Below are 393217 nucleotides of genomic sequence, written 5' to 3' on the forward strand. Positions count from 1 at the left end.
CTACCAGGCCGCGTTCATGGCGTGTGTCGTCCTCGCGGCGGCGGGGGCGGGCCTTGCCCCCTTCCCTCCTCCCCCGCCCCCCCAACCCCCCCCCCCCCCACGCCGTACCCGCGCGCTCGTCAACTCGGCGGCTCCAGGCGGACGGTGTCCTCGGTGCCGTCGGGCCAGGTGACGGAGGCGAGCGCGGTGCCGTCACTGTCGTAACGGACCTCCAGGCGTACGGCTTCGGCCGCCTCCAACCCCTCGATCGCTCCGGAGAGGCACACCAACGCGGCGTACACCGTGCCCGGTTCGACCTCCGCAGCCGTGGCGAGCCACGGTGTTGCCGAGTGCGGGCCGAAGGCATTGGCGTCCCGTGCGGTGGCGATGCCCGCCTCGTCGAAACCGCACAGCGCGACCACCGTGCTGAACAGGCCGTCCGGGCGGCGCACCCAGGCGCCGGGCCCGGTCCCTTCGTGCGTGAACGGCGGCTCGGCGGCGGCCAGACAGTAGCCGCCGAGCCGCAGTCGCAGCGGTTCCTGAACCGGGCCGTCGACCCGGCTGAGCCGGACCTCCAGCGGGCCGTTCAGCACGGACGCCGTCGTGATCCATGGACCCGTACGGAAGCTCGGTGCGGGGTCGTGGGCGTACGGGGCGGGTACGGGGCCGAGCGGCCAGTGAGCGCGGTGCCGGGAGACGGCGGTGCGCTCACCGAGGTGCAAGCGGGTCAGCGGGCGGCGGTGGGAAGGGCGCCCTTCGGCGTCGAGCAGCGCGATGTGCGAGTCGAGCGGGTCGTTGAGGCTCGCCTCCGTGCTGTCCGGGGCCGCGTGGGAGGCGTAGGCGAGGCGGGCGTACGTCGGGTCGTCCGCCTCCACCTCGACGCCGTCGCCGAAGGCGTGGTCGCTGCCGTGGTTGACGACGCGTACGACACCGTCCGCGGCCGTGCCGGAGACGAGCCAGCCCGGGGCGGTCAGCGTCCGCCGTACGTCCCGGGTCTCGACCGGCAGCGCCTCCTCCTTCTCCGCCCACACCGGGTGCTCGGCGGGCAGCACCAGTCCGGCGAAGCCCTTGCTCGACCAGTACGGCGAGCCGGGGCCGGAGTACGGCTGCCGGATGGCCGGGAACTCCCCGTGCCAGCCCAGCGGTTGGAGCCCGCGCCCGTCGAAGCAGCCCGCTTCGGTGAAGTGCCGCAGCACACCGCTGGCCAGGCGGCGGGTACGGCCCGCCGGCAGCGGAGTGGCGTCGAAGACGGCGCCGGTCCACAGCGGGCAGAGCATCGCGTAGCGGTACGTGAGGGAGCGGCCCTGGTACAGCGGGGCGCCGTCGGCGGCCACGAGGTGCTGGGCGTCGTCGAGGTAGCGGCGCAGCCGGGCGCGGTAGCGGGGGAGCAGGGCGGGGTCCGCGTCGGCGCCCGAGATACGGCAGTACCACAGCGGGTAGTAGTGCATGGCCCAGCCCGAGTAGTAGTCGAAGTGCCGTGACGAGCCGCCCCCGTCGGCGTACCAGCCGTCGCCCGCGTACCACTCCTCCGTCCGCGCGATCGCGTGGTCGATGTCGGGCGCGCTCCACGGGGCGCCGACCGAGCGCAGGAACGCCGAGGTGATCGCCCGGAACCAGACCCAGTTGTTGTCGGGCACGTCGCTGCCGAGCAGGTCCGTCATCCAGGCGACGATCCGTTGGCGTACGCCGTCGTCCAGCCGGTCCCAGATCCACCGTCGCGTCTCGTGCAGCGCGATCGCCACCGACGCGCACTCCACCTTGGCCTGCCCGCACTCGCGCATGGTCGGCCAGCGCTCAGGCGAGTGCGGGTCGGTGCCGGCGGCCAGGCCTTCGGAGTACCACGCGGCGTGGCCGCCCGGGTCGGTGGCTCCGGAGTGGGCCAGGCGGAAGCCGGCGAGCAGGAAAGTGCGGGCGAAGCCTTCGAGTCCGTCGCTGTGCCGACCGGAGCGGCTGGCGGGGCCCGGCAGGTGGAGCAGGGCGTGCCGGTCGGTGGCGTACGGGCGGACGGCGGCCAGTTGCGCGTCGGCCAGCTCCTCCCAGTGCGCACGCGTCCAGCCGGTGTACGGGGAGAGGAGCCGGTCCTCGGATATCAACTGTCGGCCTTTCCGGCGGTGTTGAGGCGGGCGGGGGGCGCCACCGACTGGCGTACGACGACGTGCGAGCCGAGCACCACACGGCGGCTCGCCGGATCGGTGGGGCGACGGTGCAGCGCGAGGCGGGTCGCGGAGCGGCCGAGTTCCTGCTGGGGGACGTGCACCGTGGTCAGCCGCGGGTAGAGGTCCTCGGCGAGCGGGATGTCGTCGAAGCCGACCACGGAGAGGTCGTCGGGGACCGAGCGGCCCAGGTCGCGGGCGGCGGCGATGGTGCCGGCGGCGCTCATGTCGTTGGCGCAGAAGATCGCGGTGGCGTCGGTGTCGGTGAGCAGCCGGCAGGCCGCTTCGTATCCGGACTCGCGTGTCATGTCGCTCTCGGCGACCAGCGCCGGATCGGGCTTGATGCCGTGCGCGCGCAGCGCCCGTTCGTAGCCTTCGAGGCGCTGGCCCGCCACGCTGAACTCGTGCGGGCCCGCCAGGTGGGCCACCCGGGTGTGGCCGGCGGAGATCAGGTGGCTGGTGGCGGCGAAGGCGCCGCTCTCCATGTCGCACTCCACCACGTCCACCGGCGCCTTCGGGCCCCGCCACGTCCGGCCGCAGAGCACCAGGCGGGCACCTGCCCGGTCCATCCCCTCCGCGGCGGCGGTGAGCTGGGCGAGGTGTTCCTCGGTCTCGGCCATGCCGCCGACCAGGATGATCGCCTCCGCGCCGCGCTGGCGCATCAGGTTGATCACCGACAGCTCGCGCTCCGGGACGCCCTGGGTGGAACAGACGAGGCAGACCCGGCCGTCGGCGACGGCCTGCTCCTCCACTCCGGAGGCGATGTTCATGAAGACCGGCGAGGTGATGTCGTTGACCACCATCGCCACCATTCCGGAAGCGGTGCTGAGGGAGCGGGCGTTGGCGTTGACCACGTAGTCGAGGTCGTGCACGGCCTGCATGACGCGCTCATGCGTCGCCGGGGGTGCTGTGTACGCCCCGCTGAGGATCCGCGAGACGGTGGCGACGGACACGCCTGCGCGCGACGCCACGTCACGAATCGTCGCCCGGCCTGCGGAACCCCGACCTTGAGCCATGCTCTGCTTCTCCTCGCGCGGTGGAACAGCCGATGTAAGTAACACCGATGAAAAAGTTACACAACTTGCGAGGGTTTCTCTACGCCCAGGCGGAGGCCGGGATCTTTGGGCTTGCCGCAGTCGTGACAATCGCCCCGTAAAGCCTCGTCGAACCCCTTGACGGCCGCGACACGCACCCTTAACGTCCCGGTTACTGTAAACGGTTCAGTGAACGTTACATGCCGTTCAGCATCCCTCTTCTCCGCCTCGGAGGAACACCAGATGACTTCGTCGAACGTCTCCAGACGCGGCCTGCTGCGTACCGCCGCCTTCGGCGCCGGCACCCTCGCACTGGGCGGCGGCCTGAGCGCATGCGGCTCCGGCTCACCCTCCTCGTCGACGGACGCGCTCACCTACTGGGACTGGTACGTCACCCAAGCCCCCTGGGTCGACAACGAGATAGAACTCTTCGAAAAGGGCCACAGCGGCGTCAGCGTCAAGAAGACCACCCAGCAGAACGCCAAGTACCCGGACCTGGTGGCGCTCGCCAACCGCAGCGGCAACCCGCCGGACGTCTTCATGATTCCGCAGGTACCCAGCGTCGCCGAGCAGGTTGCCAAGGGCTGGCTGCAGCCGCTCGACGAGTGGGCGACGCCCAAGTGGCAGTCACGGTTCCCCGAGGGCACCTTCCTCGAAGGCGCCAACGTCTTCGACGGCAAGGTCTACTCGGCCCCGCTGAAGGGCTCGGGTCCGCTCTACCAGCTCTACATCCACCACGGCGTCTTCAAGTCCGTCGGCCTGACGAACCCGGACGGGAGCGTGAAAATACCGCGGACCTGGGACGACGTGACCAGCGCCGCCCAGACGATCACCAAGAAGAGCGGCGGCAAGTCGTACGGCCTCGGCTTCGGCAACGCCGACGGCATCGGCGTCCTCGCCTGGTGGCTGGACCTGTTCGTGCGCGGCGCCGGCGCACCCGGCGGCGCTCCCACCGGCGCCGCCACCGGCATGGACTACCGCGTCGGCAAGTGGACTTACGGCACCGACCGGGCGTACACCGACTTCCTGGAGCTGTTCGTCGAGTGGAAGAAGCGCGGCTTCTTCCACCCCAACTCCGTCAGCCTCTCCGACGAAGCGGCCCGCGCGTTCTTCGAGCGCGGCAAGTTCGGCATGACCGTCGGGGGCGTGTGGAACCAACCCGAGTGGACCCAGCACAAGTTCACCGACTACAGCCTGGTCACCCTGCCCTCGCCGACCGCGAACCCGAAGGGCTACTACTACGCCGACCCGGTCGGCAACGGCTCCTTCGCCGCGGTCTCGGCCAAGAGCAAGAAGGCGCACGAGGCGTTCCAGTGGCTGGACGCGCTGACGTCCCCCGCCGCCGGGCGCCGCTGGGTGGAGGACCTCAACGGCGTCTCGGCCCACCCCGCGGACAACGACCCGGACGGCATCGACTCCAAGCCCTTCGCCGCCTTCGTCGGCATGACCCAGCAGGTGCTGCGCGGTCCGGTGCCCCTCGTGCGGAACCCGGAGCTGGCCGGCGTCGCCCCCGGCGCGCCCAAGCCGGACATCAGCGATGTGGTGACCGGCATCTACACGGGCCAGATCAAGGACGTGCAGAGCGCGTTGAGCAGCCTGGCCGACAAGAAGTTCCAGCTCCTGTCCGACGCGGTCGCCGCGGTGGCCAAGAAGGGCAAGAAGGTCAGCACGTCCGACTACGTCTTCGCGGACTGGGATCCCACCAAACCGTACACCACGAAGAAGGCGTGAACAGCCGCCATGTCACTCCTCGCCACCCGTCAGCGCCCACGGCCGCCCCGGACCGCACCACCGGTCGCTCCGCGGGCCGGCCTCTGGCACCGAATCCGCGCCGCCAAGTGGTCGTACGCCTATCTGGCCCCCATGGCCGTGCTGTTGCTGGCTTTTGTGATCTACCCGATCTTCGCCTCCTTCGGCTACACCTTCTACCGGTGGAACGGGATCGGCGAACCCGGCGACTACGTGGGCCTCGCCAACTTCCGGCAGATCCTGCACGACCGCATCTTCTGGGGCGCCGTCGAGCACACCTTCGTCTACGCGTTCGTACTCGTCCCGGTGCAACTCGTGCTGGCGTTGGCGCTGGCCCTCGTACTGAACAACCCGAAGCTCAAGTTCGCGCTGTTCTTCCGGACCGTCTACTTCATCCCCGTGGTCACCTCGGCGGCGGTCGTCGGCGTGGTCATCCAGCTCATGCTCGCCAACTTCGGCGATTCGGCGGGCAGTCTGCTCGCCAAGACCGGGATGTCCAACGGGCACATCGACTGGCTCGGCAACCCGCACACCGCCCTGGCCGTGATCATCGCGATCGGCATCTGGCACACCCTCGGCTACAACCTCGTCTACTTCCTCGCCGGACTGCAGACCATCCCGGCCGAGCTGTACGAGGCGGCGAAGCTCGACGGCTGCGGCCCGGTCCAGTCCTTCTTCCGCATCACCATCCCGATGCTGCGCCAAGTCGGCGTCGTCATCGTCGTGTTGGCCTTCATCGGCAGCTTCCAGGTCTTCGACCTGGTGCAGGTCCTCACCGGCGGCGGCCCGTACTTCGCCACCGAGGTCGTCAACACGTACATCTACCACCTGGCCTTCGGCGGTTCCCCGGGCTCCGCCGCCCAGCCCGACATCGGCCTGGCCTCCGCGGCCTCGTTCCTCTACGGACTGCTGCTCATCGTCTTCTCCGCGCTGCAGGTCCTCGCCCTGCGCCAGATCAGCCGACGGCGCGCGGCCGCCAACCAGTGAAGGGGTTTCGTCGATGTCCACCCTGTCCCCGCGTCCGCGGCTGAGCCTGCGCCAGGGCCGGCGCGGCCTGCTCTATCTCGCCCTGCTCGGCGGCGGGCTCATCTGGCTCTACCCGTTCCTGTGGGCGCTGGGCAGCTCGCTGAAGAGCACCGACGGCTTCTTCTCCGGCGGGCTGAACCCGATCCCGTCCGAGTTGCACTGGTCCAACTACAGCGAGGCCTGGACGCAGGCGGACTTCAGCCGGTTCTTCGTCAACACGGTCCTCTTCGCGACCGGCACCGTCATCGTGACGCTGCTCGCCACGTCCATGGCCGGCTACGTCCTGGCCCGTACCGACTTCCCCGGCAAGAAGCTCTGGCTGGGCCTGGTCGGAGTGACGCTCTTCCTGCCGCACGGCTACACGATCATCCCGGTCTTCGACCTCATCCAGCGGCTCCATCTCCTCAACACCCTCTGGTCGGTGGTCATCGTCCAGTCGGCGGGCGGGATGGTCTTCGGCACCTTCCTCTTCATGGGCTACTTCACGACGATCGACCGGGGTCTGGAGGACGCGGCGCGCGTGGACGGGGCGAGCTTCCACCAGATCTTCTGGCGGATCATGCTGCCGCTGTCCGGGCCGATGCTGGCGACCGTGGGCCTGTTCGCCTGCATCAACGCCTGGAACAGCTTCTTCATCCCCCTGGTCTTCACCCTCTCCCACCCCGAGCTGCACACGCTGTCGGTGGGCATGTTCAACTTCATCGGCCAGAACTCCACCGCATGGACCCTGGTGTGTGCGGGGTCGGTCATCACCCTGCTCCCCATTGTCCTGATCTTCATCGTGCTGCAGCGGTTCTTCATCAACGGGTTGGCCGGGGCGGTCAAGCAGTAGTGGGCAGCAGCAGCCGGTCGGGTCGTCGAGCCGGTGGAGGTGCCGCCCCCTGTCCATGCCGGTCTCGCGGAGAGAGTCCACCGGGCCCGCCCGCACGGCGGTTGTCGTACGGGCGGGCCCGGGGCCGGGAGGGCTCCGGGGGAGTCACTCAAGGGGGCCGAGTTGCCGGGCGTTGTCGAGGGCCGCGCCGTTCATCGCGAAGGCGGCCGACAGTGACTGGACGGAGCGGAAGACGTCGACGGTCTGCTCGTCGTCGTAGGTGACCTGGAACTCCGAGGCCAGTGACAGCCAGGTGGTCGGAGTCACTCCCAGCTGGAGCAGCCGGAGCAGCGCCGTGTCGTGTCCGATCCGGGTCTGCCCGGCGACCGCGTCGGCGACGATGGTGACCCCGTAACCGCGGCGCAGAGCGCTCAGCGTGGTGTGCTGCACGCAGCCCTCGGTGGTCAGACCACCGATCACCAGATGACGTACGCCGGTGGCCTCGATCGCCGCCTCGAAGCCGGGGTGGCCGAAGGCGTCGAAGGTGCCTCCCCGGTGCACCAGCGGGTGGTCGCCGATCTCCTCGGCGAGCTGCGGGTACAGCGTGCCGCGCGGGTCCTTCTCGGGGCCGAGGGAGACGACGAGCGGGATTCCGTATCCCAGCGCCATCCGTGCCAGCGCGACCCCGCCCGTGATGTTCTCGGTGAGTGGGTGGGAGTTGATCAGGTTGGCGTACCCGGTGACGTAGTCGATGAGCACGATCGCCGTGTTCTGCGGCGTCCGTTGTTCGATCTGCATGGCTGCTCCGTGAGTCAGTGGGAAAGGCGGGGCGCCGTGCCGAGCAGGCGGCCGAACACCTCGTCCAGTACGGCGCCCGGCGACCGGTCCGCCTCCAGGCTCGCCGCGCGGAAGGCGACATGTCCGTCCGGGCGGACCACGACCACGCCGGTGTCGCCGAGGCCGTACAGCTCGGCCCAGGAGCCGCCGGGGTCGGTGTAGTCCCCGCCCGCCCCGATGGTGAACCCGCCGATCTCGGTGCCGTGCGCCGCGGCCACCTCGCGGGCCGCGTCCACCCAGGCCCGGCCGGCGGCCGGCGCCAGCACGACGAAGCGGGTGTGCGGCGGGTCGATGGTGGAGACGCGCCCGCCGGTCGGGCTTTCGAGCCATACGTGCGGCGCGTGCGCGCCGGGGTGGGCGGTGGGGCGGTAGTCGGAGACCGTCGACGCCACCAGCGGCGAGCCGTCCGTGATCACCGCGCCGGATTCGTACACCGCGCCGAACTGCTGGCCGAGGGACCAGTACTGCTCCTCCTGGCCGGGGATCGCGTCGGCGATCTGCTGCCGTATCCCGCCGCCCTCCGGCCGCTCGATGTCGGCCGGCGACTCGGGGTCGGCCATGATCCAGCCGACCTCGGCCGATTTGACCGCGGCGTTTATCGCAGCAACCCGAGCGCGGTGATGACCGACCCGGCCCAGACCGGCCGGCCCCACGTCAGCAGGAACTCGCCGAGCAGACTCAGCAGCAGGCTGCGCGCGCTCTCGGGCTTCAGCAGCCGTCGCTCGGGCCGTTGGCCGGCCGCGGCCACCATTTCCGAGCGGGCCCTGATCACCCCGGGCGCACCGGCCCCGTCCAGGCGCTCACCCAACCGACCCACCGTCCTCACGCCTGACTCCCGAGAGCGGAAGCGTATCGGTTGGTCCGCGTGGGGACGGGAGCGTGGATTTCGTGCGGTTCGGGGCAGGCAGCCCGCTGAGGGCCCCACCGACCGGGATGCCTCCGGCACGGGAGGGGCGGGCGCCGGCCCGACGGATGGGGCGCCCCCAGAGGCCGTGCGTGCCGACGACGGGCATGGTGGAGGGGTGATCCTTCTGGCAGCGATGTTCGCCGTCATGGGGGCCGCCAGCAACGCCGTGGGCACGGCGTTCCAGCGCAAGGCGGCGTCCACCGTCGCGCGCGGCGGCGGTCTGCGGCTGCTGCTCGACCTGGCGCGGCGCCCGGCCTGGCTGATCGGCATCGCCGGCGTCGTGGGCGCCGCGGTGTTCCAGGCGCTGGCGCTGGTGAACGGACCGCTCGCGCTGGTGCAGCCCCTGTTCATCCTGGAGCTCCCCTTCGCCCTGCTGATCGCCATTCCGCTGCTGCACCGACGGCTGCCGCGCGCGGGCTGGTGGGCCGTCGCCGGGGTGGTCGGCGGGCTCGCCCTGGTCCTCGCGTCGGCGGCTCCCAGCGGGGCCCGCGACCAGGCGAGCATGGTGCGGTGGATCCCGGTGCTGGTGCTGTGCCTGGGCGCGGTGGCCGTGGCGGTCGCGCTCGCCCGTCCGGGCCGCCCGCCCCTCTTCCGGGCCGCCGTCCTGGGGTCGGCGTCCGCCGTCAGCAATGCCCTGACCGCCGCGCTGCTGAAGTCGGCGACGGGCACCCTCGCGCACAGCGGTTTCGACGCGTTCCTCGGGGTGTGGCAGACGTACGGGTTCGCACTGACCGGCGTCGGCGCCATCCTCCTGCTGGAGAACGCGCTTCAGGCGGGTTCCCTCGCGGCGTCGCAGCCCGCGCTGACCATCGGTGACGCGACGGTCAGCCTACTGCTGGGCATGAGCCTGTTCGGGGAGACCATCCGTACCGGCTGGTGGCTGGTGCCGGAGGCGATCGGGGCGGGCCTGATCCTCTGGGGCGTGCTGCGGCTGACCCACGTGGTGCCCCATATGCGGGAAGTGGCGGGCTGAGGGCATCCGCACAGTCCCGCACGTGGCGCACCGGGGGTGTGAGCTGAGCCGCCCGGGGATACTCGCACCGGCATGGCGCCGATTCCGAAGAGTCACGACAAGGACCAGGGCGAGCCGGAGCAGTACGGACCCGGCCCTGAGGTCGAGCGCGAGGCGCCGGACTCGCCCACGGAGCTGACGAAGCAGTCCTGGTGGGCCGCCCTGCGCGGCACGCTGCGGGAGTTCCAGGACGACGAGCTGACCGACCGGGCGGCCGCCCTGACCTACTACGGCGTGCTGTCGCTCTTCCCGGCCCTGCTTGTGCTCGTGTCCCTGCTCGGCATCGTGGGCGAGTCGGCCACCGACAAGGTCCTGGACAACCTGAAACAGCTCGCCCCGGGCTCCGCGCGGGACATCATCACGCGGGCCGTCGACCAGCTGCAGGGCAACGGCGGCACCGGCTCGCTCATGGCCGTCCTCGGTCTGGTCCTGGCCGTCTGGTCGGCCTCGGGCTACGTCGCCGCGTTCATCCGGACCGCCAACGCCGTCTACGACATGCCCGAAGGGCGTCCGGTGTGGAAGATCCTCCCGGTGCGGGTCGGGGTGACCGTGGTGCTCATGGTGCTCGCCGTGATCAGCGCGCTGATCGTGGTCTTCACGGGCGGTCTGGCCCGTCAGGCGGGTGCCGCTCTGGGCATCGGGGACACGGCCCTGACGGTGTGGTCGATCGCCAAGTGGCCCGTCCTCGTCGTCCTGGTCACACTCATGATCGCGCTCCTGTACTGGGCCACCCCCAACGCCAAGGTCCGCGGCTTCCGGTGGATCACGCCGGGCAGTTTCCTGGCCCTGGTCCTCTGGATGATCGCCTCCGCCGGCTTCGCGGTCTACGTCGCCAACTTCGCCTCGTACAACAAGACCTACGGCACCATGGCGGGCGTGATCGTGTTCCTGGTCTGGCTGTGGATCACCAACCTGGCGATCCTGCTGGGCCTGGAGTTCGACGCGGAGACCGTGCGGCAGCGCGCGGTCGCCGGGGGCCATCCGCCGGAGCAGGAGCCGTACGCCGAACCGCGTGACACGACGAAGTGGGACGAGCAGGACCGGCGCCGGGTGGAGGACACCTGAGCGCCCGCCGACGCGCCAGGGGTGCGCCGGGGTTCAGTCGCCCACGGCGCGGCAGGGGCGACTGAGGACGCGCATGCTGCGGGCTTCCAGAGTCAGCCGTACGCCTGCCTTGAACTCCGTCTCGTCCGAGTCCTCGCCCAGCGGGTCCGCCGTGTCGGCCACGACCCGCCACAGCTCGCCGAAGGCCGAGGGCGGCAGCCGGAACTCCACCGGCTCGTGCCAGGCGTTGAACAGGACGAGGAACGAGTCGTCGCTCAACCGCTCGCCCTCCGGCCCGCGTTCGCCGATCTCGTCACCGCACAGATAGACTCCCAGCGCGTGGGCGTCGCCGCGCTGCCAGTCCCCGTCCGCCATGATGTCCGCGTCGGGCCGCAGCCACACCACGTCCGCGCGCTCGGGCGGAGTGCCCTCCGCCGGCCCGCGCAGAAAGCGGCGCCTGCGCAGCACGGGATGCTCGCGGCGCAGCGCCACGATCCTTTGGGCATAGGCGAGCAGACCACGGCGTTCCTCGTCCAGGTCCCAGTTCATCCAGGAGAGTTCGCTGTCCTGGCAGTAGGCGTTGTTGTTGCCGTCCTGGGTGCGGCCGAGCTCGTCGCCGTGGGCGATCATCGGTACGCCCTGCGACAGCAGCAGCGTGGTCAGCAGGTTGCGTTGCTGGCGGGCGCGCAACCGCAGGATCTCCGCGTCGTCGGTCGGTCCCTCGGCACCGCAGTTGAAGGAGCGGTTGTCGCTCTCTCCGTCGTGGCCGTCCTCACCGTTCGCCTCGTTGTGGCGGTCGTTGTACGAGACGAGGTCCCGGAGGGTGAAACCGTCGTGCGCGACAACGAAGTTGACGCCCGCGCGCGGTCGGCGCCGGTCGCGCTGGTACAGGTCGGAGGAGCCGAGCAGACGCCCGGCCAGTTCGGCGACGGTGTGGTCGTCGCCCCGCCAGAAGCCCCGCACGGTGTCGCGGTACCGGCCGTTCCATTCGCTCCACAGCGCGGGGAAGTTGCCGACCTGGTAGCCGCCGTCACCGATGTCCCAGGGCTCGGCGATCAGCTTGACGCGGCTGATCACCGGGTCCTGCTGGACCACGTCGAAGAACGCGGACAGCCGGTCGACCTCGTGGAACTGGCGCGCCAGGGTCGCCGCGAGGTCGAAACGGAAGCCGTCGACATGCATCTCGGTGACCCAGTACCGCAGCGAATCCATGATCAGTTGAAGGACGTTGGGATGGCGCATCAGCAGGCTGTTGCCGGTCCCGGTGGTGTCGAAGTAGTGCGCCGGATCGTCGTCCACGAGCCGGTAGTAGGAGGGGTTGTCGATACCGCGGAACGACAGGGTCGGCCCGTTCTCGTTGCCCTCGGCGGTGTGGTTGTAGACGACGTCGAGGATGACCTCGATGCCCGCCCGGTGCAGCGCCTTGACCATCGACTTGAACTCGTCGACCTGGCCGCCGCGGCTGCCGGCCGAGGAGTAGGCGTTGTGCGGGGCGAAGAAGCCGATGGTGTTGTAACCCCAGTAGTTCGACAGGCCCTTGTCCGTGAGGAAGCCGTCCTGGGTGAACTGGTGCACCGGCATCAGCTCCAGTGCCGTGACACCGAGCTGTAGCAGATGGTCCACGACGGCCGGGTGCGCCAGACCCGCGTAGGTGCCGCGGATCTCCTCGGGCACGTCCGGGTGCAGCCGGGTCATTCCCCTGACGTGGGCCTCGTAGATCACCGACTGGTGATACGGCCGCTCGGGTGACCGGTCGCCCTCCCAGTCGTAGCGACGGTCGGTGACGACGCCCAGCGCGACATGGCCCAGGCTGTCGCGTTCGTCGGGCCGGCCGGGATCGTCGGGGCGGTGCCCGGTCAGCGAGGGGTCACCGTCGATCTGACCGTCCACGGCGGTGGCGTACGGGTCGAGGAGCAGCTTCGCCGGGTTGCAGCGCAGACCCTCGGCGGGTCGCCAGGGGCCGTGGACGCGGTAGCCGTAGCGCTGACCTGGACCCACGTCCGGCAGGTAGCCGTGCCAGACCCCGCCGTCGGCCTCCGGCAGCGTGATCCGCCGCTCGTGGCCTGCGTCGTCGATCAGACAGAGTTCCACCCTCTCGGCGCACTCCGAGAACAGGGCGAAGTTCGTGCCGGAGCCGTCGTAGGAGGCGCCGAGCGGATAGGGGCGTCCTGACCATGTCTGCATGAACCGCAGCCAATCACGCGGCCGTTCCTCCTGCGCGTCGGCGGACGACCACCCGGACGCGGCCGGTGCGGCGGTCGTCGCGCCGCCGATCGCGGTGCCGATCGCCCGCGCGGGCGGCTGAATCCGCCGAGCCTGGGGAGAAGGTAGTCCGGGCCGTGTCCGCCGGCGGGCGGCCCGCGCGCCGCCGCCGGACGAACGAAAGAGGAGACGCACGCCATGGGCACCGCTGTGCACGTCCCGCAGACCCGGGACATGATCGGGGACGAGCTCTCCGGCGACGAGGCGCTGACCGCGCTGCGCCACTACGGAGGGCGCCGGCTTCTCGTCGACGCGTTCTCCCGCTTCCGCTACGCGGACGGCTTCACCAACGCACGCTCGCTCGGCTTCCAAGTGGTCCTGGGCATGGTGCCGTTCACCATCGCCCTGGTCGGCGTGGCCACCACCGTGCACACCGAGAGCGTCGGCCGGATCATCGAGCTCACCCTCAGCCGTATCGTGCCCGGCGCCAGTGCCGACCTCGTCGAGGACGCGCTGGCGGGGACGGAGCGCAGCGCCGGCGCCGGGATCTGGAACGCCGTCGCCATGTGGGTGGGCCTCGGATTCGCGGTGCTCAACCTGGCCTCGGCGATGGGGCAGGTCGAACGCGGGGCCAACCGGATCTACGGCATCGAGCGCGACCGGCCGTTCCTGCTGAAGTACGGCCGGTCCCTGCTGCTCGCCCTCGCCGCCGGTATGCCCATGGTCCTGGGGTTCCTCGTCCTCGTCGCGGGGGAGGCCGTGGGTGACTCGGTGGTGGATGCGCTGGGGTGGTCCAGCGACGCGCTCGACTGGTGGGGCGCGCTCCGGATACCGCTGGGCGTGGCGCTCGCCTGGATCGCCTCGGCGGTGATCTTCCGCTGGGCCCCTCGCCGGGACCAACCCGGCTACACCTGGCTCGCGTTCGGCTCGGCCGTCCATCTGGTCCTGTGGGTCGTGGCCACCTGGCTGCTCGCCCTCTACGTCGCCGAGAGCGGTTCCTTCGGTGCCGTGTACGGCCCCCTGACCGCGTTCGTCGCCCTGCTGCTGTGGGCCAACCTGACCGGGGTCGCGCTCTTCCTCGGCATCGCGTTCGCCGCCCAGCTCGAGGCGGCCCGCGCCGGAATCACCGAGGCCGTGCGACCGGACCCCGGCCCGGGCCCGTGATCCCCGCGCGCGACGGCACGACGTGAGGAGGCCCCGGCCGGGCCCCCCCCCCCTTTCTTCCCTCCGCCTCCGTGGCTACGGGCTCCTGGCCTCAGGTGTCCTGCGGGATGCGCCGCTCCGTGCGGTGGTCGTAGTACGCCCACGCGCTCACCGCCACCACGGCGCTGAGCACGACGGCCACCACGCGCAGCACACCGGACGTGGTGTAGGCGACCAGGCCTACGACTGCTCCTCCGCCGAACATGATCAGGAGGCTGACGAAGTACTTCGGAGCCGGCTGACGGTCCTCGCGGTCCTTGAGGTCGTGCAGGGCGTCACTGGCCGGATGCCTGGAACCGCGCCGGGCGCGTGCCCGGTACTGCAGCCAGAAGCTGATCAGGACGTACAGCGCGAGCGCGGCCAGCGCCCACAGCCACGCCTCGGGATCGGCAGTCGATCCACGTGCCAGATACATGACACTTCTCCTCCCCATCGGCGTCCGTATGCCCCGGAACGCTCACGGCAGGCGCACACGGCCGTCATGGATACGTCCTGTCCGGCTCGGAGTCCTTACGGGTCGCTCTCCGGCTGCGGGGTGAGGACCAGCATCGTCACGTCGTCACGCACCGTGGTGCAGAACCGTACGAGGTCCTCCCACACCCGGTCGGTGAGGGCCGCCGACTCCTCGTCGCCGAACTTGACCAGGCGTTCGGGCAGGGGATAAAAGGCGCCGCTCCGGTTCCGGCCCTCGGTCACTCCGTCGGAGGCCAGGAACAGCCGGTCGCCGTGCCGCAGCGGGACGGTGCGCTCCTTCGGCGGAGAGACGTCGAAGAGGCCGAGGCCGATGGGGGCGCCCGGCTCGACCTCGAGTTCGATGACCTCGCCGTCCCGCATCAGCAGGGGAGGCGGGTGCCCGCAGGACACGATCCGCACCGTGGCGGCATCCCTGGAGAACTCCATGAGCAGGGCGGTCGCGAACAGCTCGGCGTGCTCGGTCGCGCTCGAGTCCACGACCAGTCTGCGTTCGAGCCGGGCGGCCGCCGCCTCCAGGTTCCGTTCGTCGAGCACCGCCTCCCGGAACGCCCCGAGCAGCGAGGCGACCGTACCGACGGCCGAGAGCCCGTGCCCCTGTACGTCCCCCATCACGGCCCGTACGCCGCAGGGGCCGGCGCGCACCTCGAAGAAGTCCCCACCGACCAGCGTGCCGCGCTGGGCCGCCCGGTACAGGCCGGCGCAGCGCACCGGTCCGATCCGCTCGGGCAGGGGTGGCAGGACGGCGAGCTGGGCGGCCTCCGCGACGGTGCGCACCGAGACCAGGTGGGCGTCGCGCCGGCTGCGTACCAGGGACACGAAGACGCTCAGGGCCGCGACGAAGGCGATGGTCAGCAGGTCGGTGTTGCCGGGGTGGTTCAGGTGCAGCGCCGGGAGGTTCAGCAGGACGACGACGACACAGCCGAAGGCCGCGGTCGCCAGGGGCCCGTACGAGAGCACGGCCAGCGACGGAATGGCACCCAGCAGGAAGCCGATGTCCAGCGGCCGGTGGCTGACGAGCTCCGCGACGCAGACCCCCGCCAGCAGGAGGACGGGGAGTCCGCGCACCCAGCGTGGCGGCGGCGCGCCGCGCAGCCAGCCCCGCTCCTCGCCGTCCCGGCGCCGGGACACGGTCACGCCCATGAACACTCCTCCTGAGTCACCACGCTCCTCCGTCCGGGCGAGCGGCGCACTCCGGCCGCTGCCCGCCGCGAGACCGGGCGCCGCTCCCGGTGAGACGCAGCCGGGGCCCGGTCCTGCGGACGGAGGCGGCCGGCGTTCGGACGGCAGGGACGGGCGTGGACGTCCACCACTACCGGCCGGCGCACCGCCCCGCGGGGACGCGGGCCTCGACCGGGGCGCGTGTCGGCGGCGCGCACGCCAGGTCGGCCGGCGTGGCGTCAACTCCGCGAGAGGGGCGCACCCCGTGACTGCCGACGTGGCGTCAACTGCGCCGGGGCCGCGGGCCCGGCGCTCTGCGTACCGAGAACGGAGTGCCGGGGCCACGGGACCGGTGCTCTCCGTGCCGAGAACGGCACGGACTCACGCGCCACCGCACGCCTGCGGCAATTGTGAACTTTGTCTGATTAGCATTCAGGAGCCCGCTGCCCATGGCGTTCACCCACGGATCTCATGGGGCCTTGTGCACCCACCGAGAGAGGAGACCACATGCCCCCAGCAGACCGTCGGAGATCGCAGTCGCAGCACTCCCCTTCCCGCCCCGACCTCGAACTGCGTGCGGCGGCCCGGCACTTCGGGCGCCGCCGTTTTCTCAGCCTCACCGCCGCCGCCGCGGCCCTCGCCTTCACCACGAATCTGCCGGCCCCGGGCGCGGCGAGCGCCCGCGAACTGGACGCGGCGAGGATCACCGACAACCCCTTCACGCTCGGTGTCGCCTCCGGCGACCCGCTGCCCACCTCCGTACTGCTGTGGACGCGCATCGCCCCCGCCCCGTTCGAGCCGGACGGGGGTCTCGCCCAGCAGCTCGTCGCCGTGCAGTGGGAAGTGGCCTCCGACGACAAGTTCAGCCTGGTCGTGCGCAGCGGTGTGGCCACGGCCTTTCCCGAGTACCACCACACGGTGCACGTCGATGTCGACGGCCTGGAACCCGACCGCGTCTACTACTACCGGTTCAAGACCGGCACCTGGATCAGCGAGACCGGCCGCACCCGCACCGCGCCCGCCACCACCGCCGCCGTCGCGGCCCTCCGCTTCGCCGCCGTCTCCTGCCAGGCGTACCACGACGGGTTCTTCACGGCCCACCGCCATCTCGCCAAGGACGACGTCGACGTGGTCTTCCACCTCGGCGACTACCTGTACGAGTACGCCGTCAACTCGGCCGGGGGCGCCCGCAACTACACCGACCGCAAGCTGCCCGACCTCTTCAACCGCGAGACCATGACGCTGGAGGACTACCGGCTGCGGTACGCCCTCTACAAGAGCGACCCGGACCTGCGCGCGGTCCACGCGGCCCATCCCTTCGTCGTCACCTGGGACGACCACGAGACCGAGAACAACTACGCGGGGGCCGTCGACGAGAAGGGCGACCCGGCCGAGCAGTTCCTGGTGCGCCGCGCCGCCGCCTACCGCGCGTACTGGGAGAACCAGCCGCTGCGCAGCGCACAGCTGCCGAGCGGCCCCGACGCCCAGCTCTACCGCCGCCTCCAGTGGGGCACGCTGGCCCAGTTCGACGTCCTGGACACCCGGCAGTACCGCTCCGACCAGGCGTACGGCGACGTGCAGCACGTCCCCGGACCCGAGTCGGACGACCCGGCGCGCACCATCACGGGCGCGGCACAGGAGAAGTGGCTGATCGACGGCTGGCGCGCCTCCGCGGCCCTGTGGAACGTGATGCCGCAACAGGTCTGTTTCTCACAGCGCAAACTCGACCTGAACGCCGCGGCGAAGGTGTCCATGGACGCCTGGGACGGCTACCGCGCCTCACGCGACCGGGTACTCGCCGGCGCGAAGTCGGCCGCGGTGGGGAACCTGATGGTGCTCACGGGTGACGTCCACGTGGGCTACGCCTTCGACATCAAGGACGTCTTCGACGACCCGGCGTCCAAGACCCTGGGCACGGAGATCGTCGCCACGTCGATCGCCAGCGGCAAGGACGGTGCCGAGAAGCCGGGCAACTGGGACACGTACACCAAGGCCAACCCGCATCTGAAGTTCTACAACGGCCGCCGCGGCTACGTGCGGGTCGAGCTGGGCCGGCAGTCGGCCCGCGCCGACTTCAAGACCGTCTCCGCCGTGACGACAGCGGACGCGCCGATCACGACCGCCGCCTCCTTCGTGACCGAGGCGGGCAACCCCGGCCTCAAGCCCGCGTGAGGCTCCGCCGGGCGGACCCTTCGTGTCGGCCAAAGCGCCGAACGGCCAGGAAGTAGACATCCTCCGAGCACTTTTCGGAAAAACCTACGGTTTCGAGGCCTTTCGCCGCCGAACCCGAGGTCACCGAACCCGCCGTCACCGAACTTGAGGAGAACACCTGATGGTCCACAGACATGCCGGAGCGGGCTGTGCCGCTGCCCTGACCGTGCTCGGCACGCTTGTGCTGACCGGGCTGCCCCACGCCGCGGCCGCCGAGCCCCCTGCTCCGGCGACCGCGCCCTCCGCTGCCGAGACGCTCGGCGCCATCCACCCGTCGACGACCGTACTGGGCGCCCTGCGACGCGATCTGGGCCTGACGGCCGCGGAGGCCAGGACCCGTCTGGTGAACGAGGCGGAGGCGGGCACGCGCGCGGGCCGGCTGCAGAACGCGCTGGGCAAGCACTTCGCCGGGGCCTGGGTGCGAGGCGCCACCTCCGCCGACCTCACCGTCGCGACCACCGAGGCCGCGGACGTCCCCGCCATCAAGGCCGGCGGCGCGCAGGCCACGGTCGTCAAGACGGGACTCGACGACCTCAGGGCCGTCAAGGCGAAGCTGGACGGCGCCGCGACCGGCGCCAAGGCCCTCGACGCACCGGTGCGATACGTCGACGTACGGGCCAACCGGGTGACGCTGCAGGCCACGACCGCCACCGCGGCCGACACCCTCCTCGCGGCCGCGGGGGTCGACCGCGCCCTCGTGGCCGTCAAGGTGTCGGCGGACCGGCCGCGCGCCCTGCACGACGTCCGCGGCGGCGACGCGTTCTACATCGACAACGCCGCCCGTTGTTCCGTCGGGTTCTCCGTCACCAAGGACACCCAGCAGGGCTTCGCCACCGCCGGGCACTGCGGCAAGGCGGGCGCCACGACCACCGGCTTCAACAAGGTGGCCCAGGGGACTTTCCAGGCCTCCGTCTTCCCCGGCCACGACATGTCCTGGGTGGGCGTGAACAGCGACTGGACCGCCACCCCCAAGGTCAAGGGCGAGGGTGATCAGGACGTCCAGATCACCGGCTCCGTGCAGGCGCTGGTGGGCGCCGCGATCTGCCGCTCCGGCTCCACCAGCGGCTGGCACTGCGGCACGGTCGAGCAGCACGAGACCAGCGTCACCTACGCCGAGGGGACCGTCGAGGGCGTGACCCGCACGACGGTGTGCGCCGAGCCGGGCGACTCCGGTGGTTCCTATGTCTCGGGAACCCAGGCCCAGGGCGTCACTTCGGGCGGATCGGGGGACTGCAAGGCCGGCGGCACGACCTTCTACCAGCCGATCAACCCGCTGCTGAGCACGTACGGGCTCACCCTCAAGACCAGCGCGGCCGGGACCGGTGCCCCCGCCACCCAGGAGGGCCAGGCGGGCAGTTGGGCGACGGGCCGCGTCTACGACATCGGGACACGGGTGACGTACGACGGCGTCTCGTACCAGTGTCTTCAGCCGCACCAGGCGCAGGGCGTGTGGCAGCCGGCGCTCACCCCGGCTTTGTGGCAGCGGGTCTGACGATCCGTGACGGCACGCGGCGCGAGGCACCGGTTTCGGGGCCGGTCCTCGCGCCGCGCCCCGACCTGACGCCCGTGCCTGCCGTGCCAGGTCCGGCCGCGTCCCGCTAGGTCGCTGCCAGCAGCGCGTACGCGGTCGGCACGAAGGCGTCGCGGGCGCGGAAGCGGCGGGTGCAGACGGCGGCCAGCGCGGTGCCGGTGCCCGGACAGAAGCCCAGGAAGGCCTGCTGACCGAGCGTGGCCCCGCAGTGGAAGTACATCGGGCCGTGCTCGGTGGGGTGCTGGAACCAGGCCACCGTGTGCACATGCCGGTGCCCGAGCCCGCGCCGCAGGACGGGACGGCGCACCGCCCACAGCGCAGCGGCCGCGGCCGAGCCCGCCGGGTCCAGATGCGCTTCGAGGAACGTGAGCAGATCGTGCGGCGTGGCCCGGACGGCGCCGGCCGCCTGGAAGCCGCCGACGATCAGCGGGGGCGTGGGAGTCACACCGTCCTTGCGGTGTCCGGTCGCGTCGGTGTCCGGACCGCCGGCGCGCAGGGCGACGCCGGGCAGGCCCAGGGGACGCAGCACCCGCCCGGTGAGCAGCTCGTCCCAGGGCGTCCCGGTGGCCGCCACCAGCGCGTGACCGAGGACGGCGACACCGAAGTTGGAGTAGTGCCACCGGCTGCCGGGCCGGTGCCGCGGCCGGTGGCGCAGAAAGGCGTCGATCACCCGCTCGGCCGGATAACCGGCGTAGGGGTTGGTGCGCCAGGTGGGCAGCGCCCGGACGAAGAAGTCGGCGGGCAGGGCGGGCAGTCCGGCGGTGTGGGTGATCAGATGCGCGAGCGTCACGGGGTTCCGGCCGGCCCGGCGGCCCGGGTCGAGGAAGGCGGCGGCCGGTGCGCCCGCGGACAGCCGGCCCGTCTGCGTCAGTTCCGCGAGGAGCAGCCCGGTGAACGTCTTGGAGGCCGACCCGATCTCGTAACGCAGCCGGTGGCGTTCGACGGGTCCGGGGGACGCCGTGCCGCCGGTGCGCACGGTGCGCCGGCCGCCCCGGGAGAGCGCGAAGACGACATCGGGCGCGTCCACGGCACCGACGGCGGCGTCGAGCCGCTGCCGTACCTGTTCGTCGTCCGGGGGCGCGGCCTCCGGCGGGTCCCCGGGTGGCACGTCACCGAGCGACACTCCCGGCCAGGGAGCGGGTCGCGTGGTCATGCCGGTGCGTGGGCCAGTTGCGCCAGGGCGCGCGAGGTGGCCAGTACGGAGGCGAAGGCGGCGACCAGCGTCGGGTGGTAGACGCTGTCGAACACCTCGTCGGGAGAGCCCTCGGGCATCGTGCGCAGGGCGGGCATCGCACCGTCGGGCTGCTGGGCCGCGGCGAATCCCTCCCAGGCCCGCTCGTCGAGGGTGGGCCGGGGCAGACAGGCATCGACGACGAGCAGTTCGCCCAGCAGGTCCCAGCGTTGCAGGTCGAGCCAGTCGTCCAGCCAGACCGGCAGCCAGTCGGCGAGGTACTCGGCGATACGGGGCGGCAGGGCGTCCGGCCGCTCTCCCCAGTCGGTGAGGTGGAAGACGGTGTGGGTGATGTCGTAGGCGATGTGCCCTTCCACCGTCCACGGCTCGGGGGTGCGTCCGAGCCACGTGCTGCCGACCACCTCGGACTCCGGGGGCCGGGGCGGCAGACCGAAGCGCCGCTGGAACGCGGACAGTCCAAGCCTGCGTACGGGCGGCATCTCGAAGGCGGCGCAGCTCTCCAGCCGGTGGTTGAGCCGGATCGCCCGCTCGACCTCGGGTTGGCTGTAGCCCAGCTCCTTGAAGGGGAGATACACCTCGAAGGGGATGGGGGAGACGGGTTCGGTGCGCTGGGCGCGTACCAGCATCCGGCCGCCGTCCAGGGTGTGCCGCCAGGCATGGTCGAGCAACTGCCGTGCCAGCTGGGCCTGTTGTGAGCCCGCCACCCCCTCGCGGAACAACACCTTGCAGATCACGGCCAGTTCGCCGACCGGTTTGAAGCGTTCCAGGAAGCCCACTTCGGGGTCGACGTCCGGCTCCAGCCGGAATCCGTCGCGGTGGGCGTGCAGCCACTCGATGGCGCCGACGCCGACGGTGTGGATGAGCCGGGTGCTGGTCATGCCGGTGCTCCTTGTCCGCCTCGTCCCGGGTGAGCCGCGTGTGCGAGGGGGCGCGGGCGGCCCGCTGCCGATCCGGCCCCGCCGTGCTCGCGCAGCCGGTCGAGGGTGAGCGCGGCGGCGAAGACCGCCATCAGCGTCGAGTGATAGCAGTCGGCGAACCCCTGGGCCGCCGCTCGCCCGTCGCGTCCGGGGCCCACCTCGGGGACGGCGCCGGAGTCGTCCTGTGCGGTGGCGAGTCGCGTCCAGGCCTCCTGGAGCATCGCCCGCTCGGGCGGACCCGGCAGACTGGCGGCCACCGCCAGCAGTTCGCAGCTCAGGTCCCACTGCTCGTCCTCCAGGCAGGTGTCGAGCCAGGGCGGCAGCCAGTGCCGGAGGTAGGCGGCCACGTCCTGGGGCATGCCCCGCGGGTTCGCACCCCAGTCGGTGAGGTGGAAGACGACATGGGTGAGCGTGTAGCCGGCGGCCCGTTCGAACGTCCAGGGCTCCGGCAGACCGCCCAGCCAGGTGCGCCGCAGGGCCCGCGGCATCTCCGTGTGCTCCGGAATCCCGCTGCGGCGCTCCGAGTTGAGCACGCTGAGCCGGCGGTTCGGCTCCTGCTCCGTGACCTGCCACCCACGGGTGCGGGCCACCGTCGTGGCCGCGCGCTCGTACCCGGCGTGCCGCAAGCCGGCCGCGGCGAACGCCGCGTAGACCTCCAACGGGTACGTCGCGAAGGGTTCGAGGCGCTGCAGTTCCAGGAAGAGGGCGCCGCGGCCGGTCTCCTCCCAGGCGAACGACAGCAGGTCGCCGGCGGCCCGGTGGAGCGGGTCGGACGGCCCGGTGTGCCGGCGGACGCACCCGCAGACCTGCGCCAGCTCCCCGAGGGGTTTCCAGCTGACGTTCACATCGCCGTGCTCGGCGAGCGCGCTGTCGTCGAGTGCGAACCCGCCGCGGTGGGCGGACACCCAGGCGAGAGCGGAGTCGCCGAGCGTCCGGACGTCGGGCGCCGTCACACCGTCGCTCCGGCCCGCATCAGACGCGCCGCCTCGATGTGCAGGGCCACGCGCGGGTCGGCGCCGTCCATCTGCGCCACGAAGTCGAGCCCGGCCTCCAGACCGAGGGTCTCCGGCACCCCGTCGAGGAGGACCAGCCAGCGTCCCGCACCGGCCGCCTGCAGCCAGTCACGGCGGCGGACCGCCCGGACGAAACCGCGGGCCACATCGACCGGGCGGCGCCGGGCGGCGCGAAACACCGCGCAGTCGCCCCCGGGCACCGCGAGCGGGGCGAGCACGGCGAGTTGACGGGTCAGGAACTGCCACGAGGCCTCGTCGAGCCACGTACCCGCGGGCTCCGCGCCGTCGTCGCCCGGAGCTCCGTCGAAGGGCGCGTCCAGCCGCAGCAGCGTGCGCCGCATCGCCCAGTGGCTCCACACCGAGGTGGGCGAGCCGTGGGCGGGCGGGGGGAAGGCGTGCACGGCCCTGCTGAACACGGCGAGGTTGTCGGGGCCGGGCGGCGGGCCGCGCAGGACAGCCGGCAGCAGGGCATCGGCGCCCAGCACCCGTACGGCGGCGAGAGTGAGGTCGCCCGCCGCGGTTGCGTCCTTTCCCGCCTCACCTCCGGTCGCTTCCGTGGTTCTGCCCGCCAACCGAAAGGGGTCCCCGCTCCGAAGAGCGGAGACCACCTCCGTGGCAAGGTCCTGCACAGCGCCCGTCAAGCGGGTCGACGTGCCTGACTGCTCCATTCAGTTGCTCCCGTCAGCCCTTCTTCGGGCGCGGTGTCGGTGGCGACAGCAGCAGGTTGCCCGTCCCGGAGGAAAGGGCGAGCGCCGCGCATTCACGACTGTCGCGGAAGCAGCCGTCGGCCTCTGCCGGGTCGAGAGCCGCTTCGACGTCCACGCTGCGTACTTCGGTGACGTCGTCGATCAGAAATTCGGTGGAAGACATACCACCATCCCCTTTGCGAGACATACGAGGTTCTCCATTCCAGTTGAACGCGACTGCCGGGTATGTGCAAAAGGAGAGCGGCGCGACGAAGCCGCCGCGGTGCACGGGTCATGGGGAAAAGCGGATGTCAGAGGCGCTGTGGCCGGCAAGCGAAAAGGTGTTGGCCGCGCGGTCGCGCGGGGAGAGCGGGGCGACGGCACTACGGCCTTCAATTTCCCGGCGCTGAATAATTGAACAGCCGACGGTTGAACGCGACAACAGCCCACGGTTGAACGCGACAACTGCCGACGGGTGAACGCGCACCTGCCGACAGTGCAACGCGGAAACCACCGACCGCCCGGTGTCGAGTTCGCGCGCCGCGGGACGCGCCGGAACCGTTCCGTACCGCGGCGGCCGTCTCGCCGTACGAACGGGTAATGAGGGCCGAGGCGAGCATCCGGTAACGATCGGGCCTGAAACCTTGTGGCATCTCTCGCCACTCATAGCATGCGATCATGTCATTTCTCTCAAGTCGCCGCAGAAAGCCGCGCCTTGCCCCGGAGCTCGACGACGGGGACCTCGGCAGGCTGCTGAAGTCCCTGCGCGCGACGACCCGGTCGGGCACGATCGGCACGACGGACCTGTGCGTGGCCCAGCTCTCCCGTCTGCTGGACCAGGAACAGGAGCAGGGTGACTGGGACCGCAGGTCGCACCGGCTGTCCGTCCTGGCCGGCTATCTGTCGGCGTCGCATCTGCCGTCCGCCTGGGTGACGCGGGAACCGCGCAACACCAGCGCCCTGGTCCTCAACGCCTGGTCGGAACTGATACGCGGCCACGCCTCCGGAGCCATGACGGACGCGTCCGGCATGACCAAGCAGTGCCTGCTGGCGGCGGACCTCGATCCGCAGGACCCCACCCCGTGGGTGGTCCTGCTGGGAATCGCGCGCGTGGAACGCTATGCGCAGGCGGACGTCTTCGGGGCGTGGAACGAGATCCTCGCCCGCGACCGCTGGCACCGCGAGGCCTACCTGAGCATGCTCGCCTATCTCTCGCCCGAGGAGGCCGGGTCGCGCGTGCAGGTACTCGACTTCATCGATTCCGTACGCACCCGGATGCCGGCCAACGCCCCGTGCGCGGCCGTGGAACTCACCGCCCAGGTCATGCAGTACCACGCGGCGCTCGACCGAGGCGGAGTGGACGCCCTCGTGGCCCGCAACCACTGGACGAACGCGCAGGCGACCGCGTCACTGGAGCGGGCCCACCACGCCTGGCCGCAGCCCGCGTTCCTCCACCACGCGGCGGCACTCGCCGATCTCAACCTGCTCGCCTACGCGTTGATGGCAGCCGACTGGCGACGGCAGGCGGCTCCCGTCTTCGAGGCGATCGGACCCCGGGTCACCAGCTGGCCCTGGCAGAGCGGCGGGGATCCGCTGGCCGCGTTCGAGCACGCCCGGAACAAGGCGTCCGTCTGACCGGCGCCGTACTCACAACGACGCCGCGCGGGGCGACGTCTTCCGGTCGGGCGTCGAGACGGGCACGCCGAGCGGGCGGGCGAGACCGACCACTCCCTCGTCCAGCCGCTGCAGATGACGCAGGACGCGCCCGGTGACACGGTCGTGGCGGGGTCCGTCCGGGCCGTCGGGTTCCAGCATGGACGCGAGACTCGCGCCGGTCTCGACCTCGCCCGCGTCCTGCTGGTCCTCGACATGCGCGACGAGTACGGCGATGTTGTGGGCGATGCGCCGGCCCGCCCGCTTCAGCCGCGGGTCGGCCGCGACGGTCTTGCTGTGCGGCAGGAGTTCGGCCGTGGCCGCCAGCGAACGCGCGTGGTACGCGCACGTCTCCAGCAGCGCCACGAGGTAGCGGGCGGTCTGCCGCCGGGCCCGCAGCGGGGTGATCGGATGCGTCAAAGGCTGGATGGAGGCCCGCAGATCGTCCAGCGCCGTGTCGAGATCCCGCGCCTTGTCCAGCAGATCGAGCGCGGGCCCGCCGCTCAGCTGCTCCACCGCGGCGCCGGTCACGTCACCGAGCCGGCTCAGCACCGTAGCGAGGAGCTCGTCGGTACGGCGGTCGGTGTGCACCGGCAGGATCAGCGCGGCCGCGATGACACCGCACGCGGCGCCGAGCGCGGTCTCCTCGATGCGCAGCACGAGGACCTCGGCGCTGTAGGTGTTCAGCAGCGTGTACAGCAGGCCCAGCATCGCCGTGACGAAGAAGGACATCAGGGCGTACGACAGCGGCGCGGTGAAGAACATCGCGAAGATGAACAGCAGCACCAGTGCGAACGCGGTCCAGGTGTGGTTGCCCACCAGGCCCGCCAGCAGGACGCCGGCCACGACCCCGAAGACGGTGCCCAGCAGCCGCCGGTAGCCCTTGACCAGGATCTCGCCGGTGGAGGCCGTGTTCAGGAAGACGACCCAGCAGGTCAGCACCGCCCAGTACCAGCGCTGGCTGGAGAGGAACTCGCCGCCGACGATGGCCAGGGCCGACCCCACCGCCACCTGCACCGCGGCGCGGGTCGTGGGCCGCTCCAGCCCCGTGCGGTCGTCGCCCTCGGCCGCGCTCTCGTCGGCCGCGGCGACGGCGACGTCCTCCGCGTCCAGTTCCTCGCGGGAACGCGTCGTCGAGGGGGTGTCGTCGGACTCGTCCTGGGGCCCGTCGAGAGCCATGCGCAGGCCCAGAACCGAGCGCGCCGCCTCCCCGATGCCACGGAAGACGTCCTGGACGGCGGCCGAGGTGCGCGGCAGGTTCTCCTCGTCGCGGTAGCCGAGCAGCCGGTTGCGCACATGGGCCACCGCGGTGCCGCGCTCGTCGGCGACCGGGCGGGCGACCAGCAGCCGCAGCGCGGCCAGGTCGCGGCGCAGGGTGGCGGTGGTGTCGTCCTGCGCCCGCAGTCGGTTGCCGGGCGCCGGCACGGGGGCGTTCGGCAGGTGCAGGGTGAGGGTGTCGGCACGCTCGGCGCTGCGCGCGGTGAGCAGCAGGACACCGAGCCGCTCCGCGGCGATCTCGGCGTCGGCGATACGACGCTGCACGAGCGACGCCGTGGCGCTGTCGCTGGTCCCGTCCGCCAGCCGGCCCTGGATCATCATGGCCGTCTCGTGGAGGCGGGCGGTGTGCTGCCGCAGCTCCTCCAACGCCTTCTCGACGCGGTCGGGCCCGGCGTCCAGCAGATCGATCTGGGCGGCCACCAACTGGGCCAGCCGCGCCCGGAAGGCCGCGCGCAGCCGCGTCAGGATGCGCTCGGGCGACTCCGCGACCAGGCCGAAGCGCACTGCGGCGCTGCAGACGAAGGCGATGGCCAGCGTGCCGCACAGCCCCGGCAGCGTGGAGCCGGAGGCGCTGACGAAGAGGGACACGAAGTAGATCTGAAACCCGATCAGCCCCAGCGCCGTGCCGCGGTCGCCGAACCGTCGGCTGTACACCGCGGCGAAGATCAGCGCCAGGAAGAAGAGATCGCCCTCGACGACACGGGTGTTCAGCAGCGCCCCCAGGGACATCGCCGAGAGAGCCACCGGAAGGCCGAGGAGGAGCGTGATCGCCTGGGCGCGCCGCTGCTTCTCCCTGATGGCGAAGGTGGCGACCATGGCCGCCATGGAGCCGGCCACCATGTGCGTCACATCGGCCCCGAGCAGCGCCAGGACGAGCAGCGTGAGCGCGATGGCACCCACGGTCCGCAGCCCCGCCATCAGCCGGAGCAGCCCCGGGTCGGATGCCGTGAACCGGTCCCAGGTCCTCGTCCAGCTCGGCCGTGTCGCTGTCCTCACGCTGCCGTACGTCCTCGCTCGCTGTCATGATCCGCGGTTCCAGCATGTCACGGTGGGCCGGCGGAGCCCTTTCCCGGGTCGCCGGGTCTGCGTCACATCGAGGGCGGGGGTCCTCCGGTGCCCGTCGGAGCCGGCACGGCTCAGGCCGCGTCAGGTCACTACGGGGACGTCCGGGCGCCCTTCCGGTCGCGGCGGGTGAGGACGCGCTGGGCCCGGCTCAGCCCCGTGGGCAGGTGCCCTCGCAGCGCGGCGCGCGCGGCGTTCGCCCCGGGTGCTCCGTGGACGCCGCCGCCCGGATGCGCACCGGCCGAGGCGAGGTACAGGCCCTTGACCGGGGTCTCGGGACGGCCGGTGCCCGGGACGGGACGGAAGACGAGCTGCTGGTGCAGCGCGGTGGTGCCGCCGTTGATGGCGCCGCCGTGCAGATTGGCGTTCAGGCTCTGCAGGGTGGGCGGCGCCAGGATCCGGCGGGCCCGCACCAGGTCCCGGAAACCCGGAGCGAAGCGTTCGACCTGGGCCTCCAGGCGGTCGGCCATGACCTCCTGCTCCCGCGTGTCCCAGCTGCCGGTCAGACCGTCGTCGCCCGCGTCACCGGTGACCTTGTGCGGGATGTGCGTGTAGGCCCAGGCGGACTCGGTGCCGAGCGGGGAGCGGGTGGGGTCGGTGGTGGTCATCTGGCCGAAGAGAGCGAACGGCCGGTCGGGGATGCGGTGCATGGCGATCTGTGCCGCGAACCGGGTCAACTCGTCCACCCCGTCCGCGAGATGGACGGTCCCCGCCGAAGACGCCTGAGCCGCGCTCCACGGAACGGGCGCGCTCAGGGCCCAGTCCACCTTGAAGGTGGCGAAGTCCCACTGGAACCGGCGCAGATCGGCGAGCAGTTGGGCCGGCAGATGGACCTCGTCCACCAGACCGCCGTACAGCAGGGGAACGGACACGTCGGCCAGGACGGCCCGCCGCGCCGGGACCGTCTCCCCGCCGGCGGTGCGTACGGCGACGGCCCGGCCGCCCCGCACCACCACCTGGCTGACGCGCTCACCGCAGCGGACCACGCCGCCGCGCTTCCGGAGCCGGCGGACCAGCGCCTGGGTGAGGACCCCGGAACCTCCGATCGGCACGGGAAAGCCGTGTGTCTGGCCCAGCATGGACATCAGCCAGCCGAAGCCGCCGCTGCCGGCCGCCTCCGGCGCGAGGTCGGCGTGCAGGGCGTTCCCGGCGAGCAGCAGCCTGCCGCCCTCGCCGTCGAACTCCTCCTCGCCCAGGCGCCTGACCGGCAGCATCATGGAACGGGCCAGCCGCAGCCCGCCCGATCCGCGGAGCCGCACGGCCAGGCGTGCGGCGGCCCGTACGGGCGGGAAGGGGGTGAACAGCGCCTCGACGAGGTCCGGCCCCAGCCGCTCCCAGACCCGGTGCAGCTCCCGCCACGCGTCGCCGTCCCCCGGGCTGAAGGCGCTCAGGGCCGCGGCCGTGTCGTCGATGTTCCGCCCGAGCAGGGCGCACCTGCCGTCGGACAGCGGATGGGCCAGAACGTAGGGGGCGTGGCTCCAGCGCAGCCCTTCGCGCTCCAGCTGCAGGCCGGCGAGCACCGGTGACGCGGCGGCCAGCGGATAGAAGGAGCTGAAGAGGTCGCTGACGTAGTCGGGGTGCACACCGCGGTCGTGGCGGACCGCACCGCCCGGCTCGCTCTGCTCCTCCAGAACCTCCACGCTCCAGCCGGCGTCGGCCAGCAGGTTGGCCGCGACGAGACCGTTGGGCCCGGCGCCGATCACCACCGCTTCCGGCATGACTCGCTCCTGTTCAGCGCCTCTCGCACAGCTTGGCCAGCCTGCCGAGCATGGCGCGGTGGCGCAGTTGGAAGAGCACTTCGAAGAGCGCGTTGTGCAGGGTGCCACCGGCGCCCCGCAACGGGTGCTCGTCGACGATCACCAGCGTGTCCTCGCCCCAGGGACGGACCTCCAGGGCGATCCGGGCCGTGCCGAGGGGGCCGGAGTGTGCCTCCAGCTCGAGCTCGCTCGGGGCCTCACAACGCCGTACGACCGTCTCGTTGCTCACGGTCCAGGGGCCCAGCCGTACGTCGAAGCTCAAGGACGAGCCCACCTCGGGCCACTGCCCCTCACCGGGCCGGGTGCTGGCGGTGCCGACCACCCACTTGCTGTAGCACGTCGGGTCGGCCAGCACGGACCACACCCGGTGCGGAGGTGTCTTGATGAGCTGATGCCGTGCCGCCATGCATCCCTCCAGGGGAACCCGGTGTTCTCGGGGTGTACGCGTGAGACCGCTGTTCCCAGGTTTCCATCTTTGGAGGGGTTACGCCTTTTGTGCGGGGTCGTCCGTGACACCACGGGCCTCGCGGGCGTCCGAGCGGCGGTGCCCGGCCCCGCCGGGCCGGGCACCGCCGGCCTGGATCAGGTGCGGTACGCGTAGTAGCCGGCGTTCGGGTAGGACGAGACGAGGCTCGCCACCGACCTGCGGTAGGTGTCCGTCGCGTGGTACGTCACGTACGGGACGCCGCTGGAACTGCGGTAGGTCGTGAGCATCGTGTGATCCTTCGACCCGTCCTTGTCGAAGTCCATCTGCAGGACGTCACCGACGTCCAGCTGGTAGACGTTGGCCAGGTTCGTGGCCCGCTTCGCGGACAGCGTGAACCACGACCACTCGTTGGCGCCGACCCAGGAGTCGGACTGGTTCGCGGAGTCGTACCACCACTTGGTGTAGTCCGTGGTCGTACCGGACACGAAGGTCCAGCCGCCGGCGTTGAGCGACTGGCTGACGAAGTTCGTGCAGTCCCCGCCGGCCGAATTGAAGTTGCGGTACGCGGGGTTGTAGTTCTTCCAGTACTTCTCCGCGTAGGCGGCCATCGCCGTGTAGTTGTACGCCGACGCACCGCTGAGGTCCTTGCGGTCGGCCGGAGCCGGCCATGCGGTGGACGCCGGAGTCGCCTGGGGAAGGGCCGCCGCGGCCTTCGCGGCCACCGGCGCGGGCTCGTTGACCGCGCGGGGACCCTTGTCCGTGGAGCGCAGGCCCGACAGCCGCCAGGTGCCGTTCGGGCCGGCGGTGAAGCTCAGCTCGTGGTGTGCGGTGAAGCCCGTCGTGGCGGGCTCGTCGCCCCGGATCCTCTTGTACGTCAGGGTCGTTGTCTCGGTGACCTCGACCTTGGCGTGCTTGCCCTCGACACGGGTGCTGTTCACCGCGACCCTGGTGTCGGCGGCGCTGTAGGCCTCGCCCAGCGCGGCGAGCCGTGACTTCCTGCCGTGCAGGGAGGACACCGCGGAGCCCTCCGTCCGCGCGAGCGCGGAGGACAGCCGTACGCCACCCGCGAAGTGCGGTGCCGCGCCCGCCCCTTGCTCGCGGTCGACCAGCGCGTCCGTGCGCTCGCTCAGCACGGCGTCGGCCACGCGGCCGAAGGTGTCGACGGTGGCCCGGTCCACCGTGGGGGCCGCGGCCGTCGGCGCACCGTCGGCGTGGGCGGCGGATATCGGGAGCAGCACGGTCGACAACGCGACCGCCGCCAGGGCTGAGCAGCTACGGCTCAACTTCTTTGATCTCACTGGGATTCTCCTTGACCCCCGGGTGGGAATCCCGGGGGAGGGAATCTTCGCATGTACATCTCATCAATGAAGATCCTGTGGAGACTGCGGACATTCGTGGGCCCGCTCACTTCCGGCAGGGATGGGGCCCCTGATCCGGACCTACTTGACGACCGTCGACCAGTCCGGCGACTGTGCGGGATCCAGACTGCGCAACCGCTCGAGCACCTCCGGCTTCTGCACGTCCATCCAGTCGGCCAGCTCGCGGAACGACACGCAGCGGACCTCCTTGCGCACACACACGTTCTTGATGACGTCGTCGACGGCCTTCATGTAGATGCCGCCGTTCCAGTCCTCGAAGTGGTTGCCGATGAACAGCGGCGCCCGGCTGCCGTAATACACCCGGTCGAAGCCCGCGAGATAGGAATCGGCGGTCTCCTTGCGCCACTTGTCGTACTCGGCGGGGTCGCCGTCGGTCTCACCCTCGGACTGGTTGTAGAGGAAGTTGAAGTCCATCGACAGACCCTGGTACTTGCCGCCCTCGTACGGCAGCATCTGCAGCGGGAAGTCCCATATGCCGTTCTTCTTGGCCGGCCATATCTGGAAGTCGCCCGCCGAACTCGCGTCGTAGCGCCAGTCGAAGCTCTTGATCGCCTTGAGCAGGTTCGCCTGGCCCTCCAGGCACGGCGCACGGCCGCCGATGATCTCCCGCTGCGCGTCGAAGGGAAGGGGGGAGAGATCGGTGTACCCGGTGTTGGTCTTCCACTTCTCCACGAAGGAGTAGAACTGGTTGATCTCGCTCTTCCACTCCGCGACGCTCCAGTCCCCGCCCCCCTTGGCGCCGCAGAAGTGGCCGTTGAAGTGGGAGCCGATCTCGTTCCCCTCCTCCCACGCCTTGCCCAGCTGCTCCAGTGTGGTGCGGATGTGTTCGTCGGTCGGGTAGCTGATGGCCGCAGCGCCCGGGTCGTGCATCGGCGGGTGGTAGAGCGTCTTCTTGTCCTTCGGCAGCAGATAGATGCCGGTCAGGAAGAACGTCATATGGGCGTTGTACTCCTTGGCCAGCTCCCGGTAGTGCGAGAAGAGCTTGTCGTCGCCCTGCAGGGCGCCGTCCCAGGAGAAGACGACGAACTGCGGCGGCTTCTCGCCGGCCTTGAGCGGCACCGGCTTGAGCTCTTCGGGCTGCGGCCCGGTGTAGGAGGTCGAACCGTCCCCGATCAGCTTGGTCTTGCCGTCCCACTGCGGCTCCGCCTCCCCCTTGCCGCTTCCGTTCTCCGAGGACGTGCCGGCCGTCGCGTCCGAGGGCGGCGCGTCGTCCGAGTTCCCCAGCACCACCAGGGGAACGGCGGTGCAGGCGAGGACGAAAGCGATGGCCGCGATCAGTATCCGGGGACGGGTGGTGAGACGGGCGAGGACGCGAGCGCGGTTGAATCCCCGGCGGCGTCGGCGGTGGGCGTTGGAGTTCATCGGTGGCGCATTCTGCGAGAAGGGAGAGCGGGACGGGAGAGGTGCCGTCACCGCTCGCGTCAGCTGAGCGGGCTCAAGGCGCTCGACCAGATGTCGTAGGGAACGGTGGAGGCGGGTGAACCGGCCAGGCCCTTCAGCGGAAGTGGTTCGAGACTTTCGGTCAGGTCCATGCGGTAGACGACGATCGCCGTGGAGACCGACCGCTGGGTGCCGACGTACCAGGCAGCCGTGTCCTTGTCCGTGGTGCCGGCCTTCCCCGCGATCTGCGCCGAGGCGGAGGCCGCGTCGGGGTGCTGGGTGCGGAAGGACTCCGTGAGGGCCTCGGTGACCTGGCGGGCGACCTCGGTGCGGACGGCGCGGTGGGGGTTTGGGGTGTCCAGCGCGACGCGGGTGCCGTTGCGGGTGATGCGGCGCACCGAGTACGGCTCGGTGTGCGTTCCGTCGGCGGCGAACGTGGCGTACGAACTCGCCATGCGGATGGCGCTCGGTGTCGAACTGCCCATCGTCAGCGCGGGTACCTGCGGGCCCATGCTGGACGCGAGCATGCCGGTCGCCTGCGCGGTCAGACGCACCTTGTCGAGGCCGGTGTCCATGCCGAGCTGCATGAAGGGCGCGTTCACGGAGGAGGCCAGCGCCTTGTGCAGCGGGATCTGCCCCCAGGACTTGTTCCCGTCGTTGTGGGCGGTGACTTTCTTCCCGCTGCGGTCCCAGTAGGGGCCCTCCGGCGTGGAGACGGGGACGTCGTCGTCACCGTTGTAGACGGAGTCCGGACCGACCGGGACGGTCGTCGACGTCCCGCGCTCCTTGCGCACGCCGTGCTCCAGACCGGCGGCGTAGACGAACGGGAGGAACGCCGAACCGGCCGGGACGGTCGTCGCGTTGGACTCGTTGAACCCCTGTTTGCGGTGGTCGGGACCGCCGTAGACGGCGAGTATCCGGCCGTCGTCGGCGACGGACGAAGCTCCGTAGTGCGCGGTCTTCGCCTGGTCTGCGTCGTTGTCCTTGGCGTCCTTGCGGGCGCTGGTCACGGCCTTGGTGAGGGCGTTCTCCCGCTTGCGGTCGAAGGTCGTGTAGATCTGGTAGCCGCCGAGGTCGAACTCCTGGTCCGAGATGTCCCCGGCCTTCTTGGCGTACGACGTCGCCAGCTCGACGAGGTAGTCGCTCTGGTGGCCGGTGTCGTAGACCCTGGACTGCTTGAGCGGCTCGGGGAAGTGGGTGTACTTCGCGCGCTCCGTCGCCGACAGCTTGCCGATCTTCACCATGCGGTCGAGGATCCAGTTCCACCGCTCCACGGCCCGCTTGTGGTTGTTGGCGCTCAACGCGGGGTCGTAGAGGCCGGCTCCCTTCAACAGGGAAGCGAGGAAGGCGGCTTCGCTGACGTTCAGCTCGCTGACCTCCTTGCCGTAGTAGGCCTGCGAGGCCCGTTGCATGCCGTAGGTGCCCCGTCCGAACCAGCTGGTGTTGAGGTACCCCTCGAGGATCTGGTCCTTGGTCATGTGCTGGTCGAGCTTGATGGCGATCATGGCCTCGGTGAGCTTGCGGCTCACCGACCGGTCCTGCGAGAGGTAGACGTTCTTGACGTACTGCTGGGTGATGGTGGAGCCGCCCTGCGTGTCGCCCTCGCCGACCGTGCGCCACAGCGCGCGGGTGATTCCGCTCACGGAGATGCCGGGGTCGGAGTAGAAACTCTCGTTCTCCGCGGCCAGTACGGCCCAGCGCACCTGCTCCGGGATGTCCTTGAGCGGCATCTCCTGTCGCTGCACCCAGCCGGTACGGGCCATGGGGGTGCCGTCCGCCCAGAAGTAGACGTTGTCCTGCTGGGTGGCGTACGTGTTGAGGTCGTCCGGGATCTCCGTGGTGGCGTACGCGACGCCCAACAGCGAAGCGGTCACGGCGAAGAGCGTGAGGAAGGCCCCCAGCGACTGACGCCACGACGGCACCCAGCGCCGCCAGCCACTGCGTCCCGGACGCGGGTACCGCGGGCGGAGGTGGCGGGCGAGCGGCTTGACGCCTTCGACGAGGGGAGCGAGCCGCGCGGTGAGGCCGGCCGCGACGGTGGGCCGGCCGGGCTTGCGCCGGGGGCCGCTGCGCGGCGTCACGGGAGCGGGAGCCGGCGCCGGTATCTCGGGCACCCGGAGCGCCATCGTGGCCTCCGGGTCGGTCGGGACACCGCGGGCCATGGTCGAGTCGCGGTCGGCCGACGGGCTGTCCGCCGGTGCGTCTTCGGTTGCGGTGCGGTCGGGGGCGTGCGGGTCGGTCGCGGCCGGGTTGGTGGCGGCCGGCTTGGTGGCGGCCGCACGGTCGGCCGCGACGCTGTGGGTGGCTGCGCGGTCGGTCGTCTCCCGATCGGCCGCGTCCCGGTCCGTCGTCGCCCGGTCCGTTGTCTCCCTGTCGGGCGCGCCGCGGTCTCGGGCGTCGCGGTCCCTGGAGTCCCGGGCCCGGGAGTCACGCTCCCCGGAGTCCCGACCTCGGGAGTCACGCTCCCCGGCGTCGCGATCCTTCGGGATGCCGCGCGGTCTGAGTGACGCCAGGTCGGCGGGGACTCTGAGCGCCATGGTCCGGGACGGATCGGCGGGGGCCCGCAACGCCATGGTGGCTTCGGGGTCGGTGCGCTCCTGCGGGTCCGCCTCGGCTGCGTCACGGGCGCCGGTTCCGTCGTCGGCCTCGTCGGCGGTACGGGGCTGCTGCGGTGCCGCGTCCGCGCTGTCGGAATCGGTGGGGAAGCGGCGGAGTCCGGACTGTTCCGGACCGGCCTGGCGACCGGGTGCGTCGTCGCCTTCCTCGCGCCTAGCCATGGACGGCTGCCGGGCGTGAAACCCCTAGGGGGGACACCTCAGATATGCACCGCCATGGCATGAACATGCCTGCTTCTCCCTCCGCACTCAGCCTTGCTCGCGTGGGTAGATGCAGCTGCCGCGAATGCGGCTGCGAGCCCCCCTCCCCGACCTTTCGGTACATCGCGGCCCCCACAAATTATCAGTGGTCACTGTGATCTCTTCCGACGGATACCGGACAGGAACCGGACAGTGATGTTCCGTTTCGATCACGCGGCCTGCCGGACCGCGTTCGGTCCGGCAGGCCGAGCCCGTTACGGGCGGGTTTCGCGCCGCTGCCCGGGTCGTACGGCCGCCTCAGCGCAGGGGGATGGTCACCTCGTCCTCGACGGGCGGCTCGACCTCCTGGCGTCGATTGCCGGTCGCCGAGAAACAGCGCAGCCGGATCGAGTCCGGGGTGACGTCCAGCCGCAGGAAGCACTTGAAGAAGGGCGGGCTGTAGGTGGCCGAGCCCGGCGAGAAGAGCTGGGTGTAGGCCTTGCGCACGGGCAGCCGGAAGCGCGCACGGCGGTCGGGGCGCCGCCCCGCGCCGAGCAGCGCGGCCACCAGGCGGATGCGCGGGGTGAGGCGCACCGGCTGCCCCTGGGTGCGGGTCGGCGTGATGCCGAGGCGCTCGGCGACGACGGCCGTCGCCTCGGCCTCGGTCAGGGTGAAGAAGCGCCGCATGTGCAGGCGGCGACCGTAGAGCCTGCTGTAGAAGGCCAGCGAGTCGCCGCGCAGGGGATAGCAGCGGAAGTCGTCCTCGGTGACCCGGGCGACGCCGACCCGGGGAATGGTGTGGGTGGCGTGCATGAACGCTCCGCCACCGCCGGCGACCACGTACTGGATGCTGCGGCCGTCCACGGACACGGGGTAGCGCTGGTAGTTGTGGATGTCGCCGCCGATCGCCGCGACATAGTGATGCGCGGGATCGCGGACGATGTCGTCGACCGTCCCGCCGCCCTCGATGGCGCACGGGTGGTGCTCGCCGTCCACGTACAGGGGCGAGCCGGTGACGAGGATCTTGGGGGCGGGTCCGGTGGACACCGCGCGCAGCCAGCGGCCCTGTTCGGCGTCAAGGGTGCCGAGCAGGCCGGTGTCGATGCCGATGATCCGCACCGGCCCGGCGTCGACCGCCCAGTACGGGCCGGGCTGGACGGCTTGTTGGGCGGGGCCCGAGCGCAACTGCCGTGCCTCGGCGAGGCGTTGCTCGTCGGGTGTGCGCGCCGTGTGCCACAGCAGCGACCGCAGCCAGGCGGGCGTCAGCCGACGGGGCGCGGGCCGCGGAGCGAGCGGCGGGGCTTGGCAGAAGACGCGCATGAAACCCTGGAGGTCCTCGTACCAGTCGTGGTTGCCCGGTATCGCGTAGATGGGTGCCTGGTAATCCCGGTACGGGCGGAAGAACTTGGTGCCGTACTCGTCGGTGCTGCCGACCGGATAGACCACATCACTGGCGAGGACGGCGAACTTCGTGCCCTCTCCGGCCTTCAGGAAGCCCGGCACGACGGCGTATTGCGGGTCGTCACCCTCGCCGGTGTCCCCGATGACCATGAAGGAGAAGCGGTCCGGATCGTCGCGCCGGATCACCGCGTCGGCGGGTGCGCCGGCCGTTCTCCGCTGCTCCACCCAGCGGTTGCGGGTTCCGCCGGTGGGATCCCCGAACCAGGAGGCCAGGACGCCGTTGCGGGCCCGCCACAGCACCCTGGGGTCGAGCCACGACAGCTTCTCCACCTGACGTGGCATCAACTGCCGGTAGTCGCCGTGGTCTTCGGTTCCCCAGCCGGCGCCGTCGGGGGTATCGCGTGAAGAGTCAGACACCGGTGCACCGTAACAATGGCTCCGAACAGTCGATCGGTCGGCCCACATGTCCAGGAGATGGCTCAGGGATGCCTACGAGTTGCCTGTGAGGCGCCGCGATCCGCCCGGCTGATGACAGAGCCGCAATCCCGGCGGACAGCGGATCCGACGGCGCGGTGGGGCGTGCACCTGCACAACGGAATTCCGTACGCCCGGGACGTTCCGCCTCGGATATTCCGCCCGGGGATCCCGGGGATATTGAGTCCTTTTCAACAATTCGCTTACGCTCCAGGGTCAATTGATTCCCCTCGGTCAACCCGCTGAGGAATGTGTTTTGGCTGCCCGATAAGCGGGCATTGCGGCTTTAGTGCTTCGGACCGGAGGCACGTCCGTGGGAGCTGGCTCACCAGAATCCCGGGTGTGTCCCCGAGCTGTTCGTGTGTGCGCCCTCCCGTGGTGACGTTTCACCTTTTCGAAGGGAGTTGCAGCGCCATGCACCTCACGGCCGGAACGAAGCAACACCCGCACGACGACGCCCCCGACACCGCCGCCGCGTTCGAGCGCCTCGCGGCGCTGCCCGACGGCCCCGAGCGGCAGACCCTGCGGGACGGACTGGTCCGGGACTGGCTGCCCATGGCCGAGCGCATCGCCGGCCGGTTCCGCGGCAGGGGGGAGTCCGCCGAGGACCTCTGCCAGGTCGCGGCCCTCGGCCTGGTCAAGGCGGTCGACCGCTACGACCCCGCACTGGGGAACGCCTTCGAGAGCTATGCGATCCCCACCATCACCGGAGAGATCAAGCGGCACTTCCGGGACCACATGTGGCTGCTGCATGTGCCCCGGCGCGTCCAGGACCTGCGCAATCGTGTCCGTACGGCCGTGAAGGACCTGTCGCAGACGACTCCGGGGCGTCGCCCCACCCTGGCCGAGATCGCGGCCGAGGCACAGCTGACCGAGGACGAGGTCCGTACGGGCCTCGAAGCGATCGACAGCTTCACGGCGCTCTCCCTGGACGCCGAACTCCCGGGCAGTGACGACGGTTACGCACTGAGCGACGCCCTCGGTGCGCCCGATGCCGGATTCGACCTGGTCGTCGACCGCGAGACGGTCAAGCCCTGTCTGCGGGCGCTGCCGGAACGCGAGCAGACCATCCTCTATCTGCGGTTCTTCTGCGGAATGACGCAGAGCGGGATCGCTGAGCAGCTCGGCATCTCGCAGATGCACGTCTCCCGGCTGCTCAGCGGCTGCTGTGACCGGCTGCGCGAGGAGGCACTCACCGACGTGGCGTGACCGCCGACGGCCCGGGCCCCGGCCGGGCTCCGCCCGTGGCGTGGTCCGGTGCACCCCACCGCGGGGTGCCGGGCCCGGTGCCGACCGCGGTTCACCGCGCGGATCGTCTCAACTCAACCGCCCGAATGCCACCGCCTGAGCAGGACAATCCGGGGTACTCCACCGCCATCCGCGGACTAGCGGCCAAGCAGCGCACGCGCAACGGCGTCCGGAGGTGAAGGACGGATGAGCCGATCCGAGGCCACACACGCGGACACCGCGACCGACGCCGGGCCGGAGGCGTACGACGCCGGGCCCTACCTGCCCGAGCGAGGCGGGCTGCCCGCGTACCGACGGGCCGCGGCGGACTGCCAGGGGTGCCCCCTGTACGAGAACGCCACGCAGACCGTCTTCGGCAAGGGCGTCTCCTCCGCGCGCATCCTCCTCGTCGGTGAGCAGCCCGGCGACCAGGAGGACCGGCAGGGCGAACCCTTCGTGGGACCCGCCGGCCGGCTGCTCGGCAGGGCCCTGGAGGAGGCCGGCATCGACCGGGACGCCGCGTATGTGACCAACGCGGTGAAGCACTTCAAGTTCACCCCGGCCGTGGGCGGCAAGCGCCGCATCCACAAGGCGCCTGACCTGCGGGAGATGACCGCCTGCCGCCCCTGGCTCCTCGCCGAGCTGCGCCTCGTCCACCCGGAGGTGGTCGTCGCCCTCGGCGCGACCGCCGGGAAGGCCCTGCTCGGCACGTCGTTCCGCGTGACCAGGGACCGGGGAGCGCTCATCCCTCTGCCCTACGAGGACGACAAGGCCGACGGGAAGGGCGAGAAGGGCGTCGGGAAGGGCGAGAAAAGCGAGCAAGACGGGAAAGCGGTACGCGGCGTGGACGGAAAGCGGTACGTGGTGGCGACGCTCCACCCCTCCGCCGTACTGCGCTCCGAGGACCGCGAGGCCGCCTACGCGGGCCTGGTGGCGGACCTGAAGGTGGCCGCGCAGGCACTGGAACAGGGCCGGTGAGACGTCCGGCGCGGCCGCCCGGCTGGAACGCGGATCTTGGGGTACTTGGCTCCCATGCGCAATATCCTGCCGCGCCCGCTGAGGCGCAAGAAGCCGACCGGCACCGCCACCGAAGAGGTTCTGGAAGAGGTGAAGGACCTCGGTGAGGAGGAGGACACCGGCGCGCCGGAGAGCCCGCCAGGAGGCTCCGGAGACCCGGTTTCCCCGAGCCCCTCGGCCAACCGGAAGACCGTCGAGGGACACCCCTCCGACTGAAGCCTCACGCCCGTGGAAGGGAGCACGTCCCCCGTGGACCACACCCAAGCACCCGTGCTCGAAGCGCTGCGGCGCTTCCAGGACCAAGGCGAACTGTCCTTCACACCGCCCGGGCACAAACAGGCACGCGGCGCCGACCCGGAGGCCAGGGCGATCCTCGGGGACGCGGTGTACCGCTCCGACCTGCTGGCGTCCGGCGGCCTCGACGACCGGCGGATGACGGGGAACGTTCTGAAGCGTGCCGAGGAGCTGATGGCGGACGCCGTCCACGCCGAGCACACGTTCTTCACCACCTGCGGCAGCTCGCTCTCCGTCAAGGCGGCGATGCTGGCCGTGGCGGGACCGAACGAACAGCTGGTCGTCGGCCGCGACGTCCACAAGTCGGTGGTCTCCGGGCTGATCCTCGCCGGCATCGAACCGGTCTGGGTCGACCCGCAGTGGGACGGGGAACAGCGCCTGGCCCACGCCCCGGCCCCGGAGGCCTTCGAGGAGGCGCTCGAGCGTCACCCGGAGGCGAAGGGGGCGCTGGTCACCAGCCCGACCCCGTACGGCAGCTGCACCGGACTCGACCGGATCGCGGAGATCCTCCACGCCCGCGGTCTGCCCCTGATCGTGGACGAGGCCTGGGGCGCCCATCTGCCCTTCCACCCCGACCTGCCCTCCTGGGCGATGGACGCGGGCGCGGACGTCTGTGTGACGAGCGTCCACAAGATGGGCAGCGGCCTGGAACAGGGATCCGTGTTCCATCTGCAGGGGGAGCTGATCGACCCGGAGACCCTGCAGTCGCGCGCCGACCTGTTCGGGACCACCAGCCCGTCGGTACTCATCTACGCGGGGCTCGACGCCTGGCGCCGTCAGATGGCGCTCCAGGGCGAACAACTGCTGGACGAGGCTCTCCGGCTGGCCGCGGCGGTCCGCGGCGAGATCGAGAAGATCCCCGGCCTGCACGTTCTCGGCTACGACGATCTCGTGGGCACGGGCCGGGGCGCGGACTTCGATCCGCTGCCCGTGGTCATCGACATCAGCGCGCTGGGCACGACCGGCTACCGCGCCGCGGACTGGCTGCGCCGCGAGCACCGGGTCGCGATGCATCTCGCGGACCACCGGCGCATCAGCGCCCAGCTCACGTACGCCGACTCGGCCGCCACCACGGACCCGCTGCTCGACGCCCTGCGTGATCTCGCGGACCACGCCGGGGAACTGGCCGCCGGGGTGCCCGACTTCGTCGTGCCGACCGGCCCGGAGATGCGGATGGAACAGGTCGTACGGCCCAGGGACGCGTACTTCGGACCGTCCGAGCCCGTGCCGGTCGAGCGGGCCACCGGCCGGGTCTCGGTCGAGATGATCACGCCGTACCCGCCGGGCATCCCCGCGGTGCTGCCGGGCGAACGGCTCACCGAACCCGTCCTGGACTACCTGCGCACGGGGCTGGAGGCCGGAATGAACCTTCCGGACGCCGCCGATCCGGAGCTGCGCACGATCCGTGTGCGCAGGTGACCTGGGCGGGAGAGCGACCGCGCGGAGAGGGGCGGCCCGTGGGCGGGCCGCCCCCTTATGGTCGGTCGTCCGGTCAGGCGGCGAGTGCCACGGCCTCCACCGCCGGTGCCCGCAGGGTCCGCACCGCCGTGGCGAGGCTGGTGCCGAGCGTCGCCGCGGCGGCGACCGTCACGATCGCCAGCCAGATGCCGAGGCCGCGGTCCGGCAGCGCCGAGTCGCTGCGGACGAGGGTGAAGGGGACGATCCCGGCGAGCCCCGCCACCGTCCCGAAGAAGACACCGGTCACGGTCAGGATCACGCCTTCCACGCCGACCGCGCCGAGCACCTGGGCCGGTGTCGCCCCGGCCAGCCGCTGCTGCCCGAACTCCCGGGCGCGGAAGGCCGTGGCCGCGTACAGCGAATTGATCAGCATGATGCAGGAGAAGACCACGATGATGCCGACGACCACGAGGTTGAGCGTTTCGAGGTTCTTCGCGTCGATGGACTTCGGGACGCCGGACGCCTCGATCGCGTCGCTCTCGACTGCCTGCATGTAGAGCGTCGCGGTCGCCATGCCGGTGAACATGATCAGGGGCATCAGGACGCCGGACAGCTGGGCGGTGCGCCGGCGCAGGGCGCGGACGGCGAGGTAGCCGCTCGGGCCGGACAGGGGGAGCCGGTCCAGCAGGCCCGTCAGCAGGCGCGGCGAGAGAAGCGCGAAACCCACCGAGAGCAGGATGGCGCCGTACGCGGCGGGCGCCATCAGCGCGGCGTCGGAGGCGGAGAAGGCGAGAGTGGAGCAGACGGCCGACCCGCCGACGCCCAGCGCGGCGTACGCGGAGAACGTCCGCGCCCTGCCCCGCGGCCTACGCTCCCGGGTCGCCCGCCGCACCGCGAGGAACGCGGCACCGCCCGCCGCGAGCACGGTGATCCACAGACCGGACAGCAGGGCGCTCGGGCCGAAGGAGAAGTCCACCGACCGGTCCACCTGGCCGCTGTCCCGGAAGACGTCCAGCAGTGCCTGCCCGCCCAGCATCGCGGGGCCGATCGCCGCCAGCGCACCCAGCAGGGCCACGGCCACCGACTCGCCGACGACCATTCGTTTGATCTGCCCCGGAGTCGCCCCCGAGCACCGCAACAGCTCGAGTTCCGCGCTGCGTTGGCGCACGTTCACCGTGAGCGTCGAGGCGACCGCGAAGAACACCAGGAGCGAGCCGTAACCGCCGACGACGCTCGCCGCCGTGGACAGCGACTCGGCGCTCACGGAGTCGACACCCGGCTGCCCGGCCGTGTCGTGCATCGAGTTGAAGGTCATGATGATCGCCGCGCCGAGGAAGGCCGAGAGCAGCGTGGCGGTGAAGCGTCCGGGGCGGTGCCGGATGGACCGCATGGCCAGAGCGAACATGACTCACACCCCCGCCGTCACGTCGTCGCCCAGGTGCGCCAGGCGTTCGGCGACCGCGTCGACCGTCGGAGCGTGCAGTTCGCCCACGAACCGGCCGTCGGCGAGAAACAGGACCGAGTCGGCGTACGAGGCCGCCACCGGGTCGTGGGTGACCATGACCACCGTCCGGCCGTGCACCCGCACCGCCTCCTGGAGCAGCCGCAGCACATCCCGCGCGCTGCGCGTGTCCAGGGCACCGGTCGGCTCGTCCGCGAAGATCACGCTCGGCTCGGTGACCAGTGCGCGGGCGATGGCCACCCGCTGGCGCTGCCCGCCGGAGAGCTGGTCGGGCCGGTGGCCGAGCCGGTCGCCGAGCCCGACCGTCGTCAGGATCTCCTGCGCCCGCCGCCGGTCCACGCGCCGCCCGGCGAGCCGTAGCGGCAGCACCGTGTTCTGCGCCACGGTCAGCGTGTCCAGCAGGTTGTACTGCTGGAAGACGAAACCGATCCGGCTGCGGCGGAACTTCGTCAGCGCCGCCTCGCTGCCGCCCGTCATCTCCGCCCCGTCGACGGTCACGATGCCGCTGTCGGGCCGGTCGAGCCCGGCCGCGCACTGCAGCAGTGTGGACTTGCCCGAACCCGAAGGGCCCATGACCGCGGTGAAGGTGGCGCGCGCCAGGCTGAGCGTCACACCGTCGAGCGCCGTCACGGCACTCTCGTCGCTCCCGTACGTCTTGGTGACCTTGACCAGCCGCAGAGCCTCACCGGCGGGCCCCGTGCCGTGCGTCCGTCGCGCAGTTCGGCGAAACATCGTCATCACTCTCCGTCCGGCACGCCCTGTGCCTCGTCAACGAAGCTACGGAGACGGCGGCCGGACCACATGGGGCGCAGAACCCGTATCCCGGGGTGTACTCAGCGACACCCCGGCCCGGCCGCAGCCCGTACGGGTCACCAGAACGCGCCGTCCCGGCCGCGGGCCCGGTGCAATGGACAGGTGACCGCGCCCCCGGACGACTGCCTCGCGCGCAACGAGTGGATCTGCGGTGCCTATCTGAGCAGCCGCCGCCAGATCCTCATCGACGCGGTCGTCCAGCACCTCCAGCTCACCGCGCTGTCGGTGCTCATCGGGCTGGTCATCGCCGTCCCGCTGGCCGTCGTCGCCCGCCGCTGGGGCTGGGCCGCGGGACCCGCGCTCGCCGTGACCACGATCCTCTACACGATCCCGTCGCTCGCGATGTTCTCGCTGCTGCTGCCCGTCTACGGGCTGTCGGCGGCCCTCGTCGTCGCGGGGCTCGTCCTGTACTCCCTCACCCTGCTCGTCCGCAACATCCTGGCCGGTCTGCGCGCCGTTCCCGAAGAGACCCGGCAGGCCGCGCGCGGCATGGGCTACGGCCCCGTCCGGCTGCTGCTCACCGTCGAACTGCCGCTCGCGCTGCCCGCTGCCATGGCCGGCCTGCGCATCGCCATGGTCTCCGCGGTGTCGCTGGTGACGGTCGGCGCGATCGTCGGCTTCGGCGGGCTCGGCAACCTCATCTACGCGGGCATGAACACGTACTTCAAGGCCCAGGTCCTGACCGCGTCCGTGCTGTGCGTGGTCATCGCCGTCGCCGCCGATCTGCTGCTGCTCGGCGTGCAGTGGCTGATCACGCCGTGGACCAGGGCGGCCCGCGGATGAAGACCCTCACCGACGCCTGGGGCTGGCTCACCGACTCCGCTCACTGGTCCGGCGACGACGGCATCTGGCACCGGCTCGCCCAGCACCTCGTCCTGACCGTCGTCTGTCTGGTCATCAGCTGTCTGATCGCCCTGCCGGTCGCGCTCGTCCTCGGTCATCTCGGCAAGGGCGGCGCGCTCGCCGTCAACATCTCCAACGTCGGCCGTGCCGTGCCCACCTTCGCCGTCCTCGTCCTGCTGCTCCTGACCCCGCTAGGGAAGTGGGGGGAGGGACCGACGGTGGTCGCCCTGGTGCTGTTCGCCGTACCGCCGCTGCTCACCAACGCGTACGTCGGCATGCGCGAGGTCGACCGCAGCGTCGTGCAGTCGGCGCGCGGGATGGGGATGACCGGTCGCCAGATGCTGTGGCGCGTGGAGCTGCCGCTGGCGCTGCCACTGGTCATGAACGGGGTGCGGATCGCCGCCGTCCAGCTCGTCGCGACCGCGACCATCGCCGCTCTCGCGGGCGGCGGCGGACTCGGCCGGATCATCACCGCCGGTTTCAACCTGGCGAGCACCGCGCAGGTCGTGGCCGGAGCCGTCCTCGTCGCCGTGTTCGCCCTGCTCGTCGAGGGCGTCTTCGAGGTCGCCGAGCGGCTGGCACCGCACTGGACGAGGGGCGCGCGATGAGACGGCTCGGCGCCCTGGCGGCGCTGCTCCTGCTCACCGGCTGCACGACCGGCCCGTCGCTGGAGAACCGCGGCGCGGTCACCGCACCCCCCGGCGACAGCAAACACCTGACCATCGGCTCGGCCGGATTCACCGAGAGCGATCTGCTGGCCCAGATGTACGCGCTGCTGCTGAACCGGGCCGGCTACCGGACGTCCCTGCTCACCGTCGCCAACCGCGAACTGTACGAACCCGCCCTGGAAGCCGGGCAGATCGACGTCGTGGCGGAGTACGCGGCCACCTTCGCGGACTGGCTGAACGTCAAGACCAACGGTGCCGACGCACCCGCCGTCGGCTCACCGGACCTCGACGCCACCATGACCGCGCTGCGCAAACTGGCCACGCCCCGCGGTCTCACGGTCCTCGACGCGGGCCGGGCCGTCGACCAGAACGCCTTCGCGGTGACCGGGGCGTACGCGCGGGAGCATCACCTGAAGACGCTCAGCGACCTCGGCGGGTCCGGTCTGCGGGTGCGGCTCGCCGCGGGCGACGAGTGCGTGCAACGGCCGTACTGCGAACCGGGGTTGAAGAAGACCTACGGCATCGACATCACGGCCGTCGACCCGAAGGGCGTCGGCACCACCCAGGCCAAGCGCGCCGTTCAGAACGGCCAGGACCAGATGGTGCTGACCACCACGACGGACGCCACCCTGGACGAGTTCGGCCTGGTCCTGCTCGCCGACGACAAGCATCTGCAGAACGCCGACTACATCGTGCCCGTCGTCAACCGCTCCCGCGCGGGCAGCGAGGGGGTGACCAAGGCGCTCGGCAAGCTCAACAGCGTCCTCACCACGGCGGACCTGGCCTCGATGAACCAACAGGTCGACAGCTGGCGGCGCCTCCCGGAGGACGTCGCGCGGACCTATCTGAAGGAGAAGGGCCTGCTCAAGTGACAAGCCCGTGACGGTGGTTGACGTACTGGCGCGGTGGGCGGCTTCTCGGCGGGACCGGCGTCGGTACACCTCTTTCTTGGCGGAACGGGGCAGTGCGCGACCCCTGATCCTTCTTGGCGGAACGGGGCAGTGCGCGACCCCTGAACCCTGTGCCTACGCGCCCCGCGTCCTCACGCGTCCGCCACCGAGTCGAACGGCACCTGCCCGCGGGAGACGCCCAGCGCGTCCGCGTCCACCGAGCGGCGCAGCGCCTCGTGCAGCTTCGCCGGGGTCAGCACGCCGAGGAAGCGGGCGCCGTCCAGCACGGCGACCCAGCCCGCGTCGTGCTGGAGCATCACGCCGAAGGCCTGCTTCAACGGGGCGCCGACCGACACCCACGAGTTCATCCGGTGGGCGAGGTCGCCGACGGTGCCGTTCGCCCCGGCCAGCGCCACCTCGTCGACGCCGACCCAGCCGTGCAGATCGCCCTCGGCGTCGAGGACCACGGCCCAGCGGGCGCCCTCGGCGTGCAGCCTGGACGCCGCCTGCGCGGCCGGCTCGTCCAGCCGGGCGACGGGCGGCTGCTCCAGGTCGTCGACCTGGATCTCCGTCACGGACAGCCGCTTCAGCCCGCGGTCGGCGCCCACGAACTCGGCGACGTACGGCGTGGCCGGCGTGCCCAGCACCGCCCCGGGCGTGTCGAACTGCTCGATGCGCCCCTGCCCGTACACCGCGATCCGGTCGCCGAGCCGCACGGCCTCCTCGATGTCATGCGTGACCAGCAGCACCGTCTTGCGCACCGCCTCCTGCATCCGCAGGAACTCGTCCTGCAACTGCTCGCGCACCACCGGGTCCACGGCCCCGAAGGGCTCGTCCATCAGCAGGACCGGCGGGTCCGCGGCCAGGGCCCGTGCCACACCGACGCGCTGGCGCTGACCGCCCGACAGCTGATCCGGGTAGCGCGACCCGAAGGTCTTCGGGTCCAGGCCCACCAGGTCGAGGAGTTCGGCGGCCCGCGCCCGGGCCTTCGCCTTCTTCCAGCCGACGAGCGACGGCACGGTCGCCGTGTTGTCGAGGACTGTCCGGTGCGGGAACAGCCCCACCTGCTGGATGACGTATCCGATCCGCCGTCGCAGTCGCACCGGATCGACCGTGGAGATGTCCTCGCCGTTCACGTAGATGCGGCCCGAGGTCGGCTCGATGAGCCGGTTCACCATCATCATGGTCGTCGTTTTGCCGCAGCCGGACGGGCCGACGAGCGTGACGAGTTCACCCTCGGCGACCTCGAAGGACAGACCGTCCACCGCGGTCGTCCCGTCCGGGTAGCGCTTGGTGACCTGCTCGAACCGGATCATGTCCTCACGCTAACCGCGCCCGTCATTCCTCGCTCACCAGCACCACCTCCAGGGTGCGCGGACCGTGCACCCCCTCGACCCGGTCGAGTTCGATGTCGCTGGTCGCGGACGGGCCGGAGATCCAGGTCAGCGGGCGGGTCGGGTCGAGGCGTTCCATGGCTTGGGGGACCGAGGCGACGACCTGGCCGGGCACCCGTACGACACAGATGTGATGGTCGGGGATCAGGGTGATGCGGCGCCGGCCCTGCTCCGGGCCGCCGTCCAGCACGAGGGTGCCGGTCTCGGCGATGGCGAGCGCGCAGCCCGTGACCACGCTGGCGACCCGGTCCAGCTCGCGCGGGGTGCTCTCGGTGCGGTCCGGGACCTGCGCCACCTCGGTCGCCGCCAGCCAGCCCTGGTCCAGGCCCGCCGGCATGAGCACGGACGTCGAGCCGTGCCCGGTGAGCAGCCCGGCGATCAGCGTCGGCAGACCGTCGGTGTCGGTGCGGTGCACGAGCGCCCGATAGTCCGCCAGGTTCTCCGCGAGCAGCTCCACCGTCTCCTCGACGCTCCGGTCACCGTGCTGACGCAGATAGCCTCGGTCGACGGCCTGCTCGTACGGCGTGTCGTCCTGGTGCACGTCCGCGATCGCACGCCGCACCCGGCCCAGAATCAGATCCCTGCTGCTCACTTCGTCGAGTCCTTTCCACCGTTCGTACGCTGCCACCAGTCGCGGAACGGCTCCGCGGGCACCACCGGAAGATCACGGCTCGCGCTCCACGCCTTGCCGGGACCCGGCAGCCTGCGCGGATGGAAGCGGCGGGTCCGGGAGGCGAGGCGTTGGCCGGTGCGCAGCACGCCGGGGTGGCCGAAGGCCCACTGCGCCGCCCGCATGGCCGCCCGCTCGGCGGCGTGTCCCTTCGCGGGCTTGAGGACGACCTTGGCGCCCTCCCGGGTCACCGCGCCTCCCTGGACGATCCGTTCCCGCAGGTGCACCAGCACCTCGGGGATGTCGATCGCCACCGGGCAGACCTCGTAACAGGCCCCGCACAGCGAGGACGCGTACGGCAGCGAGGCGTCGATGTCGCTGCCGGTGCCGCGCAGCTGAGGGCTGAGGATGGCGCCGATCGGGCCGGGGTACACCGAGCCGTACGCGTGGCCGCCCGCCCGCTCGTACACCGGGCAGACGTTGAGACACGCCGAGCAGCGGATGCAGCGCAGGGCCTGGCGCCCGACCTCGTCGGCGAGCGTGTCCGTGCGGCCGTTGTCGAGGAGGACCAGGTGGAACGTCTGGGGGCCGTCGACCGTGTCGGAGTCGCCGGTGCCCGTCCACATGGAGGTGTACGGGTTCATGCGCTCGGCCGTCGAGGAGCGGGGGAGCGTCTGGAGGAAGACCTCCAGGTCCTGCCAGGTCGGCACGATCTTCTCGATGCCGACGACCGAGATCAGCGTCTCGGGCAGGGTGAGGCACATACGGCCGTTGCCCTCGGACTCGACGACGACCAGGGTGCCGGTCTCGGCGACCATGAAGTTGGCGCCGGAGATGCCGACCTTGGCGCGCAGGAACTTCTCCCGCAGATGCAGGCGCGCGGCCTCCGCCAGCTCGGCGGGCGTGTCGGTGAGGCCCTCGGGAGCCGGGCGGCCCCACTCGCTCATCTCGCGGGTGAAGATGTCGCGGATCTCGCCGCGGTTGCGGTGGATGGCGGGGACGAGGATGTGCGAGGGGCGGTCCTTGCCCAACTGCACGATGAGTTCGGCGAGATCGGTCTCGTAGGCGCGGATGCCCTCGGCTTCCAGGGCCTCGTTGAGCGCGATCTCCTGGGTCGCCATCGACTTGACCTTGACGACCTCCGACTCGCCGGTCTCCTTGACCAGGCGGGTGACGATCCGGTTGGCCTCCTCGGCGTCGGCGGCCCAGTGGACGATGCCCCCGGCCGCCGTGACCGACTCCTCCAACTGCACCAGATAGCGGTCGAGATGGCGCAGCGTGTGGTCCTTGATCTGCTTGCCCGCCTCGCGCAGGGCGGCCCAGTCGTCGAGTTCGGCGACCGCGTGGGCCCGCTTGGCGCGGATGGTGTGGGTCGCGTGACGCAGGTTGGCCCGCAGCGTCGGGTTGTTGACGGCTTCGCGCGCGGCCTCGGGGAAGGCCGGCATGCCGACGAAGGTTCCGCTCATACCAGGGGCTCCCGTTCCGTGCTCGCCAGGATCTCCGCGATGTGCACCGGACGCATCCGCGTCCTGAGCCGGGTCATGGTGCCGCCGATGTGCATCAGACAGGAGTTGTCGGCGGCGCACAGCACCTCCGCACCTGTCGACTCGGCGTGCGCCACCTTGTCGGCGCCCATCGCGGCCGAGACATCGGAGTTCTTCACGGCGAAGGTGCCGCCGAAGCCGCAGCACTCGTCCGCGCCCGGCAGCTCACGGAGCTCAAGTCCTTTGACCGCCTGGAGGAGCCGGCGCGGCCGGTCGCCCAGGCCCAGGCTGCGCAGACCGTGACAGGTGGGGTGATACGTCACCGTGTGCGGGTAGTGGGCGCCGACATCGGTCACCCCGAGGACGTCGACGAGGAACTCGGTGAGCTCGTACGTCTTCGGTACGACCGGTGCCAGCGTGGCCGCGAGGCCGTCCCCGCGGCCCTCGGCCCGGGCGCGCTCGCCCATCCGCGGATACAGCTCCCGCACCATGGCTCCGCACGATCCGGAGGGCGTCACGATCGCCTCGTACTCACTGAATACATCGGAGAAATGCCGGGCCAGGGGCTCGGCCTCATGGCGGTAGCCGGTGTTGTAGTGGGCCTGTCCGCAGCAGGTCTGTGCCATCGGGAAATCGACGTCTACGCCCAGCCTGGTCAGCAGTTTCACCACGGCGCGGCCGGTTTCCGGATAGAGCGTGTCGTTGACACAGGTCAGGAACAGGGCGACACGCATCGCGGCTCCTCGGGTTCGATCATCGGATGAGTGCAGCGTACGCGGCGGGCGCGGCGCACGGGAGCCCCCACTCACCCTCCGGTGAGTCGGCTCTCCGCCGCACGCCATCGAGCGGGGTCGCCGGCGGGTTCATAACGCACCAATGGCTGTGTTTGTGCCACAAGTTCCCGCAGCGCCGTCCGGTCGCCCACCAGGCCCTGGGCGCGGGCCTGGACGAGCACGTTGCCGAGCGCCGCCGCCTCGGCGGGGCCCGCCACCACGGGCAGGCCGCAGGCGTCCGCAGTGAGTTGGCACAGCAGGCCGTTGCGCGCGCCCCCGCCGACGATGTGCACGACGTCGACGGGGTGGTCGGCCAGCGCCTGCGCCTCGTTGACCGCGCGGCGGTGCGCGAGCGCGAGGGAGTCGAGGATGCAGCGGGTGATCTCGGCGCGCGACTCGGGTACCGGCCGGCCGGCGGCCCGGCAGGAGGCCGCGATCCGCGCCGGCATACGGCCCGGCGCGAGAAACGCGACGTCGCCCGCGTCCACGACCGACCGCAGCGACGGCACCCCGGCCGCCGCACGCAGCAGCCCGGCCAGATCGGGCTCACCCCAGTCCCGTACGCACTCCTGGAGCAGCCACAGCCCCATGATGTTCCGCAGATGACGGACCGTGCCGTCGAGCCCCAGCTCATTGGTGAAGTTGGCCGCGCGGCTCGCCTCGGTGAGCACGGGTGCCGTCAGCTCCAGGCCCGCCAGGGACCAGGTGCCGGTGCAGATGTACGCGAAGCGCTCGCCCGCGGCGGGGACGGCGGCCACCGCGGAGGCCGTGTCGTGCGAGGCGACGGTCGTCACCGGTACGGGTCCGGTCAGCCCGGTCTCCGCCAGGACGTCCGGCCGCAGCAGGCCCGCCGGGTCACCGGGCCGGCGCAGCGGTGCGAACAGCTTCAGGTCGATGCCCAGCCGGTCCGCGAGGTCGTACGACCAGTCGCGGGTGCGCGGGTTGATCAGCTGGGTGGTCGAGGCGTTGGTGAGTTCGGTGCCCGCCCGGCCCGTCAGCCAGTACGTCAGCAGGTCCGGGATGAGCAACAGGCGCTTGGCAGCGGCGAGTTGGGCCGATCCGTGGGCCGCCGTGAGCTGGTAGAGCGTGTTGAAGGGCGCGTACTGGATCCCGGTCGCCGCGTACAGGTCGGCGGCGGAGACGGTGGCCCACACCCGCTCCGCGACCCCTTCCGTACGCGCGTCGCGGTAGTGCACCGGGTTGCCCAGCAGCGCCCCGTCCGCGTCCAGCAGCCCGTAGTCCACGGCCCAGCTGTCGACACCCACCGAGTCGACCTGCCCCGCCGCCCGCAAGCCGTCGAGGACGCCCGCGTACAGCGCGAGAATGTCCCAGCGCAGGCCCTCCGGAAGCCGCACCGGCCGGTTGGCGAACCGGTGCGCCTCGGTGAGTTCCAGCGTTCCGGTCCCCACGCGGCCGACCATGACGCGCCCGCTGGACGCGCCGAGATCGACCGCCGCGTACCTGCGCACCGCCGTCACCTCAGGAAGGCGGCGGCGACGCCGGCGTCGACCGGGACGTGCAGACCCGTCGTGTGCGTCAACTCCCCACCGGTCAGGGCGAAGACGGCGTTCGCGACATGCTCCGGGAGCACTTCCCGCTTGAGGATCGTCCGCTGGGCGTAGAACTCACCGAGCTTCTCCTCCTCGATGCCGTACGTCGCCGCACGCTGCGCCCCCCAGCCGCCCGCGAAGATCCCCGAGCCGCGTACCACCCCGTCGGGGTTCACGCCGTTGACCCGGATGCCGTGCTCGCCCAACTCGGCTGCCAGCAGCCGGACTTGATGGGCCTGGTCGGCCTTGGCCGCGGAGTAGGCGATGTTGTTCGGGCCGGCGAAGACCGCGTTCTTGGAGGCGATGTAAACGATGTCGCCGCCCAGGCGCTGCCGGATCATCACCCGGGCCGCCTCGCGCGACACGAGGAAGGAGCCGCGGGCCATGATGTCGTGCTGGAGGTCCCAGTCGCGGGCCGAGGTCTCCAGCAGCGGTTTGGAGAGGGAGATGCCCGCGTTGTTGACCACGAGGTCGACCCCGCCGAAGGCGAGGACCGCGGCCCTGAAGGCTCCGGCGATCTGCTCCTCGGAGGTGACGTCGACGGTGACGGCCACGGCCCGGTCGGGGCCGCCCAGTTCCTCGGCGACCCGGGAGGCGCTCTCGGCGTCGAGATCCGCGACCACCACACACGCGCCCTCGGCGGCCAGCCGACCGGCGATCGCCTTCCCGATGCCGCTGCCCGCGCCGGTCACCAGCGCCACCCGGGTGGCGAGCGGCCTGGACTTCGGCATCCGGCGGAGCTTGGCCTCCTCCAGGGCCCAGTACTCGATGCGGAACTTCTCCGACTCCTCGATCGGCGCGTACACCGAGACGGCCTCCGCCCCGCGCATCACGTTGATCGCGTTGACGTAGAACTCGCCGGCCACGCGCGCGGTCTGCTTGTCCCTGCCGAAGGAGAACATGCCGACACCGGGGACCAGCACGATCGCCGGGTCCGCGCCGCGCATCGCGGGGGAGTCGGCGCCGGCATGCCGGGCGTAGTAGGCCGCGTACTCCTCGCGGTACTCGGCATGCAGTTCCTGGAGTCGGGCGACCGCCTCGTCGAGGGGAGCGGACGGCGGCAGGTCGAGGAGGAGCGGCCGCACCTTCGTCCGCAGGAAGTGGTCGGGGCAGGAGGTGCCGAGGGCGGCGAGACGCGGGTGCCCGGCGCGCGCCAGGAAGTCCAGGACGACCTCGGAGTCGGTGAAGTGGCCGACCTGGGGGCGGTCCCGGGAGGCGAGGGCGCGCACGTACGGCGCCAGGGCGGCGGCCCGCTCCCGGCGTTCGTCCCCGGGCAGGGCCTCGAACCCTTCGACGACCGGTCCGAAGGGCTCGGGCCTCCCGCGCTCGGCGAGGAATGCCTCGGCGGTGCGGATGATGTGCAGCGAGTTGCGCTCGCACTCGTCCGCCGTGTCCCCCCACGCCGTGATGCCATGGCCGCCCAGGACGCAGCCGATCGCCTGCGGGTTGGCCGCCCTGACCGCCGCGATGTCCAGCCCGAGCTGGAAGCCGGGCCGCCGCCACGGCACCCACGCCACCGTGTCGCCGAAGCAGTCGGCGGTCAGCTTCTCCCCGTCGGCGGCGCAGGCCAGCGCGATGCCGGAGTCGGGGTGGAGGTGGTCGACGTGCGGGGCGTCCACCAGGCCGTGCATCGCCGTGTCGATGGACGGGGCCGCACCGCCCTTGCCGTGCAGGCAGTAGTCGAACGCGGCGACCATCTCGTCCTCGCGCTCGACGCCCGGGTACACGTCCGCCAGCGCCCGCAGTCGGTCGAGACGCAGCACGGCGAGCCCTGACTCGGTCAGTGTGCCCAGGTCGCCGCCCGAACCCTTGACCCACATCAACTCCACGTCACCACCGGTCACGGGATCCGTGGCGGTGCCTTTCGCGGACGTGTTGCCGCCCGCGTAGTTGGTGTTGCGGGGGTCCGCACCGAGCCGACGGGACCGGGCCAGCAGAGCAGCGGCTTCGGGATGGGGTGCCATGTTCCTGATCCTTGAGAAGAGGTGTCTGCGCAGCGGGGCACAAGGGCGCGTGGCCGTAACCTGTGCGGCTCCACGCGCGAGCGGGAGCGGCCCGCAGCCTGCGACGGTCCGGGGGCGGACAAGAGCCGGGCCTCACGCCCCCCACCCCGCCTGCTGCCCACCGACCCGTTCCTCGGCGATCCTGGCCGCCCACCCGGAGCGGTGATACGCGGCCACAGGGTCGGAATCGAGACCCAGCTCGCGCCGCACCTCGGCCAGCAGCGGCCGTACATCGGTGTTGTACGCGTCCATCACCACGGCGTTCGCAGCGAGCACGTCACCGGATCGCTGCGCCTCGGCGAGCGCGGCACGATCGACGAGGAGAGCCTTCGCCGTGGCCTCCTGGACGTTCATCACCGAACGGATGATCGCCGGGATCTTGGCCTCGATGTTGTGGCACTGGTCGAGCATGAAGGCGACCTCGGGGGTGAAGCCGCCGCCGCGGATCACCTCGTACATGATCCGGAAGAGCTGGAAGGGGTCGGCGGCGCCCGCCATCAGGTCGTCGTCGGCGTAGAACCGCGAGTTGAAGTCGAAGCCGCCGAGCTTTCCCTCGCGCAGCAGCGTCGCGACGATGAACTCGATGTTGGTGCCCGGCGCGTGGTGCCCGGTGTCGACGACGACCCGCGCCCGGGGGCCGAGCTTGAGGCAGTGCGCGTACGCCGTGCCCCAGTCCGGGACGTCCATCGTGTAGAAGGCGGGCTCGAAGAGCTTGTACTCCAGCAGCATGCGCTGGTCTTCCCCGAGCCGTGCGTAGACCTCGGCCAGACCCTCGGCGAGCCGGTCCTGGCGCCCGCGGATGTCGTCCTGGCCGGGGTAGTTCGTGCCGTCCGCGAACCACAGCTTCAGATCCCTGGAACCCGTCGCGTCCATGATGTCGACGCAGTGGAGCAGATGATCGACGGCCTTGCGGCGCACCGACGCGTGGGGGTGGCAGATGCTGCCGAGCCGGTAGTCGTCGTCCTGGAAGGTGTTGGAGTTGATCGTGCCCAGCCGGAGACCGCGCTCCTCGGCGTACTTCGCGAGGCCCGCGTATCCGTCGGAGCCGTCGACCATGTCCCAGGGGATGTGCAGCGCGACGGACGGCGCGGCCCCGGTGAACTCGTGCACCTTCGCGGCGTCGTCCAGCTTCTCGCGGGGGTCGCGCGGCACACCCGGCTGCGTGAACACCTTGAAGCGGGTTCCCGAGTTCCCGTACGCCCACGACGGCGTCTCCACTGCCTGGGACTTGAGGGCGGCCTTCACCGCGGCGAGCTCGGTCACTTCGGGGCTCCTGAGACTTCCGGTCGACGTACGGTCTGATCGTGTGCGTTATGAAACGATTCAGAGCGCCGAAGCTATGAGTCTCCCGAAATGCTGTCAAGCCCCCGGACAGCGACTGCTCTACGTAGCTCGGTCGTGACCACTGGGTATCGAGAATTTCGCCCCGCACCCATTGACGTGGCCTGGGTTGGCTGTCTAACGTCCCGGCAACCTAGTTGAAACCTTTCACGACGCCGTGAGGCCGCCCCGCCCGCGTCGTTGAGGAGCCCTCATGACCCACCGGTCCGACCCGGGTCCGACCCCCGTGCTGGCGCTCAGGGACATCTCGAAGTCCTTCGGCGCCGTACGCGCCCTGCGGGGCGTGTCCCTGGAACTCTTCCCCGGCGAGGTGCACGCACTCGCCGGCGAGAACGGCGCGGGCAAGTCGACCCTCATCAAGACGCTCGCCGGCGTGCACCGGCCGGACGCCGGCCAGGTGTTCCTCGACGGAGAGCCCGTCGTCTTCCACGGTCCCGCCGACGCCCGTGACGCGGGCATCGCGGTGATCTACCAGGAACCCACGCTCTTCCCCGACCTCTCGATCGCCGAGAACATCTTCATGGGCCGCCGGCCCCGGCGCTCCCTCGGCCGCATCGATCACAAGGCCACCCATGCCGCGACCCTGGCCCTGATGAAGCGCCTCGGCGTGGAACTCGACCCCGAGCGCCCGGCCCGCGGCCTGTCCATCGCCGACCAGCAGATCGTCGAGATCGCCAAGGCGCTCTCCTTCGACGCCCGAATCCTGATCATGGACGAGCCGACCGCGGCGCTGACCGGCAGCGAGGTGGCGCGACTCTTCGGCGTCGTGAGCACACTGCGCGAACAGGGCTCGGCGGTGCTGTTCGTCTCGCACCGGCTGGAGGAGATCTTCCGGATCTGCCGGCGGGTCACGACGCTGCGGGACGGCGCCCTGATCTCCAGCGAGCCGCTGGACGGCATGACCGAGGACGACCTCGTACGCCGGATGGTCGGCCGCGACCTGGACGAGCTCTACCCCAAGCAGGACGTCCGGGCGGGCGAAGTCGCCCTGAACGTAAGGCGACTGACCCGCGAGGGTGTCTTCACCGATGTCTCCTTCGACGTCCGGCGCGGAGAGATCGTCGCTCTGGCCGGACTCGTCGGCGCCGGTCGTACGGAGGTGGCCCGGGCCGTCTTCGGCGTCGACCGCTGGGACGCCGGTGCGGTGGAGGTGGACGGCAGGCCGCTGACGAAGGGAGCGCCCTCCCTCGCGATGGCGGCGGGGCTGGCCCTCGTCCCCGAGGACCGGCGGGCCCAGGGCCTGGTGATGGGCATGTCCATCGAGCGCAACATCGGCCTGACCGGGCTGCGTACGACGGTCAGGGCGGGCCTGATGGACCGCGGCGCCGAGCGCAGCCGCGCGCTGGACTGGGCGGTCAGGCTCCAGGTGAAGTACACGCGCCTCGCCGATACCGTGTCCACCCTGTCCGGCGGCAATCAGCAGAAGGTCGTTCTCGCCAAGTGGCTCGCCACCGGTCCGAAGGTGCTGATCGTGGACGAGCCGACGCGGGGCATCGACGTCGGCACCAAGGCCGAAGTGCACCGACTGCTGGGCGAGTTGGCGGCCGACGGGGTGGCCGTCCTGATGATCTCCTCCGATCTGCCCGAGGTCCTCGGCATGGCCGACCGCGTACTCGTGATGCACGAGGGCCGGCTCACCGCCGAGATCGGGCGTGCCGACGCCACCGAGGAGTCCGTGATGGCCGCGGCCACGGGGAGGGCGGCGTGAGCGGCCGGCGCGCGGCCGGGGGGCCGCACCTGGCCGCTATGCCTGTGCCGGGGTGTTCCGTGGGCGCGGTGTCGAGCACGTCGTGCGCGACCGCGATGCCGGTGTTGTCGCGCTCGGTGGCGCCGAGGGCGCACGCGACCGCGATGCCGGTGCTGTCGCGCTTGGTGGCGCACAGGGCGTACCCGAGCGCGAGGCCCGCGCCACCGCGCTCGGCGCGTGCGGGTACGGACAGGCCGCGCCCGACCCCGCCGCGGCCCGCGGGCGCAGCAACGAACAAGAGGAGGGCGGTATGACGGTGACCGCGCCCAATCCCGTCCCCGCGGCCGAGGTGCCCAGGTCCAGTGGCACGCGGCTGGTCGACCGTGTCTTCAGGATGCGGGAACTCGCCATCCTGGCCGTCTTCCTGGTGATGATCGCCCTCACTCAGCTGGGCAACAGCGAGTTCCTCTCCGAGCAGGGCATCAAGGACCTGCTGCTGAACGCGACGATCCTGGTGCTCGTCGCCACCGGACAGTCGCTGGTGGTGATCACCCGGAACGTCGATCTGTCGGTCGGCTCGACCCTGGGCATCAGCGCCTTCGCGGCCGGCACCTATCTGCAGGGCGGCGGGAACCCCGTCGTCGCCCTCGTCCTCGCGGTCCTGCTCGGCATCGGCTGGGGACTGGTGAACGGCCTGCTGGTCAGCCTCGGCCAGGTCCCGGCGCTGGTGGTCACCCTCGGCACGCTCTACATCATCCGCGGTATCGACTCCATCTGGGTCGGCTCCCGGCAGATCACCGCGGCCGATCTCCCGGGCGGCTTCGTCGACTTCGGCTCCGGAGGCGTCCTGGCGGTGCCGTGGCTCGCGCTGATCGCGCTTCCGGTGCTGATGGTCACCGCGTACTACCTCAAGCACTTCGGCAGCGGGCGCGAGCTGTACGCGCTCGGCTCCAACCCCGAGGCCGCGCGGCTCGCCGGCATCCCGGTCCGCAAGCGGATCCTGACCGCGTACACCTGCTGCGGAGGCCTCGCCGGGCTCGCGGGCGCCCTGTATCTCGCCCGCTTCGGCAACGTCGACTCCGGCACCGGCACCGGCTACGAACTCACCGTCGTCAGCGCGGTGGTGGTCGGCGGTGTCGTCTTCACCGGCGGCTCCGGGAGCGTCTACGGAGCGGCGCTCGGCGCGCTGCTGCTCACCTCGGTCAACAGCGTGCTGCCCGCCCTCGGTGTCAGCTCCGTGTGGGTGCTCGCCATCAACGGCATCCTGCTCATCCTCGCCATCGCGGTCGACCGGATCGTCGCGCTGCGCGTGGCCCTGGCCCTGAAGAAGAGGAACGCCCGCCATGGCTGACTCCGCTCTCGCGCGTGCCGTCCGCCGGTCCGCCTTGAAAAGGTGGGATTCAGCCGTCGGCGCTCTGCTGCTGGTCGTCCTGCTCTTCTCCTTCGGTTTCGTCGACGGCTTCGGCAACGCCCTCAACCTGTCGTTCCTGATCGGAAACACCCTGCCCATCGCGCTGATCGCGCTGCCGATGACCCTGCTCGTGGTGGCCGGGGAGATCGACCTCTCGGTCGCGTCCACCGCCGGTCTCTCCGGCGCGGTGATGGGCGCGCTGTGGAACCAGGGCATGTCGATCGAGGCGATCATCCCGCTGTGCCTGCTGCTCGGCGCGGTGTGCGGGCTGGTCAACGGACTGCTGGTGACGCGGCTGGGGCTGCCGTCCCTGGCCGTCACCATCGGCACGCTCGCCGCCTACCGGGGCATCGCGCAGATCGTGCTGGGCTCGGACGCGGTGACCGACTTCCCGTCCCAGTACCTGGACTTCGCGGCCGGACGCATCGGCGACACCTTCGTCCCGTACGCGTTCCTGCCCTTCCTGGTGCTCCTCGCGATCGCCGTGGTCGTGCTGCACGCCACCCCGTTCGGGCGCTCCCTGTTCGCGGTCGGTGCCAACGAGGAGGCCGCACGGTTCGCCGGCGTCCGGGTCAAGCGGCACAAGCTGGTCCTGTTCGTCGCGACCGGGTTCATGGCATCGCTCACCGGCGTCTTCTGGGCGCTGCACTACGCCAGCGCCCGCTACGACAACGCCACCGGCCTGGAACTCTCCGTCGTCGCCGCCGTGTTGCTCGGCGGCATCGACTTCGACGGCGGCAGGGGCACGCTGGGCGGCGCGATCGCCGGGGTGTTTCTGCTCGGGGCCCTCCAGAACGTGATGAGCCTGCGGGATGTCTCGGCCCAGTCGCAGATCGTCGTCACCGGCGTGCTGCTCGTGCTGTCCGTGCTCGGTCCACGCGTCGCACGTCAGATCTCGGTCGCGAGGGCCGCCGGCTCCGCCGGATAGGCGCTCGAAAGCTGCGGGCCGTCCGTGGCCGGCCGCGCCCACGCGGCGAAGCCGCAAAGGGACACCGCCCCGCGCCCCTTGGGGCGCAATCCACTCACCTCCGCAAAGGACCCCGCCATGCGCAAGCCATCCCTCCGCCGCACCTGTGCGGCCCTCGCCGCCGTCACCTCCCTCGCCCTGGCCGCCACCGCCTGCGGCGGCACGACCAAGAACGACGTCAAGGACGACGGCGGTTCGGCCGCCGCGGCCGGCAAGGCCGACCCGAACGCGGCCACCAAGAAGGGCCTGACGGTCGGCTTCCTGCCCAAGGCGGTCAACAACCCGTACTTCACCTCCGCCGACAAGGGCGGCGAGAAGGCGCTCAAGGAACTGGGCTCCCGCTACAAGGAGGTCGGCCCGAGCAGCGCCACCGACACCTCCGGGCAGGTGAGTTACGTCAACACCCTCACCCAGCAGCAGGTCGACGCGATGGCCGTCTCCGCGCAGGACCCGGGCGCCCTGTGCACGGCGCTCAAGCAGGCCATGAAGAACAGGATCAAGGTCGTCACCTACGACTCCGACACCAAGGCCGACTGCCGCAACGCCTTCGTGTCGCAGGCCGGTGCCGAGGACCTGGGCCGCACCGAGGTGCAGCTGCTCGCCGAACAGATCGGCTACAAGGGCGAGATCGCGATCCTGTCCGCCGCACAGACGGCGACGAACCAGAACACCTGGATCGACTTCATGAAGGACGAACTCAAGGACCCGAAGTACAAGAACATCAAGCTGGTGAAGGTCGCGTACGGCAACGACGACGCCCAGCAGTCCTTCCAGCAGACGCAGGGCCTGCTCCAGGAACACCCCAAGCTGGCCGGGATCATCTCCCCGACCACCGTCGGCATCAAGGCCGCCGCCCAGTACCTGTCCGGCTCGAAGTACAAGGGCAAGGTCAGGCTGACGGGCCTCGGTACCCCTAACGACATGCGCAAGTACGTCAAGAACGGCACCGTCGAGGCCTTCGAGCTGTGGGACCCGGCGAAGCTCGGCGAGCTGGCCGCGCGCACAGCCGTGGCGCTGTCCTCGGGCCAGATCACCGGCAAGGAGGGCGAGACCTTCAAGGCCGGCGCCATGGGCTCGTACACCATCGGCAAGGACGGCGTGATCAGCCTGGGCAAGCCGACCGTCTTCGACAAGAAGAACATCGGCCAGTTCGACTTCTAGGCCCCGGAGGAACCGTTGCACGCCACCTCGCCCGACATCGATGAGACGCAGGTCTCGCAGGATGGGACGCTCTCGTTCAGGTGCCAGGAGAAGTCCGCCGGTACGACGCCCTCGCCGCTCCGTGCCGTCGGCTGCCGGCCGGCCTCATGACCACGGGCTTCCCCCTCCACGCGAGTAATGTGAGGGTCTGCCCGCCGCTTCTCGCCCTTCTGGAGGTCCCTGCCTGATGGCCCAGTCGGTGGGTATCAAGGACGTCGCCCGCGTCGCCGGAGTCTCCGTGGGCACGGTCTCGAACGTCATCAACCGCCCGGACACGGTCGCCTCCGACACCAGGGCGCGCGTCCAGTCCGCCATCGACCGGCTCGGCTACGTCCGCAGCGAGTCCGCACGCCAGCTCAGAGCCGGGCGCAGCCGGATCATGGGTCTGCTGGTCCTGGACATGGGCAACCCGTTCTTCGTCGATGTGGCGCGCGGCGCCGAACGCGCGGCCCGGCAGGCCGGCCTCGGCGTCATGGTCTGCAACAGCGGGCAGAGCGCGAGCGAGGAGGCCGACTATCTGTCGCTCTTCGCCGAGCAGCGGGTGCGCGGGGTGCTGCTGACGCCCGCCGACGCGACGGGGCGCAACATCGCGGCGTTCCGCCGGCACGGCATTCCGTTCGTGCTGGTCGACCGGGTGGCCGAGGGCACCACCGAGTGCTCGGTCTCGGTCGACGACGTGGCGGGCGGGGCCCTTGCGGTCCGGCATCTCGTCGACGCCGGACACCGCTCCCTCGCCTATGTCAGCGGTCCGCCCGGCCTCAACCAGGTCAGGGACCGCCGGGAGGGCGCCCTGAACGCGCTCGCCGAGGCGGGACTCGGCCCGGACGCCCTGCGGGAACTGCCCAGCGAGCGCCTGGACGTGGCCGCCGGACGGGACGCCGGCGCACGGCTCCTGGGTCTCGCCGACCGCCCGACCGCAGTCTTCTGCGCCAACGACCTGCTGGCGCTCGGCGTGCTCCAGGCCATGTACGCGGCAGGCGTCGGCGTCCCCGACGACCTGGCGATCGTGGGCTACGACGACATCGAGTTCGCGGCCGCCGCCGCGGTCCCGCTCACCTCCGTACGCCAGCCCGCCGTGACCATGGGCGCCCTCGCCGCCGAGCTGCTCCTGGAGGAGACCGAGGCGGAGACCGCCCCCACCCCGCACGAGCACCGGCGGGTCGTCCTCCAGCCGGAACTCGTGGTGCGCCGCTCCAGCCTCGCCGCGCGCTGATCGGCCGTTCAGTTCACGTCAACTCCCGCGCTGAGTGGCCAGTCAGTACTGTTTTTCTTGATCCAGGGCTCGGTTGCCGGACGAACATGTGCTCAACTGGGTCGCAGCCTGGAATCCGTTCGTCTCGGGAGTCCTGTTGACCACCAGCTATCGCCAGCCCGGCGTCGTCCTCACCGACCGGCACTTCACCGTGCCGCTCGACCACGACAACCCGGCGGGGGAGACCGTCGAGCTCTTCGCCCGCGAGGCCGTCGCCGGCGACAAGGCGTCACAGCAGCTGCCGTGGCTCGTCTACCTCCAGGGCGGCCCCGGCTTCGGTGCCAACCGCTTCGTCGGCAAGCAGGCCTGGCTCGGCCGCGCGCTGCAGGAGTTCCGGGTGCTGCTCCTCGACCAGCGCGGCACCGGCCACTCCACGCCCGCGAACCGCCAGACGCTCCCGCTGCGCGGCGGCCCCCGCGAACAGGCCGACTACCTCACGCACTTCCGAGCCGACTCGATCGTCCGCGACTGCGAGGCGATCCGCCCCGAGCTCACCGGCGGCGCCCCCTGGACCGTACTCGGCCAGAGCTTCGGCGGCTTCTGCGCGGTGCACTACCTGTCCACCGCGCCGGAAGGACTGCAGGCCGCGCTCGTCACCGGCGGCCTGCCCTCCCTCGACGCCCACGCGGACGACGTCTACCGGGCGGCGTACCCGCGCATCGAGCGCAAGGTGGCCGCGCACTACGCGCGCTACCCGCAGGACGTCGAGCGGGCGCGGGTGATCGCCGAGTACCTGATCCACCACGAGCCGGTCCTGCCCGGTGGATACCGGCTCACCGTCGAGGCCTTCCAGTCGCTCGGCATCCTCCTCGGCGGAGGGGAGGGCAGCCACCGGCTCCACTACCTCCTGGAGCACGCGTTCGTGCGCACGCCCCGGGGCCAGGAGCTCTCCGACGCGTTCCAGGAGGAGGTCCAGGGGCTCCTCTCGTACGCCGGCCACCCGCTGTACGCGCTGGTTCACGAGGCGATCTACGGGCAGGACGAGCGCCCCACCGCCTGGTCCGCGGAGCGGGTGCGTGCCGAGTTCCCGCAGTTCGACGCGGCCAAGACGCTCACGGAGGACGGACCGCTGCTGTTCACCGGCGAGTCCGTGCATCCCTGGATGTTCGAGAACGACCCCGCCCTGCGACCCCTGCGCGAGACCGCCGAGGAACTGGCCGCGCGCGCGGACTGGCGGCCGCTCTACGACCCGGCCCGCCTCGCCGAGAACGAGGTGCCGGTCGCTGCGGCGGTCTACCACGACGACATGTACGTCGACACCGAGCACGCCCTGCGCACGGCACGCGCCGTGCGGGGACTGCGCACCTGGGTGACCGACGAGTTCGAGCACGACGGGGTGCGCGCGGGCGGGCCGCGCGTCCTGGACCGGCTGCTGGCGCTCTCCCGGGACGAGGCCTGACCGGCCCGGCGCGTGACCTCCCGACGCATCGGGGCCCGGATCTGGCCCTTCCGGATGCGCGTCCGGGTGCGCGGGACGATGCTGGAGGCATGTCCGGACGGGCCCCCATAGTCGTACATCCGCCGTCAGGCACCGGCGGTCGCCGCGTGACCGCACGCGGTGAGATCCTCGGCCTGGCGTTCTCCGACGAGGACCTGATCGAGTTCCTCGGCCGCGCCGGACTGCCCGACGCGGAAGATCTCCTGGACGATCCCGCGTGGGTGAAGTGGCGGGGCGCGGACGCGCACCACTACGAAGCGGCGTAGGAGAACGCGCGGGGCGGCTTGGCCGCGCGACCCCGGGCCGGAACTCGCCGGGTCGAAGCTCTTCAAGCCGCTGCCGGGACCTCCTAGTCTTCTGACGGCCCGTCAGAAGAGCTGGGAGGGGTGCGGATGATCGACACCACGCGCACGGACATTCCCGAGGGCGAGGAGCGACTGCGTCTCGACATCGAGGACGGCGTCGGGCTGCTCACCCTCTGCCGTCCGGAGAAGCTCAACGCGTGGAGCTGGGAGTCCACGCGCCAACTCGGCCTGTACGCCGACCGGATCCGCTTCGACGACGACATCCGCGTGGTCCTGCTGCGGGCCGAGGGGCGCGCCTTCTGCGCGGGCATCGATGTCACGGCTCCCGGTGGTGCCGTCACCGGCCGCTCCGGAGCCGAGCGCACCCGCAACTACTACGAGGGCATCCGCTGGGCCCATCAGCGTTTCGACGCCTTCGCACGGCTGCCGCAGCCGGTCGTGGCGGCCGTGCAGGGCTACTGTCTCGGCTTCGGCTTCGAGCTGGCGTTGATGGCGGACGTCAGGGTCGCCGCGGACGACGCGGTGTTCGCACTCCCGGAGGCGGAGATCGGGGTCGCCGTCGACGCGGGCGGTGATCTGCGGATCGCGCGGGAGGCGGGGGCGGGGTGGGCGAAGTTCCTGGCCCTGACCGGCCGTCGGATCGACGCCGGCACGGCCGAGCGCCTCCATCTCGTCCAACTCGTCTGCGATAGAACGGAGTTGGACACGGGTGCGCGCGCCGTCGCCGCTGGGATCGCGGCCAATGCGCCGCTCGCCGTGCAGGGCATCAAGCGCGACATCGACGGTTACGCGGACGCCGGGCTCGCCGCCGCGCTGGACCGGACGGCCATGTCGGCGGCGCTCACCCTGACGTCCGAGGACTCGCGAGAGGGGTACGCCGCGAAGGGTGAGCGACGGGCGCCGCGCTTCGAGGGCCGGTGACCCGCACGGCGCCGGCCGGCCGAGGCGTGGTCACCCGGTGAAGGGCCCCAGCCCCAACTGGTCCCGCAGCGGTACCACCGGCGGGCCGACGAGCCCCCGGCGCTGCCAGTTCGCCCCGTCCACCACCAGCGTGTGACCGCTGATGAACCGGGCGTAGGGCGAGGCCAGGAAGGTCGCGGCCCAGCCGAGTTCGCGCGGCGCGCCGACGCGGAGCGCGGGCTGGCGGGCGTCGGGATCGTCGGCCCGGTCGAGGGCACCGCGGATGTCGGCGGTCATGTCCTCGTGCGGCATCAGCCCGGGCACGAGCCCGTTGACCTGGATACCGTACGGCCCCCATTCGACGGCCAGGGTCGCCACCAGGTTGTGCACGCCCGCCTTGGCCGCCGCGCTGTGCGCGTACCCGGGGCCGCCCGTCCAGGCGTACGACGCACCGACGTTGATGATCGAGCCGGGCGTGCCAGCCGCCAGATGGCGCCGGCCGAACTCGCGCGTCATCAGGAAGGTGCCGGTGAGGGTGATGTCCACGACCGCCCGCCAGGCGTTCGGGGACATGTCCTCGGCCGGCACGGGGAAGTTGGCGGCCGCGTTGTTCACCAGGACATCGGGCAGGCCGTAGGTGTCGAACACCCCGGCGACGCGGTCCGGATCCCGGATGTCGCACACGGCTGTCGTCACCCGCGTGCCCAACGACGCCAACTCCTCCTGGGCGCCTCCGAGACGCTTCTGGTCCCGGCTGGCGATCACCAGGTCGGCGCCCAGCCGGGCGAACTCCGCGGCGATCGCCTTGCCGAGTCCGGTGCCGCCGCCGGTCACCAGCACCAGCGATCCGTCGTACGTTCCGGGCGGCAGCGCGCTTGTTCCCTGCGGGGGAGGAACGGGGAGCCCGGTGAGCGAGGAATTGTCCATGGGCGACTCGATACCGGGTGCGCCTCGAAACCTCCAGAGACAGTGGGGAATCAGATCAGTGGGGGAGGGCGTCGTGCAGTGCCGTCAGCAGATTCAGCGGGCGCCGGTCCGGCCATGCGGCGCGCGTGCGGTTCATCGCGTACGAGAACCCGACGCGGGCGCCGGGCCAGGCGCCGTGCCGTGACCCCCAGGCGCCGGCGTGCCCGAAGGCGTCCGGCGCCGGACCGTAGAGCGCCGTCTCGGTCCCCAGCTCGAAGCCTGCTCCGTACGCCATCGGGCTGCCCCACAACGGCTCGACACCGCGCCGGAGTTCGCGCCGCCCCCGCCGCACGGTCGCCTCCGCGAGGACGCGGACCCCGTCCAGCTCGCCGCTCCGCGCCAGACAGGCGTAGAAGCGGGCCATCGAACGGGCCGTCACATGGGCGCCGACGGCCGGTACTTCGGCGCGCCGGAAGGCGGCGCTGTTCCACAGGGCGGGCGCCTCGGCGGTGATCAGCGGATTGCGGGTGAGTGCGCGCAGCGGATCGTCGTCCGTCGGCGGTGCCAGGACGCCGGGGCCCGGGAGAGTGGTGGCGACCCGGTGGTGCTGCTCGTCCGGCAGCCCGAGCCAGACGTCCAGACCGAGCGGACCCGCGAACTCGTCGGCGAACAATGCCCCGACGCTCCGTCCGTCGGTGCGGTGGATCAGTTCTCCCACGAGCCACCCGTAGGTCAGGGCGTGATACATGAACGCGGCCCGCGGATCGGCCGCCGGCGCCTGCCCGGCGAGCAGCCCGGCCATGTGCCGAGGGTCGAGGAACTCCTCGTCGGCGAAAGGAAGTTGGACGCCCGGCAGGCGTGCCTGATGGGACATGATCTCGGCGACGGTGATCCCACCCTTGCCGGCCGCGGCGAACTCCGGCCAGTAGCGTGCGACTGGTGCGTCCAGCTCCAGCAGCCCCCGTTCGACGAGCAGCAGCACACAGGCCGCGGTCAGACCCTTGGCGCCGGAGAAGACGAGTTGCAGGGTGTCGGTGCGCCAGGGACGGCCGGTGTCCGGGTCGGCGATGCCGCCCCACAGATCGACGACGAGCTCCCCGTCCCGGTACGCGGCGAAGGCGGCGCCCGTCTCCTCGTGCTCCTTGAAATTGCGGGCGAAGACCTCCGCAATGGGCTCGAAGCCGGCTGCCGTGAAGCCGTGGACGTCCATCGTCACCTCCGGGCCGCTCGGTCGAGGAGTGCGAGCCCCGCCTGCTTGGCGTCCTGGGCGGCGCGGCCGTCCGGGTCGTGGTGGTCGGCGACGACCGTGGCACCTTCCAGGAGGATCAGCAACTGCCGTCCGAGAAGGGCGGGTTCGGACACGCGCGCGCGTTCCGCGATCTCCATGAGCAGCGCCCGGTAGCGGGCCAGGTGGCGGTCGGCCGCCGTACGGGCGGGCGGGACGTGCCGCTGGGTGGCCGCGTTGACGATCGCGCAGCCCCGGAAGCCGGGTTCGGCGTACCAGTCGCCCAACGCGTCGAACAGGGCGCCCAGTTGGGCCTCCGGGTCGGGGCCGGCCGCTTCGACCGTCTCCGTCAGCCAGCTCACGACACGGTCGCTGCGGGCGGCGAGCGCCGCTTCGACGAGTCCGTCCTTGGAGCCGAAGTGCCGGTACAGCGTCTCCTTGGAGGCGCCGACCGCGCGGCACAGCTCGGCCACGCCGACGCCGTCGAGGCCGCGCTCGTAGAGGATCCCGGTCGCCGAGGCGAGGAGGGCGGCGCGGGTGCGGTCCGGATCGAGGGAAGTCCCCTTGGGTACGGGCATACGGGAGATGGTACCGATCGGTTCGATGATGGTCCACTGTGCGGCCGGCGGTTCTCGCCCCCGGCCCGGACGGACCGTCCGTCCCAGGTCAGTAGGCTGGGGCCATGCGAGAAGACGGCGGAACAGTCCAGGACCGGCGCTCGGAGCTGCGGGCCGACTGCGGCCAGTGCTTCGGGCTCTGCTGCGTCGCGCTGCCGTTCGCCCGCTCGGCGGACTTCGCGATGGACAAGGCCGCGGGCACGCCCTGTCCGAACCTGGAGACCGACTTCCGGTGCGGCATCCACACCCGGCTGCGGGAGACGGGCTTCAACGGCTGCACGGTCTACGACTGCTTCGGCGCCGGGCAGCAGGTCTCCCAGGTCACCTTCGGCGGCACGGACTGGCGCTCGGGCTCGCGGGAGGACGCCCGGCGGATGTTCGACGTGTTCCCCGTCGTGCGTCAGCTGCACGAGCTGCTCTGGTACCTGCACGAGGCGCTGACCCTGTCCGCGGCCCGCCCGGTCCACGCCGATCTGCGCCGCGTACTGGAGACGACCGAGGGGCTCACGCTCCTGACCCCGGAGGAACTGGGTGAGTTGGACGTCGGCGCGCACCGGCAGGTGGTCAATGAGCTGCTGCTGCGGACCAGCGAACTCGTGCGAGCGGGAGCCGGCCGCGGAAAGCGCAAGGACCGCCGGGGCGCCGACCTGATGGGCGCCCGCCTCAAGGGAGCCGACCTCAGCGGCGCCAGCCTGCGCGGTGCCTACCTCATCGCCGCCGATCTGACGGGCGCCGACCTGCGCCGCGCGGACCTGATCGGCGCCGACCTGCGCGACGCCGATCTCACGGACGCCGACCTCACCGGCGCGTTCTTCCTGACCCAGCCGCAGCTCAACGCGGCCAGGGGCAGCGCCGGCACAAAGCTGCCGGGGTCAGTCGCCCGTCCCGGCCACTGGACAGTCGAGGACTGAGGCCGCCTCCGTGGTGGGGGCGCGGCGCTCCAGGTGCAGCCGCAGCCCCGCCGGCATCAGGGTGAGCCGCTCGGCCACCCGCAGCCGGTACTCCGGATCCGCCCGCAGCTCGTAGCGGCGCAGCAGCAGCCCCAGCACCAGCGTCGCCTCGTGCAGCGCGAACTGGCGGCCGATGCAGGCCCGCGCGCCGGTGCCGAACGGCTTGAAGGTGTGCGCGGGCCGGCCACGTACGGCCTGGGCGTCGAAGCGGTCGGGGTCGAACCGTTCCGCGTCGGCACCCCACACGTCCGGGTCCCGGTGCAGCATCGCCGTCAGGACCAGCGCCCACGCGCCCTGTCGCATCGGATGGACGCCGCCCAGCACGGTCTCCCGCCGGGCCTCCCGCGCGAAGGCCGGCGCCGTCGGCCACAGCCGCAGCGACTCGTCGAGGACCCGGCGCACATAACGGAGCTTGGCGACCTGGTCGTAACCGGGCCGGGGTGCCCCGCCCCACACGCGGTCCACCTCCGCCCGGGCCCGCGCGGCGACGTCCGGATGCCGGGCGAGGTAGTGCAGGGCGAACGAGAGCGCGCCGGAGGTGGTCTCGTGGCCGGCGATCAGGAAGGTGATGACCTGACGGCGGATGTTCTCCGGGGTCAGGCGTTCCCCGGTCTCCGGGTGGGCGGTCGCCAGCATGCGGTCGAGCAGGTCCCCCTCGCCGCCCGGGCCGCCGCGTGCCGCCACGACCGAGTCGACCGTGCGGTTCAGATACGCCATGTCCGCCTCGTTGCGACGGGTGGCGCCGCGCAGCAGGAGAGGGGCCAGCGGGGTGGGGACGACGTTCCGGCGCTGGGCGTGGGTCAGCGCGCCCACCATCGCGGTCACGAAGGGGTGCGGACGGGAGCGCTCGAAGGAACCGAAGTCGTGCCCGAACCCGGTCCGGGAGATCGTCTCCAGCGTCAGCTTCGTCATGTCGCCCGGCACGTCCACCGCGCGGCCGGCCGCCTCCTCCCGGTCCCAGCGGTCCATCAGGCGCTCGGTCACCGCGAGCATCATCGGGTGGTAGCCCTCCATGGCCTCACGGCTGAAGCCCGGTGCCAGGACGTCGTGTGCGAGCTGCCAGTTGGGCTCGTGGTTGTACGCCGTGAACAGGCCGTCCCCGGCCACCGGGCGGAGGTTGGCGACCCCGAGGCCGACGTGCTTGGCGAACCGCGTCTCGTCGGCCAGCTCCGCCGTGAGACCCGCGCCCCACACGAAGACGATCTCCTTGCCGAAGCCCTTGCGCCGGAAGATCGGCCCGAGCCGGCGCCCGATGCGCAGCGAATCCTGCACCGGCGTGCGGATGTCGGCCCCCCAGATGTCGCCGATCACCGGCACCCGGTAAGGGGGACGCGGAATGCGATGAAGCTCCGTCCAGCCCAGCTCCGCGCTGCGGAACCCTTTGGGCAGCGCGGCCCCGGTCGTCTCCGCCATCACGCCATCTCCCTTGCTCCGGCAGCGGGTTGAACCCGGCCGTCGTCCTGTTGTACGTGAGTTCAATAGCGGAAATCAGTGTGGTCCCGTTGTTGAACGGACGTCAAGTAAAGTGCGGCCATGGCCGGGAACCAGGGGGAGCGCACGCGCCGTCGGCTCAGTACCGAGGAGCGCCGGGAGGAGCTGCTGGCGGTCGGGGCGCGACTGTTCTCGGAGAGCCCCTACGACGACGTCCTGATCGAGCGGGTCGCCGAGATCGCCGGTGTCTCCCGCGGGCTGCTCTACCACTACTTCCCGACGAAACGGGACTTCTTCGCCGCCGTCGTCGAGCGCGAGAGCGGGCGCATGCTGCGGATGACGGCGGCCGTGCCGGGGATCCCGGTCCGCGAACAGCTGGGTGCGGGGCTCGACACCTTCCTCGGGTACGTGCAGGAGCACGCGCACGGCTTCCGCGCCTTCCACCGCGCCGACGCGGCGGGCGACCAGGCCGTACGGAAGGTCTACCAGCGCGCGTTGGCGGCGCAGGAGCGGCAGATCCTCCAGGCGCTCGCCGCGGATCCGGAACTGGGCTGGGTGCCCGACGACCGCCCCGAACTCCGGATCGCGGTGCGGGGATGGCTGGCCTTCACCACGGCCGTCTGTCTGGAGTGGCTCAGGGACCCGCGGCTCTCCCGCGAGCAGGTGCGCGACCTGTGCGCGCGAGCGCTGCTCGGGGCGATCACCCCCTGATCCGGCTCCCGGCCGGGGTCCGCGCCGGGAACAAGGCGTGCACGGAATGGCGAGGCATGGTTGGCGTGCACCCCGATCTTCGATAGGTTAGGCAAGCCTTACCTAAGGAGGTTTCTGATGGGTGACCGTCACACCTGGACGGCCGCGCCCGCCGCGGCCGAACGCGCCCGCTCCGTACTCGCCGCGGCCTGGTCCTGCACGGTGACCGCGGAGGGTGGCCGGGAGGATTTCCTCGACGCGCACACCGTCACCGCGGACGGCCGGGTGCTCCTGCACGTACCGGAGGACAGCAGCCTGCTCGCGGCCGCGATCTGCGCGCCCCGCGGAGAGCCGTCCGCCGTGCTGGAGTTCGCCGATGTGGCGCCCGTTCCGGTCCGCAGCCGGATCCGCGCCCGGCTCTGGCTCGCGGGCTGGTTCGTCGTCGAGGAGGGACATCTCGCGTTCCGGGCCTCTCGCATCGTCCTGCGGGAGGCCGGCGGCGCGGTCGTGGTGGACCTCGACGAGTTCGCCGCCGCCGAACCGGACCCGCTCGCGACGGCCGAGGCCAAGCTGCTCACCCATCTCGCGGACGCTCACCCGGACGCGGTGGAGCGCCTCACCCGGCTCGTCGAACCCGACAGCCTGCACGGCGCGGTCCGGGTGCTGCCGCTTGCCGTCGACCGGCACGGACTCACTCTGCGCATCGAGCGGGTACGCGGCAACGGCGACGTACGACTGCCTTTCCACGCACCCGCCGACGGCGTCACGCAGCTCACGGAACGCATGCACGTCCTGCTCGCCCAGGCGAGCTCGGCCGGCTGCCCCCGTGCCCTACAGCGGCAGCGCACAGACGGCGACCGGTGAGGCGAACGGGGCGCCCGCCGACCGCAGTTCGCCGCCGGCCAGGTCGACGTGGAAGACGCTGACCGTGCCCGACTTCTGGTTCGCCGCGAAGAGCAGCCGCTCGTCCGGTGAGAACGCGATCTGGCGCGGGAAGTCGCCGCCGACCGGCACGGTGTCCAGCAGCCTCAGCCGGGCACCGTCCGCCTCGACGGCGTAACGGGTCAGGCTGTTGTGGCCGCGGTTGGCGAGATACGCGTACGACCCGTCCGACGTCACCAGGATCTGCGCGGGGTAACTCGTGCCCGCGCCCGTGCCCGTGGGCTGCGGATCGCCCGGTGTCAGCCGCCCGCTGGCCGGGTCGTAGGCGCAGACCACGACGGTGTTGTCGACCTCGTTGGCCAGATAGGCGAAGCGGCCGCGGGGGTGGAAGGTGAGATGTCGCGGGCCCGCGCCCGGCCGCGTGTGCGCCTGGGAGACCTCGGTGAGCGTGCCCTTCGACGTGTCCAGACGGTACGTGTACACCGTGTCCGTGCCCAGATCGACGGCGAGCACGTGGCCGCCGTCGGGGCTGGTGATGAACTGGTGGGCGTGCGGGCCCTGTTGACCGGGTCCGGGTGCCGGGCTGGAGTGCGTGACCAGGGCGCTGCGCTCACCGAGCGCGCCCGAGGCGTCGATGGGGTGCACGGCCACGTTTCCCGAGACGTAGTTGGCGCTGAGCAGCCAGCGTCCGCCCGGGTGCACCGACAGATGGCAGGGGCCCGCTCCGCCGGTGCTCCTGGTGCCCAGCACCTTGTTCGTCGCGACGCTTACGGCGGTCACTCCGCCGTTCTGCCGCTCATTGACGGCGTACAGCGTGCGGCCGTCCGGATGCAGGGCCAGATAGGACGGATCGCCGACGCCGGTGATCGCCCCGGCCCCCTTGATGCTCCCCGTCGACGCGTCGTACGTCGCCAGGCCGATGCCCGTGCCGCCGCCGGCCACCGAGGTGTAGGTGCCGAGGAACAGCCGGCGGGGGCCCGCCGGGCGGCCCGGCGACGGAGCGGCGGTGGGGGCGGTCTTGGCCGGAGTGGAGGTCCTCGGCGGCGTCGAGGGGCCCGACCCGGTGGCGGCCGGGACCGCGTCGCTCGGCGGGGCCGGGGCGGGTACGGTCGTCACCGCGGCGGCCGCCGCGAGCGCCCCCACGAAACGACGCCTGCTCCAGCCGCCGCGCTGCGGTTCTCCACCACTGCTCATGCCTGCACCTCGGGTGTCGGTTGCCTCAGCTGTGACAGCCACCTTGGCGTGCGACACCCGTGCCGTGCAAGAAGGGCAATGGCCGTTGCGTGAGACGCAACGGCCCGTCGACCGCGTTCCCGGCTACCAGTTGCCGTCCTCGACCGGCTTGCCCGGCGCGTCCCCGAGCGGTTTGACCTGGTGGGGCGAGGGCTGCTGCCACGGCTCGTGATCGTCACCGAGCCACTCGCCGACCGGCTTCACCCCGCCCAGGGCGTCCGTGGGCGCGACATCGGTGGCGCCCTCGTCGTAGTAGTCGAACCAGGGGAGCCCTGCCCGCGTGTACGCGGCACGGTCCACCGGCGACGGCGGCGGCTCCTCGCCCGTGATGCGCCGCCACTCCGGCGGCGTCACGAGATGCACGAACACGCGTCCGGCCGGCTGGTCGGCCCAGCTTCCGTGCGGCCGGCTGTCCTGGTAGACCTCCTGACGCATCGAGCCGCCGGCGCCCAGCCCCATCGCCGCCGCACGCGGCGGACTCGCCGCTCCGCCGGCCGGCGCGGCAGCCGCCGCCGGCGGCGCGGCGCCCCAGCCCCCGCCGGTGTAGCGAATCTCGGTCCGCGCGCGCTGCTCCTCGCGCCACGCGGCCAGCTTCTCCGGAGTAAGCGGGAAGGACTGCAACTGCAGGCCGCCCCACACCTCCTCGCCGGTGACCTGGCCTTCGACCGTGGCGCCGAGACCGAGGGGCACCGCGACGAACTGACGGACCGTCCCCTTGCCGGAGTTGATGCCGTCGAGCCACGGCTGGCGCGGCAGCACCACGTAGTTCTGCGGGTCCCGGTGCAGCTGGGCGCTCCAGGGCTTGCCCGAGATCGCGCACACCTTGCCGACGCCCACCTGCAGGGCGGCCGGCTCCGTCGAACCGCTGAAGCTCAGCCACATGGCCTCGCGGAGATACACCGGCAGCAGCACCCCGCCGCGCGCCCGCCACTCGGCGGGCACCGAGTCCGCGTAGTCCTCGACGCGGCGCAGCGGGAAGGTGCCCAGTCCGGGCGGCAGCGCGTGCGTACCCGTCTCGGGCAGCCGCAGCGTCCGCATGAACTGGACCTGCACGCCTCCGGGCAACAGCAGTGAGTTCCCATCGATCCGCACGGTGCCGTCAGGCATCCGGACACTCCCCTCGTCGGTGTGACGCCGCCGGTCGCGGCGGCGCCTCCTCGGATAGAACGTCGCGAAGGGGAGGGGTGGTTCCGCCGCGAGGTGCCGGAGCGCTCCTACTTCCGGCGCAGGCGGCGCGGCAGCCGGGTGTGCTGCCGCAGGCGGGTGAGGCGCGGCCAGCGCTCACGCTGCTCGCGCGTGCAGCGGTCCAGCTCCTCCAGCAGGCGGCGGGAGCGGTGCTCCATGTCGAGTTCGTCGAGGATGCGGTTGACCTCGGTCAGCACGGCCCCTTGCAGATGCCACAGCCGCGCGTCCCGCTGGATGCCCTCCAGGAACAACTGGGCCAGCTTGTCGCGCGTGGCGGCCGCCGTGGTGAGTTCGGCGCCGAGCCGGGCCTCGGCGGACTCGGCACTGCGGCTCACGTCCGTCGTCACCAGGACCGCGAAACTCACGATCGCGTCGGCCACCTCGGAGATCAGCTGCTCCAGGGCCGCCCCGGCCTGTGGCTCGAACAGCGGCTCGGGATCGTGCTCCTTGGCGAGATCGGTGAAGCTGCGCGCGAGCACCCGCAGGACCACCGTGCAGATCTCCAGCGTGTCCAGGCCCGTACGCAGCACCACACGGTGCAGCAGACCTTCGCGGACCCGCGGGTTGAGCTTGAGGCTCTCCTCGGCCTGCCGCAGCGCCGCGTCCACCTGGGAGATGTCCTGGTCCAGGCGGCGCGCCTCGTGGAGCCGCTCGGCCGCCTGCGCGTAGGGCGTGCGGCCGGCGGCCTCCTCGCCCAGTCGCAGCATCAGCTGCCGCATCCGGCGCGCCAGATCCTCGATGGACTCACCGGCCTTGCCCAGCCACACCGGGGGAGCGAACAGCAGGTTGCACGCGAGCCCCACGACCGCGCCGATCAACGTCTCCAGGATCCGGGCCCACGCGGTGTCGCCCACCCGCGTCACGCCGAGGACCAGCATGGCGCTGATCGCCACTTCGGGCACGAACTCGTCGACCCGCACGAGATGCCCCACCGCCAGCGAGGCCATGATGAGCAGCCCCAGACTCCACCAGGTGAGCCCGACCAGGACGCTGAAACCGATGGCGACGAGTACGCCGGCCACGACGGCGTTCACCCGGCGCATGCTGGTGGTGAGCGTGGCGTACAGGGTGACCTGCACGACCAGCAGGGCGGTGAGGGGGGCGGTGAGCGGCGCGGGCTCGGGACTGAGCCGTACGGCGACGACATAGGCGATGGTCGCGGCTGCCGTCGATCTCAGCGCCTGGACGACCACGGGTTCCTGACGGCGCTGTTTCACGAACCGGACGGCGGATGCCGCCCACTCACCACGTACCTCTTGCATCCTTGCGCTGTTCCCCTTTCACAGGTGTACCGAACGTCTTCCTTGAGGACCGTAACTGTCCGCAAGCGGGCCTAAGTTGTTCTCAAGAGCCAGGGGACAACGGGAGGGACCGGAAATGAGTGGCATTGAGGGCGTCGAGTTGCTGTCGCGGGCGCATGCCTACCTGCGCGAGGTGGTCGCGGCCGTGCCGGAGGGCGGCTGGGCCGCCTCGACGCCGTGCAGTGAGTGGACGGTACGGCAGGTAGTCAATCACGCACGTCTCGATCAGCAGGCGTACGGCGCTGTCGTCACCGGCCACGGGTTGCCGGACTCCGATCCCTTCCACCCCGCCGACGCGCTCGACGGGGACGCCGGGGCGGAGCTGGACAAAGTGCTGCGGGCAGTGGCCGAGGTCTACGCGGGGCTGGCCGCAGACGCGGGTGAGGTACCGACCCCGCTCGGGCCGCTGCCCTTCCCGGTCGCCGCCGCTGCGGCCGCCATGGACGCGGCCGTCCACGCCTGGGACATCGCCGTCGCGACCGGCCAGGACGCACCCCTGGCGGAGGACGTCGCCGAGGGGATCCGGCCCGCGGCGGAGCAGCTCGTGGACCATCTCCGCGAGGCGTACGGCGTCTTCGCGCCGGCGCGAGAGACTCCGGGCGGCGACGGGCGGGCCGAGGCGCTGCTGGCGTTCCTCGGACGGGATCCGCACTGGGCGCCCGCCGGGTCCTGACGCACTGCGGTCCCGGCCGCCGGGAGCGTTGGCCGCCGGTCCACGCGCGGTCCCCCGCACTGCCGGGAGTTTCGCCCCCGCGCCTCAGATGTCGAGCTTGCTCAGGAAGGCGGACAGATTGCCCACCGTCCGGGCGATCTGTTCCTCCAGCGTGAGGCTCTCCTCGAAGCGGCTCCCGGAGTCCGGCGCCTTCTTGCCGCGTACATAGAGGGAACAGGCGAGGTCGGTGCACATGTAGATGCCTACCGAGTTGCCCTCGCGTCCGGCGGCGCCCGCCTTGCGCGCGGTCATCAGCGAGACGCCGCTGCCCGGATGCGTCGTCAGACACAGCGAGCACATGCTGCGTTGCAGGAACCCGCGCTGGGAGGACGGGAAGCGCAGCGTGACGCCGATGAGCCGGCCGCCGTACTCGGTCACGAGATAGCTGCGGTCGGGCGCGCCGGGATCTCGCCAGCCGAGGAAGTCCAGGTGTTCCCAGGGGCGTTCGGTCAGATCGCGGGGGATCGCGAGGCGCTTCGCCTCACCCTTCGAGCAGTTGACGAATGAGTTGCGGATGTCCTGCTCGGTGAGTGATCTCATGGGGGGAGCTCCTGGGGTGCGGCACGATCCAACCTAGGGGTTCTAGGTAATCGCCTAAGTTACATAGCCCTCTGGGGGAGATTCCAATGAATTTCGGCACCGCCCGTACTCCCGGGACGGTCGGGGCGGCGCGGGAGCGGGCCCTGCGTCATGTGGCCGCGCGCTCGTCCGGCCCGGCCCTGGCGGCGGCGCTGCGGCTGACCCTGAACTTCCATCCCGACCGCGCTTCGGGCGGGCTGTCCATCCTGGAGACGCTGGTCCGGGACGGCTCCTACCACTCGCAGTTCGTCACCGGCACGAGCAACGGCGGGCTCACCGCGCACCCCGGCGGCGACCGCTGGCGCTGGGAGAGCCGGATCTTCGGCGGCTCGTACGACACGGCGCCCGCGCACGAACGCCCGGTGTACGGCGCCCTGAACTTCCGCCGCCAGGTGGTCGGCGCCGCACCCAGATTCGGCTCGTCGCACTTCCGGCTGGCCGGGGAGACGCTGCGGCGCGCCACGTTCTGCTATCCGGACAGCGCGGCCGAGCCCACCGCGTTCGGGGTCGCCGCCGGGATGTCCCTCATCGAGCTCGCCGAGGCGGACGAGCGCGACGCCCTGGACGACTACATCGAGGCGCAGGTCCACGGGGGCGTCGTCCTGGCACGGGACGTGGCGGCGCTCGTCCTGGACCCGAGTTACCGCGGTACGGCCGTGGAGGCGGCGGCCCGGCAGCTGCCCTGCCCGCTCGAGTGGCACCCGGGATACCGGCTGTCGGTCGAGGAGCTGCGACACCATCCGGACTTCCGGGGACCGGAGTTCGTCGAGCTGGGTGCCCGGATCGCCGAGGAGGGGCGGCTCGACCCGCGGATCATCGGGGACGCCGTACGTACGGGCCGCCACGAGCCGCAGGACCTGAAGAAGGTCTGGCACTGCCTGGCACGCTTCGGTGCCCCTCAGGGCGCGGGCACCGCCGTGGGCGGCCACACCCCGGCTGCCAGGACCCCCAGCGCGTAGGCACGGGCGACCAGTTCCGTACGGTTGGCCGCGTCCCAGCGCAGTGACAGCCGCCGCAGGTGGTAGTTGACGCCGTCCACGGTCAGGCCCGTCTCCCGCGCGGCCCGGGCCGTGGTCGCGCCGCCGGCGAGCAGCGCCAGGATGCCGACCTCGGCGGCACTGGCGGGCGGCTCGGGCCGCTCCTCGGCGGCGGCCGGCACCTCGCCGAGCACCCGGACCAGGACCAGCAGGGCCGTGGACGCCTCGGTGGAGTCGCTGACCGGGTCAGCGGTCAGCTCACCGTGCCGCCGTACCCCGTCGGCCGCGTCCCAGCGCACCGAGACCGGGTAGCGCGAGCGGTGGCCCAGGCGCAGCGCCTGCGCGATCCGCTCCACCTGCGTCGCCTCCTGCGGCCGGAACAGGTCCAGCACGTTGCGCCCGCGCAGCCCGCTCGGCGTGGTGCCCGACTCGGCGGCCATGGCCGGATTGGCCAGGACGACCTCCCCGTACACGTCGCAGATCGCGATCGGCATCGGGATGCGGTCGAAGAGCAGCATGGCGCGGTTGCGCCACACCACCCCGTCTCCGCGGACCAGGTCCACTGCGTTCTCCTGTCTGCGCCTGCCGTCTGGGGGCCGGGTCCGGCTCGCAGCGGCTCCCGCCGGCCTGCTGCCACCTCGCCGCCGCCGGGGCAAGCCCGGACCGGCCTTCCCCACTACACAATCATGTAGTGCGGTGGCGGGCGACCGGTGGTGACGGCGATCAGGCTTGAGGACAGGTCCTCCCGTCCCGCGAAAGGCAGTTGTCGCGCCATGTCCCCCACCGCGCCGCACTCGCAGCCCGTAGCCGCTCTCCCCGATGTGCCGCTCGTCGACATCTCCGACACCGGTCCCGGCCGTACGCCCATCCAGCAGGTGATGGAGCTGACGCGCCGGCACGGATCCGCGTTCGTACGACGGCTGCACGGGCGGGACACGCTGTTCGTGAGCGATCTCGACCTGATCACCGACCTGGCCGACGAGAACCGGTTCGCGAAGTCCGTGGTTCCCGCCCTGGAGAACGTCCGGGAGTTCGCTGCCGACGGGCTGTTCACGGCGTACAACGACGAGCCCAACTGGGCCAAGGCGCACGACATCCTGATGCCCGCCTTCGCGCTCGGCTCGATGCGCACGTACCACCCCGTCATGCTGCGCGTGGCCCGCAGGCTGATCGAGTCCTGGGACCGCGGCGCGCACGACGGACACCCGGTCGACGTCCCCGACGACATGACCCGGATGACGCTCGACACCATCGGACTCGCCGGATTCGGCTACGACTTCGGCTCCTTCGAGGGCACCGAACCGCACCCCTTCGTCGAGTCGATGGTGCGCTGCCTGGAGTGGAGCATGACCCGGCTGGGCCGTACGCCGGGCAGCGACCACACGGCGGAGGACGCGGCCTTCCGCGATGACGCGGCCTATCTGGCGCAGGTCGTGGACGACGTCATCGCCGCCCGCGTCGCGGACGGGGGCCAGGACTCCCCGGACGACCTCCTCGGGCTCATGCTCACCGCAGAGCACCCCGTCGAGGGCACCACGCTGGACACCGCCAACATCCGCAACCAGGTGATCACCTTCCTGATCGCGGGCCACGAGACGACGTCCGGCGCGATGTCCTTCGCGCTGTACTACCTGGCCAAGCACCCGGCCGTGCTCCAGCTCGTGCAGCGCGAGGTGGACGCCCTGTGGGGCGACACGGACGACCCCGAGCCCGACTTCGACGAGATCGGCCGGCTCACGTACACCCGGCAGGTGCTGAACGAGGCACTGCGGCTGTGGCCGACCGCTGCCGCGTTCGGCCGGGAGGCCCGCGAGGACACGCTGCTCGGCGGCCGCATCCCGGTCGCCGCCGGGCAGGCGGTCATCGTCCTCGCGCCGATGCTGCACCGGGAGCCGGTCTGGGGCGACAACCCCGAGCTGTTCGACCCCTCCCGCTTCACGCCCGAGGCGGAGGCGGCCCGTTCGCCGCACGCCTTCAAGCCCTTCGGGACCGGTGAACGCGCCTGCATCGGACGGCAGTTCGCGCTGCACGAGGCGACCATGCTGCTCGCCATGATCGTCCACCGTTACCGGCTGCACGACCACGCCGACTACCGTCTCGCGATCAAGGAGACGCTCACCCTCAAGCCCGAGGGGTTCACGCTCACCCTCACCCCGCGCACCTCCGCCGATCGCGTCCACGCGGCGCTCCCGGGCGCGGTCGCGGGCCGCCCGGAGTCCTCCGCCGCTGCGGACACGCTGCCGGCCCGGGTCCGCCCCGGCACCCGCGCCCTGTTCCTGCACGGCAGCAACTACGGCACCTGCCGGGACTTCGCCGCCGGGCTCGCCGACGAGGCCGCCGCGCTCGGCTGCGAGACGGAGGTGGCGCCCCTGGACGCGTACGCCGACGGCCTGCCCACCGACCGTCCCGTCGTCATCACCGCCGCCTCCTACAACGGCCGCCCCACGGACGACGCCACCGCCTTCGCCGCCGGGCTCGACGACGGGGCCGCTGCCGAAAACGTGACCTACGCAGTGCTCGGCGTCGGCGACCGCAACTGGGCCGCCACCTACCAGCACTTCCCGACCCGCATCGACGAGCGCCTGGCGGAGCTCGGCGGCAGCCGGCTGATGGAGCGCGCCGCGGCCGACGCCTCCGGCGACCTCACCGGCACGGTCCGCGCCTTCACCGCCGCCCTGCGCACCACCCTGCTGGAGCGGTACGGCGACCCGGACGCCACGCACACCGAGGAGCCCGAGGCCGCCTACGAGATCCGCACCCTGACCGGCGGACCCCTGGACGCCCTCGCCGAGCGGCACGGCCTTGCCCCGATGACCGTCACCGAGGCGTACGACCTCACCGCGCCCGGCCACCCGCGCACCAAGCGGTTCGTCCGACTGGCCCTGCCGGACGGCACCGCCTACCGCACCGGCGACCACCTCACGGTCCTCCCCGTCAACGACCCGGCTCTCGTCCGGCGGACCGCCGACGCCGTCGGCCTCGACCTCGACACGGTCCTGGACATCCGCGCCACCCGTCCGCGCCGGGACGGCATCGCGGTAGACCGGCCCGTGACGGTACGTCAACTCCTCACCTACTACGTCGAGTTGCAGGGCCGTCCGAGCGCCGGTCAGCTGTCCGTCCTCGCCGCGGCCAACCCGTGCCCGCCGGAGCGCGCCGCCCTCGCGTCACTCCCCGACGACGACCCGCGCACCCTGGTCGAGGTCTTCGAGGCGTACCCCGCGCTGCGCGGCGCACTGGACTGGCCGACCCTGCTCGACGTCCTCGCCCCGCTGCGCCCGCGCACGTACTCGGTGTCCTCCTCGCCCGCGACGGACCCCGGCCACGCCGACCTGATGGTCTCCCTCCTGGCGGCCCCGGCCCGGTCCGGCAACGGGACGTACCGGGGCGTCGGCTCGGGCCATCTGAACGTGGTCAAGCCCGGCGACACGGTCCTCGCCCGCGTCCAGCCCTGCCGGGAGGCCTTCCGCATCCCGAACGACACCGGGACGCCGGTCATCATGGTCGCGGCCGGCACCGGCCTCGCGCCCTTCCGCGGAGCCGTCGCCGACCGTGTGGCGCTCCGGGCCCGAGGTGTCCAACTGGCGCCCGCCGTCTGCTACTTCGGCTGTGACACCCCCGACGCGGACTTCCTGCACGCCGACGAGCTGCGCGCCGCCGAGGCCGCCGGGGCGGTCCGGCTGCGGCCGGCCTTCAGCGCGGCCCCGGTCGGCGGTGTGGCGTTCGTGCAGCACCGGATCGCCGCCGAGGCGGACGAGGTCTGGGACCTGCTGGCCTCCGGAGCCCGCGTCTACGTCTGCGGCGACGGTTCGCGGATGGCGCCCGGCGTCCGCGACGCCTTCCGCGCCCTCCACGCGGCCCGGCACCCCGGCGGGGACTCCACGCAGTGGCTGAACGACCTCATCGCGTCCGGGCGTTACGTCGAGGACGTGTACACAGCCGGCTGAAATTGGTGCGACCGGTGGGCCCGCTCCGGCAGAGTGGGCCCCACCGGTGACGAGGGGGTGCGGTGGACAGCTGGGAGCGGGCGCGGCGGATTCTCGACGCGGCGGGGCCGGCGTCCGGCCTCGCCGGGCTGAGCCACGAGCGGGGCCTCCTGCTGTCGGAGGCGGAGTTCTACCGCGCGGCGGCCACGGCCGGCGTACCGGCGCCCGGAGTCGTCTCGACGGCGGCGGATCACCACGCCTCGCCCTTTACCGCAGTTACCTCTGCCTGATCATGCTCGTCGAGACCGTGCCCCGCGCCCCCGGCGACGAACAGGTCGCCCGGGTGCGCGAGTCGGTGGCCCCGGCGCTGGTCACCGCCCTCGACGAGCTGAACCGGCTCGGCGAGGGCGATGTCCGTGCCTCCTAGGCGGCGTTGCGCCCGAGTTCCCCGTGGGCGCGGATGATGTCCGCGTACCGGAGCCCGGTGCCCTTGATCGTGCGCTTCTGCGTCTTGTAGTCGACGTGCACGAGCCCGAAGCGCTTGTCGTACCCGTACGCCCACTCGAAGTTGTCCAGCAGCGACCAGGCGAAGTAGCCGGCGAGCGGAACACCCTTGCGGACCGCCGACACGCAGGCCGCCAGGTGCTGTTCGAGGTAGTCGGTGCGCTCGGGGTCGTGCACGGTCCCGTCGGGGCGCACCACGTCGGGATAGGCGGAGCCGTTCTCCGTGACGTAGATCTTGCGGGCGCCGTAGTCCTCCGTGAGGCGCAGCAGCAGGCGCTCGATGCCCTCGGCGCCGACCTCCCAGTCCATCCCGGTGCGGGGCACGCCGAGACGGCGGACCGAGCGCACATGCGGAGCCGGCCCGGTCGGGTCGTCGGCGACGGTGGACGGGAAGTAGTAGTTGAGTCCCAGCCAGTCCAGGGGTTCGGCGATGGTCTCCAAGTCGCCCGGCTGCTCCGGGAGTTCGACGCCGTACACCTCGAGCATGTCCGCCGGGAAGCCGCGGCCGTGCACCGGGTCCAGCCACCAGCGGTTGGCGTGTCCGTCGAGGCGGCGGGCCGCGGCGACGTCCTCGGGACGCTCGGTGGCGGGCTCGACGCTGGACAGGTTGTTGACGATGCCGACCTCGGCGCCGGGGACCGCCGCACGGATCGCCTGGGTGGCCAGACCGTGACCGAGCAGCAGGTGGTACGAGGCCTGCACCGCGGCCGTGAGGTCCGTCCAGCCCGGGGCCATCCGGCCCTCCAGGTGGCCGATCCACGCCGAGCACAGCGGCTCGTTGAGCGGGGTCCAGTGCTTGACGCGGTCACCCAGCCGCTCCGCGACGACCGCCGCGTACGCGGCGAAGTGCTCCGCGGTCTCGCGCACCGGCCAGCCGCCCCGGTCCTGGAGCACCTGCGGCAGGTCCCAGTGGTAGAGGGTGACGGACGGCGTGATGCCCGCCTCCAGCAGGGCGTCGACCAGCCCGTCGTAGAAGTCCAGCCCCTTCGCGTTGACCGCACCGTCGCCGCCCGGCACGACGCGCGGCCAGGCGACGGACAACCGGTAGGCGTTGGTGCCGAGTTGCCGCATGAGCGCGATGTCCTCGCGCCAGCGGTGGTAGTGGTCGCAGGCGGTGTCCCCGTCGTCGCCGTTGTCGATTTTGCCGGGGGTGTGCGAGAAGGTGTCCCAGATGGAGGGGGAGCGGCCGTCCTCGCTGACGGCACCCTCGATCTGATAGGCCGACGTGGCCGTGCCCCACAGGAAGTCGTCGGGGAGAGCGGCAAGGTCGATGGTCACGGAAGTCCTTTCGGGGACAGGAGAGTTGGTCACTTGACGGCTCCCGCGGTGAGCCCGGTGACCAGATAGCGTTGGAGGAGGAGGAAGCCGGCGACCACGGGGACGCTGACGACGAGCGACGCGGCCATGATCTGGTTCCAGTAGACGTTGTAGAGCGTGGAGTAGCCCTGGAGCCCGACGGCGAGTGTGCGGGTTTCGTCGGTGGTCATCACCGACGCGAACAGCACCTCTCCCCAGGCGGTCATGAAGGCGTAGACCGCGACCGCGATGATGCCGGGGATCGCGGCCGGCACGACGACCCGGAACAGCGCGCCGAGCGGCCCGCAGCCGTCCACCAGTGCCGCCTCGTCCAAGTCGCGTGGCACGGAGTCGAAGTACCCGATCAGCATCCAGATCGAGAACGGGAGGGAGAAGGTGAGATACGTCAGGATCAGACCGCCGCGGGATCCGAACAGGGCGATGCCGGTGGCGTTGCCGATGTTGACGTAGAGGAGGAACAGCGGCAGCAGGAAGAGGATGCCGGGGAACATCTGGGTGGACAGCACGGTCACCGTGAACACGCGCTTGCCGCGGAAGTCGTAGCGGCTGACCGCATACGCGGCGAAGACCGCGATCACCACCGAGCAGACCGTCGCTGCGCCCGCCACGATCAGCGAGTTCGTGAAGTACTTGGCGAGCGGGATCGTCGTCCAGATGTCGATGTACGGGCGGATGGTCAGGCTGCTCGGCACCCATTGGAACTTCGACTGGACGTCCCCCAAGGGCTTCAGCGAGCTGGAGACCATGACGTAGACGGGCAGCAGGACGAACCCGGTGAGCACGGTGAGGAAGATCCGCCGGGTCCAGAGGAAGGACCGCGGTGGCGCCATCGGGGAGCGTGGCGTCGTGGAGGTGCTAGACATCGGCCGTCTTCCTTCCTCGGGAGGTCAGCAGGAGGTAGACGCCCGTCACGACGAGCAGGAAGAGCAGCAGCAGGACGGACATGGCGGAGCCGCTACCGAAGTTCCAGGTGATGAAGGAGGCCTGGTAGATGTGCACCGAGATGAGGTCCGCGGACGGCGGTGCGGTCTTGCCGAACAGGACGTACGGCGTGTTGAAGTCGTTGAACGTCCACAGGAACAGCACCAGGATCAGCACCTGGTTGACGGGGCGCAGCGACGGCAGGGTGATGCGGCGGATCTGCTGCCAGACGCCGGCGCCGTCGAGTGCGGCAGCCTCGTACAGCTCCTTGGGGATGTTCTGCAGGCCTGCCATGACGATGAGGAAGGCGAACGGCCAGCCCTTCCACACGGACACGGTGAGCAGCGCGTAGAAGGCGTTGTCACCGAGGAGCCAGAAGGACGGCTTGTCGGTGATGCCCAGCTGGTCGTGCAGGACGTGGTTCACCAGGCCGTTGTCGTGCTGGAACATGAAGACCCAGGTGATGACGGCCGCGTACACGGGCAGCGCGTACGGCACCAGGAACAGGGCGCGCAACAGGCCCCGGCCCCGGAAGGCGTCCTGCATGCAGATCGCGGCGGCCGTGCCGATCAGCCAGCACAGGCCGACCGACAGCAGGGTGAAGCCGACGGTGACGAAGAACGAGTCGAGCAGCGCCTTGCCGACGGGCGCGTCGAAGTCCACCGCTACCGAGTAGTTGTCCAGTCCGGACCAGGGAGCGGTGCCCCAGTCGCGGATGTAGAGCTGTGTGAGCTCCTTGAAGCTCACCACGATGCCGATCACCATCGGGATCAGGTGGACCAGCAGTTCGAGCAGCAGGGCGGGCAGAAGCAGCAGGTAGGGCAGTCCGATGCGCTTGATCCGCCCGGGGCGGCGCGGGCCGCGCGCCGCACCGGGGGAGTCCTTGCGCACCGTGCGATCGCCGGCCTCTTGGGAGGCGGTCGTGGTGGTCATGTTTGTGCTCGCGCTCACTTCGTCGGCATCTGCGTCTGGGCCTTTTCGAGCGCGGCCTTCACCGACGCGGTGGTCACCGGCTTTCCGGCGGCGGCGTCGGCGAACAGGTTCTTGATCGCCGTGCCGACCGCCGTCTCGAACTGGGACTCGTCGGCGACCTGCGGAAGCGCGACGCCGCTCTTGGCCAGCGTGTCCTTCAGGACGGCGGTCGCCGGGGTGTTGAAGGCAGGGTCCGACTGGGCGGCCTTGACCGGCGGGATGGAGCTGTACGCCTTGTTGAGGACCTTCTGCTCCGCGTCGCTGGTCATGAACTTCACGAACTTGGTGGCGCCGTCGAGGTTGTGGGTGTCCTTGAAGACGGCCAGGTTGATGCCCGCGACCATCGAGTTGACGTTCGTGCCGGTCCCCGGGGTGCCCGACTGCACCGGCACCGGAGCGATGCCGAAGGCGTCCGCCTTCATGCCCTGCGACTCGAGGTTGGAGGACGCGGACTGCCACAGCAGCATCCCCGTCTTGCCCTTGGCGAAGTCGCTCACGGACTGGTTCTGCGCGTACTCGGCGTTGCCCGGCGCGACCACCTTGTCCTTGGCCATCAGGTCGACGAACTGCTTGACCCCGGCGACGGCGCCGTCGTTGGTGAAGTCCGGCTTCCCGTCGGCGGTGAAGAAGTCGGCCCCGTGCTGCTTGGCGAAGATGTAGCTGTGGTGGATGTTCTCCGCCGGGTTCGAGCCTTCGAAGGCCGCGCCCCACTTGCCGCCCTTGGAAAGCTTCTTGCCGTCGGCGACGAACTCGTCCCAGGTCGTCGGCGGCTTCGAGATGCCGGCATCCTTGAACATCTGCTTGTTGTAGTAGAGCGCGTACGCCATCGAGTACAGCGGCACCGCCGCCGGGTCCTTGCCCTCCGCGCCCGTCGAGCCGAGGGCCGAGTCGACGAAGCGGTCCTTGCCGCCGATCTTGTCGAAGTTCTTCGCGTCCCACGGCAGCAGCGCGCCGGTCGCCTGCAGCGAGGCGCTCCAGGTGTTGCCGATGTTCAGGACGTCGGGGCCCTGTCCGGAGGTGGTCGCGGTGAGGATCCGGTTGAGCAGGTCCGACCAGGGCACGACCTCCACCTTCACCTTGATGCCGGTGTCCTTCTCGAACTTGTCGAGCTCGGGCTGGAGGACCTTCTTGTCGACCTCGACGCTGGCCCCCTGGTTGGAGGCCCAGTAGGTCAGCGTCTTCGGTGAGTCGTTGGACCCGCCCCCCGTCGACGAGCCGCCGCCACAGGCGGTCACGGCGGTGAGCATGGAGACAGTGACCGCACCGGCGGCCGCGGCTCGGATTCTGCGCATGGTCTCAGGCGTCCCTTTCCGGAGAAGCAGCCACGAGAGGGTCGGGCATGCGTTCACTTCCCGAACGCCCATCATGACTTAATTTAGGATGTGAGTTAAGACTCGGAAGAAAGTCGCGTCAAGGGATTGCACAGGGGTATCTTGCAGGTCGGGCGAACCAGAAGGGTGCCACATGGCGGGGCGGAACGGTCGAACAGTGCGTGACCTGCGGCGGGGCAATCGCACCGCCGTGCTGCAACGGTTGTATTTCGACGGACCGATGAGCCGCTACGAGCTGGGCCCGGCCACCGGACTGAGTTCCGGTTCCATCAGCAACGTGGTCGCGGAGCTGGTCGCCGACGGCCTGGTCGAGGAGGCCGGCAGCGTCGACTCCGACGGCGGCCGCCCCCGCACCCTGCTGCGGGTCGCACCCGCCAGCGGCTACATGATCGGCGTGGACGTCGGCGAGACCCGCGTACGCGTCGAGCTCTTCGACCTCACTCTCGCCGAACTCGCCCGCACCGAACGGCCGCTGGAGCAGCAGGGCTACGACGTCGAGGTCATCGTGGGGCATATCCGCGACGGTATCGCCGAGGTGCTGGCCGAGGCGGAGATCGCCCCGGAGCAGCTCCTCGGTGTCGGCATCGGCGTCCCCGGCATCGTCGCCCGCACCCCCGAACTCGGCGCCGTGGTCCACGGCCAGACGATCGGCTGGGACGCCGTGCCGCTGGAATCCCTGCTCCGCTCCACCTGCCGGCTCCCCGACTCCGTGCCGTTCTTCGCGGACAACGGCGCCAAGACGCTCGGCCAGGCCGAGATGTGGTTCGGCGCCGGCCGCGGTGCCCGCAACGCGGTCGTCGTCCTCTTCGGCTCCGGCGTCGGCGCCTGCCTGGTCACGGAGGACGTGGAGTACGGACGGTCCGTGGAATGGGGCCACCTGACCGTACGGGTCAGGGGCCGCCGCTGCCGCTGCGGCGCCCTGGGCTGCCTGGAGGCCTACGCGGGCGCCGAGGCCCTCCTCGACCGCTGGCGCGAGGCGGGCGGACAGCCCCCTGAGGACACCGACGAGGAGACCGCGCTCACCGCGATGCTCGCCGCGGCCTACCCGCCCGAGGGCACCGAGCCCGACCCCGTGGCGCTCGCCGTCCTGGAGGAGACCGCCGAGTACCTGGGCGCGGGCCTCTCCGACCTGATCAACCTCTTCCAGCCCGAGCGGATCCTCATCGGCGGGTGGGCGGGCCTCCAGCTCGGCTCCCGCTTCCTGCCCGCCGTCCGCCGGTTCGCCGCCTCGTACGCCCTGCGCTATCCGGCCGAGCGCGTCACCATCGAGCTCGGCAGGCTCGGCCCGGACGCGGTCACGGTCGGGGCGGCGATCCTGCCGCTCGCCGACTTCTTCACCCGGGGCGGCCGGCGCGCCGAAGCCGTCCGGCAGGGGCGCTCACCCGCCTGGCGCACGGCGATGGAGGAGCGCGCTCCGCACTGATCGGCGGCAGGTGGTTTCGCCGGCGACTCCCGCGGTACCCGCGCTTCGCCGACGGCGGCCCGGCGAGCGCGTGCGGGTCTCGCCGACCTGCTGAAGAATGGAGCGCGCTGTGACCGACCACCGGCTGGAGGGTCCCGGCGAGAACGGCGATCCGATCCCGCGGGACCTGCCCGACCAGCAGGCCCATGAGGGGGAGGACGCCTGGGACGTCGCCCCGGCATCCGGGGGTGACGACGAGGACGACTCCGCCACGGACGTGCCCGACACGGACGAGGCGGGCACGTCCCGACAGGGTTCCGCCCGCTCGGACACCGTCCATCCGGAGCACCCCGGTCCCGACGAGTCCCCGGCCTGACCGCAGACAGGGAGCCCCGATGGGTGTGACCGACCGGTTCCGCCGCTGGCCCGTCTACCGCCAGCTGACCGGGGAGGACCGCCTGGGCCGCGGCGAAGCCGCGAAGTCCGGGCACACGGAGCGGCTCCGGCCGCGGACCGAGACCGCCGACCGCGTCGTGTCGTCCGTCTGCCCCTACTGCGCGGTCGGCTGCGCCCAGCAGGTGTACGTCAAGGACGAGAAGGTCGTCCAGATCGAGGGCGATCCCGCCTCCCCCGTCAGCCGCGGCCGCCTCTGCCCCAAGGGCTCCGCGACGCTCCAGCTCACCACCGGCCCGGCCCGCCGCCACCAGGTGCTCTACCGGCGCCCTTACGGCACCGCATGGGAGCCGCTCGACCTGGAGACGGCCATGGACATGGTCGCCGAGCGGGTGATCCGCACCCGGCGCGACACCTGGGAGTGGGAGCGGGAGGGAGTGCGCACGGCCCGCACGATGGGCATCGCCAGCCTGGGCGGCGCGACCCTCGACAACGAGGAGAACTACCTCATCAAGAAGCTGCTGACCGGCCTTGGCGTGGTCCAGGTGGAGAACCAGGCCCGGGTCTGCCACAGCTCGACCGTCGCCGGCCTCGGTACCTCGTTCGGCCGCGGCGGCGCGACCACCTTCATGCAGGACCTCCAGCACTCCGACTGCATCGTCATCCAGGGCTCCAACTACGCGGAGGCCCACCCCGTCGGTTTCCAGTGGGTGATGGAGGCCAAGGCCCGCGGTGCCCGCATCATTCACGTCGACCCGCGCTACACCCGCACCAGCGCCCTCGCCGACCTGCACGTCCCGATCCGGGCCGGCAGCGACATCGCCTTCCTCGGCGGGATCATCAACCATGTCCTCACCGAGGAGAAGGACTTCCGCGAGTACGTCCTCCACTACACCAACGCGGCCACGCTGGTCAGCGAGGACTTCCGGGACACCGAGGACCTGGACGGCGTCTTCTCCGGACTGGACGAGGACAAGCGGCACTACGACCCGAGGAGCTGGCAGTACGAGGGCGTGGAGGTCCAGCAGCCCACCGGCGCGGTCGACGAGCAGTACGAGGAGCGGACGCGCCAGTCCGGCGGCTCCGAGACGCACGGTTCCGGTGGCGCCCGCACCGACCCCGTACCGCCCCGCGACGAGACACTCCAGCACCCGCGCTGCGTCTACCAGGTCCTCAAGCGGCACTTCGCCCGCTACACCCCCGAGATGGTCGAGGACATCTGCGGCGTGCCCCGCGCGACCTTCCTGCGCGTGTGCGACGACCTGACGTCCAACTCGGGCCGGGAGCGCACCAGTGCCTTCGTGTACGCCGTCGGCTGGACCCAGCACTCGGTCGGCTCCCAGTACATCCGCGCCGCGAGCATCCTCCAGCTGCTGCTCGGCAACATCGGCCGCCCCGGCGGAGGCATCCAGGCCCTCCGCGGCCACGCCTCCATCCAGGGCTCCAGCGACATCCCGACCCTCTACAACCTGCTCCCCGGCTATCTGCCCATGCCGCACGCCCACGCGCATCTGGACCTCGACGACTTCGTCGCCACGAGCCGCACGGAGAAGGGCTTCTGGGCCGACATGCGGGCCTACTTCGTCAGCCTCCTGAAGGCGTACTACGGCGACGCGGCCACGGCCGACAACGACTTCTGCTTCGATCACCTGCCGCGGCTGACGGGCTCCCACTCCACGTACGAGACGGTCATGGCGCAGCTCGACGGAGAGTGCAAGGGCTATTTCCTGATGGGCGAGAACCCCGCGGTGGGGTCCGCCAACACCCGGTTGCAGCGCCTGGGCATGGCCGAGCTGGAGTGGCTGGTCGTCCGGGACTTCTCGCTCATCGAGTCCGCGACCTGGTGGCAGGACGGACCCGAGATCGAGAGCGGCGAGCTGCGCACCGAGGACATCGGCACGGAGGTGTTCTTCTTCCCGGCCGCCGCGCACACCGAGAAGTCCGGCTCCTTCACCAACACCAACCGCTGGGTGCAGTGGCACTACGCGGCGGTTGAGCCCGAGGGCGACGCGCGCAGCGATCTGTGGTTCATGTACCACCTCGGCCGCCGCATCAGGGAGCGGCTGGCCGCCTCCACCGACCCGATGGACCGCGCCGTCCAGGACCTCACCTGGGACTACCCGGTGACCGGGCCCCTGAAGGAACCGGTCGCCGACGCCGTCCTTGCGGAGATCAACGGCCATGGCCCCGACGGCGGTCCGCTCAGCGCGTACACCGAGCTGAAGGACGACGGGTCGACCCGGTGCGGCTGCTGGATCTACTGCGGGGTGTACGCCGACGGGGTCAACCAGGCGGCCCGCAGGAAGCCCGGGTCCGAGCAGGACTGGGTGGCCGCCGAATGGGCCTGGGCCTGGCCCGCCAACCGCCGCATCCTCTACAACCGTGCCTCGGCGGCCCCCGACGGCACCCCCTGGAGCGCACGCAAGGCGTACGTCTGGTGGGACGAGGACGCCGGGAAGTGGACCGGGCACGACGTCCCCGACTTCGTCCCCGACCGTGCCCCCGGCTTCGTACCGGACGAGGACGCCACCGGGCCCGACGCGCTGCGCGGTGACGACCCGTTCATCATGCAGGCCGACGGCAAGGGCTGGCTGTACACACCGGCCGGACTGGAGGACGGCCCGCTGCCCGCGCACTACGAGCCGCAGGACTCGCCGTTCACCAACGCCCTCTACCCGGCCACGCCCCGCTCTCCGGTACGCCAGTTGCTGCCGCGCGAAGGCAATCGGTACCACCCCGGCGCGGGCGAACCGGGCGCGGACGTCTATCCGTACGTCGTGACCACGCACCGGCTGACCGAGCACTTCACGGCGGGCGGCATGAGCCGCTGGTCGCCCTATCTGTCCGAACTGCAGCCGGAGCTCTTCTGCGAGCTCTCCCCGGAACTCGCCGCCGAACGCGGTCTGGAGCACGGCGGCTGGGCGACCGTCATCACGGCACGCAACGCCATCGAGGCGCGCGTCATGGTGACCGAACGGATCCGGCCGCTGCGGGTCCAGGGCCGTACCGTCCACCAGATCGGACTGCCCTTCCACTGGGGCCCCAACGGAGTCTCCACCGGTGACGCGGCCAACGAACTGGTCGCCATCGCGCTCGACCCCAACGCCCACATCCAGGAGGACAAGGCGCTGACGGCCGACATCCGGCCGGGCCGCCGGCCCCGCGGAGCCGACCTGCCGCGTCTGGTCGCCGAGTACCGCCGCCGCGCGGGCATCACCGCCACCACCGGAACGGAGACCCGTACATGAGCGAGGAACGGGTCGGGTTCTTCACCGACACCTCGGTGTGCATCGGCTGCAAGGCGTGCGAGGTGGCCTGCAAGGAGTGGAACGCGATCCCGGAGGACGGGCTCACCCTCACCGGCATGTCGTACGACAACACCGGGGCACTCGGCGCCTCCACCTGGCGGCACGTGGCATTCATCGAACAGCCGCAGCCGCAGCCGCAGCCGGACGGTCGCACGGAACTGCCGCTGGCGCAGGGCGAGTCGGCGCCCACTCCCGAGGGTGACGGCATGCGCTGGCTGATGTCCTCCGACGTGTGCAAGCACTGCACCCACGCCGCCTGTCTGGACGTGTGCCCGACGGGCTCGCTCTTCCGCACGGAGTTCGGCACCGTCGTCGTCCAGGCGGACATCTGCAACGGCTGCGGCTACTGCGTCCCCGCCTGCCCGTACGGCGTGATCGAGCAACGGCCGTCCGACGGGCGGGCGTTCAAGTGCACCATGTGCTACGACCGGCTCGGCGCCGGCCAGGAACCGGCCTGTGCCAAGGCCTGTCCCACCGAGTCCATCCAGTTCGGCCCGCTGGACGAACTGCGTGAACGGGCCGCGCTCCGGGTCGACCAGCTCCACGAGGCCGGCGTCACCGACGCCCACCTCTACGGGGACGACCCCGAGGACGGAGTGGGCGGCGACGGCGCCTTCTTCCTGCTGCTGGACCGGCCCGAGGTGTACGGGCTGCCGCCGGACCCCGTCGTCACCACCCGTGACCTGCCCGCCATGTGGAAGCACGCGGGCGCGGCGGCCCTGTCGCTGCTCGGCGGTGTGGCGCTGTCGTTCGCCGTGGCCGGAAGGGGACGCCGATGACCAGCTCCCGGAGCGGGAGTCCGCAGGAGCCGACGCGGCGGCGCGGGAAGGGACGCCGCGGTGAGCAACTGATGGTCCCGCGGGCCGAGTTCGAGTCGTACTACGGGCGGCCCGTCATCAAGGCCCCGTCCTGGGAAGCGCGGGACATCGCCGGGTACTTCTTCCTCGGCGGGCTCGCCGGTGCGGGCTCGGTGTTCGCGGCGGGCGCCCAGCTGACCGGCCGTACCACCACGGCGACCGCGATGAAGGTCTCCTCCCTCACGGCCGTCTCGCTGTCCGCCGTCGCTCTCGTCCACGACCTCGGGCGGCCCAGCAGGTTCGCGAACATGCTCCGGGTCTTCAAGCCCACCTCGCCGATGAGCGTCGGCTCCTGGCTGCTGTCGGTGTACGGGCCGGCGGCGGGCGCGGCGGCGATGAGCGCCGTGACCGGGCGGCTGCCGAGGGCCGGTGCCGTCGCGACGGGCGCCGCCGCACTGCTCGGACCTGCCGTCGCCGCGTACACCGGGGTCCTCGCGGCGGACACCGCCGTCCCGGCCTGGCACGGCGCCCACCGTGAACTCCCGTACCTCTTCGCGGCGTCCGCGACCGCGGCCGCCGCGGGGATGGCGCTGGTCGTCGGCCCCTCGCGGGAGACCGGGCCGGCCCGCTGCGCCGCCGCGCTGGCCGGGCTGGCGGAGACGGCGGTCACCCGGGCCGCGGAACACCGCCTCGGCATGGTCGCGGAGACCTACCGGGAAGGGCGGGCCGGCACCCTGCTGCGTGCCGCCCGCGCCCTCACCGTCGGCGGCGCGCTCGGCGGCGCCCTCCTCGGCGGCCGCTCGCGCGGTGCGGCGGCCGTCTGCGGGCTCGCCCTCCTCGGCGGCTCGGCCTGCACACGCTTCGGCGTCTTCGCCGCGGGGATCGCCTCGGCCCGGGATCCGAAGTACACGGTGGTTCCCCAGCGGGAGCGGCTCGGGCAGAAGACCTGATCGACTCACGCATGCGTTGACGGCAATCCTCATGCTGAAAACGCATGGAACCCGTTAAGCTCCCCGGATGGGAATGTCCTTGGGAGAGCGAGTGCGGTCGGCGGTGGCCTCCTTGATGCACGCGTCGGGCGAGTCGCAGGCCGACGTCGCCGCGGCCCTCGGTGTGAGCCAGGCGCAGGTGAGCCGCCGTCAGTCCGGCGGCGCGGCCTGGAGCCTCGCCGACTGCGACGCGCTGGCCGCGCACTACGGAATCGACGTCCTGGACCTGCTGGCGGGGCCGACGCGGGCCTGCGAGTGCCTGCCGGCCGGGCGGCGCCGCACAGACGCGCGGGCGGTGGCGCGATGACGGACTTCGAAGCGATCGACGCCCTGCTCGCCGGCGCCCGGGAGGAGGTCGAACTGCCGTCGGCCGAGGAGCGCCGCGAGCTGCGCGCGGGACTGAACCTGTCGCGGGCCCAGGTGGCCCAGGTCCTCGGCGTCAGCCCGTCGACCGTCGGGGGGTGGGAGTCCGGACGTGACCCCAGCGGTGTCGTACGCGAGAAGTACGCGTACTTCCTGGAGGGTGCGCGGGCCAAACGGGAGGAGCGGGTCGCGGCCCTGGCCCGGGCGACGTCGGGAAGTGAGGCTGAGGAGCCGGCGGACGCGGGGGCCGAGCCGGCCGACGTGTCCCCGCCGGATTCCGGGGCGGACGACGTGGAGGCTCTCACGACGCCACGGCCCTGCGTGCTGTGCGGCCGGCCGGCCCACCACCAAGTCGCCGGATTTCCACAGCACTTGGACCCAGCGGAGTGCGGTGGTGCCGAGGAGTCCGCGCAGCCGGCGGGAACCGGAACGCCTGCGGGCGCGCCCCGAGCCGGGGGACCGGCGCAGTCGGTGAGGATCGTGCCCGTGGGGCGCCGTGTGCAGGCGGCCTCCGACGTTCCCGACCTGATCGGCGAAGCCGTCGCGGCGGCGCTCGCCCGGCACGAGGGCGATGTGGAGGCGGCGACCGCGGCCCTGGTGAAGCGGGCCATCCCGGACGCGATGGCGCTGCTGGACGAGACCCGCAAGGGCGGGCGCTACGACGTCGTGGCGCACCCCTGGATCCCGGACGTCCTGCGCAAACAGAGCGCGCGCGGCGCCGACCAGATCTGGGAGGCCCGCCCCAAGTGGATCCGCCCCGAACTGCCCGCCGGCCCGCACGAGGTGACCGCGCTCGACATCAACGGCGCCTATCTGTCGGCGCTCAAGACCCATCTGCCGATCGGCCGGCTGGAGCACTCCACCGGCTTCGGCCACGACCGGCGCCGCGCCGGCGTCCACCTCATCACTCCGCCCGTCTGGGAGCACGAGGCGGTCCTGCCCAATCCGCTGGGCAACCGCGACGAGGCGGGCCCCCTGTGGGTCACCGAACCCACCCTGCGCCTGCTCCTGCGGCTGTCCTCGCCGAAGTACGGCCTGTGCGAACCGCCCGAGATCCACGAGTCGTTCACCTCGGGCGCGACGGAGGGACTCCTGGAGAAGTTCCGCATCGCGCTCAAGGACGCCCGGGACGGGGCGATCGCGCAGGAGGACGAGGTGACGTTGGAGTACGTGAAGGCGATGTACTCCAAGTTCGTCTCCACGATGGGGGAGTCCAACTACAACCGTGAGCTGTACCGCCCCGACTGGATGCACCTCATCCGCTCCCAGGCCTTCGCCAACCTCTGGATGAAGGCGTACAAGGCGTACGACGAGGGACTCACGGTCGTCCGGGCGATGGGCACCGACGAACTGCACGTCATCGGGGACTGGCGGCAGGTCTTCCCGGAGGGCCGCGGCGTCTCAGAGGTGAAGATCAAGGACACGTACGCCGTCGGCGAGGACACCGCACCCTGACCGGGCCTTGGTATCGATCATGACCTGTCGGGTAATCGACGCGCCCCGAGCCTCCCGGAACCATGAAAGGCGTAACCCTCGCCCAACGGATTCCGGGAGGTTTCCCATGCCGTACTTCGAGAGCCCCCTCGATGGCGCCCGGCTGCACTACGTCGACTACGGACCGGCCGACGGGCCGGTGATCGTCTTCGTGAACAGCTCCTACCTCGGAACGGAGATGTGGGAGTACCAGATGCTGCCGCTGGCCGGAGAGGGCCATCGGTGCGTCGGCTTCGACCGGCGCGGGCACGGGCGGTCCGACGACGTGTGGGGCGGCTTCGACCTCGACAGCCTCGCCGACGACCTCAACAGCCTGCTCGAGCACCTCGACCTGCGCGAGGTCGTCCTGGTGGGGCACTCGATCGGGACCGCCGAGATCGTGCGCTGCCTGAGCCGTCACGGCCTGGGCAGGGTGACGCGGGCCGCGCTGATCGCCGGCATGGTGCCGGGGGCGGTGCGGTCGGCGGATCATCCCGGGGGCGTGGACCCTGAGTTGATCCGGAGGGGGAACGAGACGTTCCGCCGGGACCGGTCGGCGTTCTTCGAGGACGGCGCGCGGGCGTTCTTCCAGCTCGACCTGCCCGGCAACGAGCTCTCACCCGGGTACGTGCGGGCCATGATCGACCGCTGCCACGGCGCGACGGCGCGCGCCGGGGCCGCGCTCGGCGACCTCGGCCTCATTCTGAACGTCGCCCCCGAACTGGCCGGGCTGGACCTGCCGGTGCTCGTCGTGCACGGGACGCACGACACGTCGGCGCCCCTGGAGCTGACCGGCCGCCGGGCGGCGGAACTGCTGCCCGACAGCACGCTCGAGGTCTACGAGAACGGGGGCCACGGCCTGTTCGCCACACACGCCCGGCAACTCACCGATGATCTCCGGGAGTTCGCGCGGGAGAACCGGGCGGTGGGGAGTGCGCGGCGCCGGTAGGCCGACGCGGGCGGATCACGCGAACGCGTTCACCCCGGTCAGCTCCGCCGACAGGTCCCACAGCCGCGCCGCCTGCTCGGGGTCGATCGCGTAGTCCCGTACGCCTGTACGGGGGCCGTCCGTCGGCGCCGGTTCGGCGATGTCGCAGTCCTCGCAGTAGACCCCACCCAGCTCGGCGAGTTGCGGCGAGGTAGCGGCCCACACCTGTGTGGCCGCGCCTTGTTCGGGCGACTTGAAGGCCTCCGGGTGGAGCACGGTGCCGTTCTCGTCGATCCAGCCGCGGTCGACCATCTCCTGCCGTTCCAGATGACGCTGGAGCGGGGTGAGGATGCCGCCGGGATGCAGCGAGAACGCCCGTACGCCGGACTCCCGGGCGAGACGGTCGAGGTGCACGGCGAACAGCACGTTCGCCGTCTTGGCCTGGCCGTACGCCTCCCACTTGTCGTAGCCGTGCCGCCAGTGCACGTCGTCCCAGCGGATCCCCGAGTTGTGGTGGCCCCCGGAGGAGACGGCCACCACGCGGGCCCCGCCGGGTTCGATCGCCGGCCACAGCCGGTTGACGAGCGCGTAGTGACCGAGGTGGTTGGTCGCGAACTGCGCCTCCCAGCCGGGGCCGACGCGGGTCTCCGGGCAGGCCATGATCCCGGCGTTGTTGATGACGATGTCGAGGGTGCGGTCCGAGGCGAGGAACCGTTCGGCGAAGGCCCGCACGCTGTCGAGGTCGCCGAGGTCGAGCTCGTCCACCTCGACCCCGTCGATGTCCGCCAGCGCCTCCTCGGCGACGGCGACGCGCCGCGCGGGGACGACGACGTGGGCGCCCGCCTTCGTGAGGGAGCGCGTCGTCTCCAGGCCGAGGCCCGAGTAGCCGCCCGTGACGAGCGCGAGCTTTCCGGTGAGGTCGATGCCGTGCAGGACGTCGTCGGCGGTGCTCCTGGCACCGAAACCCGAGCCGATCTTGTGCTGTGCAGTGGTCATGCGTCGCACGCTACGAATTGGAGCGCACTCCAAGTCAAGTGGACGCGGTTGCTCCGCGAGGCGCTTGCGCACGGCCGGTCCGGGGCCGCGGGCGAAAAAAGAGGAGCCCCGACCGGACGGGGGAATCACGGTCGGGGCGGTCTCTGTGTGGGTGCGCATGGCGGTCGCCTCTCGGCGAAAGGCTCCACAGGGCTTCAGCCGAACGATCGTCCCTGTGGGCTATAGGTGAGGCCCGGGGACACTGTCCCATCCGCACCCACGGATTGTTCAACGGGTGACTACCGGCGGGTGTTCCCCGGGGTCGGCGGCAGCGCGGGTGAACTGCGTCACGGCCGGGAACGGTGAGGGCGTTCTTATAGGCTGCTCGCTCTGTCTCTGCCATCCGCATCCGCACTGATCTGGGGAGTTCCCTGTGTCCGCAGCGATCGCCGCGTCCGAATCGGCCGTGCCGCCCGTCGACGGGACGTCCGTCACCGAGACCACCGGCGAGGAGAACTTCTGGGTCCCGGAGACCCGGTCCGGCGATGAGGCCGTCGTGGGCGCCGTGGAGGTTGCGGATGCCGTCGGCACCGGCACCGGCACCGACACCGACCCCGACACCGGCGTCGTGGAGACCGCGGGTGTCGTGGACGAGCTGGTGAGCCGCGACGCGCGCGAGTTCGGTACGTACGCGCGGACCGGCGGCTGGGCGTTCGCGCTGAAGGTCGCCCGCAGTGTGCGGCCCGGCGGGCAGTCGGCGGGGGAGACGCCGAAGATCTCCGCCAAGGACTTCGCCGAGCTGGCCGGCTGCTCGGCCGAGCGGGTCATGCGCTACTACAAGGCGTGGGACAAGGCGGCCGACGACGGTCTCGTCCCGCACTTCGAGGTGCTCGTCCCGGGCCAGGACATCGAACTGCCCGACTCCGACGCGTGGCTGTCGTACTACACCGCGCGCTCCAGCGCCGCCTCGGAGCGCGGCACCGCCATCGCCGCGGCGGCCGAGGCCGAGGGCATCCGCCCGACCAAGGCGCTGGAGGTCGCCGAGAACCCCACCGCGCTGCGGGCCGCCATCCTCGCCGACCCGTCCACCGCCCAGGCCGCGCGGGCCGCGCTCCTGGACCGGCTGAGGGAGGACCCCGCGCTGCAGACCGAGCTCGCCCGCGACATCGTGCGCACCGAGGACCTGAAGAAGGCGGTCGCCACCGAGACGCAGGCGGCGGGGCGGATCGGATATGTGCGGCAGATCGTCGAGAACGGCCAGGTCAAGACGCCGGCCGGACAGACGATCGACGCCCCCGCGGCGCTCCGCGCGGAGGCCGAGCGCCACCTCTCCCTGCTCGACGAACTGGACGACGACGAAGAGGCCGGCCAGTGGGTCACCGATGCGTACGACACGGTGAAGGGTCTCGTGGCCGAGACCGTCGAGGCCGACCCTGAGCTGCGCGTCCAGGAGCGGCGCACCAAGTTCTACAGCAGCCTGCAGAAGGCGACGAAGGTCTTCGAGGAACTGACCTTCGAGGACGCCGACGACATGGACGACATCTACGAGGACGACATGCTGCAACGCCTCGAGGAACTCCAGGCGGCGCTGAGCACCTGCATCACGAACCTCCGCAAGGCCGCCCCGCAGTCCTGAGCACGCCGGTCCCACCGGGCGGACGAACGGGCGGACGGACGGGCTGCGGAACGGGGTTCAGGGGCGGGTGAACGTGCCCAGGCCGTTCTCGTCGAACGCTTCGACGGTCACCTTCTGCGCCGTCGCGTCGCCCGCCCCCTGGGAACCCGGGCCGACCTTGAACGTGACCCCGGACGGCCCGGTCGCGTTCTCGCCGGTCGTCTCGAAACTGAAGGTGTCACCGTCGAAGTGGGTCAGCCGGAACGTCGTCGGCTTCGGCCCCAGCTTCATCGTGAGTTCGCCGCCCGCGGCCGTGACCGTCAGCGGACCGTAGAAGTCGTTGTCGTACGTGCCCGTGTACGCGTCGTCGGACCGGGCGGCGGCCGCGTTCTGCGGAGGCTTGGCGTAGTCCGTGGGGGAGCGGTTCTCCTGCTCCTGCTGCTGGTACACCTTGTCGACCAGGGTGAGCCAGTCGGTGGTGGGCCTGCCGTGCTGGGCCGTGTCGAAGAAGTCGAGCGCGACCGAGTCGGCGAGCCCCACCGGCGCCCCGTTGGTGAGGACGGCGATGCCCAGTTCCTCACCGGGGAGCATCGTCACATTGGTGTTGGCGCCGAGTTCGAAGGCCCCGGAGTGGCTGAGGCGCAGCCGGCCCTGGTCGTCGTAGCCGACGTTCCAGCCGAGGCCGTAGAAGCCGGTGCGGCCGGCCGGGGCCGCAGGAGGCTGGGCGACGATCTCGGGGAGGTGGGTCCGCTCCAGCGGGTCCGCGGGGATGATCTGTTTGCCGTCCAGCTTTCCGTTCGCGAGTTGCAGCCGGAGCCAGGTGCCCATGTCGCGAGCAGTGGAGCTGGCGCCGCCGGCCGGCGACTGGGCGTCGGCGTCCCGGACGTACCTGGCCGACCAGGTGCCGTTCGCGTCCTTCACATGGGTGGCCGCCTTGTCGCCGGCCTGGTCGTAGTCGCTGAAGCGCGAGCTGGTGGAGTTCATGCCGGCCGGGCCGTAGAGAGTGTCCTCGGCGAGCTTCTCCCAGGTCGTGTTCGTCGCGTTCGCGACCGCCTGACCCGCGGCGGTGACACCGAAGTTGGTGTACGCGTAACTGGCCCGGAACGCGGTCAGCGGCTCGTACCGCAGATGGTCCAGGACGTACGCGCGGTCGTAGCCGAGGTCTTCGAGGAGGTCTCCGGCGTGGTCGGGCAGGCCGCTGCGGTGCGCGAAGAGGTCGGCGACCGTGACGTGGTCGGTGACCCACGGGTCCTTGAGCGCGAAGCCGGGCAGATGCGTGCCCACCGGGTCGTCCCAGTCGATGGCCTTGCCCACGGCGCCCGCGACGACGGTCGATGCCAGCGGCTTGGACAGCGAGGCCAGTTCGAAGACGGTGTCCGGCCCGACGGGTCCGGAGTGGCCGGCCTGCCGCTCGCCGAAGCCCTTCAGATACACGACACGGTCCTTGTGGACGACGGCCACCGCGACGCCCGGCACACCGGTCCTGCGCATGCCGTCCTGAACGATGCGGTCGAGCCGGCCGACGGCGTCGTCCACCTGCGGCTGCGTGAGCTGCGGTGGCGGCTGGGGCGGCGGGGCGGCCGCCACGGCGGAGCCGGTGGTGCAACCCGCGGTGAGCAGGGAGGCCACGGCGGCTGCCGTCAGCGCCGTCCTTCTGCGGGGTCTCGTCTGCCGCCGAACACCCATGGTCACCATTGAACGCGCGGTGGCGTTCTTTGTCCTGCCGGAGCGGGTGTCGTGGGCGTGCACGGGCACGCGCGGCTTCGGGGCGGGGCCGACGGACGCGCGCACCGGCGCCGGTCACCTGCCCCGCGGGAAGGGCCGGGCTCGGTTTCCGGGACGGGCCGGCGGAGTCGCACCGAACCGGCGATCCGGCACCCTCACGGCGGCGGCAGCCGACCGAGGCCGGCTTCGGCTTCCGGGACGGGTCGGCGGAGTCGCACCGAACCGGCGATCCGGCACCTTCACGGTGGCGGCAGCCGACCGCTCACTCCCCGGGGGCCAACGGGCTGTCCGTCAGTTCGGCGAGCAGCTGGGCCACGTCCCGGTAGATCGCGACGGCCCCGGCCTCCTCCAGATCCGCGCGCGGAATGCCGCCGGACAGCACACCCACCGACCGCACTCCCGCCTTGGTGCCCGCCCGCATGTCCCACACGGTGTCGCCGACGAAGACGGCCCGCTCGGCCGGGACGCCGGCCAGCTCCAGCGCGTGCTCGACCGGCTCCGGCGCCGGCTTGCCGCGCTCCACGTCGTCCGCGCTCGCCGTCGCCCTGATGGCGTCGTCGGCGTCGATCGCACGGCGCAGGGCGCCCAGTTCGGCCCCGCCTGCCGAAGTGGCGAGCACGACGGCCCAGCCGTCGTCGGCCAGCCGCCGCAGCAGTCGGCCGGCGTCCTGGAGAGCGGGCAGCCGCTCGAAGTACGTGGCGTACAGCGTCTTGTGCGCCTGGCTCAGCGCGTCGGCCTCATCCTGGTCGCGCCCCTCGCCCAGCAGATGGGCGATGAGGTCCTCCGACCCGAGCCCGATCGCCCGGTGGACGGCATGCATGGGCACCTCGTGACCGGCCTGCCGGAACGCCTCCCACCAGGTCGTCACGTGAAGGTGATTGGTGTCGACGAGTGTGCCGTCTACGTCGAACAGTGCCGCCCGTTCCATGAATCGCCCTCTTCCTCTCGAACTGGCTGTCGGGTACCACGTCAGGGCCGTGCCACGCGCGACGGCGTCTCCCGGTTCCGGGTCCAGGCCAGCAGCTCGTCCGCGGTCCAGGTGGTGATCACCCGCTCCGCGGGCACCCCGCACTCCTCGGCCCGCGCGCAGCCGTGGATCTGCCAGTCCAGCTGCCCCGGCGCGTGCGCGTCGGTGTCGACGGAGAACAGCACACCCGCGTCGACCGCGCGGCGCAGCAGCCGGCGCGGCGGGTCGAGCCGCTCGGGACGGCTGTTGATCTCCACCGCCGTACCGGACTCCGCACACGCGGCGAACACCTCGTCCGCGTCGAACTCGGACTCCGGCCGGCCGCGCCCGGTGACCAGCCGTCCCGTGCAGTGCCCCAGGACGTCGGCGAGCGGATTGCGTACGGCGGCGACCATGCGGCGCGTCATCGACCTCGCCTCCATGCGCAGCTTGGAGTGCACGGAGACCACCACGACGTCGAGCCGGTCCAGCAGTTCCGGCTCCTGGTCGAGCGAGCCGTCGTCGAGGATGTCGCACTCGATGCCGGTGAGCAGCCGGAACGGGGCCCACTTCCGGTTGAGTTCGGCGATCACCTCCAACTGCTCGCGCAGCCGGTCCGGGGAGAGTCCGCGCGCCACCGTGAGCCGGGGCGAGTGGTCGGTGAGGACCGCCCACTCGTGCCCGAGGCGCGCCGCGGCCCGGCCCATCTCCTCGATCGGGCTGCCCCCGTCCGACCAGTCCGAGTGCAGATGACAGTCGCCGCGCAGCAGCGCGCGCAGCTCCTCGCCGCCCTCCGCGAGCGGGGCCTCGGCCTCCCCCTCCAGCTTCTGCAGATAGCTGGGGAGCTGACCGGCCAGCGCCTCGCGCACCACCTGCGCGGTCTTCGGACCGACGCCCTTCAGCGACTCCAGGGTCCCGGCCGTCGCGCGCTCCTCGATCTCGCCCTCGGGCAGCCGGGACAGTACGTCGGCCGCGGTGCGGAAGGCACGGACGCGGTACGTGGGGGACTGAGCCCGCTCCAGCAGGAACGCGATCCGGTCCAGGGCCTCGACGGGGTCCATCGCCACCTCCTGCTCTCCAGCCTTGCCCAGCCGCCGCTCGCCCGCACGGCGGATGCGACGCAATGAGGCAGGTCCGCCGATCGCACGGGGCGCGTCCCCGCCTCACCCACCTGGGCGAACACGGGTCCGGACCGTACGGGCCCACAAGGAGGCCGCTGCCGACGGCTGCCGCTGTTCCACTCCTCCACTGACCCGGGAGAACCGCTTTACGCTCGGGACATGACCGAAATCGCGAGCCCCCACATCTCCACCCCGCGCATCTTGGTGCTTGGGGTGCAGCCGGGCTCGCCGCCCTTTCGCATCGTCGAGATCGACGGCGAGGTGGTCGGCGAGGCGAAGGCCATGACCGATGTCCTGATGGCCGCGGCCGCCTACGGCATCACGGTCCACGACCTCGACGACCCGGACGTCGTCCGCTGGGTGGGCGGCGACAAGCTCACCTGGACGCCGCGCTAGAGAGCGCCGGGGCACACGGGGAGCGCGCGGACCTGCGGCTTTCGCGCCGTCGTGAGCTGCCGCGGCAGGAGTGATCCCGCACCCCGGGAAAGATCACCCGTTGCCGGGAACCGGGCATGTGCCGGTGCCGGCCAGGGCACGGTCGATCTTGCCGGGAACGTTCGGCTGCAACGGCGTCGCCAACGCCCGCGAGTCCTCGTACACCTGGGCCGTGCGCTGCTCAGCCGCAGCCATCGGCCGACCGGCGCCGTCCGCCCGCGGTGGGGGCCGCGGGCGGACGGTCACGACGTACGCGAGGCGCAGTCGGTTCGGCGTGCGCGGGCCGTGGAAACCGGAAGGGCCCGGCCGGGGAAACCCCTGCCGGACCCTCCGCTGCCCGCCCGGGCGGTCTGTCAGGCCACCGACCACTTCTGGTTGGCTGCGCCTGTGCACGTCCAAATCTGGAGCCGTGTGCTGTTGGCCGACGAGCCGCCCGTGACATCGAGGCACTTGTTGGCCTGGATGTTCACGATGTCGTTGGCCGAACTCACTGCCCACTTCTGGTTCGGGCCGCCCGTGCAGTCCCACAACTGGACGGTCGTACCGTCCGCCGTCCCGTTGCCGGTGACGTCGAGGCACTTGCCCAGCGCGCGGATCGTGCCGTCCGAGGAGACCGTCCACTTCTGGGCGGTGCTGCCGTTGCAGTCGTAGATCTGAACCGGGGTGCCGTTGGCCGAGCTCGCGCCGGCCACGTCCACGCACTTGCCGCCGAGCCCGGAGATCTGGCTGCCGCTGCCGGAGCTGTCGCTCGTCGACACCGACACCGAGTCCACGACGAGCTGCTGCGGGAAGCTGGTGGAGCCGTCGGGGTCACCGGGCCAGTAGCCGCCGACCGCGAGGTTCAGGATCAGGAAGAACGGCTTGTTGAACACCCAGCTGTTGCCGCCGACATCGGCGGGCGTACGCGTCTGGTAGACCGTGCCGTCCACCGACCACTTGATCGAGTTGGGCGCCCAGTCCACCGCGAAGGTGTGGAAGGCGTCCGCGAAGGCCTGGCCGTTCGGCAGGGTGTACCCGGCGCCGATACCGGCGGAGCCCGAGTACCCGGGGCCGTGGATCGTGCCGTGGATGGTCGACGGCTCGTAGCCGACGTTCTCCATGACGTCGATCTCACCCGAGTTCGGCCAGCCGACCGAACCGATGTCGCTGCCCAGCATCCAGAACGCGGGCCACATGCCCTGCCCGCGCGGGATCTTCATCCGGGCCTCGACGTGTCCGTACGTCGAGGTGAACTTGCCCGAGGTGTTCAGCCGGGCCGACGTGTACTGGCAAGTGCCGTACCAGCACTGGTAGTTGGAGGGGTTCTCCTTTCGTGCCGTGATCACCAGGTGACCCTGGCCGTCCAGAGCGGCGTTCTTGTTGCCGGACGTGTAGTACTGCCGCTCGTGGTTGCTGACGTTGTCGCCGGTCTCGATCTGCCACTTCGAGGAGTCGACGGCCGAGCCGGCGGCTCCGTCGAAGTTGTCGGAGAACGTCACCGCCGCTGCTGCCGCCGCCGCGGGTCGCGCCTGGGGGCCGATGGCGGCAGACCCTATGAGCGCGGCCGACAGAGCGGCGAAAAGACATCTTCGGAGGAGGCGTGGGGAGCCCATGACTCTCATTTCCGTACGACGCACCTGAGAGAAGGGTGCGCCGACTGTGGTGGGGGGTGCATGCTTCGCTTCTTGATTTAAGAAGTGAGGTAAGGGGGTGTCAAGACTCTGGTCCGGACCACTGTTCGAGACTTGCCGTCAGCTGCGGCGAAGGCGCCGCGGGTGAACCGCCCGGCCCAGTCGACGCCCGAGAAGCAGGTAACCTACCAGCGCTCCGGCCGTGTTGAGGATGACGTCGTCGACGTCGAAGGCACGCCCCGTGATGAAGGCTCCCTGGACCAATTCGACCAGCAGCATGACCCCGGCGGTCAGGAGGACCACGCGCAGAACCCCCCGGGTCTGCGGAGCCAGCATGGGCAGCAGCACCCCGAAGGGCACACCGAGCAACAGGTTTCCGCCGATCTGCTTGACGGCGTCGCGCAGCGCCGGCTGGGAGAGATAGGCGTGCAGCGAACGTCCCGGATGCAGATTGTTGTGTGTCAGGGCCTCCGACGCCGGTGACGGCTCCAGGGTCAGCCGGGCCAGCGCGGCCGCGAACGCCACCATGGCCGCGAAGGCCAGCAGCATGACCAGGATCCGGGCCGGCCAGGGCAGCCCCCGGCGCTCGTGCGACCGCGCCGGCTTCCGCGCCGCCGCCGATGACCGCCGACCGGATTTCGTGCTGCGGGTGGTACGCATGCGGAGCGCGGTACGGACCATTCCATCCTCCCGGTTTCAACTGCCGTGTGGAACAAGGCAGTTACCCGCGATGCGGGCTCGATACCCGGCCGCGAAGCGACCGGATGTGTGGTGCGGCAGTGGGTTCGCCGGGCCCGTGTCCGACACGGGCCGCGGTGTGTCCCTTCGGCTTGTGCCCGGTTTTCCCTCGCCCTACCAGGGCACTCCGGACCACGTCGGTGCGCGCCGCCGCCATGGCGAGGCGCGACGATGCTTGGATGGCCCAACGGTTTCTTTTCCGGGCAAAGGTGCGGGCGCGGCCCAGGGAGGTGGCGGATGGACCGGCGTACGACGCTTCGTGCGGGACTCGAGGTCCTGGTGTGGTGGGCCGTACTCGGCGCGCTGTGGCTGGTGTTCATCACCACCGTCGACACGCTGGAGCTGGTGGTCGGGGCCTCCGTCGCCTTCCTCGGGGCGGTCGCGGCATGGGGCGCGCGACGGGCGGTGAGCGGACGGTGAACGGCTGGACCAGCACGGCGACGGCCGCACTCGCCGCGGGGGTCGGCGCCGCCGTGTGGGGTGTCGCCACCGGGCCGCTGGCACGCCGCGTCGTGGCACAGAACCTCTCCACCTCGCTGGCCTGTCCCGTCCTGCTGCTGCTCGCCCAGGGGTACCAGCGGCCGTCGTACGTCGATGTCGCCCTGGTCCTCGCCCTGCTGGGCCCCGTCGGCACCCTCGTCTTCGCCCGGCTGCTCGCCGACGACCTGACCGGGGACCCGCCGTGGGCCTCGGTGCTCACCTACGCGGTGGCCGGATTCGGCGCCGCGGTCGTGCTCGCCGCATGCGTGGCCACCGGGCCCGGCCGGGCCATGGCCAAACTCCTGGTGACCGGAGCCCTGCTGATCGGCGGCAACCTCGTCGCCTCCCGGGCGCTGTCCGGCGGACGCGAGAGAGGCCGCCATGGATGACCCGCTCGTCGTCGTCGCCCTGCTGCTCGTCGCCGCCTCCGCGACCGCGGCCGTCGCCGTGCGCGACCCGGAACGCCAGGCACTCGTGCTGTCCGTCCTCGGGACGACGCTCGCCGTGCTGTTCACCGTGCTCCAGGCGCCGGACGTCGCCCTGTCCCAACTGGCGGTCGGCTCCGCCCTGACACCCCTGCTGCTGCTCCTGTCGGTGCGCAAGGTCAGACGCCGTCCGCGTGCCGGCGACGACGGGCCGGCGCAGGAATCGTCGCGGCACGGCCGCCGGCCGAAGGAAGGCCCGTCCGGCAAGGAGAAGAAGGCGTGAGCCGCCGTATGCGGCTGTGGCTCGTCGCGGTGGGCGGTGCCGGCCTCGCGGCGCTCCTGGTCGCCGCCAGTCTGCGGCTGCCCGGGTTCGGCGGCGCCCACCACCCCTACGGCGAACGGGCCGTGCACGAGTCGCTGGCCCGGCGCACCGCCAACACCATCTCGTCCGTCAACTTCGACCAGCGCGCCTTCGACACCCTCGGCGAGATGACCATCCTGTTCGCCTCCGTCCTCGGCACCGTCGTCCTGCTGCGCCGGACCCGCGACGAACGGCGCGACCGGCCCGCACCCGAGGACGTCGCCGTGCCCGTCCGCCGCTACGCCCTGGTCGTCCTGCCGGTGGCCGTCCTGACCGGCCTGTACGTCATCGCCCACGGACAACTCAGCCCCGGCGGCGGCTTCCAGGGCGGAGTCGTCGCCGCCACCGCCCTGCACCTGCTCTACCTCGGGGCCGACTACCGCGCCCTGGAGCGCATCCGGCCGGTCGGGCTCTACGAGGTGGGCGACGCCCTCGCCTCCTGCGCGTACCTCGTCCTGGGCCTCGCGGGCCTGCTCGGCGGTACCGCATTCCTCGCCAACACCCTGCTGCCGTACGGCACGTTCAACACGCTGTCGTCCGGCGGCATCGTCCCCCTGCTGAACGCGGCCATCGGCATGGAGGTCACCTGCGCGGTCGTCGTCCTGCTGGCCGGCTTCCTGGACCAGGCCGTGGAGATCGAGGGGGAGAACGGGAAGTGAGCCGACCGTGATGTCCGTACTGCCGTATCTCGTCGCCGCCTGGATCTTCCTCACCGGCTGCTACGGCCTCGCCACCAGCCGGAACCTGATCCATGCCGTGGGCTGCCTCGCGGTCTGCCAGTCCGCCACGTACGTCCTGCTGCTCGCCGTCGGCTACCGCGACAGCGCCACCGCGCCCGTCTTCTCCGACCTGAAACCCGGCTCCCGCCCGGTGGTGGACCCGGTCGTACAGGCACTGGCCCTCACCGACGTGGTCGTCGGCGCCACCGTCACCGCGCTGCTCCTCGCCCTCGTCATGCAGATCTCCAAGCGCCACGGCACCGTGGACCCCGACGAACTCTCCGAGCTGCGTGGCTGATGAACCATCTGCTGCCGCTGCTGGTCGCCGTTCCGCTGCTGGGGGCCGCCCTGCTGGCCGGCTGCGGGCGCCGGCTGCCCCGCTTCGCCGCCGAGACGATCGCCTGCGCCGTCTCGGCGGGGACGGCGGGACTCGCTCTCGTCCTGCTCCTCAACTCCTCGCCGCCCATGGTCGAGTGGGTCGGCGGATGGGTGCCCGAGGGCGGCGAGGACGTCGGGATCGTCCTCGTCGGAGACGGGCCGGGGCTCGGCATGGCCACGCTGGCCTCGCTGCTGACCATCGCGGCGCTCGCGTACTCCTGGCGGTACTTCGACACGCCCCCGCGCGGACACGCGGGCTCCTTCCCCGCGCTGATGCTGCTCTTCCAGGGTGGTATGTGCGGCTTCGCGATCGCGGGGGACCTGTTCAACGCGTTCGTGTTCTTCGAGCTGATGAGCGTCGTGGCGTACGCGCTCACCGGCTTCCGGGTCGAGGAGGCGAAGGCCGTGCAGGGCGCGCTGACCTTCGGGGTCATCAACTCCCTTGGCGCGTACGCCATCCTGATGGGCATCGCCCTGCTCTACGCCCGCACCGGCGAACTCACCATGACGCAGATCGGACGCAAGCTCGACGCGCACGGCGGGCCCGACGCCCTCACCCTCGCGGCCTTCGTGCTCGTGCTGACCGGGCTGCTGGTCAAGGCGGCGGCCGTGCCGTTCCACTTCTGGCTCCCCGACGCGCACGCCGTCGCGCCGACGCCCGTGTGCATGCTGCTGTCCGGGGTGATGGTCGAACTCGGCGCGTACGGCGTCTGGCGGGTGTACGGAGCCGTCTTCTCCGGGCCCGGCGGGATCCCGGCCCCGGACCTGGAGCGCACGCTGCTGGTGGTCGGTGTGCTGACCGCTCTGGTCGGCGCGGTCATGTGCTGGTACCAACGGCACGTGAAACGCCTGCTGGCGTACTCGACCGTCGCCCATGTGGGCCTGTTCGTCATCGGCATCGGCTCCCTCACTCCCGAGGCCGACGACGGGGTCGCCCTGTACATCCTCGGCCACGCCGGAGTGAAGGCCGCCCTGTTCGCCTGCGCGGGCATCCTGCTCGACCGGTACGGCAACGTCGACGAACACGAGTTGCACGGCCGCGCCCGGCGGCTGCGCGGTGTCGCCGTCCTCTTCGTGATCGGCGGGCTCGGCCTCGCGGGACTGCCGCCCTTCGGCACCGGGCTGGGCAAGGCGATCACCGAGGAGGCCGTGGGCGGTCCACTCACCGCCTTGTTCGTCGTCGTGTCGGCGGTGACGGCCGGAGCGGTGCTGCGGGTGGCGGCGCGGGTGTTCTTCGGCCTCGGACCGAAGCCGCGGGGCGGGTCGTCGCACGAGACCACCGGCACCGGTGAGGAACCCGAGACCCGGCACCGGCTGAACCGGATCCCGGACACGATGACCGCCGTGCCCGCGCTGCTCCTCGCGGCCTCGCTCGCCGTCGGGGTGGCGCCCGGTTTCGCCGCCGTGGTGAGCCACTCCGTGAACGAGGCGGGGTCCGGCGGGGCGATCACCTCACCCCACTGGACCCCGCCCGGTGTGCTCCTGGGCCTGACGTCCACCGCCCTGGCCGTCGGCCTCGCGGCGCTCGCCGTCAACCGTCCCCGGCTGCTCGGGCACCGGCCCTGGACGGAGCCGCTGCGCCGCCTGCAGTCCGGGCACATCGGGGACTACGTGGCCTGGCTGCTGGTCGGCGCGACGCTGCTGGGAGCGCTGGCCCTGCCGGGGATCCTGACCGGCTGACCGGCTGACCCGTGACCGGCGACCGGCTGGCCCGCTGACCCACGACCCGCGGCCGGCTGACCCGCGACCGGCTGAGTGGCTGACCGGCATCGAGCGCAGGCCGTGCGGGTGCTGAGGTCCGCACGGCCCGCGGGCCTCAGGCGCTGTAGGTGACCTTCACCTCCTTGAAGCCCAGCGAGTTCAGCAGGCCCTTGAGCATGCCGGTGGTGTTCTCCTCGGCGCGCGCGGTCAGTTTGCTCTCCTTCGCCGCGTCGCCGATGTGCCGGGCCGCCAGTCGCTGCACGGCCCGTTCGTCGTTGGGGTTGTCCGAGAAGATGTCCCCGAGGCGGTCGAGGAGGCCGCGCTGCTTGGAGACCGCGTACGAGTGGTCGGGATCGAGGGCGGGTTTGCCCAGCGCCGCGTGCGGCAGCCGGAGCGTGGCCGCCGTGCGGTCGCCGTTGACCGTCACGTCGTTCTTGGCGAGCCTGCCCAGGTCGACATAGGCGTCGACGGTGCCCGACCCCACGTACAGCGTGCGCGTGCCGCGCAGCGCGTCCGGCAGATACTTCGCGTCTTTCTCCAGGTCCACGACCACCTGGAAATTGCCAGAGGCCGCGTCGTAACGGCTCATGTCCTGGATCGACTTGAGGAGCGCGGGGCCAGACCGGTCGTGCGTCTCCGTGCCGAACACGTCGCGCAGTCCGGGGAGCAGACTCAGCCGCAGCCCGGCGAACAGCACCACGAGCACCAGTACGAAGGCGCTGACCACCTTGGCCCACCCGGGCATACGCTTGATGGACATTGTCATGTCGACGGTCCTCCTTCCTGAAGTCCGGGTGCCCCCCAAATCCCTTGACAGAACGCGCCGTTGGCCGATTGCCGCTCGTGACGTGCCCTGACCGTGCCTCTAGCGTGGAATCCGTCCGCCCCGGCCCGTCAGGAGTACCGGATGACCGAGCGCAGTACGTCCCGGCCCCGCTGCCCGATGCACCGGGTGAGCCCGCCCGAACCGGGACCGCCCCGGCCCGGCACCCTGGCCACCGGCACCCCGGTCTGGCTGATCAGCCGGTACGCGGACGTGCGTCAGGTGCTGATGGACCCCCGCTTCGACCGCAGTTCGCTGTACGCCGAGGACGCACCGCGTCTGCTCGCCGTACCCAATCTGCTGGACGACCCCAACGGGCTGCTGAACCAGGACGGGCCCGCGCACCAGCGGCTGCGTCGCACCGTCCAGCGTGCGTTCACCCCGCGCGCCATCCTGCGCTGGCGGCCGTGGGTGGCCGGAGTGGTGGACACCCTGCTCGACCGGTTCGCCGAACAGCCCCAACCCGCCGACATCGTCGAGGGGTTCACCCGGCCACTGCCCGTCTCGGTGATCAGCCGCCTCATGGGGCTCGACCACGTGGACGGCGAGCGGATACGTCACTGGGCCGACCACGGCCTGTCGGGTGGCGCCCACACGGCCGAGGAAGTCGGCCGGGCGATGCGTGAGTTCGGCGAGTTCGCCGCCCAACTCATCGCCGAACGGCGGGAGTCGCCCGCGGACGACCTGGTGAGTGAACTGGTGGCCGCGGGGGACGCGACCGAGGAGATCGACGACCGGCAACTGGTCTCGCTGGTCTGCGGTCTGGTCGTGGCCGGCCACGAGACCACCATGACGGCACTCGGCAACTCCGTCGTCTACCTGCTGACCGAGGGCCGCGACGCCTGGGCCGGCCTCGCCAAGGACGAGGCCGCGGCGGGGGTCGCGGCCGAACAGCTCCTGCGCACCATTCCGCTCAGCGAGGGCCTACTGCTGCCCGGGCTGATCCGGCGGGCCGTTGCGGACACCGACGTCGGCGGGGTGACGATACCGGCGGGCAGTGTCGTCGCCGTCGCCACCAACTCCGCCGCACGCGACCCCGACGTCTTCCCGCCCGGGCCGCCCGACCTCTTCGCCCCGCTGCCGGCGCCCGGCATCGTCTTCGGCGCCGGGCCGCACCACTGCCTGGGCGCGTGGCTGGCCCGCCTGGAACTCGAACTCGCCCTCCACCGCCTCGCCGCCCGCTTCCCGCACCTCCACGCCGAATTCACCCTCGACACGATTCGCTGGCGCGAGGGCCAGATCACGCGCAGCCCGATGCGGCTGCCGGTGGGGTGGTGAGGTCTACGGGGGTTGGCCTACTGGGGATGGCCTACGGGGGTTGGCCTACATGTGATGGCCTACAGCCGTTGGTTCGCAGTCATCGGCCTACAGTCGTTGGCCTACAGCCGTTGGCCTGCAGCCGTTGGCCCGCACTTGTTGGCCCGCAGCCGTTGGTCAACGGACGTAGGCCCGCAGCCGTTGGCTAACGGACGTTGGCCAACGGACGCAGGCCCACAGCCGTTGGCCAACGGACGCAGGCCAACACCCGTAGACAGGCCGGGTACCGCCCCCCACCCCCCACCGCACCGCCTACCGCCCAGGCAGCCGCCCAGGCCGCCGCAGCAACCGGTCACCCGATGGCCGGGACCACCACACCCCCTCCCCGTGGGTCAGTCCAGGGAGCCGCAGCTCGACGTCCCGTACGCAGCGGGCCGGGAGCTCGCCGGTGACCAGCCAGGACGTGCGGCCCCCCGCGGTCTCCCCGAACTCCGCGCCCCGTGAGGCGAGTTGGGCGGTGACCGGAGCCAGGGAGTCGAGAGGCAGCTCCGCCTCGAACGCGTGGTACGGCTCGTACACGCGCGTCCCCGCCCGTTCCAGGGCGCGCCGAAGGACGAGCGGTGTGAGGCCCCGGAAGTCGGCGGCCGTGCTGAGCGGCGCGGCGAAACCGGAGCGGGTCAGCGTCACCCGGTAGTCCGTCACCGGCCAGCCGTGCAGCCCGCTGAGCAGCGTCGCGTGGACGGTGTCCTCGATCGCCTGGTGGAACGCCCGTGGCAGAGCGCCGAGTTCGGTCTCGTACGTGAAGGCCGCACCGGAGCCGCGCGGCCCCGGCTCGACGCGCAGTCCGACGGTCGCCCAGAACCCGGTGTGGCCGTGTCGCTGGATCTCCTCCGACGCCTCACCGGTGCCGGCCGGACGTTCCAGGTGGCGGACGCGGCTGGGCTCGAAGTCGGCCTCGATGCCGTAGTCCTGGGCGAGCGTCGCGGCGAGGACCTCCTTCTGGACCTCGCCGTAGAGGAGCAGCGCGGTGCTGCCGGCGCTCGCGGGTGTGGCGTGCAGCAACGGGTCCTGGTCGGCCAGGGCGAGGAGCGCCGAGCGCAGCGATGCGGCCTGCGTGGGCGTCCTCGCCCGGACGAGCGTCTCCAGCGTCGGCGGGGCGAACTGCGGGGCGTGGCCGGCTCCCTCGCCCAGGCGGTCACCGACGCGCACGCCTCCCACGCCCCGGATCGCGGCGATGTTGCCGGCGGTGAGGGAAGCGGCCCCCGGCTGCCCGACGACGTCCAGCGTCAGGGCCCGCCCGGACACCTGAGTGGTCCGGCCGTCCGCCTCGCGCCGGACGAACGTGAGGCGCTGCCGCCACGCCACCTCGCCGGCGTACAGGCGCAGGTAGGCCGTCCGGGTGCCGCCCGGGCCGGGACGGACGGCGAACACCGTGCCGCGCGGTTCGCCGGGGGCGGGTCGCGGCGGGCGCGGGATCAGCCGGGTCACGCCCTCGACGAGTTCGGCGACGCCCTGCCCGCCGAGGGCCGACCCGAAGTACACCGGATGGACGGAGCCGTCGGCGGTGCGGGCGCTGAGGGCGGTCGACAGATCGTCCGCGGTCGGAGCGGGTCCGTCCACGAGTGCGGCCAGGACGCCGGGGTCCACCTCGGCGAGCGTGCCGGCCGCGAGGGCGTCCAGCGGCCGCGGTGTGACGCGGGCGTACGGGGTGCCGGAGTTCTCGGCGCAGGTGAGCGGGACGACGTACGGCGTGAGGCGCCGCCGGATCTCGGCGAGCAGTTCCTCGCCGCGCGCGCCCGCCCGGTCGATCTTGTTGACGAACACGAGCGTGGGCAGCCGCAGCCGCCGCAGCGTCTTCATCAGCACGCGCGTCTGGGCCTGGACGCCCTCCACGGCGGAGAGCAGCAGGACCGCGCCGTCCAGGACCTCCAGGGCGCGCTCGACCTCGGCGATGAAGTCGGAGTGCCCGGGGGTGTCGATCAGGTTGATCTGTACATCACCCGCGGTGAAGGCGGCGACGGCCGAGCGGACGGTGATGCCGCGCTGCCGCTCGATCGCGCCGTCGTCCGTCCGGGTGTCCCCGGCGTCGACGCTGCCGAGCCGGTCGATGGCGCCGCCGTCGAAGAGCAGCCGCTCGGTGAGGCTGGTCTTACCGGCGTCGACGTGGGCCAGAATTCCGATGTTCAGGGTGTGCATGGGTGGTCGAGTCCTCGAGAACGGTCGTCCGGTGGGGGCGAAGGGTTCCGAGGAATCGGCGCATTCCGGTGCTCCTGGAGGCAGGGGTCGTATCCCGGCCATGATGCGGTGACCAGGGCCCCGGACCGCAACCGGTTTTTCCGCCGGACCACGGCTGACCAGGGAGGCGGTGGGCGAGGGCCGTCGGCACGGCCAGTAGCATGAGCCGCGCAGTCCGGATCTGATCATGCGAGGAGCCAGATCGTGCGCGACATCGCCGTCTTCAGCGGTAGTGCCCATCCCGAGCTGGCGGCCGAGGTCTGCGCGCATCTGGGTGTGCCCCTCAGCCCCGCCCGGGTCAGCCGGTTCGCCAATGACTGCCTGGAGGTACAGCTCCAGGCGAACTGCCGGGAACGGGACGTCTTCCTCATCCAGCCGCTGGTCAAGCCGGTGCAGGAGAATCTCGTCGAGCTGTTGCTGATGTGCGACGCGGCCCGGGGCGCGTCCGCCGGGCGGATCACGGTGGTGATGCCCCACTACTCGTACGCCCGCTCGGACAAGAAGGACGCGCCGCGGATCTCGATCGGCGGCCGGCTGGTGGCCGACCTGATGGTGGCGGCCGGGGCGAGCCGGGTCCTGGCGATGACCTTGCACTCGCCCCAGGTGCACGGCTTCTTCTCGGTGCCCGTCGACCATCTGCACGCCCTGCGTGAGCTGGCCGCGCACTTCCACGGTTACGACCTGTCCCGTACGACGGTGGTGTCGCCGGATCTGGGCAACGCCAAGGAGGCGGCCGCGTTCGCGCGGATGATCGGGGCGCACGTGGCCGCCGGTGCCAAGCAGCGGTTCGCGGACGACCGGGTGAGCATCAGCTCCGTGATCGGCGACGTGACCGACCGGGACGTCATCGTGCTGGACGACGAGATCGCCAAGGGCAGCACGGTGCTCGAACTCCTGGAGCGGCTGCGGGAGTTGGGGCCGCGATCCATCCGAGTGGCCTGTACGCACGGCCTGTTCGCGGCGGGTGCGCTCAAGCGGCTGAGCGACCAGCCCGACGTACTGGAGATCGTGTGCACGAACACCGTGCCGATCCCGGTCGAGGAACGCACCGAGAAGCTGCGGATCCTCTCCATCGCCCCGGCCCTCGCCGAGGCCGTCCGGCGCATTCACAACGGTGAGTCGGTCAGTGCCCTGTTCGACGCGCCCGAGAGCGAATAGACAGGACGTAGCACCCGTGAACGGGAAGCAGCGAAGCGCGCTCGACGCCGGGGCCTGTCGCTGACGTCCGGTCAGGCACCGGCTCTCACCCAGGTGATGAGGAGGGCTTGCAGTGGCCAAGGCGAAGTTCGAGCGGACCAAGCCGCATGTGAACATCGGGACCATCGGTCATATCGACCACGGCAAGACGACGCTCACGGCGGCCATGACGAAGGTGCTGCACGAGCAGTTCCCCGACCTGAACCCGTACACGCCCTTCGATCAGATCGACAAGGCTCCCGAAGAGCGCCAGCGCGGTATCACCATCTCCATCGCGCACGTCGAGTACCAGACCGAGCGCCGGCACTACGCGCACGTGGACTGCCCGGGGCACGCGGACTACATCAAGAACATGATCACGGGCGCCGCCCAGATGGACGGGGCGATCCTGGTGGTCGCGGCCACCGACGGCCCGATGCCGCAGACCAAGGAACATGTGCTGCTGGCTCGCCAGGTCGGCGTCCCGTACATCGTCGTCGCCCTCAACAAGACGGACATGGTGGACGACGAGGAGATCCTGGAGCTCGTCGAGCTCGAAGTGCGCGAGCTGCTGACCGAGTACGAGTTCCCCGGTGACGACGTGCCGGTGGTCCGGGTCTCCGCGTTGAAGGCGCTCGAGGGCGACGCCGAGTGGGCCGCCTCGGTCCTGCAACTCCTGGCGGCCGTCGATGAGTTCGTGCCCGAGCCGGTGCGGGATGTGGACCGGCCCTTCCTGCTGCCGATCGAGGACGTCTTCACCATCACGGGCCGCGGCACGGTCGTCACCGGCCGTATCGAGCGCGGTGTCCTGAAGGTCAACCAGGAGGTCGAGATCATCGGCATCCATGAGCAGAAGACGAAGACGACGGTCACCGGCATCGAGATGTTCCGCAAGCTCCTCGACGAGGGCCGGGCGGGCGAGAACGTCGGGCTGCTGCTGCGCGGGGTCAGGCGCGAGGACGTCGAACGCGGGCAGGTCGTCATCAAGCCGGGATCGGTCACTCCGCACACCGAGTTCGAGGCGCGTGCGTACATCCTGTCGAAGGACGAGGGCGGCCGGCACACGCCGTTCTTCCACAACTACCGCCCGCAGTTCTACTTCCGTACGACCGATGTGACCGGTGTGGTGACCCTGCCCAAGGGCACCGAGATGGTGATGCCGGGCGACAACACGACGATGTATGTGCAGCTGATCCAGCCCATCGCCATGGAGGAGGGGCTGAAGTTCGCCATCCGGGAGGGTGGCAGGACGGTCGGTGCCGGGCAGGTCACCAAGATCCAGAAGTAGTACGGGTGCGACGCGGCAGCCGCTGCCCCCCCGGCCCGTGGGGTGGCAGTCGGCCGCGCGGCTAGGAGGCGTCGGACGCCGGCTCGGTCTGCCCGATCGCCTCGTCCAGCGACGCCGCCGGCGGGACGAGTTGCGCGAGTCCGGTCACCCGCAGGATGCGCAGGGTCAGCGGATGGGTGCAGACGAGCAGCAGCCGGCCGCCCCGCGTGGTGACGCGATGCCTGGCGCGGTACAGGAGGCGCAGCCCGGAGCAGTCGAAGAACTCGACGCGCCGCAGATCGATGACGATCTGCGGCGCCGGGCGGCCGGTCACGGCGTCCAGGTCCGGGATGATCTCGATCGCCGCGGCGATGTCGATCTCGCCCCGGAACTCCAGGACCGTATGGCCGCGGTACCGGCGTATACGGAGGTGAGGGGTGATCGGTGCGCGTTCGGGCTGCACGACGACATCGCCTCCAACCGGCTGCTGGCTCACTGCTGATCGCAGGGCCCGGAGTCACCGGGGGCCGGGGTGACGATATCTGCGAGCGTAGACACGACACCGGGGTACCCGTGGTTGCAAAACCGTTTCCTGCCCTGCAAGTTACCCTCGTTGGGATGAATTCCAGCATGTTCGATTGACATATGTCTTCGATTTGCTGAGTCAGGCCTGCATCGCTTCGTTTCCTGCGGTGGCGTCGGCAGGTCCGAGACCCTGGGGGCCGCGGTCTCGTCGTCTGAGGGAACGGCCCTTCGCCGTCGGCGTACGGGTCACGGCGGACACGCAGGAGTCCGGTCCCACTCCCGAGGGAAGCGAGACCGGACCCGCGGACCTGCGTTGTGCTGGTCGCCGCGCCGGGCGGGCTACGGCAGTGTCAGCACCAGCTTTCCGGCCGTCCGGCCGGTGTCGCCGAGCTCGTGCGCCTTGGCGGCCTCCGCCAGCGGGAAGGACCCGGCGATCGTGGCGCGCAGCTTGCCGGACTCGACCAGGTCCGCGATCGCGTTCATCCCGGCGTGGTCGGCCTCGACGAGCAGCTCGATCGCCCGTACGCCGAGCCGCTCGGCCTCGTCGATGAAGTCCCGGGCGCCGCGGGGCAGGATCGAGACGAGGAGACCGCCCGGGCGCAGCACGCGCAGCGAGCGGAAGCGGTAGTCGTCGCCGATCGTGTCGAGCACGACGTCGACGTCGCTGACGGCCTCGGCGAAGTCGGTCTCCCGGTAGTCGATCGGCTCGTCGACGCCGAGCTCGCGCAGGAAGTCGTGCTTGGCCGCGCTGGCCGTTCCGATCACATACGCGCCGCGGGCCTTGGCGATCTGCACCGCGAGGTGTCCCACCCCGCCGGCCGCCGCGTGGATCAGCACGCGCTGTCCGGGCTGCACATCGGCGGTGTCGACAAGGGCCTGCCACGCGGTGAGTGCCGCGAGCGGGATCGCGCCGGCCTGCTCGTGGTCGACGGACGCCGGCTTACGGGCGAAGGCGCGGGTCGGGCCCTTGACGTACTCGGCGTGCGAGCCGACGCCGTGCGGGTAGGGCAGCATCCCGAAGACCTCGTCGCCGGGCTGGAACAGGGTGACGCCGAGTCCGACCGCCTCGACGACACCGGAGACGTCCCAGCCGAGGACGAACGGCGGCTGCTTGAGGAACCCGCCGTTCGCGCGGTGCTTCCAGTCGGTCGGGTTCAGCCCCGCCGCCCGCACGCGGACCAGCACTTCGCTCGGCCCCGGTGCGGGGCGGTCGATCTCGACCTCGTGGAGCACCTCGGGCCCGCCGAGGACGTCCTGACGGATCGCGCGCATGCGGGGCGCAGCAGAGGGAGCGGCGGAGGCGGCGGGAGCGGGGTTCGCGGTCGTGTCGTTCGTGTTCGCAGTGGTCATGGAGACAAGCCTGCCGACGACGGCCCGGCCGGGAAATGGCATGAACGCCAATGTTCGATAGGATCGTGCCATGGAGTGTGTACGAGATGTGGAACGAGTCGTCGTCCTGGCACTCGACGGGATCTACCCCTTCGAGCTGGGCATCCCCAGCCGGATCTTCGGCGCGGCCGACGGCCGGTACGAGGTGCTGACCTGCAGTGCCGGCGGAAGGACGGTGCGCACCAACGCCGACTTCTCGGTGACCGTCGAGCACGGTCCGGAGGTGCTGCGCACGGCCGACATCGTGGTCATCCCGCCCATCGCCGAGGCCGGCGTCACCTCGGAACTCTCCGCCGAGCTCACGGCCGCACTCGCGCTCATCCGGCCGGGCGCCCGCACCGTGTCGATCTGCACGGGAGCCTTCATCCTGGCGGCGGCCGGGCTGCTCGACGGGCGCCGGGCCACGACGCACTGGCAGCTCGCCGAGCAGTTCCGGAGGATGTTCCCGCACGTGGCCCTCGATCCCGACGTGCTCTTCGTCGACGACGGCTCGATCCTCACCTCGGCCGGGGCCGCGTCCGGCGTCGACGTCTGTCTGCACCTCATCCGCAAGGACCACGGCAGCGAGCTGGCCAACAGGGTGGCCCGGCGCTGCGTGGTGCCGCCGTGGCGCGACGGCGGACAGGCGCAGTACATCGAGCAGCCGGTCCCCGGGCCCTCGGCCGCCGGCACCGCCGCGACCCGGCACTGGGCCCTTGAGCGCCTGGGGGAGCCTCTGGCGCTCGCCGATCTTGCCGGCCATGCCCGGATGAGCCTGCGCACCTTCGCCCGCCGCTTCAACGACGAGGTGGGCATGAGCCCGGGCCGCTGGCTCATCCAGCAGCGTGTCGCCCGCGCCCGCCATCTGCTGGAGGCCAGCGATCTGCCGGTGGACCAGATCGCCGGGGAGGTGGGGTTCGCGACGGGCGCCTCGCTGCGCCAGCATCTGCATGCCGCGATCGGCGTCTCACCGCAGGCCTACCGGCGTACGTTCCAGGCGGTGCGTTAGCCGTTCCGCCGGGGCCGCGGTGTGCCGGTGCCGGTGCCGGTGCCGGTGCCGGTGCAGCGTCATCGGCTCCCGTGCAGGGCGACGAGCAACTGCCATACCTGGTGGGCGACTTCCTCGGGGGTGCCCTCCAACAGGCCGTGCAGCCAGTCCGCGAGTACGCCCGCGAAGGTGGCGGCCACGGCGGACGCGACCAGCGGGGCGTCCGGGGCGCCGACGAGCTGCCGCTCGGCCAGGCTGCGGGCACGCAGGTCCTGATGCAGTACGCGCCCGAGCGGCCCGCCGCCGCCCGGTGTCAACAGGGCGCGGTACAGGGCGGCATGCGGGGCGAGCCCGGCGAAGAAGGCGAGCAGGGCGGGCGGCGCCGACACCGGGTCGGGCCGGCCGCGCCAGGCGTGCAGTGCGTCCACGGCTTCCCGTACGACATCGGCGCAGGCGTCGACCGCCAGCGCCTCCAGGTCGGCGTAGTGCACGTAGAACGTGGCCCGGCCGACCCCGGCCGCCCGCACGAGGGCGGCGACACCGATCTCGTCCAGCGGGCGCCGGGCGCATTCGTCGAGCAGCGCCTTCCGCAGCTTGGCGCGGGTGCGGGTGGCCCGGGGATCCTCCGGCGCCCGGAGGTCCCGGGGGGCCGTCGCTCGGGCGGCCCCGCGGTCCGCCGGCGCCCGGGTCTCCCGTAGGCCTTTCGGCGCCCGGGGGGCCTGGGGGATTTCCGTCGCCTGGGGAGCCTGCGGGATTTCCGGCGTACTGCCGGCCCCGCGGTCCTCCGGCGTCCGGCCGTCCCGCGGGCTCATCCGGCGACGAGGACGGCGGCCAGGGCGACCGTGCCCGGCAGGGCCTGGGCGAACAGGATGCGGCGGTTGGCGGTGACCGCCCCGTACACCCCCGCGACCACGACACACGCCAGGAAGAACACCTGCACGCGGAATCCGGTCGGGTCGGCGGCGATCAGGCCCCACACCAGGCCCGCCGCCAGGAACCCGTTGTACAGCCCCTGATTCGCGGCCAACGGCGCCGTGGCCCGCGCCATCTCGGCATCGAACCCGTGCAGACCCCGGCCCGGCGCGCGCTCCCACAGGAACATCTCCAGGACCAGGATGTACGCGTGCAACACGGCCACCAGGCCGACCAGAACGTTCGCGGCGATGGCCATCGGCGTCGGGCTCCCTCGTGAGGCTACTTCCTGGACAGGTGTCCACTATACATGGACAGCTGTCCAGGAACATCCCGCTCTTCGGGCCGCGCTTGGGCAGGTTGGTCCGCCGGCGGGACGAGATGGTGTCGCCTGGGGCCGGCGGCGCCGACAGCCGTGTCTCGAGGTGGGACCGGCGGATGTTCCGGTCCCAACTTCCGGCCGCGTGGCGGCTCCCCGCCTCAGCGGCGCGACCCAACTCCCGGCCGCGCGGCAGCTTCCCGCCCGCGGGGAATTCGGCCGCCCGGACTGCTCAACTACTCGAACTACTCGGGCTGCCCGAACTACTCGGGCTGCCCGGACGCCGCGCCCCCGCGCAAAGCCCGTGCCCGCAGCGCCAGTTGCATTTCGAACTGGACGGTCGGATCGAGGAGGCGGTCGCCGAACAGCACGTCCAGTTGGCGCATCCGATAGCGCACGGTCTGCGGATGCACGGCGAGTTGGGCGGCGACCTCGCTGGCGTTGTGCCCGCACTGCAGCCAGCACAGCAGCGTCTCGGCGAGCCGCTCCCGCTGCGGCGGGCGCATCTCCTCCAGCGGGCGCAGATGACGCTCGGCCATCGCGTCCACGAGTGCCTCGTCACGGAAGAGCAGCAGGGTGGCCAGGTGCTCCTGACACCGCACCAGCTCGGAGTCCGGCAGGACACCGCGCCGGACCAGATCCAGCGCCTGCGTCGCCCAGCGCAGCGACCGCGCGCCCTCCTGCGGCGTGACCGTCGGCCCCATGGCCGCGCGGAGCCCCCGCAGCGCCCCGGCGACCGCCCGGGCACGGCCCGGCCCTTCCGGGTCGGGGACGACCAGCACGGACGGCTGTACGTCGAACCGGGCGAGGAACCCGGGCGGCACGATCGACCACGCCACCGTCGGCTGCGGGCCCTGGTCGATCGCCACCACCGCCAGCGCCCGCGGTACCGGCCACCGCACGGTGTGCGCGAGATCGCTGATCGCCCCCGCCGACACGGGCGGATCGGCGGTGAGCAGATCGATCAGCCGGGCGCGGCGCTGCTGCAACTCGCCCGCCCTGTGCAGCCGCGCCTCCGTGTAGCCCGCGGTCGTGGCGGCCGCCATCTCGTCGAGGTACAGGAACATCGCCTCGCCGAACGCGGCCAGCACATGGCGGGGCAACAGGTCGGCATCGACGAGGGCGTTGACCCGGCGCCACGCCACCCGCGCGCCGAGACGCAGTGCCGACTGGAAGGAGTCGAGGCTGCGCCCCTCGTCCGCCTCCCCGCGTCCGATGCGCTGATACGTCGCCTGCACCGGCGCCCAGTCGGTGTCCGGCTCGGCCATCCGGTCGAGGAACCCCTCCAGCGCGCGCTCCACGCCCCGGCGTACGACCAGCATGTACGTGTCGTCCATGGGGCGCGCGTACTCCGGGATCTGGGTCCTGATCGCCCGTACGACCTCTTCGATGAGGTCCGCGAAGAACGGCCTGAAGCGGTCGTGCAGATCCGAAGGGAACGCTCTGAAGGGGCCGTTGGGCTCTTCGTGCGGGACGCGGCCCGGCGTGATGTCACCCGCGGCCGTGATCCGCGCGCCGCGGGACGCGGCCTCGCTCTCCAGCGTCCGGAATCCGTTCAACGCGGCGGCTCCCTCCTGCGTGGGGACAGGGGATCGGAGACGATACCCGCCGGTGATCTCCGGTGGCTCATCACCGGCGTACATATATGGAGGCGCGGATTGTCACTTCGTGACAACGCTCGTCTCGGGGCGGTGCTCGCGCGCCGTCGTCCGCCGGTGCCGGCCACGGGGGCGCAGCGCGACCAGGGTGACGAGTGCACCGGTCAGCACGCAGCAGGCAGCGAGCCGCAGTCCGAGGTCGTAGCCGTGCAGGAAGGCACTGCGCGGGTCGATTCCGGCGCGCAGCGCGGTGCGCTCCCGCCGGGTGAGCACCACACCGACCAGCACCACGCCGAACACGCCCGACACCTCACGTGCCGCGCTGACCAGTCCGGTTGCCATTCCCGTGTGGGCGGCGGGTACTTCGGCGAGTGAGCGCACCGTCAGGGGAGTGGTGAGCGCCGAGCCCGCCCCGATCAGCAGCAGGCCGGGCTGCAGGTCCCAGAAGTCCGCACGCAGGCCCGTGCCGGAGACGTACAGCAGGCCGACCGCCACGAGGCAGAGTCCCACGGAGATCGAGACATGCGCGCCCAGCGTCCGCGCCGCCCGCTCGGCGAGCGGCGTGCACACCAGCAGCGCCCCGGCCAGGGGCAGGAAGGCCAGGCCCGCCCTGGTCGGCGAGAAGCCGAGGACGCGCTGGAGGTACAGGGCCGTGAAGAAGAAGACGCCGTTGACGCCGATGCCCCACAGCATCTGGGCGAGCACGCCGCCGGTGAGGAACCGGTCGCGGAGCAGCCGGGGGACGACCAGGGGCCGTGCGGCGCGCGTCTCCCGGACGACGAACACGCAGGCGGCGAGGGCCGAAAGGCCCAGGCACAGCGGCACCGGACGGCTCCCGAAGCCGTGGTCGCCACCGCGGACCAGGGCGTAGGTGAGGAGATAGAGCGAGAGGACCGAGAGCAGGACGCCCGGCACATCGACACCGCCGCGGGCGGGGGCGGCCCGGGCGGGGACCGCGGGGATCAGCAGCAGGGCGCACGCCCCGAACGGCACGTTCAGCGCGAACACCCAGTTCCAGGACCACTGTTGGGTGACGAAGCCCCCCACCACGGGCCCGAGCGCCAGGGCCACGGCCAGGGCAGCCGTCCACAGGCCGACGGCGGTCGCGCGGCGGCCGGCGGGCAGGTCGGCGGCGACCACGGCCAGGGAGGCGGGGATGACCAGGGCGGCCCCGACGCCCTGCACGGTACGGGCCGAGATGAGGGTGCCGCCGCTGTCCGCGAGCGCCGCCGCGGCCGAGGCGACCGTGAAGACGACGATTCCGGCCGCCAGGACGTTCCGGCGTCCGAAGAGGTCGGTCAACCGTCCGCCGGGCAGCAGCAGTGCGCCGAAACTGAGTACATAGCTGCTGGCGACCCACTCCAAGTCGGCCACGGTCAGGCCGAGTTCACGCTGCACGGTCGGCAGGGCGACATTGATCACGGTGTTGTCGAGGGTCGTGATGAACCCGGTCAGGGTGACCAGCGCCAGCAGTGCGAGCAGCTGTGCACGTCCCACCGCCGCTCCCTCCGCCGACGTGTGCCGTGGCCCGGATTGTCTGCGGTGCGGTGTCGCGGTGACTCTGCCCCGGAGCGCCGAATCGCGCAGCCGTCTTTGTCAGTGGACTGACAGAAGTGGACTGACGAACTGTCAGTGCGTCGTCTAACTCAACCGCGGCTCTTCAGCGGAACCTGGTGCATCACCCCACGGAGACAACCGTTCGAGCGTGCCGATCAGTTGGAGCCGCCATGCCCCCCACCCGGCCCACGCCCCCCACTTCGGACTCCCCGCGACCGCAAGAGAGGGATGTCTCCCTCACCTCTCTGCCGGACCACCTCCAGTACTGGGCACGCCACCGGCCGCAGCAACGAGCCGTCAGCCACGTCGACTTCCCCGACCTGGCCTCGGCGGGGCGCCACCGCACGCTCGGCTGGCGTGCCCTGGACGCGCGCGCCCGCGCGGTGGCCGACCGGCTGGCGACGGTGGCGGCACCCGGCGACCGGGCCGCCCTGGTCATGCCGCAAGGACTCGACTACGTGGTGGCGTTCCTGGGCTGTCTGTACGCCCGGGTGATCGCCGTTCCGCTCTTCGGGCCACAACTCCCGGGCCACGAAGGTCGCTTGGCGGCCGTCCTCGCCGACTGCGAACCCGCCTGTCTGCTCTCCGACTCGGCGACGGTGGCCGCCGTGAGCGCCTTCGTCGCGGACCGGAACCTGCCGGCAGCGCGGATCGTCGCCGTCGACCAACTCACCGTCCAGCGCCTCGGACCGGTCACGCAGACGCCCGGGGCCGGCCCCGACGACATCGCGTATCTCCAGTACACCTCCGGCTCCACGCGCAGCCCGGCCGGCGTGATGATCAGCCACGCCAATGTCGTCGCCAACGCCCGCCAGGCCCTCGACGCGTTCGTCGCCGACCCGCGGACCGCCACGACCGTCGGCTGGCTGCCCCTCTTCCACGACATGGGCCTGGTCCTCAGCGTCGCGGCCCCCGTCGTGGGCGGCTTCCCGTCCGTCCTGATGGACCCGGTGTCCTTCCTGGAGGACCCCGCGCGCTGGCTGCGCCTGCTCGGCTCGTACGAGGGCACGATCAGCGCCGCGCCGAACTTCGCGTACGACTACTGCGTGGCCCGCACCGCACCGGACCTCGTCGACGAACTGCGCCTCGACCGCGTACGGGTGCTGATCAACGGCAGCGAGCCGGTGCGGCCGGGCACGATCGAGCGGTTCCGGGCGGCCTTCGCGCCCGCGGGTCTTGACCCGGCCGCCCACTGCCCCGCGTACGGCCTCGCCGAGGCCACCGTGTTCGCGGCCGCGGACTCCTCGGCGACTCCGCCGGTGACCGTGGCCTGCGACACGGGCGCGCTGGCCCAGGGGCGCATCGAGGTCGTTCCCGGCCCGGGCGATCAGGCTTCGGACTTGGGGCGCACGCCGGATCCCGCTCCGGACACGGCTGTCGAGGGTTCGGACGGCGACCGGGCCGTCCCCCGGGACACCGCCGTACTGGTCTCCTGCGGCGCGCCCGTCGGGCAGGAGCTCCGGATCGTCGGCGCGGACGGCGAGGTGCTGCCGCAGGGGCGGGTGGGCGAGATCCAGTTGCGCGGGCCCAATGTCGCGCGCGGCTACTGGAAGCGCGTCGACCCGGCCTTCGGCGACCTGGACGGGTGGCTGCGCACCGGGGACCTGGGGGCGCTGCACGACGGACGGCTCCTGGTCACCGGCCGCCTGAAGGACGTGATCATCGTCGACGGCCGCAACCACTACCCGCAGGACGTCGAGGAGACCGTGCAGAGCGTCGAGCCGCTGGTCCGCCGCGACCGGCTCGCCGCCTTCGCCGTGACCCGCGCGGACGGTACGGGCGAGGAACTGGTCGTGGTCGCCGAGCACCGCAGGGACGCGGAGCCGACAGAGTGCCAGGCCCGGGACGCCGAACGTGCCGCCCGGGCCGCCGTGTCCGCACGCCACGGCCTGCGACTGGCCACGCTGCGGCTCGTCCCGCCCGGTGCCGTGCCCCGCACCAGCAGCGGCAAGGTGGCCCGGGCCGCGAGCCGGACGCGTTTCCTCGACGGCGGGTTCGGCCCCCGATGAGGCCCACGCATCCGCAGATCCGGGGTCTCGTCGTCGAGCGGCTGGGTGCCTGGTACGGCCTCGCGCCCGAGGAGGTCGCCGACGACCGGCCGCTGGCCGAGCTGGGCCTCACCTCACGGGACGCGGTGGCGCTGACCGCGCTGCTCAGCGATCTCGCGGGGCGACGGCTCCCCGACACGCTGCTCTGGGACGCGGGGACGATCGACGCCCTCGCGCGGGAGCTGACGACCGAGCGGCCGGGGGCGCCCACTCCGGAACCCGGGAAGCCGCACACTCCCGTACCCGCGGGCACGCACGGGCAGTTCGTGCCCGGCGGCCCCGACACGGACGTGCGGCCCATGCCCGGTTTCCCTGGTCCGCGCAGGGAGTTCGTGCCCGGCACCGCCGACCCGGGTGCGCAGTCCGGGACCGGCCCCCCGGATTCCGTTCCGGCGGCTGTCGCCCCCGACACGGACGTGCGGCCCGTGCCCGGGTTCCCGGGTCCGCGCAGGGAGTTCGTGCCCGGCACCGCCGACCCGGGTGCGCAGTCCGGGACCGGCCCCCCGGATTCCGTTCCGGCGGCCGTCGCCGCCGACACGGACGTGCGGCCCGTGCCCGGTTTCCCGGGTCCGCGCGGGGAGTTCGTCTTCGGTGCCCCCGACCCGGGTGCGCAGTCCGGGACCGCCCGCCCGGAATCCGTTCCGGCGGCCCCCGCTTGCGTCGCCGTCGTCGGCCTCGGCTGTCGCTTCCCCGGTGGCGCCGACTCACCGGAGGCGTACTGGCGTCTCCTCACCGAGGGCCGGGACGCCGTCGGCACCGTTCCCGCCGGGAGATGGGACCCGTTCGCGGTGGACCCGGAGGTCAGCCGGCACGGCGCGTTCCTCGACGACATCGCCGGCTTCGACGCCGAGTTCTTCGGCATCGGCGCGCACGAGGCGGCCGCCATGGATCCGCAGCAGCGCATGCTCCTCGAAGTCACCCGCGAGGCCCTGGACCACGCGGCGCTGTCCGTCACCGGCACCCGCACCGGAGTCTTCGTCGGCATCAGCGGCAACGAGTACGCCCACCTCACGGCCGCCGCCCCCGACGCCTGGACGGCCACGGGCGCCGCCCTGAGCATCGCCGCGGGCCGCCTCTCGTACGCCCTCGACCTGCGCGGCCCGAGCCTGGCCGTCGACACGGCGTGCTCGTCGTCCCTGGTCGCGGTGCATCACGCCGTACGAAGCCTGCTGACCGGGGAGTGCGACGCCGCGCTCGCGGCCGGCGCGAACCTGCTGCTGACGCCCGCCGTCACCCTCTCCCTCCAGCGCGCGGGCGCACTCGCGCCTGACGGGCGGTGCAAGGCGTTCGACGCGACCGCCGACGGGATCGTCCGCGGTGAGGGGTGCGGTGTCGTCGTACTGAAGCGGCTCGCGGACGCGGAACGCGACGGCGACCGGGTCCTCGCGGTGATCCGCGCGACGGCGGTGAACTCCGACGGCCGCTCCAACGGCCTGACCGCGCCCAGCGCGGCGGCCCAGCGGACCCTCCTCGCCGAGGTTCACCCCGACCCCGCCACCGTCGACTACGTGGAGGCGCACGGCACCGGGACCGCGCTCGGCGACCCCATCGAGGCGGGGGCACTCGGCGCCGTGCTCGGCACCGGACGCGCCCTCGAACAGCCGCTGCTCATCGGCTCGGTGAAGACCAACCTCGGGCATCTGGAGGCGGCCGCCGGGATCGCCGGGCTCATCAAGACCGTCCTCGCCCTGCACCACGGAGAGATCCCGCCGCAGCTCCACTACACCGGCCCCGGCCCGCACGCCGACCTGGACGCCCTCGGCCTGCGCGTCGTCACCGAGTCCGAGCCGTGGCCCCGCTACTCCGGGACGGCCACCGCCGGCGTCTCGGCCTTCGGGTTCGGCGGCACCAACGCGCATGTCGTCCTCGCCGAACACCGTGCGAACCGCCGGACCTCGCCGCCGGGGGCACGGCCCGCACTGCTGCTGCTCGACGGGCCCACCGGGGAACGCGTCCGCTCGTACGCCGGCGAGCTCGCCGGCCGGCTCGCCGAGACCCCGCGCGTGCGCGACGCGGACCTGGCCCGCACTTTCGCGGGCCGCACCGGGCGCGGACACCACCGTGCGGCCGTGGTGACCCGCGACCGGGCCGAGACCGTGGACGCGCTGCGCCGGCTGGCCGCGGGCGAGCCGTCGCCGCACGTGGTGACGGGCACCGGGACACCGGGCGGCCCCGGGCCCGTCTGGATCTTCTCCGGCTACGGCTCCCAGTGGCCCGGCATGGCGCGGCAACTGCTCACCGCGGAACCGGCGTTCGCCGACGCGGTCGAGCGGCTGGACCCGCTGCTGCTCCAGCACGCGAGTGTCTCCCTGACCGCGAGTCTGGAACCGGACGCCGATCTGTCCTCGCCCGCCACCGTCATGCCCGCCCTGTACGGCGTCCAACTCGCGCTCGCCCAGCTGTGGCGGTCGTACGGGCCGGCGCCCGCCGCCGTGATCGGGCACTCCCTGGGGGAGATCGCCGCGGCCGTCGTCTCGGGGGCCGTCGACCCGGTCACCGGCGCCAGGATCGTCGCCGTGCGCTCCCGGCTCCTCGCGGGACTGACGGGCGGTGCCATGGCCGTCGTGGACAGGTCGGAGGGGGAGATCCGCGCGAGTGCCGGGGATCTGCCCAGCATCCAGGTCGCCGTCCATGCCTCGCCGGTGCAGAGCGTGGTGACGGGTGCCGCCGAGGAGGTGGCGGAGTTCGTGGCCAGAGTGACGGCGGACGGTGGGTTCGCGCGGCCGCTGGGGGTGTCGGGGGCGGGCCACTCGCCCGAAGTCGAGCCGCTCCTGGGCGAGTTCGCGCGGGAGCTGGGTGAGGTGCGGTCGGGGATGCCGGCCTGCCCGCGCTACTCCAGCGTGCTCGACGACCCCCGGGACCCCGCCCCGTACGACACCGCGTACTGGGTGGCCAACCTGCGCCGACCCGTGCGGTTCGTCCAGGCCGTGCGGGCGGCCGTCGAGGACGGCCACCGCGTCTTCCTCGAAGTCGCCCCGCACGCCACGCAGTTGCACCCCCTGACCGACACCCTGCCCACGGGCTCCCTGATCGTTCCCACCCTGCGCAGGAACACCGACGACGCGCTGACCTTCCGTACCTCGCTCGCCACACTGCTGGTCAACGGCGTACGGGTCGACGGGCTCCGTGAGCGGCTGGACGGGCGCATCGTGGACGTACCCCCGCCGCGCTGGCGCCACCGCCGCTTCTGGTTCGGCGAGGAGCCGGAGACGGCCCGGACGTCCGCACACCCCGCGCAGACGGACGCCGGCCCACTGGAACGGCTGCGCGGGTGCGTGGCCGCGGTGATGGGCTACAGCCCCGAACGCATCGACCCCGACCTGCCGTTGACGGACCTCGGCCTCGACTCACTGACCGCCGTGCGGATCCGGGGCTCGGTGGAGCGGGAGTTCGGAGTGGAGCTCGAACCGGGCGTCCTGCTGCGACGGGGGACACTGCGCTCGGTGGCGGACCTGCTCGAGGCGGATGCGGACCTGCTCGGGGTGGAGGGCACCTCCGGCACTCTCGGGGGTGCGGAACCGCTCGGGGCGGACGCCCGCCGGCTCGGCGCGGAGAGCTTCCCCGGTGTACGCGCGAGCGCTCCCGTCCCCTCTCGGCCCGGTGCCTCGTCACCCGCGCCCCCGCTCAAAGCCCCGCTCCCGGCGCCCGATCCCGCGTCCTCCGGACCCACCGACACCCTCGCCGCGCCCCTGCGCCGCTTCCCGAACACCGGCCCCGGCACCCCCCTCTTCCTCGCCCATGCCGCAGGCGGATCCTCCGCCGTCTACGCCCGACTGGCCGAACGCCTCGACGGACAGCGCCCGTTGTACGGATTCGACCGCCAGGCCGACCCCGACGACGTGCCGGGACGCGCGGCCGAGTTCGCGCGCCGGGTGCGGGAGGCCTGCCCCGACGGGCCCTGGCTGGTGGGCGGTTGGTCGTACGGCGGGGTGCTGGCGCAGGAGGCCGCCCGGCTGCTGTCCCGGCACGGCACCGTGCACGCCCTCGTCCTGATCGACTCGGTGCTGCCGCTGGCCGCCCCGCCCTGCGTCACCCGGGCCGCGGAGACCCGGCGCCGTTTCGCGGACTTCGCGGCGTACGTGGCACGCACCTACGCGGCAACGCTCGACCTGCCGTACGACGAACTCGCCGGCCTGGACGACACCGAGGCGATCGACCTCGTCCTGAAGGTGCTCGGCGAGGCGGTGGACCTGCCGGCCTCCGTCCTGGAGCACCAGCGCACCTCGTATCTCGACCTGCGCAGCGGGGAACGCCACCGGCCGGCGCGCTACGAGGGGCGGACGCTGCTCTACCGGGCGAGCGAACCCGCGCCGCACACCGTCCACGACCCCCGCTACGAGCGAGACGACGCGGCGCTCGGCTGGGACGCACACTGCGCCGACCTCACCGTGACTCCGCTGCCCGGTCACCATCTGTCGCTGCTCGACCCGCCGGTCGTCGACACGCTGGCGCGGCTGCTGACGCGTGATCTGGGTGCGCGGACGAGTACCGACCCGCATGCCCGAGACGAGGAGTAGGCCCGTGCCCGTACACCGCCCCACGCGCAGAACCGTTCTCCGCGCGGCCATGGCTTCCACCGCCGCGCTGGCCGCCACGGCGGCCGGAGTCACCCCGGCGGCGAGCGACAGCGCCCGTATCACCGCCGAGAACTGGCTCGACGACCGGACCGTCGACCTCACCGTCGCCTCACCCGCGCTGCGTACGTCCGCGCCCGTGCGGGTCCTGCTGCCGACCGGCTACGCGGCCCACCCCGACCGCACCTGGCCCGTCCTCTACCTGCTCCAGGGCGCCCACGACGACTACACGTCCTGGACCCGGGAGACGGACGTCAGCAGTTTCCTCGCCGGTCAGGACGTGATCGCGGTGATGCCGTCGTCGGGCCCGACCGGCATCCCCACGAACTGGTGGAACTACGGTCTGCCCGGCTCCCCGGACTACGAGAAGTTCCAGGTCGACGAGGTCATGGAGCTGCTGCGGCAGCGGTTCCGGGCGAGTGGCCGGCGGGCGGTCGCCGGGGTCTCGACGGGCGGGTACGGCGCCGTGGCCTTCGCGGTCCGCCGCCCGGGCGTCTTCAGCGCGGCCGCCTCCTACAGCGGGATCCTGGACATCTCGGCGCCGGGTATGTCGACCGTCCTCTCCGCGATCGTCGCGCGGGAGAACCTGCTGCCGTTTCTCCTCTGGGGCTTCAGCGGGGACAACTGGAATCTGCACAACCCCTACGTCCGGGCGTCCGCGCTCGCGGGCACCGGGCTCTACCTCTCCCAGGGCAGCGGTCTGCCCAGCACCGACTACGGAAACCTCGAAGGCGCCGTGCTCGAAGGCACGCTCTGGAGCCAGGCCCACCGTTTCACCACCCAGCTGGAGACGCTGGGGGTCCCGGCCCAGGTGCACTTCTACGACGGCGGCACGCACGCCTGGTCGTCCTGGCAGCAGGAGTTCAGGACCTCGTGGCCGACGCTCGCCGCGGGCCTCGGACTCGGCTGACGGTGTGCGCGAGGAGCGACATGACTCCTCGCACGAGGAACCACACGACCCCTCGAAGGAGGCACGACATGGATGTCCTGGCCGAGGCCGTGGTGGCGGGAGCCGCCGGTGCCGAACTGGAACGCCTTCCGTTACCGGCGCGCTTCACGGCCGCGCACCTCAGGGCGGAGGACGTCGACAGTTTCACCGGCGTCGCCGACAAGGACGTACGCAAGTCGATCCACGTCGGATCCGTGCCGATGCCCGAACTCGCCCCGGACGAGGTCCTCGTGGCGGTCATGGCCAGCGGCATCAACTACAACACCGTCTGGTCGGCGATGTTCGAGCCCATTCCGACCTTCACCTTCCTGAAGCACTTCGGCCGCCAGGACCGCTGGTCGGCCCGGCACGACCAGCCCTTCCACGCCATCGGGTCGGACGCGGCGGGGGTGGTGGTGCGCACCGGCGCCGGAGTGCGCCGCTGGCGGGCCGGTGACCATGTCGTCGTCAGCCCCGTCTACGTAGACGAGGAGGATCCCGCGACGCACGCGGACGGCATGCTGGGCGCGGGCCAGCTGGCCTGGGGCTTCGAGACCAACTACGGGGGCCTGGCCCAGTACGGCGTCGTACGGGCCAGTCAACTCCTGCCCAAGCCGGGCCACTTGACCTGGGAGGAGGCGGCCGTCAACCCGCTGTGCGCGGGGACGGCGTACCGCATGCTGGTCAGTGACCGGGGCGCTCGGATGACCCAGGGCGATGTCGTGCTGATCTGGGGAGCGGCAGGCGGCCTCGGCGCGTACGCGGTACAGCTGGTCCGCAACGGCGGAGGCATCGCCGTGGGCGTCGTCAGCAGCGAGGCCAAGGCGGAGTACGCGCGCGGCCTCGGCTGCCACGTGGTGATCAACCGTGCGGAGATCGGCCTCGTCGGCAGCGAACCGGCCGATCCCGCCACGGTCGGCAAGCGGCTCGGCCGGCTGATCCGGGCCGCCACGGGCGAGGACCCCCACATCGTCTTCGAGCACGTCGGCCGCGCCACCTTCGGCGTCTCCGTCTTCGTCGTACGGCGCGGCGGGGCGGTGGTCACCTGCGGTTCCAGCACGGGCTACCAGCACGAGTTCGACAACCGCTACCTCTGGATGCGGCTGAAGCGGGTCATCGGCAGTCACGGCGCCAACCTCCAGGAGCAGTCCGCCGTGAACCGGCTCCTCGGCCTCGGCCACATCTCCTCGGCCCTGACGGCCAGTTACCCCCTCACCGAGACGGCGGAGGCCGCCCGACTGGTCCAGAACAACGCACACATGGGCAAGGTCGGCGTCCTGGTCCTGGCACCGCGAACGGGCCTCGGCGTCACCGCGCCGGGCCCGGTCCAAGCGGGGTGAGCCCCCCAGTGTCTGTCCAGGGGATCAGCCCCTAGGCGTCCGGGGCGGCGAAGACCCGCTCCCCGCCGACGTACGTCAGCGCCACCTTCGTCTCGGCGAGCGCCTCCCCGGGCCCGGCGAACGGATCGCGGTCCAGCACCACGAGATCGGCGAGCGCGCCGGCCCGCACGGTCCCGGTCTCGTCGAGATGGTTCGCGTACGCCGAGCCCGCGGTGTACGCCGTGAGGGCTGCCGCCAGGGTGAGCCGCTCGCCGGGCAGGAACACCGGCCCGGCCGCGCCCGGTTCGACGCGGTTGACAGCGACATGGATGCCCTGGAGCGGGTCGGGGCTGCTGACCGGCCAGTCGCTGCCCGCCGCGAGCCGCGCGCCCGCGCGCAGCAGCGCCCCGAACGGGTACTGCCAGTCGGCCCGTTCGGGCCCGAGGAAGGGGATGGTCAGCTCGTCCATCTGGGGTTCGTGCGCGGCCCACAGCGGCTGGATGTTGGCCGTGGCGCCGAGGTGCGCGAAGCGGGGTACGTCGTCCGGGTGCACCACCTGGAGATGAGCGAGATGGGGACGTGTGTCGCTCGGCCCGTTGGCCTTGCGCGCCGCCTCCACGGCGTCCAGGGCGTCGCGTACGGCACGGTCGCCCAGCGCGTGGAAGTGGCACTGGAAGCCGAGCCCGTCCAACTCCGTGACGTACGCGGGCAGTCGGGAGGGGTCGATGAAACTCTTGCCCCGGTTGGCGGTGGCGCAGCCGCACCGGTCCAGATAGGGGTCCAGCAGTGCGGCGGTGCCGTTCTCGGCGACCCCGTCCAGCATCAGCTTGACGGTGGTGGCGTTGAACCGGCCGTGGCTCAACGCGGCCCGACGCTCGACGAGTTCGGGAATCTGCTCGGCCCCGCGCGCGCGGTCCCACCACAGCGCGCCGACCACCCGGGCGGTCAGTGAACCGTCGCGGGCCGCCGTCAGGTAGGCCTCCGACGGGTCGTCCATCCCCAGGAACGCGCCGACGAGCGCGTCCTGCCAGGCGGTGATGCCCAGTGCGTGCAGTTTCCGCTGGGCGTGCAGCAGCGCGGCGAGCCGGTCGCCGGCCGTGGCCGGGGGAGTGAGCCGGCCGACGTACTGCATGGCTCCTTCCTGGAGCATCCCGTTCGGCTCACCCGAGGCGTCCCGCTCGAACCGTCCGTCGGCCGGGTCCGGTGTGTCCCGGGTGACGCCCGCGAGTTCCAGGGCGCGGCTGTTGACCCAGGCGCCGTGGTGGTCGCGATTGGGCAGATAGACCGGCCGGTCCGGAACCACCGCGTCCAGCAGCTCCTTCGTCGGCGTACCGCCCGTGAAGGCCTCCATGGACCAGCCGCCTCCCGTGATCCACTCCCGTTCGGGGTGGGCCCGGGCGTAGACGCGCACGGCGGCAAGCGTCTCCTCTGCGGTCTTCGCCCCCGTGAGATCGCACTGGCTGAGCTCCAGGCCCGCCGGGACGGGGTGGACGTGCGCGTCCTGGAAGCCCGGCAGGAGCAGGCGGCCCGCGAGGTCCACCACCTCCGTCCGCGGGCCGATCAGGTCATGGACCTCGGAGTGTCCGACGGCCGTGATCCGGTCGCCGGTGACGGCGACGGCTGTCGCGGTGCGGCCGTCAGGGCCCCCGGGGCCCTGGGCGCCCTCGGAAAGGAAGACGGGGCCGCCGGTGAAGAGGAGATCTGCGCGCACGGTGTTTCCGTCCTTAGTTGTGTGTGGCCAGCAGCTGGGGCGCGTCGGCGTCGGTGCCGTGTCCCGCGAGGAAGTAGGGGGACTTGCGGACCCACTTGGCCCACGCGGCGGCCAGGAATCCGGAGGCGATCATCAGGACGGGGGTGAGCAGCAGGAACCAGCCGTTGTCCGCGCTGACCTCGAAGTGGTCGGCCGACGTGTAGAAGGACCAGCAGAGGTAGCCGCCGAGCCCCAGCAGGGCCGCGGCGCTCAGCGAGGGCAGCACCACGGCCCGGACGCCCTGCCGCCAGTCCTCGCGCAGCAGGCCCCGGAAGCGCGCGGCGGCCGCGAGGGCGGTGAGCGCGTAGGACAGGGCGACGACGATGCCCACCGCGTTCACCGTCGCCATGATCATGTCGGCGAGCCGCGGGATCACCAGCGCGAGCACGGCGACCACCGCGGCCAGCGCGCCGATCAGCAGCGTCCCGCGCGCCGGAGTCCCGTACCGGGCGCTGACCTTGGACCACACGGGGCCGAGCGTACGGTCCCGGCTCATCGCGAACATGCCGCGTGCCGTGGGGATGACTCCGGCCTGGAGCGAGGCCACGGCCGAGAACGTCAGCGCCACCAGGGGCAGCGCGGCCAGCGGCCGGGACGCGAGGCGGTCACCGAAGAACGCCAGCCCCTGGGCGCCGTGACCGGCCAACTCCTGCTCGGACAGCACTCGTTGGAAGGCCACCGAGCCGAGCAGGAAGAGTCCCAGCATGGTCACCAGCGTGATGATCCCGGCCCGGGACGCGTCCTGCGGGTCACGCACCTCCTCGTTGACGGTGAAGGCCGACTCGAAGCCCCAGTAGCAGAACACGCACAGCAGCAGCCCCTGCGCGAGCGCCGACGCCGACGGGATCGCGAACGGGTCGAACCAGCTCAGGCTGAAGGAGTGCGGACCGGTGACGATGCCGTAGCCGCAGAACCCCAGCAGGACCACGTACTCGAAGACCAGCAGTCCGCTCTGCAGCCGGGCCGCTGTGCGGACTCCGGTGACCGCGGTCAGGGTCACCGCGACGAGGACGACGATCCCGACGGCGGTCGTCTGTGCCGTGGAGCCGGGATCCAGGGCGAGTCCCTCGACCTCGTGCAGCCCCGTCTCCCCGGCCAGTTGGATCAGCGCGGAGCCGGTCACGGCCGTGGTGTACGCGAGGAACGCCACCGTCGCCACGATGTTCACCCACCCGACCAGGAAGCCGAGCCACGGATTGAGCGAACGGCCCACCCAGACATAGCCGTTGCCCGCGTTCGGCTCGACCCGGTTCAGCCGGGTGAAGGCGCCCGCGATCCCGAGGACCGGCAGGAACGCCAGCAGCATGATGGCCGGCAGATGCAGTCCGACGACTCCCGCCGTCACCCCGAGACCGATGCCGATGCTGGTGGTGGCGGCGGTGCTGGAGGCGGCGATGGCGACACCGTCGAGGACCCCGAGGGACCTGCGCAGGGACGGCGGCGCGGGAGGGTCCGTGCCGTACGGGTTCTGTGTCATGCCGGCTCCGATTGCACCCGGGGGCCTGAGAACGGCCCGGTGACGGGACATGAAACTGTCCGGGGGCTTAACAGGTCAACGGCGTTGACATAAGGTGCCTCGCAGACGCCCGCCGGGGAGACCCGGGGCGCGTGCCCGCCCGAGTGGCGAGATCGAGAGCCGGCCGGCGACCGTGCCGCCCGAGGAGAGAGGACGAGGCAGTGACCGACCGCGTCGTCCCGCCCGCCGCCCGGCGGCGCCGGCGCCCGACCAAGACGGGCGTCGTGCTCTCCGAGGAACTGATCGTCGAGACCGCCCTGCGCCTGCTCAAGGAGCACGGCGCCGACGCCCTCACCGTCCGCCGCCTCGGCCTCGCCCTGGGCGCCGACCCCAGCGCCCTCTACCGGTACTTCCACGACACGGACGACCTGCTGCTCGCCATCGCCGACGAGCTGATCGGCCGGACGCTGCGCACCTGGCACCCCACCGGCGACTGGTGCGCGGACCTGCGGGACCTCGGCCTGCGCATGCACAAGGGCGCCCTCGCGCACCCACAGGCGGCGGTGCTCAGCTCCTACCGCGTGACCGGCCGGATCCACGAGATCGAGGCCGTCGAGCGGATCCTCGGTGTGCTGCGCGGAGCCGGCTTCCCCGACCCCGAGGCGGTACGGATCTACCACGCCTTCGTCGACCAGACCCTGGCCTTCGCGGCCCTCGACTCGGCGAGCGTCGCCCTGCCGCGTGCCGCCCGGGACGCGGAAGCCGGCGTGTGGCGGGCGACGTACGCACGGCTGCCCGCCGACACCCACCCGCACATCGCCGCGACGGCCCGCCACCTGGTGGCGGACATGCGGCGCAGCGCCTATCCGACGGCGCTCGACCTGCTGCTCGCCGCGGCCGCGGCCCGTCTCGCGGAGTTGACTGCGCAAGACACCGCCCACCCCGCACACTCGCAAGACACCGCTCACCCCGCACGCTGAGATACGTCCGCCGCCAGGCGCGTATGACATCCCGTCAGGAGGCTGCTCGACGATGAACCCACCGGCCCGCACCCCGAAACAGCGCAAGCAGGACACCCTCGACCGACTCGCCCACGACGTCGACGCCTGGGTGGCGACGGCCGACGTCGAGGGGGACACCCCGTACCTGGTCCCGCTGTCCTACCTCTGGGACGGGGAGACCCTGTTGGTGGCGACCCCGGGCGCGAGTCCCACCGGGCGGAACCTGCGCGCGAGCGGCAAGGTGCGCCTGGGCATCGGGCCGACCCGTGACGTGGTCATCGTCGAGGGCACCGTGCAGGCGCTGGAGCCCGCTGAGCTGCCCGAGGGAGTTGCCGACGCCTTCGCCGCGAAGACCGAATTCGATCCACGTCGACTCAGCACCGCCTACCTCTACTTCCGCATCACACCGCAGCGGGTGCAGGCCTGGCGCGAGGCCGACGAGCTGTCGGGACGGGACCTCATGCGCGACGGAGCGTGGCTGGTGCCCGACTGATTCGGCCGGACGGGGTACACGGGGAACGGATGGCAGCAGGCGGCGCCGCCGCCCGCGCCCCGGACCGTACGGAGGAACCATGGCACTGGTAGTGACAGGTGTCGTCGTGCTGGACTGCGCCGAACCCGAGAAGCTCGCCACCTTCTACAAGGAACTGCTCGAGGCGGAGGAGACGGACGCCACCGCGAACCGGGTGGAGATCAAGTCGGCCGACGGTCTGCGGATGGCGTTCCGACGGGACGTGATGGCGACTCCGCCGAGCTGGCCGCGCCCCGAGAACTCCCTGCAGGCGCACCTGGACTTCCACGTGAACGACCTCGACGACGCGGAGCGCCGGGTCGTGGGTCTCGGCGGGCGCCCACTGGAGACCAAGGACGCGTCCGGCCCGTTCGAGGAGCGCGGCTACGCCGATCCGGCCGGGCACTCCTTCACCCTGCGCCTCATAGCCGCCACGGCGCCGAAGCAGGGCTGACTCCCGGCGGCGGTCCCTGGACCGCCGCCGGGTCACGCCGGGACCGGCACGCCAGGCGGCACCGGCGCCGTGGTGCCCGGTGCACGCCGGACCTCAGTCCCGCCCGCCGCTCTTGTCGGCGGCCGGCCAGACCCCCGTCGAGCGTTCGATGGCCTTCGCGCCCGTACGGTCCAGCGCGCTGCGCACGACGGCGAAGATGGCGCCCTGGACGGCCGCCGCGAACAGCACCTCGCCCCAGCCGCGGTCCTGGTCCAGCGCGTCGGGGGCGTTGTCCTCATGGCGGATCGCCTTCCACGTCGCCTGGAACGCCATCCCCGCCAGGGCTCCGCCCGCCCAGCCGAGCACGAACCCGACGGGCTTGTAGGCGAGCGGGAGCGTTTTCTTCTTCTGCTTCTTCGACATGCGGATCTCCTTCTGCCTCTCCGCCGGCCTACGCGGTGTCGCCGGCACTGTGCCGTGTGTCCTGATCGGCGGGGTCTACGCGGGCCGGCCTCGCGCAACGCCCCGGCGGGCTCAGGGCCTCCCCTGGGCCGGGACCTCCTCACCCTCGGGCACCGGCCCCGGCGCTGTGCCGTCGCCGAACGGCCGGCCACCCAGCTCCTCCCGGTGATGCGGGGTCAGCCAGCCGGAGCGATCGGGTCCGAGCGGCACGATGCCGGTCGGGTTGATGCCCGTGTGGACCTGGTAGTAGTGCCGCTTGATGTGGTCGAAGTCGACGGTGTCCCCGAAGCCCGGCGTCTGATAGAGGTCGCGGGTGTACGCCCACAGCACCCGGTTCTCGGCCAGCTTCCAGAGGTTGCACTTGAAGTGGCCGTGATAGACGGCGTCGAAGCGGACCAGGGTGGTGAACAGCCGGATGTCCGCCTCGGTGATGGTGTCACCGACCAGATAACGCCGGTCCGCGAGACGGTCCGCGACCAGCTCCAGCCGCCGGAAGACTCCCGCGCAGGCCTCCTCGTACTGCTCCTGGTTGTGCGCGAACCCCGCCCGGTACACCCCGTTGTTGACGTCCTCGTAGATGCCCGCCATGACCTCGTCGATCTCGTCGCGCAGCTGCGCGGGATACAGGTCGGGCGCGCCCTTGCGGTGCAGGTCCTTCCACTGGGTGGCGAAGTCCAGGGTGAGCTGCTGGTAGTCGTTGGTGACCAGTTTGCCGCTGGGGACGTCCACGAGCGCGGGCACGCTGACTCCGCCCGGGTAGTCCGTCTCCCGGGCGTCGTACGCCTCTTTCAGGAAGCGGATGCCGAGGACGGGGTCGCGGCCGTCCGGATCCAGGGTGAACCGCCAGCTGCGGTCGTCCTGGATCGGGTCGGTGACCGCGAGCGACAGGGCGTTCTCGAGGCCGAGGAGCCGGCGCGACACGAGCGCCCGGCTCGCCCAGGGACACGCCCGGCTCACGACCAGCCGATAGCGGCCTGCCTCCACGGGCCAGCCGTCCCGGCCGTCGGCCGTGACCCGGTCCGCGAAATGGCTTCTGGACCGCTTGAACTCCTTCTTCCCCAAGGCGGCGTTTCCCTCGCCCTCGCTCATGAAGACTCTCCTTCCGATACGTCCGGGCACGTGGGCCCTGGTAGAGGAGTTCCCCGATTTCCGCCGCCGCCACTGTGTGAGGGTGACGGGCTTGGGCATTCGGGGCGTGTGGCCAAAGAATCGACGCAACAGCAGCCGAACGAGTCGGACAGCAGGACGCGTGTCACCGTACTGGTGGCACTGGGCGCCAACCTCCTGATCGCCGTGGCCAAGGCCGTCGGAGGCCTGATCTCCGGTTCGCCCGCGCTGCTCTCGGAGGCCGCGCACTCCGTGGCCGACAGCCTGAACGAGGTCTTCCTCCTCGCGGCGCTGCGCCGCAGCCGCCGCCCCGCCGACCGGCGCCATCCGTTCGGTTACGGCAAGGAACGGTTCTTCTGGTCGCTGCTCGCGGCCGTCGGGATCTTCGTCATGGGCGGCTGCTTCTCCTTCTTCCAGGGTTTCGAGGCCCTCAAGAACGGCGCCGAGGAATCGTTCGGGGGCTATGTCACGGGACTCGTCGTCCTGGGCGTGGCCCTGCTCGCGGAGGGCGCCTCCCTGCTCCGGGCCCTGCATCAGGTGCGCAAGCAGGGCGGCGGTTCCGGCGGGGGACTGCGCGATCCCGCGCTGCGCACAGTCGTCGCGGAGGACGGCACGGCGGTGCTCGGCGTGTCGTTCGCGATCGTCGGCATGGTGCTGCACATGGTCACCGGCCAGGTCGTGTACGAGGCCTCCGCCTCGCTCGCCATCGGCGCGCTGCTCGTCTACGTCGCCTACTGGCTGGGCCGTGACGCCCGCGCCCAGCTCATCGGGGAGGCCGCCGACGAGGAGCTGAGCGGGCGGATCCGCGCGGTACTGGACGCGCAGCCCGAGATCGACAGCGTGGAGGCGCTGCTCACCATGAAGATGGGGCTCGACTCGACCCTGGTGGCCGCCCGCATCGACCTCGTCCCCGGGCTCGACAGCGAGGTGGTGGAGGACGTCGCCGTACGCATCAAGCGATCGGTCGCCCATCTCGTCCCGGAGGCGGACCAGATCTTCCTCGATGTGACGGACGCGTCGACGGCGCGAGCCGCCGCGCGCGAGGGCAGGGCAGCGGAGAGCCCCGCCGCGACGGGGGAGCGCGGCGGGGCCTGACGGTCGGATGCCCGGCGTCCGCGGGATCATGCGCGAGGACTCCTGGCTCTTTCGGCCGGACTGCCGGCGTACGTCACGCGGGCGGTTCTGCGCCGCATGTCCGGGCCTGGTGACCGCTCAGTCGGTCGGTTCCAGCACGAAGACGGGGATCTCCCGCTCCGTGTTCTTCTGGTAGTCGGCGTACGACGGATACGCCTCGACCGCTCGCTCCCACCACAGAGCCTTCTCGTCGCCGGTGACCTCACGGGCCGTCAGATCGTGGTGCGTCGGGCCGTCCTGGAGCGACACCTGCGGATCGGACTGGACGTTGAAGTACCAGACGGGGTGCTTGGGGGCACCGCCCAGCGAGGCGACCGCCGCGTAGCGTCCGTCGTGCTCCACCCGCATCAGCGGAGTCTTGCGGATCTTGCCGCTCTTCGCTCCCCTGGTGGTGAGGATGATGACGGGCAGGCCCGTGTCCTGCAGCGTCGTCCCTTCCGTGCCACCGGAGCGCTCGTACAGCTCCACCTGATCCCGCACCCACTGCGTGGGGCTGGGTTCGTACTCGCCCTCAAGAGGCATGACTGCCGTCCCATCGTCGCGTCGTACTGGTCCGTTCCATCAAGATTCAACACCGGTACCCGCGCAAATCATCCGCACCCCGCTCGGCGCCGGACGGGTGACGGAGGCCCGGATCACGCCGGCCACACCAGCATGCGTACGGCCAGGGCCAAGATGACCGCGCTGGAGGCCAGGCCCGTGACCAGTCGCCCCCGGCGTCCGGTGAGGGCGTGGCCGAGGAGCGCGCCACCGCCGGCCAGCAGCAGTTGCCAGCTCGCGGACGCGGCGAACGCGGCGAGCACGAACACCCCCTGATCCAGGGCGCTCACCTCCTCGGTCGTACGGCTGCCGAGCACCAGCGCGGCGAAGTAGATCACGGTGGTCGGGTTCAACAGAGTGATCCCGAGGAGCCCGAGATACGCGCGCGCCGGATGCACCGGATCCTGTCCGGAGCGGGCGGAGAGCCGTCGTTCGCGGTACTGGCGCACGGCCGAGACCGCGCCCCGGACCGCCAGCGCGACCAGCACCAGGCCCGCGGTCCAGCGCAGCGGCACCAGGACCGGTTGCAGCGCGGACGCGAGTGCCGAACCGCCGAGCGCGGCCACCAGGGCGTACAGCCCGTCGGCGGTCGCCACGCCGAGCGCGGCGCACACGCCGGTCCGCAGCGAGGTACGAGCGGTGAGGGAGACGAGGTAGGTCGCGACCGCTCCGACGGGGATGGCGATGCCGTAGCCCGCGAGGAGCCCCGCGACGAGCGCGGCGGTCACGAGCGCGCGGGATCGGGCCTCCACGGTCGGCCGGGCTGCTGCCGGCCCCGCACCGGACGAGCGGCGGCAAAGGTCGGCGGCAGGAAGGCTTCAGTCGTGGACATGCGCAGATCCTGTGGTCGGCGGAGCTGCCGTTGCAACTGGATTACGCGGCACCGGGGACACCCGAGAGCGGTGACCGGCCTCGGGAGCGGTGGTCCTGATGCGCCCTCCGAGTCCCCGCCGGATGCGCCGGCGCGTATTCACAGCCACGGAAACCGAAAGAACAAGCCATCTGCCGCCACCAGGGCGGTCGCCGCCGGCAAAGAGCGGAAGGGCCCCGTCACCTTTGCTTGCGGGAAGAACTGCCGTTGTGCCGCGTCCCCTTCGTCGGTCACGGCCGGCCGGGAGCTACGGAGTTCGGCCAGATCAACGCTCCCGGGCATCTGGCCGAACTTCGCATGGCCCTTTAGGTGCCCTGGGCATCTAATGAAGATCGGCAAGGGAGAACCACTGCTTGCGAGGTCATACATGACAGAACCCATTGCCTTCCCCCAGGACCGTACGTGCCCCTATCACCCGCCCACCGCCTACGACCCCCTGCGTGAGGGGCGCCCGCTCTCGCGGATCACCCTCTACGACGGACGCGACGTCTGGGTCGTCACCGGGCACGCGGCGGCACGGGAGCTGCTCGCCGATCCACGCCTGTCGTCCGACCGCACCCTTCCCTCCTTCCCGACGCCCACGGAGCGGTTCGCCGCGTCCCGGGACCGTCGTGTCGCCCTGCTCGGCGTCGACGACCCCGAGCACCGCACCCAACGCCGGATGCTCGTCCCGAGCTTCACCCTCAAGCGGACCGCGACACTGCGCCCGCGCATCCAGGAGACCGTCGACCGGCTCCTCGACGCCATGGCGGAACAGGGCCCGCCGGCCGAGCTGGTGAACGCCTTCGCGCTGCCCGTGCCCTCGATGGTGATCTGCTCCCTGCTCGGGGTCCCGTACGCCGACCACGACTTCTTCGAGGAGCAGTCCCGCCGGCTGCTGCGGGGCCCGGCCGTGGCCGACACCGAGGCGGCTCGGGACGAACTCGACGCGTACTTCGGCGCGTTGATCGACCGCAAACAGAAGGACCCCGGGAACGGGCTGCTGGACGAGCTCATCCAGGAGCAGTTGCGCGAGGGCGCGCTCGACCGGAGCGAACTGCTCTCGCTGGCCACGATCCTGCTGGTCGCCGGGCACGAGACCACGGCGAACATGATCTCGCTGGGCACCTTCACGCTGCTGCGGCACCCCGAGCGGCTGGCCGAACTGCGGGCCGATCCCGCCCTGTTGCCCGCCGCGGTGGAGGAGCTGCTGCGCTTCCTGTCCATCGCGGACGGACTGCTGCGGGTGGCCACCGAGGACATCGAGGTGGCCGGCGCGACGATCCGGGCCGACGAGGGCGTGGTGTTCTCCACCTCCGTCATCAACCGCGACGGAGCCACCTTCCAGGAGCCGGACGCCCTGGACTGGCAGCGCTCGGCCCGTCATCACGTCGCGTTCGGGTTCGGCATCCACCAGTGCCTGGGCCAGAACCTGGCGAGGGCCGAGCTGGAGATCGCCCTGCACTCGCTCTTCGGCCGGTTCCCCGGTCTGCGGCTCGCCGCCCCGGTCGAGGAGATCCCCTTCAAGCCGGGCGACACGATCCAGGGGATGCTGGAACTCCCCGTGACCTGGTAAGAGGCTTCGGGCATGAGCATCGACATCGATATCGACAAGGACGTCTGCATCGGCGCCGGCCAGTGTGCCCTGGCCGCGCCACGCGTCTTCACCCAGGACGACGACGGCTTCAGCGAGCTGCTGCCCGGCCGCGAGGACGGCGGCGGCGACCCGATGGTCCGGGAGGCGGCACGGTCCTGCCCGGTGAGCGCCATCACGGTGTCGGGGGACTGAGGTCCGGCCGGTCGGTCCCAGAAGCCAGGTCGGTCGAGGCGGGCGCTCGCCTCGGCCGGCCTTCCGGTCGGCAGGCGTCGACCAGCAGCCGGGCCGCCTCGCCGGCCCGCCCGGCCGGCTCCGCGCTCCGGCCGATGCCCGCGGTGACCCTCGCGCCCCCGGCGAGCAGGAACAGCCGGTCCCCGAGGGCGACGTACGGATCGAGGAGAGGGAGCGCCGCATCCTCGGCCCGCGCCCGGAACCGGAGCGCGGGAACTCGTTCCCGCGGCAGTAACGGCTCTTACGGCTCTTACGGATCACTAGGGTTCTCGAGTGACCGAACACGCCGAGAAGCCCTTCCTCTACGTCGTCGTCTGCGCGGCCGGCATCGCGCAGGACGTCGACGAGCTGATCACCGCGGCCCAGCACCGGAACTGGGAGGTCGGCGTCATCGCCACCCCGCAGGCCCTCGGCTTCTTCGACACGGCGGCCGTCGAGACGCGGACCGGGCGGCCGATCCGCTCCGCCTGGCGGTCGCCCCGCGACCCCCGCCCCTTCCCGGCTCCCGACGCGGTGGCCGTCGCGCCGGCCACCTTCAACACCGTCAACAAATGGGCCGCGGGCATCGCCGACACCCTGGCGCTGGGCACCCTGTGCGAGGCCTACGGCCTGGGCGTCCCGATCGCCGTGCTGCCCTGTGTGGGCGACGCGTTGGCCGCCCACCCCGCCTACCGGGCGAGCGTGGAGCGGCTGCGCGAGATGGGCGTGCGGTTCGGTGAGCCGTACGCCGGTGAAGCGCAGGAGGACGGCGGGCGCGCGCCGTTCGGGTGGGAGCGGGTGCTGGACCTGCTCACGCCGCGCACCTGAGGGTGGGTCCGACGAGCATTCCGCCGGTGTACACGGCCTGGCCCTGCGGCATCCAGTAACCCAGCTTGGACACCACGGTCGTGCACGCCTCCTTGACCGCGACCTCGACGACGACGCTCGCCGGTCGCCCCGGCTGAAGGTCGGTGAGCGCGCAGTCCAGTGCGTGCATGCTCCGCTCCGTGGACGGATAGCGGCCGATGAGGGGATTGACGCAGCGGGGATCGTCCGTCGTCAGCTCCACGCCCGACTCCTCCTGCCCGATGAGCCCGAAGCGCGCGCTCCCGTCGCCCTGGTCGGCGTCGCGCGAGACGGTGTACGTCACGGTGGTCGCCGTCTTCGGGGGCACCGCGCTCCGGTCGGCCTCGATGCGGTGCGTGGGCGCGGGCTTCGGCCCGGACAGGGTCAGCGTGGCGTGGACGCGCCCCTGCAGATCGACACCCTCGGGCGTGGAGCGTACGTGCACCTCGCCGGTGATCTCGTAGGTGCCCGGGCCGGGGTAGTCGCGTCCGCCGGGCAGCGTTCCCGAGGCGACGGTCTGCCCCGCGCGCCGCGCCGTCCAGGTGCCCGAGGTCAGACACGCGTAGGTGACGGACGACCCGGCCCGGCGGCAGGTCGCCGGGGCCGACACGGACATCTGGGGACCGCCGCTGCTCGCGCACAGACTCACGTTGGCGCGTCGGCCGCCCTCGCCCTCCAGGGTGCCCGCGGGCGCGCACAGCGTTGCCGGCGTCGACGCGGGCGGTGCCGGGGACCGGTGTGCTGCCCCCGCGGTGGACTCGTCCGCGGCTCCCAGGCCGAAAGCGGCGGCCAGCACGACCACCGCGGTCAGCGTGCGGTACGTCCTGTGGATCGTCGGGCGTGTCGGCACGGCTACCTCCCGTACGGCTGTGACCGGCGGGAATGCCGGTCGCGTGGGTCGAGCATGCGCGAGCGGTCTCGCCGCCGGCCCGCTCCCACGCCGGACGGTCACCTGCGGGCAGGAAGAGAAGAAGCTTGTCCGACGAGAACGTGCCGCCGAACGGGGGTGCTCACCGGACCGGCCGGAGGACGCGAGGGTGGCGCGGCCGTCCCGGTGCCGGCCGGCTCACGCGGAGCCGGGGCCCCTCAGTGCCCCAGCTCCGCCCGCAGTGCGGGCTGCAACAGATCCCCGTGCGCTCGTACGAGGTCGTCGCACAGGTCCCAGATGCGTTCGACCGGCAGGGCGGCGGCCGTCGCGGGGTCCGCCATGGCGGCGTGCCGGATGTGCCGTGGCTCGTCGTCGGTGGCCGCACGCACCACCAGGTCGTTGACCGCGACGTAAGCGCTGTTGAGGGCCGCGCACTGCGGGGGGAGTGCCCCGACGCGGGTCGGCTGGACGCCCAACGCGTCCGTCAGGCAGGGCACTTCGACCACCGAGTCGGCGGGGAGATTGTCGATGAGGCCGCGGTTGGGGACATTGCCGTAGATCGTGCGCGGGGTGCCGGTGAGGGTGCTGTGGATGATCTGCGGGGCGTACTCCAGCGTTCCTTCGACGGGGAGCGCCGCTCCGGTGGCCAGGGCTTCGCGGGTGCGCTCGTAACTCGCCGCGTTCTCCTCGATGATCTCCAGGTAGGCCCCCACCGGCAGGCGCAGGCGGTCGATCTCGCTGTCGTGGTGGAGGTACCAGGGCACGTACTCCGAGGAGTGCTCGCTGGTCTCGGTGGGGTAGTGGCCCAGTCGGCGGTACATGTCCACGCGGACCCGGCGCAGCAGCCCCGGATCCGCGGCGATCGCGTCGTCCAGCAAGGGGTACAGGCTCTGCCCGGCGCGCTCGAAGCGCAGCACCCAGGCCTGGTGGTTGACTCCGGCGGCCAGGTACGACACCTCCTCGAACGGAACTCCGACCAACTCGGAGAGGTCGTGCATCGTCCAGTACACCGAGTGGCACAGGCCGGTCACCCGCAGCGCAGGGGCGATGCGACTCAGGTAGAGGACGTTCATCGCCATGGGGTTGGTGTAGTTCAACAACAGGGCGTCCGGGCAGAGTTCCGCCATGTCGGCGGCGAGGGCGCGCAGCACGGGGAAGGTGCGCAGGGCGCGGAAGATGCCGCCGATGCCGAGGGTGTCGCCGATGGTCTGGCGCAGGCCGTAGCGGGCCGGCACGTCGAAGTCGGTGCGAGTGGCCCGGTCCATGCCGACCTGGATGATGTTGATGACGAAGTCGGCGTCCGCCAGGGCCGCCCGCCGGTCGAGGTGCGCGGTGACCGTCGGCTTGGCCCCGCGCTCGGTGGCGATGTGACGGGCCGCGCCCTCCGCCGTCGCGAGACGCTCGGGGTCGATGTCGTGCAACGCGATCCGGGCGTGCGCGAGTTCGGGGAAGGTGAACAGGTCGGCCAGCAGCCCCTGGGTGAACACCACGCTCCCGGCTCCGACGAAGGTGATCTTCGGGGCCCTGACGTCGTTCATGAATGACTCCCTGTGTCCGGGGTGGGCAGGGAGGCGGCGCCGGCCTCGTCCCATGTCGGCTGTGTCGCCGTACCGCCGTGTCCGCGGGTGGACAGCGAGCCGCAGGCCGCGGCGAAGGCCAGTGAGGAGCGCAGGCCCAGTCCTCGCAGGGTCGCGGCGACGAACCCCGCGTCGAAGCTGTCGCCCGCGCCGACGGTGTCGACCGGCTCGACGGGTACGGCCGGTGTGTGCAGCGTCCGCTCCCCGTCGCAGGCGAGGGCACCGTTCCCGCCGTCCTTGACCACGACCAGCGGTCCCTGTCCGGCCAATGAGGCAGCGGCGCACGTGAGTTGGGTTTCGCCGGCCAGGGCGAGGGCCTCGGCCGCATTGGGCAACAGGAAGTCGGTGACCTTCAGGACCGGATCGAGGAGTTCACGGTCCCAGCGGCCCGAGGGGTCGTCGTTCGTGTCGAGTGACGTCGTCGCGCCCGACGCACGGGCCCGAGCGAACACCTCGCCGAGGGAGGCTGCCAGACGCGGCATCAGAAAGAAGGAGGCCGCGTGCACATGCCGGGTGGTGGTGAGCAACTCCCGCGGGACGTCGGGCGCGTGCGTCGCGGCGAGACAGCCCGGCGCCGTGAGGATCGCCCGGTCACCGTCCTCGCCGATGAGCACTGCCGTGAGCGGAGTGGCCAGTCGGGGGTCCGTGACCAGGAAGCCGACGTCGACGCCCCGGGCCGCCAGCGCCTCGCGTACGAACGCACCGGCGGGATCGGCCCCGACCCGGCCCGCGAACGCGACACGCAGCCCCAGCCGCGCCGCCCCGCACGCCATGATCGCCGCGGAGCCGCCGAGCACCAGCCCGGCGTGTTCGACGAGCTGTTCCCGCTGCCCGAAGGCGAGGGGGCGCGGGACCGGCCCGACCACGACGTCCGGGTTCACATCACCGATCACCACGAGATCGAAGAGTGAGGTGGAGGATACGGAGGAGACGGAGGACATGACCGCTATCCCTTCAGCCCGCTCGAAGTGAGCGACTGGACAAAGGTCTTCTGCGCCAGCAGGAACGCCACCAGCACCGGCAGGACCGTGATGACGTTGCCGGCCATCACCGCCGACCACTGCGTGTGGTGCTGGCCCTGGAAGGTCGTCAGTCCCAGTTGCAGCGTGTACTGGGTGTCGTGGTTGATCGCGATGAGCGGCCACGACAGGTCGTTCCAGGTGGCCAGGAACGTCAGTACCGCGACCGTGGCCAGCGCGGGCCGGGCCAGCGGCAGCACGATCGAGAAGAGCACCCGCAACCGTGAACACCCGTCGATCCAGGCGGCCTCCTCCATCTCCCTGGGCAGGGACAGGAAGAACTGCCGGAACAGGAAGACCGCGAACGGCGTGACCAGCGACGGCACGATCAGCGCCCCGAGTGTGTCGATCAGGCCCAGTTCCTTCATCACCAGGAAGGTCGGGATCATCGTCAGCTGGAACGGGATCACCATGGTCGCCAGCATCAGCCCGAGCAGCAGCCGCGACCCGGCGAACCGCATCCGCGCGAACGCATAGCCGCCCAGCGCCCCGAACAGCAGATTCGACACCACGGCGACCGAGGCGACGACGAGGGAGTTGGCGAACCAGCGCGGGAACAACGCGTTGCCGAGCACATACCGGTAGCCGCCCAGGTCGACGCCCTTGGGCCACAGGGCGGGCGGGAAACGGTTGATCTCCGCGTTCGTCATCACCGAGCTGAGCACCAGCCACACCAGCGGCAGCGCGAAGCACAGGGACAGCGGCGCCAGCAGCAGATGCCAGGCGCCGCCCTTCCGTGAGGTGACCGGAGTGCTCATCGAACGGCTCCTTCCGTACGTTCCTGACGGCGCCGGGCCAGCCGCAGGGCGCCGCCCGCCACCAGCAGGGCCGCCGCGAGGACGTACGCCGCCGCGGCCCCGTAACCGGCGGTGAACATCTGGAACGCCTGCTGCCAGACGAAGTAGACGATGACCGTGGTCGAGCCGAGCGGCCCGCCCTTGGTTGTCACATAGATCAGGTCGAAGATCTGCAGGGCCGTGATCAGCTGCCACAGCAGCAGAAATACGGTGACCGGCGTGAGGGTGGGCAGCACGATGTGGCGCAGCACCCGCCCGCGGCCCGCCCCGTCGATCCGCGCGGACTCGACGAGTTCGGGCGGCACGTCCTGGAGCGCGGCCAGATAGACGACGACGCAGAAGCCGATGCCGCTCCACAGGGAGATGAGCACCAGCAGGTAGAGCGCCTGGTCCGGGTCGGCCAGAAAGCCCTGGGGTGAGATGCCGAGCTGGTGCAGCAGGGAGTTGGCGACCCCGAACTCCGGGTCGAGGATGAACGAGAACAGCACGCCCTGAGCCGTCGCCGACACCACGAACGGAATGAAGACCAGGGTCCGGTAGAGGCCGATGAACCGGATGCGCCGGTTGAGCGCCAGGGCGAGCGCAAGCCCGCCGAGCAGACTGAGCGGCACGTACAGGGCCGCGTACAGCAGTGTGTTGCCCACCGCCGTACGGAAGTTGGGGTCCTGGACGAGCGCCCGGTAGTTGTCGAGGCCCACCCAGCGGCCGGGCGTGACCAGGTCGTCGGCCCGGAACGACAGGAGCAGCGACCAGACGACCGGCACGATGCTCAGGCCGAGGATCACGACGACCGCCGGGCTGATGAACCCCCAGGCGGTGGCCGTCTCGCGGCGGGCACGGCGGCGGGCCGCACGCCGGGCGGCGGCCGGGATCACGGCGGCGCCCGGCGCGAGCGTGATGGCACGGGGCAGAGTGGACATGACGGCCTCCCTCAGCTGGAAGGAACGGGGGAACGCGGCGGACGCCGAGGTCACCGGGGGATCAGCAGGGCCGCGTCGGCCTTGTCGGCGCAGCGGCGCAGCGCCTGGGCGGGGGAGTCCTCACCGAGCAGCACGGAGACGATCGCCTCGCCCACCGCCTGGGAGATCTGCGGATACGCCGCGTGGACCGGCCGTACCCGGGCGGAGTCCAGCGCGCGCGTGAACACGTCGAGCCCCGTGGTCCGCTTCGAGTGCCGGAGCCATTCCGGGCGCCGGGCGGTGGCCTGGGTGAGCGGAAGGCTGCCGGCCGAGATGTCCCAGCGCGCGTCACGCGCCGGCTGGGCCATCCAGCGGACGAACTCGACGGCCGCGCGGGAACGGGCCCGCCCGTTGTCGAACACGGTCCAGGTGTCGGGCCCGGAGATGGTGACCGGCCGGCCGCTGTACGTCGGCAGCGCTACGACGTCGTAGTCGAGCTTCGCGCCGACGATGTCCGGGAGCTGCCAGGGTCCGGTCGCGACCATGCCCATCCGGCCGCCGAGGAAGACCTGGTACATCTGCTCACCACCGGGCTTCGGGTCGACGTACACGCTCCGGTCGTGGCTCAGCCGGGCCAGGGTCTCCAGCGCCCGGACGCCCTGGTCGGCGAAGCCGATGCCCTTGCCGTCGGCGGAGACGACGTCCCCGCCCAGGTCCCAGATCATCGGCCACAGCCGCCAGACCGTGTCCTCGTCGCCCGTGCCGGGCCAGCCGGTGCCGAAGACGCCTCGTCCTGCGTCGGTCAACTTCCGTGCCGTTTTGGCGAATTCGTCCCAGGACCAGCCGGCCCGCGGGTAGGGCAGTCCGGCCTCTCGGAACAACTTCCTGTTGTAGACGACGGCCAGTGAGTCGAGCACCGCCGGCGCGGCCCGCACCCTGCCGTTGACGGTGAGCGCCTCCCGCACCGGAGCCCAGAAGGCGCTCCACGGCGGGGACCCCTTGTGCAGCGCGGACGTCAGATCGACGACGCGCGGGCTGCGCGCGACGCTGGCCAGGTCCGAGCCGAAGACATAGGCGATGTCGGGATACGAGCCCGAGGCGAGCGCGGCCGTCACCTTATGGAGCATCGCGTCGGCCACCACCCCGCCGCCCGTACTGTCGACGCGGATGCGGGAATGCGTCCGGTTGAACTCGGCGACCAGCGCCTCCACGGCCTTCTTGCCGGTGTCGTTCTGGCCGTGCCACAGCTCGACGGTCACCTTGCCGTCGGCGCCGACGCCGTCCGACGCGCCACCCGCGCAGGCGGCGAGCAGCGGGACGGCGGCCGCGCCGGCGAGCAGGCCGCGCCGCGGGATCGAGTACGTCATCACGCCCCCGTCAGCGGGTCCTGCGGACGTAGTCCGCACTGCCCGGCGTGGACACCAGAACATCCCGGCGCACGATGCTCAGCCGATCGCCGAAGCCCGAACGCGCCTTGCGCAGCCCGCTGTCGGTGTACTCGACGACGAGCACCCGGTCGTGGAACGCCTTCGCGTACGCCCCGCACTCGCCGTACTCGGCGCACTCCTCCGCGACCGCGAAGTCGAGCCCGGTCCGCGCCCTGAGCCCGGCCAGTTCCACCGTGTTCTTCTGCGCGATCGCCAGGTGCCGGGCGTGCGCGTGGGTGGAGAGGAGGGTGACGAACGCGGTGGCGTCGTCGGCGGTCAGCAGATGCCGGGAGCGGGTGTAGCTGTCGTAGTTGTCCGGCTCGACCGCGTCGAAGCCCTTGGCGGCGCAGCCGTCGATCCACCCGTTGACGCGCGCGGCGACCCGCTTGCGCTTCGCCGCCGTACCGATGTCCAGCAGCGCCTCTCCCCAGTCGCGGTCCACGACGACCTTGCCGTGCGCGTCACGCAGCAGCAGATCGGCCGGCCAGCTCTTCCGCTCGCCTGGCTGGACCTGGAACGCGTTGACGTAACAGACGTTGTAGAGGCCGGGTGCCGGCGACGCCGTACGGTCACGGCTGACGATGCGGACGCCGGCCGGCGGGGTGTAGGCGCCGCCGATCTGGTAGTCGAAGCCGGCGTGGAGCGGCGGGAGCCGGACGCCGGTGCGCGTCGGTTGCGGCGAGGGGGTCTTCTCGGCCGGGCTGTGCTCGGGGGTCCTGGTGCTCTCCGGGGCCTCGTCGGTCGGTCCGGTCGGTCCGGTCGGTCCGGTCGGTCCGGTCGGTCCGGTCTCCGGGGTCTTCCGGGCCTTCCCGGCCTCGCCCGTGCCTCCGGATCCGCATCCGGCGAGGGTCACCAGGGCGACCAGGGCGGCGGCGACGGTCCGGAGTAGTCCCACGCGGGCAACACGCTTGACGGGCATGTCCGCTCCATCAATCGCGAGTACGACCCCGCCTCGGACGCGTCCGCGATCCTGGCGACTGTGGCCGGGCTTGGACCGAGTCCGCTACCGGCTGGGCGCACCTCTGCGTGCCGGGTCGCGCCACGGCACGCCAGGATCAAAGCGTGCGAACTCGCCCGCGTCAAGGGCTGGCCGACCGACGCGGAGCCGGCCACGCGGCGCGATCACCACCCCGGGGACGGGCCTGACGCCGGCACCGGATTCTCTTGGAGAACCGGAGAAAGATCGCGAACGTAATCCGGCGATTCACCTCCCGTGACCGGGCGGGGAAAGCGCTGTCAGGTACCTCTTGTGCTGGTCTGCGTCAGGGGTCGCGAGAAACCATGAGGCTTTCGACTCCGCCTTACTGACCGTTTGTCAACTCAAGGGGCCGCAGCGGGGCGCAAAAAGTTCCGGGATCCCTTGTTCCGGTTCGGTGACCTGTGCAAAGGTGTGGCTTGCTTGTCGGCGTGCGGACAATTTCGTTTCCCCCTGCACGCGTATGACTTTCTGTGAACCTCCCGTCGCGGAATCCCTGGTACGGACTCATTTCCGCGCGGGCTTTGGGAGGAAAGAGAACGTGAGTGCACCACCCCCGCCGAATTCCTCCGCACTCGGCCATTCGCTCGAACTGACCGACCAGCAGCTGGCCGCCGAGCTGAGGAAGTACTCCGGAAAAGGGCCCACGAACCACCCTGTCGGGGAACTGCTCGCCCGGCACTGGGAAGCCGCCTTCTCCTATGCGCTGCTGTGCACGGACGGGGCTCACCCTGCCGGAATGCTCACCACGGCCGCGTTCACCAGGCTCTTCGAGGAAGCCCTGACCGGGAGCGGTCCGACGGCGGCATGGCGGCCCGAAGTGCTGGTCGCCGTACGGCGCATCGCCGGGGAGTGGGCCGCGGACCAGCGACGGGAGATGCTGCACCCCGTTCTGCGTTCCGCCTCCGGGGAAGGCGACGGCGACGGTGTGGCGGCCCGGCTGCTGCCTTCGGAGACCCGCCGGCTGGTCTCCCGCTCGTTCCAGCGGCTCGGCGCCCCCGCCCGCTGTCTCCTGTGGCACGTGGACGTCGAGGCAGAGCAACTCGACGAGCCCGCCGCGCTGTTGGGGCTGAACCCCGACGACGCCGCCGTGAAGCTGGAGCGGGCGCGGGAGTTCCTGCGTTCGGGTTGCCTGGACGTCCACCGCGAACTGGCGCCCGATCAGGAGTGCCGCCGCTACAGCCGGTTGCTCGACGTCTCCCTCCGTCGTGATGACAACGTTTTCGATCCCGATCTCCATGATCACCTGGCGGGGTGCCGCCACTGCCGGCACGCCGCCGAGCAGTTGAACCACCGGGACGGGCGGACGGCCGCGCTGCTGGCCGAGGCGGTACTCGGTTGGAGTGCGTGGGAATACCTGGACTCCAGACCGGGGCGCGGGGCGCCGGACGTGGCGGCGGCGCCGGAGGCGGGAGGCGAGCGGACGGGCAGCACGGCGGCCGCCATGAGGGGCGGTGAGCCCTTCGCCCCCGCCGCGACCGATCCTTTCGCTCCTGCCGTGACCGATTCTTTCGCTCCTGCCGTGACCGATCCCTTCGCCCGGGCCGCGACCGCAGTGTTTTCCCCTGCCGTGACCGATCCCTTCGCCCGCGCCGGCACCGAAGCGTTCGCCTCCGCCGGGACTGAAGCGTTCGCCTCCGCCGGGGCCGCAGCGTTTGCCCCCACCGTGGTTGAGAGTGGTGCCACGGAAGCCCTCGCGGCGGTCGCAGCGGGTAGGGGCGGCGGCTCGCGCGCACTGCGCAACCCCCGCAGGCGCACCGGCATCCTGGGCACCGCTCGGACCGGGGGCGGCCCGGAGACCTCTTCCACCGCACCGCGCGGAGAGGTTCCCGGGGACACCGACGCGCTCCGGCCGGCACCTCCCGCGGATGCGCCGCGCGCCGGCTCCCGCTCGGCGGCGCGCCGGGCGCAGCGCCGCTTGCGGGACCGGCGTCACCATCTGGCCCTCGCCGTGCTGACCGTGAGCGCCTCCGTCTTCGTTCCGCTGGCGCTGTGGGCCGCTCCTTGGTCGTCCGGCGACGGGGACGGGGTCGCGGGCGCGGCCGGCGAGGGCGGGACGGGCAAGCGCGCGGAGCCCGACGCGTCGCCCACCTGGGTCGGCGCCGCCGAGGGCGACCCGAACGGCACCCTCCGCGGGCGGCTGCGCAATGCCGATTCCGGACTGTGCATCGGCCTGGACGGGAAGAAGCCGGTCACCGGCGCCGAGGCCGTCCTGGTGCCGTGCTCGGCGTCGGCGGACCAGCAATGGGCGTACGAGACCGACGGACGGCTGCGCAGCGCGGCCGCTCCCGACCTGTGCCTCGACTCCCACCTCGGGTATTCGGTGCTGCTCGGCGCCTGCACGGGGGAGTCGCAGCCCGGCGCGAAGAACGTGCGCTACGACTTCACGCTGCAGGGCACGTTCGTGCCGCGGTGGAACCAGGAGCTCGCACTGACCCCCGTCTCGTCGGACAGGGATGCGGCGCTGGTCCTCAAGGCCCGCGCGGACGACTCGGACGTGCAGCGCTGGCTGACCGACGCCTCGACGGACGAGTTGCAGATGGAGTCGGTGAACTGGCAGGTCATCAGCGAGTCGAGGGCACCGGCACTCCGGACCTCGCAGCCCACCCGGACGCCCTCGCCCACCGCCACCAGCCCCGAGACGACGAGGGAGCCGCAGCCGACGGCCACTCCGTCGACCCCGGCGCCCGGCTATCCGAGCTGGGACGCGTGCGACTACGTCGACTGCTCGGGCGACGGACGCGGCGGCTCGGGTTCGCACGGCGGAGGCGGCCGGCACTGAGCCGAGCCGTACTGAGCGGGCGAAATCGCCGGCACTGATCCGTACTAGGCAGGTGGCGGCGGAGGCGGCAGCGTCGTGACGTCCGGCGCCGATTCGGGCCAGACCAGGAGCACCGGACAGGGCGCGTGGTCGACGACGAAACGTCCCGCGGGGCCGAGACTGCGCGGGCCGAGACGGGCACGGTCGCCGTCGCGCGCCAGCACGAGCAGATCGGCACCGTCCGCCGCGGCGACCACCTCGCGCTCGGCGCGACCGGTGCGCTCCAGCCGCGTGCAGGGACCGCCCAGTCGCTCGGCCGCCGCGTCGAGAAGCTGCGCGGCCGACTCCGTACCGAGGCCTTCGAGGCGGTTGCCGGGATCGCGTTCCGGGTGCCCGCGCCCCAGCAGCCCGGCGAAGGCGCCGTGTGCCAGGCCCGGCACGCCGGGTTCGCTGACGTGCAGCAGAACCACCTCGCCCGCCCGGGGCGCATGGCCGCGTACGGCATCCACGCACGCCGGCCAGGTCCCCTCCACCAGCCAGGCGATCACCCGCATGCCCCTCAGCCTCCGATGACGCGCAGTGCCAGCCACAGTGCCGCCACGGCCGGGATCAGCGCGGCCGGCACGGCGATCAGGCCGAGCCGGGTGAACTCCTTGAGATCGACGCCGTGGTCGTGCTCGTGCACGATACGCCGCCACAGCAGCGTCGCCAGGGATCCCGCATAGGTGAGATTGGGCCCGATGTTGACGCCGAGCAGGACGGCCAGCACCGCTCCGGGGCCGGATGTCGCGGTCAGCGGCAGCAGGACGAGGACCGCGGGCAGATTGTTGATCAGGTTCGCCAGGACGGCCGCGAGTGCGGCGATGCCGAGGAGCGCGAGCAGCCCCGTGCCGTCCGGGAGCAGCCGGCCGAGGGCGTCCGACAGCCCGTTGTCGACGACGGCCCGCACGACGATGCCCAGCGCGAGCACGAAGGCGAGGAAGGCGGGAGCGGTGGCTCGCAGCACCGCGAGCGGGGTGGTGCGCCGGCGGACCAGCGCGCGGGCGGCCAGCACGGTCGCCCCGGCCAGCGCGGACCAGGCCGGGTCGATGCCTAGCGCGGAGGCGACCACGAACCCGGCCAGCGTGCAGCCGACGGTGACCAGCGCGAACAAGGGGACTTCGGGGGGTGCGCCGGTGGCCGGCGCGGGGGCCGCGGCGTTCAGGTCGCGGGCGAAGAACCGCCGGAAGACCAGGTACTCGGCGCCGATGGCGACCAGCCAGGGCAGCGCCATCAGGGCCGCGAAGCGCGTGAAACTCAGACCGCTGGTGGCGAACGCGAGGAGGTTGGTGAGGTTCGAGACCGGCAGCAGCAGCGACGCCGTGTTCGAGAGATGCGTGCACGCGTACACGTGGGGCTTGGGGCGGACGCCCATCCGGGAGGCGGTGGCGAACACGACGGGGGTGAGCAGCACGATGGTGGCGTCCAGGCTGAGCACCGCCGTGATCGCCGAGGCGAGGGCGAAGACGGCGGTCAGCAGCCGTCCCGGCCGGCCTGCCGCCCAACGGGCCATCCACGCCCCGCACGCCTGGAAGAGCCCCTCGTCGTCGCAGTACCGCGCCAGCACCAGCACGGCGGCCAGGAATCCGACGACCGGCCCCAGATGTGCGCTCTCCGCACCGACGTGGTCCCAGGAGATCGCCCCGGTCGCGATCGCGATGCCCGCCGCCGGGACCGCCACGACCGCCTCGGGCCAGTCGAAGGGGCGGATCACCGCACAGACCAGCACCGCCACGAGCAGGATGACGGAGAGGGCCTCGGCGAGCGGGGTGTTCAGGGTTCGGTCCTCCGGACGCGGTTCGCGGTGACCCCTCATGAAAGCAGCCCGCACCTCACCGACCGCTGCGGACCCCGCCGTACGACAGGGCGAAGCCGGGAGCGATGACGACCAGGACGTCCCGTCGCATCGGTCGGTCACTCCCCGAGCAGTGAGATCTCCGCCCAGATGGTCTTGCCCTCGGCCGTGTGCCGGCTGCCCCAGCGCTGGGTGAGCTGGGCGACCAGCAGCAGACCGCGGCCGCCCTCGTCGAAGGTCTTGGCCCGCCGCAGATGCGGAGCGGTGTGGCTGCTGTCCGAGACCTCGCAGATGAGGGTGGTGTCGTCGTGGATGAGACGCAGCCGGATCGGGTGCTCGCCGTACCGGATGGCGTTGGTGACGAGTTCGCTGACCACCAGCTCGGTCGTGAACCCGGCCTCGCTCAGGCCCCAGGCATCCAGTTGCTCGACGGCGCGCTTGCGCAGGGGAGCGACGCGGGACGGGTCGGCGGGGACGTCCCAGACCACCACCTGGGAAGAGGGCAGTTCGTAGGTGCGGGCGAGGAGCAGGGCCACGTCGTCCGAGACGCCACCCGGCGGCAGGAGGGTCTGGAGGATCTCGTGGCAGGTCTCGTCCAGCGAGCCCGAATAGCGCTCCAGCACCTGGCAGAGCAACCGGTGGCTGGCGTCCAGGTCCCGCTCGCGGCTCTCGACCAGGCCGTCCGTGTAGAGGGTGAGCACGCTGCCCTCGGGCAGGTCGAGTTCGGCGGACTCGAAGGGCATCCCACCGAGGCCCAGCGGCGGTCCCGCGGGCACGGCGATGTGCCGGGGCGGGCCGCCCGGCGGGAGCAGGACCGGCGGTGGGTGACCGGCCCGGGCGACCGTGCAGCGGCGGGACACCGGGTCGTACACGGCATACAGACAGGTGGCGCCGACCTCGCCGGTGGTGCCGTCGCTCCCGGCCTCCGCCGACAGCCGTACGACGAGGTCGTCGAGGTGCGTCAGCAGCTCCTCCGGCGCCAGGTCGATGTCGGCGAGGGTCCGCACCGCCGTGCGCAGCCGCCCCATGGTCGCGGAGGCCTGGATCCCATGGCCGACGACGTCGCCGACGACCATGGCGACCCGCATACCGGAGAGCGGGATGACGTCGAACCAGTCGCCGCCCACCCCGGCGCGGGCCGCGGGCAGATAGCGCGAGGCCGCCTGCACGGCGGCGGTCCGGGGCAGCGACCGGGGCAGCAGGCTGCGCTGCAGGGCCAGTGCCGTCTCGCGCTCGCGGGAGAACCGGCGGGCGTTGTCGATGCACACGCCGGCCCGCGCCGTCACCTCCTCGGCCAGCAGGACGTCGTCGGGCGTGAACGGGTCGGGCCGCCGGGACCGGCTGAGGACGGCGACGCCCAGGGTCGCTCCCCGGGCCTGGATGGGCACCGACATCGAGGCGTGGATGCCGTACTCCGCGACCCGTTCGCCGCGCAGCCTGTCCCACGAAAGCCATTCCTCGAGGGTGGCGGTCTCGTCCGGGACCACGATGGTCCGTCCCGCCAGCAGGGAGTCCGCCTGCGGTGAGGAGGCGGGATAGACGTCCACGTGACCGGGTTTGACCACCGCTTCCGGGGAGCCGGGGTGGACCGACTGATGGGCGACGCGGCGGAGCGTGACAGGAGCGGTGATCGGCCCCGGGGCGGGATCGCCCGAACTGTCCGCCGGTTCCAGCAGGTCGACGCTGACGAAGTCGGCGAACGCGGGGACACAGACGTCCGCCAGCTCCTGGGCCGTCCGCGTCACGTCGAGCGTGCTGCCGATGCGCACGCTCGCCTCGTTGACCAGTTGCAGCCGTTCCCGCGCCCGGTACTGGTCGGTGAAGTCGTGCGCGGTGACGCACACCCCGCGCACCCGGCCCGCGGCGTCGGTCAGCGGGGCGACGCGCGCCAGCCAGGCGTGCGCGTGCTGCTCACCGCCGGTGCGCAGATACGTCTCCACATCGCGCCGGACGCCCGACGTGAACACGTCGTACAGCTGCTGCTCCAGCTCCACGCTCTCGGGTTTGCCGCCGATCTCGGACATCCGCAGACCGCGGACGCGCTCCTCGGGGAGCCCGATCACCTCGGTCATCAGCTCGTTCACCGCGCGCAGCCGCAGCCGCTCGTCGAAGACGGCCGTCGGGCAGGGGGACTGGATCAGGGCCGCCGACGTGAGGAAGTCGTCCTCGGGGCGGCGGGCCCCGCCCGCCGGCGGGCTGAGCACCAGCCAGTCACGGCGGCCGTCGCGATCCGGGCGGCCGCGGTGGGCAAGCAGCGGCACGGACAGGGTGCGCCCGTCGCGGTGGAGCAGACCGAGGGTGCCGCTCCAGCGGTCCTCGCCCGGTGCGGGCGGGGTGAGCACGGTCCCGGGGGCCAGCAGCCCGGCGGCGGGCCGGCCCTCCACGTCCGCCGGTGCGTGGCCCAGCAGCAGGCGAGCGCCCTCGTCCCACTGGCGCAGGATGCCGTGCTCATCGATGACAGCCCGTGCCGTGGCGTCCTCGTCGGGAACCACCGGGCCCATCGTCGCCACTCCCTTGCGCACACTCACAGTGAACAGGCGCGTCACTCGTGTTCCAGCCTAGTCCGTGGCGCGGTTCCGCACCCGGAGGACGGCTCACCGGACGGGCGGCGGCCGCCCGGTGAGTTCACCGGCGCCCCCTGGATCAGGCCGATGTGAGGCGTGGGGCGGAGGGGATTGGCGGGACCCCCGGCGGCCGCAGGCCTCTTCCCATCAGAACCTGCCGGTCCACGATCAGTTGTGATCATTTACGAGCTCTGCCTTACGGCGCTGCCCGCCACCGGCCTCACGGCCCCGCCTGGTCGGGAGCGGCCGGCACCCGGGCGTCGCCGACGGCGTGGCGTGCGCCCGGCGAACCGAGGTCCCCGCCGGTCAGGGGCAGCCGTCGCTGGTGCTCGGTGAGCGTGTGCAGCTCGGCCGGACCGAGCGGGGTGTGCACCTCGACGTACTCACCGTGCGGCAGTCGCCTGATGACGCCGGTCGCCCTGCCGTGCGCCACCAGCTCACGGTCCCGGTGCTGGAGCCCGAGGCAGATCCGCCGGGTGACGACGAAGACGGCGGCGGGCACCACGAGGAGGCCGATCCGCACCGTCCAGGTGACGACGTCGAGCGACAGATGGAAGCGCGTGGCCACGATGTCGTTGCCGCCGCCCAGCAGCAGGATCAGGTACACGCTGAGCCATGCCGTCCCCAGGGAGGTGCGGACCGGCCGGTTGCGCGGGCGGTCGAGCAGGTGGTGTTCGCCCTGGTCGCGCGTGACCCAGGACTCGACGAACGGATAGACGCCGATGAGGACGAGGAGCAGCGGGAAGACGACGATGGGGACGAGCACACCCAGGACGAGTGTGTGGCCCCACAGATCGATCTCCCAGCCGGGCATGACGCGGACCAGACCCTCCGCGAAGCCGAGATACCAGTCGGGCTGGGCGCCCGTGGAGACCTGGTCGGGGCGGTAAGGGCCGTACACCCAGACCGGGTTGACGGTCGCGACCGCCGCCACGAGCGCGAGCACGCCGAACACCAGGAAGAAGAAACCGCCCGCCTTCGCCAGATAGACCGGCATGAACGGCGTGCCCACGACGTTGCGTTCGGTCTTTCCGGGCCCCGCGAACTGCGTGTGCTTGTGGTACACGACCAGGATCAGATGGGCGACGACGAGGGCCGCCATGATCCCCGGAATCAGCAGCACGTGGAGCGAGTAGAAGCGGGCCACGATGTCGTGCCCGGGAAACTCCCCGCCGAACAGGAACATCGCCAGATACGTTCCGACGACCGGCACCGACAGCAGCGCCCCGTGCACGAAGCGCAGACCGGTCCCGGACAGCAGATCGTCCGGCAGCGAGTAGCCGAAGAGCCCCTCGAACATGCCGAGCAGCAGCAGCGCCCAGCCGAACAGCCAGTTCACCTCCCGGGGCCGGCGGAACGAGCCCGTGAAGAAGTGCCGCATCATGTGCGTCAGCATCGCGGCGAGGAAGATCAGTGCCGCCCAGTGGTGGATCTGGCGGATCAGCAGCCCGCCGCGCACCTCGAAGCTGATGTCCAGTGTCGAGGCGTACGCGTCGGACATGCGGACGCCGTTCAGCGGGACGTAACTGCCGTGATAGACCACCTCGTTCATCGACGGACGGAAGAACAGCGTCAGATAGACGCCCGTCAGGATCAGTACGACGAAGCTGTAGAGGCAGATCTCGCCCAGCAGGAAGGACCAGTGGTCCGGGAAGACCTTGCGGAGGTACCGCCGGCCGAGGCTGTGCAGGCCGACGCGTCCGTCGAACCAGTCGGCCACGCGCCGGCCGGAGGACCCCTCCTCGGGCGGGCGCCCGGCACCCTGCCGCGCGGCGGCCGGTCGTCGCTCGGCGGCTGTCATGCGCCCGCTCCCTCCGCCGGCCCGCCCTCGGCTCCGCACTCCTCGTCACGGCGTACGTGCGTGAGCTTCTCGGGGTTCGTGACGATGTAGACGTCGGAGACCCGATCGCCCTCCGGTGTGAGGTCCATGACCATGACCGCGTACGGCGACGCGCCCTCGAACACCACCGCGGAGTCGTCCCCGTTGACCCTCCGGTAGCGGATGTCGAGGTGTGCTCCGCGGCGCGTGGCGTAACCGGCGAGCATCCGGGCGGCCTTGTCCCGGCCGTGCACCGGCCGCAGTCCCGCGGTGGCGCCCGCGTCCGTCCACACCGTGACGTCCGGCGCGAGGATCTCCATCAGGGCGGCGATGTCACCGCCGAGCGCCGCCGCCACGAAACGCTCGGTCGCTGCTTGCCGGACGCGTGGATGCGCGCGGTAGAGCGGACGGCGGGCGTGGACGTGGGCCCGCGCCCGGTGCGCGAGCTGGCGTACGGCCGACGGGCTGCGGTCGATGACGTCCGCGATCTCGGTGTGGGCATAGCCGAACACCTCGTTCAGCACGAACACCGCCCGCTCCAGCGGGGTCAGCGACTCCAGGACGACGAGCATCGCCAGCGACACCGACTCGGCGCGCAGCGTGCGGTCCGCCGAGTCGTCGGAGACGGGCTCGTCGAGCAGGGGTTCCGGCAGCCACGGCCCCACATACGTCTCGCGGCGCCGGGTGACGGCGGCGCGCCGGGCCAGCGCGTGGTTGACGGCGATGCGTACGAGATAGGCGCGCGGGTTGCCGATCTCCTCCAGCGGCGACCGGGTCGCCCGGCCCGTCCACGACAACCAGGTGTCCTGCAACACGTCGTCGGTGTCCGCGACGCTGCCCAGCATGTTGTAGACGATCGCGAACAGCAGCTCGCGGTGGCCGACGAACACCTGCGTCGCGCCCTCGGTCCCGGTCGCGGGGCTTTCGGACATGCCTTGCCTCCCTTGGTGCGCTCACCCATGCGAGGGCCGGGAGGGCCCGGAACGTGACATCCCGCGGCGGAAAGTGACGTACGTCTCATGCGGTGATCCGGGCGTCACACCGGCCGTGGCGGCCGCCCTCTTGAACGCGAGTCCGACGCAAGGAGACAGACATCGTGTTCAGAAAATGGCACGGCAACCCCTGGGCGATCCTCCTCACCCTGTCGCTGGGGTTCTTCATGACGCTCCTCGACCTGACGATCGTGAACATCGCGATCCCCGACATGGGCCAGGACCTGGATGCCTCCCTCGACGAGATCCTGTGGATCGTCAACGCCTACACCCTCGCCCTGGCCGTCCTGCTGATCACGGCCGGCCGGCTCGGCGATCTGCGCGGCAAACGCACGCTGTTCATCGCGGGCGTCACGCTGTTCACCCTGGCCAGCCTGGCCTGCGGCCTCGCACAGGACCCGGTCCAGCTGATCGCGTTCCGCGCGGTCCAGGGACTCGGCGCGGCGCTGCTCATGCCGCAGACCCTGTCGATCATCGCCGAGGTGTTCCCGGCCGACCGCCGAGGCGTCGCGATGGGGGTCTGGGGCGCGGTCGCCGGCATCTCCGGAGCCCTCGGCCCGATCATCGGCGGCGCGCTGATCACCCACCTCGACTGGCGGTGGATCTTCTTCGTCAATCTGCCGCTCGGGGTGATCGTGCTCGGCCTCGCCGTGGCGCTCATCCCCGGCTCGCGGCGCACGGTCCGCCACCGCTTCGACACCTTCGGCGTGCTGCTCGCCTCAAGTGCGCTGTTCTGCCTGGCGTTCGCCCTGACGGAGGGCGAGCGATACGACTGGAACGGCTGGATCCTGGCCCTGTTCGGCGCGGCGGCGCTGCTGTTCGCGGTCTTCCTGGGCCACGAGCGCGGCCGGCAGAACCACGACCCGCTCGTCCCGTTCTCCCTCTTCAAGGACCGCAACTTCACCCTCGTCAACTTCGTCGGCGTCACGGTGTCGTTCGGCGTCATCGGGATGTTCCTGCCACTGACCGTCTATCTGCAGTCGGTGCTCGGCTTCAGCGCGCTCAAGTCGGGACTGGTGCTGCTGCCCCTCGCGCTCGGCTCGTTCGTGATGGCAGGACCCGCCGGCATCCTCGCGGACCGGATCGGCGGCAAGTACATCCTGATGACCGGGCTGCTCGCCTGGACGGCGGCCCTGGTGTGGATCGCGGCCGCGGCCGACGTCGGCGCGAGCTGGACCGCCGTGGCCCTCCCGCTCTTCCTCGCGGGCCTGGGGGCCGGCTGCACCTTCGCGCCCATGGCCACGGAGGTCATGCGCAACGTGCCGGCCAGGCTCTCCGGAGCGGCGTCCGGGGTCAACAACGCGCTGCGGCAGGTCGGTTCGGTGCTCGCGGGCGCCGTCGTCGGGGCCGTACTCCAGGCCCGGCTCGCCTCCTCGCTCACCGAGCAGGCCCAGCAGCGCGCCGGGCAGCTGCCCGCCCCCTATCGCGACGGCTTCGTCGCCGCCTTCGCCCGGGCCGAGCCCGACGTGAACGGCGGGCAGGCGAGCGGTGTCCCGAGCGGCGTGCCCCGCAATGTCGCCGACCGGATGCGGGAGCTCGGCGGCCAGGTCTTCGGCCACGGCTTCGTGGACGCGATGGGCCCCGCCGTCCTGGTGTCGGCCGCGGTGCTGCTGACCGGCGCGCTCGCCTGTCTCGCCGTACGCCGGCAGCGCGGCCCGTCCGCGAACCCGCACGCCCTTCCCGTGTACGAACCCGAACTGGAGGAAGCCACTTCATGACCATCGACCTCACCGTCATGTACGCCGCCCACGACGCCTTCCGGCGAGACCTGGAACGGCTGGCCGAGGCGGCCGCGCGGGGAACAGCCGACACGCCCCCGGTCCACGCCGGCTGGGACAACTTCAGGCGGCAGCTGCACATCCACCACACGGCCGAGGACAGCGACCTCTGGCCGCGAGTGGAACGCGCCGTCGCGGACCGGCCGCAAGACGTCGCCCTGCTCGCCGAGATGGAGGCGGAACACGCCCGTCTCGACCCGCTGCTCACCGCTGTCGACCAGGCGCTGCACCAGGGTTCGGCCGACATCGCCGCACTCGTCCACGCGCTGGCCGCGGCCCTCGGCGACCACCTGGAGCACGAGGAGAAGAGCGCTCTGCCACTCATCCAGGAGGTGCTGACGCCGGCGGACTGGGGCGCTTTCACGGGGCGTATGCGTGAGACCCAGGGGCTGCGCGGGGCCGCCGTCTTCGTGCCGTGGATCGTCGACGGCATCCCGCCCGCCGATCGGGCCTCATTCCTCGGTGCGCTGCCGCCGCCGGTCCGCGTACTGAACCGGCTCTTCTGGGAGGCGGGGTATCGCAGGAGGGGGCTGTGGCGGGCCTGACGGGCCGCTTCGTCACCGTCCATGGGCCCCTCGGGCCACCCCGCCCTCGGGGCCGCCGACCGAGGGCGGGAGGATCAGGGTCGGCGGCCGGTTTCGCGCGGGAGAGCCGCCGTCCTGCGCGGGGCCTCCGAGAAGGGCCGCTTCCAGTGGACTACCAAGTTCCGTGCGCGGGGAGCGTGCGCGGGGCGCCGGAGCGTGCGCGCGGTTCACACGGGGCGCATGAAATGTCGAAAACCGGTGCGAGCGAAGCAAGTTGCGATCCGGCCCGACTCTCTTTCCATGATGCGTATGTTGCTCAAGTGCCTTGTTGGCCGTCGGCGTGTTGTGCGAGGGTGAACTTCCTTGCGCAGGGGCAATGGCCGGGTCTGAATCTCCGTTCGGTATTCCAGGCCGTCGGTGGGCTCGAAAGGCCCTCGGCGGACGGCCGTCGCGCGGTCTTCGTCTCCGGCCGCTTTCCCGGCGCTCGTCGATAAAGGTACGCACCAACGAGGGTCCTTTTGGCACAACAGAAGCTACTGAGTGCCACCTTGTGCCCTGGAAGGAAACCGCTCTGTGCACACCCCCCACCCCCCACGTCCGTCTTATCCGCCTCGCTCCGCGGCGGCTCCCGGTGAATCGGACGAGAGCCTGGCCGCCCAGCTGAGAGGCCGGCCGGAGGGCGAGGCGACCCGGTCCGTCGCACTGCTGATGGCGCGCCACTGGCAGCCGGCGTACGACTACTCGGTCATCTGCCTCGCCTCTTCGGCCGCCGCCGCCTCGATGGCCACCGCCGCCTCCTTCCACCAGGTCCTGGAGGGTCTGACGAGCGGCGGGGCGGGCGCCGCCCTGCGGCCCCGGCTGCTCGTGACCGTGCGGGACACCGTCAGGGCATGGGCCGGCGACGACGGGACAGCCGGCGCTCTGCCGGATGTGCGGAAGCCCGCCGGGGGACGTGGGATGCGTGCGGCGAAGTCGATGACGGCCGAAAACCGCAAGCTCTCCGAACGCGCATTCCTCGGCCTCCCGGCACTTGCCCAGTGCCTGCTGTGGCACACCGAGGTCGAAGCCGAACACATATCCGTACCAGCTGGTCTGTCGGGCATGGATACCGACACCGCGTCGGTCACTCTTGAGCAGGCACATGAACAATTCCGAGCAGGATGTGTACGCGCGCATCACGAACTCGCACCGAGTCAGGAATGCCGCTACTACAACCGGTTGCTGGACGTTCCGATTCGCCGCGGCGGTGCCTTGCTGCCCGATGTCCAACAGCATCTGCTCGAGTGTCGCTACTGCCGTTTCGCGGCTGAACAACTGAGCCATTTCGAGGGCGGGTTGGGCACCCTTCTTGCCGAAGCGGTGCTCGGATGGGGTGCCCGGCGTTATCTGGAATCGCGCCCCGGACGCGCCCAGCAGGGGGCGCGCGCCCGCGGGGCCGCCCACGGCGCGGCCCGGACCTCCGCAGCCGGCGCCGGACGCGAGGGCGCCGGCGGGGGAGGGGGCCACACGGAAACCGGCGAGGGAGACGGCCGTACGGCGACCGGCGAGGGAAGCGGCGGGCGCCACCGCCTCCTGTCCCATCTCCCCACCCAGGGCCGCCGGAGCCGGCACGGACAGAACAACCACGCCAAGGTGCTCATCACCGGAGCCGGCCTCGCCTCGGCCGCCGTGCTCGCGACCGTGCTCACCACCAGCCTCTGGTCGGACGACGACGGTCCCGCCGGCCCCGCCGCCTCCACCAGCGCGACCGGCAGCCGTACGGCGGCCTCGCCGGCCCCGGGGGTCTCCAACCCGCCCGGCGCGACCTCGCCGCCCGGCTCGGCCGGGGACTCCACGGCCCCCCAGCAGACGCGGCTGCGCAATGTCGCCGCCGACCTCTGCCTCGACATAAGGGGTGCCGAGCCCAAGTCGGGAGCCGGGGCCAAACTGGCGGTGTGCTCGTCCGCCTGGACCCAGCAGTGGTCGTACGAGGAGGACGGCCTGCTGCGCAGCGTCGCCGATCCCGGACTGTGCCTGGACTCCCACGCCGACGCGTCCGGCATCGCCGTCCTTGGCCACTGCGTCTCCGCGAGCGCCAAGCGCGCGGACGACGTGCGCTACGACCTCACCGTGCGGGGCGAGTTGCTGCCCCGCTGGAAGGAGGAGCTCGCCGTCGCGCCGGCCTCCAAGGACCCGAACGCGGACGTCGTCTCCAAGAACCGCAGCGGCTCCGACGACCAGCGCTGGGCGACCGACGCCCCGTCGGCGGCCCCCGATTCGCTGTCCATCGCGGGTACGGCCACGCCGTCGACGCAGCCCGCCAGCGATCCGCCGCCCACCGCCGGCGCGCCCGAGGAACCGGACGAGGAGCGGACGGCCCCGTCGCGACCGGATCCGGAGCCCGCTCCGTCGGGGACCCACAACGAGCCCCGTGCCGTGACCGTCGACCACGACACGAAGCCCGCGCCCGCCCTGCCGCTGCCCCTGCCCGCCCCCCTGTCGGACGTGCTGACGGGCATCGGCCTCTAAGGACTGTCCGGCACCAGGCGTCACAGTGACGTGCCGACGCCGGACCGCCGCGCACCGTGCGGGCCCCTGAGAAACCGGGCCCGCACGGTGCGCCGTGTCACGACACCACGTCCCGCGGCGGCTTGCCCTCGACGAAGTCCGCGACGTTCTGGACGGCGGCCAGTGCGATGCGCACCAGGGTTTCGCGCGTGACGCCCGCGACGTGCGGCGACAGCACCACGTTCGGGGCCCTGAGCAGTCGCAGCGCCGCGGTGGGCGGTTCGGGGTCGAAGACGTCGATACCGGCACCGGCCAGGCCCCCGGCCTCCAGCGCGTCCGCCAGGGCGTCCTGGTCGATCAGGGCGCCGCGCGCGGTGTTGACGACGAACGCGGTGGGCTTGAGGAGCGCGAGCCGCCGCGCGTCGAGCAGATGCCGGGTGGCGTCGGTGAGCGGCGCGTGCAGGGTGACGTAGTCGGACGTGCGCAGGAGTTCGTCGAGTTCGACGTGGCGGGCGCCGCCGAGTTGGGCCTCGGCCTCCGCGCTCAGGGGTTTCGGGCCCGCGTACACGATGGCCATGTCGAAGGCGACCGCGCGCCGGGCGACCTCCTCGCCGATGTGGCCGAGCCCGACGATGCCGAGCGTCTTGCCGGACAGCTCGGTGATGGACTGCTGGAGTCGCGGCAGCGCCCAGTCCGCTTTGGTCAGCGCGGTGTGGGCCGGCACCAGTTGCTTGGCCAGCGCGAGCATCAGGGCGAAGGTCTGCTCGGCCACGTTCTGCTTCTCGGCGCCGCTGGAGCCGATGTTGCAGACCGGGACACTCCGGGCGCGCGCCGCCTCCAGATCGACGTAGTCGAAGCCGTGACTCGCGCACTGGACCAGCTCCAGGCCGGGCGCGGCGGCGAGGTGTTCGGCGGTGACTGGGCTCAGCCCGGTGATGATGACGTGCGCCTCGCGCAGGGCGACCGGATCCTCGTCGGCCGCCTCGACGACGGTCACGCGGGCCTGCCCGGGGAAGAGGGTGGCGAGCCCGGCGCCCGCCGTACGGCCGCCGACGTGCGGCGACACGACGGCGAGGACGTTCTTCTCGGTGTGCTCGGCGGAGCTCGGCGCGGTGGTCATGCGGTTTCCTCGATCAGGTCGTCGGGGCTGAGCGTGCCGGGGCGGGCGTGTCCGGACAGCGCGAGGGTGAGGTCGAACTCGGCGAGCAGACAACGGATCACGTGCTCGACGCCGGCCTGTCCGTCGAGGCCGAGCCCGTACGCGTACGGGCGTCCGACGAGGACCGTCTTCGCACCGAGGGCCAGGGCCTTGAAGATGTCGTCGCCGGTGCGGATGCCGCTGTCGAACAGGACGGTCAGCCGGTCGCCGGCCGCCTCGGCCACGCGGGGCAGCGCGTCCGCCGCGGCGACGGAACCCGCCACCTGACGGCCGCCGTGGTTGGAGACGACGACACCGTCCATCCCGGCGCCGGCGGCGCGGCGGGCGTCGTCCGGATGCAGGATCCCCTTGAGGACGATCGGCCCCTCCCAGTTCTCCCGCAGGAACTCCAGGTCGGGCCAGGTCTTGCCCGGATCCGCGAACATGCTCACGAAGTGCATCACCGCCGCGTTCGGGTCCTCGTGCACCGGCTTGGCCAGACCCGCCTGGAACGCCGGGTCGGTGAAGTAGTTGGCGGTGCCCACGCCGTGCAGGAAGGGCAGAAACGCCTGGTCGAGGTCGCGTGGCCGCCAGGCGAGGAGCGGGGTGTCCAGGGTGACGAGCAGGGTGCTGAAGCCGGCCGCCTTCGCCCGGTTCAGGAAGCTCCGGGTGACCTCCCGGTCCTTCGCCCAGTACAACTGGAACCAGCGCTCCGCGTCGCCCATCACCTCCGCGACCTGCTCCAGCGGGGTGCTGGAGGCCGACGACAGGATGTACGGCACGCCCTGCGCCGCGGCGGCCCGCGCGGCGGCGGACTCGGCGTCCGGATGCATGATCGACAGCACACCCACCGGCGCGAGCGCCAGCGGCGCGGGCAGGGACCGGCCCAACACCTCGACGGACAGATCCCGTTCGTGCACGTCGCGCAGCATGCGGGGCACGATCCTGCGCCGCTCCAGCGCCGCGCGATTGGCGCGTGCGGTGCTGCCGTTGCCCGCGCTGCCCGCCACATAGCCGACCGGACCCGGCCCGAGCCGCTGCTCGGTGAGCTCCTCCAGCCGCGTCAGATCGGTGGGCAGCCGTGGTACGGCGCCCGTCATGCCGTTCAGATAGATCTCGTACTGGAAATCGGCCCAGTGCCTCGTCATCCGTACGTCCCGCCTCTCGTCCCTGAGATCGCGCTGTACACCGTTGATCCTGGCGAGTGTGACAAGGCCAGTCCACTGTGGTGCGCACATCGCGCAGCTGGGACTATCACTCTGTGACAAGCAAGTCCGTCAGGAAGCCCTCGGACGCCAGGGAGCGCGTCCGGCAGGAGATGGCCGCCGACCCGGGCATCGTGGAGGCGGTCGTCGCGGCGGTGCACGAGCAGGTGCCCGTCTACGCCGCCCTCGACGACCGCAGACTGCCCGAGGTACGGGCCATCGCAGCCTGGGGACTGGACCGGCTGCTGCACCTGTGGGCCACCGACGGCGCTCTCGAACCCTCGGACCTCCGGCGGTTCCGGGGCATCGCGGCGGCTCGCGCGGCGGACGGCCGTCCCGTACAGGCGGTGCTGCGCGCCTACCGGGTGGCGGCGACCGTCCTCACGGACGAGATCGCGGCCCGCGCGCCGCGACTGGCCGCCGCGGACGCCTTCGCGCTGGCACGGATGCTGCTGAGCACGCTCGACACCCTCTCCGAGGAGATGGCCGCGGCCTACGCCACCACCAGCGAGGATCTCGCCGGGGACCGTGACCGGGCGCTGCGGCTGCTGCTCGACGACCTGATCGCGGGACGGCACGCCTCGGTCGGCGCGCTCACCGACCGCGCCGCCCGGCTGGGCGTCCAACTCCCCGATCCCTACTGCCTGTTGATCGCAGAGCCGGTCACCCCGGACGGTGTCGACATGTCGCACGACGCGGCGGCCGGACTGCTCGACGCGCTGACCGCCCCGGGCGGCGACACCACCTCGCTGGCGACGGTACGGGGCTCACGCGCCGTTCTGCTGCTGCCGGCCGCCGCCGCGGCGGGCGCCGGTTCCGTGCTGGGCGGGCAGTCGTGGCGGGGCTGCGCCATCTCGGACGAGAGCCTCGACCGGGTCGCCGTCGCCCACCGCCTCGCCGCCGACGCCCTCGACACGGCGCCCGCGCACGCCCACCGCCCCGGCCGGCTGCTCACCGACGCCGACGCCCACGTCCTCGCGCTGCTGGCCGGACACCCCGCCGCCGCCCCCGACCACATCGGCCGGCTCGTCCTCGGCCCGCTGGCCGGCCCCGGCCAACGCCACCTGCTCGAAGCCCTCACCGCCTACATCGACACCGGCTCCGCGAACGCCGCCGCACGCGAGCTGCACCTGCACCCGCAGTCCCTGCGCTACCGCCTGCGCCGCATCCACGACCTGACGGGCCGCGACCCCCGGGACCCCTGGCAGCGCCTCACGCTGGACATCGCCCGCACGATCCGGACCTGACAGCTGCCCCGAAGAAGCCGTCGCGGTCAGGGACAACCCATCCGCCGGCGCACGCGGGCGGTGGCGCGGACCGGTGCGCCGTCCGCGTCGGGCAGGCGGAGTGGGAAGAGGAACACCTCGACCGCGTGCCCGGCCTCCTGGGCCGCGACGACGCGGTCGAGGCCGGTCAGATTCTCGGCGATCACGCCACCCGCGCCGCACAGGACGCGGTGGGCGGGCAGACCTGCGCCGCCGGTGAGGTCCACGCTCAACGCGTCGATGCCGACGGTGCGGACGCCCGCGTTGACGATCGCCTCGGCCGCGTCCGTGGTGAGCCAGGGATGCGCCTGGTACCGGTCGGTGCCCCAGTGCGCCGACCACCCGGTCGCCACCAGGAGGATCGCGCCCGGCAGCAGACGCAGCCGCCCCAGGGCCGGCAGGAGCAGCTCAGGTGTGACAGCGGCCCGGTCCGCCATCCCCCGGACGTCGGCCACGACCGCCGGGCCCGCGAAACGCTCCAGCGGCAGGTCGTCCAGCGTGGGCCACGCCTCGTCGACGTGGTACGGCGCGTCGACGTGCGTCCCCGACTGCGAACCCATGTGCAGCCGCAGCACGTTGACACCGTCGTCGGCGGCGCGCAGGGCCCTGGACACCTCGACCGGCGGGTCACCGGGATAGACGGGCATCCCGGTGGCCACGGGCACGGACAGGTCGAGCCAGGCCTCCATCGGCTTCCCTCAGATCCCCTCGGCGGCGAGCGCGGCCGGTGTTCCCTCGGCCGGGGCGCCGGGGCCGATGATCGGAGACACCGGGACATCGACGGTCCGAGCCAGGCGCGCACCCTCCGGGCCGTACGCCGCCCGGGGTTCGGGGAACAGTCGCAGCAGGGCAAGGAAGAGGATCGCGGCGACCGCCAGGGAGAGCGGCAGGCCGATGTCGATGCCGTTGGCCAGGTCGCCGAGCGGACCGACGAACTGCCCCGGGATGTTGGTGAACAGCACGCCGACCACGGCGGCCACCCACCATGCCGTCATGCCCCGCCAGTTCCAGCCGTGCGTGAACCAGTAACGGCCGCCGCGCTGACGGCGGTTGAAGACCTGGAGCGCGTCCGGGTCGTACCAGCCGCGCCGGGTGAAGAAGCCCAGGATCATCACGACCATCCAGGGTGTCGTGCAGGTGATGATCATGGTGGCGAAGGTCGAGATGCTCTGCACCAGGTCGAAGCCGAAGCGCCCGACGAAGATGAACGCGATCGACAGCACCCCGACCAGCATCGTCGCCTGGACCCGCGACAGCCGCGGGAACACCGACGAGAAGTCGAGCCCGGTCCCGTACAGCGACGTCGTGCCCGTCGACATGCCGCCGATCAGCGCCAGCAGACACACCGGCAGGAAGAACCAGCTCGGCGAGATGGCCAGCAGCCCGCCCACGAAGTCCGGGGCCGCCGGGTCGACGTACTTCGGTGCCTTCGTCGCGATGATGCTCGCGGTCCCCAGGCCGAAGACGAACGGCAGCAGCGTCGCGATCTGCGACAGGAACGCGGCACCCACGACCTTGCGGCGCGGCGCGTCCGCCGGGATGTAGCGCGACCAGTCGCCGAGGAACGCCCCGAAGGACACCGGGTTCGACAGCACGATCTGCGCCGAGCCGATGAAGGACGGCCAGAACAGCGCCTGCGTCGCGGAGTCGGCCGAGGCGGTGAAGACGCCCGCGTACGAGGGGTCGAAGTCACCGGCGAAGGCGACCGCGCCGAGCAGGAACAGCACGGTCGCCGAGGTCACCGCGATCTTGTTGACGAACAGCATGAACCGGAAGCCGTACACGCAGACCGCGAGCACCAGACCGCCGAACAGCGCGTACGCGACGACGTACGACAGCGTGCTGCGCTCCAGGCCGAACAGCCGGTGCGCGCCGCCGACCAGGGCGTCGCCGGAACTCCACACGGAGATGGAGAAGAACGCGACGGCCGTCAGCAGCGACAGGAACGAGCCCACGACCCGGCCGTGCACGCCCAGGTGCGCGGAGGAGGCGACCGCGTTGTTCGTGCCGTTGACCGGCCCGAAGACCGCCATCGGACACAGGATCAGCGCTCCGACGACCACGCCGAGGAGCGTCGCCGCGAGTCCCTGCCAGAAAGAGAGGCCGAAAAGGATGGGGAAGGCCCCGAGGACACAGGTGGAGAAGGTGTTGGCGCCGCCGAAGGCGACCCGGAACAGGTCGAACGGCGACGCGCTGCGGTCCGCGTCGGGGATCCGCTCGACACCGTAGGTCTCGACCTCGGTGAGCGACGGCGGCGGTGCGGCGGGGGAGTTCTCGGACAAAGGTGCTCCAGCGAGGTACCTGTACGCGATGGGCGGCCGAGCGCGTGGTGGCGCGGTGTGTGGGGACGGTGCTGCGCTGCCACCGGAGTGCGTGGCAGGTGCGTCCGCCGTCCCGAGGGGTCTGCCGAAGCTACGGCTCCGCGCGGGCCCCGCACCAGGTGACGGATCATCCATCTTTCTCCTTACGGATGGACCAATGCTCCATGCGCACGGCGAGCTCGGTGCTGGGCGTGCGCCAGGCCGGCCTGCTGTCCTCGCGGTAGGGCACCGGATGCCCATGGAGGAGGACCCTGCGGGCCGTGTTCCGCGGTACCGCCGCCCGGGGCAACAGGCGGGCGCCCGGCCCCGGTTCGCACCGGTCGGGGTGGTGGACGGGTCCGCCGTCCCGGGACTGCGGCGGAATCAAGAAACGTATCCTGGTGACGTTCGCCCGGCCGGACCTCTCGCGGACGTCTCAGCTCGTCCCGGCCTGTGATGAAAGTTGGTCGTCGCCCCACGTGAGCAGTCGTCCTCGGCACCGTCAGAGCACACGGCCGACGATGCGCGATGTCGCGGAACGGGCCGGAGTCGCCCTCGTCACCGTGTCGCGCGTGGTCAACGGCCTCGGCGCGGTCCGTGAGGAGACGGCCGCGCGTGTGCACGCGGCGATCAGCGAGATCGGGTACCAGCGCAACGAGATCGCGCGTTCGCTGCGGCCCGGGCAGAACTCGATGACCCTCGGCCTGCTGCTCGGTGACCTGACCAATCCCTTCTACGCGTCGCTGGCCAAGGCGGCCGTCGAAGTGGCGAGCCAGGCCGGCTACGCCGTCCTCCTCAGCACCGCCGACGAGGACCCCGCCGTGGAACGACGGGCCGTGGGCGAGCTCATCGGCCGGCGGGTCGCCGGTCTCATCATCGTGCCCGACCAGGGGGACCACGCTTTTCTGCAGCAGGTCAACGGCCACGACGAGGTACCGGTCGTCTTCGTGGACCGGCCCGCCACCGGAGCCGAGGCCGATGTCGTCCTCGTCGACAACGAAGGCGGGGGACGCACGGCGACCCAGCACCTGATCGACCACGGCCACCGCCGGATCGCGATCATCGTCGCCCCGTCCTACTACACCACCGGGCGTCGGCTGCGCGGCTACCGCAAAGCGCTGCGGCAGAGCGGCATCGACGCCGACGAGACCCTCGTGGTCACGCTGCGACGCGGGACCACGGAGGAGGCCTCGGCCGCCACCCACGCCCTGCTCACGTCACCGCACCCGCCCACGGCGGTCTTCTCGACCACCAGCTTCCTCACCGAGGGCGTCCTGCGGACGAGCCTGCGGCTCGGCGCCCGTGTCGCGGTGGTGGGGTTCGACGACTTCAAGCTGGCCGACCTGCTTCCCACCCCGGTCACGGTGGTGACCTCGGACACCGAGGAGCTCGGCCGCCGCGCCGCCCGGCTGCTGATCGACCGCATCAACGGCGACGACGCTCCCTTCCAACGGACGGTGCTGCCCTCGCGGTTGGTGGCCCGTGGCACAGGGGAGATCGGGCCCCGATAGCCGGAGGGGGCAGACCTTCGGGGAGCGTGCGCCACCGCGGGCATCGGTGGCCCGCAACAGCCGTACCGGGGGCGGTAGTTCCCGCTGGGTAAACGCCAACGACCTTTCAAGTACGGACCATTGACGACTCCGCCTGCCGGTGGGACCTTCGCGATGGATACGTTTCCATAGCTCCCGACACCGGGTCTGTGTGCCACGGCGACGTCGACAGGCCCCACCTCCCCCACCTCCATGGAGTCGGCATGAACTCACCCGCACGACGACGCCGGAAGTTCGGAACGGGTCTGATCGCGGCGCTGGCCCTCCTGATCCCGGCCACCGGTGGAGTGGCGACCGCCGCCGCCGAGGCGACCGTCTGCAACAAGTACTGCGACGCCCGCGACCCCGCCCTGTCCCCGCAGGACCGGCAACCGGTCACCGCCACCCTCTACTCCCGCACCGTGGCCCTGCACTTCGACGACACCGACGCGATGGGCTGGGCCTCGATCGGCAACGGCAGCCCGGGCGACGAGGTCTGGCTCGACCGCTCCTTCGACGGCGGCCGTACGTGGAGCTCGGGCAGCAGACTCGGCGGCACCACCGTCCCCTCGGGACAAGCGGGTTGGCGCACCCTGATGTACAACGTCGACAACTGGAACGGCAACGGCGTCGGTGCGCTGCGTGCCTGCGGGAAGGCGGGGGACCGGACCGAGATCGCCTGCACGGCGTGGGCCCGTACGACCTGGAACGCCTACAGCCCCCCGACCGCGGCGGCCACCGCGCTCATGCAGTTCTACAACAACTCCACCGGCCTGTTCGACACCACCGGCTGGTGGAACTCGGCCAACGCCCTGACCGCCCTGGTCGACAACATCCGGGTCACCGGAATGCCCAGTTACAAGTACGCCATCGCCAACACCTACGACCGTCAACTGACCGCCCAGGGAGGCCAGTTCAGGAACGACTACATCGACGACACGGGATGGTGGGGGCTGGCCTGGGTCGCGGCGTACGACCTGACCGGTGACGGCCGCTATCTGAACACCGCCCGCGCCGACGCCGACCACATGGCGCGGTACTGGGACTCGACCTGCGGCGGCGGAGTCTGGTGGAGCACCGCGAAGACGTACAAGAACGCGATCGCCAACTCCCTTTACCTGGAGCTCAATGCCGCGCTGCACAACCGCATCGCCGGCGACACGCTGTACCTCGGCCGGGCCAACACGGAGTGGGCGTGGTTCAAGGGCACCGGCATGATCAACAGCTCGCACCTCGTCAACGACGGCATCAACCTGTCGACCTGCGCCAACAACGGATCCACCGCATGGTCGTACAACCAGGGCGTCCTGCTGGGCGGACTGGCCGAGCTGTACCGCGCCACAGGTGACTCGACGCTCCTCACCACGGGCCGTCAGATCGGCACCGCCTCGACCACCTCCACCGCGCTGAACTCCGGCGGAATCCTTCGGGAGCCGTGCGAGACGAGCGGCTGCGGGGCCGACGGACCCTCCTTCAAGGGCGCGTACGTCCGCGGGCTGAGCGCCTTCAACGCCCAGCTCGCCGACCGCCCCTACGCCTCGTACCTCGCACGGCAGGCGGCCGCCGCGTACGCGGGCGACCGCAACGCGCTCGACGCGTACGGGCTGCACTGGGCAGGGCCGATCGACTCGACCGACGCCGCTCGCCAGCAGAGCGCGCTCGACCTGATGAACGCGGCGCCCTGAGGGCGGGGCAAGCGGGCAGCGGGGTGGTCGGGCCGCACCGCAGTCCGCCGGGTCGGCATCGGTCGGCTGTAGCATGAAACGGAAAAATTCCGCCGCTTTGGGAGTCAAGCGATCGACATGGCGTCCAGCCCCGGCACCAATCGGCCCCCGCTGCGGCGGGACGCCGAGGCCAACCGCCGTCGCATCCTCGTCGCGGCCCGTGAGGTGTTCCGCGAGCGCGGCGTCGAGGCGAGCCTCAGTGACATCGCCGCCCACGCCGGGCTGGGCCTGGGCACCGTCTACCGGCGCTTCTCCAGCAAGGCGGAGCTGGTCGACGCGCTCTTCGACGACATGGTCGGCACCCTCGCCGACGTGGCGGAGGAAGGGCTCGCCGACCCGGACGCCTGGCGCGGACTGGTCACCAGCCTGGAGAAGGCCTGCGAGATCCAGGCCTTCGACCGGGGCCTGCGTGAGGTGATGATGGGGGCCGGGGACAGCCCGCAGCGGCAGGCCCTGGTCCTCGCGCGGATCACTCCGGTCATGCACGCACTGATCACGCGGGCGCAGGAGCAGGGGGCGCTGCGCGCCGACATCTCGCCCGTGGACATCCCGATGATCCAGCTGATGGTCGCCGCGGTCACCGACCGGACCGGGCAGCCCGACCTCTGGCGCCGGTATCTGCGGCTGCTGCTCGACGGTCTGCGGGCACAGCCCGGCGCGAGCGCCCCGCTGCCCGACATCGCCATCGGCGACTCCGAGTTCATGAACGCGATGGACGAGTCGAGCGCACGCGAGGTCCTTGAGCGACGCGCTCCGCACTGACGCGGTTCCGCTCTGCCTGTACGCCGACTCCGCGGCGGCTTCGTACCGACTCCGCTGCCTTCTCGTGGGGCCCGCGCCACTGCCCGGTGCCACCCGCGCGAACGTCTCCCCGCGGTCTCCACCGCTCCGAACGCGCGGCCCGCGCCACCGTCCCGTCCCGCCCGGGCCGCCTTCTCGCAAGGTCCGGGCCCCCGGTCACAACCAGGGAGCCGGGGCCGGACCCTCCCGAATCTGCGCCTCGGTCGACCCCTCTCACCGGCCGCTTCCCAGGTCAGGCACCTCGCCCGAACCGTTCTGGAACTAAGTGGGAATCGAATTCCCACTTAGTGCTACCGTGGCTCTCGAAAGTGGGAACAAGTTTTCCACTTATTGTGTCCGAGCGACTACTGGAGAGCCATGACCACGGGCGAAGACAAGATCGTGACCGGCACCCGGACCGGGAACGGAACGCGGGCCGGAAGCAGGAGGCGCAGGCGGGTCGGCATGGGCCTCGCCGCCTCCGTGGTGCTCGGGCTGGTCGTCACGGCCTGCTCCTCGGACAGCGGCAGCACCGCCTCCAGCGCGTCGTCGTCCTCCCCCTCGTCGTCGAAGCCGACGGATTGCCCGGCGGCCCAGGGGCCGGGCGGCGCGCCGGCCGGGCAGACGGGGTCCGGCGCTCCCGGCAAGCCGGCGGGCGGCCCGGCCATCACCATCGCGAAGACGGTCAAGGCGAGCGACACCAGCACCAGCACCGTCATAGACGGCGCCGGCGCCCAGATCGAGTGCGGAAAGACGCAGATCACCACGCACAGCGACGTCGTCTACTCCAGCCCGACGACCGGCGGCAAGAAGACGGATCTGAAGCTGGACCTCCAACTCCCCAAGGGTGACGGCAAGAAGCCCCTCATCGTCTACATGACCGGTGGCGGCTTCGCCATGGCGGACAAGACCGGCAACCTCAACCAGCGGACCTACGTCGCCGAGCAGGGGTACGCCGTCGCCGGCATCCAGTACCGGACCGCCACCACCGGGGCCACCTACGAGGACGCTGTCCAGGACGTGAAGTCCGCGATCCGTTATCTGCGGGCGCATGCCGACGAGTACGGCATCGACTCGGCGCACGTCGCCGTGTGGGGTCAGTCCGCCGGTGGCTATCTCGCCGCGATGACCGGCACCACCAACGGCGTCAAGCAGTTCGAGGCCGGCGACAACCTGGATCAGAGCAGCGATGTGCAGGCGGTCGTCGACGAGTTCGGACCGGGCGACCTGTCCAAGACGGCGTCCGACTTCGACGCCGCGACACAGAAGAGGTACGTGGAAGCCGGCAGCAGCACCGCGAAGTTCGTCTTCGGAGCCGACAGCAAGAAGAAGCTCACGGACGACCCCAGTGCCATCAAGGCCGCCGACCCGAGCACCTATGCCGACTCCTCGGACCCCGCCTTCGTGATCCTGCACGGCAGTGACGACCACCTCGTCTCGCCGAGTCAGACCCTGGCGCTGCACAACACCCTGCGCGACAAGGGGGCCGACAGCACCCGCTACGTCGTCAAGGGCGCGGACCACGGCGATCTCTCGTTCATGGGCGGCGACTCCAAGACCGGGCTCAAGTGGTCGTCCCAGGAGGTGATGGGCGACATCGTCACCTTCCTCGGCAAGCACCTCAACGGCTGACGGGCCCGCCCGCCCGGCCATTCCGGGGGCACCCCGAGCCCCCTCCATCCGGTCACTCGCACGCAGTGACCACCGGTCACCCGGAAATCGGGGGAGCGCAGCTCGCCGCTTTCCGGGTGAAGAGAACTTCACAGTGCGAACTCCCCATCGCTCGCCCTGTGTCACCGCCTTCCCGCCGCTCCGGCACTCCGCTCCCACGCAAGGGGTCGACGATGACTCTCTCCGACATCACGGACGCGCAGACCGCCCGTCCCCGGCACACCTTCCGCTCCGTCTTCCCGGTCCTGGCCCTGTGCTGGCTGGCGGTGTTCTTCGACGGAATGGACGTCAACATCTACGGCGCCGTCATGCCGCACATGCTCGAGGACAGCGGCCTCGGCCTGACCACCTCGATCGCCGGCACCATCGGCAGCTGGACGACGTTCGGCATGCTCATCGGCGCGCTCACCGCCGGCAACATCACCGACTGGCTCGGCCGGCGACCGATCCTCGCCTGCAGTGTGGCGCTGTTCTCCCTCGGCTCCGCGCTGTGTGCCGTGGCCGGCAGCGCCACCGTGTTCAGCGCCGGGCGGTTCATCGCCGGACTCGGCCTCGGCGGACTGATGCCGCTGTGCCTGGCCATGGTGATGGAGTTCGCCCCGCCCCGCCGGGCCGCCCTCACCACCGGGCTGCTGATGACCTCGTACCACGCCGGCGGCATGGCGGCGACGGCCCTCGGACTGACCGTCGCCCCCTCCTTCGGCTGGCGCTGGGTGTTCTGGGCCGGCGTGCTGCCGGCCGTGATCACCGTCCCGCTGCTGCTGAAGCTGATGCCCGAGTCGCCCGGCGTCCTGCTCTCCCGGGGCGACCGGAAAGGTGCCGACCGGGTCGCCGACCGCTACGGGCTGCCCCGGCCCACGCCGGTCGCGAGCCCGGCCGCCGGAGCCCGCGGCCGGCTGGACGCCGTACGCGCGCTGTTCCGTCCCGAATCCCGGTGGGCCACCCCGCTGTTGTGGGTGGCGTCGTTCTGCGGGCTGCTCCTCGTCTACGGAGTCAGCACCTGGCTGCCCACGATGATGAAGGCGTCCGGCTACGGGATGACGTCCTCCGTCAGCTTCCTGCTGGTCATCAACGGGGGCGGAATCGTCGGCATGCTGATCGCCGGCCGGACCGCCGACCGCTTCGGTCCGGTACGGGTCTCGGCGATCTGGTTCACGCTGACCGGCCGGGGCGCTGCTGCTGAAGTCGCACATGCCGCTCGGTCTGACCTACGCCGTCGTGGCGATCACCGGCGTCTGGCTGTTCAGCGCGCAGGTGATGGTGTACGCCACCTCCAACGCCCTGTACCGGGACAGTGAACGCGCCACCGGCCTCGGCTGGGTCACCGGTGTGGGCCGCGCCGGCGCAGTCGTCGGCCCCTCGCTCGTCGGAACCCTCGCCTCGAACGGCAGCCAGAGCTGGGGCTTCGTCGCCTTCGCCCTGGCCGGGGTGACGGGCGCGGTCGCGATCGCGCTCGTACCCCTCGCCGGTCGCCTCGGCGGCGGTCTTCCCGCAGGCCGGCCGGTGAAGACCGCCGCCGCGACGGACGCCTGACGGGAACTAGGAGAACGACGTCAGGTTGAGGCGGATGCCGGTGGGGGCGGTGTCCTGGATGTACGAGGCGAACTCCGCCACGTCGTCGAAGGCGAAGCCGTACGCCTTGCCGTCGGCCGTGGCGGCGTGCACCGCCTTGGCGTAGTGGTTGGTGACCGCGGTCCGGTAGAAGGATGCCGGGTCTGTGGTGGGCTGGGCCGCGGTGCTCACCAGCGTCGTACGGTTGAAGGCCGCGCCCAGCACCGCTGCGACGGGGCCGGTCCTGCCGTCGTTGGGGGCGGCGAGGGCGCCGTCGCAGAAGAGCACATCGCGGGTGGACGGCCTGGCGAAGGACGCGGACGCCGGTCCCGTGAAGGACAGGGTGTCACCGCTGACCCTGCCGGTGAACGTGCCGGCGTTGGTGGTGATGGACAGATCCTTGCCGGCGTACGTGCTCCAGGCCTCGTCGATGTACGAGGCGAAGTAGTCCTTCGCGAACAACCCGGCGTCCAGGCCGTGTCCGGGCGCGACCACCCGCAGGTCGTCCACGACCAGCGGCGCGAACGCGTCGACACCCTTGACCGCGGCGAAGACCTTGTCGCGTCCGCCCGCCACGAGCGTGCCGGTGGTCTGGTCGGCGGACCCGGTGAGCCGGATCGACATCGGCACGCTGAACATGTCGACCATCGTCGTGTTGCAGAACATCCCGGACGAGTTGTAGGTGAACTCGGCGCAGTCGTGCAGCACGTCGTAGCTGGGGTCGGAGGAGACCCAGCCCGCCGGGTACTGGAGGGCCGCGTTCCCGGCGCCGTCCGTCACCGCCTTGAACTTCAGCTTGCTGCCCAGCGAGACGTACACACGGCCGGACATGTACGGAAGGGACAACGTTGTCTCGCCGCTGGAGGCCAACGGGATGGCGTAGTCGGTGAATCCGTCGGCGCCGTTGTCGGACAGGGCGACGGGCGCCAGGGTGCCGTCGGCGGTGACTCGTACCTGCCGTCCGTCCTGGTTGCCGACGATGTAGACGTGGACCGACGCATTGGCGTACTCGCCGGTGGAATTGGTGACGGTCAGTGGGAGCGCTCCCGCGGCGTCGGTGCCGGAGCTGTCGGAGACGCCCGCGCCCAGAGCGCGCGGCGCGATCAGGGCGAGGCCCGGCCCGGCCACGGCGGCGGCAGCGAGTGAGGCGAACATCCTTCTGCGGGTGATCATGTGGTTCCTGTTCCTGTGCGGAGAACGAATCTGGTGCGAGACGGCGTGCGGGCCTAGTTCCAGGCCGAGACGCGTACGTAGTCGACCGTCATGGTCTGCGGGAAGGACGTGGACGCGTCGGGGTCGCCGGGCCAGCTGCCACCGACAGCGAGGTTGAGGATCAGGAAGAACGGGTGGTCGAAGACCCACTTGTTGGAGCCGGCGTCGGCCGGTGTCCTGGTCTCGTACGTCGTGCCGTCCACCGACCACTTGATGGCGTCCGGCGACCACTCCACGGCGAAATCGTGGAAGTCGTCCGCGAAGGCCGTTCCGTTCGGCAGGGTGTAGCCGGCGCCCAGGCCGCCGGAACCGGAGTAGCCGGGGCCGTGGATCGTGCCGTGGACGGTGCCCGGCTCGCTGCCGATGTTCTCCATGACGTCGATCTCACCGCTGTTCGGCCAGCCGGCACTGCCGAGGTCGTTGCCCAGCATCCAGAACGCCGGCCACACCCCCTTGCCGCGGGGGATCTTGATACGGGCTTCGAAACGGCCGTACGCCTGAGTGAACGACTGGGCCGTGTTGAGCCGGGCGGAGGTGTACTTGCAGGCTCCGTACCAGCAGTTCAGGCCGGAGGAGGAGCCGGCGGCGCGGGCGGTGATCACCAGGTGACCGTTGCCGTCGAGGGCCGCGTTGTCAGTGCTGTTGGTGTAGTACTGCAGTTCGTTGTTGCCGTTGCCCGAACCGCCGGTCTCGCGCGTCCACTTGGCGCCGTTGGGGGCGCTGCCGGACGCGCCGTCGAACTCGTCGGACCAGGTCTGGGCGCCGACGGCCGCGTCGGCGCGGGGAGTTGCGGGGCCGGTCAGCGAGAAGCCGACCGCGATGGCGAGGGAGGCGGCCACCAGGGTGGCCAGGCCGCCGAAGGGCAGTGAACGTGAACGGTGTAGAGCCATGCCGAACCTCGATGTGGGGGGAAGATGGACACGGGTGGGGGGTGTGCCCAACGGGTCTGATGCTACGCAGAAGCATTGCTCTGGCCAATGGTGTGCGCGAGCGCGAATTCTGCCTCTGAACTGGCCCTTCTCCCTTGACCCGGATTCATAAGGTTCCCTTAGGGCCTGCTTAAGCAAAGTTGCCGTGGGAGCCTCAACAGGCGTCCGGTGCCTTCGAGTTACAGCGCGGACAGCCAGAACGCCTTGCCCTTCGAGGTGTTCTCGGACAGGTCGACCGGCAGGCCCTGGGTGCGCAGCCGCTCGCCCGTGAACGTCCCCCTGGGGGTGTGCGCCTGAGTGCCGTCGTCGTCGATCGTGATGTCCGTGACGGCGTACGACGTACGGTCCTTGAGCCAGCGCACCTTGGCGTCGACGACCGTCTGCGGGGTGCCGGCGGCGGTCGCGACGAGGAGAGCGGTGCTGCGTGAGGCGTCGGCCCACATCCACACGTACGGGCCCTTGCTGCTGTCCCATGTCGTCGTGTCCCAGCCCTGGCCCAAGTGGACCGGCAGGAAGGGGCCGTCGGTCAGCGCGGTGATCTCGGGCCGTCTGCGCCAGGCGTTGAAGACGCCCATCAGCCGCACCGCCGCCTCGGGCCACTTGGCCGGGTCGCCAGGGTCCTGGGGGAACTTGACGGCGCGGACGGCCAGGTACGCGTAGTAGTCCTCCATCCGGCCGCTCATCCTGCCGCCGTTCATGTAGGTCGCGGCCATCGGCAGATGTCCGAACGCGGTGAGCGCGGTGCGCAGCGACAGATCCTCGCCGGTGATGCCTCCGTTGGAGGTGTTCCAGCCGTTGTACGCGATGTGCAGCAGGCCGTTGTTGCGGTCACCCTGGGTGGGCGCGATGTCGAGTTCACTGGTGAGCTTGGGCAGGTACTGGGGGTTCTTCGTCACCAGGTCGTTGAGCATGTTCCGGGTGCGCAGGGCCTTGCGGTAGACGTTGTCACCGGCGTGCGAGTAGGCGGTCGTCCGCTCGTTCTGCCAGTACTCGGTGAGGTCGATCATGTGCTGGGTGACACCGTAGTCGTTGAGGAGCGTCTCGATCTGGCCGCGTTTGTATGCCAGTTGGGCCGGGTCGGCCAGGTCGCGGCCCTTGAGGTGACCGTCACCCGTCAGCGAGAACCAGAGGCCGAAGCCGAGTCCGTTGTCCTTCAGCGTCCTGGCCAGGGTGCCGAGGCTGGTGATGGCCTTCTTCATGGAGTCGCTGGGCTCGATGGAGTCGCGGGTGGTGTTCCAGTAGTCGTCGAGCATCACCATGTCGAGGCCGGCCCGCTTCGACTGCGGGATGACGGTGTCGTAGTAGTAGCCGGCGGGCAGTTCGCGGCCCGGGCCGCCGCGGTAGTCCCAGTCGTTCTGGTGGAACAGCGTGGTGGTGTGGTGGTACTTGAAGCGCTTGCGGAAGTGCAGCTCGTCGGCCATCTTGCCGTCGACGACGTCCCCCTTGAAGACGGTGAGGTTCACCGCGAGGTACTCGAACTCCTCACCGGGGAACAGTGTCAGCCGCAGCGACTCGGGGTGGGTGTCGACGGAGACGGTGTCCTGCCCGTACCAGGCGTTGATGCCGGCGAAGGGCGGCAGCATGTAGTCGGCCGGGTAGTTGCCGTTGCCGCGCTGCGTCTTCCAGTTGAGCTCGGGACTCAGACTCCAGCCGTCCCCGGTGTCGTACACGGTGAGCGCCTTCTTCGGCCAGGAGTTGCCGACGGGGCCGGTGCCCAGCGGTCCGCGGGTGCTGAACCACTTCATGTTCGGGACGTAGTGCAGGGTGTGCGGGAGGTCCGGCAGCCGCAGGTCGATCACGGTGGAGCGGGTGAGGGTGAGTTCGCGGGCCGGGTCCTCGTTGCGGACCAGGGTGAAGTAGCGCAGGCCCGCGTCACCGTCGTAGATCTCGAAGACCAGGGTGACGGTGAAGGGGCGGGGCGTGGCGCGGCGCAGGGGGATGCGGACGCGCTCACCGACCCGCCACGACCTCTCCTTCGTGCGCACCGTGACGAGTTCCGTGGACGTCGCTCCGAGACTCCAGCCTCCGTCGTCGGCGCGGACGGTGCCGGCGCCGTCGAGTTCATGGGCGAAGAGCAGCGACGGAGCGCTCAAGTAGCCGCGTCCGGCACGCTTGTTGAAGAGGCCGGTGAGGCGGACGGCACCGCCTGAAAAGGTGACAGTGGCGCGCAGCGAGTCGTTCTCGAAGGTCCAGCTTCTGGCTCCGCGTCGGATGGAGTCCGTGACGGCGGCTGCGGGGGCGGCACCGGCGGCCAGGAACGCGGCCGAGGCCGCGCCGAGAAAGAGACGGCGGCTCAGAGGGGACACGGGGGACATCACCCTTCGTCGGGGGGAGGAGGAGCGGGGCAGGGGCCCTCGGGCGTTCTGCGGAGTTCGACGGCCGTGACAGCGAAGGCCAGCGGACCGGGCAGCAGCGGGGCGAGCAGCGGCTGCATCCATACGAACGCGAGGCACAGCACGACGGCCGCCGTGACCCAGGCACACCCGGACGGATCGGCGGCGGAACGCGCGGCCGCCCGGTGCAGAGCCGGACGCCAGCTGCGTGCGACGTCGGGGTCCGCGGCGGTACGGAGGGCGACGACGAGCCCGCCGGCCGCCAGGACCGCCAGCGCCCCGGACATCGGGCGGGCCCCCGGCAGCCCTGCCCTCGTGAGCAGCAGGTCCAGGACGAGCAGCGCGGCGGCCGCGAGGACCGCCGCGCCCGCGAGGAGGGAGCGGACGAGCCCGTGCGCCCGCAGCTCGGCGACGTACTGGCCGAGTGTCGCCGGACGGTCCTCGCTGACCGCGCGTCGCAGGACCGTGCAGGCGGCGGCCAGGGCCACCGGTGCGGTGACCAGCGGGAGGGAGGCGACGGCCGCCGCCAGGCCGACGGCCAGCATGTCGGCGAAGAGAGTGAAGCGCGGTCCGAACAGTTCGCCCGGCTCACGGCTCTGGGGTACGAGAACGCGCACGGCTCAGCCCTTCAGCCCGGACGTCGCCATGCCCTGCACGAGATAGCGCTGGAAGGCGAGGAAGAACAGGACGATCGGCAGCAGGGAGATCACCGACATCGCGAACATCGGGCCGTACGCGGAGCTGCTGGACTGGTCGACGAAGTTGCGCAGGGCCAGGGTGATCGTGAACTTCTCCGGGTCGAAGAGGTAGATCAGCTGGGTGAAGAAGTCGTTCCAGCTCCAGATGAAGGTGAAGATCGCCGTGGTGATCAGCGCGGGCCTGGTCAGCGGGAGGACGACCGACCAGAAGATCCGGAAGGGGCCGCACCCGTCGATACGGGCGGCCTCCTCCAGTTCCCGTGGCAGTCCCCGCATGAGCTGCACGATCAGGAACACGAAGAACGCCTCCGTGGCCAGGAACTTGGGCAGGACCAGGGGCCAATAGGTGTCCACCATGCCGAGCTTGTTGAAGATGATGTACTGCGGGATCAGCACCGCGTGGTGTGGCAGCATCATCGTCGCGACCATGAATCCGAACATCACGCCCCGCATCCGGAAGCGCAGCCGGGCGAACGCGTAGGCCGCGAGCGAGCAGGACAGCACGTTCCCCACCACCGAACCCGCGCTGATCAGCAGGGAGTTGGTCAGCAGACGGGAGACGGTGACACCGCTGACCCCGTCGAGCGCCGTGGTGTAGTTCGACCACTCGAAGTGGCTCGGCAGCAGTTTGAGACTGGTGAGGACCTCGTCCGCCGGCTTGAGGGACGTGGCGAGCAGCCAGACCAGCGGGTAGAGCAGGACGAGGAGCACGAGCACCAGACCGAGGTGCTGCACCGTGCGGACGGTGCGGGAACGGGTGGGTGCGCCCCTGCCGGCAGACGTGACCGTGGTCATCTCAGGCCCCCTCATGGGCGTAGAAGACCCAGGCGCGCGAGGTCTTGAAGAGGACGAGGGTCACCGCGCCGATGGCGAGGAGCAGGACCCACGCCATGGCCGAGGCATAGCCCATGTGCGAGGCGGAGAAGCCGCGTTCGTAGAGGTAGAGCGTGTAGAACATGGTCGAGTCGGCGGGGCCGCCCTTGCCGCCGCTGATCGCGAACGCCGGGGTGAAGACCTGGAACGACTGGATGGTCTCCAGCACGAGGTTGAAGAAGAGGACCGGCGAGAGCATGGGCAGCGTCACGGACACGAAGCGCCGCCACCTCCCCGCGCCGTCGAGGGCGGCCGCCTCGTACAGGTCGGCCGGGATCTGCTGGAGCCCGGCCAGGAAGATGACCATCGGGGCACCGAACTGCCAGACGGACAGCAGCGCGACCACGAACACGGCCAGGTGCGGGTCGGCGACCCAGCCGCCGGTGTGGATGCCCACGGAGGACAGCACGTTGTCGACGGTGCCGCCGTCGTTGTACAGCGCCCGCCACACCAGCGCGATCGACATGCTCGCGCCGAGCAGGGAGGGGGCGTAGAAGGCCGACCGGTAGACGCCTTTGCCGCCGCGCAGGCCCTTGAGCAGGAGCGCGACGCCCAGCGCGAGCGCCAGCTTGAGCGGCACGGCGACCACGACGAACAGGAGCGTGGTGCCCACCGACCGCCAGTAACGCGGATCCGCGGTGAACATGTCGGTGTAGTTGCGCAGCCCGACCCACTTCGGGGCGTCGAAGAGGTTGTAGTCGGTGAACGACAGATACAGCGACACCGCCATGGGCGCGAGCGTCAGGAGCAGGACGCCGAGGATCCACGGGGACAGGAAGACATAGGCGGATGCCTGGCGGTCACCGCGCCGGCTGTGCGGCCTCGGCGCTGTCGCCGCGGTCGCCTTGCGGGGCGGGGCGGCGGTGGTCGTCATCGCAGCTCCCTCTTCGCCTCGGCCACGAACTCCTCGGCGGCTCCCCGTGGGCTCTGCATCCCGTAGATGACGCGCTGATAGGTGCGGGTGAAGGAGACCTGGAGGACGACGTCACCGCGGGGCGGGGCGGCGGGCGGGGCGTCCGTGCCGTAGGCGGCGATCCTGCGGCCGTAGTCGTACACCTCCTTCTCGGGTCCTTTGAGGTCCCGGCCGATGGACTGGGCGATCCGCCGGTTGGGCGGCGTCGACCGCGTGACGCCGAGGATCTCGGCCGCGGCGGGGTCGTTGAGCAGGAAGTCGATCAACTCGGCGGCCTCCTTGGGGTGATGGGTGCCCGCACCGACGCCGACGAGCATCGTCGGCTTGAAGTACTGGCCCGCCCTGCCGTCGGTCGTGGGCACGGGCGCGAAGTGGACGTTCTCGCCGAGCAGCGGTGGATAGCCGAGGAAGGGGCCGTCCCAGTTGAAGTCGGTGGCGGCCAGCCCCCGGCCCATCGGGGTGTCCTCGACCGCGCCGCTGATCTGGGCGGTGTCCTCCGCCCGGGAGGCGACGCCCTGACGGCGCAGCCCGTCGGTGAAGGTCCAGAACACGGTCAAGTCGGCAGCGGTGAAACCGAGTCGGTGCTGGGAGGCGTACAGCCGCTTGCCCTGTCCGCGCAGCCAGTTCTCGAAGGCGTCCTCGTTCACCCCGATGTCGGTGAGACCGGTGTACGCCCGGCCGCCCGGGCCCGACAGCCGCAGCGCGCTGATCCTCCTGCCCGCCTCCACCCAGTCGTCCCAGGTCCAGCCGGGCTCGGGCGCGGCGACCCCGGCTTTCCTGAACACCGAGGCGTCGTAGGCGAATCCGGTCGAACCCCGGCCCATCGGGAGGGCGTACTGGCGGCCTTCGTGGGCGCCGGTGCGCGTCAGGCCCTTGTCGAAGTCACCGGTCCGGATGGCGCCACCCTTGATCCAGGGGTCGAGGTCCAGGAGCGTGCCGCTGCCCGCGTACTGGGAGATCTGCCGGTAGTCGAGCTGCGCCACGTCCGGCAGATCGCCGCCCGCCGCCTGGGTGGCGAGCTTCTGCACGTACGCCTCGTAACCGGCGAAGGAGGTGCGGACGGTGACGCCCGGGTGCCCCTTCTCGAAGAGATCCACGGCCGCGTCGGTGCGCCCTGCGCGGTCCTCGTTGCCCCACCAGGCGAAGCTCAGCGTCACTTGGCCGCCGGTCTCCGCGGTGGCACCACTGTCTCCTGAGCAGCCGGCGAGACCCGCGAGGAGCAGGCCGAGTGCCGTGGCCAGAGCGCCCACTCTCCGGCGGGTGCGGGGTCGTGTCATGGCGATGTCTCCTGGAGTGCGAGTGCGGAGTTGACATCGTTGTCGGAAGGCAGGGGCGGGCGGAATTTCGCGGGCCGGGTGCGTGCTGCCGGCCTGGGGAGGGTGCGTGCCGGTCCGGGGAGGGTGAGTGCTCCCTGCCCGCAGAGGGTGCGTGCTGCCGGCCCGCGGAGGGCCGCGATGGCAACGTTCCCATCGGCGGCCGGAGCGTGCTGCGGGAAGATTCGTGGGATGCGCATCGTCGCGATCAACACTCCATCAGGCGTGCGGCTGACATGACGCGGGGCTGCGGCCCAGCGGGCCGAAAGGGCTGAACGGCGGGCGACAGCAAGCGCTTTCGCCACCGCGAAACCTAAGCGGCGTCCGACCGGCCGGTCAACAGTGCTGCACGGCCGCCTTCCTGCTCACCAATGGCGACTGCCCACGCGAGGGCCCGTGTGTCGCAAGAGGTGCCGGGGCCCTTGACGTGCGCCGGGGGCGGGCCGAACAATGACCGAGCTCTCTGACAACGTTGTCGAAAGAGGTCGTCGATGTCGCAGCACACTGCTGGGTTCCCCCACAGGTTGACGCGCCGCCGAGCCCTGCACCTGCTCGGCGTCCCAGCGGCTCTGACGGCCGTGCCGTGGGCGCTGAACCCGGCGCGCGCCGCGGCTGCGACACCACCCGCCGCCCCGGCGGCGGACCCCGTCCAGGACACGTACTACCGTGTCCTGCTCTCCCACACCCGCTGGTCCGAAGGGCAGTGGGACACGGCTCAGGGCCACTACACCGACAAGGACTTCGGCTTCGCCGTCGTGCTGGGCAACGCCGTACTGCTGACCCGGGGCACCTATGACGCCGAGCGCGCCGGAGTCGACAGGGACACGCTGCGCACCCGCACGCTCGCCACCCTCAAGCACTTCGCGGCGTCGAACCGGCTGGCCGGCGGCACCCAGTGGGGCCGCAAACTGTTCTTCGACACCACCTTCCAGTCGTACTTCGTCCTGGCGGCCCGGCTGCTCTGGGACGATCTCGACGAACCGACGCGCCGGAACGTCGACACCATCGCCCGCGAACAGGCCGCGTACACCGCGCAGTTGGGCACCGGCGACGATCCCGACTCCGGCGGCTGGACCCCGCACGGGGCCGACGGCGGCTTCGCGGGGGACACCAAGCTGGAGGAGATGGGCGTCTACGCCCAGTCGCTCGCACCCGGTCTGGCCTGGGCGAACGACGACCCGCGCTACGAGGCGTGGCGGACCGCATTCGGCCGCTGGAGCCGCAACGAGGCGGGTCTGCCGGCCGCCGACCTCGCCAACCCGGCCCGGGTGGACGGGGTCGCCGTCAGCGAGAACACCGCACAGAACCTGTACGACACGTTCATCGTGGAGAACCACGGCTCGTTCGGCCCGCACTATCAGGAGGAGCTCTGGCGCACCTCCGGCCGCAACGCTGCCCACTTCCTGGCCGCGGGCCGCGCGCTGCCCCAGGTGCTCACCGCACAGCCGAACGCCGGACCGCTGTGGCGCACCCTGCTCGGCGTGATGAGCGACGCGGGGGAGCCCCTGATGCCGATGGTCGCCGACCGTGAACACCTCTACGGCCGTGACGTCATCCCGCTCGCCTTCCTGGCGCAGGTGCTCGGCGACCGCGCCGCCGCCCGCTGCGAACTCGCCCTGGCCGAACGCCTGGAGGCGTATCAGCAGTACCCGCCGCAGTACCGGCTCGCGAAGTTCTCGGGTGAGCCCAAGTACGAGCCCGAGGCACGCGCCGAACTGGCCATCAGCTATCTGCTGCACGAGTGGCGGGCGCAGTCGGGCCACCCTGCCGTGCAACCCCTTTCGCAGCGGGCGCTCTTCGAGCAGGCCAGCGGCGTCACCGACTACGGCACTGGCCCGGGCCTGGTCTCCCACCAGTCGCCCGGCGCCTGGGCCGGCGTCGTCAGCAAGTCCGGCTTCGTCAAGTTCGCCTGGCAACCGGCCCATGACGACTGGCTGTTGGCGCTCAGCGGTACGACCCCGATGTTCCTGCCGAGCGCCGGCGCGAAGGTCGTCCGACGCTCCGTGGCCGTGTACTCGCGGCTGCGGGACGGCTTCGACGGCAGCGCGAGCCTGCTCTCGCTCGACAACGGGTTCGCCGGCTTCACCACCCTGCCCTCGGGCTCCGTCGTGTACGCGACCTCGGGGACGGCCCACGGTGAGGGCCACCTGGAGGTGCGCAATCTGAACATGCCCGGGATGCCGGGGCTGGACGGAACCCGTACCTACCGGTCCGCCGAGGGCACCACGGTGGTTCCGGCCGCGGCGGGCACCGCCACCCCCGGAGGGCCGCGCGTCGATGAACTCACCTTTCCCCGTGGCCAGTTCAGTCGGCTGCGCATGCTGGGCGTACGCCCCGACCCCTCGTACGGCTATTCGCTGTACGCGTTCGAGATACGCGACGGGGCTTCGGGTTCCGACCTGGCACGCGGCGCGGGCACGACGGCTTCGGCGTCCTCCTTCGATCCCGGCCGGGAAGCGGCACTCGCCGTCGACGGTGACGGCTCGACCCGCTGGGCGGTGTCCCGGGCGGACCGGCCCCGGGCCGACAGCTGGATCGCCGTCGACCTGGGAGAGGCGCAGTACGTGGACCGGGTGACACTGCGCTGGGAGGCGGCGGCCGGCCGGGCGTACCGGTTGCAGGGGTCGGCCGACGGCCAGGAGTGGACCGACCTGGCCGCCTGGCCGCGGCCGGATCTCACCAGCCGTGGCGGCTGGCTCGACATCGACGGTCGTGCCGGCCTCGTCGTACGGGGCGGCGCCCACCCGATCTCGGTGTACGGCGACACGGTCGTCCTCTCCGACGGGCCGGCCGAAAGTGTGCTGATCGAGGGACTGCCCGGGGCGACGCCGTACGAGCTGCGCACACTGGCCGCACGCAGGGCCCCCTCGGTGCGGTCCGCGCAGGTGAAGGCGGCCCTCACCGACGACCATCTGAGCCTGTTCAACCTCTCCCCGGACGCGGTGACCACCACGGTCACCGTCCCCCGCGCTCCTTCGGAGCCAATGCGCCTCTACGAGGGGACGCAGACCGTCACCGGGACCGGCACCGAGTACCACGCCGAGGCAGCCGCCGCGTCCGCGGTGCTGCTGCCGCCACGGCTCACCCTGTCCGGCGACCTCGTTCCGGCCGGCCTCCGCGCCGAGGTGATCGACGGCAGCACCGTACGGCTCAGCGGGCCTGCCTGCCACGTCACCGTCTCGGCGCAGGGCAGGAGTGTGGAGGCAACGGTCCGCACGGGCCGTACGACCACGGTCACCGTGCCGCGCGCGCTCGCTCATCCCCTCGCCGACCTCGCGCTCGGCCGGCCCACCTTCCCGACCGCGCCCCTGCCGCCCGGCATGACGGATCCGAAGGCGGCGGTCGACGGGGACGAGGGCACCGCGTGGACACCCGGCCCCGACGGTCGCATGGTGGTCGACCTGGGCGCCGAACAGCACCTCACGGAGGTGCGCACGCAGTGGCGGGACGGCCAAAGCCCGGTGGCAGAAGCCGAGTTCAGCCGGGACGGCCGTACGTACAGCGGGGCGGCGCGGCTGTCGGCGCGCGGGGTGCTGCGTGCCGACCGCACGGCCCGCTATGTGGCGCTGCGGGTCGTCGGACCGGCCGGCGGTCGCACCGCGCTGACCGCGCTCACCGTGACCTGATGCCGCACGGCGGCCGGCTGCCCCGCCCGTCGCCGTGCGGAGGCGACGGCGGGCGGGGCGGTCCGGTCAGGGGTACGAGACCACCGTCGACGGCACGGTCGTGGTCCCCGAGGTCGGGGAACCCGTCTCGTTGATGACATGTTCGTACTGTCCCTGGCCGCCGAGCGAGACGACCAGCAGGTTGTGGAACTTGACGCCCGACCTGTTCGGGGCGGCGAATCCGTTGTGCTGGAGGATCGTCGGGGCGACGTTGTAGTAGCAGTAGCTGCCGAGGCCCCATCCTTCATGTGTGGTCACGGAGTCGGCGACCTTGTAGGCCGCGTAACCCTTGATGCTCCCGTTCTGGATCGCGGCCTGGTTCGGGGCGTCGTACGCCTTCTCGTTCTGGAAGAAGATGGTGCGACCGCGCTGGCCGTACCACTGGACGTCGTACTTGTTGAAGTGCTCGACGAACAGGCCGGTGATCAGCACGTCGTCGCCGTTGACTCGGAGGCCGTAGTCGGCCCGGTTGGTCTCCCAGCCGACTCCGGTGCCGTGGTCGGCGCGCCAGATCCAGGTGTGGTCGACGATGGTGTTGCGGCTGTTGATCACCATGCTGGTGGTGGCCTTGCCCGCGCCGGCGCCGCCGATGCGGACGAACACGTCCTGCACGGTGGTCGGGTTGGCGGCGTGGCTCGCCGTGGCTCCCGTGGGGCCGACTTCGAGCAGGGTCGTGGAGTTGACGGTGCCCGCGTCGATGAGGAAGCCGGCGAGACGCACGCCGTCCACGTCGGCGACCTTGAGGGCGGTCACTCCGTTGTTCGGGATCAGAGTGGCGTAACCGAGCCCGAGGACCACGGTGTTCGCGCGGTTGACCTGGATCGGCTGGTCGAGGTGGTAGATCCCCGGGGTGAGGAGCAGGTGGAGCCCCTGGGCGAGGGCCGCGTTCAGGGTGGCCGCGGTCGCGTCGGGCTTGGCCACGTAGAACTGGCTCAGCGGCAGCGAAGTGCCTCGGGGGGTGCCGCTGCCCCAGGTGGTGCCGCGCGCATTGGTGCGCAACTCCGGCAGGAAGACCCGGTATTCACTCCCGGAGAGGTAGAGGAACGGCTTCTCGCGGGAGATCGGTGTGTTGTTGAGCGTGGTGTACGGCGGGTTCGGGAAGGTCTGGGCGGGTGCGCCCTCGACGCCGGAGAACACCATGTTCCACACGGCGTTGAGCCAGCCGCCGACCGAACTGTCGCGGGTGTACCACTGCTGCTGCGAGTACGGTCCGACGGTGCCGTCGATACGGCTGTCGGCGATGTAGCCGCCGCTGGCCCAGCCGTAGCCGTTCGGGGAGAGGTTGAGACCCCCCTTGACGTGCATGCGCCGGAACGGGGCGGCCTGTGCGACGGCCCAGCGGTTGGTGCCGTTGACGGGGTTCAGCGCGAGGTTCTCCGCCGAGCGCCAGAAGTTCTGCGTGGCGTTGCCGTTGAACCAGCCGGCGTCGACGGTCACGTCCCCGTTGATCGTGGTGTCGTCCGGGGAGAGGCCGAGACCCGCGATGGAGGTGTAGAAGCCGAGCTGGGCGTTCAGCCCGTTGTAGGTACCCGGCTTGAACAGCAGCGCATAGCGGCCCGTGCCGAACTGAGCCGTCTCCTGCTGCGCGAACACCTGGTCCAGTCTGGCCTGGATGCCGGAGGTGGAGGGATCGAAGACGATCACGTTCGGTCCGAGATCGCCGCCGCCGGGGAGGGCGGCCCGGACACCACTCGGTGCGGGCGCGGCCTCGGCAGGTGACGACAGGGCCAGCAGGCCGGGTGCCGCCGCGGCGGCGGCCATGGCACCCAGAACCGAGCGACGGGCCAGGGGGGACCGGTCGGCGGACGAAGGGTCTGTGGACTCAGGGGGCATGGGGGCGACTCTCCTGTTCAGGAAATGAACGGTGTGGGGTGTCTGGGAGCGCTCTCTCGCCGATGCATGCTTCATCCGGGTGAACGACGCGTCAATAGTTGTGACCGGAGTCCTGAAGGTTGTTGCCGACGGGTGGACAACTAGATGCTGGTTTACGGTAGTTCGGGTATTCAACAATCCTGGGGCCGCTGTCGGGCCGCGGAGAGTGCTGCGTTCAAGAGGTGCTCGAAAGTCGGGGCAAGATCCCCGGTCCGCTCCCTTGACACCCTCGCGTCACCGCCACAACACTCCGGTTGGGAGAGCGCTCTCCCAGATGTACGGCACAGGTGACGATCCGTCATACGGGTGGCCCTGAGAGCGCTGTGCGCCTCGACGCCGTTCACGGTCGCCTGACCCCCACCGCCCCATCGACGTGGCAGGAGGTCTCCACGGCACGGAGATCGAAGGTCGTCTCAGGAATCCTGATATCCAGCGCACTGCTGCTGACCTCGCTCGGACTGGGCGCGGTGGCCGGGAGCGCCGGCGCGCTCCCGGACGGCCCGGGTCCGCGGTGGAGCGCCCCGAGCGATGGCGCGCGGGGTGGGCGGCCGTCCGTGCGGCACCGGGGGAGACGGTCGTGGCACGGATCGGGATCCCGGCACGCGCGTTGCGCCACTGGGCGGGGGACGAGCGCGGCCGGCGCACGGAACCCGGTCCGTACCGCGTACTGGCGGGCCGCTCGGTCGGCGATCCCCCGCTGACGACGACCTTCGAGGTCACAGCACCCGGCTGACCGGTGGGGATCGAAGAGAGCGCTCTCTGACGCCGCCGGGAGAGCGCTCTATACCGTTCGCGGGCCCGGCCGTTAGGGTGCGGGAATGAGCAGACAGGCTCCTACGCTGGAGGACGTCGCGCGGGAGGCGGGGGTCTCCCGGGCGACGGTGTCGCGGGTCATCAACGGCGTCCGCAACGTCGACCCGGTCATTCAGGACACCGTGCGCGAGGCCATCGAGCGCACCGGGTACGCCCCCAACCGCGCCGCCAGGTCCCTGGTGACCCGGCGCACGGAGACCGTGGCGCTGATCGTCTCCGGCGCGGGCGACGCCTCCGAGGAGGAGCAGAACGCCTTCGCGGCACGGGTGTTCGCGGACCCGTTCTTCGGCCGGGTCGTCGGCGGAGTCGTGGGCCATCTGCGGCCCCGCTCGATGCATCCGGTCCTGATGTTCGCCGAGTCCGCGGAAGCCAGGCATCAGGCGCTGGCGTATCTGCGGCAGGGCAGTGCGGACGGCGCGCTGGTCGTCTCCACCCACGCGGACGATCCGCTGCCCGCGCTGCTCGCCGACGCCGGGGTGCCGGCGGTGCTGTTCGCGCGGCCGTCACGTCCGGTCCCGCTGAGCTACGTCGACCTGGCGCACCGGGACGGCGGACGGCTGGCCGCCGAGCATCTGCTGCGCCGGGGCTGCCGGCGGATCGTCACCGTCTCCGGGCCGCTGGCCGTCTCCGCGAGCCAGGACCGGCTGGCCGGGTTCCGCGAGACGATGGCGCGCCGGGGGCATCCGTATGTGCCGGTCGCCGAGGGCGGGTTCACCGTGGACAGCGGTATGGCGGCGATGTCCGGACTGCTCACCGAACACCCTGACCTGGACGGGGTGTTCGCGGCCAACGACCTGATGGCCCAGGGCGTGTGCCAGATACTGCGGGAGCGGGGCAGGCGCGTGCCGGACGACGTCGCCGTGGTCGGCTTCGACGACTCCAGCGTGGCGGTCACCTGCCGGCCGCCGCTGACGACCGTGCGTCAGCCGGTCGAGGAGATGGCGGCGGCGATGGCCCGGCTCCTGGACGAGCACATCCGGGGCGTCCGCACCGAGCCCACGTCGCTGATCTTCGAGCCCGAACTCGTGGTGCGCGCCTCGGCGTAGGACGCACCGGCGCGCTCCCGGGCCGGCTCACCGCCCCACCGCCCCGCCTCGTCGTAGTTGCTCACTCCTCCTCGGCCGAAGTGGTGTCCTGCTCCTCGGTGTCCGGGCCCTGGGACCGGACGCGCCGCACATGCTCCAGAGAGTCCCGCAGTTCCGTGAGCCAGTCGTCCGTGTGGCGCTGGACGAGACGCACGCACCAGGCGAGGGCGTCGCTGCGGCTGCGGGCGACCCCGGCCGCGATGAGCGTGTCCAGCACCTCGCGCTCGGGCTGCCGCAGCCGGGTCATCACCGGCGCGGCGACATGGGTGAACAGGGCGCGCTCGTCGCCGCACTCCACACCCCACGAGACCTTCTTGCGGAAGCGGTGCTCCGCCTCGCGGGCCACCGCCACCCGCTCCTCACGGGTGCGCTCCCGGAATTCCTGGATACGTGCCTGGACGGCCGCCTCCTTCTCGGCGGCCGACGCGCCCTCGGCGAGCCGGGGTTCGCCGATCCGGCCCACGACCGTGATCTCCTCCCGGTCGACAGTGACCTCCGTGAGGCTCTCGAAGAGGTCGTCGGACAGGCGGCCGGCGAACCAGCCGCGCAGCTTCTCGCGTTGCTCCTGAGTAATCATGTAATGAAAATTACTCCTCCATCGCGGTCCCGCAAAGCGGTCGGGGAGGGGTCTGCCCTGAGCTGAACCGGAATGTTTCAGGCCTATTGCAGAGCCGTGGAAATCCGGCCAGCGGGCCGAGTCCGGAGATCAACTACCCCGAAGTTCCGGGGATTGCGCGTTCGAATTCTGTGACTTCGCGCCACTGATTCAATACTGAAAGTTACCGAAACCCGTGGGGTCGATGTGTGTTTCCGGGCCGGACTCGGCAGACTCGCGCTCGCCGCACCGGCACACAACCGAGCCGGTGCAGCACTCAACAGAGCGGAAGGATGCACACAATGCCGAACACCGCGCGCTGGGCAGCGACTCTCACCCTGACGGCCACCGCCGTCTGCGGACCCCTTGCCGGGTCCGCCCTCGCCGCCCCGGGCTCCGCCCCTGCCGCGCTCTACGCCCCCTCGGCCCTGGTCCTCACCATGGGCCACGGTTACAGCGCGGCCACCGTGACACCCGAGCGTGCCGTCACCCTGAACTGCGCGCCGACCGCCTCGGGCACCCACCCGGCCGCCGTCGATGCCTGCGCCGAACTGCGCGCGTCCGACGGTGACTTCGATGCCCTGGAGGCGAGAGGCGAGGTGATGTGTACCAAGCAGTTCGATCCGGTGGTCGTCACCGTCGACGGCGTCTGGCAGGGCAAGCGCGTCTCCTATGAGCGCACCTTCGCCAACGAGTGCGTGAAGAACTCCTACGGGATGACCGTCTTCACGTTCTGAGGACCGGGGTCGCGCGGTCCCGTGAGCATTGACCGAGGGCCGTAGCTGGGGAGTGCGAGCCCCCGTCGCGGAGCACCACGCGACCTCGCACCGAGGGCCGGTCGGACGGAGTGGGGCTGTCCGCCGGCCCTCGGCATTGCGTCGGAGGCGCCCGCGTCACGGGCCGGCGGGTTCCCCGTTCCCAGGGCCCCGCGACGTCGACGTCGCACGAAGGGGCTCGAAGACGCCCCGCCGCACGAAGGAGCTCGAAGACGCCGGGTTCGGCCGCGCGCGCAGGATCGCCGCCCCCGGGATCAGCCCGATGTCTCCCGTGCCGGGTCGGAGCTGATCGTCCAGTGCCCCACCTCGCGGTAGCCGGAGTCGTACACGGCCGTGCCGTCGCCGGGCTTCAACTCGTAGTGCCCGAGGTTGCCGCCCCAGTACCGAAGGATCCGGCCGAGCTCCTGGACGGCGTTCCCGTCCCAGCCCGTCTCCCCCATGTCGACTTCCAGAAGGAACTTCACGTCGTGCCTCCGCCTTCGGATCGATGCGCCGTTCCTTCAATCGTTTCATTGAACTCCTGGTTGAGGTTTTGCGGCGGCGGAGGCAGGTCCGTGAGCGGCGGGAAGCGTTGCAGCAGGCCCGCGGCGCGCAGAAGTCGGTGGGTGCGGGGCCGGCCGGAGACGACGCGGAGGCGGCCGCCGCGCTGCCGGGCCCGGTCGTCGGCCCGGCACAGCACCCGCAGCCCCGAGCAGTCGAAGAAGGCGACCGGTCGCAGGTCGACCAGCACATCCGGAGCGGAACCCGCGGTCGCCGCGTCCAGGTGTGCGGCCAGCGAGCCCGCCGTCGCCAGGTCTATCTCGCCGGACACCTCGACCACGACGAACGGATCGCTGCGATAGCTGCGCGCATACGGATTCGCCGCCGGGAGCCCGGCTTCGCCGACCGGGCCCTCCGATGGGGCGGCAACACGGTCGTCAGGGAGTTCCGGTGGCATGTCGGCTCCGCCTCGGCCGGGGAGGGCACATTGGATCTCCGTAGCTACCCCGGCATGGACAGAACATCCCTGTGCCGACGCCCGCGCGATCCGGTTCACCCGACCGGGTGATTTCGGGTTTGGTGTCTTGACCTGCTCGGTGCAGTGCTGCTCCAACAGGCTTTGTTCCAGCGGGAGTTGGGCTACCGCTCGGCGGGCTTCGAGCGGCGGTGGCTGGTGTCGCACCAGGGGTAGCGCCGGCTGCGCCGGCACATGCACAGGGCGACCCGGAAGCGGTCGGAGGAGACGACGGTGCCGTCCTCCAGCTCGACCTCGACCGGGCCCTCCACCAGCAGGGGGCCCTGCCGCTGCACGGTGATCCGACGGGGCGTGTCAGACGGGTCGTTCGGCACGGATCACCACCAGCTCTTCCTTCTCCTCGTGGGCGGAGAGCAGGCCGCGTTCCCGCAGCCAGTTCTCCCGTTCGCGGAGTACGGGCCCGAAGTCGACCCATCGGCGCTCCGTCACCGCGGCCTTCAACCCGGAGGCGCGCAGTCGCTTCAGGGTGGGCTCGGCCCCGCTGAGCGCCGAGTGGACCATCAGCAGAACGCCCCCCGGACGCAGTCGCCCGGGGGCCCCGTGACAGATCCGGTCGAGCACGAGGCGGCCGTCATGACCCGCGTCCCACGCCCGCGCCGGACCCCGTGGGGGACGGTGCGCGTGGGGTGCGGGCACGTAGGGCGGGTTGGCCAGGATGAGGTCGAAGGACTGGCCCGCGACCGGCGTGAAGAGGTTCCCGCGCACGATACGGACGGACAGCCCCGCCAGCCGTGCGTTCACGCGGGCACTGCACACCGCCCGCCAGGACACGTCCACCGCGGTCACCCGGGTGCCCCTGCGTGCGGCCGCGAGCGCCAGGGCGCCGGTGCCCGTACCGATGTCGAGGACACGCGCTCCGGGAGAGAGCGGCTCGTCGGACAGCGCGCCGACCAGCAAGGATGTGTCGTCCTGTGGGGCGTACACGCCCGGAAGTGCCAGAGGTTTCACGTGGGCCGAGTACCCGGGGAATCATGAAATATGGGTATTCCTCAGCGAGGGGCTTCCCGCGTGCCACGCGGTGAGGAGATGCCGGGCCAAACGGTCCTCGACGAAGCCCGTGGCGTCGATGCCGAAGGTGACGTCGGCCGCGAGGTGCGGTTCCTCCTCCAGCAGGCCGCCGATCACGTCATGGCGTACGACCTGCTCGTGGACGGCGTCGGCCTCCACGTGCTCGTCGTAGAAGAACTCGGCGGCCGAGCCCGCGCCGGTACGCCGCATGGCTTCCGCGAGCCTGCGGGAGCCCGGCGACGAGGTGATCTCGACGGCCGCGAAGTGGCCGACCAGCGCTCCGCGCAGGGCCCGGTGCAGGCCGAGGAGCGACATCATGTTCACGGTGGCCAGCATCTCCGCGGACGCCGCGTCCAGATAGTGGCCGTACGTGGGCTCCAGCTCCAGGCCGGCCATCATGTCGGCGAAGAGCCGCGCGTGCACCCGCTCGGCACGGCCACCGCCGTACTCGTCGAACTCCACCGCGGCCATCCCGGCCTTCGCCCGGCCCCACAGGCGCGGCAGGACCCAGGCGTGCGGGTCCGCCTCCTTGAGGTGGTAGAGCGACCGCTGTGCGATGTACTCGCGCACCTGCCAGAGTTCGCCCTGGTCACGGAGATAGTGGCTGACCCCCGTGCCCTCGGCGGGCTCGACGAGCAGTTCCTTCACCGCGGCCTCGACGCTGTCGTGGACGGGGGTGTCCGCGCGCAGGGCGGACAGGAAGCGGTCCTCCAGCTGCGCCCGGGTCCGCAGGAGGTCGGGGTCCCACTCGAGGTCCGGGTCCACTTCTGCGAAGCCGCGGTAGTGCAGTTCGTAGCAGAGGTACAGGGCGAGCTGCAGATCGTCCCCGTACGGCGACGCCCGCCGGGTGTCCTCGGCGTGGGGGAGCGGGCCGGCGGCGCGCAGGTACGCGAGGACGGCTGCGGACACGGGGCCGCGGCTCGGCGGCAGCTCGGGGCCTGGACGATCTTCTGTCATGCGGGCCGGGTACCCGGTGCGCGTGAGGTCATCCGTGGTGGGTGGGGTCGGCGGTGCTGTCTGCCCTCACCTGTGGTGTCTGTGGTCCTCCCGTGGTGCGGGGACCGGGTGGGGCGGGGGCCGGGAGCGGGTGCCGGAACGGTCTCGGCCCCACCGTGCCGGCCCCCGCCGTGCCGGACCCCGGCGGTCAGCCCGCCGGGGTCGCGAGACGCAGAGACACCGACCCCGCGTCGGTGGGCGGTGGCGAGAGGTCGTCACCGCGCTCGGTCATCTCCGCCCACCACGACGCGCCGTCCTCTATCTGGCGCAGGAGAATGCCCTCGCGGATCGCCCAGGGGCAGATGGCGACCGACTTCAGGCCCGTCAGTTTCATGGTCGTGTGTCCGACCACCGCACCGGCCAGACTCTGCGCGGCCCGTGGCGCCGAGATGCCCGGCAGCCGCGCCCGTTCGGCGGCCGGAAGTGCGGCCAGGCGGTCGAGTGACCTGCGCAGTTCCTTGCGGTGCAGCTCCCGGTCCACGAACGGGCCGCGACGCCCCGGCGCGGCCCCGCACAACCGCGCCACCTGCTGAAACGTCCGCGAGGTGGCCACGGCGGTGCGCGGTCCCTCCCAGCGGATCCGCGCCGCCACGTCGCGCAGTTGATGGCGCACCTTGCGCCGCAGTGCCTTCACCGACTCTGCCGTCGGAGGGTCCTCCCCCTGGAAGAACTCATGGGTCAGCCGACTGGCACCCAGGGGCAGCGAGGCCACGAAGTCCGGCAACCGGCCCCGCCCGAAGGCGACTTCCAGTGAGCCGCCGCCGATGTCCATCAGCGCGAGCGGTCCCGAACGCCAGCCCATCCACCGGCGCGCCCCGAGGAACGTGAGCTCGGCCTCCACCTCGCCCGGCAGCGTGCGCAGCGGCACCCCGGTCTCCGCCCGGACGGTCCGCAGGATCTCCTGGCGGTTCGGAGCATTGCGGATCACCGTGGTCGCGAAGGCCAACGGGGCAACCGCGCCCCACCGTTGAGCCGTCCTGGTGGCCCCGCGCACCGCGTGCACCAGCTCCCGCACGGACTCCTCCGGAATGACGCCACCGGGCTCCACATGATCGGACAGCCGCAGCCGCCACTTCGCGGTGTGCACCGGCAGCGGCACACCGCCCTCGGCATCCGCCACCACCAGCCGGACCGTCTTCGAACCCACATCCACCACGCTCAGTCGCATGTCCCGGAAGTACCCTCCTGCGGTCGCGGCACGCCCGCGCCGAGGGGCCGACCCGGGCCGACGCGGGACGGACACGTGGGGATGAGGAGGCCGGTGTGCGCGCCTGACCGGCGGCGGACCGGCGGAATGGCTGGTTCCGAGCGTCGTGACACCGGGGCACGAGCACCCGGCATCCGGTCACGCCGCCAGGGCCGACTGCCCGGACAGCGGCGCATAGGCGCGGAGGCACAAAGACACGGAGGCACAAAGGCAGGGAGGCACGGAGGCGCGGAGGTGCAAAAGGCGCAAAGGCGCGGACGTGGCCGCCCCGGCGTGGCCCGTGCGCCGCCCGGAGCAGCCCCGTCACCGGTCCGAGTCGCCCCGGATGCCGACGCGGCCGCGATGCCGTACCGGTGGAGCATGGGTGTTCTGGGCGAGCTGGACCAGCGGTTGTTCACACGGGTCGCCGGCGCGCGGCTGCCCGGTGCCGATCCGGCGCTGACCCGGCTCAGCCACTCCGCCGATCACGGCCGGCTGTGGCTGTGCGGCGCGGCCGGACTCGCCGTGGTCGGCGGCCGCACCGCCCGGCGGGCCGCCCTGCGTGGTGCCGGCTCGCTCGCGCTGGCCTCGCTCACCGTCAACACCGTCGTGAAGTGGGGTGCCCGGCGCCCCCGCCCGCTGCTCGACCACGTACCGCCGATCCGGCAGCTGACCCGCCAGCCGCACACCACGTCGTTCCCGTCCGGCCACTCCGCGTCCGCCGCGGCCTTCGCCACCGCGGTCGCCCTGGAGTCCACCCGGTACGGCCTCCTGGTCGCGCCCCTCGCCGCGGCGGTCGCCTTCTCGCGGGTGTACGTCGGCGTGCACTACCCCGGTGACGTTCTGGCCGGCGTCGCGATCGGAGCCGGGGCCGCCGCGCTCACCTGCCGCTGGTGGCCCGCGCGCGTCGGTGTCCCCGAGCGGGAACGGCCGGCGGCCGAGGCGCCCGCGCTGCCCGACGGCGAGGGACTGGTCGTCTTCATGAACAGCCGGGCCGGGTCCGGCGCGCCCGGTTCCTCCCTGCCGCCGACGGAGCATCTGCGGGGGCTGCTGCCCCGGGCCGAGCTGATCGAGGTCGGGCCGGACGACGACTTCACGGAGCTGCTCGACCGGGCGGTCGACCGGGCCCGGAGGTCGGGCGGCGCACTGGGCGTGTGCGGGGGCGACGGCAGCGTCAACGCGGCGGCCCACGCGGCCGCCCGATACGGACTCGCGCTCGCGGTGTTTCCCGGGGGCACCCTCAATCACTTCGCGCAGGACGTGGGCGTCCCCGAGTTCGAGGACACGGCGGTCGCGGTCGCGCGGGGGGAGGCGGTGGCCGTGGACATCGGTGTGGCGACCTCGGTGACCGGGGACGAGGTGCGGTTCCTGAACACCTTCAGCATCGGCCTCTACCCCGAACTCGTCGCGCTCCGTGAGCAGTTGGAGAAGCGGCTGGGCAAGTGGCCGGCCGCGGCCGTCGCGCTGACCCGGGTCCTGCGCACGGCGACGCCCATCGAACTGACCGTCAACGGCCGTTCCCGACGGTTGTGGCTGCTCTTCGCGGGCAACGGCCGGTACCGGCCCGACGGCTTCGCGCCCACCTACCGGCCGCGCCTCGACGACGGGCTGCTCGACCTGCGCATGGTCGACGGCGGTCACCGTCTGGCGCGTACCCGGGTGGTCGTCTCCGCGCTCGCCGGGGCGTTGGGCCGCTCCCGGGTCTACAGCGCCGAGGCCGTGCCGCGGGTCCGGCTGGAGGGCCTGCGCGGTACGGACACCCTCGCCCATGACGGCGAAGTCGCCCCCACCCCGGTCGAGTTGACACTGGGGAAGGAGCATCGGGCCCTGGTCGTCTACCGGCCCGCCCTGCCGCAGAACGAACTGGCCCAGCAGGTGCGTCTCGCCACCGCGACGGCCCGCTACCGCGCACGGATGAGGGGCCGCCGTCTCCCTGCGGACGGCGACCCCTCGGCTCGGTGCTGATCAGTTGTCGCGGACCCGTGGGTGCCGATCCGGCACCCACGGGATCAGCGGGTGATCACATGTGGACGACCGGCGCGGCATCCGGGTCGCGCTCCTGCGTCCCGCGGCGGTAGAGCAGGAGGCCGATCAGCGAGCCCGCGGCGAAGAAGCCCGCCGACCACCAGAAGGCGGTGGTGTAGCTCTCGATCGTCGCCTGCGCCTGGACCAGCTTGTTCGTCCCGTCCTTGCCGGCCAGATAGCTGGTCGCGGCGCTCGCGGCCAGGGTGTTGAGCAGGGCCGTACCGATCGAACCGCCCACCTGCTGCATGGTGTTGACCGTCGCGGAGGCGACACCCGCGTCCTCGGGGGCGACTCCGTTCGTGGCCAGCGACATGGCGGGCGGCATCACGATGCCGAGGCCCGCGCCGATCAGGATCAGCTGCGGCAGCACCGAGGTCGAGAAGTCCGAGGCGACACCGATGTCGGTCAGCCAGGCCATGCCGACCGCGGCGATCGCGAAGCCCGCCGGGAGGACGATCTTCGGCCCGATCCGCGGTACGAGAACGATGGTGGAGAGCTGCGCCGCGACCATCATGGCCGCGACCATCGGCAGGAAGGCGACACCGGTCTTGGTCGGGCTGAAGCCCAGGTTCAGCTGCAGGTAGTAGGTGAGGAAGAGGAAGACACCGAACATGCCCGCACCGGTGATCAGCACGGCGATGAACGACGCCGCGCGGTTGCGGTCGAGCAGGACGCGCAGCGGCAGCAGCGGGTGCTTGGCGCGGGTCTGCCACCAGGCGAAGGCGGTCAGCAGCAGCGCACCGGCGGCCAGGAAGCCCCAGGTCTCGGGCGAACTCCAGTCGTGCGTCTCGGCGTTGGAGAAGCCGTAGACCAGGGAGAAGAGACCGGAGGCGACCAGCAGCGCGCCCGGGACGTCGAGCTTGGAGTTGGCGGCGTCGCGGTGGTTGGTGAGCAGCATCCAGCCGCCGACGAAGGCGAGCACGGCGAACGCCACATTGACGAACAGGGTCCAGCGCCAGTCGAACGCGTCGGTCAGCATGCCGCCGAGCAGCAGCCCGACCGCGCCACCGGCACCGGCGATCGCACCGTAGACGCTGAACGCCTTGGCGCGATCCTTCGCCTCGGTGAACGTCGTGTTGAGCAGCGAGAGTGCGGCGGGCGCGAGCAGCGCGCCGAAGAGACCCTGCAGGGCACGGGCGGCGACGAGCATGCCGAAGCTGCTCGCCGCACCGCCGAGCACGGAGGCCCCGGCGAATCCGGCGACACCGATGAGGAAGGCGGGCTTGCGCCCGAAGAGGTCGGCGATGCGTCCGCCGAGCAGAAGCAGGGAGGCGAACGCGAGCGAGTACGCGGTGACGATCCACTGGCGGTTGCCGTCGGAGAACCCGAGGTCCGCCTGGGCGGACGGCAGGGCGATGTTCACGATGGTGGCGTCGAGCACCACCATCAGTTGCGCGATACCGATGATCGCGAGGATCCACCACCGCTTCGACGAATGCGCGGCCGGTGAGTCCACGGCGCCTGTGGAGGCACCTTCGGTTGCCGTCTGAGACATCAGAGAACCACTCCAGGGAAGTGCTCAGGATTACGTGCAGGTAAACGAAACTGTTTCGTACACGTAGAGACTAGACCTCTTTCTGCGAAACGGCAACGTTTCGTTTAGTTGGCCGCGCTGGGTCGCGCCGGACGTTCCCACCCATCTATGCCTTGACGGGAATATAACCAGTGAGGCATATTGAGGGGCGTGTCCGACAACCCCCTCTGGAGCGCCCTGGCCGACCCCCACCGACGTGCCATCGTCGCGTTGCTGCTGGAGCGGCCGCGGGCGGTCGGTGAGATCGTCGAGGCGTGCGGACTGAGCCAGCCGAGCACCTCGAAGCACCTACGGGTGCTGCGTGACGCCGGTCTGGTGCGGGTCCGGCAGGACGCTCAGCGCCGTGTCTACGCGCTCGATCCGGCGCCGATCGCCGAGCTGGACGCCTGGCTGGCGCCGTACCGCAAGCTCTGGAACGAGCGCCTCGACGCCCTCGGCCGCCGCCTGGACCGGGCGGCGGGGGAGCCGTCGGACGACCACGAAGCACCCTCCCCGAAGGACTGAGCCACCATGTCCGACGAATCCACCGCCCCCACCGGCACCTATCTCACCCTCGACGACGGTCGCCCCGCCGTCCGCTTCAGCCGCACCTACGACCATCCCGTCGAGCGGGTCTGGCAGTTCGTGACCGACCCCGACGAACTGGTCCACTGGTTCCCGTCCCGCGCCGAGATCGAGCTGCGGCCCGGCGGCACGGTCACGTTCAGCGGCGACCCCCACATCGAGGACTCCACGGGACGCGTCCTCGCCGTCGACCCGCCCCGGCACGTCTCCTTCAGCTGGGGCGGCGACGAACTGCACTTCGACCTGGAGCCGTTGGCGGACAAGCGCACGCGGTTCACCCTCACCCAGATCCTGGAGGCGGAGAACACCGCCGCCCGCAACGGCGCCGGCTGGGAGGTCTGCCTCGGCGCCCTCGACGCGCACGCGCGCGGAAAGGACGCCGGCGGGCCGCACGCCGGAGCGCTCGCGCCGTGGAAGGAGTTCTACCGCGGCTACCTGGCGGCCGGAGTCCCTTCCGGCGCCCCGGTCCCGGGCCTCGACTGACCGCTCACCGCATCTGCCGCCGCACCAGCTCGTGCAGCCGTCCGCCCGTGTCCGCGAGGAGCTGCGCGGGCGGGCCCTGCTGGGCCACCCGGCCGTCCTCCATCACGATCACGCGGTCCGCGTCCATCACGGTGGACAGCCGGTGGGCGATCACGACACGAGTGGCGTTCAGCGCCCTGGTGCTCTCGATGACCGTGCGCTGGGTCTCGTTGTCCAGCGCGCTCGTCGCCTCGTCGAAGAAGAGGATGCGCGGCCGGCGGATCAGCGCCTGGGCGATCATCAGCCGCTGGCGCTGGCCACCGGAGACCGCCCCACTGCCCGAGACGATCGTGTGCAGCCCCATCGGCATGCGCTTGATGTCCTCGGCGAGACCCGCCATCTCGGCCGCCGCCATCGCCTCCTCGGGCGTGTACGGCTCGGTGCCGCAGATGCAGTCCAGGATCGAGCCGGTGAACGGCTGCGCGTGCTGCAGCACCACACCGCACTGACGGCGTACGGCGGACTGGTCGAGGGCGCCCAGATCCTGGCCGTCGTACAGCACACTGCCCGAGACCGGTTTGTCGAAGCCGATCAGCAGGCGCAGCAGGGTGGACTTGCCGCAGCCGCTCGGGCCGACGATCGCCACGAACTCACCCGGCGCGATGTCGAAGGACACGTCGTCGAGGACGAGCGGGCCGTCGTCCGAGTAGCGGAACGAAAGCCGCCGGGCCTCGATACCGCCCGAGAGGACACCCGGGCGGGTGCTCGCCGTGCGCACCTCGGGAGTGGCGTCGAGGACCGGCCTGATCTCCTCGAACATCGGCAGCACGGCCGCCGCCGAGACGAACGCGCTGGTCAGCTGGGTGACTGAGGTCAGCACCATCGTCACTGAGGTGTTGAAGGTGAGGAACTCCGCCGCCGAGAGCGAGCCGCGCGCCGGGCCCGCGAGGAGCATGAACATCAGCAGCGAGCAGAACGGGAGATACACCGCGCCCAGCACCGTCGTGAGGTTCTTGATCCGGCCGACCTTCTGCTGCAGTTCACGGCTGCGGGCGAACTCGGAAGCCCAGGCGGCGTACGCGTAGTTCTCGGCCGCGGCCACCCGCAGCTTGGGCAGCCCGCGCAGCGTCTGGAACGCCTGGTTGTTCAGCTTGTTGCCGAGCACCACCAGGCGCCGCTGCCATCGCACCTGCCACAGACCGAGCCCCAGGAACACCGCGGCGATGACGACGAGCATGCCGATCGCGGCCAGCGCCAGCGGAACGCTGTACCAGAGCAGCAGCCCCAGGTTCATCGCGCCCACCGTGCCCGCCTGCGCGACCGTCGGACCGACGCCGGCGAGAAGCCGGCGGATCGCGCTGATGCCCATGGCGGCACTGGCGAGCTCACCGGTCGAGCGTGCGGTGAAGAACTTCGTCGGCAGCCTCAACAGCCGGTCCCACACGGCGGGTTGGAGGGTGGCCTCGATCCGCCCCTCCATCCGCAGCAGGGTCAGATTCTGCAGCAGCATGAAGGCCGCCGACACCACGCTGGTGATCATGATGGCCAGACAGACCTGCACGATGAGGGTGTGCTGCGCCTTCGGCACGAACTCGCCGAGCACCTTGCCGGTGGCGACCGGCACCAGCGCGCCGATCGCCACGGTCACCAGACCGCTGATCGCCAGATTGCGCAGGTCGCCGCCGGTGCCCCGCAGACAGAACCGCATCAGCCGCAGCGGGCTCAGCCGGCGCTCGGGCAGCGGACGGTAGAACATGACCGCCCGCGGCTCGAACTCCGCCGCGTTCGCCTTCTCCACCGGTGTCTCGCGCCCGGACGAGGGGTGCACGGCGACATACCCGCCACGCCGCCACAGCAGCGCGACCGGCGCGCCCGACACGGCACGGTGGCCCACCAGCGGACCGAAGTTGTCGTGCCACCAGCGGCCGTCGAGCCGTACGGCCCGGGCGCGGACGCGTGAGGCGATGGCGATGCGCTCGACGGGGTCGAGCCGGTCGCTCTCGGTGCCGCTCTGCGCGGGCTCCGCGAGCGTGATCCCGGCCGCGCCGGCGACCAGTCTGCAGGCCGCGTACGTGGCGTCGGCGTCCGCAGCGGTCGGCCGTTTCGCCGACGGCCTGCCGATGGACGCCAGCAGGGTGCGGTCGGCCTGGGCACGGACGGCCTCACCGGCCTTGATGCCCGCGGCTGTACGGTGCTCGTGGCCGGCCTCCAGCTGCTCGATCCACCGGTCGAGCGTGGCGAGGAGCCGGTACTGCTGGTCGACCATGCCCTGCCAGACCCCCGGGTCCATCAGCAGGTCGGCGGCCGCCTCGGCGCCGTACAGGGAGCCGTACTGCACGCTCCCGGGCGGCACCTGCATCCAGAAGACGTCGTCGTCCGTCGGCGCCGCGGCCCGCTCGGAGGCCATCGGCGCCTGGAAGAGGATGGACAGACTGCGGCCGACGCCGAGTGCGAGCGCGTACTCCAGCGGGCTCGACGTCGGCGGTACGTACTGGGGGTTGCCGTACGCGTCGTACGACCAGGTCTCGGTGCCCGCCTGCTGGTACAGCTCACGCAGCACGATCCGGTGCACCACGCAGTCCCGCAACGGCCGGCCGACCAGGGTGTGCTGCGGTCCCGCGACCGGGCCGAGCAGCAGCGAGCCCGCTTCGAGGCGGCCGAGGTGGTGCCAGTGGCCCTGCTGTGCGGCGTCCACCGCGAACAGGTCCATGGCGCCGGCCGCCACGAGCCACAGCACCTGCGGGCCTTCCAGATCAAGGCGGTTGAGCCCCGAGCAGTCGATCGGCGTGCCCATACCGCCGAGCGCGCCGAGGACGAGGTCGCCCTCGTGAACCGTCGTCATCTCACCGCTCCCTGACCAGCTCGGCGTACGGGCCGCCGGCCGCCACCAGGGCGTCGTGACGCCCGCGTTCCACGATCGTGCCGTGCTGGAGCACCACGATCTCGTCGCTGTCGCGCACGGTGCTGAGCCGGTGCGCGATCATCACACAGGCGCAGCCGCGCTTGCGCAGGTTGTCGATGACGGTCTGCTCGGTCTCCGCGTCCAGGGCGCTGGTCACCTCGTCGAGCACCAGGATGCTGGGCCGGCGCACCAACGCCCGGGCGATCTCCAGGCGTTGACGCTGGCCGCCGGAGAAGTTGCGTCCGTCCTGCTCGACCCGGCTGTGGATCCCGCCCGGACGGCGGACCACGACGTCGTACAGGTCCGCGTCCTGGAGCGCCGCGACGACCGCGTCGTCCGGGATCGAGGGGTCCCAGAGCGCCACGTTGTCCCGGACGGACCCTTCGAAGAGGAAGACGTCCTGGTCGACGAAGGAGACGGAGGCGGCGAGCGCACCGCGCGGAATGTCCTCCAGGCGCTGTCCGTCGATGCGGATGGCACCCTCCCAGGGCGCGTACAGGCCCGAAATGAGCCGGGACACCGTGGACTTGCCGCTGCCGGAGCCGCCGACCAGCGCGACCTGCTGGCCCGGGCCGACCGTCAGTGAGAAGCCGGTCAGCAGGGGCTTGTCGAGCGGGCTGTAGCCGAACGTGATGTTCTCCAGCTCGACATGGCCGCGCAGCCGGCGGGTCGACTCGCCCGAACCGGACCGGGCGTAGAGCGGATCGGCCTCGAAGTTCTCCACGTCCTTGAGCCGTGCCACGTCGGCGGCGAAGTCCTGGATGCGGCCCGCGACGCCGTTCAGCCGCGTGATCGGGGCGGTGAAGCGGGTCACGAGCGCCTGGAAGGCGACGAGCAGACCCACCGAGATCCCGCCCTCGACGGCCCGCAGACCGCCGATCCACAGGATCAGCGCACTGTTGAGCGTTGCCAGCGTGGGCGCGACGATCCCGAGCCAGGCGCTCGGTACACCGAGGCGCTGCTGCTCCTCCAGGGTGGTCGCGTGCTGGCCCGCCCACTTGCGGAAGTAGCCGTCCTCGCCGCCGGTCGCCTTCATCGTCTCGATCAACTGCAGCCCGGTGTAGGCCGTGTTGGTCAGCCGGGCGCTGTCCGCACGCAGCTTCGCGGTGCGCGTCGCGCGCAGCCGGATCACCACCCGCATCGCCACCACGTTGAGCAGCGCGACCCCGATGCCCACGGCCGTGAGCTGCGGGTCGTACGTGTAGAGGAGGACGGCGTAGAGCACCACCACGACCGCGTCCACCCCGGCCGCCGCCAGGTCGCGGGCCAGGGTCTCGGCCACCGCGTCGTTCGACTGGAGCCGCTGCACCAGGTCGGCGGGGCTGCGCTGGGAGAAGAAGGTGACCGGCAGCCGTAGCAGATGCCGCAGGAAGCGAGCGCTGCTGAGTGTCGAGGAGATGATGCGGCCGCGCAGCAGATTGGTCTGCTGCAGCCAGGTCAGCACCACCGTGAGCAGCACGCACGTGCCCATCGACGCGAACAGCACCCCGAGCAGTGAGGTCTGGCCGCCGATCAGGAACATGTCGATATAGGTACGGCTGAGTGCGGGGACCGCCGCGCCGACCGCGACCAGCAGCAGGCTCGCGAGGACGGCCGCGGGCATGGTGCCCGAGGTGCCGCGCAGCCGTGCCGGCATGGCGCCGAGAACGCCCGGTTTGCGACCACCCTTGCGGAAGTCGGGGCCCGGCTCCATGACGAGGACGACGCCGGTGAAGCTGGAGTCGAAGTCCTCCATCGGCACGAACCGGCGGCCCTTGCCGGGGTCGTTGATGTGCACGCCCCGGCGGCCGAATCGGCGGCCCATGCCGTCGTAGACGACGTAGTGGTTGAACTCCCAGAACAGGATGGCGGGCGCCCGCACTCCGGCCAGCGCGACCGTGTCCATCTGCATGCCCTTGGCCGTCAGGCCGTAACTCCGCGCCGCCTTCAGCAGGTTGCTGGCCCGTGAGCCGTCCCGCGAGACACCGCAGGCGATCCGCAGCTCTTCGAGCGGAATGTGCCGTCCGTAGTGGCCGAGCACCATGGCGAGGGACGCGGCACCGCACTCCACGGCCTCCATCTGGAGGACGGTCGGGGTCCGCACGGTCTTCTGCCTGCCCTTGGGCCCGGCGGGTTTCGGCGCGGCGGCACGCCGTCTGCCCCGGACGGGCGGGGGCAGCGTTTCCTGGGGGGCGGTCACGGCAGGAGCCAATCGACGGGGCGCTGATCGGCCAGCCGGATCGAGCCCGTGGCCAGGGTCATGGAGTCGAGCGCGTACGGCGGCCCGTCAGCGGACGACCACTTGTAACCGCTCTTCGTGCCGGCGGAGGGGTCGAGCCGGACCAGGACCGCCACGGGCCTGCCCTTCTTCGTGAACTGCTCGCCGAGTTGGCTGTCACCGAGGAAGGCGGTGACCTGCTGCTGGGTCTGCGCGGTCCGGTCGACGGCCTTCACATGCCCGCGCAGCACGCCGTACTGCTGGGTGGGCACGGACTGGAGGGTCAGGTCCACCGGCGCGTTCACGGGGATGCCGGTGGCGTTCTCCGCCGGGACGTACACGGTCGCGTACAGCGGATCGTCGGCCTTGGCGACCTTTTCGACGGCGGCGACATTGGCCCCCGTCCGGATGATCGCGCCGATGGCGGCGGCAAGGGCGGTGATCCGGCCCGCGGCGACCGTGCGGACGACGGCCGTCCTGCCGTCCGCCGTGCGGACCTTGAGGACCGGCGCGTTGGCGGCGAGCCGGTGGCCTTCCTTGGCGAGGACCGCCGTGACCTGCCCGGCGACCGGGCTCTGCAGCACATAGCTGCCCTCGCCGTGGGTGAGGACGGCGGGTGCGCTGACCGTGGACGCCACCGTGCCGGTCACGGCCCAGACCGACGCGGCCGCCATGACGAGCACCGTCACGGAGAGGACGAGCCAGCCCTGCGGACGGGCGAAGCGCACGGGGAGATCGAGCTCTTCGGGCGACTGCAGCTTGGCGAGGGCCTGTTGGCGGAACTGCACGGGACTTCCCTCACCTGACTAGGGAGATTTTCGACATCCGAGAGTCCCGGAACCGTGGATCGGTTCCGGGACTCAGCGGTACAAGGTGCGGTCAGAGACCGGCGACCAGGCCGGTGACCGGCGCGGTGTTCAGGCCGGTGACACCCTCGACCGTGCCGACGGCGGTGTTGACCAGGCCGGAAACCGGGGCAACCGAGTCCACGAGGTCCGTGACGGTGCCAACGGCCTGCACGGCAAGGCCGCCCGAGACGTTGTCCAGCTCGGCGTCCGAGATCTCGACGGTCTCAACCTGGGGGGTGGAGTTCATGATGGAACTTCCCTTCGTAATGGGTATTCATAAGGGGGGAGCGGCCCCCTCTGGGGACAGATGGACGGCCGCGACCGCGAGCGTGCGGCGCCCGTTGCCGGGAACCTTGGTGCGAGCTCCGCGGTGCACGGATCAAAGCACGGTGGCGTGGCAGGCATCCAATCAACCAGGGCTCTCACCTGGGCACTTGATCGCCCGGGAGGCTCAACCGTGCAGGTGTGCGCACGCCTCTGCGGCGAGTTCTTCACATGCTGCACGGCATAGGTTCGCGCCGCCCCTTGCCCCACAGGGGCGGAATAGGACAGTCCGGTCGCAAAGCCGTGGCCCCCTGCGGGCGCGTGTGCAGATCCCCCACTCGCGGTGACTTGGTTGCGCAGTCGATGTGCAGATTCGCTGAAACCGGGATTCCGCTCTCCGGTCGGAACGGACGGTCACCGTCCGGTGGCGGACGGTGTGACGGATGGCCGAAATGTGCCTGCCGCAACTCCCGGGCTGAGTCCCTCGGTCCGAGCGCGATGAGACCTCCCGTTGAACGCCCCACGCGGCTCGTGCGTATCAACTGCCATCCAGGCGCCCCCAGTCAGCTGCCGGACGGCGGCTCGGACCCCGTCCCCAGGAGGTCGAGAGTTGAGTCACAAACGCATACCCAAGCGCAAGGCTGCGATAGCGGCAGGAAGCGTGGCGGCGCTCGGAGCGGCGGCACTCATACTGCCCAACGCCATGGCGTCCCAGACGGACACAGCCGGTTCCGCTCCGCAGACGTTCAAGGCGGCCGACGTCCCGGACGTCGCGGGACAGCTCGCCTCCCAGCTCGGAGACGCCTTCGCCGGGTCGTACTACGACGCCGGCAAGCAGCAGATCATCATCAACGTGGTCGGCAACGACAGCAACGTGTCCAACGAGATCAGAAAAGCCGGTGCGGTTCCGAACGAGGTGAACAACAGCACCGCCGAGCTCGCGGCTGCGGCCAAGACGCTCAGGACCGACGCGACGATCCCGGGCACCGCCTGGTCCGTCGACCCGAAGACCAACGAGATCCGGGTCACCGCCGACAGCACCGTCACCGGCGCCAAGTGGAACCAGCTCACGTCCACGGTCAAGTCGCTCGGCTCCGACACGGCGACCGTCAAGAAGTCCGCCGGCACGTTCAAGACGTTCGTGGCGGGCGGCGACGCCATCTTCGGTGGCGGGGCCCGCTGTTCCCTGGGCTTCAACGTCACCGCGGACGACGGCAGCCCCGCGTTCCTGACAGCGGGTCACTGCGGGGTCGCGGCCGCCGCGTGGTCCGACTCCCAGGACGGTGAGCCCATCGCCACGGTCGACCAGGCCACGTTCCCCGGTGACGGCGACTTCGCACTCGTGAAGTACGACGACCCGAACACCGAGGCCACCTCCACCGTCAATGTCGGCAACGGACAGACGGTCGACATCACCCAGGCCGCCGAGGCGGCCGTCGGCCAGCAGGTCCTCCGCATGGGCAGCACCACGGGCCTCAACGACGGCAGCGTCACCGGTCTCGACGCCACCGTGAACTACCCGGAAGGCACGGTCACCGGTCTTATCCAGACAGACGTCTGTGCCGAGCCCGGGGACAGCGGCGGCTCGCTGTTCACCCAGGAGGGCAGCGCGATCGGCCTGACCTCCGGTGGCAGCGGCGACTGCACCGCCGGCGGTGAGACCTTCTTCCAGCCGGTCACCACCGCGCTGACGGCGGTCGGCGCGACCCTCGGCGACGCGGGCGCGGGCGCCGGTGCTGGTGCGGGTGACCAGGCAGGCGGCGACGCAGCCGGCGCTGCCGGAGCCGGCGACGGCCAGGCCGGCGGCGCGGACGACCAGGCCGGAGGTGACCAGGCCGGCGGCGCCGGCGAGCAGCAGGCCGGCGGTGCCGGTGACCAGGCCGGTGCGACCGACGACCCGTCGGCCCCGGCGGACGCCGGCGGCGTGGACGACGGCTCCGGGCTGACCGGCCAGGGGCAGTGAGGTCCGAGCAGGCACAGACCCACTGACCCGGACGCGCCGGCGGCTTCATCCAGGTCAGTGCAGCGGAACGGTCCGGCTCTCCGGCGGGAGGGCCGGGCCGTTCCGTGTACGCCCGTGCGGGACCGCGACCGGGCACGGCCGGGTCAGCCCCGCGCGCGCAGCAGCAACAGGGCGACGTCGTCCGGCCGTTCCTCCGCCGTCTCGGTGTGCCGGACGAGACTGTCGGCGAGCGTCTCCAACGGCTGGTCGCCGAGTTCGGCGAGCCGCTGCCCGAGTTCCGCCAGCGCGTCCTCGATGTCCACGCCGGGCGACTCGATGAGCCCGTCGGTGTAGAGGGCCAGTACGGAACCGGGAGCGAGGGAGACCTCGGTCGTGGGATACGTGGCGGCTGCATCGATCCCGAGCAGCGGGCCGCCGGCGAGGTCGAGGACCCGCACCCGCCCGTCGGGCCGGCGCAGCAACGGCGGCGGATGCCCCGCCCGTGCCATCACGGCCCGCCCGCGCTCCGGCTCGAGACGCAGATAGAGGCAGCTGGCGAACAGCTCACTGCCCAGGTCGATCAGCAGCCGGTTGGTGCTCCGCATGACCTCCTCGGGCGCCTGGCCGACGGTCGTGTAGGCGCGTACGGCGGTCCGGATCTGCCCCATCAGGCCCGCTGCCGTCACGTTGTGCCCCTGCACGTCCCCGATCACCGCGGCGGCCCGCCCGTCCGTGGACACCAGGTCGTAGAAGTCGCCGCCGATCTCCATGCCCTGAGTGGCGGGCAGATAGCGCGCCGCCGCCTCGATGCCGGGCAGCGACGGCAGGGAGTGCGGGAGCAGCGCGGCCTGCAGGCCGTGGGCGAGCTGGTGCTTGGCGTCGTAGAGCAGTGCCCGCTCCAGGGCCTGGGCGATGAGGCCGCTGAGGCTGGTCAGCACGGCCCGTTCGTCGGCCGGGAAGGGATGCGGCTCGGCATAGGCGAGCACACAGGTGCCGACCGGACGGCCGGAGGCGACCAGTGGCAGATAGGCCCACGCGTTCATGCCGTCCGGGGTCATGTGCCGGGAGGGGTAGATCTGCTCCAGCTGCCGGCGTGAGTCGAAGAACGCGGGAACTCCGCTGCTCAGCGCCTGCGTGCCGGGGGTCTGCGCGGTCAGGGGCACCCCGTCGAAGCGCTCCACCACCCGCGCGTCCGGATATCCGCGCTGCCCGAGCACATGCAGCCGCCCGCCCTGCGTGCCGAGGACGACCAGGGCCTGGCTGCCGACGGCGGGCGCGATCTCGTCCGCGACCAGCTGCACCACGTCCTGCACACCCACCGCCTCGGTGAGCGCGCTGGCCAGGCTCAGGATGTGGGAGATGGTGACCAGCCGCGGGGAGTCGTCGCCCTGCTGCGGTCCGGCGCGGCGCATCTCGGACACCGCACGGGCCCGGGAGATGCGGACGCTCAGCCCGCTGGTGCTCGGATACAGCCGGAACGACAGCCAGTCGCCGGGCGGGCGCAGCGCCACGAACGACGTCACCTGCTGGCTGAGCAGGGCCGCACGGTAGCGGTCCTCGTAGACCGGGTCGTTGAGCCAGGGAACGGACGACCACAGCTGAGTGCCCAGCAGGCTGCTCACCGGGACACCGAGCAGCTCGGCCGTCGCCGCGTTGGCGAAGCTGACCCGCCCGTGCAGATCCAGCGCGCACAGCCCGTACGGCAGCCGCGCCACCATCCGGGCCGCCTCCACCGTGCCGAGCGTGCCGGCGGCCGGCGCCTCGGCGGCCGGGGCGAGCAGATCGGGTTCGCGGCGGGCCGGCCGGCCCTTCTCGGCAGCGCGCTCCATGCGCAGCGCGAGCCGGTCGCAGGCCGCCGTCAGATGGTCCCGCTCCCGGTCGGACAGCTCCGGCGGATGTGCGCCGGGCCAGGTCACGAAGATCGCCCCGTACGCGGTGGTTCTGGTAGCCACCGGAAGCGCGGCGAGCGCGAAGGGATAGGGCAGGACCACGGCGATACGCGGATAACGGCGAGCCATCTCCTCCTCGCCGTTGACCCAGATCAGCCGCCGTTCCCGCAGTGCCTCCGCGACCGGGATCGGCGCATTGAGCCCCACCCGCTCCCAGGGCGCGGCGAAGGCGCGGGGCAGCCCGGCCATGACCGCCATCTCCAGCACCGGCTCGCCGGGAGCCAGCAGATACACGGCACCGGAGTGGGCGTGCACGTCGTCGAGGATCGAGGCGAGGGTGAGGGAGAGCAGCGGCCGGCCGACCGGCACCGGGCTGGGCGCCGGCGCCTGACCGGACACCTGCCAGTCGGACACGCCGACCACCTCCTCGCATGGCCGCGACGGGTCCCCGGGGTCAAGGCTCTCTCCTGGCGGCGTTTCCCGCACGGCGAGCGGGGCGGGGCCCTATACCCCCTCGGTCGGTTGACATGCCCCCGCAATAGAAGCGCGCCGTGGCGCACGGGCGCCGTACGTGCGCCCCCGCGCCCCCTGATGGCCGGTTATTCGCGCCCAGAGATGGTCGGTGGCGCCAACAATGGGCACGCGCTCAGCCGACGGGACAAGGCGAAGCGAACCTGAGGGGACGGACGTGATCCGCGTACTACTGGTGCACGATGCTTGTCTGGTCCGACTGGCGCTGGCGGAGTGGCTCCGCCGCGAACCGGACCTGGGTGTGTACGACGCTCCATGGCGGAGCGCGTCCGGCCGCGTCGGGTCATTACGGCCGGACGTCTGCGCGGCGGACCTGGACTCTGCCGACTCCTACGGCATCCCCCCACTCGCCGATCTGCTCGGTCGTGGCGGCAGCGGCCGGGCCGAGCCCAGACTGCTCGTTCTGGCCACCGCGCACAGACCGGGCCTCCTCAAGCGGGCCGCGGAGGCCGGGGCGCTGGGATACGTGGACAAAGGGGGCTCTCCGGAGCGGCTGGTCTCCGCGATACGCAGGGTCGCCAAGGGGGAACGTTTCGTCGACGACTCGCTGGGGTTCGGCTTCCTCAAGGCCGCGGAAATGCCGCTGACCCGGCGGGAGTTGAGCGTGTTATCCCTGGCCGCCGAGGGTGCCTCCGTCGCGGAGATCGCCGGGAGCCTCCATCTGTCCCACGGGACCGTACGCAATTACATGGCGGCCATCACCCGCAAGACCGGGGCGCGCAACCGCGTCGACGCCATCCGCATCTCGCAGGGGGAGGGGTGGCTCTGACTCCGTCCGCCGGGGGAGCGCGGACGGGGACGACCAGGTGCCGACCAGGTCACGGTAGAGGGGGGAGCGCAGCAGCAGTTCCTCATGGCCGCCGAACTCGGTCCGCCGGCCGTCCATGACCAGGACCCGGTCCGCGCGGTAGGCGGAGCTGATGCGGTGGGCGACGACCACGAGGGTGGTTCCGGGGCGGGCGGCGAAGGCGCGCTCGGCCCGTTCCTCCGCCTCGGGGTCCAGATGACAGGTCGCCTCGTCGAGCAGCACGACCGGCGCGTACGAGAGATACGCACGGGTGAGTGCGATCAGTTGCCGCTCGCCCGCCGACAGCGTGCCCGGGTCGACCTCCGCCGCGAGACCGCCCAGCGCGTCCAGAAGCGGAACGAGACCTACCGCCTCGGCGGCGGCCCACAGCTCCGCGTCGGGCACGGAATCCGGCCGAAGGTGGGCGAGATTCTCCGCGGCGCTTCCCCGGAAGACGTACGCCTCCTGCGGGATGAGGACCCGGCACGTGTCCGACGTGCGGCCGGGCACCGGATGGCCGCACAGGCGGACGCTGCCGTGCCCCGGCTCCAGCAGCCCGGCGACCAGCCCCGTGAGCGTCGACTTCCCTATCCCGCTGGGACCGACGACGGCGAGGTGGGTGCCCCGGGGGACGGTGAGACTGAGGTCCTTGATGACGGGCTCGCTGCCGGGACCGTAGGCGAAGGTGAGGGAGGAGAGACAGACAGCCGGGGCGCCCGCGCCGGGCGGAACGCCGATGTGGAGGGGCGGCGTGTCCTGCCGGGTCGTGGTGATCGAGGTGTGGTCGACGGTGGCGTCGGACCGGTGCCGCGGTTCGGCCGAGGCGGCCGGGTGGGCCGGGGCCAGTCGGCGCAGGACCACCGCGAGTCGGGAGCCGCTGGTGCCCAGGCCGTGGACCAGGTTCTGCAGGGCGGGGAGCAGGGACTGGGTGATGTAGGCGAGAGCGCCGACCAGGGCGCCGGCGGTGACGCCCCGGGCCAGGAGCCACGGCGCGGCGGCGAGCAGCAGCACGATCGGGAGCTGCCCGCCGACGGCGAGGGAGGCCACCCGCAGCACTCCCCGGTGAGCCAGCGCCCGGGCCGCGCGCAGTTCGGCGTCGATGCGCTCGCCCGTCTCGGCGGCGACCCGCTCCTCGGCCCCGCCCGCCGTGATGTCCCGCAGCCCCGGGCAGACGGTGCCCAGGTGGCCGGCGAGGTCCTCGTCGGCCACCAGGAACGCCTCCTGCCTGCGGGCCAACGGCCCGAGCGTCACCGCGAAGAGGGTCACACCGGCGACGAGCGGCGGTGCGACCACGAGCAGCAGCGGCGGGGCGAGCGAGAACAGCCCGATGAGGGCACCCGCGGCCGTGAAGACGAACGAACGGGACACCATCACCAGCCCCGCGAAGGTGTCCCGGGCGATCTCCACCTGCTGGGTGAGCCCGGACAGCGCACCCCGGTCGGCCTCACGCACACCCCGGACGACCACCCGCTCCACGAGCCGGTCGCGCAACGGCTCGACCAGCTCGGCGACACCTCCGTACACGCGCCGGGTGCCGAACGCGCCGACCGCCACGGCGAAGGCGGCGACACCGAGCCAGCCGAGCCCGACGCCGGCCCGGCCGGCCAGGAACCCGTCGTCGAGCGCCCGCGCGAGGGCGTAGCCCATGAGGAAGGTCTGCCCGGTCTCCAGCACGGACCAGCCGGCCAGCCGCAGGACCACCGGCCGTCGGCCGCGCAGAAACCTCAGTCCGCGCCGGTACACCCCTTCGGTCATCGCGCGCCCCCGTCCCCGCCCGGCCCGAACACCGCCCGGTACCCGGCCGTACGCCACAGCTCCGTGTGCGTCCCGCGGGCCCGCACCCGTCCGCCGTCCAGCCAGACCACGGCGTCCGCGCGGGCCGCCGTGGAGACCCGGTGGGCGATGATCAGGCGGCTTCGGCCGGCCGCGTGGCGCAGCAGAGCCTCGGTGATCTGGTGCTCCGTGACCGTGTCGAGGCTGGACAGGGCGTCGTCCAGGATCAGCAGCCGGCTGTCGTGGGCGAACGCCCGGGCGAGGCCGAGCCGTTGAGCCTCGCCTCCGGACAGCGGAGCGTCCGTGCAACGGGTGGCGTAGCCGTCGGGCAGCCGGCGGACGAACGTGTCGGCGCGGGCCGTACGGGCGGCCTCCCTGACCCGGCCGGGCGGCGCCGGGGGGACACCGAGGGCGATGGTGTCCTCGATGGTCTCGCCGAGCAGGGCGGGGCGTTCGAAGGCGTAGCCGACCGCGCCACGCAGTGTGTCGTGGGCCAGCGCGCGCAGGGGTACGCCGTCGAGCAGTACGTCGCCGTCGTCCGGATCGGTGAGCCGGCCGGCGACGGCCGCGAGGAGCGACTTGCCCGCGCCCGAGCGGCCGACCACGGCGAGGGTGCTCCCGCCGGGCACGACGAGGTCGACGGCGTCGAGCACGGTGCGTCCGCCGCGCCGGGCCGTGACCCCGCGCAACTCCAGCCGGCCCCGGCCGGGCGGCAGTTGGTGTTCGCCGTATCCGGTCGGCGGCTCGCTCAGCACCTCGCCGAGCCGCCCGGCCCCGGCCCGCGCCCGGGCCAGCCCCGAGAGCTGGCCGACCAGCACGCCGACGCCGGCGGCGAGGACCGCGTAACGGGACGCCGCCAGCAACTCCCCGACGGACAGGCGGTGTTGGACCACGAGGACGCCCGCGACGGCGAGCACGCCGATCTGCAGCAGCGGCGCGACGGCGACCGCCCGGGCGGCGGCGCGACCCTGGACCTGCCACATCCGGCGGCCCTCGCGGGAGAGGCCGGGCAGGGGGCGCAGGATCCGGGCCACCTCCTTGTCGGCGGTGCCGCCGGCCGCGATCGTACGGGCCCCGTCGATCGCCTCCGACAGGGCGCTCGCGATCCGGCCCTGGATCTCCTGGTAGCGCGTCGCGCACTCCGACGAGTCGCGTGCGAGTGCCCGCAGCAGCAGGGCCAGGACGGGGGCTCCGGCCAGGAACACGAGCGCCAGCCACGGGTCGATCAGGCCGAGCGCCACGACCGCTCCGGCCGGTCCGGCGAGGGAGGCGAGGAGGGAGGCGCGTGTGGCGGGCGCGGTGCCGGCCTGGGCGGCATTGCCGACGAGCCGCGCCACCAGCTCACCGGATCCGAACCGGCCGCCGGCCCGCGGTCCCACGGCCAGCACGTGCCCGACCAGCCGCCGGCGCAGGAGAGCGGTGGCCCGGGCGTTGAGGGTTCCGCCGAGGACGGTCTCCGTGGCGTCGAGCACGGCGAGCAGCAGGACCAGGCCGGTGCACCAGAGCACCCACCGGGTGGCACCCGGGCTGTCGGGGTGGGTCAGCAGGAGGTCGAGGGTCCGGCCCAGGGCGGCCGGGAGCAGCAGGGCCGCCCCCGTCGCGGCCGTGGTCGCCACGGTCAGGGCGAGGCAGCGGGACGCGCTGTGCCGGGTCGCCGTGCGCAGCAGCTGCCGCCCCGCGGAGTCGGCCCCCGGGGGTTTTGGCACAGCGGGCGTCGTCATGGCGCGTCGGGCCCTCGCATCCTGTCCTGGCACGGTGCAGAGCCCCGGGCGGCCCCTCCCCGTGGAGGGGAGGGAACCGCCCGGAGTCGGTGGGAAGCGGTGTCGTCAGAGACAGAGCGTCACGCTGGCGGCCGAGACACACGAGAGCAGGCTCAGGGTGCTGTTGCCGCCACCGCCGCCGGTGGTCTCGTCGGACTCCATCGTCTGCAGGTCGAGAAGTGCCATGTCAGATCCTTTCGTTCACTGGGGACGGGGTTGAGTCACGACTTCGCCGGTTGTGCGGAGCCGCGTGTGGGTGCCGCCGGAAGGGGCGGCAGGAACGGCAGTTGGGCCGTGGACTCCTCGTCGAGGGCCGCGCCGAGCGCGAGCAGGCACCCTGCCGTTCCGGTGCCCAGGTCCATGGAGAGCCGCATCATCTGGTGGCCGGGGAAGGCCAGTTGGCCCTGGTAGGCCATCGCGAACCAGCCCAGCGCGCCGACCTGTTCGGCCAGCCGTTCCCGGGCGGGGCCCGGCGCGGTGGTCCGGCCGAGATGCAGGATCATGCCCGCACGGCCCTGGAAGAGGCCGGGCTGCGCGTAGAAGCGGGAGGAGGCGGCGGTCAGGACGCCGGAACGGACGTGCTCCCATTCCTCGGCCTGTGGTGCACCGGGCGCCAGGGAGAGGTAGTCGTCGACGACCATGCCCAGGCCCACGCTGCCGTCCCCGAGATAGGGCAGCGTGCGCCACCCCTCGTCGACTTCGAGACTGCCGCCCTTCTGCACCACGCAGCACTCCAGGTCCCGGCGCAGCGCATCGGTCGCCGCGTCGAGCAACTCCGGGTCACCGATGGCCTCGTACTGCCGGAGCAGGAAGAGCGCGGGGCCGCTCGCACCGCGCAGCAGCCCGGCCCGCCGGCGGGGCGTGTCGGGGCGCGGCTCGGCGAGCCGGCGCACCAGCAGGGCCGCCGCCTCGGCCGCCCGCTCGGCCAGTGCGGGCTCGCCCGTCGTGCGGGCGAGCTGCCCGAGGACCAGGCCGACCCCGGCGAGGCCGCCGTGCAGGTCGGAGGAGAGCTTCTGCCACCGCTCCCGCAGGATCCCGTCGAGCAGGTCAAGGGCGCGCTGCCGGTGCCCGAGCCGGTCGAGGACGTAGGCGACGCCCGCGAGACCGTCGTAGAGCCCGAGGGGCGTCCCGGCCGGGACCGGGTCCGTGTGCGCGAGGAGCCAGCGCTCGCCCTCCTCGAACCGCCCGGCGCCGGTTTCGGCGAGCGCGTGGAGCACGCCCGCGGCACCGTGCGCGAGGCCGAGCCCGCCGCCGTCGGAGAACTGGGCGATGTCGCCGGGGAAGAGCCGGTCGTCCCGCTCCGGTGTGGCCGAGGCGAGGATGGCCTTCACCATCGAGTCGCGGCTGTAGGGCCAGTCACCTGGTTCGGCGAGGGCGGCGAAGGGGGAGGTGGCGCCGACGGGGAGGGACGCGCCGGGCGCCTGCGGGCCGAGGGCGGCACCCGCGACCGGCCGGTCGCTCGCGGCTCCCGGGGCGGGGCGGCCCCGGGAGTCCTCCGCGCCGGCACGGTCATGGGCCGTCCCCGCGGCGCCGCAGTCGCGGGTGATCTCCGCGACCGCCTCGTCGAGGAACTCGCGGGGCACGTCGGGGAACTGGCCCGCGATGACCTCGGCCAGGTGCGCCGCCTTGCCGCGGTCCACCACGAACAGCGTGGTGACCGGCATGAACAGGGCGAGCCGCAGACATGCCAGCGCATACCGGTCGACGTCCGCTCCGGTGCGGTCCGGCGGTGCGAAGAATCCCGGATGGGCGACGACCTGGCGGCCGTTCTCCTCGATCGGTGCCGCCGCCTCGAAGTCGAGCAGGGAGACGGTCTCCTCGTCGGGGGCGATCATGATGTTGAAGACATGCAGGTCGTTGAAGACGATCCCGCGTCCGTGCACCGCCTCGACGGCCGCCTCGACCCCCTGGTGGATGCGCAGCGCCCAGGCCGTGTAGGCGGCCACGGCGTCCGGGTCCGGGTCGGGAGCGAGCAGGGGATGGCGCTCGGCGAAGAACGAGTTGAGGGGCCGTCCCTCGAGGAATTCCATGACGAGGAAGCGGTGGTCACCGAGGGTGAACCAGTCCCGCACCTCGGGCACCACGCCCAGCCCCGACACCTGCTCAAGGGCGTACTTCTCGCGCGCCAGCCGGCTGATCGCGTCGGCCCCGTCCGCGGCGAGACCCGCGTGGGGCCGGCCCTCCTTGAGGACCACCTTGCTGCCGTCACGGGTGTCCGTGCCCGCGTACACCCCGCCGCCGTTCGAGAAGTGCAGTGCCTTCTCGATGCGGTACGGGAGGTCGCCGACCGTCGTCGTGTTGCGCGCGGCGAGCTGCGGCTCCAGGAACGCGGGCAGCGTCACCCAGTCCGGGACGTGGAAGGACGGCTTGCGGTGGTCCGGCACCAGCCTGCCCTCGGCGTCCTGGACGGCGAGGACCAGCGTGCCGCGCTCGTCCACCACGAAGGACCGCGCGAAGGCGCCGTAGCGGACGTACAGCGGTCCCTCGTTCCAGCGCAGGTCGGTGAGGATGTACGGCCCTTCCAAGCCGTCGAGGAGCTCGCCCAGTTCACGCAGGACGAGGTGGAGCTGCTCCTCGCCCGCCGGATAGACGGTGACGAACTTCCCGCTGGTGTCGCGCGCCGCGTACTTGGTGTTCCGCAGGTGCAGCAGGTGCGGTCCCGGCACGAACTTGAACGGGATGCGCCGCGGCACGCAGTAGTCCCACACGGTGGCGGCGATCCGCTCCGCGTTCGCCCGGTTGGCCGAAGCGTGGATCTTCCAGCCCTGGGCGGGTCCGGGGAGTGGACGCCCCTCGTCGTCGACCGGCGTCAGTGTCAGCCAGTCGCCGATCCGGTCCGCGTGCCACCCCTCGGGTGCCTCGCGCCGGGCCGTCTCGTACACGGGAGCGGCGCCCTGCTCGCCCACGGACAGGCGGTCCGGCGTCTCGTAGAAGTGTCTGTCGGCCAGCGCGTAGACCTCGTACCGCTTGTCCATTCCATCCCCCCTCGGCCAGGTGTCTTCGAGGCTTCCAGTCCGGCTGTGGCCCCGAAAGTCACGCCTGTCACGACATCCCCGTGAGGAACTCACGAGTCAAGTAGCGTTCGAATATGTTCGAGTAAAAACGCTTTGCCGCAGGCCCCAAGGGCCCGGAACGGTCACAGGGGCTGCGCGAGCGTCGCAGAAGCGCTGTAATTGCGGACGTGGTCAGTGAGGGCGCGACGGGACGCAGAACGAGAACGCTGCGTGCCGAACTTGCCCTCAAGACGCTCACCGCCGACCTCGGCTCCCGCGAACGGCTGCGCCGCGTCCTCGAACAGGCGCTCGTCTTCGCCGGGGCCACCCTCGCCGCCGTGTACGCCCCGGGGGAGAACGGTGACGAGTTGTGCCTCGTCGAGTCGGCCGGCGTACCCAGGACGCTGTACGGGATGCGGGACAGCTATCCCGCGTCCGGGGGAGCTCCCGCCGCCGAGGTGCACCGCTCCGGCCGGCCGCTGTGGCTCTCTCCGGAGGAACTCGGCCGCTGGGCGGACGCCCGGCGGCTGCCGGCCCAGGAGTTCTCGCTGGCCGTGCTGCCGCTGAGCGACGGCGGCAGCCTGGTCGCCGTCAGTGAGCACGAGGGCGGCTTCGACACCGACGACCGCGAGTGCCTCGCCCTGCTCGCCGACGCCGCCGCCAGCCCCGCGCGCACCCCGGCGGGCGAGCCCGACGAACTGGCCGCCAGTTCCTTCAGCCTCGCCATGGACAGCGGCCGGGTCGAGGTCGACGACGAGATGCTGGAGCTGTTCGGGATCGGCCCGGACGAGTTCGACGGCAAGGTGGAGACCCTGCTCTCGCTGACCGTGCCGGAGGACCTGCCCTCGCTGATGTCGGTGGTCGAGGCCGACCACATGTCCATCGGCGACCGCGAACTGGAGTTCCGCATCCTCCAGCCGTCCGGTGCGCCCAGGTGGCTGCGGCTGCGCGGCAGGCTGCTCCCCGGGGGCGACGGCCGTCCGGCACGGCTCGTCGGCACGGTCGCCGACGCCTCGAAACTGCGCTCCGGGGTCAACGACGTCGCCCGCGTCCAGCGGCTCGCCGCGGCGCTGGCCACCGCGGGCACGGTCCGCGACGTCAGCCATGCCGTGGTCGCCGCCCTGCGCAAGCCCCTGCAGGCCGACCGGATCGCCCTCGCCGAGCTGGAGGGGGACCGCCTCGTCGTCACGGTCCTGGACCCCCCGGAGCCGAACGTGTGGCCCGAGCTGTGGCGCAACGAATGGCGCTCGGAGTGGCCGGACGCGCCCGTACGCACCATGCCGACCCTCGCGGCGGCCCTGCGGGAGGGCCGTGCCGCCATCTGGCCCGCCGGCACCCCGCTGGAACCCGCGCTCGCCGACGTCGGCCCCGGCGGTCTCGCCGTGCTGCCGCTGCCCGCCGGCGGTCGCATGGCCGGCGCCTGTCTGATCGGCTGGGACGACCCGCACGACTTCGGCCCCGACGAGCGCGCCCTGCTCACCGCCGCCGCGGGTCTCGCCGGGCAGGCGCTGATGCGCGCCCACGCCTTCGACGCCGAACACGAACTGGTCGGCATGCTCCAGCGCACCCTCCTGCCGCGCCGGCTGCCCCGGCTGCCCGGCGCGGTCGCCGTCGCCCGCTATCTGCCCACCACGGCCGGCCTGGAGGTCGGCGGCGACTGGTACGACGTGATCCCGCTGCCCGACAACCACGTGGCCCTGGTCATCGGCGACGTCCAGGGACACAACGCCGGAGCCGCCACCCTCATGGGCCAGATGCGCACGGCCCTGCGTGCGTACGCCGTCGAAGGGCACCCCCCGGACGTCGTCGTCTCGCTCGCCAACCGCCTCCTGATGGACATGGAGACCGACCTCTTCGCCACCTGTTGCTATGTCGACATCGACATGGAGGAGGGCTCCGCCTGGTTCGTCCGCGCCGGACACGTGCCCCCGGTACTGCGTCACCCCGACGGCAGTACGGAGATCGCCGAGTCCGAGGGCGGCCCCCCGCTCGGCGTCATCCGGCAGGCCGACTACCCGATGAGCCCGCTGCGCCTCCAGCCCGGCACCGTGGTGGCCCTGACCACGGACGGCCTGGTCGAGTCCGCGGAGCTCGACGTCGAGGACGGCATGAACCGGCTCGCCGCGGAGCTCGCGGCCGCCGACCCCGCCCACCTCGGCCTCGTGGCCGACGCCCTGCTCGCGGACGCCAACCGCAGCGACGACGTGGCCCTGCTCCTCATGCGCTACGACGGCATGGCGCTGCGTCCGCTGCGGGAGAGCTGGTCGGTCTGGCGGGTGCCCGAGGCGGTCCGGCACGCCCGCCGCTTCACCCGGCGCACCCTGCGCCTGTGGGGCATCGCGGAGGAGCCGGACGCCGTACTCCTCGTGGTCTCGGAACTGGTCACCAACGCCCTCGTGCACACCGACGGCCAGGTGCGGCTCGACCTCACGCTCATCAACAGCCGGCTGCGGGTCGCCGTCGCCGACAACTCACCGCGTACGCCGATCAAGCCGACGAGCATCGGCTGGGAGGCCACCGGAGGCCGGGGCATCCTCCTCGTCGAGGCCATGTCGGCGACCTGGGGGACCGTGCCGGTGAGCGGGGGCAAGCAGGTGTGGAGCGAACTCGTTCTCGAGTGACGCGTGATCGCCCCGGATGACACCCTGGGAGCGTGCGCCTGCTGCTGATGTCCGACACCCACCTGCCCAAGCGTGCCAAGGAGCTGCCCCCTCGGCTCCTCGCCGAACTTCCGCTCGCCGACGTGGTGATCCACGCGGGCGACTGGGTGGACATGGCCACCCTCGACCTGCTCGAGGACCGGTCGGCCCGGTTCATCGGCGTGTACGGCAACAACGACGGGCCCGACCTGCGTGCCCGCCTCCCCGAGATCGCCCGCGCCGAACTGGGCGGCCTGCGCTTCGGCGTCGTCCACGAGACCGGCGCCGCCCAGGGCCGCGAGCGCCGCTGCGCGGAGCGGTTCCCCGACCTGGACGTCCTCGTCTTCGGGCACAGCCACATCCCCTGGGACACGACCACGGAGACCGGCCTGCGCCTCCTCAACCCCGGTTCGCCGACCGACCGCCGCCGGCAGCCCCACTGCACGTATCTCACCGCGACGGTGGCCGACGGCGCGCTCACGGACGTACACCTGCACCGGTTGCCGCCGCGGACCTGACCCGCGGCGACTCGCGATCCGTGACGAAGGGCGCCATCCGGACCAGCGCCGGGGCGGATCCGTCGGGAGGAGGTGACACGTCCTTTCCGGAGGAGCCGGCGGGTCGCGTCACCCGGAATTGAGTGGACACGCGGTCCGTTCGCGGCTGGGATGGCGGGGTGTTGATCGATACCGACCTCGTCCGCCGCCTGCTCGCCGCGCAGTTCCCGCAGTGGGCCCAACTGCCGCTCTCGCCGGTCCCGTTGTCCGGGATGGACAACGCGACCTTCCGTCTGGGCGAGGAACTGTCCGTACGCCTGCCGCGGTTCGAGCGGTGGATGGGGCAGGTGGAGCGGGAGCACAGGTGGCTGCCGTGGCTCGCCGCCCAACTGCCGATGCCCGTCTCCGAACCGATCGCGCAGGGCCGGCCGGGGGAGGGCTACCCGTACCCCTGGTCCGTCTACCGATGGCTGGAGGGAGAGACGGCGAACGGGCAGGCGCTCGCCGATCCGGCCGAAGCGGCCCTGAAACTGGCCGGGTTCATCACGGCCCTGCAGAAGATCGACCCGACCGGAGGCCCCGGTCCGCAGTGGAGCAACGCCTTCCGTGGCGTTCCGCTGGGCGACGACCGGGACTCGCTGGCCTCGGAGGCACGCGTCCGGCCCAAGATCGCGGCACTGGAGGGCATGGTCGACATCGAGGCGGTCACGGCGGTGTGGGAGGCGGCTCTCGCCGCGCCGGCCTGGGACCGTCCGCCGGTGTGGATCCACGGCGACCTCGCGACCGGCAACCTCCTCGCGGTGGAGGGCAGGCTGAGCGCCGTCATCGACTTCGGGACGCTCGCGGTCGCCGACCCGGCCGTCGACCTGCTGCCCGCCTGGCAGTTCCTGCCCGCTGAGACGCGTGGCGTCTTCCGTGGGGCGCTCGATGTCGACGACGCGACCTGGGCGCGGGGCCGCGGCTGGGCACTGGCCGGTTCGCTGCCCGTGCCGGACGACCCCTTCTTCCAGAAGGATCCGGGCCGGATCACGGCCGCGCTGCGGCACCTGGACGGGCTCATCGAGGATCACCGCGAAAACGGGGCTTGAACGGGCCGCCGGCGGCGGCGTGCGCAACGACAAGGGCAGGGGAACCGCGGTGTTGAAGCAGCCGCCGGTGGGATCGTCGGCGACGACCTGTGCCATGCGGACGATGATCTCGGCGCCCTCCTGGACGGTTTGCGTGCCGGTGTTCCCGTTCAGGTCCGTCGCGCCGGGCTCGACCGCGTAGATCCAGATGTCCAGGACAGGGGCGGACCATCGTCGGTGACGTCCCGGAGCAGCGCCCGCGCGCCGAGTCGCCCGGCGGCCCGGTGTCCGCGCTCCGCGTCACGGCTGCCGACGTAGACCGGGTGGCCCGCGGTCACGAGCCGGCGGGCGGTCTCGAACCCGAGACCCTTGTTCGCTCCGGTGATCAGTGTTGTGGTCATGCCTCCGGGTTCCGGCCCGTGCCCGCGGCCGGCCAGGCGTCCGGTCTTCCTGGGACCGGCAGTACCAGGCAGCCGGCCGGTACCCCGGGCACACTGGAGGCATGGCAACGGCGGAGTCCGGACAGGCGCTGCGCCGCTGGCGCGGCGACCGGGTCCCACCCGAGGCCGCCGGGCTCCCGGCCGGCGGGCAGCGGCGCGCGGCCGGACTGCGCCGCGAGGAGCTGGCCCTGCTGGCCGGCGTCTCCGTCGACTACGTCACCCGCCTCGAACAGGGCCGCGCTTCGCACCCGTCGGCCCAGGTCGTCGAGGCGCTGGCCAGAGCGCTGCGGTTGTCGGGCGAGGAGCGCGCCCACCTGTTCCGGCTGGCCGGTCTGGTGCCGCCAGGACCGGAGACGGTGCCCGCGTACGTCTCGCCGAGCGTCCAGCGGCTGCTGGACAGACTGACCGGCACACCCGTCGCGGTCTACGACGCGTCCTGGACCCTGCTCCTCGCCAACCCGCCGTACGCGGCACTGATGGGCGATCCGTCCGGTCGGCGTGGCCCCGAACGCAACGGCGTGTGGCGCCACTTCGTCGGTCCGGGCAGCCGGGCCCGGCACACCCCGGAGTCCCTGCGCGCGTTCGAGGCCGCGCTGGTCGCCGATCTGCGGCGGCCGCCGCCCGGTATCCCGCCGACCGGCAGCTGCGGCGCCTGATCACGGAGTTGCGCACCAACAGCGACCGGTTCGCCGAGTGGTTGGAGTCCGGCGCGGTGGGTCACCACGAGGCCGCGCAGAAGACCATCGATCATCCGCAGGTGGGTCCCGTGACGCTGGACTGCGACGTGCTCACCGTGACCGGCAGCGACCTGCGCATCATGGTCTACACGGCCGAGCCCGGCACCGAGGACGCCGACCGCCTCGCCCTGCTGACCGCGCTCGGCACCCAGCGGCTCGTCGGATAGCCGCCCCGCCGGGCGAACGGCGACCGCGCACCGGATCCCGCGGCCTTGACAGCCCGGTCGCCCAGGGCTGCCCCGTCCTCCGGACGTGCAGGTCAACACCCGGTGCGGGCCACCTCCCGAACCGTCGCTGCCACTTCCCGCATGCACGGTTTCCGGACTCGTCCCGCTTCCGGGCGCGTTGCGGGCTCTGAGAGGCCGATCGAGGGGTACGCGGTCTTCGAGCTTGAAGTGTCGTCGGGGGGTACGCGGTGTACGAGCCGTGGTCATCCGGGCGGCGAGGCCGTCCGCGCATCCGCCGGGCGGTTCTGTCGATGGAGGTGGTCATGGACCGGGCGTCCACACTGCACAGCCTCGCCGGAAGGGCGGCCGGGCACCGTACGCGCATCCGAGTCGCCGCGGTGGCGGCCGCCGGAACCGTGGCCCTGACGGCCTGCAGCGGGACGTCGGGCGGCGACGACGCCAAGGGGGACTCGGGCTCGCACCGGATATCCGTCGCGCCGGCGTCCGGCGCCTCGGCGGTGTCCGTGAAGAAGAAGGTGACCGTGCGGGCGGGCAGCGGGAAGCTCACCTCCGTGCAGGTGACGGCCCCCGGACCCGGCGCACTCCACGGTTCGTTCTCCAAGGACAGGAGTTCCTGGACGTCCACGGCCCGGCTGGCTCCCGGAGTGACGTACGCGCTGACCGCCGGCGCGACGGCGTCCGACGGCAAGAAGCTCACCGAACACGAGAAGTTCACCACCGCGGAGCCCACCAAGGCGCAGACCGTCATCGGCGAGTACAACGTCGAGCGGGACTCGACGGTGGGCGTCGGGCTGCCCGTGTCGATCGTCTTCAACAAGCCGGTCACCGACAAGGCGGCCGTCGAGCGCCGCCTGCGGGTCACCTCGTCGCCCGCCGTGGTGGGCGCATGGAGCTGGCTCAAGGACCGAAACGGCAAGGACCGGGTCGACTACCGGCCCCGTACGTACTGGAAGCCGGGCACCAAGGTCAGCCTGCGCATGAACCTCGACGGCGTCGCCGCCGGCGGAGGGCTGTACGGCACCCAGACCCGGAAGATCGACTTCACCGTCCGCAAGGCCGTCGTCACCACCGTCGACGTGACGAAGAAGTCGATGACCGTCACGCGCGACGGCGAGAAGCTGCGCACCCTGCCCGTCTCGACCGGAAAGAAGGGCTTCGAGACGTGGAACGGCACGATGGTGGTGCTGAGCAAGGTCCCCACCATCCGGATGGACTCCTCGACCGTCGGCATCTTCGGCCCCGAGGCGTACGACCTCGGCAAGGTCAAGTGGGATGTCCAGCTGACCACTTCGGGCACCTACGCGCACGCGGCGCCGTGGAACGAGGGCAAGTTCGGCCGGGTCAACGGAAGCCACGGCTGCATCGGCATGAGCACCTCCGACGCCAAGTGGTTCTTCCACCAGGTCCACTACGGCGACCCGGTCACCGTCGTCCACTCCAAGGACGACACCGTGCCGGTCAACAACGGCTACGGCGACTGGAACGTCGGCTGGGCCGAGTGGCAGGCGGGCAGCGCGCTCAAGTGACCCGGGAAGGACATCCCGCGCCGCCCCCGTCACCCCCGGCCGCACCTCACCGCGGATGCCGGGCGAAGACCTCGTGCAGGATGTCCAGATAGGCGCCGTGACCGCTGGAACTGGGCCAGTCCGTGGACGACTCGACCGCCGTCCCCTCGCCCCACTCGTTGTAGGTCACGACCAGCTGGAACGGCTCGCCCGACGTGGCGACGGTGGTGGCCTCGGCGCGGAACCGGTCGAGGTCCCGCGCGACCGTCGGTTTCTTGTCGGTGTTCTTCCAGAAGCCGGGGGACACGATGGCCGAGTACCCCTTCTGCACGTCCACGCCGGAGGCGTACTGGTGCCAGCCCTCCGGCTGGGAGGCGCAGTCCTGGTAGCCGCCGAACACCTTCAGCACGACGTAGTACCCCTCGGTCCTGTTGGCCCGGGTCCACCGGTCGGCCATGTCGCACCCGTCGTCCCCGCCGCCGTACACGAAGATCACCGGCTTGCCGTCGACGTGCAGCCAGGTCTTCTTGCCGGAGTACTTGCGCAGGTATTCCAGGCTCTTCCTGATCTCCGTCGCCGAGGGGTCGGTGTACGCCTCGTGCTCGTAGTAGACCGTCCAGGAGAAGCCGAGTTCCGCGCCCTTGGACATCAGCAGGGGCAGCCGCTCGTCCTCGCGCTTGCCCTCGCCCCACCAGGAGGAGATGCCGGCCTGGAGGCCGCCGTACTGCATGTCCTTGATCTGGCGCTCGACGGTGGCCGCTCTGTCGACGTCGTACTTGCCTGCCGAGGGCGTGTACTGGCTGCCCCCGCCGGCGAAGTTCTCCGGGTACCACGGGTAGTAGAAGGCGGCCCGTACCGGCAGCTTCGTGTTCGTGACGGCAGCCGTGTGCGCGGGAGCCGCCTTCGGCGCCGCGGACTTGGGGGAGGCCTTCGCGCCGGGCCGCGCGGTCGAGGAGGCCGTGGTCTTCGCGGCGGACGGGGTGGCGGTCGGCCGGGCGCCGGCGGCTGCCGGGGCCGAGGCGGCGGCGGCGGACGGCGTACGACCGTCCCGCTCGTCCTGTCCGAACACGCCGAGGACGTACGCGACGGTGGTCGCGACGAGGGCCAGGGCAGCCGCGGAGGCGAGCACCGCGGCCTTGCCCGCCGGGACGCCGCCGGACCTCCGGGCGGCCCGGATCGCCGCCCGCCCGGCCCCGGAGGGGCCCTGGAAGGCCACGGTGGACGGATCGCTGCCGGCCGGCCCGGCGCCACCGCCGGCCGCGCCCCAGGCCATCAGCGCCGGCAGGACCGGCGGCACGGCCACCAGCGCCAGATCCGCCAGCAGACGCTCGGCCGGCACCATGTCGAGGGGCAGGCCCTCGCACGCCGGACAGGTGCGCACATGCTTGGCGATCCGCTTGCGCCACAGACCGGCGGGGCGCCCGTCCCACCCGCGGAGATCCGCGTCCAGGTCCGGGCACCGCGGTACCGCGCCGACTGCGCGGACCACCGCCCGAGCGATCTCCAGCCGGGCCTTCATCCGCTGCACCCGTACCGCGGCGTGCGGCATCGGCAGTTCCATCGCCGTGGCCAGTTCGGCCCGGGTCAGCCGGCCGGCGACCTCCATCCACCACAGGGACAGCAGCTGCCGGTCGTCGGTGTCCAGCCACCGGGTGGCCTCGGCCGTCTCCTGCCGCTGTCCCGACAGGCTCAGCACGGTGATCGTCAGATCGACGAAGTCGGCCCCCGGATCGGCGAGCAGGGCCGTCTCTTCCAGGCCCTCGAGGCCGGCGGTCGCCGGCGCGCCGCGCCGCGTTCGCCAGTGCCGGCGCACCTGCCGCATCGCGATGGCGACGAGCCAGGAGCGGAACGCCTCGGGATCCCGCAGCGTCCGCACGTCGCGGATCATCTGCAGCATGATCTCCTGCACGACGTCATCGGTGTCGGCCGGGGCGTCCAGCGCGCGTCCCACGATGTTGTAGATCAGGGGCAGGTAGTCGGCCACCATGGTGTCCAGGGCCCGTTGGTCGCCGTCCTGCGCGGCACGCACGAGCGCGACCTGGGCCCGGGACGCCGCCGGCCCGTCGTATCCGCTGGGTGAATTCTCGGTCATGACTGGAGGAGGGCTCCCGGTCGGCGTCGGCATAACAGAAATCCGCGCATCAGCTTCGCACCGCCCGCTCCGGCGGGTCCGCCCGCACCCGCCCTTACCGGCTCGACGGGAGAAAGTACGCCGACCTCGGCGCCCTGTATCGGGAGAAACCACGCCAACCTTCGTGCCCTGTCGTCCTTCCGCCGTCCATAGGATCTAATGGGCAGCCGCACGCTGGTTGGACGGATGCCGGGCATCACCGGTCGACAACTCCACCCTTGATCCGTGCGGCCCTCGACTCCGGATGGTTATGGATGCCTGCCTCTCCCCGTCGCGACCCCGCGCCTGTCGTTCCGAGCACGCCGGGCGCGCCGGCCGCGCCGCAGCACCACGATCTGTTTCTCCAGCCGCGCTACACGGTGGAGCTCCCGCCCCTGGAGGACGAGGAGGACGTGTCCGAGCCCGCTCCGTCCTTCCCCGCCCGCCGGCGGCGCGAGACCACGCGCGGACGCTGACCTCCCGCTGAGCGGGCGGTGACGCGCGGTGCGGCTCCGCCTGTTCCCCGGTGTGCAGGCGGCCGCGCAACTCACCCCGGCGTCGTGCCGGTTGGGTGAATCGCGCCAGCGGTGGCCGTCAGCGGGGCACCGGTGCCGCCCCAGCGCAGGGCGACGATCTCCGCGGCGACGGAGACCGCCACCTCCTCGGGTGTCCGCGCCCCGAGATCGAGCCCGACCGGTGAGCGCAGCCGGGACAGTTCGCGCTCACCCACCCCGGCCTCCCGCAGTCGTCGCATCCGCTCCTCGTGGGTACGGCGGCTGCCCATCGCCCCGATGTACGCGGCGGGCCGGCGCAGCGCCTCCTCCAGGAGGGGTACGTCGAACTTGGGGTCGTGGGTGAGGACGCAGATCACCGTACGTGCGTCGGTGTCCGTGCCGCTCAGGTAGCGGTGCGGCCAGTCGACGACGACCTCGACACCCGCCGGAAAGCGCTCGGGTGTCGCGAAGACCGGGCGGGCGTCGCACACCGTGACCCGATGGCCGAGGAAGACCCCGATACGGGCCACCGCCGCCGCGTAGTCGATCGCGCCGAAGACGAGCATCCGTGGCGGTGGGGCGAACGAGTGCAGGAAGACGGTGACGTCGTCCTCGCGGCGCTCGCCGTTGGGTCCGTAGTGGCGCAGTCCGGTGGCGCCCAGGGCCAGTTCACCCCGCGCGTCGGCGGCGACGGCGGCGTCGAGGCCGGCCGGCCCGAGCGTGCCCGCCACTACCTCGGCCGCGCCGCGTTCTCCGTCCGGCCGGACGGCGAGGGTCGCTCCGCGCGGTGCCGGTCCGTCGATCACCGTCGCGACGGTCACCGGATGCCCCGCCGCCACCGAATCGGCGACCGCCCCGAAGGACGGATCCTCGTCCGGTGTCACCCGGCGGACGAGGACCGTGATCTCGCCGCCGCAGGTCAGCCCCACGGCGAAGGCGTCCTCGTCGCTGTAGCCGAAGGTCTCCAGACGTGCCTCGCCGCTCGCCACGACCTCCTGCGCCAGCTCGAAGACCGCGCCTTCGACACAGCCGCCGGACACGCTGCCCACCACCTCGTCGCCCGGGCCCACGGCCATGGCCGCCCCGGGGTCCCGCGGCGCGCTGCGGCTGACCGCGACGACCGTGGCGAGGCCGAACGGCGCTCCGCGCGCGTACCACCGGCTCAGCGCCGGAAGGATCTCGCGCATCTCTCGCTCCCTTCGGCGCGACGACGATCTCCCTCAAGGTTCCGCGCCCTTCCCCGCTCCCGCCAGCAGGACCGGCCGGCCGGGCCGTACGAAGGCGCATTCGGGTGCGGCCCGGGCACGACCACCACCTTGCCCGCGCGGCCCTTGTTGAGCGTTAATCCGTTGCCGTCGCACACGATCGCCTGCTGCACTACGGGGGACCAGTCGTCCCGGTGTCAGGAGCAGCAATGCGAGCAACGTTCATGTCCGTCCCGGAAGGAATGACCCCCTCTTCAAAGGACATGACACGCGGTGCACATGCTGAACCTGGGAATTCTCGCGCACGTAGACGCCGGTAAGACCAGCCTGACCGAGCGGCTGCTGCACTCCGTCGGGATCATCGACGAGATCGGCAGCGTCGACGCCGGCAGCACCCGGACCGACTCCCTCGCACTGGAGCGGCAGCGCGGGATCACCATCAAGTCCGCCGTGGTGTCCTTCGCGATCGACGACAGCACGGTCAACCTGATCGACACACCCGGGCACCCGGACTTCATCGCCGAGGTGGAGCGCGTGCTGGGCGTCCTCGACGGCGCGGTGCTCGTCGTCTCGGCCGTGGAGGGCGTACAGGCGCAGACCCGTGTACTGATGCGGACGCTGCAGCGGCTGCGGATCCCGACGCTCGTCTTCGTGAACAAGATCGACCGCCGGGGAGCGCGGTACGAGGAGCTGCTGGAGAGCATCTCCGCGAGGCTCACCCCGGCGATCGTCCCCATGGGCGAGGTCGCCCGACGGGGCACACGGGACGCCGGCTTCACCCCCTTCGCCGCGGCCCGCCTCCGGGCCCCCCTGCTCGACGTGCTGGCCGCGCACGACGACGAGCTGCTCGCCGCCTACGTCGAAGGAGACGTGCCCGACGACCGGCTGCGCTCGGCCCTGGCGCGGCAGACCGGGCAGGCCCTGGTGCACCCCGTGTTCTTCGGCTCGGCCATCACCGGGGCGGGCGTCCCGGAGCTGATCGCCGGCATCAAGGAGCTGCTCCCCGCCGCCGAGGGTGATGCCGGCGGCCCGGTCTCGGGCACCGTCTTCAAGGTCGAGCGCGGACCTGCCGGGGAGAAGATCGCGTACGCGCGGATGTTCTCGGGGACCCTGCGTACGCGTGACCGGATTCCCTTCCGGGACGGCGAGGAGGCCAAGGTCACCGCGATCAGCGTGTTCGACCGCGGCGCGGAGGTCCGGGGCACGTCCGTCGCCGCCGGCCGGATCGGCAAGCTATGGGGCCTCGGTGACATCCGCATCGGCGACGCCTTCGGGACACCGGCGAAGACCGAGGACGAGCATCTCTTCGCCCCGCCGACCCTCGAAACGGTCGTCGTCGCGACCCGGCCCGGCGACAAGGGCGCCCTGCACCTCGCGCTCACCCAACTCGCCGAGCAGGACCCGCTGATCAACCTGCGCCAGGACGAGGTGCGGCAGGAGATCTCCGTATCGCTGTACGGCGAGGTGCAGAAGGAGGTCATCCAGGCGACGCTGGCCGACGAGTTCGGTATCGATGTCACCTTCGAGGAGACGACGGCGATCTGCATCGAGCGGCCCGAGGGCTCGGGCAGCGCGGTCGAGTTCAACGGCAAGGCTCCGAATCCCTTCCTCGCGACCGTCGGGCTGCGGGTGGATCCGGCGCCGGTCGGCAGCGGTGTGGAGTTCCGGCTGGAGGTCGAGCTCGGTTCGATGCCGTACGCCTTCTTCAAGGCGATCGAGGACTCCGTGCGGGACACCCTGCGGGAGGGGATCCACGGCTGGCAGGTCACCGACTGCACGGTCACCATGACCCACTCCGGTTACTCGCCCCGCCAGAGCCACGCCCACCAGGGCTTCGACAAGAGCATGTCGAGCACGGGCGCCGACTTCCGCGGGGTGACCCCGCTGGTCCTGATGACCGCGCTGCGGCGGGCGGGCGGCCGGGTGCACGAGCCGATGCACCGCTTCCGGCTGGAGACGCCCGGGGACACGCTGGCCGCGGTCCTGCCGGTGCTGGCGAAACTGCGCGCCGTACCGCAGACCACGGAGACAAGGGGTGACGCGAGTGTGCTGGAGGGCCGGATCCCGGCGGCCCAGGTCCATGAACTGGAGCAGCTGCTCCCCGGGTTGACGCGCGGCGAGGGTGAACTGGAAGCGGCCTTCGACCACTACGCGCCGATCGCCCGCGGCACCGTCCCGCAGCGGCCGCGCACCGACCACAACCCGCTCGACCGCAAGGAGTATCTGCTGAACGTGACGCGCAGGGTCGGAAGTTGAGCCGAGCGGGGCGGGGCGGCAGCCGGTGGTGCGCCCGGTTCCGGAGTGGCGCGGGGAACGACCGCGGAGTCAGGGGGTGTTGACGTCCTCAGGTACCACCGCGACTGTTGTGAACATGGCGAAGTTACGTGCACGTCTGCTCGGCGTCCTCGTACTCCTCACCGGCCTCCTCACCGTGACGGGCGCGCAGCCCGCCACGGCGGACGGCCTCCCCGACTCCCTCTGGTTCGACGAACCCGCGGCCGCCACCCTCACGGCGGACAACGGCCACTTCACCGACGGCCTCGGCCGTGAGGTGGTGCTCCGCGGCTACAACGTCTCCGGCGAGACGAAGCTGGCGGAGAACGACGGACTGCCCTTCGCCTCGGTCGCGGACGCCAAGAAGTCCGCCACCGCGCTGCGGGCCCTCGGCGGCGGCAACTCGGTGCGCTTCCTGCTCTCCTGGGCGGCCGCCGAACCCGTGCGGGGCCAGGTGGACACCGCTTATCTCGCGGCCGTCACCGCCCAGTTGCGCGCCTTCCTGGACGCCGGCATCCGGGTGTTCCCCGACTTCCACCAGGATCTCTACTCCCGCCACCTCTTCGATCCGGACAGCTGGTACAGCGGTGACGGCGCGCCCAAGTGGGTCGTGGACGCCGGTGACTACCCGGACGAGTCCTGCGGGGTCTGCCTTTTCTGGGGGCAGAACATCACCCAGAACGAGGCGGTGAAACAGGCGTCGTACGACTTCTGGCACAACGCGAACGGAGTCCAGGACGCCTTCCTCACCACGGCTCAGTCGACTATGGCGTACCTCCAACAGCACCTCTCCGCAGCCGAGTTCGCGGGCGTCGCCGGCTTCGACCCGCTGAATGAGCCGTATGCGGGCACCTACGACTCGGGGCAGACCAGCCGCACCTGGGAACGCGACGTGCTGTGGCCCTTCTACACGAAGTTCCGGGCGCGGATGGACGCGGCCGGCTGGCAGGCCAAGCCGGCCTTCGTCGAACCGAACCTCTTCTGGAACGGCAACCTCGACTTCCAGAAGCAGGAGGGCGGGCTGCTGGACGCGGGCACCCTGGGCCCGCGCTATGTGTTCAACACCCATTTCTACGACCAGAAGGCGATCTCCGGCGTCTTCATGTGGGGCAAGGCCCGCGACGGGCAGTACGCGACCGACTTCGGGACGGTGCGCGACCGCGCGGCCGCCGCCGGCACGACGGGATTCGTCAGCGAGTTCGGCCATCCGCTGTCCGGCTCGGTCTCGGACAAGGCCCCCACGGTCCTCAAGGCCATGTACCAGGCGCTCGACTCCCGGCTTCCGGGTTCCACCTGGTGGGACCGGCCGGCGTCCTCGGGCCCGGTCCTGTCCGGCACCCAGTGGCAGTGGGACCTCTACAACGGCCGCCATCAGGAGCTGATGAACGGCAATCCGGACAAGGTTCTGACATCCGGCGACGCCTGGAACGACGAGGACCTCTCCGCGGTGGCGCTCGACGACTCGGGGCGGCCCGTCCTGCGCCAGGACGCCCGTCTGCTGGACCGCCTGTACCCCAGTGCCACGGCCGGCACAACGGTGGCCTTCACCTACGAGGACCGGTCGCGGGACGGCTCGACGACCCTGACCTGGAACCCCGTCCCGAGTTCGCTTCCGCATGTGTCGCAGCTGGTCGGCGCCGGCCAGTACGGCCTTCTGCTCTGGCGCTCCGACGGCACGGACGCTCCCACGGAGCTCCACCTGCCGGCGTCCTTCCCTGCCTCGGCCACCACGGTGGTCTCCGACCTCGGCACCACCACGGCCCCGCCCGCGTACACCAGGACGACTCCCGTGGCGGCGGCCCCCGAGCCCGGTGGCACCGGAGCCCATCGGCTCCTGCTCACCGCCCCGGACTCGGGGACCCTGCACTACGCACTGATCACCAACGGCGCTGCGGCCCCTTCGGCCGACCTGCTGAGCGCGGCCCGCACGGAACTGGCCGCATGGGCCGCGACGAAGGTCGGCTAGCCGACGGCCCCTGTCCAGTTCGTCGGGACATGGGCCAGCCGTACCCGCTGGGGGTGGTCGCCGACCTGGACCGAGACCGTCTTGCGCCCTGTCGCGAAGTCGATCGCCGTGATCTGGTCGGCGCCGCTCTCCGAGATGACACAGGACTTGCCGTCACCGCTGACGGTTGCCCAGTACGGCTTCGAGGCGGTGACGAGCGGGCCTTCCTGGAGGGTGGCCCGGTCGACGACGGTCGCGTAGTCGTCCATCGTGCCGGCGACGCAGATCTTGGTGCCGTCGGGGCTCATCGAAATGCCGTGGTGACGGGAGTCGTTGACCCAGGTCGTGCGGTCCGCGCTGGTCGCGGGGTTCTTCGGGAGGGTCTTCACCCGGGTGATCCGGTCGGTGGCGACGTCGTACTCCAGGAAGCCGTTGAAGAACGACACCTGGAAGTAGAGCTTGGACTCGTCGGGGCTGAAGGCGGCGGGCCGGACGGCGTCGGAGAAGTCGGTGAGGCCGATGGCGTCGAGCCGCTGACGCATGTCGATCACCTTGACCTGCTTGAAGGTGGTCGCGTCGAAGACGGTGATGCGGCGGTCGCCCTTCGTCCAGTCCAGCCACGGTTCGTCCAGAGCGGTGGTGACGTCACCGATGGACATGTTCCAGATGTACTTGCCGTCCCGGGTGAAGATGTTCTCGTGCGGCTTGTCGCCGGTGGCGAGGGAACCGAGCTGCTTGCCGGTGGTGATGTCCAGGACGTGCACGGTGTTGGCCGTCGAGGCGGAGACCGCGACGCGGCTGCCGTCGGGGGAGACCGCCATGTGATCGGCCCGGTAACCGGACACCGCGAAGCGCCAGTTGATCTTCCCGCTGGCGAGGTCGATGGAGACCACGTCGGCGAAGCTCGGGCGGGAGACGACCATGGACCCCCCGTCGGGGGTGGCGTACATGTCGTCGACGAACTGGTCGTGGCCTTCCCCGACGCCGCTGCGAATGCCCATGAAGTAGGCCCATTTGATCGGGTCGGCGTTGATCTCCGCGAGGCGTGCCTCCTTGTCCGGCACGACGTTGACCCGGCCGATCTTCGCGAAGTCGCCGGTGGACTTGATGACGTCGGCGGTGCCGTCCCAGTTGTTCCCTACGAACATCACCTCGCGCAGATCGGCGGAGGTGTCCTGAGCGGTGGCCGAGGTGGCCGTGGCGCCGAGGGCGAGGACGAGCGCGGTGGTGAGGGTGCAGAGGTGTCTGGATCTGGGGGCAGACATGGCGGTCCTTGTCGTAGGTGGGGAGTGTGGGGTGGTCGGGGCATGACAAGGGTGATTCTGAACAGGAGCACATTCAGAGTTGGTTTACTGGAAAGTAAGGAGAGGGGCGGCCTCTCCACAAGACTCCGGACGCGACAAAATTGACAACTGTCGAATGGATCAACGGCTGGGCCGGGGCGCATAGTTGAGCCCTGGCGGACGGACTGTCCGGCCGCGGGGGCAACCGGCATCGTCGGACCGGGCGAAGGAGGACGTGTGGCGGGCAGGCTCAAACAGCCGACCGGCCGTTACGGCGGGAGAACCGCCGAGGAGCGACAGGCCGAGCGGCGCGGGCGCTTCCTGGACGCCGCGCTCCAGCTGTTCGGCGACAACCCCGGCTTCCGGTCCACCACCGTCGCGGCGCTCAGCGAGGCGGCGGGACTGTCGACCCGCCAGTTCTACGAGGCGTTCCGCACCCTGGAGGACGTGCTGGCCGCCCTGCATCTCCAGGTCAACGACTGGGCCGAGACAGCCGCACTGGCCGCCCTGGCCGATGTCGACGGACTGCCGATCGCCGAGCGCGCCGCCGCGATCTTCCGCGCCTACGCGGCCGACGTCACCAGCGACCCCCGACGGGTCCGCATCACGTTCGTCGAGATCATCGGCGTCAGCTCCCGGATGGAGGAGCAGCGGCTGGCCCGCCGCGCCCGCTGGGTGGACCTCATCTGCGCCGAGGCGGAGGCCGCCGCCGCACGCGGGGAGGCGGCCCAGCGCGACTACCGGATAGCCGCCACGGCCTTCATCGGGAGCGTCAACGGCCTCCTCCACGACTGGAGCGCCGGCTGGGTGGACGCGACCCTCGACCAGGTCGTCGAGGAACTGGTCCGCCAGCTGCTGGGCATCCTGCGCCCGGAGGGGTGGGGGCCGGGGCGGTCGTGACGGCCGACGCCTAGCTCCCGGCCGTCTCGACCACCCGGAGCAGCTTTCCGGCGCCGGTCGTGCCGCGGTGCGGTCCGTGTCCCGGGTGGCAGGATCATCGCCCGCCGACCGTGGCGGCCAGGCCGGCTGTGACCGACACGATCAGGACGGCACCGAGCAGGAACCCGGCGCACAGCCGTCGCCGCAGCGCACGGTACGCCGCCTCGTACTCGGCCCGCAGTTCCCCGCCGCGCCGGGCCGTCCGCTCCCAGGAACGACGGGTGAGAGCAAGGTGGTTGTCCGTGTAGCGCTCCTCCACCTCCTCGCGCTGGGTGTCCGTGAGCCAGGCCAGGGAGCGGCCGAAGCGGGCGGCTTCGGCGCGGGCCTCGGTGCGCGCGGCCTCGATGAGCAGATGTCCCTCCAGCTCGTTGATCAGCCCGCGCGTGTCCAGGGGGCGTTCGTCCATGGCTGTCATCGCAGGGCCCGCTGCGCCGAACCGAGCTGCGCGTCGGCGGCCGAGACCTCGGGGTGGTGCAGGTCGAACGCCGGGGATTCGGAGCGGATCCGGGGAAGCGACACGAAGTTGTGCCGCGGCGGCGGGCAGGATGTCGCCCATTCCAACGAACGGCCGTAGCCCCACGGGTCGTCGGCCTCGACCTTCTTGCCGTACTTGGCCGTCTTCCAGATGTTGTAGAAGAACGGCAGGAACGACAGGCCGAGGAGGAAGGAGAAGATGCTCGACACCGTGTTGAGAGCGGTGAGGCCTTCGACCGCCAGATAGTCGGGAATCCGACGCTGCATTCCGTTCGCGCCCAGCCAGTGCTGCACCAGGAACGTGCCGTGGAAGCCGATGAACAGCGTCCAGAAGGTGATCTTGCCAAGCCGCTCGTCGAGCATTTTCCCGGTGAACTTCGGCCACCAGAAGTGGAAGCCGGAGAACATCGCGAAAACGACCGTCCCGAAGACCACGTAGTGGAAGTGCGCCACCACGAAGTACGAATCGGAGAGAGGGAAGTCCATCGGCGGCGACGCGAGCATGACGCCGGTCAGACCACCGAAGACGAAGGTGATCAGGAAGCCGGTGGCCCACAGCATCGGTGTCTCGAAGCTGAGCGACCCCTGCCACATGGTGCCGATCCAGTTGAAGAACTTCACGCCTGTCGGTACGGCGATGAGGAACGTCATGAAGGAGAAGAACGGCAACAACACCCCGCCGGTGACGTACATATGGTGCGCCCAGACGGTGACCGACAGACCGGCGATCGCGATGGTGGCGCCGATGAGGCCCATGTAGCCGAACATGGGCTTGCGGCTGAACACCGGGATCACTTCGGAGATGATTCCGAAGAACGGCAGGGCGATGATGTACACCTCTGGATGGCCGAAGAACCAGAAGAGGTGTTGCCAGAGCAGCGCGCCGCCATTTGCGGCGTCGAAGACATGTGCCCCGAATTTCCGATCCGCCTCCAGCGCGAACAGCGCGGCGGCGAGGACGGGGAAGGCCAGCAGGACCAGTACGGCGGTCAGCAGCACGTTCCACACGAAGATCGGCATGCGGAACATGGTCATGCCGGGTGCGCGCATGCAGATGATCGTGGTGATGAAGTTGACCGCGCCGAGGATGGTGCCGAAGCCGGAGAAGGCCAGCCCCATGATCCACATGTCGGCGCCGATGCCCGGCGAGCGGACCGCGTCCGACAGCGGGCTGTAGGCGAACCAGCCGAAGTCGGCCGCGCCCGACGGGGTGAGGAAGCCGCCGACCGCGATCGTCGAGCCGAACAGGTAGAGCCAGTAGGCGAACATGTTCAGCCGCGGGAACGCCACGTCGGGCGCGCCGATCTGCAGCGGCATGATCCAGTTGGTGAAACCGGCGAACAGCGGCGTCGCGAACATCAGCAGCATGATCGTGCCGTGCATCGTGAACGCCTGGTTGAACTGCTCGTTCGACATGATCTGCAGACCAGGACGCGCGAGCTCGGCGCGCATCAGCAGCGCCATGACGCCACCGATGCAGAAGAACGCGAACGACGTGACCAGATACAGCGTGCCGATCGTCTTGTGGTCGGTGGTGGTCAGCCACTTCAGCGCGGCGGTTCCCGGACGGCGCGCGCGTACCGGGGCGGACGGCGCGGACCGCGTCGTCGAAACAGTGTTGCTCTTCATGCCCCGCCTGTGTCCGGGGCCCACCCGGCCGTCACACTCGAGGGAAGCGACGAGCGTCACATCGGCGGGTGTGACGAACTCCCACCTGCCGGACACCTACGGAACATGAGCAACGACGAGATCTTCGCCGCTGCCTATCGCGAGCACTACTGGGCGGTCAGCCGCTACGTTGCGCGGCGACTGGACGGCCGGACGAGCGAGGTGGAGGAAGTGGTGGCGGAGGTGTTCACCGTCGCCTGGCGCCGACGGTCCGAACTGCCCGCCACCCCACTGCCCTGGCTGTACGGCGTCGCCCGCAACTGCCTGGCCAATGCGGTACGCGGCTACGGCCGCCGGCGCCGGCTCCTCGACCGGCTCGGCAACCACGAGACCGCGCACGGCCGGCAGATCGTGGACAGCCCTGACGCCGAGGCTCCCGGCGACTGGGTGCACGACGCGCTGGCCCGGCTCACCCCGGCCGACCAGGAGGTGCTGCGCCTGACCGCGTGGGAGGAGCTCGGAGTCGACGAGGTCGCCGTCGCACTCGGCTGCGGCAGCCGGGCCGCGGCGATGCGGCTGCACCGCGCGCGGCGCCGGTTGAGAGCGGAGATCGACCGTATGCGCAGCAGCGGCCGAATACCGAACTCCGGCGGCGACCGTCAGAACTCCGGCGGGGGCCACCAGAACTCGTGCGGCGAGGACGGCGGCCATCAGAACTCCGCCGGCGACCGCCAAGCCTCCGGCCGCACCCGCCGAGCCTCCGGCCGTACGCCGAGCAGCGAAGTCGTGCCGAGCGGCGACCCCACGCCGCTCACCCTCGCCCCTGGCGCCGAAGCGCCCCGCCGCGACACCCCGAAGGAGCACGGCCATGGCTGACGAACTCGAACTGCTGCGCCGAGCCAACCCGGTCCCGTCCGGCGAGCCCCGCTACCGGGACCGGCCGCTGGACCACCACGCGGAGCGCCGCCTGAACCAGCTGCTGCACGGCGAGCAGGGGAGCCGGCGATCCCGGCACGTCCGGCGCTGGACCTGGAGCATCGCCACCACCGGCGTCGTCGCGGCGATCGCCCTCACGCTCCTGCTGTCGGGGAGCACCACCACTCCCGCCGTGGCCGCACCCCGCCCCCTGGTCGTCGAGGTGGGCTCCGCCGCCGTACCCCTGCACGAGCTGGCAGTGCGCGCCGCCGCGTCCGGTGCCTCGCTCCCGCTGCGGCAGGGAACGCACGTCCAGTCGTGGAGCCTGTCCATGACGAGCGGGCCGGGCGCCCGTCCGCCGATCACGCTTCCCGAGGAGCGCATCGAGCGCTGGAAGGCCGATGGGAGCCACACGGAACTCGTCGTGGCGACCGACCCGCGCCACCCGGGCAGGCCGGTCATCACCGACGGCGAGGACACCCCGCGCACGGTCGAGGACGGGCACGTCCTGAGCCGGCAGTCGTACCCGCCGAGCTGGAGCGACGCCCCACCGCAGGCGCGGCCGCCGCACGACGTCGCGCGGTTGCGCGCCTACCTGGACGAGATCGACACCACCGGGACCATGCGGACCCCCGAACTCCTGGACGCCATGGCCGAGTTGCTCGACCACTGGACCCTCGGCAGCCATGAGTCCGCCGCGCTGGCGCGGGTCCTGGCCGACGCGCCGGGACTGCGCCCCGTCGGCGAGGTCACCGACCGGCTGGGACGCGGGGGCCAGGCGTACGTGTACGACGACACGGAGCACTCGGTCCGCCGGATGCTGATCCTGGACCCGGCGACCGGCGCCGTCCTCGGACTGGAGGACACCGTCACGAAGGGCGATCCCGAGTACGGCGTCGAGGCCGGCGACGTGATGTCGTACAGCGCGTGGATGCGCTGATCACAGGCCCAGTTGACGTTCCGCGCCCGTGACGGTCTGCTCCAGCAGGGTGGCGATCGTCATGGGGCCGACACCGCCCGGCACCGGGGTGATCAGCCCCGCCCGGGTGACGGCGGTGTCGAAGTCGACATCGCCGACGTTCCCTGCGTTGTACCCGGCGTCGACCACCACGGCACCCGGCTTCACGTCCTCGCCGCGGATCAGCCGGGGCCGCCCCACCGCCGCCACCACGATGTCCGCCTCCCGGACGACCGAGGACAGGTCCGCGGTGCGCGAGTGGCAGTACGTCACCGTGGCGTCGCGGCCGAGGAGCAGCATGCCGACCGGCTTGCCGAGGATCGCGCTGCGGCCGACGACGACGGCCCGCTTCCCGGCCGGGTCGACGTCGTACTCGTCGAGGAGCCGCATGATGCCGCCCGGCGTGCAGGAGAGGAAGCCGGGGAGACCGAAGCTCATCGCCGAATAAGAGCTGAGCGTGACTCCGTCGACGTCCTTCTCCGGCGCGATCGCCTCGAACGCCGCGCGCTCGTCGATGTGCGCCCCCATGGGGTGCTGCAGGAGAATGCCGTGGACGCCGGGGTCCGCGGACAGGGCGTCGAGGGTGCTGATCAGACCGGCCGTCGTGGTGTCCGCGGGCAGGGCCACGTGCCGGGACTCGATACCGGCCTTGCGGCAGCGGTTCTGCTTCATCTTCACGTAGGTGACCGAGGCGGGATCCTCACCGACCAGCACCGTCGCCAGACAGGGCGCCACTCCCGTGCGCTGTGCGAGGCCGGCCGCCCGCTTCGCGGTCTCCTCGACGATCCGCCGTGCGAGACCGGTGCCATCCATGAGCCGGGCCTGGGACATGAGCCACTCCTGAGCGTCGTACAGGACCATCGCCCAGGCGCGCGGCAGAGACGCGTTCGTCAGACCGCTCCCCGGTGGTACTCCACCTCAGCGCCAGTCACGGTCCGCCGGCCAGCCTAACCGTAGGACCGAGGCGCTGTGCGGCCGCGTCCCTCAGGAACCCTCCCCGGCGGTACGCACCGGTGGCCGGCCGCCGTCGCGTCCGGATGCGGCTCAGCGCGGCCGGATACGCCGCCGTCGAGCAGCACGCGGCATCGGAGCGAGCGGACGGGAACGCCGTGCCCGCAGTACGGAGCGCAGCAGAGAAAGAGACGCGCGCCGACCCGCCGCGGACAGCGGTCGTGGTTGCCGAGCCGGGCTCGCTCGCGAGCGTCCCATCGCCGCTCGTGCCGAGAAGGTCCAGGTCAGATGGGAGTTGATCTGGACCTTCGGCCATTTCCTTCCTACTCGTCCCATGCCTGCAGCATCGTGTGGTCGACGATCTTGCCGTCCCGCAGGGACATCATCGAGCTGGCGTACACCTTCACGCCGTCCGGGTACTCACAGGACTCGGTGAAGGCGACGTGGTCGCCCTGGACGATGCACTGCTCCATCTTGTGGGTCATGTCCCGGCTGTAGACGTCGTTCAGCATCTCGCCGATCTTGTCGCGTCCGTGCATGACCATCGGATGGCTGGGCTGGGTGTTGCGGTCGACGACGCGGATTTCCGCGTCGTCCGCGTAGAGCGACAGAAGAGTCGCTGCGCTCTGTCCTTCAATGCCTCGGCGCAGAGCTTCGGCGTCGAAAGCGGGGCCTGCCGCGGTGCCCATGGTGACCTCCTTAGAAGGCCGCGGCCCGGCAAGGAGCGGGCCGCGAAGGGCCTCTCCTTCGAGACTCCTCCGCCGGGCGGCGGACGGCAAGCGCTGCCGCCCTGTGCGCCTCTCGGGTGAGGGGGACGGCCCGCCCGTGTCCGGCCGAGGCTCCCCGCCGTTGCAGAATGCATGATCTCAACACGACGTATCGTCGCCGCCGTTGGTCTTGCCGTCGGAATCACCGGCCTTGCCGCTCCGATGGCGAACGCGGCCGGTCCCGAGGCCCCGGGCGCGGGCAAGCTGAACCCGGTCACCATGCTCGACTCGCTCGCTCTGAGCGAGATCCCCGCGGAGCACCGCGACAAGCTGCCCCGGGTCTCCCAGCAGATCGCGGGCCTCAACCGGCTGCACGACCTCAACCAGCTGCACCAGGTCACCGACCTCGTCGCGCCCGTCACCAACCTGCTCCCGGGCCTCGAGTACTAGGACCGTCGGGCAGGTCAGGATGGGCCCCAGGCCGATCCCGCACCGCTTCACCGCGTCCCACGCGCACGCGCCCCAAGGGCCCCCGCCACGGCGGGGGCCCTTGACATTCCCGGGGCCGGGTCAGAGCATCCGAATAGTTGATGAATCAAATTTCACCGGGCGAACGGCCATCTCGGTCGCCCCCCGAGCGCCCCATGTGCGTACCGTCGTATGCACGTAGCGAAGGAACCCGCGCCATGCCCCTCATCCGTGAACTGCTGATCGGCGGCAAGGACGTGCCCGCCGTCTCGGGCCGTACCGCCGAGGACATCGACCCCTTTACGGGTGAGGTGTACGCGACGGTCGCCGCCGCCGGACCCGAGGACGTCACACGGGCCGTGGACGCGGCCGACGCCGCCTTCGCCGAGTGGGCCGCGCTCGCCCCCTTCGCCCGCCGCGCGATCTTCCTCAAGGCGGCCGATCTCGTCGACGCCAAGCGCGAAGAGGTGGCGGAGCTGATGGCGCGCGAGGTGGGCGGCACCCGCCCGTGGGCGTACTTCAACGTGGGGCTCGCCGCGAACTTCCTGCGTGAGGCGGCCGCCGCGATCACCGCGCCCCGCGGCGAGGTGCTCAGCGCGCAGCAGGAGGGCACGCTCGGGCTCGCGGTCCGCGAACCGCTCGGCGTCGTCGCCGCCTTCGCGCCCTGGAACGCCCCCCTCATCCTCGGCGTCCGCGCCGTCGCCGCCCCGTTGGCCGCGGGCAACACCGTCGTCGTGAAGGCCAGTGAGGACGCGCCGGTCGCCTGCGCCCTGTTCGTCGCCGACGTGCTGCGCGAGGCGGGGCTGCCCGACGGCGTGCTGAACGTGATCACGAACGCCCGCGAGGACGCCGCCGAGATCGCCGAGGTGCTGATCGCCGACACCCGCGTCCGCGCCGTGAACTTCACCGGCTCCACCGGCGTCGGCCGGATCATCGGCACCCACGCGGCCGCCCACCTCAAGCCCGCCGTACTGGAGTTGGGCGGCAAGAACGCCGTCGTCGTGCTCGACGACGCCGACGTGGACTACGCCGTCGAGGCCGTCACCTTCAGCGTGTTCCTGAACTCCGGCCAGATCTGCATGTCCGGTGACCGCATCCTCGTCCACGAGTCCCTCGCCGAGGAGTTCACCCGCAAGTTCACCGCGAAGGTCGCCTCGCTCCACGCCGGAGACCCCGGCCACCCGCACACCGTCGTCGGTCCGCTGGTCAGCCCCTCCGCCGCCCGGCGCGTCGCCGCTCTCGTGAAGGACGCCGTCGCCCAGGGTGCCGAAGTACTCGCAGGGGGCGGCGAGCCGGAGGGCGCGGTGCACCCGGCGACCGTGCTCACCGCCGTTCCCAAGGACGCGGACCTGTACTACGCGGAGGCGTTCGGCCCCGTCTGCGTCATCGAGACCTTCGCCGACGACGACACGGCGGTCGCCGTCGCCAACGACACCGAAAACGGCCTGACCTGCGGTGTCATCACCGAGAACGCGACGCACGGACTCGCCGTCGCGCGCCGCATCCGCACCGGCATCGTGCACATCAACGACCAGTCGGTCGCCGACGAGCCGCACGCGCCCTTCGGCGGCGTCAAGGGCTCGGGCTACGGGCGCTTCGGCGGCCGCTGGGGCATCGAGTCGTTCTCCAACACGCGCTGGGTGACCATCTCCACGCAGCACGCGCACTACCCGTTCTAAGACCTGCCCGGGAGCCTCAGCCGGCCGTGGCCAGGAACTGCGTGGCCGCCAGTTCGGCGTAGAGCGGGTCCCCGGCGACCAGTTCGCGGTGCGTGCCCACCGCACGGACGCGGCCTGCGTCCATCACGACGATGCGGTCCGCCATGGTGACGGTCGACAGCCGGTGTGCGACCACGAGGACCGTGGTCGTCCGGGCGACATCGGCGACCGTGTCGCGCAGTGCGGCCTCGTTCACCGCGTCCAGCTGCGAGGTGGCCTCGTCGAGGAGCAGCAGACGCGGGCGGCGCAGCAGCGCTCGGGCGATGGCGACCCGCTGGCGTTCGCCACCGGACAGCTTGGTGCCGCGATGGCCGACCAGCGTGTCGAGGCCCCGGGGCAGCCGCTCCATCAGGCCGTCGAGCCGCGTGGTCTTCAGGACCCGGTCGAGGTCGTTCTCGTCCGCCTCCGGATTGCCCAGCAGCAGGTTGTCGCGCAACGAGCCCGACAGGACCGGGGCGTCCTGCTCCACATAGCCGATGGCGGCACGGAGTTGGGACAGGTCCCAGTCCTCCAGCGCGCGGCCGTCGAGGGTGATGAGGCCCGCCTCGGGCTCGTAGAACCGCTCGATGAGGGAGAACACCGTGGTCTTGCCCGCCCCCGAAGGGCCGACGAACGCGGTCATGCCCTGGGCCGGGACGGTGAATGTCACCCCGTGATGGACGTACGGCAGATCGTCTGCGTAACGGAAGCGGACGTCCTCGAAGGCCAGCGCGGCCGGCGCCGCGCCGGGGGACGGCAACGCGGCGGGCAGGGCGGCCGGTTCGGCCGGCAGCTCCAGCGCCTCCTGGATCCGGGCGAGTGCCGCGGCACCGGTCTGGTACTGCGTGATCGCGCCGACGACCTGCTGGATCGGCGACATCAGATAGAAGACGTAGAGGAGGAAGGCGACCAGCGTGCCGACGGCGATGGAGCCCGTCGCCACCCGGGCACCGCCCACCGCGAGCACGGTGATGAAGGCGATCTGCATCGCGAGGCCCGCCGTATTGCCGGCCGCCGCCGACCACTTGGCCGCGCTGACGCTCTGCCGCCACGACTCGTGCGCGGCCGCGTGAATGCTCTGCTCCTCGCGATGCTCCGCCCCGGACGCCTTGATCGTGCGCAGGGCGCCGAGGATCCGCTCCAGGGACGCGCCCATCACACCGACCGCGTCCTGCGCCCGGCGGCTCGCCCGGTTGATGCGCGGCACGATCACGCCGAGGACGGTGCCCGCGCCGAGGATCACGGCCAGGGTGACGCCGAGCAGCACCGGGTCGACCAGCCCCATCATGACCACCGTCGCGACCAGGGTGAGGCCGCCGGTGCCCAGACCCACCAGCGAGTCGGTCGTCACCTCGCGCAGCAGCGTGGTGTCCGAGGTGATGCGGGCCATGAGATCGCCCGGCTCGCTGCGGTCCACGGCGGGTATGCGCAGCCGCAGCAGATACGAGGACAGGTTGCGCCGGGCGCCGAGGACCACGGACTCGGCCGTGCGCCGCAGGACGTACGAACCCAGCGCGCCGACCGCCGCGTTGACCACCACCAGCGCCGCCATGCCGACGAGGGCGCCGGTGATGGGCCGGTCGTGCGACAGATCGTCGATCAGACCCCGCGCCACCAGCGGCAGCACCAGGCCCGTGGCGCCTGTCCCCAGCGCCAGCAACGCGCCCGCCAGCAGCGCCCACCGATGCGGCCGTACGTACCCGAGAAGCAGCCGCCAGGCGGGCGGTCGGGCTTCCGTTGCAGCGATGCTCACAGTGCTCCTAGCGGGAGTCGACGCGGAGTGTTCAGGCTACGTCGCCGAGGTGCCCGTGCGGACCGGCGAAGCGGTGAGACCTGGGTGGCGTTCGCGATGTCCCCGGGCCGTGATCCCGGAGCCGGCGAGGTGGGCGTACGGAGCGCGGGTGAACCCGGCCGCCCGTCACACCCGGAGCGCGTCGGACGAACGCCACCTGGCCTTCTACCGGCCGGTCACACCGTAGGGTCGATCGACGGAACGTCGACCTACGGAAGGGCTCATCACCATGGCGCAGGAAGTACGTGGCGTGATCGCACCGGGGAAGGACCAGCCGGTGCGTGTCGAGACCGTCGTCGTACCGGATCCGGGGCCCGGTGAGGCCGTGGTGCAGATCCAGGCCTGCGGGGTCTGCCACACGGACCTGCACTACAAACAGGGCGGCATCAACGACGAGTTCCCCTTCCTGCTCGGCCACGAGGCGGCGGGCGTCGTGGAGTCGGTGGGCCCGGGCGTCACGGACGTCGCGCCCGGCGACTTCGTGATCCTCAACTGGCGTGCGGTGTGCGGGCAGTGTCGTGCGTGTCTGCGCGGGCGGCCCTGGTACTGCTTCGACACGCACAACGCCCGGCAGCGGATGACCCTCAAGGACGGCACGGAGCTGTCCCCGGCCCTGGGCATCGGCGCCTTCGCCGAGAAGACCCTGGTCGCCGCCGGACAGTGCACCAAGGTCGACCCGGCGGTCTCGCCCGCGGTCGCCGGGCTGCTCGGCTGCGGAGTGATGGCCGGCATCGGCGCGGCCATCAACACCGGGAACGTGGGACGCGGGGACTCCGTCGCGGTCATCGGCTGCGGTGGCGTCGGCGACGCGGCGATCGCCGGGTCCCGGCTGGCGGGTGCGGCGAAGATCATCGCCGTCGACATCGACGACCGCAAGCTGACCACCGCCCGAAAGCTCGGCGCGACGCACACGGTCAACTCCCGCGAGAGCGACCCCGTCGAGGCGATCCGCGAACTGACCGGCGGCTTCGGCGCCGACGTCGTCATCGACGCGGTCGGCCGCCCGGAGACGTACCAGCAGGCCTTCTACGCCCGCGATCTCGCCGGCACGGTCGTCCTCGTCGGAGTCCCGACCCCGGAGATGCGTCTTGAACTGCCCCTGCTGGACGTCTTCGGGCGCGGCGGTGCCCTCAAGTCGTCCTGGTACGGCGACTGTCTGCCGTCCCGCGACTTCCCCCTGCTGATCGACCTGCACCTCCAGGGGCGCCTGGACCTGGGGGCGTTCGTGTCCGAGACGATCGCACTCGACCAGGTCGAAGAGGCCTTCGACCGGATGCACCAGGGTGACGTCCTGCGTTCGGTGGTGGTGTTCTGATGACGCACGCTCGTATCGATCACCTCGTCACTTCGGGCACCTTCTCGCTCGACGGCGGCACCTGGGACGTCGACAACAACGTCTGGATCGTCGGCGACGACCACGAGGCGATCGTCATCGACGCCGCCCACGACGCCGACGCCATCGCCGCGGCGGTCGGCGACCGCAGGCTGCGCGCCATCGTGTGCACGCACGCTCACAACGACCACATCGACGCCGCGCCCGCGCTCGCGGAGCGGACCGGGGCCACCATCTGGCTGCACCCGGACGATCTGCCGCTGTGGAAGCAGACCCACCCGGACCGGCTGCCGGACGCCTGGCTGGCCGACGGGCAGGTGATCGAGACCGCCGGCACCGACCTGACCGTGCTGCACACGCCGGGCCACGCCCCGGGCGCGGTCTGCCTGTACGCCCCCGGCCTCGGCACCGTCTTCACCGGCGACACCCTCTTCCAGGGCGGCCCGGGAGCCACCGGCCGCTCCTACTCGCATTTCCCGACGATCGTCGAGTCGATCCGCGAGCGGCTGCTCGGCCTCCCGGCGGACACGGTCGTGCGGACCGGACACGGGGAGACGACCACCATCGGCGCGGAGGCCCCGCACCTGGAGGAGTGGATCGCCCGCGGCCACTGACGCCCCACCCGCAGCGGCGGCGGCCGCCCGGACATCAATCCGGGCGGCCGTCACCGCTACGAGGGGGCGCACCTCGACGGATACGTCAACGCACCGGCACCGCAAGGTACTTGTACTCCAGGAACTCATCGATCCCGACCCGGCCGCCCTCCCGCCCGAGCCCCGACTGCTTGACGCCGCCGAACGGCGCCGCGGGGTTGGAGACCAGCCCGGTGTTGACCCCGACCATGCCCACCTCCAGCCGCTCGCTGACGCGCAGGGCACGGTCCAGGCCCTCGGTGAAGACGTAGCCGACCAGGCCCCACGGGGTGTCGTTGGCCCGCCGTACGGCCTCGTCCTCCCCGTCGAAGACCAGAATCGCCGCCACCGGGCCGAAGATCTCCGTCTCCATCAGACGGCTGCCGGGATCCACCTCGGCCAGCACCGTCGGCGGATAGAAGTGCCCCGGACCGTCCGGCGCCGCGCCGCCGACCAGCACCCGGGCGCCCCGCCCCACCGCGTCGGCCACCAGGTCCGCGACCTTGGCCCGGCCCCCGGCGTCGATCAGCGGCCCGACGTCCACGCCCTGCGCGGTGCCGGGGCCCACGACCAGGGCTCCCATCCGCTCGGCGAGCCGGCGCCCGAACTCCTCCGCCACCGAACGGTGGACGAAGAAGCGGTTGGCGGCGGTGCAGGCCTCGCCCATGTTGCGCATCTTGGCCGTCATCGCCCCCTCGACGGCCGCGTCCACATCGGCGTCGTCGAAGACCAGGAACGGCGCGTTGCCGCCCAGCTCCATCGAGGTGCGTACGACCGTGTCGGCGCACTGTGCGAGCAGCAGCCGCCCGACCTGCGTGGAGCCGGTGAAGGACAGTTTGCGGATCCGCCCGCCGCGCAGCAGCGGCTCGACGACCTCACCGGCCCGGGAGGTGGTGACGACGTTCAGTACCCCGTCCGGCAGCCCCGCCTCCCGCAGGATCCCGGCCAGCGCGAGACTCGACAGCGGGGTCTGCGGGGCCGGTTTGAGCACCATCGTGCAGCCCGCGGCGATCGCCGGTCCGATCTTGCGGGCGCCCATCGCCAGCGGGAAGTTCCAGGGGGTGACGAGCAGACACGGTCCGACCGGACGGCGCATCAGCAGCATCCGGTTGCGGCCGTCCGGCAGGATGCCGAAACCGCCGTCGATGCGTACCGCCTCCTCCGAGAACCAGCGGAAGAACTCGGCCGCGTACGCCACTTCGCCCCGCGCCTCCGCCAGCGGCTTGCCCATCTCCGACGTCATCAGCAGGGCCAGCTCGTCGGAGCGGGACAGGACGAGCTCGTAGGCGCGTCGCAGGATCTCACTGCGCGCGCGGGGTGCCGTGCGCGCCCACTCCTCCTGTGCCTCGACGGCCGCGTCCTCGGCGAGGCGGGCGTCCTTGGGGCCGGCGTCGGCGACCCGGCCGATGACCGCGCCGGTCGCCGGGTCCTCGACGGCGAAGGTGCCGCCGTCGAGGGCGTCCCGCCAGACACCGCCGATGAACAGCTGCTCGGGTACGTCGTTCAGGATGCTCACGGGGTCCTCCTGGCCGGTCGGGGGCGGTCGTCCGTCATCGGGTGCCGGTCCCGGTTGATACGGCGGCGGCCCAGGCCCGCAGCCCCTCGTCCACCGACGTCTCGTCGATCACCAGCGCGGGGATCATCCGCACCACCTGGTTCCAGGCCCCGCACAGCAGCAGGAGCAACCCCTCGTCCACGGCGGCCCGTTGGACGCGCGCGGCGGTCTCGGCATCGGGGGATCCGTCCCGCGTGACGAATTCGGAGCCGAGCATGAGACCCAGACCCCGTACGTCCCCGATGGCGGGTGTCGTCGCGGCGACCGTCTCCAGTCCCGCCCGCAGCCGCGCGCCCATCGCCTCGGCGTTCTCCACCAGCTTCTCGTCGCGTACGACGTCGAGGGTGGCGCAGGCCGCCGCGCAGGCCACCGCGTTGGCGCCGTACGTACCGCCCTGGGAGCCCGGCCAGGCCTTGCGCATCAGCTCCTCCGAAGCGGCGATCCCGGACAGCGGGAAGCCGCTGGCCAGCCCCTTGGCGGTGACGAGGACGTCGGGGACGACTCCGAAGTGGTCGTGGCCCCAGAACCGTCCGGTGCGGCCGACGCCGGTCTGCACCTCGTCCAGGATCAGCAGGAAGCCGTGCCGGTCGGCGCGTTCGCGCAGGCCCTGCAGGAAGGCGCTGGTCGCGGGCACGTACCCGCCCTCACCGAGCACCGGCTCGACGAGGACCGCGGCCGTGTCGTCGGGCGAGGAGATCGTCTGGAGCGTGTAGTCCAGCTCCCGGAGGGCGAACCGGGTGGCCGTCTCCTCGTCCCAGCCGTAGCGGTAGGCCGTCGGGAACGGGGTGACGACCACTCCGCTCATCAGGGGCGAGAACCCCGAACGGAAGCGGGTGCCGGAGGTGGTCATCGAGGCGGCGGCGACGGTCCGGCCGTGGAAACCGCCGTGGCACACCAGCACGTTCGGCCGCCCGGTCGCCTGCCGGGCCAGCCGCAGCGCCGACTCCACCGCCTCACTGCCGGAGTTGGAGAAGAACACACTGTCCAGACCGGCCGGAAGCACCTCGCCGAGCTTCTCGACCAGCTGCCGCAGCGGCCGGTGCAGAACCGTCGTGTACTGACCGTGGATGAGTGTGCCCACCTGCTCCTGCGCGGCGGCCACCACCCGGGGGTGACAGTGCCCGGTGCTGGTGACGCCGATACCGGCGGTGAAGTCGAGATAGCGGCGGCCGTCCTCGCCGTACAGATGGACGCCCTCGCCCCGGACCGCCACCACGGGAGTGGCCTGGCGGAGGTGCGGCGACAGTGCGGTCATGGTGGTCTCCCAGAACTAGGGGGCCTGCGTCGTGGATCGCTTCCGCGCTTCGAGCATCTCCGCCGGGTCCGGTCGCGACCCCGCGCGATGTGTCCGGCCCGCCGCCGGGGTTTGGACGGTGTGTCAACCGGCGTCGGCCGGGGCAGGCGCCGGGGGCGGAGCGGACCCCGAACCCGGGGATCGTGCGCAGGTCAGCGGGCGCTGGTCACAGTGTCCGGAGGACGGGAGGCACCGTGACCGAGGACCACTCGCCCCCGTGCGCCCCCATAGCCGGGAACACGGGGTCGGGCCGGCCGCTCACCGTCGCCGACGTGCTGGCGCTGCCCGTGCTGGCCGCGGGCCGGCCCCGGGTCGTCGCCGGTGCGGCACGGCTCGACCGGCCGGTCCGCTGGGTCCACATCACCGAACTGACGGATCCCGCCTCCTTCCTCAAGGGCGGAGAGTTGGTCCTCACCACGGGCATGCCGCTGCCGGAGGAGCCCGGACGGGTGCGCCGGTACGTCGACGAGCTCGCCGACATCGGGGCCGCCGCCCTGGTCATCGAACTCGTACGGCGTTATCACCGGCCGCCCGAGGCCCTCGTCCGCGCCTGCCGGGCCCGGGACCTGCCGCTCGTCACCCTCGCGCGGGACGTCAACTTCCTGGAGGTCACCCAGGTCGTCCACACGCTCGTCCTGGGCAACCAGACGGAGGCGATGCACAGGACCCAGCGGATCCATGAGGCGTTCACCGCGCTGACGCTGCGCGGCGCCGGACCGGAGGACGCGGTGCGGGCGGCGGCGGAGATGAGCGGCCACACCGTCGTGCTGGAGAACCTGGTGCACCGGGCGATGTTCTGCGAACCCTCCGGCGGCACCGTCGAGGACGCCCTCACCGACTGGGAGGAACGCTCCCGAGCGACCCCGACCGGTGACAGTACGGCGGTGCGGGGGCCCGGAGGATGGCTGGTCGCGCCCGTCGCCTTCCAGGGCGAACGCTGGGGCCGCGTCGTGATGCTCCCCGCGCCCGGCGCACGTCCCTTCGGCCCGGAGGACGTGACCGTACTGGAGCGGACGGCGATGAGCCTGACCATCGCACGCCTGGTGCACGCCACGACGTGGGAGCGCGGAGCGCACCGTGGCGCCCTGCGGGACATCGCCGGGCAACGGCACCGCTCCGCCGGGGAGGCCCGGGCCCGCGCCGCCGCGCTGGGCCTGCCGACCGAGGACTGCCGCTACCTGGCCGTCCTGGTGGACTCGCGGGGCGAGGCGGACGGCGAGGCGCTGGAAGCGCTGCTGTCCGAGGAGCTGACGGCGGCCGGGATCCCCGCGCTCACCGGGGAACTCGCGCCGGGCCGCGTCGCCGGCCTGCTCGCCCTGCGCCCCGACCGGGCGCCCTGGCGCGCCGCCGTCGAGCGGCTCGCCCGGGCTGCGCTGCACGTCCGTCCGCACGCTGTCGTGAGCGTCGGCTGCGAGGTCACCGAACTGCCCGAAGCGGCCCGTTCCTTCCGTGAGGCGGCCCGGGTGGCGGAGGCGGTACTGCCCGCGCCGGCCACTGCGGCCACCGCCGGCATCCAGCGGGCTACCCCGGACAAGTCCTTCCACGAGCTCGCCGACATCGGTCTCCGTCAGCTTCTGTACGCCCTGCGCGGGGACACCCGGATCCAGGACTACGCGGAACGCACGCTCGGCCGCATCGCCGACCACGACAGCCGGCACCACACCGACCTGCTCACCACGCTCCGCCTCTACCTGGACGCCGCCGGAAACAAGACGGTCGCCGCACGGCGCGGCGGGCTGTCGCGCCAGACGCTCTACCAGCGACTTCACTCCGTCGAACGACTCCTCGGCTGCGATCTCGAATCCGGCGAGCGGCGCAGCGAACTGCACGTGGCGCTCATGGCGTACGACGTGCTCCGGCTGCCCTGAGCCGCGACGCGCGAGGCAAGTCGTGCCGGAAAGACGACAGAAGGTGTCCGGCTTTCACGACACCCTCGGCGTGACGCCGGTAAGCGCGCGGCGTCCGTCAAGGTGGCAGTCGCGGACAGGGGAGGCCTGGCATGGCAGGGGCGCTGGAAGGCAGGATCGCACTGGTCGCGGGGGCGACCCGGGGCGCGGGACGGGGCATCGCCGTCGAACTGGGCGCGGCCGGCGCAGTCGTCTACGTGACGGGACGCAGCACGCGCGCACGGCGTTCGGAGTACGACCGGACGGAGACGATCGAGGACACGGCGGACCTGGTGACCGCGGCGGGCGGCCGCGGGATCGCCGTACCCACCGATCATCTCGTGCCGTCCGAGGTCCGTACGCTCGTGGAGCGCATCGCGGACGAACAGGGCCGGCTCGACATCCTGGTCAACGACATCTGGGGCGGGGAACGGCTCTTCGAGTGGGACACCCCGGTCTGGGAGCACGACCTCGACAACGGTCTGCGGCTGCTGCGGCTCGGCGTCGAGACCCACGCGATCACCAGCCATCACGCGCTCCCGCTGCTGCTGCGCCACCCCGGGGGACTGGTCGTCGAGATGACGGACGGCACCGCCGAGTACAACCGGGCCAACTACCGCGTCTCCTTCTTCTACGACCTCGCCAAGTCGTCCGTCCTGCGCATGGCGTACGCCCTCGGCCGGGAACTCGGACCGCGCGGGGCCACCGCCGTCGCCCTCACCCCCGGCTGGCTGCGCTCCGAGATGATGCTGGAGAACTTCGGCGTGACCGAGGACAACTGGCGCGACGCCCTGGAACGCGTGCCGCACTTCGCCATCTCCGAGACCCCGTTCTACGTGGGCCGCGCCGTGGCCGCCCTGGCCGCCGACCCCGAACGCGCCCGCTGGAACGGGGAGTCCCTCTCCAGTGGCGGCCTGGCCCGCACCTACGGGTTCACGGACCGCGACGGCAGCCGCCCCGACGCCTGGCGCTACCTGGTCGAGGTACAGGACCCGGACAAGCCGGCGGACACGAACGGCTATCGCTGAGACGACGGCCGCCGTCCGTGCCGTACGTTCCCACGCCGACGGCCGGCCCTCGATCCAGTAGTATCCCTTAAAGGTCCCTGTAGATCTTTTCACTTGTGCTGCGGAGTCGGTGTCGGGCACCGTTCACGAGTACAGGCCGCCCCACCGGATGAGGAGGCCTCCACCGGACGAACGGGCCATGCAGACCGACTCCCCTTGGCGGACAGCCGACTTCCGCACCCTGTTCGCGGCGACGACGCTCAGCCAGCTGGGCACCAACATCAGCTATGTCGCCGTACCCCTGATCGCCGTGGCCGCGCTCGACGCGAGCCCCGGACAGGTCGGCGCACTGGCCACGTTGAGCACCCTCGCTTTCCTGCTCATCGGGCTGCCCGCCGGTGCGTGGGTCGACCGGATGCGTCACCGGCGGGTGCTGATCGTGGCGGACCTGGCCCGCGCGGTCCTGTTCGCCTCGGTGCCGATCGCCTGGTGGCTGGACGCGCTCAGCCTCGGCCAGTTGTACGCGGTGGTCCTGCTGAACGGCTGCGCCACCGTCTTCTTCGACGTCGGCTCGCAGAGCGCGCTGCCCCAACTGGTAGGCCGTCAGGCCCTGGTACGGGCGAACGCGGCTCTGGTGAGCCTGATGGCGGTGAGCAATGTGGCGGGGCGCGGCGCGGGCGGCGGCCTTGTCCAGCTGCTCACCGCACCGGTGGCTGTGCTCTGCACGGCGGTCACCTATCTCGCCTCGGCCGTGCAACTGACCTTCGTGCGCGGCTCGGTCGCCCCTCCGCCACGGCCTTCCGTACGTCTCGGCGTCCAGATAGCCGAGGGTCTGCGGCACGTTTTCGGCAACAGGGAGCTCCGGGCCCTGGCGCTCACGGCGGCCCTCAACAACATGGGCTCGCAGATCATCAACACCATGCTTCCGGTGCTCTTCTACCGCGAACTCGGGCTACCTGCAGGCGTGTTGGGCCTGTACTGGGCAGCAGGCGGCGTCGGCCTGCTGCTCGGCGCCCGTTGCGCCCGCCCCCTCGCCACGCGCTTCGGCTACGGCCGGACCCTGGGCCTCTTCGGCCTCTGCATCGCACCGGCCGGCCTGTTGGTGCCCCTGGTCGGCAACGGCCCCTGGCTGTGGATCGCCGCCACCGGCTGGGTGCTGGCCATGTTCAAGACGGGCATGGACAACGTCCTCGGCGTGACCCTGCGCCAGCGGATGACGCCCGATGCGCTCCTCGGCCGTATGAACGCCACCTTCCGCTTCGTCCTCACCGGCGCGCTCGCCCTCGGCGCCGCCGTCTCCGGCCTGACCGGCCAACTCGCCGGAGTCCACACCACCCTGTGGCTCGGCGGAGCCTTCCTGACCACCGCCTTCCTCCCCGTGTTCTTCTCCCCGGTCCGCAAACGTCGCACCCTGCCCGAGCAACAGGCCGAGACTCCGGCCGTGGATCCGGCGACGCCGAGCAGCCGGCTGTCACGGCGTCGGCGTTGACCGTGCGGCCCGCAGGAGTGCTGACAGGACTCAATCCGTGTCGGACTCCGTCGTGCGCCCGTTGCTGAAGGCCGCTCGGAGGGTGTGCGTGCCGGCGTGGACGGTGGGGGTCAGGAAGGTCTCGCCCGTGTCGGCGAGCGAGCGGGCCAGAGCGTGCAGCCGCTCCTGAGTGGGGTCGCCCAGCGTTCGGCGAACCGGGCCGGTGTGCCCTCGGCGCCATTGCCGCCGGCGCTCGGGTCGGGCCGGGCGGCCGGCCGGTCCGCGAGCCCGATCGGCTTCCTGGCGGCGAAGTCGCGGGCCCTGGGCCGTCCCGGCGTGTAGGCTCGTGGCCGGGTCCCGCGCCGGCCCCGACCGCGTACGCCACGACCCGCCCCCGGACCGGAACCGTCCGTTTCGCCCCCTGTTACGGTGCCAGGCAGGATCTCCCACTGGTCGCCCACGGCCGAAGGCCGCCGTGGGCCGCCTCCGTGACAAGGAATGTCACCGTTTCGTCGCAGCGTGACGGGCACTACAACCGATGTCCCCGGCGGCCGGTCTAGCTGGCAGAGATCGAAGCACCGCACAAAGGGGAAGGGCCCGATCATGGGGGACATACGCAGACGGGGAGCCGTCGCACTCGGCATCGCCGGACTGGTGGCACCGCTCACACTCGCGCTGGGCGCGGCGCCCGCCCAGGCGGCGAGCTGCACGACACAGACCGGCCCGTATCAGAAGCAGGTGGAGAAGTTCCTCGGCCGCCCGGTCGACGGCCGGCAGTCCACCGCCGACTGCAAGGCCACCAAGGCCTTCCAGACCAAGCACGGCATCAGCCCGAACATCGGGTACGCGGGATCCGTCACCTGGGGCGTGATGGATCTCATGAACAAGCAGAAGGCCGTCGGGAGCAACCCCAACAAGGACGGCAAGTGTCCGGTCAACAAGGGCCGTATCGCCTGCGTCAACCTCACGCTGCAGCTCAGCTGGATCCAGGACGGCAGCACGCTCGTCTACGGTCCGGTGCCGGTCCGCACGGGACGTGACGGCTACGAGACGCGCACCGGCCTGAAGCAGGTCTACTGGCGTGACATCGACCACGTCTCGAACATCTACAACGTGCCGATGCCGTACAGCCAGTTCTTCGACGGCGGCCAGGCGTTCCACTCGGTGGGCCTCAGCATGTGGAACCCGCCCGGCTCGCACGGCTGTGTCAACATGACCACCGCCACCGCGAAGAAGTACTGGTCGCTGCTGAAGAACGGCGACGACGTGTTCGTGTACGGCCGGAAGCCGGGCACCTGACCGGTGGCGCCGACGCGCCACTCGTGCGGTGACCCCGGTCACGTATTCGCCGGCGGGAGGACCCAGGTCAGCTCACCGGCGAACAGGCGTGATCAGCTTCACGGTCCGGAATGCCCGTAGACGCGTCATTACTCACATCGTCTTCACGCCAGGCGCCGTATGCTTCACACCATGTCCACCACTCCTGAAACCTCCTCGGCGCGCTCTGCCGCCGAGGTCAACGAGGAGATCCGGGCTCTCTGGTTCCGGACGGGCGGGACGCTGACCATGGACGAGCGGCGGGAGTACCAGCGGCTCGTCCTGGAATGGGCGGCGGCCTCCCCGCGCCCCACGCAGGCCGCGTGAGCGCGTCTCCACCGAGACGGCCTGACACTCCACCATCCGCCATCGCGGCGACGACCGTTCTCGGTCGCCGCCGCGGGCCCGGCCACCGCACGGCGAACGCCCGGCCTGCCCCGCGAGGCGGATCAACCCCAACTCTGTGAATAGTGGCGCCGGTAGCGGTTGCGCTCCTGCTCCGTCCGGATGTAGCGGGTCGCGACCAGCGCGATGATGCTGCCCGCGATGACGAGCAGACCCGGGCCGACGTTCTGCGGATTCGTCAGCCGGGAGACGAGCGTGTCGGATCCGTCGGCGGTGTCGACGGGCTCGACCGCGCCCGGTTGGGCGGATCCCGGTGCGGCCGACGGGTCGGACGCGGCCTGGCCGCCCGCACTGGCCGCGGCCTGCGGCAGTCCGGCCAGCCGTACGCCCAGCTCGGTCATCGCCTTGATCACCGGCTGGAAGAACGTCGTACCGCCCGAGGCGCAGTCGCCGTTGCCGCCGGACGTCACCCCGAGAGCCACGCCGTCCGAGAACAACGGGCCACCGCTGTCACCCGGTTCGGCGCACACGGTGGTCTCGATGAGTCCGGTGACCGTGCCCTCGGGGTAGTTGACCGTCGCGTTGAGCGCGGTCACCTTGCCGTCGTGGAGCCCACTGGTGCTGCCGCTGCGGAAGACGCGCTGGCCGACGGCCGCGTCAGCGGCGCCGTTGATCCGCACCCCCTTGCCGTCGCCGACCGCGACGACATTGCTGCCGGCCTCCGTCTGGCCGTTGGTGTACTGCACCAGCGAGAAGTCGCTGCCCGGGAACGAGTCGGTGATCGTCCGGCCCACCTGCTGGGCGCCCCCGTTGTCCGCGAACCAGACGGAACCGGCCGGACCGCAGTGCCCGGCCGTGAGGATGAACTCACTCTGTCCGTTGGTCACGTTGAAGCCCGCCGAACAGCGCCCGCCGGTCGAGAAGATGGGCTGCGCGCCGTTCAGCCGTGTGGTGAACGTGCCCTGGGTCCGCTCCATGCGTACGGAGCCGCCGAGGCCGTCGGCGAGCTTCGTCATCCGGGACCAGTCGGAGGCGGAGACGGTGCTGTCGCCCCGTACCACCACCTCGTTGTGCGCGTAGTCGACGGCCCACGAGGTGCCCGCGACCCGGGGCGCCGAACTCAGGCTCTTCGTCGCGGACTTGAGCTCCTTCATGCTGTGGTCGACGACCTTGGGGCGGGCCCCCGCCTCCTTGACCTCGGCCGCCGTGTCCGCGTTGGTCACCGCGACGACCGGCCTGCCGTCCGTGCCGATCCAACTGCCCGCCGTACGGGACGTACCGAGGCGGGAGACCAGTCCGGCGCCCATGTCGGCGGCCGCCTGTGCGGCGGATCCGGAGGGGGCACGCGAGGTGGCGGACGGTTCGGCGGCCATGGCCTGGGTCACCATCAGCCCTCCGCAGAGAAGCCCGCCGACGGCCGCGAATCGCGCCCCTCGTCGGACGATCCGTCGTCGTGCGTGCCTCATCAATGGCTCCCGAAGCCGATGCTGCGCGGCGTCGCCACCGCCGGGGCGCCGGTCGAGCGCCCTTCCTTCATACGTGCGGTCGCGCCCCGGTGTTCACCACTGGGCGTCGATGTACCCGAGCGTCCGGTTCATCGCGATGGCGCTCGCGTTGGCGGGGTGGTGGAAGGTGCGTACGGTGCGCACTCCGCACAGCCCGGCGAAGCCCATCCCGAACGTCTTCATCGCCACGGAGAGGCCCCGGCCGCGGAACGAGGCGCGCACCCCCGTCATCTCGTTGAAGACGAACCCGGACGACCGGTGGTCGGAGGTGGCCGCCATCCCGACCCAGGTGCCGCCGGCCTGCGCCAGCACGACCCCGCGCGGATCGAAGGCCGGCACCTCGAACCGCAGCCGGTGGTACTCCTCGTACGGGTAGAACTCCCCGCGCTCCGGGATGTCCGCCGAGCACTCCTTGTTGAGCTCGTAGAGGGCTCGGCGGTGCTCCGGGGTGTCACCCTCGTCGGCCAGGGTCGTCAGCCGGATCCCGGACGCGCGGCACCGCTCGACGTACTGCTGGAAGCGGTGCGCGTCGAAGGCGTCCACGTCCAGCTGGAGTCCGACCCGGTCGACCGAGGTCATCGGTCTCCTCTCGATCCGGTGCCGCTCGTCGTTCCGCGGGGGCCGTCAGAGCTTGCGGCCGACTCCGCCGAACATGGCCACCTCGTCCGGCTCGTCGCCGGACGTGTCCTCCGGGCGCCAGCGCGAGCAGGAGACGACGCCCGGTTCGAGGAGTTCGAGGCCGTCGAAGAAGCGGGCGACGGCCTCCGGGGTGCGCTGGGTCAGCTTCGGGGTGCCGTGCTCGTTCCAGAAGGCCACGGCGTCGTCCACGTCGGGCATCGCGGGGCTGGTGATGGTGTGCGAGAGAACGAGGTGGCTGCCGGCGGGAAGGGCCTCCAGCAGGCGGCGCACGAGACCGTACGCCTCGTCGTCGTCGCCGACGAAGATGACGACGCCGAGCAGCATCAGCCCGATCGGCCGGCTGAAGTCCAGCGTTTTGGCCGCGTGTTCGAGGATGGAGTCCACATTGCGCAGATCCTCGTCGAGGTAGTCGGTGGTGCCCTCCGGTGTGCTGGTGAGCAGGGCGCGGGCGTGGGCCAGCACGAGCGGGTCGTTGTCGACGTAGACGATCCGTGCGTCCGGGGCGAGGCGCTGCGCGACCTCGTGGGTGTTGTCGGCGGTCGGCAGGCCTGTGCCGATGTCGAGGAACTGCCGGATCCCGCGGTCGGCCACCAGATGCCGCACGGCCCGCCCCAGGAACAGCCGGTCGGCCTGGGCGTAGTCACCGATTCCGGGGTGCAGCTGTCGGATCTGGTCCCCGGCCGCGCGGTCCACCTCGTAGTTGTCCTTGCCGCCCAGCCAGTAGTTCCAGATCCGGGCCGTGTGCGGCTGCGTCGTGACGATGCGGCTGCGCACCGACTCGGAGGGGTGTTCCTCGGCTGCCTTGTTCTCGGTCACGGGGTCAACTCCTGGAGTTCCATGAAATTTGGTGTCAACGGGCAATCTAGACGGCCGAGTTGCCTTTTCCACCCTGGGAGCCGTATTCAATCGGTGGAAAAGCGCCGGTCCCGGCCGGTCCCTGGCGGGCTGCGCCGTCGGCACCGGCCGCCTGACGGTCGGCCGCGGGTATCCTCTCGCGCAGACCCAGCAGGATCCCGCTGTGCTCGTCGCCCCAGACCGGCGGCTGCGCCTCGTATCAGGTCCACACGATCCCGAGTCACTGTGCTGCCCCCTGTTCTGCCGCCCCATGACCAGCATCCCGCAGGACGGGCCGGCCGAACCGAACTCTCTCCGGGCGTCAACCCCGCCCGGATGGGCCGGAGTTCGGTCCTGTCATGATGTGCGCATGCGTGTGCTGATGCCGGTGCCCGACCGGGATTTCGACGTCACCGAGGTGGCGGTGCCCTGGCGGGTCCTCACCGACGCGGGGCACGAGGTCGTCCTCGCCACCGAGCACGCGGGGACCCGGCCCGCGGCGGACCCGCGGCTGCTCACCGGAGTCCTCTTCGGGCAGCTCGGTGCCGATGCGGAGCCGCGCCGCTTCTACGAGAAACTCACCCGGACCCCGGAGTTCGGCTCGACCGTCTCCTGGGCGGAGGTGGACGTCGAGGAGTTCGACGGCCTGCTCCTGCCCGGAGGGCACGCTCCCGGTATGCGGCAGTACCTCGGCTCGCGCCCGCTCCAGGAGCAGGCCGCGCGGTTCTGGGCCCTGAAGCGGCCCGTTGGCGCCATCTGCCACGGCGTTCTCGTCCTCGCCCGCGCCCAGGACCCCGCCACCGGCCGCAGTGTGCTGGCCGACCGCCGTACGACCTGTCTGCCCAAGTACATGGAACGCACCGCCTACTTGACCACCGCCTGGCGGCTGGGACGCTACTACCGCACCTATCCCGCCTACGTGGAGGACGAGGTCAGGTCGGCGCTCACCGGTTCCGGCGGGCGGTTCGAGCGGGGCCCGCGGGTCCTGACGCGGCGGGGGAGCGCGGCCGACGACAGCGCGGCCTTCGTCGTCCAGGACGGGATGTACCTGTCGGCCCGCTGGCCCGGCGACGCGTATCTCTTCGCACGGCGCTACCTCGGTCTTCTCAAGGGACGAGAAGTCGCTACCAATCAGTAACCCGCACGTTGCTTTGCCTCTACTGTTTGTCGTGAGCATGGCTTACGCGGCGCGGAGATCCTTCTCGCCGCTCAGGGACGAGAAAGGGACAGGAATGACAGGACGTGGTGTGGGGCGCCGGATCGGCGCGGTCTCGATGGTCGTGGCGCTGGGACTGGGCGGGACGGTCGCCGCCACGCAGACCGCGGCCGCGGCGGCCCCGGCCGTGACGGCGGTGCAGGCGGCCGAGGTCGATTACGCAACGTGGCAGAGCGACGTCCAGGCCGTCATCGACCAGGCGCTGCCCTATGTGCAGCAGCGCGCCGCCCACACAGATGGCCAGAAGCTCGCCCTGGTCTTCGACATCGACAACACCACGCTGGAGACGGGCTTCCACCCCTGGTACGAGCTGCCCACCCCCGCGGTCGAGGCCTCTCTGGCGCTGGCGCGCTACGCCGATTCCCATGGTGTCGCCGTCTTCTTCGTCAGCGCCCGGCCGGGCATCATCGCGAGCGAGACCGAGTGGAACCTCAAGACCGTGGGCTACCCGGTGACCGGCCTCTTCGTGCGTGACCTGCCGGACCTGTTCGACGAGGTCAGCGCCTACAAGACCGGCGAGCGCGCGGACATCGAGGCACAGGGCTACACGATCATCGCGAACGTCGGCAACAACGACTCCGACCTGGTCGGCGGTCACGCCGAGCGCACCTTCAAGCTGCCCGACTACGACGGTCAGTTGTCCTGAGCGCCGGCGGTCGACCCGTCGCCACGGCGGGTCGGCCGCCTAGACTCGAGGTATGGACGATTCCCCGCTGGACACACTCGCGGCAGGCAGATACCTGCTGATCACCAGCTACCGGAAGAACGGCAGGGGCGTCGCGACTCCGCTCTGGGTGGTCCGCGACGGCGACGCGCTGGGCGTCTGGACGGGTACGGACACCGGAAAGGTGAAGCGGATCCGCAACCGCCCCGACGTCCAGGCCGGCCCCTGCGACATGCGCGGCCACCCGACCGGCGCCCAGCTCCCCGCCACGGCCGAGATCCTGGACGCGGCGGAGACCGCCCGCTACCGGAAGCTCATCGCCGGCAAGTACGGCATCATCGGCCGTCTGACCCTCCTCGGCAGCCGGCTGCGCCGCGGCGAGAGCGGCACGGTCGGCATCCGTATCCGGCTCACGGCCTGAACAGGGGCGAGCGTTCGGCCGGCGGTCACGGCCCGACGAGCGGCGAGCGTTCGGTACCGGCGGTCACGGCCTGACCGGGCGAGCGCCCGGTGCCGGCGGGCCCTCGCCCACGCGGCACGGCGGAGTCAGTCGCGCCGGCGAACCAGCAGCAGAGCGACATCGTCGTCGGGCTCGGGGCGCAGCGCGGCGAGCAGCATGTCGCTGGTCGCCTCCAGCGGGCGTTGAGTGCCCTGGAGAAGTCGGGTGAGGGTCGCGAGACCGGTGTCGATGGGATCGCTGCGGTTCTCCACCAGCCCGTCGGTGTACAGGGCGAGCAGCGAGCCCGGAGCCATCTCCAGCTCCATGGTCCCGAAGTCCACGCCGCCGACACCCAGCGGCACCCCGCCCGGCACGTCGAGGAGTTCGGCACTGTTGTCGGGGCGGATCATGACCGGCGGCAGATGGCCGGCGCTGGACAGTTCACAGGTGCCCCGGCCCAGATCGCACACCGCGTAGACACAGGTGGCGATCGTGTCGCCGAGGGATCCCGTGATGTCGTCGAGGTGGCGCAGCAACTCGGCGGGGGGCAGGTCGAGTCGGGCCAGCGCGCGGGTCGCCGTACTCAACTGCCCCATGACGGCGGCGGCTTGGACCCCCTTGCCCATCACGTCACCGACGATCAGGCCGGTTCGACCCGGGCCCAGCGGGAGGACGTCGTACCAGTCCCCGCCGACCTCGCTCAGGGCCGGGAGATAGCGGGCGGCGATCTCAAGTCCCGCGTGTTCCGCGGGCGCGGCGGGCAGCAGACTGCGCTGGAGGGTCAGGGCCGCGGTGCGCTCACGTCCGTACAACCGGGCGTTGTCGACGCAGATGGCCGCCCGCGCGGCGAGTTCCGAGGCGAGGATGCGGTCCTGTTCGTCGAAGGGCCGGGCGTTGACGGTGCGGTACAGGCTGAGGGTGCCGAGCACCTCCCCGCGGGCGATCAGCGGAACGGCCAGATACGAGTGGACGCCTGCCGTGTGCAGCGCCTGCGCGGCGTGCGAGTCCCTGGCGATGCGTCGCATCATCGCCGGGTTCACGTGCTCCACCAGGACCGGCCGCGCCTCGCGGACGCACTGGGTGATGATCCGCGACGAGCTGTAGGTGGCCAGCTCTCCCACCGGGTCCGCGGCATGGATCGCGTCGGTGAGATACCCGGCCGCCACCGCGAGCGCCCGGAACTCGGCATGCGCGTCACCCGTGACCGCGGCGGTGGCGCCATGACTGACGACGGTCTCCAGTACGTCGACCGCCGCCAGATCGGCCAGATGCGGTACCGCCACGTCGGCGAGCTCCCGGGCCGTCTGCTGAAGGTCCAGCGTGGTGCCGATCCGGGCGCCCGCGTCCGCGATCATGGACAGGCGTTCGCGGGCCTGGGAGACCTCCGTCGCCGCCTGCTGCCGCTCGGTGACGTCGATGACGGCCATCGCCAGGCCCAGAACCCGGCCCTCGGCGTCCTCGATGCGGTGGTACGACTCCGAGTACGCCCGGTCCTGGGTGTCCGCGGCCGTCCGGCCGATGGTCTGCTGGTCCAGCAGCGGTCTGCCTGTGACCAGCACGTGCCGCAGCCGCGACTCGATCGCCTCGAAGTCCAGGTTCGGCAGTACGTCCCGGACACGGCGTCCGAGTATCTCCGCTTCGGTCAGTCCGTTGATCCGTTCCAGGGCCGGGTTGACGCTGACCCATTTGAGGTCGGTGTCGAACACTCCGATCCCCACCGGCGTCTGGTGGACCAGGCTGTGCGACAGGGCCAGATCCCGCTCCACGCCGCGCACCGTCGAGGCGTCCGCGGCCAGGCCCAGCAGATGTATCTGCCCCTGGCTGTCGTGCAGGCGCATGGTGCGGAACTCCACCGGGACTTCCGTGCCGTCCTTGTGCAGGAGCGGGAAGACGCCCGCCCAGCCCGCGCCCGACCGCACCTGCTCGAAGAGCTGCCGGGACTTGTGCCGCTTCTCGGGTGACACCAGGAGGGAGTCGGCCCTGCGGTTGAGGGCCTCGTCGGCCACATATCCGAGCAGCTGTTCGGCTTCGGGGCTCCAGAGGACGACGAGGCCGTCACCGTCCAGCACCACGGCCGCCACCTGCAGAAGGTCGAGCAGTCCGCCCGGTGCCGCAGTGGCTCCGTCGCTCATTCCGGATGCGTACCCGTGCATTCCAGCCGCTCCTTCCGGCGCGCCTCCGGCACCGCCAGGGTCCGCTCCGCCGATCTTCGATTACCTACAGCATGACCGTCCGGGCCCCATCTGCACCACGTATACCCGCAGCCGCCTCGTACTTCCGTGCTGTCCGAGCCGATGGGGCCGGGCAGCGGAGACGGCGGCCCGGTCGCCGGGGGCGCCGCCCGGGCGCACGCGGGGAGCGTCGGGCGCCGAGAGCGGGACGTTCTCTGCCGGGAGGAATCCGTCGTGCGGGCGACGGATACGTGCGCCCACGCCCGCTCGGGCGCTCGTTTCGATCATAACCTCGGGGCATTCGGTCACGTTCTGCCGCCGAGGTGATCCCTGTCCGCTCCTCCTCGCCGACCGGGGAAATGTGCGGCGCCGCCGGGGCGCCCGATTCCTGGCCCCCGGGTCGTCCCACCGCGCTCCGCCGTCCGCCTTAAGGGGAATCTCAGACGGAAGCGCTAATCCTGTGGGCACGATGACTGCTTTCCGACCCGACGCCGGGTCCGCCGCCGCTCCGCTCGCCCGCTTCGACGGCACCGCCGTGCGGGTGCTCGTGGTCGACGACGAACCCCGTCTCACCGAGGTGCTCTGCGGTGTGCTCGTCCATGAGGGGTTCGACGCGCGGCCCGCGACCGACCGGGCCTCGGCCCTCCGCGCCGCACGGCAGTTCCGCCCGGACGCGGTGCTGCTCGACGTCATGCTGCCGGACGGCGACGGTATCAGCGTCCTGCGCGATCTGCGGGCCGAACTCCCGCTGGTGCGCGTGCTGTTCCTCACCGCCCGGGACACGGCCGACGACCGGATCGCGGGTCTCCGCTCGGGCCGCGACGACTACGTCGCCAAGCCGCTCAGCCTGGAGGAGGTCAGCGCCCGGCTGCACGGACTGCTGCGCACCTCCGGCACCGACCGCCGGGACGCGAACCGCGGGCGGCTGACCGTCGGCGACCTGATACTCGACGAGGAGGCGCACGCCGTCGCCCGGGACGGACAGGCCATCGACCTGTCTCCCACCGAGTACGAGTTGCTGCACCTGCTGATGCGTCACCCGCGGCGCGTCCTCAGCAAGAGCGTGATCCTGGAGTCGGTCTGGTCCCGCGACTACGGCCGGCACGCCCAGGTCGTCGAGCTGTACATCTCGTACCTGCGCAAGAAGGTCGATGTCGGCCGCGCCCCGATGATCCACACGGTGCGCGGCTGCGGCTACGTCCTCAAACCGGCCGTCGCGTGAGTCGTGCCCGGCGGTGGATGCTTGCCCGCCCGGCCCCTACTGCGTCGGGCGGGAGTGCAGGAAGTCGATCAGAAGGCCCATCACCTGCCGGGACGACCAGGGCAGTACCGCCTCCTGATCGCCGAGGAAGGCCATGTCGCCGTGCCCTGCGCCCTGGACCACGTAGCGCGTGCTGTCCGCCCCGGCCTCGCGCAGCGCGTTGTGCAGGGTCAGCGTCTGACTCGGCGAGATGAGATGGTCGTCGGTCCCGTGGAACAGCAGGAACGGGGGAGTCGAGGCACTGATGTACGTGGCCGGGTCGGCGCGGGTCGTGGCGCCGGGATCGTCGGCGAGTGCGGTGCCGCTGTTCCGGCCGAAGACGTACCAGGCGATGCTGTTGTCCGCGCCGCGGAAGAACTCCTGGGTCTCGTCGTCGAAGTCCGCCGCGATGGCGCTGAGATCGCCGGCACCGAACATGTCGACCACGGCCGCCACCTCGCTGCTCCGGTCGAGGTGGTCGCCGCTGTCGAACCGGGAGAGGCCGTTGGTCACACCCACCATCGCGGCGAGATAGCCGCCGGCCGACTCGCCCCACACCGCGATCCGGCCGGCGTCGATCCCGTACTCGTCGGCGTGGGCGCGCAGATGACGGATCCCCGACTTCACATCCGCGACGCCGTCGGTCCAGACGGCCCCCTGCAGCGTGGTGCGGTACTCGACACTGGCCACCGCGAAACCCGCCTCGGCCACGTTCCGCCGTCGCGCGTCCGGGCTGTCCTTCGCCGCGACCAGGAACGCCCCACCCGGGACGTGGACGACCACCGGCAGGGCGGCGTCGGCGGATTTCGGCAGCAACAGGTCCATTTTCAGGGCGAGGACGGTGCCGTCGGCGAGAGTGCGCTCGGCGAAGGTGATGTCACGCCGTTCGCCCAGCTCGACCCGGCCGTTCTTCATCTGGGCGGCCGCGTCGACGTCGATCACGATGCTCGTGCTGGTGTCGGAGGGCGCGACGGTGCTCGCCACGCGGAACGGCACCGGCCCCGTCATCCCTGGTGCCGACGGCAGCGCGGGCCCCTCATCGGTGGGAAGCGGACGTGCCTTCGGGGTCGGCCGATGCTCGGACGTGCTCAACTCACTCACTCTTCACGGGCTTTGATGGCCGGTGGTCGGCCGGTGGTCAGTCGGTGCCGGCAGGTGGTCGGCCGGTGGTCAGTCGGCGTCGGCAGGTCGTCGGCCGACGGTCAGTCGGTGTAGAAGAGCCGGGCCGGTGAATCGACCAGGATCTGGTGGCGGTCGGCCTCGTCGGGGGCCCAGTCGGCCAGCAGGTTCAGCAGTTCGCCGGTGTCCCGCCGGCCGTCGATCAGATGAGGCCAGTCCGAGCCCCACAGCAGCCGGTCGGGTCGGGCCGCCACCAGCGCCCGGCCCAGGGGCTCGACGGTGGACAGCGGCCGGTCCTTGGCGATGCGGTAGGGGCCGGACAGTTTGATGTAGCAGCTTCCGCCGTCGAGTACCCGTACCAGGCGGTCGAAGTCGGCCTGCGTCAGCCCGTCCGACTCCTTCATGTAGCCCATGTGGTCGATGACGAAGGTGTCTTCGAGGTCGCCGAGGAAGGGCAGCAGATCTCGTACGACGGTGCCGGGTGTGTAGAACTGGAGGTGCCAGCCGCGCGGTCGGGCACGGTCCGCCATCCTGCGGACGTAGGCGATGATGTCGGCGGTCGGCCAGGACTCCCGGGCGAACAGGTCGAGACGGATCGCCCGCACCCCCAGCTCGTGGAAGGCGTCGAGTTCCCGGTCCGGGGTGTCCTCCTCGATGCGGACGACTCCTCGGCAGCGCGGCCCGATGTTCTTCAGGACGTCGGCCAGCAGGCTGTTGTCGGTGCCGTAGTAGGTCGGCTGTACGAGGACCATGCGCTCGATGCCGAGCCACTCGGTCATCCGCAGATACTGCTGGAGGCTGCCGTCGGGGAACGAGTACAGCGGGTCGGGCACGGGCGGGTAGCCCGTCTCGAAGACATGGAAGTGCGTGTCGCAGCTGTTCGGCGGGACCTGGAAGCGTGGCAGCGTGTTGCTCTCGGCGACTCGCATGGGCAGCGGCTTGGGGAGTTCTGGGGACACTTTTCTTCCTGACTCTCGGAGGGGTCTACCGGTCGTGGGGGGCGAGCGCCCGCTCGGCGTGTGCCCGGGCGCCCTCGAAGAGCAGCGCCGTGTCGGTGCCGGTGATACGCAGGGAGCACACGCCGAGTGGCACGAGCGAGTCGAGGAGGGCCCGGTCGCCGATGCCGCCGAGGACCATGAGCTTGCCGTGCTTGCGGCACGCGTCCGCCAGCGTCCGGACGGCCTCGCGGACGCGGGGGTCGTCGTACTGGCCCGGCACACCCAGCTCCGCGGTGAAGTCGTTCGCACCCAGCGCGAGCATGTCCACGCCGTCCAGGGCGGCGATCGCCTCCGCGTTGGCGATGCCGGCCGGCGTCTCCAGCAGGATCTGCACGATCGTCGCGTCGTCGAGCGCGGGGTTCAACTCCCGTGCGGGCGTGGGACGCAGGCCCAGCTGGGGCACCATGTTCGTCTGGGAGCGCTGCCCGCGCGGGGCGAAACGGCAGGCGCGGGCGACATCGCGGGCCTGCTCGACCGTCTCGATGCGGGGCGCGATGATCCCGTGGGCGCCACCGTCGAGAACCCGGCCGATCATGCCGTACTCGCGCTCGGGGACGCGGACCAGCGCGGTGACCCCGAGGCTGTCGGCGGCGGCGCACAGCTGGGCGGCGACATCGGTGGACATGGTGGAGTGTTCGAGGTCGACCATGATGCCGTGGTGTCCGGTGGAGCGGGCGATGTGGACGATGTCCATGGTGCGGCTGGTGCGCACGGTCAGCATCAGGGTGGGTTCACCGGCGTGCAGACGCTCCAGGAACCGGCTGGAATGCGGAAGTTGAGACATGGGGGGAGTCGCTTTCGGGTCAGGCCGCCGCGGAGACGGAGCCGTAGGCGGGATAGGGCTCGTCGTCCAGGCCCGGGACGGTGACGGCGAGGGGGTCGTTGCCGTGGTCGATGAGCTGCTGGGCGGCGTAGTCGGTGACCGCGCCGGACAGCAGCTGACGCGGGTCCTCCATCACCAGGCGCAGCCTGGTGACGAGGGTGAACCAGTCCTTGGGCGAGCGGATGCGCGGCTGCTCGGTGATGACCTCGTCGGCCCGGCTGACGGTCCGGGCCGCCCCCGGGTGGCCGGGGCGGTCGTCCCCGGGAGAGAACGCCGGATAGCCGTCGAACATGGCCCTGCCGAGTTCCACCGTCACCCTGGTGCCCGCCCACAGCTGACGCAGGACCGGTTCGAGTGCGGCGACCTCCGTCAGGTCTCCGTCGACGGGAGTGGCGAACCCGGGGGCGTGCGGGGCGATGTAGAGGCGGTCCAGCGGCAGCGTGTGCCGGGAGGCGGCCAGCACGGTGCCGGCGACCCCGTTCGTGCGCCAGGTCACGCCGGCGGTGGGGCGTCCGATCTGCCCGACGACGACCACCATGGTGCGGGCCCAGTCGATGCCCTGCCGGTCGCACCACGCGATGAGCCGGTGGGCGTTGTCCATCCCGACCAGGAAGAAGGTGGCGACCATGATCCGGTTGAAGGACACCGGAAGGTCCGGGTGGCCGTCCTCGAGATACTCCTCGCGCAGCGTCCGGTGACTGAGCCAGGACGGGTCGGCCAGGGCGCGTACGAGATGGCGCTCGGTGACCGCGCACGCGTAGTCGACCATCGTCGCGATGGCCTCCTCCCGCCCCCGGTGGGCGACGGCCGCGATCCGGTCACGCCACAGCGTGGTGCTGTTGGCTGCCCGCGAGCGCCGCACCTGCCGCAGCAGGTGTTCGGCGTCGGCCCGCCAGACTCCGCCCGGATCGTGCTGGTAGAGCTCGACGAGGGACGCCAGCGCCGTGCCCAGGTGCGAGACGGCGGCCAGCTCCTTGAAGCCGCGATTGCTGAGGCGGTACGGCAGCACGGTCGGCGGTCGCCCGCCCCCGGGATACAGCGCCATGTCGGCGCCGGTCACCACCAGGAGGGGGTCGTGCGCGTGCGCCCGGGCCGCCGCCGCGCGCAGGTGGGCGCCGATCGACTGGGGTCCTGCGGTGTACGCGGTGAACAGGTCGATGAGTTCGGGGCTCTCGTGCTCTGACATGGAGCTCTCTCTTTCACAACGGCAAGGGCCGGCACGGCGGCGGGGTGACGGTGCGGTTCGGACGAGCCGAAGGGCGTCAGTCCGTGAACCGGTAGACGCGGCTCTCCGCGGCGAATCGCAGGTCGGCCGCAAGGGCGTTGGTCTGCACGATCAGCGGACCCGAGGGGCTGTCCAGTACGACCGCGTCGGTGCCGCCGGTGGTGGGGAACTCGTCGACCACGTCCAGCCGGTCCCCGTCCCACCAGTAGACCTGCGACATCAGCGCGGCCGTGGGATCGGCCGGCGTGCCGACGATGAAGTTGACCCGGATCAGATACAGCCCACGGTCGGTGCGTACGACGGCGAGTTCCCGCGCGCCCGCCCCGGTGAGCTTCTGGTGCTCCACGAACCGCTCGCCCGCCGGATCCCAGCGCAGCAGCTGCGATCCGTCGTCGATACAGGCCACCGCCAGATACGTAACGCCATCGCCGGGGTCGGTGAAGGTGGCGAACGCCCGGCCGCGCGCCGACGCGAGCTCCTGGTGCGCGACGAACCGCGCCCCGTCCCAGCGGTAGAGGACGCTGGGCCCGGCGTGGTCGGCGTGCGCGAGCATCGTGTGGCCGCCCACGGTGAACGCGCGCCAGTTGTACGCCCATTGCGAGGGGATGTCCTGGAAGTGCACGAAGCGCGTGCCGTCCCAGACATAGATGACGGAGGGCCGGTTCCGGTCGGCGGTTTCCGGCACCGCGACGCCCTGCGCCAGCGCGAGGAAGTGCCGGCCCTCGACGGTGAAGTGCCGCCACTGCTTCGCGGCGAAGGCGTCGAAGGCCTGGAACGGCACGAACCGTGCCCCGTCCCATTCGTGCACCATGGACGCGACCGTGAAGTCGTAGGGTCCGGCGCCGCCGCGGATGCTGGCCACCGCGAGGAACGCCCGGCCCCCGATGGTGAAGAACTCGGCGTCCTCACCGCCCGGCGCGGGCAGCGCCCCCCACGGCTCGAACCGGTCGCCGAACCGGCGCAGCAACAACAGTTCGGTCTCGCTGTCGCCGCCGTTCATATGGGCGGCCCGCCCCGGGATGTCGTACGCCAGCTGGGGAATCGCGAGCAGCTCCAGGCCGCCCACCCGGATGGGTTGCGCGGCCCGGGCGCCGGAGGCCGGGATGGTCTGGATCGGGGTCAGATATGTGCTGGTCATGGCGGCCTTCCGGGGTCAGCGGGGGTTCTTCTGATCGGCGTCGCCGTCGGCGCGCACTTCGACGGGTTCGGGGGCGGCGCCGAAGAACAGCCGGCCCATGTCGGGGTCGGCGAGCAGCGCGTCGGCGGCGCCCGTGTGCAGGACGCGGCCGCCCTCCATGACGACGGCATGGTCGGCGAGGGTGAGGCCGAACCGTACGTTCTGCTCGACCATCAGGACCGTCACCCCCGCCTGCCGGAGGGTGGTGACCGAGTCGGCAAGCTGCTTGCGGGCCTTGGGATCGAGGCCGAGGGTCGGCTCGTCGAGCAGGACGGCCCGGGGACTGAGCATCAGGGCGCGCGCGAACTCCACGATGCGCCGCTGACCCCCGGACAGGGAGGCGGCCTTGTCGTCGGCGCGCTCGGCGATCAGCGGGTACAGCTCGGCGATCTCGGTGTAGCGACGCCGGTTGCGCTCGCGTTCCCGGCGGTTGACGTACGCGCCGAGCATGACGTTCTCACGCACCGAGAGGGACGGGAACAGCCCGTGGTGCTGGGGCACTTGGACCACACCGCGGCGCAGGATCTGCGCGGGGGAGCGTCCGCCGATCTCCTCGCCCCCGAGCAGCACCTGTCCGCCGCGGGGACGCAGCAGCCCGCTGCACACCTTCAGGACCGTGGACTTGCCCGCCCCGTTGGGGCCGACGATGCAGGTGATCGCGGATTCGGCGGCGGTGAAGCCGACGCCCCGCAGGATGTCGCCGGCGCGGCCGTACCCGGCCACCAGGTTGCTGAAGGTGATCATGCGGTGGCTCCCGTGGTCGCCGGGTCGTTGCCCGGGCCCGGCGCATGGTCGCCGAGGTAGGCGTCGAGTACGGCCGGGTCGTGCTCGATCACTCCGGGCGGCCCGCTCGCGATGACCCGTCCCTGGGCCAGGACGTGGATGTGGTCGCACAGCGACAGCACCAGCGGCATGTTGTGCTCGACGACCACCACGGTCGTACCGGCTTCGTTGAGCTTGCGGACGATGCCACCGAGCCGGTCCACGAGAGTCGGGTTGATGCCGGCGGCCGGTTCGTCGAGCAGCAGGATCTCCGGCTCCAGCATCAGCGCCTGGGCCAGCTCGATGAGTTTCTGCTGGCCGTACGACAGCCCGCCCGCGCGGTGTTCCGCGTACGCGTCCATGCCGACGAAGTCGAGCCACTCGTGGGCCCGCGCCGCCTCCTTGCCGCTGATCGCCGACGCGGTCAGCCCCGACGCGGAGAACGAGCGGCTGGGCACGGCGAGGTTCTCCACCGCGGTGAGCTGCGGGAAGACCCGGGTGGCCTGGAAGGTGCGGGCCAGGCCCGCGTGCGCCCGCTGCCAGCGCGGCCGGCGGTCGAGACGACGCTCGCCGAGATGGATGCTCCCGCCGTCGGCGGCGAGACTGCCGTCCAGGAGGTTGAACACCGTGGTCTTTCCCGACCCGTTGGGCCCGATGAGCCCGGTGACCGAGCCGCGCTCGACGGTGAAGGAGCAGCCGTCGACCGCCCGTACGCCGCCGAACGACTTGCCCAGGTCCGCCACCCTCAGCAGCGGCACGTCCGCCGTCCCGGGAACGCGGTTGCGGACCAGGGCGGCCGGGGGCAGCCGGTCGGGGACGGCCGTCAGCCGGGAACCGGCCGTCGCCTGTGGATCCGTCCGGCGCCGCCGGGCCAGCCACGCCCCGGCCTCGGTGAGCACGCCCTTGGGGAAGAACAGCACGATCGCGGCGAGCAGCGCCCCGTAGATGATCAGACGCCACGAACCGGCGTCGGGCCCGCTGAGGTTCTGGTTGGTGAACTGGTTCAGCGGCTCCAGGAGGAAGGCGCCCAGCACCGGCCCCCACAGCGTGCCCACCCCACCGAGGTGTGCGGCGAGCACGATCTGCATGGCGATGACGATGTCGAACATCGACGCCGGTTCGAGGAACGCGATGTAGTACGCGTAGACGCCGCCCGCCACACCGATCGGGAAGGCGCTCGCCGCGAAGGCGAACATCTTGTAGCGGTCGGTGCGTACGCCGATGCCGTCGGCCTTGGACTCGTCGTCGCGGATCGCCATCAGCCCGATGCCGAACTTCGAGCGCCGGATCGCCCACGATCCCCACACGGTGAGCGCCAGCAGCACCAACAGGTAGTAGTAGAAAGGCCAGTTGAGGTACGCGCGGTCCCAGGTCGGCAGCGGCAGGGCCAGTCCGTGGTTGCCGTTGGTGAGCGACGACCAGTTGGACACCAGCAACGCCGTGAACTCGAGGAAGGCGAAGCTGATGATGACGAAGGCGATGCCCCGCGTCCGCCGGCCGACCAGACCGAGGACGACCGCCGCGGCCGCCGCGACGACGCCGCCCAGAGGAGCCGCCAGCAACGGGGAGATGCCGGTGTGGAGGGAGACCAGGGCGGTGGTGTAGGCACCGACGCCGAGGAAGGCGCTCTGCCCCAGCGAGACGTATCCCGCGTAGCCGGAGATGATGTTCCAGCCGGACGCCATGACGGCCAGCAGAAACGCCATGATCGCCATGTTCTGCAGATACGCGTTGTCGTTGACGAGCGGCAGCACGGCCAGCGCGACGGCGGCGAGGCCGATCCCCCACGCGCGGAGCCGTCGGCTGTCGAACGCCCTCAGCCGGTCGAAGTCGTACGCCCGCAGGCGGTTGATGGTCATGCGCGGCTCATGTCCTCTCGCAGCCGGGCGCCGAGCAGGCCCTGCGGGCGGGCGACGAGCACCAGGATGATGGCCAGGTACGGGACCGCGGCGGCCCAGTCGGGCGCGACGTAGGTCGAGGTCAGGGACTCGGCGAGGGCGATCAGCAGCGCGCCGAGGACACTGCCGGGCAGACTGCCCATCCCGCCGAGCACGATGATCGAGAGCATCAGCCCGATCCAGTGGTCGGCCGAGCTCGGCATGAACGGGTACAGGACGCTCAGCAGCGTCCCGCCGGCCCCGGCCGCCGCCACACCGAGCGCGTACGCGGCCGCCCAGGCGGAGCGGACCTCGATGCCGATGAGCCGCGCGCCCTCCGAACTGGCGGCGGTGGCCTGGATGGACCTGCCCAGCCAGGTGTGCCGCAGCAGCAGATACAGCCCGGTCAGCACCACCGCCGCGACCAGGCAGGCGTACACCTGCGCCTGGGGAAAGCGCAGCCCCAGCACCGAGAAGGACCGGTTGGCGTAGCCAGGGGTGACCGACCGCGGCTCGTTGCCCCAGACCAGTGCGATCACGCCCTTGGTGACGAGCGTCAGACCGAAGGTCGTCACCAGCGCCATCGACGGATCCGTGGTCCGCGAGCGCTCGATGAAGATGTAGTACGTCGCCCAGCCCACGACGAGCAGACAGGGCGTCGTGATGAGCACCAGGAGCAGCGGGTCGAGCCCGGTCGCGTCCCACAGCGTGTACGTGAGATAGGCGCTGAGAATGAGCATGCCGCCCTGGGCGAGGTTGACCACCTTCATCACGCCGAAGATCAGGTTCATGCCGGAGGCGACGAGCGCGTACACGCCACCGACGAGAAGCCCCAGGATCAGCGTCTGCAGCAACCGGCTCACGACGACCACCCGGGCTTCGGGTTGACCGCCTTGTCGACGGTCTGCTGGCTCGCCGGGGCGACGAACTCGAACTTCCCGCTCTGCCACTGCGCGAGCAGCATGTTGCCGTCCGGCACCCCGCGCTTGTCCCACTTCAGGGGGCCGACGATCGTCTGCACGGTGTGCGTGTGCAGCCAGTCGGCGAGCTTGTCCTGGTCCAGGCTGCCCACCGCCTTGACCGCGGCCGCCAGCACCTGGCCCGCCGTGTACGCGTTGGCCGCGTCGTCACCAGGAGCCGAACCGTAGGCCTTCGTGTACGCCTGCACGAACGCGGAGTTGCCCGGGTAGTCGGCCTTCGGGCTCCAGGCCGCGGTCGTGAAGATGCCCTCGGTGTTCTTGGCGCCGATTGCCTTCGGATAGGACTGGATGAGGCTCGGGGCGTTGGTCTGGAACATCATCTTGGGGCTGAACTGCTGCTTCTGCAGCGCCTTGACGAACCCCGCACCGTCGTTGGCGGCGACCGCGCCGTGAATGATCAGGTCCGGCTTCGCCCGCGCGACGGCACTGGCGATGGAGTCGAAGTTGACCGTGTCCGGGGCGTACTTCTCGCTGTAGACCGACTTCACACCGAGCTTGCCCAGCTCCTTGCGGAACTCGTTGATCGTGACGTCGGTGTTGGGGTCGTCCTGCGTGGGATACGCGGCAGTCTTCGGCCGCTGATCGGCCGGCAGCGACTTGATGTACTGCACGAACTGCTCCGGCAGGTCCAGCGAGGTGCTGGGCTGTGCGAAGAAGAGGTAGTCGTAGCCGCGGGTGAAGATCTCCTCGGCGCCGCCCGAGGGCTCGACGTAGAGCATCTTGTTGCGCTCGGCGACGGCGGAGGCGGGCAGGTTGAGCTTGGACGAAAAGGTCCCGAGAAGCAGGTCGGAGTGTTCCTGGCTGATGAGCCGGTTGTAGTTCGTGACGACGGTGTTCTGGTCGAAGCCGTCGTCCAGCACCTTCAGCTCGGCCTTGCGGCCCAGCAGACCGCCGTCCTTGTTGAGCTGGCCGAGCCACACCTTGTAGCCCTCGTAGGCGGGCTTGGAGGCATCGGCCACCGGGCCCGACAGGGGCAGCGAGGCACCTATCTTGATCGCGCCGCTGCCCGAGCCGGACCTCGACCCCGAGCCGCACGCGGTGGCGAGCAGCAGCACTGCCGCCGCCGTCGCGCTGAGCAGGGCTGGGTACCGTCCGCTTCGACCGATTCCTGGCATGACATTCACCTCGGGTTGGTGATCGTGATGGCGGTTCAGGGCGACAGCCCCTCGATCCGCCGCCGAGCGCGTGACCCGGCGGGGGCGGAGGGCGGCGCCCCGGAGCGGTGACGGCTCGTCGATGACGGCTCCGGAGGCACCGTTGGCGCTGGTCCCTGGCGCGTGGAACGTCTTCCCGGACGCCTGGCGCGCCCGGGTGCTGGGTGGTGGCGGTCAGGGTGCTCACGAGCACCCTGCTCTTGATGTGCAATGTATACATTGCACATCAAGACTCGACAAGGGAGCGGACCGGGAGCGCGGCAGAAAGTTTCTACCGGCGGGTAGGGCTGTGGGGCGGCTGTGCGGGCGGGCGGGCCTGGCCTTGGACGCGGGGACGCGGGTGGCGCGGAGGCGATGTGTCCGGCCTCGGGGTGCGGAGGTGGTCCGGCCCGGGGTGCAGAGCGGTCCGGCCTGGGGATGCGGAGGCGGTATGTCCGGCCCGGGGGTGCGGGCGGGGCGCCGAGGCGGGCTGCCGGCTCCAAAATGCGGGCGCGAGCGCGGAGGCAGGCCGGCACTGTCGGTCCCGCTGCCGGACGCGGAGAGAGGCCCCCGCTCTCGGCCCCGCTCTCGGCCCCGCTGTCGGGCGGGGTCGAGTGGGCGTGGGGCAGAGAGCGGGGGCGGGGGAGCGGGTGGATCGTGGGTCAGGTCAGCGGTGACCGTCGCCGTACATCGCCGCCGCTTCCCGTACGTGATCGGCCGCCGCGGCCTCCGCACGCTCCGGGTCGCCGTCGATGATGGCGCTCACGATCGCGTCGTGCTGCCGGGGTGTCAGGTCTCTGCGCCGGTTGATGTTGCTCAGGCTGACGATGGCGAAGCGGGCCCAGATGCGGTCGAGCGCGGCCTCGAGGAGCGGGTTGCCCGACAGGCGGGCCAGCATCATGTGGAAGTCGAGATTCGCCCGCCAGGCCCCTGCCGGGTCGCCGGCCTCGGCCTGCTCCTCCACGCGGTGCGAGGCGTCCTTGAGCCCGCTGAGCTGTGCGGGTGACAGCTGCCCGTCCCGCTGTGCGGTGGCCGCGAGCTTGGCGGCCAGTGCGTCCAGGGCGCCGTGCAGTTGTGTGGCGTGCAGCATCTCCTGCGGGGAGAGGGAGCTGACCACCACGCCCCGGCCCGTCGAGGCCACCAGACCGTCGCTCTGCAGCCGGCGCAGTGCCTCGCGCACGGGGGTCCGGCTCATGCCGAGGTCCTCGCAGATGCCCAGCTCGGTGAGCCGGTCGCCAGGGGTGTAGTGCCCGTCCATCAGCCGCTCGCGCAGCCGGCGGTAGGCGAGTTCGGCCTGGTTGTGCATCCCTGGACGCTCTTCGGAACGGTCGCCGGATGAAAGCATGTACAACGTATACATTGCATTCAGCGCCCAGTGCAATGCCTGCCCTGCCTCGTGTCGGGATGGTACGCCCGCGGTGTGGGCCCGGGGAGTGGGGGCGGGGCCCGGCTCGGGAGTGGGGTAACGGGTGCGGTGGCGGTGTATCGGCTCGGGATCCCGCGGGCCGGCGGACTGTTCCGGACCCGGCGGACTGTTCCGGACTCGGTGGACCGTTCTGACCCGCGGACGGCTCGGGATCCGACGTCACGGCTTCGGGGGACGGGTCGTCTCCTCCGCCCGTAGGAGGTCCCGTCCTGACTTGCCGGTGACCAGGCGTTGCCCAACGCCCGCCGCAGTCAAGGCACTTCACCCGCTTGTCCAACGAACCGTGGGGTACCCGGGAACCTCTGCACACGGCGACGGAGGGGAATCGGATCATGACTGCACGGGGGACGGACCACGCATCGGGGCTCGGTGACCTGGAACCCGGCACCAGGCAGCGGGCTCAACTCCGCTCCCGTATCGGGGACATCGCCTGGACCGCGCTCTGCGTCGTCCTGCTGCTCTGGGGAGTCTGGAGCGCGGTCGGTGTGGTGAGGGGAGCGACCGCGTGGGCGTACTGCGCGGTGGCCTGGGTGCTGCTGGCCGTGGCCCTGGGGCTGCGCGTCGTGGCGGCCCGGCGCAGGACACGGATCTAACGACACGGATCCAAGACGAGGGCGTAGGACGAGGATCCAAGACGAGGAGGCACCGTCGTGGAACGACTCAACACCTTCCTGGCCAAGCACCTCTGGCTTCAGGTCGTGCTGTCCGCGCTCGCCGCCACCGCCGCCATTCTGTTGATCGATCCGGGCAGGTCCTCGGTGGCGGTCCTGCTGCGGGTCGCGGTCACGTCGATCGGTGCGGTGATCGTGCTGATCGTGTTGCGGCGCAAGGAGAAGCGTGCCGCCGGGGGTTCGGCGACCGGCCTGGTCTCGCTGGACCGGAAGCTGCGCCTGGGTGAGGTGCCCACGGAATCCGCGGAGCGGGAGGCCATGCGCGAGCTGGTAGAGCAGCGGCTGCACCGCTCGCGTCACCGTGTTGCCGCGACCGTCTTCCTCGTACTTCTCTTCGGATCCGTCGTGGCGCTGACGGCGACGACGTCCGGCCTGCGTCAGACGCTCGGATTCGCCCTGTTCTCCGTGGTCTTCCTCGGCTGGTCGATCGCCAACGGCAACCTGCAGCATCGACGCCTGCGGGCCATGCGCGACGAACTGGGTGGCGCTCCCGCCGAGTCGCGAGCGGGAACCGCGTCCGCCGTCTCCCGCGACTGAGATCACCGCCGCTCCCGCGCCCCCTCCGTGCCCACCGGCGCGCGCTCGTCGAGAAGGCCCTCGCCCCGCAGGTCGTCCCACAGCCGCGCCGGTACGTCGGCCTCCAACGCTTCGACGTTGCGGCGTACCTCCTCGGCGGACCGCATGCCGACCACGATGCCCGCGACCGCGGGGTGCAGCAGCGGGAACGCCATCGCCACCTGCGGAACCGTCACGCCGTGGGCCTCGCAGATGTCGGCGATGCGGTGCACCCGGCGCAGCAGTTCGGGCGAGGCCGGGGCGTAGTCGAAGCGGGCACCCGCGGTGGGGCGGGGGGTGGCGAGCAGCCCGGAGTTGAAGATCGAGACCGCGAGCACCGAGACACCGCGCTCGGTGCACAGGGGGAGCAGGTCGTCGAGGGCGCTGTGGTCCAGCAGGGTGTAGCGGCCGGAGAGCATCACCGCGTCGACGTCGGTCTCGCGGACCAGCCGGGTCAGCTTGCCGGGGTGGTACATGCCCGCCCCGACGGCGCCCACCACACCCTGCGAACGGAGCTCGTCGAGCGCCGGGTACCCCTCGTTCAGAGCGACTTCGAAGTGCTCCTCCGCGTCGTGCAGGAACAGGATGTCGATGCGGTCGGCACCCGTGCGCTTCAGCGAATCCTCGACGCTGCGCAGCACCCCGTCGCGCGAGAAGTCCCACACCCGGCGGTGCGTCGCCGGCACCTCGAAGCTCTCGTCCTTGCGTCCTGCCGCGTCCTGTGGCACGAGCAGCCGGCCGACCTTGGTGGACAGGGTGAACTCCGCGCGGGGCTTCCCGCGGAGCAGCTCGCCGATACGGCGCTCGGAGTGCCCGATCCCGTAGTGCGGCGAGGTGTCGAAGTAGCGGATTCCCGCCGCCCAGGCGGTGGCCAGCGCCTCCGCCGCGGTCGCGTCGTCCAGGGGAGCGAAGAGACCGCCGAGTGGCCCACCCCCGAAACCGAGCTCCGTCACGTCGACCGTGCTGTTTCCGAGTCGATGGGTCTTCATTCGCTCCTCTTCGCGAGCTCCGGGGGCAACGCGCACGCCAACGCGCACGTCATTGTGGCGTGCCCCTGCCACTCGGCCCACTCGTTTTCGGACCGTGCGAGAGCGCTCCGGCAGCCGGATTGAGCATATTGAACGCAAACGATCGATACGATTGTGGGCGTACAGTGAGCACACGGGATCACGCTCCGCGTCCCCCGTCGTTCGTCCGTCCGGCCTTGCCCCAGGGGGAGCCCATGCGACTGCATGTCGACCAGCGTCATGAGCGGGTGCTCGAACTCGTCCGGGAGCGAGGCAGCCTCCGGGTCGCCGACCTCGCGGCCGAACTCGGCGTGTCCGCAGTGACCTTGCGGCGCGACGTGGAGACCCTCGCCGCGCAGGGCCGGGTGCACCGGCTGCACGGCGCGGTGGTGTGGCCCGGGGACACCGCCGCCGAGCCGGCGCCCCGCCGCGAGTCCGCCGAGGGTGCCGTGATCGGAATGATCGTGCCGACCACGACCAATATCTTCGCGGACATCGTCCGGGGGGCGCGCGAGACCATCGGGGCTCAGGGTGGCCGCCTGGTCCTCGGCATGACCGGATACGTGGACTCGGAGGATCCCGTCCAGGCGGAACACCTGATCGCGGGTGGCGCGGAGGGGCTCCTCGTCGCGCCGAGCTGGTTCGGTGGCGTACCCGTCGACGGGCAGGAGAAATGGCTGGTCGACTGCGAGGTGCCGACCGTTCTGGTCGAGCGTTCCGCCCCGGCCGGCAACCCCGCGGCGGTCCTGGACCGGGTCCGCACCGACCGGGCGCACGGGGCGGCGGTCGCCGTGGGCCACTTCGCGGCGCTGGGCCACCGGCGGATCACCGCCGTGCTCCAGGAGGGCCCGCACGCCACACAGATCTCGGCGGGCTATCTGGCGGCCGTACAGTCTCTCGGTCTCGAGGTCGCCGCCGGCGCCCCCGCGACCCGTGAACACGGGGACTACGAGGCCACGATCGACTATCTCGTCGACGCCGTGCGCAAGCGCGGGGTGACCGCGGCGCTGGTGCACAGCGACGAGGACGCCATCGTGCTGGTGCCGAAACTCCAGGCCAGCGGCATCCGGGTGCCCGACGACCTCGCGCTCATCGCGTACGACGACGAGGTGGCCGGCCTCTCGGACGTGCCGCTCACCGCCGTCGCCCCGCCCACTCGCTGGGTGGGGGAGCTGGCCGCCGAGTTGCTGCTGCAGCGACTCGCGGAGCGCAGGAACGGTCTGCCCCCGGCGCCCCGTCAACATCTCGAACTGCTCCCCGAGTTGAGGGTGCGTTCGTCCTGCGGTGGCGAGACCTCCGCGACATGAGCGTTGTGCGATCGTTTTGATTGTCTTGGTCGAATGCTCTTGACTCTGATCGTGTGCGCACAAAAGATGTCCTGCATCCGCCTCTTCCCGTACGAGGTCTCGTAGGAGCCGTGCAATGTCGCGCACTTCACGTTCGTTCCGTATAGCCGCCACCGCCGCCGTCGCAGCCCTGGGCATGCTCGCCACCGCATGCGGTGGCGACGGCGGCTCGACCGACGCCGCCTCGGACGGCAAACCGGTCACCATCGACTACTGGACCTGGACGCTGGGAGCCAAGTCGACCGTCGAGGCGTTCAACAGGACGCACAAGGACATCAAGGTCAAGTTCACCGAGATTCCGAGCTCGACCGAGGGCTACAGCAAGCTCACCAACGCGGTGAAGGCGGGCAACGCCCCCGACGTGGCGACCGTCGAGTACCAGATGGTCCCCGAGTTCGCGAGCCAGGGAAACCTGGTCGATCTGACCAAGTACGCCGGTGAAACGGTCAAGTCGAAGTTCCCGGCGGCCATCCAGAGCCTGGTGACCTTCGGCGGCAGGACCTGGACCGTCCCGTACGACGCCGCGCCGCAGCTGTACTACTACCGCACCGACCTGTTCAAGAAGTACGGCATCGAAGTCCCCAAGACCTGGGACGAGTTCGAGGCCGCCGCCGCGAAGGTCAAGAAGCAGGACAAGAGCGTCCGCCTCGCCTCCATGCCGAAGAACGACCCGGCGCTGCTGGCGGCGCTCTCCTGGCAGGCCGGCGGCAAGTGGTTCGCCACCGAGGGCGACGCCTGGAAGCCCGGCGTCAACGACGCCGCGACCAAGAAGGTCACCGGCTACTGGGACGGCCTGATCAAGGACGGCCTGGTGCAGTCCTACACCGGCTACAGCCCGGAGGAGACCAAGGCCCGCACCTCCGGCAAGACCCTCTCCTTCCTCGGCGCCTCCTGGTCCGCCGGCGGCATGAAGACCGCCATGCCGGACCTCAAGGGCAAGTGGGCCGCGGCCCCCATGCCGAACTGGGGCACGGCGGCCAGCGGCAACTACGGCGGCACCTCCTACGGCGTCCTCAAGGGCAGCAAGCACGCCGAGGCCGCCACCGAGTTCATCAAGTGGCTCACCACGAACAAGGCGGGTGTCGAGGCCCGGCTCGCCGACCTTGAGTCGCCCAGCAGCGCCCTGCCGGCCAACCCCGGGATGCGCGCCGTGGCCGCCGCCAAGTTCGACACCTCGTACCTGAAGGGCCAGGACCTCTACGGGCTCGCCTCTCAGCAGGTCGACACGATCGTCCCCGGCTGGACGTGGGGCCCGAACCAGATGGACGTCTACACGGCGGTCCAGGACGCCACGGCCAAGTCCGGCTTCACCGCCGGCGTCGACGCCGGCCAGCAGAAGGCCGAGTCGGGCATCACGGACCGCGGGCTGAAGCTCGCCAAGTGATCCGCGGGGTCCGGCCGTTGCGCCCCGGTGTCCGATCGGGACCCGGACACCGGCCGCGGCCGGACCCCGCCCGCGATCCGTCTCCCCGAAGCGTCCAGCCCGCCAAGGAGCCCACCAGTGGCAGCACCTGTCGCCCACCCCGTGAAGGCCGTGAGCCGGCCCCCGAAGAACGCCCCGGCGTCCGCGCGGCTCCGCCGCAGCCAACGCCGGGCCGCGGCCCTGTTCATCACCCCGTTCTTCGTGCTGTTCGCCGCGGTCATGGTGGCGCCCATCGGCTATGCCGTGTGGATGAGCCTGTTCCAGGAGCAGTCCTCGGGGCTCGGCTTCGGCGGCACCCAGCGGGTGTTCTCCGGATTTGCCAACTACACCAAGGCGCTGTCGGACACCGGCTTCCGTGACTCGTTCGTCCACATCTCGTTCTACTGCGCGCTGTACATCCCGGTGATGATCGGCGGCTCGCTGTTCCTCGCCCTGCTGGTCGACTCCGCGCTGGCGCGCGCCAAGCGGTTCTTCCAGCTCGCGCTGTTCCTGCCGCACGCGATCCCCGGACTGATCGCCTCGATCATCTGGATCTATCTGTACACCCCGGGCCTGAGCCCGGTGCTCGACTGGATCGGTGCCTTCGGCGGCTCCTGGAACTTCTACAGCAACGACCATGTGCTGTCGTCCATGGTCAACCTCTGCGCCTGGCAGTGGATCGGCTACAACATGGTCATCTTCTACGCCGCCCTGCAGGCCGTGCCGCGCGAAGTGATCGAAGCGGCCGTCGTCGACGGAGCGGGCGCGATCCGGACGGCGCTGCAGATAAAGGTCCCGATGATCGCTTCCGCGGTCGTCATGACTGTCCTGTTCACCTGTGTCGGCGCCATCCAGATCTTCACCGAGCCGAAGCTCCTCAACCAGCGCGGAGCGCCCTCCATCGACACCGAGTGGTCGCCGACCCTGTTCATCTGGAAGGCGGGATTCGTGCAGCACGACTACGGCATGGCCGCCGCCGCGTCCTTGCTGCTCGCCCTGCTCGGCATCCTCCTCTCCTACATCGTCACCCGGCTCGGCAACCGGTGGAAGGCGGCATCATGAGCACCATCACCCGGACGTCACGTCCCGCCGAGGCACCGCCCGGGCGGACGGTCGGGCCGGCCGTCCGCCGCCGCGCCTCCTCCAGCACCCTGCTCTCCAAGGGCGTCGTCAACGGTCTGCTGATCTTCGCGGCCTTCTACACGCTGATGCCGGTCAGCTGGCTGCTGTTCGCCGCGACCAAGAACAACCGCGACCTGTTCGGCACTTCAGGCTTCGCCCTCGGCGACTTCAACCTCTTCACGAACCTGCATCGCGTCTTCACCTTCAATGACGGCATCTACCTGCGCTGGTTCGGCAACAGCATCCTGTACTCGGTGATCGGCTCGGCGGCCTCCACGTTCCTGTGCATCGCCACCGGCTACGCCTTCGACAAGTACGACTTCAAGGGCAAGGAGAAGCTGTTCGGGCTGGTCCTCGGCGGCGTCCTGGTCCCCACCACGGTGATCCAGCTGCCGATGTACCTCCTCGCCACCAAGGCCGGGATCGTGAACACCTACTGGGCGTTGCTGCTGCCCGCCCTGGTCAACCCGTTCGGCGTCTATCTCGCCCGGGTCTTCTCCGAGGGGTACGTGCCCGGCGAGGTTCTGGAGGCGGCCCGTGTCGACGGCGCGGGTGAGCTGCGCACCTTCGCCGGCATCTCGCTGCCGATGCTCGCGCCCGGCTTCATGACCATCTTCCTGTTCTCGTTCACCTCCAGCTGGAACAACTTCTTCGGTGCGCTCGTGATGCTCAACGACGACAAGCTCTACCCCGTCAACCTCGGTCTGTTCATGTGGAACAGCGTCACGCAGCAGCAGCCCGAGTACTACTCGCTCGTCATCACGGGTTCCCTCGTCGCCGTGGTCCCGCTGATCCTCGCCTTCATCTGCCTCCAGCGCTTCTGGCGCTCGGGCCTGACCGCCGGCGCGGTGAAGTGACCATGCCCGTACCGGAAAGCACCCTCCTGAACGTCCCGGACCGAGCGGACACGGCCCCACTCCCGCGCGCCGCGCTCGCCATGGGCCACGACATCCACAGCTCACTTCTCGCCGAGGGAGCGCTCGACCGGCTGCGGGCCGTCGCCTCGGTGGACACCGCCACGCACATCACCGACTTCGGCATCGCCGACGGCACCGAACTGGCCGCGGTGGAAGTCCTCTTCACGCACTGGGGCGCCCCCCTGCTGACCGAGGACGCGCTGAACCGTATGCCGAGGCTGCGCGCGGTCGTCCACGCGGCGGGCTCCATCAAGCACCACGTCACGGAGTCCGTGTGGGAGCGCGGCATCGCCGTCTCCTCCGCGGCGGCCGCCAACGCCCTGCCGGTCGCCGAGTTCACCCTGGCCGCGATCCTGTTCGCGAACAAGCGGGTCCTCGACATCGCCCGCCTCTACGCCGACACGCGCCAACAGCCCGCGCTGCTGCCGTACTTCGCCGGACACGGCAACTACCACCGCACGGTCGGCATCGTCGGCGCCTCGCGCATCGGACGGCGCGTCGTCGAACTGCTCCGCCCACTGGACCTCGACATCCTCGTGCACGACCCGTACGTGGCACATGACGACGCCCGGGCCCTGGGCGCGGAACCCGTCGAGCTCGACGAACTCGTCGAGCGCAGCCACGTGGTGTCCATCCACGCACCCCAACTCCCCGAGACGCGCCACATGTTCGACGCGCGTCGCATCGCCCTCCTGCGGGACGGCGCCACGCTCATCAACACCGCGCGCGGCTCCCTCGTCGACACCGACGCGCTCACCCCGCACCTGGTGTCCGGCCGCGTCCACGCCGTACTCGACGTGACGGAACCCGACGTACTGCCCGAGTCGTCGCCCCTGTACGGGCTGCCGAACGTGCTGCTCACCCCGCACATCGCCGGCTCCCTCGGAAATGAACTCGGACGGATGACGCACTGGGCCGTCGACGAAGTCCACCGCTACGCGCAAGGCCTCCCGTTCGCCCACGGGGTCGGCCCCGACGAGCTGGCCCGCTCGGCCTGAACAGGAGTTTCCATGGCTGACCAGGACACCGGCTACGTCGAGGACCCCGCCCCGGGCCACGGCCGCCTCGCCCCCCGCGCCCGCTTCGACTCGGACGCACCGTGCCTCGAACTCGACGGCCCCTGGCGCTTCCGCGCCGCCGCCGGACTGCACGACCTCGCCCTCGGTTTCGAGGACCCCGCCTTCGACGACACCCACTGGGACCGGCTGCCCGTCCCCTCCTGCTGGCAACTGCACGGCATCGGCGCACCCGCCTACACCAACGTCACCTACCCGTTCCCGATCGACCCGCCGCGGGTACCCGACGAGAACCCGACCGGCGAGTACCGGCGCGTCTTCACCCTCCCCGGCGACTGGCCCGCGGGCCGCAGCGTGCTGCGGTTCGACGGTGTCGACTCGTGCTTCGCGGTGTGGCTCAACGGCGTCCGCCTCGGCGACGGCAAGGGCAGCCGGGTGCCCACCGAGTTCGACGCCACCGAAGCCCTGCGCACCGGGCCCAACCTGCTGGCCGTACGCGTCCACCAGTGGTCCGCGGGCAGCTACCTCGAGGACCAGGACATGTGGTGGCTGTCCGGCATCTTCCGCTCGGTGCGGCTGCTGTCCCGGCCCGCCGGAGGCCTCGACGACTTCTTCGTGCACGCCGACTATGACCACACCACCGGCGCCGGCACGCTCCGGATCGACACCAGCGGCGCCGCCCGCCTGTCCGTACCGGCGCTCGGCCTCCAGGACGCCGACCCGGCGGGGCCGCACACCTTCGAGGACGTCGTCCCCTGGAGCGCCGAGCAACCGCACCTGTACCTGGGCGAGTTGACGACGGGCAGTGAGCGGGTCCACGTACGCATCGGGTTCCGTACCGTCACCGTCGAGGACGGGCTGCTCAAGGTCAACGGACGCCGCATCCTGCTGCGGGGTGTCAACCGCCACGAATGGGACCCCGAGACGGGCCGCACCCTCTCGGACGCGACCATGCTGCGCGACGTCCTGCTCATGAAGCGGCACAACATCAACGCCGTACGGACCAGTCACTACCCGCCCAGCAGTGAATTCCTCGCCCTGTGCGACGAGTACGGGCTCTGGGTCGTCGACGAGTGCGACCTGGAGACGCACGGTTTCGAGCAGGTCGACTGGCGCGGCAACCCGGCCGCCGACACGCGCTGGCGCGAAGCCTGTCTGGACCGCATGCGCCGGCTGGTCGAGCGCGACAAGAACCACCCCAGCGTCATCATGTGGTCCCTCGGCAACGAGAGCGGCAGCGGCGAGAACCTCGCCGCGATGGCGGCCTGGACCCGTGACCGCGACCCCTCACGCCCGATCCACTACGAGGGCGACCGGGACAGCGGATACGTCGACGTCTACAGCAGGATGTACGCCGACCACGCCGAGACCGAGCTGATCGGCCGCGGCGAGGAGCCGCCCACCGACGACCCGGCCCTGGACGCGCACCGGCGTCAACTGCCCTTCATCCTCTGCGAGTACGCCCACGCGATGGGCAACGGCCCCGGCGGACTGAGTGAGTACCAGCGGCTGTTCGAGGCCTATCCGCGTCTCCAAGGCGGCTTCGTATGGGAGTGGATCGACCACGGCATCGCCCGCCACACCCCGGACGGACGCCGGTACTTCGCGTACGGCGGGGACTTCGGCGAGCCGGTCCATGACGCGAACTTCGTCGCCGACGGTCTCGTCCTGCCCGACCGGACACCGTCGCCGGGTCTGGTCGAGTACAAGAAGGTCGTCGAACCCGTCCGGATCGACGTCTGCGCGGCGGACGCGCTGATCAGGATCCACAACGGGCACGACTTCCGCGACACCTCCCACCTGCGCTTCCGCTGGCGGGCGGAGGACGACGGCGAGCCGGTCGCCGAAGGTGAACTCGCCGTAGCGGCGCTGGCCGCCGGCGCACGCACGACGCTGCCCCAGCCGGCGCTGCCGCCGTCCGCGGGGGAGCGCTCGCTGACCGTCGTGGCCGAACTCGCCGAGGACGAACCCTGGGCCGCGGCCGGGCACGAGATCGCCTGGGGCCAGTCGGTGACCGGCACGTTCCGGGAGTCCGGCCGGCCCCAGCGCGGACCCTCGGCCGTGACGCGCACCGCCGACCGGCTGGACATCGGACCGGCGCGCTTCGATCCCGTCACCGGTGAGCTGCGCGGCCTCGGCGGCCTCGCACTCGACGGGCCCGTCCTGGACGTCTGGCGTGCCCCCACCGACAACGACGAACTCGGTCCGCGCCTCGCCGACCGCTGGCGCGACTTCGGACTGCACCGCCTCACCACCAGGGTCCTCGACGTCGTCCCGGCCGGCGACGGCCTCACCGTCGTCACCCGCGTCGCGCCCGCCGGCGGTGACGCCGCCCTGACCGCCACGTACCACTGGAGCGCCGACGGCGAGGCACTGCGGCTTGACCTGGCCGTCGCCCCGCTCGGCGACTGGCCGCTGCCCCTGCCCCGGATCGGCGTCCGGCTCGCGCTGCCCGGCTGGATCGACACCGTGGACTGGTACGGCAGAGGGCCCGGCGAGGCCTACCGCGACTCGGCCGCCGCCGCACGGCTCGGCCGGTTCCGCCGCAGTGTCGACGCGCTGCAGACGCCGTACGTGCGCCCGCAGGAGAACGGCAACCGGCACGAGGTCCGCCGGGCCCGCCTCACCGGCGACGGCGGCGGCCTCGAAGTGACCGGCGGATTCGACCTCACCGTGCGCCGCTGGACCAGCCACCGGCTCGACGCGGCCCGCCACTCCACCGACCTGACGCCGGGCGACCGGGTCCACGTCAACATCGACGCGGCCCATCACGGCCTCGGCAGCGCCTCCTGCGGCCCCGGCACCCTGCCCCAGCACACCCTGCACGCCGAACCGACCATGCTCCGCCTGACCCTGCGCGGCCTGTGACGCCGTGCCGAAAGGACCTGTCATGCCCGGTGCCGTCCAGCGCGTCCTCGTCGTCGGCATCGACGGCGTACGCCTCGATGTGCTGCGCCGTCTGCCCACCCCGCACCTGGACGCCCTGGCGGCCGCGGGCTTCCTCGCGCCCGTCGAGGTGGACGAGCGCACCCCCACCATGTCGGGCCCGTGCTGGGCGACCGTCGTCACCGGTGTGACCGCCGCCAAACACGGCGTGTGGAGCAACGACTTCAGCGGCCACCGGCTGGAGGTCTTCCCCGACTTCGCCACCCGCCTCGCCGAACAGGACGGCCGCCGTACGTTCGTCGCGGCCGGCTGGCGGCCCCTGATGCAGGTCCGCGACGGCGGCCCGCTCTTCCGGGCCCCGTCCAGGACCGCGTACGTCGCCCCGGCCGCCGACACCCCCGAGGCGTGGGAGGAGTGCGACGAGCGGATCACCGAGGAAGCCGTGCGCGTGCTCGCGGACGACGACGTCGAGGCGTCGTTCGTCTATCTCGGCGCGCCCGACGAGACCGCGCACTTCCTCGGCTGTTCGGACGCGTACGAGGCCTCCGTGCTGCGGGCCGACGAACGGCTCGGGCGCCTGCTGGCGGCGGTGCGCGCCCGGCCGTCGTACGACTGCGAACAGTGGACCTTCCTCGTCGTCACCGACCACGGACACGTCGACGCGGGCGGACACGGCGGCCGCTCGCCCCAGGAACGCACCGCCTGGCTCATCGCCGCGGGCCCGGGCATCGCCGCGGCACCCGCGGAGGTACGTCATGTCGATGTCGCCGCCCAGGTGTTCGCCTCGGTGGGACGCCTCGCCGACCGGCACTGGACGCTCGACGGCCGGCCCTTCGCGGCCGCTCCGCACGCGGTGCTCCTCGACATGGACGGCACCCTCGTCGACACGGAGTCACTGTGGCTGAGGACGGTGCGCGAGAGCGCGGCCCGCGTCGGGCACGAACTCGGAGAGGAGGACATGCCCCATGTCCTCGGCCGCGCGGTCGGTGACACCGCGTCATATCTGCACCGGATGACGGGACATGACACGGAGGCGCTCGCCGCCGAACTCGACACCGCCTTCCTGGCCGCCGTCGAGGCGGAGACCGCTCCCTTGCCCGGCGCCCTCGAACTCCTGCCCCTGCTCGGCGACTTGGGCATTCCGGCAGCGCTGGTCTCGGCCTCGCCGCGACCGGTGGTGGACGCCGTCCTCAAGGTGCTGGGCGCGGACATGTTCCGCACCACGGTCGCCGAGGGCGAGACACCCCGTACCAAGCCCGCCGCCGACCCCTATCTGGCGGCGGCCCGGGCGCTCGGTGTCGACCCCGCGGCCTGCCTCGCCGTCGAGGACAGCCCGGCGGGGGTCGCCGCCGCCGAGGCGGCGGGCTGCCGGGTGCTCGCCGTACCGTCGTACGCGCCGATCACCCCCGGAACGCGGCGCACCGTGCGCGGCGAACTGACCGGAATCGGCGTACGCGACCTATGGACCGCGGGTCTCCAGGTGTCGGAGGGGGCGCCTGGAGACCCGCAGAGCCGGCCGTCAGGGGGCACCGCCACCTGACCGGGGGACGCCGGTGCCGGGCCGGCGTCCCCCGGGGAGCCGTCAGCCGAGCTTGACGGTGATCTTCTGGGTGACGCCGGCGGTGCCACTGAGGTCGCCGAAGGTGAGCTTCAGGGCCGGGCCGGTGGTCGCGGAGGTGACCGTGGACGGCTTGGCGGTCACCGAGGCGACCGCCCTGTTCCAGGTGAGCGTGAGGCCGGTCTGCATGCGCATCGGATCGCTGACGCAGATGACCGCGGTGCCGTCGCTCCTCTCACTGATCATCACGGAGCACGGGTTGCTCGCGGTGAGGTCACCGACCGTGCCGCCGAACCAGAAGTTGACCCCGGTGAAGCCGAGCGAAGGGACCCTGACGCCCTGCTGGTCGTCCGTGTTGGCGAGCACCGTCAGCCAGCTCGTCGCCGCGGCGCGGGACTGGGTCCCTGCGGCCGTGGCGCCGGGCATGAGCAGATAGGCGTACGAGGCGTTGGCCGGGTTCGTGCCGTGGTCGACGTACATCGTCAGGTACGTGCGGTTCAGGACCGTGGTGGAGCCGCCCTTGTTGATGTCGCTCCACTTGCCGTCGCGGGCCTCGCGCAGCGCCTTGACCGTTGCCCCGCCGGGGAAGACATAGCCGCCGTGGCCGCCGATGTGCGCCCACTTCGCGCCGGTGAGGGTCTGCGACCAGGGGTGGGTGGTGGGCTTGGCGACCCCGTCGACCTGGAAGGACGTGGTCCCGGTGGCGCCCAGATTGCGGTTCTCGACCGTCGACTCCACGGCCGTGCCGTCGGTGCACTTGATCCCGGCGCCGAGACAGACGATCGCGTCGTCCAGACAGAACCACGACTTCTTCGCCAGCAGGGTGCTCTGCAGCCCCTTGAGGTACTGGCCGACGGCGGCCCGCTGCCCGTCCGTCGCCCCGCCGACCCAGTTCACGTCCGGCAGCGACGCGCCCCAGTCGCCGCCCGCCGCGTCCGCCAGCACCTTGCGCGACGCCGTCGTGCCGGGCAGCCGGTACGGGTCGACGGTGGGCCAGAAAGCGTCGCTGTACTGGCCGTTGGCGAACGTGTCGCCCCACCAGTACAGCATTCCGGCACCGGTGTGCCAGCCGCGCAGATTCTCGCCGTTGCCCGTCTCGTAGTACGTGATCCGGCGGTCGGCCATGCTGATCGACGCGGCCCAGCCGGGGCGGCGATGGGTGGCCCGGGACATGCTGGTGAACAGGCGGTGCCCGGTCGGCTCGGCGATTGCGGACACGGTGGTGTCGTCCTGAACTCCCTTGAGCCGGGCGAGACTTGTCAGTCCCAGGCCGGGGTCGCTCATCGGCGGGCTGTAGTAGTCGCGTTGCATCCAGCCCTTCACCAGGCCGCGCCAGCGCGCGTTCTGGCCGCTCCCCGCCCCCTGTCCGAGCAGCACGATCGAGGCGAGGATCGGATGGCCGCGCAGATGGTCGTCCTGCTGGATCTGCTTGGGGTCGGAGGCGGTCAGACCACGGCTGACCGCCCGCCCGGACACCCCGTCCATGACGAGTCCGTTGTAGAGGAACGGCGCCCAGGCGTTCTCCACCGCGTCGAAGACGATCTGCCGTTTGCTGTCGGTGACTTCCCAGGTCGACCCGGTGAGCAGCGCGAAGAGCAAGCCGAGCCCGCCCAGCATGACCGAGCCGTACGAACCCGTGTAGGGGACGGTGGTGTGCTGGATGAACGAGCCGTCGGTGTAGAGGCCGTCCCCGCTGCTCACATACGGGAAGACGGGGGAGAGCGCGTCCCGGGCCAGCGTGATCTTGGCGGAGTTCGCACCGACGACACCCCGCAGGGCCAGCACCCGGCACAGGTCGACGCGGTTCGCGCCGGTGCTCGTCCCGGTGTAGGCGGCGACGGCCGAGTCGGGTACGAAATGGTCGACGGCCTTCAGGTAGTCGGTGATCCGGGCGGCCGGCAGCTGGTCGTACATGAGCACGCAGACGTCCAGCAGTGCCTGCGGCGCGCCTATCTGCCAGCTGTACCAGTTGCCGTAGCGCGCCTGGCTGTCGTTGTAGACCTCGGAGTGGAGGTGGTCGAGCCCGGTGAGGATGTCGTCCCTGAGCCCCGCGTCGCCGGTCAGTCCCGTGCCCTGCTGGCAGTAGGCCTGGGCGAGCGTGCTCAGCCGGCTGTAGCTGGTGTTCATGTTGCCCGAGAAGCCGTACGACTCCTGGTCGGTGTCGGGTTCCGGGTCGGCGTAGACCAGGTCGGGCCACAGGGAACCGGTTCCGGGCGCCATGGCGGACTGCAACTGACCAGCGGTGGAGCCCAGTTCGGTGAGTCTGCTCTTGAAGGGTTCCGCGGTGGGGCTGAATCCCGCACCGAGGATCAGGGTGCGCCACTTGGCGCGCAGGGTCGCGAACTCGTCCGCGGCCTCGGTCGTGGCGATGGCGGACAGGGGAGCGGCGGCGGCGCTGCCACCCGCGCCGAGGGCAAGTGCGGTGCCGCCGCTCGCGGCCAGAAAGCCGCGGCGTGACCAACGAGTCGTCATGAGCGCGGTTTCTAGCACGCCATCGTTCAAACGCTCAACAACTCTTGCCGAATTGAGCGTATCGATCGTTTGATGAGAATGCGTGGGCGGTGGTGCGGGTCGTCGGCTGAACCCGCGGTCCCCAGTCCACGTATCACTCCACGGGGATGGCGGAACACCGTGCGCGCGGAAGGAGAGCAGTGTGTCGATACCGCCCAGACCCGCACGTCGGCCGGAACGCCCGGCACTGGAACCCACCGACGTCCAGCCCCGCCCCCGCCCGGACTCCCTGGCGGAACTGCTGAGACGGGTACGGGAGAAGGAGACCGGCACGGCGGACGTCCCGGTTGACGATGACCCTGTTGACCATGACCCGGTCGACTACGAGCCGGTCGGCCATGCCCCGGTCCACTACGAGCCGGTCGACTACGACCCGGTTGGCCATGCCCCGGAGGACTACGAGCCGGTCGACTACGACCCGGTGATGCCGAGCCCGGTGGTCGACCACTCCATGGGCGAGGACCCGATTGTCCAGGTGCCGCCGGCCGCCAGCCCGGCATCCCGTCGAGCGCGCTGGCGATACCTCGTGGACGGCGCCGGCCCCAGTCGCGCCGCGACGGCCATGGCGGTGGCCGCGGCGGCCCTGCTCGGCTTCACCGCCGCCCGCCTGCTCCCCGATGACGGCCCCGGTCGCGCGGCCCAGGCCCAGGCCCCCGTCACCCCACCGGCACCCCCGGCGTCCGCCGTCCCCGCGCCACCCCGCACCGGGGACGACCCCGACGGTCCCGGCACCCTCCGGGTGGGAGACAGCGGTGCCGCGGTGACAGAGCTTCAGCAACGCCTGCTGCGGATCCCGGACGTGTACACCAACGGCGCCACGAACGGCACCTACGACGCCGCTCTCACGGCCGCCGTCACCCGCTTCCAGGTCTGGTACGACATCCGCGGCGACGAGACGGGCGTCTACGGCAACGACACGCGCACCAGGCTGGAGTCCCTCACCGCGGCAGTGGGCGGGTAGGTCCCGGCGAGGAGGCCTGCCCGCGCACAGCTCTCCCCGGTACCGTCAGCCTGGGGTGAGGCACGCCCCACCTCGGTGAAGGCAGGAGTGAGCATGCAGTTTGTGAAGCTCGGCGCGACGGGCCTCGACGTGTCCCGCATCTGCGTGGGATGCATGAGTTTCGGCATGCCGGACCGCGGCGTCCACGAGTGGACCCTCGACGAGGAGGCGTCCCGCCCGTTGATCCGGCAGGCCCTGGAGGCCGGGATCAACTTCTTCGACACGGCGAACGTGTACTCCGACGGCACCAGCGAGGAGATCGTCGGCAGGGTGCTGGGTGACCTCGCGCGCCGCGAGGAGATCGTCATCGCGACCAAGGTCAACGGCGCGATGCACGAGGGTCCCAACGCCCACGGCCTGTCCCGCAAGGCGATCATGACGGAGATCGACAACAGCCTGCGCCGCCTGGGCACCGACTACGTCGACCTCTACCAGATCCACCGCTGGGACGCGGCCACCCCGATCGAGGAGACGATGGAGGCGCTGCACGACGTGGTCAAGGCGGGCAAGGCCCGCTACATCGGGGCCAGTTCGATGTACGCGTGGCAGTTCTCCAAGGCCCAGTACACCGCCCGGCTGAACGGCTGGACGCGGTTCGTCTCCATGCAGAACCACTACAACCTCCTGTACCGGGAGGAGGAGCGGGAGATGCTGCCGCTCTGCCAGGACCAGGGCGTGGGCGTACTGCCGTGGAGTCCCCTCGCCCGCGGCCGCCTGGCCCGTGAGTGGGACGCCACCAGCACCCGCAGCCGCACGGACGAGTTCGGGAAGAAGTTGTACCAGGAGGGCGACCGCGTCATCGTCGACGCCGTCGGCCGGATCGCCGCCGAACGCGATGTCCCGCGGGCCCGAATCGCCCTCGCCTGGCTGCTGCGGCAGAGCGCCGTCACCGCGCCCATCGTCGGCGCCGGCAAACCGCAGCACGTGGACGACGCGGTCGCCGCCCTCTCCCTCGAACTGACCGAGAAGGAGATCGAGCAGCTGGAGCAGCCGTACGCACCGCGCTCCATCAGCGGTCACTGAGCCGCGCGGCGGCCGGGCCCCGCGCGGGTCCGGTCGGCGCCGGGTGCGGTGAAGCCGGCCTGTCCCGACGGGACGCTCGGCCGCCCACGGTGGTCCGCGGGCGGTTGTCGTCCGCGCCGGCTCACCGAAGGTGGCGGTCTTCCGGGCGGGCAGCGGCCGGCAGCGGAGCGAGCGTCGCCGGGACGACCAGGTCCGCCCGGCCGCGGGTCGTGGCGATCAGGTCGGCATTGCGCTGGTCCGTGCCGAGGACCCAGGCGCGGGCGGCCTCGCGGTCCTTGCCGAACCGCTCGTGGCGGGCGACGAGGCGCCGGACGCGCTCCTCCTCGTCCAGTTCGCAGAACCAGACCTCGTCCAGCTGCGGCCGTACACGAGCCCAGTCACCGTCCGGTACGAGGAGGTAGTTGCCCTCCGTGACGACGAGCCGCGCGGTGCGGGGAACGGCGATGGACCCCGCGATGGGCTGCTCCAGGGTCCGCTCGAACCCCGGTGCGTAGACGACCTCGTCCTGCTCCTCGCGCAGACGGCGCAGCAGTGCCGCGTAGCCCGAGGCGTCGAACGTGTCGGGAGCGCCCTTGCGGTCCCGGCGCCCGAGCCGGTCCAGCTCGACGTCCGCGAGATGGAAACCGTCCATCGGGACCTGCGCCACCCAGGGCTCACCGTCTCCGTTCAACGCCCTGACCAGCTGCTCGGCGAGAGTCGTCTTGCCCGCGCCGGGGCTGCCGGCGATGCCCAGGAGGGCGCGCCTGCCGGGGCGGACGAGTCCCGCCGCCCGTTCCAGGAGTTCGTCGAAGGTCATGGGCGTGTTCCCGCAATCGGTCCGGCAGCGGTGAGTTCTGCTGGGGGGACGGTCCCCCGATGCCCCACAAGGAGTATGAACGGATCATGCCCGACGACGAGCAGCAGATTCGCACCCTGATCGAGCAGTGGGCCGCGGCCGTGCACGGCGGCGACCTGGACGCGGTGGTCGCGGACCACGCGGACGAGATCGTGATGTTCGACGTTCCGCCGCCCTACGAGGGCATCCGCGGGCTCGCCGAGTACCGCGCGACCTGGCCTCCGTTCTTCGAATGGCAGGCGCAGGGCGCGTCCTTCGAGATCGACTCCCTCGACATCACCGCGGGCGCCGACGTCGCGTACGCCTACGCCCTGCTGAGCTGCGGAACTCCCGACGAACTCACCGCGCGGCCCGCGCTCCGGCTGCGCCTGACCTTCGGGCTGCGCAAGGAGGGCGGACGGTGGACGGTCGCGCACGAGCATCACTCGTTTCCGCAGAGCTGAGGCACCGGTCCCGGTGTGGCGCTCGCCACTCGGTGACCTGCCGCGCACGGGGAAGGCTCTAGCCATGACTGAGCTCGGTCTCCCGAAAGAAATCCAGGCCTGCCTCTTCGATCTCGACGGGGTGATCACCAAGACCGCCGTCGTGCACGCGGCCGCGTGGAAGCGGACGTTCGACGACTTCCTGCGCCGACGCGACGGTGACGGCTTCCGCCCTTTCGGTGACGCCGACTACGACGAGTACGTGGACGGACGCCCCCGCGCCGACGGCGTCCGCTCCTTCCTCGCCTCCCGCGGCATAGAACTGCCCGAGGGCAAGCCCGACGACTCCCCGGACGACGCGACGGTCCACGGGCTGGGCAACCGCAAGAACGACCTGCTCCTGGAGCTGATCCGCACCGACGGAGTCGAGGCCTACGACAGCACACTGCGCTATGTCGAGGCCGTCCGCGCGCACGGGCTGCGCACCGCGGTCGTCTCGTCCAGCGCCAACTGCGCGGACGTCCTGAAGTCGGTCGGCGCGGAGTCCCTCTTCGACGTCCGTGTCGACGGCGTGGTCGCCGCCGAACGGCAGTTGCCCGGCAAGCCGCGACCGGACACGTTCCTGGCCGCCGCCAAGGACCTGGGCGTCGACGCGTCGGCCGCCGCCGTCTTCGAGGACGCGCTGGCCGGCATGGACGCCGGCCGCTCGGGACACTTCGGATACGTGGTCGGTGTCGACCGCGTCGGCCAGGGCGACGCACTGCGCGCCCACGGCGCCGACGTCGTCGTACGGGATCTCGCCGAACTGGGGGCACCGCGGTGATCACCCACACCTCGTACGCCGTCGAGCCCTGGGCCCTGCGCGAACACGTCCTCCATCTGGAGGTCCTGCCGCAGAGCGAGTCCGTCTTCGCGCTGTCCAACGGCCATGTCGGCTGGCGCGGCAATCTCGACGAAGGCGAACCGCACGGCCTGCCGGGCACCTATCTCAACGGCGTCCACGAGACCCACCCGCTGCCCTACGCCGAGGCGGGATACGGCTATCCCGAGTCCGGGCAGACCGTCATCAACGTCACCAACGGGAAGATCATCCGGCTGCTGGTCGACGACGAGCCGTTCGACCTGCGCTACGGACGGCTGCGGTCCCACGAGCGCGTACTCGACCTGCGCACCGGCCTGCTCACCCGCACGTGCGAGTGGACGTCGCCGGCCGGGACGACGGTCCGGGTGCGCTCGACGCGGCTGGTGTCCTTCACCCAGCGCGCGATCGCGGCCGTCGCCTACGAGGTCGAGGCCGTCGACAGCGAGGCCAGGATCGTCGTCCAGTCGGAACTCGTCGCCAACGAGCAGCTGCCGGGCCGCAACGGCGACCCGCGGGCCGCGGTGGCGCTGGACTCGCCGCTGGAGCCGGAGGAGCACTTCGCGGCGGGCCGCCGGCTGCGGCTCGTGCACCGCACCCGGCGCAGTGGCCTGCGCGTCGGCGCGGCCGCCGACCATCGCGTCACCGGCCCCGCCGGGACCGCGACGGACAGCGAGAGCAGCCAGAACGTCGCCCGCCTCACCGTCACCTCGGTCCTCGCCCCCGGCGAGCAGTTGCGGGTGGAGAAACTCGTCTCGCACGGCTGGTCGAGCTCACGGTCGCTGCCCGCCGTGAGCGACCAGGTCGACGCGGCGCTCGCGGGCGCCACCAGCGGCGGCTGGCAGGGGCTCGTCGACGAACAGCGCGCGTACCTGGACGGCTTCTGGGCGCGGGCGGACGTCGAGGTGGACGGCGACGAGGAGATCCAGCAGGCCGTCCGCTTCGCCCTCTTCCACGTCCTGCAGGCCGGTGCGCGTGCCGAGCAGCGAGCCATCCCCGCGAAGGGCCTCACCGGCTCGGGATACGACGGACATGCCTTCTGGGACACCGAGACGTTCGTGCTGCCCCTGCTCATGTACACCTCGCCCGGCGCCGTGGCCGAGGCGCTGCGCTGGCGGCAGAACACCCTGCCCGCCGCCCGCGACCGGGCCGTCCAGCTCGGCCTCAAGGGCGCGGCCTTCCCCTGGCGGACCATCGAGGGCTCCGAGGGATCGGCGTACTGGCCGGCCGGCACCGCCGCGTTCCACGTGAACGCCGACATCGCCGACGCCGTCGTGCGCTACACCGCCGTCACCGGCGACCACCGCTTCGAACGGGACACCGGCGTCGAGCTGCTGGTGGAGACGGCCCGGCTGTGGCGGTCGCTGGGCCACCACGACCACCAGGGCAAGTTCCACATCGACGGGGTGACGGGCCCGGACGAGTACAGCGCGGTCGCGGACGACAACACGTACACCAATCTCATGGCCCGTACGAACCTGCTGGCCGCCGCCGACGTCGTGGAGCGCCATCCCCGGCAGGCCGCGGCCCTCGGTGTCGACGACGAGGAGAGCGCCGCCTGGCGCGACGCCGCCGAGGCCATGCACATCCCCTACAACGACGAGCTGGGTGTCCACGAGCAGCACTCCGGATTCACCCGCTATCAGCGCTGGGACTTCTCCGCCACCGGCCCCGAGCAGTATCCGCTGATGCTGCATTTCCCCTACTTCGACATCTACCGCAAGCAGGTCGTGAAGCAGGCGGACCTGGTTCTCGCGATGTACAAGTGCAGCCCCTACTTCGACGATGAGCACAAGGCCCGGAATTTCGCCTATTACGAGCCCCTCACCGTCCGCGACTCCTCCCTGTCGGCGTGCTGCCAGGCGGTCATCGCCGTCGAGGCCGGCCATCCCCATCTCGCTTACGACTATCTGGTCGAGGCGGCGCTGATGGATCTGGAGGACTTGGAGCAGAACACCCGCGACGGACTGCACATAGCCTCCCTCGCCGGCACCTGGATGGCGCTGGTCGCGGGCTTCGGCGGGCTGCGTCACCACGGCGAGACGATCGAGTTCGCGCCCCGGCTCCCGGAGCGGTTCAGCCGGCTCGCCTTCACGCTGGAGCTGCTCGGACGCCGGCTGCGGGTGGAGATCAAGGCGGGCACGGCCACCTACACCCTGCTCGCCGGGGAGCCCCTGACGATCCACCACTACCGCGAGCCGCTCACGGTCGACGCCGACAAACCCCATCATTGCGACATCCCCGCACCCCGGCTGCGCCCGGCCCCGGACCAGCCGCCGCACCGCCGCCCGAACAACCGGCTGCTGGGCCGGATCAACGGGGTGTGACCGGGCCGCCGTATCCTCTCCGGATGAAACGCATTCTCGTGGTCGGTATCAGCGGTGCCGGGAAATCCACTCTGGCACGGAGCCTGGCCGGGCAACTCGCCGTGCCGTACCACGAGATGGACTCGCTGTATTTCACCGGTCCCGGCTGGGCGGTGAATGACGAATTCGTCGCTCAGGTCGGGCGGATCACCGATGCGCCGGGCTGGATATTCGACTCGCTCGGTTATCCCGAAGTCCGCGATCTGCTGTGGGAGCGCGCCGACACGGTGGTGTGGCTGGACTATTCCCGGCGCGTGATCATGCCGAGGATCCTGCGGCGCTCACTGCGCAGGACGCTGTCGCGCGAACGGGTCTTCGGCGGCAACCGGGAGACCGTGACCGACTGGTTGCGCCGGGACCATCCGGCCTGGTGGGCCTGGACCCAGCATGCCGCCCGGCGCGCCGAGATCGACCGGCGCGCCCAGGACCCCCGTTTCGCACCGCTGGAGGTGATCCGCTTCCACTGCCCGGCCGAAGCCGAGCGGTGGTTGCGGAACCGAACCTCCACCGCGGCCTCCTGACACGAGGCCGTTGCCCGCAAGTCAGTCGCGGGCGATACCCGGCGCGATGTCCTCGTGCTGCTCCACCGGTGCCGTACTCCGGGTGGCGGCCTTGGCGGCGGGCTTGCCGCAGAAGGCGGACTCCAGCGTGCCCGCCATCGTGTTGAGGACCGTGGCGTTGTTGGACGTGTTGGCGAGCGCGGTGATGCTGCGACTGCCGTCCTCGGCGGTGAACGCGTACGTGTAGAAGCCCTGCACGGTGCCCGTGTGTCCGTACACGGAGACACCGCACGACAGGTCACGGCGGCGCAGCCCGAGTCCGTAACCCTGGGTGCTGTTGACCGGCACCCACTGCCGCATCTGCGTCAGCTGCGCGGCGGAGGTGAGCCGGCCGGCCAGCAGCGCCGAGAAGAAGGTGTCCAGGTCCCGGGTGTTGGAGATGACGGCGCCCGCGCTCTGCGCCCAGGAGACGGTCTGCTCGGTGGAGTCCACCAGGGCCGCCCCGGCCGCGTCCGGGGTGAGGTAGCCGTTGGCGTGCCGGCCCGCGAGCGCCGTGGCGGGGTGCACATACGAGGTGTCGGTGAGATTCAGCGGCTCGATGATGCGGTTCTGGTACTCGGTGCTCACGGCGTGGCCGGTGAGCTTCTCGATGAGCATGCCCACGACCACGAAGTTGGTGTTGGAGTACGAGTAGGCGGCGCCAGGCGCGTTGTTGAGCGGCTTCCGCAACGACAGATCCACCAACTGCCGGTACGTGTACACCTTGTTGCGCACCGCTTCGAAGCCCGGGACGGTCTGCGCGAACATGTCGTTCGTGTAGTCGTACAGCCCACTGCGGTGGCTCAGCACATGACGCACCGTGATCCGGTCGTCGGGCAGCAGCCCGGGCAGATAGGCGTTCACCGACGTGTCCAGGTCCACCTTGCCCTCGTCCACCAGTTGCAGCAGCACCACGGCGGAGAAGCTCTTGGTCACGCTGCCCACGCGGAAGCGGTCGTCGGTGCTGAGCGCGCGTCCGGTGGACCGGTCGGCGACGCCCTCGGCCGCGGTGCGGACGGTGCCGTTGTCGTCGATCCGCGCCATCGCGCCGGGGGCGCCCTGGGTCAGCGCGGTCCGCAGGACCTCGTCCAGACCTGCCATGTCCGGCGCCGCCAACGCGTCGGCGGCAGCCGCGGTGCCTGCCGCGGCGGAAGGCGGCGTCGCGGGTGCGGCGGCCTGTGCGGGAACCGCCAGGAGGGAGAGCAGAACCGCGCCGAGCGCCGACCCTGTGCCCACCGTTCTCGAGACCATCTGTTACTTCTCCCCTGTCCTTCGCCGGTGCGTATGCCCGACACGAACCGCGCCGTGGATACGGCCGACGGCACCATGTGTACGCGCCGTAGCTGTCCGCAGGTTGCAGGAGAGCGGGGTGTTTTCGTGGAGTTGACGCTCCGGGCCCCATGTTGGGCGTCATCCGCGGCTCAGCCCCCGAAGAGCTGCGTCCAATACGTGGCCGCCCTGCCGCCGCCGGCGAAGCCGATGCCCAGGTGGGTGAAGTCGGGCTTGAGGATGTTGGCGCGGTGTCCGGGGCTGTCCATCCAGCCGCGGACCACCTCGGCGGGGGAGCGCTGGCCGCACGCGATGTTCTCTCCGACGGCGCGATGCCGGGAACCCGCGGCGGCCGCCCGGTGCCAGGGCTCGCGGCCGTCAGGAGAGGTGTGGGAGTAGAAGCCGCGGGTCACCATGTCGGTGCTGTGCGCCTGGGCCGCGGTGGTGAGCACGGCGTCGTCGGCCAGCGGCGGCAGACCGGCCGCCGTCCGCTCGGCGTTGGTGAGGGCCATGACCTCGGCGGCTGTGCGCGCCAGTCCGGCGGGGGAGAGGGGGCACGCCCACAACGCGGTCCAGTACGGGTCACCGGTGCGGGGGTCGGCGGCCTGGGCCAGCCCCGCGTGGGTGAACCGGGGTTCGCACAGGGTCAGCCTGGGCCGGTCGGCCGAGAGGCAGTACTCGACGAACTCGGCCGGGGTGCGCGGCCCGGAGACCAACTGCTCACCGACGGTCAGATACGCGTATCCGCTCGCGGTGATGCGCTGGTGGACGGAGACGCCGTCCGGGCTCTCGCTGCCGAGACGCCCCGCTGCGGCCATGGCTGAGGCATGGGCCCGGGCCGCCTCCGTGAGACGTGCGTCGAACGACACGGGAGGGGAACCGGCCTTCACCCGGGCGGAGTTCACCCGGTCGAGGAAACCGTCCGAGCGGCCGTCGGCACGTGAACCGCCACCGGGTGAGGGAGCGGCGGCCCCGGGTGCTGAGGCCCTGCCTCCCGATGCCCCGCCGGCGCCGCCCCTGGCCGGCGCTGCGGTGATCCTGCCCCGCGACCGCGCGCCGGTACCGCCGGCCGCCGAGGCGGGCTCCTCCGTCACCTCGATGCCGAAGTCCCGTGCTACGCCCGCCAGTCCGTCCGCGTACCCCTGGCCGAGGGCGCGCAGCTTCCAGCCCGGGCCGCGCCGGTAGATCTCCGCGAGCAGCAGGACCGTCTCCCGCTGCGGGCGCGGCGGCGCGAACCGGGCGAGCACGCGGGCGCCCGGCCCGGTGACCTGCAGGACGGGCGAGGGCAGCCGGCCGAACGGGGTGCCGGGACCGGCCGGGCTGATGACCACCGTGACCCGGGCCGCCCCCGCCCGCAGACCTGGCGGATCGACGGTCAGCGCCTCGCCGAGCAGCCGGATGCCGGGCGCAGCGGGCTGGTTGTAGAAGACGAAGTCGCCGTCGCCACGCACCCTTCCGCCGTCGTCGGTGACGAGCGCGGAGACGTCGAAGGGGCCGGGCACCCGCAGCGTCAGGGTGCCGTCCGGCAGGGGCACGTTGCCCCCGGGAACCAGCTCGCTCATCGCGCCGCCCGTCGGAGAGGGGATCCGAACCGGCCCCCGCGCCACGGGCGGCCCGCTGTCCTGCCCGCGGCCCCGGGGCCGTTACTCCGACAACGCCTTCCCAGTACCCCGCGGTTCCCTCGGGGCGACGGGGGCGCGGAGCGACCGCAGGGCCAGCAGCAGCACCCCGATGTCGTCCAGATAGACCGGGTCGGGCAGCAGATCGGTCGGCAGTACGAGGTAGACGACGGCACCCCAGAAGACCCAGCGGGGTCCGGACGGCAGCCCGGCGCGGCGCAGATCACGGCGGGTGCGCACGAGCCGGACCAGCAGGACGACCGCGAGGCCCAGCAGCGCCGCCGCGAGGATCGCGGCGACGAGGATCACCGTCCAGGTCGTGGAGTCCATGTCTGTGTCCTAGTCGTCGTCGGGTGCGCAGTCGTCCCGCTCACCCTCGTCGAGCGGGCGGTCTTCCGGTGTCGCCGGGCGCGGTGTGTCGCGACGGCAGATGACGAAGTCGGGAAAGGCGTGCCGTCCGGGCCGGTCCCCGACGGTCTCGATCGCCGCGCGCAGGTCGCGCAGCTGGGAGGTGGTCATCTGCAGCGGCGGTTCGTCGGGCTGATACGTGGTGCGGACCGGATAGTCCTCGCCGGGTCGCCGGGTCATCTCGATGTGACAGCCGAGGACTTGGGTGACCGTACGGCGGCCGCAGAAGTCGATCAGCCGGTCGACGGTGCGGGTGAAGGCCGGCCAGTCGTCGACGTACAGACGGCCCGGGTAGACCGTGTCACCGGTGAGCAGGAACCCGGTCCAGGGGTCGTAGTACGTCACCGATGCCTCGTGGTGGCCCGGGGTGGCCAGGCACTCCAGCACGCGCCCGCCGAGGTCGACGCGCGCGACCGCCTCGGGGTCCTCGTGGAACCCGAAGTACGTCCAGGCGCTGTCGAGCGTCGCGTCCACGATCCGGGTGGCCGGCCGGTCGGCGAACTGGCCGTCGCCGGCGATGTGGTCGCCGTGCGGATGGGTGTGCAGGACCAGCAGTTCGTACCCGCCGCGCGGATGCGCCGCCAGCCACTTCTCCATCAGCCCGTCGACCACCCGGCGCAGCGGGAAGTGCTCGGCCGAGGCCGTGGCACCGGTGTCGACGAGCACGGCCCGCGCGTCACCGAACAGCAGGTACATGAACGGCGCTTCGTAGTCGACCGCCTTGTTCTGCCGCATAACGACGGTGTGTTCGTCGTACGCGTGGGTCTGGATGTCGGGGTCCGTGTTGTGCTTGGCCGACGGCGATCCGTGGATCCACCGCACGTCGAGCGTGCGGGGTCCGCCGGATGCGGTGGTGCCGATGTCCTGCGGCCTTGGCGCGTCCACGACGTCTCCTCAGGTGCGTCGTCTTGCGGACCGGGTACGGCGCACATCTCGTCCGGGGCGGGCGCGGCCGCGCCGCCGCGGGGGAAATTACCACGCTTGCGCGTACCCGCCGCGGCGGCGATCAGGCGTCCGGCGTCGGGTAGAGCCAGAGCCGGAACAGCCGGCTGAGCCGGGGCATGATCACGTACGTCAGCAGGGGCAGCAGGAGGATGGGGAAGACGGCGGCGCGCAGCGGCAGGGGCCAGGCGGCCGTCCGCGGTGTCACCAGCCACTGGATCAGCAAGGTGCACGGGTAGGCGCCCAGGAACGTGGTGAGGACCATCTTCCAGCGCGCCGGCGACTGCACCGCCGTGCCCGGCAGGCTGAACCAGGTCTCCATCCCCGTCGTCGACTGGCGTTCGCTGCTGACCTCGCGGGCGATGTCCTCGATCCGCGCGTGCCACTTGGCGCGCTCGGGTGAGGCGAGCCACTCGGTGAGCCGGCGTGCGTCGGCGAACCGCAGGACCGCGTGGAAGAGGTTGCCCTCCTCGGGCTGCAGCCAGGAGACCCCCTCGTTTCCGGGGAACTGCCGGGCGCAGCGGGTGATCCCGCGGGTCCACTCCTCGAACTCGGTCTCGTGGCCCGGGCGTACCTGCCAGGTGAGGACGGTCGTGATCGGATCGCCGTGCTGATCGTGGGTGGCGCTCATGGTCACATCGTGTGCCACGTCTGACGCGGGTCATGCACCGACGCGCGACCGGGTTCCGCGCGGTCAGTGCGCGGCGCGGGTGGTGCCGTTGTCGATGAGCGCCCGGCTGACCGCTCTGATGCTGCGGGCGATGTGATGCAGCTGCAGCACCTCGGCGGCGTACATCTTGATGGTGTGCTCGATGACGGACTCGGGGATGCCGAGTGCGGGCAGTTCGGCCCGGGCGGTCTGCAGCGCGGTGCGGGCGACCCGCATCTCGTGCTGCACCTGTATCTGCGCGTGGCGGGCGAGCAGTACGGGGTGGCGCATCAGCGCCGGATAGCTGGCGTAGCGGGCCGGCACCAGCTCGCGCAGCCACCTGGCCGCAGATCTCTCCCAGTCGTAGCTCCCGGGGTTCTTGACCTGGCAGGGCCAGTCGGTGCTGGTCGGGGAGTAAGTCAGAGCCATGTTCATCGCTTCCGGGGTGCGTCGGCGGCTGAGGTGGGGGGATTCTGGGGCGGCCCCGACCTAGGGGATTGACCGGGGCCGCCACCACGGCACTCGCGCGAGCGAGTCCCGTCCGCACACCCGGGACCCGATGCGGGTAGGAGCGGACGGCCCCGGGCGGACGACGGACCGCCACCCCCGAGGCCTCAGGGGTCGCGATCCGCCAGAAGTATTTATATATACCGCCAGTTACGCAAGGACATGAAAAAATTCATGCGCGAAATAAACGGGATCGTCCCGTGATGCCCTGGTCACACAGGGTGCCGAGGGGGTTGCAGCCGCCCGGGAGCAAGGCCGTACGGCCTGGGTGGGGGAGGTGTGGGCGCGCGCCGAGGGCCGGGAATCCTTCCTGCCGGACGGCGGCTCGACGGCTTGCGGCGGCGCCTCAGTCCTTCAGGAAGAAGTGGTGCTGATCGGCGATCTGCTCGTACTCCTCCAGGCGGGCCTGCGTCCGCTCGGGATCGGCGTCGGTCATCGCCTGGAGCAGGGCCGCGGTCAGTACGGCGGGAGCGGCGTACGAGTCGAAGACCAGGCGCGAGCCGGTGCCGGTGGCGAAGGTGACGTCGGCCTCGTCCGCCAGCGGCCCGAGCGCGAGATCGGTGACCAGGGCGACCCGCAGCCCGGCACCTCGCGCGACCCGTACCGCGGTCAGCGTCTCCTGGGCGTGCCGGGGCATGGTGAAGGCCAGCACCCAGGTGCCGCCCGCCGCCCGCGACTGCAGGAGCGCGTCGTACGCGACGCTGCCGCCCCGGGTCACCAGCCGCACGTCCGGGTGGATACGCCGCGCGGCATACGCGAAGTACTCGGCCAGCGAGACGGAGATCCGCAGGCCCAGCACCGTCAGCGGCGTCGACCGGGACAGCGCACGGCCGAGAGCGATGACCTGGTCGGGGTCGGCGAAGTCCCGCCGCAGGTTCTCCAGGTTCTCGATCTCGGCGTCCACCGCGGCCTGCAGTTCGTTGCTGCGGTTCTCCGCCGGTGTCGTGGGCGCGCTGCCCAGGGTGCTGAGGGCGATCGCCTGGAGCTTCTCCCGCAGCGCGGGGTAACCGCTGAAGCCGACCGCCGCGGCGAAACGCGTCACCGACGGCTGGCTGACCCCCACGCGCTCGGCGAGATCGGTGATCGAGAGGAAGGCCGCCTCGGTGATGTGCTCGATCAGGTACTGGGCGATGCGCCGCTGACCGGGGGAGAGCCGGGGGCCGTCGAACAGCTCCCTGAGCTGGGACGTCGGAGCCGCGCCCGCCTCAGGGGCCGTTTTCCCCGAGGTGATCGCGGATGACTGTGCGCGTGCCTGCTGCGGCGATGGCACCGAGTCGCCTCCTTCACGTCCCACAAGGATTCAACATAGCTCACGGACCCTGCTGACCTGGGGGTGTACGCCCACAGACGACGTGCGCGGCACCCCGTTTCACCGCCACCTGCGGGGTACCCGTGGCAGCACGACAGCTTGCCTGTACGCGGGCGAGAGGGAGAGGGTTTTCATGACTACGAGTCCGCTGGCCGCATCGCAGGTTCACGTGGTGCTCAGCGACTGCTCCGCGGCGGATGCCGGGAGCCTGTTCGCGGCACTGTGCAGTCGCTTCTCCTCGGACCGGTGTGCCGAGGACGAGCCCCATGAATCCAAGGAGCACCGTCCCACGATGTGGGCCGGCACCTTCGACACGTCCGGAGCCGACGACGCGCCCGGCGGTGCCACGGACGAGTCCGTCCCACCGGCCGGCCTCTCGGCGCCCGTGACGGCGGATGTGCAGGGCAGCCCGCTCGCGGTGAAACGTGTACAGGAGGTTCTGGGCGAGGCCTTCACCGTGCATGAGCTGGGTGAGGACGCGGGCGACCAGGAAGTCCAGCTCCAGCTCAGGCTGGAAGACAAGTCGGCGCACGAGATCCGGTCCGTATGAACATGGACGCTGCGATGAGGGGTGGCCGGCTGAGGGCCCGCCGGGCGGCGAAGGGCTCAGTGACGGAAGGCGCGGCGAAGGCAGGCCTCACCGCGCGAGGCGTGATCTATGTACTGGTCGGCATTCTGGCGATCCAGATCGCCTTCGGCGAGGGGCACCGCCAGGCGGACCGCGGTGGGGCGCTGGAGGAGATAGCGGCGAAGCCCTTCGGCGCCGTGCTGCTGTGGGCCCTCGGCGCCGGTCTCGTCGGCATGGCGCTGTGGCGGCTGTCCGAGGCCGTATTCGGTGCGGCCGGTCAGGACGGGGGCGCCGCACGCAAGCGGCTGCTGTCGGCCGTGCGCTGTGTGTTCTACGCGTTCGTCGCGTACTCCGTGCTCTCCTTCGCCGCGGGCTCGGGCGGCGGGAGCTCCAGCGACAAGCAGTCCCGGGACGTGACGGCCCGGGTGCTGGAGGTGCCCGGCGGACAGTGGATCGTCGGCCTGGGCGGCGTCGGCATCATCGTGGCGGGTGTGTGGATCGGCGCACGGGCCGTCATGCGCAAGTACCACAAGCACATGAAGCTCGGTGGGATGACCCGGGCGACGCGCCGTGCGGTCGACATTTCAGGGGTGGGCGGGGGAGCGGCGCGCGGGGTGGTGTTCGCGGCGGCCGGCGCCTTCGCCGTACGGGCCGCGGTTGACTACGAACCCGACAAGGCCAAAGGTCTGGACGACACCCTGAGGTCGTTCGCGCAGACGCCGGCGGGCCCTTGGCTCCTGGTGGTCGTCGCGATGGGTCTGGTCCTGTTCGGGCTGTTCTCCTTCGCGATGGCCCGCTGGCGCAGGGTGTGAGCGGCGGAGGCCGATGAGGCGGAGGCCGGTTCCGATGGGGACCGGCCTCCGCCGCGACGCGTACGTGCCCGTCGCGTCGCCCTGCGTCAGGACGCCGGCGACGCCGAAAGGGACGCTCCGAAGGTCGAGTTGACGGCCGCGTAGCCGAACGAGTCCGGACCGAACAGGATGGACCCCGTCCCGGTCAGCCCGCTCGAACCGCCGTAGAGCATGCTGACGGCGCCCGTGTTGCGCCACTTCCCGCGCACACCCACCGCCAGGTCGACCTTGCCGTCGCCGTTGTAGTCGGCGGGCGCGAGCGCCGTGCCGAACTGGTCGTTCGTCTCGGCGACCCCGACGACACCCTTCGTGTCGAGCGAGATGGTCTGCGCACCGGACGCGGCGAGCCAGTTCTTGCTGCCGGACAGGACGGTGAGCGAGCCGGCGTTCGAGAAGCCGTCGCTGTCGGCGGCGGTGGTGTTGCTGACGAGGAGATCGTCGTAACCGTCGTGGTTGACGTCCGCGAGCTTGTTGGCGATGCCCTCGTGGGGCCCGCCGGTCCACACCACCGCGCCGGCCTTGTCGAGCCCGCTCGCGGTGCCCGGGAAGGTGCGCAGCAGATAGTCGTCGGGCCCGTCCTCGAAGACGGTGTCAATGACGACGTCGTCCTTGCCGTCGCCGTTCACGTCGCCCACCACGGCCTTGTAGTCGGCGAAGGGCAGACCGACGTTCGTGCCCAGCGGCGTGCTCTTCAGCCCGCTCTTGGAGCCGGGCAGTACGCCGAGCGTCCCCTCGTCGGCCGGATCGTCGTTGTAGGCCACGGTCACCAGGTCCGCGAACCCGTCGCCGTTGACGTCACCGCTGGAGACGCCGGTGGTGCCGGCGCCGCCGCCCGGCGGGGTGATGCGGGTGATCTTCGGGGTCGGCGTGGAGCGCAGGTTCTTCGCGCCCTGGACGACGTCGACCTTCGTGCCGTCGGCCACCGCGACGTCCTGCAGCCCGTCGTGGTTGAAGTCGCCCACCGCGATCCGGCCGCCGAAGGCCTGGTGTGCCTTCACGGTCGGCGAGTGGAAGGCGATGGCCCGGTCCGACAGCCCCGTCGAGGAACCGAAGACGACCGTCACGGAACCGGCGCCCTTCACATCGCCGATGGCCTCACCGCTCGCCCCGACGATCAGGTCGGCATGACCGTCGCCGTCCAGGTCCCCCCAGGCGACCGCGGACCCGAACCGGTCCCCGGCCTCGGGAGTGCCGGGCACGCCCGCGTGGGACTGGGTGAGCCCCTGGTGGCGCGCGACCTTGACGCCGGTCGCGGAGCCGAAGGTGAGGGCGACATAACCGGCACTCGCATGGCCCTTGACCGAGGCGGCGGGCGCCCCGATCCCCAGGTCGTTGTAGCCGTCGCCGTCGATGTCGGCGGGCTTGCCAGGGACGGCCGCCTTCGCCTTCGTTCCGCTCCCGGCCGCCGTCGCGTGGTCGGCCTCCTGCGAGGCGCTCGACGTGAACGAGGACGCCCCCGCGAGAGCGATGCCTCCGACCAGGGCCGTGACGGCCCCGGCGGAGAGGATGTGTCTGCGCATACGTGTCCCTTTCCGGTACTTGCCGGGTGAGACACACGAGACGCCCGAAGGGTTGGGTTCTCGGCGGAAACCGCTGAGCGGTCGCGGGTGCGCCGGGCGTCGGCAGGGGCGAACGGCCGAGCGTTGGTCCGTACCCCTGGCACCTGCGTTCCGCTACGTGAACTGTGCCCTTTTCGGCAACTCCTTTGCGCCCACGACAAGTTGACGACGAGTCATGGACATGTGCCGGTACGGACGGTGAGGATGGAAGTCCCCATTCGTAGGAGTTGTTCATATGCATAGACGACGCCTGCTCTCCGGTGCGGCCGCCCTGACCGCCTCCGCCGCCCTTGTCCCCCCACTGACGGGCACCGCGCAAGCCGCCCCCCGCGCCCCGTCGCCGCAACTGCCGTCGAGGGCGGCGATCATCTCCGTCCTGCGGCGGGTCGCCGACCAGTGGATAGGCGCCCACACGAACTCCGGCGACAACGGGTGGGCCAACGCCACCTTCTTCAGCGGGCTGCTGGCCCTCCAGGGACTGACCGGCAGCACCTCCTATCTCGGCTACGCCCGCAGCTGGGCGGAGAAGCACGCCTACGGCCTCAGCGGCGGAGTCACCACGCGCCACGCCGACAACCACTGCGCCGGACAGGCCTACCTCGACCTCTACGAACGCGAGCCCGACGAGCACAAGCTCACCGCGATCGAGACCTCTCTGCACCGCATGGTCTACACGGACCAGCCGGCCAAGAACGACGACTGGTGGTGGGACGACGCGCTGCACATGGCCATGGCGCCGTTCGCCCGTATCGGCACCCTCCGCAACGACCCGCAGTACTGGGAGAAGCTGTACGCGCTCCACAACCACACCAAGCGCATCGAGGGCGGCCCCGGTCTGTACGTCGCCTCGACGGGCCTGTGGTACCGGGACAAGCGGTTCCTGCCCGGCGGAATCCTCTCGCCCGCGGGCAAGCCCGTCGTGTGGTCGCGCGGCAACGGATGGGTGGCCGGCGGGCACACCAAGACCCTCAAGGCCCTGCCGTCGACCGAACGGCACACCGCCGAGTACCGGGACGCGCTGACCCGGCTGGTGGTGGCCGTGGCCAAGGTGCAGCGCACCGACGGCTTCTGGAACGTCAACCTCGCCGACGCCGCGCATCTGCCCGGCCCCGAGACCAGCGGCACGTCCTTCTTCGTCTACGGCACGGCGTACGCGATCGGCGCCGGCCTGGTCGAACGGACCACCTACCTCCCGGTGGCGGCCCGCGCCTGGAACGGCCTCGTCGCCACGGCCGTACACCCGGACGGCATCCTCGGATACGTCCAGAACGTCGGCGACCGCCCGGAGTCCAGCCAGCCGATCACCTACAACAGCACCGCGAACTTCGGTGTCGGTGCCTTCCTGCTCGCGGGTACCGAACTCGCCAAGCTGGCCGGCTGACGAGCACGACAGACAGGTGCCCCCGCCGCTGGTGAGCGGCGGGGGCACCCTTGTGCTGAATCAGTCAGGACTGATCGGTCAGGACTGTGCGGTGAGCGTGAAGCTCTGTGCGGTGGATCCGTCACAGGTGCGCTGGGTGAGCTGGACGCTGTTGGTCGAGGCACTCGCCGAGGTCAGGCACTTGCCGCTGTGCCGGGCCGTGAAGTGGTAGCGCCCGGTGCTCTCCTTCACCGGCAGCCACTGCTGGTTCTGCCCACCCGAGTAACTCCACAGCTGGAGCGGCGCGTTGTCGGCCGTCGAAACGCCGGTCACGTCGATGGCCTGCGCCGGATTGGGGCGGATGGCGGCTTGCCGGTAGCCGCTGTCGGTCGAGCGGAACTGGAACTGCTGAGCCTGAGTACCGTTGCAGGCGTACTGCTGGATCGCCGTGCCGTTCGCCGTGGCGGCCGAACGGGCGTCCACACAGGTGCCGTTGCCGGCGTTCGTCAGCGAGTACCAGGACGTCTCGGAGATCGAGCCGTCCGGCGGTGTGGTGGTGGTGCCCCCGCCCAGCCACTTCAGCCCGTCGAGCAGGAACTGGTTCTGTGTCGCACTCGCGAAGCTCGACGACGTACGCGTGTTGGTCGAGTAGTTCATCGCGTTGTGACCGAAGTTCGCGTACAGCATCTTGTACTGCGTGTTGGTCCACAGGATCGGGTAGTACCCGCTGTACCAGCTCTGGTTGGGGTCCGTGCCCAGCGGGAAGCTGCTGGGGTCCACCGAGGCCAGGATCTTGATGTTCGGGTTCTGGCGCAGGTCGTTGGACCAGCTGTACCACTCGCTGACCGACGAGGTGAACGTGGCGGGCAGGTTCTTGGTGGACGCGTGCGTACGGTCCTCGACCTTCAGGACCGCCGTCGTCGGACCCCAGGTGTTGGTGGCGAAGTTACCGCTCCCGAGGAACGTGTTGTGGTACCAGGGCCAGGCCGAGGCGTTGGTCGTGAAGGCCGCGACGTGGAAGCCCATCCAGGCGCCGCCGCCCCGCATGTACGTCTCGAAACCGCTCCGCTGGGCGGACGTCTGCGGCAAGTCGTCGAGGAACAGCACGACCTGGTAGGCATTGACGCCACCGTTGGCGAGCAGGTCCCAGTTGTTGCTGGACGTGTACGTGAAGCCGTTCGCCGCGGCCTGCTTGGGGAACCAGTCGTTCGCTTCCTTTTCGAAGTCGATGTGCGCCGCGTCGTAGCTTCCGCTGTAGAGACCCAGCACCTTGAAGGGTGTTGCCGAGGTGCTTGCCTGGGCGGCGGGCGGTGCCGCCAGGCCGAGCAGCGTGGCCAGCAGCAGGAGGACCCGCAGGGCCGCACGTGCCGGACCGGATCTGATGGTGTTCATCTGCTGAGCGATCCTCTCTGTGCGGGTTACGGGAAGTTGGTCAGGTACGCGACGTTGGTACTGGAGTTGGACGGTCCTCCGGTGTTGTTGATGATGTGGCTGATGGTGCCGACACCGCCCAGCGAGACGGTCACCATGTCGTGGAACTTGACCCCCGACACGCTCGGCACCTCGAAGGCACGATCGGCGACCACGCTCGAATTGGAGCTGAAGTAGCAGTAGCTGCCCAGACCCCATGCCTCGTGGGAGGTGACGGAGGCGGCGACCTTGTAGGCGGGATAGCCCTTTCCGCTGCCGTTCATCCAGGACGACTGGTTCGGCGGGTCGTAGGGCATCTCGTTCTGGAAGAAGTACGTTCTGCCGCCGTTGCCGTTCCAGATGACCTGGGTCTTCTGGTAGTGCTCGACGAACAGCCCGTACGCGGTCACGTTGTTGCCGTTGACCACCAGACCGGTGTCCGCCGTGTTGGTGGTCCAGCCGACCGTGCCGCCGTTGCCGTGGTCGGCACGCCAGATCCAGGTGTGGTCGATGATCGTGTTGGCGCTGTTGATCACCAGCGAGTTGGTCGCCTTGCCGACGGTCGCTCCGCCGATCCGGATGAAGACGTCGGACAGCTGGATCGGGTTGGCCGCGTGCGTGGCGGACGAACCGGCCGGGCCGATCTGCATCAGTGTCGGGGAGTTGGTGGTGCCGGCGTCGATCAGCAGACCCGCGATCTGGATGCCGTCCACGTCGGCGGTGGAGACGGCCGTGATCCCGCCGTCCGGCACGAAGGTGGCCAGGCCCATGCCCAGCACCACCGTGTCGGGACGCGTGATGTTGATCGTCTGGTTGAGGTGGTAGACACCCGGGGTGACCAGCAGGTTCTTGCCGGCCGCGAGAGCGGTGTTCATGTCGGCCGCGGTGGCGCCGGGCTTGACGATGTAGAACTGGTCGATCGGCAGGGACTTGCCCGCCGGGGTCTTCCCGCTCCACGTGGTGCCGACGGCGTTGGACTGCAGCCCGGGCACGAACACCTGGTAGGCGCCTGCGCTGTTGACGTACAGGAACGGCTTCTCGCGGATCGTCGGCGAGCTGGCGACGTTGGTGTACGTCGGGAAGGACTGGGCGGGCGCGCCCTGGTCACCGACGAAGACCATGTTCCAGTTGGAGCCGGACCAGCTGCTCATCTGCGAGTTCCGGGTGAGGAACTGCTGCTGGGAGCCGGACTGGATCTGTCCGTCGACCTTGGTGTCGGAGATGAAACCGCCGCTGGACCAGCCGCCGTCGTCGAGTGCGAGGTTGCCGCGCACGTGCATGCGCCGGTACGGGGCGGCCTGCGAGACGGCCCAGCGGTCGGTGCCGTTGGTGGGATTGACCGAGAGGTTCTCGGCGTCGCGCCAGAAGTTCTGGGTGGCGTTGCCCTGGAACCAGTCGGCCTCCGCGTGCACGGAACCGTTGATGGTCACGTCGTCGGGGGAGAAGCCCAGGCCGGCGACCTGCGTGTAGAAGCCGACGTTGGCGTTGGCACTGTAGGTGCCGGGCTTGAACAGCAGGGCCTGGCGGGCCGAGCCGAACTGGTTGGTCTCCTGCTGGGAGAAGACCGAGTTCAGCTTGGACTGGATGCTGGACGACGACATCGACGGGTCGAACACCGTCACGTTGGGACCGAAGTCCGGAGTGCCCGGCGGGTTGGTGGTGCCACCGCCCAGCAGGAAGGACTGCGCGGCGCTGCCGTTGCAGGTGTACTGCACCAGCTGCACACTGTCCGCGGTGGACCCGCTGGGGACGTCCAGGCACTTCCCGCTGTTGCGGTTGATGAAGTGATAGGCGCCGTCCGCCTCGGCGACGGGCTGCCACTGCTGGTTGTTGCCGCCGGAGTACGTCCACAGCTGCGCGGTCGCGTTGTCGGCGGTGGAGACGCCGGTGACGTCCCAGGCCTTGGTGGAGTCGAGGTTGCTGTTCACCCGGTAGTAGCCACCACTGGTGGCCACCAGCTGCCAGTTCTGGGCGGTGCTGGCGTTGCACGTGTACTGCTGGACGGCGGTGCCGTCGGTGCTCGTGGCCGAGCGGGCGTCGACGCACTTGCCGTTGCCCTTGTTGACCACGGTGGTGTAGCCGGTCGGTATGGCGTCCGCCGCCGCGGGCTTCGCGCTGGCCGAACCCACCGAGGCGAACTCGATGCCGGTCACGGTGGTCGCCACGAGCGCGACCGCGGTCAGGGCTCTCGGTATCCGGTGACGGCCGGACAGTCTGTTCCGTCTGAGCACGGATTTCTCCTGTGTGGAAGGGGGGTGAGAAGGGAGGAGTGCGTCCGTCAGCCGGTGTACTTGGCGAAGATGCTGGTGAACTGCCAGTTGGTCTGGGCCACACCCGAGCAGGTGTCGTTGTTCGGGTAGGCGCCGGAGCAGGGGCGGTCCCGGTTGGCCGACCAGAACGTCAGCCGCGCCAGGTGGTGCGCCTGCGCGTAGCTGAGGATGGTCTGGAAGTCGGCGGTGGTCACGGTCTCGTTGACATCGGTGATGCCGTTCATCGACGAGATGCCCATGTCCCGGTACGCCTGGTCGTCGGTGTACTTGTAGGCGTTCTTGAGCGCCGTCTTCAGGCCTTCCGCGGCCCGCTGCGTGAGCGTGCCCATGTTCTGGCCGGCGCCGCCGAAGTCGAACGGCATGATCGTCCAGCTGTCCACGGTCAGTCCGGACGCCGCGGCCCGGTTGATGAGGCTGGTGTCGGGACCGCTCTGCCCGGTGCCGATGGTGACGTACACCTTGATGCCCGGGTTGTTGGCCTTGACGGTCTTGAGGGCGTCCACGGTGCGCTGCTGGACGGTGCCGTTGCTGTAGGCGTCGGCCTCGAGGTCGATGTCGATGGCCTTGAGCCCGTAGGCGTTGATGACCTTCTGGTAGGCCGCCGCCAGCTCGCCCGCGCTGGAGCAGGAGCTCTCCAGTTTGTTGCCGCTGTAACCGCCGAAGGACGGGATGATGTCACCGCCGTTGGCCCGCACGTTGTTCACGGTCTGCTGGTCGACCCCGCCGGTCAGGGCGCGGCCGCCGTCCCACTGCGGGTTGCAGTAGCCATTGCTGAGGACGAAGGCCAGCGTGAACCACTTGACGCCAGTCGCGTTCATGACAGTCACGGGGTTGGGCGGGCTGCCCCAGCCGTTGTAGATGTACGGCGCGACGGCCATCGGCGCGGACGTGGAGGGGGGCGGGGTGGTGCCCCCGTCGGCGGCGGGCGCGGTCCACTTCTGGTTGGCCGCGCCACTACAGGTCCAGATCTGTATCGCGGTGCCGTTGGCCGAGGTGTTGCCCGTGACGTCCAGACACTTGTTCGCCTGCGGGTTGACGATGTCGCGGGACGTGCTGACGGTCCACTTCTGGTTCGCGCCACCGCCGCAGTCCCACAACTGGAGCTTGGCGCCGTCGGCGGTCGAATTGCCGGTGACGTCAAGGCACTTGCCCAGGGCCCGGATGGTCCCGTCGGAGCCGACCGTCCACTGCTGGGCCGCGGTGCCGTTGCAGTCGTAGAGCTGTACGGCCGTACCGTTCGCGGAGCTCGCGCCGGCCACGTCGAGGCACTTGCCGCCGAGTCCGGTGATGGTGCCGGTGGCCGCGGCGGCCGGAGACACGGTGATGGCACTGGCCGAGAGAGTCAGTGCTGCTGTCGAGAGGGTGACGCGCAGCGCGGTGGAGCGTGCGAGGGATCGTCTGGCCATCAAGGGGAATCACAGCCCTTCAGAAGTGGCTGATGGTGGGGGGTTCACGTCCATGAACGACGAGCGTATTCGTGGAGGCTTGGTGATCGGTGAACTTAAAGGTCTGCACCAGACACGTCAAGACATGAAGACACGAGAACTGTTGAATTGGAATCTCTTGACGATGAGTTGAACGCGTCGGCGGTGTGGAGGCCTTGTCCTCGACCGAGGCTCGACCGCCTCGGAGGGGGCAGCGGTGTCGCTATGTCGAGGCGCGCCGGGCCGTCCTCCAGCGCTCGATCGCGGAGGGGACGGTGCGTCGGGGATGACGACGCGCTCCGCCGTCGGTGCGGCGCGTCGGCGGTGCGCGGCGGCTTCTCAGCTCGCGCAAAGGAAGGCGTGCTAGAAGAAGGCCTGTATCGCCACTGCCCGTCCCCTTCGACGCCGACCGGCGTTCGTCACCCCCTGGTGCCTGACTGATGACCAACTCTGTCCTGCGTCTGCTCCGCCGTGACGTCGTGGTCGATCCGGAGCGACTTGTCACCTTCGGTGACGCGGTGTTCGCGATCGCCATCACGCTGCTCGCGCTGGACATCTCCGTTCCCGACGGCCTGGCCGACTCCGAGGTCGGGAGCGCCCTGCGGGACGCGCTGCCCGCATTCGGGGCGTATCTGCTGAGCTTCGCCGTCATCGGCGCGCTGTGGCTGGCCCAGCACGCGCTCTTCCGTCTGATCGCCGCGCTCGACCGCTGCCTGCTCCACCTCTATCTTGCGCTGCTCGCCGTCGTCGCCGTGCTGCCCTTCCCGACCCGGCTCATCAGCGAGTACGGCGACACGGCCGTGGCCACCTCGTGCTACGCCGCGACCATCGCCGTCGCCGGCGCCCTGATCGCGGCCATGTCCGCCCGACTTCGGGCCGCTCCCGACCTCGCGACACCGAATGCGTCGGCCGGCCACCTCGGGCAGTCGGTCGTGCGGACCCTTCTGGTCGTGGCCGTCTTCGCCACCTCCGTTCCGGTGTCGCTCGCCTCGCCCACGGCGGCCAAGTACTGGTGGCTGCTGGCGATTCCCGTACGTCTGCTGTTCCGCGATGCGCGTGCGCCGGAGGGCGGGGAGCCGAGCGCTGCCCGGGACAGCTGAACGCCCTGCCGCCCAAGCGCCGGTGAACGGCGAGCCCTGCCCCGACTGCGTGGTGACTCCCTTCACTTCTTGAATGGCTCCTCGGTATACGCTCGCCGGGCGGAGGTGACACGAATCAGCGCCGTGATCGAAGCGCATCACCCATCTGTACGAGCCGCAGTCGCATTCGTCCCGTGCAGGGCCCGCCGCGGGCGTCCCCGTGGAAGGGGGGCGGGCTGTCCGGCGGTGACAGGTGGAGGTGTCAGACTGACGGCATGGACGAGCGCGAATTCGGCAGGTCGGGTCAGCAGGCTTCGGTCATCGGTCTCGGTACATGGCAGTTGGGTGCCGACTGGGGCGACGTGGATGATCGGGAAGCCCTCGCCGTACTGGAGGCGGCGGCCGAGTCGGGAGTGACGTTCTTCGACACGGCCGACGTGTACGGCGACGGTCGCAGCGAGCAGACCATCGCCGCGTTCCTCGGCGGCAGGCCGGACCTCCATGTGCGGGTCGCCACCAAGATGGGGCGCCGGGTCGACCAGATCCCGGAGAACTACGTCCTCGACAACTTCCGCGCCTGGAACGACCGTTCCCGGCGCAACCTCGGCGTCGACCGCCTGGACCTGGTGCAGCTGCACTGCCCGCCGACGTCCGTGTACTCGTCCGACGAGGTGTTCGACGCTCTCGACACCCTGGTCGAGGAGGAGCGGATCGCGGCGTACGGGGTGAGTGTCGAGACCTGCGAGGAGGCGCTGACGGCGATCGCCCGCCCGAATGTGGCCAGCGTCCAGATCATCCTCAACCCCTTCCGCATGAAGCCGCTCCGTGAGGTCCTGCCGGCGGCGGCCAAGGCCGGGGTCGGCATCATCGCCCGCGTCCCACTCGCCTCCGGCCTGCTGTCCGGCAAATACACGAAGGACACGGTCTTCGGCGAGAACGACCACCGGACGTACAACCGCCACGGTGAGGCCTTCGACCAGGGCGAGACCTTCTCGGGCGTCGACTTCGCCACGGGCGTGGAGGCGGCGGCCGAGTTCTCCGCCCTCGCCCCGGAGGGTTCCACGCCGGCCCAGCTCGCGCTGCGCTGGATCGTGCAGCAGCCGGGCGTGACCACGGTGATTCCGGGCGCCCGCTCACCGGAACAGGCCCGCGCCAACGCGGCGGCCGGAAAACTGCCGGCCCTGCCCCAGCAGACACTGGACGCGATCCAGGACCTCTACGACCGACGGATCAAGGAGCAGGTGGAGGGTCGCTGGTAGGGGAGACGCACGGCCGGGAGTGAAGCGCGGGCGGTGTGCGGGCGGGCGGCGGCGGGCGGTACGAGGGCGGCGGGCGCGGATGCCGCGGGTGTGAGGCGGCGACGCTGCGAGCGTGAGTGCGGCCGCCGCGCGAAGCTGCTCGCGTGCCGGTGGGTCTGGTCGGCGGGGGCGGTGCGGTCCGCTACCGGGCCGCCGTCGACTCGCCCCGCACCTGCCCCGGCACCCCGAGCGCCGCGAGGTGCCGGTCGTGCAGGCGGCTGAGCAGCAGTACCGAGACCGTCGCGCCGATCAGGGCGCAGAACATGTCCCACTGGGTGTCCCACGCGTCGCCCTGAGTGGCTAGGAAGTCGTCGGCCGCGCTTCCGCCGATCACCGCGGCCGCCCACTCGAACATCTCGAAGACCGCGCTGAAGGCGAGACACGCGCTCACGGTGAGCGGCGCCAGCCAGCGGCTGCCGCGCAGCGGTGAGGTGCGGATCAGCACCTCGCGCACCAGGACCGCCGGGACGAAGCCCTGCATGAGGTGACCGAACCGGTCGTAGGGGTTGCGGTCGAGGCCGAGCCCGTCCCGCACCCAGTCACCCAGCGGTACCTGCGCGTACGTGTAGTGCCCGCCGAGCGCCAGCACCAGCGCATGCGCCGCCAGCAGGCAGCACAGCAGATTCGTGAGCGGGAAGCGCCGCCGGTACAGCACGGCCAGTGGAAGGCCGATCAGGACCCACACCGTCTCCAGCAGCCAGGTCGTCCGGTCGTGCGGGTGCCAGGCCGAAAGGGCCATTCCCGCGAGTACGACCCCGACGAGCGCGGGCGGGAGCGTTCGGCGCGTGACGGGTGCCGGAGTGGCGCCCGCGGAGGCGGAGCGGCGCATGGGCGAGGCGGGGTGAAGTCCGGGCATCGGTGGGCTCCTTGGGCTCCTGGATCCGGCCGCCCCATCGTGGCCGGGACACGGCACCGGTGACATGAGTACGCCTACTCACCCCGGGGTGACTGACGCCCGCGGCAGCCGGCGAATCGACATTCCACGAACATGTTCGTAAAGTACTTGTTCGTAACGAACATGTTCGTTACCTTGGAGGAGTGACAGCACACTCCACGCCACGCCCAAGCCGCCGCGAGCGTCCGTCGAAACCGGCCCTGACCAGGGACGGCATCATCGAGACGGCCGTGGCGCTGATGGGCGCCGAAGGTCTCCGTCGCGTGACCATGCGCCGTCTGGCGCAGGAACTCGACACGGGCCCGGCCTCCCTCTACGTCTACGTACGCAACACGGCCGAACTGCACGCGGCGGTCCTCGACGAACTGCTCGGTGCCGTCGACCTGAGTCCGGCCACGGCGAGTGGCGACTGGCGTGACCGCCTGGTACGGGTGCTCACGTCGTACACCCGCGTGCTGTTCGAGCACCCGGGCCTCGCCCGTTCGGCGCTGGTGGCCCGCCCCTCGGGGGACCGGTATCTGGACCTGCTCGACGCGTTGCTCTCCCTGCTGAGCGAGGGCGGGGTCCCCGCTGACCGGGCCGCCTGGGCGGTCGACCTGCTGCTGCAGTTCGCCACGGCGACCGCCGCGGAGCACGCCGCCGGGGAGAAGGACCCGGCCGACGCCGAAGGCGAATGGGCCGCCCTCGCACGCGCGCTGCGCGGCGCCTCCGCTACGCGGCACCCGCACGTCGCAGCCCTGGGCACCGAGCTGCTCTCCGGGCCCGGCGAGGCCCGCCTGAACTGGGGCTTCCACGTCTTGATCAACGGAATCCCGCACACGCCCAGGCCCGGCGCGACCGGCGCGGAGGCCACCGGCTCGGCCGACTGGACAGAGCCCCCCTGACCGCCCCCCTTCCCCCTAACCGCACCACCCCCACCCCAAGGAGCGCAGCCATGACCACACATCACCCCATCGCCGTGATCGGCGCCGGTCTCGGCGGCCTCATGCTCGCCCGCGTCCTGCAGCTGAACGGCGTACAGGCCGCCGTTTTCGACCTCGACGCCTCACCGGCCGCCCGTCCCCAGGGCGGCATGCTCGACATGCACGAGGACTCCGGACAGGCCGCGCTGCGTGCGGCCGGGCTCCATGAGGAGTTCCGCGCCCGCATCCACCTGGGCGGCGAGGCCATGCGCATCCTCGACAAGGACGCCACCGTATGGATGGAGGACGACGGCGAAGCCGGTGAGCGTCCCGAGGTCTCCCGGGGGGCGCTGCGGGATCTCCTGCTCGGTTCACTGTCCGAGGGCACCGTCCGCTGGGGCGCCAAGGTCACGCGCACCCGGACGCTCGAGGGCGGCCGCCACGAGGTCACGCTCGCCGGCGGGGACACGTTCACCGCGGACCTGCTGGTCGGCGCCGACGGTGCCTGGTCGAAGGTGCGGCCGCTGGTCTCGGACGCGGCCCCGGTGTACTCCGGCCTCTCCTTCGTGGAGGTGCATCTCCTCGACGCCGACACCCGTCACCCGGAGGCCGCCGCCGTCGTCGGGAGCGGCATGCTGTTCGCCCTCTCCGAGGAGAAGGGACTCCTCGGCCACCGCGACCCGGACGGCTCCCTGCACGTGTACATCGCCCTCAAGACGCCCACGGACTGGGCCACTTCCGGCGCGATCGACTTCACCGACGCCGAAGGAGCCAAGGAGGGACTCCTGGAGCACTTCGACGGATGGGACAAGCGGCTGCGGTCGCTGATCGCCGACGCGGACGGCGCGCTCGTCCCGCGGCCGATCCACGCCCTTCCTGTCGGCCACCGCTGGGAGCGCGTCCCCGGTGTCACCCTCCTCGGGGACGCCGCGCATCTGATGTCCCCGTTCGCCGGTGAGGGCGCCAACCTCGCCATGCTCGACGGTGCCGAACTCGCGACCGCTCTCGCCGCTCACCCCGAGGACATCGAGGCGGCACTGGCCGCGTACGAGCAAGGGCTCTTCCCGCGCAGCGAGTTCGCGGCGGCCGAGTCCGCGGAGAACCTGGTCCTCTGCTTCCGTCCGGACGCACCGCGGTCTCTGGTCGACCAGATGTCCGCCTACCGCACCGAGGCCGGCTGACCCGCGGCGCCGCACCCTTCACCCCACGGACCGCCTGGAGGACCCGGGCGAGCGTCCGCCAGAACCTCAACCCCGCGTGCTGCACCGGCCCTTCGGGAGCCGGGCCGGAGTGCCAGATGTCCCTTTCGGTTCCATGAGAACTCTCAGAGAAGACTCACAGCGTTCTCACGGAACCGCACAAACGGACGGGAACTCTTCCCAGCGATCGCAGCGTTCATGTCACCAAGGGCGCCGCATCGTAGGTATTCGATGACGACGATGTGATGGCCTTCACCCGGATGTGTCGGAAAGTGATGAATTCATTACGAGGGTGGCACGTACCGGTGTGCGTAGACGCATCGTCAGACCGCGGGAGGATTTTCGTGCGACCGTTCACGCTCAACTACGCCTTGCCCACAGGGCATCCGGCCGCGCTGCCGCTGTACCAGTTCGATGTGTCACTGCAACTGAACGTGCTGCCGGACGGCCGCCCGGCGGTGAGTGACCGCGCGCTCCTCATGGCCGCGGGCACGACGACGTCGACCGCCGGGTCCCAGACGCATTTCGACGACTGACGGCCCGCGCACGCATGACGGTCCTAGTCCTCACCGCCGAGCAGGACGTCACCGCCGACATGGTGGTGGCCGAACTGCACGCCCGCGGGGTGCCGGTGGTGCGTCTCGACCCCGCCGACCTCCCGGGCAAAGCCATGCTGTCTGCCGACTACGCACACGGGGACTTCAACGGCCACCTGTCGGTCAACGGCCATGTGCTCAGCATGGGAGGTCTGCGCTCCGTGTGGATGCGCCGGCCGGGCGAACCGGCGGCACACGCGGCGCAGCCCTCGCCGTGGCTCACCGCCGAGACCCGGCAGGCGCTGTTCGGCATGCTCTACTCCGCCGCCACCCGGTGGATGAACCACCCCAACAGCGCCGAGCAGGCCCGCCACAAGCCCTGGCAGTTGCGGATCGCCCAGCTCAGCGGCTTCGCCGTGCCGCCGACCGTCATCACGACGGCGCCGCGGGTGGCGCAGCAGTTCACGGCCGAGTACCGGGACGTGGTGGTGAAGTCCGCGTCGGGACCACCGCCCGGTGAACCCGCGGTGTCCCTGCCGACCACGCTGATCGGACCCGACGCGGACTTCTCCGGAGTCGCGGCCGGCCCCGCGCTGCTCCAGCAGTACGTTCCCAAGCGGGCCGACATCCGGCTGACCTGCGTCGGCTCCCGGCTGTTCGCCGCGCGGAAGGCGGCCGCGCCGGGGCAGGTCGACGGGCGCTACGGCGAGACCGGCCACCTCTGGGAGACCACGGCCGTGCCCGACCGCGTCGCCAAGTCCGTCCAGGAGTACATGGCCTTCGCCGGGCTCGCGTTCGCAGCCTTCGACTTCGCCGAGGACGACGACGGCATCTGGTGGTTCCTGGAGGGCAACCAGGGTGGGCAGTTCGGCTTCATCGAACTGGAGACCGGTCTGCCCATCGCCGAGGCGGTCGCCCTCTGGCTGGCGTACCGAAGACCCGACGGCCGCTCCCGTCCGACGTGAGCGGCCTTGTTGCCCATGAACCGGCGGTGCGCGAGCGTGTTGAGTCCTGGCCCGTGACAGGAGCAGCACCGCCTCATCCCTCTCCCGCCGTCAGCTGCTCGCCGCGTCCGGCGTCGCCACCGCCGCCGATGCCATCCGCGCGCCTCCCGCCACCGCGTGACCGTCCGCCGGGCTCACCGTCACCGCGTGACCGTCCGCCGGGCTCACCGCCACTGCGTGACCGTCCGCCGGGCTCACCGTCACGCCGGCCGACTCCAACCGAACCGCCCGGCTGTTCGGCTTCGACGCGGGCTTCGACGCGGTCGAACCCGTTGACCGGCCGGGCCCCGCTCGGGCCGCCCGGTCAGCCGCTGGTGTCGTCCTCGAAGGACCGGAAGAAGACGTCGAGTGCCTGCTCGTTCGCGGAGTCGTTCCAGTCGTCGGCCGGAGTGGTCCAGCGGAAGGAGTAGCCCCGGCCGGCCTCGATGATGAAACCGCGGCCCAGTGTCCGCTCCCGCACGCCGTCGACATCGGAGAACCACTCCATGTCCGCCGCCTTGAGGCCGCGGTACTCGACGGAACGGACGTCGCCGATGCGCTGGAAGCCGTCCGTCGCCTCCCGCAGAGACGGTTCGAGGTCCTTCCAGACCTCGACGGGGTCGGGACCGAGCTGCTCGCTGTAGGTGATCGCCAGCGTGCGTGGATCTCCGGAGGCGCCGAAGGTGACGCGGTAGGAGTCATCCGTGGGGCCGATGAGCTGGACGCGCTTCCAGCCCTTGGGCAGGTCGATGGAGAAACCTTCCGGCGCTCGATAGGGGGAGAAGCCCGACGCCGGTGGATCCTGTGCACCGCGCGTAGAAGTAGGGGTCGGCGTGGGGGAGCGGGGCGGGGGCGAAGTGGGCCTGGCCGTGGGTGAGTTCTGCACGGCGGGACTGCTGGGGACCGCGCGGGACGGCGCGGGCGCGGAGGCGGACGGAGTGTCGTCGGAGCTTCCGCCGGTCAGGGCGAGTGCGGCGAGCGAGGCTCCGGCCACGATCAGCGCCGCCATCCCCAGCAGCACGGGCCTGCCGATGGACCGCCTGCCCCATACCCGTCCCGTTCGCCATGCGGCGGCGTACGCGTCGCGCAGACAGGGCAGCGGCGCCAACTGCTTCTGCTCCTCCGGGTCCTCGCGCAGGATGCGGTTGAGCGCCGAGCGGACGACCGGCTCGGGCAGTCGCTCCAGCGGATCCCTGCGGAGGAGCCCCTGCACGGCGGGGCTCAGCGGTCCCGCGTTCACCGGGGTCCGGATGGGGAGCCGGTCGACCGCCCGCAGCGTCGCGTCGACCGGCCCCCGGTCCCGGATGGGCGGACGTCCCTCGACCATCGTGTACAGGATCGCCCCGAGGGTCCACAGGTCCGACGCGGGCCCGGTCGCCTCACCCCGGGCCTGTTCGGGGGAGGCGTACGACGGTGCGGTGACGCGCTGGGCCGAGGCGCCCCCCAGCAGACCCCAACCGGTCACGATCACCCGGCCGTTCTGCCGTACGAACACCTGGCCGGGGCTGAGGTCGCCGTGGGCGATGCCGGCACTGTGGGCGGCCGCGAGCAGGTCGAGCAGTTCGAGCCCCATGCGGGCCGCGCGGACGTAGTTGACCGGCCCGTGCCGCAGGACGTCGCTCAGCGGCGTGCCCTCGATCCGTTCCATGACCGTCCACAGGGCGCCGTTCTCCTCGACGACGTCGAAGACCGTGGCCACCCGCCCGGGGAAGGCGAGCGCCATCGCCTCGGACTCCCGCAGGATCCGCGCGGCCGTACGGCGCAGGCTCTCGCCCGGGACGGGATCCGCGGGCCGTGTCTCCACCAGGGAGACGGGCCGCTGGAACTCGACGTCCTGACCGTGCCAGCCGGTCCTGCCCTCTTCCTGGTGCACGACCTCCTGGGGCCAGTACCTCCCGGAGATCCGCTCCTGTGTGGCGACGTGCCCTTCGGCCATGGTCATCCCTCGCTGCGCACCGGTCTCTCGCCTTTCCCGGTTGTACGGCGGGCGTGACGGTGGGTGTTCAACGAGTGCGCGTTTTCGGCACACGTTTTTCTTTCACACCACCGATACCGAGCACGCGTGCGAAGGATCACCCATATGTGTGGGCCATAAGGTGACGCTACGGAGTCGCACCGATGTACGACTCGGCGAACGCGGTCGCCGCGGCGGGGGAGTCGAGCAGGCGCCGCAGCCGCGCGGTGGCCGCCCCGGCCCGGAAGGGATCGCCCGAGGACGGCCCGTGCAGCAGCTCGGCGAACCACTGCGAGAACTCCTGGTACTCCCAGACGCGCCGCAGGCACGCCGTCGAATAGCCGCGCAGAGCGCTGTCGTCGCCCGAGCCCCAGTACGTGACGAGCGCGTCGGCGAGCAGCAGGGCGTCGCGCAGCGCGAGGTTCATGCCCTTCGCGGCGATCGGCGCCACCAGATGGGCCGAGTCACCGGCCAGATACAGCCGCCCGTACGTCATCGGCTGCACCACGTAGTTGTGCATGTCGAGCACCCGCTTCTCGATCAGCCGTCCCTCGGTGAGCGGGGGCGCACCGGTCACGGACAACCGTTCCCGCAGCTCCGTCCAGACCCTGTCGTGCGGCCAGTTCTCCGGGTCGTCGCCGGGCGAGCACTCGAGGTAGTACCGGGTGATCTCGGGGCTGCGGGCCATGTGCGCGCCGAAGCCCCGGGGATGGATGCCGAAGACGACGCAGTCGGAGGACGGCGGCGCCTCGGCGAGCAGCGCCAGCCAGCCGACTCCGTAGTCGAACCGCGAGACGGGGGCGGTCTCCGGGGAGAGATACGTACGCGTCACGCCACGCGCGCCGTCGCAGCCGGCGACGACCACGCACTCGATGCGCCGACGCTCCCCGGACTCGGGATCCGTGTACGCCACCGAGGGCTGTGCGCTGTCGATGCCGTGCAGCCGGACATCGCGCACGCCGAAGCGGATGTCGCCGTCCTTGACGTCCGCGTACTCCCGCACCAGATCCGTCACCAGCAGGGGCTGCGGATAGACGAAGTGCCGGTCGCCGGACAGCTCCGCGTAGCGGAACCGGTGCCGCTCGCCCTCGAAGCGGAACTCGCACTCGTGGTGCGCCTGCGCCCGCTCCACCAGCCGGGTCGCCAGCCCCCGTCGTTGCAGGGCGCGCACCGCCCACTCCTCGATGAACCCCGCGCGCGGCCGCTGCTCGATGAACTCTCTGCTCTCGGCCTCCAGGACCACGCAGTCGACGGCTGCCGACCGCAGGATGTTGGCGATGGTCAGACCGGCCGGGCCCGCGCCGACGATGACGACGGGTATGCGCTCGGCCGGCAAAGAGGTGTCGGAGGCGAAGATCACCGCATCATTATGACGGGGGCTCGTCAAGGAGCGTCCGCCCGCCCGCAGTTGCCGGGCAGGCCCGGCGGACGGACTCCGCCGGGTCCACCGCCCGCTTGCCCCGGGTCAGGAGAACGCGTTGCGCAACGCCGGCAGCAGGGTCTTCTCCGACCAGTCCAGATAGGCGGGTTGGGACTCGCCGCCGATCTGCACGAGCGCGATCTCGGTGAACCCGGCCTCGGCGTACGGGCGTACGGCTTCCACGAAGGCATCCGGGTCGTCGCCGCACGGGATCGACTCGGCGACGTCGTCGGGGGTGACGAACTGCGTGGCTCCGGCGAACGACTTGGGGTGCGGCAGCTCGGAGTTGACCTTCCAGCCGCTGCCGAACCAGCGGAACTGGTCGTGCGCCCGCCGTACGGCCGCGTCCCGGTCGGGGTCGTAGCAGACCGGCAGTTGGCCCACCCGCGGCTTGCCCTGTCCGCCGTGCCGGTCGAAGGCGCTGAGCAGATCCGGCTTGGATTCCGTGGCGATCACGAGGTCGCCGAGCCGGCCCGCCAGCTCGCAGGACCGCTCGCCGGAGACGGCGATCCCGATCGGCGGCGGCTGGTCGGGCAGATCCCACAGCTTGGCCGACTCCACGTCGAAGTGCGTGCCGCGCCGGGTGACATGGCCGCCCTCGAACAGCTCTCGGATGACGCCGACCGCCTCCTCCAGCATCTCGTGGCGCACGTCGACCGACGGCCAACCACCGCCCACCACATGCTCGTTGAGGTTCTCGCCCGAGCCGAGTCCCAGGCGGAACCTGCCCTCCGACAGCAGCTGCATCGTCGCCGCCTTCTGCGCCACCACCGCCGGGTGGTAGCGGAAGGTCGGGCACGTCACATAGGTCATCAGCGGGATGCGCGAGGTGGCCTGGGCGGCCGCGCCCAGCACACTCCACGCGTACGGCGAATGCCCCTGCGACTCCAGCCACGGAAAGTAGTGGTCCGACGTCACCGAGAAGTCGAATCCGGCCTCCTCGGCCCGCACCACATGGTCGACGAGGTCACGCGGTCCGGCCTGCTCCGTCATCATCGTGTATCCGATTTGCACCATAAGACACGGGTCCCCGATCCGACGATCCGGAAACCGGAAGATCCCTCGTACGGCGCTACCCCCGGGACCGGGCCACGAACTCCCAGCTCCCGTGCGGTGCCTCGTACACGATGAATCCCGGTGCCGTCCGTACGAACACCGCCCCGTCCGGCGCGGTGACGGCGGAGCGGGCCCGCGCCGGGACATGGACCTCGGCCGTGGCCCCCACCGGTACCCGGACCGACAGCCGCAGCGCCGAGTCGACGACGGACCAGGCGACGGCCGCCTCACCCCGCACCGTGTGCACCGAGGTACGGGCCCAGTCCACGCCGGTACGGGCATCGGGCCGGACCGTGAAGGTGCGGTAGCCGGCGTCACCCGGGCGCAGTCCCGCCACGTTCTCGTAGAGCCACTGCACGACCGTGCCCTGGAAGTAGTGGTCCCGCGAGCGGGAGTCGAGCGGCCACATCTCCCACATGGTGTCGGCGCCGTGGTCGAACCAGTAGCCCCAGCTCGGACTGGAGCGCTGGGTGGCGATCGCGTGCGCCACCTCGGGATGCCCCTGCGCGGACAGCTCGCGCAGCAGCACGCTCGTCCCCAGCGCCCCGGTGTTGAGGTGATCGCCGCGCTCTTCGATGTCGGCGAGCAGGGAGTCGACGACGCTCGCCCGCGCGCCCGGCGGGACCAGGCCGAAGGCGAGCGGCACGCAGTTGTTCGTCTGGCGGTAACCGGGGTCCTTGGCGGTGCGGTAGTGGCCTTCCGGTCCGAGGAAGGCGGCGTTGAACGCCTCCTTCAGAGCGCTCGCGACCTGGCGACAGCGCGTGCCGACCGCGTGGTCGTCGAGCAGGTCCGCGAGTTCCGCCGTGCCGGTCAGGGCACGGTGCAGATAGGCCGTCGCGGTGAGCCGGGTGTCCTCGGGCGGGTTGCCGCCGTAGCCCGGCGCCAGATAGTCGCCGAGCGCCGTGACCGCGAGTCCGTCCTTGAGGCGCGCGATCTCCCAGTCCAGATAGCGGATGAGCGGCGTCCAGTGGTCGCGGGCGAGCCGCTCGTCGCCGTAGACGCGGTACATCTCGCGCAGGAGGAAGGGATACACCGTGGTCCACTCGGGGGAGGGGCCCAGGTCCCCGTAGCCCCAGCCGCCGCTCGGCACGATCACCGGCAGCTGCCCGTCCGGGTTCTGACTGTCCTTCAGGTCGCCGAGCCACTTCGTCAGGAAGCGGTGCACGCCGAACGCGTACGTCATCACGGGCGCGCCGAGCTGGGCGTCGCCTGTCCAGCCGTTCTTCTCGTACATCGGCGTGTCCGTGGGAATGCCGTGCAGGTTGTTGAGGACGGTCCGCCGCATCGCCCGCTCCAACTGCTCGTAGAACGGCTCGGAACAGGCGAAGCTGCCGGTCGGCTCCACCCGCGTGTGCACCACCCGGCCGAGCACCTGCGCCGGCTCGGGCTTGGCGGGCAGCCCGCTGACCTGCACATAGCGGAAGCCCTTGTACGAGAAGGCGGGCTCCCACACCTCGTCGGCGCCGCCGCCCGCGCACACGTACTCGTCCGTCTGGAACCGGCCGGGGACATGCCCGGTCTCCGCGTGCACGCTGCCGTCTGCTTTCAGCTTCTCTCCGTGCACCAGGCGGACGGTGGTCCCGGCGGGCGCCCGTACGGTCAGCCGCGACCAGCCGGCCATCGTGCGGCCCATGTCGACGACATGCACGCCGGGGCTCAACTCGTCGACGGCGACCGGGCGTACGGTCTCCACGATCTCGATCGGGTCGTGCCCCTGAGCGCGCAAGGTCCCCTTCGGGGCGGTCCGCTGCCGGGCCTCCTGCCAGTCGCCGTCGTCGAACCCGGGTCGGGTCCAGCCGGCGGGCGCGTTGCGGGCGTCGTAACTCTCGCCCGCGTACAGGGGGTTGGACCGTGTCGGTCCCTCCGTGATGCGCCACTGTCCGTCCGTGGCGACCGTGGTGCGTGAGCCGTCCGGATGGTCCACCTCCAACTGGGCGAGCAGCCGCGGCTCGTCGTGCCAGGGCGGGCGGTGCCAGTTCCAGACGTTGGGTGTCGTCATGCCGAAGAATCCGCGGCCGAGCGTCACGCCGATCGCGTTGGCGCCCTTGCGGATCCGGTCCGTCACGTCGTGCACCGCGTACAGCACGGTCTCGTCGTAGTCCGTGAAGCCGGGGTCGAGCACCTGGCGGCCGACGCGGACGCCGTTGAGCTCTGCGTCGTAGTAGGCCAGCCCGCTGATGTACAGGCGGGCGCGCGCCACGTCCTTCGGGACGGTGAACGCGCGGCGCAGCAGGGGAGCGGGCTGCTCGGGCGCGGCGACGGTCACGCCGTCGCCCCACGGACCCTGGCCGTACGGCGCGAGCACGGCCGCCGCCGGCCAGCCGCCGTCGTCGAACTCCGGCTGCTGCCAGCCCTGTTGCTCGTTCCCCACGCAGCGCCAGCCGTCTCCCGTGCGCAGTTCGACCGTGCCGCCGGTCGTCGTCTCCACGATCAGGCGGACGAGCAGCCCACCCGGGTTCACGGAGGCGGGGGCACCGCGGTTGGTCGCCAGCGCCGCCAGCACGATCCGGCCGTCGGCCGCCCCTCGTGCCTGCTCGGTGACGTCCGCGAGCTGCCCGGTCCGCCAGGCGTCCGTCCGTTCTGGCTGGTGCAGCACCTGCCGTCCGCCGACGTACAGGGTGAAGTCGTCGTCGGCCGTGGCCACCAGCGTGGCCTTGCGGACCGCCGCGCCCGCGGGGAGTGTCAGCGCGCCTCGGAACCAGCGCGGGCCGGTGGGAGCGGAGCCGGGAGTCGAGCCGGGAGACCAGACCCAGGCCGCACCGCCGAAGCCCGGGGGTGCGGTTGCCGCCGCGGCACCGATCCAGAACCCGCGCCAGGCGTCCTTTGGCAACGTTGTCTCCCACCACCGCGGCGCGCTCCACCCGGACGCGCGTCCCGTTCCGTCCCAGACGCGGACCTGCCAGTGGTAGCGGGTGCGGGCCTTGAGGGCGGGCCCCGCGTACGCGATGCCGACGGTGCGGTCCGACGCGACCCGGCCCGAGTCCCAGACGAGCCCACGGCCGCGCCCGAGTTCCTTCTCGGTGAGCGCCACCCGCACCCGGTAGGCGGACTGCCGTGCCCCCTGTCCGTCGGCGGCCAACTCCCAGGTGAGCCGGGGGTGTTCGACCTCGGTGCCGAACAGTGTCTCGGCGTACTCGACCGTCGTGCGCCCTACGCGCAGGCTGCCCGGCCGGGTATCGCCGGGGTCCCGGGCGACGGACGCGGCAGCGACCTCGACCGGGCCCAGCGCGGCGGAGGTGCCCACCCCGACGACGGAGCTTCTCAGGAAGACCCGGCGGCCCCAACCCTTGGTCATCTGCCGCTCCCCTGGTGTTTGAAACGTTTCAACCTCCCGGCAACGATCCTATGCACCAGCTGTGTTGGGCTTCAAGAGGTGTGCAGGCGACTCGTGGACACACGAGGTGTTCGAGGGAAGGATGGCCTATGCACCAAGTCGCCGAACTCCGTCCGCGGAGTAGTGGTGCCCACGCCACCGTCCGAGCCGCCCGGAGGCCGACCCGCATGAACGCCCGCCCGCTGTCCGTCAGCACCCCCGCCGAGCAGGGCGTCGACGCGTCCGGTATCCAGTCCTTCCTCGACGCGGTCGAGGCCGCGCCCGGCATCGAACCGCACAGCCTGATGATCCTGCGGCACGGCCGGCTCGTGGCCTCCGGCTGGTGGGCGCCCTACGCCCCCGAACGACCGCACCTGCTCTATTCGCTCAGCAAGAGCTTCACCGCCACGGCGGCGGGCCTCGCCGCCGGCGAAGGACTGCTCGACTTCGACGACCCGGTGATCAAGTACTTTCCGGAGTTCGAGGCGGAGATCACCGATCCCCGCAGCCGCGCCATGCTGGTCCGGCACGTCGCGTCCATGGCGAGCGGCCACCTCGCCGAAACCAACCAGGACGCCTTCCAGCGGGACCGCGTGGAGCTGGTCCGCGGCTTCCTGCTGATCCCGCCGGACCGCGACCCCGGCACCGTGTTCGCCTACAACCAGCCCGCCACCTACACCCTCGCCACGATCGTCCAGCGGGTGACCGGCCTGACGCTCACGGACTATCTGCGCCCCCGGGTGCTCGACCCGCTGGGCATCGGCGAGGTGGCCTGGCAACAGCGCCCGGCCGGCCGTGACCTGGGCTTCAGCGGACTGCACGCGCCGACCGACGCGATCGCCCGCCTGGGCCAGTTGTATCTGCAGGACGGCGTGTGGGAGGGACGCCGGCTGCTGCCGTCCGGCTGGGTCGCCGAGGCCACGCGCCCGCACGTCTCGAACGCGGACGGTACGGCGGAGGGGGCGGAGTCCGACTGGCAGCAGGGGTACGGGTTCCAGTTCTGGAAGTCCCGGCACGGGTACCGCGGCGACGGCGCGTACGGCCAGCTCTGCCTCGTCCTGCCCGAGCACGACGCCGTGATCGCGACAACGGCGGCGACCGAGCAGATGCAGGAGCTGCTGAATCTCGTCTGGCGCCACCTGCTGCCCGCGTTCGGCGACACACCGCTGTCCGGGCGGGACGACGAAGCGCTGCGGCAGCGTCTCGCGGGGCTGGCCCTGCCGCCGCTGACGGGCGCGTCCGAGCCGTCGGCACAGGCGGACTCCTGGTCGGGCGCCCGCTTCTCGCCGGCGGGGCCCGCCCGCGCCGATCGGCCGAAGCGTCTGACGGAAGTCCTGGTCGAGGCCGGCCCGAACGGCTGGATCCTGTCGCTCGACGAGAGCGGAGCGCGTCTCGACCTGCGCCTCGGCGAGGCCGGCTGGAGCATCGGCACGGATGACTCCGTTCCCACGGCGGTGAGCGGAGGATGGACCGACCCGGACACCCTCCGGGTCGACGTGCTGTTCCTGGAGACTCCGCACCGGCTGGCGGTGACCTGCTCGCTCACGGACCGCACCTTCACGGCGCAGTGGTACACGACGCCCCTCCACGGTGGTCCGCTGACCTCGCTCCGCGCGCCCTCCGGCTCCGGCTCCCCCTCGCCCTCCGGCTCCGGCGTTCACGCGCGGCCGGCTCCCGACGCGTGACCCCACGGGCGCGCGGCCACTGGCTCGCGCTGTGTCGCGTGCCGGACGGACGGCAGGACGTATGCCATGCCGACAGCCGGGTAATCGCCGATGATCGTACGGGGACGACGAGGTGTGCCCAGGCGCGCCGTCACGGCAGTGGAGTGTGCTGATGCAGCTGAATCTCGAAGGACGGACCGCGCTCGTCAGCGGTTCGACACAGGGAATCGGGGCGGCCATCGCTCTCGGCCTGGCCCGCGCGGGTGCCTGCGTCGGCGTCAACGGCCGCGACCAGGGCCGGGTGGCGGAGGCCGTCGCGCGGCTGGCGGCGGAGGCTCCGGGGGCGCTGTTCGTCCCCGTCGCCGCGGACCTCGGCACCGAGGAGGGAACGGACCGCGCCCTGGCGGAGCTGCCCGCCGTGGACATCCTGGTCAACAACCTCGGGATCTTCGGCGCCAAACCCGCCCTGGAGATCACCGACGAGGAGTGGCGGCGCTACTTCGAGGTGAACGTCCTCGCCGCCGTCCGCCTCACCCGCGCCTATCTGCCCGGGATGATGGAACGGGGCTGGGGGCGCGTCCAGTACATCGCGAGCGACTCCGCCGTGGTGATCCCCGCGGAGATGATCCACTACGGCATGTCCAAGACCGCGCTGCTCGCCGTGAGCCGGGGGTTCGCGAAGGAGGCCGCGGGCACGGGCGTCACCGTCAACTCGGTCATCGCCGGCCCCACGCACACGGGCGGTGTGGAGGACTTCGTCTACGAGCTCGTGGACCGTGACGTGCCCTGGGACGAGGCGCAGCGCACCTTTATGCGCGAGCACCGCCCCCAGTCGCTGCTGCAGCGGCTGATCGAACCGGAGGAGATCGCGAACCTCGTCGTCTATCTGAGCTCGGAGCAGGCATCGGCGACGACCGGCGGCGCCGTCCGGGTCGACGGCGGCTACGTCGACTCGATCCTTCCGTAGGCCTTTGCGCCAGCCATCAGGCGTCAGGCCTCGGGGAACCGTCTCGGCGGAACCCCCTTGGAGGATCCGCCGATATCGCGGCGAGGTGAGTCGCGCGGCGAAGAAATACGCGTGATTCGGCGGTCCGGAGAGTTTGGGACGGCGCGGCAGGGTCAGCCGTATTCGTGAGTACGTATCGCCGAAGCAGTGAGGATGTGAACTGCCGTGGCCAAGAACCAGAAGGCAAAGGGCAAGACGGAGCAGGTCAAGGGAAAGGTCAAGGAGACCACCGGCCGCGCCGTGGGCAATGAGCGCATGACCGCCGAGGGCAAGATGGAACAGTCGAAGGGTGACGCCCGGCAGGCGAAGGAAAAGGCCAAGGACGTCTTCCGCCACTGAGGCCACACTGCGGCCACGCTGAGGCCACCGAAATTGCCGGAACCGCCGCAGGCCCGCGGCGCCACGGATATCGCCGGAACCGCCGCAGGCCACAGGCGTTTGCGGCGCCACGGAAATCTCCGGATCCGCTGCACGCTCGTGCGGCGCCGTCGAAATGGCCGGAACCGCCGTGCATCCGTGCGGCCACACCGAATTCGCCGGGACGGCCGTGCATCCGAGCGGCGCCACCGAAAATCGCCGGGCCCGTCGCACACTCGTGCGGCGGGCCCGGCGACGTGCCGGGCGGCCGGTGGCCCCTCTGCCTGCCGGGCACTTGGTGGCGCTTCGCCGAGTGTCCGGTGGGGGACGGAAGAGCGGGCCCGCCCGGCCGAGCCGGCGGAACCCGGAACGCCCCGGAGGACCCCGCTTCAGCCGCCGGCGATGACCTCGGCGAGGAAGCCGTCGACACTGACCTCCTCGTGCCCGGGCCGTACCACCTCGTACGTCTCGTCGAGGAAGGACACGACGGCCGGCGCCCAGGCCAGCACCACGGCATGGTGTCGCTCCCCGTCCACGTGGGAGTCGCCGAAGAACTCCAGGCGCAGTTCCTCCCACTGGCCCGTGGACTGCGGGCGCATGCGCACGTCCCCTTCGCCGACCGGACGCCGGATCCCGTCGGCCAGCATCTGACGGTCGAGTCTCCATCGGGCCAGGACGCGGCCGTCGTGGCTGAACACCACGGTGACGGCGAACGGGTCGTCCGCGTCGTAGGTCATGTGAGCGAGCACGGGAAATCGACCCGTGCCGCCCGCCTCGAGCTGCGTGACGAGCGTCCTGTGGACCATGGGGATCACGAAGGGCCTCCGGAGGAAATGAAAGTAGAGACCTCTAGTACCCCCGCTCCGCGCATGATGCTCACACGTACGGGGGATTCACACGGAAGTCGCCGGTTCACTCCCCGGCGGTCGCCCGGGCAGGGCCCGACCGGCGGGAAGTCGGACACCTCGGCCTCCGTCCCAGAGCCCCGGCGGGCGCTGTCGAGCGGCGCCGGCCGAGGAATCGCACCATTCTGGATGCAGATGCGATCACGTCGCCCACATCGGGGAAGGCGAGTGCCATGAGCGAATCAGAGCTACCGCCGGATGAGCGGCCCGTGGACCTGTACCTCGACCTCCTGCGTCTCCGTATGTCCCCCGCCGACTACGCGCTGCTCCTGCGCATGGTCGAACCGGTCCTTCAGGCGATCGAGGAGCAGCGCGTCGGACCGATCGAGCTGAGTCTCGAAGGAGCGGACGGGGACAGCGTCTCGCAGGAGGTCCGCGACGAGGCGTCGCTGGTCGTCGCGGTCGCTGTGACGGGACGTATGGACAACCAGATCGTCGAGATCGAGACCGAGGAGGCGGGTCCCGTCCGGGTCGTCACGGATTCGGGCACCGCGGCGGATCCCGCCCGGTGCAGGGAGATCGCCGACTTCATCGGTGAGCGGCACCGCCAGGACGAGGAACTGCGGGGCATCGCCGAGGTGAGCGGTCTGCCGACCGATGTCTGAGGCCCGTGAGTGTCCGCGGCCGCCGGGCCACGGCGTGGCCTGCGGCTGACGCCCGCCGGGTCTCCGGCGGGCCGCCGGACACCGCACCGCGGCGTCCGCGGCGCGGTCGACGTCGGCTCACCAGGGCAGGAAGACGTGCACTTCCTTGCCGCCGGTCTTCGACACCACGCTGACCTGGTCGCTCAGCGCGTGGATCAAATGCCAGCCGATGCCCCCGCCGCCCTTGCTCGGGTGGAAGGAGCGGGGAGTCGGCGGGGTCGTACTGGTGTCGTGCACCGCCACATGGACACCGTCGAAGGTGCGGCGAATTTCCAGCAGGAACGGCCCGGGGGCGTACTGGACCGCGTTGGCGGCCAGTTCCGTCACCACCAACAGGACGTCGTCCCAGCGCTCTGCCGCACTGGGCAGGCGCACACGGGAGAGCGCGCGGAGGTAGTCCTCCGCCGCGAGCCGGGCGTCGGTCACATCGCGCAGCTCACCGGCGAAGGTGCTGGTGCGGCCCTCCATCTCCTCGGGTGCCAGGTCCTTGTCCCAATGCGGCTCAGTAGCCATCTCGCCTTCCCGGTTCGTGCGGACGGGATGACGCGCTCTGCTCGCCCCCGCCGCGGCCGGCCGGAGGCCGGGCGCGGGGGCGGGGCGCAGTCGTGGGCACGGCCTCCCGGCCTACGCCGCACGGTCCTCGCGCCGGCGACCGGGCATGCGCCGCTTCAGAGCTCGCCGTTCGTTCTCACTCGTACCGCCCCAGACGCCGATGGTCTGCCCGGTGTCGAGGGCCCATTGCAGGCAGGCGTCGCGGACCGGGCAACCCCGGCACACCGCCTTCGCCTCCTGGATCTGCAGCAGCGCCGGGCCTGTGGTGCCGACGGGGAAGAACAGGTCGGGGTCGACGCTGCGGCAAGCCGCGGCGTCCCGCCAGTTCTCCATGACAGCCTCCTTTGATCGAGTCGTGCCGGTCGGTGGGGCTTCCGTCGTGGTCCGGGTCACCTGTGGACGCACATGTGAAACAGCCGATGCGCGGGCAACTGCCGCCAGAGGAGCTTTTTCGCGCCTCCACGGCACCGCGCTCACCCGACGATGCTCCACGCGGTGGTGCCGTTCGCCGCCATGAGGACGACGAGGACCACGATGTCCGCGATGCCGAGCCACAGCCCCAGCAGGGCCCGGAACCGGCGAGGCGTGCCCCGGCGCAGGGCGATCGCGGCCAGGGCTATGGCGATGGGGCCGAGGACGAAATTGAGGACGAGCAGTCCGACGAGGCCGAGGACGAAGGAGGCGACGGCCATTCCTTCGGTGTCCCGCCGGCCGGTCTCCCGTCGCGGGGGTGCTGTCATGCGCATCGGTCACGCCCTCCCCGGCCGGCTGCGCCGGCGCCGCTCACGCACGGCGAACACGGCGAGCCAGGCGGCGATGACCACGCTCGCCACCAAGGTCACGGGCAGCGGGAGGTACGCGGCCGATCCGACGACGAACGCCAGCAGCAGCAGAGCCACGACAAGGAACAGCATGTCTACCTCCCCTCGCGTGCGGTCACGGACACCGGTGAGGATCGCCTGTGCAGCAACATGCGTTACAGGTTTCCCGCGGCGCCGACGTCACACCTGCGTACGCCGGTTCGCACCCGGGATTCACTCGGCCTGCCGCAAAGGGAGGTTGGCCGTTCCGCTGTGGGGTACTCCGACGATCTTGCGATGTCAGCCGGAGAAAGGGCAGGTAGGTAACCAGTGCCGGAAGAGAACCAGAAGAACGTCTTTGTCATCGGTCTTGACGAGGCCAATGTGCCGACACTGAACGCCGCGCCGGGCGCGAAAGTCCTGCAATTCCACCCCCTGTTGTCGATCGACGAACTACAGGGCGGTGAGGTGTCGGTACCGGATCTCATCGACAAGGCGCAAGGAGTGCTGGACGCGTTCGACGGAAGCATCGACGCGATCGTCGGCTACTGGGACTTCCCGGTCAGCACCCTCGTCCCCATCCTCGGTGAGCGCTACGGAACACGCAGCACCAGCCTGGAATCCGTGGTCAAGTGCGAACACAAATACTGGAGTCGGCTCGAACAGCAGAAGGTCACCGACCGGCATCCACGCTTCGGCCGGGTCGATCTGGAGGCCGACGACCCCCGCCCGCCCGAGGGTGTGCGATTCCCGATGTGGATCAAGCCCGCTCTGTCGTATTCCTCCGAACTCGCCTTCGGTGTCAAGGACATGGACGAATTCCGGGCCGCCGTCGCCCAGGTCCGGAAGGGCATAGCCCGGGTGGGCCGCCCCTTCGAGTACATCCTCGACCAGGTCGACCTGCCGCCGGAGATGGACGGGGTCGGCGCCCAGGTGTGCCTCGCCGAAGAGGCGATGACCGGGCTCCAGGTCGCCGTCGAGGGATACGTCCATGAGGGCGAAGTGACCGTCTACGGCGTGTTGGACTCCATCAACTACCCCGACACGCCGTGCTTCCTGCGTCACCAGTACCCCTCGACGCTGCCGCCGCCGGTGATCCGGGAACTCCACGACGTCACCGAGCGCGTGATGCGCCGGATCGGCTTCGACTCCGCCACCTTCAGCGTGGAGTACTTCTACGACCCGAAGACCCAGGAGATCGGTCTGCTGGAGATCAACCCCCGGCACTCCCAGTCCCACGCGGAGCTCTTCGAGTACGTCGACGGCGTACCCAACCACCACTGCATGCTCGCCCTCGCTCTCGGTGACGACCCGCGCATGCCGCACCGGGAAGGTCCCTATGCGGCGGCCGCGAAGTGGTACCACCGCTGGTTCACCGACGGAGTGGTGCGCGACGTCCCGTCCGCCGAGGACATCGAGCGCATCGAGCGGGACATCGCAGGAGTGCGCGTCGATGTCGTGCCCGAGCGGGGCCAGCGGCTCTCCGAGCTGTCCCAACAGGACAGCTACAGCTACGAGTTGGCGCACGTCTTCACCGGGGGCAGCGACGAGAAGGACCTGCGCGAGAAGTACGACCACTGCGTCGCCGCGCTGGGCCTGACCTTCGACGAGAACCCGCAGGACGACCAGGAACAGGGAAACGAGAACCCGCAACACTGAGGAGCACGCCGGCCCTATGCGTTACGTGACCAATCTGCCGTACGCCACCAAGGAAGAAGACCACGTCAGCATCCCCATGTCGGACGGTGTCCGGCTGTCGGCGCGCATCTGGCGTCCCACGTCCTCCGACCAGGAGCCCGTCCCCGCGGTGCTGGAGTACATCCCCTACCGCAAGCGCGACCTCACCGCCGTGCGCGATTCCCTGCACCACCCGTACATCGCCGGGCACGGCTACGCCTGCGTCCGCGTCGACCTGCGCGGCACCGGCGAGTCGGAGGGAGTGCTGAAGGACGAGTACCTGGAACGGGAGCAGGCCGACGCTGAGGAGGTCCTCGCCTGGCTCGCCGACCAGCCATGGTGCGACGGAAGCACCGGCATGATGGGCCTGTCGTGGGGTGCCTTCGCCGCCCTCCAGGTGGCCGCCCGGCGGCCGCCGAGCCTGCGCGCCATCGTCATCGCCTCCTTCACCGACGACCGGCACGCCGACGACATGCACTACATGGGCGGCGCCATGCTGTCGGACAACCTGGCCGAGGCCGGCACCATGTTCGCCTACGCCACCTGCCCGCCCGACCCCGCGGTGGTCGGCGACCGCTGGCGCGCCATGTGGCACGAACGCTTGGAGAACACCAGCCCCTGGGCCCTCGAGTGGCTGCGTCACCAGCGCCGCGACGACTACTGGCGCCATGCCTCGGTCTCCGAGAACTACCAGGACGTACGCTGCCCCGTGCTCGCCTCCAGCGGCTGGGCGGACGGTTACTCCAACGCCGTGACCCGTCTGCTCGGCAACCTGGACGTGCCCCGCAAGGGACTGATCGGGCCCTGGTCGCACAAGTTCCCCCACCTCGGGGAGCCCGGCCCGGCCATCGGTTACCTCCAGGAGGTCGTGCGCTGGTGGGATTACTGGCTCAAGGGCGCCGACAACGGCGTGATGGACGGCCCCATGCTGCGAACGTGGATGCAGGACAGCGTGCCGCCGTCCACCTCGTACGAGGAGCGGCCGGGCCGCTGGGTGGCGGAGCCCACCTGGCCGTCCCCGCACATCCGCCCCGTCACCCACCCGCTGATCCGCCACCGGATCGGCTCTCCCGGCGAGGCCGCCCCCGACGGCGACGGAGCCGCGATGACGGTGCGCTCGCCCCTGTCCGTCGGCCAGTTCGCGGGCAAGTGGGCCTCCTACAACGCACCCCCGGACCTGCCCTACGACCAGCGCGAGGAGGACGGCGGCTCCCTCGTCTTCGAGACCGAGCCGCTGACCGAACGGCTGGAGATCCTCGGCTCGCCGACCGTCGAGCTCGACCTCTCGGCCGACGCCCCGGTCGCGATGGTCGCCGCGCGGCTGTCCGACGTCGGCCCGGACGGCGCGGCCACCCGGGTCACGTACGGCCTGCTGAACCTCACCCGGCGCGACGACACGGAGCACCCCGAACCGCTGGAGCCCGGACAGCGCTACCGCGCGACCGTGCAGCTCAACGGGGTCGCGCAGGCGTTCCCGCCGGGGCACCGCATCCGGCTGTCCCTGTCCACGTCGTACTGGCCGCTGGCCTGGCCGCCCCCCGGGCCGGCCCTGCTGAGCGTCCACGAACACTCCAGCACCCTCACGCTCCCGGTCCGGCCGACGGACGAACCCGACGAGACGCCCGCCCATCCGTTCGCGGAGCCCGAGGGGACGCCGCCGCTCACGGTGACGCGGCTGGAGCCGCCGGAGGCCCGGTGGGAGGTGAAGCGGGACCTGGTCGGTTACCGCGCCGAACTGGAGATCGTGAAGGACCAGGGGCTGATCCGCCTCGACGAGATCGGTCTCGACGTCGGCCGCCGCGCCTACGAGCGCTACACGTCCGTCGCCGACGACTTCACGTCCGCCACCGGCGAGACCACCTGGACCATGCGCTTCAGCCGCGACGACTGGGACGTCCGGGTGGTGACGCACACCCGGGTCCGCTGCGACGCGCGGGACTTCTTCGTGGACGCGACCCTCGACGGCTACGAGGGCGACCGGCGGGTGTTCTCCCGCACCTGGAACGAGACGGTGCCACGCGATCTGCTCTAGGACCCGCCGAGATGCGTTGATGGCCGCTGCCCGGGCACCCGCGAGGAAGAAGCGGAGCAGAACCACACAAACGAGCGCTGGAGGCCTTCCATATGACCGTCCCCGAGGAGCACCGCCCCAAGACCGCCGCCACCGATCCGGCAGCGGAGCGTCCGGACGAGGCCCAGGGGCGGGGCGGCACCGGCCGCACGCTGCGCGAAGCCCTGGAGGAGGCCCATGTGCGTCCGGACGACTTCGCGGAGCGGGAGGGGAGCCAGGCGTGAGTGCACTCACCGGCTTGGAACGGGCGCTTGAGCGCTTCGGCGTGACGCTGCTCGCGCACGTCCGCCACAAGGAACCGGTCGAACTGGTCGAGGCCCTGCACCGGGAGTGCGACGACCACGTGGTCGTGTGCAGCGAGAGCCGCGTCGTCGTCCCCAACGCCTACGACGTGGAGCTGGCCGAGTTCGCCTTCGAGGAGATCGAGCGCAACGGCGACCGTATCGACCAGGTGCTCACCGAGAGCCTGCTCCGACACGGCGAGCGCAAGGGTTATGAATGGGCCGGCCCGCTCGCGGTGCATGTCACCAAGTCCCGCCAGGTGCCCAACGGGCGTTACCGCGTGGGGAGTCGGGTGATGCACCACGTGCGTGCCGACGCCTTCCGGTCCCCCGCGCCGGCCGAAGTGCCGGTCGTCCCGGACGAGTCGTCCGCCCCGGCGCCCCTGGGCGGCGGCATGCTCCCGCAGCCGCGACCGCAGATCTGAGGCCGGCCGGGGCGCCGCCCGCAGTGGGTACGGGCCGGGCTACTCCCCGCGGTGCCGCCAGTACCAGACGACGCCGATCAGCGCGGCGACGAGAAACGCCACCGGCAGGATCAGGCCGGGAATCCGGGCGGCGTTCACAGGGCGCCCCCGGTGCGGGACGAGAGACGTGGGGAAGGCGTGCCGGCCATGGCGGTCTTTCTCCTCGTGCGGGTATCCAGCCCGATAGTGGCCTCGTACGACGGGTTCTGGCCAGCCAGAGCGCAATAGGAGGTCAGTGCTAGGACGTGTCCGGAGGATCAGGCCGGCTCCAAGCAGCGGCATGATCCGCCGGACAGGCCCTGGGTACCCCTGTGCGCGCGGACTACGACTCATGGGATGGAGGGACCATGTTCGAGGGCTTCAAGGCCAGTACGGTCCAGGTCGAGGCGGCGTCCGTCTTCGTCCGGTACGGCGGGGAGGGGCCGCCGGTGCTGTTGCTGCACGGTCACCCCAGGACCTCGGCGACCTGGCACCGCGTCGCTCCCCAACTGGTCGACCGGGGCTTCACGGTCGTCTGCCCGGACCTTCGCGGATACGGCCGGTCCCGTGGCCCGGCGCCCACCGCGGACCACACGGCCCACTCCAAGCGTGCCGTCGCCAACGACCTGGTGGCGGTGATGCGTTCCCTCGGACACGACAGGTTCGCGCTCGCCGGCCACGATCGAGGGGGCGCCGTCGCCCTGCGTCTCGCTCTCGACCACCCGGACCTGGTGTCACGGGCGGCGCTGCTCGACTGCCTGCCCATCAGCGAGCATCTGTCCCGTATCACCGCACAGTTCGCCACCCAGTGGTGGCACTGGTTCTTCTTCGCCCAGCCCGACATCCCCGAACGGGTCATCAACGCCGACCCGGACCGCTGGTACCGCGGCGACCCCGACGTCATGGGGCAGGAGAACCACGACGAATGGCGCGAGGCCACCAGGAACCCCGAGGTGGTGCGGGCGATGCTGGAGGACTACCGGGCCGGCCTGACCGTCGACAGGAGCGACGAGGAGGCCGACCGGGCCGCCGGAGTGCGGATCCGGTGCCCCGCACTCGTCCTGTGGTCGCTCCGCGACGATCTCGAGGATCTCTACGGTGATCCGCTGAAGATCTGGCGGGACTGGGCACCCGACCTGCGTGGTCACGGGATCGACTCCGGCCATCACATGGCCGAGCAGGCGCCGGACGAACTCGCCGCCGCCCTCGGGGACTTCTTCACCGGCTGATCGGGACGGCGGGCGTCACCCGACCTGTGGAGGACGCGGGCAGACGTTTCTGCGGTGCCGAGACCCCGTCCCTGCGTCCGTCCGCGTTTTCTGGGCAGACGGAATACTGATCTTTTGACGCCGGACTCCCCGGACCCCGGAGGCGACGTTGACGTACAACACACATGATCCGCGGCTTGCCCAGGTCACCCAGGAACGCGACGCGGAGAAGATGGTGCAGCTGGAGGACGAGAACCTCCAGCTCAAGCAGGCCGTGCACTCGCATGCCACGGTCGACCAGGCGATCGGTGTCGTCCTGGCGGTCGGGGAGCTGGCGCCGGACGACGCCTGGGAGATCCTGCGGGAGGTCTCCCAACGGACGAACGTCAAGCTGCGGCACGTTGCCGAGCTGATCGTCGAGTGGGCGCGCACGGGCGAGCTGGCCGCCGAGATCAAGGGCGAGCTGGAGCGCGAACTCCGGCTGGCCAGGCTCCGCAGGCAGTCCGCGGACCGCACCGGCTGAAGCGGAGGGCACCGGCTGATGCGGACCGCACCGGTGGAAGCGGACCGCACCGGCTGGCGCGAGCCGTCCGTGGGACCGAGCGACCCCGGCAGCGACCACGGTGCCGCTGAGGGGTGTGCCGACCCGCGCCCCGGCAGGATCCGCCGGACCGGCCTAGTTCTTCAGCCGCTCCCGCAGTTCCTCCGCGTCGGCGAGGAACCACGTCTGCCGTCCGCGGTTGCACTCGCGGACGAAGTCCCGCAGCGACGAACTGGCCTCCGTGTGGCGGGAGATGTCGCCGAGGACGACGAGTCCCACCCGGTAGTTGGCGAACTTCTGGACGATGTCGCCGGCGACGCGGGTGCGCAGCTGGAAGAACGCGTCATCGAACCGCTCGGCGGGGACGACGACCCACTGGGCGCCCTGGTAGACGGTGTTGCCGATGAGGTCCAGGGCGTCCTGCTCGCTCGCGATGGCCTCGCCCTCGGGTGCGCACATCAGGACGGGCACGTCATGGATCGTCTGAAGCGTAGTCATGGGGGTCGAGGCTACGTCCGGATGCGGACGCGGTCGATCTGTTTGTCCGGCGGACGAAGTCCCGCCCGCATCCGTGCCGTTCGGTCGTCAGGACACGCAACCGACATGGGCGAGCGCCTGCTTGAGGAGGACACCGTGTCCACCCGGCATCTCGTTGAGGACCCCCGGGGAGACGGCCTCCTGCGGGTTGAACCAGACCAGGTCGAGAGCGTCCTGCCGGGGCCGGCAGTCGCCGGTCACCGGGACGATGTACGCCAGCGACACCGCGTGCTGGCGTGGGTCGTGGTACGGGGTGACCCCGTACGTGGGGAAGTACTCGGCGACGGTGAAGGGCTGCAGCGAGGACGGAACCCGGGGCAGCGCCACCGGGCCCAGGTCCTTCTCCAGATTCCGCAGAAGAGCGTCCCGGACCCGTTCGTGGTGCAGGACGCGGCCGGAGACGAGGGTACGGCTGACCGTCCCGTCCGGCCCGATGCGCAGCAGCAGTCCGATGCTGGTGACTTCGCCGCTGTCGTCGACGCGTACGGGCACGGCCTCGACGTACAGGATCGGCATGCGGGCCCGCGCCTGCTCGAGTTCGTCGGCGCTCAGCCAGCCGGGCGTGGTCTCGGTCATGTCAGACATTGGCTGATCATACTTTCCACGCCGCCCGCCTCCCAGCGTGTCCCGTTCTTGCCTTGCGCGTGTTCCGCCCACGTGGTGCGCCCGCGGGTTCCGAGCGGCCGACGGCGCTCGCCGACCCCGGACCAGCCGACCGCGTACGCCGACCGCGCCCCCACCGCGCGCGCTCGCCCGCTCGGCCCCGCCCGCACCGGCGGGTCGTCGTTCGGGCGACTCCAGGGCGGGGGAGGAGGTCTAGAGTGAGCGCAAGGTGGTTGAAACGCCAACCAGGTCTTTCCTATCTGAGGAGCTCCCCCATGGACCCCATGGATTCGGTGGACCCCGGCCCTGCACACCCCGTGGCCCCCAGCCCCACGATCTCCGTGGACCTGGCCGCGCTCGAAGCCGAGCGTGCGCGGATCCGGGACACCCACCTGGCTTCGGAGCGACCGGCGAGCTCCGCCCGCGGGGTGCACCACGTCGCGCTGCTCTCCTCCGACGTGGAACGGACCGTGCGGTTCTACCAGGACGTCCTGGAGTTCCCCCTCACGGAGATCATCGAGAACCGCGACTACAAGGGCTCGACGCACTTCTTCTTCGACCTGGGCAACGGCAACCTGCTGGCGTTCTTCGACTTCCCCGGACTCGACCTCGGTCCCTACGCCGAAGTGCTCGGCGGACTCCACCACTTGGCGATCTCGGTCGACCCCACCACCTGGCGGCGGCTGCGCGATCGGCTCGCCTCCGCCGGCGTCGAGTACCAGGAGGAGAGCGGTTCGTCCCTCTACTTCCATGACCCCGACGGCGCCCGCGTGGAACTGCTCGCCGAGCCCCTCGGCGAGATGTACGGCAGCTCCGTGTGCTGAGTCCGCTCAGCACGGCCCGAATCGGCGTGCCCACCCCGTGATCCCCTGCGTCAGCGCAGCCGCTCCGCCCAGTTCGCCGGCACGCGTCCGGCGGGTCCCGGCACGGGCTGGTCGGCGGGGTGGCTGAGCGGGGGAGCGAGCTCCGGCCCCGACTCGTACAGCTCGGAGGTGTCGAAGTTCCAGAACCAGCTCTCACCGGGTTCGTAGCTGCGGATGAAGGGATGACCCGTCTGCTGCGCGTGCGCGGTGGCGTGCTTCGCGGGGGAGTCGTCACAACAGCCGACGTGACCGCACTGGGCGCAGCGCCGCAGATGGAACCACCATCCACCGGCGGCATCGCAGTCGAGGCACCCCGTGCCGCTCGGCGGGACGCTGGGATCGATTCCGGCGGGCAGGCTCATGACGGCTCCTCGGGCGGGTCGGATTCCGCTGCGGTCAGCGGCAGGCGGACCTGGAAACGGGTGTCGCCGGGTACGGACTGCACCTCGAGATGGCCGTGGTGCTTGTTGACGACGATCCGCCAGGAGATGTCGAGGCCGAGCCCCGTCCCCTCGCCCACCGGCTTGGTGGTGAAGAACGGATCGAAGATGCGGCCGCGGATCTCCGCCGGCACTCCGGGTCCGGTGTCCCGGAACTCGACCAGCAGCCGGTCCCGGTCGAGTGCGGTCCGCACGGTCAACGTGCCGTCCCCGTCCGTGCTGTTCATCGCCGAGACCGCGTTGTCGATGAGGTTGGTCCACACCTGGTTGAGCTCGCCGGGGTAGGCCGGGATACGTGGGAGCGTGCGGTCGTAGTCCTTGACGACGGTGATGCGCGGCCCGATCTTGGCGGAGAGCATCAGCAGCGTGCTGTCGAGCAGTTCGTGCACGTCACAGACCTGGTACGGGGCGCGGTCGAGCTGGGAGTACTGCTTGGCCGCGTCGACCAGATGCGAGATACGGGTGGTGGAGTCCTCGATCTCGCTCATCAGGAGCTCGGTCTCCACCGTGTAGTTGAGCCAGCCGACGGCCCCCGAGAGGATCTCCTCGCCCACGGCCGCCGCGACCTGGTCGAGCCAGTCGAGGTCGAGCCCGGCCTGCACGAACGTGGGCGCGAGCCGCCACCCGTTGGTGATGCCGTGGTCGTCGAACCAGTCGCTGAGGGCGTCCTCCCGGTCAGCGGCCTCCAGCGGGCTGAGCACGGGGGCCTTGGCGACCCGTTCCGCCGTGCGCTCCTGGATCTCGATGAGGCCGGCCAGATCCTCGCGCGTGAACGGGCCGCCGGCGATGATGCCCAGCTTGTGCCGCATCTTGGCCACCCGTTCCCGCAGGCTCGAGGTGGCGCGCACCGCCGCGGCGGCCGGGTTGTTCAGCTCATGGGTCAGGCCGGCCGACAGGGAGCCGAGGGCGAGCAGCCGCTCCCGCTGCCCGATCGCCTGCTGGGTGTTCTTCGAACCGAAGAAGAGCCCCTCCAGCAGATGGACGGCCATCGGGAACCAGTCCTGCATGATGGCCGCGAAGGTCTCGGCGGGCAGCACGAAGAACCGCGAGGGCTCGGTGACCCGCATGGAGCTGTTGTACACCGGCCGCACCCGGTCACCCAGGTAGGCCTGCATGGCGCCGGAGTACACGCCGCGGCTGGAACTGCGACTGATCTCCACGTCGTCGTTCCCGACCCGGCGCGAGAGCACGACCGTGCCCGCCAGGAGCACGAAGAAGCAGTCGGCCGGCTCACCCTCGGTGTAGACGGGCCCCGGTTCGAACTGCTCCACCCGGCCCTCGCGGCACAGCCGGTCGAGCTGGTCGGCGTCGAGCTTCTCGAAGAGGAACAGCGTGCTGAGCTCGGCGACGCTGCACGGCACCGGCTGCCCACTCATGACTGTTCCAGATAACGGTGGACGAGCATGACTGCCATGGCTCCCTCTCCGACCGCGGACGCGACGCGCTTCGCGGACTCGGCGCGCGCGTCACCGGCCACGAACACGCCGGGCACATTGGTCTCCAGGTGGTACGGCGGCCGGTCCAGCTCCCAGCCGGCGGGCGGCTGCCCGTCGTCGGTCATGTCGGGGCCGGCCATGATGAACCCGCGCGGATCCCTGAGCACCGTCCCGTCCAGCCAGTCGGTGAGCGGGGCCGCGCCGATGAACACGAACATCCACTGCGCGTCGACGAGTTCGGTGTGACCGCTCGCCACGTCCTTCAGGGTGAGCTGCTCCAGATGGTCCGAACCGTGCGCGGCCTCGACGACCGTGCCGGTCCGCACGCTGATGTTGGGCGCGTCGTCGATCTGCTGGACGAGGTAGTGCGACATGGACGTCGACAGTGACGAGCCGCGCACCAGGATGGTGACCGACTTCGCGCCCCGGGACAGATACATGGCGGCCTGCCCCGCCGAGTTGGCCCCGCCGACGATGTACACGTCGTGTCCCTGGCAGGCGGCCGCCTCGGTGAGCGCCGAGCCGTAGAACACCCCGCATCCGGTCAGATCGGCGAGTCCCGGTGCGGCCAGCTGCCGGTACGACACACCCGTCGCCAGGATCACGCTGTGCGCGGCGATGGCCGAGCCGTCCGAGAACCGGACGGTGCGCGAGGCGCCGGTGACGTCGAGTCCGGTGACCTCGCGGGTGGTGAGGATCTCGGCGCCGAACCTGGTCGCCTGGCGTCGTGCGCGGTCGGTGAGCTGTGCTCCGGACACGCCGTCCGGGAAACCGAGGTAGTTCTCGATCCGTGAGCTCTGGCCCGCCTGGCCGCCGGTCGCCGACCGCTCGACGAGCACGGTCCGCAGCCCCTCCGACGCCCCGTACACGGCCGCCCCGAGCCCGGCCGGACCGCCGCCGATGACCACCAGGTCGTAGAACTCGGCCGTCGGTGTGGTGGCCAGTCCGACGTGTTCCGCGAGGTCCGCGTCCTCGGGTTCGACGAGCGGTGTGCCGTCCGGGGTCACCACGAGCGGCAGCCGCTGTCCGTCCTGCCCGGCGGCGGACAGCAGTCGTCGGCCCTCCGGGGTGTCGGCCGAGTACCAGCGGTACGGCACCTGGCTGCGGGCCAGGAAGTCCCGCACCCCCGCCGAGCGCGCCGACCAGCGGTGTCCCACCACCTTGCAGACCGCCACGGGCCGGTAGTCGGCGCTCCGCCAGGCGTCCAGCAGATCGTCCAGGACCGGGTAGAGCTTCTCCTCCGGCGGGTCCCAGGGCTTGAGCAGGTAGTGATCAAGGTCGATCACGTTGATCGCGTCGATCGCCGCGCTCGTGTCGGCGTACGCGGTCAGCAGCACCCGCCGTGCCCCCGGATACACGTCCAGGGCCTGCTCCAGGAACTCGATGCCGTTCATCTGCGGCATCCGGTAGTCGGCCAGGATCACCGCCACCTGGTCGCCGCGCAGCTTCAGCTCGCGCAGCGCGTCCAGGGCGGCGTCTCCGGACTCGGCGCGCACGATCCGGTAGGTCTCGCCGTAGCGACGCCGCAGGTCGCGTGCCACGGCGCGCGACACCCCGGGATCGTCATCCACGGTCAGAATGACGGTCCGCGCCGGACTGGCGGCCTGAGTCATACGTCTCCCACCCCGAGCAGGTCCGTGTACACGCCCAATCGTAAGTACGATCGGTCACCTTTGCGCTGGAACCGTGAGGCGGCCGGGCGGCGGGGCTCAGCCGGGCGGCGCGGAGTCGCCCGTGGCAGGCGTCATCTCCTTCCGCACCCGGGGCAGGATGTGCGCGACGAAGTCCTCCACGGCGATGTCCAGGCCGATGTCGTGCTGTGCGTGTTCGGACAGGTACCAACGGTGTTCGAGCAGCTCGTGGTAGAGCTCGGCGGGATCCATGGAGCCGCGCAGGTCCAGCGGGACGGCCCGCACGGTGGGCCGGAAGACCTCCCGTACCCAGCGGTGCGCGAGTACCTCGGGACGGGCGGCCAGTGGGTCGCCGGGGGCGTAGTCCTCCTGGGTGGCCATCCAGCTCTCCAGGTCGTTCAGCAGCCGGCGGGCCTGGTTCTCCTCGGCGTCGAGCCCGGTCAGCCGCAGCAGCTGGCGCTGGTGATGGCCCGCGTCGACGACCTTGGGGACGAAGGTGACGGTGTCACCCTGGGCGGAGTGCGCGATCTGCATCTCGGCGACGTCGAAACCGAGATCGTTCAGCCGCCGGATCCGCCGGTCCATGTAGTGGTGCTTGCCCGCCGGATACACCGAGGTGCGGGTCAGCTCCTCCCACAGCCCCTGGTAGCGCGCGCAGATCTCGGTACCGAACGCGATGGGATCCACCGACGGGTGCAGCGCCCCCGCCGCCTCCAGGTCCAGCAGCTCGCCGCTGATGTTGACCCGGGCGAGATCGAGGTCGTACTCGCGCTGCCCGTTGCTCAGTTGGGGGTGCAGCTCCCCGGTCTCGGCGTCCACCAGATAGGCCGCGTACGCCCCCGCGTCGCGGCGGAAGAGGGTGTTGGACAGCGAGCAGTCGCCCCACGCGAACCCGGCCAGATGCAACCGGACGAGCAGCACGGCCAGCGCGTCCATCAGCCGGTGCATGGTGGCCGGCCGCATGGTCGTCTCGAACATCGAGCGGTACGGCATCGAGCCGCCCAGGTGCCGGGTGATCAGGACGGATTCGAGGGGCCCGGCGGCGCCGACACGGCCGGTCACCACGGCGAGCGGATCCACCGCCGGGATCCCGAGCCGGTCCAGGCTGCGCAGCAGTTCGTACTCGCGCAGCGCCGGCCGCTCGGCGAGCTCCTTGACGGCCACCACCTCGGATCCGGCGCGGGCGTAGCGCACCACGTGCCGCGAGATACCGCGCGGCAGCGGCACCAGGTGGTGCTCCGGCCACTCCTCCAGGGGCAACTGCCACGGCAGTTCGAGCAGGAGCGTGGGATGCTCCGGGTTGGTGGCGCTGATCTGCAATGCCATCGGTGCGCTGCCCTCACCTGTTCTCGACGGTCGCTCGCAGGAGCATCTCCGCATCCGCGCGTCCGTTTCGTCAACAGGCAGTCCGCGGTCCGGGCTCGTCAGGAGCGGGCGACAGCGGGCCACGGGCGTCCTCAGCAGCGGGACACGGCGTCGACCAGCGCCGTCAGCGCCGCGGCGAGGTGGGCAAGGCCCGGCCCGGTGAGCCCGCCCGGCTCGGCCATGTACGTGTCCCGCCGGATCTCCACCATCAGGGCCGAGACCCTCGGCTCCCTGCCGTAGAAGTCCAGGGGCACGTACGCCCCGGAGAACGGGCTGTCGACGCCCGTGCCGCCGAGTCCCGCGAACGCCTCCCGCGCGAGTGCGAGCAGCTCGGGCGGCGTGTGGAAGCCGTCGGTGCCCAGACAGACCGGCGGCCGCGGTCCCTCGCCGTGCAGTTCGTACGGCAGCCGGGTCGTCGGATACGAGTGGACGTCGATGACGACCGCGCGCCCGGTCATGGCCAGACGGTCGGCCACCGCCTCCGTCATCGCCCGCGCGTACGGGTGGAAGTAGCGGTCCACCAGCGGCCCGGGATCGGTGTCGGCGGGGCGCAGCGGGGTGCGCTGTGTGGTGCGGGTGTAGACCGCGCCCATCCCGACGGACAGCATCTCCTCCCGCTCGTCGGGAAAGCGTTCGGGGTCGACCACCAGCCGCGACAGCCGGTTGACGAGCCGCCAGGGTGTGACCTCGGCGGCCCCTGCCGCGAGCGCGGCCAGTTCGGCGGTGTGCGCGTCGGTGATGTGGTCCAGCTCCTCCTCCAGCGCGGCGTCGTCGAGGAGTATGCCGTCGCGTACGGATGCCGGGATCTCCCGTGCGGAGTGCGGCACATGCAGGAGCACGGGTGAGTCGGCGGTGCCGGGAAGCAGCGCGAAGGACTCGGTGGCGTTGTTCATGGGGTGATTGTCGCGCCGGCCGCCGGGTCACCTCACCCGCTGTTCCCGTGGTGGGCGTAGCGCTCGATGAGGGCGGCCCGGGTCGTCTCCAGCCGGTGGGCGAGGATGGCGGCGATCGTGCGCGTCAGCGACAGCTCCAGCGCGGGATCGTCGGCGCACAGCCCGTTGACCGAATCGGCCTCGAACTCGTAGGCGCGTACGGGGCTGAACGCCTCGGCCCCGAAGTCCCAGCGGTGCGGCGGGAACAGCCAGGACCAGCCCAGCAGATCACCGGGCCCCAGCGTCGCGACCGAGATGCGTCTGTCCCCGACGACTTGTTGGTCCAGGGAGACCGTGCCGGAGCGGACCACCCAGAAGCGGTCCGCGGTCCCCCCTGCCTCGAAGATCCGTCCGTCCGCCGGGAACGAGACCTCACGGGCCACGCCCATCAGGCGGTCACGGTGGTCGGCGGAGAGGGCGTGCAGCAACCGGAGTGCAGTGGGCATCGCGGACCTCCGTCGCGCCGCCCCAGGAAGACGTCCCCGGACCTACCACGGGTGCTGCGGCGCATCTCGTACCGGTGGTGTCCCGTCACCCTCCATTGGAGCGGAATACGCGCGTTCCGTCGCGCCGGAGGCCGGGATTCCGCCACTTTCCGGCCTCCGGTCACCCTGGGTCAGGGCTTGCGGGCCACACCCCCGTGCACATCCGTGGGCTCCGGCGAGCTGCCGGGCTCGGGGCGCCACAGCGGGCAGGACACGATGCCGGGTTCGACCAGCTCCAGGCCCTCGTAGAAGGCCGAGACCTGCTCCGGGCTGCGCAGCACGTACGGGATGGCGCCGGTGTCGTCGTAGCCCTGCTGGGCTTCCTTGAGGGCGGCGTCGGTGTCGGTGCTGTCGTAGTGCACGAAGTAGCTGCCCGGGGGCAGGGCGGCCTGGAGGCGCCGGACGATCGACTTGGCCTCGTCGTAGTCCTGGATGTGGCCGAGAATGCCCATGAGCATCAGGGCGACGGGCTTGCTGAAGTCCAGGATCCGGCTGGCCGCCTCGATGATCTTCTCGGGCTCGTGCAGGTCCGCGTCGATGTAGTCGGTGACACCCTCGGGCGTACTCGTGAGCAGCGCCTGGGCGTGGCGGAGCACCAGCGGGTCGTTGTCGACGTAGACGATGCGCGACTCGGGTGCGATCCGCTGGGCGACCTGGTGGGTGTTGTCGTACGTGGGCAGGCCGGTGCCGATGTCCAGGAACTGGCGGATGCCGAGCTCCTCGGCCACGAAGGTCACGGTGCGGATCAGATAGCCGCGGGAGGCGCGGGCCATCGTCTCGATGTTCGGGGCGACCTCGCGGTAGGCGTCCCCCGCCTCCCGGTCGACCTCGTAGTTGTCCTTCCCGCCCATCCAGTAGTTCCAGATGCGGGCCGAGTGCGGCACCGTGGTGTCGATCTTGGACAGCGCCTCTTGGTCCGGGGTGGGCCGGCCTTCTGCCATGGGAAATCTCCTGCCGTACGTCACGCGTGGTCTGTCCCTAACCTACCGTCAACTTCCGTCTCATTCGGCGCAGTTGAGCAGGACAGCCGGCGGGGGCGCGGATGGGGTGGCCGAGCTCGCCCGCGTCGACGGTCACGACCGGGACATGCTGGGCCAGCGTGCGGAACGCCCGCGCGTACGCGCTCACCGCGTCGGCGCCGTCGGGTTGCTGTGCGGCGGGGCACGGGGCCGGGCGGGCCGGCGCTGAACTCGTCAGATGGATGAGGGCGCCGTCGCGCTCCGCCACGGCTTCGGCGAAGTCGAGTGCCTGGATCCAGGTGACCCGGGAGTGCCCCCGGCGCAGCGGCCCGTACACGAGCTCGTGGATGATGCTGCCGTCGACGGCCAACCTGCCCGGCATGGCGAGGAGTTCGCGGTACGGCAGGGTCGGGTCCAGATGGTGGAGAGCTTCCCGCGCGTGCCTGATCGTGAATCCGTGCCGGGCCAGTTCGGACATGAGGCCCGAGCGGCTCGCGTCCTCGGGGCCGTCGACGACCAGGGTCCGGCACTGGGTGAGAGCCTGCTGGAGGTTCATTCCCGCACCTCGGGTGCGGGCCGGCCGGCGCGGCCGGGGTGCCCCGGGCGCACGGCCGGGTCCGGGAGATGAGGCGGCGTGCGCATACGACCCCCTGAAAGACGACCGACTTCCCCAGTGTGGGGGGACAACCCGCACGGCGGGAGTGGGCGTGCGGGTTGTCCGGTTGTGCGGGCGTAGTGGCGGCGTACGCGCCCGCACGTCCCAGGGTCCGGCCAGGACCTGGCCGGCCGGCGGTCAGGCGATCAGGAAGTCCGCCTGACCCGACTTGACTCCCGTCAGGAACGAGACCATCTCGTCCCGGGTGTAGATCAGTGCGGGCCCCTCGGGGTCCCTGGACTGACGGAGGGCCACGCTGCCGTCGGTGAGCAGCTTGGCCTCGACGCAACTTCCGCCGTTGGTGCCGCTCCAGGGCTTGAGCCAGCCCTCGGTTCCCAGCTCGGTGGCGGTCATGCCGCTGTGGAAGTCCATGGATCCCATGGTTCACAACTCCTTACGCAGTTCAGCCAGGATGTCCCTGGTTCGAGCGACCGGCTCCGCCTGCACGGACATCCGGTCCAGTACTTCGAGATAGCTGACGACGTCGGCGGGCTGATCGACATAGACCGCGCCGGCGAGGCTTTCCGTGTAGACGACATCGGGCAGTTCGGAGAAGCCGAAGCGGAAGTAGTGGAACGGGCCGAAGGCGCCGGGATGGGCGCCCACGCCGAAGCGCATGATCTGGATCCTGACCTTCGGCAGGTCCAGGGCCTCGTTCAGCCGGTCGATCTGGGCCCGCATCACATCGGCTCCGCCGACCGGCCGGCGCAGCACCGTCTCGTCCAGGACGGCCCAGATGGCGGGTGCGTCCGGTTTGGCGAGCAGATCCTGGCGCTTGACCCGCAGGGCGACCCGGCGGGCGATGTCCTCCTTCGACTCATTGGGAAAACCGACGTGCATCAGCGCGGTGACGTAGTCGGGCGTCTGCAACAGCCCGGGAACGTAGTGGGGTTCGTAGAGGCGGATGACGCTGGCTTCGCTCTCCAGGCTCACATAGGCGCTGAACCACTCGGGCAGCACGTCGCGGTACTTGTACCACCAGCCGGGCCGGTTGGCCTCCCTGGCCAGGCGCACGAAGTCGTCGATCTCCGTGCTCGGGACTCCGTAGGTGCGCAGCAACTCCCTTACGTACGGGATGCGGAGGCCGACCTCGGCCTTCTCTATCCGGCGGACCGTCAAGGGGGTGACCTCGATGGCCTGCGCCGCGACCTCGAACGACACTCCGGCGTGTTCCCGCAGGTGCCGAAGTCGTTTGCCGAGAACCATCCGCAAGACGGTCGGTGCGCTGCCGCCAGAGCGGTTCTCGCTCACGTCCTACCTCCCGGAACGGGCGTCACAGCGTGCAGTGTGCCATGCGGTCGATGGCGGAGACAGGGTGATGCGAATAGTTCTGAAATTATCAGAACGCCGGTTGCAAGGTGAGTCTGTCGGCCACCATAGTGATCGAGTGACCTGCCGCACCGTCAGTGCCGGCGAGGTCGAACTGTGCTCGGCCGTACCGCACTTGATGGACCGGCAGGTACGGGCCGCAGCCGCACATGGACCGATGTGAGACCGGGGTGGCCACCGTGACCGACGGACAAGCGAGGAGTCCCGGCAAGGGGTCCGCCGTGGCCAACAAGGCGCTGGCCGCGGCCCTCAGGGACGCCGGCTGCTCCTACGCCTCACTCGCCCTGCGGGTCAACGAACTGGGGCGCCGCCAGGACGTGGACTCCCACTACGACAAGGCGTCGGTCACCCGCTGGCTCCAGGGCCAGCAACCACGGGGCGCCACCCCCGAGTTGATCGCCGCGGTCCTGTCCGAGCGGCTCGGCCGGGCCGTCTCGCCGACGGACCTCGGCTTCCACCCCGACCAGCAGCGCCCGGTCGCGGGCAGAGCGCTCGTCTACGGCGAGGACGTGGCGGAGACGCTGCACACGCTGGCCGAGCTGGGGTCGACGGACATCTCCCGGCGCACCCTTCTCGGCTCCGTGCCCTTCGTCGCCGGAGCTCTGGCGACTCCCCAACGCGAGTGGCTGCTCTGGCTGTTGGAGAACCAGGACGGTCTGCACCTGACACCGGTCACGGGCGGCGGCCCGGTCGAGCAGGTGCACGCGATGATCGGCATGTTCGACGAGATGGACAACCAGTACGGCGGCGGCGGAGTGCGCACCAGCATCGTGCACTACCTGTCCACCGAGGTCGTCCCCCTGTTGCAGCGCCGCGGCACGGCACCGCAGCTGCTGCGCCTGCTGTACGCGGCGGCGGCGCGGCTGGCCGCGATGGCCGGCTGGAGTTCGTACGACGCGGGGGAGTACGGCCTGGCGCAGCGCTACATGACCCAGGGGTTGCGGTTGTGCGCCGAGGGCCGCGACCGGGTGCTGGGCGGTCAGATCCTGGCCGGGCTCTCCCACCTCGCCACCAGCCTCGGCCGCCCCGACGAGGGGGTGGCCCTGGCCCGGGCGGGGATCGCCACCGCGAAGGGGGCGGGCAGTCCGCTCGGGCTGATGCGGCTGTACGCCATGTCGGCGCGCGGGTACGCGGCCCAGGGCGCCGCGCGCGAGGCCGCCGAGGCGCTGCGGCTGGCCGAGCGCCAGTGGGACGCCAGCCGGGGCGCCGCCCAGGAGTCGGTGTGGGTGCGCTTTCTCGACCACCACTATCTGCAGGCCGAGTCCGCGCTCTGCTTCCGTGACCTCGGGCAGGCCGCGCAGGCCGAGCGCACCGCGAGCGAGTCGCTGCGGGCCAACGCCGACCGACGCAGGCGCCGGGCCATCAGCCGTTCCGTCCTCGCGACGGCCCATCTTCAGCAGGACCGCCTCGACGAAGCCGTCGGCATCGCCACCGAGGCGCTCGACACCCTCGCCACGGTGCACAGTGAGCGGTCGATCCAGGCCCTGCGGGACTTCCGCAGGCGCCTGGAGCCGCGCAGGCACGAGGCGCTTGTCCAGGAGTTCGAGCGCAGGTCCCGGCCCGTGCTGGGGGCGGTGGCATGACCAGGGAACCGGGACTCTTAGCCGCCGGGGCGTCCGACGTGTCGGTGAACGCCCGGGCGGGCGACGTCTCAGTGACCGCCGGGGCTTCCGACGTCTTAGCGACCGCCGGGGCGTCCGACCGCTCAGTAGCCGTCGGGCGAAGGGGCGTTCTGCGCTCGGTCGACGGGCAGATGGGCGCCGGAGATCCCGCTCGACAAGTCGGACAGCAGGAACGCCACCACCCGGGCGACCTCCTCCGGCGCCACCGGCGCCCCGCCCGGGAGCTCCGCGGCCACGAACGCGGCGAACCCGTCGGGATCGTCCCGGCGCATGCGGTCCCACCGCCTGCCGGGGATGAGCATGGACCCGGGCGAGACGGCGTTCACCCGGATCCCGTTCGGTCCGAGCTCGCGGGCCAGCGAGGCGGCCAGCTGGATCTGCGCGGACTTCGCCACCCCGTACTGCACGTACGGGCCGGGCTTCCAGCCGGAGATCGACGAGATCACCACGACCGAGCCGCCGCCGGCCGCGCGCAGGTGGGGGACCGCTGTCCGGACGAGGCGCGCCGTGTGGCCGACGTTCATCTCCCAGGTCGCGGCCCAGTCCTCGGCCTCGGCCCGTTCGAACCGGCCCCCGCGAGAGCCGCCCACACAGGCCACCACCCCGTCGAGGCCGCCAAAACGTTTCGCCGAGGTCGCGACAAAGCTCTCCAGCCGGCCCGGCTCGGTGACGTCGAGGGCGTCCGTGAACAGCTCTGCGGTGTCGACCGAGGCGGCCAGCGCCGCCAGGTCCTCCGCCGTACGGGCGCAGGTGGCCACCCGGGCCCCCTCGGCCGCGAGCAGCCGCACGATCTGCTCGCCGAGCCCGCGCGTCCCGCCGGTGACCACGACACGCTTGCCGCGCACGCCGGACCAGCCGGTGGCACCGTGCCGAGGCTTTCCGGCCGGGCTTCCGCTCACGTTCCTCATCAGCTCGAACATACCTCCCGCGCCACTACGGGCCCGCAACCGGACAACCCCCATAACCCCTGGTCCACCCCCTGCTCCGCCCTGTTGGCTGCCCGTGCAGCCAACGACACCGTCCCCCCACCCGTGCTGCACACGAAGGAGGACCGATGACGGCATCCCGAGCACAGCACCGCCGCCCGTCGCCCTCGCTGACACACGGCGCGCACGCGCCGGACGACCACGCGCCCCTCGGTCGGGCCCTGGCCGGTGAGGCTGCCGTGACCCGCTTGAACAAACCCCACGTCCTGCGGACCGCGGTGCCCGCGCACCCGTCCCACGCGGCGGGCATACGGCGCATGGTCGTCGCCCATCTCGCGCACCTGAACCTCCCGGACGAGATCCTTGACAACGCTGTCCTCGCCACGGACGAGGTGTTCGCCAACGCCGTGAAACACGGCAGCACCGACACCGGCGACACGATCGTCGTCACCGTCGAGTCCACCGCGCGGGAACTGCGGGTCACGGTCGCCGACGGCTCGTCCGGCGTTCCGCGCTCCCGCCCGGCGGACGAGGCCGCGGAGTCCGGACGCGGACTGGCCATCGTCGACGCGCTGGCCGACGACTGGGGAGTCGCACCGCCCGAGCCGGGCGTCGCGGGCAAGCGGGTGTGGTTCACCCTGGCGCTCGGTGAGGCGCCATGAAGAGTTCCGGGCATCTGGCGAGCGGATCGGGAAGCGGCTCCTGGCAGGGCCTGGCGCACGAGGCCGAACGGCGGCTGGCGCACGAGGCCGAGCACCGTCCGGCGAGCGAGCCGGGACGCGCTCACTCGAACGAACCGGCGGACGGTCCTTCCGAGCACCTGGCAGACGGCCTGCCCGAGCGCCCGGCAAGCGGTGCGGCCGGCAGGGGCCCGCGGCCGCCGGTGACGGACTCCGCGGGCGCGCGGCATGCGACGGCGCGGCTCCTCCCGGGACTGGCCGCGGCGCTGGCCGTGGAACTGGAGCGCCGGGCGGAGGACGAGAAGCGTCTGATGAGGCTGGCGCAGACGGACCCCGCGCCGCGCCGTCGGCGCGACGTCGTCGAGTGCCGCAGAGACAACGCCGACGCGCTGGGGGCGGTCGTCCGCCGGCACGGCTGGCCGACCGCCGACCAGGTCGGCGCCCCCGCTTCGACGTCCGCCCTGATGATCCTGCTGCACGCCCCCGACTTCGACTTCCAGCTCCTGTGCCGCGACCTGATCGCCCACGCCGCGGCGGACGGCCGGTGCCCCGCCGCGCACCACGCATACATCGCCGACCACTGCGCGGTCGAACTCGGCCAGCCGCAGTTCTACGGCACCCGGGTCAATCCGGTGACCCTGCGCCCGTACGCCGTCCGGCAGCCCGAGACCCTCGACGAGCGTCGCCGGGACGTCGGACTGTGCCCGCTCGACGAGCAGATGCGGGCCCTGCGCCTCGGCGGCTGAGACGGCCGCCACTCGCACCACCCCCCCCGCTCAGCCCGGTTTTCCGGGCACTGTGGGGACGGAACCGCAAGATCCACCGGACAGACCCTGGGCGCCGACGGACGTGATGTGCAGCACGCGGGGAAATGCCGGTGTCATGCCGCGAGGATGATTCTGGCTGGGCACGGCTTGATCGCCGATCAAGGAGCGAGAATTCCCTGGCCACGGCGTGTTCCGTTCATTTGACACTGCGTCGAGCGCACGGATAAGAAGCACCTCTCGGAGGTCGAGAGGTGGATCGTGTACGAGCCGAATGTGATCGGGGACTGGCAGGAGTGCGACGAGCATGCCGGCCTGCGTGTCCGCGTCCACGGCTTGGAGCGGGCCGAACCCCCGCGCGGACGCGACGACGCAGCCGAAGGCCTCACCTACTTCAGGTTCCGCGTGACCGTCGAGAACCGAGCGAGTGAGCACTTCGGCATCCACATCGAGGACGGCCAGATCGATGTCCGCCTGGGCGCCGACGGCGAGAGCGCGCTCCTCGACTGGCGGAACTCCCAGTTCATCGAGGGCTTCGACATCTATCCCCTGCGCCGGGCCACGGCCGTCCCGTATGCCGCGGGCACCGATGCCGACCTGAACCGGGTGGACATCCAGGTGCAGCTGAAGGTCGACGACGAGTGGACCGACCGCTACCTCTGGTCCGGCGGCGTCGACCTGCCCGAAGGACCGGTGGGCACCGGCGTACGCAGCGGCACGGTGGAGGACGGCCTCGCGTGCCAGGTGAGCAACTTCCTCAGGCGGGAAGCGGGCCCCGCCGCGGAGTGAGCCCCACCGCCCGGGCGTCGACCACCGCCCGGGCGTCGACGGGGTCAACTCGGCGCGTCCGGCCGCCACGTGGAGCACCGGCACAGCAGGAGCGCCTCCGGGAAAGTACGCCGGCGTACTACAGGAAGCGCCGGATCGGGGTGACCGCGACCTCCTTGAGGCGCTGGGAGAGTGGCCTGCGCCGCCAGCGCAGGGGGTCGATGGCCTCGGCCCGCTTCTGGTCCGCGTCGAAGTCCTGGTCGAGCGCGGCGGTGAAGTTCTCGTCGAGCACGGCGAGCATGACCTCTTCGTCGTGTTCCATGGAACGCCGGTTGAAGTTGGTGGAGCCGATCAGCGCGGCCACCTTGTCCACCGTCATGATCTTGGTGTGCAGCATCGTCGGCTGGTACTCGCGGATGTCGACGCCCGCGTCCAGCAGAGTGCCGTAGTGATGCCGGCCGGCGAGCAGACAGGCCCGCTGGTCGGTGTGCGGGCCAGGCAGCAGGATCTCCACGCGCACGCCGCGGCGGGCGGTCGCGCTCAGCAGGTCCACGAAGTACTCGTCCGGTGCGAAGTACGCGGTGGCGAGGCGGAAACGCTCCTCGGCGGAGGTCAGCATGACCCGGATCAGGGTCTGCATGTCCTGCCAGCCGAAACTGGCCGAGCCCCGCACCACCTGCACGGTCGCCCTGCCCGGCTGTTCGTGTTCCGTGAAGCGGTCGCGGGAGTCGAACAACTCGTCATGGCACTCGGCCCAGTTCTGGGCGAAGGCGGCGGCGACGCCGTCGACGGCCGGGCCGCGGACCCTCACATGGGTGTCCCGCCACTCGGCGGGGTTGCGGGCGTTTCCGCACCATTCCTCGGCGATGCCCACTCCGCCGGTGAACGCGGTGTGTTCGTCGACGATGAGCGCCTTGCGGTGGCAACGGTGGTTCTGCTTCAGGGGTGAGAGCCAGAGCGGCTTGCGGAACCAGGCGACCTGCACCCCGGCGGAGTGCATCGACTCCAGCAGGTCGCCCTCGATCTCCTTCGCGCCGAAGCCGTCCAGCAACAGCCGGACGCGAACGCCCGCGCGGGCGCGGTCGGCCAGAGCGGACGCGAAGTCATGGGCTATCTGCCCTCGCCAGTACACGAACGTCATCATGTCGACGGTGTGCTCGGCAGCGCGGACCGCGTCGAGCATGGCGGGAAAGATCTCGTCCCCGTTCCGCAGCGGGACCAGTTCGTTGCCCTCGGTCGCGGCAATGCCGATCAGGCGTTCCAGACGTCTTCGCAGGCGCTGCTTGCGCATGTCCGCATCGGCTCCCGCCACCGCTTTCCCGGCCGTGCCTTCCGCTGCCGCGTCGTACTCGACTCCCACCGCAGCCGTGTTGTGCATGCGTCTTCTCCTGTGTCCGTTCGCCGTGCGCCGACATCTCGTCGGCGCCGTGCGCCACCGACCGTGTCACACCTTCGCTGGGTGCCCCGACGGCAGCGCGTGGGGGGCGTGGTGGGAGGGGCGGCCGCGTCCGCCCTTTTCTCCCATGACGCGGCCAGGCCCCTCCGCTCGACCGCGCCGGCTCCGGGGTGACCCATCCCCTTCGCCGGACGCGGGAGCACCGCCACCGACGCGACCGGGGGGAGTGCGTCAGTGGCACAGGGTCTGGTGCCCCGGATCCGGCGAAGCACTCCGACCGAATCGAGTACGTCCGCATCCGCCTCTCCCGGTGCCTGCCGGATCCGGCTGCCGCTGCGCGACACTGGGACCATGGACACGTACGCGTCCGCGGTCGCCGGTCTGCGCGAACGGCTCGGTGTCGAGCTGTTCAGCCGGGTCGCGGGGCCCGACGGACCGGCCAACCGGGCCCGGATCCACGAAGCCCCCGGGCCACGGTGGTTCGGCGCCGACCGCCCCATCCGGGCCGTCCACGGCGACGCCTCGATGTTCGTCGGCGGACTGCGCGCACTGCTGCTGCAGTCCCTGCACCCGCTGGCGATGGCCGCGGTGGCGGCCCATTCCGGATACCAGGGCGACCCGTGGGGGAGGCTGCAACGCACCAGCACGTTCCTCGCCGTCACCACCTTCGGCGCCGCCGACGACGCCCAACGGGCCGTCGACCATGTCCGCGCCATCCATCGAGCGGTACGCGGAACCACGGACCAGGGCGAGCCGTACCACGCCGCCGACCCGCACCTGCTGGGCTGGGTGCATGCCGCCGAGACGGACAGCTTCCTCCACGCTCACCAGCGCTACGGTTCGCATCCCCTGGACGCGGACGCGTGCGACGCGTACGTCGCGGACACCGCACGGGTGGCGACCGCCCTCGGCGTGGTCGAACCGCCCCGCGACCGGGCGGAGCTGGCCGAGGTGCTGGCCTCCTACCGGCCCGAACTGCGGGCCACGCCGCAGGCCCGCTCGGCGGCGCGCTTCATCCTGTTCCGGCCACCGCTGCCGCTCGCGGCCCGGCCGCCGTACGCCGTACTGACCGCGACCGCGGTGGCCGACCTTCCGCCCTGGGCCAGGGGGCCGCTGCGGCTGCCACGCGTCCCGGTCGTCGAGGACGCCCTCGTCCGGCGGGCCGGCCATGGGCTCGTCAGGACGATCCGGTGGGCGATGACGGCGCCGCCGCCTCCGGCAGGGGCCCACCGTGGGCGATGACGGCGCCGCCGCCTCCGGCACGTGCGCACCGTGGGTGATGACGGCGGCGCCGCCCCGGCACGGGCGCACTGAACGCGCGAACGGGCCCGCGACCGGGGACCGGTCGCTTCCCGGGCGGGCGATCCACGGCTCCGGCTACACGCCGAGCCGCGACCGTGACCGGGGCGTTCGCTTGCGGGATGGCGCGTCTACGACACCGGGTACGCGGAGAGCGAGCTGCGACCGGGATGGCGCGTTACGGCTCCGGGTACGCGGCGACAGAGCCTCAGGAGGGCTGTGTCCGGGACGGCGCGTATAGGGCTCCGGGTACGCGGCGACGGAGCCGGAGCAGGGCCTGACCGGGACGGCGCGTCTACGGCTCCGCGTTCGCCTCGACGGCCGCCGTGCGCAGGGCCTCGGCGACGCGGGCGGCCGGTTCGGACAGCGGGTGCGGGAGGTGGGCCAGGACGAGACGGCGTTGCTCCTGCGGTCCGCCGCGTACGGGCAGGATCCGCACCCCTGGCGGGGCGGCACGGGCGAGCGAGGCCGACACGGTGGTCAGACCGCAACCGGCCGCGACCAGGTGCAGTTTGGCCAGCCAGTCGCGGGCGGTGTGGGCGATCTCGGGCCGCTCGTCCAGGCCGGGCCAGACGCCCATCAGCCGGTCCTCGCCGGAGGCGGGGCCCGCGATCCAGCGCCGGCCGCGCAGGTCGGCGACGTCGACGAAGTCACCGCGGGCGAGCGGATCGGTGGCGGGCACCGCGAGCCGCAGGCTGCGTTCGGTGAGGGTGAGCAAGGTGAGCGGAGGCGACCCGGTGTCGGGCGGCCGGAACGGCGGGGCGGACGCCAGCAGGGCGAGGTCCAGGCTGCCGGCCCGCAGCGCGCGCACCAGGGCGGGGGTGCTGCCCTCCCGGGTGATGACGGTGACGGCGGGGTGCGCCCGGCGCAGCGCGGTGAGTGCCTCGGTCACCAGAACGGCGCCCGCGCTGGGAAACCAGCCCACCCGCACCGTGCCGGCCTGGGCGGGCAGCCCGGCCAGTTCGCGCGCGGTCGTGTCGATCTCCTCGATCACGGTCGTGGCCCGGCGCAGTACGACGTGACCGGCGGCGGTGAGCCGTACCCCCTCGCGGCGTCGCTCCAACAGAGCCGTCCCCGCGGCACGTTCGAGTGAGGCGATCTGCCGGGACACCGCGGACTGCGTGTATCCGAGCGTGCCGGCGGCCGCGGTGAACGTGCCCTGCTCGGCCACCTCGCGGAAGACCCGCAGAGCGGTCAGCGAGACATCACTGAAGTCCATGACGTCTACGCATACCAGGCGTGCCCAACTCTCGCCGGCCGCATGCCGGTTCCGGCCCCCGCTCCCCGGCCCGGTCCGCCGAACAGGCCCTAGCCTTGTCGGGCCAGCTGGCTTGTGGTCCGGGCATCCACGCGGCGGAGGTGACGCCTCCACCGCCGACCGCCCCGGCGGCAGTCGCGACCAGGCAGTGTGACCGGCGTGCCCGGTTTTGGCCGAGGGGGGCCGGAGACGCGCACTCCTCAGCGGGGCGGCAGCGGCGAAGTCACCCGGCGTACGGGGTGTAGTGCGCCGGCGTGTGGTCGATCGGCAGGTCGGGGTGGCGCGCCTTGAGGATCTGGGCGCTGCAGACGAACAGATTCTGGGGCAGGCGGTCGAGGGGGAACCAGCGCCAGTGGCCGACGCTCTCACCGGGCTGGTCGGCGGGCCGGCCGTGCCAGAGGGTGACGTGGGCCCCCACGGTGACCCGGACGACGCCTTCGACGTGGTCGAGGTGGCTCCCCAGCAGGCGTACGTCCACGGGCTGTGCCCTCAGTCCGGTCTCCTCGCCGAGTTCGCGCACGACCGTCTCCTGGAGCGACTCGCCGACCTCCACCGTGCCGCCCGGAAGCTCCCATGTGCCCTTGCGGTGACGGCCCAGGAGCAGGCCCCGGGGTCCGTACACGAGGGCGCCGACCCCGAGCGCCGCGTGCGCGACCGGTGGCAGGAACGCGCGGGGGCGGGAGCTGATCCGGGCGGGGCGGCGGACCCGGAAGATCCGGTACGAGGCGAAGTTGTCCTCCTCCGTCGCATCGAGGACGTCGACGTGCTCCACCTGCAGCCCCTGTTCGTCGAGCAGTTCCTCCCAGAGCTCCGGGGTGAGCACCCACATCTGGACCGTGACCTCGTCGCCGCCGGCGAGCCGCAGCGTTTCGGGCCGTGCCCCGACGGCCGTGGACGGGCCGTGCCCACGGGAGTTGGTGTGCAGCGCGGTGAAGCACAGGGTGCCGCCGGGCGTGAGGGCCGCCGCGAGGGCGGGCAACAGCCGACGCGGGTCGATGTACGGAAGGGCGTTGACGGAATAGATCACGTCGTACGGCTCCGCGGAGCGCAGGTGCTCCACGGCGTCGGCCGCCACCAGGCGCAGTCCGGGCAGGTCGCCGTAGCGGGCGCGGGCCCGCTCGACCTGACTGGGGGAGGCGTCGACGGCGTCCACCAGGGCGCCGTGCTCGCGTACGAGATGCGCCGCGTGCCGGCCCGGGCCGCAGCCGAGGTCGAGGACGCGCCTGCCCGACAGCTCACCGAGGATCTCGGCACCCGGACCGGTGCCCCAGAAGCCCCAGTCGATCCGTTCGACCTCCGCGAGGGCGGTCCGACGCCGGAGGTGCTGGGTTCCGTATGCCTGCCAGGCGTCCGCGTTGATCTCTTCGGGGCTCACCGTGCCGTGCTCCCTTCGTGGGCCGGGCGGCACGGCGCAGGGCCGGCCGCGGTCGGCCCGGACGGCGACGCGAGGGCGGTGCCGTTGAGCGCGACCTGCGTGCAGTCAACCAAGTACGGGGGGAGCGCATAAAGGTGCGCTCGGTAGCACCGGCAGCGCCAGGAGGCCGCGGAAATGGCTGGTGCGGCCGCGCCGACAGCGGAGCTGGAGGGGCCGCCCGGCGCCCTCGCCAATACTGAATCGCTCCTGTTCGGGGATCCGGTTAATCGCGGGTACGAGCACAGCATTTCCGCCGTGCGACAGCCATGTGCCGGTGTGTGAAATCGGCGCGGACGTTCTTGACCGGCCCGGCGGCCCGCTGCTTCGATCGATGACATGAAGCGACAGGACCTCACGCGTCGGCGCCATGTCGACCTCGTGCGTGTCTCCAGCTCCGTCTGTCGCCGCCGGGCCTGAGCGAGCCCCTCGGCCCCGGGTCGTCGCGCCTTTCTCTTTCCCACTCCTCTTCCCTCGCGTTCCCCTTTCCCCGTGTCTCTTCGGCCGCCCCTTTTTTCAAGAGGCGGTACGGGTGCGACCCCGTACGGGGCCGGAGGCGAATTCGGGCTGCCCGAAAATCTCGCTCCAAGAACCGCTCACAAGATCCGATCGCAAGAACTGCTCACAAGATCCGCTCCAAGAAAAGGAGTCACCCCATGAGCACCGTCGCTCCCACCCAGTGGAAGTCCGGTCCCGCCCCGCAGGACCCGCAGGGCTGGATCGAGCGGGCCGCGGAGGTCGCCGCCGTCCTCGCGACCGACGCCGCCGCCCGTGACAAGGCCGCCGCCACCCCGTACGCCGAAGTGCAGTTGCTGAAGGACGCGGGTCTGGTCACTCTGCTCGGCCCGGCCGAGCACGGCGGCGGGGGACAGGACTGGCCCACGGCCTACCGCGTCGTCCGCGAGGTCGCCAAGGCCGACGGCTCGATCGGTCAGCTGCTGGGCTACCACTACCTGTGGAACTGGGCCGCCCGGCTCGTCGGCACCCGTGAACAGTGGACGGAGGTCGAGGCCCGGGCCGCCCGCGAGCAGTGGTTCTTCGGCGGGGCGGTCAACCCGCGCGACAGCGACGTGGTCGTCACCGAGGACGGCGACGAACTCGTCTTCACCGGCCGCAAGACATTCTCCACCGGCAGCAAGGTCTCCGACGTCACCGTCCTCGAAGGCGTGCTGGACGGTACCGACCAGCACATCTTCGCCATCGTCCCGTCCGACTCGGCCGGACTGAGCTTCCACGACGACTGGGACAACATCGGCCAGCGCCTCACCGAGAGCGGCAGCGTCACGCTCGACGGCGTCCGCACCCCGTGGGCCTCGGCGGCCGGCTACGTGGACAAGGTGTTCCAGCCGCGGGTGTACAACACCCTCAACGTCCCCACCATCCAGCTGGTCTTCGTCAGCTTCTACCTCGGGATCGCGGGCGGCGCCCTGGAAACCGCGGCCACCTACACCCGTACCAAGTCCCGCTCCTGGCTTCACGGCGGCCACGAGAAGGCCGTGGACGAGCCGTACGTCCTCGACCGCTTCGGTGATCTGACCGCCAAGCTCTGGGCCGTCGAGGCACTCGCGGACGCCGTCGCCCTGGAGGGGCAGAAGCTGCACGACGAACCCGACGCCGTCACCGAGCAGACCCGCGGTGCCTTCGAGGTCCGGGTCGCCGCCGTCAAGGCGCGCGCCACCGATGTCGCCCTGGAGATCACCAACGGCATCTTCGAGGTCACCGGCGCCCGCGCCACCGCCTCCGCCGAGGGCCTGGACCGCTTCTGGCGCAACGTTCGCACCCACACCCTGCACGACCCCGTGGCGTACAAGCGGCGCGAGGTCGGCCGCCATGTGCTGACCGGTGACCTCCCCGAGCCCACCTGGTACTCCTGACTCCTTGCGCGCGTGACGTGAGGGGCGGAGCGCGCGGGGTACCCGGAGCGTGAGGGACGGCATGGCGCGGTGACGGGCGCCATGCCGTGCCCGGCGTCGCCGGGGGAAGAGCCGACGGTGGACGACTCTGGCCGGCCAAGGGCCGGCGAAGCGCCGGGCCTGGCTGCTGGTGAAGGCGTACGACGAGCGGGCCCGACCCGGCGGCCACGGGACGCCGGACCCCCGCTGGGCCCGCTGGTCGAGCAGCGGCCGTACCCTCCACCAGGTCGCCGCGGAGGCACCGGGGAGCCGGCGGCCGGAGCCCGACTGCCTGCCTGACTAGACCGCTGAGTTCAGCCGAGCCGCCGGGACCTCGGGAGCGTGTGGGTAGGCGGGGGATCGGTGCTGGAAGGACAGGATCTTCGGGTTCTGGACGACTCCGTCGCGGATCTCGATGGCCTTTCTGACCGTGACGTCGGTGTCCCATGACGCGGGGCCGCTCATGACCGTGCGCAGATAGGGAAGGAGCGCCTCGCTGATTTCCCAGGAGGCGGAGTTGTACAGATAAGACGGGCTGTGGTCCACCGCGTAGTAGTGGCAGCCCGGCCCCACCGTGGACATGGGCTCGTTGAAGGTGGACGGGTGGGCCCATTCGAAGCCCATGCCCTCGTCGCAGGCGACATCGATGAAGAAGGTCCCCGGCCGGAACAGGGAGAGTTCCTCGTCGGTGACGAACATGAGGGGCGCGTCGGTGTCCTGCAGCACGCAGTTGACGACGATGTCGAACCCGGCCAGGTACTCCGCCAGGGGCACGGAACCGACCCCGGTGAGTGCCAGCAGACGCGACGGATCGTCCTCCTGCTCCTGGAAGTGGCCCATCACGACCGAGGGCATCGGCGAGGCGACCGCTGCGGCCGCGCGCTGCGTGAGCACCGTGACGTCGGAAACCCCCATGGCGCCCAGGCCCGTGACCGCTCCGCGCGCCGTGGCACCGAAGCTGATGACCACCGCGCGCAGGCGGCGCCCGTAGCTACCGGTCAGCCCGCCGAGCTGCAGGGCGTGCAGCACCGAGCAGTAGCCGGCGAGCTCGTTGTTCTTGTGGAACACGTGGACGCTGAAGGCGCCCGTGGAGGTCCAGTGGTTCATGGCTTCCCAGGCGATCAGGGTCAGCCGTCGGTCGATGCCGATCTGGGTCATCTTCTCGTCCTGCACGCAGTGCGGCCATCCCCACAGCACCTGGCCCTCGCGCAGCTCGGCGAGGTCGTCGTGCATCGGTTTGGGCAACAGCAGGACGTCGCACTCGGCGAGCAGTTGCTCGCGGGAGCGCAGGCCGGCCACGAGTGGTCGCAGCGCGTCGTCGGCTACGCCGAAGCGTTCGCCGTAGCCCTGTTCGAGGAAGATCTTCTCGCGCAGGTCCGGGGCGATCCGGTCGAGATGACGGGGGTGCAGCGGCAGCCGGAACTCGTTTTCCTTGCGGGAGGAGGCGAGTACTCCGAGACTCATCAGACTCATGTGGGGCGGCTCTTTTCCGGCCGGGCGCGATGCGCTCCGGCCCTTGCCGTTCCCCGAGGGCGACGCCGAAATGGATGACGGCGTGCGAGGTGCGCTCGGTACCGCCACGGTACTCCCGTCCCGGTCTTCGAACGCCCACGCCCGTCCTCCGCTCCCCGCGGCGGCAAGCGAACGCACCGCGACGGCATGCCGCCGCATCCGCGCTTCCCAGCGTCGCGCGACGGCAAGCCCCCCGGGCGTCGTCCGAGAGCGGCCCACCCCCTCGTACGCAGGTGAGCCGGGCGCCGATACCGACCGACGGGTGCCCCCGACCCGTGCGGCCGCTACTGCCGCGGACGCTCGAAGGTGAGCAGCAGCCCCTCGACCGCACCGGGCCCTATCCGCCCCTTGACGTCGGCGGACGTGATCGCCTTGAGGCCCCAGCCATCCCCCGCGTGCTTGTTGAGAACCTTCTCCAGCTTGTCGCTGTCCAGTGCGTCGCCGATCAGCGACTCCCGGAAGCTGACGACCTTGTACTCGTACGTGTAGGGGTTGCTCATGGCGGTGGTGCCCTCCTGCGGGTCGGCTTGTCTGCGATGGCAGGGGGCCAGCCAATCATCGTTCGGTATCGCGGCACAGACCCGGGGGCGTACGGCGGCGCGCACCCGTCACCCGGGAGGAGGCGGCCGTCGTGTCACCCCGGACGCCGGAGCGCCGAGACATAGCGTGGGCCGCGGTGCACGGCGGAATCCCGACGACGGCGGACCCCTTGGTGGCGTGATGTGTTGGAGTGCGAAGGCCGATCTCGTGGCGGGCGCCGGTATCGCGGCCGTCGGAGTCGCGTGTGTGGCACGGGCCCGCGGGGCCCGCGACCTGCCGCTGGCCGCACTACCGCTGCTCCTCGGCGCACACCAGGTCTTGGAAGCGAAGGTCTGGCACTCCGCGGGCGGTACGGGCCCCGCCACCGTCGCCTGGACGGTGATCGCCCTTCCGCTGCTCGCGGTGTGGGTGCCGGCGGGCGTGCTGTGCGCGGCGCCGCGACATGCCCGACGGCGGCTGATGATCCCTCTGACGGCGGGCGTACTGACGGCGGCGGCCCTCGCGTACGCGCTCGCCGCACGCCCGGTGACGGCCGAGATCCGCGGGCACACGGTCGGCTACGTCGTCGACCTGCCGCACGCCCAACTGCTCATCGCGGGCTACCTCTTGGCCACCGTCGGCTCGCTGCTGCTGTCCGGTGACCGGGGGCTGCGGCTGCTCGGAATCCTGGTCGGCGTGGGCGCGGTGGTCTGCTGGGCGCTGTGGCGGCTCGAGTTCGTCTCGACGTGGTGCGCGTTCGCGGCGGTGTGTTCGGTCGTCCTCTTCTTCTGGGTCCGCGGCCGCGGGGGTCCCGGAGGCGTGAGCCGAGGGGGGCCCGGGAACGTCCGGCGGCTCGGAGCCGGCCGGACGTGGGGGAGCGACACCGGGTCCTGACGGCCCGGATCCGTGAGCGGACCGCAGCGGGTGCCGAACGGGGCGCCGGGCCCGCAGCCCGGTTTCAGCCGTTTTCTGGCGCCGCCCCGCAGGAGGCATCGAGGTGTCGCAGAGCGGGCAAAAACCTGAAGCGGTCAGGAAGCGGCCATGAACAACACCCTGCTCTGCCCTCTGCGCCGATGGCTGGCGCGCACAGTTCTCCCTGCTTGCCGCACCTGTGGCGGCGGTCGCGATGTGGTGCCCCCATGTCGCTCCGCCGCCCGGTGGCGGACCTGTCCGGTGATCGCCCATGCGGTCACTCTTCCCGCGCCCGCCGGCATCCGTGGAGGCATCATCTGCGTCGGGCGCACCGCGCGGGTCCGCCCCCTCGACGCAGGGGAAGGGCCCGCGCTCGCGGCTGGACCGGCAACGACCGAAGGCTTCTCTGGCGAGGAAGGCGTTTGCATGGACCGCACGGAGTCAGCGCCACACATACGAGTCGAGGAACCGCCCGTCGAGGCGGCCCCCTCGAAGACGACCGGAGGACCGGCCGCCGGCCCGTCCGGCGACCGGAAACGGGACGGCCGGGTGGTGGCGCGGGAAGGCGAACTCGCCCAACTGCGGCAGACGGTGTCCTCGCACGCGGTCGTCGATCAGGCGATCGGCATCGTCGTCGCCCTGGCCGGTCTGCGCGCCGAGGACGGCCGGGACGTCCTACGGGAGATCTCCCAGCACACCGACATCAAGATGCGCCACGTCGCCGAACTCATCGTGGAATGGGCCCAGACGGGCCACCTCGCGAGCGACATCCGCCACCAGCTGGAACGCAGCATGACGCGCGCGACCCTGCGCCCCGAGCCCGGCTGACCGGCGCTGCGCCCCCAGAGCCGGTCCGGCGGATCGTGCGGTGGGTCGCGGGGTGTGGCACGCGCATCTGCGTCGCCGTCGGTCGCCGTGGCACCCTCCGCCGCCTGGGAGCTGCCCGCACCACACCTCGTAGGGTCCGCCGGACAGGCCCTGGCGCCGTCGTCAGGAGCGTGCCAGCCGGGACGCGAGATAGGGCGCGGTGGCGCTGCGGCGGGCCTTGGCGACCTTGGCCGGCGGGCCCGCCGCGACCACCCGTCCGCCCGCGTCACCGCCGCCCGGCCCGAGGTCGATGACCCAGTCGGCGGTGGCGATCGTGTCCAGGTCGTGCTCGACGAGGACGACCGTGTTGCCGGCGTCGACGAGCCGGTGCAGCTGTCGCAGCAGCAGCGCGATGTCCGAGGGGTGCAGCCCCGCTGTCGGCTCGTCGAGCAGGTACAGCGCGTGCCCGCGGCGGGCCCGCTGCAATTCGGTGGCCAGCTTGATGCGCTGGGCCTCCCCACCGCTGAGTTCCGTCGCGGGCTGGCCCAGCCGCAGGTACCCCAGCCCCACCTCGCGCAGCGTCTCCAGACTGCGGGAGGCGGCCGGGACGGCGGACAGGAACTTGGCGGCGGCGTCGACGGACAGCGCCAGCACCTCCGCGATGTTCTTGCCGCGGTAGGTCACTTCCAGCGTCTCGGCGTTGTACCGGGCGCCGTGACAGGTCGGGCACGGCGCGTAGGTGCCGGGCAGGAACAGCAGTTCCACCGCGACGAACCCTTCGCCCTGACAGGTCTCGCACCGGCCTTCGGGCACGTTGAAGGAGAACCGCCCGGCCGAGTATCCGCGCGCCCTCGCCTCGTCCGTCGCCGCGTACAGCTTGCGCACCGCGTCGAACATCCCCGTGTACGTGGCCAGGTTGGACCGGGGTGTACGGCCGATGGGCCGTTGGTCGACCCGGACCAGCCGGTCGAAGGACTCCAGCCCCGACGCGTCCTGCACGTCGACCTCGAGCTGCGCCTCGTCGGGCTCCTCCGGCACGAGCCCGAGGTGGCCGCGGACGACCTCGGCGAGCACCTGCGTCACCAGCGTCGACTTTCCGGAACCGGACACGCCGGTCACCGCCGTCAGTACGCAGAGCGGTACGTCGACGGACACGTCGTGCAGGTTGTGGCGGGAGACGCCGGTCAGGTGCAGCCAGCCGTGCGGTGTGCGCGGGCGGTGATCGAGCGGCTGGGCGCGCCCGAACAGGTACTGGCTCGTGGCCGACTCCGCGACCCGCTCAAGACCGGCCACCGGGCCGCTGTACAGCACGCGTCCGCCGTCCTCACCGGCGCCGGGACCGATGTCGACCACCCAGTCCGCCCGTCGTACGACGTCCATGTCGTGCTCCACGACGAACAGCGAGTTACCCGCCGCCTTGAGGCGGTCCAGCACGTCAAGGAGCGGTTCCGCGTCGGCCGGGTGCAGGCCGGCGGAGGGCTCGTCGAGGACGTAGACGACGCCGAACAGCCCCGAGCGCAGCTGGGTGGCGATCCGCAGCCGCTGCGCCTCGCCGGGCGACAGGGTGGTCGAGCGGCGCCCGAGGCTGAGATATCCGAGGCCCAGGTCGAGCAGTACGTCGACCCGCGCGACCAGATCGCCGCAGATCCGGACCGCGACCTCGGTCGTCTCCCCGGATCGGGCGGTCGCCGTGGTGGCGTCGGCCTCGGACCGCCCCGCGACGGGCCGCAGCAGCGCCACGACCTCGGTGAGCGGCATCGCGTTGATCTCCGCGATGGAGCGTCCCGCGAAGGTCACGGCCAGCGCCTCGGGCCGCAGACCGCTGCCGTGGCACTCGGGGCACGGCACACTCCTGACGAACCGCAGCGCCCGTTCCCGCATCTTCTCGCTCTTGGAGTCGGCGAGGACGTGCATGACGTGCTTGCGGGCGCTCCAGAACTTGCCCTGGTAGCCGTAGTCGACGCGGTCCTCCTCCGGCTCGATGTACACGGAGGGCTGCTCGTCGGTGTACAGCAGCCAGTCCCGGTCCCTCTTCCTGAGCCTGCGCCACGGTCGGTCGATGTCGATCCCCAGGCCGCTCACGACACTGCGCAGGTTGGCACCCTGCCAGGCCCCCGGCCAGGCGGCGATCGCCCCCTCGCGGATGCTCAGGGACGGGTCCGGGACGAGCAGGTCCTCCGCGACGTCGTGCACGACGCCCAGTCCGTGGCACTCCGGGCAGGCGCCGGCCGCGGTGTTGGGCGAGAACGACTCGGCCTCCAGCCGTGCGGCCCGGGGTGGATAGGTGCCGGCACGGGAGTACAGCATCCGCAGCAGGTTGGACAGCGTGGTGATGGTGCCGACCGTCGAGCGCGAGCTGGGCGATCCGCGGCGCTGCTGCAGGGCCACGGCCGGGGGCAGCCCGGAGATCTCCTGCACGTGCGGTGCGCCGACCTGCTGCAACAGCCTTCGGGCGTACGGCGCCACGGACTCGAAGTAGCGCCGCTGGGCCTCGGCGTAGAGCGTGCCGAAGGCGAGCGAGGACTTGCCCGAACCGGAGACGCCGGTGAACGCGACCATCGCGTCCCGCGGCACGTCGACGTCGATGTTCCGCAGGTTGTTCTCACTGGCGCCCCGGACATGCACGAAGGAGTCGGTCGCGTCGTTGTTCACCGTTCCTCCCTATCTGATCGCGCCGGGAACCGCGCGTCCGGCGCCGTCACCGGGCCGCGGTCACGGGCCGTCACCGGGCTCGGTCGCACGAGCGTCCGGAGAGTCCCGATATGGGCCGCTTCCAGGGAACATTCGGGGGTGCTTCACCGTTGAGATAGATGTGGACGCGAAGGGAACTGTGTCCCCGGGCCTCACCCTTTGCCCATGAGGACGATCGTTCGGCTGAAGCCTTATGGAGCCCCCGCCGCGAGGCGACCGCCCCTCGCGTCCACTCTCGATCGGCCCCGGCTGGGGATCCCCCGAACCAGTCGGGGTCTTCGTATGCCGCCTGCCGGCCCCGGGAGGCTTGGCCGCCGTCGGTGGACGCGGTGGCTCGGCCCCGGGTGGTGCAGTCGGACCGGGCGGCTCAGCCCCAGGTCACGAGCATGCGTCCCATGGCGGCCATGACCGAGGGCTCGACCCGGTAGTAGACCCAGGTGCCGCGCCGCTCGGAGGTGAGCAGTCCGGCCTCCTTGAGCTTCTTCAGATGGTGGGAGACGGTCGGCTGCGAGACGCCCACGTCGGAGATGTCGCACACGCACGCCTCGCCGCCCTCGTGCGAGGCCACCGCCGAGAACAGCCGCAGCCGGACCGGGTCGCCGAGCGCCTTGAACATCGCCGCGGTCCGCTCCGCCTCCTCGGCGGTCAGGGGCCGTTCGGTCAAGGGCGGGCAGCACGGCACGGCAGGCTCGGAGGCCTCCAGCAGCGGCAGCGCCTTGATGTTCGACATCTGTCTATGTTGACACATGTCGAACCAGGGCTGCCTGCCCGCGTCCCGGCGCCTGACCGGCGTACGGGGGTGCCCCCGGTGGGCTCACCGGCACCCTGATTCGATAGATGTCTATGTTGACGCTTGTCGAATCAACTGCCATCCTGGCCCCTGTAAGAGATCGATGGATGTCGAAACAAAGGGGAAGCTCGTGGACGCGCCCACTTCCGGCCGGTTGCCCGTCGTTGTCATCGGCGCCGGTCCGATCGGCCTGGCCGCCGCCGCACACCTCGTCGAGCGCGGCATCGAACCCCTGGTCCTGGAAGCGGGTGCGGCCGCGGGTGCCGCGGTGCGGGAGTGGTCGCACGTGCGGCTGTTCTCCCCGTGGGCCGAGGTCGTCGACCCGGCTGCGGCGAAGCTGCTGGCCCCGACCGGCTGGACGCGCCCCGACGGCGCCGCCTACCCGACCGGCGGCGACTGGGCCGAGCGGTATCTGCGGCCGCTCGCCCAGGTGCTCGGCGACAGGGTTCACTTCGATGCGACGGTGACCGGCGTCGCCCGCGCCGGCCGGGACCGGATCGTCGACTCCGGCCGCGACGAGCAGCCCTTCACCGTCCACTTCGGCACCGCCGACGGCCGTGAGGAGCGGATCACCGCCCGAGCCGTCATCGACGCCTCCGGCACGTGGTCGGCGCCCGGCCCGCTGGGCGCGGACGGTCTGCCCGCGCTCGGCGAACGGGCGGCCGCGGAGCGGATCTCCTATCGCGTCCCCGACCTCAAGGACCCATCCGTACGGGCCCGTTACGCGGGCAGGCGCACCGCTGTCGTCGGCTCCGGTGCGTCCGCCTTCACCGCCCTCGCCTCCCTGGCCGAGCTCGCGAAGGATGCGGCCGGCACCCACGCGGTGTGGGTCCTGCGCCGCGGCATCGGCACCGGGACATACGGCGGCGGTGAGGCCGACCAGCTGCCGGCTCGCGGCGCCCTGGGCCTGCGGGCCAAGGCAGCCGTGGAGCAGGGGCATGCCTCGGCCGCCACCGGCTTCCGCGCCGAGGCGGTCCGGCGTGATGCCGATGGGCGGCTGGTCCTGGTCGCCGAGGACGGCCGCCGGCTCGACGCGGTCGACGAGATCATCGCCCTGACCGGGTTCCGTCCGGACCTGTCCTTCCTCTCCGAGGTGCGCCTCGGCCTCGACGAGCGCCTCCAGGCCCCGGTCACGCTGGCCCCGCTGATCGACCCCAACGTCCACTCCTGCGGCACGGTGTACCCGCACGGTGTCAGGGAGCTCTCCCACCCGGAGAAGGGCGTTCACCTCGTCGGCATGAAGTCGTACGGCCGCGCCCCGACGTTCCTCGCGATGACCGGCTACGAGCAGGTGCGCTCCATCGCCGCGGCCCTGGCCGGTGACCAAGAGGCCGCCGAACGCGTGGAGTTGACGCTTCCCGAGACCGGAGTGTGCGGCGGGGCGGGCTTGTTCGACGAACCCGAGGCCGCCAAGGCCGACACCGGTGGCTGCTGCGCAACCCCCACCACCCTCCGGATCGGGGCCCCCGCCGGGGCCTCGGGAGGCTGCTGACCGCAGGGGCGGAACGTGGCGCCCGAGGTCGCGACCGGAGCGGGGGACCGGTCGCGGCCTCGGGCGGACCCGTCCTTTGCGACGCGGCTCAACGGCCACCCAGGGCTCCGGCCCGGCGAACGGCGGTCCCAGCGGCCGTCCGGATGACGTCCGACGAGATCCGCCGTTCGAACAATGGGACAATGGCTATGAAATCGCCGTCCGGAGAGAGGGTGCCGGTGGACCTGGACGCTGTCGCCGACGAGCTGTACGGGCTGCGGCCGGAACAGTTCACCGCCACGCGGAACGAGCGCGTCGCGGCAGCTCGTACCGCCGGCGACCGGAAGCTCGCCGAGCAGATCAGTGGTCTGCGCCGGCCCAGCCTGTCCGCGTGGGCCGGCAACCTCCTGGTGCGGGAGCAGCCCGACGAGGTGAAGCCGCTGATCCAGTTGGGCGAAGCCCTGCGGAGCGCACACCACGATCTGGACGGCGACCAGTTGCGCCGGCTCACTCAGCAGCAGCGTGCCGTCGTCAGGGCGCTCTCGCGGCAGGCGGCGGAACTTGCCGCGGAGGCCGGGCACCCGCTCGCCGACGACGCCCAGCGCGAGGTGCAGGAAACCCTGCAGGCCGTACTCGCCGACCCTGATGCCGCTCGGGAATGGGCCGCCGGCCGGCTCGCCAAGCCCCTCAGCCCGGCTGTCGGCTTCCCCGCCGTCGGCCCGGCCACGCCGTCACGCGGAAGTGGCGCGCCGACCGCGACGCAGAAGCCACCGCCTCCGGCGAAGAGGCCACTGTCCGCGGGGAAGGAGTCACCGTCTCCGGAGAAGCGGCCACCGCCCGTGGCGAAGAAATCACCGGCATCCGGTGACGGTGAATCGGCGGCGGAAGCGCGACGGCGTGAGCGCCTGGCCCAAGCGCGCCAGGAGTCCGAGGATGCCGACGGTGACCTTCTGGCGCGCGAGGCGGAGGCGGAAGCTGCCGAGCGTGCCGTGCAGGACGCCGTGGAGCGGACGGAGACGCTGCAACAGCGCGTCACCGAACTCGCCGAGGAGCTCAAGGCAGCGGAAGAGCAGCACCGTCAGGCGCGAGCCGACGAGCGTGGGGCGCGCGAGGGGGAACGCGAGGCCGGCCGAAAGGTGCGCGCCGCGCGAACCCGTGCCGGGACGGCGGCCGCGCAAGTCGAACGCCTGGCCGCCAAGTCCTCAGGGAAAAGGCGCAGTTGACCTGCGGTCTGCGGTCTGCGGTCTGCGGAGCGGGGCCGCCGTGCGCGATGTCCTGCTTGGCGGTGTCAAAGGGCGGGGGCCTGCGGGCCGGGACACAGCCCGGCCCGGACACCGCTCAGGCCACCGGCCGATAGGTGGTGACCTGCACGCCCGCCCTGCTGGTGACGGTCGAGACCAGCTCGAGCGTGTGCAGCCCGCCGTCGTCCGGGAAGATCGTCTTGCCGCCGCCGAGGATCACCGGCATCACCAGGAGCCGGAGCTCGTCCACGAGGCCCTCGCTCAGGAGTGAGCGAGCCAGCGTGGGGCTCCCCATGACCAGGAGATCACCGCCGTCGGTCGCGCGCAGCTGCCGGATCCGGGCGACGGCCTCCTCGCCGGGGATGCGCGTGGAGTTGTCCCACGCCAGCTTGTCGTCGCCCAGCGTCTGCGACACCACGTACTTCGGGATGGCGTTCATCCGGTCCGCGAACGGGTCGCCTCCCCGCTCCGGCCAGGCGGCGGCCATCGACTGCCAGGTGCGACGTCCGAACAGCAGTGCCTCGGCCGAGCGCAACGCGTCGTCGAAGGCGCCGCCCACCACCTCCGGGTCGAAGAAGGGGTGCGTCCAGCCGCCGTGAGTGAAACCGCCCTCGGTGTCCTCGTCAGGTCCACCCGGTGCCTGCACGACGCCGTCCAGGCTCATGAATTCATTGATCACGATGCGCATCGGACTCGCTCCGCTTCCTCGCTCAATGGGATACGCCAGTAGAGACCTTCGGGCCGATCCGAAATCATCGCGCCACGCGGCACCGGCGGTGTGATGCGGAGCACACCTGCGGGCGAGAGAGGCCCGTGCCTGGCGGCGGGGTGTGGGAGGGCAGAAAAGAGCCCCGACTGGACGGGGGAGACCAGCCGGGGCCGAAGGTGGTGACTGGCGGAGGGCGGTCGCCTCGCGGCGAAAGGCTCCATGGGGCTTCAGCCGAACGATCTTCCCCATGGGCTATAGGTGAGGCCCGGGGACACTGTCCCCTCCGCAGCCACGTATAGATGAACGGTTGACCGTCTCGGGTTGTTCCTGCCCCGTCCGGGAGCAGCTGTGAGGTGGGCCACCCCGCGGCGCGGAGAAGGTCAGGCCAGGTAGTCGGCGACCACGGCGGCGAACTCGTCTGGGGTGGCCAGGCGGACGCCGAGGTCTTCGGCCTTGGCACGCTTGGATCCGGCATTGTCTCCGGCGACCACCAGGGAGGTCTTCTTGGAGACGCTGGAGGAGGAGCGGCCGCCCGCGCGTTCGATGAGCTCGTTCATCTGATTGCGGCTCAACTTCTCCAGCGGCCCCGTCATCCCGCCCGTGACGACGACCGTCATTCCTGTGAGGGGCCCACCGGCCGGCTCACTGCCTCCGGCCTCCGCGGCATCCTCGGTGACGGGTGCGGGCGGAGCGGCGCCGGGCTCGGTCATGTTGACGCCCCTCGCCACGAGCCTGTCGATCAGCGGGGCCAGTTCGGCCAGTTCGGCGACGATGGTCGGTGCCTTCTCGGTGCCGATCCCCTCGACCTGCTGCATGGCCTCCGTGTCGGCGGCCCGGATCGCGTCCATGGTGGCGAAGTGCCGTGCGATACGGCGGGACATGGAGCGGCCGGTACCCCGGACGCCGAGCGCGCAGAGCACCCGCGACAGGGGTCTCCCCTTGGCGACCGTGAGCGCCGCCAGCAGGTTGTCCGTGCTGGTCTCGCCCATCCGCTCCAGGCCCAGCAGCTGGTCGCGGGTGAGGGTGAACAGGTCCGCGAGATCGGCCACCAGACCGGACTCGACCAGCTGGACGACGCGGGTGGCGCCGAGACCCTCGATGTCGAGCTGGTCGCGGCCGGCGGCGTAGGAGAGGGAGGCGACCAGATGGCAGTTGCGGCCGTTCTCGCAGCGCCAGCGCTGCTCGCTGGTGTCGATCGCCGAGCTGCACCGCGGACACACCTCGGGGAAGACGATCGGGCGCTCCTCGCCGGTGCGAAGGTGGGCGACGGGCGCTTCGATGCGCGGGATGACGTCGCCCGCCCGGTGGACCATCACATGGTCGCCCAGCCGCAGGTCGCGGCGGGTGATGTCGGCCGGGTTGTGCAGGGTGGCGTACGTGATGGTGGAACCGTCGATCTCGACCGGCTCCAGCACGCCGCGCGGAGCGATGACGCCGGTGCGGCCGACGTTCCACTCCACCTCCAGCAGGCGGGTGATCTTCTCGACTGCCGGGAGTTTGTAGGCGATGGCCCAGCGCGGGGCGCGCGTACCCGATCCGGCGGTCCGCTGGTCGGCGGCCAGGTCGGCCTTGACGACGATCCCGTCGATGCCGAACGGCAGGTCCGCCCGCAGCGCGGCGATTTCCTGCACGCGCGCGAGGACCTGCTCCGTCGTGCCGGCGGTGATGCCGGCCACCGCCGTCGTGGCAGGAGTGTTCACGCCGAGGCGGGACGACTCCGCCATCAGTTCGCTGTGCGCGCACTCGCCCAGCCGCGCCGCGAGCGCCGCCTCCGTGTCGGGCAGGGGCAGCAGGCCGTAGACGAAGAACGTCATCGGGACGGTGTAGGCACGCTCCTTGGCGCGCAGCGTGCCGGCCGCGGCGTTGCGCGGGTTGGCGAACGGCTGGCCCCCGTGCCCGGTGCGCTCCTCGTTGGCGTGCTCGAACTGGGCCGTCGTCATCAGGACTTCGCCCCGCACCTCCACCGTGACCGGCTCGGCCAGCTCCCGCGGCAGACCCTCGATGGTGCCGATCGCGTGCGAGACGTCCTCCCCGGCCGTCCCGTCGCCGCGTGTGATCAGCCGGGTCAGGCGGCCGCGCGTGTACCGGGCGGCGATCGCGAGTCCGTCGAGCTTCGGCTCGACGCTGAACCGGGTGACCTCATGGCCGAGCCGCCGGGCCAGCGACGCGGTCCACGCGGTGAACTCCTCGGCGGAGAACACGTTGTCGAGGCTCAGCATCGCCACCGTGTGCGGGACATCGCCTTCGAGCGCGCCACCGGCGACCTTCCCGGTGGGGGAGTCGGGCAGCACCTCGTCCGGGTGATCGGCCTCCCATGCCGAAATCCCGCGCACCAGCCGGTCGTAGGTGTCGTCGTCGAGCGTCGACGTGCCGCCCTCGTAATAGGCGGCGGAAGCCTTCACGGCGTCCTCGACCGCCTGCGCATAGGCGGCGGAATCCACGAGCACAGCTGCGGGTGTTGTCATGACTCGTATCCTGCCCGCCACCACTGACAACGCCCTGGCACGGATGCCTCGTCGCGGGTGCGGGTGCGGGTGCGGGTGCGGGTGCGGGCCTGCCGGGCCTCGCCGACGCCGCCGGTGACAGACCCGCCTCGGCTCCGACACCGCACAGCTGTCGCTGTCAGTGATCCCAACTAGAGTGGCCGGCATGGGGCAGACGCGACCGACTTCGGGATTCCACGCCAAGAACATCGCCGGTTCCAACGTCGACTGGCTGGTGTCCGCGCTGGACGCCCAGGAGGCCAACGACGGGGTGCGCCGACTGAGGTCGTGGGCGTACGACGCGGTGGCCGCGCGCCCGGGCGAGCGGGCCGTCGACATCGGCTGCGGCACCGGGTCGCAGACGCGGGCGCTGGCCACGGCCGTCACCGCGGACGGAGAGGCACTGGGCATCGAGCCGAACCCGGGACTGCGTGCGGTCGCCGAGGAGCGGTCGGCCGCGGCCGGCGTCAAGGCCCGTTTCGCGGACGGTGACGCGCTCGCCCTCGCGCTGCCGGACGCCTCGGTGGACGTGGTGTGGTGCGAGCGCGTACTCCAGCATCTCCTGGAGCCGCAGCAGGCGGTCGACGAGATGGCCCGGGTGCTCCGTCCCGGTGGGCGGGTCGTCCTCCTGGACACGGACTGGGCGACCACGATCCTGCACCCCGGCGACCCCGACACCATCGCCGCGCTCACCTCGGGAGCGCTCACCGCGGCGGCCAACCCCCATGCCGGACGCAAGCTCCTCGGCCAGCTGTCCGCGGCAGGACTGACCGTCGACGACCGGGGTTCGCAAGCGCTGATGCAGGACCATACGACGGTGACCTGGCCGCTGATCCGCATGCTCGCGGAATCCGCCCTGCGCCGCGAGCTGATCACCGAGGAGCAGCGCGACCGGCTGTACGCGGACCTCACCGAGGCGGCCGAGCACGGCGCACTGCACATGTCGGTGACGATGTTCGGAGTCGCCGCCCACCGTCCGGAGTGACGCCCGGGGACGCCGAGCACGGGCGGTCCGTCAATACGTGGCCGCACAGGGGGTCATGTCTGTGTCCGTCGGTCACTCATCGGTGGTGGGTGGAGTGCCCGCGCGCTGCCGTACGGCGGCTTCGACCTCCGCACGGTCCTTGCCCTCGGCCTTCGCGTACTCCGCCACCGCGGCCTGTACGTCACGGGTGAGGTCGCGCCACGCCCGCCACGCGGTCTCGTACGTCTCGGACTCCTGAGCCGTCCAGCCTCCGTCCTGCGTCGGTGCCCCGAACTTGTCCCGCAGCTCCAGGACTTTCGCGTGCGTCTCGTCGGCTACCTGCTGTTTCTCGACCAGTTCGTCGAAGGTGTGTGCCACAGCGACGGATCTTAGGCGGGCAGGAGCGGAGCCCCGCCGCGACACGGGCGGGGTGCGGCCGCTGTCACCAGGGTGCGTAGGCCAGGGGTGTGGATCCGCGCCACGGGCCCTCGGCCGTACCCGTCCCGCCGAAGCGTCGCCGGCGCTCGGGCGGTCTGTCCGCCGGCGGTTCGCGGCGGTGGTGTTCACCTCCCGCCTGCGCCGAGCGAGGGACACCGCGTGCACCGCGTGGGAGCGGGGCAGAGCGCATGCGGCGTACGCCGTCGAGTCTTCGCCCAATGAACATGCCAGGTTGTCAACCTGCATATCGATCTTGGGTAGGCTACGGTGCGCTCCGCACGCCGGAGCCGTACCGCGCCGCCGCAGGCGGCACCGAGCACTGCAATCACGACCACGGTGTCAGCCTCGCCAGGCGCACCGGCCGCGACCCGTGGGCCGTGATCCGAAGGGTGGGGAATGTCCAGTCACCGGTTGTCCCGAAGAGGCCGCTATCTCGCATGGTCGATAACGGGCGTCGTCGTCGCCGCCGGCGCCGGAATCGCGGCACAGACCTCCATGGCGACTACTGCGTTGCCGGCGCAGAAGACGTACACGGGCCGAGCGTTCGACGCCTGCACGGCGCCTTCTCTCGCAGCGATGAAGGCATGGAACACCGGCTTCTACGGCGCCGCCGCCGTCTACATCGGTGGCAAGAACCGCGGCTGCGCTCAGCCCAACCTCACTGCGTCCTGGGTGAAATCGGTCAGCTCCCTCGGCTGGAAGCTCATCCCGCTCTACGTCGGTGCCCAACCCCCCTGCCAGTCGGGCAGCAACCCGGAGAAGCTCACCGCCTCCACAGCAGCGTCCCTGGGTGTGAGCAACGCCAACGACGCGGTTGCCAAGGCATCGGCGCTCGGAGTGAAAATCGGCAGCGCGATCTACCTCGACATGGAGCCTTACGACATCACGAACAAGGCGTGCAACGACGCCGTGTTGACGTACGTGCGCTCCTTCACCAAGACCCTGCGGGCCAAGACCTACCGGGCCGGTTACTACGGCTTCAGCAGTTCCAGCGCCAAGGCCATCGCCACGGCCACCGACAGGACGAACCTGCCAGGGAACCTCTGGTACGCCCTGTGGGACAAGAAGAACACCACCACAACGGACTGGCCCTGGGACCCGAAGCTGTTCACCGACCACAGCCGCGGCCACCAGTACATGGTCAACAGCAAGGAAACCCGCGGCGGTCACACGATCACCGTCGACCGCGACGCCTGGGACGCCCCGGTCGCCCTCGTCGGATGACAAGATCCACTGTTCCTCCGGCGGCCTTACCGTAGCGCCGCCGGCAGCGGTCGAGGGCGGGCTTGGTGGCGAGGTTCATCGTGACCACCGGTCCGTCGATGACCCGCTGAGGAGCTGAGTTCCGGCCCGGGGTCGGACTTCGCCGGCTCAGTGACCGGTTCCCAGGAGGGCCTCCTGGCTGATGAGGGCGGTGGAGCCCGGTGCGGTGCAGGCGAAGGCGCCCGCCACCGCGCCGAGCCGGGCGCAGTCGAGTACGCCGCGACCCGTGAGCGTGCCGTAGAGAAAGCCGCTGACGAAGGCGTCTCCCGCGCCGTTGGAGTCCACGACCGGCGTGGGTGGGGCGATCGCCGGGACATGCTGCGGGGTGGAGCCGTCGTCCCGCGTCAGGACGTAGGACCCGTCCGCGCCGGCCGTGGCGACCACGGTGCGGGCGCGGCCCTCGCGCAGGATCTCCCGCATCAGTGCGGTGAAACCCTCTCCCACCCGCGTCGTGCTGAAGAAGACGAGATCGGAGCGGAGGGCGAACTCCCGGTGGTGGCCGGCCAGTCCGTCCCAGTCGTGCAGATCGGTGGAGACCGGGATGCCGAGAGCCTCGATGTCGTCGTAGAGGAAGCGCGTGAAGTTCATGATCGAGAGGTGGACGTGCCGGGCGCGCCGCAGCCGCGGCAGGTAGAAGTCCCGGGGCATCCGCAGGTCGTCCGGATCACGCGCGTCGTAGAAGGACATCCGCCGGCCGCCGGCATCGACCAGATTGACCGCCCGGCGGGTGCCGGCGGGGGAGATCAGCGGGACGAACTCGACATCGCCCTTGGTCAGCCGCTCGCGCACCTGCGCGCCCGTCCAGTCGTCGCCGATGCAGTCGAGGAACGCCACCCGCAGCCCGAGCGCCCGGGCGCCGAGTGCCACATTGCCTCCCGTGTGGCCGGGCCATTCCTCGATCGGGCCGACATGGACCGAGTCGGCGAGCGGGACCGGCAGGGAGTCGACGCGGACGATGGTGTCCACCCCGCTGCCGCCGACCACCAACACGTCGTACGCTGCCTGCTGTTGACTCACTGTCCCGCCTCTCCGCTCCCGCCGGACCCAGTATGGCGTGCGTCTGTGGCGAGACCTCGGGTCTGTTCGCACGATGCGGTCGGCCGAGTGGAGTGTCGGGTCCCCGGGGTTGTCCGGATGCACGAGACCGTGGCCGGATGGAAGCTGTACCTCGTCTGAGCTTCGGGAGGCCATGATGATCGTCCCCTTCGGGGCCCGTGATTTCCTCGACCGCGCCACCACTGTGTACGCCGACCGGATCGGGATCGTCGACGAACCGGACCAGCCGGCCGAGTCCTGGGAAGGGCTGACGTACCGGCGGGTCGGGGAGCTGGCCCGGGCTCAGGCCGCCGGCCTCGACGCGCTCGGCGTGCCGCACGGCGCACGCGTGGCGGTGGTCTCGCCCAACAGCGCACGGCTGCTCACCTCGTTCTTCGGCGTCAGCGGGCACGGGCGGGTCCTCGTCCCGGTCAACTTCCGGCTGACGGCGGAGGAGGTGAGCTACATCGTCGAGCACTCCGGCGCGAGCGTGCTCCTCGTGGACCCCGAACTGACGGACCGTCTCGCGGGCGTGACCTGCAAGCACCGCTTCACGCTCGGGGCGGCCGCCGACGCGGAGCTGTACCGCTTCGACACCGAACCGGCGCCCTGGCAGCCGGACGAGAACGCCACCGCCACCATCAACTACACCAGCGGTACGACGGCCCGTCCCAAGGGCGTGCAGATCACCCACCGCAACATCTGGGTCAACGCCGTCACCTTCGCGCTGCACGCCGGCGTCACGGACCGGGACGTGTATCTGCACACGCTGCCGATGTTCCACGCCAACGGCTGGGGCATGCCGTTCGCGATGTCGGCCCTGGGCGTGCCGCAGATCGTGCTGCGCAAGGTGGACGGCGCCGAGATCCTGCGCCGGGTGGCCGAACATGGCGTGACGGTGATGTGCGCGGCGCCCGCCGTCGTCAACGCGGTGCTGGCCGCGGCCCAGTCCTGGGAGGGCGAGATCCCCGGCCGTGACCGGGTGCGGATCATCGTCGCCGGGGCTCCGCCGCCTACGAAGACCGTCGCGCGCGTCGAGTCCGAGCTGGGCTGGGAGTTCATCCAGATCTACGGCCTGACCGAGACCTCACCCCTTCTCACGATCAACCGGACCCGCGCCGAATGGGACGGCCTCGACACCCGGACACGAGCGGAACGGCTGGTGCGGGCCGGCGCTCCCGCACTGGGCGTCACCCTGCGCACGGACGACGAGGACGAGATCCTCGCGCGCTCCAACGTCGTCCTGGAGGGGTACTGGGAGCAGCCCGAGGAGACCACCCGGGCGCTGTCCGACGACTGGTTCCACACCGGGGACGGCGGGACGATCGGCGACGACGGCTATCTGACGATCAGTGACCGCAAGAAGGACGTCATCATCACCGGCGGCGAGAACGTCTCCTCGATCGAGGTGGAGGACGCCCTCTTCAGCCATCCCGCCGTCGCCGAGGTCGCGGTCATCGGAGTGCCGCACGAGAAGTGGGGCGAGACCATCAAGGCGCTGGTGGTGCTCGCCCCCGGCGCCGAGGCGACGGAGGAGGAACTCATCCGGCACTGCAAGGAACGCCTCGCCGGGTTCAAGGCGCCTACGTCCGTGGAGTTCCGCGCCGAACTGGCCCGCACGGCCACCGGCAAGCTGCAGAAGTACAAGCTGCGCGAGCCGTACTGGGAAGGACGCGAGCGAGGCGTCAACTGACCGCGTCCGCAGGCGCGTTCGGGCGTCGACGGGAAGCCGCGGTGGGGCAGCGGTCAGGCTGCCCCGCCTGAGTGCGCCATCCGTCGGCCATGGTCGGGTTGCGCCGCCAGAGTGCGCCGTCCAGCGGCCACCGTCAGGTCGCTCCGCCGGAGCGTGCCATCCACCGGCCGGCATGACGGCCGACCTCGATCGGCCGGCCGAAGGAGGCCGTCATCAGCGGTCCGGTGAGCACGTCGGCGACCGGCCCCGAGGCCTGCACGCGCCCCTCGCGCAGCAGCAACGCGTGCCCGATCGCGGGGGACAGCTCCTCCAGGTGGTGGGTGACCGTGATGGTGGCCAGCCCGGGCCGTCCGTCGGCGAGGCGGCGCATCGAGTCGATGAGGTCCTCGCGGGAGGGCAGATCCAGCGCGTTGAACGGCTCGTCGAGCAGCAGCAGCGCGGGGTCGGCCATGAGCGCCCGGGCGATGAGGATCCGGGCTCGCTGACCACCCGAACACACTCCGTACGGACGGTCCGCGAGCTCCTTGATCTCCAGTTCGGCCAGCAGCGCGTGTGCCCGATCCCGCACCTGGGCGTCGTAACTCCGCCACAGCGGCTGCACCGTCCCGGTGTGACCGGTCAGGACGACCGTGTGCGCGGTGGCGTCCTGCGGGACACGCTGCGCCGAGGAGACGAGACCGATGTGCGCCCGCAGTTCGCGCACGTCGACGCGTCCGAGCCGGTGCCCCAGGACCTCGACGGTGCCGGTGGTGGGATGCATCAGGGCGCCGATCAGCCGCAGCAGCGTGGTCTTGCCCGCTCCGTTGGCGCCGAGCAGGGCCCAGTGCTCCCCGGAGCGAACCTGCCAGTCGATCCCGTCGAGGATGACCTGGTCGGTGGTGAAGCGGCGGACGCTCACCCCGTCGAGGGCGGCGACGATCCGCCCGCAGTCCGTGGCCCCCGTGCTCACTGTGTGCCTCCCGGCGTCGGTCCTCGGTCGTACGCGTCCACCCGCTTGGCCGGCGGGGCGCGGCACGGTGGGTGAACCCCGCGAGACAGGGTAGCTGTGGCATGCACTCATCTGGCCAGGTGTCCGTGCCTCGGACAAGGCCGGCCCCCCGTTGTGTGCGAAGGGAGACAACGGGCGGGCGCCACCACCCCTCGTTACGATGGCAGTGATCTTCGCGTGCCTCCCGGGCCTGCGGACGAGGGGGCCGACCGACGTCAGGAGGCCACCGTGAGCACGGTCGAGGTGAAGTCCACGCGGCTGGCCGGAGGATCGCTCATGCCGTATGCCGAGGCGGGCTCCCCGGAAGGCGCCCCCGTGGTCTTCGTCCATGGCCTGGGTGACTCCTGGTGGACGTTCGAGCCGCTGCTCAGGCAACTGCCGGCCACGCTGCACGCCTACGCTCCCACCCAGCGGGGGCACGGCGACGCCGACCGGCCCGCCGAGGGCTATCGCCCCGAGGACTTCGCACGCGACCTCCTGCAGTTCCTCGACGCCGTCGGGATCGGCCGTGCCGTTCTCGTGGGGGCGTCGTCCGGTGGTGTGGCCGCACGGATGGTCGCCGGGAGCCATCCGGACCGCGTCGCGGGCCTGGTGCTGATGGGCGTACCGGCCGCGCTCGACGACAAGCCCGGCGCCGCGTCCCTGTGGGAGAGCGTGCAGGCCCTGCGCGATCCCGTGCCCCGCCCCTTCGTCGAGGACTTCCTCAGCGGCATGGTGAGCCGCCCGGTGGGACGCGGGTTCATGGCCACGATGACCGAGGAGGGCCTCAAGCTCCCGGCGTACGTGTGGCAGGAGACCGTGCGAGGCCTGCTGGAGACCGACCTGGCGGCGACCCTGCGGGGCATCCTCGTACCCACGCTGGTCCTCTGGGGCGACGAGGACCCCTACCTCCCGCGTGCCGATCAGCAGCGGATCCTCGACACGATCTTCGGCTCGACGCTGGTCGTCCACGAGGGCTCCGGCCACGTCCTGTACTGGGAGCAGCCGGAGCGGGTCGTCCAGGACATCGCCGGATTCGCGGGGCGTGTCCTGCCCCGGGCCGGTGCGGAGGGCGATGGTGACGGGGGCGCTCGCGCCTCCGGATGACGTCGTGATCAGGGCGGCGTTTAATGAATGCGTCGGAAATGTCTCCCACGGGAGCCGTCCATGTCGGCCACCGGGTCCAGTCCAGGGGGTGGGCGGGCCGCAGCCGGAAAACTGCGCCGACTGGGGGAGTGGTGCGCCCGGCACTTCGCCGTGGTCATCGCGGCCTGGCTGGTCGCCATCGTCGCTCTCCAAGTGGTCAACCGCTCCTTCGGCGGCGAGTACTCGGACAACTTCTCGCTCCCCGGTGTCCAGTCTCAGCAGGGCCTGGAGGTGCTGCGGCAGCATGACCCCGCGGCCGGCGGCTACAGCAGCCAGATCGTGCTGCACGACACGGACAAGCCGCTGACGTCGCTGAGTTCGCAGCTGAACCAGACCGTCAGTGACCTGCAGAAGCTGCCGCACGTGCTGTCGGCGCAGAACCCGCTGCCGCCCCACGGTTCGACGCAGCCGTCCTCGGGCCAGTCCTCGCCCCAGAACGTCGGCCCGCTCTCCGGCGACGCCAAGACCGCTTACATCACCGTCCGCTTCGACGTGCAGCCGTCGACTCTCGGAGACTCGTATCTGAACGGCGTGGACAACTCGGTCCAACCCCTGCGGGCCGCGGGCGCCGACGTCGAGTACGGCGGACCGCTCGGCGAACTGGCCAGGCCGGCGGCGGACGACCGCATCAGCGAGCTGATCGGGTTCGCGGTCGCGATCGTCGTCCTGCTCGTGGGCTTCGGCAGTGTGCTCGCCGCGGGCATCCCGCTGCTCACCGCTCTGATCAGCGTCGTGGGCGGTCTGGCGTGTCTGGGCCTGCTCGCCGCGGCCTTCACCTTCGCCACGGTGTCACCGACACTGGCCACCATGATCGGCCTCGGGGTCGGCATCGACTACGCGCTGTTCCTGATCACGCGTCACCGGCAGAACCTCATCGACGGCGCCGATCCGGTGGAGGCGGCGGGGCGGGCCGCCGCCACCAGCGGACGGGCCGTGCTCGTCTCCGGCTGCACGGTGATCATCGCCCTGGCCGGGCTGTCCGTCTCCGGGGTGAGCTTCATCGGGAAACTGGGTGTCGCCGCGGCCGTGACCGTCGTCTCGGCCGTCGTCGGCGCACTGACCCTCGTCCCCGCCCTGCTGGGGCTCATCGGCAGGCGCATCGACCGCTACCGGGTGCGCCGCCCCGTCGCCGAGACGGACGCGGCCGCGGGCGCTCCGGTGCAGGGCACGTGGCACCGCTACGCCCAGCGCGTGCAACGGCGTCCCTGGTGGTTCCTGGCCGGCGGGGCCGTCGTCGTCCTGGTGCTGGCGATCCCGGTGCTCTCCATCCAGCTCGGCCACATCGGCGACGGCGCGGATCCGAAGTCGTTCACCGACCGACGGGCCTACGACACCATGGCGCAGGCGTTCGGCCCGGGCTCCAACGGCCCGCTCACCGTCGTCATCGACCAGACCGGGGTGCCGTCCGACCAGCGTTCCGCCCTGGCCTCGCAGGCCCAGAAGTCACTCACCGACGTGCCGGGCGCGGTCACGACCACACCGCTGACCGCCACCAAGGACGGCGACGTCCTGGTGGCCACCGTGTTCTCCAAGGAGGCCCCAGAGAGCGCGGACACCACCGGCCTGACGAACCGCCTGGTCGACGAGACCCTGCCGCAGGCCGTCTCCGGCACCGACGCCAAGGGCTATGTCACCGGCACGACGGCCGCTCAGGTCGACTTCCGTGACATCGTCGCGAGCCGCCTGCCGCTGATCATCGCGGTGGTGGTGGCACTGGCCTTCCTCGTCATCCTGATCGTCTTCCGCGGACTCCTGGTCGCACTGAAGGCAGCGGTCCTCAACGTCCTGTCCATCGCCGCCTCCTACGGCGTCGTGGTCGCCGTCTTCCAATGGGGGTGGGGCGGACCCGCGCTGGGGGTGTCGGGGAAGGTGCCGATCGAGAGCTATGTGCCGATGATGATGTTCGCGATCATCTTCGGCCTGAGCATGGACTACGAGATCTTCCTGCTGTCGCGGGTCCACGAGGTCTGGCTGCACACCGGGGATGCGGGGGCGAGCGTCGCACATGCCCTGGAGATCACCGCGCGCGTGATCACCTGTGCCGCCCTGATCATGGTGAGCGTGTTCGCCGCGTTCATCGTGAGCGACAACATCGTGGTGAAGATGCTCGGTCTGGGGCTCGCGGTCAGCGTGCTGATCGACGCAACCGTCGTACGCCTGCTGCTCGTTCCGGCGGTGATGACGCTGCTGGGCAGCCACGCCTGGTGGACACCGCACTGGCTGGACCGGCTGCTGCCGCATGTCGACCCGGAGGGCGAGCACGGGTGAACTCGTGGGCGGGGTCCGTACGTTGAGGGGTGGGCCCGCCCGTAATGGCTGTCAGCGGTGGCCGAAGCCGCTGCGAGGGCGGCGCTGGGATGATCGACCGCAGACCATGTCCGTGGCCGTTCGTGACCGGCGGACGGTCGAGGACCGGCGACGAGCCGCCGGCGCCCGACACCGTCCCGTGAGGAGCCCTTGGTGATGTACGACGTCGACGCACTGCGCGCCCAGTTTCCCGCCCTGCTCGCCGGCACCGCGCACTTCGACGGGCCCGGCGGCACCCAGACCCCGGCGCCGGTGATCGATGCCATCGCTGACGCGCTCGGCAACCCTCTGTCCATCCGCGGGGCCGTGGCTCCCGGCGAAGTCAATGCCGAGACGATCGTGGCGGAGTTCCGCCGGGCCATGTCGGATCTGCTGGGCGCCGACCCTCGTGGCATCGTCTTCGGCCGCAGCGCGACCCAACTGACGTACGACTTCTCCCGGATCCTCGCGAGGACGTGGCGGGCCGGCGACGAGATCGTGGTCAGCCGCCTCGATCACGACGCGAACATCCGGCCCTGGATCCAGGCAGCGGAGCCGGCCGGAGTCCTGGTGCGGTGGGCGGACTTCGACCCGGTCACGGGTGAACTGCCCGCCTCGGCCGTCGGTGACCTGCTCACCGAGCGGACCCGGCTCGTGGCGGTCACGGCCGCCTCCAACCTGATCGGCACGCGTCCCGCCGTCGCCGAGACGGCCCGGCTGGTCCATCGGGCCGGCGCGCTCCTCTTCGTGGACGGAGTGCACTACGCGGCACACGAGTTCGTGGACGTCACCGACCTCGGCGCCGACTTCTTCGTCTGCTCGCCGTACAAGTTCTTCGGCCCCCATCACGGTGTCCTCGCCGCCCGACCGGAGCTGCTGGAGACCCTGCGGCCGGACAAGTTGCTGCCGTCCGCGGACGCGGTCCCCGAGCGCTTCGAGCTCGGGGCGCTGCCGTACGAGGCGCTGGCCGGCACCCGCGCCGCCGTCGACTTCCTCGCGGGATTCGTTGCCGAGGCTTCGGGTGGGCGCCGGGAGCGCCTGCGGTCCGCCTTCGCCGCGATAGTCCGTCATGAGACCGCGCTGCGCGGCCGGATGGAGGCGGCTCTCTCCGCAATGCAGGGAGTCACGATCCACTCCAGGGCGGCCGACCGCACGCCCACCCTGCTCCTCACCTTCGACGACCGCGCGGCTGCGGACGCGTACGGCTTCCTCGGCCGGCTGGGTGTGCACGCACCCGCCGGATCCTTCTACGCGGTGGAGGCGTCCCGCCATCTCGGACTGGGGGACTCCGGCGGCCTGCGCCTGGGCCTCTCGCCCTACAGCGACACGAGTGATGTCGACCGCCTGCTGGCGGGATTGGCCGACTTCCTGAAGTCGTGAAGCCCCAGGGTAGGGAAGTCGGGCCGAGATGTCAGCGGGTGGTGAAGCCACGGTGTCAGGAGTCGCCTGAGTCGATCGGCGGGACCGGTTGTCCGTCGGCGCGCTGCGGTTCCCGACGGCACTGGTGACTCCGTCGGCACGGTGCCCGGATCGTGCCCGATCTGTGCGGTGTCGGCGGCGATCCTGCGGGCATTCGGACTTCACCAATCAGAAAGAGGTGACTCCAATGCTCGGCATCGTGGCGGCGGTTCTGTTCTTCATCGCGTTTTTGATCAATGCCGCAGACATTTCCACGAACGACGTGTTCACGTCGACGAATGTCATGCTCATCGGGCTCGCAGTGCTGGCTCTTCATGTCGCCGGCATCGGCAGCGGCTGGTCCAGCCGCAGACGCTGACAGCGGACGGTGGCGGGGGGGGGGGGGAAGGCGTCCTTCCGTCCCCCCCCCCCCCCCCCCCCCACCCCCCCCCCCCCCCCCCCCCCCCCCCCCCCCCC

The 393217-nt window shown here is 71.3% G+C and carries 335 protein-coding genes, 5 pseudogenes and 2 riboswitches; of the genes and pseudogenes, 161 read left to right on the plus strand and 179 right to left on the minus strand.

What is annotated here, in order from left to right; translation table 11 throughout:
- Positions 1-119: 119 nt before the first annotated feature.
- Positions 120-2072 (minus strand): DUF2264 domain-containing protein, encoded by a 1953-nt coding sequence (locus tag ACFWM2_RS03545; RefSeq protein WP_383272541.1) that lies wholly within the window; start codon positions 2070-2072, stop codon positions 120-122.
- Complete coding sequence (locus tag ACFWM2_RS03550; protein ID WP_383272543.1) at positions 2069-3103, minus strand: LacI family DNA-binding transcriptional regulator; 1035 nt, start codon at positions 3101-3103, stop codon at positions 2069-2071. Before ACFWM2_RS03550 ends, ACFWM2_RS03545 begins: the two co-directional genes overlap by 4 nt.
- Positions 3104-3409: 306 nt before the next feature.
- Between ACFWM2_RS03550 and ACFWM2_RS03555 the strand changes: the two genes are divergently transcribed.
- Genes ACFWM2_RS03555 through ACFWM2_RS03565 form a run of 3 tightly spaced genes read left to right on the plus strand, consistent with a single transcriptional unit; the run spans position 3410 to position 6773 of the window.
- On the plus strand, positions 3410-4897 hold the full coding sequence (locus tag ACFWM2_RS03555) for an ABC transporter substrate-binding protein (RefSeq protein ID WP_383272545.1): 1488 nt from the start codon (positions 3410-3412) through the stop codon (positions 4895-4897).
- 9 nt (positions 4898-4906) lie between these two features.
- Entirely contained in the window at positions 4907-5902 is a 996-nt protein-coding gene (locus ACFWM2_RS03560; protein WP_383272547.1) for a carbohydrate ABC transporter permease, read from the plus strand.
- A 13-nt stretch (positions 5903-5915) separates the two neighbouring features.
- The gene (locus ACFWM2_RS03565; RefSeq protein WP_383272549.1) at positions 5916-6773 is read left to right on the plus strand and encodes a carbohydrate ABC transporter permease; all 858 of its coding nucleotides are present in this window, start codon (positions 5916-5918) and stop codon (positions 6771-6773) included.
- A 144-nt stretch (positions 6774-6917) separates the two neighbouring features.
- On the opposite strand, the gene ACFWM2_RS03570 is transcribed toward ACFWM2_RS03565, so the two are convergent.
- Genes ACFWM2_RS03570 through ACFWM2_RS03580 form a run of 3 tightly spaced genes read right to left on the minus strand, consistent with a single transcriptional unit; the run spans position 6918 to position 8397 of the window.
- Positions 6918-7550, minus strand: coding sequence for an isochorismatase family protein (locus ACFWM2_RS03570; RefSeq protein WP_383272551.1), 633 nt, complete (start codon positions 7548-7550; stop codon positions 6918-6920).
- A gap of 14 nt (positions 7551-7564) precedes the next feature.
- A complete protein-coding gene (locus ACFWM2_RS03575; protein ID WP_383272553.1) occupies positions 7565-8149 on the minus strand; it encodes a hypothetical protein in 585 nt (194 codons plus the stop codon).
- Positions 8150-8184: 35 nt separating this feature from the next.
- Positions 8185-8397, minus strand: coding sequence for a hypothetical protein (locus ACFWM2_RS03580; RefSeq protein ID WP_383272555.1), 213 nt, complete (start codon positions 8395-8397; stop codon positions 8185-8187).
- Positions 8398-8611: 214 nt separating this feature from the next.
- Between ACFWM2_RS03580 and ACFWM2_RS03585 the strand changes: the two genes are divergently transcribed.
- Complete coding sequence (locus ACFWM2_RS03585; protein WP_383272557.1) at positions 8612-9469, plus strand: DMT family transporter; 858 nt, start codon at positions 8612-8614, stop codon at positions 9467-9469.
- A gap of 72 nt (positions 9470-9541) precedes the next feature.
- Entirely contained in the window at positions 9542-10573 is a 1032-nt protein-coding gene (locus ACFWM2_RS03590; protein ID WP_383272559.1) for a YihY/virulence factor BrkB family protein, read from the plus strand.
- 33 nt (positions 10574-10606) lie between these two features.
- Here the strand turns inward: ACFWM2_RS03590 and glgX are convergent, their stop codons facing one another.
- Entirely contained in the window at positions 10607-12736 is a 2130-nt protein-coding gene (gene glgX, locus ACFWM2_RS03595; protein WP_383272561.1) for a glycogen debranching protein GlgX, read from the minus strand.
- On the opposite strand from glgX, the gene ACFWM2_RS03600 reads away from it, so the two are divergent.
- Positions 12735-12857, plus strand: coding sequence for a hypothetical protein (locus ACFWM2_RS03600; protein WP_383272563.1), 123 nt, complete (start codon positions 12735-12737; stop codon positions 12855-12857). The two genes, glgX and ACFWM2_RS03600, sit on opposite strands and share 2 nt — an antisense overlap.
- Before the next feature lie 95 nt (positions 12858-12952).
- Positions 12953-13918 (plus strand): YihY/virulence factor BrkB family protein, encoded by a 966-nt coding sequence (locus ACFWM2_RS03605; protein ID WP_383272565.1) that lies wholly within the window; start codon positions 12953-12955, stop codon positions 13916-13918.
- A gap of 91 nt (positions 13919-14009) precedes the next feature.
- Here the strand turns inward: ACFWM2_RS03605 and ACFWM2_RS03610 are convergent, their stop codons facing one another.
- Together ACFWM2_RS03610 and ACFWM2_RS03615 are read right to left on the minus strand one after the other, a co-directional pair.
- Positions 14010-14372, minus strand: a complete 363-nt coding sequence (locus tag ACFWM2_RS03610; protein WP_383272567.1) for a hypothetical protein — start codon at positions 14370-14372, stop codon at positions 14010-14012.
- Positions 14373-14467: 95 nt separating this feature from the next.
- Positions 14468-15571, minus strand: a complete 1104-nt coding sequence (locus ACFWM2_RS03615; RefSeq protein ID WP_383272569.1) for a PP2C family protein-serine/threonine phosphatase — start codon at positions 15569-15571, stop codon at positions 14468-14470.
- 525 nt (positions 15572-16096) lie between these two features.
- On the opposite strand from ACFWM2_RS03615, the gene ACFWM2_RS03620 reads away from it, so the two are divergent.
- Together ACFWM2_RS03620 and ACFWM2_RS03625 are read left to right on the plus strand one after the other, a co-directional pair.
- Positions 16097-17761, plus strand: coding sequence for an alkaline phosphatase D family protein (locus ACFWM2_RS03620; RefSeq protein WP_383272571.1), 1665 nt, complete (start codon positions 16097-16099; stop codon positions 17759-17761).
- A 160-nt stretch (positions 17762-17921) separates the two neighbouring features.
- Positions 17922-19292: a carbohydrate-binding protein gene (locus ACFWM2_RS03625; RefSeq protein ID WP_383272573.1), complete on the plus strand. Its 1371-nt coding sequence runs from the start codon at positions 17922-17924 to the stop codon at positions 19290-19292.
- A 106-nt stretch (positions 19293-19398) separates the two neighbouring features.
- On the opposite strand, the gene ACFWM2_RS03630 is transcribed toward ACFWM2_RS03625, so the two are convergent.
- From ACFWM2_RS03630 to ACFWM2_RS03650, 5 genes are read right to left on the minus strand one after another with little or no spacing between them, the layout of a single operon-like run.
- Positions 19399-20484: a serine hydrolase domain-containing protein gene (locus tag ACFWM2_RS03630; RefSeq protein WP_383272575.1), complete on the minus strand. Its 1086-nt coding sequence runs from the start codon at positions 20482-20484 to the stop codon at positions 19399-19401.
- Positions 20481-21401: a DUF6895 family protein gene (locus ACFWM2_RS03635; RefSeq protein ID WP_383272577.1), complete on the minus strand. Its 921-nt coding sequence runs from the start codon at positions 21399-21401 to the stop codon at positions 20481-20483. The genes ACFWM2_RS03630 and ACFWM2_RS03635 overlap by 4 nt, the downstream gene beginning before the upstream one ends.
- Positions 21398-22393, minus strand: a complete 996-nt coding sequence (locus ACFWM2_RS03640) for a DUF6895 family protein (protein WP_383272579.1) — start codon at positions 22391-22393, stop codon at positions 21398-21400. Before ACFWM2_RS03640 ends, ACFWM2_RS03635 begins: the two co-directional genes overlap by 4 nt.
- Positions 22390-23121, minus strand: coding sequence for a hypothetical protein (locus ACFWM2_RS03645; RefSeq protein WP_383272581.1), 732 nt, complete (start codon positions 23119-23121; stop codon positions 22390-22392). The genes ACFWM2_RS03640 and ACFWM2_RS03645 overlap by 4 nt, the downstream gene beginning before the upstream one ends.
- 13 nt (positions 23122-23134) lie before the next feature.
- Positions 23135-23323, minus strand: a complete 189-nt coding sequence (locus tag ACFWM2_RS03650; RefSeq protein WP_383272583.1) for a hypothetical protein — start codon at positions 23321-23323, stop codon at positions 23135-23137.
- Between the two features lie 494 nt (positions 23324-23817).
- Between ACFWM2_RS03650 and ACFWM2_RS03655 the strand changes: the two genes are divergently transcribed.
- Positions 23818-24774, plus strand: coding sequence for a hypothetical protein (locus ACFWM2_RS03655; protein ID WP_383272585.1), 957 nt, complete (start codon positions 23818-23820; stop codon positions 24772-24774).
- 12 nt (positions 24775-24786) lie between these two features.
- Here the strand turns inward: ACFWM2_RS03655 and ACFWM2_RS03660 are convergent, their stop codons facing one another.
- From ACFWM2_RS03660 to ACFWM2_RS03690, 7 genes are all read right to left on the minus strand, one after another.
- On the minus strand, positions 24787-26988 hold the full coding sequence (locus ACFWM2_RS03660) for an FUSC family protein (protein WP_383274114.1): 2202 nt from the start codon (positions 26986-26988) through the stop codon (positions 24787-24789).
- Positions 26989-27224: 236 nt separating this feature from the next.
- On the minus strand, positions 27225-28850 hold the full coding sequence (locus tag ACFWM2_RS03665; RefSeq protein WP_383272587.1) for a phytoene desaturase family protein: 1626 nt from the start codon (positions 28848-28850) through the stop codon (positions 27225-27227).
- 13 nt (positions 28851-28863) lie between these two features.
- On the minus strand, positions 28864-29295 hold the full coding sequence (locus ACFWM2_RS03670; protein ID WP_383272588.1) for an SRPBCC family protein: 432 nt from the start codon (positions 29293-29295) through the stop codon (positions 28864-28866).
- A 176-nt stretch (positions 29296-29471) separates the two neighbouring features.
- Positions 29472-30614 carry an amidase domain-containing protein gene (locus ACFWM2_RS03675; RefSeq protein WP_383272590.1) on the minus strand — a complete coding sequence of 381 codons (1143 nt, stop codon included), beginning with the start codon at positions 30612-30614 and terminating at the stop codon, positions 29472-29474.
- Between the two features lie 141 nt (positions 30615-30755).
- Positions 30756-32057, minus strand: coding sequence for a hypothetical protein (locus tag ACFWM2_RS03680; RefSeq protein ID WP_383272592.1), 1302 nt, complete (start codon positions 32055-32057; stop codon positions 30756-30758).
- A 59-nt stretch (positions 32058-32116) separates the two neighbouring features.
- Complete coding sequence (locus ACFWM2_RS03685) at positions 32117-34852, minus strand: transglycosylase domain-containing protein (RefSeq protein ID WP_383272594.1); 2736 nt, start codon at positions 34850-34852, stop codon at positions 32117-32119.
- A 336-nt stretch (positions 34853-35188) separates the two neighbouring features.
- The gene (locus ACFWM2_RS03690; protein ID WP_383272596.1) at positions 35189-36688 is read right to left on the minus strand and encodes a metallophosphoesterase family protein; all 1500 of its coding nucleotides are present in this window, start codon (positions 36686-36688) and stop codon (positions 35189-35191) included.
- 471 nt (positions 36689-37159) lie between these two features.
- On the opposite strand from ACFWM2_RS03690, the gene ACFWM2_RS03695 reads away from it, so the two are divergent.
- The 4 genes from ACFWM2_RS03695 to ACFWM2_RS03710 all read left to right on the plus strand — a co-directional run bounded on the left by ACFWM2_RS03695 (position 37160) and on the right by ACFWM2_RS03710 (position 40702).
- Positions 37160-37954 carry a SigB/SigF/SigG family RNA polymerase sigma factor gene (locus ACFWM2_RS03695; protein WP_383272598.1) on the plus strand — a complete coding sequence of 265 codons (795 nt, stop codon included), beginning with the start codon at positions 37160-37162 and terminating at the stop codon, positions 37952-37954.
- Positions 37955-38179: 225 nt separating this feature from the next.
- Positions 38180-38950: a UdgX family uracil-DNA binding protein gene (locus ACFWM2_RS03700; RefSeq protein WP_383272600.1), complete on the plus strand. Its 771-nt coding sequence runs from the start codon at positions 38180-38182 to the stop codon at positions 38948-38950.
- A gap of 54 nt (positions 38951-39004) precedes the next feature.
- Positions 39005-39205: a hypothetical protein gene (locus tag ACFWM2_RS03705; RefSeq protein ID WP_383272602.1), complete on the plus strand. Its 201-nt coding sequence runs from the start codon at positions 39005-39007 to the stop codon at positions 39203-39205.
- A 33-nt stretch (positions 39206-39238) separates the two neighbouring features.
- Complete coding sequence (locus tag ACFWM2_RS03710; RefSeq protein WP_383272604.1) at positions 39239-40702, plus strand: aminotransferase class I/II-fold pyridoxal phosphate-dependent enzyme; 1464 nt, start codon at positions 39239-39241, stop codon at positions 40700-40702.
- A gap of 73 nt (positions 40703-40775) precedes the next feature.
- On the opposite strand, the gene ACFWM2_RS03715 is transcribed toward ACFWM2_RS03710, so the two are convergent.
- Both ACFWM2_RS03715 and ACFWM2_RS03720 read right to left on the minus strand, forming a co-directional pair.
- Positions 40776-42086: an FtsX-like permease family protein gene (locus ACFWM2_RS03715; RefSeq protein ID WP_383272606.1), complete on the minus strand. Its 1311-nt coding sequence runs from the start codon at positions 42084-42086 to the stop codon at positions 40776-40778.
- Between the two features lie 3 nt (positions 42087-42089).
- Entirely contained in the window at positions 42090-42881 is a 792-nt protein-coding gene (locus tag ACFWM2_RS03720) for an ABC transporter ATP-binding protein (RefSeq protein WP_383272608.1), read from the minus strand.
- Between the two features lie 177 nt (positions 42882-43058).
- On the opposite strand from ACFWM2_RS03720, the gene ACFWM2_RS03725 reads away from it, so the two are divergent.
- The 3 genes from ACFWM2_RS03725 to ACFWM2_RS03735 are packed head-to-tail and all read left to right on the plus strand — an operon-like array spanning position 43059 to position 45339.
- Positions 43059-43739: an ABC transporter permease gene (locus tag ACFWM2_RS03725; RefSeq protein WP_383272610.1), complete on the plus strand. Its 681-nt coding sequence runs from the start codon at positions 43059-43061 to the stop codon at positions 43737-43739.
- A complete protein-coding gene (locus tag ACFWM2_RS03730; RefSeq protein ID WP_383272612.1) occupies positions 43736-44407 on the plus strand; it encodes an ABC transporter permease in 672 nt (223 codons plus the stop codon). The genes ACFWM2_RS03725 and ACFWM2_RS03730 overlap by 4 nt, the downstream gene beginning before the upstream one ends.
- On the plus strand, positions 44404-45339 hold the full coding sequence (locus ACFWM2_RS03735) for an ABC transporter substrate-binding protein (RefSeq protein WP_383272614.1): 936 nt from the start codon (positions 44404-44406) through the stop codon (positions 45337-45339). Before ACFWM2_RS03730 ends, ACFWM2_RS03735 begins: the two co-directional genes overlap by 4 nt.
- A gap of 170 nt (positions 45340-45509) precedes the next feature.
- On the opposite strand, the gene ACFWM2_RS03740 is transcribed toward ACFWM2_RS03735, so the two are convergent.
- From ACFWM2_RS03740 to rhaI, 7 genes are all read right to left on the minus strand, one after another.
- The gene (locus tag ACFWM2_RS03740) at positions 45510-46673 is read right to left on the minus strand and encodes a betaine/proline/choline family ABC transporter ATP-binding protein (protein WP_383272616.1); all 1164 of its coding nucleotides are present in this window, start codon (positions 46671-46673) and stop codon (positions 45510-45512) included.
- A 22-nt stretch (positions 46674-46695) separates the two neighbouring features.
- The gene (locus ACFWM2_RS03745) at positions 46696-47343 is read right to left on the minus strand and encodes a lactate utilization protein C (protein WP_383272618.1); all 648 of its coding nucleotides are present in this window, start codon (positions 47341-47343) and stop codon (positions 46696-46698) included.
- Positions 47340-48827, minus strand: coding sequence for a LutB/LldF family L-lactate oxidation iron-sulfur protein (locus ACFWM2_RS03750; protein WP_383272620.1), 1488 nt, complete (start codon positions 48825-48827; stop codon positions 47340-47342). The genes ACFWM2_RS03745 and ACFWM2_RS03750 overlap by 4 nt, the downstream gene beginning before the upstream one ends.
- The gene (locus ACFWM2_RS03755; protein WP_383272622.1) at positions 48824-49579 is read right to left on the minus strand and encodes a (Fe-S)-binding protein; all 756 of its coding nucleotides are present in this window, start codon (positions 49577-49579) and stop codon (positions 48824-48826) included. Before ACFWM2_RS03755 ends, ACFWM2_RS03750 begins: the two co-directional genes overlap by 4 nt.
- Positions 49580-49650: 71 nt before the next feature.
- Positions 49651-51087, minus strand: coding sequence for a rhamnulokinase family protein (locus ACFWM2_RS03760; RefSeq protein WP_383272624.1), 1437 nt, complete (start codon positions 51085-51087; stop codon positions 49651-49653).
- 5 nt (positions 51088-51092) lie between these two features.
- Positions 51093-53132 carry a bifunctional aldolase/short-chain dehydrogenase gene (locus ACFWM2_RS03765; protein WP_383272626.1) on the minus strand — a complete coding sequence of 680 codons (2040 nt, stop codon included), beginning with the start codon at positions 53130-53132 and terminating at the stop codon, positions 51093-51095.
- Between the two features lie 132 nt (positions 53133-53264).
- The gene (gene rhaI, locus ACFWM2_RS03770) at positions 53265-54434 is read right to left on the minus strand and encodes an L-rhamnose isomerase (RefSeq protein ID WP_383272628.1); all 1170 of its coding nucleotides are present in this window, start codon (positions 54432-54434) and stop codon (positions 53265-53267) included.
- 271 nt (positions 54435-54705) lie between these two features.
- Between rhaI and ACFWM2_RS03775 the strand changes: the two genes are divergently transcribed.
- From ACFWM2_RS03775 to ACFWM2_RS03810, 8 genes are all read left to right on the plus strand, one after another.
- Positions 54706-56220: a sugar ABC transporter ATP-binding protein gene (locus tag ACFWM2_RS03775; RefSeq protein WP_383272630.1), complete on the plus strand. Its 1515-nt coding sequence runs from the start codon at positions 54706-54708 to the stop codon at positions 56218-56220.
- Between the two features lie 289 nt (positions 56221-56509).
- Positions 56510-57550 carry an ABC transporter permease gene (locus ACFWM2_RS03780; protein WP_383274118.1) on the plus strand — a complete coding sequence of 347 codons (1041 nt, stop codon included), beginning with the start codon at positions 56510-56512 and terminating at the stop codon, positions 57548-57550.
- Positions 57543-58538: an ABC transporter permease gene (locus ACFWM2_RS03785; RefSeq protein WP_383272632.1), complete on the plus strand. Its 996-nt coding sequence runs from the start codon at positions 57543-57545 to the stop codon at positions 58536-58538. Before ACFWM2_RS03780 ends, ACFWM2_RS03785 begins: the two co-directional genes overlap by 8 nt.
- A gap of 117 nt (positions 58539-58655) precedes the next feature.
- Positions 58656-59738 carry a rhamnose ABC transporter substrate-binding protein gene (gene rhaS / locus ACFWM2_RS03790; protein WP_383272634.1) on the plus strand — a complete coding sequence of 361 codons (1083 nt, stop codon included), beginning with the start codon at positions 58656-58658 and terminating at the stop codon, positions 59736-59738.
- A 226-nt stretch (positions 59739-59964) separates the two neighbouring features.
- Positions 59965-60990: a LacI family DNA-binding transcriptional regulator gene (locus ACFWM2_RS03795; protein ID WP_383272636.1), complete on the plus strand. Its 1026-nt coding sequence runs from the start codon at positions 59965-59967 to the stop codon at positions 60988-60990.
- 136 nt (positions 60991-61126) lie between these two features.
- Complete coding sequence (locus ACFWM2_RS03800) at positions 61127-62428, plus strand: alpha/beta fold hydrolase (RefSeq protein ID WP_383272638.1); 1302 nt, start codon at positions 61127-61129, stop codon at positions 62426-62428.
- A gap of 89 nt (positions 62429-62517) precedes the next feature.
- Positions 62518-62733 (plus strand): hypothetical protein, encoded by a 216-nt coding sequence (locus tag ACFWM2_RS03805; protein ID WP_383272640.1) that lies wholly within the window; start codon positions 62518-62520, stop codon positions 62731-62733.
- 126 nt (positions 62734-62859) lie between these two features.
- Positions 62860-63693 (plus strand): enoyl-CoA hydratase/isomerase family protein, encoded by an 834-nt coding sequence (locus ACFWM2_RS03810; RefSeq protein WP_383272642.1) that lies wholly within the window; start codon positions 62860-62862, stop codon positions 63691-63693.
- 30 nt (positions 63694-63723) lie between these two features.
- Here the strand turns inward: ACFWM2_RS03810 and ACFWM2_RS03815 are convergent, their stop codons facing one another.
- From ACFWM2_RS03815 to ACFWM2_RS03825, 3 genes are read right to left on the minus strand one after another with little or no spacing between them, the layout of a single operon-like run.
- Positions 63724-64599 carry an SDR family oxidoreductase gene (locus ACFWM2_RS03815; RefSeq protein ID WP_383272644.1) on the minus strand — a complete coding sequence of 292 codons (876 nt, stop codon included), beginning with the start codon at positions 64597-64599 and terminating at the stop codon, positions 63724-63726.
- Positions 64600-64654: 55 nt separating this feature from the next.
- Positions 64655-65788: a serine hydrolase domain-containing protein gene (locus ACFWM2_RS03820; RefSeq protein WP_383272646.1), complete on the minus strand. Its 1134-nt coding sequence runs from the start codon at positions 65786-65788 to the stop codon at positions 64655-64657.
- A gap of 2 nt (positions 65789-65790) precedes the next feature.
- The gene (locus tag ACFWM2_RS03825; protein ID WP_383272648.1) at positions 65791-66381 is read right to left on the minus strand and encodes a TetR/AcrR family transcriptional regulator; all 591 of its coding nucleotides are present in this window, start codon (positions 66379-66381) and stop codon (positions 65791-65793) included.
- 104 nt (positions 66382-66485) lie between these two features.
- Here ACFWM2_RS03825 and ACFWM2_RS03830 point away from each other — a divergent pair, with 104 nt between their 5' ends.
- Positions 66486-67331 (plus strand): pentapeptide repeat-containing protein, encoded by an 846-nt coding sequence (locus ACFWM2_RS03830; RefSeq protein WP_383272650.1) that lies wholly within the window; start codon positions 66486-66488, stop codon positions 67329-67331.
- Here ACFWM2_RS03830 and ACFWM2_RS03835 read toward each other — a convergent pair.
- A complete protein-coding gene (locus tag ACFWM2_RS03835; RefSeq protein WP_383272652.1) occupies positions 67293-68783 on the minus strand; it encodes a cytochrome P450 in 1491 nt (496 codons plus the stop codon). The two genes, ACFWM2_RS03830 and ACFWM2_RS03835, sit on opposite strands and share 39 nt — an antisense overlap.
- Positions 68784-68903: 120 nt before the next feature.
- Between ACFWM2_RS03835 and ACFWM2_RS03840 the strand changes: the two genes are divergently transcribed.
- Together ACFWM2_RS03840 and ACFWM2_RS03845 are read left to right on the plus strand one after the other, a co-directional pair.
- On the plus strand, positions 68904-69512 hold the full coding sequence (locus ACFWM2_RS03840) for a TetR/AcrR family transcriptional regulator (RefSeq protein ID WP_383272653.1): 609 nt from the start codon (positions 68904-68906) through the stop codon (positions 69510-69512).
- Between the two features lie 117 nt (positions 69513-69629).
- Positions 69630-70355 (plus strand): DUF2470 domain-containing protein, encoded by a 726-nt coding sequence (locus ACFWM2_RS03845; RefSeq protein WP_383272655.1) that lies wholly within the window; start codon positions 69630-69632, stop codon positions 70353-70355.
- Here ACFWM2_RS03845 and ACFWM2_RS03850 read toward each other — a convergent pair.
- From ACFWM2_RS03850 to ACFWM2_RS03860, 3 genes are all read right to left on the minus strand, one after another.
- On the minus strand, positions 70323-71567 hold the full coding sequence (locus ACFWM2_RS03850) for a lactonase family protein (protein WP_383272657.1): 1245 nt from the start codon (positions 71565-71567) through the stop codon (positions 70323-70325). The two genes, ACFWM2_RS03845 and ACFWM2_RS03850, sit on opposite strands and share 33 nt — an antisense overlap.
- A gap of 123 nt (positions 71568-71690) precedes the next feature.
- The gene (locus ACFWM2_RS03855) at positions 71691-72713 is read right to left on the minus strand and encodes a hypothetical protein (RefSeq protein WP_383272659.1); all 1023 of its coding nucleotides are present in this window, start codon (positions 72711-72713) and stop codon (positions 71691-71693) included.
- Between the two features lie 107 nt (positions 72714-72820).
- Positions 72821-74053, minus strand: coding sequence for an aromatic acid exporter family protein (locus ACFWM2_RS03860; RefSeq protein WP_383272661.1), 1233 nt, complete (start codon positions 74051-74053; stop codon positions 72821-72823).
- Between the two features lie 115 nt (positions 74054-74168).
- On the opposite strand from ACFWM2_RS03860, the gene ACFWM2_RS03865 reads away from it, so the two are divergent.
- On the plus strand, positions 74169-74765 hold the full coding sequence (locus ACFWM2_RS03865) for a TIGR03086 family metal-binding protein (RefSeq protein WP_383272663.1): 597 nt from the start codon (positions 74169-74171) through the stop codon (positions 74763-74765).
- A gap of 84 nt (positions 74766-74849) precedes the next feature.
- Here ACFWM2_RS03865 and ACFWM2_RS03870 read toward each other — a convergent pair whose 3' ends face one another.
- Positions 74850-75344: an FBP domain-containing protein gene (locus ACFWM2_RS03870; RefSeq protein WP_383272665.1), complete on the minus strand. Its 495-nt coding sequence runs from the start codon at positions 75342-75344 to the stop codon at positions 74850-74852.
- Positions 75345-75430: 86 nt separating this feature from the next.
- Here ACFWM2_RS03870 and ACFWM2_RS03875 point away from each other — a divergent pair, with 86 nt between their 5' ends.
- Entirely contained in the window at positions 75431-76342 is a 912-nt protein-coding gene (locus ACFWM2_RS03875) for a DUF3626 domain-containing protein (RefSeq protein WP_383272667.1), read from the plus strand.
- Here ACFWM2_RS03875 and ACFWM2_RS03880 read toward each other — a convergent pair.
- Positions 76282-76923: a PAS domain S-box protein gene (locus ACFWM2_RS03880; RefSeq protein WP_383272669.1), complete on the minus strand. Its 642-nt coding sequence runs from the start codon at positions 76921-76923 to the stop codon at positions 76282-76284. The two genes, ACFWM2_RS03875 and ACFWM2_RS03880, sit on opposite strands and share 61 nt — an antisense overlap.
- Positions 76924-77133: 210 nt before the next feature.
- On the opposite strand from ACFWM2_RS03880, the gene ACFWM2_RS03885 reads away from it, so the two are divergent.
- From ACFWM2_RS03885 to ACFWM2_RS03895, 3 genes are all read left to right on the plus strand, one after another.
- Positions 77134-80307, plus strand: a complete 3174-nt coding sequence (locus ACFWM2_RS03885; protein WP_383272671.1) for a cytochrome P450 — start codon at positions 77134-77136, stop codon at positions 80305-80307.
- Between the two features lie 62 nt (positions 80308-80369).
- Positions 80370-80576, plus strand: a complete 207-nt coding sequence (locus tag ACFWM2_RS03890; protein ID WP_383272673.1) for a hypothetical protein — start codon at positions 80370-80372, stop codon at positions 80574-80576.
- Positions 80577-80578: 2 nt separating this feature from the next.
- Entirely contained in the window at positions 80579-80713 is a 135-nt protein-coding gene (locus ACFWM2_RS03895) for a hypothetical protein (RefSeq protein ID WP_383272675.1), read from the plus strand.
- Here the strand turns inward: ACFWM2_RS03895 and ACFWM2_RS03900 are convergent.
- Genes ACFWM2_RS03900 through ACFWM2_RS03915 form a run of 4 tightly spaced genes read right to left on the minus strand, consistent with a single transcriptional unit; the run spans position 80710 to position 85292 of the window.
- Positions 80710-82068 (minus strand): GH1 family beta-glucosidase, encoded by a 1359-nt coding sequence (locus ACFWM2_RS03900; RefSeq protein WP_383272677.1) that lies wholly within the window; start codon positions 82066-82068, stop codon positions 80710-80712. The two genes, ACFWM2_RS03895 and ACFWM2_RS03900, sit on opposite strands and share 4 nt — an antisense overlap.
- 29 nt (positions 82069-82097) lie before the next feature.
- Entirely contained in the window at positions 82098-82937 is an 840-nt protein-coding gene (locus ACFWM2_RS03905) for a carbohydrate ABC transporter permease (protein WP_383274121.1), read from the minus strand.
- A 25-nt stretch (positions 82938-82962) separates the two neighbouring features.
- Positions 82963-83961: a carbohydrate ABC transporter permease gene (locus ACFWM2_RS03910; RefSeq protein ID WP_383272679.1), complete on the minus strand. Its 999-nt coding sequence runs from the start codon at positions 83959-83961 to the stop codon at positions 82963-82965.
- 14 nt (positions 83962-83975) lie between these two features.
- Positions 83976-85292 carry an ABC transporter substrate-binding protein gene (locus tag ACFWM2_RS03915; protein WP_383272681.1) on the minus strand — a complete coding sequence of 439 codons (1317 nt, stop codon included), beginning with the start codon at positions 85290-85292 and terminating at the stop codon, positions 83976-83978.
- Positions 85293-85464: 172 nt separating this feature from the next.
- Here ACFWM2_RS03915 and ACFWM2_RS03920 point away from each other — a divergent pair, with 172 nt between their 5' ends.
- From ACFWM2_RS03920 to ACFWM2_RS03955, 8 genes are all read left to right on the plus strand, one after another.
- The gene (locus ACFWM2_RS03920) at positions 85465-86754 is read left to right on the plus strand and encodes an ROK family protein (protein WP_383272683.1); all 1290 of its coding nucleotides are present in this window, start codon (positions 85465-85467) and stop codon (positions 86752-86754) included.
- A gap of 109 nt (positions 86755-86863) precedes the next feature.
- Positions 86864-87109, plus strand: coding sequence for a hypothetical protein (locus tag ACFWM2_RS03925; protein WP_383272685.1), 246 nt, complete (start codon positions 86864-86866; stop codon positions 87107-87109).
- 19 nt (positions 87110-87128) lie between these two features.
- Positions 87129-90374: a formate dehydrogenase gene (gene fdh / locus ACFWM2_RS03930; protein ID WP_383272687.1), complete on the plus strand. Its 3246-nt coding sequence runs from the start codon at positions 87129-87131 to the stop codon at positions 90372-90374.
- Positions 90371-91213 (plus strand): 4Fe-4S dicluster domain-containing protein, encoded by an 843-nt coding sequence (locus tag ACFWM2_RS03935; protein ID WP_383272689.1) that lies wholly within the window; start codon positions 90371-90373, stop codon positions 91211-91213. The genes fdh and ACFWM2_RS03935 overlap by 4 nt, the downstream gene beginning before the upstream one ends.
- Positions 91210-92181, plus strand: a complete 972-nt coding sequence (nrfD, locus tag ACFWM2_RS03940) for an NrfD/PsrC family molybdoenzyme membrane anchor subunit (RefSeq protein WP_383272691.1) — start codon at positions 91210-91212, stop codon at positions 92179-92181. The genes ACFWM2_RS03935 and nrfD overlap by 4 nt, the downstream gene beginning before the upstream one ends.
- A gap of 67 nt (positions 92182-92248) precedes the next feature.
- The gene (locus tag ACFWM2_RS03945) at positions 92249-92527 is read left to right on the plus strand and encodes a helix-turn-helix domain-containing protein (protein WP_383272693.1); all 279 of its coding nucleotides are present in this window, start codon (positions 92249-92251) and stop codon (positions 92525-92527) included.
- A complete protein-coding gene (locus tag ACFWM2_RS03950) occupies positions 92524-94038 on the plus strand; it encodes a helix-turn-helix domain-containing protein (protein WP_383272695.1) in 1515 nt (504 codons plus the stop codon). Before ACFWM2_RS03945 ends, ACFWM2_RS03950 begins: the two co-directional genes overlap by 4 nt.
- 106 nt (positions 94039-94144) lie before the next feature.
- Positions 94145-95005, plus strand: coding sequence for an alpha/beta fold hydrolase (locus tag ACFWM2_RS03955; RefSeq protein ID WP_383272697.1), 861 nt, complete (start codon positions 94145-94147; stop codon positions 95003-95005).
- Between the two features lie 15 nt (positions 95006-95020).
- On the opposite strand, the gene ACFWM2_RS03960 is transcribed toward ACFWM2_RS03955, so the two are convergent.
- Positions 95021-95980 carry an SDR family NAD(P)-dependent oxidoreductase gene (locus tag ACFWM2_RS03960; protein ID WP_383272699.1) on the minus strand — a complete coding sequence of 320 codons (960 nt, stop codon included), beginning with the start codon at positions 95978-95980 and terminating at the stop codon, positions 95021-95023.
- Between the two features lie 607 nt (positions 95981-96587).
- Here ACFWM2_RS03960 and ACFWM2_RS03965 point away from each other — a divergent pair.
- Complete coding sequence (locus ACFWM2_RS03965; RefSeq protein WP_383274124.1) at positions 96588-97595, plus strand: hypothetical protein; 1008 nt, start codon at positions 96588-96590, stop codon at positions 97593-97595.
- Between the two features lie 57 nt (positions 97596-97652).
- On the opposite strand, the gene ACFWM2_RS03970 is transcribed toward ACFWM2_RS03965, so the two are convergent.
- The 3 genes from ACFWM2_RS03970 to ACFWM2_RS03980 form a co-directional block, all read right to left on the minus strand.
- Positions 97653-99269, minus strand: coding sequence for a serine hydrolase (locus ACFWM2_RS03970; RefSeq protein ID WP_383274127.1), 1617 nt, complete (start codon positions 99267-99269; stop codon positions 97653-97655).
- Positions 99270-99561: 292 nt separating this feature from the next.
- Entirely contained in the window at positions 99562-100227 is a 666-nt protein-coding gene (locus ACFWM2_RS03975) for an HAD family hydrolase (protein WP_383272701.1), read from the minus strand.
- A 41-nt stretch (positions 100228-100268) separates the two neighbouring features.
- Positions 100269-101306, minus strand: a complete 1038-nt coding sequence (locus ACFWM2_RS03980; protein WP_383272703.1) for a PHP domain-containing protein — start codon at positions 101304-101306, stop codon at positions 100269-100271.
- 219 nt (positions 101307-101525) lie between these two features.
- Between ACFWM2_RS03980 and ACFWM2_RS03985 the strand changes: the two genes are divergently transcribed.
- Positions 101526-101762, plus strand: a complete 237-nt coding sequence (locus ACFWM2_RS03985) for a hypothetical protein (RefSeq protein WP_383272705.1) — start codon at positions 101526-101528, stop codon at positions 101760-101762.
- Positions 101763-101855: 93 nt separating this feature from the next.
- On the opposite strand, the gene ACFWM2_RS03990 is transcribed toward ACFWM2_RS03985, so the two are convergent.
- The 3 genes from ACFWM2_RS03990 to ACFWM2_RS04000 all read right to left on the minus strand — a co-directional run bounded on the left by ACFWM2_RS03990 (position 101856) and on the right by ACFWM2_RS04000 (position 104071).
- On the minus strand, positions 101856-101996 hold the full coding sequence (locus ACFWM2_RS03990) for a hypothetical protein (protein ID WP_383272707.1): 141 nt from the start codon (positions 101994-101996) through the stop codon (positions 101856-101858).
- A 158-nt stretch (positions 101997-102154) separates the two neighbouring features.
- A complete protein-coding gene (locus ACFWM2_RS03995; protein ID WP_383272709.1) occupies positions 102155-103393 on the minus strand; it encodes a lectin in 1239 nt (412 codons plus the stop codon).
- Between the two features lie 138 nt (positions 103394-103531).
- A complete protein-coding gene (locus tag ACFWM2_RS04000; RefSeq protein ID WP_383272711.1) occupies positions 103532-104071 on the minus strand; it encodes a VanZ family protein in 540 nt (179 codons plus the stop codon).
- Between the two features lie 315 nt (positions 104072-104386).
- Between ACFWM2_RS04000 and ACFWM2_RS04005 the strand changes: the two genes are divergently transcribed.
- Genes ACFWM2_RS04005 through ACFWM2_RS04030 form a run of 6 tightly spaced genes read left to right on the plus strand, consistent with a single transcriptional unit; the run spans position 104387 to position 108192 of the window.
- A complete protein-coding gene (locus ACFWM2_RS04005) occupies positions 104387-104569 on the plus strand; it encodes a hypothetical protein (protein ID WP_383272713.1) in 183 nt (60 codons plus the stop codon).
- Positions 104566-105018, plus strand: a complete 453-nt coding sequence (locus ACFWM2_RS04010; protein ID WP_383274130.1) for an MrpF/PhaF family protein — start codon at positions 104566-104568, stop codon at positions 105016-105018. The genes ACFWM2_RS04005 and ACFWM2_RS04010 overlap by 4 nt, the downstream gene beginning before the upstream one ends.
- Positions 105011-105337, plus strand: coding sequence for a Na(+)/H(+) antiporter subunit B (locus tag ACFWM2_RS04015; RefSeq protein WP_383272715.1), 327 nt, complete (start codon positions 105011-105013; stop codon positions 105335-105337). The genes ACFWM2_RS04010 and ACFWM2_RS04015 overlap by 8 nt, the downstream gene beginning before the upstream one ends.
- The gene (mbhE, locus tag ACFWM2_RS04020) at positions 105334-106074 is read left to right on the plus strand and encodes a hydrogen gas-evolving membrane-bound hydrogenase subunit E (RefSeq protein WP_383272717.1); all 741 of its coding nucleotides are present in this window, start codon (positions 105334-105336) and stop codon (positions 106072-106074) included. Before ACFWM2_RS04015 ends, mbhE begins: the two co-directional genes overlap by 4 nt.
- A 10-nt stretch (positions 106075-106084) precedes the next feature.
- Positions 106085-106432 (plus strand): sodium:proton antiporter, encoded by a 348-nt coding sequence (locus ACFWM2_RS04025; protein ID WP_383272719.1) that lies wholly within the window; start codon positions 106085-106087, stop codon positions 106430-106432.
- The gene (locus ACFWM2_RS04030) at positions 106432-108192 is read left to right on the plus strand and encodes a complex I subunit 5 family protein (RefSeq protein WP_383272721.1); all 1761 of its coding nucleotides are present in this window, start codon (positions 106432-106434) and stop codon (positions 108190-108192) included. The genes ACFWM2_RS04025 and ACFWM2_RS04030 overlap by 1 nt, the downstream gene beginning before the upstream one ends.
- Before the next feature lie 136 nt (positions 108193-108328).
- On the opposite strand, the gene ACFWM2_RS04035 is transcribed toward ACFWM2_RS04030, so the two are convergent.
- Positions 108329-108979 carry a DUF4230 domain-containing protein gene (locus ACFWM2_RS04035; protein ID WP_383272723.1) on the minus strand — a complete coding sequence of 217 codons (651 nt, stop codon included), beginning with the start codon at positions 108977-108979 and terminating at the stop codon, positions 108329-108331.
- 141 nt (positions 108980-109120) lie between these two features.
- On the opposite strand from ACFWM2_RS04035, the gene ACFWM2_RS04040 reads away from it, so the two are divergent.
- Positions 109121-110314 (plus strand): cytochrome P450, encoded by a 1194-nt coding sequence (locus tag ACFWM2_RS04040; RefSeq protein ID WP_383272725.1) that lies wholly within the window; start codon positions 109121-109123, stop codon positions 110312-110314.
- 291 nt (positions 110315-110605) lie between these two features.
- Here ACFWM2_RS04040 and otr(A) read toward each other — a convergent pair whose 3' ends face one another.
- The gene (otr(A), locus tag ACFWM2_RS04045; protein ID WP_383272727.1) at positions 110606-112489 is read right to left on the minus strand and encodes a tetracycline resistance ribosomal protection protein Otr(A); all 1884 of its coding nucleotides are present in this window, start codon (positions 112487-112489) and stop codon (positions 110606-110608) included.
- A 243-nt stretch (positions 112490-112732) separates the two neighbouring features.
- On the opposite strand from otr(A), the gene ACFWM2_RS04050 reads away from it, so the two are divergent.
- Together ACFWM2_RS04050 and tuf are read left to right on the plus strand one after the other, a co-directional pair.
- Positions 112733-113686, plus strand: coding sequence for a ribose-phosphate diphosphokinase (locus ACFWM2_RS04050; RefSeq protein ID WP_383272729.1), 954 nt, complete (start codon positions 112733-112735; stop codon positions 113684-113686).
- 112 nt (positions 113687-113798) lie between these two features.
- Complete coding sequence (gene tuf, locus ACFWM2_RS04055; RefSeq protein ID WP_383272731.1) at positions 113799-114992, plus strand: elongation factor Tu; 1194 nt, start codon at positions 113799-113801, stop codon at positions 114990-114992.
- Positions 114993-115053: 61 nt separating this feature from the next.
- On the opposite strand, the gene ACFWM2_RS04060 is transcribed toward tuf, so the two are convergent.
- Both ACFWM2_RS04060 and ACFWM2_RS04065 read right to left on the minus strand, forming a co-directional pair.
- The gene (locus ACFWM2_RS04060; protein WP_383272733.1) at positions 115054-115434 is read right to left on the minus strand and encodes an anti-sigma factor antagonist; all 381 of its coding nucleotides are present in this window, start codon (positions 115432-115434) and stop codon (positions 115054-115056) included.
- 401 nt (positions 115435-115835) lie between these two features.
- Entirely contained in the window at positions 115836-116768 is a 933-nt protein-coding gene (locus ACFWM2_RS04065) for an NADP-dependent oxidoreductase (RefSeq protein ID WP_383274133.1), read from the minus strand.
- 148 nt (positions 116769-116916) lie between these two features.
- Here ACFWM2_RS04065 and ACFWM2_RS04070 point away from each other — a divergent pair, with 148 nt between their 5' ends.
- Positions 116917-117873: a GlxA family transcriptional regulator gene (locus ACFWM2_RS04070; protein WP_383272735.1), complete on the plus strand. Its 957-nt coding sequence runs from the start codon at positions 116917-116919 to the stop codon at positions 117871-117873.
- Positions 117874-117932: 59 nt separating this feature from the next.
- Here ACFWM2_RS04070 and ACFWM2_RS04075 read toward each other — a convergent pair whose 3' ends face one another.
- The 4 genes from ACFWM2_RS04075 to ACFWM2_RS04090 all read right to left on the minus strand — a co-directional run bounded on the left by ACFWM2_RS04075 (position 117933) and on the right by ACFWM2_RS04090 (position 122178).
- Positions 117933-118445: a TetR/AcrR family transcriptional regulator gene (locus ACFWM2_RS04075; RefSeq protein ID WP_383274136.1), complete on the minus strand. Its 513-nt coding sequence runs from the start codon at positions 118443-118445 to the stop codon at positions 117933-117935.
- A gap of 215 nt (positions 118446-118660) precedes the next feature.
- The gene (locus ACFWM2_RS04080) at positions 118661-119023 is read right to left on the minus strand and encodes a DUF1304 domain-containing protein (RefSeq protein ID WP_383272737.1); all 363 of its coding nucleotides are present in this window, start codon (positions 119021-119023) and stop codon (positions 118661-118663) included.
- Between the two features lie 323 nt (positions 119024-119346).
- The gene (locus ACFWM2_RS04085; RefSeq protein ID WP_383272739.1) at positions 119347-120642 is read right to left on the minus strand and encodes a PucR family transcriptional regulator; all 1296 of its coding nucleotides are present in this window, start codon (positions 120640-120642) and stop codon (positions 119347-119349) included.
- Between the two features lie 102 nt (positions 120643-120744).
- Positions 120745-122178: an MFS transporter gene (locus tag ACFWM2_RS04090; RefSeq protein WP_383272741.1), complete on the minus strand. Its 1434-nt coding sequence runs from the start codon at positions 122176-122178 to the stop codon at positions 120745-120747.
- Positions 122179-122408: 230 nt separating this feature from the next.
- Between ACFWM2_RS04090 and ACFWM2_RS04095 the strand changes: the two genes are divergently transcribed.
- From ACFWM2_RS04095 to ccrA, 4 genes are all read left to right on the plus strand, one after another.
- Positions 122409-124247 (plus strand): fatty acyl-AMP ligase, encoded by a 1839-nt coding sequence (locus ACFWM2_RS04095; protein WP_383272743.1) that lies wholly within the window; start codon positions 122409-122411, stop codon positions 124245-124247.
- On the plus strand, positions 124244-128803 hold the full coding sequence (locus ACFWM2_RS04100) for a beta-ketoacyl synthase N-terminal-like domain-containing protein (RefSeq protein ID WP_383272745.1): 4560 nt from the start codon (positions 124244-124246) through the stop codon (positions 128801-128803). Before ACFWM2_RS04095 ends, ACFWM2_RS04100 begins: the two co-directional genes overlap by 4 nt.
- A 49-nt stretch (positions 128804-128852) precedes the next feature.
- Complete coding sequence (locus tag ACFWM2_RS04105) at positions 128853-129770, plus strand: alpha/beta hydrolase (RefSeq protein WP_383272747.1); 918 nt, start codon at positions 128853-128855, stop codon at positions 129768-129770.
- A gap of 68 nt (positions 129771-129838) precedes the next feature.
- On the plus strand, positions 129839-131128 hold the full coding sequence (gene ccrA / locus ACFWM2_RS04110; protein ID WP_383272749.1) for a crotonyl-CoA carboxylase/reductase: 1290 nt from the start codon (positions 129839-129841) through the stop codon (positions 131126-131128).
- A 31-nt stretch (positions 131129-131159) separates the two neighbouring features.
- Here ccrA and ACFWM2_RS04115 read toward each other — a convergent pair whose 3' ends face one another.
- Both ACFWM2_RS04115 and ACFWM2_RS04120 read right to left on the minus strand, forming a co-directional pair.
- Positions 131160-132818, minus strand: a complete 1659-nt coding sequence (locus ACFWM2_RS04115; protein ID WP_383272751.1) for an amidohydrolase — start codon at positions 132816-132818, stop codon at positions 131160-131162.
- Positions 132819-132831: 13 nt separating this feature from the next.
- Positions 132832-134334, minus strand: coding sequence for an APC family permease (locus ACFWM2_RS04120; RefSeq protein WP_383272753.1), 1503 nt, complete (start codon positions 134332-134334; stop codon positions 132832-132834).
- Between the two features lie 200 nt (positions 134335-134534).
- On the opposite strand from ACFWM2_RS04120, the gene ACFWM2_RS04125 reads away from it, so the two are divergent.
- From ACFWM2_RS04125 to ACFWM2_RS04135, 3 genes are all read left to right on the plus strand, one after another.
- The gene (locus ACFWM2_RS04125; protein WP_383272755.1) at positions 134535-135293 is read left to right on the plus strand and encodes a TetR/AcrR family transcriptional regulator; all 759 of its coding nucleotides are present in this window, start codon (positions 134535-134537) and stop codon (positions 135291-135293) included.
- Positions 135294-135345: 52 nt separating this feature from the next.
- Complete coding sequence (locus ACFWM2_RS04130) at positions 135346-135807, plus strand: pyridoxamine 5'-phosphate oxidase family protein (RefSeq protein WP_383272757.1); 462 nt, start codon at positions 135346-135348, stop codon at positions 135805-135807.
- A gap of 79 nt (positions 135808-135886) precedes the next feature.
- On the plus strand, positions 135887-136279 hold the full coding sequence (locus ACFWM2_RS04135) for a VOC family protein (protein WP_383272759.1): 393 nt from the start codon (positions 135887-135889) through the stop codon (positions 136277-136279).
- Positions 136280-136372: 93 nt separating this feature from the next.
- Here ACFWM2_RS04135 and ACFWM2_RS04140 read toward each other — a convergent pair whose 3' ends face one another.
- A complete protein-coding gene (locus tag ACFWM2_RS04140; protein WP_383272761.1) occupies positions 136373-136681 on the minus strand; it encodes a DUF4235 domain-containing protein in 309 nt (102 codons plus the stop codon).
- A 111-nt stretch (positions 136682-136792) separates the two neighbouring features.
- On the minus strand, positions 136793-137809 hold the full coding sequence (locus ACFWM2_RS04145) for a glutathione S-transferase family protein (RefSeq protein ID WP_383272763.1): 1017 nt from the start codon (positions 137807-137809) through the stop codon (positions 136793-136795).
- A 108-nt stretch (positions 137810-137917) separates the two neighbouring features.
- Between ACFWM2_RS04145 and ACFWM2_RS04150 the strand changes: the two genes are divergently transcribed.
- The gene (locus tag ACFWM2_RS04150) at positions 137918-138922 is read left to right on the plus strand and encodes a cation diffusion facilitator family transporter (protein WP_383272765.1); all 1005 of its coding nucleotides are present in this window, start codon (positions 137918-137920) and stop codon (positions 138920-138922) included.
- Positions 138923-139039: 117 nt separating this feature from the next.
- On the opposite strand, the gene ACFWM2_RS04155 is transcribed toward ACFWM2_RS04150, so the two are convergent.
- Both ACFWM2_RS04155 and ACFWM2_RS04160 read right to left on the minus strand, forming a co-directional pair.
- Positions 139040-139483, minus strand: a complete 444-nt coding sequence (locus tag ACFWM2_RS04155; RefSeq protein WP_383272767.1) for a nitroreductase family deazaflavin-dependent oxidoreductase — start codon at positions 139481-139483, stop codon at positions 139040-139042.
- Between the two features lie 113 nt (positions 139484-139596).
- Complete coding sequence (locus ACFWM2_RS04160) at positions 139597-140229, minus strand: LysE family transporter (RefSeq protein WP_383274140.1); 633 nt, start codon at positions 140227-140229, stop codon at positions 139597-139599.
- Positions 140230-140739: 510 nt separating this feature from the next.
- Here ACFWM2_RS04160 and ACFWM2_RS04165 point away from each other — a divergent pair.
- From ACFWM2_RS04165 to ACFWM2_RS04175, 3 genes are all read left to right on the plus strand, one after another.
- Positions 140740-141927 carry a cytochrome P450 gene (locus ACFWM2_RS04165; protein WP_383272769.1) on the plus strand — a complete coding sequence of 396 codons (1188 nt, stop codon included), beginning with the start codon at positions 140740-140742 and terminating at the stop codon, positions 141925-141927.
- Between the two features lie 18 nt (positions 141928-141945).
- A complete protein-coding gene (locus tag ACFWM2_RS04170; protein ID WP_383274143.1) occupies positions 141946-142140 on the plus strand; it encodes a ferredoxin in 195 nt (64 codons plus the stop codon).
- Positions 142141-142452: 312 nt separating this feature from the next.
- Complete coding sequence (locus ACFWM2_RS04175) at positions 142453-142986, plus strand: flavoprotein (protein ID WP_383272771.1); 534 nt, start codon at positions 142453-142455, stop codon at positions 142984-142986.
- Here the strand turns inward: ACFWM2_RS04175 and ACFWM2_RS04180 are convergent.
- The 7 genes from ACFWM2_RS04180 to ACFWM2_RS04210 form a co-directional block, all read right to left on the minus strand.
- Complete coding sequence (locus tag ACFWM2_RS04180; protein ID WP_383272773.1) at positions 142970-143854, minus strand: hypothetical protein; 885 nt, start codon at positions 143852-143854, stop codon at positions 142970-142972. The genes ACFWM2_RS04175 and ACFWM2_RS04180 overlap by 17 nt on opposite strands.
- A gap of 236 nt (positions 143855-144090) precedes the next feature.
- Positions 144091-145410 (minus strand): alpha-glucosidase/alpha-galactosidase, encoded by a 1320-nt coding sequence (locus ACFWM2_RS04185; protein ID WP_383272775.1) that lies wholly within the window; start codon positions 145408-145410, stop codon positions 144091-144093.
- A complete protein-coding gene (locus ACFWM2_RS04190) occupies positions 145407-146390 on the minus strand; it encodes a carbohydrate kinase family protein (protein ID WP_383272777.1) in 984 nt (327 codons plus the stop codon). The genes ACFWM2_RS04185 and ACFWM2_RS04190 overlap by 4 nt, the downstream gene beginning before the upstream one ends.
- A gap of 5 nt (positions 146391-146395) precedes the next feature.
- Complete coding sequence (locus tag ACFWM2_RS04195; protein ID WP_383272779.1) at positions 146396-147226, minus strand: carbohydrate ABC transporter permease; 831 nt, start codon at positions 147224-147226, stop codon at positions 146396-146398.
- Positions 147223-148185, minus strand: a complete 963-nt coding sequence (locus tag ACFWM2_RS04200; protein ID WP_383272781.1) for a carbohydrate ABC transporter permease — start codon at positions 148183-148185, stop codon at positions 147223-147225. The genes ACFWM2_RS04195 and ACFWM2_RS04200 overlap by 4 nt, the downstream gene beginning before the upstream one ends.
- 50 nt (positions 148186-148235) lie before the next feature.
- Positions 148236-149531, minus strand: a complete 1296-nt coding sequence (locus ACFWM2_RS04205) for an ABC transporter substrate-binding protein (RefSeq protein WP_383272783.1) — start codon at positions 149529-149531, stop codon at positions 148236-148238.
- A gap of 10 nt (positions 149532-149541) precedes the next feature.
- Positions 149542-150510, minus strand: a complete 969-nt coding sequence (locus ACFWM2_RS04210) for an endo alpha-1,4 polygalactosaminidase (protein ID WP_383272785.1) — start codon at positions 150508-150510, stop codon at positions 149542-149544.
- Positions 150511-151108: 598 nt separating this feature from the next.
- Between ACFWM2_RS04210 and ACFWM2_RS04215 the strand changes: the two genes are divergently transcribed.
- Positions 151109-153349, plus strand: a complete 2241-nt coding sequence (locus ACFWM2_RS04215) for a ricin-type beta-trefoil lectin domain protein (RefSeq protein WP_383272787.1) — start codon at positions 151109-151111, stop codon at positions 153347-153349.
- A 44-nt stretch (positions 153350-153393) separates the two neighbouring features.
- Here ACFWM2_RS04215 and ACFWM2_RS04220 read toward each other — a convergent pair whose 3' ends face one another.
- The 5 genes from ACFWM2_RS04220 to ACFWM2_RS04240 all read right to left on the minus strand — a co-directional run bounded on the left by ACFWM2_RS04220 (position 153394) and on the right by ACFWM2_RS04240 (position 160477).
- Positions 153394-153882: a universal stress protein gene (locus tag ACFWM2_RS04220; RefSeq protein ID WP_383272789.1), complete on the minus strand. Its 489-nt coding sequence runs from the start codon at positions 153880-153882 to the stop codon at positions 153394-153396.
- Positions 153883-153887: 5 nt separating this feature from the next.
- Positions 153888-155183 (minus strand): arsenic transporter, encoded by a 1296-nt coding sequence (locus ACFWM2_RS04225; RefSeq protein ID WP_383272791.1) that lies wholly within the window; start codon positions 155181-155183, stop codon positions 153888-153890.
- A 98-nt stretch (positions 155184-155281) separates the two neighbouring features.
- Positions 155282-157663 (minus strand): SpoIIE family protein phosphatase, encoded by a 2382-nt coding sequence (locus ACFWM2_RS04230; protein ID WP_383274146.1) that lies wholly within the window; start codon positions 157661-157663, stop codon positions 155282-155284.
- A gap of 283 nt (positions 157664-157946) precedes the next feature.
- The gene (locus ACFWM2_RS04235; RefSeq protein ID WP_383272793.1) at positions 157947-159527 is read right to left on the minus strand and encodes a cytochrome bc complex cytochrome b subunit; all 1581 of its coding nucleotides are present in this window, start codon (positions 159525-159527) and stop codon (positions 157947-157949) included.
- The gene (locus tag ACFWM2_RS04240; RefSeq protein WP_383272795.1) at positions 159524-160477 is read right to left on the minus strand and encodes a sigma-70 family RNA polymerase sigma factor; all 954 of its coding nucleotides are present in this window, start codon (positions 160475-160477) and stop codon (positions 159524-159526) included. Before ACFWM2_RS04240 ends, ACFWM2_RS04235 begins: the two co-directional genes overlap by 4 nt.
- A gap of 164 nt (positions 160478-160641) precedes the next feature.
- Here ACFWM2_RS04240 and ACFWM2_RS04245 point away from each other — a divergent pair, with 164 nt between their 5' ends.
- From ACFWM2_RS04245 to ACFWM2_RS04255, 3 genes are all read left to right on the plus strand, one after another.
- On the plus strand, positions 160642-162255 hold the full coding sequence (locus tag ACFWM2_RS04245; RefSeq protein WP_383272797.1) for an MFS transporter: 1614 nt from the start codon (positions 160642-160644) through the stop codon (positions 162253-162255).
- The gene (locus tag ACFWM2_RS04250; protein WP_383272799.1) at positions 162252-162860 is read left to right on the plus strand and encodes a hemerythrin domain-containing protein; all 609 of its coding nucleotides are present in this window, start codon (positions 162252-162254) and stop codon (positions 162858-162860) included. Before ACFWM2_RS04245 ends, ACFWM2_RS04250 begins: the two co-directional genes overlap by 4 nt.
- Before the next feature lie 552 nt (positions 162861-163412).
- Positions 163413-165347 carry a ricin-type beta-trefoil lectin domain protein gene (locus ACFWM2_RS04255; protein ID WP_383272801.1) on the plus strand — a complete coding sequence of 645 codons (1935 nt, stop codon included), beginning with the start codon at positions 163413-163415 and terminating at the stop codon, positions 165345-165347.
- Between the two features lie 97 nt (positions 165348-165444).
- On the opposite strand, the gene ACFWM2_RS04260 is transcribed toward ACFWM2_RS04255, so the two are convergent.
- Positions 165445-166446 carry a 2-hydroxyacid dehydrogenase gene (locus tag ACFWM2_RS04260; protein WP_383272803.1) on the minus strand — a complete coding sequence of 334 codons (1002 nt, stop codon included), beginning with the start codon at positions 166444-166446 and terminating at the stop codon, positions 165445-165447.
- Positions 166443-167612 (minus strand): lactate 2-monooxygenase, encoded by a 1170-nt coding sequence (locus ACFWM2_RS04265; protein ID WP_383272805.1) that lies wholly within the window; start codon positions 167610-167612, stop codon positions 166443-166445. Before ACFWM2_RS04265 ends, ACFWM2_RS04260 begins: the two co-directional genes overlap by 4 nt.
- 113 nt (positions 167613-167725) lie before the next feature.
- On the opposite strand from ACFWM2_RS04265, the gene ACFWM2_RS04270 reads away from it, so the two are divergent.
- A complete protein-coding gene (locus ACFWM2_RS04270; RefSeq protein WP_383272807.1) occupies positions 167726-168916 on the plus strand; it encodes a PucR family transcriptional regulator in 1191 nt (396 codons plus the stop codon).
- Between the two features lie 26 nt (positions 168917-168942).
- Here the strand turns inward: ACFWM2_RS04270 and ACFWM2_RS04275 are convergent, their stop codons facing one another.
- Positions 168943-169623: a cyclase family protein gene (locus ACFWM2_RS04275; RefSeq protein ID WP_383272809.1), complete on the minus strand. Its 681-nt coding sequence runs from the start codon at positions 169621-169623 to the stop codon at positions 168943-168945.
- A 9-nt stretch (positions 169624-169632) separates the two neighbouring features.
- A complete protein-coding gene (locus ACFWM2_RS04280) occupies positions 169633-171216 on the minus strand; it encodes a purine-cytosine permease family protein (protein ID WP_383272811.1) in 1584 nt (527 codons plus the stop codon).
- Positions 171217-171755: 539 nt separating this feature from the next.
- On the opposite strand from ACFWM2_RS04280, the gene ACFWM2_RS04285 reads away from it, so the two are divergent.
- The 6 genes from ACFWM2_RS04285 to ACFWM2_RS04310 all read left to right on the plus strand — a co-directional run bounded on the left by ACFWM2_RS04285 (position 171756) and on the right by ACFWM2_RS04310 (position 178471).
- A complete protein-coding gene (locus tag ACFWM2_RS04285; RefSeq protein WP_383272813.1) occupies positions 171756-172745 on the plus strand; it encodes a LacI family DNA-binding transcriptional regulator in 990 nt (329 codons plus the stop codon).
- 242 nt (positions 172746-172987) lie between these two features.
- A complete protein-coding gene (locus ACFWM2_RS04290) occupies positions 172988-174448 on the plus strand; it encodes a glycoside hydrolase family 76 protein (protein ID WP_383272815.1) in 1461 nt (486 codons plus the stop codon).
- 117 nt (positions 174449-174565) lie between these two features.
- Complete coding sequence (locus ACFWM2_RS04295; RefSeq protein ID WP_383272817.1) at positions 174566-175249, plus strand: TetR/AcrR family transcriptional regulator; 684 nt, start codon at positions 174566-174568, stop codon at positions 175247-175249.
- A 396-nt stretch (positions 175250-175645) separates the two neighbouring features.
- Complete coding sequence (locus ACFWM2_RS04300; RefSeq protein ID WP_383272819.1) at positions 175646-176899, plus strand: alpha/beta hydrolase fold domain-containing protein; 1254 nt, start codon at positions 175646-175648, stop codon at positions 176897-176899.
- A 212-nt stretch (positions 176900-177111) separates the two neighbouring features.
- Entirely contained in the window at positions 177112-178236 is a 1125-nt protein-coding gene (locus ACFWM2_RS04305) for an MFS transporter (protein ID WP_383272821.1), read from the plus strand.
- Positions 178196-178471 (plus strand): hypothetical protein, encoded by a 276-nt coding sequence (locus ACFWM2_RS04310; protein WP_383272823.1) that lies wholly within the window; start codon positions 178196-178198, stop codon positions 178469-178471. The genes ACFWM2_RS04305 and ACFWM2_RS04310 overlap by 41 nt, the downstream gene beginning before the upstream one ends.
- Before the next feature lie 6 nt (positions 178472-178477).
- On the opposite strand, the gene ACFWM2_RS04315 is transcribed toward ACFWM2_RS04310, so the two are convergent.
- From ACFWM2_RS04315 to ACFWM2_RS04345, 7 genes and pseudogenes are all read right to left on the minus strand, one after another.
- Positions 178478-179662 carry a glycoside hydrolase family 64 protein gene (locus ACFWM2_RS04315; RefSeq protein ID WP_383272825.1) on the minus strand — a complete coding sequence of 395 codons (1185 nt, stop codon included), beginning with the start codon at positions 179660-179662 and terminating at the stop codon, positions 178478-178480.
- 62 nt (positions 179663-179724) lie between these two features.
- Positions 179725-180591, minus strand: a pseudogene (locus ACFWM2_RS04320) (family 16 glycosylhydrolase); the annotation flags it as partial.
- Positions 180592-180809: 218 nt separating this feature from the next.
- Entirely contained in the window at positions 180810-182936 is a 2127-nt protein-coding gene (locus ACFWM2_RS04325; RefSeq protein ID WP_383272827.1) for a hypothetical protein, read from the minus strand.
- 8 nt (positions 182937-182944) lie between these two features.
- Complete coding sequence (locus ACFWM2_RS04330; RefSeq protein WP_383272829.1) at positions 182945-183580, minus strand: hypothetical protein; 636 nt, start codon at positions 183578-183580, stop codon at positions 182945-182947.
- Positions 183581-183583: 3 nt separating this feature from the next.
- Complete coding sequence (locus ACFWM2_RS04335) at positions 183584-184456, minus strand: carbohydrate ABC transporter permease (protein ID WP_383272831.1); 873 nt, start codon at positions 184454-184456, stop codon at positions 183584-183586.
- A 1-nt stretch (position 184457) separates the two neighbouring features.
- Positions 184458-185408: a carbohydrate ABC transporter permease gene (locus ACFWM2_RS04340; protein WP_383272833.1), complete on the minus strand. Its 951-nt coding sequence runs from the start codon at positions 185406-185408 to the stop codon at positions 184458-184460.
- Positions 185405-186724, minus strand: a complete 1320-nt coding sequence (locus ACFWM2_RS04345; protein WP_383272835.1) for an ABC transporter substrate-binding protein — start codon at positions 186722-186724, stop codon at positions 185405-185407. The genes ACFWM2_RS04340 and ACFWM2_RS04345 overlap by 4 nt, the downstream gene beginning before the upstream one ends.
- A 527-nt stretch (positions 186725-187251) precedes the next feature.
- Here ACFWM2_RS04345 and ACFWM2_RS04350 point away from each other — a divergent pair.
- Positions 187252-190386, plus strand: a complete 3135-nt coding sequence (locus tag ACFWM2_RS04350; RefSeq protein ID WP_383272837.1) for a discoidin domain-containing protein — start codon at positions 187252-187254, stop codon at positions 190384-190386.
- Positions 190387-190452: 66 nt separating this feature from the next.
- Here the strand turns inward: ACFWM2_RS04350 and ACFWM2_RS04355 are convergent, their stop codons facing one another.
- Positions 190453-192258: a coagulation factor 5/8 type domain-containing protein gene (locus tag ACFWM2_RS04355; RefSeq protein ID WP_383272839.1), complete on the minus strand. Its 1806-nt coding sequence runs from the start codon at positions 192256-192258 to the stop codon at positions 190453-190455.
- 550 nt (positions 192259-192808) lie between these two features.
- On the opposite strand from ACFWM2_RS04355, the gene ACFWM2_RS04360 reads away from it, so the two are divergent.
- Together ACFWM2_RS04360 and ACFWM2_RS04365 are read left to right on the plus strand one after the other, a co-directional pair.
- Positions 192809-193030 carry a fibronectin type III-like domain-contianing protein gene (locus tag ACFWM2_RS04360; protein ID WP_383272841.1) on the plus strand — a complete coding sequence of 74 codons (222 nt, stop codon included), beginning with the start codon at positions 192809-192811 and terminating at the stop codon, positions 193028-193030.
- 85 nt (positions 193031-193115) lie between these two features.
- On the plus strand, positions 193116-194156 hold the full coding sequence (locus tag ACFWM2_RS04365) for a LacI family DNA-binding transcriptional regulator (protein ID WP_383272843.1): 1041 nt from the start codon (positions 193116-193118) through the stop codon (positions 194154-194156).
- 61 nt (positions 194157-194217) lie between these two features.
- Here ACFWM2_RS04365 and ACFWM2_RS04370 read toward each other — a convergent pair whose 3' ends face one another.
- Positions 194218-194772 carry a hypothetical protein gene (locus ACFWM2_RS04370; protein ID WP_383272845.1) on the minus strand — a complete coding sequence of 185 codons (555 nt, stop codon included), beginning with the start codon at positions 194770-194772 and terminating at the stop codon, positions 194218-194220.
- Between the two features lie 320 nt (positions 194773-195092).
- Here ACFWM2_RS04370 and ACFWM2_RS04375 point away from each other — a divergent pair, with 320 nt between their 5' ends.
- Complete coding sequence (locus tag ACFWM2_RS04375) at positions 195093-195527, plus strand: protease inhibitor (protein ID WP_383272847.1); 435 nt, start codon at positions 195093-195095, stop codon at positions 195525-195527.
- 293 nt (positions 195528-195820) lie between these two features.
- Here the strand turns inward: ACFWM2_RS04375 and ACFWM2_RS04380 are convergent, their stop codons facing one another.
- The 6 genes from ACFWM2_RS04380 to ACFWM2_RS04405 form a co-directional block, all read right to left on the minus strand.
- A complete protein-coding gene (locus tag ACFWM2_RS04380) occupies positions 195821-196030 on the minus strand; it encodes a hypothetical protein (RefSeq protein WP_383272849.1) in 210 nt (69 codons plus the stop codon).
- The gene (locus tag ACFWM2_RS04385) at positions 196027-196503 is read right to left on the minus strand and encodes an STAS domain-containing protein (RefSeq protein ID WP_383272851.1); all 477 of its coding nucleotides are present in this window, start codon (positions 196501-196503) and stop codon (positions 196027-196029) included. Before ACFWM2_RS04385 ends, ACFWM2_RS04380 begins: the two co-directional genes overlap by 4 nt.
- A gap of 182 nt (positions 196504-196685) precedes the next feature.
- The gene (locus ACFWM2_RS04390) at positions 196686-196895 is read right to left on the minus strand and encodes a CDGSH iron-sulfur domain-containing protein (RefSeq protein ID WP_383272853.1); all 210 of its coding nucleotides are present in this window, start codon (positions 196893-196895) and stop codon (positions 196686-196688) included.
- Positions 196876-197505, minus strand: coding sequence for a HemK2/MTQ2 family protein methyltransferase (locus ACFWM2_RS04395; protein ID WP_383272855.1), 630 nt, complete (start codon positions 197503-197505; stop codon positions 196876-196878). The genes ACFWM2_RS04390 and ACFWM2_RS04395 overlap by 20 nt, the downstream gene beginning before the upstream one ends.
- Positions 197506-197550: 45 nt before the next feature.
- Complete coding sequence (locus ACFWM2_RS04400) at positions 197551-198546, minus strand: iron-containing redox enzyme family protein (protein WP_383272857.1); 996 nt, start codon at positions 198544-198546, stop codon at positions 197551-197553.
- A 187-nt stretch (positions 198547-198733) separates the two neighbouring features.
- Positions 198734-199753, minus strand: a complete 1020-nt coding sequence (locus ACFWM2_RS04405) for a Ppx/GppA family phosphatase (protein WP_383272859.1) — start codon at positions 199751-199753, stop codon at positions 198734-198736.
- A 399-nt stretch (positions 199754-200152) separates the two neighbouring features.
- Between ACFWM2_RS04405 and ACFWM2_RS04410 the strand changes: the two genes are divergently transcribed.
- Positions 200153-201736, plus strand: coding sequence for a bifunctional phosphatase PAP2/diacylglycerol kinase family protein (locus ACFWM2_RS04410; RefSeq protein WP_383272861.1), 1584 nt, complete (start codon positions 200153-200155; stop codon positions 201734-201736).
- A 55-nt stretch (positions 201737-201791) separates the two neighbouring features.
- On the opposite strand, the gene ACFWM2_RS04415 is transcribed toward ACFWM2_RS04410, so the two are convergent.
- Complete coding sequence (locus tag ACFWM2_RS04415) at positions 201792-203291, minus strand: MFS transporter (protein WP_383272863.1); 1500 nt, start codon at positions 203289-203291, stop codon at positions 201792-201794.
- 189 nt (positions 203292-203480) lie between these two features.
- On the opposite strand from ACFWM2_RS04415, the gene ACFWM2_RS04420 reads away from it, so the two are divergent.
- Together ACFWM2_RS04420 and ACFWM2_RS04425 are read left to right on the plus strand one after the other, a co-directional pair.
- A complete protein-coding gene (locus ACFWM2_RS04420) occupies positions 203481-203834 on the plus strand; it encodes an ArsR/SmtB family transcription factor (protein WP_383272865.1) in 354 nt (117 codons plus the stop codon).
- A 6-nt stretch (positions 203835-203840) separates the two neighbouring features.
- Positions 203841-204377, plus strand: a complete 537-nt coding sequence (locus ACFWM2_RS04425; protein WP_383272867.1) for an SRPBCC family protein — start codon at positions 203841-203843, stop codon at positions 204375-204377.
- Positions 204378-204381: 4 nt separating this feature from the next.
- Here the strand turns inward: ACFWM2_RS04425 and ACFWM2_RS04430 are convergent, their stop codons facing one another.
- From ACFWM2_RS04430 to ACFWM2_RS04445, 4 genes are all read right to left on the minus strand, one after another.
- Positions 204382-207198: an NHLP bacteriocin export ABC transporter permease/ATPase subunit gene (locus ACFWM2_RS04430; RefSeq protein WP_383272869.1), complete on the minus strand. Its 2817-nt coding sequence runs from the start codon at positions 207196-207198 to the stop codon at positions 204382-204384.
- 1 nt (position 207199) lies between these two features.
- Positions 207200-209437, minus strand: coding sequence for an NHLP family bacteriocin export ABC transporter peptidase/permease/ATPase subunit (locus tag ACFWM2_RS04435; RefSeq protein ID WP_383272871.1), 2238 nt, complete (start codon positions 209435-209437; stop codon positions 207200-207202).
- Positions 209434-210243 (minus strand): HlyD family efflux transporter periplasmic adaptor subunit, encoded by an 810-nt coding sequence (locus ACFWM2_RS04440; protein WP_383272873.1) that lies wholly within the window; start codon positions 210241-210243, stop codon positions 209434-209436. Before ACFWM2_RS04440 ends, ACFWM2_RS04435 begins: the two co-directional genes overlap by 4 nt.
- Before the next feature lie 91 nt (positions 210244-210334).
- On the minus strand, positions 210335-210550 hold the full coding sequence (locus ACFWM2_RS04445; protein ID WP_383272875.1) for a type A2 lantipeptide: 216 nt from the start codon (positions 210548-210550) through the stop codon (positions 210335-210337).
- 627 nt (positions 210551-211177) lie between these two features.
- Between ACFWM2_RS04445 and ACFWM2_RS04450 the strand changes: the two genes are divergently transcribed.
- Positions 211178-212530: a S1 family peptidase gene (locus ACFWM2_RS04450; RefSeq protein ID WP_383272877.1), complete on the plus strand. Its 1353-nt coding sequence runs from the start codon at positions 211178-211180 to the stop codon at positions 212528-212530.
- 143 nt (positions 212531-212673) lie between these two features.
- On the opposite strand, the gene ACFWM2_RS04455 is transcribed toward ACFWM2_RS04450, so the two are convergent.
- On the minus strand, positions 212674-214821 hold the full coding sequence (locus ACFWM2_RS04455; RefSeq protein ID WP_383272879.1) for a SpoIIE family protein phosphatase: 2148 nt from the start codon (positions 214819-214821) through the stop codon (positions 212674-212676).
- 211 nt (positions 214822-215032) lie between these two features.
- On the opposite strand from ACFWM2_RS04455, the pseudogene ACFWM2_RS04460 reads away from it, so the two are divergent.
- A pseudogene (locus ACFWM2_RS04460) lies at positions 215033-215614 on the plus strand (LuxR C-terminal-related transcriptional regulator); the annotation flags it as partial.
- On the opposite strand, the gene ACFWM2_RS04465 reads toward ACFWM2_RS04460, so the two are convergent.
- The 4 genes from ACFWM2_RS04465 to lanKC all read right to left on the minus strand — a co-directional run bounded on the left by ACFWM2_RS04465 (position 215537) and on the right by lanKC (position 222224).
- The gene (locus tag ACFWM2_RS04465) at positions 215537-217471 is read right to left on the minus strand and encodes an ATP-binding cassette domain-containing protein (RefSeq protein ID WP_383272881.1); all 1935 of its coding nucleotides are present in this window, start codon (positions 217469-217471) and stop codon (positions 215537-215539) included. The pseudogene ACFWM2_RS04460 and the gene ACFWM2_RS04465 sit on opposite strands and share 78 nt — an antisense overlap.
- Positions 217468-219210, minus strand: coding sequence for an ABC transporter ATP-binding protein (locus ACFWM2_RS04470; RefSeq protein ID WP_383272883.1), 1743 nt, complete (start codon positions 219208-219210; stop codon positions 217468-217470). The genes ACFWM2_RS04465 and ACFWM2_RS04470 overlap by 4 nt, the downstream gene beginning before the upstream one ends.
- A 105-nt stretch (positions 219211-219315) precedes the next feature.
- Entirely contained in the window at positions 219316-219435 is a 120-nt protein-coding gene (locus tag ACFWM2_RS04475; RefSeq protein ID WP_383272885.1) for a SapB/AmfS family lanthipeptide, read from the minus strand.
- Between the two features lie 35 nt (positions 219436-219470).
- Positions 219471-222224 (minus strand): class III lanthionine synthetase LanKC, encoded by a 2754-nt coding sequence (gene lanKC / locus ACFWM2_RS04480; RefSeq protein WP_383272887.1) that lies wholly within the window; start codon positions 222222-222224, stop codon positions 219471-219473.
- A gap of 206 nt (positions 222225-222430) precedes the next feature.
- Here lanKC and ACFWM2_RS04485 point away from each other — a divergent pair, with 206 nt between their 5' ends.
- The 3 genes from ACFWM2_RS04485 to ACFWM2_RS04495 all read left to right on the plus strand — a co-directional run bounded on the left by ACFWM2_RS04485 (position 222431) and on the right by ACFWM2_RS04495 (position 226466).
- Complete coding sequence (locus tag ACFWM2_RS04485; RefSeq protein ID WP_383272889.1) at positions 222431-224863, plus strand: SpoIIE family protein phosphatase; 2433 nt, start codon at positions 222431-222433, stop codon at positions 224861-224863.
- Between the two features lie 32 nt (positions 224864-224895).
- Positions 224896-225399 carry a metallophosphoesterase family protein gene (locus ACFWM2_RS04490; RefSeq protein ID WP_383272891.1) on the plus strand — a complete coding sequence of 168 codons (504 nt, stop codon included), beginning with the start codon at positions 224896-224898 and terminating at the stop codon, positions 225397-225399.
- A gap of 158 nt (positions 225400-225557) precedes the next feature.
- Positions 225558-226466, plus strand: a complete 909-nt coding sequence (locus ACFWM2_RS04495; RefSeq protein ID WP_383272893.1) for an aminoglycoside phosphotransferase family protein — start codon at positions 225558-225560, stop codon at positions 226464-226466.
- Positions 226467-226499: 33 nt separating this feature from the next.
- On the opposite strand, the pseudogene ACFWM2_RS04500 reads toward ACFWM2_RS04495, so the two are convergent.
- Positions 226500-226846 (minus strand): annotated as a pseudogene (locus ACFWM2_RS04500) (SDR family NAD(P)-dependent oxidoreductase); the annotation flags it as partial.
- 101 nt (positions 226847-226947) lie between these two features.
- Between ACFWM2_RS04500 and ACFWM2_RS04505 the strand changes: the two are divergent.
- Together ACFWM2_RS04505 and ACFWM2_RS04510 are read left to right on the plus strand one after the other, a co-directional pair.
- Positions 226948-227789 (plus strand): annotated as a pseudogene (locus ACFWM2_RS04505) (helix-turn-helix transcriptional regulator).
- 323 nt (positions 227790-228112) lie between these two features.
- The gene (locus tag ACFWM2_RS04510) at positions 228113-229336 is read left to right on the plus strand and encodes an Ig-like domain-containing protein (protein WP_383272895.1); all 1224 of its coding nucleotides are present in this window, start codon (positions 228113-228115) and stop codon (positions 229334-229336) included.
- A gap of 46 nt (positions 229337-229382) precedes the next feature.
- On the opposite strand, the gene ACFWM2_RS04515 is transcribed toward ACFWM2_RS04510, so the two are convergent.
- Positions 229383-231407 (minus strand): sigma-70 family RNA polymerase sigma factor, encoded by a 2025-nt coding sequence (locus ACFWM2_RS04515; RefSeq protein WP_383272897.1) that lies wholly within the window; start codon positions 231405-231407, stop codon positions 229383-229385.
- 293 nt (positions 231408-231700) lie between these two features.
- Between ACFWM2_RS04515 and ACFWM2_RS04520 the strand changes: the two genes are divergently transcribed.
- Positions 231701-231901: a hypothetical protein gene (locus ACFWM2_RS04520; RefSeq protein WP_383272899.1), complete on the plus strand. Its 201-nt coding sequence runs from the start codon at positions 231701-231703 to the stop codon at positions 231899-231901.
- A gap of 71 nt (positions 231902-231972) precedes the next feature.
- On the opposite strand, the gene ACFWM2_RS04525 is transcribed toward ACFWM2_RS04520, so the two are convergent.
- Positions 231973-233106 (minus strand): XdhC family protein, encoded by a 1134-nt coding sequence (locus ACFWM2_RS04525; RefSeq protein WP_383272901.1) that lies wholly within the window; start codon positions 233104-233106, stop codon positions 231973-231975.
- Between the two features lie 291 nt (positions 233107-233397).
- On the opposite strand from ACFWM2_RS04525, the gene ACFWM2_RS04530 reads away from it, so the two are divergent.
- Together ACFWM2_RS04530 and ACFWM2_RS04535 are read left to right on the plus strand one after the other, a co-directional pair.
- Positions 233398-235380, plus strand: coding sequence for a GTP-binding protein (locus tag ACFWM2_RS04530; protein WP_383272903.1), 1983 nt, complete (start codon positions 233398-233400; stop codon positions 235378-235380).
- A gap of 115 nt (positions 235381-235495) precedes the next feature.
- The gene (locus ACFWM2_RS04535; protein ID WP_383272905.1) at positions 235496-237364 is read left to right on the plus strand and encodes a cellulase family glycosylhydrolase; all 1869 of its coding nucleotides are present in this window, start codon (positions 235496-235498) and stop codon (positions 237362-237364) included.
- Here ACFWM2_RS04535 and ACFWM2_RS04540 read toward each other — a convergent pair.
- The gene (locus tag ACFWM2_RS04540) at positions 237361-238608 is read right to left on the minus strand and encodes a YncE family protein (protein ID WP_383272907.1); all 1248 of its coding nucleotides are present in this window, start codon (positions 238606-238608) and stop codon (positions 237361-237363) included. The genes ACFWM2_RS04535 and ACFWM2_RS04540 overlap by 4 nt on opposite strands.
- A 255-nt stretch (positions 238609-238863) precedes the next feature.
- Between ACFWM2_RS04540 and ACFWM2_RS04545 the strand changes: the two genes are divergently transcribed.
- Positions 238864-239526 (plus strand): TetR/AcrR family transcriptional regulator, encoded by a 663-nt coding sequence (locus ACFWM2_RS04545; RefSeq protein WP_383272909.1) that lies wholly within the window; start codon positions 238864-238866, stop codon positions 239524-239526.
- A 94-nt stretch (positions 239527-239620) separates the two neighbouring features.
- Here ACFWM2_RS04545 and ACFWM2_RS04550 read toward each other — a convergent pair whose 3' ends face one another.
- Positions 239621-239971, minus strand: a complete 351-nt coding sequence (locus ACFWM2_RS04550) for a hypothetical protein (RefSeq protein ID WP_383272911.1) — start codon at positions 239969-239971, stop codon at positions 239621-239623.
- Positions 239972-239976: 5 nt separating this feature from the next.
- Positions 239977-241668: a cytochrome c oxidase subunit I gene (gene ctaD / locus ACFWM2_RS04555; protein ID WP_383272913.1), complete on the minus strand. Its 1692-nt coding sequence runs from the start codon at positions 241666-241668 to the stop codon at positions 239977-239979.
- Positions 241669-241773: 105 nt separating this feature from the next.
- Here ctaD and ACFWM2_RS04560 point away from each other — a divergent pair.
- Positions 241774-242280, plus strand: a pseudogene (locus ACFWM2_RS04560) (RNA polymerase sigma factor); the annotation flags it as partial.
- 235 nt (positions 242281-242515) lie between these two features.
- Positions 242516-243502 (plus strand): CU044_5270 family protein, encoded by a 987-nt coding sequence (locus tag ACFWM2_RS04565; RefSeq protein ID WP_383272915.1) that lies wholly within the window; start codon positions 242516-242518, stop codon positions 243500-243502.
- Here the strand turns inward: ACFWM2_RS04565 and ACFWM2_RS04570 are convergent, their stop codons facing one another.
- On the minus strand, positions 243503-244351 hold the full coding sequence (locus tag ACFWM2_RS04570; RefSeq protein WP_383272917.1) for a bifunctional 5,10-methylenetetrahydrofolate dehydrogenase/5,10-methenyltetrahydrofolate cyclohydrolase: 849 nt from the start codon (positions 244349-244351) through the stop codon (positions 243503-243505).
- 24 nt (positions 244352-244375) lie between these two features.
- Positions 244376-244462, minus strand: a riboswitch (ZMP/ZTP riboswitch).
- 332 nt (positions 244463-244794) lie between these two features.
- Positions 244795-245160, minus strand: a complete 366-nt coding sequence (locus ACFWM2_RS04575) for a nuclear transport factor 2 family protein (protein ID WP_383272919.1) — start codon at positions 245158-245160, stop codon at positions 244795-244797.
- Between the two features lie 171 nt (positions 245161-245331).
- On the opposite strand from ACFWM2_RS04575, the gene ACFWM2_RS04580 reads away from it, so the two are divergent.
- Positions 245332-245628 (plus strand): hypothetical protein, encoded by a 297-nt coding sequence (locus ACFWM2_RS04580; RefSeq protein ID WP_383272921.1) that lies wholly within the window; start codon positions 245332-245334, stop codon positions 245626-245628.
- Between the two features lie 236 nt (positions 245629-245864).
- Positions 245865-247325: an aldehyde dehydrogenase family protein gene (locus ACFWM2_RS04585; RefSeq protein ID WP_383272923.1), complete on the plus strand. Its 1461-nt coding sequence runs from the start codon at positions 245865-245867 to the stop codon at positions 247323-247325.
- A gap of 16 nt (positions 247326-247341) precedes the next feature.
- Here ACFWM2_RS04585 and ACFWM2_RS04590 read toward each other — a convergent pair whose 3' ends face one another.
- Positions 247342-249096, minus strand: coding sequence for an ABC transporter ATP-binding protein (locus tag ACFWM2_RS04590; protein WP_383272925.1), 1755 nt, complete (start codon positions 249094-249096; stop codon positions 247342-247344).
- 268 nt (positions 249097-249364) lie between these two features.
- On the opposite strand from ACFWM2_RS04590, the gene ACFWM2_RS04595 reads away from it, so the two are divergent.
- Together ACFWM2_RS04595 and ACFWM2_RS04600 are read left to right on the plus strand one after the other, a co-directional pair.
- Positions 249365-250450 (plus strand): S-(hydroxymethyl)mycothiol dehydrogenase, encoded by a 1086-nt coding sequence (locus ACFWM2_RS04595; RefSeq protein WP_383272927.1) that lies wholly within the window; start codon positions 249365-249367, stop codon positions 250448-250450.
- Entirely contained in the window at positions 250450-251082 is a 633-nt protein-coding gene (locus ACFWM2_RS04600) for an MBL fold metallo-hydrolase (RefSeq protein ID WP_383272929.1), read from the plus strand. Before ACFWM2_RS04595 ends, ACFWM2_RS04600 begins: the two co-directional genes overlap by 1 nt.
- A gap of 85 nt (positions 251083-251167) precedes the next feature.
- Here the strand turns inward: ACFWM2_RS04600 and ACFWM2_RS04605 are convergent, their stop codons facing one another.
- Both ACFWM2_RS04605 and ACFWM2_RS04610 read right to left on the minus strand, forming a co-directional pair.
- On the minus strand, positions 251168-252607 hold the full coding sequence (locus tag ACFWM2_RS04605) for an NAD-dependent succinate-semialdehyde dehydrogenase (RefSeq protein ID WP_383274149.1): 1440 nt from the start codon (positions 252605-252607) through the stop codon (positions 251168-251170).
- 43 nt (positions 252608-252650) lie between these two features.
- Complete coding sequence (locus ACFWM2_RS04610) at positions 252651-253910, minus strand: aspartate aminotransferase family protein (protein ID WP_383272931.1); 1260 nt, start codon at positions 253908-253910, stop codon at positions 252651-252653.
- A gap of 233 nt (positions 253911-254143) precedes the next feature.
- Here ACFWM2_RS04610 and ACFWM2_RS04615 point away from each other — a divergent pair, with 233 nt between their 5' ends.
- From ACFWM2_RS04615 to ACFWM2_RS04635, 5 genes are all read left to right on the plus strand, one after another.
- Entirely contained in the window at positions 254144-255817 is a 1674-nt protein-coding gene (locus tag ACFWM2_RS04615; protein ID WP_383272933.1) for a PucR family transcriptional regulator, read from the plus strand.
- Between the two features lie 131 nt (positions 255818-255948).
- Complete coding sequence (locus ACFWM2_RS04620) at positions 255949-256863, plus strand: SDR family oxidoreductase (protein ID WP_383272935.1); 915 nt, start codon at positions 255949-255951, stop codon at positions 256861-256863.
- Positions 256864-257041: 178 nt separating this feature from the next.
- A complete protein-coding gene (locus tag ACFWM2_RS04625; RefSeq protein WP_383272937.1) occupies positions 257042-258331 on the plus strand; it encodes an MFS transporter in 1290 nt (429 codons plus the stop codon).
- Positions 258332-258913: 582 nt separating this feature from the next.
- Positions 258914-259609 carry a L,D-transpeptidase gene (locus ACFWM2_RS04630; protein WP_383272939.1) on the plus strand — a complete coding sequence of 232 codons (696 nt, stop codon included), beginning with the start codon at positions 258914-258916 and terminating at the stop codon, positions 259607-259609.
- A gap of 159 nt (positions 259610-259768) precedes the next feature.
- Positions 259769-259954, plus strand: coding sequence for a hypothetical protein (locus ACFWM2_RS04635; protein ID WP_383272941.1), 186 nt, complete (start codon positions 259769-259771; stop codon positions 259952-259954).
- A 122-nt stretch (positions 259955-260076) separates the two neighbouring features.
- Here ACFWM2_RS04635 and ACFWM2_RS04640 read toward each other — a convergent pair whose 3' ends face one another.
- From ACFWM2_RS04640 to ACFWM2_RS04650, 3 genes are all read right to left on the minus strand, one after another.
- Complete coding sequence (locus ACFWM2_RS04640; protein ID WP_383272943.1) at positions 260077-261438, minus strand: S1 family peptidase; 1362 nt, start codon at positions 261436-261438, stop codon at positions 260077-260079.
- 93 nt (positions 261439-261531) lie between these two features.
- Positions 261532-262056, minus strand: a complete 525-nt coding sequence (locus tag ACFWM2_RS04645) for a GNAT family N-acetyltransferase (protein WP_383272945.1) — start codon at positions 262054-262056, stop codon at positions 261532-261534.
- Between the two features lie 45 nt (positions 262057-262101).
- Positions 262102-262932: an SAM-dependent methyltransferase gene (locus ACFWM2_RS04650; RefSeq protein ID WP_383272947.1), complete on the minus strand. Its 831-nt coding sequence runs from the start codon at positions 262930-262932 to the stop codon at positions 262102-262104.
- A 388-nt stretch (positions 262933-263320) separates the two neighbouring features.
- On the opposite strand from ACFWM2_RS04650, the gene ACFWM2_RS04655 reads away from it, so the two are divergent.
- The 3 genes from ACFWM2_RS04655 (at position 263321) to ACFWM2_RS04665 (ending at position 265251) form a co-directional block, all read left to right on the plus strand.
- On the plus strand, positions 263321-264088 hold the full coding sequence (locus ACFWM2_RS04655) for a type 1 glutamine amidotransferase domain-containing protein (RefSeq protein WP_383272949.1): 768 nt from the start codon (positions 263321-263323) through the stop codon (positions 264086-264088).
- A 94-nt stretch (positions 264089-264182) separates the two neighbouring features.
- Positions 264183-264812, plus strand: a complete 630-nt coding sequence (locus tag ACFWM2_RS04660; protein WP_383272951.1) for an HAD family acid phosphatase — start codon at positions 264183-264185, stop codon at positions 264810-264812.
- Between the two features lie 52 nt (positions 264813-264864).
- Entirely contained in the window at positions 264865-265251 is a 387-nt protein-coding gene (locus tag ACFWM2_RS04665) for a PPOX class F420-dependent oxidoreductase (protein ID WP_383272953.1), read from the plus strand.
- 125 nt (positions 265252-265376) lie between these two features.
- On the opposite strand, the gene ACFWM2_RS04670 is transcribed toward ACFWM2_RS04665, so the two are convergent.
- Positions 265377-267422 carry a SpoIIE family protein phosphatase gene (locus tag ACFWM2_RS04670; RefSeq protein ID WP_383272955.1) on the minus strand — a complete coding sequence of 682 codons (2046 nt, stop codon included), beginning with the start codon at positions 267420-267422 and terminating at the stop codon, positions 265377-265379.
- 487 nt (positions 267423-267909) lie between these two features.
- On the opposite strand from ACFWM2_RS04670, the gene ACFWM2_RS04675 reads away from it, so the two are divergent.
- Positions 267910-268662, plus strand: coding sequence for a response regulator transcription factor (locus ACFWM2_RS04675; protein WP_383272957.1), 753 nt, complete (start codon positions 267910-267912; stop codon positions 268660-268662).
- 36 nt (positions 268663-268698) lie between these two features.
- Here ACFWM2_RS04675 and ACFWM2_RS04680 read toward each other — a convergent pair whose 3' ends face one another.
- From ACFWM2_RS04680 to ACFWM2_RS04725, 10 genes are all read right to left on the minus strand, one after another.
- Positions 268699-269664, minus strand: a complete 966-nt coding sequence (locus ACFWM2_RS04680; RefSeq protein WP_383272959.1) for an alpha/beta hydrolase fold domain-containing protein — start codon at positions 269662-269664, stop codon at positions 268699-268701.
- 218 nt (positions 269665-269882) lie between these two features.
- Positions 269883-270758: an amidohydrolase family protein gene (locus ACFWM2_RS04685; protein WP_383272961.1), complete on the minus strand. Its 876-nt coding sequence runs from the start codon at positions 270756-270758 to the stop codon at positions 269883-269885.
- A gap of 25 nt (positions 270759-270783) precedes the next feature.
- Positions 270784-271581, minus strand: coding sequence for an HpcH/HpaI aldolase/citrate lyase family protein (locus ACFWM2_RS04690; protein ID WP_383272963.1), 798 nt, complete (start codon positions 271579-271581; stop codon positions 270784-270786).
- A gap of 19 nt (positions 271582-271600) precedes the next feature.
- Positions 271601-272806 (minus strand): DUF5624 domain-containing protein, encoded by a 1206-nt coding sequence (locus ACFWM2_RS04695; RefSeq protein ID WP_383272965.1) that lies wholly within the window; start codon positions 272804-272806, stop codon positions 271601-271603.
- A 76-nt stretch (positions 272807-272882) separates the two neighbouring features.
- On the minus strand, positions 272883-273983 hold the full coding sequence (locus ACFWM2_RS04700) for a hypothetical protein (RefSeq protein WP_383272967.1): 1101 nt from the start codon (positions 273981-273983) through the stop codon (positions 272883-272885).
- Positions 273984-273998: 15 nt separating this feature from the next.
- The gene (locus tag ACFWM2_RS04705) at positions 273999-274766 is read right to left on the minus strand and encodes an ABC transporter ATP-binding protein (RefSeq protein ID WP_383272969.1); all 768 of its coding nucleotides are present in this window, start codon (positions 274764-274766) and stop codon (positions 273999-274001) included.
- Positions 274763-276643, minus strand: coding sequence for an ATP-binding cassette domain-containing protein (locus tag ACFWM2_RS04710; RefSeq protein WP_383272971.1), 1881 nt, complete (start codon positions 276641-276643; stop codon positions 274763-274765). The genes ACFWM2_RS04705 and ACFWM2_RS04710 overlap by 4 nt, the downstream gene beginning before the upstream one ends.
- Complete coding sequence (locus tag ACFWM2_RS04715) at positions 276640-277524, minus strand: branched-chain amino acid ABC transporter permease (RefSeq protein WP_383272973.1); 885 nt, start codon at positions 277522-277524, stop codon at positions 276640-276642. The genes ACFWM2_RS04710 and ACFWM2_RS04715 overlap by 4 nt, the downstream gene beginning before the upstream one ends.
- Positions 277521-278756, minus strand: a complete 1236-nt coding sequence (locus ACFWM2_RS04720) for an amino acid ABC transporter substrate-binding protein (RefSeq protein ID WP_383272975.1) — start codon at positions 278754-278756, stop codon at positions 277521-277523. The genes ACFWM2_RS04715 and ACFWM2_RS04720 overlap by 4 nt, the downstream gene beginning before the upstream one ends.
- Before the next feature lie 685 nt (positions 278757-279441).
- Complete coding sequence (locus ACFWM2_RS04725; RefSeq protein WP_383272976.1) at positions 279442-280080, minus strand: GntR family transcriptional regulator; 639 nt, start codon at positions 280078-280080, stop codon at positions 279442-279444.
- Between the two features lie 452 nt (positions 280081-280532).
- On the opposite strand from ACFWM2_RS04725, the gene ACFWM2_RS04730 reads away from it, so the two are divergent.
- Positions 280533-280793 (plus strand): hypothetical protein, encoded by a 261-nt coding sequence (locus ACFWM2_RS04730; protein ID WP_383272978.1) that lies wholly within the window; start codon positions 280533-280535, stop codon positions 280791-280793.
- Positions 280794-280850: 57 nt separating this feature from the next.
- Positions 280851-281408 (plus strand): hypothetical protein, encoded by a 558-nt coding sequence (locus tag ACFWM2_RS04735; RefSeq protein WP_383272981.1) that lies wholly within the window; start codon positions 280851-280853, stop codon positions 281406-281408.
- Between the two features lie 2 nt (positions 281409-281410).
- On the opposite strand, the gene ACFWM2_RS04740 is transcribed toward ACFWM2_RS04735, so the two are convergent.
- Entirely contained in the window at positions 281411-282415 is a 1005-nt protein-coding gene (locus ACFWM2_RS04740) for an aldo/keto reductase (protein WP_383272983.1), read from the minus strand.
- 233 nt (positions 282416-282648) lie between these two features.
- On the opposite strand from ACFWM2_RS04740, the gene ACFWM2_RS04745 reads away from it, so the two are divergent.
- From ACFWM2_RS04745 to ACFWM2_RS04775, 7 genes are all read left to right on the plus strand, one after another.
- Positions 282649-283740: a substrate-binding domain-containing protein gene (locus ACFWM2_RS04745; protein WP_383272985.1), complete on the plus strand. Its 1092-nt coding sequence runs from the start codon at positions 282649-282651 to the stop codon at positions 283738-283740.
- 115 nt (positions 283741-283855) lie between these two features.
- Entirely contained in the window at positions 283856-285163 is a 1308-nt protein-coding gene (locus ACFWM2_RS04750) for an ABC transporter substrate-binding protein (RefSeq protein ID WP_383272987.1), read from the plus strand.
- A gap of 258 nt (positions 285164-285421) precedes the next feature.
- Positions 285422-286243 (plus strand): carbohydrate ABC transporter permease, encoded by an 822-nt coding sequence (locus ACFWM2_RS04755; RefSeq protein WP_383274152.1) that lies wholly within the window; start codon positions 285422-285424, stop codon positions 286241-286243.
- Positions 286240-287160: a carbohydrate ABC transporter permease gene (locus tag ACFWM2_RS04760; protein ID WP_383272989.1), complete on the plus strand. Its 921-nt coding sequence runs from the start codon at positions 286240-286242 to the stop codon at positions 287158-287160. Before ACFWM2_RS04755 ends, ACFWM2_RS04760 begins: the two co-directional genes overlap by 4 nt.
- A 2-nt stretch (positions 287161-287162) precedes the next feature.
- Complete coding sequence (locus ACFWM2_RS04765; RefSeq protein ID WP_383272991.1) at positions 287163-288218, plus strand: hydroxyacid dehydrogenase; 1056 nt, start codon at positions 287163-287165, stop codon at positions 288216-288218.
- 12 nt (positions 288219-288230) lie between these two features.
- Positions 288231-291104 carry a glycoside hydrolase family 2 TIM barrel-domain containing protein gene (locus ACFWM2_RS04770; protein ID WP_383272993.1) on the plus strand — a complete coding sequence of 958 codons (2874 nt, stop codon included), beginning with the start codon at positions 288231-288233 and terminating at the stop codon, positions 291102-291104.
- Positions 291105-291126: 22 nt separating this feature from the next.
- Positions 291127-292662 carry an HAD-IA family hydrolase gene (locus ACFWM2_RS04775; RefSeq protein WP_383272995.1) on the plus strand — a complete coding sequence of 512 codons (1536 nt, stop codon included), beginning with the start codon at positions 291127-291129 and terminating at the stop codon, positions 292660-292662.
- Between the two features lie 42 nt (positions 292663-292704).
- Here the strand turns inward: ACFWM2_RS04775 and ACFWM2_RS04780 are convergent, their stop codons facing one another.
- On the minus strand, positions 292705-295152 hold the full coding sequence (locus ACFWM2_RS04780; protein WP_383272997.1) for a polysaccharide lyase 8 family protein: 2448 nt from the start codon (positions 295150-295152) through the stop codon (positions 292705-292707).
- Between the two features lie 181 nt (positions 295153-295333).
- Between ACFWM2_RS04780 and ACFWM2_RS04785 the strand changes: the two genes are divergently transcribed.
- Entirely contained in the window at positions 295334-296152 is an 819-nt protein-coding gene (locus ACFWM2_RS04785; protein ID WP_383272999.1) for a peptidoglycan-binding protein, read from the plus strand.
- Between the two features lie 93 nt (positions 296153-296245).
- Complete coding sequence (locus ACFWM2_RS04790) at positions 296246-297214, plus strand: aldo/keto reductase (RefSeq protein WP_383273001.1); 969 nt, start codon at positions 296246-296248, stop codon at positions 297212-297214.
- A gap of 121 nt (positions 297215-297335) precedes the next feature.
- Here the strand turns inward: ACFWM2_RS04790 and ACFWM2_RS04795 are convergent, their stop codons facing one another.
- Positions 297336-298010 carry a nucleoside/nucleotide kinase family protein gene (locus ACFWM2_RS04795; RefSeq protein ID WP_383273003.1) on the minus strand — a complete coding sequence of 225 codons (675 nt, stop codon included), beginning with the start codon at positions 298008-298010 and terminating at the stop codon, positions 297336-297338.
- An 86-nt stretch (positions 298011-298096) separates the two neighbouring features.
- On the opposite strand from ACFWM2_RS04795, the gene ACFWM2_RS04800 reads away from it, so the two are divergent.
- The 4 genes from ACFWM2_RS04800 (at position 298097) to ACFWM2_RS04815 (ending at position 302217) form a co-directional block, all read left to right on the plus strand.
- Positions 298097-298492: a nuclear transport factor 2 family protein gene (locus ACFWM2_RS04800; RefSeq protein ID WP_383274155.1), complete on the plus strand. Its 396-nt coding sequence runs from the start codon at positions 298097-298099 to the stop codon at positions 298490-298492.
- Positions 298493-298556: 64 nt separating this feature from the next.
- On the plus strand, positions 298557-299294 hold the full coding sequence (locus ACFWM2_RS04805) for a beta-phosphoglucomutase family hydrolase (protein WP_383273005.1): 738 nt from the start codon (positions 298557-298559) through the stop codon (positions 299292-299294).
- Positions 299291-301657, plus strand: coding sequence for a glycoside hydrolase family 65 protein (locus tag ACFWM2_RS04810; RefSeq protein ID WP_383273007.1), 2367 nt, complete (start codon positions 299291-299293; stop codon positions 301655-301657). Before ACFWM2_RS04805 ends, ACFWM2_RS04810 begins: the two co-directional genes overlap by 4 nt.
- 23 nt (positions 301658-301680) lie before the next feature.
- Complete coding sequence (locus ACFWM2_RS04815) at positions 301681-302217, plus strand: adenylate kinase (protein WP_383273009.1); 537 nt, start codon at positions 301681-301683, stop codon at positions 302215-302217.
- Between the two features lie 21 nt (positions 302218-302238).
- On the opposite strand, the gene ACFWM2_RS04820 is transcribed toward ACFWM2_RS04815, so the two are convergent.
- The 7 genes from ACFWM2_RS04820 to ACFWM2_RS04850 form a co-directional block, all read right to left on the minus strand.
- The gene (locus ACFWM2_RS04820) at positions 302239-303486 is read right to left on the minus strand and encodes a serine hydrolase domain-containing protein (protein WP_383273011.1); all 1248 of its coding nucleotides are present in this window, start codon (positions 303484-303486) and stop codon (positions 302239-302241) included.
- 170 nt (positions 303487-303656) lie between these two features.
- Positions 303657-305066 carry a CAP domain-containing protein gene (locus ACFWM2_RS04825; RefSeq protein WP_383273013.1) on the minus strand — a complete coding sequence of 470 codons (1410 nt, stop codon included), beginning with the start codon at positions 305064-305066 and terminating at the stop codon, positions 303657-303659.
- A gap of 81 nt (positions 305067-305147) precedes the next feature.
- Complete coding sequence (locus ACFWM2_RS04830; RefSeq protein ID WP_383273015.1) at positions 305148-305453, minus strand: YkvA family protein; 306 nt, start codon at positions 305451-305453, stop codon at positions 305148-305150.
- A gap of 9 nt (positions 305454-305462) precedes the next feature.
- Positions 305463-306416 carry an MBL fold metallo-hydrolase gene (locus ACFWM2_RS04835; RefSeq protein WP_383273017.1) on the minus strand — a complete coding sequence of 318 codons (954 nt, stop codon included), beginning with the start codon at positions 306414-306416 and terminating at the stop codon, positions 305463-305465.
- Positions 306417-306428: 12 nt separating this feature from the next.
- Positions 306429-306495, minus strand: a riboswitch (guanidine-III (ykkC-III) riboswitch).
- 42 nt (positions 306496-306537) lie between these two features.
- Positions 306538-307104 carry an antibiotic biosynthesis monooxygenase gene (locus tag ACFWM2_RS04840; RefSeq protein WP_383273019.1) on the minus strand — a complete coding sequence of 189 codons (567 nt, stop codon included), beginning with the start codon at positions 307102-307104 and terminating at the stop codon, positions 306538-306540.
- Positions 307105-307167: 63 nt separating this feature from the next.
- Complete coding sequence (locus tag ACFWM2_RS04845) at positions 307168-307551, minus strand: hypothetical protein (RefSeq protein ID WP_383273021.1); 384 nt, start codon at positions 307549-307551, stop codon at positions 307168-307170.
- 424 nt (positions 307552-307975) lie between these two features.
- The gene (locus tag ACFWM2_RS04850) at positions 307976-308899 is read right to left on the minus strand and encodes a MurR/RpiR family transcriptional regulator (protein ID WP_383273023.1); all 924 of its coding nucleotides are present in this window, start codon (positions 308897-308899) and stop codon (positions 307976-307978) included.
- A 172-nt stretch (positions 308900-309071) separates the two neighbouring features.
- Here ACFWM2_RS04850 and ACFWM2_RS04855 point away from each other — a divergent pair, with 172 nt between their 5' ends.
- On the plus strand, positions 309072-309488 hold the full coding sequence (locus ACFWM2_RS04855; RefSeq protein ID WP_383273025.1) for a hypothetical protein: 417 nt from the start codon (positions 309072-309074) through the stop codon (positions 309486-309488).
- The gene (locus tag ACFWM2_RS04860; RefSeq protein WP_383273027.1) at positions 309485-310318 is read left to right on the plus strand and encodes a DUF1206 domain-containing protein; all 834 of its coding nucleotides are present in this window, start codon (positions 309485-309487) and stop codon (positions 310316-310318) included. The genes ACFWM2_RS04855 and ACFWM2_RS04860 overlap by 4 nt, the downstream gene beginning before the upstream one ends.
- 86 nt (positions 310319-310404) lie before the next feature.
- Here the strand turns inward: ACFWM2_RS04860 and ACFWM2_RS04865 are convergent, their stop codons facing one another.
- The gene (locus ACFWM2_RS04865; RefSeq protein ID WP_383273029.1) at positions 310405-311877 is read right to left on the minus strand and encodes an FG-GAP-like repeat-containing protein; all 1473 of its coding nucleotides are present in this window, start codon (positions 311875-311877) and stop codon (positions 310405-310407) included.
- 274 nt (positions 311878-312151) lie between these two features.
- On the opposite strand from ACFWM2_RS04865, the gene ACFWM2_RS04870 reads away from it, so the two are divergent.
- Positions 312152-313297, plus strand: a complete 1146-nt coding sequence (locus ACFWM2_RS04870; RefSeq protein WP_383273031.1) for a glycoside hydrolase family 88 protein — start codon at positions 312152-312154, stop codon at positions 313295-313297.
- A 78-nt stretch (positions 313298-313375) separates the two neighbouring features.
- On the opposite strand, the gene ACFWM2_RS04875 is transcribed toward ACFWM2_RS04870, so the two are convergent.
- The 3 genes from ACFWM2_RS04875 to ACFWM2_RS04885 are packed head-to-tail and all read right to left on the minus strand — an operon-like array spanning position 313376 to position 318362.
- Entirely contained in the window at positions 313376-314668 is a 1293-nt protein-coding gene (locus ACFWM2_RS04875; RefSeq protein ID WP_383273033.1) for a ThuA domain-containing protein, read from the minus strand.
- Positions 314669-314694: 26 nt separating this feature from the next.
- Positions 314695-316917 (minus strand): RICIN domain-containing protein, encoded by a 2223-nt coding sequence (locus ACFWM2_RS04880; RefSeq protein ID WP_383273035.1) that lies wholly within the window; start codon positions 316915-316917, stop codon positions 314695-314697.
- 47 nt (positions 316918-316964) lie between these two features.
- Positions 316965-318362: a lectin gene (locus ACFWM2_RS04885; RefSeq protein WP_383273037.1), complete on the minus strand. Its 1398-nt coding sequence runs from the start codon at positions 318360-318362 to the stop codon at positions 316965-316967.
- A 458-nt stretch (positions 318363-318820) separates the two neighbouring features.
- Here ACFWM2_RS04885 and ACFWM2_RS04890 point away from each other — a divergent pair, with 458 nt between their 5' ends.
- Entirely contained in the window at positions 318821-319480 is a 660-nt protein-coding gene (locus ACFWM2_RS04890) for a TMEM175 family protein (protein WP_383273039.1), read from the plus strand.
- A gap of 254 nt (positions 319481-319734) precedes the next feature.
- Complete coding sequence (locus tag ACFWM2_RS04895) at positions 319735-320718, plus strand: aldo/keto reductase (protein WP_383273041.1); 984 nt, start codon at positions 319735-319737, stop codon at positions 320716-320718.
- Positions 320719-320899: 181 nt separating this feature from the next.
- On the opposite strand, the gene ACFWM2_RS04900 is transcribed toward ACFWM2_RS04895, so the two are convergent.
- Positions 320900-321586, minus strand: a complete 687-nt coding sequence (locus tag ACFWM2_RS04900; RefSeq protein WP_383274158.1) for a DUF2238 domain-containing protein — start codon at positions 321584-321586, stop codon at positions 320900-320902.
- 209 nt (positions 321587-321795) lie between these two features.
- Here ACFWM2_RS04900 and ACFWM2_RS04905 point away from each other — a divergent pair, with 209 nt between their 5' ends.
- The 4 genes from ACFWM2_RS04905 to tgmB all read left to right on the plus strand — a co-directional run bounded on the left by ACFWM2_RS04905 (position 321796) and on the right by tgmB (position 325254).
- Positions 321796-322536: a TetR/AcrR family transcriptional regulator gene (locus ACFWM2_RS04905; RefSeq protein WP_383273043.1), complete on the plus strand. Its 741-nt coding sequence runs from the start codon at positions 321796-321798 to the stop codon at positions 322534-322536.
- A 50-nt stretch (positions 322537-322586) separates the two neighbouring features.
- Positions 322587-323735, plus strand: coding sequence for an FAD-dependent oxidoreductase (locus tag ACFWM2_RS04910; protein ID WP_383273045.1), 1149 nt, complete (start codon positions 322587-322589; stop codon positions 323733-323735).
- A 362-nt stretch (positions 323736-324097) separates the two neighbouring features.
- Entirely contained in the window at positions 324098-324289 is a 192-nt protein-coding gene (gene tgmA / locus ACFWM2_RS04915) for a putative ATP-grasp-modified RiPP (protein WP_383273047.1), read from the plus strand.
- A 14-nt stretch (positions 324290-324303) separates the two neighbouring features.
- Complete coding sequence (gene tgmB / locus ACFWM2_RS04920) at positions 324304-325254, plus strand: ATP-grasp ribosomal peptide maturase (RefSeq protein ID WP_383273049.1); 951 nt, start codon at positions 324304-324306, stop codon at positions 325252-325254.
- 90 nt (positions 325255-325344) lie between these two features.
- Here tgmB and ACFWM2_RS04925 read toward each other — a convergent pair whose 3' ends face one another.
- From ACFWM2_RS04925 to ACFWM2_RS04945, 5 genes are all read right to left on the minus strand, one after another.
- Positions 325345-325497 (minus strand): hypothetical protein, encoded by a 153-nt coding sequence (locus tag ACFWM2_RS04925; RefSeq protein WP_383273051.1) that lies wholly within the window; start codon positions 325495-325497, stop codon positions 325345-325347.
- A gap of 100 nt (positions 325498-325597) precedes the next feature.
- Positions 325598-327208: a serine/threonine-protein kinase gene (locus ACFWM2_RS04930; protein WP_383273053.1), complete on the minus strand. Its 1611-nt coding sequence runs from the start codon at positions 327206-327208 to the stop codon at positions 325598-325600.
- Between the two features lie 166 nt (positions 327209-327374).
- Entirely contained in the window at positions 327375-328583 is a 1209-nt protein-coding gene (locus ACFWM2_RS04935; protein WP_383274162.1) for a 4-hydroxybenzoate 3-monooxygenase, read from the minus strand.
- Between the two features lie 108 nt (positions 328584-328691).
- A complete protein-coding gene (locus ACFWM2_RS04940; protein ID WP_383273055.1) occupies positions 328692-329663 on the minus strand; it encodes an LLM class F420-dependent oxidoreductase in 972 nt (323 codons plus the stop codon).
- 55 nt (positions 329664-329718) lie between these two features.
- A complete protein-coding gene (locus ACFWM2_RS04945; RefSeq protein WP_383273057.1) occupies positions 329719-332997 on the minus strand; it encodes a family 78 glycoside hydrolase catalytic domain in 3279 nt (1092 codons plus the stop codon).
- A gap of 206 nt (positions 332998-333203) precedes the next feature.
- Between ACFWM2_RS04945 and ACFWM2_RS04950 the strand changes: the two genes are divergently transcribed.
- The 3 genes from ACFWM2_RS04950 to ACFWM2_RS04960 all read left to right on the plus strand — a co-directional run bounded on the left by ACFWM2_RS04950 (position 333204) and on the right by ACFWM2_RS04960 (position 336024).
- Positions 333204-334700, plus strand: coding sequence for a serine hydrolase domain-containing protein (locus tag ACFWM2_RS04950; protein ID WP_383273059.1), 1497 nt, complete (start codon positions 333204-333206; stop codon positions 334698-334700).
- A 151-nt stretch (positions 334701-334851) separates the two neighbouring features.
- Positions 334852-335646: an SDR family NAD(P)-dependent oxidoreductase gene (locus ACFWM2_RS04955; protein WP_383273061.1), complete on the plus strand. Its 795-nt coding sequence runs from the start codon at positions 334852-334854 to the stop codon at positions 335644-335646.
- Positions 335647-335850: 204 nt separating this feature from the next.
- On the plus strand, positions 335851-336024 hold the full coding sequence (locus ACFWM2_RS04960) for a CsbD family protein (RefSeq protein ID WP_383273063.1): 174 nt from the start codon (positions 335851-335853) through the stop codon (positions 336022-336024).
- A 407-nt stretch (positions 336025-336431) separates the two neighbouring features.
- Here ACFWM2_RS04960 and ACFWM2_RS04965 read toward each other — a convergent pair whose 3' ends face one another.
- Complete coding sequence (locus ACFWM2_RS04965; RefSeq protein WP_383274165.1) at positions 336432-336848, minus strand: SsgA family sporulation/cell division regulator; 417 nt, start codon at positions 336846-336848, stop codon at positions 336432-336434.
- A 272-nt stretch (positions 336849-337120) separates the two neighbouring features.
- Here ACFWM2_RS04965 and ACFWM2_RS04970 point away from each other — a divergent pair, with 272 nt between their 5' ends.
- Positions 337121-337552: a hypothetical protein gene (locus ACFWM2_RS04970; RefSeq protein WP_383273065.1), complete on the plus strand. Its 432-nt coding sequence runs from the start codon at positions 337121-337123 to the stop codon at positions 337550-337552.
- Between the two features lie 117 nt (positions 337553-337669).
- On the opposite strand, the gene ACFWM2_RS04975 is transcribed toward ACFWM2_RS04970, so the two are convergent.
- The 4 genes from ACFWM2_RS04975 to ACFWM2_RS04990 all read right to left on the minus strand — a co-directional run bounded on the left by ACFWM2_RS04975 (position 337670) and on the right by ACFWM2_RS04990 (position 339057).
- Positions 337670-338104 (minus strand): ATP-binding protein, encoded by a 435-nt coding sequence (locus ACFWM2_RS04975; RefSeq protein WP_383273067.1) that lies wholly within the window; start codon positions 338102-338104, stop codon positions 337670-337672.
- Between the two features lie 111 nt (positions 338105-338215).
- Complete coding sequence (locus ACFWM2_RS04980; RefSeq protein ID WP_383273068.1) at positions 338216-338476, minus strand: WhiB family transcriptional regulator; 261 nt, start codon at positions 338474-338476, stop codon at positions 338216-338218.
- 140 nt (positions 338477-338616) lie between these two features.
- Positions 338617-338889: a DUF4190 domain-containing protein gene (locus ACFWM2_RS04985; protein ID WP_383273070.1), complete on the minus strand. Its 273-nt coding sequence runs from the start codon at positions 338887-338889 to the stop codon at positions 338617-338619.
- A gap of 3 nt (positions 338890-338892) precedes the next feature.
- Positions 338893-339057: a hypothetical protein gene (locus tag ACFWM2_RS04990; RefSeq protein ID WP_383273072.1), complete on the minus strand. Its 165-nt coding sequence runs from the start codon at positions 339055-339057 to the stop codon at positions 338893-338895.
- Between the two features lie 216 nt (positions 339058-339273).
- Between ACFWM2_RS04990 and ACFWM2_RS04995 the strand changes: the two genes are divergently transcribed.
- The 6 genes from ACFWM2_RS04995 (at position 339274) to ACFWM2_RS05020 (ending at position 345146) form a co-directional block, all read left to right on the plus strand.
- Positions 339274-340602 (plus strand): acetyl-CoA carboxylase biotin carboxylase subunit family protein, encoded by a 1329-nt coding sequence (locus tag ACFWM2_RS04995; protein WP_383273074.1) that lies wholly within the window; start codon positions 339274-339276, stop codon positions 340600-340602.
- 16 nt (positions 340603-340618) lie between these two features.
- Entirely contained in the window at positions 340619-342652 is a 2034-nt protein-coding gene (locus tag ACFWM2_RS05000; RefSeq protein ID WP_383273076.1) for a CocE/NonD family hydrolase, read from the plus strand.
- Positions 342653-342744: 92 nt separating this feature from the next.
- Positions 342745-342915 (plus strand): hypothetical protein, encoded by a 171-nt coding sequence (locus tag ACFWM2_RS05005; RefSeq protein WP_383273078.1) that lies wholly within the window; start codon positions 342745-342747, stop codon positions 342913-342915.
- Entirely contained in the window at positions 342912-343397 is a 486-nt protein-coding gene (locus ACFWM2_RS05010; RefSeq protein ID WP_383273080.1) for a DUF3662 domain-containing protein, read from the plus strand. Before ACFWM2_RS05005 ends, ACFWM2_RS05010 begins: the two co-directional genes overlap by 4 nt.
- A gap of 386 nt (positions 343398-343783) precedes the next feature.
- Positions 343784-344644, plus strand: a complete 861-nt coding sequence (locus ACFWM2_RS05015) for an alpha/beta fold hydrolase (protein ID WP_383273082.1) — start codon at positions 343784-343786, stop codon at positions 344642-344644.
- Between the two features lie 148 nt (positions 344645-344792).
- Positions 344793-345146 (plus strand): ANTAR domain-containing protein, encoded by a 354-nt coding sequence (locus ACFWM2_RS05020; RefSeq protein ID WP_383273084.1) that lies wholly within the window; start codon positions 344793-344795, stop codon positions 345144-345146.
- Positions 345147-345299: 153 nt separating this feature from the next.
- Here ACFWM2_RS05020 and ACFWM2_RS05025 read toward each other — a convergent pair whose 3' ends face one another.
- A complete protein-coding gene (locus tag ACFWM2_RS05025; protein ID WP_383273086.1) occupies positions 345300-345662 on the minus strand; it encodes a DUF4180 domain-containing protein in 363 nt (120 codons plus the stop codon).
- A gap of 87 nt (positions 345663-345749) precedes the next feature.
- A complete protein-coding gene (locus ACFWM2_RS05030) occupies positions 345750-346277 on the minus strand; it encodes an NUDIX hydrolase family protein (RefSeq protein ID WP_383274168.1) in 528 nt (175 codons plus the stop codon).
- 302 nt (positions 346278-346579) lie between these two features.
- Here ACFWM2_RS05030 and ACFWM2_RS05035 point away from each other — a divergent pair, with 302 nt between their 5' ends.
- Entirely contained in the window at positions 346580-347128 is a 549-nt protein-coding gene (locus tag ACFWM2_RS05035; protein ID WP_383273088.1) for a VOC family protein, read from the plus strand.
- Positions 347129-347178: 50 nt separating this feature from the next.
- Here the strand turns inward: ACFWM2_RS05035 and ACFWM2_RS05040 are convergent, their stop codons facing one another.
- The 10 genes from ACFWM2_RS05040 to ACFWM2_RS05085 form a co-directional block, all read right to left on the minus strand.
- Entirely contained in the window at positions 347179-347529 is a 351-nt protein-coding gene (locus ACFWM2_RS05040; RefSeq protein WP_383273090.1) for a UBP-type zinc finger domain-containing protein, read from the minus strand.
- Positions 347526-348983 (minus strand): ATP-binding protein, encoded by a 1458-nt coding sequence (locus tag ACFWM2_RS05045; RefSeq protein WP_383273092.1) that lies wholly within the window; start codon positions 348981-348983, stop codon positions 347526-347528. The genes ACFWM2_RS05040 and ACFWM2_RS05045 overlap by 4 nt, the downstream gene beginning before the upstream one ends.
- Positions 348980-350656 (minus strand): FAD-dependent oxidoreductase, encoded by a 1677-nt coding sequence (locus ACFWM2_RS05050; protein WP_383273094.1) that lies wholly within the window; start codon positions 350654-350656, stop codon positions 348980-348982. The genes ACFWM2_RS05045 and ACFWM2_RS05050 overlap by 4 nt, the downstream gene beginning before the upstream one ends.
- A 96-nt stretch (positions 350657-350752) precedes the next feature.
- Positions 350753-352000 (minus strand): DUF4032 domain-containing protein, encoded by a 1248-nt coding sequence (locus tag ACFWM2_RS05055; RefSeq protein WP_383273096.1) that lies wholly within the window; start codon positions 351998-352000, stop codon positions 350753-350755.
- 131 nt (positions 352001-352131) lie between these two features.
- A complete protein-coding gene (locus ACFWM2_RS05060) occupies positions 352132-352932 on the minus strand; it encodes an N-formylglutamate amidohydrolase (RefSeq protein WP_383273098.1) in 801 nt (266 codons plus the stop codon).
- Positions 352933-352964: 32 nt separating this feature from the next.
- Positions 352965-353417: a cyclic nucleotide-binding domain-containing protein gene (locus ACFWM2_RS05065; protein ID WP_383273100.1), complete on the minus strand. Its 453-nt coding sequence runs from the start codon at positions 353415-353417 to the stop codon at positions 352965-352967.
- A gap of 170 nt (positions 353418-353587) precedes the next feature.
- Positions 353588-354397 carry an SAM-dependent methyltransferase gene (locus ACFWM2_RS05070; protein ID WP_383273102.1) on the minus strand — a complete coding sequence of 270 codons (810 nt, stop codon included), beginning with the start codon at positions 354395-354397 and terminating at the stop codon, positions 353588-353590.
- Between the two features lie 37 nt (positions 354398-354434).
- Complete coding sequence (locus tag ACFWM2_RS05075; RefSeq protein ID WP_383273104.1) at positions 354435-354971, minus strand: hypothetical protein; 537 nt, start codon at positions 354969-354971, stop codon at positions 354435-354437.
- 237 nt (positions 354972-355208) lie between these two features.
- Entirely contained in the window at positions 355209-355451 is a 243-nt protein-coding gene (locus ACFWM2_RS05080) for a DUF397 domain-containing protein (RefSeq protein ID WP_383273106.1), read from the minus strand.
- A 3-nt stretch (positions 355452-355454) separates the two neighbouring features.
- On the minus strand, positions 355455-356321 hold the full coding sequence (locus ACFWM2_RS05085; RefSeq protein ID WP_383273108.1) for a helix-turn-helix domain-containing protein: 867 nt from the start codon (positions 356319-356321) through the stop codon (positions 355455-355457).
- A gap of 248 nt (positions 356322-356569) precedes the next feature.
- On the opposite strand from ACFWM2_RS05085, the gene ACFWM2_RS05090 reads away from it, so the two are divergent.
- On the plus strand, positions 356570-357982 hold the full coding sequence (locus ACFWM2_RS05090) for a hypothetical protein (RefSeq protein ID WP_383273110.1): 1413 nt from the start codon (positions 356570-356572) through the stop codon (positions 357980-357982).
- Between the two features lie 122 nt (positions 357983-358104).
- Here ACFWM2_RS05090 and ACFWM2_RS05095 read toward each other — a convergent pair whose 3' ends face one another.
- Positions 358105-358929: an SDR family NAD(P)-dependent oxidoreductase gene (locus ACFWM2_RS05095; RefSeq protein ID WP_383273112.1), complete on the minus strand. Its 825-nt coding sequence runs from the start codon at positions 358927-358929 to the stop codon at positions 358105-358107.
- Between the two features lie 146 nt (positions 358930-359075).
- Here ACFWM2_RS05095 and ACFWM2_RS05100 point away from each other — a divergent pair, with 146 nt between their 5' ends.
- The 3 genes from ACFWM2_RS05100 to ACFWM2_RS05110 all read left to right on the plus strand — a co-directional run bounded on the left by ACFWM2_RS05100 (position 359076) and on the right by ACFWM2_RS05110 (position 361180).
- On the plus strand, positions 359076-359609 hold the full coding sequence (locus ACFWM2_RS05100; RefSeq protein ID WP_383273114.1) for an ATP-binding protein: 534 nt from the start codon (positions 359076-359078) through the stop codon (positions 359607-359609).
- Entirely contained in the window at positions 359606-360373 is a 768-nt protein-coding gene (locus ACFWM2_RS05105; protein ID WP_383273116.1) for a DUF6624 domain-containing protein, read from the plus strand. Before ACFWM2_RS05100 ends, ACFWM2_RS05105 begins: the two co-directional genes overlap by 4 nt.
- A 279-nt stretch (positions 360374-360652) precedes the next feature.
- Positions 360653-361180 (plus strand): hypothetical protein, encoded by a 528-nt coding sequence (locus ACFWM2_RS05110; protein WP_383273117.1) that lies wholly within the window; start codon positions 360653-360655, stop codon positions 361178-361180.
- A gap of 118 nt (positions 361181-361298) precedes the next feature.
- Here the strand turns inward: ACFWM2_RS05110 and ACFWM2_RS05115 are convergent, their stop codons facing one another.
- Complete coding sequence (locus ACFWM2_RS05115) at positions 361299-362450, minus strand: phosphatidylserine/phosphatidylglycerophosphate/cardiolipin synthase family protein (RefSeq protein ID WP_383274171.1); 1152 nt, start codon at positions 362448-362450, stop codon at positions 361299-361301.
- Positions 362451-362906: 456 nt separating this feature from the next.
- On the opposite strand from ACFWM2_RS05115, the gene ACFWM2_RS05120 reads away from it, so the two are divergent.
- Positions 362907-363797, plus strand: a complete 891-nt coding sequence (locus ACFWM2_RS05120) for an oxygenase MpaB family protein (RefSeq protein WP_383273119.1) — start codon at positions 362907-362909, stop codon at positions 363795-363797.
- A 352-nt stretch (positions 363798-364149) separates the two neighbouring features.
- On the opposite strand, the gene ACFWM2_RS05125 is transcribed toward ACFWM2_RS05120, so the two are convergent.
- Complete coding sequence (locus ACFWM2_RS05125; protein ID WP_383273121.1) at positions 364150-365073, minus strand: LysR family transcriptional regulator; 924 nt, start codon at positions 365071-365073, stop codon at positions 364150-364152.
- Between the two features lie 262 nt (positions 365074-365335).
- On the minus strand, positions 365336-366487 hold the full coding sequence (locus ACFWM2_RS05130) for an NUDIX domain-containing protein (RefSeq protein WP_383273123.1): 1152 nt from the start codon (positions 366485-366487) through the stop codon (positions 365336-365338).
- 375 nt (positions 366488-366862) lie between these two features.
- Between ACFWM2_RS05130 and ACFWM2_RS05135 the strand changes: the two genes are divergently transcribed.
- On the plus strand, positions 366863-366943 hold the full coding sequence (locus ACFWM2_RS05135; protein ID WP_383274174.1) for a putative leader peptide: 81 nt from the start codon (positions 366863-366865) through the stop codon (positions 366941-366943).
- Positions 366944-367179: 236 nt separating this feature from the next.
- The gene (locus ACFWM2_RS05140) at positions 367180-368397 is read left to right on the plus strand and encodes an acyl-CoA dehydrogenase family protein (RefSeq protein ID WP_383273125.1); all 1218 of its coding nucleotides are present in this window, start codon (positions 367180-367182) and stop codon (positions 368395-368397) included.
- A 318-nt stretch (positions 368398-368715) separates the two neighbouring features.
- Here ACFWM2_RS05140 and ACFWM2_RS05145 read toward each other — a convergent pair whose 3' ends face one another.
- Positions 368716-369888, minus strand: a complete 1173-nt coding sequence (locus ACFWM2_RS05145) for a N(5)-(carboxyethyl)ornithine synthase (RefSeq protein ID WP_383273127.1) — start codon at positions 369886-369888, stop codon at positions 368716-368718.
- Positions 369889-370211: 323 nt separating this feature from the next.
- Entirely contained in the window at positions 370212-370427 is a 216-nt protein-coding gene (locus ACFWM2_RS05150; RefSeq protein WP_383273129.1) for a DUF4177 domain-containing protein, read from the minus strand.
- Positions 370428-370647: 220 nt separating this feature from the next.
- Here ACFWM2_RS05150 and ACFWM2_RS05155 point away from each other — a divergent pair, with 220 nt between their 5' ends.
- Positions 370648-371340 carry a DUF6629 family protein gene (locus ACFWM2_RS05155; RefSeq protein WP_383273131.1) on the plus strand — a complete coding sequence of 231 codons (693 nt, stop codon included), beginning with the start codon at positions 370648-370650 and terminating at the stop codon, positions 371338-371340.
- Between the two features lie 444 nt (positions 371341-371784).
- Complete coding sequence (locus ACFWM2_RS05160) at positions 371785-372186, plus strand: ANTAR domain-containing protein (protein WP_383273133.1); 402 nt, start codon at positions 371785-371787, stop codon at positions 372184-372186.
- A gap of 162 nt (positions 372187-372348) precedes the next feature.
- Here ACFWM2_RS05160 and uvrA read toward each other — a convergent pair whose 3' ends face one another.
- Positions 372349-374817: an excinuclease ABC subunit UvrA gene (gene uvrA / locus ACFWM2_RS05165; protein WP_383273135.1), complete on the minus strand. Its 2469-nt coding sequence runs from the start codon at positions 374815-374817 to the stop codon at positions 372349-372351.
- 406 nt (positions 374818-375223) lie between these two features.
- A complete protein-coding gene (locus tag ACFWM2_RS05170) occupies positions 375224-375586 on the minus strand; it encodes an ArsR/SmtB family transcription factor (RefSeq protein ID WP_383273137.1) in 363 nt (120 codons plus the stop codon).
- 190 nt (positions 375587-375776) lie between these two features.
- Between ACFWM2_RS05170 and ACFWM2_RS05175 the strand changes: the two genes are divergently transcribed.
- On the plus strand, positions 375777-377138 hold the full coding sequence (locus ACFWM2_RS05175) for an NAD(P)-binding domain-containing protein (RefSeq protein WP_383273139.1): 1362 nt from the start codon (positions 375777-375779) through the stop codon (positions 377136-377138).
- A gap of 182 nt (positions 377139-377320) precedes the next feature.
- A complete protein-coding gene (locus ACFWM2_RS05180; RefSeq protein WP_383273141.1) occupies positions 377321-378340 on the plus strand; it encodes a hypothetical protein in 1020 nt (339 codons plus the stop codon).
- A 115-nt stretch (positions 378341-378455) separates the two neighbouring features.
- Here the strand turns inward: ACFWM2_RS05180 and ACFWM2_RS05185 are convergent, their stop codons facing one another.
- Both ACFWM2_RS05185 and ligA read right to left on the minus strand, forming a co-directional pair.
- Positions 378456-379046, minus strand: coding sequence for a dihydrofolate reductase family protein (locus ACFWM2_RS05185; RefSeq protein WP_383273143.1), 591 nt, complete (start codon positions 379044-379046; stop codon positions 378456-378458).
- 401 nt (positions 379047-379447) lie between these two features.
- Complete coding sequence (gene ligA / locus ACFWM2_RS05190; protein ID WP_383273145.1) at positions 379448-381532, minus strand: NAD-dependent DNA ligase LigA; 2085 nt, start codon at positions 381530-381532, stop codon at positions 379448-379450.
- 184 nt (positions 381533-381716) lie between these two features.
- Between ligA and ACFWM2_RS05195 the strand changes: the two genes are divergently transcribed.
- Complete coding sequence (locus ACFWM2_RS05195) at positions 381717-382535, plus strand: methyltransferase domain-containing protein (protein WP_383273147.1); 819 nt, start codon at positions 381717-381719, stop codon at positions 382533-382535.
- A gap of 72 nt (positions 382536-382607) precedes the next feature.
- Here ACFWM2_RS05195 and ACFWM2_RS05200 read toward each other — a convergent pair whose 3' ends face one another.
- Complete coding sequence (locus ACFWM2_RS05200; protein WP_383273149.1) at positions 382608-382892, minus strand: hypothetical protein; 285 nt, start codon at positions 382890-382892, stop codon at positions 382608-382610.
- A gap of 456 nt (positions 382893-383348) precedes the next feature.
- Between ACFWM2_RS05200 and ACFWM2_RS05205 the strand changes: the two genes are divergently transcribed.
- A complete protein-coding gene (locus ACFWM2_RS05205) occupies positions 383349-384176 on the plus strand; it encodes a glycoside hydrolase domain-containing protein (RefSeq protein ID WP_383273151.1) in 828 nt (275 codons plus the stop codon).
- A 147-nt stretch (positions 384177-384323) separates the two neighbouring features.
- On the opposite strand, the gene ACFWM2_RS05210 is transcribed toward ACFWM2_RS05205, so the two are convergent.
- Positions 384324-385232: a carbohydrate kinase family protein gene (locus ACFWM2_RS05210; protein WP_383273153.1), complete on the minus strand. Its 909-nt coding sequence runs from the start codon at positions 385230-385232 to the stop codon at positions 384324-384326.
- A 175-nt stretch (positions 385233-385407) separates the two neighbouring features.
- On the opposite strand from ACFWM2_RS05210, the gene ACFWM2_RS05215 reads away from it, so the two are divergent.
- Complete coding sequence (locus tag ACFWM2_RS05215; RefSeq protein WP_383274177.1) at positions 385408-386943, plus strand: AMP-binding protein; 1536 nt, start codon at positions 385408-385410, stop codon at positions 386941-386943.
- A gap of 133 nt (positions 386944-387076) precedes the next feature.
- Here ACFWM2_RS05215 and ACFWM2_RS05220 read toward each other — a convergent pair whose 3' ends face one another.
- Positions 387077-387862 carry an ABC transporter ATP-binding protein gene (locus ACFWM2_RS05220; RefSeq protein WP_383274180.1) on the minus strand — a complete coding sequence of 262 codons (786 nt, stop codon included), beginning with the start codon at positions 387860-387862 and terminating at the stop codon, positions 387077-387079.
- 297 nt (positions 387863-388159) lie between these two features.
- On the opposite strand from ACFWM2_RS05220, the gene ACFWM2_RS05225 reads away from it, so the two are divergent.
- The 4 genes from ACFWM2_RS05225 (at position 388160) to ACFWM2_RS05240 (ending at position 393119) form a co-directional block, all read left to right on the plus strand.
- On the plus strand, positions 388160-389017 hold the full coding sequence (locus ACFWM2_RS05225) for an alpha/beta fold hydrolase (RefSeq protein ID WP_383273155.1): 858 nt from the start codon (positions 388160-388162) through the stop codon (positions 389015-389017).
- A gap of 60 nt (positions 389018-389077) precedes the next feature.
- A complete protein-coding gene (locus tag ACFWM2_RS05230) occupies positions 389078-391324 on the plus strand; it encodes an MMPL family transporter (protein WP_383273157.1) in 2247 nt (748 codons plus the stop codon).
- A gap of 192 nt (positions 391325-391516) precedes the next feature.
- Positions 391517-392722 (plus strand): cysteine desulfurase-like protein, encoded by a 1206-nt coding sequence (locus tag ACFWM2_RS05235; protein ID WP_383273159.1) that lies wholly within the window; start codon positions 391517-391519, stop codon positions 392720-392722.
- A 226-nt stretch (positions 392723-392948) separates the two neighbouring features.
- Positions 392949-393119 (plus strand): hypothetical protein, encoded by a 171-nt coding sequence (locus tag ACFWM2_RS05240; protein WP_383273161.1) that lies wholly within the window; start codon positions 392949-392951, stop codon positions 393117-393119.
- Positions 393120-393217: the final 98 nt, after the last annotated feature.

The sequence above is a fragment of the Streptomyces sp. NPDC058371 genome (assembly GCF_042723265.1).
Taxonomy (GTDB): domain Bacteria; phylum Actinomycetota; class Actinomycetes; order Streptomycetales; family Streptomycetaceae; genus Streptomyces.

Excerpts from the sequence above, each read along its gene's own strand:
- ACFWM2_RS03785 (WP_383272632.1), top strand. The coding sequence starts at position 57,543 with ATGGCTGACTCCGCTCTCGCGCGTGCCGTCCGCCGGTCCGCCTTGAAA.
- ACFWM2_RS04695 (WP_383272965.1), bottom strand. The coding sequence starts at position 272,806 with ATGTCAGAGCACGAGAGCCCCGAACTCATCGACCTGTTCACCGCGTAC.
- ACFWM2_RS05240 (WP_383273161.1), top strand. The coding sequence starts at position 392,949 with ATGCTCGGCATCGTGGCGGCGGTTCTGTTCTTCATCGCGTTTTTGATC.
- ACFWM2_RS04195 (WP_383272779.1), bottom strand. The coding sequence starts at position 147,226 with ATGAGCACTCCGGTCACCTCACGGAAGGGCGGCGCCTGGCATCTGCTG.
- ACFWM2_RS04770 (WP_383272993.1), top strand. The coding sequence starts at position 288,231 with ATGGCTGACCAGGACACCGGCTACGTCGAGGACCCCGCCCCGGGCCAC.
- ACFWM2_RS04350 (WP_383272837.1), top strand. The coding sequence starts at position 187,252 with ATGTCGCAGCACACTGCTGGGTTCCCCCACAGGTTGACGCGCCGCCGA.
- ACFWM2_RS04415 (WP_383272863.1), bottom strand. The coding sequence starts at position 203,291 with ATGTCTCAGACGGCAACCGAAGGTGCCTCCACAGGCGCCGTGGACTCA.
- ACFWM2_RS04525 (WP_383272901.1), bottom strand. The coding sequence starts at position 233,106 with ATGCGCGAGATCCTTCCGGCGCTGAGCCGGTGGTACGCGCGCGGAGCG.
- ACFWM2_RS04795 (WP_383273003.1), bottom strand. The coding sequence starts at position 298,010 with ATGACCTTCGACGAACTCCTGGAACGGGCGGCGGGACTCGTCCGCCCC.
- ACFWM2_RS04645 (WP_383272945.1), bottom strand. The coding sequence starts at position 262,056 with ATGACCTCGGTCGACCGGGTCGGACTCCAGCTGGACGTGGACGCCTTC.
- ACFWM2_RS04755 (WP_383274152.1), top strand. The coding sequence starts at position 285,422 with ATGGTGGCGCCCATCGGCTATGCCGTGTGGATGAGCCTGTTCCAGGAG.
- ACFWM2_RS05075 (WP_383273104.1), bottom strand. The coding sequence starts at position 354,971 with ATGAACCTCCAGCAGGCTCTCACCCAGTGCCGGACCCTGGTCGTCGAC.
- ACFWM2_RS04655 (WP_383272949.1), top strand. The coding sequence starts at position 263,321 with ATGCGTGTGCTGATGCCGGTGCCCGACCGGGATTTCGACGTCACCGAG.
- ACFWM2_RS04005 (WP_383272713.1), top strand. The coding sequence starts at position 104,387 with ATGGACCGGCGTACGACGCTTCGTGCGGGACTCGAGGTCCTGGTGTGG.
- ACFWM2_RS03835 (WP_383272652.1), bottom strand. The coding sequence starts at position 68,783 with ATGGCGGAGACGACCGGGGCCGCGCTGCCCAAAGGGTTCCGCAGCGCG.
- ACFWM2_RS04190 (WP_383272777.1), bottom strand. The coding sequence starts at position 146,390 with ATGTCCTCCGTCTCCTCCGTATCCTCCACCTCACTCTTCGATCTCGTG.
- ACFWM2_RS04640 (WP_383272943.1), bottom strand. The coding sequence starts at position 261,438 with ATGAGGCACGCACGACGACGGATCGTCCGACGAGGGGCGCGATTCGCG.
- ACFWM2_RS03775 (WP_383272630.1), top strand. The coding sequence starts at position 54,706 with ATGACCCACCGGTCCGACCCGGGTCCGACCCCCGTGCTGGCGCTCAGG.
- ACFWM2_RS04775 (WP_383272995.1), top strand. The coding sequence starts at position 291,127 with ATGCCCGGTGCCGTCCAGCGCGTCCTCGTCGTCGGCATCGACGGCGTA.
- ACFWM2_RS04790 (WP_383273001.1), top strand. The coding sequence starts at position 296,246 with ATGCAGTTTGTGAAGCTCGGCGCGACGGGCCTCGACGTGTCCCGCATC.
- ACFWM2_RS05120 (WP_383273119.1), top strand. The coding sequence starts at position 362,907 with ATGGACACGTACGCGTCCGCGGTCGCCGGTCTGCGCGAACGGCTCGGT.
- ACFWM2_RS04860 (WP_383273027.1), top strand. The coding sequence starts at position 309,485 with ATGAACATGGACGCTGCGATGAGGGGTGGCCGGCTGAGGGCCCGCCGG.
- ACFWM2_RS04070 (WP_383272735.1), top strand. The coding sequence starts at position 116,917 with ATGGAGTGTGTACGAGATGTGGAACGAGTCGTCGTCCTGGCACTCGAC.
- ACFWM2_RS03845 (WP_383272655.1), top strand. The coding sequence starts at position 69,630 with ATGGGTGACCGTCACACCTGGACGGCCGCGCCCGCCGCGGCCGAACGC.
- ACFWM2_RS04265 (WP_383272805.1), bottom strand. The coding sequence starts at position 167,612 with ATGACGAGGCACTGGGCCGATTTCCAGTACGAGATCTATCTGAACGGC.
- ACFWM2_RS04710 (WP_383272971.1), bottom strand. The coding sequence starts at position 276,643 with ATGACCATCAACCGCCTGCGGGCGTACGACTTCGACCGGCTGAGGGCG.
- ACFWM2_RS05100 (WP_383273114.1), top strand. The coding sequence starts at position 359,076 with ATGACGGCATCCCGAGCACAGCACCGCCGCCCGTCGCCCTCGCTGACA.
- ACFWM2_RS04945 (WP_383273057.1), bottom strand. The coding sequence starts at position 332,997 with ATGACCAAGGGTTGGGGCCGCCGGGTCTTCCTGAGAAGCTCCGTCGTC.
- ACFWM2_RS04930 (WP_383273053.1), bottom strand. The coding sequence starts at position 327,208 with ATGGCCGAAGGGCACGTCGCCACACAGGAGCGGATCTCCGGGAGGTAC.
- ACFWM2_RS03970 (WP_383274127.1), bottom strand. The coding sequence starts at position 99,269 with ATGGTGACCATGGGTGTTCGGCGGCAGACGAGACCCCGCAGAAGGACG.
- ACFWM2_RS03620 (WP_383272571.1), top strand. The coding sequence starts at position 16,097 with ATGCCCCCAGCAGACCGTCGGAGATCGCAGTCGCAGCACTCCCCTTCC.
- ACFWM2_RS04105 (WP_383272747.1), top strand. The coding sequence starts at position 128,853 with ATGGCTTCCACCGCCGCGCTGGCCGCCACGGCGGCCGGAGTCACCCCG.
- ACFWM2_RS03755 (WP_383272622.1), bottom strand. The coding sequence starts at position 49,579 with ATGCGTGTCGCCCTGTTCCTGACCTGTGTCAACGACACGCTCTATCCG.
- ACFWM2_RS03670 (WP_383272588.1), bottom strand. The coding sequence starts at position 29,295 with ATGGCGGCACGGCATCAGCTCATCAAGACACCTCCGCACCGGGTGTGG.
- ACFWM2_RS04765 (WP_383272991.1), top strand. The coding sequence starts at position 287,163 with ATGCCCGTACCGGAAAGCACCCTCCTGAACGTCCCGGACCGAGCGGAC.
- ACFWM2_RS05230 (WP_383273157.1), top strand. The coding sequence starts at position 389,078 with ATGTCGGCCACCGGGTCCAGTCCAGGGGGTGGGCGGGCCGCAGCCGGA.
- ACFWM2_RS03985 (WP_383272705.1), top strand. The coding sequence starts at position 101,526 with ATGACCGAAATCGCGAGCCCCCACATCTCCACCCCGCGCATCTTGGTG.
- ACFWM2_RS04820 (WP_383273011.1), bottom strand. The coding sequence starts at position 303,486 with ATGGTCTCGAGAACGGTGGGCACAGGGTCGGCGCTCGGCGCGGTTCTG.
- ACFWM2_RS03730 (WP_383272612.1), top strand. The coding sequence starts at position 43,736 with ATGAAGACCCTCACCGACGCCTGGGGCTGGCTCACCGACTCCGCTCAC.
- ACFWM2_RS03630 (WP_383272575.1), bottom strand. The coding sequence starts at position 20,484 with ATGACCACGCGACCCGCTCCCTGGCCGGGAGTGTCGCTCGGTGACGTG.
- ACFWM2_RS04080 (WP_383272737.1), bottom strand. The coding sequence starts at position 119,023 with ATGGCCATCGCCGCGAACGTTCTGGTCGGCCTGGTGGCCGTGTTGCAC.
- ACFWM2_RS03660 (WP_383274114.1), bottom strand. The coding sequence starts at position 26,988 with ATGGCGGGGCTGCGGACCGTGGGTGCCATCGCGCTCACGCTGCTCGTC.
- ACFWM2_RS04720 (WP_383272975.1), bottom strand. The coding sequence starts at position 278,756 with ATGCCAGGAATCGGTCGAAGCGGACGGTACCCAGCCCTGCTCAGCGCG.
- ACFWM2_RS04660 (WP_383272951.1), top strand. The coding sequence starts at position 264,183 with ATGACAGGACGTGGTGTGGGGCGCCGGATCGGCGCGGTCTCGATGGTC.
- ACFWM2_RS03650 (WP_383272583.1), bottom strand. The coding sequence starts at position 23,323 with ATGTCTTCCACCGAATTTCTGATCGACGACGTCACCGAAGTACGCAGC.
- ACFWM2_RS04815 (WP_383273009.1), top strand. The coding sequence starts at position 301,681 with ATGAAACGCATTCTCGTGGTCGGTATCAGCGGTGCCGGGAAATCCACT.
- ACFWM2_RS04035 (WP_383272723.1), bottom strand. The coding sequence starts at position 108,979 with ATGACAATGTCCATCAAGCGTATGCCCGGGTGGGCCAAGGTGGTCAGC.
- ACFWM2_RS04760 (WP_383272989.1), top strand. The coding sequence starts at position 286,240 with ATGAGCACCATCACCCGGACGTCACGTCCCGCCGAGGCACCGCCCGGG.
- ACFWM2_RS04235 (WP_383272793.1), bottom strand. The coding sequence starts at position 159,527 with ATGACAGCCGCCGAGCGACGACCGGCCGCCGCGCGGCAGGGTGCCGGG.
- ACFWM2_RS03615 (WP_383272569.1), bottom strand. The coding sequence starts at position 15,571 with ATGGGCGTGACCGTGTCCCGGCGCCGGGACGGCGAGGAGCGGGGCTGG.
- ACFWM2_RS04780 (WP_383272997.1), bottom strand. The coding sequence starts at position 295,152 with ATGACGACTCGTTGGTCACGCCGCGGCTTTCTGGCCGCGAGCGGCGGC.
- ACFWM2_RS04140 (WP_383272761.1), bottom strand. The coding sequence starts at position 136,681 with ATGTCGAAGAAGCAGAAGAAGAAAACGCTCCCGCTCGCCTACAAGCCC.
- ACFWM2_RS04205 (WP_383272783.1), bottom strand. The coding sequence starts at position 149,531 with ATGACGTACTCGATCCCGCGGCGCGGCCTGCTCGCCGGCGCGGCCGCC.
- ACFWM2_RS03625 (WP_383272573.1), top strand. The coding sequence starts at position 17,922 with ATGGTCCACAGACATGCCGGAGCGGGCTGTGCCGCTGCCCTGACCGTG.
- ACFWM2_RS04610 (WP_383272931.1), bottom strand. The coding sequence starts at position 253,910 with ATGACCGCACTGTCGCCGCACCTCCGCCAGGCCACTCCCGTGGTGGCG.
- ACFWM2_RS03850 (WP_383272657.1), bottom strand. The coding sequence starts at position 71,567 with ATGAGCAGTGGTGGAGAACCGCAGCGCGGCGGCTGGAGCAGGCGTCGT.
- ACFWM2_RS04745 (WP_383272985.1), top strand. The coding sequence starts at position 282,649 with ATGCGACTGCATGTCGACCAGCGTCATGAGCGGGTGCTCGAACTCGTC.
- ACFWM2_RS04950 (WP_383273059.1), top strand. The coding sequence starts at position 333,204 with ATGAACGCCCGCCCGCTGTCCGTCAGCACCCCCGCCGAGCAGGGCGTC.
- ACFWM2_RS05035 (WP_383273088.1), top strand. The coding sequence starts at position 346,580 with ATGGACCCCATGGATTCGGTGGACCCCGGCCCTGCACACCCCGTGGCC.
- fdh (WP_383272687.1), top strand. The coding sequence starts at position 87,129 with ATGGGTGTGACCGACCGGTTCCGCCGCTGGCCCGTCTACCGCCAGCTG.
- ACFWM2_RS05135 (WP_383274174.1), top strand. The coding sequence starts at position 366,863 with ATGAAGCGACAGGACCTCACGCGTCGGCGCCATGTCGACCTCGTGCGT.
- ACFWM2_RS04570 (WP_383272917.1), bottom strand. The coding sequence starts at position 244,351 with ATGTCCCAGGCCCGGCTCATGGATGGCACCGGTCTCGCACGGCGGATC.
- ACFWM2_RS04145 (WP_383272763.1), bottom strand. The coding sequence starts at position 137,809 with ATGAGCGAGGGCGAGGGAAACGCCGCCTTGGGGAAGAAGGAGTTCAAG.
- ACFWM2_RS03565 (WP_383272549.1), top strand. The coding sequence starts at position 5,916 with ATGTCCACCCTGTCCCCGCGTCCGCGGCTGAGCCTGCGCCAGGGCCGG.
- ACFWM2_RS05000 (WP_383273076.1), top strand. The coding sequence starts at position 340,619 with ATGCGTTACGTGACCAATCTGCCGTACGCCACCAAGGAAGAAGACCAC.
- ACFWM2_RS05030 (WP_383274168.1), bottom strand. The coding sequence starts at position 346,277 with ATGACCGAGACCACGCCCGGCTGGCTGAGCGCCGACGAACTCGAGCAG.
- ACFWM2_RS04230 (WP_383274146.1), bottom strand. The coding sequence starts at position 157,663 with ATGGGCCCGGTGGTTCCCGACGAGGACGCCACGGCACGGGCTGTCATC.
- ACFWM2_RS05170 (WP_383273137.1), bottom strand. The coding sequence starts at position 375,586 with ATGTCGAACATCAAGGCGCTGCCGCTGCTGGAGGCCTCCGAGCCTGCC.
- ACFWM2_RS05040 (WP_383273090.1), bottom strand. The coding sequence starts at position 347,529 with ATGAGCCTGCCCGCCGGAATCGATCCCAGCGTCCCGCCGAGCGGCACG.
- lanKC (WP_383272887.1), bottom strand. The coding sequence starts at position 222,224 with ATGGACAAGCGGTACGAGGTCTACGCGCTGGCCGACAGACACTTCTAC.
- ACFWM2_RS05215 (WP_383274177.1), top strand. The coding sequence starts at position 385,408 with ATGATCGTCCCCTTCGGGGCCCGTGATTTCCTCGACCGCGCCACCACT.
- ccrA (WP_383272749.1), top strand. The coding sequence starts at position 129,839 with ATGGATGTCCTGGCCGAGGCCGTGGTGGCGGGAGCCGCCGGTGCCGAA.
- ACFWM2_RS05115 (WP_383274171.1), bottom strand. The coding sequence starts at position 362,450 with ATGCGCAAGCAGCGCCTGCGAAGACGTCTGGAACGCCTGATCGGCATT.
- ACFWM2_RS05060 (WP_383273098.1), bottom strand. The coding sequence starts at position 352,932 with ATGAACAACGCCACCGAGTCCTTCGCGCTGCTTCCCGGCACCGCCGAC.
- ACFWM2_RS04210 (WP_383272785.1), bottom strand. The coding sequence starts at position 150,510 with ATGCCCGTCAAGCGTGTTGCCCGCGTGGGACTACTCCGGACCGTCGCC.
- ACFWM2_RS03870 (WP_383272665.1), bottom strand. The coding sequence starts at position 75,344 with ATGAGATCACTCACCGAGCAGGACATCCGCAACTCATTCGTCAACTGC.
- ACFWM2_RS03955 (WP_383272697.1), top strand. The coding sequence starts at position 94,145 with ATGCCGTACTTCGAGAGCCCCCTCGATGGCGCCCGGCTGCACTACGTC.
- ACFWM2_RS04975 (WP_383273067.1), bottom strand. The coding sequence starts at position 338,104 with ATGGCTACTGAGCCGCATTGGGACAAGGACCTGGCACCCGAGGAGATG.
- ACFWM2_RS04535 (WP_383272905.1), top strand. The coding sequence starts at position 235,496 with ATGGCGAAGTTACGTGCACGTCTGCTCGGCGTCCTCGTACTCCTCACC.
- ACFWM2_RS04985 (WP_383273070.1), bottom strand. The coding sequence starts at position 338,889 with ATGCGCATGACAGCACCCCCGCGACGGGAGACCGGCCGGCGGGACACC.
- ACFWM2_RS05185 (WP_383273143.1), bottom strand. The coding sequence starts at position 379,046 with ATGCGCATCGTGATCAATGAATTCATGAGCCTGGACGGCGTCGTGCAG.
- ACFWM2_RS04335 (WP_383272831.1), bottom strand. The coding sequence starts at position 184,456 with ATGACCACGGTCACGTCTGCCGGCAGGGGCGCACCCACCCGTTCCCGC.
- ACFWM2_RS05050 (WP_383273094.1), bottom strand. The coding sequence starts at position 350,656 with ATGACTCAGGCCGCCAGTCCGGCGCGGACCGTCATTCTGACCGTGGAT.
- ACFWM2_RS04240 (WP_383272795.1), bottom strand. The coding sequence starts at position 160,477 with ATGTCCGAAAGCCCCGCGACCGGGACCGAGGGCGCGACGCAGGTGTTC.
- ACFWM2_RS04970 (WP_383273065.1), top strand. The coding sequence starts at position 337,121 with ATGAGCGAATCAGAGCTACCGCCGGATGAGCGGCCCGTGGACCTGTAC.
- ACFWM2_RS04030 (WP_383272721.1), top strand. The coding sequence starts at position 106,432 with ATGAACCATCTGCTGCCGCTGCTGGTCGCCGTTCCGCTGCTGGGGGCC.
- ACFWM2_RS04340 (WP_383272833.1), bottom strand. The coding sequence starts at position 185,408 with ATGACGACCACCGCCGCCCCGCCCCGCAAGGCGACCGCGGCGACAGCG.
- ACFWM2_RS03700 (WP_383272600.1), top strand. The coding sequence starts at position 38,180 with ATGAGCCGATCCGAGGCCACACACGCGGACACCGCGACCGACGCCGGG.
- ACFWM2_RS03820 (WP_383272646.1), bottom strand. The coding sequence starts at position 65,788 with ATGGACGTCCACGGCTTCACGGCAGCCGGCTTCGAGCCCATTGCGGAG.
- ACFWM2_RS05045 (WP_383273092.1), bottom strand. The coding sequence starts at position 348,983 with ATGAGTGGGCAGCCGGTGCCGTGCAGCGTCGCCGAGCTCAGCACGCTG.
- ACFWM2_RS03810 (WP_383272642.1), top strand. The coding sequence starts at position 62,860 with ATGATCGACACCACGCGCACGGACATTCCCGAGGGCGAGGAGCGACTG.
- ACFWM2_RS04845 (WP_383273021.1), bottom strand. The coding sequence starts at position 307,551 with ATGGCTCTGACTTACTCCCCGACCAGCACCGACTGGCCCTGCCAGGTC.
- ACFWM2_RS04665 (WP_383272953.1), top strand. The coding sequence starts at position 264,865 with ATGGACGATTCCCCGCTGGACACACTCGCGGCAGGCAGATACCTGCTG.
- ACFWM2_RS04635 (WP_383272941.1), top strand. The coding sequence starts at position 259,769 with ATGCTTCACACCATGTCCACCACTCCTGAAACCTCCTCGGCGCGCTCT.
- ACFWM2_RS03705 (WP_383272602.1), top strand. The coding sequence starts at position 39,005 with ATGCGCAATATCCTGCCGCGCCCGCTGAGGCGCAAGAAGCCGACCGGC.
- tgmB (WP_383273049.1), top strand. The coding sequence starts at position 324,304 with ATGACGGTCCTAGTCCTCACCGCCGAGCAGGACGTCACCGCCGACATG.
- ACFWM2_RS04575 (WP_383272919.1), bottom strand. The coding sequence starts at position 245,160 with ATGGGCACCGCGGCAGGCCCCGCTTTCGACGCCGAAGCTCTGCGCCGA.
- ACFWM2_RS04940 (WP_383273055.1), bottom strand. The coding sequence starts at position 329,663 with ATGGTGCAAATCGGATACACGATGATGACGGAGCAGGCCGGACCGCGT.
- ACFWM2_RS03910 (WP_383272679.1), bottom strand. The coding sequence starts at position 83,961 with ATGACCACCACGACCGCCTCCCAAGAGGCCGGCGATCGCACGGTGCGC.
- ACFWM2_RS03655 (WP_383272585.1), top strand. The coding sequence starts at position 23,818 with ATGTCATTTCTCTCAAGTCGCCGCAGAAAGCCGCGCCTTGCCCCGGAG.
- ACFWM2_RS04285 (WP_383272813.1), top strand. The coding sequence starts at position 171,756 with ATGCGCGATGTCGCGGAACGGGCCGGAGTCGCCCTCGTCACCGTGTCG.
- ACFWM2_RS03795 (WP_383272636.1), top strand. The coding sequence starts at position 59,965 with ATGGCCCAGTCGGTGGGTATCAAGGACGTCGCCCGCGTCGCCGGAGTC.
- ACFWM2_RS04290 (WP_383272815.1), top strand. The coding sequence starts at position 172,988 with ATGAACTCACCCGCACGACGACGCCGGAAGTTCGGAACGGGTCTGATC.
- ACFWM2_RS04690 (WP_383272963.1), bottom strand. The coding sequence starts at position 271,581 with ATGTCTCAACTTCCGCATTCCAGCCGGTTCCTGGAGCGTCTGCACGCC.
- ACFWM2_RS04095 (WP_383272743.1), top strand. The coding sequence starts at position 122,409 with ATGCCCCCCACCCGGCCCACGCCCCCCACTTCGGACTCCCCGCGACCG.
- ACFWM2_RS04425 (WP_383272867.1), top strand. The coding sequence starts at position 203,841 with ATGTCCGACGAATCCACCGCCCCCACCGGCACCTATCTCACCCTCGAC.
- ACFWM2_RS04375 (WP_383272847.1), top strand. The coding sequence starts at position 195,093 with ATGCCGAACACCGCGCGCTGGGCAGCGACTCTCACCCTGACGGCCACC.
- ACFWM2_RS04065 (WP_383274133.1), bottom strand. The coding sequence starts at position 116,768 with ATGCGCGCGATCCGTCAGGACGTCCTCGGCGGGCCCGAGGTGCTCCAC.
- glgX (WP_383272561.1), bottom strand. The coding sequence starts at position 12,736 with ATGCAGACATGGTCAGGACGCCCCTATCCGCTCGGCGCCTCCTACGAC.
- ACFWM2_RS03590 (WP_383272559.1), top strand. The coding sequence starts at position 9,542 with ATGGCGCCGATTCCGAAGAGTCACGACAAGGACCAGGGCGAGCCGGAG.
- ACFWM2_RS03610 (WP_383272567.1), bottom strand. The coding sequence starts at position 14,372 with ATGTATCTGGCACGTGGATCGACTGCCGATCCCGAGGCGTGGCTGTGG.
- ACFWM2_RS04865 (WP_383273029.1), bottom strand. The coding sequence starts at position 311,877 with ATGCGCAGACACATCCTCTCCGCCGGGGCCGTCACGGCCCTGGTCGGA.
- ACFWM2_RS03805 (WP_383272640.1), top strand. The coding sequence starts at position 62,518 with ATGTCCGGACGGGCCCCCATAGTCGTACATCCGCCGTCAGGCACCGGC.
- ACFWM2_RS04225 (WP_383272791.1), bottom strand. The coding sequence starts at position 155,183 with ATGAGGGGTCACCGCGAACCGCGTCCGGAGGACCGAACCCTGAACACC.
- ACFWM2_RS04750 (WP_383272987.1), top strand. The coding sequence starts at position 283,856 with ATGTCGCGCACTTCACGTTCGTTCCGTATAGCCGCCACCGCCGCCGTC.
- ACFWM2_RS04015 (WP_383272715.1), top strand. The coding sequence starts at position 105,011 with ATGGATGACCCGCTCGTCGTCGTCGCCCTGCTGCTCGTCGCCGCCTCC.
- ACFWM2_RS03865 (WP_383272663.1), top strand. The coding sequence starts at position 74,169 with ATGAGTGGCATTGAGGGCGTCGAGTTGCTGTCGCGGGCGCATGCCTAC.
- ACFWM2_RS04400 (WP_383272857.1), bottom strand. The coding sequence starts at position 198,546 with ATGACAGAAGATCGTCCAGGCCCCGAGCTGCCGCCGAGCCGCGGCCCC.
- ACFWM2_RS03815 (WP_383272644.1), bottom strand. The coding sequence starts at position 64,599 with ATGGACAATTCCTCGCTCACCGGGCTCCCCGTTCCTCCCCCGCAGGGA.
- ACFWM2_RS04510 (WP_383272895.1), top strand. The coding sequence starts at position 228,113 with ATGGACCGGGCGTCCACACTGCACAGCCTCGCCGGAAGGGCGGCCGGG.
- ACFWM2_RS04870 (WP_383273031.1), top strand. The coding sequence starts at position 312,152 with ATGCATAGACGACGCCTGCTCTCCGGTGCGGCCGCCCTGACCGCCTCC.
- ACFWM2_RS04385 (WP_383272851.1), bottom strand. The coding sequence starts at position 196,503 with ATGCCACCGGAACTCCCTGACGACCGTGTTGCCGCCCCATCGGAGGGC.
- ACFWM2_RS05065 (WP_383273100.1), bottom strand. The coding sequence starts at position 353,417 with ATGCCCACTGCACTCCGGTTGCTGCACGCCCTCTCCGCCGACCACCGT.
- ACFWM2_RS03695 (WP_383272598.1), top strand. The coding sequence starts at position 37,160 with ATGCACCTCACGGCCGGAACGAAGCAACACCCGCACGACGACGCCCCC.
- ACFWM2_RS04675 (WP_383272957.1), top strand. The coding sequence starts at position 267,910 with ATGACTGCTTTCCGACCCGACGCCGGGTCCGCCGCCGCTCCGCTCGCC.
- ACFWM2_RS03980 (WP_383272703.1), bottom strand. The coding sequence starts at position 101,306 with ATGGACCCCGTCGAGGCCCTGGACCGGATCGCGTTCCTGCTGGAGCGG.
- ACFWM2_RS05195 (WP_383273147.1), top strand. The coding sequence starts at position 381,717 with ATGGGGCAGACGCGACCGACTTCGGGATTCCACGCCAAGAACATCGCC.
- ACFWM2_RS04100 (WP_383272745.1), top strand. The coding sequence starts at position 124,244 with ATGAGGCCCACGCATCCGCAGATCCGGGGTCTCGTCGTCGAGCGGCTG.
- ACFWM2_RS05095 (WP_383273112.1), bottom strand. The coding sequence starts at position 358,929 with ATGAGGAACGTGAGCGGAAGCCCGGCCGGAAAGCCTCGGCACGGTGCC.
- ACFWM2_RS04890 (WP_383273039.1), top strand. The coding sequence starts at position 318,821 with ATGACCAACTCTGTCCTGCGTCTGCTCCGCCGTGACGTCGTGGTCGAT.
- ligA (WP_383273145.1), bottom strand. The coding sequence starts at position 381,532 with ATGACAACACCCGCAGCTGTGCTCGTGGATTCCGCCGCCTATGCGCAG.
- ACFWM2_RS04355 (WP_383272839.1), bottom strand. The coding sequence starts at position 192,258 with ATGCCCCCTGAGTCCACAGACCCTTCGTCCGCCGACCGGTCCCCCCTG.
- ACFWM2_RS04155 (WP_383272767.1), bottom strand. The coding sequence starts at position 139,483 with ATGCCTCTTGAGGGCGAGTACGAACCCAGCCCCACGCAGTGGGTGCGG.
- ACFWM2_RS04700 (WP_383272967.1), bottom strand. The coding sequence starts at position 273,983 with ATGACCAGCACATATCTGACCCCGATCCAGACCATCCCGGCCTCCGGC.
- ACFWM2_RS03975 (WP_383272701.1), bottom strand. The coding sequence starts at position 100,227 with ATGGAACGGGCGGCACTGTTCGACGTAGACGGCACACTCGTCGACACC.
- ACFWM2_RS04625 (WP_383272937.1), top strand. The coding sequence starts at position 257,042 with ATGCAGACCGACTCCCCTTGGCGGACAGCCGACTTCCGCACCCTGTTC.
- ACFWM2_RS03665 (WP_383272587.1), bottom strand. The coding sequence starts at position 28,850 with ATGCCGGAAGCGGTGGTGATCGGCGCCGGGCCCAACGGTCTCGTCGCG.
- ACFWM2_RS03915 (WP_383272681.1), bottom strand. The coding sequence starts at position 85,292 with ATGCGCAGAATCCGAGCCGCGGCCGCCGGTGCGGTCACTGTCTCCATG.
- ACFWM2_RS04620 (WP_383272935.1), top strand. The coding sequence starts at position 255,949 with ATGGCAGGGGCGCTGGAAGGCAGGATCGCACTGGTCGCGGGGGCGACC.
- ACFWM2_RS04585 (WP_383272923.1), top strand. The coding sequence starts at position 245,865 with ATGCCCCTCATCCGTGAACTGCTGATCGGCGGCAAGGACGTGCCCGCC.
- ACFWM2_RS03715 (WP_383272606.1), bottom strand. The coding sequence starts at position 42,086 with ATGTTCGCTCTGGCCATGCGGTCCATCCGGCACCGCCCCGGACGCTTC.
- ACFWM2_RS04250 (WP_383272799.1), top strand. The coding sequence starts at position 162,252 with ATGACCATCGACCTCACCGTCATGTACGCCGCCCACGACGCCTTCCGG.
- ACFWM2_RS04130 (WP_383272757.1), top strand. The coding sequence starts at position 135,346 with ATGAACCCACCGGCCCGCACCCCGAAACAGCGCAAGCAGGACACCCTC.
- ACFWM2_RS03995 (WP_383272709.1), bottom strand. The coding sequence starts at position 103,393 with ATGGGCTCCCCACGCCTCCTCCGAAGATGTCTTTTCGCCGCTCTGTCG.
- rhaS (WP_383272634.1), top strand. The coding sequence starts at position 58,656 with ATGCGCAAGCCATCCCTCCGCCGCACCTGTGCGGCCCTCGCCGCCGTC.
- ACFWM2_RS05105 (WP_383273116.1), top strand. The coding sequence starts at position 359,606 with ATGAAGAGTTCCGGGCATCTGGCGAGCGGATCGGGAAGCGGCTCCTGG.
- ACFWM2_RS04275 (WP_383272809.1), bottom strand. The coding sequence starts at position 169,623 with ATGGAGGCCTGGCTCGACCTGTCCGTGCCCGTGGCCACCGGGATGCCC.
- ACFWM2_RS04220 (WP_383272789.1), bottom strand. The coding sequence starts at position 153,882 with ATGCGGGTGATCGCCTGGCTGGTGGAGGGGACCTGGCCGGCGTGCGTG.
- ACFWM2_RS03685 (WP_383272594.1), bottom strand. The coding sequence starts at position 34,852 with ATGGCTAGGCGCGAGGAAGGCGACGACGCACCCGGTCGCCAGGCCGGT.
- ACFWM2_RS03645 (WP_383272581.1), bottom strand. The coding sequence starts at position 23,121 with ATGGAGCAGTCAGGCACGTCGACCCGCTTGACGGGCGCTGTGCAGGAC.
- nrfD (WP_383272691.1), top strand. The coding sequence starts at position 91,210 with ATGACCAGCTCCCGGAGCGGGAGTCCGCAGGAGCCGACGCGGCGGCGC.
- ACFWM2_RS04965 (WP_383274165.1), bottom strand. The coding sequence starts at position 336,848 with ATGGTCCACAGGACGCTCGTCACGCAGCTCGAGGCGGGCGGCACGGGT.
- ACFWM2_RS05005 (WP_383273078.1), top strand. The coding sequence starts at position 342,745 with ATGACCGTCCCCGAGGAGCACCGCCCCAAGACCGCCGCCACCGATCCG.
- ACFWM2_RS04540 (WP_383272907.1), bottom strand. The coding sequence starts at position 238,608 with ATGTCTGCCCCCAGATCCAGACACCTCTGCACCCTCACCACCGCGCTC.
- ACFWM2_RS03555 (WP_383272545.1), top strand. The coding sequence starts at position 3,410 with ATGACTTCGTCGAACGTCTCCAGACGCGGCCTGCTGCGTACCGCCGCC.
- ACFWM2_RS04990 (WP_383273072.1), bottom strand. The coding sequence starts at position 339,057 with ATGCTGTTCCTTGTCGTGGCTCTGCTGCTGCTGGCGTTCGTCGTCGGA.
- ACFWM2_RS03950 (WP_383272695.1), top strand. The coding sequence starts at position 92,524 with ATGACGGACTTCGAAGCGATCGACGCCCTGCTCGCCGGCGCCCGGGAG.
- ACFWM2_RS04370 (WP_383272845.1), bottom strand. The coding sequence starts at position 194,772 with ATGATTACTCAGGAGCAACGCGAGAAGCTGCGCGGCTGGTTCGCCGGC.
- ACFWM2_RS03750 (WP_383272620.1), bottom strand. The coding sequence starts at position 48,827 with ATGAGCGGAACCTTCGTCGGCATGCCGGCCTTCCCCGAGGCCGCGCGC.
- ACFWM2_RS04445 (WP_383272875.1), bottom strand. The coding sequence starts at position 210,550 with ATGAACTCCACCCCCCAGGTTGAGACCGTCGAGATCTCGGACGCCGAG.
- ACFWM2_RS04465 (WP_383272881.1), bottom strand. The coding sequence starts at position 217,471 with ATGACCGAAGGGGTGTACCGGCGCGGACTGAGGTTTCTGCGCGGCCGA.
- ACFWM2_RS04895 (WP_383273041.1), top strand. The coding sequence starts at position 319,735 with ATGGACGAGCGCGAATTCGGCAGGTCGGGTCAGCAGGCTTCGGTCATC.
- ACFWM2_RS03635 (WP_383272577.1), bottom strand. The coding sequence starts at position 21,401 with ATGACCAGCACCCGGCTCATCCACACCGTCGGCGTCGGCGCCATCGAG.
- ACFWM2_RS05070 (WP_383273102.1), bottom strand. The coding sequence starts at position 354,397 with ATGGCAGAAGGCCGGCCCACCCCGGACCAAGAGGCGCTGTCCAAGATC.
- ACFWM2_RS04315 (WP_383272825.1), bottom strand. The coding sequence starts at position 179,662 with ATGATCACCCGCAGAAGGATGTTCGCCTCACTCGCTGCCGCCGCCGTG.
- ACFWM2_RS04135 (WP_383272759.1), top strand. The coding sequence starts at position 135,887 with ATGGCACTGGTAGTGACAGGTGTCGTCGTGCTGGACTGCGCCGAACCC.
- ACFWM2_RS04310 (WP_383272823.1), top strand. The coding sequence starts at position 178,196 with ATGGTGTACGCCACCTCCAACGCCCTGTACCGGGACAGTGAACGCGCC.
- ACFWM2_RS04410 (WP_383272861.1), top strand. The coding sequence starts at position 200,153 with ATGGGTGTTCTGGGCGAGCTGGACCAGCGGTTGTTCACACGGGTCGCC.
- ACFWM2_RS04955 (WP_383273061.1), top strand. The coding sequence starts at position 334,852 with ATGCAGCTGAATCTCGAAGGACGGACCGCGCTCGTCAGCGGTTCGACA.
- ACFWM2_RS03945 (WP_383272693.1), top strand. The coding sequence starts at position 92,249 with ATGGGAATGTCCTTGGGAGAGCGAGTGCGGTCGGCGGTGGCCTCCTTG.
- ACFWM2_RS05180 (WP_383273141.1), top strand. The coding sequence starts at position 377,321 with ATGGCTATGAAATCGCCGTCCGGAGAGAGGGTGCCGGTGGACCTGGAC.
- ACFWM2_RS05015 (WP_383273082.1), top strand. The coding sequence starts at position 343,784 with ATGTTCGAGGGCTTCAAGGCCAGTACGGTCCAGGTCGAGGCGGCGTCC.
- ACFWM2_RS03575 (WP_383272553.1), bottom strand. The coding sequence starts at position 8,149 with ATGGCCGACCCCGAGTCGCCGGCCGACATCGAGCGGCCGGAGGGCGGC.
- ACFWM2_RS04550 (WP_383272911.1), bottom strand. The coding sequence starts at position 239,971 with ATGGACGAACGCCCCCTGGACACGCGCGGGCTGATCAACGAGCTGGAG.
- ACFWM2_RS04855 (WP_383273025.1), top strand. The coding sequence starts at position 309,072 with ATGACTACGAGTCCGCTGGCCGCATCGCAGGTTCACGTGGTGCTCAGC.
- ACFWM2_RS04600 (WP_383272929.1), top strand. The coding sequence starts at position 250,450 with ATGACGCACGCTCGTATCGATCACCTCGTCACTTCGGGCACCTTCTCG.
- ACFWM2_RS04805 (WP_383273005.1), top strand. The coding sequence starts at position 298,557 with ATGACTGAGCTCGGTCTCCCGAAAGAAATCCAGGCCTGCCTCTTCGAT.
- ACFWM2_RS04580 (WP_383272921.1), top strand. The coding sequence starts at position 245,332 with ATGATCTCAACACGACGTATCGTCGCCGCCGTTGGTCTTGCCGTCGGA.
- ACFWM2_RS04725 (WP_383272976.1), bottom strand. The coding sequence starts at position 280,080 with ATGCACAACCAGGCCGAACTCGCCTACCGCCGGCTGCGCGAGCGGCTG.
- ACFWM2_RS04885 (WP_383273037.1), bottom strand. The coding sequence starts at position 318,362 with ATGGCCAGACGATCCCTCGCACGCTCCACCGCGCTGCGCGTCACCCTC.
- ACFWM2_RS04260 (WP_383272803.1), bottom strand. The coding sequence starts at position 166,446 with ATGACCACCGCGCCGAGCTCCGCCGAGCACACCGAGAAGAACGTCCTC.
- ACFWM2_RS04475 (WP_383272885.1), bottom strand. The coding sequence starts at position 219,435 with ATGGCACTTCTCGACCTGCAGACGATGGAGTCCGACGAGACCACCGGC.
- ACFWM2_RS03830 (WP_383272650.1), top strand. The coding sequence starts at position 66,486 with ATGCGAGAAGACGGCGGAACAGTCCAGGACCGGCGCTCGGAGCTGCGG.
- ACFWM2_RS04910 (WP_383273045.1), top strand. The coding sequence starts at position 322,587 with ATGACCACACATCACCCCATCGCCGTGATCGGCGCCGGTCTCGGCGGC.
- ACFWM2_RS03780 (WP_383274118.1), top strand. The coding sequence starts at position 56,510 with ATGACGGTGACCGCGCCCAATCCCGTCCCCGCGGCCGAGGTGCCCAGG.
- ACFWM2_RS05160 (WP_383273133.1), top strand. The coding sequence starts at position 371,785 with ATGGACCGCACGGAGTCAGCGCCACACATACGAGTCGAGGAACCGCCC.
- ACFWM2_RS04840 (WP_383273019.1), bottom strand. The coding sequence starts at position 307,104 with ATGAGCGCCACCCACGATCAGCACGGCGATCCGATCACGACCGTCCTC.
- ACFWM2_RS04295 (WP_383272817.1), top strand. The coding sequence starts at position 174,566 with ATGGCGTCCAGCCCCGGCACCAATCGGCCCCCGCTGCGGCGGGACGCC.
- ACFWM2_RS04630 (WP_383272939.1), top strand. The coding sequence starts at position 258,914 with ATGGGGGACATACGCAGACGGGGAGCCGTCGCACTCGGCATCGCCGGA.
- ACFWM2_RS03935 (WP_383272689.1), top strand. The coding sequence starts at position 90,371 with ATGAGCGAGGAACGGGTCGGGTTCTTCACCGACACCTCGGTGTGCATC.
- ACFWM2_RS04900 (WP_383274158.1), bottom strand. The coding sequence starts at position 321,586 with ATGCGCCGCTCCGCCTCCGCGGGCGCCACTCCGGCACCCGTCACGCGC.
- ACFWM2_RS03840 (WP_383272653.1), top strand. The coding sequence starts at position 68,904 with ATGGCCGGGAACCAGGGGGAGCGCACGCGCCGTCGGCTCAGTACCGAG.
- ACFWM2_RS04595 (WP_383272927.1), top strand. The coding sequence starts at position 249,365 with ATGGCGCAGGAAGTACGTGGCGTGATCGCACCGGGGAAGGACCAGCCG.
- ACFWM2_RS04470 (WP_383272883.1), bottom strand. The coding sequence starts at position 219,210 with ATGACGACGCCCGCTGTGCCAAAACCCCCGGGGGCCGACTCCGCGGGG.
- ACFWM2_RS04670 (WP_383272955.1), bottom strand. The coding sequence starts at position 267,422 with ATGCACGGGTACGCATCCGGAATGAGCGACGGAGCCACTGCGGCACCG.
- ACFWM2_RS04740 (WP_383272983.1), bottom strand. The coding sequence starts at position 282,415 with ATGAAGACCCATCGACTCGGAAACAGCACGGTCGACGTGACGGAGCTC.
- ACFWM2_RS03765 (WP_383272626.1), bottom strand. The coding sequence starts at position 53,132 with ATGGCACCCCATCCCGAAGCCGCTGCTCTGCTGGCCCGGTCCCGTCGG.
- ACFWM2_RS04040 (WP_383272725.1), top strand. The coding sequence starts at position 109,121 with ATGACCGAGCGCAGTACGTCCCGGCCCCGCTGCCCGATGCACCGGGTG.
- ACFWM2_RS03855 (WP_383272659.1), bottom strand. The coding sequence starts at position 72,713 with ATGCCTGACGGCACCGTGCGGATCGATGGGAACTCACTGCTGTTGCCC.
- ACFWM2_RS05125 (WP_383273121.1), bottom strand. The coding sequence starts at position 365,073 with ATGGACTTCAGTGATGTCTCGCTGACCGCTCTGCGGGTCTTCCGCGAG.
- ACFWM2_RS04165 (WP_383272769.1), top strand. The coding sequence starts at position 140,740 with ATGACAGAACCCATTGCCTTCCCCCAGGACCGTACGTGCCCCTATCAC.
- ACFWM2_RS03825 (WP_383272648.1), bottom strand. The coding sequence starts at position 66,381 with ATGCCCGTACCCAAGGGGACTTCCCTCGATCCGGACCGCACCCGCGCC.
- ACFWM2_RS04705 (WP_383272969.1), bottom strand. The coding sequence starts at position 274,766 with ATGATCACCTTCAGCAACCTGGTGGCCGGGTACGGCCGCGCCGGCGAC.
- ACFWM2_RS04825 (WP_383273013.1), bottom strand. The coding sequence starts at position 305,066 with ATGAGCGAGCTGGTTCCCGGGGGCAACGTGCCCCTGCCGGACGGCACC.
- ACFWM2_RS03740 (WP_383272616.1), bottom strand. The coding sequence starts at position 46,673 with ATGATCCGGTTCGAGCAGGTCACCAAGCGCTACCCGGACGGGACGACC.
- ACFWM2_RS04025 (WP_383272719.1), top strand. The coding sequence starts at position 106,085 with ATGTCCGTACTGCCGTATCTCGTCGCCGCCTGGATCTTCCTCACCGGC.
- ACFWM2_RS04405 (WP_383272859.1), bottom strand. The coding sequence starts at position 199,753 with ATGCGACTGAGCGTGGTGGATGTGGGTTCGAAGACGGTCCGGCTGGTG.
- ACFWM2_RS03885 (WP_383272671.1), top strand. The coding sequence starts at position 77,134 with ATGTCCCCCACCGCGCCGCACTCGCAGCCCGTAGCCGCTCTCCCCGAT.
- ACFWM2_RS05080 (WP_383273106.1), bottom strand. The coding sequence starts at position 355,451 with ATGGGATCCATGGACTTCCACAGCGGCATGACCGCCACCGAGCTGGGA.
- ACFWM2_RS03990 (WP_383272707.1), bottom strand. The coding sequence starts at position 101,996 with ATGGCTGCGGCTGAGCAGCGCACGGCCCAGGTGTACGAGGACTCGCGG.
- ACFWM2_RS03560 (WP_383272547.1), top strand. The coding sequence starts at position 4,907 with ATGTCACTCCTCGCCACCCGTCAGCGCCCACGGCCGCCCCGGACCGCA.
- ACFWM2_RS05055 (WP_383273096.1), bottom strand. The coding sequence starts at position 352,000 with ATGGCATTGCAGATCAGCGCCACCAACCCGGAGCATCCCACGCTCCTG.
- ACFWM2_RS04830 (WP_383273015.1), bottom strand. The coding sequence starts at position 305,453 with ATGGACTCCACGACCTGGACGGTGATCCTCGTCGCCGCGATCCTCGCG.
- ACFWM2_RS04300 (WP_383272819.1), top strand. The coding sequence starts at position 175,646 with ATGACCACGGGCGAAGACAAGATCGTGACCGGCACCCGGACCGGGAAC.
- ctaD (WP_383272913.1), bottom strand. The coding sequence starts at position 241,668 with ATGAAGAGCAACACTGTTTCGACGACGCGGTCCGCGCCGTCCGCCCCG.
- ACFWM2_RS04565 (WP_383272915.1), top strand. The coding sequence starts at position 242,516 with ATGGCTGACGAACTCGAACTGCTGCGCCGAGCCAACCCGGTCCCGTCC.
- ACFWM2_RS03905 (WP_383274121.1), bottom strand. The coding sequence starts at position 82,937 with ATGGCGCCACCGCGGTCCTTCCTCTGGACCCGGCGGATCTTCCTCACC.
- ACFWM2_RS03735 (WP_383272614.1), top strand. The coding sequence starts at position 44,404 with ATGAGACGGCTCGGCGCCCTGGCGGCGCTGCTCCTGCTCACCGGCTGC.
- ACFWM2_RS04185 (WP_383272775.1), bottom strand. The coding sequence starts at position 145,410 with ATGAACGACGTCAGGGCCCCGAAGATCACCTTCGTCGGAGCCGGGAGC.
- ACFWM2_RS03605 (WP_383272565.1), top strand. The coding sequence starts at position 12,953 with ATGGGCACCGCTGTGCACGTCCCGCAGACCCGGGACATGATCGGGGAC.
- ACFWM2_RS04430 (WP_383272869.1), bottom strand. The coding sequence starts at position 207,198 with ATGACGACGGTTCACGAGGGCGACCTCGTCCTCGGCGCGCTCGGCGGT.
- ACFWM2_RS05145 (WP_383273127.1), bottom strand. The coding sequence starts at position 369,888 with ATGAGTCTGATGAGTCTCGGAGTACTCGCCTCCTCCCGCAAGGAAAAC.
- ACFWM2_RS05150 (WP_383273129.1), bottom strand. The coding sequence starts at position 370,427 with ATGAGCAACCCCTACACGTACGAGTACAAGGTCGTCAGCTTCCGGGAG.
- ACFWM2_RS05155 (WP_383273131.1), top strand. The coding sequence starts at position 370,648 with ATGTGTTGGAGTGCGAAGGCCGATCTCGTGGCGGGCGCCGGTATCGCG.
- ACFWM2_RS03875 (WP_383272667.1), top strand. The coding sequence starts at position 75,431 with ATGAATTTCGGCACCGCCCGTACTCCCGGGACGGTCGGGGCGGCGCGG.
- ACFWM2_RS04305 (WP_383272821.1), top strand. The coding sequence starts at position 177,112 with ATGACTCTCTCCGACATCACGGACGCGCAGACCGCCCGTCCCCGGCAC.
- ACFWM2_RS03920 (WP_383272683.1), top strand. The coding sequence starts at position 85,465 with ATGGCGGGGCGGAACGGTCGAACAGTGCGTGACCTGCGGCGGGGCAAT.
- ACFWM2_RS04120 (WP_383272753.1), bottom strand. The coding sequence starts at position 134,334 with ATGACACAGAACCCGTACGGCACGGACCCTCCCGCGCCGCCGTCCCTG.
- ACFWM2_RS04200 (WP_383272781.1), bottom strand. The coding sequence starts at position 148,185 with ATGTCCACTCTGCCCCGTGCCATCACGCTCGCGCCGGGCGCCGCCGTG.
- ACFWM2_RS03860 (WP_383272661.1), bottom strand. The coding sequence starts at position 74,053 with ATGCAAGAGGTACGTGGTGAGTGGGCGGCATCCGCCGTCCGGTTCGTG.
- ACFWM2_RS03960 (WP_383272699.1), bottom strand. The coding sequence starts at position 95,980 with ATGACCACTGCACAGCACAAGATCGGCTCGGGTTTCGGTGCCAGGAGC.
- ACFWM2_RS04730 (WP_383272978.1), top strand. The coding sequence starts at position 280,533 with ATGACTGCACGGGGGACGGACCACGCATCGGGGCTCGGTGACCTGGAA.
- ACFWM2_RS03600 (WP_383272563.1), top strand. The coding sequence starts at position 12,735 with ATGAACCGCAGCCAATCACGCGGCCGTTCCTCCTGCGCGTCGGCGGAC.
- ACFWM2_RS03570 (WP_383272551.1), bottom strand. The coding sequence starts at position 7,550 with ATGCAGATCGAACAACGGACGCCGCAGAACACGGCGATCGTGCTCATC.
- ACFWM2_RS05025 (WP_383273086.1), bottom strand. The coding sequence starts at position 345,662 with ATGACTACGCTTCAGACGATCCATGACGTGCCCGTCCTGATGTGCGCA.
- ACFWM2_RS04520 (WP_383272899.1), top strand. The coding sequence starts at position 231,701 with ATGCCTGCCTCTCCCCGTCGCGACCCCGCGCCTGTCGTTCCGAGCACG.
- ACFWM2_RS05205 (WP_383273151.1), top strand. The coding sequence starts at position 383,349 with ATGTCCAGTCACCGGTTGTCCCGAAGAGGCCGCTATCTCGCATGGTCG.
- ACFWM2_RS03895 (WP_383272675.1), top strand. The coding sequence starts at position 80,579 with ATGCTCGTCGAGACCGTGCCCCGCGCCCCCGGCGACGAACAGGTCGCC.
- ACFWM2_RS04875 (WP_383273033.1), bottom strand. The coding sequence starts at position 314,668 with ATGAACACCATCAGATCCGGTCCGGCACGTGCGGCCCTGCGGGTCCTC.
- ACFWM2_RS04345 (WP_383272835.1), bottom strand. The coding sequence starts at position 186,724 with ATGACACGACCCCGCACCCGCCGGAGAGTGGGCGCTCTGGCCACGGCA.
- ACFWM2_RS04365 (WP_383272843.1), top strand. The coding sequence starts at position 193,116 with ATGAGCAGACAGGCTCCTACGCTGGAGGACGTCGCGCGGGAGGCGGGG.
- ACFWM2_RS05140 (WP_383273125.1), top strand. The coding sequence starts at position 367,180 with ATGAGCACCGTCGCTCCCACCCAGTGGAAGTCCGGTCCCGCCCCGCAG.
- ACFWM2_RS03720 (WP_383272608.1), bottom strand. The coding sequence starts at position 42,881 with ATGACGATGTTTCGCCGAACTGCGCGACGGACGCACGGCACGGGGCCC.
- ACFWM2_RS04980 (WP_383273068.1), bottom strand. The coding sequence starts at position 338,476 with ATGGAGAACTGGCGGGACGCCGCGGCTTGCCGCAGCGTCGACCCCGAC.
- ACFWM2_RS03680 (WP_383272592.1), bottom strand. The coding sequence starts at position 32,057 with ATGAACTCCAACGCCCACCGCCGACGCCGCCGGGGATTCAACCGCGCT.
- ACFWM2_RS04000 (WP_383272711.1), bottom strand. The coding sequence starts at position 104,071 with ATGCGTACCACCCGCAGCACGAAATCCGGTCGGCGGTCATCGGCGGCG.
- ACFWM2_RS04515 (WP_383272897.1), bottom strand. The coding sequence starts at position 231,407 with ATGACCGAGAATTCACCCAGCGGATACGACGGGCCGGCGGCGTCCCGG.
- ACFWM2_RS04800 (WP_383274155.1), top strand. The coding sequence starts at position 298,097 with ATGCCCGACGACGAGCAGCAGATTCGCACCCTGATCGAGCAGTGGGCC.